Genomic DNA, 461373 nt, shown 5'->3' on the forward strand with positions numbered 1-461373 from the left:
CTGACGAACATCGGTACGCTCTTTGCCTTTATCACCGTCTCGATCGGCGTGTTGGTGTTGCGTAAAACGCAACCAGATTTAAAACGGGCATTCCGCGTTCCGTTTGTCCCGGTCATTCCGATTTTGGCTGTCTTATTCTGCGGCTACCTCGTTCTTCAGCTTCCGGCGATGACATGGATCGGTTTTGTCTCGTGGCTGCTGATCGGTCTAGTGATTTACTTTATCTACGGCCGCAAGCATAGTGAGCTGAATGAAATGGCACGGACTGAAGAAAAGGCTGGATGAACGGCCAAACAATGAAAAGGGGGCTGTCCTCATGGGGGAACAGCCCTTTTTCCATTTCGTCAAACTTTTCGGCAACACCGCGTTTCACCCCTTTTTCCTTATTGGATTTATTATAGATGCGGCGAAGTCCTTGACGAAAAAGTCGCTGATTCATTTCTCGAATGTCGAGGAACAAGCCTGTGGCTTGCCTCCGTCACGCCTTGGCGTGACGAAAGACCGAGCAACTGCCTGCTTCACAGACCCATCTATGGGCCTGGAAGCGGCGTTGTTCGGTCGCCCGACAGTCGATCAAATTCTTGGTAAAAACTGCAAATGGTAAAACTTCAAATGGCATCTATCCTGAAAATACCCGAATTCCAAAATGCGTAAAGTTCCAGCATTCAACATAAGGACATTTTCATCCCTCCGATGGTGACGAAAATGTTTCGTCATGGAAGTCTATATAGCTGGGAAAAACATCTGATTTTTTGCTGATGGAAGGCGTGTGCTCGGTGCGGCGTCGGACCTTTTTGGGAACCTGTGTTCACTTGCATATTTTGAGAAAATTCCCTTTGAACGACGGCCATATTTGGTTTACGATGGGCGAATAGTATAAAGAACGAGCGTCAGTCCGGCTTGTATAAGCGGGGTGAAAAGGGTGTTTGGGACATTATTGAAAAGAAGAGAGAGAACGCTTGAACAGACGGTTGCGGAAATTCAGCGGGGAAATGAAGCGTTGCGCAATGAGCTCATCCGGCAATATAAGCCGTTTATCGTCAAAACCGTCTCCAATGTATGCAAAAGGTTCATCCACGAGGAAGATGATGAAGCGAGCATTGGGCTGATCGCTTTTAACGAAGCGATTGAAAAATATGCGTTGCACAAAGGAGGTTCCTTTCTGTCGTTTGCGGAGCTGCTCATTAAGCGGCGCCTCATCGATTACATTCGAAAAGAGGTGAGAACGCGAGAGGCCATATGGCATGTCGAAGATGGAGAAGACGGCGAGCAGGCGGCGCAAACGTACGTAGATGCGAAATTATCGGTTGAGGAGTTTTATAGGCAAATCGAACAGGAACAGCGTCGGGAAGAAATTCTCCATTACCAGCAAGTGCTGAAACAATTCGGCATTCATTTTCACGATTTAGTCGAACAATCGCCAAAACATAAAGACGCCCGCCTCAACGCCATTCGCGTCGCGGAGCTGCTTGTGGCGAACGAGGAATGGCTCGCCCTGTTGTTTCGAAAAAAGCAGCTGCCGATCAAACAACTGGAAACGATGGCGTCGGTCAGCCGCAAGACGATTGAGAGAAACAGAAAATACATTATTGCGGTCGCGGTCATTTTGGCGGGCGATTACATTTACTTAAAGGACTATATAAAAGGGGTGCTTTCATCGTGAAAAAGGGGATTGTGCTGGAGTTGGATGAAGAGTTCGTCACGGTATTGACGCCGGAAGGAGAATTTCTCCGATTGAAAAAAGAAAAAGAATGCGAGATTGGAGAAGAGGTCAAAGCGAATGCGGTTGGCCGTCCTTTTCCGTTTCGCCGCCGTTCGTTTCGATATGCGCTCATAAGTGTTCTGACGGCGGCCGCGGTGCTCCTGGCGACTTGGATTCAATGTCCTTCCAATACGGTGTACGCCTACATGTCGATCGACATCAATCCAAGCATAGAAGCGGGTGTCGACGCGAAACTGCGTGTGTTGACGCTGAAGGCTTACAACGAGGAAGGAAAGAAGATATTGGCGGCGCTTCCGTCATGGAAAAATGAACCATTCTCTTCGGTAACGAAACAAATCATTGCGTTAAGTGAACAAAAGGGGTATTTAAAGGCAGGCGGGGAAGTACTGATTACGACAGTAGAAAAAGAACATAATACCTCTTCCGCACGTAGGCTGTCCGCTGAGCTTGCAGAAATTCAGCGTGCCGTCGCAGATGATCGGATCGTCATTACCGCGGCGAACAGTACGATGGATATGCGCAAACGGGCTGTCGAGAGGGGCATGACGACCGGAAAGTTGTTGCAAATTGAGAAAAAGGTGAAACTGGCTTCGCCGGCATCTGTCCGCTCGGCGCATAGCAACGGCCGTAAAGGAGAAGATGGAAAAGATAAAGACAACGGCAGAAAAAAAGGAAACCAAACGCCGGCAGTCAAAGAACAACCGGCACAACAGCCGCCAAAGAAACAGAACTATAACGAGTCAAAACCGAAACCATTGAAAAACGAAAAACAGTTGCCGAGCAAGCAGAAACATTCCGACTCGATCCAAGGAAGCCTCTCTCCTGAAAAAGAGAGTGATGTGAAACCGAAAAGCCATGGGAACGCCCGTCCGTTGCGGCCAGGCGCTCATGATGAAGCGAAAAAGGCGGCGAATGGGCGTGGAGGCGACGAGAAGGACGAGCGCCGTCCAGCACACATCGATCACCAACAAAAACGGATGAATCCCAAAATGAAAAAAGCCGAGTGACCAAGCTCGGCTTTATTCCGTTTTTTGTCCTGCCAATTCGCTTTGCGCTTGAGCAATGAGCCGTTTCGTAATCTCTCCGCCGACGGAGCCGTTGGCGCGTGAAACGGTGTTGGCCCCAAGTTGTACGCCAAACTCTTGGGCGATTTCGTATTTTATTTGTTCCAACGCTTGTTCGATGCCTGGAACAAGCAGTTTGTTGCTGGAGCGAGCCATATGCCATTCCTCCTTGATCACTTTTTTGATGCGTCATGATTAGTATGGATAATTTCACAAAGAGATATGGATGGGAATTAAAGGAGGAGTTTTTCATTAAAAAAAGGATTGCAAACGTTTTCGGTTGTTGTTTATAATGAAAACGAGCAGATGATCGAAAACGTTTTGGAGGAATGGAAGTGACAACCATTAAAGATATTGCCAAGGCAGCGGGAGTTTCGATTACAACGGTGTCACGTGCGCTGAACGGCTATCCTGATGTGAATGAAAAAACGAGACAAAAAATCATGGATATCGCGAAGCAGTTGAACTACAGCCCCAATACATTGGCGCGCGGGCTTGTCATGAATAAATCGAAGACAATCGGGTTGCTTGTTTCTGGACTAACAAGAGAAAGTGCCAAGGATAATTTTACCTTTGAGGTGCTGGCCGGCGTCAATGAGTATGTCAGTGAAGTTGATTATGATATGGTGCTGTTCAGTACGACATCGACCAAGCAAAGAGAAAAAACGTATACACAGCTTTGCCGCGAGCGGCGCGTCGATGGGGCGATTTTGCAAGGGATCCGTACGGATGATCCGTATTTGCATGAGGTCGTGGAAAGCGATATTCCATGTGTCCTGATTGATATTCCCATCGAGTCCAAAACCGTTGGCTATGTGACAACGGACAATGTGCTGGGCGCAAAGAAAGCGGTGCGCCATTTAATTGAGCTTGGGCATAAACGGATCGCTATGATCAATGGATATGAATACGCATTTGTGAGTGAGCAGCGTGAGAAAGGATTCAAGGAAGCGTTGATTGAAGCAGGTCTGCCCGTACGCGAATATTGGATTGCCAATGGAGCGTTCCGCGAAGAAATCGCGGAGCAAGAGGCATTGAGGCTGCTTCAGCAATATCCAGAAATTACCGCTTTCTTTTGTGCAAGCGATTTAATGGCGCTAGGTGTCATCAAGGCCGTAAAACGGTTGGGGAAGCAAGTTCCTGATGATGTGGCCGTGATTGGCTATGATGACATTATTTTAGCATCCTATTCATCGCCTGCACTCTCCACCATCGCTCAAGACAAATTTGCCATGGGATATGAGGCTGCCAAGCTGTTGATTGATATGCTGGAAGGCAACGCTCAGTCTCATGTCAAGATTCTGGAAACAGAACTGAAAATACGGGGGTCAACGGTGAAAAAAGAGTGACGGAGGCTTTTTTCACCGCCCTGAGTCAGTTTCAGTTAGAATCCAAAACGTTTCGGATTTTTGTGTTGTCATGAAGACAGACTTTTTTGAATCATGAATGAAAACGTTTTGGAATTCGTTTGTGAAGCGTGATTGGCGCAGGAAAGACATCGTGCTGTTAAGCCGATGATGACAACCTAGAATCAGGGGGAAACAACATGGATTATCGAGTGATTAAGGAAAACGATGTGTTTTTATTGACGGATCAAGACGGAAATATTCCTGAACATCATCCGTACGGGCTAGGGCTGTATACAAAAGACACTCGTTTTTTGAGCAAATGGAGTTTGCGCATCAATGGGGAAGAACCGGTGCTGTTGGCGTCTGATGCGGCGCAAAATTATGTCGCTACCATTTTATTGACCAATCCTCATATTGAGCGGGACGGAGAGCTGATTTTGTGGCGCGAATCCGTTGAAATTGAACGCAAGCGATTCATTTATGCGGGTGTGCTCTATGAAACCATTAAGCTGAAAAACTATCATCCCAAGCCGGTGCAATTGGAAATCAGCGTGCACATGGATGTCGATTTTGCCGATATGTTCATCGTTCGCGGCTTTCAGACAGGAGAGGTGGGAAAGCGGACAGGCCAGACCATTGGGAAACGTTCGCTCACGTTCCATTATGAGGGAGCCGACGGAGTAGAACGGGCAACGAAGGTCAGCTGGGATCGAGAGGAGAAAGCCGTTAAGGAGCACGGGGAAATTGTTTTTGACTTTGCGCTCGACCGAGCGGAAGAGCAGACGGTTACGTTGGTGGTGGAGCCGATCATCGGCCAAACAGACAGAGTGGAGGTCATTCCACCGGAACAGGCGCTTCAACTATTGCAAGAATCATACCAACATTGGGAAGGGGAAACAGCGAACGTCATCACGGATGAACGACAGTTTGAGCGTTTAGTCCGCCGGGGCATCGGGGATTTGCGGGTGCTGCTTACGGATCTTGGCTGTGGACCATTTCCGGTGGCCGGACTTCCATGGTTTGGCGTTCCCTTCGGCCGGGACAGTTTGATTGCGGCCTTGCAGCTGCTCCCGTTCAACCATGAAATAGCTAAAGGTACGTTGTTGACAATGGCCCGCTATCAGGGAACGAAAGTAGACCCGTGGCGCGATGAACAACCTGGAAAAATCATGCATGAAATCCGATTCGGTGAGTTGGCCAATACGAATCAAATTCCGTTTACCCCTTATTACGGAACGATCGATGCGACGCCGCTCTTTTTAGTTCTGTTGGTGGAGTATGTCAAATGGACCGGCAACTTCGATCTCGTCCGGCAGCTTCGATCCAACATCGATGCGGCGCTCCATTGGATTGACCGGTATGGCGACCGCGACGGCGATTTATTTGTCGAGTATTTCCAGGAGTCGAGCAAGGGGATTGCTAATCAGGGATGGAAAGATTCAGGCGATTCGATTGTGCACGAAAACGGCGAGTATGCCCGCGCGCCGATCGCGCTTGTTGAAGTCCAAGGCTACGTTTATCACGCCAAAATGGGGCTTGCCGATATTTTTGAACAGCTTCAGGAAGCGGAAAAAGCGGAAGCGCTTCGAACGCAGGCGGAGGCTTTGAAAAAGCGCTTTGAAGAACAGTTTTGGATGGAAGACCGGAAATTTTACGCTCTCGCGTTAGATGAAAACAAAGCCCCTGTCAGGACGATTACATCGAACCCAGGTCATGTGCTGTTTTCAGGAATGCTCGAAGGAAAGCGGGCGGATGCTGTCATTGACACCCTTCTCTCAGAAAAAATGTTTTCGGGTTATGGCATCCGAACGATGGCCGAAGGAGAAGCGGGATATAACCCGATGAGCTATCATAATGGAAGCATTTGGCCGCATGACAACAGCCTTATTTTGCTTGGCTTAAGCAAACTGGGGCGGCGGTGCGAGGCAAAGACGGTCATTGAGGGGCTCATGGAAGCATCGATGCATTTTGAGTATGATCGCTTGCCAGAGTTGTTTTGCGGCTACAGTCGGTCAAATGGAAAACCGATTCGCTATCCTGTCGCCTGTTCGCCCCAGGCGTGGGCGGCCGGCACGCCATTGGTGTTTGTCCAAGCGCTGTTAGGCTTGTTCCCCAATGCCATCGAGCAAAGCATTTATTTATCACCGACTTTGCTTGATTCCATGAATATGCTGAAAGTCGAGAATATCGCGATTGGCTCCGGGCGCTTATCACTGACGGTGATGCGTGAACATCAAGGCTGTCGTGTTCATATTGACGAAAACACGACAGGCTGGGACCTCATCATTCAACAATAACAAGGAAAGGTCTTCCTTTCCTTGTTATTATAAAATACTTCATTGATAGAAAAAGGGAGGTTTTGATGGAGATGAAAAAATGGCTGGCAACAGTCGGCGCAGCATCAGTGCTGTTCGGCAGCCTTTTGGCTGGCTGCAGCGGAGGAGAGAAAGCTGAGCAAACGAATGGGGGAGGCAAAGCAGAAGAAAAAGTAGAAGTGACGTTGGCAGGTTGGGGCGGCAATCCAACGGAGCAAAAGTTGTTGAAACAAACGTTGGATGATTTTGAAAAAAAATATCCCAATATTAAGGTCAAGTATGAAGTCATTGCCGACCAGTATATGGATGTGATTAAGACCCGTTTAGCGGGCGGTCAAGGGCCGGATGTGTTTTACTTGGATGCATTTGAAGCGCCAGCCCTGATCGAAACGGGAGCCATTGAGCCGCTTGACAAATACGTGACGGATGAGTTTGATATTGATGATTTTGAAAAACCGATGCTGGATGCGTTTAAAGGGAAAGATGGAAAAATTTATGGGTTCCCGAAAGACTATTCGACGCTAGCACTGTTTTACAATAAAAAGATGTTCGAAGAAGCGGGTGTTGAAGTCCCGAAAACTTGGGACGAACTGCGGGAAGTGGCGAAGAAGCTGACAAAAGGGAAACAAGTATACGGGTTTGGCGTTGCTCCAGAATTGGCTCGCTTATACTACATTGCTGAATCCAAAGGCGGCAAAGTTGTGACGGATAATAAAGCGAGCTTCGCCGATCCGAAAGTCGTCGAAGCGCTCCAGCCGATCGTCGATATGCATTTAAAGGATAAATCGGCAGCCCAACCGAATGAAGTAGGGGCGACATGGGGCGGTGAGATGTTCGGCCAAGGCAAGGCAGCCATGGTTATCGAAGGAAACTGGGCAATTCCGTTCCTGCAAGAGACGTTCCCGAACCTCGAATTTGGAACAGCTGAAATTCCGACCATCAACGGCAAAAAAACGACTATGGCTTATACGGTTGCCTATGTTATGAACAAAGATTCGAAAAAGAAAGAAGCCGCTTGGAAGCTGATCGAATATTTGACAGGAAAAGAAGGAATGAAAACATGGACGAGCAAGGGATACGCTTTGCCGACGCGCAAATCGGTCGCTGCGGCATTGGGATTTGACAAAGATCCGCTGCGTGCACCGCTTGTCGCTGGCGCATCGTATGCGACCGTATGGCAGAATGGAACGAACTTGCCGATTATTACGAACAACTTCAATAACCAATTTGTCAGCGCTTTCCTCGGTGAACGTCCGCTTGCTGAGGCGTTGAAAGAAGCGCAAAAAACGGCGAACAGCGAAATCGAAAGCAAATAAGGCGAATCAGCCCCTGGCAGACGGGGCATGCTCTGCCAGGGAGCTGTTCCTTTCTTTCTAACCGCAGCTATTTTTGGCTGCGTTAGAAAGAGAGGAATAGCGATTTTCGATTCTCGGCAAGGAGAGGGAATAAAATGAAAAGAATGGCAACGAAGCGAATGTGGCGTGAAGTGGGGACGAGCTACTTGTTTTTGTCTCCTACTTTATTTGTGCTGCTTCTTTTTATTATCGGCCCGATTTTGTTTGCGATTTTTCTAGCCTTTCATAAAGTGCAATTGTTGGGCACGACTTCGTTTGAGTTCGTCGGGTTGGACAATTTCCAGCGGATCGCCGATGATACTCGGGCCAAAATCGCATTATGGAACACGTTGAAATATGTCGTCATTGTCGTTCCCTGTCAGACCATTTTAGCGCTTGTATTAGCGGCGACATTAAATGCAGGGCTCAAGGGACAAAAGTTTTTCCGCATTGTGTACTTTTTGCCGACGTTGACGTCCTCGGCCGTGTTAACGCTCATTTTCATGTGGATGTACAACCAAAATGGACTCATCAATCACGTATTGAAAGCGGTTGGTTTGCCGACATATAACTGGATCGGCGATCCCGATGTAGCATTGAATGCCATTATGATCATGAACATTTGGGCGACAGCGCCGTATTTTATGGTCATTTATCTTGCCGCGCTGCAAGATGTCCCTGATTCCTTGTATGAAGCAGCGGAACTGGACGGAGCCAGCGCCTGGCAAAAGTTTTGGCATATTACCGTTCCCTATTTGCGGCCGGTGACCTCATTTGTCGTAGTCATGGGGCTGATTGGGACATTCCAGTTGTTTGACCAATCGTATATTTTCTCGGGCGGTTCTGGCGGACCGAACAACTCGACGTTGACGGTTGTGCTTTTGATTTACCAATATGCGTTTAAAACATTGGGGACAATGGGATATGCCGCTGCGCTCGCGTTTGCGTTAGCGATCTTGATTTTCATCGCGACATTGTTGCAACGGAAGTTGTCAAAAGAAGAGTCTCTTTACTAAGGGGATGAGCATGGATGAAAAAGAAAATGGGCATTGGAAAGCTGTTGCTGTATACGGTCTTGATCACATATGCCGTGATTACGATGATTCCGTTTTTATGGGCGCTGTCTTCGTCGTTTAAGACGCTTGAAGAAATTGTGAGCGGAACCATGTCCTTTATTCCGAAAAAGTTTACGCTTGATAATTATAAGCAGATTTTTGTCGAACAAGAGCTGTTTCCACGCTGGCTGCTAAACAGCGTTGTGGTTGCGGGAACTGTGACGGTGCTGAATTTATTGTTCAACTCTATGGCTGGCTATGCGTTGGCTCGGCTGCAATTTCCCGGCAGAAAACCGCTGTTTCTGATCATTTTGGCTGTCTTGATGATTCCAGCCCAAGTGACGATGATTCCGAACTATTTGATTTTGAAACAGCTCGGTTGGTTGAACTCGTATCAAGGAATGATCGTGCCGACGATGGTGAACGCTACGTTTATTTTCATGATGCGGCAATTTTTCATTAACTTTCCAAAAGAGTTGGAAGAGGCGGCAGAACTTGATGGACTCGGGCGGCTCGGGATCTTTTTCCGAATCGTATTGCCGCTTGCCCGTCCGGCGCTGGCGGCTCAGGCTATTTTCGTTTTTATGGGTTCGTGGAACGACTTTATGCGCCCGCTCATTATTTTGTCTGATCCGCAGCTGTTTACGCTGCCGCTTGGCCTCAACAGCTTCAAAGGACAGTACATCAGCTATTGGAACTACATTATGGCGGCATCGATGGTGTTTACGCTGCCGGTGTTGGTCATTTACGCCTTTTTCAACCGCTACTTCATCAAAGGAATTTCGTTCACAGGCGGGAAATAATAGGTGTTTTGCACAATGGTTTACCGATCATGGCAAGAAGAAGGGGCTGTTCGCCAAACGGAAGGTTGTCCTCCTTTGGCGGCAGCTTTTTTTGCTACGGCATATCCGTAAATGCTGAGCAGGCTGGCACTGCTTGGCGGTACTATCGCGATCTGGATGATCCGTCCGAACCCGGAAATAGATGAAGGAGAAAGAGGATGAAAGCGATCACATACCCAAGGCATCAAAGAGGTCGCTGCCGAACAAAGGCCCGATCCAAAAGGCCAATGCGACGAGTCGAACCCGAATGGCGAAACGGGGCATACTTTGGTTATTCCGAGACGTTTGGCGGGTATCCAGGTGGACAAGCTGAATATTTGCGTGTGCCGTTTGCCGTTTGCCAACTTCACTCCATTTGTTGTTCTGGACGATTGTGAGCTCGAAGATGAAAAACGAATATGTAGGCGTATGAAATTTTCGATAAAAAGAAAGATGGCTCCATTAAAATCGTACTAAAAACGCAGCGATGCATAAAGAACGTTCGGTCGAGACACGATAAGAAAAAATGCGGGAAGGAGGATATATGTGACCAACATTGCGTTTCCAGTGGCCCGTTTGCAGGACGGGACGCTTCGCCAGCTCCAGCAGCTTGAACAGCGGCTGCGCGAAGAGACGGGAGAAGAAATTGTGCTTGTCGCTTATGAGCGAAAAACGGTGGATGAAGGGGAGACGAAACGATGATGAAGCGAAAAGTGAAATTCGACGCGGCGAAAAACAACAACAAAACGCCGACGGAAAGCTTGCCGGATACGGAATTTGCGGCCCAATACGCTGGTGAAGAAGACATGATCCGCGGCGCAAACCGCAATTCAAAAAAAGGACGCCAAGGAGGCGGCGATGGCTGATCAGAAGAACGAACGATTCTCACTGGTCCATGAGGAAATGGCGTTTGAATGGGGGGATTTCGCCGTTCATCAGCCATTTTGGCTGATCGAGGAACAAAAGCAAGCGAAAGAGAAGGAGACAAAACAAAAAAAGCTGCCGCGGTGAGGACGCCGTTTTGCGGGGAGCAGGTCGCCAAACGGACAAAAAAGAGCGCTGGAAGCAGCGCTCTTTTTCGTTTGGGCGTTTAAGCCGATGCAGATGATGCGAACAGTGAAGCAAGCGGCGCGGAAAACAGCGTTGCACCGGCGCCAGATGGGTCAAAGTAGGCGACGATGGCCGTTGGCGCGAACGAGAGTTGCCTTGCAGCGAGATAACGCCCGACATCGACCGGCACAATTTCAACGATCGTATGCTTAAATAATTCCTTTTCCCCGAGCCCGAGGGCGGCAAAGTCCGCGCCGAGCGTCTCGGGATGTTCAAGCAGCGCACGGTAGACGGACGCGCGCGTTGATTTGTCCGTTTTTTCCTCCCACCACGGCTTGCGCGGTTTGTATTTTTGGTTTCGCAAGTAGTCATATTTCATGAGCGATTCGGCGACAGGCAAAGCGTCTGGCACAGAGGTGCGCAAAAACTCATGCAGACGGCGGAACAAGTCTTCTAACTGATGGCCGATGCGCGCCCAGCCGCGTTCATCCCAATACGTGCCAAACTGCTGGAAAAAGTCAAACGGCGATGGGAAGACATCGGTCACCAAGTATTCAAGTGTTTCGTCCATCCGATGGGCGTTCCAGTACTTTTCCAGAACATCTTCCACCTGCTTGATGCGGATGACATCATCAAATGACAAGACATTGTTGGCGAGCACTTCGTATGGTGCATGGTCCATATACACATATCCGTACTCTTCGGCGCGCAGGCGCAGCCCGGTGCCGCGCAGCAGTTTCAAAAAGCCAAGCTGCAGTTCTTCCGGGCGAAGGGCGAACACGTCGTTAAACGTCTTTCGAAACGAGTTGTAGTCTTCTTCAGGCAAGCCAGCGATCAAATCCAAATGTTGGGCGATTTTCCCGCCTTCTTTAATCATTGTCACCGTTCGCGCCAGCTTGGCGAAGTTTTGCTTGCGCATAATGAGACGGTTCACTTCGTCATTGGTCGACTGAACGCCGATTTCAAAGCGGAACAGCCCAGGCGGCGCTTCCTTGTTTAAAAACTCGATCACTTCCGGGCGCATAATGTCGGCGGTAATTTCAAACTGAAATACCGTTCCCGGCGCGTGTTCGTCAATTAAAAAGCGAAACATATCCATCGCATAGCTGCGGCTGATGTTGAACGTCCGGTCGACGAACTTGATCGTCCGCGCTCCGTGCTTCATTAAATAGCGCAAATCATCCTTAATTTTTTCACGATCAAAATAGCGGACACCTACTTCAATCGAGGATAGGCAAAACTGGCAGCTGAACGGGCAGCCGCGGCTCGTTTCGACATAGACGATTCGGTTTGGAAGATGTGGGATGTCTTCCGGAAAGCGAAACGGCGACGGCATGTCAGCCAAGCGGATTTTGTTTCGCTGCGGATTGACGACGATGCGCTTTCCGTCGCGAAACGCCAGTCCGGCCACCTCGTTCACTTCTCCACGGCCATCTAGGGCAAAAAGAAGCTGTTTAAACGTTTCTTCCCCTTCGCCGATGACAATAAAATCAAACTCCGGCACTTGTTCCATCCATTCGCGCACATCGTACGACACTTCCGGGCCGCCAGCGACGATGATGACGTCCGGCGCTGCTTTCTTCAACAGCTTGACGACTTTGATCGTCTCTTCAATATTCCAAATGTAGCAGCTGAAACCGACGACATCCGGACGGCGTTGGTACAAATCCGTCACAATGTTCAGCACCGGGTCTTTGATTGTATACTCAACAAGCTTGACGTCAAACTCTGGCTGCGCGTATGCTTTTAAATAGCGGATAGCCAAATTCATATGAATGTATTTCGCATTTAATGTTGTGCAGACGATGTTCATCGCAGCAAACCCCCCTTTGCTGATAGAGGCAATTTGGGACTTTTTCATTTGCAGCTTTTACAGAGCCAATCGGCCTTTGATTGACTGTCGAGCGGGTGAACAACAACGCTTTCTGAATGACGCATAGGGCTGTGAGTGGGGGAGGGCCTCTGTCGACGCCTTGGCGCGACAGAGGCAAGTCACAGATTTGACCCTGTCCATTGAAAAAATAGACAAGTGGCTTTTTTCGTCAAAGATTTGTTGCCCTTTTTCGCTGCATCTATGATTCATACTAACCTTATTATTATAATGCAGTTTAGCCAAACAAAGAAGCAAAAAAACTTGTCGAACATTGCGGAAAAGATTTTTCGAAAATCTTCGTGAATCAAAGGAGGAGTAAATTTTTCCACAGCGAATATATATTTCGGAATGGTTTGAATGGACAAGGAGAGATGGATATGGCCCAAAGCCTTTCTCCTCGGGAAGAACAAAATGCATCGCCGGATGTGCGGTTGCTTGAAGAGGAAAATCGGCGGCTAAAAGAGCGGTTGAACAGCTATTCGGTCATTTTCGAGCGGTCGCTCGATGCGATCGTTATTTTAAATAAAAATGGTGAATTTGTCGATGTGAACGAAGCGGCGTGCAAGCTGTTTGAAATGGATAAGTTTTCGCTGATCGGCCGTTCGTTTTCTTCGTTCCTTGAACTCGTGCCGCCCGATATTTTGCTGTTTCAGCGCTCGATGTTGCAAAAATTCGGTTCGTTCAGCGATGAGCTGCTCATCAAGTTGCCAGACGGCAAAGTAAAGCATGTGGAATTTTCGATGAAAAAGGATGTATTCGACGAATTTGACCTTGTCATGATGCGCGACATCTCAGCTCATAAGGCGCTTGAGCGTGAACGCATCATTCATGAATTTTTGTTCCGTGACGTATTCAACCGCGCTGTTGACGGCATCGTCATTTTCGATGAATTTGGGCGGTTTATCGATGTCAATCCGGCGTTTTCGATGAGCTTGAACTTGGAGAAAGGAAAACTGCTCAATTTGTCGTTTCAGCAATTCGTCGCCCGTGAATGCGCCAATGAATTCGCTCGGTTGCTCGCCGAAGTGAAAGAAAAGGGAACGGCCAAAGGAGAGTTGTCGCTTGTCCGCCCGGACGGAACGGTGAAAATGTTTGAGCTGACGGCGACTTCCAACGTCTACAGCGGGTTTTACATGGCCATTATGCGCGATGTGACGGAACGAAAAAACATGGAAATCAAGTTGCAAAAAAGTGAAGAACGGTTCCGGGCTATTTTCGAGCAAGCGCATGAAGCGATCCTCATTTGGGACGATTTTGGCTGCATATTGAACGCCAATCCGGCGGCGAGCCGGACGTTTGAGCTGCCCTTGAATTTGCTTGTGCGCCGCAATTTGTTTGATTTTGTCGACTATGGGGACGAAAAGGTGAAACGCATTTTCAGTGAGTTCCGCCGCAAAGGGGAAATCCGTGACGAGCTGACGTTTCATATGCCAAACGGTGAGGATAAGCAGCTTGAGTTTACAATGAAAAAAGGAGCGATCGACGGGTACCACCTGACGATTTTCCGCAATGTGAGCGAGCGGCGGAAAATTGAGCGCGAGTTGCGCGAAAGCGAGCAAAAGTTCCGGAGCATTTTCGATCATGCAATGGATGGCATTTTGCTTTGGGATGCGCAGCATCGGATCATCGATGCCAATCCGGTTGTCTGCGGCATTTTTTCCGCTGAAAAGGAGGCGCTGCTTGGCCGGATGGTGGTCGAGCTCGTTCCGGAGCGGGCGCGCCGCCAGCTCAATAAGTTGCTTCAACAATGCCAACGCACCGGCGAAGCGAGCGGTGAGGTCGAATTTTTCGACAAGGGAAAAGGAAGGATTATTGAGTTTTCGCTGAAAAAGGAAGTGATTCCCGGCGTCGGGATGATGATGCTGCGCGATGTGACCGAGCGCAAGGAGATGGAATTGCAGCTGCGCAAGTCGGATACGCTCAACGTCGTCGGGGAACTGGCCGCCGGCATCGCCCATGAAATCCGCAATCCGATGACGGCGCTAAAGGGCTTTATTCAGCTGTTGCAAGGAAGCATTGAGGGCGACTATTCGATGTATTTTAATGTCATTATGTCGGAATTGAAACGAATTGAGTCGATCATCACCGAGTTTCTGGTTTTGGCGAAGCCCCAGGCGGTTCAATACAAGCAAAACGACATTTGCAAAATTATGCAAGATACGATCGATTTGATCAGCGCCCAAGCGATGATGCACAATGTGCAAATCATCGCGGATTTTGAAAACGGGCTGCCGCCGGTGTATTGCGAGCCGAACCAGCTGAAGCAAGTGTTCATCAACATTTTGAAAAACGCCATCGAAGTGATGCCAAAAGGCGGGGACATTACGGTGCGCATCACCCGCGCCGAGGGCTATGTGCGCATCTCCATCACTGACCAAGGATGCGGCATTCCAAAAGATAAAATCAAAAAGCTTGGCGAGCCGTTTTATACGACGAAAGAACGCGGCACTGGCCTCGGTTTGATGGTCAGCTATAAAATTATTGAAGAGCATCAAGGGAAAATTGAAGTGGAAAGTGAAGTCGGCGTCGGCACGACGTTCCATATTACGCTGCCAATCGAGCGAACGGAGAGGGAAGACGACGATGACGATTGAGTTTGCGATGTACCATTCTAAACAATTCGGGGAGATTTACATCGCCTCTGACGGCGAGGCGATTGTGAAAGTTGAGCTGTTTCCGGAAGAATGGCGCGCGTTCATCGGCGAACATCCGTCTGTTCAAAGCCGGTCGCTGCTTCTTGAACGCGCGCTTATGCAGTTGGATGAGTATTTTCACGGTCGACGCCAGGCATTTGACTTGCCGCTGAAGTGGAAGGGAACAGCCTTTCAAGAAGAGGTGTGGGCGGCGCTTTGCCGCATTCCGTACGGCGAGACGGCGACATACGCTGACATCGCCGCACAAATCGGCCGCCCAAAAGCGGTGCGCGCCGTCGGCCAGGCAAACCGGGCGAATGAACTGCCGCTCTTCGTTCCATGCCACCGTGTGATTGGCAAAAACGGCGCTCTCGTTGGCTATGCGGGAAGCCGCACCGATGTGAAGGCGAAGCTGTTGGAGCTTGAGCGGCGCTATAAATAGAGGAGGTCCTTGCATTCGCAGAATAGGCAAAGGATTTGGAAAGACTTGTAAGCGGATGCTGCAATGAAGTGGGCGGAAAAAGAGGCTGGCGGTGTGCCCAGAAGGCCGGTGATTTAAGGGGAAATACTGCTCTCCAACAGTGTTTCTCAAATTGAAAAACCTTGCAACGTCATCATTTTATTCCTGGTGATTTCTCACCAATCGAGCGAATCTGTTGTTTTTCACCAGCCTTCTAGAAGGCTGGTGAAAAGCCGTTATGTTTGCCGAATGGATGGAAGTTCGTCGGAAACGAAGAGCTGATTGTACAAGGCTTCTCAACTTGAGAAGAGCTGGTTTTGAGCCGCATTTTCATTCGATCCCCGGCCTCCTAGAAAAACGCGTCTGCCCCCGGGGGAGACATCCACGGGGGCAGCGATCGGGCGTTATTTTTTTTGCCAATGCGACAACGCGAGGGCGCCGACTAAAATGGCGCCTTTTATAATATCTTGGGCGTAATACGGAACGTTCATCATCGTCAAGCCGTTCAGCAACACGCCCATTAAAATCGAGCCGAACAAGGTGCCGACGACGTTCGGCTTGCCGGCGCCGAAGACAGAAAAACCAATGTAAGCGGCGGCGACGCTGTCCATTAAAAGCGAGGCGCCGGCGGACACTTGTCCGGTGCCGATGCGTGAAGCGAGGACGATGCCGCCAAGGGCGGCGAAAAAGCCGCTAATGACGTACGCGTACGTCCGGTAACGGTTCACCGGAATCCCCGACAGCCTTGCCGCTTCCCGGTTTTCCCCCGTCAAATAAAAGAGGCGCCCCGGTTTGGTGTATGTCAAAAACAAATGGGCAGCTATAACGACAAACAGCATCAGCAAAACGGAAAACGGCACGCCGAACAGCTCTCCTTGGCCGATAAATAGAAAGGAAGGGATGAATTTGCCCGGCGCCGTGCCGCCGTCTGGCAGCGGCATATCGTTATAAATCGAAAATCCTTTCGTATAGGTGAGCTGTACCCCGTTGATGGCGTACATCGTCGCCAATGTTGCAAGCAAATCCGGCAATTTGAATTTGACGATCAAGAGCGAGTTGAGCAGTCCGACGGCGACGCCGAGCAACAGCGGCACGAGCAAGGTGACGAAAATTTCTTGGCGATACAGAACAAGCGCCGCCGCACTGGCGATCGTCGCAAGGCTGACCGTTGACCCGACCGATAAATCGAAGCCGTCAACGATGAGCGAAAACGTGATGCCGATCGCCACGAGCGTCACGATCGAAATCGAACGCAAAATGTCGCTGAAGTTTTCATACGTGAAAAACCGGTCTTGCGTGATGCCAAAATAGGCGATCACGGCCAGAATGGCGAGCAATGTCCCATGTTTATACAAAAACTCAAGAATAGACGGCGCCGTTTTTTTCGACGGCGTCGCGGAAACGGCCGGCTGATTCATCGATTTCACCTCCGCTGCAATAATAAACAAGCTGCTCGTACGTGAGTTCAGCGGCCGGCAGGCGAGCGAGCAGCCGACCGTCGACCATCACGTAGATGGTGTCGCAAATGTCAAGAAGCTCTTGAAATTCACTGGAAAAGTACAGCACCGTTTTTCCTTCATCGGCAAGGGAGCGAATGATGGCAAACACGTCCTGCTTCGCGTGGACATCGATCCCTTTCGTCGGCTCGTCGAACAAAAAGACGCGCGCGTTCGTGTTCAGCCATTTGCCGATCACGACTTTTTGCTGGTTGCCGCCGCTCAAATGGCGGATGGCTGTGGCGCTTGACGGCGGATGGATGGCGAGCGAGCGCACGAGAGCATTGGCGGCTTCCGCTTCTTGTGCCCGCTTGATCCATTGCCAGCGCGTCAGGTGGGAAAGAAGGCGCACGGTGATGTTTGCCCGCACCGATTCGGGCAAAAACAGCCCTTGTTTGCGCCGCTCTTCGGGAATGAGGCAAAGTCCGGCTTCGATGGCTTCGTAAGGTGACGAGAATACATAGCGCCGCCCCTCGATTTCCCATTCGCCCGCCGTTTTTCGATGGGCGATCAAGCTTTCAGCAAGCTCCGTCTTGCCGGCGCCGACCAAGCCGGCGATGCCGACAATTTCGCCGCGATGGGCGTATAGGTCGACGGTCGTGCCGGTTTTGTCAATCGTGATTCCGCGGGCGGCAAAGGCGATGTCGCCCCCGGACGTGCGCGCCTGTTTGGCAGACGTTCTTCGCTTCGTCCCGGTCATATGCAGGACGATGTCTTCAAGCGACAGGCTGTCGGCCGCGCCTTGATAGACGACGCGGCCGTCGCGCAAAATCGTCAGCCGGTCAGCGATTTCTTGCACTTCTTTCAGCTTATGAGAAATATAAATAAAGCCGACGCCTTGCTGTTTCAGCTCATGAATGATGGCAAACAGCCGCTTCGTTTCCGCCTCGCTCAGCGCCGCGGTCGGTTCGTCCAAAATGATGTAGCGCGCGTCGGATGACAGCACTTTCGCGAGCACGATCAGCTGCTTTTCGTGGAGTGAACAGTCGCGCACGAGCTTCGTCGGCGGGATGGAAAGGCCGACGCGGCGAAGGAGAGCAGCCGCCCGCTCTTTTTCTTGGCGCAGCGAACGGATCGGCCGCTGCGTGGCGCGAGCGAGTTCATCGGCGGCGATGTTTTCGTACACTGGCAAACCAGGAAACAGCGCTGTGTCGACTTCTTGCACGACAAAGCCGATGCCGGCTCGTTTCGCGTCAAACGGCGAGGAAAACGCGCATGGGGCGCCGTCGATTGCGATCGTGCCGGCATCAGGCGAAATGGCGCCGGCCAACATGTTCATCAGCGTGCTTTTGCCGGCGCCGTTCATGCCTAAAAGGGCGTGGACTTCGCCCGGACGAACGTCGAAGTCCACGCCGTCAAGCACGCGCACGGCGCCAAACGATTTTTCCATGCCCCGCATTGACAACCCGTTCATTTTTTGTTCACCTGAGCTTCCAACGTTTTCATCCACGGCGAGATGGCGACGTTCGATTGCCCCCAGCCCGGGATGTATTGCGAGAGATCGCTCATCGATACTTGTTTGTCCGGCAGGTCGGACCGTTTCACTAAATGCGGCTCGAGCGAGTAAATGTTCGGCGTTTTTTCACCAGCAATTTTTTGGTAGGCAAAGCGAACTTGCACGCGGCCGACTTCCGCCGGATCCGTCGCCGTCGTCGCCACCCACGGGCTGTTCGGTTTTTGGATCATTTGCAAATCTTCATCGCTCAAATCGATGCCGTACACTTTAATTTCCGTGCGCCCGGCTTGCTCGATCGCGCGCGTCGCCCCTTTGGCGAACTCGTCCCATGTCGCGAAGACGGCGTCAATGTCGCCTTTGTTCGGGTATTTTTTCAAGATGGCTTCCATTTGCGTTTGCGTGTCCAGCGCGGTGTTGGCGCTCGCTGTACCGAATTTGGCAACTTCCTTAATGTTCGGGTAGCGTTTTTTGAACGCCTCATAAATGACGTGGCGCCGTTCCATTGGGGTAAAGCCGCCGACCCAAATCGTGACGATGTTGCCCTCGCCGTTTAAATCTTCGGCGAGCGTCTTTAATGTTTTCCAAGCGAGGCTATAGTCGTCTTGGTCGATGACGGTGACGCCGGGAATGTTCAAATCGTTGTCAAACGCCACAACCGGAATGCCTTTGGCGACGGCTTTTTTTACCGGACCTTCGAGCGCATCGGCGCGGCCGTGGTCAAGCAAAATGGCGTCCACATTTTGCGTAATGGCCGTTTCAACATACGATGCCATCTTTGTCAAATCGTTGTCGGCGTTGTAAATTTGCACTTCGCCGCCGAATTTTTGCACTTGTTCTTTCACGCCGGCGATGTATTGCGAGGAGAATGTGCCGATCGACAGTTGCATAATGGCGGCGATTTTCACCGGTTTTTTCAGTTTTTCCGGAATGGCCGCCTGCTCGCTGCTCGCGGCGGTTGAGCTGTTGGACGATGCGTCGTCGTTGTTGTTCGTTTGTTTCGTTTCATTGGCCGGCTTGGCGCTCATGGCGTCTTGCTCGTTCGTGCAGCCGGCTACGATGGAGAACACAGCAAAGAAAAGAAGAAAAAGGAACGATAAGGCCTTAAATTGTTTCATGGTGCTCCTCCTTTGCGAATAACGATGGCAGCGCCGTTTCGTAACGGCCGCGGACGATGCCTTTTTCGGTAATGATGGCGGTAATGAGTTCGTTTGGCGTCACGTCAAACGCCGGGTTGTACACGTTGACGCCTTCCGGGGCGATGCGCACGCCGGCGAGATGGGTCACTTCGTCCGGATGGCGCTCTTCAATCGGGATGTCCGCCCCTGTTTTTGTCTTGATGTCGATCGTTGACAGCGGGGCGGCGACGTAAAACGGAATGCCGAACGATTGGGCGAGCAAAGCGAGACCGAACGTGCCGATTTTGTTCGCCGTGTCGCCGTTTCGCGCGATCCGGTCGGCGCCGACGATGATGGCGTTAATGTGTTTCGCCTTGATCGTTTGCGCCGCCATGTTGTCGGTAATAAGCGTCACATCGACGCCTGCTTGCATCAGCTCCCATGTGGTCAGGCGCGCCCCTTGCAAAACGGGACGTGTCTCAAGGGCGTAGACGGACAGCTCGATTCTTTTTTCTTTCGCCAAATAAAACGGGGCGAGCGCCGTCCCGTAGCGGGCGGTGGCGATCGAACCGGCGTTGCAAATCGTCATCACCCGGTCGCCCGGGCGGAAAAGGGACAAGGCGTATTCACCGATGCGGCGACACACATCCTCATCTTCGATTTGGATGCGGATCGCTTCGTGAATGAGCGTTGTTTTCGCTTCGTTGACGGAAGCGGCGCTGTTCGCGGCGGCGACGAGCCGGTCGAGCGCCCAAAACAAGTTGACGGCCGTCGGGCGCGCGCTCGCTAAGTAGTCGCGGTCTTGTTGCAAGCGGCGCTGAAATTCGTCCACCGCTTCGGTTTCATAGCGCGAGGCGGCGAGCGCCAAGCCGTAGGCAGCCGTGATGCCGATCGCCGGCGCCCCGCGCACTTTCAACGTCGCGATCGCTTCATGGACGTCTTCGATTGTACGCAAGTCGATGTATTCGGTGACCGATGGCAGTTTTTGCTGGTTTAAAATCGTGATATGCGTCTCGCGCCATTCGACAGAGCGCGGGATGACAAATGAGTTCATCGTCGTCTTCCTTTCTCGGTTGGTCGATTGGCCTGGGCTGGCGTTGGACGGCCGGCCCGGGCAGAGGGTGTCATCGTTCCGTTTCGACGAACAGGCGGCGGAAGCCGTCCGTTCCCGCCAGTTCGGTGCGCTCAACGATCAGGCGGCGACCGAGACGGAGCGCGTGCCGTTTCGCAGCGAGCCGTTCGTCTTTTTGTTCAATGCCGTCGAGATCCGCCACATGGGCGAGGCCGATCGTCCGGCGGATGACTTCGCAGCCGGCAAAACCGACGGCGTCAACGAACGCCTGCCGCAGCACCTCATCAAGCAGTCCGGGCGTCGCGGCGTACGTTTCGACGCTTTCGGTGCGCCAAAGCTCCGAGAATACAGACTTAAAAACGTCCCACGTCCGGTCGATATGATCAAAGAGCGGACGGCGCTCCGATTCAGGGCGGGACAACGCATTTAACAGCAAGTTGGCGAAAAATTGGCCAAGGTCAAACCCGATCGGGCCGTAAAAGGCGAATTCCGGGTCGATCACTTTCGTTTCGTCGTCGCTGGCGAAAATGCTGCCAGTGTGTAAGTCTCCGTGCAGCAGTACATCCGCTTCAGTTAAAAACTTGCGCTTCAGCTTCGCTGCTTCGAGGCGGAGGCGGTCATCTTGCCAAAGCGCTTCAACGTCTGGGCGCAATTCGTCCTCAAAGTTGTTCGTGTCATGGTCGAAAAACGGATCGGTAAAGACAAGGTCTTCCGTAATTTTGCACAGTTCCGGATTGACGAAGTTTTGCGCCAGTTTCTTTTTCTCCTGCTGGTTCATGCCGAAATCAGACGTGTAAAACGCCGTTTTGGCGATGAATTCGCCGATATGCCGCGACAACAGCGGGTACGTTTTCCCTTCGATCAGCCCTTTGCGCGCGATTTGCAGGCGAGACAAATCTTCCATCACCGTGATGGCGAGCGATTCGTCAGAATAGTAGACTTTCGGGACGTATTGCGGCACATAGCTGGCAAACGTGCGCAGCGCGTTGCTTTCAATGACGGCGCGCTTTAACGTAAGCGGCCAGCTTTCCCCGACAACTTTCGCGTACGGCAGCGCTTGTTTGATGATGACGCCTTGCTTTGTTGCTTGGTCAACGATATGAAAAACAAGGTTCAAGTTTCCGTCGCCGATCTCACGGCACAGAAGCGGCGCCCCGTCGCGGAACAAGCCGAGGCGGACAGCGAGCGCCACCGCCTTTGGTTCGGTCAGCGGTTCGTAAACCGATGTTTGCACAGTCGTCATATTCATGTTCCCCCTTTTTTCATTTCGCTCATTTTCAAATGCCGATGTTGACGCTGCACCAGAAGTTCGGCGTTTTCGGCAAATGAAAAAGCCTCTTTCGCATATGAAAGAGGCTTGAAGATTCATGGATTCTTCGCGCCTCTTATCTTTCAGAAAGACATCGGTCTTTCTGTTGGACTTAGCACCGTGCCCTGCGGAAGCATAACGCTTCCGGCGCCGCCCTTGGCGTGCGCCCTATCTCACGATAGCATTACGGTCGGTTGCTGGGCTTCATTGGGCCAATTCCCTCAGCCAACTCTTGATAAGAGTACCGGTTTCTCGTATTCAATTTTGGGAATTTTCGCGATGTTCCCAATCGTTTGGTTGCTTGATTCGAATGATACATGGTCGATCCATCGATTGTCAATACGTTTTGAAAAATTTTTTTGCCGCTTCGTAGTCATGCGGCCGGCGGTCGGCAAATACTGGGATGCGCGTACGGACGTCCGCAACGAGCGCAGGGTCAATGTCCGCCGCGACCATGCCAGGCTTCTCATCCGCCTCGGCGATCACTTCGCCCCATGGATCAATGATGAGCGAATGTCCGGCGAACACGTTGTTCGGGTCGCGCCCCGCCCGGTTGCAGGCGATGACGTAGCATTGGTTTTCAATCGCCCGCGCCATCAGGAGCGTCCGCCAATGGTGCAGGCGGGGAAGCGGCCATTCGGCGACGACAAACAGCACTTCCGCCCCGGCTAAGGTGTGGGCGCGAATCCACTCCGGAAAGCGGATGTCATAGCAGATGACCCCGGCGCACGAAACCCCGTCGAGCGAAAACAAACCTAAGCTGCTTCCCGGCTGCAAATACAAATGTTCATCCATCAGCCGAAACAGATGAAGCTTGCTGTATTCACTGACGATTTGACCGCTCCGGTCAGCCACGATCATCGTGTTCGTCACGCCGGTTGCTGTTTTTTTAGCGACCGAGCCGGCGACGAAATGAACACCGTACGTTTGCGCCAGGCGGGAGACGAATACTTTCGTCCGTTCGGCGTTGTCATCGGCAATCTCATCTAAGCGCGTTAAATCGTAACCGGTCGTCCATAGCTCCGGCAGGACGATGATGTCAGCGCCGTCCTTGGCGGCGGATTGCACGGCTGTTTCGGCTCGCTGTTCGTTTGTTTGTGGATCGCCAAACGCGATATCGAGTTGGAGGCAAGCGATGCGGATGGTCATTGTGTTTCACCCCAATAAAAAATTTGCTTTACATTTTGCTTTTTACGATATATGATTTTGCACTAGAATTTCAAGAATTTTTCAAGAAGGTGTGGGCGATGACGATGGAATTTCCTTTTTCCGAGCTGCTTGAGCAGCTGCCAAAGCAATTTTTCGCCTCGCTTGTCGCAAAAGTTGGGGAGAAAATCAAAGCCGGATGCGACGTGATCAATTTAGGGCAGGGCAATCCGGACCAGCCGACGCCCAAGCATATCGTTGAGGCGATGCAGCGGGCGGCGGCCAATCCGAAATACCATAAATATTCGCCGTTTCAAGGCTACTCCTTTTTGAAAGAAGCCATCGCCGCGTTTTACGCACGTGAATATGGGGTGAAGATTGACCCAGCCCGCGAAGTCGCCATTTTGTTCGGCGGCAAGGCCGGGCTTGTCGAGCTGCCGCTTTGTCTCGTCAACCCGGGTGATGTGGTGCTTGTTCCGGATCCAGGCTATCCCGACTATTGGTCGGGGATCGCGCTTGCTCGTGCGCGGATGGAGATGCTGCCGCTTTCTTCGGAAAACGGGTTCTTACCGGATTACGAAGCCATTCCGGCGTCGATCGCCGACCAGGCGAAGCTGATGTTTTTAAACTATCCAAACAATCCGACCGGTGCGACGGCGACAAAAGAATTTTTCGCGGAGACGGTGGCGTTTGCTGGGAAATACGGCATTGCCGTTGTGCACGATTTCGCTTATGGGGCGATCGGCTTTGACGGCCGAAAACCGGTCAGCTTCTTGGAAGCCGATGGGGCGAAAGACGTCGGCGTCGAGATTTACACCTTTTCGAAAACATACAATATGGCCGGCTGGCGCGTTGCATTTGCCGTCGGCAACGAGCGGATCATTCAGGCGCTTGAGCTTTTGCAGGATCATTTGTACGTCAGCTTGTTCGGTGCCATCCAGGAAGCAGCCGCCGCGGCGCTCCTCGGTCCGCAAGATTGCGTCAAAGAGCTTGTCGCGCTGTATGAAGCGCGCCGCAACGCATTCATCGCCGCGTTGCGCGAGATCGGCTGGGAAGCCCCGGCGCCGTCCGGGTCGTTTTTCGCTTGGCTTCCGCTGCCAAAAGGCATATCATCCACACAGTTTGCCGACATGCTGCTTGAGCGGGCGCATGTCGCCGTCGCACCGGGCATCGGGTTCGGCGAGCACGGCGAAGGGTATGTGCGCGTCGGCCTCTTGACCGACGAAGCGCGGCTTCGCGAAGCGGCGGACCGGATCGGCCGCCTCGGATTGTTTGAAAAAAATTTTTGAAAAATGATTGACAATGCCAATTGGTGATGTCATAATTCAAAGTAAATTTGCCAATCGTTTGACAAGTGCATAAATGAGCAGGCTTTCTTATCAAGAGCAGGCGGAGGGACGAGCCCAATGAAGCCCGGCAACCGGCTTGGCGCGCGCCAAGCACGGTGCTAATTCTTGCAGCGGAAACGCTGGGAGATAAGAAGAGCGCCATGGATGAGTGACGCCTCTTCTTATGAAGAGGCGTTTTCATTTCGTTGCATTGAAAGAGGGATGGACGATGAGTGCAGTGATGGCAACGTATTTGCTTCATGATGAAAAAGACATTCGGAAAAAAGCGGAAGGGATCGCCCTTGGTTTGACGGTCGGCACATGGACGGACTTGCCGGCATTAGAGCAGGAGCAGCTCCGCCAACATAAAGGGGAAGTGATCGCGGTCGAAGAGCTTGGCGAAAGCGAGCGGGTAAACGCCTATTTCGGCAAGCGACTGAAGCGGGCGATCGTGAAAATCGCCTACCCGACGGTCAACTTCAGCGCTGACTTGCCGGCTCTGTTGGTGACGACGTTTGGCAAATTGTCGCTTGATGGGGAAGTGCGGCTGCTTGATTTAGAGTTTCCGGGTGAATGGAAGCGACAGTTTCCTGGGCCGCGCTTTGGCATCGACGGCATTCGCGACCGAGTCGGGGTGCATAACCGCCCACTGTTGATGAGCATTTTTAAAGGCATCATCGGCCGCGATTTGGCGTACTTGACGTCGGAATTGAAAAAACAGGCGCTCGGCGGCGTTGACCTGGTCAAAGACGATGAAATTTTGTTTGACAGCGAGCTTCTTCCGTTTGAGAAGCGGATCACCGAGGGCAAGGCGGCGCTTCAAGAAGTGTACGAACAAACAGGCAAGCGAACGCTTTATGCCGTCAACTTGACCGGCAAAACGTTTGAGTTGAAAGAGAAGGCGAAACGGGCCGCCGAGCTAGGCGCTGATGTACTGTTGTTTAACGTCTTCGCTTATGGGCTTGACGTGTTGCAGGCGTTGCGCGAGGATGAGGAGATTGCGTTGCCGATTATGGCTCACCCGGCGTTCAGCGGCGCTGTTACGCCGTCCGAATTTTATGGGGTGGCGCCTTCGCTTTGGCTTGGAAAGCTTTTGCGGCTCGCCGGTGCCGATTTCGTCCTGTTCCCGTCGCCGTACGGCAGCGTGGCCTTAGAGCGCGAACAGGCGCTTGGCATCGCAAGGGCGCTCACCGACGACCAAGAGCCGTTTGCTCGGGCGTTTCCGGTGCCGTCGGCTGGCATTCATCCGGGATTGGTGCCGCTCATCATTCGTGATTTTGGCCTTGACACCATCGTCAACGCCGGCGGCGGCATTCACGGCCATCCGGATGGGGCGATCGGGGGCGGTCGGGCGTTTCGCGCGGCGATCGACGCGGTGTTGGCCGGCTGTCCGCTTCGTGAGGCGGCAGCAGAAAACGAAGCGTTGCAGAAAGCGATCGACCGCTGGGGCGCTGTTGAGGTGGAAGCATGACGAGACAGCTTGTTCTCTTTTGTGATTTTGACGGCACCATTACGGAAAACGACAACATCATCGCTATTATGAAACAGTTCGCTCCACCGGAGTGGGAGGCGTTAAAAGACGACGTTCTCGCTGAGCGCATTTCCGTTCAGGAAGGAGTCGGGAAGATGTTTTCCCTCCTTCCGTCCTCGCTGAAGGGCGAAATCATCGATTTTCTGCGGCGCACCACCCGGTTGCGCGCGGGATTCCGAGAGTTTGTCGCGTTTACGAAAGAGCGAGGCATTCCGCTTTATATCGTCAGCGGCGGTATTGACTTTTTTGTCTATCCGCTGCTTCAAGGGCTCATTGAACCGGAGCGCATTTTTTGCAACGGCTCCGATTTCAGCGGTGAGACGATCCGCATCACATGGCCGCATGCATGCGACAGCGAGTGCCAAAACGGCTGCGGCTGCTGCAAGCCATCGCTCCTTCGCAAGCTTGCCCGCTCAGACGGGTACCATGTCGTCATCGGCGATTCGATTACGGATGTAGCAGTGGCGAAGCAAGCGGATTACGTGTTGGCGCGCGATTTTTTGCTCCAAAAATGCCAGGAGCTTGGCTTGCCGCATGCGCCGTTTGCGACGTTTTTTGACGTGATCGATGCGTTGCAACAGATGGAGGTGATCGTATGAGCATCGTCGTGAAAAAGTGGAACGAGCTCGCGGAAGTGAAAGCCGAGCTCGCCGCCCGCGACTGGTTTTTCGCGACAAGCGGCAATTTGTCGATCAAGGTGACGGACGATCCGTTGACATTCCTCGTGACAGCGAGCGGCAAGGATAAGCGGAAGCAAACGGATGAGGATTTTCTGCTCGTTGACGCTAACGGAAAACCGGCCGAGGACACGCACTTGAAGCCATCGGCCGAGACGCTCTTGCACGCGGAAATTTACGGACGGACGAATGCCGGTTGCGTCTTGCACGTTCATACGGTCGACAACAACTTGATTTCTGAACTGTATGCGCAAAACGGGGAAGCGGTCTTTTCCGGCCAGGAAATCATCAAGGCGTTTGGCATTTGGGAGGAAAACGCCGCCGTGCGCATCCCGATCATTGACAATGACGCCGACATTCCGGCGCTCGCTCGGGAGTTTGCCAGTCATGTCCATGACGACGCCGGCGCCGTGCTGATTCAAAACCACGGCATCACGGTCTGGGGCCGCGATGCATTTGAAGCGAAAAAACATTTGGAAGCATGGGAGTTTTTGTTCCGCTGGCAGGTGAAGCGGCTGCTTTTGCAGCGGGCCGGCCTGCCGGTTGGCTAATCCATATACATGTTTTTTAAGGGGGATGTGAACCATGGCAGTCATCAAAGTGAGGAAAACCGGTCAAGTGATTGAAGGAGAAGACAATGTGCGCGCGTTTTTGAACAGTCAAGGGGTGTTGTATGAACATTGGGACATCACGAAACTGCCGGAGCATTTGCGCGATAAATATGTTCTGACAGATGAAGAAAAAAATGAAATTTTAGCGGCGTTCAAAGACGAAATTGAAGATTTAGCGGCGCGCCGCGGCTACAAAACATGGGACATCGTCGCTTTGTCCGACGCGACGCCGAACTTGGATGAGCTGCTGAAAAAATTTGAACAAGTGCACATCCATACGGAAGATGAAGTGCGCGCCATTACGGCCGGCCATGGCATTTTTATTATCAAAGGCGACAAAGAAACCGGTTATTTTGATGTCGAGCTGGAAGCCGGCGACGTCATTTCCGTGCCGGAAGGGAATCCGCATTACTTTACGCTCATGGATGACCGTCGGGTCGTTGCGGTGCGCTTGTTTATCGACCCGTCCGGCTGGGTCGCTCACCCGTATGAAGAAAAAGAGGAAGCCGTCCAATAACAACGAACGCCCCGCTGCTTATATACAGGCGGCGGGGTTGTTTTCGTTAAAACGATTGTGTTAGAAAAATCATAAACAAAATGCCGACAATAAACGCGTACGTCGATGTCCGTTCATTTCCATCGCCATGGCTTTCGGGAATGAGCTCTTTGTAAATGATAAACAGCATCGCCCCGGCAGCAAACGCCAGCCCGTACGGAACGAGTCCGCGAAAGAGGGAGGTTAAGTAAAAACCGAGCAGCGATGTGACGATTTCCACGGCTCCGGTCAACGTGGCGATCACAAACGCTTTAAAGCGCCCGATTTGCTGGTTGATTAAAAACAAAGCGACCAAAAACCCTTCCGGTGCATTTTGCAAGCCAATCGCCAGGGCGATTAAATTGCCGATTTGCGAAGAGCTGTCGGAGGCGTAGCTGACCCCGACCGACAGACCTTCAGGCAAATTGTGCAACGTAATGGCGGCGATGATCAGCATGGCTTTTTCATCAAACTGCAGATCGCTTTTTGTGTGCTCTAAATCAATATGCGGAATGGTCATCTCAAGCAGCGTCAAAATCAGTACGCCAGCGGAAAGCCCTACTGTTAACGTGTTGAAGCCCCCTGATTTTAACGATTCCGGAATGAGGCTCATCATCGAAGCCGCCATCATAATGCCGGCTGAAAAGGCCAGCAGTACATCACGCCACCGGTGGGTGAGTGATTTGGCCATAAACAAAATCGGCACGGCGCCAAGCCCGGTGGATAAGGCGGAAAGCACGCTTCCGGCCAACACTTGGTTCATCTACTTCCCTCCCTAATCTCCTTTCTCTTTCTTCATATGCATCATTCGGCGGAATGTGACAGTCGCCCAAACGCCGACATATAATAAATTATCATAGCCGAAGCAAAAGCCATCGGCGAGGAAAATGCATCATGGCAAACAAAAAAAAAACGGTTGCCCGGGAATTTGCTGTTCCAGTATAATGAAAGTAAGAAAATGTAAAATTTAAAGGGTTGGATGCTATGGAACAAAAGGAACAGGCGTTGCAGCAGTCATTAAAATTATTCATTGTGTTATCGCGGGCCTATCGGTCAGTCAGCGATCAAGTAAACAAATCGATTCAATCGTTCGGCGTCAATCCGACCGAATTTGCGGTGCTCGAACTGCTTTACCATAAAGGTGATCAGCCGCTCCAACAAATCGGGGAAAAAATTTTGCTCGCCAGCGGCAGCATCACGTATGTCATCGATAAGCTTGAAAATAAAGGCTTGATCATGCGCCGCGCCTGTGAGCGGGATCGCCGCGTGACGTATGCGTCGATCACCGACAGCGGCCGGCAGTTCATCCAGCGCGTGTTCCCCGAACATGCCGAGACTATCCATGAAACGGTGGCAGCGCTGACGCCGGAAGAAAAGGAACAGGCGATCGTGTTGCTGAAAAAATTAGGCTACGGCGCAAAAAGCAGAGACTGACCTCGCCTCAGTCTCTTTTTTTAACACATTCACCGAGAAGTCTCCCACCTCGAAATGGAATGTAGGTGGGAGAGGTTCATTTTTGCCGAAAATGGACACGTTATATAACGAACATCATATTGCAGGAAAAAAGGAGAGATCGCCATTGATGATTCCCGTTGGGGTGTCCAACCGTCATATTCATTTGTCAAAAGAACATATGGCGGCGCTGTTTGGCGAAGGCGTCGAGTTGACGGTGCTCAAGCCGCTGTCGCAGCCCGGGCAGTTTGCTGCGAAAGAGACGGTGACGGTCGAAGGACCGAAAGGGAAAATCGAAAACGTCCGCGTCCTCGGTCCCGTCCGTTCGCTGACGCAGCTGGAGATTTCGAAAACCGACAGCTTCAAGCTCGGCGTCGCGCCCCCGGTTCGCTTATCCGGCGACATTGACGGAACGCCGGGCATTACGATTCACGGACCGAAGGGGACGGTGACCGTCGACAAAGGGGTGATCATTGCCAAGCGGCACATTCATATGACGCCGAAAGATGCCGAGACGTTCGGCGTCCGCGACAAGCAGGTCGTGAAGGTGAAAACGCAAGGGGAGCGGGCGCTCATTTTTGATGAAGTCATCGTCCGCGTCAGCGAAGATTTTGCCTTAGATATGCACATCGACACGGATGAAGCGAACGCGGCCGGCCTGAAAACGGGCGATTATGTTGAGCTGCTTCCGTCATGAAAATCATCCGTGTCAAAGGCGAACAAAGCGCCCTCTCGTTCGTTCCGAGAGGGCGCCTCCCGTTAACGTGGACGCTTCTTCTCTGATCGATCTAGGGTGCCGACCAGATGAAACGGCGCATCACGCCGAATGGCATCAATGACGCCGCCGCTGATTTCTTGATGGGTGAGCCAGCGCGAACCGTATTCTTCGGCGACAAAACCGAGCTGAACTTGCCGATAAAGGCAAGCGACAGGCAAACAGAGTTCCGATTTCGCTTCGGCTGGATCGGCGCGGCTGCCGAGCACATGAAACAACCGCCAAGGGCCGGGATGTCCGCTATTTTTTTTGATGACAGTGGACAGCGCTTGGTTTCCGTCCGTATGCACCCACGCAATGATTAGAGCAAACGTTCCGTTTTTTTGGATGGCCCGGGAAATCAGGGAACAAAGCGCTTCTTGATCGCGATAATCAACAAGAAGCGGGTTGATGGATGCCATTGGTCCAGCGCGGTCGATGAGCTGCTTCATCCGTGCGTAGCGGCGGGCGATGACGGACACATCATATCCTTCCCGCACAAGCCAAAGCGACACATCAGCCAACATGCCTGTCCCGCCGATGACAAGGGCGTGCATGGCGGCTCCTCCTTTCGGGTTAATGCAGCGATTCTTTCAAATAATGGTCAAACCATTCGACGATATGGCGAAGCCGCTCGAGGCGAAGCGTCGGGTTGCCGGTGCGCGACAAGTCATGGTTGGCGTCCGGAAAGCGAACGAATTTCGTTTCTCGCCCGAGTTGTTTCAAGGCGATAAACAGCTGTTCCGCCTGCTCGATCGGGCAGCGGTAATCGCGCTCACTGTGAAGAATAAGGAGCGGCGTGTTCATCTGTTTGACGTATTTGAGCGGCGAATGATGCCAAAGCCGCTCGGCGTCTTCCCACATGTCGCAGCCGATCTCCCATTTTGTGAAAAAGTAGCCGATGTCACTCACGCCGGAGAAACTGAGCCAGTTGGAAATCGAACGTTGGGTGACGGCCGCTTTGAACCGGTTCGTATGCCCGACGATCCAGTTTGTCATAAAGCCGCCGTAGCTGCCGCCGGTGACGCCAAGCCGTGTTTCGTCAATGAAGTCGAATTGGCGAATGGCGGCGTCGACGCCGGCCATAATGTCTTCATAATCCATGCCGCCATAGTCGCCGCGCACGGCATTGACAAATGCCTGGCCATATCCGTGGCTGCCGCGTGGGTTCGTGAATAAGACGGCATAACCGCGCGAAACGAGCAGTTGAAATTCATGAAAAAAGGTAAACCCGTACATCGCATGCGGCCCGCCGTGAATTTCGACGACAAGCGGCGCCTTTTCCCCTTCGCCAAGCCCGGGCGGTTTCATGATCCAGCCTTGAATGTCCGAACCGTCTGTTGATTGGTAGGTAAACGGTTCGGCATCAGCGAGCGCGACTTCGTTCTCGAGCGCTTCATTGACCGTGGTGAGCCGCGTTTTTGCGCCGCTTTCAAGTGAGATGGCATACAAATCCCCAATCACTGTCGGCTCGCTAATCGCGGCAACGGCCTGCTGTTCGTTCGGATGGACGGCGAGGCCGTATACATGGAAGTCTCCTTCGATGATCGGAACGACGGGTCCGTCAAGCGGGATGAAAAATACGTTGACGCGCCCGCGATCCGAGACGGTGACATACAGGCCGCTCCCGTCGTTTGCCCATATCGGGCCCGGGCCTTTCGCATCAGCGTGCATGTCGCCGATCATGACATCGCCGAGATGGACGTCCCAATCGGCGGTCAGCACCCGCGCCGTTCCACGCTCCGGCTCAAAAACGTAAAGCCGGTGAAGCGTCGCCCCGAGATAAGCCAAATCATGGCCGATGGCGGCGAGCTTCGTTCCATCCGGCGACCAAGCGAGCGAGGCGAAGGTGCCGCATCCGTTCGTCACATTCGTTTCCGCTTTCGATTCGAGGTCAAGCAACACAATGTCGCGTGTAAAGACGGTGTCCGGATCCTCGTTTCGGTTGGCCACAAAGGCAAGCGTCCGTCCATTGGGCGACATCGCAAACGAACCGATTTCCTCCTCGCGGCTCGTCAACGCTTCCGCTTTTCCCGTCGCCGCATCGATGCGCACGAGCACCGCCTGTTTGCCGTCAAGAAAACCTGCCGCGTCTGATTTGTAATAGAGCCGCTCCACCATGCGCGGTTTCAGGTCAGCCGGCTTCGTTTCCTTTTTTTCCGGCTCCTCGCGGTCAGCGATCGTTTCGTCATCGCCAAGCGCCGTTAGGGCGATGAGAAACGTCCCCTCCGGCGACCAGATGTAATCGCGCACTCCATTTTTGAAAAACGTCAGCTGGCGCGCTTCGCCGCCATGGGCAGGCAACAGCCAAAGCTGCGCGCGTCCGAAGCGGTCGGATAAAAAGGCGATGACTTCCCCCTTTGGGGAAAAGCGCGGCTTCGTATCGCGCCAGCGCCCGAACGTCCATGGACGGACGGCGCCGTCTTCGGTCCACATATATAGATGGGAGCGGTATTGTTTTTCCTCGTCGATCGATTTTTCCACAAACACGACGCGCGTCCCGTCCGGGGCGTAGTGCGGGTCGCGCACTGAGCGGAGGCGAAGCAAATCTTCCGCCGTCATGCCGCACCGTTTCGTCGGGTGTTCGTTGTTGTTCATCAGCTGGCCCCCTCTTTCTTTCAAGTAAAATGGAACTACCTTATAATTTCGTTTTCCGAAAGAAAAGATCCTGCCCAAAACAGAAAAAAACGAACGCCCATCGTTCGGGCGTTCGTTTTCGGGCGCTATGCCGACAGTTTTTGTTTTTCATTCGCTTGTTTCGTCGCTTTTTTTACTTGTGGATAGAAGATGATGCCGCTGGCGAGCAAGGCGACGCCAAGCAGGAACGTCTTTATATCAGCCGTGCCAGCGATGACGACCCAGATGGAATACACCGTCGCTAAGGCCGCAATGATTCCGTCAACCATCCGCTCACGCGCCTTTCGGTACGTTTCCCCGGTGAGCGTGAGTTTCAGCTGAAAGATGGAAGCGATCAAATACGGAACGAGATAGGCGAGCGTGGCGATGTAAATGACGAAGTCAAACGCCGCGGCCATTGAGTGGGAAACGGTCGAAAAGATGAACAATTGCGCCAAGGCGTTTGACAACGTGAGCGAGAAGCTCGGCACCCCTTTTTTGTTTTCCTTCAAAAATGCCGGCAAAAACATCCCTTGTTTCGCCGCTTGGTACGGCACTTCCGCGCTCAACAAAATCCAGCCGAGCGTCGAACCGAGCAAGCTGATGAGTCCGAGAGCAGCGAGCACATAGCCGCCAGCCGGCCCAACGATGGCGACAATGGCGTCAACGAGCGGTTTTTCCGATTGAATAAGTTTGTTTTGCGGCAAGACGCCCATCACCAAAAAGCTGATGCCGATATAAATGGCTAAGGCGATGAGCAGGCCGGCGATCGTCGCCCACTTCACATCGGCTTGTTTGCGCGCCCGGGAAGCGAACACCATCGCCGATTCGACGCCGACAAACGCCCAGAGCGTCGATAAAGCGGCGTTGTTGATTTGCCCGAGCAGGCTGATCGCTTGCCCGTTCCCGTCATAGCGCGGAGCGTCAAGCGGGCCGATGACCGCTTTGTCAAAGGCAAACAAGGCGATGACGATAAACAGGAAAAAGCCGAGCACTTTCGCCGCTGTTGCCACAAAATTCAGCTTGCCGGCGTCTTCCACCCCGCGCAAAATGATGACATGCATCCCCCAAAGAAGCGCCGTGCAGACGAGAAACGTCAGCAAATTTCCCAGCTTCAAGGTAAACGAACCGATCACGAGCACCGTTTTGTCGCTCGTCAGCACCGGGAAAAACGTCGACAAGTAGCTTGTAAATGTCGTAATGATCGCCACGTTGCCGGCAAAGTTGCCGATCCAATACCCCCATGACGACATAAAGCCGGATAAAATCGACAAATGCGAGCCTTTCGAGAACAGCTCTTTCGCATAAATTTGCGGTCCGCCGTTCAAGTCGGGCTTGCGGATCGCCAAGTTGCCGAACACAAGCGCCGTCATCAAGACGCCGACCCCGGTCAACAGCCAAGCGAACATGACGCCGAGCGGACTCGCCGCCTCCGCCAACGATCGCGGCAGCATAAAAATGCCGGAACCAACCATATTGCCAACGACAAGCGCGGTTAATACCGAAATGCCAAGCTTTTGCTGATTGGCCAAGATTACAACGCTCCTTTCTAAAAAAGAAAGCACCCGCGCCTCTTCAGCGGGTGCACAACTCGTTCGCATCCTACTGAATGGCGATAGCGCTCCACCGCCGTAGGCGATGGCAGTCCTGCGCCTGTTCGGCCGCAGGCCCAGCTTGCGCCGCCGGAGCGCGACGCAAACTTCGGCGATGAACCCTTTCCCGCTGCGTCATGGACCGCTCCGGGCCTCGGCAGCGCTACTTTTGTTCACCGCAACCTCTATCCCATTGAAGTGGAGAGGGGGTATGTCGTTGCCGACAATATCTTACTTCATTCGACAAAAGGCGTCAATATCTTTTTGTAGAATAAAATATGGAAGCCAATCGTTCATTGCAATAGCCGATGGTGGAGGAATGGGGCAAAAAAATAATGTTTGGGAGTTGGAAAAGGAAGGATTTTTTGAGATCATGGCGAATATACAATTGGCTGGCCAAAGATAGGAAAATGCCGTCGTCACGCCGAGTGCCGGCTCATTGGCCACTATCATTTTACAGAAAGAGACCCATGAGCGCGTTTCGCACTCCACCCGGGCATGAATGTGTATTTCCACCGAAAAATGATCAGGAAAGAAGGGATTGGCGTGAAATTTTCCGAGTTTCGTTATGAGCGGCCGGACATCGATCGATTGCAGGACGCGTTTCAAGAAGCGCTCGATGCGTTCCGCCGCGCCGGGAGCGCCGCCGGGCAGCACGAGGCGATGAAACGGATCAACGAACTGCGCCGCCGCTACAGCACGATGGCGAACCTGTGCCACATCCGCCATACGATTGATACAAACGATGAGTTTTATAAGAAAGAACAAGACTTTTTTGATGAAACGGAGCCGATCGTTAAAGGGCTCGTCAACGACTATTACCGTGCGCTCGTCGCTTCGCCGTTTCGCAGCGAGCTTGAGCAAGTGTGGGGAAAACAGCTGTTTGCGTTGGCCGAAACACAGCTGAAAACATACGCGCCGGCGATTGTCGAGGACTTGCAAAAAGAAAACAAGCTGGCGAGCGAATATACGAAGCTGATCGCATCGGCAAAAATCATGTTTGAAGGGGAGGAGCGGACGCTCGCCCAACTGCAGCCGTTCGTCGAGTCGCCGGATCGGGCGATGCGCAAGCGGGCGAGCGAAGCGCGGTTTTCGTTTTTCACGGACCATGAGAAAGAGCTTGATGAGCTGTATGATGAGCTCGTCCATGTCCGCACGGCGATCGCCCGCAAGCTCGGGTTCCACAACTTTGTGGAACTCGGCTACGCCCGTTTAGGCCGGACGGATTACAATGCCGAGATGGTCGCCAACTTCCGCCGGCAAGTGAAAACGCACATCGTCCCGCTCGCCTCCAAGCTGCGCGAACGCCAGCGGCAGCGGATTCAGGTGGACCGGCTTACGTATTATGATGAGCCGTTCATGTTCCCGAGCGGCAATCCGGCGCCAAAAGGGGACGCCGCTTGGATTGTTGACAACGGCCGGCGCATGTATGAAGAGCTGTCGCCGGAAACGGGCGCGTTTTTCCGCTATATGATCGAACATGAATTGATGGACCTCGTCGCGAAAAAAGGGAAGGCGGGCGGAGGCTATTGCACCTATATCGATGACTATAAGGCGCCGTTTATTTTCTCCAATTTCACTGGTACATCCAGCGACATTGACGTATTGACCCATGAAGCCGGCCATGCGTTCCAAGTGTATGAAAGCCGCCATTACGACATTCCGGAATACAACTGGCCGACGCTTGAGGCGTGCGAAATTCACTCGATGAGCATGGAATTTTTCACATGGCCGTGGATGGAGCTGTTTTTTGCCGAAGACGCCGACAAATACCGGTTCGCCCATTTGAGCGACGCGCTCTTGTTCTTGCCGTACGGCGTGGCGGTCGATGAATTCCAGCACGCCGTCTACGAGCGCCCGGACATGACGCCGGCCGAGCGGAAGAAAACATGGCGTGACATTGAGAACGTGTATTTGCCGACAAGGGATTACGACGGCTACGATTACCTTGAACGAGGCGGCTTTTGGCAGCGGCAAGGGCACATTTACACTGACCCGTTTTATTACATCGACTACACCCTCGCGCAAGTGTGCGCGTTCCAGTTTTGGAAGCGGGCGCAAGACGACCGGGCTGCGGCGTGGCGCGACTATGTGGCGCTCTGTCGATTGGGCGGCAGCCGGCCGTTCACCGAGCTCGTCCAAAGCGCCAACCTCCAGTCGCCGTTTGCCGACGGGGCGGTCGCTTCGGTTATCGGCCATATCGAACGGTGGCTGGACAGTGTCGATGACAAAGCATTGTGAATGAAAGAGGTGGAACGGCATCGTTTCACCTTCTTTCTTCAAGACGGAGAAACACTTATTGCGCTAGGGGGAAAAACGATGATTCGGAAAGCAGTTTTCACTGATGCGCCGGCGATTGCCGCTGTCCATGTGGACAGTTGGAAGACGACGTACAGCGGCATCGTGCCGGACACGTACTTGGAGACGTTGGCAGTGGAAGAAAAACAAACGTTATGGGAGAAGGGGCTCAGCCAAGCGGACCATTCCGTGTTTGTCGCCGAGGAACATGGGCGCGTCGTTGGATTCGTCTCCGGCGGACGAAATCGGGCGAGCGACGGCCCAGCGGCCCACTATGACGGGGAGCTGTACGCGGTGTATTTGCTCAAAGAGGCGCAAGGAAAAGGATGGGGACGGCGGCTTGTGCAAGCCTTGGCCCGCGACTTGGCGCAAAAAGGCATTCATTCGCTCGTCGTCTGGGTGCTTACCGACAATCCGTCGCGCTGTTTTTACGAACGACTTGGCGGTGAAAAACTGGCCGAGGAAAGGGTGGAAATCGGTGGAAAAGTGTTATCGGAGTGGTGCTACGGCTGGCAAGACATTCAAACGATGAACCAGTAGATGGGCTGCCGAACTGTCGGCAGCTTAAAAAATGTATTTTGTGAGTGATTACTCACTTTACAAAAAGGTTTATCTTCATTATACTATAAATGAGTGATTGCTCACTACTATGTAAAGGGGAGAAAAACAATGACCGCCAATCCATGTATTCAAGTCGAGCGTGTTTCCAAGCGGTTTGGAAAAAAAGTGGTCATCGACGATGTGTCGTTGGATGTCCGCGCGGGGGAAATTTTCGGTCTGCTCGGCCCGTCGGGAGCCGGCAAGACGACGTTGGTGCGCATGATCGCCGGCATTGATTTGGCGAGCGAAGGCACGATTCGCGTGTTGGGCGTGAACATGCCTGATCTTGGCGCCATGAAGCGGATCGGCTTTATGGCGCAGTCGGATGCCCTGTACGGAGAATTGACCGCGCTCGAGAACATGCAATTTTTCGCCTCGATCTATGGATTAAGAGGAAAAAAACAAAAAGAACGGATCGATGACATGCTCGCGCTCGTCAACTTGACGGATGACCGGAAAAAGCCGGTGCACCAATACTCAGGCGGGATGAAGCGGCGGCTGTCGCTGGCGATCGCCTTGCTTCACGAACCCGAAGTGCTCATTTTGGATGAGCCGACAGTCGGCATCGATCCGGTGCTGCGCCAATCGATTTGGGCGGAGCTCGAGCGGATTCGCCGGCGCGGTACAACCATTGTCGTCACGACCCATGTGATGGATGAAGCGGAAAAGTGCGGGCGGCTTGGCATGATTCGCGAAGGTCGTTTGATCGCCGTCGGCCGCCCGGATGAATTGAAACAAAAAGCAGGCGCAGAAACGATTGAACAAGCGTTTTTGACGTTTGGAGGTGCTCGTCGATGAGAGTGTTGGCCATTGTCGTCCGCATCATCCGCCAGTTTTTCCGCGACAAGCGCACGCTGGCGCTCATGATTGTCGCACCGATGTTCGTCTTGTTGTTAATGGATTTGGTGTTTAATGGCGAAGAATACAAACCAGCCATTGCCGTCAGCGAACACGTGCCTGAGGCGGTTGTTGACAAGTTGAAAGAAGTGGGAGCGAACGTGAAAGAGCTGTCAGCAAAACAAGCGCGAAAGCAGCTGGACGATCAAGACATTGACGCGTGGCTTGACATGAGCGGAAGCGCTCCGCACCTTACGCTGGAAGGAAGCGACCCGACGGCCAATCAGGCGGTGATGGCCGCGGTGCAACAGGCGTTTCAGTCCATGGCGCCCAAGCCCCCGTTTCAGCTGAAAACAACGTATTGGCACGGATCAAGCGATATGGCGTCATTTGATTATTTCGGCCCCGTGTTGATCGGCTTTTTCGTCTTCTTTTTTGTCTTTTTGATTGCTGGAGTGTCATTTTTGCGCGAGCGGACGAATGGGACGCTCGAGCGGTTGATGGCGACGCCGCTCAGGCGCTGGGAAATGGTCGCCGGCTACATGATCGGGTTCGGGCTGTTTACGACGATTCAGGCAAGCTTAATTTCATGGTTTGCCATTGATGTGCTCGACATGATGATGGAAGGTTCGTTCGTGTATGTGCTGCTCATCACGTTTTTGCTGGCGATGACGGCGCTGGCGCTCGGGATGCTGCTGTCGGCGTTCGCCAACAACGAGCTGCAAATGGTGCAGTTTATCCCGCTTGTCGTCGTGCCGCAAGTGTTTTTCTCCGGCTTGTTCAATCTTGACACGATGGAAGAATGGCTGCGTTCGCTGAGCGTCATCATGCCGCTCACCTACGGGGCGGATGCGCTGCGCGATATTATGGTGCGGGGGGAAGGTTTTCGCGCCATCGCTGTGGATGTGTACGTGCTGCTTGGCTTTACGTTGCTGTTTATGGTATTCAATGTAGTAGCATTGAAAAAATACCGCAAGCTGTAAGGAGTAGAGTCATGAGCGAGCATTCATGGATTCAGGAATTGCTGCAAATCGGCGGCAAGGAAGGGCAGTTCAGTGAAAAGCAGCTGAAAATTTTGGAAGCCGCGGTGGAAATGTTTGCTGAAAAAGGCTATGCGGCGACTTCCACGAGTGAAATCGCCAAAAAGGCTGGGGTGGCGGAAGGCACGATCTTCCGCCACTATAAGACGAAAAAAGACTTATTGTTGGCGATCGTCACGCCGACATTGTTTCAGTCCGTCGCCCCGTTTTTGGCGAAAGAGTTTGTCCGCGAAGTGTTTGACAATGAATATGAGACGTACGAACAGTTTTTGCGCGCGGTGTTCTCCAACCGCTACGCCTTTGTGAAAACGTATTTGCCGGCGATTCGCGTGCTCTGGCAGGAGCTGGCCTTTCATTCCGAGATCAAACAGTGCTTTCAACGCGTGTTTACCGAGCATGTGTATCCAAAATTCGCCCGCATTGTCCGCCATTTTCAAGAGAAAGGGGAGTTGGCCGAGCTGCCGGTCGATTCGGTCATCCGCTTGACGATCACATCGCTCGCCGGCTTTTTGGCCGCCCGCTTTCTCCTTTTGCCTGACCACAACTGGGACGATGAGGCGGAAATGGAACGGACGATCCGCGTGTTGATGAACGGTCTGCGGCGCTAACCGGCCGGCTTCCGCGCAGGAGCCGGCCTAGTTGTTTTCTTTCGCATAACGGAGGATAGCTTCGGCATCAAGCAGCGTTCGATCACGCTGATCTTGTAAAAAATGAAATATATTTCCATATATGGTACATATTTCTGTAATTTATTGTAATACCGGCGCTCTCTCTTCGTTTAGCTTCACATCACCAAAAGTTGTCCTTGATTTTTTCATCACATACTTACGTATGCAACCAAGAAAGAACAGGAAACCAATCATGTTTTGCATACACTTGTGCAGAGAAGTGAACCGTCTGTCAAGTACATGTTGTGGTGAAAAGACAGAAAACGAAAAAAGAGGCGATGGCGACCGTCCCTTTTTCAGCGAAAATCCTTTATTCGTGCGAAAGAGTCTGACCTCAAGAAACGGACGTGCGTTCGGTCAAAACGTTTGACCGAACGCACGTTATTTTCTGGTACCACCGTCTTCCGAAATGACGCTGGATCCTTTGTTCGGGTCGAACGATTGGTACCATTGAACATCATTGAAAATATGCACGGGGAACCGTTCTTTGTCCAAGATGAAAAGATTGTACCGCAAGTCTCCATGATTGATTCGATTGATCAAATCTTTTGGTATATCGTCTATCCATGAGGAAGAAATGGTGATGGTATATGACAACTGTCCGTTGGCCGGCAAAGGGCCTTTGACGGCGTTCGAACGGTCAACATGGGTCACGCGAGAAAGTTCCTCTGGATATTGAATGACGAAATAGTAATCTCGATACTGTTCAAGCAACTGATACAGCTGCTCTGAGAGGGTGTAACGCATCGTCAAGTGAATCGAGCGGCTCGTTGCTTTGGCGGTAAATTCATTGACTAAAAAATGCGGCGGCAGAAATTTCTCCTCTAGCGATAACGGCTTCTGTTCCTTTTTTGCTTTTTCCTTTTGCTCGTTTCCTTGCGCCGCTTCTTTCCCTGCATGGTGCGGAGCGGGGGTAGGATCATGTCCGCGCTCGCACGCCGCCAGCAGGAGAAAACAGATGAAAAGAGGATGGAAAAATTTTTTGCTCATAAAACCACCATTCATGAGAGTTTAGTTTTGCTTAATGCTGTCGGAATATCCCTGATATGTCCATTGTCCGCTGACGGTTTTCGAGCTGATGAGGGTTCCTCTGCTGTAGTAATTTTCTTTACCGGTCGCTTTCACCCAACGACTTCCATATCGAAGAGTATAGGTGGAATAAGGAGGGATCGTCCAAGTAACAGTTGTTGTTTTTTCCACCCGCGCTCCTAAACTCACTTCCGTACTAATTCCTACTTCTAGGACCATTTCGTTAAATGTGGACGACGAAGAAACAGTAGCGGTTGCATATGCTTCTCTCTTGACTGTGTGGGAAACAGTGTCAGTAGTAGATTTGTTGTTTACATGGGTATGGGTCCAATAAATGGTCAGCCCTTTTGTATCTGTGCTATGAACGTATTCATATCCATCATAAGGGATATAGGTGTTGATTTCTGCTTCCGTCTTATGAAATGGGGTAAGAGAAAGTAATCCAGCCAAAAGAATCGGACTGATGGTTTGAATCATCTTTTTTCTTTTGAACATCACAATCCCTCCTAATATTTAGAATTTATAACTTATTTTTAGCAAAAAAAAAAAAAGTAATTGTCAATAATATTTCTAAAAAAAATATTTTATAAAATATTCACCTTTTCGCTAAAAGTATGCTTGACTGAATCAAGGTGAAAAATCAGTTTGATAAACAGCCCATTGCAAAGAAAGATCCGCCGAAAGCAAAATTTGATGTTCGGCGGACTCTCTGTTGTAAGTTATGATACGATTTTTGCCACGATGGCGTCTCCTTCAACATCGATGCGGATCGCGCGCACCGATTGGTCAGCGTCAAGCAGGCAGTCGGCGATGTTGTCTTCGACATGCTCTTGGATGACGCGGCGGAGCGGGCGGGCGCCGAAGGCCGGATGGTAGCCGAGTTCGGCCAGTTTTTCTTTCGCCGCTTCCGTCACGTCGAGTTCAATGCCTTGTTCGCGCATCGCCGTTTTGACATCGGCGAGCATCAAGTCGACAATCTCAAGCAAGTGCGCTTTTTCGAGCGGCTTGAACTCGATGATGGCGTCGAAGCGGTTCAAGAATTCCGGCTTGAAGTAAGCGCTGAGTGAGTCAAGAACGCTTGATGGGCCGCCGCTTTGTTTTTCAAAGCCGACGGTGATTTTTTTGTCGGTGACGCCAGCGTTGCTTGTCGCGATGATGACCGTGTCTTTGAAGCTGACGGTGCGGCCTTGGCTGTCGGTCAAGCGGCCGTCTTCTAAAATTTGCAGGAAGATGTGCTGCACGTCCGGGTGCGCCTTTTCAATCTCATCAAGCAAGATGATGCTGTACGGATTGCGGCGCACTTTTTCCGTCAGCTGGCCGGCTTCTTCAAAGCCGACATAGCCCGGAGGAGAACCGATCAGTTTCGCGACCGAATGCTTTTCCATGTATTCGCTCATATCGAGGCGAATCATGGCGTCTTTCGTGCCAAACAGCTCTTCAGCGAGCGTTTTGGCGAGCTCCGTTTTCCCAACGCCGGTCGGGCCGACAAACAAGAACGAACCGATCGGGCGGTGTTTCGCCTTCAAGCCGGCGCGGCTGCGGCGAATCGCTTTGGCGACTTTTTTCACCGCTTCCGCTTGGCCGATCACTTTTTTCGCCAAGTTTTCTTCGAGATGTTTCATTTTTTCTTTTTCATCGGCTTGCAGCTTGCCTACCGGGATGCCGGTTTTCTCGGCGATGATTTGCTCGATATCGGCGGCATCCACGACAGGGCGTTCTTGGGTGACGCCTTGTTCGAGCTGTTTCTCCAGTTTCAGCTCTTCATCGCGCAGTTTCGCCGCCAGTTCATAGTTTTCTTCTTTCGCCGCTTGTTCTTTTTCTTTCGCGATTTGCATCAGCCGCTCTTGCAGCTGTTTTTCATCGGTCGGGCCGAGGCGCAAGTTCGCTTTCGAGCCGGCCTCGTCCAACAAGTCGATCGCTTTGTCCGGCAGGAAGCGGTCTTGGATGTAGCGGTGCGCGAGTTTGACGCACGCTTCGATCGCCTCGTCCGTATAGCGGACGTGGTGGAACTGCTCATATTTTGGTTGAATGCCTTTTAAGATGGCGATCGCTTCGTCAACGGTCGGTTCGTGGACGATGACCGGTTGGAAGCGGCGTTCAAGAGCGGCGTCTTTTTCAATTTGCCGGTATTCTTTCAACGTCGTTGCCCCGACGACTTGCAGCTCGCCGCGGGCAAGCGCCGGTTTTAAAATGTTGCCGGCATCCATCGACCCTTCGGCAGCGCCGGCGCCGACGAGCAGATGGATTTCGTCAATGAACAAGATGACGTTTTTCCGCTCTTGCAGTTCGGCGATGAGCCGTTTCATCCGCTCTTCGAATTGACCGCGGATGCCGGTGTTGGCGACAAGCGACGCCACATCAAGCAGGTACACTTCTTTGTTCAGCAGTTTTTCCGGAACTTGCCCTTCGGCAATCTTCAGCGCAAGCCCTTCAACGATCGCCGTTTTCCCGACGCCCGGCTCCCCGATCAACACCGGATTGTTTTTGTTGCGGCGGTTCAAAATTTCAATAACGCGCGCAATTTCTTTGTCGCGGCCGATGACCGGGTCGATCAAGCCCGCTTTTGCCATTTGCGTCAAGTTGCGGCCGAACTGATCCAAAAATCCGCCGCTATGGCTTTGCGAGCGTTTCGTCATCGTTCCCGGCGAGCTCATTCCTGCGTTGGCCGCTGTGAAGTGGCTGGTGAAGAAGTCATCAAAGGAAAATGGCGAAAAGCCAAAGTTCATCATTGGAATCGACAATTGTTGTTTTTGTTTTTCATAGCATTCATGGCAAAGATGAAGCTGTTGTTTTTCCCCGTTCCATTGCAAGTTGACAAATACGGTTGCTTCACGTTGCTGGCATGCTTGGCAACGCATGAGGAATACCCCCTTCTCCGTTACTGGTGGTTTGACTTTGACTTTCTTTGACTTTACGACTTTATTATACTTTGACCTTTTTTGACTTTCAAGTGTTTTGCGCAAAAAAATTTGTGATAACGATGAAATGTTTTTGAAAAAATGGTGAATACTAATATAAATGCGGCAAAGCTATGATAAAGTGAAAAGCAGAAAAAGAGGCGGGAACGGCCTGCCTTCAGTGCCGAGAACGGGGCGGCTGAACAGTGTTGGTTATAAAAACTTTGAAAGAAAAAGGAGAAAGGTGAAGATGAGAAGACGTGTTGGTTTCGCGTTTGCTGTTGTACTTTTGGGGATGATGGTCATGGCTGCTTGTACAAATCACAACAAGCAAGCCGATACGCCGGCTGTGCTTGATGTGAAAATGGAGGTGCCGGATCACATCGACTTGAACAAGCCGACGAAGCTCGCCTGTGTCGTGACGTATGGCGGTGAAAAAGTGGACGATGCGAGCGAAGTAAAGTTTGAAGTATGGAAGCACGGAAGCAGCGATCGGGACATGCTCGAAGCAAAGCATGACGGCAATGGCCGCTATTCCGTGGAAAAAACGTTCACCGAAGCGGGAACGTATTCCGTTGTCGCCCATGTGACAGCGCGCGATATGCATAACATGCCGAAAAAAGATGTTGTCGTTGGCAACCCGGAACAGGCGGCAGCAGCCGACGGGGAGGGCGAACATTCCCCAGGCAGTGCTGAAGAACACCGTCATGCCGCCATCGCTATTTCGCTGTCATCCCGCTCGTTCGAAGCTGGAAAGCCGGCGGCATTGACCGTCCATCTCACCAAAGATGGGAAGCCTCTCACGAACGCCATCGTTCGCTTTGAGATTTGGCAGGCGGACAATAAGCATGAATTTGTGGATGCGGATGACAAAGGAAACGGCAAATACGAGGCTGTTGCCACGTTTGCCAACAAAGGGACGTATTCGGTGAAAGTGCATGTGGAAGCAGATCAATTGCACGAACATCAAGTCGAACAAGTGACTGTTCAGTAACGAAGGATGCTGAGGAAGGCATCCTTTTTTTGTCTATTCGTCTTTCCTGTCCACTGCAGACATATACATGGAAATAAAGCAGCGGACAAGGAGAAGGGGAGAGCAGAAGGTGAAGAAAGCAGAATGGTCGGAAGCGTGGCAAATCGCCGCTGTTTACGTCGGCACGGTGATTGGAGCGGGATTTGCGACCGGAAGAGAGATTATGGAATTTTTCACCCGTTATGGGGCGGCCGGAACGGTTGGGATCATCATCAGCGGTTTTTTGTTTATATGGGGCGGCGCACGACTCATGGTGATGGCGCGCCGCATTGGAGCCATATCATACGATGAATTGAATCGTTATTTGTTCGGGAGAATGTTGAGCCCGTTTGTGACGCTCGTGATGACGGCGATGATCGCGGGGGTGACGGCGGTGATGATCGCCGGGGCGGGCTCGGTGTTTGAAGAGCAGATCGGCTGGCCGCGGCAGGCGGGGATTGCCCTGACGCTCGGTTTGGCGCTTGTGGTCATGTTGCTCGACCGCAAAGGGCTGTTTGGCGTCAACGTGTTAGTCGTGCCGATGATGATGATATTTAGCGCCACCGTATTGATCAAAATGATGATGGTTGGCGACTTATGCCGACCGGATATGGTGGCATCGGATTATTCGCTTAAGGCGATGTTGTCCCCGTTTTCCTATGCGGCGTTTAACTTGGCGATGGCCCAAGCGGTGCTTGTGCCTGTTGCCCGCGAAGCGACCGGTGAGCGAGCGGTGAAGCGCGGGGCGATGTTGGGGGGAGTGATATTGACAGGGTTGTTGCTGCTAAACCATATCGTGCTGCTATCGTTTCCGCAAAAGGATGATTACGACATTCCGATGGCTGAAGTGGTTCGTACGTTTTTTGCCATGCTGTATTGGTTGTATGTCGTAGTCATTTACGGAGAAATTTTTACATCGGTCATCGGCGGCCTGTTTGGGCTTGCCCGTCAAGTGCGCGTTTGGGTGCCGAGCGGCGGAAAATGGCTGGGCGTGCTGCTCGTGTTGTTGTTTGCGGCGGTCAGCCCGTTTCGCTATGGGGAGTTGTTGTCATTTCTCTATCCACTGTTTGGCTACATGAGTCTCATGTTATTGTGGCTTCTTTGGCGTCGACGGCTGCCGCACCGATAAATCGGCCCTTTCGTTCCCTGACATTTCTTTGGTGAAGGGGGACGAAAGGGCTTTGTTTCGTTATGAGTGGAATCGGGCGATCATTTTTTCTAAATCGTGCGCTGCAGCAGCCAACGTGTCTGCTTCCCGGGCTAGTTGGTGAAGGGCGAGCGTTTGTTGCTCAAGTCCCGATGCGGTTTCTTGCACCATGTTTGAAAAATCGGCGGCCACGGTGCGTACGTCTCCCATCAGTTCACCGAGCTGCTCGCCGTCGGCGGTGATGGCGTTGACGTAGGATTCGTTTTGCTGAAGCAAGTCGTTCAGCTGGGCGAACATGCCCTGAAACGATGTGAACGTCTCTCCTGTTTTCCAAAGCGAGTTTTTCGTCGTTTCAACACGGAGACCGCTTCCTTGTACAGCTTGCACGGCTTCCTTGAGCGCGTTCGTCATGGCGTCGAGCGAGGCGAAAATTTCAGCGGCGAACGCGTTTGTATCTTCGGCGAGTTTTCGGACTTCTTGGGCGACGATGGAAAAACCGCGGCCCGCTTCACCCGCCCGCGCCGCTTCGATCGAGGCGTTTAGGGCGAGCAAGTTCGTCTGTTTGGCGATCGTGCGAATGGCGGTGATCATGTCATGGGCGCGCGCCGCTTCATGGGCGGCTTTGTCAATGAGGGCGGTTGTTTCATTGATGCCGTGCTGCATCGCGTCCATGTTTGTTTTTGTTTCCTCAATGAGGCGAATGCCTTCTGCTGCCGACGACCAAGCGTCGCCCGCCTGCCGTACGACGCGTTCAACGGCAGCCCGCATGAGCTGCACGCGCTTCACCATCTGCTGGATGACGTCACCCGCTTGCTCGACAGCGGTCGTTTGTTGTTTTGCTCCTTCGCGGAACGTTTCAACAGCAGCGGCGATTTCGTCGAATGATTCAGAGAGGCGGCGCATTTCCATCTGCTGTTCAACGCTCACATCATGCACAGTTTTGGCTGCTTTGCCAAGTTCATTGATGATCGTGCGGATGCCGAGAATCATTTTGTTGATTTCGTAGGCGATTTGATGAAATTCATCTCGTTTTTTCTTCGTTTTCACTTCCGTTTGCAATTGACCTGAGGAGACGGTGCGCGCGACGCTGTACCAATGGCGAAGCTCGGCGGCAATGGCTCGATGCCAAGCGGCGCTGAGCCCAAGCCCAAATAAAGCGGCAAACAGCGCGGCAAAAACAGGCGTCGCCCCGGCGGCGGAGGCGGCCAGCCCGACAGCTGCCGGAGCGATGGCGATGCTTGCTAACACCCATTGCAAATACGGACGATGCATGAGCCTTCCCATCCGCAGATTGAACCGTCTTCCGCCTGGCTCCATCCAAAGCGGGCAGCTGGCGTCAATCAACACTTCGCCGGTATCGCGTTCGTACACTTGCAATAGCGGCTCGTTCGTGCGGGCGGCGGCGAGCCCGACTGGGTCGGCAAACACCCTTCCCTCGCGGAGGCGGTTCGTATGGATAAGCCCGTATCCGCTTTCATCGACAACAACAAAATATTCATCACGGCCGAGCCGATCGTCTAAAAAGGCGCGGATGCGGTCAAGCTGTTCTTCGAGCGGACGCGTTCGATCGATCACCTCTCGCAGCGCTTCTGCCGTTGCCGTCACTTTTTTCAAGGCTCGTTTCGCCCGGCGCTGTTTCGTCAGTTCGCTCATAGACGATTCTCCTTTTTTCGTTTGTCTATTTTCAATAATATATAGAAGATTTTGTCGAATCAATAGGATGAAAGGGGGATGCATAAAAATATCTATCGATTGGAAGACTATGCTGTAAACGGAAAGGCGAGGGGATGGCCATGGGTTTGTTCATGTTTTGGAAAAAAAAGAGAAAACGCCCTCCCAAGCGCCCGATTTCGCAACTTTGGGAACAACTGCGGCAATCGAGCGATTTTGTCGAATTATCATTTCTTGTTGGGGACAAGGAGCTGTCCATTTACTATTTTGATTCGCTCGTCGATCCCCAACTATTGCAAGAGCGGATTCTTTGTCATCTGCAAAATGACATTCCAAAGCATCCGACCATCCGGCTCGAAGAATTGCAACAAATCGTGCCGATTCAGCGCATTGAAGTGAGCGAAGACATCGCGCTGATTGAAGAAAAGGTGCTGAAAGGGTTTGTCGCTGTCACCTTCCGCGAGCAACCAAACAAAGCGGCGCTCATGAGCGCCGCCGCTGAAAATTTGGGGCTGCGGGAAAACAACGATTCGGAAAATGAGTTCAGCGTCGTCGGACCGAAAGTCGGTTTTGTCGAGAACGTCGGCGTCAATCTCCATCTTCTCCGGCGGCAAATCGTTGCGCCCAACTTAGTATTTCGTGAAATGTCAGTCGGCTCAATGTCCAAAACCAAAGTCGTCGTCGCCTATATCGATGGCGTGGCCAATCCGGAAGTGGTCCGAACGGTGACGCAGCGGCTTGAGACGATTCACTTCGATGTCGTGTTTGACAACGCGATTTTGGATCAGCTGCTCGCTGACAATTCGCGGACGCCGTTTCCGCTCTTTATCTCGACCGAGCGGATCGATCGGGCGGTGTATGCCCTCATTTCCGGACAAGTCGCGGTGCTTTGCGACGGTTCGCCGTATGCGGTGATCGGGCCCGCGGCGCTGTTCGATTTTTTTACGTCGCCGGAAGATTACTATTTGCCGTGGGTGCTCGGTTCGTTTTTTCGGCTGATCCGGTTTTTCGGCGTGGCGTTTTCCGTGCTGGCGTCGCCGATTTATGTGGCCGTTTTGACATATCATTACGAAATGATTCCCGAGGATCTGCTCGGCCCGATCATTTATTCGCGTTCCAATGTGCCGTTTCCGCCCGTGCTCGAAGTGCTGTTTTTGGAAGTGACGATCGAGCTGCTGCGTGAAGCCGGGGCGCGGCTGCCGACGAAAGTCGCGCAAACGCTCGGGATTGTCGGCGGGATTGTGATTGGGCAGGCGACCGTCGACGCCGGTTTGACGAGCACGATTTTGTTGATTGTCGTGGCCTTGGCCGCGCTCGCATCGTTTACCACGCCGATTTTCAAAATGTCCAACACGATTCGGTTTATCCGTTTCCCCTTTATTTTGTTCGCCGCCGGCTGGGGCGGGGTCGGGATTGCTTTTGCCATCTGTTGGCTGCTCATTCATTTAGGCCGGCTGCAATCGTTTGGTTATCCATATTTGGTTCCGTTTTACCCGTTGCGTGTGCGCAACCTCGACGATACGTTTATTCGTTCGCCGTACAGCCAAGCGGCGGAGCGGCCGCAGTTTCTTCGTCCATGGTCGCGGTTTCGCTTTGATCCGAATGAAGCGAAGCAAAAGCGCGATATTGATGAGTAAAGGGGGATCATGATGCGGCGTGGGTGGCTATGGATCGGGGCGCTGCTGTTGCTGGGCGGGTGCGCCAGTTCGCGGCCGATTGACGAAATTCAAATTATCCAGCAAATGGGTTATGATTTCGAAAACGGCCGTTATACGGGGACAGCCGTGTACCCGACATTCAAACAAGGGCCGATGACGAAACCGAACGTATTGACGACGACATCGCCAACGATTTACGATCTCATCCCACGCCTGTCGTCGAAATCGGCGCTGCCGATTGAGGAGGGGCAACTGCGTCTCATTTTGTTCGGCAAGGAGTTTGCGAAGCGGGGAGTGACGCAGATTACGCACAGCCTCGCACGCAACAACAAGGTCGGAAGCCATTTGCTGCTTGGCGTTGCCGAAGACAGCGCCAAGGAGCTGTTGAAAATCACAGCGAAGACGACGCTCAGCGATACGCTGTATTTGCCGAACCTCGTCGAGCAAAATGAACAGTCGATGAACTTGCCGAAAACGAATTTGCATCTGTTTTTGTATCGCTATTTTTCCCCGGGGAGCGATCCGTTTTTGCCGTACTTTGAGAAAAAAGGCGATTTTGTGAAGCTCGAGGGGATCGCGTTGTTTCGCGACGACAAATATGTTGGGCATGTCAGCTTGCGCGATGCCTTTTTAATGAAAATTTTGCTCGGGGAAACGAAAAACGGCGTTTATCAGCTGAAGGTTGGGAATCGCGGAAAGCAAGGCGAGGATCGGGTCATGCTGCAAAACTTATGGGCGAAGCCGAAATATGAATGGAAACGTGACGGAAGCCGCCATCGCCTCGATGTGTCCGTTCATATTCATGCATCGGTGCGAGATTATCCGTCATGGCTCGACCCGGTAAAGGGGAAGCTGTTGGATAGCGTGAGAAAAAAAATGGAAAATGAATTGGAACACAATATGGAACGTTTATTCCGCTCTTTTCAAAAAAAGCGAATTGACCCGCTTGGCTTCGGCGACTTTGTCCGCAGTATCACAAGACATTGGGATCGGGCTGCGTTTTACCGCGAATATCCGGACTTGGACATCCGCCCCCATGTGACAGTCGACATCGTCCACACGGGCATTGGCGAATAAGACGGGGATCATGAGGAGGGAAGACCATGAAACAGCCGATTCCAGACCGATTTCTCATCTCCCCGTTTTTTGTTTTTTTCGTCGTCCACGCTGCGCAAATTGGGGTTGGGGCGCTCAGCTTCCAACGGCCGCTGATGAAAGCGGTCGGGCAGGACGCATGGATGGTGGTGCTTCTGACCGGGCTGGCCGCCCACTTGTTGATTTGGTTCATGTATCGCCTGCTTTCCCGCTCTCCTTTCGGCGGGGATATCGTCTTGCTTCATCAACATTATTTTGGCCGGTGGTTTGGCGGCCTATTGAGCTTAGGGGTGTTTCTTTACTATATGTTGGCGGCGCTGATGGTGCTGCAGTCGTACATCGAAATCATTAAAGTATGGGTGTTTCCGTTCATGGGAACATGGCAGTTCAGCCTGATTTTTTTGGCGCTCACCTATTACGCCGTCCTTGGCGGATTCCGCGTCGTGACAGGACTGTGTGTATGGGGGGTGGTCATTCCGCTGGCGACCATTTTCCCGATGGTGTTTTTCCCGTTGGAGTACGCGCAATATCGAAACTTGCTGCCGGTATTCGATCATTCATTTGGACAGCTCGCCAAAGCATCCAAAGAGATGACGCTGCAATATTTAGGATTTGAAATGCTGCTGATGTACTACCCATTTGTGAAAAACGCGCCGTCTTCGCAAAAATGGGCGCACGCGGCCAATGCTTTAACAACGTTCATTTACCTTGTGATCGTTTTGATTTCGATCGTGTTTTATAACAAAGAGCAAATTCAGCACGTGACATGGCCGACGTTGACGCTGGCGAAAATTCCGGAAGTGCCGTTTATCGAACGGATGGAATACATCGTCATCTCGATTTATGTGCTTGTCGTGTTTCCGATCATCACCCTCTCGGTTTGGGCGGCGACGCGGGTTGTGAAACAGCTGTTCGCCGTCCAGCAGCGCCGGTCGCTGCCTGTGCTTCTTGTCATTTTGTTTATCGGCACGCTCTTGCTTCAAGAGAAAGCGGACATCGAACGGATCAGCCAATGGACGGCCAAGCTCGGATTGTATCTTGTCGCCGTCTATGTTCCGCTTTTGTGCGTCAGCGTGTGGGTGGTGGAAAAGGTGAAAAAAACGCTACAACAAAAGCCGTAAATATGGTATAGTGAAAAAAGAAAACAGAAGAATACAATTCCGTACGTTTGTACGGGAGAGGTTTCTAGCAAAACCCTCTATAAAAAACTAGGGACGGCTGTATCCTAGGGGTATGGCCTTTTTGTTTTGGAAACCTCTTCTTCTGCTCATTCAGAAGGAGGTGGATGATGATGAAACGAAAGGAAGAAAAGGCGGTCGTCGTCTTTAGCGGCGGCCAAGACAGCACGACGTGTTTGTTTTGGGCGAAAAAGCAGTTTGGTGACGTGGAAGCGGTGACGTTTGACTACGGCCAGCGCCACCGCCTAGAAATAGAAGTGGCCTCGTCCATCGCCGCAGAACTTGGCGTCCGCCATACGGTGCTTGATTTGTCGCTTCTCGGGCAGTTGGCGCCGAACGCCTTGACGCGTCGCGACATCGCCATTGAACAAAAGGAAGGCGAGCTGCCGACGACGTTTGTGGACGGGCGCAATTTATTGTTTTTATCATTCGCTGCCGTGCTTGCCAAACAGCGGGGGGCGCGCCATATGGTGACAGGTGTGTGCGAAACCGATTTCAGCGGCTATCCGGACTGCCGCGATGTATTTATCAAATCATTGAACGTCACGCTGAATTTGGCGATGGATTATGAATTTGTCATTCATACGCCGCTCATGTGGCTGACGAAAGCGGAGACGTGGAAGCTTGCTGATGAGCTCGGGGCGCTCGAGTTCATTCGCACGAAGACGCTGACGTGCTACAACGGCGTCATCGCCGACGGCTGCGGCGAGTGCCCGGCGTGCGTGTTGCGCAAGCGCGGGTTGGAGGAATATTTGCGGGAAAAAGCGGAGGTGGAGGCGCGATGATGCATCAGCTCTATCCGCAGGTGACGCATCACTACCGCTATGAGTTGAACAAAGACATGCACATCGCCGCCGCCCATTTCATCCCGCATGAAGCGGCCGGGAGCTGCGCCAACGTGCACGGCCACACGTACATTGTCAATGTGACGATCGCCGGCGATGAGCTCGATGAGAGCGGTTTTTTAGTCAACTTCCAAACGGTAAAGAAGCTTGTCCATGGAAAATTGGACCATACGCTGCTTAACGACCATAGCGATTGGTTTGACCGTCATGACCCGAACCGGTTTCCGACGTCGGAAGTGGTGGCGCGCACGATTTATGAAACGATTCAGCGCTATTTGGATACGCTGCCGCACAAGCCGAAATGTTTGCAAGTGTTTGTCCGCGAAACGCCGACGAGCTATGTCGTCTATCGGCCGAAAGCGGGGGAGCGGTAATGGCGCGCACGATTCCGGTGTTGGAGATTTTTGGTCCGACCATCCAAGGAGAGGGAATGGTGATCGGCCAAAAGACAATGTTCGTCCGCACCGCCGGCTGCGACTACCGCTGCCGCTGGTGCGATTCAGCGTTTACATGGGATGGATCGGCCAAAGACGAGATCGAGCAGCTGACGGCAGACGACATTTGGCGGCGGCTTGAAGCCATTGGCGGCCGCCGCTTCCGCCACGTGACGATCTCCGGCGGCAACCCGCTGCTGATCGCCGCACTCGGTGAGCTCGTCGCGCTCCTTCATGAAAAAGGGGTGCGGGTGGCGGTCGAAACGCAAGGGAGCCGCTGGCAGGATTGGCTGCTTGACATTGACGACGTCACCCTTTCCCCGAAACCGCCAAGCTCGGGGATGGACACCGACTGGGCGGCGCTCGATCAAATCATCGGGCGGCTGCTGGCCGATCGAAGCCGGGCGCGGCGCGTCAGCTTGAAAGTCGTCGTGTTTGACGACGCCGATTTGGCGTATGCGAAAGAGGTGCACCGCCGCTACCCAGGCGTTCCGTTTTACTTGCAGACGGGCAACGCCGATGTGGCCGCTTCCGAGGTGGCTGCACTCCGCGCGAAGCTTCTCAGCCGGTTGCAATGGCTCGTCGAGCAAGCGGCCGAGTCGGAGGAGCTGGCGGACGTCCACATCCTGCCCCAGCTGCACACGCTCCTTTGGGGAAACAAGCGCGGCGTGTAAAGCAGGGGCGGCTCACTTGGCATAGATCAATCAGGGAGGAATGAAGGAATGGCGGGAAGAAAAGAGGAAGAATTGAAAGACTTGACGCTGCTTGGCAATCAAGGGACGACCTATTCGTTTACGTACAATCCGAATCTTCTTGAAGTGTTTGACAACAAACATCCTGACCGGGATTATTTCGTGAAGTTCAATTGTCCGGAGTTTACGACGTTGTGTCAATAAGGGCACACTTCAGCGGTGACGCTGTCGGCTAAACCTTGTGAATTCAGGGGAAGAAAAGGTCCCCCCTACTTTTCCGACCCTGAGCCAAGCCTCAGACGGCAAGCGGTTGCTCCGTTTGAGGAAGGTGCAGAGACTATCGAAATCACTTCAGAGTGAAGCGAGTAAGAGTAGCTCTGAAGGAAGAGAGTAGAGTACACCGTTGCACATTGTTGCCGCGGTGGAAGCGCAAGGGTTCTTATTCAGTATCGCAGCTGAATAAGAATAAGATATAGTCCACCTGTTTGCGTCGGCAAACAGTTGCCAAAAACCGGACAACCGGACTTCGCGACGATTTACATCAGCTACATCCCGGACAAAAAATGCGTCGAAAGCAAGTCGCTGAAGCTGTATTTGTTCAGCTTCCGCAATCATGGCGACTTTCACGAAGACTGCGTCAACATCATTATGAACGATTTGATCAAAGTCATGGAGCCGCGCTATATCGAAGTGTGGGGCAAATTCACCCCGCGCGGCGGCATTTCCATCGACCCGTATTGCAACTGGGGGCGCCCGGGGACGAAATACGAAAAAATGGCGGAATACCGGCTGCTCAATCATGACTTGTATCCAGAAAAAATCGACAACCGCTGAAACCGTCAAAAAAAGAGGTAGTTTTTTCGCTCCAGCTCATATATAATGAACGATGAATGTTTGTGGCCTTGGAGGTTTGAAAGTTGGAGCGAAGAACAGCCCTTTTGCTCGGAGCGAGCGGTTTGGTCGGCGGAGAGTTGCTGAAGCTGTTGTTGCAGTCGGATTTGTACCGCGGTGTGACGATTTTCGTCCGCACTCCGCTGCCGGTGGAACATGAAAAGTTGCAGCAAGTCGTCGTCGATTTTGTGCGGCTTGAATCGTACGAACGATATTTTTATGTGGACGATGTGTTTTGCTGCCTCGGGACGACGCGCAAAAAGGCGAAAACGAAGCAACAATTCATTCAAGTCGATTATGAATATACGCTGCGCGCTGCGGCGATGGCGGAAAAGTGCCGCGTGAAAAGCTTTTTGACCGTCTCTTCGGTCGGCGCTGACCCTTGTTCGCCGTTTTTCTACCAGCGAGTCAAAGGAGAGACGGAAGAAGCGCTGCAACGGCTTTCCATCCCATCGCTTCATATTTTTCGTCCGTCGCTGCTTGTCGGCAAGCGTCGCGAGTTCCGCCTCGGTGAAGCGTTAGCCGGATGGTTGTTAGGCCGTCTTCCGTTTTTGTTCGTCGGCAAATGGAAAAAGTACAAGCCGGTTGACGCCCATCAGCTTGCTTTGGCGATGTTTTACCGGGCGGCGTCAGCAACGAGCGGCGTCCATATCTATGAATGTGATGAACTCGCCCGCACTTCGTAAACAAAAAAGAGGCTCTTGGCAGCCTCTTTTTTATTCGACGATTTTATAGTTTTTATGATTGACAACCGTCCGTTCTTGCAAATCGAGTTCACGATAGTTTTCCATATACGTTAAATCCACGATGACTGAGTTTTCATTCACCTTCTCCACAATGCCGCGCAGCCCATTTTTAAACTCGATAATATCTCCGACTTTTGCTTTTTTGATCATCATCATTCTCCTTTAAACAAAATGATGGATGGCCGTTCAGGCGAACGGCCGTCGGAATCGAGGCCGACCTGATTCCCGAACCCGTCCCTTGGTCGGCGGGATGGGTGCCTTTTTATTAGTTTGCCCTATTTTTATGCGCAAGTAAAGAGAATTATTTCCTAAAGTTTTTTATTTTGGCGCTTTCCCATAAAAATGTACTTGATAGACGCTCATGATGCGCGAGCTAAAAATGATTTCCTTAAATGAACATTTCTATCATATTGTCCATGAAAAGCCAAGTGCACCTTTTGGGAATGAAGCGTTATTTTGAAAAAAGCAAGAAGCGTCAACGCCTCTTGCTTTCCATTTTTCCTATTTGGCGAACACATGGTTGCCGATGACGACGGTCACTTGACGTGAGCGCAGCCATTTGCTTTTCGCCGTTTTCGGATTGTAGAAATACAGCGAACCGTTTCCTAAACCGCGAAAAGCAAGTGCTTCTTCAACGGCGCGGTATGATTCACGGTCGGCCGGTTCGTTGATCGATCCGTTTGCGACCGGCGTGAATGCATAATGGCCGCCAGAGCGCTCATAAATGACATCGTGGATCGTATCCGGAAAATCCGGATGGTCGACGCGGTTCAGCACGACCGTTGCCACGGCCACTTTTCCGGCGTATGGCTCCCCTTTCGCCTCGGCATGAACGAGGCGGGCAAGCAAATCTTTTTCTGCCGCTGTGATGCCGGCATCAGGGATGACGAGTTTTTCGCCAGGGTACAATAGATCGCCTTTGCGATTCTTTTGTTTCAGTTGTTTCAGCGGCACACCGTATTGTTTCGCAATTTTCCAAAGCGTATCGCCGCGCTTGACGGTGTGGATCGTCGCCGCATCGGCATGGCCGGCAAGGAAAAATATGCCGCACAACATAGCCGTCGCCCATGCTTTTGCTTGTTTCATCGACATCCCTCCTTTTGCCTTGCAAACTCGCTACTAGCGTAGCAAGGATAGAAGGATGAGTCATTATCTAATTGATGGAAAAATGCTGTATGTGTTGAAATCACTAGAGTCGTAGAGGGGCTAGAAATTTTTTCATGCACAAAACATCCCAGCTTTCTGGGGCGAAAGCCGGGATAGGATGGAAGGAAAAACAGGAAGATCAACTTCACGGAGATTCAAGATAATGGTAGATCACGTGGCCGCCGCGCTGGGCGATGCCGCGAAACTGTTTGAAGTCGGGTTGCTTCACGAGCACCGCCCGGAAAATCGGAAAGTCCTCTTTTTTGACCAGCAATTCTGAAATCGTTCCATTTCGCAACTCCTCGATTTGCTTGGCTGCCAGTGCTTCATCCATCGCATGTCCCTCCAAGCGTTCATCCGGCATGATCATCGTTATTATCGTAGCACCGTCATCTGTATAGATGCAATTTGAAACTTTCACATTTGCGGCTTTTACTGAGCATTGGATCGACTGGCGAGCGAACGAACAACGCTGCTTTTAAACCCATGTATGGGTCTGTGAAGCGAGTGATTGTTCGATCTTTCAAGCCAAAGGATATGTTAAACGTTTTTGTTGCATCGATATATTAGGTTAAATACCTATATTTTAGCCGGGCAAACACCCTTTGCTTGTTTCGACATACAATATGGGTGGGTACGCGCCCCGAGAACATCAGCGAGAAAGGGAGAGGACCAATGAATCATTGGGATCCGTATATGAATGATCCGCTTCAAAGCAATTTGAGTTATGAAGCTGGGGCAGTGGACAATAACGTGCCACCGATGGCTCCGCTGCCAGCTGGAGTGATGCCGACCGGAGCGATGCCGATGGCGTATTATCCGCCTGCAGCGCCTTATGGCTATTGGTGTCCACCGGTTGCGCCGCCGGCGCCGCTTGTCAGTCCGGCTCACCTCGAAAGTCCCGACAGTCCGGACGGATTTGGCAGCCCGGACAGCTCCGATATGATGCCGCCGACGCCGCCGATCGGGTTAGGAGCCGTGCCGAATATGGCCCATGCTTCCGTTTGGCCGATGGGTGGGAAAGAAAACACGCCGCCGATGACGCATGATGACACCGCTATTCCGTATAGCATGACGGCTCCGTACGCAGAAAATGTTCCTCCGGCTGGCAGCACGGCTCCCGTTGCCGTTCCTGGCACGTTGCCTGGAATGGCCGATGGCACCGCACATGGTTTCGTTCCCGGCGCACTTCCGTATGCGCCGCTGTACTATCCGCCGATGGCGCCGCAGCCGTATTCTCCGATGATGCCGTATGGCTATGGCTATCCTGCTGCGCCGCTGCCTCCATATTATGGCGGAGGAATCCCATATGCGTCTGGCTTTCCAACCTCGTATGGCCCCTATCGGTAAGATGCCAAAAAAGACCGCCGAATGGCGGTCTTTTCTATGGAAAAAACGACAATGGTCTATGTGTCAAAGACTAGCCCACGATCCGGCGCTGTGGAAGTGAGGCGCTTCTTGTTCCACTGCGGTCTTTTCCAAATTTGGAACGGTTTCAAGCCCTTTGCGGGTCAGACGGCTGGAACGTTGGCGTTCGCGGCCGTCTCCTTTTTGCCGCGGACATGTTTTTTCACTGACACTGATGGTATAATAAGGAACAGAGTTTCTCTTGGGAACGAAAGTCTAGAAAACAAATCTATCAGGTTGAATGGAAAAAGGAAGGGGGAAGGGATTGTATATGGGTATGGAACAGAAAACAGCCATTGTCACGGGTGGGGCGAACGGGATCGGCAAGGCGATTGCTAGAGCATTTGCAAAACGGGGAGCGAACGTCGTGATCATCGACCGCGATGTCCAAAACAGTGAAGCGTTCGCCGCGCAATTGCAATCGGACGGGTTCAAGGCCATTTTTGTGGCGGCTGATGTGCGGAAGGTGGGCGATATTGAGCGGTTTGTACAAGAAGCTGCCGGCCGCTTCGGCCGCATTGACTATTTGATCAACAATGCCGGCGTCTCACGCTGGAAGTCGCCGTATGAGCTGACGGTTGAGGAGTGGGATGACGTGCTGTCAACGAATTTGCGCAGCGCTTTTTTTGCCTCCCGTGAAGCGGCGAAATATATGCGCCGCAATGCAAAAGGCGGAGCAATCATCAACATTGCCTCGACAAGGGCGCTCATGTCTGAGCCGAATTCCGAGGCGTACGCTGCATCAAAAGGCGGCCTTGTCGCTTTGACTCATGCGTTGGCGTTGTCCTTTGCGGATGATCGCATTCGTGTCAATTGCATCAGCCCCGGTTGGATTGAAACGGGCGATTACGGACAACTGCGAGACATTGATCACCGGCAGCACCCAGCCGGCCGCGTGGGCAAACCGGACGATATCGCCCGCGCTTGTCTGTATTTATGCGATGAGGAAAACGATTTTATCACCGGAGCAAATTTGGTCATCGATGGGGGAATGACAAGGAAAATGATTTATATTGAGTAGGGAGTGGGTGTTTGTTAAAATAAACAAAACGGAGACGGTTTCAACGGAAAAGGTGGGACGGAAAAATGAAAATCCGCAAAACGCCGGTGATGGACGGACAAGCTCCGGCTAACGTCTACATTTACGAAAATCGAAAAGAGGAATATATCGTGATCGCCATTCCGGCGCTTGAGTGGTCATTTTCGTTCGCCTATGAGGAAGAGGCGGAGGCGGTGGCTGAGCGGCTTGAGGCATCGCTAAAAAAGCGGCTTGACCATGAGCGCGCCGCTCTTTTGGCCGCGCGTCTGCTCGGCTGGGCGCGGGAAATGTAGCCTGGCGGACGGCCGCGGCCGCCGCGACTTTGCATGTTAGGGGTTCGATGACAACGTGGTCAACAAAGCAAAAGTAATCGCAGTATATATCATAGGCAGCATTTTATGGATTGCCGCCACCGACACCCTGCTCAATATGATGTCGATCAGCCGCAATGTATATATGGCGCTTGGCGCCGCCAAAGGGGCCGTGTTTATTTTGCTCTCGGCCATTTTTTTGTACCAGCTGTTAAAAAAGCGCGAGCAGCTGGAAAAGACCGAGGAAAATGAACAGCAGCTGCTTACGCTCATCAATTCGATGCCAGATTTCGTTTGCTTTAAAGACAGCGAGGGGCGATGGCTGCGCGTCAACGATTTTGGCCGGCGGCTGTACCGCCTCGAACAGATCGATTATATCGGGAAGACGGACCGCGAGCTTGGCGAGCTTGTGCCGTTTTTTAAAGAAGCGTTTGCACAGTGCATTGCATCAGACCGCGAGGCGTGGGAGAGCGGAACGGTGACGCGCCGCGAGGAGTCGTTTGCGACGCCGGATGGGGAAGTGAAGACGTTTGACGTCATTAAAGTGCCGCTTTTTGACGAAAACGGAGCGCGCAAAGGATTGTTGACCATCGGCCGCGACATTACCCAGCAAAAGCTTGCCGAGGAGTTGCTCTTGAAAAAAGAAAAGCTCTCCGTCCTTGGCGAGCTGGCCGCCGGCATTGCCCATGAAATCCGCAATCCGCTCACCTCCATGAAAGGATTTATTCAGATGATGCAAGAAACGCGCGAAGTGAATGATCATTATATACGCATTATGTTAAGTGAACTCGGCCGCATCAACCAAATTGTCAGCGAGCTGCTGGTGCTCGCCAAGCCGCAAAGCCACGATTATCGGCTGTTTTTGTTGAGCGAGGCCATTTCGTATGTCATCAGCTTGATTGGCCATGAGGCGACGTTGAACAACGTTTCCATTTCCGTCCATAACACCGCTCCGAAAGCTTGTGTGTACGGCGATCAAAACCAAATTGTTCAAGTGTTGTTGAACGTTATGAAAAATGCCATCGAAGCGATGCCTGATGGCGGCTGTTTATCCGTCCACGTTGCTGAAGCAGACGGGAAGATCTATGTCGATGTTGCCGACACCGGCGTCGGCATTTCGAAAGAACGGCTGCAGAAAATCGGTGAACCGTTTTTCACCTTGAAAGAAAAAGGAATGGGGCTCGGACTGACGACAAGCATGAAAATCGTTCAAGAACATAAAGGAACGATGTGGATCGAAAGCGAAGTCGGGAAGGGAACGACAGTTCATTTGACGTTTCCGTCCGGTGGCGTCAAAGCCGCAAACGGACGGCAAAATGCGCTGTCATAACAACAGGCGTCCCCGCCAGAGCAAGTATGTCTGTTTTTGGGGCCAACGGCTCAATCAATGGCTGATAGGCAGCCGAGTTGCATGGTGGGCAGAGGCCGACGCTTTGCGGATCACCATAGGCCTTGTCGGTGCACAGCGCGTTTTGGTTCGTAAAATTGCTCTTTCAGTTGTTTAGGGTCGAAGCTGCCGATCGTGCAGGGAACGATTCCTGCTTCGCTTTGCTGGAAGTGGGAGACTTCTTTCGGAAATCCGTTAAAAATGAAACCTATTGCACATGATAAACGTAGTCTTGGGAGGGAGAATGGGAAAAGGATGTGATGGTGTGTTCATCGCCCAACTGGCAGTCATTTTGTTCGCCGCCAAACTTGCCGGTGATGCCGCTGTGCGCCTTGGTCAGCCCGCCGTGCTCGGCAAGCTGCTCATCGGCATTGTGCTTGGCCCGAGCGTGCTCGGTGTGATCAAGGATACGGATCTTTTGCAGGAGTTAAGTCAAATCGGCGTTATTTTGCTCATGTTTATCGCCGGCCTGGAGACGGATATGGATCAGTTTCGGCGCACCGGAAAAGCCGCTGTGGCGGTCGGAGTGCTCGGCATTCTCGTTCCACTGCTCGCCGGGTATGCGGCTGGAACAGCGCTCGGTATGGAGATCGGGGCAGCCTTGTTCGTCGGCCTCTTGCTATCGGCAACGAGCGTCAGCATTTCCGTGCAGGCGCTCAAGGAGATGGGGCGTCTGCAGTCGAAGGAAGGGTCGGCCATTCTTGGCGCGGCGGTCATCGACGACGTGTTGGTTGTCATTGCTTTGGCGTTTTTATTAAGCCTGACCGGCGGCGACGTTGACCTTGGAGCGGTTGTGCTGAAAAAAGTCATCTTCTTTGCTGTTGCCATTTTGCTTGCCTGGAAAGCCATCCCGCTCGTATTAAAGTGGTTTGCCCCGCTGCGTGTGACGGAAACGGTTGTGTCGGCTGGCTTGATCATTTGCTTTACATTTGCTTACTTCGCTGAAGTGACGGGAGTGGCGGCGATCATCGGCGCCTATATGGCCGGGCTTGGCGCGAGTTTTACGGACTATCGGAAAGAAGTATTTGAGAAAGTGGAAACGATCGCCTATTCTTTGTTTGTCCCTGTCTTTTTTACCTCCATCGGGGTTGCGGCCGACTTTTCCGGCATCGTCGAACATTGGCCGCTCATTGTCGGCTGGAGTGCGCTCGCGATTTTGACAAAGCTTGTCGGCGCCGCGCTGGGGGCAAAATGGGCCGGATTTTCGTGGGGAAGCTCGCTGGCGGTCGGGGCTGGCATGGTGTCGCGCGGCGAGGTGGCGCTCATCATCGCCGGCATCGGCTTGGAAGCCGGCCTGCTTGATACGGACATGTTTGCGGTCATGATCATCGTCGTATTAGTGACGACCGTCGTGACTCCGCCGCTGTTGAAGATGATTTTCGGCCGTCTTCACCCGGTGCGCCAGACTATATAACCAACAGCTCGGCGCTGCACCGCGGGAAACTGTCTAACTTGTTATTGGCCGTTAGGCGGAGGTGGCGCCGTGAAGGCCGATTTGTGTGATCGTTATCATCTGGGGAAGAGAAGACCCCACTTCCACGCGTGAGCGTACATGCACCCGCCATGGGGCAGGTGTTCTCAAGAATCTCCCACCTCTAAGCGTACGCGTAGGCGGGAGGGCGTTCAATCCGACAGCCGATGGCTTCGATAAGGGAGATGGGCGGCAACAAAAGGCCAATACGGGAACGAAGAAAAGGGGCTTGCCTCGTGAGGCAGCCCTTTGCTGTTGTTACGAGCGATTTTTTTTCGCTTGTTTCGCCGTATCCACGCTGTCTTTGGCCATTTCTGCCTCCGCCTTGGAGACGGTCGGGTTGGCTACTTCTTGGCTCACCTTGTTTTGTCTCCCTTTGTTCGACATGCGATCCCCTCCTTTCGGCCAGTTTCGCTCCGCTTGCCGTATGCCCGCAAAATGCTGTTTAGTTCGCTGCTATGTTTGGTCGGAATTTGATGGCGGGCCCGGTCAATGAACACGATATCTGCATGCGGCACATAACGTTGGAACATAGCGATATATGGCTGGATGTAGCGATCGCGTGCTCCATAAATAAGGAGCACGGGCAAGCGGAGGGAAGACAGTTGTTTTGTGCATCCATAAACAAGCCCAGCCTGGTACATGGCGCTTAAATCCCGTTTATTGGTCAGCCGCGCGTACCGCCGCAACAGTTGCCATTCACGCCAGTTCGTTTTGTGCCCCCAAGCAAGAGCCGACGCAAGCAGCGGGATGGCCCCAAGTTTTGCGGCGGAGATGCCGAGCAAAAACTCGCTGAACAAAAGCGGGGTGCACACTTCCGGAAACCCGCCGATCAAAACGAGCTGTTCGACATGCTCGGGATAGCGGAGCGCGAAGTCGAGCGCAATGGATCCGCCGTTTGAGTAGCCGCAAATGATGGCTCGCCGAACGCCGAGGGCGCGGAGCAATACGGAAATATCGTCAGCAAGCAGCGGTACGGTGATCGGCGCATCTGACGAACTGCTTTGCCCGTTTCCACGCATATCATACAAAATAAGGCGGAAATGGCGGGCGAGCGGTTCTTGGCGGCAAAAAACGGCATGCCCCATTCCTGGGGGATGGATGAACAAAAGCGGTGTTCCTTCTCCTTTTTCCTCGTAGTAAAGGCGGACTCGTCGGTTGATCGATACGTATGGCATATTCTTTCCTCCCTCCCAGCCCTCTTATTAGTATGTCGAGAAGAGCGGCGCCCCATCCAAAAAAACGTCATTGAGAGCGATGGCCCGTCCGGTTTATAATTTAGTCTGCATAGGTCAACGGCAGACGATGGGTACGGAAAGGAGGGAGCTTGATGGAACAGCCATTTCGCGTCGAAAAAACGCTCAACAACAACGTGTTAATCGCTTCCCATCCGGCATATGGCGAAGTCGTTTTGCTCGGCAAAGGAATCGGTTTCGGCAAAAAACGGGGGGATGAGATTGCCAAGAGCGCTGTGGAAAAATGTTTTGTCCTGAAAAATGAACGCGAACAAGAGCAATATAAAAAGCTGCTTCCGGAATTGAGCGAAGAATTCATCGCTCTCATGAGCGAGGTGGTTCAATATATTCAGCAACGCGTGGGCGCGCCGCTCGACGAGCACATCCATGTGGCGCTGACTGACCATATCGCTTTTACATTAAAGCGGCTCGAACAGGGGCTTGATGTCAAAAATCCGTTTTTGGCGGAGACGAAAAGCTTGTATCCGTTGGAATATGAAATTGCCAGCGAAGTGGCCCGTATGATTGAACAAAGGCTTGGGATTGTGCTGCCTGAAGGGGAGGCAGGCTTTATCGCCCTTCATATTCATAGCGCGATTTCCAAACAAAGCGTGTCGGAAGCCAATCGTTATTCCCAGCTCATCGCTGATCTCGTGAAAATTGTCGAGCAACAGCTTGGCGTGGAAATCGATCGCGAGAGCATTCATTATTTGCGGTTTGTCCGTCACTTGCGCTATGCGATTGAGCGGATGAAAAAAGGCGAAAAAGTCGAAGAACCAAAAAATTTGTCGAAAATCTTGAAGGAAGCGTATCCATTATGCTATAATCTAGCATGGAAGTTGGTCAAAGTCATGCAGCAAACGCTTCATCTGCCGGCGGACGATGCCGAGGCGGTCTATTTGACGTTGCATTTGCAACGGTTGGCGGAGAAAAAGAACAATACAACTGCATAGGTTGTCTCGCTTTACGTGTTACTGACTCGATCAGGCATGAGTAAAGAGGGCAAACAAGGCGGCAACAGCTGCGAATCCATTTAGGCGCTGTTGTAAGCGTTCTTTTTGCCTCTCTTTAGTCATGCCTTTTTTATTGCGCCAGCTTCCTCGAAGCGCCCGCTCCATTTTCGGTACATGAATCGGCTGTTTGCTGCAAAACTTAAGAAAAGGAAACTAAAGGAGGTTATGAAGATGAAACGAGCGTTTGGCACGTTGCAAAAGGTCGGGAAAGCGCTCATGCTGCCGGTGGCGATCTTGCCGGCGGCCGGGATTTTGTTGGCACTTGGCAACGCCTTGAAAAACCCGGCGCTTACTGACAAAATTCCGGCACTCAAAGCCGACTGGATCGTGCTCATTTCCAACGTTATGGAGCAAGCAGGCGGCATCGTCTTCTCCAACTTGTCGCTCTTGTTTGCGGTTGGTGTGGCGATCGGCCTTGCCGGCGGGGACGGGGTCGCGGGCTTGGCGGCGATCATCGGCTACTTGATTATGAATGTGACGATGAGCGTGATCTTAGGCGTGACTTCCGATATGATCGGCGCCGATCCGTCGTACGCCAATATTCTCGGCATCCCGACGCTGCAAACCGGTGTCTTTGGCGGGATTATCGTCGGGATTTTGGCCGCATACATGTACAACAAATATTTCAATATCGAACTGCCGCAATATCTTGGCTTTTTCGCCGGCAAGCGGTTCGTGCCGATCGTGACGGCGGCGTCCGCAGTCGTGCTTGGCATTATCATGACATTCGTTTGGCCGCCGATTCAGCACGGGTTAAATGCGTTCTCGCACAATATGATTGATGCGAACAAAACGTTGGCCGCGTTCATTTTCGGCGTCATCGAACGGGCGCTCATTCCGTTTGGGTTGCATCATATTTTCTATGCACCGTTTTGGTTTGAATTTGGTCATTACGTCAATAAAGCCGGGCAAGTGGTCCATGGCGATCAAAAAATCTTTTTCGAGCAACTAAAAGACGGGGTCAAATTGACGGCCGGCACGTTCATGACCGGGAAGTTCCCGTTTATGATGTTCGGTCTCCCGGCAGCGGCGCTCGCGATCTACCATGAAGCGCGGCCGGAAAACAAAAAAGTCGTTGCCGGCATCATGGGATCAGCCGCGTTGACATCATTTTTGACCGGGATTACCGAGCCGATCGAATTTTCGTTCTTGTTTGTCGCCCCAGCGCTGTTTGCCATTCACTGCGTCTTTGCCGGCTTGTCGTTTATGATCATGCACCTGTTGAACGTCAAAATCGGGATGACCTTCTCCGGCGGGGTCATTGACTTCTTGCTGTTTGGCGTTCTGCCAAACCGGACGGCATGGTGGCTCGTCATTCCGGTCGGCTTGGCGTTTGCCGTGATTTATTATTTCGGATTCCGCTTTGCGATCCGCAAATGGGATTTGGCGACGCCGGGCCGGGAAAAAACGGTCGAGGAAGCACCGAAAGCCGAGGCAGCCGCCGCTGGCGATCTGCCGTACGAAGTGCTCGCCGCCCTTGGCGGAAAGGAAAACATCGAACATTTGGACGCGTGCATTACGCGTTTGCGCGTTTCGGTCCATGATATCGGCCGGGTCGATAAAGACCGGTTGAAAGCGCTCGGCGCTGCCGGGGTGCTTGAAGTCGGCAACAACGTGCAAGCCATTTTCGGCCCGAAATCAGATATGTTAAAAGGGCAAATTCAAGACATCATGCAAGGAAAAGCGCCGGCAAGGGCGGAAGAGAAGCCGAAAACAGCGGCCCCGGAAGCTGCGAAGTCCGAAACGATCGCTTCGCCGATGTCCGGAGAAATGGTTCCGCTTGCTGAAGTGCCGGACCAAGTGTTTTCGCAAAAAATGATGGGCGACGGCTTCGCGGTCATGCCAACGGACGGCACGGTCGCCTCTCCGGTTGATGGCAAAATCATCAATGTATTTCCGACGAAGCACGCCATTGGCATTCAGTCGGCGGGCGGGCATGAAATTTTGATCCATGTCGGCATCGACACGGTGAAGCTGAACGGTCAAGGGTTTGAAGCGCTTGTCAAGGAAGGCGATGAAGTGAAAAAAGGGCAACCGATTTTGCGCGTCGACCTTGATTATGTAAAACAGAACGCGCCATCGATCGTCACGCCGGTGATTTTCACGAATCTCCAAGCTGGCGAAACGGTGCGTATCAACAAACAAGGCGAAGTCGTCCGCGGCGAAGACGTCGTGGCGATCCAATAAATCGTTTTTGGCGGCGGAGAGGGGCCAAGCATTTTCCGTTGCCTCTCCGCACCTGTATTTGATATGATGGCAAAGAAAAATTGTAGAAAAGGGGATTGATGAACGATGGCAGAAAAAACGTTCAAAGTTGTTTCAGATTCCGGCATCCACGCTCGTCCGGCGACGATTTTGGTGCAAACGGCGAGCAAATTCAACAGCGAAATCCAGCTTGAGTACAACGGCAAAACGGTGAACTTGAAATCAATCATGGGCGTCATGTCGTTAGGCATTCCGAAAGGGGCAACGATCAAAATCACGGCAGAAGGGGCCGATGCGGCAGAAGCAATGGCGGCGTTAACCGATACGTTGGCAAAGGAAGGCCTTGCAGAATAATGGAAAAGACGATTCATGGCATCGCCGCTTCAAGCGGCATCGCCATCGCCAAGGCATACCGCTTGGAAACGCCTCATTTGGTGGCCGAAAAACGAACGGTCGCCGACGTCGAGGCGGAAATTGCGCGGCTTGAGGCGGCGGTCGCCAAAGCAAAAGAAGAGTTGGAAGCCATCAAACAGCATGCCTTGGAAAAGCTAGGCGAAGACAAAGCCGCGATTTTTGCCGCTCATTTGCTTGTGCTTGACGACCCAGAACTGCTGAATCCCATTAAGGAAAAAATCAAAACGGAACAAGTGAATGCGGAATACGCACTCCATGAAACGGCATCGTTTTTCATTTCCATGTTTGAAGGCATGGACAATGAGTATATGAAAGAGCGGGCCGCCGATATCCGCGATGTAACGAAGCGCGTCCTCGCCCATCTGCTCGGTGTCACGATCTCGAACCCGAGCCTCATTTCTGAGGAAGTCGTCATTATCGCTGAAGATTTGACGCCATCCGATACGGCGCAGCTGAACCGTCAATATGTGAAAGGATTTGCCACCGACATCGGCGGACGAACATCGCACTCGGCCATTATGGCCCGCTCGCTCGAGATCCCAGCTGTCGTCGGCACGAAGGCGATTACGGCGGAAGTGCAAAACGGCGACATTGTCATCGTCGATGGGCTTGACGGTCAAGTCGTCGTCAATCCGTCGCCGGAGTTGCTTGCGCGTTATGAAGAGAAGCGGGCTCGCTATGAGGAGCAAAAAGCGGAATGGGCCAAACTCGTCCATGAGCCGACGGTGACGGCCGACGGCGTCCACGTCGAGCTGGCGGCCAACATCGGCACGCCGGACGATGTAAAAGGAGCGTTAGCCAACGGGGCGGAAGGGATCGGATTGTATCGGACGGAGTTTTTATACATGGGACGCTCGGAGCTGCCGACGGAAGATGAACAGTTTGCGGCCTACAAAACGGTGCTTGAACAGATGAACGGCAAGCCGGTTGTCGTCCGAACGCTTGACATTGGCGGCGACAAGGAGCTTCCGTATCTGCATTTGCCGAAAGAGATGAACCCGTTTTTAGGGTTTCGAGCCATTCGCCTTTGCCTGGAAATGCAAGACATGTTCCGCACACAGTTGCGCGCCTTGCTTCGGGCGAGCGTGCACGGCAATTTGAAAATCATGTTCCCGATGATTGCGACGCTCGATGAATTCCGCCAAGCGAAAGCGATTTTGCTCGAAGAAAAAGAAGCGCTTCTCCGCCAAGGCGTCCCGGTCGCCGATGGGATTGAAGTCGGCATGATGGTGGAAATTCCGGCTGCCGCCGTCATGGCTGATCAGTTTGCGAAAGAAGTGGACTTTTTCAGCATTGGCACAAACGATTTAATCCAATATACGATGGCGGCCGACCGGATGAATGAGCGCGTTTCGTATTTATATCAACCGTACAATCCAGCGATTTTGCGGCTCATCAGCCACGTCATCGACGCTGCCCATCGCGAAGGAAAATGGGTCGGGATGTGCGGAGAAATGGCCGGCGACCCGATCGCTATTCCGATTTTGCTTGCCCTTGGCCTTGATGAGTTCAGCATGAGCGCCACCTCGATTTTGCCGGCGCGCGCCCAGTTGAAACAGCTGGCGAAAGAAGAGGCGGCCCGCATCAAAGAGACGGTGCTGTCGCTCGGCACCGCCGAAGAGGTTGTAGCCTTTGTCAAACAAACCTTCTTCCTTGCTTGAGCGAAAGCGTGGCGGCATTCGTCGCGCTTCTTTTTTTGTCTTCGTTTACGCCAACAGGGGGGCAGACGGTGCATAGCCATATCGCTGGCGAACGGTGAGCGAAAGGCCTAACGCGATCGCTTTCGCCATTTGGTAGACAACGTGCAAATTCGTGTACGGAAGTGCAGTGATATCAGCCGTGTCTTCCATCATAACGCCCATGATGCTGAGATCGCCGATCGATGGAAGGGAATGGCCAAGTCCGGTGCCGGGGGCGAGCGCGCCGGGGCGAATGGCGATCGTATGGACAAACGGTCGCGGGCCGACGATGCTGTCAACGGCCAGCACATAGGAATTCGGATTTTTGAGCAACTGTTGATGTACACGCACAATGTTCGTGGCGTCGACCGGACGCTTAAGCGTGCCGATCACCGTCAAATGATCGGGATAGGCGTTTTCAAGCAACGTGCCGACAAACGGGCCTAAACTGTCGCCGTTAATGCGGTTGCTGCCGATGCAAACAACGGTCAGATGGCCGATGTGCGCCGGCAGCAAGGAAAACAGTTCATTGCGAATCAGCAAAGGGGCGAGTGGATCGCTGTAGGGAATCGGTCTCATCGCTTACGAGTCCTTTCCGTCTCTGTTCTCGCTTTCTTATTCGCGACCGCTGCCGGCGATTCCTTTCTTTTCAGGATTGAAAATTTTTCCCTATGTTTGCTTAAACGGATTGCGCCACTCCATTAACACAGCATGGTTGAGCGATTCTTCGTCTTCTAAATAGTTGCGGACAATCGCAAGCGGTGTGCGCCCGCAGCGAAGCAAAAACGTAATGACCGGGTCTTTTAATTCACCGGCCGTCACTTTGCGAATGTACTCTTCCGGGGACAGTTCGTTCGCATAGCGGTGATAACCGGGCATCCGTCCGCCGCCGAGCAGCCGGTCGAGACCGAGATGAACGACCACTTCATACATCGACTGCATGAGCCACTTGCCAAGGCCGAGTTTCCGGTACGGCGGCGAGACGCAAATGTCAACGACATACAGTGTGTTGCCGTCCGGGCGATGGTTGCGAATATAACCGCCGTCGGTTATTTCTTCCCATGTATGGTCGGCATGGTTCGGGTCAAAGTCGACGATGAGCCCGGTCATGGATCCGACGATGCGCCCATCGACTTCGACGCATAGCGCCCCTTCGGGAAACAAGGTGACATGGTTTTCAAGCTGCGCCTCGTTCCACCATAGTTCGGACGGAAACGGAGGCGGAAAACTTTCTTGTTGCACGCGGATGAGGGCGGAAAAATCGCTTTTCATATAGTTGCGGATGACGGCTTGCCGCGGCGTGTCGCCGTCAAAGACGTATAGCCGTTTCTTGTACACGCCGATCCCCCTTTCGTTCGTTTTACCTTCATCATAACCGAAAGCTAGAAAAGACGCCAAGAAAAGGTTCATCCAAGAGGAAACCGACCGTTTGCCGATGGGGTGCGGAAAAGTTAGCACGAACTGCTCTCCACCACGGGATGAACATGACCGCTTGCCAGCGGGATTTTTGCAGAAAAGTTCCATAGGCAGCGCGGTTGGCCCTTTACCCGGGGGATGAAACTTACCGCTTGCTGATGGCGCAGAAAAGAAAACAGCCGCTGTTAGCGGCTGTGGCCGTGTTGTTTCACGTATTCGCTGATCAATGCTTCGATCTGCTGTTCGTCTGGCTTTTGGCCGTGAAACGGAAAGACGATTTCCTCGATCCATTCACCGTCACGGTAGACGTGCAGCGCCCCTTTTTGCAACAGAACGCTGTATTCGATCTCAAAGCGATATCCTTCGTGTTCGATGGCCCCCATCATCCTTTCACCTGCCTCTAGTTTATTGTCTCGCACACGGTGGCCCTCTATGTATGAATTAAGAAGCTAATCCTATAGACGGAGGACGATTGTCCTTTTATAATGAAACATAGTTCGACAAAAAAGAGGAAACAGAGGGGAGAAATAGCGAGTGTTTCGAACGTTGCGCAGCAAATTGATCGTCTTGATGGCCTTATTATTGATCATCTCGTTGGCGGCGACGCAGCTCATCGTTGTTTGGCAAACGCAACGGCTTGTTGACGCTGATGTGAAACATCGAGCGCAGACGGCGCTTGACGGATTGCTTGGCGATATTCGCGACAGCTTTCAGAGCGAGGAAAACAGCTTAGTGCAGTTTAGTGAATCGCCGTCCGCCTTGCAGATGGTGAGCGATGAAAAAGCGTGGCCGCAGATGGAAAAGCAGTTTCGTACGTTTTTGCGCCTGCATGAGAATGTGCAATTCATCTATATTGGCACCGAGCAGAAGAAAATGTACATCACGCCGATGACAGAGCTCCCAGACGGATACGATCCGACGAGCCGACCGTGGTATAAAGAAGCAATGAAACGTCCGGATGAAGTCGTGTGGACCGAACCGTACGTCGATGCCATTACCGGCAAGAACGTTGTAACGTTGGCCAAGGCGGTGAGTGAAAACGGCCGCATTGTTGCGGTCATTGGCATCGACATGACGCTCGATACCGTGACGAGAATTGTCAATGCGAGCGACGTCGGCTATCACGGATACCCCGTGCTGTTTGATGCGAAAGGGACGGCGGTCGTCCATCCGCAATACAAAGGAAAAAATATGGCGAAAAATGCGACGGTCCGCTATATGCTCGAGCATAAAAAAGGGATGCGGGAATATGAACTAGACGGGGAACAACGGGTCATGTATTTCACTACCATTCCAGAGCTCGGCTGGAAGGTCGGCGCCGTCTATAAAGAAGCAGACTTAGCCGCCATGAGCCGTTCCATTGGGAAGAACATGCTTGTCATTACCGTCATTGCGCTCGTTGTAGCGCTTGTTGCCGTCTATTTCTTGGCGCGTTCGATCACAAGGCCGATTGCCGCGCTGCAAGAGCAAGTCGAAAAGGCGGCGGGCGGCGACTTGACGGTGCAAGCGCGTGTCACTGCCAAAGATGAGATCGGCCGCCTCGCCCGCCACTTCAATGACATGATCGACCATATGCGAATGCTGATCAGCGAAGTGAACCGCTCGGTCAATGAATTGGCCGCTTCCGCTGACCATTTGAGTGCTGTCTCGGAAGAAACGATGGCCACAAGCGAACAAGTGGCGAAAGCGATCGGCGAAATTGCCAAAGGAACGACCGATCAAGCGGGAAGCCTCGATACGATCAATGAGCGGACGACGGCGCTGTCGCAGCAAATCGAAGCGGTCACGAATGCGACGGCTGGCATGGAGTCGCTTTCCAATGAGACGAAAAGCGCCAGCTATGACGGCTTAGAGCATTTAAACATCTTGCAGAAAAAATCAGAGGAAGCGAAAAATGAACTCGAGTCTGTAGAAAATGTCATTAACGACCTTGTGAAAAAGATGGATGAAATTGACGGCGTCATTCAAACGATCACGGCCATTTCCGGACAGACGAATTTGCTGGCGTTAAATGCCAGCATCGAGGCGGCTCGGGCTGGCGAGCACGGCAAAGGGTTTGCCGTTGTCGCCGATGAGGTGCGCAAGCTGGCCGAACAATCCGCGAAAGCAACGGAGATGATCCGGGCGACGATCGCTGCCATCCAGCAGCAAGCCGGGCTGGTGATGGAGGCGGTCGGCCGCTCCAAGCAGGCGTACGACGAACAACGGGAAGCAGTGCACACAACCGGCGATTCATTTGTCAAAATCACTGGCATGATGGAGCAAGTGGCCGCTGCGCTTGCTGAGATTATGGAGGAAGCAAAGCGGATGAACGCGAGCAAAGACGATGTCGTCGGAGCGATGCAAAACATCGCTGCCATCGCCCAACAAGCAGCGGCAGCGGCGGAGGAAGTGGCCGCTTCGGCCGATGATCAACTGCAGGCGCTTTCGACGGTGACGGAGTCGGCGGAGACGTTGAGCGAAATGAGCCGGCAGCTGAAACAATTGGTGGAGAAATTCAAGATCTCGTAAAAAACAGAAGGCGTCCTGGCGGCAGAGCAGGACGTCTTTTTTATCATCTCCCGCCGAGAAGCCTCCCACTTCCACGCGATTGGCGCGTAAGTGGGGGGGATGAAGGCCGGTCAGCGTTTGCTGAAAATCATGGATGTTCCATCGCAGAAAGGTCACGATCTTTTTTTTCTATTCATACAATGAGAATGAGTGAAATTTTTTCAGCTTCTTCATCGATTTTAGTGGGCGATAGTGCTAAAATAAACAGTGAAAACGTTTATACCGTTATTTTGCTGCGCGTTCGGGAATAGTGGCAGCTACATGAGGAGTTTCACGCATAGCTGTTGCCGATCCCGAGCGTTGCGAAAACGAGGTGGAGGTTTTTTCACGATGGCAAAACAGACGAACTACGCTCAACCGTGGAGCCAGTTTTACGGGCCGAACCTCGGTTATGTCATCGAAATGTATGAACAATACCTCGATGACCCTAACAGCATCGACCCGGAACTGAAGCAACTGTTTGAACAGTGGGGGGCGCCGGTCTTGGAAGAACCGGTTTCTCCTGCGGATGACGAGGCAGCCAAAACGCATCAAACGTTCCGGTTGCCGGAGACGCCGACGATTTTCAGCAAACTTGTCGCTGCCGTCAAGCTGGCGGACAGCATTCGCCATTACGGTCATCTCGCTGCCGATACAAACCCGCTTGTCAAAACGAAGGAAAAGCTGCGCCGCTTGGAGCTTGACGAATACGATTTAACGGAAGAGGATTTAAAGCGTATTCCGGTCGCGTTTCTTTGTCCCCACGCTCCGGCTCATGTCAAAAACGGCTGGGATGCCATCCTGCATTTGCGCAAAATTTACACGGACAAAATCGCGTTCGAATTCTCGCAAGTACATAATCTCGAAGAGAGGAACTGGCTCATTCAGCAAATCGAGTCTGGAGCGTATTACCCGAGCTTGGCGAACAAAGAGCGGGTTGCATTGCTGCGTCGCCTGACGGAAGTGGAAGGGTTTGAAAAATTCATCCACCGGACGTACGTCGGGCAAAAGCGGTTTTCGATCGAAGGGCTTGACGCCATGGTGCCGCTTTTGGATGAACTCGTCCGCCAGGCGATTGAACATGAAATCGACGCTGTCAACATCGGCATGGCGCACCGCGGCCGGTTGAACGTGCTGGCTCACGTGCTCGGCAAGCCGTACGAAATGATTTTCGCCGAGTTTCAGCACGCGGAAAGCAAAAACTTTATTCCGTCCGAAGGGTCAGTGGCGATCACGTATGGGTGGACAGGGGACGTGAAATATCACTTGGGGGCGGCGCGCCGCTTGCGCAATAAGAGCGCGCATACGATGCGGATTACACTCGCGAACAACCCAAGCCATCTCGAAGTGGTCAACCCGGTTGTGCTTGGCTACACGCGCGCCGCGCAAGAAGATCGGACGAAACCGGGTATGCCGGCGCAAAATACCGATGCGTCGTTTGCCATCTTGATTCACGGCGACGCAGCGTTCCCGGGACAAGGGATCGTCGCGGAAACGCTCAACTTAAGCCAGCTGCGCGGCTATACGACCGGTGGCACGATCCATATCATCGCCAACAACATGATCGGCTTTACGACGGAAAGCTACGATTCGCGCTCGACGACGTACGCTTCCGATATGGCGAAAGGGTTTGAGGTGCCGATCGTGCATGTCAACGCCGATGATCCGGAAGCTTGTCTGGCGGCGGCGTGTTTGGCCTTTGCCTACCGCCAGCGGTTTAAAAAAGACTTTGTCATTGATCTAATCGGCTACCGCCGTTTCGGCCATAATGAAATGGATGAACCGATGGCGACGAACCCGACGATGTACGCGATCATCAACCAACATCCGACCGTGCGCCAGCTGTATGCGCAAAAATTGATGGAAAAAGGGATCATCACCGAGCGGGACGTCGAGGAAATGGAGCAGGAGGTGGCTGAACGGCTGAAAATCGCTTACGAGAGGGTGCCGAAAAACGAAGACGAGCTTGATTTCATCATGGATCCGCCCAAACCGGTCGTCGATCGGCTGCCGGAAGTGAAAACGGGCGTGGCAAAAGATGTGCTCCATCGTGTGAACGAAGAGTTGCTGCAGTTTCCGGACGGATTCAATGTCTTTACCAAGCTTGAGCGCATTTTAAAACGGCGAAGCGGCGTGTTTGCGCAAAACGGCAAAGTCGATTGGGCGCATGCGGAAATTTTAGCGTTCGCCACGATTTTGCAAGACGGCGTGCCGATCCGCTTGACCGGACAAGATTCGCAGCGCGGCACGTTTGCGCAGCGCCATTTGGTGCTCCATGACGTGAAAACCGGAGAAGAGTATGTGCCGCTTCACCACATCAGTGGGGCCAAAGCGTCGTTTGTTGTGTACAACAGCCCGCTGACGGAAGCCGCCGTGCTTGGCTATGAATACGGCTACAACGTTTACGCGCCGGAGACGCTCGTGCTTTGGGAAGCGCAATTTGGCGACTTCGCCAACATGGCGCAAGTGATGTTTGATCAATTCATTTCATCTGGCCGAGCGAAATGGGGGCAAAAATCCGGGCTTGTCATGCTCTTGCCGCACGGCTACGAAGGGCAAGGGCCTGAACATTCAAGCGGCCGCGTCGAGCGGTTTTTGCAACTGGCGGCGGAAAACAACTGGACAGTCGCGAACTTATCGACAGCGGCGCAATATTTCCACATTTTGCGGCGGCAAGCGGCTTTACTGAAACGAGAAGAGGTGCGCCCGCTCATCATCATGACGCCAAAAAGCCTGCTCCGTCATCCACTTGCCGCATCGGATGCGGAGGCGCTCGTTGACGGCGCGTTCTCGCCGGTGCTCGAACAGCCGGGATTGGGCGCTGACGCCGGCAAAGTAGAACGCATCGTGTTTGGCACCGGCAAATTGATGATCGATTTGGCGGAACAAATCGGCAAAATGGAAGGGCTCGACTGGCTGCATCTCGTGCGCATCGAAGAGCTGTACCCGTTCCCAGAGGAAGCGGTGAGAGACATCATCGCCCGCTATCCGAACGTCAAAGAGATCGTCTGGGTGCAAGAAGAACCGAAAAATATGGGCGCTTGGACGTACATGGAACCGCGCCTGCGGGCCTTGGCCCCCGACGGCGTCGATGTCAGCTATATCGGGCGGCGCCGGCGGGCGAGCCCGGCGGAAGGCGATCCGGTCGTTCACCGGAAAGAGCAGGAACGCATCATCCGTTGCGCATTGACGAAGCATGAGTGACGACTACGGAACATTTGAGGAGGGCATCAACGTGGCTGAGATCAAAGTCCCAGAATTAGCAGAATCCATCACGGAGGGAACGATCGCCCAATGGCTGAAAAAACCGGGCGACTATGTGGAAAAAGGAGAATCGATTTGCGAGCTTGAAACGGATAAAGTGAACGTGGAAATTATGGCGGAAGAGTCGGGCGTTTTGCAACAGCTGCTGGCCAATGAGGGCGATACGGTCGCGGTTGGCCAAGCGATCGCCATCATCGGCGAAGGAGCGGCGGCCGCTCCTTCGGTTGCTCCGCAGCCGGCCGATGAACCAAAACCGGCTGCGCCGGTCAACCAAGCTGAAGAGACGGCGCCGCAGCCAGTTGCCGCGGTCCAAGTTTCCGGGCAACGCCCGATTGCTTCGCCGGCCGCTCGAAAAATGGCGCGCGAAAAAGGCATTGATTTGACCCAAGTGCCGACCGCCGATCCGCTCGGGCGCGTGCGCAAACAAGATGTCGCTTCATTTGCCGCCCAAACGGCCGCCGCACCCCAGCCGGCTTCGCAGGCCGCCCCGGCGTCGACGCCGGCCGCCGTTCCAGCCGCTGAGGCCGGCAAGCCGGTCATTCGCGAAAAAATGTCGCGCCGCCGGCAAACGATTGCTAAACGGTTGCTGGAAGTGACGCAAACGACCGCGATGTTGACGACGTTCAACGAAATTGATATGTCCGCGGTCATCGATTTGCGCAAGCGGAAAAAAGATAAATTTTTCGAAGAGCATGACGTTCGCCTTGGCTTTATGTCGTTTTTCGTCAAAGCGGCTGTCGCTGCGCTGAAAAAATATCCGTACGTCAACGCGGAAATTCAAGGCGATGAAATTTTGTTGAAAAAGTATTATGATATCGGCGTTGCCGTGTCGACGGACGAAGGGCTTGTCGTCCCGGTTGTGCGCGACTGCGACCGGAAAAGCTTCGCCGAAATTGAGCGCGACATTGCCGAATTGGCCGCAAAAGCGCGGAGCAACAAACTGTCGCTCGCCGATTTGCAAGGCGGCACGTTTACGATCACGAACGGCGGTGTGTTCGGCTCGCTTCTATCGACCCCGCTTCTCAACGGGCCGCAAGTCGGCATTTTAGGCATGCATGCCATCAAGTTGCGCCCGGTCGCCATCGATGAAGAGCGGATTGAAAACCGGCCGATGATGTACGTTGCTTTGTCGTACGATCACCGCATTATTGACGGCAAAGAAGCGGTTGGATTCTTAAAAACGGTGAAAGACTTGATCGAAAATCCGGAAGATTTGCTGCTGGAAAGCTGATTAGGAAGGAAAAGAGGAGCCTGCGATGTGCGGGCTCCTTCTTTTTCGCCGGCCATGGCAAGCTGGTGAATGATTTTCCTTGTCTTACGGAAAACTACTGGAAAAAAGGAGGAGATTCGATGCCAGAGCGTGGACGAAACGATCACCCGCACATGTTTTACCGTGACGGCGCCCGCGAAAGCGCCATCAACGATGCGACCGCTGACGGCGCCGAGGCGATTGGGGTGCGGACGGACGCTGACCCGATGCAGGCAGCCAATCCGAATCCGTTCCACGTCGACTGTCTGAACATTGAGGATGAGATGAAACGATTTCAGTCGTTTTTTGAACAGAAGTGATTCGCCAGGCGGATCACTTTTTTTCGCTCGCCGAAAGAAGGAAAATGGCGAATGAAGGCGAATAAAAGTATTTAACATGATTTCTTTTGTTGGAGGGATTCGTATGGAACTTGGATTGGCGGGAAAAACGGCGTTGGTCGCCGCCTCAAGCCAAGGGCTCGGCAAGGCGATCGCCCGGGCGCTTGTGCTCGAAGGGGCGAACGTGATGATCACGAGCCGAAGCGAAGAAAAACTGCAGCAGGTTGCTGAGGAGCTGAACGGTTTACATAAGGGGCGCGTCGCTTATACGCGCACAGATGTCACCAACGCCGACGACATTCGCCAGCTGGTCGCCAAAACAGTGGAGACGTTTGGAACGATCGATTTGCTCGTCAACAACGCTGGCGGCCCTCCGGCGGGAACGTTTGAAACAGTGAGCGACGAAGACTGGCAACATGCGTTCGAGCTCAATTTATTGAGCTATATTCGCCTCATTCGCGAAGTGCTCCCTTACTTAAAGAAAAAGGGAGGAAAAATTGTCAACATCGCCTCATCATCGATTAAAGAGCCGATTCCGGGACTGATTTTATCCAACACGTTCCGCACTGGCATCGTTGGACTGACGAAAACGCTTGCTGTGGAGCTCGCTCCGGATGGCATTTTAATCAATACGGTGGCTCCTGGTCGGATCGCGACGGAGCGCGTCGCCTTTTTGGACAAAGTGAATGCCGAGAAACTAGGCATTACGAAAGAAGAAATGGAAGCGCGCATGAAAAGCGCCATTCCGCTCGGCCGCTACGGGACCCCGGAAGAGTTTGCCAATGTCGTCGTCTTCTTGTTGTCCGAAGCGAATTCGTACGTTACTGGTCAAGCGCTCATTGTCGATGGCGGCATGGTGAAGGCCATCTAAGCGGAGCGGATCGGTAGCGTCAAAACGGTCATGAAATCTGCGCGCAAACCATCTCATTGAGCATCGTGGGATAGGTGGAGAAGCCAGATTCGCCCTTGACCAACACCCGCCAAAGCGGATCGGAGGGGAGAAACAACATGAAAACAATCGGATTCATCGGCCTTGGCGTCATGGGGAAAAGCATGGCGCGCCACTTGCTGAAGGCAGGCTATCCACTTCTGGCTTACACGCGCACGAAAGAAAAGGCGGAAGACTTGCTTCAAGAGGGAGCAGTTTGGAAGGAAACGGTTGCTGATTTGGCGCGGGAGGCGGATGTCGTCATGACGATGGTCGGCTATCCGCACGATGTCGAGCAAGTGTATTTTGGCGAGGGCGGCATTTTGGAAAACGCACGGCCGGGAACATACGTCATCGATATGACGACGTCAACGCCAACGCTCGCGCAATCGATTTACGAGGCGGCCAAGCAAAAAGGCATTTATGCGTTGGACGCCCCGGTGTCCGGCGGCGACATCGGCGCGCGCGAAGGAACGTTGACGATTATGGTCGGCGGTGATGAAGACGTGTTTTTGGCGTGCAAGCCGATCCTTGAGCGGCTCGGAACTAACATCATTTTGCAAGGGAAAGCGGGAGCTGGCCAGCACACGAAAATGTGCAACCAAATCGCCATTGCCACGAACATGATCGGGGTGTGCGAGGCGATCGCCTATGCCAAGCGGGCGGGATTGGATCCGATGAAAGTGTTGCAAAGCATCTCCAAGGGAGCGGCCGGCAGCTGGTCGCTGAGCAACTTGGCGCCGCGCATGCTTGCCGGCGATTTTGCGCCCGGATTTTATATTAAGCATTTCCTCAAAGATATGAACATTGCGCTCGACGAAGCGGAGCGGATGAATTTGCCGCTGCCGGGGCTTTCGCTGGCGAAACAACTGTACGAAGAGTTGGCGCAAGCCGGTGAGGAAAACAGCGGCACGCAAGCGTTATACAAGCGGTATGTTCAGGCATAAGCGGGGCGGTTGTTCGCCCTGTTTTCCATTTCTAAAAATATTGAATATTTCTTCTCTTAGAGGTATAGTAAAAGTAGAAAGACATACCAACCGGTTAGTATAAAAGGGAGGGGAGCAGATGGACTTTTCCTATTCGCCCAAAGTGAAAGAGTTGATCAAAAAATTAAGCGCTTTCATGGAAGAGTACATTTATCCGAACGAGAAGGTGTATGAGGAGCAGCTGAACGCCCAAGAGTCGAGATGGGCCGGCGTGCCGCCGATCATCGAAGAATTGAAGGAAAAGGCGAAAAAAGAAGGGCTTTGGAATTTGTTTTTGCCAGACAGCGAATACGGCGCGGGATTAACGAATGTCGAGTACGCGCCGCTTTGCGAAATCATGGGCCGTTCGCTCATCGCCCCGGAAGTGTTCAACTGCAATGCGCCCGATACCGGCAACATGGAAGTGCTCGTCCGCTACGGCACAGAGGAGCAAAAGAAAAAGTGGCTCATCCCGCTCTTGAACGGAGAAATCCGCTCGTGCTTTTCGATGACGGAGCCGGATGTGGCGTCGAGCGATGCGACGAACATTCGCGCTTCGATCGTTCGCGACGGCGATGAGTATGTCATCACCGGACGGAAATGGTGGTCATCCGGGGCCGGCGACCCGCGCTGCAAAGTCGCCATCGTCATGGGAAAGACGAACCCCGATGCGCCAAAACATGAACAGCAGTCGATGATCATCGTTCCGCTTGATACGCCGGGCGTGAAAATCGAGCGGATGCTGCCGGTGTTCGGCTTTGACCATGCGCCGCACGGGCATGCCGAAATTACGTATGATCATGTGCGCGTGCCCAAGGAAAACATCATTTGGGGCGAAGGAAAAGGGTTCGCCATCGCTCAAGGCCGGCTTGGCCCGGGGCGGATCCACCATTGCATGCGCTTGATTGGTGCAGCGGAGCGGGCGCTTGAACTCATGTGCCGCCGCGTGCAGTCGCGGGTGGCGTTCGGCAAACCGCTCGCTGAACACGGCGTCATCCGCGAGTGGATCGCCCAGTCGCGCATTGAAATCGAGCAGGCGCGCCTGTTGACGCTCAAGGCGGCGTACATGATGGATACGGTCGGCAACAAAGCGGCGCGCAAAGAAATTGCGATGATCAAAGTGGTCGCGCCCAACGTTGCCCTCAACGTCATCGACCGTGCCATTCAGGCGTTTGGCGCCGCCGGGGTGAGCAACGATTTTCCGCTTGCTGCCATGTGGGCGAACTCGCGCACGCTTCGTTTGGCTGACGGGCCGGACGAAGTGCACAAAGAGCAAGTGGCGAAGCTTGAATTGCGGCAATACCAACCATAAGGGAGAGGAAGAGGAGCTTATGCATGTGCTGGATTTATTCAAAATCGAAGGAAAAACCGCCATCGTGACGGGCGGCGGGCGCGGGCTCGGTGAGCAAATCGCCATCGGCCTCGCCGAGGCTGGAGCGAACGTCGTCGTCTGCTCGCGCAAGGTTGAGGCGTGCGAGCAAGTAAAAGAAAAGCTGGAACAGCTCGGCGTCCGTTCGCTCGCATTGCGGTGCGATGTGACGAATCCAGAGGAGGTCAAACAGGTCGTCGAAACGACCGTCAACGAGTTCGGCGGCATCGACATTTTAGTCAACAACAGCGGGGCGACGTGGGGGGCGCCGGTCGAGGAAATGCCGCTTGAGGCATGGCAAAAGGTGCTCAACGTCAACGTCACCGGCACGTTTTTAATGAGTCAGGCGGTCGGCAAGGTGATGATCGCCAAACAAACAGGCGGCGCCATTGTCAATATCGCGTCGGTCGCCGGCCTTGGCGGCACGCATCCGGACATTTTGAATACGATCGGCTACAACACGAGCAAAGGGGCGGTCATTACGTTCACGAAAGACTTGGCCGCCAAATGGGGAAAACACGGCATTCGCGTCAACGCGGTAGCGCCGGGCTTTTTCCCGACGAAAATGTCACAAGTCGTCCTTCAGCATGTTGGACAAAAAGTGCTCGAGCATACGCCGCTCGGCCGTTTCGGCGGCGACGATGACTTAAAAGGCGCGGTCCTGTTCTTGGCCTCTCCGGCCTCCGCGTTTGTCACCGGCGCGCTTCTTGTCGTTGATGGCGGCAGCCATGCCGCTGGAATGTAATCAAAATGGAAGGGGGAAAAAAATGAGCGAAAAACGGGCGTTGTCTCTTTATCCGGAACATGTGTCGTTTCATATCGAGATTCCGAACAAAACGGTGTGCGAGGTGCTGCATGAACGGGCGGCGGAATTTGGCGCTCAGCCGGCGCTGACGTTTTACAGCCAAACGATCACTTACGCTGAGCTCGCCGCGGCGGTCAACCGTTTCGCTTCCAGCCTGCAAGCGCTCGGGGTGCAAAAAGGGGATCGGGTCGCGATCATGCTGCCAAACTGCCCGCAGTACGTCATCGCCTACTACGGCATTTTGCAGGCGGGCGCCATCGTCACCCAAGTGAATCCGATGCTCGTTGAGCGCGAGCTTTCCTACTTGCTTAATGATTCGGGGGCGGAGATGATCGTCATTTACGAGCCGCTTTATCCGTGTCTGGCTGCCGTGAGAGAAGCGACGGCGGTCAAGCGGGCGGTCACTGTCCAGTTCGGGGCGCCGGCTTCTGTCCCGCTTGCTGAAGGCGATGTGACGTTTGAACAGTTTTTGGCCCAAGGGGATGGACAAGTGCGCCCGGTGCCGATCGAGCCGGTGCATGATATCGCTGTGCTGCAATACACAGGCGGAACGACAGGGCGCTCGAAAGGGGCGATGCTCACCCACCGCAACATTTTCGCCAACGTCTTGCAGTGCGCCGAATTTTTCAAAGGGACATTTGAGTTTGGAAAAGAGCGTTATTTAACCGTCATTCCGTTGTTCCACGTATTCGCGATGACGTCCGGCATGAACTTGGCGATTTACCAAGGGGCGGAAAACATTTTGCTGCCGCGCTTCGAGCTGAAAGAAGTGCTCGAGACGATCCGCGACAAGCAGCCGACTGTGTTTCCCGGCGTGCCGACGATGTACGTCGCCATCACGAACACCCCCGGGGTTGAGCAGTACGGCATCAGCAGCATCAAGACGTGCAACAGCGGCAGCGCGCCGATGCCGCTTGAGCTCATGCGCGATTTTGAGGCCAAAACGGGCGCGGTTGTGCTTGAAGGATACGGGTTGTCTGAAGCCTCGCCGGTGACGCACTGCAACCCGCCGTTTGCGGTGCGCAAGCCGGGGACGGTCGGCATCGGCATGCCGCTCACTGAGTACAAAGTCGTCGATGTGGCGACCGGCACGCGCGAACTGCCGCCGGGCGAAGTCGGCGAGCTCATTATCCGCGGGCCGCAAGTGATGAAAGGCTATTGGAACATGCCGGAGGAAACCGCGGTGACGCTGCGTGACGGTTGGCTGTACACCGGGGATTTGGCTTCGATCGATGAGGAAGGGTATGTGACGATCGTTGACCGGAAAAAAGATTTGATCATCGCGGGAGGGTACAACATTTATCCGCGCGAAATCGAGGAAGTGCTGTATGAACACCCAGCGGTGAAAGAAGCGGCGGCGGTTGGGGTGCCTGATCCGTACCGCGGCGAAACGGTGAAGGCGATCATCGTCGTAAAAGAGGGGATGCAGGCAAGCGAGGAAGAGATCATCGCCCATTGCCGGAAAAACTTAGCAGCGTACAAAGTGCCGCGCATCGTCGAGTTTCGCGCGGAGCTGCCGAAAACGAACGTTGGGAAAATTTTGCGCCGCGCCTTGCGCGAAGAGGCGTCCCGCCCGCAATAACAGAGGGCTTTCGGCCAAGTCCCAAAGCGGGCTTGGCCGTTTTATGGTACAATAGCTGGCAGCGACTATATTTTGGGCAAGAGGTGTGAAAACGTGAAGGAGAAAATTATGGCTGCCAGCATTGAGCTGTTTGAACAAAACGGCTTCAGCGAAACATCGATCCAAGACATTGTCGATGCCCTTGGAGTGACGAAAGGAACGTTTTATTACTACTTTACAAGCAAAGAGGAACTGTTGATGGATATTCACCTTCGCTACATTGAAGGGCTGCTTGATGAAGAGGAGCGCATTATCAATGATAAGGGGTGCTCGGTGCGGGAAAGACTGTATGACATTGTCTTCATGCTCATCCATAATGTCGAACGGCAGGGGCGGGAAGCGCGCATTTTTTTTCGTGAAATGAAGCATTTGAATGAAGAGCATTTACAAAAAGTAAAAGAAAAGCGCGACCTGTTCCGCTATCGGCTGCAGTCGTTGATTGAGGAAGGAATGAAAAACGGCGAACTGCGCTGCGATTTGTCGCCATCGATCGCGACGCTGACGGTGCTTGGCGCGGCCAATTGGAGCTACCAGTGGTTTCGTCCGGATGGCGAGCTGACCGATGCCGAGGTAGCAAAACAGATGGTCGTGATTTTGCTGGATGGCATGAGCGCGTCTTCAGTCTCGCCGGTCGAGTGAACAAGAGTCCATCCATCCTAGCCGATGGATGCTATGGCAAGGCAGCATAGGGCGATGAGATTGGTTGACGAAGGGGGAAAGGGAGAGATGACAGCGATTATTCCGGTGCGCAAAGGGGAAGAACTGCCGGCTGGAAAATTGGCCGCGTTTTTGCGCTCAGTGCTCCCGGACATGCCGGATGGGGAGTTGGAGATTCAGCAATTTTCTGCTGGGCGGTCGAATTTGACGTATTTGTTGCGCTGCGGGGAGTGGGAAGCGGTGCTGCGCCGGCCGCCGTTTGGCCCGGTGCCGCCGAAAGCGCATGATATGAAGCGGGAGAGCACGTGGCTTTCGGAGATCTATCCGCTGTTTCCACTCGCCCCGAAACCGTTGTATTTTTGCGAGGACGAATCGGTGATCGGTAGCCCGTTTTTCGTGATGGAGCGGCGGCATGGCGTCGTCATTGACAGCGATTTTCCCGACGGCATCACTCCGACGGAGGAAGTTTGCCGCGGCATTTCCGAGATGATGGTCGAGACGCTTGTCCACATCCACCAAATCGACTATACCCAAACGCGCCTTGTGCAGATGGTGAAGCCGGATGGGTTTATGGAACGGCAAGTGCATGGATGGATCCAGCGCTATGAGCGGGCGAAGACGGATGACATCCCGGAAGCGGAGGCGCTGATGAAGTGGCTCGCTTCCCACATCCCCCCGCAGCGCGAAGCAACGGTGATTCATTATGACTTTAAGCTGAACAACGCTTTGTTTGCCAAAGATGACGTAACGAAAATGGTCGGTTTGTTTGACTGGGAAATGTCGACCGTCGGCGATCCGCTTGCCGATTTGGCGGTGGCGATGAGTTATTGGATTGAAGAAGATGATCCGCCGCTTGTGAAAAATGGATTTGGCCGCGCGCCGGTCACCGTCCGCCCCGGTTTTTATACGCGCGAGCAGTTTATTGAGGCATATGCCAAAAAAAGCGGCCGTGATGTATCCGATATGCACGTGTATTTAACGTTTGCCTACTTTAAATTAGCGGTCATTTGCCAGCAAATTTATTACCGCTACCGCCGCGGACAGACGAATGATGAGCGGTTTCGCCATTTTGGCCAGTTTGTTGAAGCGCTCATTGAGCATGCATGGCAGCTGGCGACAGGACGGTGAGGCAGCGTGATGACAAACGTGCATGTCGTGCTGCGCAAAGAAGACATTGATGAGACGGCGCTCGCTGATGGGAAGGTTGCTGTTGTGTTCGACATTTTGCTTGCCACCTCATCGATTGCCGCAGCGCTTTCGGCCGGCGCTCGTTCGGTGATCCCGGTGCGCGACGCCGAGGAGGCGAAGGCGGTCGCGATTCACTTGCCCGAGAAAAGTTATGAGCTCGTCGGTGAACGGGAGGGACGGACGATCGATGGCTTCCATCCCCCGGCGCCGCTGTTTTTGCAAACCGTCTGCCCGGGGAAAACGGTCGTGTTGTCGACGACCAATGGCACGGTGGCGGTTCGCAAAGCCCAGTCGGCGAGCGCGGTATACACGGCGAGCTTGCTGAACAGCCCGGCGGTCAGCGAGCATATTTGTCGATGGCATCGAGAGGAAACGATTATCGCGATCTGCTCCGGCTCGTCGGGTCGTTTTTGCCTCGAAGATTTTTATGGCGCCGGCTACTTTGTGCATTGCCTCATCGAGCAAGGGATCGATGCGGCCAAGCTGTCCGACAGCGCGATGGCCGCATGGCTCTTTTACCGGCAATATTCGGGGGAAAAAAAGGCGAAAGAAGTATTGTTCGCCTCGCGCGTCGGCCGTTGGATGGCGGCGTACGGTTTGGAGTCAGAAATGGATTACATTAACCGGCACGGAGCGCTTTCTTCCGTTCCAAAACTTGAACGGGGGCTGTTCGGCCTGGAACTGCGCGATATAGCGTCAACGGAAGTAACGAAGGAGGGGATATCGCCATGAAATTTGTCCAATTCGTTGAATACGGAGGACCGGATGTCTTGCGTGTTTGCGAAGGAGAACGTCCGAAGCCCACGGGGCGGCAAGTATTGATCGAAGCCGAAGCGATCGGTGTCAACTATGCGGATACAGCCCGGCGGGAAGGGCGCTACGTGGTGCCGACGCCGCTTCCATTCATACCTGGGACGGAGGTGGCCGGCGTTGTCCGTGAAGTTGGTCCGGAGGTGCAAACGGTCCGTCCAGGGCAGCGCGTCGTCGCCTTGATTGAGTCCGGCGGCTACGCCGAGTTTGTCGCTGTCGACGAGCGGGCGGTCGTGCTGCTTCCGGATGGCATGGATGCTCGGCAGGCGGCAGCTTTGCCGGTGCAAGGACTGAGCGCCTACCATATTCTCAAAACGATGGGCCGCTTAGAGGAAGGAGAAACCGTACTCGTTCACGCCGCCGCCGGCGGCGTTGGGACGATTGCCGTCCAACTGGCGAAACGGTTCGGCGCCAAAACGGTCATCGCCACGGCAAGTACGGAGGAAAAACGGGCGCTCGCCCAACAGCTTGGCGCTGATGTCACCATTGATTATACAAAAAACAGCTGGGCTGCGGACGTGATGGAGGCGACCGGTGGACGCGGCGTCGATGTCGCTTTGGAAATGGCGGGCGGCGATGTCTTTCATCAGACGCTCGATTGCCTCGCTCCGTTCGGCCGCCTCGTCGTATACGGGGCGGCGAGCGGAGAGATGACGCGTCTCAATCCGGTCCGGTTGATGGCGAAAAACTGGTCGGTGATCGGCTTTTTCTTGCCGCAAATCATGCGGAAGTGGGAGTTGTATACCCAAAGTTTGCGCGACCTGCTTGCCTGGGTGCAGGACGGAAGCTTGAAGCTGACGATCGGAGGCATCTACCCGCTTGAGCAGGCTTCTGAAGTGCATCGACTGTTGCAAGGGAGGAAAACGCACGGCAAGCTGCTGCTTGTGCCATAAGGAACGAAGAGGGTGTCCCAAAAGGATCGGGACACCCTCTTTCATTACTATATATACGCATCAACTTCTTGTTTCATACTATATGTTGTGTATGTCTGAAAGGAAGACGACCTTTTGGGTCAGCCCTTTTTTTGTCTATTCTCCTAAAGCCAATAGTGAACAAAAGTCGAAAGAAAAGCAGCTTTTTCTCATGGGGCATGGCGGCCTACACTGGTACATTTTTGAAAACCGTTACGATTTGCGGCGCTTCACTTGGATATATCGCTCGAGCCGGTCGAGCCCTTCTTTGAGCACATCGAGCGAATAAGCGTACGACAGTCGGACGTGGCCTTCACCGTATTCGGAAAAGGCGCTGCCGGGAACAAGGGCGACGCCGGCGTTTTCGACGACATCGAGGGCAAAATCGAACGAAGACATGCCAAAGGCGGCAATCGACGGAAACAAATAAAACGCCCCATCCGGCTTCTCAACCGGCAGCCCCATGGCGGTGAGACGACCGTAGGCATACTCAAGCCGCTCAGCATAGGCGGCGCGCATTACCTCGGCATCGTTTTTGCCGGCGGTCAACGCCTCGACCGCTGCTTTTTGGCTGATCGATGATGTGCACGAGACGCTGTACTGGTGCACTTTTACCATTTGTTCAATGGCGAACGCCGGAGCGAAGACAAACCCGATGCGCCAACCGGTCATGGAGTGCGACTTGCTTAAGCCGTTGATGACGATCGTCTGCTCCGGCAGCCATTCGGCGATCGAGCGATGACGTCCGCGATAAACGAGTTCGCTATAAATTTCATCGGAAACGATCCAAATCGGCCGCCCTTTCAAGAGCGAAGCGATACGGGCCAGCTCTTCAGACGACAGCGCCGTCCCAGTTGGGTTGGATGGATAAGGAAGAATCACACAGCGCGTCTTTTCCGTCAAATAAGGCGCAATGAGCTCAGCCGACAGACGGAAACCGTTTGGCCTTGTGTCGATGTACACCGGTTTTGCCCCGCACAAGCGGATGAGCGGTTCATAGCCGGGATAGACGGGCGCGGGAAGGAGCACTTCCGTTCCTTCCTCTAAAATCGTGCGAAACACGATATCAAGCGCCTGGCTGGCGCCGACGGTGGCGATGACTTCGTCCGGCGTGTAGCAGAGGCCGTACTTGTCAGCGACGAATTGGCAAGCTGCTTGGCGCAGTTCAAGCAGCCCGGCGTTCGCTGTATACGTCGTGAAATCGGCGGCAATCGCTTCCTGAGCGGCTGCTTTGACATGATCGGGCGTTGGGAAGTCAGGCTGACCGATCGTCAAGGAAACAAGTCCCGGCCGGTCGGCGACAAGATTGAAAAATTGGCGGATGCCTGATAGCTGAATGGCTTGAACACGTGGTTGAATGAGGTGTTTCACCAGTGGTCCACCTTTCTTTTTTTGTTTCTATTGTACCATTGGCGGGGAAAACGAAAAAACAAAAATGAGCCCCTTTCCGTCTACATGATTCCCTCAAACGGAAATGGGGCTCACTTGGTCATTGACGATTCACTTTCCAACTTCGTTCGCTCCTTTTACGCGCCGTATTTTTTCAACAGGTCGTTATATTGGGCGGAAAGCGTGAAAAACAACGGCTTGTTGCCCGAGGCGAGCGCTTCATCGATCTGTTCCATCAGTTTTTTTCTTTGAAACTGGAAGATCGCTTCTTTCAGCACTTGTTCGGCCATCGGTCCGTAGCTGCTTTTTTCTTCCGGCTGGTTGAACAAAACAGCGCCTTCATTCGGGTATTGTTTTTCGTACATGATTCAGTCCCTCCCATATGGGAACGAAACAGTTCCCTTTCTTATATTATCGTCGTTTTTGATGCCAATGTAAAGAAAATTTAGATAAATATTTTTTGTCAATTTTTTCTCTACATGATTTTTATACCCGTTTTTTGTTGGGGGTTAACAGGTTTTCGGTTATGATAAGAGGAGAAAAAATGGCAGGGTGATGGCGATGATTCGCACATGTGTTGTGACAAAAGAATTTGAGATTTTGTATGATGTTGACTTAACGATGGTCAACAGCCCGGACATCTCATGGTATTGGGTTGACTTTCATGAGCCGACGGATGAGGAATCGGCGTTGCTCGCCTCCTTTTTCCGTTTTCACCCACTGGCGATTGAAGACTGTCTTGAATATGTACAACGGCCGAAGCTTGATTTTTACGACCGCTACTTGTTTGTCGTTCTTCATGCGATTGCCGGGATGACGCTGGAGGCTGAGGAAGTCGATTTGTTTGTCGGGCAAAACTTCATCGTTTCGTTTCATAAGTCGGCCATTCACGCGGTCGATGAGGTGTGGGAGCGGCTCAAACATGAGGAAGATGTTCAGCAGGGGCCGTTTCACGTCATGTACCGGTTGATCGACAAGCTTGTGGATGATTATTTCCCACCGCTTTACCATATTGAAGACGTGCTGAACGATTTAGAGGAGAATACGAACAACGAACCGATTCATGACATCATTGAAAAAGTGTTTGACATTCGCGGCGATTTATCGAAATTGCGCCGGACGATTGTGCCGATGCGCGACTTATTGTACCGCATCATCCACTCCGACCGGCTGCAGCGCATGAAAGAGCGGCAGTTGTATTTCCATGATATTTACGATCATTTGTTGAAGCTGTCGGAAATGATTGAGACGAATCGGGAAATTACCGCGGATATCCGTGACAGCTATTTATCGCTCAACTCGAATCGAATGAACAACATTATGATGACGTTTACCGCCATTACGACGATTTTCATGCCGCTCTCCTTTATTGCCGGCATTTATGGGATGAACTTTGATTATATGCCTGAACTGCATTGGAAATATGGCTACTTTGTCGTATTGGCGGCCATGGCGGTGATCGGCATGACGATGTTCGTTTGGTTTAAGCGCAACGGCTGGTTTCAGTTGTTGAAAGGCGACTGGGCGAAGGAGGAGCGGGAGCGCCGCCAGTAGCCGTATAAAACAGGCTGTTCCCCTCATATACATAATTACAGCATAACGGCAACGTGAACGCGAAGGAGGGGAAACGATGGCAAGAGGCATTTGGGGCGTCGATTCGGCGCAAGTCGTAACGGATCAGCTGTTTCAATGCGTGCGGACGGAGCTTGGCTATCCAAAATTTTGGGGCCGCTATTTGTCGGAAGTGCCGAACGTGTCCGAAGGATTGACGCGCGATGAGATCGCCCGCATCCGCAACTACGGGGTGAAAGTGTTGCCGATTTATAACGCCTTCCGTGAAGCGGTCGGCTATGCGAACGGACAGGTGGCGGCACGCAATGCGGTGTTTCATGCGCGGCGGCTCGGCATTCCGAAAAATAAGCTGCTGTTTGCCAACATTGAAGACTTTTTCGCCGTGGATGCCGCTTGGATCGCTGCTTGGGTGGAGACGCTCTATCCGACCGGGTACCGGCCGGGGCTGTATGCGGACCCAACGAAAGGGGGGTTCGCTGCCGCCTATTGTGAGGCGGTCAGCCGAAACAACCAAGTGGCGGTGCAGGCCGTGATTTGGAGCGCGGCCCCAAGGCCGGGAACGACGAAGGAGCAGAAAGCGCCGCGCTACCAGCCTGCCGCCCCGCCTTGCAACGCGAACGTCTGGGTGTGGCAGTACGGGCGTGACGCAGAAGTCTGCCCGGTTGACACGAATTTGGCTGATCGCCGCTTGCTTGATTTTTTGTATTGAACAACGCCGTTGCAAAAAGCAGCGGCTTTTTTTATGCGGCTAGGAAATTGTGGGGTGTTGCGAGTTTTTTCTTTTAATGTTTTTTGCTTGGATCGATTATATTAGTAATAGGAAAAAAGGAGGATGTGAGTGGGTTGGGAAAAACGAAACGATAATCGAAAGGAGAGGGAATATGGATCGATCTGTCGCCTCGCTGTTGGATCGCATCTATGAACAATACGAACGATGGAGAGCGGGGCCGCCGCTTGCCGGTGCGGAGTTGGCCCAATTTTTCAGTGCGGTTGGCCGGACGGCAGCGGTGATTGGCCGCAGCGATATCACTGCTGAAGTGGAGCGGCTTATTCATCGGTTGAACGGCCAAACGGAACGGCAATGGACAGCGGAGGAAGTGCTGATGGAAATGGTTCCTCTCCTTCGCTGCTTCTATGAAGCCGGGAAAGCGGCTTCTTCCACCATTCCCTTTTCGCACCGTCAAGGGCCGAGAGCGACGATTCTCCTCTGTGGAAATGACCCCCTGTTTTTTGCTTACGTCTGCGGCGCGCTGCAACCCTTGCCATGGCGTTTCATGACGATTCCCTCCTTCGAGCAGGCGGCGTCGTCAATGTTTCGCATCAGCCCGGATTGCATGATCGTCAGTGTGAAGGAGGAAGAGTGGGAGAATCCGGACTTGATGGTTTTGCTTGAGCGCGCCGGACAGCGCCCCTATCTTCCGGTTGTCATTGTGAGCAAAGACGAGAGAAAAGAGGGGCGATTGAAAGGGTATGAGCTTGGCGCAGATGATGTCATCGCCTGCCCAGCGGCAGATGAACTGTTCGTTCGCGTTCGCCGGCTCGTGGAAAAAAAACGAAAAATCGATGACCTGGTGCTCATTGATGAATTGACGGGCGTATACAATCGGAAGTATTTGCCGCAAGTATACGTGCGCCTGCGCAGCGAACTTGAACGCTCTGGCACCCCCAGCTGTTTGGCGCTGCTCGATTTGGATCATTTCAAGCAAATCAACGACCGCTTCGGCCACTTGGCAGGCGATGCCGTGTTGCGGAAGCTGGCTGCTTTTTTGCGCCAACATACGCGTGGAGGGGATACGGTCATTCGCTTTGGAGGCGAAGAGTTTATTGTTTGGCTGGCCAGAACGTCAAGAAGCGAGGCGCGTGCGGTGCTGGAGCGGCTGCGGCGCCAGTTCGCCGCCGAAACGATCGATGCCGACGGCGAGCGCCTATCTTGTACGTTTTCTGCCGGCTTGGTTGAATTTCGTGATCCGGATCAGCCGCTTGACTATTGGCTGCGTGTGGCCGACAGGGCGCTGTATGCGGCGAAACGAGGCGGCGGCAATCGAATCGAAGAGGCGGCATGCGAGGAGGGGGAATGTTTGGATGAGGACGTCCGTCCGACGCAAACGGATCAACAGCGATGGTCAGTGGCCATCGTGGATGATGATGAACTCGTGCGGGTGATGATCGCCGATCTTGTCCGCAAGCTTGCTGCTGAGCAGGAGAGGGAAGTAGAGATTTACGAGTTCGACGACGGACTTTCCTTTTTGGAATCGCCGCTTTATGAAAGCGGGCGGCGCTCTGTTGTCATTTTGGACCGGGTGATGCCGAGAATGGATGGACTGGAGGTTCTTCACCGCCTCCGTCGAGAGCGAAAGCCTTGCAAGGTGATGATGTTGACATCGCGCCAAGATGAGCGAGATATCGCGCATGCGCTTGAACAAGGAGCGGATGAATATGTGACGAAGCCGTTTAAATGGCTTGAACTTGAAGCGAGGCTACGTCGGCTGTTAAAGGAGCTGGATGCATGATGGCGCTGTTGGCCGCCTTGGCCGCAACGGCCGTTTTCCTTGCGCTGTTGGTAAGCTTGTTTCTCTATTTGGTTGTGCAAAAGTGGCGGGAAAACCGCCGCCAGGCTCAGCTGTGCGCTCTGAAGGAACGATACCACCTTCCGCTGCTTCGTTATTTGCTCGGTGAAGAGGAGCAGCTGCCTTTGCCGTCTTCACCGCTTGAGCGTGAAGCGATGATGGATCTCCTTGACCATTTTGCTTCACTCTTGAAAGGAGAGCAAGTGCAGGAGCGAATTCGAACTTTGGCGGAGATGCATTTTCAAGGATGGCTGCGCCGAAGGCTGTCAAGCCGCCATTGGAGCGAGCGGATGAACGCGCTGTTTTTGATCGAGGATTTGCAGGTGAAGGCGATGCTGCCGGAGATGGAGCGGCTGTACCGCTCCGACCGGGTGACGAGAGGAGAAGAAGCAAAGCTGTTGGCTATTTTCGCCCAATTTGACTATAGCCCGGTTGTGGCTTACGTGCTCGAGCCAAAATACGAATTGACGGAATTTACGTACCGGGTCATTTTTGGCCATATGAGCGAGCGGCTGCTTCGACAGGTGGAACAACGATTTGATGAGCTGCCGCGGGCGGGGAAATGCGCGTTCATCGATATGATTGGCATCCGCCGACGAGGGGAGCGATCGTTTTTGCTGGAGCTGTTGACATCAGATGAGTTGGAGCTTCGTGTTCGCGCGCTTAAGGCGATGGCGGAAATCGGCATGCCGCTTGAAGCGGCGAGGCTCGAGCGTCACTTGTGCTCGCCCCATTGGCAAGAGCGGCTGATGGCCGCTCGTCTTGCGGGAAAATGCCGTGAAGAGCGGCTTCTCCCCTTGCTTTATGAGCGGCTAGGTGATCGCTCATTTGTCGTTCGTTCCGAAGCAGCGGCGGCCATCGCCCGTCTGCCAGGCGGTCGGGCCGTGTTGCGTACAGCGGCGCGCACAGCGGCCGATCGTTACGCCCGCGACATGGCGAAGCAATGGCTTCAAGGGGAGGGATGATGGTGGAAGCATGGCGGGAGTTCCTCTTGACGGTCGGGCATGTTGTGCTCGTTTATATGACCATCGTTCTCCTTTTTTATACGTTTTTGCTTGTTGCCGCCTTCATTCACTTGCGCCGCGTCCATCGCCTCGACGATTGGGAGCCGTATGAAGAATTGCTCGATGCGAGCTATGCAAAGCCGGTGTCCATCCTCGTCCCCGCTTATAATGAGGAAGCGGGCATCGTCGGCTCGGTGCGGTCGCTGCTCGCCATTGAATACCCGGAGTATGAAGTGATCGTCATTAACGACGGCTCAACCGACAGAACGCTTGAGCGGTTGATCGAGCACTTCCATCTGCAGCCAATCTATCGCGTCATTCGCCGCCAGCTGGCGGCAAAGGAAATCAAGGCGGTTTACCAGTCACCCGATTACCCGCATTTGTTTGTGTTGGATAAAGAAAACGGCGGGAAAGCCGATGCGTTGAACGCCGGAATCAACGCTGCCCGCTACCCATACATTTGCTCCATCGACGGTGATTCTGTCCTTGAGCGGCGCGCGTTTTTGAAGGTGATGAAACCGATGCTTGAATCCGACGGAGAGGTCATTGCTTCTGGAGGGACGGTCCGGGTCGCCAACGGCTGTCGGATTGAACGCGGTGAAATCGTCAAGGTCGGTTTGTCGCGGCGTCCGCTCGTCATTATGCAAACGATTGAATATTTGCGCGCGTTTTTGCTCGGCCGTCTCGGCTTAAGCCGACACAACTTGCTGCTGATTGTCTCCGGGGCATTCGGCGTCTTTTCCAAACCGTGGGTGATGGAAGCGGGGGGATATGCCGATACCGCTGGCGAGGATATGGAACTCGTTGTGCGTCTGCATCGACTGGCGCGGGAAAAAAACGAGACGAAAAAAATCATCTACATCCCCGACCCGGTTTGCTGGACGGAAGCGCCGGAAACGTATGGGGATTTGCGTCGGCAGCGGCGGCGCTGGCATCGCGGGCTGCTTGAGAGTTTATGGCGCCATCGGTCGTTGCTGTTCAATCCGAAGTACGGCTCCATCGGCCTTCTTTCGCTGCCGTATTTTTGGTTCATTGAACTTCTCGGCCCGGTCGTGGAGTTGATCGGCTATATGGTCGTTGTTTGCTCCTTGTTTCTCGGAAACTTGTACGTCGAATTCGCGCTTCTTTTGCTGACGGTTTCGGTTTTGTACGGTTCGCTGTTGTCAGCGGCTGCCGTCTTGCTTGAAGAATGGACTGAGCGGAAGTTCCCGAACGTCTCTGATTTAGTGTGGCTTTTCTTCTTCTCATTGACGGAGACGCTTTGGTACCGACCGCTTACAGCCTGGTGGCGGTGTGAAGGGGTGATCGACGCTGTTCGCCGGAAAAAGCAATGGGGGAGCATCAAACGAAAAGGAGTATCGGCGTAAACAATTAGGTAGAGAATAGAGCGAAAAGGCTGCGCCTCGGCTTGACGAACCAGTGCATGTCTTCCCAAGCGGTCGTGATCGAACAAAAAGAGGAATATTTACGAAAACATGATGAATTCAAAGCGAAAAGCCAGGCCACGGCTCGGCGGTCCGCTTAATAGCGGTCGCCGAGCCGTTTAAATACGGGTCTTGTCAGCCGTTTCGGCTTTTGTTCGGGCTTTTCTTTTAGTCCGGTGTAGGCGATGAGAATGGCTTTGGCCTCTGACAGCGGCATCCGAGTCGGAGGGTTGCGGTACGAATCGTTGAGAGCGCCAAGGTGCGGAAGGACGGCGAAATCTTGTTTTGTCGGTGGGATGTGGAAGTAGTAGTCGCCGACGGCAACGAGCACGTCGGATTGCTGTTGGCTGTATTTCGGATTGCGGGAAAAATGGAGGCCGACTTTTTTCGCCTTGCCCTCCTCAAGCAGCTTTTCAATCGCCTTTTTCTTTAGAAGATAAAGAAATGAAGGATTCAAAGCGGTTTTGGCATGGCGGTTGACGGTAAAAATCGCTTTGGCAATATTGTCGACCGTCAATTGCAACGGTTTCATCGGCATGTCTCCTTTTTTCTTTCTATTATAACATAGGAAGCGCGTTGTTGGCGGTTTGTCCTACTTCTAGCCGGGAGCAAGCGAAAAAACGGTCAACTCCGGCGGGGCGAAGAAGCGGAGCGGCACCCGTGTCGTACCCAGACCGCGGTTGACGTACAACAAGAGCCCGCCGATGTGATAAAACCCTTCATAATACCGCTCGGACAGCGGTGGCGTGATGAGTGGTCCGATCAACGGCAGCTGAATTTGCCCGCCGTGGCTATGGCCGGACAGTTGGACGTGAATCGGATAGCGGCTCGTCTCAAGAGCGCTGTCCGGTTCATGAACGAGAGCGATCGTGTACGTAGCTCGGGGGACGCCGGCGATCATTTTGGCCCAATTCGGCCGGCCGAGCATTAGATCATCACTGCCGGCGATGGCGATGGCGTCCTGCCCGCGGCGCACAAGGACGTGCTCGTTGACCAAAAGCCGGAAGCCCGCCCGTTCCATCAGTCGGCGGTAAATATCTGTTCCGTAGCCGCCGTGGTCATGGTTTCCGTATATGCTGAATTTCCCGAGCGGGGCGCGGATGCCGGCCAACGCCTCAGCGACCGCGTCAGCGTGCGGATACCGATTTGCTTCATGAAGCAAGTCGCCCGTGAAGACGACAAGATCGGGCCTGAGTTCGTTGATGCGGCCGATCATGCGGTAAAAGCGTTCCAAACCATAATAATGGCCGAGATGAAGATCGCTAAACTGCAACAACTTGACGCCGGCAAACGACTTTGGGATGAGCGGATGCGACAGCGCATGGTGCGTCACGGTCAGCTCAGCCGGTTCAATCCAACGCGCGTAGCCATAGGTGGCCGCCATCATCAGCGCTGCACTGAAACTTGTGCGCGTCAGCTTTTTCAAAAAAGCGCGCCGGCTTAGTTTGGTTGTTTCAATATGGTGCATCGTTTCGCCGTCCTTTCACAAGCAGCTCTATTATAACGAAAAAAGAGGGAGAAGGACAATAGGAGGACTAAGATGTTCGAATATTCCATTTACTAAGAAATGCGAGCGAGAAAACCCACTTCTGTGTGGGGAAAATAGTTGTGGGTGAAATTCCAGAATGATCTCCGATGAGAGTTGCAGACGTTTGTTCACAACGCTCGTTGGGGCTATCAGGCGAAGCGTGGCAGGGTGAAAAGCAAAACATATGCAAAAAGGACTCTCTCTGCTATGATGGTGATTGGCGAAAAACAACCAAGAATTAGGAGGGAGAGAGCCCATGGAATTTCAACAACATTGTATCACCAAATCCTTGACATTGAAAGAGATGGAGATGGAGTGATTCCGTGCCTTACAGAACATTTTCGCTGACCTGATGTCTGCCCTGTTGGAGGACATCGTTTCATCGATTTTGCTTACATATCCGCCAGGTTCTTTATTATGCCCAATCAGGAACCTGTTTTTTTTCTCCCACAAACATTTTACTTATAAAAAATATCGAATATTCCATAATCATGTAGTATGATAAAAATATGAATGAATCATCACTCATAGGGGGAGAAAAAGATGAATGGAAAAGTCATTATTGTAACCGGCGGGTCGAGCGGAATGGGGAAATATATGGCGAAGCGGTTTGTTTCTGAGGGGGCAAACGTCGTCATTACGGGAAGGCGGGCCGAGGCGCTTGAAGAGGCCAAGCGGGAAATCGCCGCGCCGGATGGAGGGAAAGTGCTTACGATCCCGATGGATGTGCGCAACCCAGAACAAGTGGCGCACATGGTGGAGCGGACTGATGCGGAATTCGGCCGCATCGATGCCCTCATCAACAATGCGGCCGGCAATTTTATCTGCCCGGCGGAAAAGTTGTCCATCAATGGCTGGAACAGCGTCATCAATATTGTGTTGAACGGCACGTTTTACTGCAGTCGGGAAGTTGGAAACTACTGGATTCAACGCGGTTTGAAAGGCAACATCATCAACATTATCGCGACGTACGCTTGGCATGCCGGCGCCGGGGTCATTCATTCCGCCTGCGCCAAAGCCGGAGTGTTGGCGATGACGCGCACGCTCGCGGTCGAGTGGGGGAAGAAATACGGATTCCGCGTCAATGCCATCGCTCCGGGGCCGATCGAGCGCACAGGAGGGGCGGAACGCCTTTGGGAGTCGGAAGAAGCGGAGCGGATGACGTTGGAAAGCGTGCCGCTTGGACGGCTCGGAACGCCGGAAGAGATCGCGGCGGTCGCTTCGTTTTTGCTTTCGGATGAAGCCGCTTACATCAACGGTGCCTGCATCACCGTCGACGGCGGTCAATGGCTGAATCGGCGTCCGTTTTAGCAACATTTGCTGCGAAGAACCTTGCGGCAAGACCTGCGCCTCTGCGGTAAAAAGGAGCCGTTTGGGAAAAATCGCTCTTGTTTGGTTGCAAACGGTCCTTGGGTGCGAGCGGATTCCTTGTATGGCAAGGAATCCGCTTTTTTGCGCGGGGGATTGGGACAGTTATGCTATAATAGAGGCAGAGAGGGTTGACAAAATGAGGTGAGCGCGATGGATGCATTAGACGTTATGGCCAACTTGCCGCAGGTGATCCCCCACTATCAGCCGATCTTCAGCGCTGACGAGCATGGAGTTATTGGCTATGAAGTACTCGGTCGGTTTCAAACGGAAACAGGGCCGGTCAGTCTTGGGCCGTTTTTTCACGATGAAACCATTCCAGAAGAATTTCGCATCGAAGTGGATGATGTGATCACAAAAAAGGCGCTCGACTATTTTCTGTCGCTTGATGATCAAACGCTGCTCATTTTTTTAAACCGCGACGCCAACTTGCTGATGCTTGACCGCGGCGAATCGTTTTTGCAGCTGCTTCTCACCTATGAAGCGAAAGGGTTGGCGCTTAGCCGCATTATTTTGGAAATCAATGAGCAGCATTTCAAAGGAGACGTCGATCAGCTCAGCCATTTATTGACGTATCTTCGTACATACGGCGTTAAGGTGGCGGTCGACAACATCGCTGAACATAGCATTCATCTTGAGCGGATTGGCGTCTTGTCGCCTGACATTTTAAAAATCGATTTGCGCGAATTGCGGAAAACATCTGTCCACCAAGCATACCAAGAAATCGTTCACTCGATTTCGTTGTTGGCGCGCAAAATTGGCGCGACGTTGTTGTATGAGGACATCGAAACGTCGTTTCAACTTCAGTATGCTTGGCGGCATGGCGGCCGCTATTATCAAGGGTATTATTTGGCCAAGCCGGCTCCTGAGGTCGTGCCGCGCGATTTGCTGAAAGACTTGCTCCGCCAAGAGTGCCATCGCTTCATCCAGCAGGAGAAGAAAAAGCTTGAAACGCTGTATCAAATTGCTGAGCAGTTTCAGCAGCGGATCAGCGCGTTGCTTGGCAAATACAAAAAAGCCGCCGATTTTAACGCGCTCATTTCCCTGTTGGCCGGCGAGCTCGACGATGTTTGCTTCCGCATTTATGTTTGTGATGAGGACGGCTTCCAGCAATCGGGCAATATGTTCAAGCGCGGCGCCCGATGGGAGCTTCAGCCGCAATATTATATGAAAAACTGGAGCTGGCGCCCGTATTTTTTGGAAAACATTATTCGGATGCGCTCGCGTCGAAGAGGGATTTTGTCCGATTTATACACGGATATTGAAACAGGGGAAACGATCCGGACGTATTCGTATCCGATCGATGAGCGCCATTATTTGTTTATCGACTTGTCGTACAGCTACTTGTTCGAACATGACGCCCATTATTGACTGCATAAAATCGCCTCATTGCGGAAAAGTAAGCATGAGGTGAAACATATGGCACAGCTGATTTTCGTATTATCGATCCTCTCTGTATTGATTGCGGTCATCGGATTCGTTTATACGGTCCGCCTCGGCCGCCAGCAGCGATGGCAAGGAGAGCTTGACGGACCGATCCCGAAAGCGGTTGAGGAGCATGCCTATTTGCGCAACCCAATATTGCTTGCGTATGTGCTCGCCGTCTTGCTCGCTGTGTTTGCCATCGGTTATTTGGCGCTTCGATATTATTGAGCAGAAGGTGTCCCAACAGAGGGGGCACCTTTTTTGATGGCTGCCATGCACAAAATATTACGCATCTGTCTGCTTTAAGGAAAGAAAACCGTTTTTTGATCGTCTCGAAATGACGGTTTTTTCCACGACTTTTTTCCTTTGCCAGCGAATATATATGGAAGCGGAAGAGGCAAAGGGGGAATGAGGATGGCCAAGCGGTTGCTGCCGAGGCTGTCAGACGAGGAGGCGGCGTTATTGCTTGACGTTTTGTTCAGCCAGCAATATGCACTTGAACTCATCCGCTCCGAGCTGGCGGATATCGAAAACGGAGACAAGGCGGTCGATGAACACCGGCACCGGCAGCTGTTGCGTTTATACGACCGCCTGTTGACAGAGGAAGGATAAAAGTCATTGTGCGCTATCGCTATCGCAGGAAGCGATAGTCTTTTTTATGGTATGATAACAGTGTGGAGAGGAGAAGATGCAGAAGAAAGGCGGAACATCGGCATGACATGGGAACACAATGATTTCATGCAAATGACTGTGAAGTCCTTTCTGATTCCGGCGGATAAAGTGGCGCATGTGCAGCCGGGAAATTATTTGGACCATGCGCTGCTCGTCTTGACGAAAACCGGCTATTCGGCGATTCCGGTATTGGACACATCTTATAAACTTCACGGGCTGATCAGCATGACGATGATGATGGATGCGATTTTAGGATTGGAGCGCATCGAATTTGAACGGCTCGAGACGATGAAGGTGGAAGAAGTGATGAACCGAAACATTCCGCGCCTGCGGCTTAACGACAGCCTGACGAAGGCCATCGGGCTGATTGTCAACCATCCGTTTGTCTGTGTGGAAAATGACGATGGCTATTTTGCAGGCATTTTCACTCGCCGGGAAATACTGAAACAACTGAATAAACGGCTGCAGAGGTCTAATGGCGGCCGGAAGCCAGGCCGAAAAGAAGCTGAACAATGAGCAGAAAAGTAATCGTGTGCAATATCAAGCGCAGCTGATGTTGTTTCAGTTTTTGTGCGACCCGGACCGATGCTTGGGCGCCGATCAACGATCCCATCGCCAAGAACGGAGCGATGCGCCAGTTCACATGGCCGCTGTATAGATAAGACGCCAGTGCGCCAAAACAGCTAATGAATGTTTGGAATCTTGTCAGCGCCATGGCCGATAAATAATCCATGCCGGCGCGCAAGTAGGCATACATGAGCATGGTGGCTTGGCCGGGGCCAAACATGCCATCATAGACGCTAATGCCATACAAAACCGGATAGAAGGTTTTTGGGAGAGCAGGGGCCGTTGCCGATGATTTGGGCTTTTTTTTGAAAAATTGCAAGCCTAGGGCAAACAACAGCAACATGATCGCGATAATGGTCATCGTTCGTTCAGACAACAGCGAGGCGATGGCCCCACCTGTGGCTCCCCCGCCGAGGCTGATCGGGATGATCGGAAGCAGTTGTTTCCCGTGAATGGTTTGCCGGCGAAACAAGACGAAGAAGCTGGAAAACGAGCTGATGGTATTGGAAAACTTGGCGGAGGAAATGGCTTGATGGATGGGAACACCGAGCATAAGCAGAACGGGCATGCCAATGAGGCCGCCGCCGCCAGCTAATGTACCAACGAATGAGGCAGCAAACCCAACGAGGACAAACAGCATCCAGTCCATGTAGAGATCTCCTTTCGACAAGCGTTCTACAACTATTTTATTTATGTTATAATAATAAGGAAATATTAAAAAAATGGACGAAAATGATAAGAAAAGCTTATCAAAAGGATGGTCGTTTTGAATACTTCAGAGTATGAAGTCCTCGCCGTTTTGGCGGAAGAATTAAATATGAGAAAAGCGGCAGCTCGGCTGTATGTGACGCAGTCGGCGTTGTCTCAACGGCTGCAGGCGATCGAAGCGAGCTGGAATGCGAAAATATTTATCCGGTCTCAGCGAGGGTTGCTGTTAACACCAGAGGGGGAAAAAATTGTCCAACTGGCGAAAGAGATCGTGCAGAAAACGAATCGAGTAAAAGAAGAGATCAAACAACGGGTCGGACAAATCAGCGGGACGTTAACGATAGCGGTCGCTTCCATTGTTGCCCAGCATTGGCTGCCCCCCGTTTTAAAAACATTCATCAAGTTATATCCGGATGTCAACGTTTCGTTGACGACAGGATGGACAAGTGAAGTCCTAAGCCACATGTATGAAAATCGGTTTCAGCTTGGGATTGTTCGCGGAGAGCCCAATTGGAGCGGGATCGCGACGCGGTTATTTACCGATCAGCTCTATTTAGTAGACCAGGAAATTCACTCTTTGGAGCAGTTGCGCCATACCGAACGCCCGTTTATTCAATTTAAAAGCGATTCCACCTATTCGCTGCATATTCAACAATGGTGGCATGAGCAATTTCAAGCCTTGCCCGCGCGCACGGTGATGGTCGACCAAATTGAAACATGCAAACAGCTTGCTTATCATGGCGTTGGTTATGCGATTTTACCGGAAATCGCTTTAGATGGCCGGGAACAACATCTTGTTCATATGATACCGTTAAAAAATAAGCATGGTGAGCCAATGACGAGGGATACGTGGCTGATCAGCTCGGAAGCGGCATGGCAGCTTCCGCAAGTACAAGCCTTCGAGAAGGTGCTGCAACATTTTGTCCCATGAATTTATGCTTGTCACGATGATCTCTGTTTTGCTAAAGTAAAAAAGAATACAGCTGCAAAGGAGGATGTCACCCATGAAGATGATGGACGCCAATGAAATCATTTCGTTTATTCAAAACAGCAAAAAATCAACGCCTGTGAAAGTATACATAAAAGGGGATCTTGATGGCATCGATTTCGGCCCAAGCGCGAAAACGTTTATGACCGGCAACGTCGGCATCGTGTTTGGCGAGTGGCAAGACATTCAAGCCGCCATCGAGGCGAATCAAGACAAAATCGAGGACTATGTTGTCGAGAACGACCGCCGCAACTCGGCCATTCCGCTCTTGGATTTGAAAGGCATCAAGGCGCGCATCGAGCCGGGCGCGATCATCCGTGATCATGTCGAAATCGGCGACAACGCCGTCATTATGATGGGAGCGGTGATCAACATCGGCGCCGTCGTCGGCGAAGGAACGATGATCGACATGAACGCCGTGCTCGGCGGCCGGGCGACGGTCGGGAAAAACTGCCATATCGGCGCCGGTGCCGTGCTGGCCGGCGTGATCGAGCCGCCATCGGCCAAGCCGGTTGTCATTGAAGATGATGTGCTTGTCGGGGCGAACGCCGTCATTTTAGAAGGCGTCACCGTCGGCAAAGGGGCGGTCGTCGCTGCGGGCGCGGTCGTCGTCGAAGACGTGCCGCCGTATACGGTGGTCGCCGGCGTGCCGGCGCGCGTCATTAAGCAAATCGACGAGCAAACGCGGGCGAAAACGGAGATTAAACAGGAGCTTCGCCAATTATAATCACACGAAAGGCTGTCCCTTTACGAGGACAGCTTTTTTGCCCATGGAGGAGAGAAGATGGAAGCGATCAGCCCATTTGTCGCCATTCGCCGCGACTTGCATCAAATCCCGGAGCTTGGGTTTCAAGAGTTTAAGACGCAGCACTATTTGCTTCGCTATATCCAATCGTTGCCGCAAGAGCGGCTTCAAGTCCGGACGTGGAAAACCGGGATTTTTGTCAAAGTCAACGGAACATCACCGCGCAAAACGATCGGCTACCGCGCCGATATGGATGGGCTGCCGATTCGCGAGGAGACGGGCTTGCCGTATCGGTCGAAGCATGAAGGCTGCATGCATGCGTGCGGCCACGATGTCCATATGAGCATCGCCCTTGGCGTGCTCACCCATTTTGCTCATCATCCGCTGCAAGATGACTTGCTGTTTATTTTCCAGCCGGCTGAGGAAGGGCCGGGCGGGGCAAAGCCGATGGTCGAAAGCGACATCATGCAGGAATGGAAGCCGGATATGATCGTCGCCCTGCATATTGCCCCGGAATATCCGGTCGGCACGATCGCAACGAAAGAAGGGCTGCTGTTTGCCAATACGTCGGAGCTGTTTATCGACTTGGAGGGAAAAGGCGGCCACGCGGCGTTTCCGCATTTGGCGAATGACATGGTCGTCGCCGCTTGCGCGTTGGTGACGCAGCTGCAGTCGATTGTCGCCCGCAACGTCGACCCGCTTGACAGCGCGGTCATTACGATCGGAAAAATTACCGGCGGGACGGTGCAAAACGTCATCGCCGAGCGCGCTCGGCTCGAGGGGACGATTCGGACGCTGTCGGCTGCGGCGATGCAGAAGGTGAAGCGGCGGATTGAAGCGATGGTGCATGGCATTGAAGTCGCGTACGAATGTGAAGCCACCATTGATTACGGGGCGATGTACCATCAAGTGTACAACGATCCGGAGCTGACAGCGGAATTTATGAAGTTTGCTGAGGCGCACGGCGGCGTGAATGTCATCGGTTGCAAAGAGGCGATGACCGGTGAAGATTTCGGCTACATGTTGGCGGACATTCCGGGTTTTATGTTTTGGCTTGGCGTTGATTCGCCATACGGGCTGCACCATGCAAAACTGGCTCCGAACGAGGAAGCGATCGACCGCGCCATTGCTTTTTTGATCGACTATTTTTCCTGGAAGGGGAATTCGGAAGTATAGTTCCACCTCTGACAAGGCACATTATATGTGTGAGGAGGTGGAGTGGGATGGCGAAAATTGGTGTTGAGCCATCGCTGACTGATGTGCAAGAGGCGTTGAGAGAAAGAGGGCATGACGTTGTACCGCTCCGTGGGGAGCAAGACGCAAGAGGTTGCGACTGCTGCGTCATTACCGGCCTGGACGCCAATATCGCCGGCATTCACAACATCGTAACGTCCGGTCCGGTCATTGAAGCGAGTGGGCTCACCGCGGACGAGATTTGCCAAAAAGTCGAAGAAAAACTTCGCTAATGATCGAACGTTCGGGCTGTGCGCTGGCAGCCCGTTTTTGGCGAAATGGTGAAATCGCATAGCGTAAAGGAATGGCGGAAAGGGAACGAAGACTGTTTTCGTTCCTTTTTCTTTTTTGCTAAAATAAGGGGAAGGACCATGCTTGATCAACGATGGAGGAGTGGCAATGAAAAAGAAACAGTTTGCTGTCATCGGCCTCGGGCGTTTTGGCGGCAGCATCTGCCGGACGCTGAGCGAACAAGGGATGGAAGTATTGGCTATCGATATTGATGAAGACCGGGTAAACGAATTTGCCTCGATCGCTTCGCACGCCGTCGTCGGCGACACGACCGATGAAAACGTGTTGAAAAGCTTAGGCATCCGCAACTTCGATCATGTCATTGTCGCGATCGGCGACAACATCCAGGCGAGCATTTTGACGACGCTGATTTTAAAAGAGCTCGGCGTCCACCATATTACGGTCAAGGCGACGAACGATTACCATGAGAAAGTGCTGAAAAAAATCGGTGCTGATCAAATCGTGCATCCAGAGCGGGACATGGGCGAGCGGATCGCCCACAATTTGATTTCCAATAACGTCTTAGATTATCTGGAGCTGTCGGACAAATACAGCATTGTCGAAATCGTGGCAAGCGAGCGGTTGGACGGCCATTCGCTTTTGGAGCTTGACATCCGCGCCCGCTACGGCATCAACATCGTCGCCATTAAGCGCGGGGCAAGTGTCATCGTTTCGCCGCTCGCCTCGGAAATCATCCGCAAAGGCGACGTGTTGGTCGTCATCGGCGCTGACAGCGACATTGACCGATTCGAGGAAGAAGTCGTTGGTTGACAGTTGGCAGGAGGCTTGTGCATGATGATGACGGAAAAAGGGCATCCTTTTGCAAGGACGCCCTTTTTCTTTAGATTTCCATGATGATCGGCAAAATCATTGGCCGCCGTTTTGTCCGCTCGTACAAGAACGGAGCGAGCGTTTCCGTAATTTCGTTTTTGATTTCCGCCCATTGGTTCGTTTTTCGTTCCAGCACTTTTTCGAGATGTTTCGTGATCAACACCTGCGCTTCGCTGATCAAATCACCTGACTCGCGCATATAGACGAAGCCGCGAGAGATAATATCCGGGCCGGCGGCGATTTTGAACTCTTTCATGTTGATGCTGACGACGACAATCACGAGCCCTTCTTCGGATAAAATGCGGCGGTCGCGCAGGACGATGTTGCCGATGTCGCCGACGCCGCTGCCGTCGATGTAGACGGAGCCGGACGGGATCTTGCCGACGATGCGCGCTTCTTTGTCGCTGATGCCAAGCACTTCGCCGTTGTCCATGATAAAGCAGTTTTCCTCCGGCACGCCGCAGTCAATGGCGAGCTTGGCATGCATTTTTTGCATCCGGTATTCGCCGTGGATCGGCATGAAATATTTCGGCTTCATCAGCCGGATCATCAATTTTTGTTCTTCCTGCCCGCCGTGGCCGGACGTATGGATGTCGTTGAGCGGGCCATGAATCACCTCTGCGCCGGCTCGGTACAGCATGTTGATCGTCCGGTTGACGCTCACCGTGTTGCCCGGGATCGGCGATGAGGAAAAGACGACCGTGTCGCCCGGGATGATTTGAATTTGCCGGTGCGTGCCGTTGGCAATGCGCGACAAGGCGGCCATCGGCTCCCCTTGGCTGCCGGTGCATAAAATCGTCACCCGGTTGGCCGGCAGGCGGTTGATTTCGTTCGCGTCGACGAACGTGCCTTTCGGGCATTTGATATAGCCGAGGTCTTGTCCGATTTCAATCGCCGCTTCCATGCTGCGGCCGAAGACAGCGATTTTTCGGTTGTTGGCGACGGCTGCTTCTGTCACCTGTTGAAGACGGTGGATGTTTGATGCAAATGTGGCGAAAATGATGCGCCCTTCCACCTTGCGGAAAATGTCGTGAATACTTTCGCCGACGCGCCGCTCCGACATCGTAAAATGTGGAATCTCGCTGTTCGTGCTGTCCGACATGAGGCAAAGAACGCCTTCTTTCCCAATTTCGGCCATTTTTGTCAAATTGGCCGGCTCGCCGACCGGCGTAAAGTCGAATTTAAAATCCCCGGTATGGACGATTTGACCAACCGGCGTTTTGACGACAATGCCGTAGCTGTCCGGAATGCTGTGTGTCGTCCGGAAAAAGGTAACGGCCGTTTTTTGGAAGCGAATGACATCGTCTTCGCGAATTTCAATGAGCTTTGCTTGGCGCAACAAGCCATGTTCCTCAAGTTTGTTGCGAATCAGTCCAAGCGCCAATTTGCCGCCGTAAATCGGGATGTTCAGCTGCCGGAGCAAATACGGAATGCCACCGATATGGTCTTCGTGCCCGTGGGTGATGAACAGTCCTTTCACTTTGTCCGCGTGCTTCACTAAATAGGAGTAGTCTGGAATGACATAGTCGATCCCGAGCAACTCATCTTCCGGAAACTTAATGCCTGCGTCAATGACAATGATTTCGTCTTGGAATTGTACGCCGTATGTATTTTTTCCGATTTCACCCAGTCCGCCGAGGGCAAAAATGCCAACTTGCTGGTCAGCTAACAGCTTCATGATGAAATCTCCAATACTTGAAAGTTCGGGCTTTTCTTTTCGTATTCTAGATGCGCTCCCTCTAACGGCTGAATATACTCAATATTGATCGGACGATCTTCGAGTTTTCGGCGTACATCCCGCTCTGATTCTGCTTCGATGTAGAGTGTTTTCGTTTTTTCTCTCACAGGCACCTCGTCTGCGTTTTCTTGGTAAAACACTTTGAAAATCATCGTGAAATCTCTCCTTATCGTACAATAGTTGCTCTATCTATTATATAAGAATGTAACTTTCTTTTCATGTGTTTTGTTGCCAAAAGCAAAAACAGGCGTAAGATGTGCCGACGATATGCATCATCTTTGACGAATGTGGCCCGCTTTATTCGCTAAAGTGGGAAAGAAGCCCTTCGAATGGAAGGGCTGTTGTTGTAACGGTCAGGCGATCAATTTTTTCCGGAGCAGGTCTTTCCACTGTTGAAGCAGCTTTTTTTTCAGCTTTTTCAACATGTTTCATCACTCCTTACCTTTTATTGTACTCATTTTGCGGCGAAAGTAAATGTTCTATTATATATGATATGTAGGCCGAGGCTTGTTTTTCATGGGTAAAAATGGAACAGATCGTGCCTCTTGGTTGACATTCCGGGCGTTTTTCAGTACGGTAAACAATGAACAACTTTTCAACAAGGGGAAAGTGAACGTGGGCAGAAAAATCGTCTTTTTCGACATCGACGGCACGCTGCTTGATGAGCAAAAGCAACTGCCGCTGTCAACGATCGAAGCGGTTCGCCGCCTGAAGCAGTCGGGCGTTTATGTCGCCATCGCCACCGGACGCGCTCCGTTTATGTTTGAGCACGTGCGCAAACAGCTTGGCATTGATTCGTTCGTCAGCTTCAACGGTCAGTACGTCGTTTTTGAAGGGAATGTGCTATACAAACAGCCGCTTTCGCGTGAGAAAGTGAGAGCGCTGACCGAGGATGCCCATCGCCACGGACATCCTCTCGTATTTATGAACGCCGATGAAATGCGGGCCAGCGTCGATGACCATCCGCACATCCACGTCAGCATGGCGAGCCTAAAATTCGCCCACCCGCCTATCGACCCTCTTTATTATGAGAACAAGGACATTTACCAAGCGCTTCTGTTTTGCCGCGCTGAGGAAGAAGAACGGTATGTGCGCAACTATCCCGAATTTCGCTTCGTCCGTTGGCACGACGTCTCGACCGATGTGTTGCCGGCAGGGGGCTCGAAGGCGGAAGGCATCCGCATAATGATCGAAAAGCTCGGGATCGATGCGAAGGATGTGTACGCGTTCGGCGACGGATTGAATGACATTGAAATGCTCTCGTTCGTCGGAACCGGGGTGGCGATGGGCAACGCCCATGAGGAAGTGAAAAGGGTCGCCGACTTCGTTACGAAGCCGGTCGATAAGGAAGGCATTTGGTACGGATTGAAACAGCTGCAGCTCATCCGATGAAAAGCGGCCTTGGCCTTTTCGGCTGGGCCGCTCGCCCATTTACAGGGGGGCTTTTTAGCGCCCGATCGGAATCGCCCCGTCCGGCACTTGAAACGGGTCATCGGGGTTGATGCGGTCATAGAACATGATGCCGTTTAAGTGATCGATTTCATGTTGGAAGACGATGGCCGGCAACCCTTTCAAGCGCAGTGTGACTTCTTCGCCGTCGATCGTCGTCCCGGTGACAGTGATGCGGGCATAGCGCGGCACATACCCCGGCACGTCGCGGTCGACTGACAGACATCCTTCCCCGGTCGTCAAGTAACATTGTTGCACCGAATGGCTGACGATTTTTGGGTTGAACAAGGCGTAGCTGTACAGCGTTCCATTTTCATCGGTGACATGGACGGCGATCATCCGCTTCGAGACGTTGATTTGCGGGGCGGCAAGACCGATGCCGGGCCGAAGGCCGTATTTGGCGGCCAGCTCTGGATCTTGGCTCATCTTGACGTAGTCAAGAAGGCTTTGCAAAATGCGTTTATCCTCTTCCGAAGGGGGAAGGGGAACGGGTTCGGCGATTTTCCGCAATGTCGGATGCCCCTCTTTGATGATGTCTTTCATCGTGATCATTCGCTTCGCTCACTCCCTACGTTTGGCATCACTGTCTATCGTTTAGTCTAACAAAATGAGCATCGATCGTAAATAAAAACGCAGCTGCACAAATATATTATTCGGGTATAAGGAAAGTAACTCAGATCAATGAAAGAAAACGCTTCCATTTTCTTGTCAAGTCACTGTTTGTTTTATATTTTGTGAAAATATAATACAGGATTCATACAGATGGTGAGGGATGTAATATAACAGTTTGCCGACGAAATATTATGAATTCCAATTTTGTACAAAAGATAAGGCGAAAAACATGAGAAATCAAAGTCGTTGACGGTTGACCCAAGAACGTGTAAACTAAAATTTGCAAATGCGTATTGTACTAATTTGGTTTTGAAAAATAGTGAAACAGATGTTGGCGCCTTTGTTGCTTGCGTTGGCGCCGAATGGCGGCCGTTTTTTATTTCTCTTTCACTTTGGGTACATTAATAGTATATGGGCGAATGTATCCTAATTTCCAAAATTTTCAATGAAAGGCAGAGGTGAATAACATGGGTGTGAAAACCTCCCAGTTTCGATTTGCGGAGCAGCTCGAGAAAGTAGCCGAGCAGTTCCCGACGTTTCAAATTTTGAATGAAGAAGGCGAAATCGTCAACAAAGCGGCGATGCCGGAGTTAAGCGATGAGCAGCTGAAAGAGCTGATGCGCCGCATGGTGTATACGCGCGTCCTCGACCAACGTTCCATTTCGTTGAACCGCCAGGGCCGACTCGGGTTTTACGCGCCGACCGCTGGGCAGGAAGCGAGCCAAATCGCCAGCCAGTTTGCGCTTGAGAAAGAAGACTTCATTTTGCCGGGATATCGCGATGTGCCACAAATCATTTGGCACGGGCTTCCGCTTTATCAAGCGTTTTTGTTCTCGCGCGGCCACTTTCATGGCAACCAAATTCCTGAAGGCGTCAACGTCTTGCCGCCGCAAATTATTATCGGGGCTCAATACATTCAAGCAGCCGGCGTGGCGCTCGGCTTGAAAATGCGGGGCAAAAAAGCGGTAGCCATTACATACACGGGCGACGGCGGGACATCGCAAGGCGACTTTTACGAGGGCATCAACTTCGCGGGGGCGTTTAAAGCGCCGGCCATCTTTGTCGTGCAAAACAACCGCTTTGCCATTTCGACGCCGGTTGAAAAGCAGACGGTCGCCAAAACATTGGCGCAAAAAGCGGTCGCTGCCGGCATTCCGGGCATTCAAGTCGACGGCATGGATCCGCTTGCGGTCTACGCCGCGGTGAAAGCAGCCCGCGAACGCGCGATTAACGGCGAAGGGCCGACGCTCATTGAAACGCTTTGCTTCCGCTATGGTCCGCACACGATGTCCGGCGACGATCCGACGCGCTATCGTTCGAAGGAACTCGAAAACGAATGGGCGAAAAAAGACCCGCTTGTCCGTTTCCGGAAGTTTTTAGAAGCGAAAGGCCTATGGAGCGAAGAGGAAGAAAACCGCGTCATCGAGCAGGCGAAAGAGGACATCAAGGAAGCAATCAAAAAAGCGGACGAAACGCCGAAACAAAAAGTGACCGACTTAATCAGCATTATGTTCGAAGAGCTGCCGGCGAACTTAAAAGAGCAGTATGAAATTTATAAAGAGAAGGAGTCGAAGTAAGCCATGGCGCAAATGACAATGGTTCAAGCGATCACCGATGCGCTGCGCATCGAGATGAGAAACGATCCGAACGTGCTGGTGTTTGGCGAAGACGTTGGGGTCAACGGCGGCGTATTCCGGGTGACCGAAGGGCTGCAAGCTGAGTTTGGTGAAGAGCGCGTGTTTGATACGCCGCTTGCTGAATCAGGGATCGGCGGTTTGGCGATCGGCTTGGCTTTGCAAGGGTTCCGCCCGGTGCCGGAAATTCAGTTTTTCGGGTTCGTCTATGAGGCGATGGATGCGATTTGTGGACAAATGGCCCGCATCCGCTACCGCACTGGCGGCCGCTATCATGTGCCGATTACGATTCGTTCGCCATTTGGCGGCGGCGTTCATACGCCGGAATTGCACTCAGACAGCTTAGAGGGGCTCGTCGCCCAACAGCCGGGATTGAAGGTTGTCATTCCGTCGACGCCGTATGATGCGAAAGGACTGCTCATCTCGGCGATTCGTGACAACGATCCGGTGATTTTCCTTGAGCATTTGAAGCTGTACCGCTCGTTCCGCCAAGAGGTGCCGGAAGGAGAGTACACGATTCCAATCGGCAAAGCGGACATTAAGCGTGAAGGAAAAGACATTACGATCATCGCGTACGGGGCCATGGTGCATGAATCGTTAAAAGCGGCGGCAGAATTAGAGAAGGAAGGCATTTCTGCCGAAGTCGTCGACTTGCGCACCGTGCAGCCGCTCGATATTGAGACGATCATTGGTTCGGTTGAAAAAACGGGTCGTGCCATCGTCGTTCAAGAAGCACAACGGCAAGCCGGCATCGCTGCCAACGTCGTTGCTGAAATCAATGAGCGCGCGATTTTAAGCCTTGAGGCGCCGGTATTGCGCGTCACCGCGCCGGATACCGTCTATCCGTTCGCACAGGCCGAATCGGTATGGCTGCCGAACTTTAAAGACGTGATCGAGACGGCGAAAAAAGTGATCAACTTCTAATATGGACAAGTTCGGGGGAGCAAAGCGCCTTCCCCCGCTCATTTTCGGCAAACGATAGGAGGTCGACCTACAGTGGCATTTGAATTTAAGCTGCCGGATATTGGCGAAGGCATTCATGAAGGCGAGATCGTCAAATGGTTCGTCAAGCCGGGCGATGAAGTGAACGAAGACGACGTGTTGTGCGAAGTGCAAAACGACAAGGCGGTCGTCGAGATCCCATCTCCTGTCAAAGGGAAAGTGCTTGAGATTCTCGTCCCGGAAGGAACGGTGGCGACGGTCGGGCAAACGCTCATTACGCTCGATGCGCCGGGCTATGAAAACATGACGTTTAAAGGACAAGAACACGAGGAAGTGAAAAAAGAGGAAAAAGCGGAAACGGTGTCGAAAAAGGAAACGGTTGAGACCGCTGCTCCGAGCGCACCGGCGGCCGAAGCGGAAGCCGACCCGAACCGCCGCGTCATCGCGATGCCGTCTGTGCGCAAATATGCGCGTGAAAAAGGCGTCGATATCCGTCTCGTTCAAGGGACAGGGAAAAACGGCCGCATTTTGAAAGAAGATATTGATGCCTTCCTCGCCGGCGGCGCAAAAGCTGCAGCTCCTTCGGCAGCGCAAGCGCCGGAAGAGAAAGCAGCGCCGCAAGCGCCAACGGCGAAACCGGTTGTGCCGGAAGGCGAATTCCCGGAAACGCGCGAGAAAATGAGCGGCATCCGTCGGGCGATCGCCAAGGCCATGGTGCATTCGAAACATACGGCCCCGCACGTGACGCTCATGGACGAAGCCGATGTGACAAAGCTGGTTGCTCACCGGAAAAAATTCAAGGCCATTGCCGCAGAAAAAGGGATCAAGCTGACGTTCTTGCCGTATGTCGTCAAAGCGCTTGTTTCCGCGCTGCGTGAATATCCGGTGCTGAACACATCGATCGATGATGCGACCGAAGAAATTATTCACAAGCATTACTACAATATCGGCATCGCCGCTGATACGGATCGTGGGTTGCTCGTGCCGGTCATTAAACATGCCGACCGGAAGCCGATTTTCGCGTTGGCGAAGGAAATCAACGAACTCGCTGAAAAAGCGCGGGAAGGCAAACTGACGCCAAGCGAAATGAAAGGGGCGTCGTGCACGATCACGAACATCGGCTCAGCCGGTGGGCAATGGTTTACGCCGGTTATCAACCATCCGGAAGTGGCGATTCTTGGCATCGGCCGCATTGCCGAAAAACCGATCGTCCGCGACGGGGAAATTGTCGCCGCACCGGTGCTGGCGCTCTCGTTGAGCTTCGACCACCGGATGATCGACGGAGCGACGGCGCAAAAAGCGCTCAACCATATCAAACAGCTGTTAAGCGATCCAGAATTATTATTAATGGAGGCGTAAAACGATGGTAGTTGGCGATTTTGCAATTGAAACCGAAACGCTCGTCGTCGGCGCCGGCCCTGGCGGTTATGTCGCCGCCATCCGCGCCGCACAGCTCGGCCAAAAAGTGACGATTGTGGAAAAAGGAAATTTGGGCGGCGTCTGCTTAAACGTCGGCTGCATCCCGTCCAAGGCGCTCATCTCGGCAAGCCATCGCTACGAGCAAGCGAAACATTCCGAAGAGATGGGCATCAAGGCGGAAAACGTCACGGTTGATTTCTCGAAAGTGCAAGAATGGAAAGCGAGCATTGTGAAAAAGTTGACGAGCGGCGTTGAAGGGCTGCTCAAAGGCAATAAAGTCGACATCGTCAAAGGGGAAGCGTATTTCGTCGACACCAACACGGTGCGCGTCGTCAACGGCGACAGCGCGCAGACGTATACGTTTAAACACGCGATTCTGGCCACAGGTTCACGCCCGATCGAGCTGCCGAACTTCAAGTTTTCTGGCCGTATTCTCGATTCGACGGGCGCGCTCAGCCTTGGGGAAATTCCGAAATCGCTTGTTGTCATCGGCGGCGGCTACATCGGCATTGAGCTTGGCACGGCCTACGCCAACTTTGGGGCGAAAGTGACGATTCTTGAAGGAGCCAGCGAGATTTTATCTGGTTTTGAAAAGCAAATGGTGTCGGTCATTAAACGCCGCTTGAAAAACAAAGGGGTCGAAGTTGTGACAAATGCGCTCGCAAAAGGAGCCGAAGAGCGCGCAGATGGCGTGACGGTCACGTATGAGGCGAACGGTGAAACGAAAACGATTGATGCCGACTATGTGTTGGTGACGGTCGGCCGCCGACCGAATACAGATGAGCTTGGTCTTGAACAAATCGGCATCAAAATGACGAACCGCGGCTTGATTGAAGTGGACGAGCAATGTCGGACGAGCGTGCCGAACATTTTCGCCATCGGCGACATCGTCCCCGGTCCGGCGCTTGCCCATAAAGCGTCGTATGAAGGAAAAGTGGCGGCGGAAGCGATCGCCGGCCATCCATCGGTCGTGGATTACGTCGCGATTCCGGCGGTTGTGTTCTCTGATCCAGAATGCGCCTCGGTCGGCTACTTTGAACAGCAGGCGAAAGAGGAAGGCATCGACGTGATCACGGCGAAATTCCCGTTTGCCGCCAACGGACGCGCTTTGTCGCTCAACGATACGGACGGCTTCCTGAAGCTTGTCGTCCGCAAAGAAGACGGCGTCGTGATCGGAGCGCAAATCATCGGCCCGAACGCTTCGGATATGATCGCCGAACTTGGGCTGGCCATCGAAGCCGGCATGACGGCGGAAGATATCGCACTGACGATCCATGCTCATCCGACGCTTGGCGAAATTGCCATGGAAGCAGCGGAAGTGGCGCTTGGCACACCGATTCATATCATTGCGAAATAAACTCAAAGGTGTCCCGAATCGATCGGGACACCTTTTTTTGGAAAATCAATGGACAAGAAGCGCCATTCGGAAAGGGAAGAGGAGCGGTTGACAGGCTCGACATCGCCGACTTCTGCCCGTCCGCCGCCGCGCTTGTTCCATCGCCTTTTGTTGAAAGGAAACAGCCGTCTCATTTCTTGTCCAATTTTCCATACTATTTTCCGCCTTTGTTTCATATCGTTATGGTAAAGAAAAGCGGGAGATGGAATGGACATGAAAGCGTACGTAGCGTTTTTGTTGCAGATGATGATTTGGAGCAGTTTCTCGTTAATTGAGTGGCTGTCAGGAAGAGACCGGCCGTTTTTCCGCGGGCTGATGTTGTGTGTCTTTATGTACATCGCCTTTTTGCTGGCGCGCCAGCTCGGCTTGGCGACGCGCAAGGCGGCGCTGACAACGATGGGGACGGCGGCGGTGTACTTTGCCGGCCAGCATGTTATTTGGCAGGTCGTCCAGTGAACGACTCCCACTTAGCTTTGCTTGAAGTGGGAGCTTCTCAGCCACGGCTGGAACCGTGGGAAATGTCAAGCGCCGCCAAACGCCATCGTCCGCCCGCTGAACAAGTGCAATTCCCCGCCGAGCGTTTTCGCCAGCCATTTGCTGAATTCATTGGCCTTCCCTTTATCCCCATGCGTCGCTGCCGGCGGCAGCATGACATCAATAAATGTCTCTTCCCCAGCCGTCCGCACGGAAATCGCCATCCCTTTGTACAAACGGCCGTCACCTTGCAAATAAAGAACGGATTCGTGTTCGCGGATCGTATACGGGAAGGCGGCTTGTTCATACGGCCAGCCGAGCTGTTCCCCCGTTTTTTTGAGCGCTGTCCGGTAGCGGTCGAGCAGCTGTTTGACGTCTTCGATCGCCATGGCTTTCCCCGCCGGCAGCTTTAGATAAGCGTTCATCGTTCCTTTTCCCCTCCCATCGGTCACCTTGCGTCTTTGCCTTCATTGTATCATAGATTGGCGGACAATGGATGGAAAAAAGAGCGATTGCAAAAAAGTCTTTATTAGACCAAATGTGACATACAAATTGGGATTGACAATCGAAATGTGATATATTATTATAAAAACAACAATGAAATTTATCATCATAAAGGGGTTTTGGGGATGGGCACGATCGTATGTCAAACGTGTGAGGCGACGATTGCATATTTTGAAGATGAAAAAGTGACAACGCTTTATGGAAAATGCGATTGCTGCGAGCATGACAATGAGGGCGGGGAAAAAGAATAAAACGGTCAAACCGATGGGGGAAAGGAACGGATAGAGGCGCGCATGCGGCTTGTCGGCATGCGCGCCGTTTATTTTGGCAAAAAAGCACAAGCCAGGCGAACCGGCTTGTGCGGTCAGCGGATCGGTTTGTATTCTTTAATGACGCGCAACGTCTGCAATGTGTCGTCTTCCGGCCCTTGAACAGGGAGGCCGGCAGCCAAGTTCGTCTCAATATACTTCAAGTTTTCTTCCGTAATGATTTCGCCTGGAATAAAAATCGGAATGCCGGGCGGATACACCATGACAAATTCGGCGATGATCCGGCCGGCCGATTTGTGAAACGGCACGACTTCCGTTTCAGCATAAAACGCATCGCGCGGCGTCAAGGCGAGCGCCGGGATGTCCGGAAGGAGCACTTTCGGTTTGACTCCTTTTTCCGCCTGATGGCTGAACTGCTCCGATAAGCGGCGGAGCGCTTCGACAAGGAGGCTTGCCTCTCGTTCGGTGTCGCCTGGGGTGAAGATGCACAAAATGTTGTATAAATCGGAAAGCTCGACTTCGATGTTGTGCGTCTCACGCAGCCAACGTTCGACGTCATGGCCGGTCAGCCCAAGCTCTTTCACGGAAATAATGAGCTTGGTCGGATCATAATCATATGTCGCTTCTGTGCCCAAAATTTCTTCGCCGACGCAATACAAATACGGAATCTCATTGATTTGCTGACGCGTCCAGTTGGCGAGGCGAATGGCTTTGTCGATGAGCTCGCGCCCTTTCGTCGCCAACTGTTTGCGGGCGACATCAAGCGAAGCAAGCAGCAAGTACGACGTCGAGGTCGTTGTCAGCATACTTAAAATCGCTTGCACGTGTTTCGCGGAGACGAGCCCTTCCCGCACGTTCAAAATCGAGCTTTGCGTCAGCGAACCGCCGAGCTTATGGACGCTTGTCGCCGCCATATCGGCGCCCGCCTGCATCGCAGAGAGCGGCAAATCTTCATGGAAATGAATATGCACGCCGTGCGCTTCGTCGACAAGCACCGGGACATTGTACGAATGGGCGATATCGACGATTTTTTTCAAATCGCCGGCAATGCCAAAGTACGTCGGGTTGATGACAAGCACCCCTTTCGCGTCGGGATGCTGGCGGAGCGCTTTTTCCACCGCTTGCGGCGTAATGCCGTGAGAAATGCCAAGCTCTTTGTCGATTTCCGGATGAATGAAAATCGGCGTCGCCCCGGAAAAGACAATGGCTGACATGACTGATTTATGGACGTTGCGCGGCACGATGATTTTATCGCCCGGCCCGGCGACCGACATGACCATCGTCATGATGGCGCCGCTTGTTCCTTGCACCGAGAAAAACGTATAATCGGCGCCGAATGCCTCGGCGGCAAGTTCCTGAGCCCGCTTGATCATCCCTTTTGGATGGTGCAAGTCATCGAGCGGGCTGATGTTGATCAAATCAATCGCCAAGGCGTTGTCCCCGATGAAAGCGCGAAACTCCGGATCCATGCCGGCTCCCTTTTTATGGCCAGGAATGTGAAATTGAACCGGATTTTTTTTCATATGCTCCAACAAACCAGTAAACAATGGTGTTTCGAGTTGCGACAATGGTTTTTCACACCTCTTTTAACTCGGAGAATAAAACAAAATGCATTATAGCATGGATTTTTTCGTTTGCAAAGAAGAAATGAATGGACGCGCTGAAAAAGGAAAACAGGGGTTCAAAAGAGAAATAAAAGAAAGACAAAACAAAAAGGGGGGCGTGATCTAATGAAATGGAAAACGAGGGTGACAGAGCTACTCGGCATTACATATCCGATTATTCAAGGGGGGCTCGCCTACTTGGCGTACGCTGACCTGGCGGCAGCGGTGTCAAACGCCGGAGGGCTCGGCCAAATTACGGCGATGTCGCTCGATGGACCGGAGCAGCTGCGCGAGGAAATCCGCAAGGTGAAGGAAAAAACCGATCGACCGTTCGGCGTCAATTTCGCCATCGGCCAGCACGGCCGCCCGTTCTCCCATATGCTTGAGGCGGCGCTTGACGAAGGCGTGCCGGTCGTTTCGGTCACCGGCGGCAATCCGGCGCCGTTTTTTGAGCAACTGAAAGGGGTAAACGTGAAAAAACTGGTGCTTGTCGCTGCTGTCCGCCAGGCCGTGAAAGCGGAAGAACTCGGTGCTGACGCCGTGATGGTCGTCGGGCAGGAAGGGGGCGGGCATCTCGGCAAATACGATATTGGCACGTTTGTCCTCATTCCGAAAGTCGTTGACTCCGTATCGATCCCGGTCATCGCCTCGGGTGGCATCGCCGACGGGCGCGGATTGATGGCAGCGCTGGCGCTTGGGGCGGAAGGCATTGAGATGGGAACACGGTTTATCGCCACGAAAGAATGCGTTCATGCCCATCCCGCGTATAAAGAAATGATTCTTAAGGCGACCGAAAACGATACGATGATCATCAAACGGTCGCTCGGGGCGCCGGGGCGGGTGTTGGCCAACGCTTGGGCGGAAAAAATATTGGAAATCGAGCGCCAAGGCGGCACGTATGAGGATTTAAAAGAATATATTAGCGGAGAAGCGAACCGGCGCTTCATTTACGAAGGGAAGGTGGACGAGGGATTCGCTTGGGCCGGGCAGGCGATCGGACTCATTCACGACGTTCCATCCGTCGCTGAGTTGTTTGCCCGCATGATTGAAGAGGCGGAACAAATTCGGCGCCGTTGGGCAAACTAACGGTGGAGGTGGAACAATGGGTTATTCCTATCCATTTTCCTACGACTGGTCAATACAAGAAATCATTGATGTCATCAAATTTTTCACAGCGATCGAAACGGTCTATGAGCGGGGGATGAGGCGCGAGGAGCTGATGGCTGTCTACCGTCGTTTCAAAGAGATCGTCCCATCGAAAAGCGAGGAAAACCGACTGTATGCCGAATTTGAAAAAGAAAGCGGCTACTCGTCCTATGCGGTCATGAAGCAGGCGAAAGAGGCAAAAAACGGTGATTGGATTCGAATCGAGCCACAAGGGAAGCGCGGTAGGTAAACGCACAAATTAGTTGCATACACCCCTTTTTCCACATAATATAATATAAAACAACATGAAGCAGTACATTCGTGACGGGCGCCGGAAGTTTAGCGGATGATAGGGAAAGGGGTGCGGACGAATATGAAAAAAACCGCCAATTCGCTGAAGCGGCCGGATGGAGACAAACGCATGGCGGTGTTGCGGCTCGAACTCGATTACGAATTAGCGACGCTGTACGAGGCCATGATGGAAAACGACGAAGAAAAGAAAAAAGAGTGCAAGCGGCGGCTTGAAAAGCTCCGCCAAGAACTGATGCGCCTTCAAGTATGATCCTGATTTAAGGCGAACCATCTTTCCGGTTCGTTTTTTTCTTGAGCCGCATCCGCCTCCCCTTTCTCCGGTTGCGATCTATACATAACCGAAGGCAGGAGGAATCAATATGACAGAAAAATGGGAAGAAATCGACCGATACGCCCGGCAATGGATCGACGAAGCAGGAAAGCAAATCCGCGCCTCATTTACGGAGCAGCTGACAGTGGAAGCGAAAGAGACCCCAAACGACTTAGTGACGAACGTTGACCGCGCCATTGAGCAGTTTTTCGCCGAGCACATCCGCCGCCAGTTCCCTAGCCACCGCCTGTTGGGGGAAGAAGGGTTCGGCGATCGGGTCGATGTCTTGGACGGCGTTGTCTGGGTAATTGACCCGATTGACGGCACAATGAATTTCGTTCATCAGCAGCGCCATTTTGCTGTATCGATCGGCATTTTTGAAGATGGTGTCGGGCAGCTCGGCTACGTGTATGACGTCGTGTTTGACGAACTGTATGCGGCGCAAAAAGGGCGAGGGCTGTTTTTGAACGGCGAGCCGCTCGGCCGCCTGCGGCCCGCGCCAGTGGCGGAGTCGATCATCGCCATCAACGGGACATGGCTCATGGAAAACAAGCGTCTCGATCATCGCCCGCTCATGAGGCTGGCGAAAGAGGCGCGCGGCACGCGCTCGTATGGTTCAGCGGCGCTTGAGCTCGCGTATGTGGCCGCCGGCCGTTTGGACGCCTACATTTCGCCGCGCCTGTCGCCATGGGATTTCGCCGGCGGGATGATTTTGATTGAGGAAGCGGGCGGAATGGTGACGACCCTTGACGGGAAGCCGCTGGATCTGCTTGGCTGCAATTCGGTGCTTGCTGCGAAACCCGGAGTGCACGAAGAAATTTTGCGACGCTATCTTCACTGTTGATGAGGCGTGAAATCGCGAAAAGCGGGACAAGCATCCAGCTTGTCCCGCTTTTCAGCGCGTCCGTTTTTTATGAGCGAACCCGGCGCCCATGGCGGCGATGAAGATGAGCGTGGAAGCAGCGATGCCGAGCAAACTTTGCTCGGCGATGAAGACGCCGATCCCCATGATGGCGGCGACGGCAAGAATGGCGAGCAACAGCGGCACAGGTTCGATTCGTTTCATTTCGTTGACTCCTTTCATGCAGAGTGGCGTCTTGTTCTAGTGTACCGGAAAACATGCCGATTTTCTATCGGTTGTGATATAATAGACAAGCAGTTTGCCGAACAGGAGTGACCGACATTGACGCACAGACGAAACGATCTTCGCAACATCGCCATCATCGCCCACGTCGACCATGGGAAAACGACGCTCGTTGACCAACTGCTTCGGCAGTCGGGGACGTTTCGTGAAAACGAACAAGTCGAGGAGCGGGCGCTTGACCGCAATGATTTGGAGCGGGAGCGCGGCATTACGATTTTGGCAAAAAACACCGCTGTCCTGTATAAAGGAACGCGCATCAACATTTTGGATACGCCGGGACACGCTGATTTCGGGGGGGAAGTCGAGCGAATCATGCGCCTTGTCGACGGCGTCTTGCTTGTCGTCGATGCGTATGAAGGCTGCATGCCGCAAACGCGGTTCGTGCTGAAAAAGGCGCTTGAGCAGCAGCTTGTGCCGATTGTCGTCGTCAACAAAATCGACCGCGAATTCGCTCGCCCGGCCGAAGTTGTCGATGAGGTGATCGACCTGTTTATCGAACTGGGCGCTTCCGAGGAGCAGTTGGAGTTTCCGGTTGTATACACATCGGCGTTGCGTGGGACGGCAAGCCTTGACCCAGACCGTCAGGACGGCGATATGACCATCTTGTTTGAAACGATCATCCGCTATATTCCTGCGCCGACGGACAACCGCAATGAACCGTTGCAGTTTCAAGTGGCGCTGCTCGACTATAATGAATACGTGGGGCGCATTGGCGTCGGCCGCATTTTCCGCGGTACGATGAAAACCGGCCAGCAAGTGGCACTGATCAAGCGCGACGGTGCAGTCAAGATGTTTCGTGTCACGAAGCTGTTTGGTTTTATTGGGTTGAAGCGGATTGAGATTGAGGAAGCATACGCTGGCGACATCGTCGCGGTCGCCGGGATGGAGGACATCAATGTTGGTGAAACGGTTTGCCCGCCCGACCACCAAGAGCCGTTGCCGCCGCTTCACATCGATGAGCCGACGTTGAAAATGACGTTTCTCGTCAATAACAGCCCGTTTGCGGGGCGCGAAGGCAAATACGTGACGGCGAGAAAGTTGGAGGAGCGGCTTCGCACCCAGCTAGAGACGGATGTCAGCCTGCGCGTGGAGCCGACCGAGTCGCCGGATGCGTGGGTTGTCTCGGGCCGCGGAGAGCTTCATTTGGCGATTTTGATTGAAAGCATGCGCCGCGAAGGATACGAACTGCAAGTGTCGAAGCCGGAAGTCATTCTAAAAGAGATTGACGGTGTCACGTGCGAGCCGATCGAGCGGGTCGTTATTGACATTCCGGAGGAATATACGGGAGCGATCATGGAGTCGCTTGGCAGCCGCAAGGGCGAGCTCGTCGATATGGTGCACGGCGACAACGGGCAGGTTCGTCTCGTCTTCCTTGTGCCGTCGCGCGGCTTGATCGGTTATCGGAGCGAATTTATGTCGTTGACGCGCGGATATGGAATTTTAAGCCATTCGTTTGATCATTATGCCCCCGTGCAGCCTGGCGCCATCGGCGGCCGCCGCCAAGGGGTGCTCGTCTCGATGGAAACTGGAAAGGCGACGGCTTACAGCATCATGCAGCTTGAGGACCGCGGCACGATTTTTGTTGAGCCGGGCACTGAAGTGTACGAAGGGATGATCGTCGGCGAGCATAACCGCGAAAATGACCTGGTCGTCAACATTTGCCGCGAAAAACATGTGACCAATATGCGTTCGTCGACGAAAGAGCAGACGGTGACGATGAAAAAGCCGCGTCTGTTGACGCTTGAAGAAGCGCTCGAGTATTTGAATGACGACGAATATTGTGAAGTGACACCAACCTCGATCCGGTTGCGCAAAAAAATCTTGAATAAAAGCGAGCGTGAAAAGGCGGAGAAGAAAAAGAAAGCGGTCGAGCAAGCGAAATAGCCGGAAGCGCCATGCGCGCGTCTGGGGGTTGCGAACAATCGAACACGCCTTGGAGAAGGGCGCTATTCGGATGAAGGGGAGGGGAATGGTGTGAATGTGCTCGAACGGCTCACGTTTTTCGCCTCGCTTTATAAGGTGCACGATGATCCTGAGCGCGGTATGTGGCTATTGTATGTGACGGTGCTGTTGCTTGCCGCGCTTGTGTATCGGCTCGGTTTTGCCCGCCGCCTGCCATTGTTGAAAAACGTCATCATTTACGTATTGCTGGCGCTCGGTTGCACGATTTTGACCTTTTTTGCCGTCTTTTTGCCGGTGGCAGAAGGATTGGCCGTCGCCGCCCTCGTATTAATCATTTATAAAGTGCGCTTGAAGCAGGCGAAAGAGGGAGAAAAGTCATGAAATCCGTGCAAGATGCTCTTTATAACTGGCTGACGATCCACATCGTCGCCAAAGCCCGTCCGCACGATGCGGCCGCGTGCGATACGGCTGCGTTTTTCCGCGGCATCTTGGAAAACGACTTTGGTGTGACGGCTGTAGACGCCGTCAAAGATGAAACGAATGGGCAATACATCGTCGAATATGTGCACGGCGGGGAAACAAAGGCGGCGTGTTTCCCGCTTGAGCTCGCTGAGGCGATGTGGCGGCAGATTGAAGCCGAACCGGAAAAGTATGGATGATGACAATCAAAACGGCGCGGAAAAGCGATCGCTCTTCCGCACCGTTTTTTTTTGCGGGATCACCAATCATCGTCTGCGCGGCGGCCGCGATAGAAGCGGAACTTTCCTGTTGCCAGCCGCTGTTTCGTTTTTTCGGTGATGCGGTCATGGCATTCGCGGCACATATACGTGTGGATCGGGCGGTTGCGCAGCCGCTTGGCGAGCGGCGATTCATCGTCGATCGTATCGATTTGGTCGCAAAGCACGCATTTGACTCTCATTGTTCACCTCAATACATCCAAACGCGAAATGGTGGGGTGTTCTCCCGTTCCCATTATACCATATTTCCTGCCAGCATTTGTTGATTCAAATGCCTTTCACTTCCGTTGTCCGCCCCGGGAATGGGTCGCATTTTTCGTTTCATGACACCTTAAAGGGCCGGCGATTTCATGAAAAAGCAACTTCAAGTTGAAAAGCCTTGTAAAATCGGCTCTTCTTTCTCGACGAACTCCATCGATTTGGCAAAAATGCTCGTTTTTCACCGGCCTTTTAAATGTTCGTTCGATTGCTTGTTTTGCTGTTCGTTCAGCTGCCGCTCCTCCCGTTCGTTCAGCTGCCCGTCGTTTTCTTCGGTCGGCTTCGGCGTCGTTTCAAACAAATCGCTCGGCACTTCCGGCATCACTCGTCCGACGATGTCGGCGATTTCGTTCATGAACGCTTGCACCGGCCGCCCCTCATCAATTTGCCGGCCGATGTTGCGCACGCGGGTGTAAAGATCCGGGTCGGCAACAATAATGGCGTTCGCGCCGTACGGATCTTTTTGCAATGCTTCAGCAACGGAATATTTGATGGTGCCGACGCGCGAAGCGTCCAGATTGGCGCCGACGTCAATGCCGACGATGGCATATTTGCCGACGACGAGCGCGGTGGCATTGTGAACGTTTGGAACACGGTCGGCGATTTCCGCCAGCCGGCGGGCGATTTCTTGTCCGGATTTGTTCTCGATATGTTCATCGACCGTATTTTTGACGCGTACGAGCGAACGATTCGTCTCATTTGCTTCACGATCGTTTCCTAACGTACAGCCGCTCAAAAGCAAAAAAGGAAGGAAAAAAGCAGCGAGCCAGCAGTTTCTCTTCATGATGGGCCACCTCGACTTTTTTTCTTTAGTTTGCAAATGTCCTTCTATCTTTATACATGTTTTCATATGTTGTATTACAGCCATTCCCATCCAACGGAAAAACGTGAAAAACTCACATGGGGGGAAGCGGAATTTGGGAAAAAAAATTTACGTGCTCGATACGAATGTACTCTTGCAAGACCCGTATTCGATTTTCGCGTTTGAGGATAATGAGGTCGTCATTCCGGCGGTCGTGCTTGAGGAAGTGGATTCGAAAAAACGTTATATGGATGAAATTGGGAGAAATGCTCGCCAAGTGTCAAAGCTCATCGACCGTCTGCGCGAAAACGGGAAGCTGCATGAAAAAATTCCGCTGGAAAACGGAGGGGCGCTGCGTATCGAATTGAACCATCGTTCGTTTCATCAACTTCAAGAAATTTTTGTCGAAAAAACAAATGACAACCGCATTTTGGCGGTGGCGAAAAATTTATCGCTTGAAGAGCAGGCGAAGGAAGATGGACGCTCCGTCATTTTGGTGAGCAAAGATGCGCTCGTGCGCGTCAAAGCGGATGCCATCGGGCTGCAGGCAGAAGACTTTTTAAGCGACCGCGTCGTCGACGTCGACCATATTTACAGCGGATTTTTGGAGCTGTACATAGGAAAGGACCACCTGCAGCGGTTTTACGACAAAGGGGAGCTTGTGCTTGCTGACATCGCCGATCACCCGTTTTATCCGAACCAGTTCATCATTATGAAAGACGCGTTTGGCAGCTCGGCGTCGGCGATCGGCATCGTCGACCAAAATGGAAAAAAAGTCAAAAAGCTCACCTTTCATCACGAACATATATGGGGCATTCGTCCGCGCAACGTGCAGCAGACGATGGCGTTTGAGCTTCTCATGCGCGACGACATTCCGCTTGTGACGCTAATCGGCAAAGCCGGGACGGGCAAGACGTTGCTTGCCCTTGCCGCCGGGTTGATGCAAACGGAAGATTTCCGCACATACAAAAAATTGCTCGTCGCCCGGCCCATTGTGCCGATGGGGAAAGATCTCGGCTTTCTTCCAGGGGAAAAGGAAGAAAAGCTGCGCCCGTGGATGCAGCCGATTTTTGATAATTTGGAATACTTGTTCAACACAAAAAAACCGGGGGAGCTCGATGCGATTTTAGCCGGTATGAGTTCGATTGAAGTCGAGGCGCTCACGTACATCCGCGGCCGGAGCCTGCCGGAGCAGTTTATCATCATTGATGAGGCGCAAAATTTAACAAAGCATGAAGTGAAGACGATTTTGACGCGCGTCGGGGAGAAAAGCAAAATCATTTTAATGGGTGACCCGGAACAGATCGACCATCCATATTTGGATGAATATAATAACGGGTTGACGTACGTCGTCGAAAAGTTTAAAGACCAAAAAATCGCCGGTCATATCCGGCTTGTCAAAGGAGAGCGTTCGGCGCTCGCCCAGCTTGCCGCGGATTTGTTGTAGCCGGATGTTTGAACCAAAAGACGAATGAGCCGTGCAACACCTGTTGAAAATGTCCAGCCGCCCAACGCCGTTAGTCCAAACGTGTTGGGCGGCCGGTCGAAACACCGGGGCGCTCCTTTGTCGAGAGGCACCTGGTCATCGGACGACAAGCCGGCGCACATGGGTGATTGGCGTTTCACGGTTGGAGCTGTCGCCAAAATAAATGTGCACCGGACCGTCGTCGCGCAACGGTTTTCCGTTTTTGGAAAAAGCGAAAATTAGGTCGTATGCTTTTTCCAGAGGGATCACTGTTTCTCCGTGTTCCGTTTCAATAACAAGTTCAGACGCGTCTTCAAGCGGCTCAGCATTTCGCAAAAACGGGGCAAACGGCATGCCGAATGAGCCAGTGATGATTTTTTCCTTCAAAAAGCGCCGCTCCGTTTTCAACGTCGGCGGAAAAACAGCGCCCTCTTGAATTTCCCGATCCCAAAATGCCGACAGCTTTTTGATTTCCTCGTCCTCCTGCTCCGCTTCCGCCAGCTGTGGAGTCGTTCCCGAGAAATACGCCTCCATGTCCACTTTCCGGTCGTCGAAAATCCAGACGCCGGGATCAAGCGTGATCGTAAACTTCACCTTTCCTGTCAGCACAATAATATCGTTCATGAAACACCTCTCCTCTGCATGTTCCCACCGTTTTTAGTATAATAATAAATAAAGGGCTTGTCATGTTTCAGGCCGGGTTGCTGTCAACGGTTTCAACTTGCAAAATGGCTTGTTTCACGTTAAGATGTAAAGAAGGATAGGGGAGAGAACGGAGGGATCGATGTGACGGATGAATCGATGAGCTATCGGGAGAAGGCGTACGCGCTTTTACAAGCGGATGCAGAGAAAATCATCCAACTCATCCGCGTGCAAATGGACCATTTGACGATGCCGCAATGTCCAGTGTATGAAGAAGTGCTTGATACGCAAATGTTCGGTTTGTCACGGGAAATTGATTTTGCCGTACGCCTCGGGCTTGTGGAGGCGAAAGACGGAAAGGAGCTCCTTGATCGGCTTGAGCGCGAACTTTCCGCGTTGCACGAGGCCGTGGCCAAAAAGCGCGTGCGATAAAGGATATATAAAACAACTCAAACGATTGGTTTCCCGTCGTTTGAGTTTTTCTGTTTTTCGGCAGGAAAACGGCGCGCCGCTGCGAATGGTTTTAAGTACATACATGTTCACAGGGAAGAGGAACGATGGAACGACAATTATGGAAAAAGGTATTGAAGTGCTATGATTATCCGCTGATTGTTGCGGTCATTATGTTGTCGTTGTTCGGGTTGATTATGGTGTACAGCTCGAGCATGGTCACCGCTGTCATCCGCTTTGAAGTGCCAAGCGACTATTTTTACGAACGACAAAAGCTGTGGTTGATTGCCGGATTCATCGCGTTCGCCATTATGATGGCGATTCCGTATAAAGTGTGGCGGGCAGAGCGATGGGTGAAACTCGTCTTTTTTGCTTCTCCATTGATGCTTATCGCCGTGGCCTTTCTCGGCCATACGGCCAACAATGCAACAAGCTGGTTTCGCGTCGGGGCGCTCTCGATCCAACCGGCGGAGCTCGCGAAGCTCGGCCTGATTTTATACTTGGCCGCAGCGTTCGCCAACAAGCGAAAGCGGCTGGCCGAGCCGGTGAAAAGCAATTTGTTCCCTATTTATTATACATTGGCGATTTGTTTCTTGATTGCCATACAGCCTGACTTCGGAACAGCGGCGATTGTGTTTGTCATCGCGATGTGCATCATTGTTTCATCCGGTTTGCGCCTCGTGTTGCTTCTGAAGCAGCTGCTTTTTTTTACATTGATCGGGACGGTGCTGTCACCGTTTTGGCTCCCGGTTGCCGGCAAAAAAATTTTTTCTCCTGAGCGGATATCGCGTCTTTACAGCTTTTTGGATCCCTTTCAATACGCAAACGGCGATGGCTACCAACTCGTCAATTCGTATTTGGCGATTGGGCTTGGCGGGCTGAAAGGAGTGGGGCTTGGCAAAGGCATTCAAAAATACGGCTACCTTCCAGAGTCGCACACCGATTTTATTATGGCGGTCATCGCCGAAGAGCTCGGCTTATTTGGTGTAGCGTTCACGCTTGGATTATTGGCGTTTATCGTGCTGCGCGGGCTTTGGATTGCCCGCCGCTCCCACGATGCGTTTGGGAGCCTGCTTGCGATCGGCATCTCCGTCATGATCGGCTTTCAGACGTTCATTAACGTTGGGGGAGTCGTTGGCCTTATTCCGATTACGGGGGTGCCGTTGCCGCTCGTCAGCTACGGGGGAACGTCGCTTGTCCTGACGATGGCTTCGCTCGGTCTGCTTGTAAACATTTCTATGTTTGCAAAATACGAACAACGGTATAAAAAAGCTGAAAAAACGGTGGTCAGTGGACAGAAAAGAGGTCTGACTTTTTAGAAAGTGTATTTACAAATCGGCAAAACTTTTATACTTTTATTAAATAAAGGAGGAGGGACAGAATGAGGACAAGACGAATTCGCAAAGTGCTGGTAGCCAACCGCGGAGAGATCGCCATTCGCGTGTTCCGCGCCTGCACGGAGCTTGATATCCGCACGGTGGCGATTTATTCAAAGGAAGATGTCGGCTCGTACCACCGCTACAAAGCGGATGAGGCATATTTGGTCGGCGAAGGGAAAAAGCCGATCGAAGCCTACTTGGACATCGAAGGCATCATCGAGATCGCCAAAACTCATGATGTCGATGCCATCCATCCGGGTTATGGGTTTTTGTCGGAAAACATTCAATTTGCCAAACGATGCCGCGAAGAGGGGATTATTTTCATCGGCCCGAACGAAGATCATTTGGATATGTTTGGTGATAAAGTGAAAGCGCGCCATGCGGCCATGAAGGCGGGCATTCCCGTCATTCCAGGCAGCGATGGACCGGTCGGTGGCCTTGAAGACGTTGTCCGCTTTGCCGAGACGCACGGATACCCGATCATCATTAAAGCGGCGCTTGGCGGCGGCGGCCGGGGCATGCGCATCGTCCGCTCGAAGTCGGAAGTAAAGGAAGCGTTTGAGCGGGCCAAGTCGGAAGCGAAAGCAGCGTTTGGCAGCGATGACGTTTATGTTGAAAAGCTGATCGAAAAGCCGAAGCACATTGAAGTGCAAATTTTGGGCGACCACGAAGGAAACATCGTTCACCTTTATGAACGCGACTGCTCGGTGCAGCGCCGCCATCAAAAAGTCGTTGAGGTCGCGCCGAGCGTCTCGTTGTCGGACGAGCTGCGCGAGCGCATTTGCGAGGCGGCGGTGCAGCTGATGAAAAGCGTCGGCTACGTCAACGCCGGCACGGTCGAGTTTCTCGTTTCGGGCGACGAGTTTTATTTCATCGAAGTCAACCCGCGCATTCAAGTTGAGCATACGATCACCGAAATGATCACCGGGATTGACATCGTACAGTCGCAAATTTTAATCGCCGACGGCTTTTCGCTCCACAGCCCGGAAGTCGGCATTCCAAAGCAGGAGGACATCCGCATCAACGGCTATGCCATTCAATCGCGGGTGACGACCGAAGATCCGCTCAACAACTTTATGCCGGATACGGGAAAAATTATGGCGTATCGTTCCGGCGGGGGCTTCGGTGTGCGCTTGGACGCCGGCAATGGCTTCCAAGGGGCGGTCATTACGCCGTATTACGATTCGCTGCTCGTCAAAGTGTCGACATGGGCGTTGACGTTTGAGCAGGCGGCGAGAAAAATGCTGCGCAACTTGCGCGAATTCCGCATTCGCGGCATTAAAACGAACATTCCGTTTTTGGAAAACGTCGTGCAGCATCCGAAGTTTTTGTCCGGGGAATACGATACGTCATTTATCGATACGACGCCGGAATTGTTTGTATTCCCGCGCCGAAAAGACCGCGGGACGAAAATGCTGACGTACATCGGCACCGTGACGGTCAACGGCTTCCCTGGCATCGGCAAAAAGAAAAAGCCGGTGTTTGACAAACCGCGCGTGCCGAAGGTGAGCCAAACGGAGCCGATCCCAGCGGGAACGAAGCAAATTTTGGATGAACGCGGACCTGAAGGGCTTGTTCGCTGGATTCAAGAACAGCCGCGTGTATTGCTCACCGATACGACGTTCCGCGATGCTCATCAGTCGCTGCTCGCGACGCGCGTCCGCACGATCGACTTGTTGCGGATCGCTGAGCCAACGGCGCGTTTGCTGCCCAACTTATTCTCGCTTGAGATGTGGGGCGGGGCGACGTTCGACGTGGCGTATCGTTTTTTGAAAGAAGATCCATGGGATCGGCTGCTCAAGCTGCGCGAGCGCATCCCGAACGTGTTGTTCCAGATGCTGCTCCGCTCGGCCAACGCCGTCGGGTATAAAAACTATCCCGACAACGTCATCCGCGAGTTCGTCGACAAATCAGCGCAGGCCGGCATCGATGTGTTCCGCATTTTCGACAGCCTAAACTGGGTGAAAGGAATGACGGTGGCGATCGATGCCGTCCGGCAAAGCGGCAAAATCGCCGAGGCGGCGATTTGCTATACGGGCGATATTTTGGACCCGAACCGGCCGAAGTACAATTTGGATTATTACAAAGCGTTGGCGAAAGAGCTCGAGCAAGCCGGAGCGCACATTTTAGGCATTAAGGATATGGCTGGCCTTCTGAAGCCGCAGGCGGCGTACGTGCTCATTTCCGCGCTCAAGGAAACGGTCGACATTCCGATCCATTTGCATACGCATGACACGAGCGGCAACGGCATTTATACGTACGCCAAAGCGATCGAAGCCGGCGTCGATATCGTCGATGTCGCCGTCAGCTCGATGGCCGGCTTGACGTCACAGCCGAGCGCCAATACGCTCTACTATGCGCTTGAAGGAACGGAGCGGGCGCCGGAGGTCGATATTTACGGCTTGGAGCAGTTGGCCCGCTATTGGGAAGACGTGCGCAAGTTTTACCAAGAGTTTGAAAGCGGCATGAACGCCCCGCATACGGAAGTATACATGCATGAGATGCCAGGCGGCCAGTACAGCAACCTGCAGCAGCAGGCAAAAGCGGTCGGCCTCGGCGATCGGTGGGATGAAGTGAAAGAAATGTATCGCCGCGTCAACGACTTGTTCGGCGACATCGTCAAAGTGACGCCGTCATCGAAAGTTGTCGGCGATATGGCGCTTTACATGGTGCAAAACAATTTGACGGAGCAAGACATTTTTGAACGCGGCGAAACGCTCAATTTCCCGGACTCGGTCGTTGAGTTTTTCGAAGGCTATTTAGGCCAGCCGCACGGTGGATTCCCGAAAGAGTTGCAGCGCATTATTTTGAAAGGGCGCGAACCGATCACCGTTCGTCCGGGCGAGCTGCTTGAGCCGGTTGATTTCGAGCAAATCAAGCGGGAGCTGTACGACAAACTTGGCCGCGAAGTGACCGACTTTGACGCCATTGCCTATGCGCTTTATCCGAAAGTGTTTTTGGAATATGCCGAAACGGTGGAAAAATACGGCGACATTTCGGTGCTTGATACGCCGACGTTCCTGTATGGCATGCGCCTTGGCGAGGAGATCGAAGTGGAGATCGAGCGCGGCAAAACGCTCATTGTCAAGCTGGTGTCGATCGGCCAGCCGCAGGCGGACGGCACGCGCGTCGTTTACTTCGAGCTGAACGGCCAGCCGCGCGAAGTCATCATCCGCGATGAAAGCATCAAAGCGGCCGTCGCTGAGCGCATCAAGGCCGATCGGACGAATCCGAACCACATTGCCGCAACCATGCCGGGCACGGTGGTGAAAGTGCTCGTGGAGAAAGGGGAAAAAGTCGACAAAGGCGACCATTTAATGGTCACGGAAGCGATGAAGATGGAAACGACGGTGCAGGCGCCGTTTGCCGGCATTGTCAAAGACATTTACGTCAAAAGCGGCGACGCCATTCAAGCGGGGGATTTGCTGATCGAGCTGTCCAAATGAAACGGTCTGTACCGCACAAAAAAGGGATGCCCACGTTTTTGCGGGCATCCCTTTTGGTTTGCGGACCGACGAACGTCATTTCAACGTGGCCGGCGCCGCTTCCCGCGCTGAATGGTCGGCGGCTTTTACCGGCGCGCGGCGGGTGCGGAGCGCCAAAAGCAATAAATAGCTGAGCACACCGAACAGGCAGGAAATGAAAAAGGCATGTGCCAAGGCAATGTATAAATTCAGCTGCGTAAACACGACAAGCGCTCCAGTCGTCATTTGCGCGAGCACGAGAAAAAGGGCGATCAGCCACCCGTAGTAGATGACCGGCTGCTCGCGATAATGGCGCACGGCATGGATCGCGGCGGCGGCGATCCAAATGACGATGACGGCAGCAGCCAACCGATGGCCCATCTGCACCCATTCATGAAATTGAACCGGGAAGATGCGCGTTTTCGCGCACAGCGGCCAGCTCGGACAAGCGAGGCTGGCGTTCGTATGGCGCACCAACGCCCCGGTGTAGACGACGATGTACGAGTAAATGATGATGCCATAAATATGAAACCGCATTTTGCCGTCAAGGGAAAGCGAAGCGGCGGAAAACGTTTTGTCAATTTCAAAAATCAATAGCGTCAACAGCAGCACAGCAGCAAACGAAATGAGCGAAATGCCGAAATGCAAGGCGAGGACGAAATCGGACTGCCCCCACACAACCGCGGCGGCGCCGATCAGCCCTTGCAAGACGAGAAAGACAAACGATAGGACAGCCAAAAACTTCGTTTCCCGCACATGGCCAATGGCTCTCCACGCCCAGATCGAAAGGATGAGCACCATGATGCCGGCAAGCCCGGAGATGAGGCGGTGGCTCAACTCAATGACGAGTTCGGGTGTGATGTGGTCAGGCACCCATTGGCCGTTGCACAGCGGCCATGATCGGCCGCACCCCATGCCGGAGCCGGTTTTGGTCACGAGCGCCCCGCCGATCAGGACAAACAGCATCGCCAACGTGGTTGCCGAGGCAAACCATTTCAGTGAACGTTGCAAAATCTTCACCTTCTTGTATTGAGAAATTGGGATTTTGTCCATATTAGTAAAGTGATGGATTTTATTGCAGCCAACCGTGCTGCTAAGCCAAATCTATTTTACACGATGGCGGCCGGAAACACAAAATGGCGTTTGCATATTGAATAAGTCGATTAAGTTTGCTAGAAATATTAATGGGACGGGCGGATAAGCCGGTCGGCGTGTACGGATTCAAAAATTTGACACAAAATTTGACACAAATTATTCAAAAAAAATTCACATGATGAGAAAAAAATGTGATTTAATATAAAGAGGAAACAGCCCGTTTTTACTATTTGGCGTTGGAAAGAATTTCAGGCAACATCACGGCGCCGGCCGGGCAAGGAGCGGCGCAGCGAGGAGGAACAGGAGACATGGCCGATTTGAAAGCGGTGCATCAAGCCGCAGCCGATGCGGGGCATCGTCCGCAGGCGAGCGTGAAGGCGATATGGAAAGAGCTGTCGTCTGTTATCAAAATCGGAATCGTCAATTCGAATTTAATTACGACATTCGCCGGAATGTGGCTGGCGTTTTATTTTACCGGGGAGCACTTTTTGGAAAACTTGCATCTTGTCTTTTTCACGCTGTTTGGAGCGGCGCTTGTCATTGCTGGCTCATGCGCCATCAACAACTATATTGACCGCGACATCGACCAATATATGGAGCGGACGAAAGTGCGCCCGACCGTCACCGGGACAATGGATCCACGGCGGGTGCTTTGGCTTGGGGCGGCGCTTGTCGTGATCGGTGAGATGAGCCTGCTTATGACAACGGTTACGGCTGCAGTCGTCGGATTGATCGGTGTGGTGACGTATGTCTTCTTATACACGCTTTGGACGAAGCGCCATTATACGATCAACACCGTTGTCGGCAGCATTTCCGGCGCTGTGCCGCCGGTCATCGGCTGGACGGCGGTCGACCCGGATTTTCATGTTGTTCCGCTTATTTTATTTTTAATTATGTTCTTATGGCAGCCGCCGCACTTTTTGGCGTTGGCCATGAGGCGGTGTGAGGAATACCGAGCTGCCGGCATCCCGATGCTGCCGGTTGTCCATGGGTTTGCCATGACGAAGCGGCAAATTATTGTTTGGGTGGCATGTTTGCTGCCGTTGCCGTTTTACTTGTTTTCGCTCGGTGTGCCGTTTTTAACGGTAGCCACGTTGCTCAATGTCGGGTGGCTGCTGTTGGGATTGGTGGGCTTGAAAATGAAAGATGACCTCAAATGGGCGAAGTGGATGTTCGTCTATTCGCTCAACTATTTGACGATTTTGTTCGTGGCGATGGTCATCGCGACGCTTTGGTGAATTAAGATAAAATTCTTTCTTTAGTGAAAGAATTTATATACATTTATCCATCAAAGAAAGAGGGGTTTGATTAGGCTATGAAGAAAGGGCTGCGTAACTGGCGCTTATTTTCCCTGTTTGGGATGATGGCGCTGTTGCTCGCCGGCTGCGGCAAGCCGTTTTTATCGACGCTCCAGCCTGCCGGTGAAGTGGCGGACATGCAGTATTCGCTCATGTTGTTGAGCACATCGATCATGGTGCTCGTCATTGTTGTCGTGGCGATCATCTTCGTTTACGTTGTCATCCGCTTTCGGCGGCGCCAGGGGGAAGAGAAGAAGATTCCGAAACAAGTGGAAGGAAACCACAAGCTGGAAATTATTTGGACTGTCATTCCGATCATTCTCTTGCTCATTTTGGCGGTGCCGACAGTATCGACCACGTTTAAACTGGCTGATGTCAAGGCGATGAACGACAAAAACCGCGATAAGGATACAGTTATCGTCAATGTTCGCGCCAACCAATACTGGTGGGAGTTTGAATATCCGGATTATGGCATTATCACGAGCCAAGACTTGGTCGTGCCGACGAATGAAAAAGTGTATTTCAACTTGATTGCGTCGGATGTCAAACACTCGTTCTGGATTCCGGCGGTCGGCGGCAAAATGGACACAAACACCGACAACAAAAACCAATTTTGGCTTGTTTTTGACCAAAAAGCGACCGATAAAGCCGGCGGTGTCTTTTACGGCAAATGTGCGGAGCTTTGCGGTCCATCCCATGCGCTGATGGACTTTAAAGTTCGACCATTGCCGCGCGACCAGTTTGACGCCTGGGTGAAAAAGATGCAAAACGCGAAAAAACCGGTTGTCACCGACCCGGTCGCCAAAGAAGGGGAAGCGATTTTCAACAAAAGCTGTATTGGCTGCCATGCGGTGACGCCTGTGGACAAGCGTCCGGTGCAAGCGCGCACAGCGCCGAACTTGGCGAACTTTGGCGATCGCGAACGAATCGCCGGTATTTTGGAGCATAACGAAGAAAATCTGAAAAAATGGTTGAGAGACCCGAATAGCGTGAAGCCTGGAAATAAAATGGCGGGTACATATGGCCACTTGACGGAAGAGCAAATTGATGCATTGACGAAATACTTGATGAGCTTAAAAGTGGAATAAAGCATGAAAAGGAGGTTTCACCGTGAGTACGATCGCGCGCAAAAAGGGTGTCGGCGCCGTTTTATGGGATTATTTGACAACGGTCGACCATAAAAAAATCGCCCATCTGTACTTGATTTCCGGCGGGTTTTTCTTCCTGCTCGGCGGACTTGAGGCGTTGTTCATCCGCATTCAGCTCGCCAAGCCGAACAACGATTTCCTTGTCGGCGGCTTGTATAACGAAGTGTTGACGATGCATGGAACGACGATGATTTTCTTGGCTGCCATGCCGCTTATTTTCGCCTTTATGAACGCAGTTGTGCCGCTGCAGATCGGCGCGCGCGACGTCGCGTTTCCGTTTTTGAACGCCCTTGGATTCTGGATGTTTTTCTTCGGCGGTTTGTTTTTGAACTGTTCATGGTTTTTGGGAGGCGCGCCGGACGCTGGTTGGACGTCGTATGCGTCGCTATCGCTTGACTCGAAAGCGCATCATGGCATCGACTTTTATACGCTCGGGTTGCAAATTTCCGGCTTTGGAACGATCATGGGTGCCATTAACTTTCTGGTGACGATCATCAACATGCGCGCTCCGGGCATGACGTTTATGCGCATGCCGATGTTCACATGGGCGACGTTTGTGACTTCGGCGCTCATCTTGTTTGCGTTTCCGCCGTTGACGGTTGGCTTGATTTTCATGATGATGGACCGGCTGTTTGGCGGTAACTTCTACAATCCAGCTGCCGGCGGCAATACGATCATCTGGGAGCACTTGTTCTGGGTGTTCGGCCATCCGGAAGTATACATCCTTGTCTTGCCGGCGTTCGGCATTTTCTCGGAAATTTTCGCGACGTTCTCGCGCAAACGCCTATTCGGTTATTCGTCAATGGTGTTTGCGACGGTGCTTATTGCTTTCTTAGGGTTCATGGTATGGGCGCACCACATGTTCACCGTCGGGATGGGGCCGATTGCAAACGCCATCTTTGCCGTCGCGACGATGACGATCGCCGTTCCGACAGGAGTCAAAATTTTCAACTGGCTGTTTACGATGTGGGGCGGAAGCATCAAGTTCACAACGCCGATGCATTATGCGGTCGCTTTCATCCCGTCGTTTGTCATGGGCGGGGTCACCGGCGTGATGCTGGCATCGGCGGCGGCGGACTATCAATACCATGACAGCTATTTTGTCGTTGCGCACTTCCATTATGTTATCGTCGGCGGGGTTGTGTTCGCTTTGCTCGCGGGCACACATTACTGGTGGCCGAAAATGTTTGGCCGCATGTTGAACGAAACGCTTGGCAAAATTACATTCTGGTTGTTCTTTATCGGTTTCCATTTAACGTTCTTTATTCAGCACTTCCTTGGTTTGACGGGGATGCCGCGCCGCGTGTTCACGTACTTGCCAAACCAAGGGTGGGAGACAGGAAACTTTGTCAGCACGATCGGGGCGTTCTTTATGGCCGCGGCAACGGTCATTTTGCTCATTAACGTCGTGATCACCACGGTAAAAGGGGAAAAAGTGCCGGGCGATGCGTGGGGAGACGGCCGTACGCTCGAATGGGCGATCGCTTCGCCGCCGCCGGTGTACAACTTTGCGCAAACCCCGCTTGTCCGCGGCTTGGACGCTTTCTGGCTCGAAAAAATGGAAGGCAAAAAAGAACTGACGCCAGCCGAACCGCTTGGCGACATCCATATGCCGAATTCGTCGTTTTTGCCGTTTGTCATGGCATTTGGTTTGTTTGTCGCCGCCTTCGGCTTCACGTATCATAACGATGCCGGATGGGGGTTGCCGGTTGGCATTCTCGGCCTGCTCATTACGCTCGGTTCGATGTTCTTGCGCTCGGTGATCGATGACCACGGCTTCCACATCCATAAAGAAGAAGTGCTTGAACTTGAGAAGAAGGGGGCGAACGCCTGATGCATGCAGAGGAAAAACTGACGGCCGAGACGTTTCCGGCCGCACCGGAACGCGCCACCCTTGAAGGGAAAAATAAATTTCTCGGCTTCTGGCTCTTTTTAGGCGGAGAGACGGTGCTGTTCGCCTCTCTCTTCGCCACCTATTTGGCGCTCAAAGATAAAACGAACGGCGGCCCTTCGGCGGAAGAACTGTTCCAAATGCCGGTCGTGTTCATGGCGACAATGTTGCTGCTAACAAGCAGTTTGACGAGCGTGTATGCCATTTATCATATGAAAAACTTTGATTTTAAAAAGATGCAGCTCTGGTTTGGCATTACCGTTTTGCTTGGCGCCGGCTTTTTGGGCTTGGAAATTTATGAGTTCAACGAATATGTGCATGAAGGCCATAAATTTACAGCCAGCGCTTTCGCTTCGGCGTTCTACACGCTCGTTGGCACGCACGGAAGCCACGTCGCGTTTGGATTGCTTTGGATTTTGACGCTCATGATTCGCAACGCTAAGCGTGGGTTGAATTTATACAACGCCCCGAAGTTTTACGTCGCGAGCCTTTACTGGCACTTCATTGATGTCGTCTGGGTGTTCATTTTTACCGTTGTATACTTGATGGGAATGGTGGGGTGAACGTATGGCGAACCAAACGAACTCTGGAAATGAACGCGTCGATCTGGCGTACCGCCGCCGGAAAAACGCGGAAGAGATGCGTCATCAAATGATCGCTTTTGTGTTGATGATTTTGCTGACGCTCATCGCTTTCGCCGCCGTTGGGTACGAAGAGTTTTCCCATTGGTTTGTCGTTCCGTTTATTTTGCTTTTAGCCGCCGTGCAAGTCGCTTTCCAGCTGTATTATTTCATGCACATGAGCCATAAAGGCCACGAGTTTCCGGCCATGTTTATTTACGGCGGTGTGGCGGTTATGCTTTTACTTGTTTGGGCGTTTACAACTGTGATTTGGTGGTAAAAAGCAAGGGGGATCGGGGTTTGCCGATTTCCCCTTTTTTTGCAATAACACTGTCGCCGCGCCGTGTAGTATAATGAGGAAGGACAAAGCAGGAGGGGATGTCTATGTTTCAATCGCTGCAAATGTTTGGCCCCGTTGCCCTTTGGAGTCCGTTTTTTTTGCTTGTGTTGGCGGCGGTTGCGTGGCTGTATATTGGGATAACTGGGCCATGGCGGCGGCGTTTCGGCCTCGGTGATGCCGTTTCGGGGAAGCAGAAAGCATATTTTTTGACCGGGATTGCCCTTCTTTATATATGCAAAGGGTCTCCGTTGGATTTGATGGGCCATTTGACGTTCACCGCCCATATGGTGCAAATGGCCGTGCTGTATTTGATCGTGCCGCAATGTTTTATTTTAGGCATTCCGGCGCCGCTTTATGAGCGCGCGTTTGCCATTGCAGCGGTGCGCCGCGTGTTTCGGCTGTTGACAAAGCCCATTGTGGCGTTGCTGCTGTTTAACGGCTTGTTTTCGCTTTATCACGTTCCGTTCATTTTTGACGCTGTGAAAATGAATATGTGGCTGCATGCGTTGGTTACCTCAGTTATTTTTGTTGCTGCGTTTTGCATGTGGTGGCCGCTTGTCAACAAGCTGCCCGATTGGCAAACGTTGTCCGGTTTAAAAAAAATGGGTTACATTTTCGCTGACGGCATGCTGTTGACCCCGGCTTGCGCGCTCATCATTTTTACCGATACGCCGCTTTATGCGACGTATACTGACCCAAAAGCATGGATGGCTGCCCTTGCTCTATGCGTTCCTCAAGGGACGTTGGCTTCGCTTGATTTGACTGGACCGCAAATGTTTTTATCGATGTCGCCGCTCCACGACCAGCAGCTCGGTGGAGTGTTGATGAAAATCATCCAGGAAATCGTGTACGGGACGATGCTGTTCTTCATTTTCACCGAATGGTATCGGAAGGAGCGGGAGAAAGAGCCAAGCATGGATATGGAGCCGCGGCCGACCAAACTGTAAAGTAAAGCGCGGTTGGCCGCCAAACGATGAACAAAGAAGAAAGGGAGAGAAGCGATGGCTGTTTTACCGACAATCAGCACGAGCTGCATCGTGATCAGCGCTTTGCTTGTTGCTTATGGATGGTATCTGATCAGCCGCAGGCGGATCGAAGCGCATAAAAAAGTGATGCTGACGGCAGCGGTGTTTGCGTTGCTGTTTTTCACCATTTACATGTCGCGGACGTTGTTTATCGGCAATACGAGCTTTGGCGGGCCAGAGAGCGTCAAAGTGTACTATACGCTGTTTCTTATTTTCCATATTGTTCTAGCGACGGCTGGCGCCGTATTTGGCCTTGTCACCATTTGGACGGGATTAAAAGACAAGCGGGCCCGCCATCGTCGACTCGGGCCGATCACAAGCATCATTTGGTTTGGCAGCGCCTCAACTGGGGTGGTCGTCTATTGGCTGCTTTATGTCCTCTATCCAGGGGGCCAAACGACGTCGCTCATCAAGGCGGTGCTCGGTTTTTAGGCGACGAACAAGAAACAAGGGCGACGAGGGTTGCATAGCATATATAAAGATCAAGGCGGCGGGAAGCTCCCATGCATTGCTGTCCGAAAAGCAAGCCTCCTATTTTTCTGACAGCCGATTAAAGGTCGGAGGACAAAAGAGTGCCAACGTTCATGTTCCCCGATTGAAAAGGGACATGAATGTATGCAACGGGGGGAGAAAGCAGTGAACACGTTCCGGTATCGGAAACGGAGCGCCGTGGAAGCGACGCTGTTGACCATTGTCATGATGTGTGTGCGCGACCATGCAGAGGTCGCCCTTGACGATTGTGAGGCGTTCATCACCGTTGCCCAAGGCGAGCGGTGCCGCGTTACAGTGAAGCTGTCCATTCGATATGGGGCGCCGGTGATGGCGGTTTGCCGCCGGCTGCAGCAGCACATCGCCGAGGAGATCGCCGCGATGACGCCGTATGTCGCCGAGGCGGTTGACATTGTTGTCAAGCGGCTTGTCATGCTGGAAAAAAACGCATGAGAACCGTGCTCTCATGCGTTTTTTGATCATTCTTTGATTTTTTCAAGCTCGCTTTTGACCTGCGCCAATACGTTTTGGCATTGGCTGACAAGAGAGGACGGAAAATGTTCATCATCGCCGTATTCGACACCGTGTGGATAGTAATGTTTCCCTAAAATCGGCGTGAGCAGCTTAATGAGTGCATAGCGTGAATCGACGTTTCCCTCAATGGCGTATCCTTGAACGCGCAAATAGTAGGTGCCCTCTTTCACGACGTATTTCCGGTCGTATGTGACCCGCTCATAATCCCATTGTGCCGCGCGCACAAAGCCGAGGCGCTCCATAATGTCATCAAGGCGGGACAGTTCGACCGTCTGATTTTCTAGTCCAGTATTTTCAAACTTCATCCTTCTTCCTCCTAACAACACAGTATGTAAAAGCGCCAACTAGGAAAACATCCCCTCATTTATAATAGTACGAAAACGATTGGCTTTTCAACGAATTGTTTGCCATTGTTTCTGTTTCGCCCGCATTTTTTTATGTTATCCGGTGCACAATACGGGTAGAAAGGAGAGACGAAGGATGCAAACGGTACGGGACGTGATGTCCGCAGATGTGCAATATTGCACCCCTCTTGACAATCTCTACGAAGTGGCGGTAAAAATGCGTGATTTCAACATCGGGGCGATTCCGATTGTCGATGACGGTCGTCTTGTCGGAATGATTACCGACCGCGATATCGTCGTGCGCGGCATGGCTGAAAAACGTCCCGGTTCGACTGCCGTGACGGAAGTAATGAGCCGCGATCTCGTCACGCTTTCTCCGAACGATTCGGTGCAAAAGGCAGCAGAAATGATGGCACGTCACCAAATTCGCCGTCTCCCGGTTGTAGAAAATGGGCGTTTGGTCGGCATCGTTTCGCTTGGCGATTTGGCGACGAACCGCTATTCTGATGAACGCGCGGGTCGTGCGTTAAGCGAGATTTCCGAACAAGACGCCATCCATTGACAAACACAATGGACACAGCTTCTTTCAAGGAGGAGCGCTCTTTTTGGGCGGCCTCTTTTTTTTGTCTCTAAAAAACAGCTATAATGGCAATAAGGAGATTGGGCAGAAAGCGAGAGTTGCCGTGTGAAATGGTTTTTCCTTTTTTTGTTTTTCTTGATTGGATTGTATTATTTTGTGCCAAGCTCGCCACCCCCGAGCCCCCCGGAGCAGCCAGAGACGAATAGATACATGTTGAAAGAGCCGAAGGCGACGGTCGGCATGGTTGCATTGATCGGGCAATCGGCGCAAGAGGCGAAAAAACGGCTTGGGGCTCCAAACCGAATCGACCCGTCAGCTTACGGATATGACTGGTGGGTGTACAGCCGTCGGCCCGAGTCATACGTGCAGATTGGCATCTTGCGCGGCCGCGTTGTCACCGCCCTTGTCGGCGGAGAGAAGGTGAACGTTGAACCATTTGCGGTCGGCCAGCGGCTGCAAACGATTTTCCAGACGATGCCGGTGCTATCGAACATTGAGATTAAGCTAGGCAGTGGGACATACCGATTTGAGCTGTCTGAACAAGATTACTCGTCAAGGCCGGTTGTCAAAGTCGGCAGCGTCTACGCTCAGCTGTATGTTGACCGCTTTACTGGCGAGGTGGCGGCTATCCGCTTGATGGATGCGGAAACGTTCGTCAAGTTGCGGCCGTACGAGCTCGTTTACCGCGGCAGCCTGCCAGCGGCCGCGCCGCTTTCGGAAGAAAAGCAACAAGCTGTGAATGCAGCCAACGCGAAGCAAATTTTTGACTGGACGAATTTGATCCGCCGGCGCCACGGGCTTTCCTCTCTCATGTGGGATGACAAGGCCGCCGCCGCTGCCGAAAAACATAGCCGAGATATGCATGATCACCGGTTTTTCTCCCACGAATCGCCGCAGTATGGCGATTTATCGAAGCGGCTTGGCGCGCTTCACATTCCGTTCCGGCTTGCTGGGGAAAATATCGCCGCCCATCAAGTCGATGGCGTCGAGGCGACCATCGGATGGCTGAACAGCCAAAACCATCGGAAAATTATGTTGAACGAAGAGTTCACCCGCTTGGGCGTTGGCGTCTACGCTGATTACTATACGCAAAACTTCTTTACGCCGCTCTAAAAATTGGGCGCACCTCTGCGTGCTGGATGCGATATGATATGGCAGATAGGCATGAGTGGACGAAAGGGATGAGAACCGCCATGGTCAAGCCTCTGCATCCTTCCGTTGAACAGTTTAAACAGTTTGTGAAAAAACATCCAAAAATCATCCAAGAGGTGCGCAGTGGCAAAAAGACGTGGAAACAAGTGTATGAGGATTGGTATTTGTTCGGGGAAGACGATGATATATGGAAGCCGTATCGGGAAACAAACGGTGCGACAAAAGAGGAAGAAAAAGGAACGAACAAATGGCTCGATAAGCTCGCGGCCATGCTTGGACAGATCGATGCATCCGATGTGCAAAAACATTTGGCGAACGTCCAGCAGGCGATCGCGGCGATCCAAAGCATTCTTTCTGAATTTCAAGGGGCTGGTCAGGAACAAAGAAACAAAGAAGCGCATCCGTTTTCGTTCCGCAAAGATTAAAGGGTGGTGGCGATGAGGAAAGATGTATGGCAATATGTGCAAGGAACACCGATGTTGCGCGCGTTTTTGCGCGAACAGCCGCGCTGGTACCGGCTCCTTGCCCGCCGTCCGCATGAACTGTCGGCGTTCCAATTGGCCGCCTTGCGCCACTATGAGCTAACGATCCCTGATAAAGTAGGAAAAATATCCCAATCATTGCAAATGGCGTCGCTTATGTGGCAAATGTTTAAAGCCATGCGTGACTAATCGGGCGGCCAATGGCAAAGACTAGTTTCGAAAGGGAGTGATGTCTTTGCCAAAGTGGTTCGCATGGTTTGCGGGCGTCATATTGCTTGCGGCGTATGCCTTCTTTGAGACGGCGCCGTCGCCCTCCGTTCATGCCGAAGCGGTGGGCGGTGCGCTTCAGGTGAAGCATGAAGTGAAAGGAAGTGACGTACTCATTGAGTGTGTTGCCGTCCACTTTCCTTTCCGCAAAGGGAGCGGCGGTGGACACATTAATGTCTATGTCAACGGGCAAAAAATGACGGAAGTATACACGGCTGCCTTTATCGTGCGCGGTTTGCCGAGCGGGAAACATACTATCCGTCTTGAGCTCGTCTACAATGATGGGAAAGCAACCGGCATGACGCACGAATTTGACGTCGCCATCCAATAGAGATGACGACGATCGTTGAAAAGATGAACAGGGCGATTCAGCACAGCCTGGATCGCCTTTTTTGTCTGTCTCTTTCCTTCCCATTTTCTTTTCATTCATGGTATGATGGATAATGGAGGTGCCATTTGGTGAAGATTGGGACTCTCGAGCGCATCGAGATTTTAGATAAAGCAGAAGCGTTGGCCAAAATGATTGTCGAGTCGGACGTGGCGGACGAATACCGCCGCGCCTTTTGGCGGCTGAAGCAAGACTCCCGCGCCCAGCAGCTCATTGCTCGCTTTGTCAAACTGAAGGAGCGCTACGAAGAAGTGCAGCGCTTCGGGAAATACCATCCTGATTACCGCGACGTGATGAAAGAAGTGCGCGAAGCGAAGCGGGAGCTCGATTTGCATGAGACGGTCGCCGCCTTTAAGGAGGCGGAGAAGGCAATGCAAGAGTTGCTTGATGAGATCAGCGTGCTGATCGGCAAAGCGGTATCGGAACATGTGAAAGTACCGACCGGAAATCCATACTTTTTGTCGGCGGGTTGTTCCGGTGGCTGCGGGGCGGGCGGAAGCTGCGGCTGCCGCACATAAAAAAAGGGGAAGGGACTATGTTTCCAAAACGGCAAGGGATTATCGTCTGGCTTCATTCGCTGAAATATGGGAAACAGTTGCGCAAGTTCGGCAACATTCATTACATTTCCAAACGGCTGAAATATGCGGTTCTGTATTGTGATATGGAGCAAGTCGACCATGTAATGAAAAAGCTCGCCTCGCTTCCATTCGTCAAGCGGGTCGAGCCGTCGTACCGCCCATTTTTAAAACTGGAATTTGAATCGAAAGGGGAGAAGGAAAAAGACTCCCCCTATCCGCTTGGATGAAAGAAAACAGCGGGTCGAAAAACAGCCAGCACCGGCTTTTCGGCCCGCTGTTTCTTTGTTTACTGAAGCGGCGGGATGAAGCGATTCATCCGCATAATGCCGATCAAATGATGGTAATATAAGTCGAGTTCGGCGAACATCGTCGATGGCTTAACATCAAGGTGAATGACGTCCATGCCCAGCTCTTTTGCCGTTTCCATAAACAGTTCGTACCGTTTGTTCGGCTTGACGGACGGATCGGGAATGCCTTCACGGCAAATGTAAAGCGGTTGGAAATCACCGGGGTCCGTCGGATGAAGGACAACGACCAAAGAGACGACCGCATGGCCTTTTTTCACCGTATGGAAGGCAAAGAAGCCGGATAAACGGTGGCGGTTGGCCTTCGCCAATTCAATCAGCTCGTATATATCGGAATATCCTTCGCCAAGTTCGATGAATCGTTGGATCATGAACAGCTCCCCCTTGCTGTTTTTTGTCCTCATCGCCCCGATGCCTCTAGGCATATCGATCAGGAGCGAATCCGACCGCAAGAATGCTTTGCGGTGTTCGCTGGGACGACGAGGGTGGAGTTTTTGAAGAACGTTTGACATTGCCCAAGCCTCGTCCACCCTTAACTTTACCGGCCATCCTCACGAATTGCAATAAAAAAACCTTGCGGCAATGAACCCGCAAGGTCCTTTCCAGTTCCTTGCCTCCGCGCACAGCGAAACAAGGATCGGAAAGAATAAAGAAAAGGGAGAGGAGAAACCGGAGGAAGAACTTATGGGGAAACGTAAGTCTTCTCCGTCACTGGCAACAACGCATCCAGCGTGTTGCCATTACTCATTATGGACCGTTTGCCGATTTCTATACATGAATCGCGAAAAAAATCCTTAGTTTGACGATCATCAACTTTATGGTAAGATTACCATGAAAACAACGAATCAAAGGGATGACAGAGACACCTTGAAACAGTGAATTGGGTGAAAGCGATGAGAGTCATTTCCGGAACATGCAAAGGACGGCGTCTGCAAGCGGTTCCAGGGATGTCGACGCGGCCGACGACCGATAAAGTCAAAGAGGCGATATTTAATATGATCGGGCCATATTTCTCAGGCGGCAACGGTCTTGATTTGTTTGCTGGCAGCGGCGGCTTGGGCATCGAGGCGCTCAGCCGTGGAATCGAGCGCGTCATTTTCGTCGATCATGACAGGAAAGCAGTGCAGACGATCCGAAAAAACGTGGCGGCCTGCGGGCTTGAGAAGCGGGCGGAAATTTACTGCAACGACGCTGAGCGGGCGCTGAAGGCGGTAGCGAAGCGCGGCCTCCGCTTTGCAGTTATTTTCCTTGATCCGCCGTATAAAGAGCAACAGTGGCCGACGTTGCTGTCGTCGATCGCCGAGCGTCAGTTGTTGGAGCCGCACGGCGTCGTCGTCGCTGAACACTCGGCGGAGGCGCAGCTGCCGGAAAAGGTGGGCGGCCTGACGGGATGGAAGCGGGAAACATACGGCATCACTGGTGTGACGATTTATAGATGGGAAGGGGATGGAAGCCATGGCGAGCATTGCGGTTTGCCCGGGGAGCTTTGACCCTGTGACGTACGGGCATTTGGATATTATTAAGCGGGGAGCGAAAGTGTTTGATCAAGTGTATGTGGCGGTGTTGAACAACTCGTCGAAAAAGCCGCTGTTTACTGTCGAAGAGCGGATCGAGCTGCTCCGTGAGGTGACGCAGACGCTTCCGAACGTCCATGTCGAAGCGTTTCACGGCCTGCTTGTTGATTATGCCCGCAGCAAAAAAGCGAATGCCATTTTGCGCGGCTTGCGCGCTGTGTCCGATTTCGAATACGAAATGCAAATTACGTCGATGAACCGCGTCCTCGATGAAAACATTGAAACGTTTTTTATGATGACGAACAGCCAGTATGCGTTTTTAAGCTCGAGCATCGTCAAAGAAGTGGCGAAATACAACGGCGATATTTCTGAGCTGGTGCCCCCGGTTGTGGAGCAGGCGCTGAAGCGGAAATTTGCGTCCACAGCGGCTGATTGACGCTTCCTTATGGAAGCCGCTTGAGCGGACGTTGCAGTCGGCGCCGGCCCAGTTTTGCTGTCAAGGGCGGTTCATGGCCGGGGAGACGCAAATCGCCCCGCGATGGCTATATAGACTTCCATGACGAAACATTTTCGTCACCATCGGAAGGATGAAAATGTCCTTATGTTGAATGCTGGAACTCTACGCATTTTGGAATTCGGGTATTTTCAGGATAGATGCCATTTGGAGCTTTCACATTCGTGGCTTTTACCGAGCGTTGGATCGATTGTCGAGCGACCGAACAACGCCGCTTTCCGCCCCATATACGGGTCTGTGAAGCGGGCGGTTGTTCGATCCCCCGTCACGCTTTGGCGTGACGGGGCAAGCCACAGGCTTGTTCCTCGACATTCGAGAAATGAATCAGCGACTTTTTCGTCAAGGATAGGGTAAACCTCTTCGTTGCATCTATATATAGGCGTATATATAGGCGCTGGCTGCCAAGAAGCTGGGTGCTCAAACGGCCTATGGACGCCCGCGCGATTCACTGGCCGCCTTGATGACGAGCCATATATACAGGCAAAGGAACAGCAGCGTCAGGAGTGGCCCATATTGTTGCAGCAGCCGCCAGCCTTCATTCCAAGCGTTTCCCGGGGCGGCGTGAAGAAACGCCGGAATGTTGGTTGGCACCCCGCCAGCTGTTTTGATGTACAACGGTTTCCAAAGCAAGTATGTAAAGGAAGCGGCAAACACTCCGTGCAGCAAGCGCGCGATGAAAAACGGCTGAAAGCGGATGTTCGCTTCGGCAAGAATGCTGGCGACTTGCGCTTGGACGGAAAAGCCGCCGAAAGCGAGGATGAAGCTTGTGGCCACTGCTTTTTCCATCAGCATCGCCTCATCGGTCTGACTGATCATTTGGCTGCCGAGTGTAATTTCAAACAAGCCGGAAAACACAGGGATGTCAAGCTGCTCCGGCAGCTGGGCAAGGCGGAGCAGATGGCGCAACAATGGGGCAAGCTGTTCGGTCAAATGCATCATATACAGAAGTTTATTCATAACCGAAAAGAGAATAATAAAACCGCCGATCATTAACAGTGTTTGGACAGAAGAGCGCACGGCGTCGCCAAGAAGTTTGCCAAGCGGCTGTTCGTTTTTCAGTCGCGTGCGATGCAGGGTGCGCAGTGCATACGGGAGTGAAAATGAGCGTGGCTGCCGCTTCGATTGCTCCTGCTCTTTTCGGATGCCGTGAAAGCGCATGATCAGCCCAACGCTAATGTTTCCTAAATAGTGGGAAACGGCCAGCACAAGGCCGAGTTGCGGGTTGTTGAAAAATCCCGCTGACACGGCCCCAAAAATAAAAAGTGGGTTGGACGAATTGGTGAACGATGAGAGCCGTTCGGCTTCAATTGTCGTCAGCTGTTTTTCCTGATACAGGCGGGCAGTCAGCTTGGCTCCAGATGGGTAGCCGGACGCCATTCCCATGGCCCAGGCGAATCCGCCGACGCCTGGGACGCGAAACAACGGACGCATGAACGGCTCGAGCAAGACGCCGAGGAAGCTGACGACTCCGAAGCTGATGAGCAGCTCCGAGACGATGAAAAATGGCAAAAGCGATGGAAAGACGACCTCCCACCACATATTTAAACCACGAATGGACGCTTCAAGCGACTGTTTTGGATAGCAAATGAGCGAAAACGCAAACAAGGTGGCGGCGGAAGCGAGCAATACGGTTTTCCATTTCGCTCCCCAATTTTGTTTCACTTTTTTCCCCCCTTTTTTGCCGCGCGGCTTCGCGTGGTACAACCTCATATACCCTAATATACGAGTATAGGGGGGCGTTTTAGACCATAAGATGAAAGCGGATAGCGCTGCGACAAAGGGGGGAGGAGGCGTGCCGCCAAAAGTCGGATTGGCGCTCGGGTCGGGAGGAGCGCGCGGGTTCGCCCATCTTGGGGTATTGAAGGTGCTCGAGGAGGAGCATATTCCAATTTCCTATTTGGCCGGCAGCAGCATCGGTGCGCTCGTCGCCGTCCTTTACGCAAGCGGCCATGGCCTCCATCGTCTCTATCGGTTGGCTCAATCGTTTCGACGCAACGATTTTCTTGACTGGACGGTGCCGAAAATGGGGCTGATCGCTGGCGAGCGCATCACGCAGTTTATTCGTTTGTTGACGAAAGGGAAACGAATCGAGGAGATGTCCCCGCCCGTGGCTGTTGTCGCCGCTGATTTGCAGACGGGGGAGAAAGTCGTGTTTCGACAAGGGGAAGCAGCCCAGGCGGTGCGGGCAAGCATCTCGATTCCTGGCATTTTTGTGCCGGCGGAAGTGAATGGTAGGCTGCTTGTCGACGGCGGGGTCGTCGACCGTGTGCCGGTGTCGGTCGTCCGGGCGATGGGAGCGGATATTGTCATTGCCGTCGATGTCTCTCCGCTCAACACGAAGGCGGAAATTGCGTCGATCGTCGATGTCATTTGGCAGAGTCTCGATATTTTGCAAGCGGAACTGGTCGCTCACCGTCAGGTCGCCTCAGATGTTATGATCCGGCCGCGAGTCGAACAGTATAGCTCGCGGGCGTTCACGGAGATTGAGGAAATCATCGCTCGCGGGGAAGAGGAAGCGCGGAGGCAAGTGGGAGCGATCCGTCAAGCGATCGAACAGTGGAAGGAGCCATCACACGAATGAAGAAACGGACGTATATTGCCCTGTTTTTCTTTGGCGCCGCCCTCACCTTTTTGCTCATTTTTATGAAGCTGCCGTATTACGTGACGATGCCGGGAAGCGCGCAAAGTTTAAAGCCGCTCGTTCACGTGGAAAACGGCGACCGCGATCAGGGAACGTTTATGCTTACGACGGTGCGGATGGGGCGGGCGAACGTGGTGTCGTATTTGCTCGCCCATATCCGTCCGTTTTATGAGCTGCATCCGGTCGAGGAAATCAAGCAGGAAGGGGAGAGCGACAAGGAATATACGATGCGTCAGCTTGAGCTCATGGAACAGGCGAAGGAAGCGGCGATTATCGTCGCTTATCGCCACGCCGGAAAACCGGTGTCGTATGAACCTCATGGTGTTTATGTCATGAGCGTCCTCCCTGATATGCCGGCCGCCGGCCGTCTAGAGACCGGCGACCGCATTGTTGCCTTGGACGGAAAGCCGCTCGGCACATCGGAGCAAATGGTCGACTATATTCGAGGGAAAAAGGCGGGCGACCGCGTCCGCGTTGCGTTCATCCGCGGCGGGAAACGACAGGAGACGGAGATTTCATTGAAGCCGTTTCCGCAGCATCCGAATCAAGTCGGCCTTGGGGTCATGCCGATGACGGATTATGACGTCCATACCGATCCGCCCATCAAGGTCGATTCCGAACAAATCGGCGGACCGTCGGCTGGGCTCATGTTTTCTTTGGAAATTTACAATCAACTCGTTCCCGAAGATATTGCCAAAGGCCATAAAATTGCCGGCACCGGAACGATTGATCTTGACGGAAACGTCGGCCCGATCGGCGGCATTTCGCAAAAAGTCGTGGCGGCTGACCGCGAAGGAGCTGAGGTGTTTTTTGCGCCGAACGAACATGGTGCGCCGACGTCGAACTATCGCGAGGCGGTGCGGACGGCGAAAAAAATCGGGACGCATATGAAAATCGTCCCGGTCGATACGTTTGACGAGGCGGTTCGTTATTTGCGCTCGATGCCGGAAACGTAAATGGGCGCCGTGGCGTATTCTTCTTTCAGCACGGCGCTGTAGAGCGGCTCCGGAAAAGCGGCGGCGTACACAGCTGCCGCTCTTTTTTCTTGCTCATAAAGAGGGTCGCCGTTGAGTTTGGACGCTCTAGCGACGAGTGGGAGCGCGGCGCTTTTTTTCACCTGATTTAAGTAGCGGCGGCCGGTTTCACTCATGCCGAGCAGCCGGATATAGGTCGGGTTGGCCGCTTTGGCCTGCTCCTCCTTTGTGAAATTCGTCAACACATGTGCGCATAGGCGTTGCAGCCTTGTCCAGGTGTATCGCTTCGTTTTGACAGCGGCGATGAAGGCGGCAAACGTTTCGGCGTGGGGGATGTGTTGCTTCAGCCGGTGTTCAATCCCTTCCTCCACGCCGGCGATGCGGCGCAAGTCGGCCTCTGTGGCGGTCAACAGCCGATATTTTAGGAGCGGAAAATACACTTCCCAATCGTGAAAGCGCCCGTATGTCTCCCGGTATTGGCGGAGTTGTTCGAGCGCAGCGGGCGGAACGTATGCCGCGATCGACTCAAGCTGTCCGGTTTGTCGCAATGTTTTTCGCAGGCTGGTGGCGCTCGCAATCGACGGGTGGGAAAATGATTCGTCATGATAGCCGGCGGCCAGCCGCGGAATCGTGCGCGGCATAATCGCCAGCTTGTTTTGCCAAATGGCTTTCACATACGCAAAACCAAGCACGTTGTTTGGCTGCGACAAATCAAGCGGAGCGGCGTCGAACTTTTGCCACGCTTCAGCGGCGGCTTTCGGAAAGCTTTGTCCGCGCGCCAGCCCGGTGCGGATGAGGGAATCGAACGTTTCCTTCTGTTCAAGCCACGTTTCCACCGCGGATAAAAAAGCGGAAATTTCCCCCGATTCGCTGCCAAAGCAAAGCTCTTGGCAGCCGATCGCTGCAAGCAGCTGCACCGCCCCATGTGCGAACTGTTCAGCCGCTTGCACAGCGAAGACGTACGGCAGCTCGATGATCACATCCACGCCGGCGGCAAGCGCCATTTTCGCCCGCGCCCATTTGGAGACGATGGCCGGCTCACCGCGCTGCAAGAAGTTTCCGCTCATGACGGCGATCAAACAGTCCGCTCCTGTCTTTCGCCTCGTTTCGTTCAAATGGTGGAAATGACCGTTGTGAAACGGGTTGTATTCCACAATCACGCCGACGACTTTCACTTTTTTTGCTCCTTTCATGACGATTCGCGCGGCTTGGCCGCAATGAAATGGCTCTCTATTCTATCTGAACTTAGTATGGAGTATACGACGGTGAAGATCAACGGCAACATGCGGGGAGGACATCAAAAAAACGAAGCGGTCGACCGTTTTCCGCTGTCCGCGCGCCGACCGTGCATGCTGGGAGTGGCATTTGGAAATGATGGGAGTATGCCGTTCTTTTCCCAAGGAGTGAGTGGTTGTAAAGAAAAAACATTGACAAAACTAGAAACGAAACGTATAATTTTATTCGTTGCCTTGAGGTGATCATATGAAATGGACGGTCCAACAGCTTCGCCGTTTTCAACATAAGGAAATGGCGATTGATGAGACAGTCGATGTGTCCGATTTAAAACAAATTGACACGTTGATCCGCGATATTTCGCCGGTGCATGTCCGAGGAAAAGCGGATGTCGGATCGACAAAATTCACGTTTCATTTGACGTTGTCCGGAACGATGGTGTTGCCTTGTTCGCGGACGCTTGTCGATGTGACGTATCCGTTTTCCATTCAGACGACGGAGACGTTTTTTGCGGATGGTAGCGGCATTGTGAAGACCGATGAGGACACCCATATGGTGGCGGGGGACACGATTGATTTGAATCCCATCATCCGCGAGTTGATTTTGCTTGAAATTCCGTTGCAGCTTATCGCTGAAGGACCGGTTGCCGGCGGAGCGCCGCAACATGGCGAAGGATGGGACGTTCTGTCGGAAGAAGAATGGGAGAAAGCGATGCAAGAGCGGGAAAAGAAAGTAGATCCTCGCCTTGCAGGGCTGGCCAAGTTTTTCGAGGAAAAACGAGACGAATGATCGTGAGTCGGCGTTGCCGGTCGATGGCGCAAATATTGCGCACCGTCCGGCAGCCGCCTTGTGTGCCGGCGGACGGCGGCCTCGGGGCTGATTGATCCACCGGCATGGATATGCTCAATGCGCCCGACAAGGAGGTGGGAATGATGGCAGTACCTTTTAGAAGAACATCGAAAACGAGAAAACGGCTGCGCCGTACGCACTTTAAACTGCAAGTGCCAGGCATGGTGCAATGCCCGAACTGCGGTGAATGGAAATTGGCGCACCGCGTCTGCAAAGCATGCGGAACATACAAAGGAAGAGATGTCGTCAACAAATAATGGCCGACATCGAACGACAGGCTGTCCGAAAACAGGACAGCCTTTTTGATTGTCTGCAAACACGAGTGTTGATGATCCATTATTTTACTAAAAAACAGAGAATCATATGGCTGAACACAAGTGTTTCTGCCTCTTTCCTCGAACAAGAACACCGGCGGGAAAATGGCGTTTGCCCATAAAGCGTTCTTGTTCGAGGAGGGCATGCCGTCATATGCCCAGCCGGCAGGCGGACGCTTGCCGACCACAGCAGAAAAGCTGAGAAGCAGAGCCTTCCCAACTGGTTTTTATTGGCTCATCTACACGTTTGGTCTGCAAAAAATCAACGCCATTCGTCCAGGCGGCAGTTTTTTTCGTCGTGAGGCAGGAAATTGAAGAGCCCGCGCCCAATTCATTGATGAAGAAAGGAGAGACGCGCTGATGGAAGCAAGGTTGGAGCATCATGACGGCATTGCGCTGTTTACAATTTGCCGTCCAGAGAAACGGAATGCGATCAATTTTGCCGTGATGGAGGCGCTTGAGGAGGCGATGGAACAGGCGGCGACTGATCCACAAGTGAAAGTGTTCGCCATTACTGGCTCTGGCAACGAAGCGTTTTGTTCCGGCGGCGATTTGAGCGAGTTTGGGCATTTGCGCGGCACGGAGGCAAGACAGATGCTCATGCGCATGGGAGAGCTGCTGTACAGGCTGCTGACGTTTCCGAAGCCGACGGCCGCCCTTGTCAATGGAACGGCGATGGGGGGCGGCTGCGAGTTGGCGACTGCTTGCGATTTTCGCTTTGCCAAAGAAGGAAGCCGGATCGGATTTGTACAAGGCCGACTTGGCATTACGACCGGCTGGGGAGGAGCGTCGATGCTGTTTGCCAAACTTCCGTACGGGCGGGCGCTTGACTTATTGTTGCGTGCCGAGCCCATGACGGCGGAGGCGATGGAAGCGTGCGGTTGGGTTGACGCTATCCTACCAGCCGAACATTGGCGGGAACAATGGCGCGAACGGCTGGCGTCATATGCAGAGCGGCCGCTTTCCGTCTTGCAGGCATATAAGGCCACAGCCGGCGAAAAATGGCGAACCGCTTGGTTTCGCGAGCAGTTTTTCGCCGAGATCGCCCGTTGCGCCGAGCTGTGGGGGTCGGCCGAACATGAACAGGCATTGCGTCTTTTTTTGCGTAAGAAGTAATTTTTCCTTCTACCGTTTCTACTAGCCGCATACATATAATGACAAAGCGGCGATAAGGGGGGAAGGGGATGACGGGGGTGCGTCAAGACGCATGGACGAAAGAAGAGGATGAGTTGTTAGCGAATGTCGTGCTTCAGTATATTCGCGAAGGCGGCACCCAGCTGGAGGCGTTTGCTGAAGTCGGGCGGCGCTTGTCGCGGACAGCCGCGGCGTGTGGATTTCGCTGGAATTCGTGCGTTCGCAAGCAGTACAAGGAGGAGATCGAGCAAGCCAAGCAAGAACGGAAGATGCGAAAAAAAGAAAACGCATCCGCAAAGGAAAGCGAGGGGCAGACGAAGGTGGAAACGGCAGTCAAAAGCCATTTGTCATGGACGGAAGTGCTGGCCTTTTTGCAAGCTGAGGAGCAAAAGGCGCGTGACGCCCGACGGACGGCCGATGAAAACCGCGCGCTCAAAAACGATATGGAGCAGCTGCAGCAAATGGTGACGAAATTGCAAATGGAAAAAGAAGCGTTGCAAAAACAACTGGCTGCCATCCAGGAGGAGTATAAAACGCTGCTTTCCATTATGGAGCGGGCGCGCAAAATGGTGACAGACAGCGGGAAACCAGCGGCGAATGCAGTGGCTGAAGGCGCCGACGGAGGGTAAGGGCTGGCTTTTCGCCGGCTTTTTTTCTTAACGGAAGAAGAAGATCTCTGCTAAAATAAGGCTAACGCCATGTTGCAAGAAAGCGGGGGAGAAGGGGTGAACATCGGGATTGTCGGCGGCGGAGCAGTCGGATTGCTGCTCGCCGCTTATCTTGGGCGGCGCCATGAGGTGACGGTCTATACGAGACGTCCGTCCCAAGCAAGGCAGCTTGCCGAGCATGGAGTGGCGCTGAAAAAAGAGGGCGAAACCTCGGTCGTGGCGGTGCGCGCGCAGCCGTTTGCCGGGGCGGAGCTGGACGAGCGGCTCGTGTTTGTGACCGTCAAACAGTACGATCTCGCTTCCGTCTGTGCGCAAATCGACGCGTTTCGCCGCGTTCGTACGCTCGTTTTTTTGCAAAACGGCATGGGGCATCTCGAGCAGTTGACGGTGTTTGCTGACAAAAATGTTCTCGTCGGCGTCGTGGAGCATGGCGCCATGAGGCTGGATGATCGGACGGTGGCGCATACGGGCGTCGGAAATCTGACGCTTGCTTCCCGCTATGGTTCACTTGGCGACGCTCGGGAGCTTCGGGAAGGGGAGCGCGGCTTTCCGATTGAATGGGCGGACGATTGGGAGCGCATTCTTGTGGACAAGCTTGTCGTCAACGCCGTCATCAATCCGCTCACCGCTCTATTGCAAGTGAAAAACGGGGCGTTGCTAGAGACGGCTTCGTACCGCGATATGATGAGGCAACTGTTTGATGAGGTGCAGCACGTGCTGCCGCTTAAAGACGCCAATCGGGCGTGGGAGCGCGTCGTCCGCATATGCCAAAAAACAGCAGACAACTATTCGTCGATGTATATGGACTTAGCGAACGGGCGCCGGACGGAGATTGACGCCATTTTGGGCTATGTGTTGAAACAAGGGGAGGCGCGCGGCGTTGCGCTGCCGGTCGTCCGCTTTGTCTTTTCCGCGGTGAAAGGGAAGGAAGGGGGAGAGGCGGATGGGTGATTGGCTCGCTTCGATGCTGGCGACGTTTGTGACCGCGCCGCTTCTGCTGTTTTTGCTCGTCTACTTCGGAGCACGCTTGGTCAGCAGGCGGAAGCGGGCAGCGTTTTACGCCGCGGTCAACGCCGCGACTGCCTTTTTCATTGCTGCTGTCTATTTTTTGCTCGCCGTGTTGTTTGGAAAATCGTACTTCGTTCCTCTTCTTCTCTTTTTGTTTGGTCTGCACGCGGCGATCGCGCTTGGCTATTGGCGGACAAAAGCGGACTTTCGTTTGCGGACGGTGTTCCGCGTCTTTTGGCGGGCGAGTTTTCTCATTTTTGCCTCCCTTTACGCCGGGCTGCTTGTATACGGCATGGCCATGCGCGTTGCTATGAGCCTTTAGAGCGGCCGAGCAAGCCTTTTTTCTCTCGGGGCCAAACGTGCTATACTCATGAAAGAATACATAGGAAAGGGAGTTTTCGCCATGGACGTTCGCGAGATTCCGCTGCCGGCGGCAACGAAGCTGGCGGCTGATTACATAGCCGGCGTGTTTCCCATCGAGAGTGGTTTTGCCTATGCCTGGACGGATGATGAGGCGTTTTGCCGGCGGTTGTCGCATTTGCAAAGAAGAACGTATGATCGGCGCGGGCTGGCCGACTACTTGCACGCCTACCACCGCCGCTTTTTTGCGAGTCCAGCCACGATGGCCAATATCGACAAGCTGCGCGATGAGCGAAGCGTCGTCATTGTCGGCGGGCAGCAAGCCGGGCTGTTGACTGGGCCGCTGTATACGATTTATAAGATCATCACCATCATCCAGCTTGCCAAAGAGCAGGAGCGGAAACTGGGTGTGCCGGTCGTGCCGCTGTTTTGGATCGCCGGCGAAGATCATGACATCGCGGAAATCGATCATGTCTATGTCATTGAGGAAGGAGAAGTAAAAAAAGCAGCGTACCCACATAAAACGAATGAGAAGCGGATGGCTGCCGATGTACCGCTGGATTGGATGGCTGCGAAAGAGTGGATCGAGCGCGTCGTCAAAACGTATGGGGAAACGGATGTGACGAATGAGCTGCTCTCCTTTTTGTCATCGTGTCTTGATGAGGGGCGCACGTTTGTCGACTTTTTTGCCGCCATTGTGCTTCGGTTGTTCGCTGATCACGGCCTAGTTGTGTTGAACGCTGGCGATGCGGCGGTGCGGCCGCTTGAGCGCCGCTTTTTCGCTGCGCTCATTGAACGCCATCGCGACGTGACGGCTGCGGTGCTCGCTCAGCAAGAGGCGCTGCGCGTGCTCGGATATGCGCCGCTGATTGAAATCGGGTCCGATGCGGCCAACTTGTTTTATTACGACGGCCGTGAACGTTCGCTTTTGCAGTATGATGAGGAGCGCGGCCTGTTTCGCAATAAAGCGGGAACTCTCGTTTGGACAAGAGAAGAGCTGCTTGAGCTTGCCGAAACGAATCCGGCCTGTTTCAGCAACAATGTCGTCACCCGCCCGCTCATGCAAGAGTATTTGTTGCCGACGCTCGCTTTCGTTGCCGGCCCTGGGGAGATTGCTTATTGGGCGGAATTGAAAGAGGCGTTTCCGCTTTTCGGCCTAGAAATGCCGCCGGTCGTGCCGCGCCTGCAGGCGACGATCGTCAGCCGTTCGCTGCAAACCGACCTATCCGATATCGGACTTGAGGTGGCTGACGTACTGAACGGGCGGCTTGATGAAGCCAAGCGGAAGTGGCGGGAGACGACCACCCAAGCGCCTCTTGCTTCGGCGTTTTCCAAAGCGAAGGCGGACATTGACGCGGCCCACCGTCCGCTCCGTGAGCTTGGGGTGGCGATCGACCGCGGATTGGAGAGATTGGTGGCGAAAAATGCCGCCATCATTCAGGCGCAAATCGAGTTTCTTCAGCACGCATTTGAGCGGTCGCTGTTGCGCAAACATGAGACGGAATGGCGGAAATTTTGGCGCATCGAGACGTCGCTTCGGCCGAACGGCGCGCTCCAGGAGCGAGTTTGGAACGTGTTTTATTACATCAACCGCTACGGATTTGATTTTGTAGAAAAACTTTTGGCTATTCGCAGTCCTAGCAACGGAATGCATAAAATTGTATATATGTGAGGCTTTTTCAAAGAAAAAGTCGAAAAGAAACATCCTGCTTTGAGCAGGATTTTCTTTTTTGTGAAATGAATTGTAAAAAAACAATGGTTATTAAATGGAAATTAAAGTAAAGGGGTGAAGCCGCCAGGATGGCCGTGATTGGCCTGTCCGACAAAAAGAAACAAAAAAGGACGTTTTTTTACAAAAAAAGCTAAAATTTTGTCCATCTTTGCGATATAATAAGAAGGCGGCCACTGGCCGATGTGAGTGTGGTTGGAAGCAACGAAGGTGGTGGACATGTGTTTCGACATACAACAGTGCTGCTGAAAGAGGCGGTCGATGGGTTGAACATCCGCCCGGACGGCATATACGTCGATTGTACGTTGGGCGGCGGCGGCCATAGCGAATATTTGCTCTCCCGTTTGTCGGAACGTGGGAAGCTGTTTGCCTTTGACCAAGACGAAGCCGCCATCATGCATGCGCGCGAACGACTCGCCCGCTACGGCCAGCAAGTGCAGTTTGTACACCGGAACTTCCGGTTTTTGCAAGAGGAGCTTTCGGCGCTTGGCGTCAAGTCCGTCGACGGCGTCTTGTTTGATTTGGGGGTTTCTTCGCCGCAGCTCGACGAACCCGAGCGCGGCTTCAGCTATCAGCACGATGCGCCGCTTGATATGCGGATGGACCGCAAGCAACGGCTGACGGCGGCGGAGATTGTCAACCGCTGGCCATACGAGGAGCTCGTCCGCATCTTTTTCCGTTACGGCGAAGAGAAGTTTTCCAAACAAGTAGCGCGCAAAATCGAGGAAGTGCGCCGCACGAGGCCGATTAAAACGACGGGAGAGCTCGTTGATGTGATCAAGGAAGCGATTCCCGCCCCGGCGCGCCGCAGCGGTGGACACCCGGCCAAGCGCATTTTTCAAGCGCTCCGCATCGCGGTCAATGACGAACTTGAGGCGTTTCGCGAGGCGCTCGAGCAGGCGATCGAACTGCTTACATCCGGTGGACGGGTGAGCGTCATTACGTTTCATTCGCTTGAAGACCGCATTTGCAAAGAAACGTTTAAAAAGGCGAGCGAAAGTCCGCCATTGCCTCCGGGGCTCCCGGTTCTCCCCGACGATTATCGCCCCGTGCTGAAAATCATTACCAAAAAACCGATCGTTCCTTCCGAGGAAGAGCTCGAACGAAACCACCGCGCCCGTTCGGCCAAACTCCGCATTGCCGAAAAGCTGTAGATGACAAAAATAGCGGGGAAATACGATGAATTTCAATGCGGGCGCCGCCCATTGCGGCGAAAAACGAATGCATGGAGAAACAGGAGGGGAAAAATGTGAACGATGTGGCAATCAAAGTCGCGCGTGAACAACGACATCCGGCGGCACCGCCAAGTCCAAAGCCGCGGCGGAAGCAGCGCTTTCGCCTGTCGCTGGCTGAAAAGATGCTGTTTGTGTTGTTTTTCCTGTTTGTCTTCTATGCGGCGGTTCATACCGTCTCGAACCAAGTGCGCATTTACGAACTGAACAAAGAGGTGCAAAAGCTCGAGGCGTCGATTGACGAGCAGAAAAAGGAGAACAATGACTTATATGTCGAGGTGCAACGGCTGAGCGCATACGAGCGCATTTTGCAAAAGGCGAAAGAACTCGGTTTGTCGCTCAACGAAAACCATGTGAAAGTTGTGCAGGAATGATCGACGATGGAGGTAAGAAAGCATCGCAACACCCATCAGGGAGCGTTCATTCTGTTTTGCTTGTTCGGCTTCCTCTTTTCCCTGTTGTTCGCCCGCTTTGTGCAGCTTGAATGGACCGGCAAAGCAGACGGTCAAACACTGGCTGTGATCGCGGAGCGTCAGCATCAACAAACGCGGACGATCGAGGCGAAGCGCGGAACGATTTTCGACCGCAAAGGTTCCATTTTGGCTGAAGATGTGCCGTCGTATACCGTTGTGGCCATTTTGGATCCGAAGATGACAACCGATCCGGATCATCCGCGCCATGTGATCGATCCGAAAAAAACAGCGGAACAACTTGCCCCGTTGCTTGGCATGGACGCCGAGGCGATGGAACGCATTTTGACAAAAAAAGCGAAGCAAGTCGAGTTTGGATCCTACGGCCGCAACATCAGTTTTGAGCTGAAGCAAAAAATCGAAGCGCTCCATTTGCCAGGCATCGCTTTCATCCGCGACACGAGCCGGTTTTATCCGAACGGCATGTTTGCGTCGCACGTCATCGGCTATGCGCAAAAAAATGCAGCCAACGAAACAGTCGGCAAAATGGGAGTGGAAAAAGAGCTTGACCGGTATTTGCGTGAAGAAGACGGCTATGTGTCGTTTGCTGGCGACGTAAACGGCTTTCGCCTCCCCGGGGGGAAAGAGCGCATTGTCAAGCCGAACAATGGGGCAAACGTCTATTTGACGATTGACGGAAAGATTCAATCGTTTTTGGAAGATGCGATGAACAGCGTCGAGAAGCAATACAAGCCGAAAAAAATGATCGCCATCGTCGCTGATCCAAAAACAGGGGAAATTTTGGCGATGGCAACGCGTCCGAGCTTCGACCCAAACAAGCGTGATATTACGAACTTTTTAAATGACGCCATTTCCTATCCGTATGAGCCGGGATCGACGATGAAAGTGTTCACGCTCGCGGCGGCCATCAACGAAGGGGTGTACAACGGCAATGAAACGTATCGCTCTGGTTCCTACAAAGTCGGGCCGAACACGATCCGCGACCATAACGATGTCGGCTGGGGGACGATCACATTTAACGAGGGGGTGCAGCGCTCCTCAAACGTCGCCTTTTCGATTTTAGTGAAAGAAAAGCTTGGCGAAGATCGGTTTTTGCAATATTTGCACCGTTTCCACTTTGACCGGAAAACGGGCATCGATTTGCCGAACGAAGCGGTCGGGCAAATCCGCTATCGCTACCCGATTGAACGAATTACGACCGGATTCGGCCAAGGGACATCGGTGACGCCGATCCAGCAAATCCAAGCGGCGACGGCGATCGCCAACGATGGGAAAATGATGAAGCCGTATGTCATCGAGAAAGTTGTCGACCCAGACAGCGGCAAAGTCGTGATCGATCATGAGCCGACCGTGGTCGGCCAACCGATCACGGCGGAAACTGCGCGAAAAGTGCGTGACATTTTAGAGACGGTTGTCACGTCTGAGCACGGCACCGGCCGTCCGTACCAAATCAACGGCTACCGCGTCGCCGGCAAAACGGGGACGGCGCAAATTCCGTCGCCTTCCGGCGGCTATTTGACCGGACGGGAAAACTACATTTTTTCGTTTTTAGGCATGGCGCCGACAGATGATCCAAAGCTTCTCATGTATGTCGCTGTCCAACAGCCGCACCTCGATGTGACCGAAACGGGAGCGGCGCCGGTGTCGCAAATTTTTACGACGGTGATGAAAAGCAGCTTGCAATATTTGCATATTGAACCGACCGGAGAAAAACGAATGAAAGCAAAGACAGCCCAACCGCAGGCGCTTGATTCATGGATCGGCCAGCCGGCGGCTTCGGCAGCCAAGCAGCTGAAGGAAAAAGGATATGTGCCGGTTGTGATCGGCCGCGGCCAATATGTTGAGCAACAGCTTCCGCAAGGCGGCGATCACGTTCTTTTGGGGGAACGAGTTGTGTTGAAAACGGACGGGGCGGCAACGATGCCGGATTTGCGCGGCTTCTCGCTGCGCGACGCCATGAAAGTGGCTCGTATACTCGGCTTGCGGCCGAGCACGAAAGGGAGCGGTTATGTCATCAGCCAAAATATTCGTCCTGGAGCGGAGGTGCGCAAAGGCGATTATTTAATCGTTGAATTGGCTCCGCCGAGCCAATGGGAGAAAGCGGTGGGGGAGAAGGAGAAAGAAGCAGCGGAGCGGAAAGAGGCTGAGCCGCACGAATGATTTTTGCCGTTCTATAACGGGGCGTACAAGCATATAGTGGAACGAGCCCACCATGAAGGAGGTTCCGCCATATGCGCGTATCGTACGTTACCGTGCGCAAGCGGTTGACGATTGTGTTTTTGATCGGGATTTTGATCTTTGCCATTATCGACCTCCGTCTCGGCTACGTCCAATTTTGGCTCGGCGATCTGTTAGCGGAACGGGCGAAAGGGCTATGGGGCCGGAACATTCCGTTTGAGCCGAAGCGAGGCGAAATTTTGGATCGCAACGGCGTTCCGTTGGCGACGAACATGAGCGCGCCGACGGTGTATGTCATTCCACGGCAAGTCAAAAATCCGGCAGAGGCGGCGAAAAAGCTGGCCGGGGTGCTGGGCGGTTCAGTGGAATCCATCTATAAACAAATCACGCAAAAAACGTCGATCGTCCGCTTGAAAGAGGGGCGGAAAATTTCTGATGAAAAGGCAGCGAATGTGCGCTCCCTCGACTTGGATGGGGTGTATATCGCGGAAGATACGAAGCGGTACTATCCGTTTGGCAGCTATTTGTCGCACGTGCTCGGCTTCACCGGCATTGACAACCAAGGGCTCACCGGGCTGGAGCTGTATTATGACAAGGAACTGAGGGGCGAGCGCGGCTCCGTGCAGTTTTATTCCGATGCGAAAGGGCGGCGCATGCCCGATATAGCCGATGACTATACACCGCCGACTGACGGCTTGAATTTGGTGTTGACGATCGATTCGCGCATTCAGACGATCATTGAACGCGAACTTGACATCGCGGAGGCGAAATACAACCCCGATGGCATCATTGCGATCGCCATGGATCCGAACACGGGTGAAATTTTGGCGATGGCGAGCCGACCGACGTTTGACCCAGCGAATTACCGGAGCGTTCCTCCGGAAATTTACAACCGCAACTTGCCGATTTGGAGCACGTACGAACCGGGATCGACGTTTAAAATCATTACGCTGGCCGCGGCTCTTGAGGAACATAAGGTAAATTTGCTGAAAGACCATTTCTTTGACCCTGGCTACGCCAAGGTAGCCGGCGCTACGCTTCGTTGTTGGAAAAAAGGCGGCCACGGCGATCAGACGTTTTTAGAAGTCGTGCAAAACTCATGCAACCCGGGGTTTGTCGAGCTTGGCGAGCGGCTTGGAAAGGAGACCTTGTTTCGTTACATTAAGCAATTTGGTTTTGGTGAGAAAACGGGCATCGACTTGCAAGGGGAAGGAACAGGCATTTTATTTGATTTGAAACGGGTCGGGCCGGTGGAGCTGGCAACGACGGCGTTCGGCCAAGGGGTGTCGGTGACGCCGATCCAGCAAGTCGCTGCCGTGTCAGCGGCGATCAATGGCGGCATTTTGTACACACCTTACATTGCCAAAGAATGGCTGGATCCGGAAACGGGGGAAGTCGTGAGCCGCAATACACCAAAGGCGAAACGGCGCGTCATTTCCGAGGAAACGTCGAAACAAGTCCGGTACGCGCTTGAAAGCGTCGTCGCCCAAGGAACAGGGAAAAAGGCGTATGTCGAAGGGTACCGCGTCGGCGGCAAAACCGGAACAGCGCAAAAGGCGCAAGGCGGCCGCTATTTGCAAAACAACCATATCGTTTCGTTCATCGGCTTCGCTCCAGCGGATGATCCGAAGCTTGTCGTGTACGTCGCCGTCGACAACCCGAAAGGAACGGTTCAGTTCGGCGGCACGGTCGCTGCGCCGATCGTTGGGAAAATTATAGAGGACAGCTTGCGGATTATGGGCGTGAAGCCCCGCAAAGACCAGCTCGAGAAGGAGCGCGACTGGAACGAGCCGAAAGTCATTGAAGTGCCAAACTTGATCGGAATGACAAAAAATGATTTGCAAGAACAGCTTTTTGACTTAAAATTAGATGTTAGTGGTGAGGGAGATGTCGTTGTGGAACAATCCCCAAAACCAGGGGTCAAAGTGAAAGAAGGCTCAACCGTCCGCATTTATTTGGCGAAGCGCGAAGCGGCGGAAGAACGGTAAGACGAACGTGCAAGGGGGGCGACCGATGCGATGACACATCGGGTTGGTTGAGCCCCTTTTTCCGCTGTCTGCCTAACGGAGCGGACGATTTCGAAGCGAAAGGGATGAACGAACATGAAACTACTGACGCTGCTGTCACGCTTGCCCGGTTTTTGGGTGCACTATGGAGGCAATCCGGACATCGCGGCGCTTGAGATGGATTCGCGCTGCGTTACGCCCGGTTCGCTCTTTTTTTGCCTGAAGGGATTTACAGTAGATGGACATGATTTTGCTGATGAGGCGGTGGCGCGTGGAGCGGCGGCGATCGTGGCCGAGCGGCCGCTTTCCGTTGATGCTCCCGTCGTTCTCGTGTCGGACAGCCGGCGGGCGATGGCGATTTTAGCGGACGCGTTTTACGGGCAGCCGACCCACCGCCTTCATTTAATCGGGGTGACCGGCACAAACGGCAAAACGACGACGACGTCGATCATTGAACAAATCGCGAGAAAGGCCGGCAAGAAAACAGGGCTCATTGGCACGGTTCACATCAAGATCGGCGACCGTTCCTATCCGGCGTCCAATACGACGCCGGAGTCGCTCATTTTGCAGCGTACGTTCAAACAAATGGTCGATGAAGGGGTTGAGTTCGCGGCGATGGAAGTGTCGTCGCACGCGCTGCATCAAGGTCGGGTGCATGGCTGCGATTACGATGTGGCCGTTTTTACGAATTTGACGCAAGATCACTTGGATTATCACGGGACGATGGAAGAGTATCGGAATGCCAAAGGGCTGCTGTTTGCTCAACTCGGCAATCGCTACGATGAACATCGGCCGAAATTTGCCGTTCTCAATCATGACGATCCGGTTTCGCAATATTATAAACATATGACGGCTGCGCCGGTCATTACCTATGGCATCAATGAAAAAAGCGATGTAATGGCCGAACAAATCCATATGACCCGAAGCGGCATGGCCTTTCGGCTTTGCACGCCATATGGGGCGGCGGCGGTGGAAACGAAGCTCGTCGGACTGTTCAACGTCTACAACATGCTTGCCGCGGCTGCGGCTTGCCTGGCTTCTGGGCTTTCGCTTGAGGCGATCACTGCTGCGTTGGCCGATGTCAAGCCGGTGCCGGGGCGGTTTGAAACGGTGGATGAAGGGCAAAACTTTACGATTATCGTCGATTACGCCCACACACCGGACAGTTTAGAAAACGCCTTAAAAACGGTTCGCCAGTTTGCGAAGCGAAACGTATACGTCATCATCGGCTGCGGCGGGGATCGCGACCGGTCGAAACGGCCGCTCATGGCGCAAGTGGCGGTGCGGTATGCGGATGTCGCCATTTTTACTTCCGACAATCCGCGTTCGGAAGATCCGAAGCAAATTTTGCGCGACATGGAAGCGGGAATAAGCGCTGAGATTGGAAAGCACGTGACGATTCCCGACCGTGAAGAGGCGATCCGCTATGCCATCCGGCAGGCAGAAGAAGGAGATGTTGTGTTGATTGCCGGCAAAGGGCATGAAACGTATCAAATCATTGGCAACGATGTGATTGAGTTTGACGATCGCGCTGTTGCCCGAGCGGCAGTGAAGGAGAGAGGATGACCATGATCGCATACAGGATGGTGCAATCGATGGCGGTGGAGGCGCGCGGCATTGTCGATGAAACGATTCGTTTTCATGCCGTGTTCGTTGACCCGACCCAGCAGGTGAAAAAAGGGCTGTTTGTCCCGCTTGACCGCGGGGCGGAAACATTGAAAACAGCGATTGAACACGGGGCGATCGGCTCGTTTTGGCCTCTTGGCGAACCGTTGCCGCGTTACATTCCCAACCAATTTCCGCTCTTTTTCGTTCCGTCTCCGCTCGAGGCGGCTGCGGCATTGCTGGAGCGATACTTGGAGCAAGACTGTGCAGAGGGTGTGCAGTTTTTCTTCGCTCTTCCTGAAGACAGCCCCCTTGCTGGGGAGGTTGTGCGCCGCCGGCTGGCGGAATTGGAGAAGCGATGGCTGGACGCTCGGCTGTTTAAAGGATGTGACGATGCATGTCAGAGCAAGTGATCGTGATTGCCATGGCGGCTTCCTTTCTCATCACTGTCGTTTTATCGCCGCTGTTCATCCCGTTTTTGCGGCGGTTGAAATTCGGACAAAGCATCCGCGAGGAAGGGCCGAAGTCTCATCAAAAAAAATCGGGCACGCCGACGATGGGCGGCATCATGATTTTGTTGGCGATTGTGGCGACGACTTTATGGATCACGCCGAAAATCGCCGACTTGTCAACGAGGACGTATTTGCTGCTGTTGGTCACCGTCGGTTATGGGGTGCTCGGCTTCCTTGACGATATCATCAAAGTCGTCATGAAGCGAAATCTCGGCTTGACAAGCCGGCAAAAATTGATCGGCCAGCTCCTTATCGCAGCCATCTTTTTTGCTGTCTACCGCCAAAGCGGTTTTTCGACGGTGTTACATATTCCAGGCGCCGATTGGTCCGTCGACCTCGGATGGGCGTACGGCGTGCTCTTGTTGCTCATGCTTGTCGGCGGCTCGAACGCCGTCAACTTGACCGACGGGCTTGACGGGTTGCTTGCCGGAACAGCGGCGATCGCCTTCGGCGCTTATGCCGTCTTGGCTTGGAATCAAGGCCAGTACGATGTCGCTGTATTTTGCGTCGCTGTTGTTGGCGCCGTGCTCGGCTTTTTAGTGTTTAACGCCCACCCGGCGAAAGTGTTTATGGGCGACACCGGCTCGCTCGCGCTTGGCGGGGCGATCGCCGCTGTCGCTGTCCTGACGAAGCTTGAGCTGTTGCTTGTCATCATCGGCGGTGTGTTTGTCATCGAGACGCTGTCGGTCATCATTCAAGTGGCTTCGTTCAAAACGACAGGACGGCGCGTGTTTCGCATGAGTCCGCTTCATCATCATTATGAACTTGTTGGCTGGTCAGAATGGCGAATCGTTGTGACGTTTTGGGCCGTTGGCCTTTTATTTGCGATGCTAGGAATTTATATCGAGGTGTGGATGTAATTGAAACCGACTCGTTTTTACCAACATCGTCGTGTGCTTGTTATTGGATTGGCCAAAAGTGGAGTAGCGGCGGCTCGGCTGCTTGTGGAGCTGGGCGCCAACGTGGTTGTCAATGACCAAAAGCCGCTTTTTGAAAATACGGAGGCTCGGCAGCTGGAACAGCTTGGCGTCCGCCTCGTTTGCGGTGGTCATCCGCTTGAACTGCTTGATGAGCCGTTTGACCTTGTCGTAAAAAACCCGGGCATTCCGTACACGAACCCGATGGTGAAAAAGGCGCTGGAGAAGGGGCTTCCGGTCGTGACCGAAGTGGAGCTGGCTTATCACATTTCCGAAGGGCCGTTTATCGGCATCACCGGGTCCAACGGAAAAACGACGACGACGACGCTTATTTACGAAATGTTAAAGGCGGACGGCCAAAATCCGCTGCTTGCTGGCAACATCGGCCTTGTCGCCTGTGAGGTGGCAAAGGAAGCAAAGCCAGGGCAATGGCTTGTCACGGAGCTGTCCTCATTCCAGCTTGCTGGTATTGACCAATTTCGCCCGGCTATCGCCGTTTTGCTCAACATTTTTGACGCCCATTTGGACTACCACGGAACGAAAGAGGCGTACGCAGCGGCAAAGGCCAACATTTTCCGCAACCAAACGGAGCGCGATTATGCCGTCGTCAATGCCGACGATCCGCTCGTGATGAACATTGCCTCATCGGTTCGGTCGCAAAAAGTGCTGTTTTCGGCGACGAAACCTCTCGGCGAAGGAGCGTACGTTCAAGACGGCGCCATCTATTGGAACGGTGATCCAGTTGTCAGAATCGCTGACATCGTTCTTCCTGGCCAGCACAATTTGGAAAACATTTTAGCGGCGGTGGCGGCCGCCAAACTGACCGGCGCTGGTGATAAGGCGATCTGCCAAGTGCTGACGACATTTTCCGGCGTGAAACATCGGCTTCAGTATGTGGCGGAAATTGACGGCCGGCGATTTTTCAATGACTCGAAAGCGACGAATATCTTGGCGACGCAAAAGGCGCTTTCTGCGTTTGCCGGCGAGCCGGTCATTTTGCTCGCTGGCGGGCTTGACCGCGGCAATGAGTTTGATGATCTTCTCCCGTATTTGCAACAGGTGAAGGCCGTTGTACTGTTCGGCCAGACGGCGGATAAAATCGGCCGCATTGCTCAAAAAGCGGGAATAGAAACGATCCGATATGTCGATAATGTGGAAAAAGCCGTCCCGGTTGCTTTCGAGCTTTCCAAGCCGGGCGACGTCATTTTGCTCTCTCCGGCATGCGCCAGCTGGGATCAATACAAAACTTTCGAGGAGAGAGGGGACATTTTTATCAACGCCGTGCATAAGTTGAAATAGAGGGAAAGGGACAGCCCTTTCCCTCTAGTTTACAAAAATAGAGGTGTTGGGCATTGCCGCGGAAAAAATCTGCGCCGGATTTTTTGCTCATTCTTTTGACGTTTTCGCTCTTGGCCATCGGACTCATTATGGTGTACAGCGCGAGCGCCATTTGGGCGGAATACAAGTTCAACGATTCGTTTTTCTTCGCCAAACGCCAACTATTGTTTGCGGGCGTCGGCATTATCGCCATGTTTTTTGTCATGAACATCGATTATTGGGTGTGGCGCGACTGGTCGAAAGTGCTGCTTGGCGTCTGTTTTGTGCTGCTCGTTCTTGTGCTCATTCCCGGCATCGGCATGGTTCGCAACGGATCGCGCAGCTGGATTGGAGTTGGGGCGTTTTCGATCCAGCCGTCTGAGTTTATGAAGCTGGCTATGATCGCTTTTTTGGCCAAATATTTATCTGAAAACCAAAAGAAAATTACGTCGTTTAAACAAGGGTTGCTGCCGGCGTTGGCGCTTGTGTTTGCCGCGTTCGGCATGATTATGCTGCAGCCGGACTTAGGGACGGGCACCGTTATGGTTGGTACGTGCGTGACGATGATTTTCGTCGCCGGCGCCCGTCTCAGCCATTTTGCCGGGCTTGGCGTATTGGGGCTCGCTGGGCTTGCCGCCCTCATCCTGTCGGCTCCCTATCGAATCAAGCGGATTACGTCGTTTTTAAACCCGTGGGAAGATCCACTCGGAAGCGGATTTCAAATCATCCAGTCGTTGTACGCCATTGGACCGGGCGGCTTGTTCGGCCTTGGGCTTGGGCAGAGCCGACAAAAGTTTTTTTACTTGCCGGAGCCGCAAACCGACTTTATTTTCGCCATTTTAGCCGAAGAGCTCGGCTTCATCGGGGGGTCACTCGTTCTCTTGCTCTTTGCCCTTCTTCTTTGGCGCGGGGTGCGCATCGCCCTTGGCGCCCCCGACTTGTACGGAAGCTTTTTGGCGCTTGGCATTATTTCGATGATCGCTATTCAGGTGATGATCAATATCGGCGTTGTGACGGGATTGATGCCCGTCACCGGCATCACCCTTCCGTTTTTAAGCTACGGCGGATCGTCGCTGACGTTGATGCTGATGGCCATCGGTGTGCTGCTGAACATCAGCAGGCATGCCCGCTATTAGGCAAGCGGCGTATGTCCGCCGTTTTTTCTTGGCGTCTCTCGAACGCGGCCCGTCGTCGAACAGTGCCGGCAAATGCGATAAAAACAGGCTCTCTCTTGCATTCTATTTGTGATATAATGAAAACAAGTGCAAAAACTAAAGAAACGGCAGCGGATGCCGTTTGTTTTTATACCGATCGTTTCAGCGCGGGCGTTGAAGAAGAAAGCGGGGAATGCGATGGAAAAGGGAAAAGTCGTCGTCCTGGAGGACCGCGTCCCGAAACTGAAGGAACGGCGCCGCCAGAAAGCGAACCGTCGGCTCATTGCGTACTTGTTCTTCTTTTTTCTGTTTATCTTGTGCGTCCTTTACTTTCAGTCGCCGCTCAGCGCGGTAAGGCATGTGGAAGTGAGCGGCAACCGTCATCTCTCAGCGGAGCGCATCATCAGCTTAAGCGGCATTACGAAGCGGACAAGCTTTTGGAAAGTGAATGAACAAAACGTAGAAGAAAAACTCACTCGCCATCCAGAAATTAAGGAGGCAACAGTGGAAAAACATCTGCCGAACACGATCGCCATCCATGTTCGCGAATGGCGGCGAATCGCTTATGTGTATGACCGACAAACGTTTTTTCCGCTGCTTGAAAACGGACGGCTGTTAAAGCAGGAAGGGACGAAGACCGCTCCAAGCGATGCGCCGGTGCTTGTCGGCTGGAAAGACGGCGAAGCCATTGCTGAAATGACGGGACAGCTCGCCGAACTGCCGGCGGCGGTGCTGAGCGCTATGTCGGAAATTCACTACAAGCCGACGAGGGAATATGAAGACCGCGTCATCGTTTACATGAATGACGGTTATGAAGTAAGCGCGACAATTCGGCAATTTGCAGACAAGCTGTCGCATTATCCGGCGATTGCCGCCGCGCTTGACCGAAACGTCAAAGGAGTCATTCATTTGGAAGTCGGCAGCTATTTTGTTCCTTACGCCCTCTCGAAAAAGGAGGATGGCGATGAAACGACAAGCCCGTAGCCGCCTCCTGCTGACGTTGATTTGCTTGATTTTCGGCGCCATGCTCGGTTTTTCGTACCAACATGCGAAAAACGAAGCATCCCGCCGCCAATGGAGCGAAAGCGAGTGGAAAAAAGAGTACGAATATCGTTCGGCGCTTCTTGCTTTGCAAAAAGAAAACCGGTCGCTCAAGCAGCAGCTTGTCAAAAAGCAGGAGGAGCTGGCTGCATGGGAGAAAAAGCTGGCCCAGGAGCAGGAGAACGAGGCCGGATTAGCAAAAGAAGCGGAACAGCTGCGCATGCATGTCGGAAAGGCGAGGGTGAAAGGGAAAGGTGTAGCAGTCACCCTTTCCGATTCCTCTTATATCCCCTCTGAAGCGAGCGCTACTGATTATATCGTTCACGAACAGCACGTATGGAAAGTTGTTCACGAGTTGCTCATTTCCGGCGCCGAAGCCGTCGCTATTAATGGGCAGCGCATTTCCCACCGTTCATATATCGTCTGCAACGGCCCAGTCATTGAGGTCGATGGGACGCAGCATGCCGCTCCATTTGTCATTTCGGCCATTGGCAATCCAGACGTGCTCATGTCCGCTCTAGAGCTTCCCGGCGGCATCGTCGACGAGCTTGTCGAAGATCATATCGACGTGAAAGTGGAAAAGCAAGGAGCTATCGTGTTGGATCCGGTGTTTGCGCCCGAGCCATAAAACGGGCGGAAAGGGGCGGTGAAGCGCATTGGAACGGAAAAATCGATTCTATTTTGCTGGCGTAGCTGCCATATTCGGTGTGATGCTGGCCGTCGGGCTGCGGACGACGTTGCATCCGGAAGGGCGCGACACGCGCGACATTTGGGAGTTGCGCGCCGATTTGACAAAAGAGCAGAAGCTTGAACAACGGCTGCTTGAGGAGCTAGAGAGTTACGAGGAAACGTTGCGCCGCTATCGACAGGAACACGAGGCGGGCGGCGCGACGGAGCTTGAAGCGACAGTCGCGAAGCTGAGGGAAGAAGCCGGGCTGACAGAAGTGAAAGGCAGCGGTCTTGTGTTGACGATCGCGCCGCTTTCGGCGGCCGGCTACGTTGGTCCGGCCGCTGCCGCCGTATCGCCCGAGCTATTGCAGCGGTTAGTGAATGAGTTGAACAAATACGGGGCGAAAGAAATCGCTATCGACGGTGAGCGATTGACGAACCGGACGGCCATTCGCGATATCAATGGTGCAACGAAAGTAGGGAGCCGCTCAGTGAGGCTGCCGGCCGAAGTGAGAGCAATCGCCGATGATGCAGACAAGCTGTACAGCGGGCTCGCCGTTTCGCCGATTCGCGATGATTTCGCTTTGGAAAACTTGGAGCTGTCCATATCCAAGCCCCAACCGCTTGTTGTCATTCCGCCCGCATCTGAGCGTCCGGATGTGAAATACATGGAGACAGCGAACGGCGGCAAGGAGGAGAAATAGCATGTGGCTCCCGCTTCTCGGATTGCTTTTTGGGTTTGCCATCGGCGTTCTTGCCGGCTGGGAAGTTCCCGATGAATATTCTAATTATTTGTCCATTGCCATTTTGGCTGCCTTTGATACATTAATCGGAGGATGGCGCGCCCACCTGCAGAGGACGTACGACGAAACCGTGTTTATAACCGGGTTTTTTTTCAACATTATTCTGGCCGCAACTTTAACTTTTCTTGGGGTGCATCTTGGTGTAGACTTGTATTTAGCGGCTGTGTTCGCCTTCGGCATCCGCTTGTTTCAAAATATTGCCATCATCCGCCGCCTTTGGCTTGCCGAGTGGGCCAAGCGGCGGCACAATCGTGAAAAAAGTTAGGAAAAAGACAGGGAAAGTCTTTTCGTGTGTTGAATTATATGGGGTAAAACAAAATATAGTGTTGTTGCGAAACTCGCAAACTAGACATAGACCAATAGAAAAAAAGATGGGAAATTTCAGCCGAAAAAGGAGGTGTCGCTGCTTACTGAAACGCCGGCCGGCACCGGCGCGTTTTTAGTAGGCAGATGCCAAAAAATGAGCAGCAATGAGATCGTCGTTAGCCTGGATGTCGGAACATCGAACGTGAAAGTCATCATCGGGGAAATGCTAGGCAGCTCCATCAACATTATCGGGGTGGGCAATGTCAAAGCGGAAGGGCTCAAAAAAGGGGCGATTGTTGATATAGATAAAACGGTGCAGTCAATCAGACGGGCCGTCGAGCAAGCGGAGCGAATGGTCGGTTTATCGATCCGTCGTGTGATCGTCGGGGTGGCCGGCAGCCATATTCAGCTCCATGACTGCCACGGCATTGTCGCCGTCGCGAGCGAAAACCGAGAAATCAGCGATGAAGATGTTGCCCGCGTCATCGATGCCGCGCAAGTCGTTTCGATTCCTCCCGATCGGGAAATCATCGGCGTTGTTCCGCGCCAGTTTATCGTCGACGGATTGGACGGCATTCATGATCCACGCGGCATGCTCGGCGTCCGCTTGGAAATGGAAGGCACTATGGTGACTGGTGCGAAGACGGTATTACATAATCTTCTTCGCTGTGTGGAGCGGGCAGGCTTGGAAATCAGCGACATTTGTCTTCAGCCATTGGCGGCAGGTTCGCTCGTGCTGTCCGATGACGAACGGCATTTGGGGGCGGCGCTCGTTGACCTGGGAGGCGGATCGACAACGGTCGCTGTCTTTGAGCAAGGGACGCTGCAAGCTGTCTCTTCGCTGCCGGTCGGCGGGGAGCACATTACGAAAGACTTGGCCATCGGATTGCGGACGACAACGGACGATGCCGAAAAAATCAAACTGAAGCATGGGCATGCGTTTTATGACTACGCTTCGGAGGAAGAAGTGTTCAGCGTGCCGATTATGGGCACCGATCAACATCAGCAGTTCAGCCAGCTGGAGATCGCCGATATTATTGAGGCGAGACTGGAAGAAATTTTGCAAATGGTTCAGCACGAAGTGCGTCGTCTCGGGTTTCGCGATCTTCCCGGCGGCTATGTGCTGACCGGCGGCGTCGCCAATATGCCAGGGTTGCTTGAGCTGGCCCACGTCGTTCTAGGGACGAGCGTCCGCATTGCCATGCCGGATTATATCGGTGTGCGCGATCCGCAATATACGATTGGCGTCGGCTTGCTCAAGTTCGCCTATCGGCAGGCGCAGCTGCAAGGGAAAACGGTCCCGGCTGCCGCTGCGGTGGAGCCGGTCGAGCGCTCCTCGCAAAAACAGCAGCCGAAACCGAAAAAGAAAGAAGACCATTTTGGGAAGAAGGTCAAGAAATTTTTCGGTTCTTTCTTTGAATAGAGATTGAAATTTTAGGAGGATTTGGCTATGTTGGAGTTTGAGACAACAGTCGATCAGTTGGCAACAATCAAAGTGATTGGAGTCGGGGGCGGCGGCAACAACGCCGTCAATCGGATGATTGAGCACGGGGTGCAAGGTGTCGAATTTATTGCGGTCAATACGGATGCACAGGCGCTCAACTTGTCGAAGGCGCCGATCAAGCTGCAAATTGGGGCAAAGCTGACACGCGGCTTGGGTGCAGGGGCTAACCCAGAAGTGGGGAAAAAAGCGGCTGAGGAGAGTAAAGAGCAAATTGAAGAAGCGCTTCGCGGCGCCGATATGGTGTTTGTCACCGCTGGAATGGGCGGCGGCACGGGAACTGGCGCTGCCCCGGTCATCGCCCAAATTGCGCGCGAATTAGGGGCGCTGACGGTCGGCGTTGTTACGCGCCCGTTTACGTTTGAGGGGCGCAAGCGGGCGACGCAGGCCGCAAGCGGCATCGCCGCCATGAAAGAGGCGGTCGATACGCTCATCGTCATTCCGAACGATCGATTGCTTGAGATTGTCGACAAAAATACGCCGATGCTTGAGGCGTTCCGTGAAGCGGATAACGTATTGCGCCAAGGGGTGCAAGGCATTTCCGATTTGATCGCCGTGCCGGGGCTGATCAACCTTGACTTCGCTGATGTGAAGACGATCATGTCGAATAAAGGTTCGGCATTGATGGGGATTGGCATCGCCAGCGGTGAAAACCGAGCGGCTGAGGCAGCAAAAAAAGCCATTTCCAGCCCGCTGTTGGAAACATCCATTGACGGCGCTCAAGGAGTGCTGATGAACATTACCGGCGGCATGAACTTAAGTTTGTATGAAGTGCAGGAGGCTGCCGACATCGTCGCTTCGGCGGCCGACCAAGAAGTGAACATGATCTTCGGTTCCGTTATTAACGAGAACTTAAAGGATGAGATCATCGTGACGGTCATTGCGACCGGATTCAACGAAAACGTCGCTTCGCAGCCGCGGCCGCCGCGCATCGGCACTGTGCCGAAAGCGGCGCCGGCGCCAAAGCGGGAAAAGCGTGAGGAGCCTGTGCAAGACTATGCAGCGCTTCGCTCAGGGCAAGCAGAAGATCCGCTTGACATCCCCGCTTTCTTGCGCAACCGCAACCGCCGCCGCTAGATGGCGAAACGAGGGGCTGACCCAAAACGCATTCGCGTTTTGGGTCAGCCCCACTTTTTGCGTCAAAATAAAAAAATGAAGAGGGCTGACTCCAAAAGTCCGCCAAAAAGCAGGCTTTTAGGTCAGCCCCGATACATGCACGGACGTGCACGAAGCACTTTGGTGAAATCGTGAACTCCCCACCACCTACGCTTCGCTTAGAGGTGGGGGCTTCAAGCGACTTGTGCGTGTTCGCTGAACGGTAAGCCACACGCAAGAACCCTTTACGCTTCCCTTCGTTCCGAAGGTGTCCGTTTTAACCATAGACGATCCTATTCATCGGCGATGGCCAACCGAAATTCATCTCCCACCTACTCATTGAGCGATCGCCCTTCACATTCCTTGAGGTGGGAGACTTCTTTCGAAAATGACGTTACAGAAAGATGACCGTTGGAGACATCCCCGCTTTTCATACATATTAGGACCCAATGTTCTCTCGCATTGGCCATCCGCACTCTTGCCGCGCAAGGGTGAAGAAGAGAAGGCAGGTTAGGTTTTCACACCGACCGATTTGATCCGCCGTGGTTCCCCCTGTTTTGACAAAACATCTCCTTTTTCACCGCCACCGATTGACAGACTTTCCCTCGCAAGGTGCTATATACTTGTTTCAGACAAAGCCGATATGGGCGGGGGAGGGGCTTGACGGTTGGTCGTCTATCTCGATGTGATTTGGCTGTTGAACGTCTGTTTTGACGCGTTGCTTCTTTGGCTGACGGCGCTCATGCTCAAGCGGCCGATCGTCTGGTGGCGTCTGTTGGCTGGGGCGTTGATCGGTTCGTTGCTTGTTATATTGCTGTTTACCCCGTTTTCCGCCATCGCCCAGCACCCGTTGGTAAAAGTAGCTGTTTCAGTGTTGATCGTGTGGGCCGCCTTCGGGTTTAAGCGCCCGCGCTATTTGCTTGAGAATATGCTGGCGTTTTACTTTGCCACGTTCGCCGTCGGCGGCGGCATGCTGGCGGTTCATTATTTTTTCGCGCACCAACTGTCCGTCCGCCAAGGAATGCTTCTCATGCATCATCCCGGAGCGGGTGATCCGGTCAGTTGGCTGTTTGTTGTCATGGGGTTTCCGGTTTTATGGCTTTTTTCCCGCCGAAGGGTGGAGGCGATTCGCGAAAAAAAACTGCGGTTTGAATATATCATTGAGGTCAAGATCATATGGGACGGGCGGCCGCTTACGCTGCGCGGCTTGATTGACAGCGGCAACCAGCTCGTTGATCCGTTGACCAAAACGCCGGTGATGGTAGTCGAACAGGAAAAAGCGAAGGCCGTGCTTCCTGAGGAGCTATTGGGTTGTCTCAGCTCTCCCATGATGCTGACTTCCCTGCCGGAGCGGTGGGTTCATCGCCTCCGCCTCATTCCGTACCGCGCGGTCGGCAGTGGTCCACAAATGATGGCGGCGGTTAAGCCAGACCGCATTATGCTTCGGTACGAAAACGAATGGTTGGAAGTAGCGCAAGGGCTTGTGGCGCTAAGCGCTGATCCGCTGTCGACGGATGGGGAGTACGACTGCATCGTCCATCCGAAAATGGTGCAGGCGGGAAGAAAGCTGACCGCTTCGTAGGTTTTGTTAGTATATCATACTCACTTTTGATCCGTTTAGAAGGGGGATTTTCATGAAAAAATGGAAACTTCGCTTCATGTACTGGCTGTATAAGCTTTTGGCCAAGCTTGGCCTGAAGGCGGATGAAATTTATTATATCGGAGGCAGTGAAGCGCTCCCGCCGCCGCTGACAAAAGAAGAAGAGGAGCAGCTGATTGCCAGGCTCGCCGCCGGTGATGACACGGCGAGATCGCTTTTGATCGAACGCAATTTGCGTCTTGTCGTCTATATTGCCCGCAAGTTTGAAAACACCGGCATTCACATTGAAGATTTGATCAGCATTGGAACGATCGGCCTCATTAAAGCGGTCAACACATTCAACCCAGAGAAGAAGATCAAGCTGGCGACATATGCGTCGCGCTGCATTGAAAACGAAATTTTAATGTATTTGCGCCGCAACAACAAAGTGCGGGCAGAAGTGTCGTTTGATGAACCGCTCAATATCGATTGGGATGGCAACGAGCTGTTGCTTTCCGACGTGTTAGGCACGGAAGACGACGTGATTACGAAAGATTTGGAAGCGGATGTCGACCGGCGCTTGCTGCTCAACGCCTTGCGCCAGCTGAGTGACCGCGAAAAGCAAATTATGGAATTGCGCTTTGGCCTCTCCGGCGGCGAAGAAAAGACGCAAAAAGACGTTGCTGATTTGCTCGGCATTTCGCAATCGTACATATCGCGTCTGGAGAAGCGGATCATTAAACGGTTGCGCAAAGAATTCAATAAAATGATGTAAGCGGGCGGCGGAAGCGAAATTCCGCCGTTTTTTCCGCGTCGGACAGGCTGTGCATATTTTTCCCTTCCAAGGAGATACTGAAAACTGACGACTTAGCATCTCCTGATGGGAGGGAACAACTTGACGAGGAACAAAGTCGAGATTTGCGGCGTAGACACTTCGAAGCTTCCCGTCCTCAAAAATGAGGAAATGCGTGAACTGTTTCGACGGATGCATGAGGGGGATTTGGAGGCGAGAGAGAAATTAGTAAACGGCAACTTGCGCCTCGTGTTGAGCGTCATTCAGCGCTTCAACAACCGAGGCGAATTTGTCGATGATTTGTTTCAAGTCGGCTGCATCGGACTTATGAAATCGATTGATAATTTTGACCTCAATCAAAACGTGAAGTTTTCCACTTACGCAGTGCCGATGATCATCGGCGAAATCCGCCGCTATTTGCGCGACAACAACCCGATCCGCGTTTCGCGCTCGCTGCGCGACATCGCCTATAAAGCGTTGCAAGTGCGAGAGCGGCTCATGAGCGAGACGGCGAAAGAACCGTCAACCGAGGAAATTGCCAAAGAACTCGGCGTCGCCCATGAGGAAGTGGTTTTTGCCCTCGATGCCATTCAAGATCCTGTTTCGTTGTTTGAGCCGATTTATAACGACGGCGGCGACCCCATTTACGTGATGGACCAGCTGAGCGATGAACGCAACCGCGACAGCCAATGGATCGAAGAAATCGCCTTGAAGGAAGGGCTTCGGCGGTTGAATGAGCGGGAAAAAATGATTATCCGCAAACGATTTTTCCAAGGAAAGACACAAATGGAAGTAGCCGAGGAAATCGGCATTTCCCAAGCGCAAGTGTCTAGGCTCGAAAAAGCGGCAATCCGGCAAATGAATAAAAACATCCAAGTGTGACAGGCTGCAGGTGCAGCCTTTTTCTTTGGCACATAACTGCACATTTGGCTTCATATAGATGAAAAAGAGGGAGAGAGGAAAGGCGGGGAGAAAAACCGTGATGAGAATTTCTGAATTTCAGACGAAAGATGTCGTCAATGTAGCCAATGGGAAAAAGCTTGGCAATATTGGGGACATTGATATTGATTTAGATACTGGAAAAATCCGCTCGCTCATTATTTTAGGCGCTGGAAAGATGCTCGGGCTGTTCGGCCGCGAAGAGGCGGTCGTCATTCCATGGCAGAACATCGTCAAGATCGGAGCCGATGTGATTTTAGTCCGCCTTCATGATTCCGATTAAACGGCTGGTGCAACGATTGGCCCCGTCGCTTGCAACGCAGCAGGACGACGTTGCAGACCTTTCCGCTTTTCGTGGGCAGATCGGCTATGCCGCCAGCGCGGTTTTCGGGCGGCAATGGGGGTTGGACAATTTCCGCGGCAATGTTTCGACAAAATCATAAATAAAGGTTATCATGGACAAACAAACTATGATAGAATAGGAAAAAAAGTGATAAAAAACTACAAAAAACAGCGTGAGGTTGACGCGAATGCCGGACATTTTTCAACAAGAAGCCCGCGGATGGCTCCGCTGCGGTGCGCCTCCGTTTGCTGGAGCCGTCGCTGGATTGACGACGAAACATGGCGGGGAGAGCAAAGGGCCGTTCGCTTCGCTGAATATGGGGCTGCACGTCGGCGACGATCGCACGGCTGTTGTCAACAATCGTCGCCGTCTCGGAGAATGGCTCGTTTTTCCGCTTGAGCATTGGGTGTGTTGCGAGCAGGTGCACGGTGCCGAGATTCAGAAAGTGACCAAACACGACCGCGGGAAAGGGACCGATGATCGGGGCACCGCCATTCCGGGCGTTGACGGGCTGTACACAGCGGAGCCGGGAGTGTTGTTGGCTCTTTGTTTCGCTGATTGCGTGCCCGTTTACTTTGCGGCGCCGTCGGCTGGACTGTTCGGTCTTGTTCATGCCGGCTGGCGGGGAACGGCGCGCGGGATTGCACCAAAGATGGTGCAGCGTTGGCGGGAGCAGGAACGGATTGAGCCAGGCGCCATTTATGTCGCCATTGGCCCCGCTATCGGTCCGTGTTGCTACACGGTCGATGATCGGGTGATCACCGGTTTGCGCGCGGCTCTTCCGAAGGATCGCCCGTTGCCATGGCGGGAAACAAGCCCTGGGCAATATGCGCTCGACTTAAAGGAAGCCAATCGGCTTCAGTTGATCGCGGCTGGCGTTCCGAACAGCCATATTTATGTGTCAGAACGCTGTACAAGCTGTGAGGAAGCGTTGTTTTTTTCCCATCGCCGCGACCGCGGAACGACCGGAAGGATGTTGGCGTTTATCGGCCGAAGGGAGGAGACGGCATGACGGTGCGCGACAACTTGGCGGCCATTCGCCGGGAAATCGAATCGGCCTGCGCCCGCGTCGGCCGTGATCCGGCCGGCGTGCGCATTGTGGCTGTCACTAAATATGTCGATGCCGAGCGGGCGATGGAGGTGCTTGACGCCGGCATCGCCGACCTCGGCGAAAACCGCTCTGACCAATTGATCGAAAAGTATGCACAGATCGGAAATCAAGCGACGTGGCATTTCATTGGGACGCTCCAGTCGCGCAAAGTAAAGGATATCATCGACAAGGTCGACTATATTCATTCGCTCGACCGTCTGTCGCTCGCGAAAGAAATTGAAAAACGGGCGGTGCGGCCAGTAAAATGTTTTGTGCAAGTGAACGTGTCCGGGGAAGTGACCAAACACGGGCTCGCCCCCGAAGAAACGATTCCGTTTATTGAACAACTTCGCGCCTTTTCGCGCATCGAAGTCGTCGGATTGATGACGATGGCGCCTTACACGGACGACGAAGCGGTATTGCGCGCTTGCTTCCGCCGATTGCGAGTGCTGAAGGAACACGTTCAGGCGATGGGAATGGCCCATGCGCCATGCACCGAACTGTCAATGGGCATGTCAAACGATTACACGATTGCCATTGAGGAAGGAGCGACGTTTGTGCGCATCGGGAGCGCGCTTGTTGGATCATTGTAGGAGGTGAAACCGGATGGGATTGATGAAAAAATTCCGTGATTATTTTTTAGAAGAAGACTACGAAGACTATGAAGAAGAATATGAGGCGCCACAGCCGGAAGAAGAGGCGCTGCCGAAGACGGCAGGCAAGGCGAACGTTGTCAGCCTGCAAAGTGTGCAAAAATCGGCGAAAGTGGTGCTTGCTGAGCCGCGGGTGTATGCCGAGGCGCAGGAGATTGCCGACCATTTGAAGAGCCGGCGCGCCGTCATTGTCAACTTGCAGCGCATCCAGCATGAGCAGGCGAAGCGGATCGTCGACTTTTTAAGCGGTACGGTGTACGCCATTGGCGGCGACATTCAGCAAGTCGGCACGAAAATTTTTTTATGCACCCCGGAAAACGTCGACGTCAGCGGCTCGATTTCGCTCGACGGCGAGGATGACAGACCGATGAAGAGGTGGTAGCTGTTGGATTATGTACTCACGTTTTTGACGACAGTGATTCAAGTGTACTCGTATGCGCTGATCATTTATATTTTAATGTCGTGGTTTCCCAATGCGCGCGAAACGCGGTTTGGACAGATGCTTGCCGCCATTTGCGAGCCGTATTTGGAGCCGTTTCGGCGCGTCATTCCGCCGCTTGGCATCATTGACGTCTCCCCGATCGTTGCGTTTATCGTCCTTGAATTTGCGACAAGAGGTCTTCACGCCCTGTTTGACATTCTTCAGTCGCAGTTTTAGTTTCGTTTTGTGCGCATGGCGCCGCCGCTCTCTGTCCGGAAGGGCGGAACTCACAGGCAGGAATCCGTTGTGGGTTCCTTTCTTCTATGAAAGCAAGGTGACGTTGAGTGGAGCTGTATCAGCATTTTCGCAAAGAAGAACATCCGTTCATTGATCAAGTGCTCGAGTGGAAGGAGATGGTGAGCCGTCAGTACGCTCCGAAGTTGACCGATTTTCTCGATCCGCGCGAGCAGCAAATCGTGCAAAGCCTCATCGGCAACGGCGGGGACGTGCGCGTCTCGTTTTTTGGAGGGGCTTCGTCTGTCGAGCGGAAGCGGGGGCTGCTCTATCCGCCATATTTTGCGCCGGAGGAAAACGATTATGAGATCGCGCTTTTTGCGGTTCGTTATCCGGCGAAATTCGTTTCCCTTGAACATCGCGACGTGTTGGGGGCGCTGATGTCGCTTGGCTTGCGGCGCGGCAAGTTTGGCGATATTCTCGTTCGGAATGGAGAAATTCAGTTTTTTGTTGCTGCCGAAGTCGCCGACTATGTTCGTCTGCATGTCGAAACGATCGGCAAAGCCCGGGTGGCGTTGGAGCCGCTGCCGCTGTCGGCTGCCATGCCGCTTGCTGAAACGTGGGAGGAAGGAACGGTCACGGTGTCTTCTCTAAGGCTCGATGCTGTGCTCGCTCAGGCGTTTCGCCTTGCGCGCGAGAAAGCGCGTGCGCTTGTTGAAAGCGGGCTTGTCAAAGTCAACTGGAAGGTGGTGGACAAGCCGGATTTCCTCTGCGGACCGGGCGATGTCCTGTCGGCGCGCGGTTTTGGCCGCTGTAAGCTGTTTTCGGTGGAAGGGCCGACGAAAAAAGAGCGCTGGCTCGTTCAGATCGGCCGACAAAAATAAGCAAATGACGGCAGGAAATCGGCAAACCGTGTCGAATGAAAGTGAAGAAAAGGAATGATGGAGACGGAGGTGGCCGTTGTGCCGTTGACGCCATTGGATATTCACAACAAGGAATTCAGCCGCGGGTTTCGCGGGTATGATGAAGACGAAGTGAACGAGTTTCTCGATCAAGTCATTAAAGACTATGAAATGCTCATCCGTGAAAAAAAGCAGCTAGAAGAAAAAGTGGCCGAACTGACGGAAAAGCTGAACTACTTTGCGAACATTGAAGAGACGCTCAATAAGTCGATTCTTGTTGCACAGGAAGCAGCGGAAGAAGTGAAGCGGAATGCGCAAAAAGAGGCGAAGCTGATCATTAAAGAGGCGGAAAAAAACGCCGAGCGCATCATCAGCGATGCATTGGCGAAATCGCGGAAAATCGCCCTCGAGATCGAGGAGCTGAAGCGGCAGTCGAAAGTGTTCCGCGCCCGTTTCCGCATGTTGGTCGAGGCCCAGCTCGATATGATCAACAGCCGCGATTGGGACGAGTTGATGGAGTATGAGGCGCCGGATTTGGAAGAAGGGGCGAGAGAACCGCTGTCACAGCCTTGACGAACCGAAGGCCTTTCAGTTATAATAGTTGGCAAAAATCGCCGCATCAGCCGCCGTGGGAGGCGGTTGGCTTTTTTCCGTTATGAATTGCGAATAACCATGGACGATGAAAGGGACAGTAGCTCTTGCACGACCGGTCGCAGCGAGCCGGGGATGGTGGAAGCCCGGCATCGGCGCAAGAGTGAACATCACCCTGGAGTTCCATGCCGAAACAACGAGTAGGACATGGCGCGTCATTCCCGTTACGAATGAAAAGTGGGCCTGTGCCTTTGCATGGCCAAAAAGGGTGGTACCGCGAGACCGTTCTCGTCCCTTGCCGGGAGAGAACGGTTTTTTTATTTGGAATTATATTGTTCAAAGGAGGAGCAACGATGGATTACAAAGACACATTGCTCATGCCGAAAACCGAGTTTCCGATGCGCGGCAACTTGCCGAAGCGGGAACCGGAAATGCAAAAAAAATGGGAGGACATGGACATTTACCGGAAAGTGCAGGAGCGGACGAAAGGCCGGCCGCTGTTTGTCCTGCACGACGGCCCGCCGTACGCCAACGGCGACATTCATATCGGCCATGCGTTAAACAAAATTCTAAAAGACATCATCGTCCGCTACAAATCGATGAACGGCTATTGCGCCCCGTACGTGCCGGGCTGGGATACGCACGGCTTGCCGATTGAAACGGCGCTTGCGAAACAAGGCGTCGACCGCAAATCGATGAGCGTCGCCGAGTTTCGCAAGCGGTGTGAGCAGTATGCGTATGAACAAATCGACAACCAGCGCCGGCAGTTCAAGCGGCTCGGGGTGCGCGGCGATTGGGACAACCCGTATATCACCCTCAAGCCGGAATACGAAGCCCAACAAATTAAAGTGTTCGGCGAAATGGCGAAAAAAGGGCTCATTTACAAAGGACTGAAGCCGGTCTATTGGTCGCCGTCGAGCGAATCGGCGCTCGCCGAAGCGGAAATCGAATACAAAGACAAACGCTCACCGTCGATTTATGTGGCGTTTCCGGTGAAAGACGGCAAAGGCGTGCTGGACGGCGACGTGCGGATCGTCATTTGGACGACGACGCCGTGGACGATTCCGGCGAACTTGGCGATCGCCGTTCATCCGGAATTGGACTACCATGTCATCGACGCAAACCGGCAGAAATACGTTGTCGCCGCCTCCTTGGCCGAATCAGTGGCGAACGAAGTCGGCTGGGCGTCGTGGTCCGTCGTCAAAACGGTCAAAGGGAAAGAGCTTGAATACGTGGTCGCCCAACATCCGTTCTACGAGCGCGACTCGCTGGTCGTCTGCGGCGAGCACGTCACGACCGACGCCGGCACCGGCTGCGTCCATACGGCGCCGGGCCACGGGGAAGACGACTTTCTCGTCGGGCAAAAATATGGGCTTCCGGTGCTCTGCCCGGTCGATGAGCGCGGCTACATGACCGAGGAAGCGCCCGGGTTTGCGGGTCTGTTTTATGAAGAAGCGAACAAGGCGATTACGCAAAAGCTTGAGGAAGTCGGAGCGCTCCTGAAGCTCGGCTTTATCACCCACTCGTATCCGCACGACTGGCGGACGAAGCAGCCGACGATTTTCCGGGCGACGACGCAATGGTTTGCCTCGATTGATAAAATTCGCGGCCAGCTCCTTGACGCCATTAAGGAAACGAAATGGGTGCCAGAATGGGGCGAAATCCGCATCCATAACATGGTGCGCGACCGCGGCGACTGGTGCATTTCCCGCCAGCGCGCCTGGGGTGTGCCGATTCCGGTCTTTTACGGCGAAAATGGCGAGCCGATCATCACCGATGAGACGATCGAGCATGTGTCGAACCTGTTCCGCCAATACGGCTCGAACGTTTGGTTTGAGCGCGAGGCGAAAGACTTATTGCCGGAAGGATTCACCCATCCATCAAGCCCGAACGGCATCTTTACGAAAGAAACGGACATTATGGACGTCTGGTTTGACTCCGGCTCGTCGCATCAAGCGGTGCTCGTCGAGCGCGATGATTTGCAGCGTCCGGCTGATTTGTACTTGGAAGGGTCTGACCAATATCGCGGCTGGTTTAACTCGTCGTTGTCGACGGCGGTCGCCGTTACCGGCAAAGCACCGTATAAAGAGGTGTTGAGCCACGGCTTCGTTTTAGACGGCGAGGGGCGGAAAATGAGCAAATCGCTCGGCAACGTCGTCGTGCCGGCGAAAGTGATGGAACAATTTGGCGCCGACATTTTGCGCCTTTGGGTCGCCTCGGTCGACTATCAGGCCGACGTGCGCATTTCTGATCATATTTTGAAACAAGTGTCGGAAGTGTACCGGAAAATCCGCAACACGTTCCGGTTTATGCTCGGCAATTTGTTCGACTTCGATCCGAACCAAAACGCCGTTCCGGTTGGGGAGCTTGGCGAAGTCGACCGCTATATGCTGGCAAAGCTGAACAAGCTGATCGCCAAAGTGAAAAAGGCGTATGACAGCTACGATTTTGCCGCCGTCTATCATGAGATGAACCATTTTTGCACCGTGGAATTGAGCGCGTTCTATTTGGATATGGCAAAAGACATTTTGTACATCGAAGCGGCTGATTCGCGCGCCCGCCGCGCCGTGCAGACAGTGCTGTACGAGACGGTTGTCGCGTTGGCGAAGCTCATCGCCCCGATTTTGCCGCACACGGCCGATGAAGTGTGGGAGCATATCCCGAACCGGAGAGAAAACGTCGAAAGCGTCCAGCTCACCGACATGCCGGAGCCGATCGCCATCGATGGCGAAGAAGCGCTGTTGGCCAAATGGGATGCGTTTATGGATGTGCGCGATGATATTTTCAAAGCGCTCGAGAACGCCCGCAATGAAAAAGTGATCGGCAAATCGCTGACAGCAAGCGTCACCATCTATCCGAAAGACGAGGCGCGCAAGCTGTTGGCGTCGCTCGACGCTGATTTGCGCCAGCTCCTCATCGTCTCTGCCTTTTCGATCGCCGATGAGCCGTACGACGCCGCACCGGCGGAAGCCGAACGGCTTACCCATGTGGCGGTCCTCGTCCGCCCGGCCGAAGGCGAGACGTGCGAGCGGTGCTGGACGGTGACGAAAGAAGTCGGCGCCGATCCATCGCATCCAACGCTTTGCCCGCGTTGTGCGCACATTGTGAACGAACATTATTCCGCGTAGCGAAAAGCGGCAGGCTGCCTTGGGGCGGCCTTGCCGCTTCATTTGTTTGCCATGGCGAATTATGCTACAATGCAAAAAGGATGAATGAGAAGGACAGGGGGACTTGGCACGGTGGCATACTATTGGATTGCGGCAGCGGTCATCATTCTCGATCAATGGACGAAATGGCTTGTCGTCCGCTATATGCGACTTGGGGAAAGCATCCCGATCATCGACAACGTGCTCTACATTACGTCGCACCGCAATCGCGGAGCGGCATGGGGCATGCTGGAAGGGCAGTTTTGGCTCTTTTATTTGATTACGGTGATCGTCGTGGCGGCGATCGTGATTTACATCCGCCGCCTGAAGCCTTCCGAGCGCCTGGCCGGCGTGGGGCTTGGGCTGATGCTCGGCGGGGCGATCGGCAATTTTATCGATCGCGTATTCCGGAAAGAAGTGGTCGACTTTATTCATACGTACATCGGCACGTACAGCTTTCCGGTGTTCAATATCGCCGACTCGGCGCTGACAGTCGGCGTCATCTTGCTGTTTATTCATCTATTTTTTTTCGCGACACCAGAGAAAGGGAATGAGTAGATGGACACGATTACATTTCACATCGAAGACGAATATGACGGCGAGCGGATTGATAAAGTGATTGCGGCGCTGAATGACGAATGGTCGCGTTCGCAAGTGCAGCAATGGATCAAAAACGGGCTCGTGACGGTCAACGGCCGCACGGTGAAGGCGAATTACAAATGTGAAGCGGGCGACTCGGTCGCCATCTCGCCGCCGGAGCCGGAGCCGCTTCATGTGGAGCCAGAGCCGATTCCGCTCGACATTTATTACGAGGACGAGGATGTCCTTGTCGTCAACAAACCGCGCGGCATGGTCGTCCACCCGGCGCCCGGGCATATGCGCGGCACGCTGGTGAACGCTTTGCTCGCCCATTGCCGCGACCTATCCGGCATCAACGGCGTGCTGCGCCCCGGCATCGTCCACCGGATTGACAAAGATACATCAGGGCTGTTGATGGTGGCGAAAAATGATGCCGCCCATCGCTCGCTTGTTGAGCAGCTCGTCAACAAAACGGTGACGCGCCGCTACAAGGCGATCGTCCATGGCGTCATTCCGCATGATTACGGCACGATCGACGCTCCCATCGGCCGCGACAAACGCGACCGAAAAAAAATGGCGGTCACCGAAGAAAACGGCAAAGAAGCCGTCACTCATTTCCGCGTGCTCGAGCGGTTTCGCCGATATACGTATGTCGAATGCCAGCTGGAAACGGGACGGACGCATCAGATTCGCGTCCATATGAAATATATCGGCTACCCGCTCGCCGGCGACCCGCAATACGGGCCGAAAAAGACGCTCCCGATCGACGGTCAGGCGCTTCATGCCGGGGTGCTTGGCTTCCATCACCCGCGAAGCGGCGACTATTTGGAATTTGAAGCGCCGTTGCCGCCGGAGTTTGCCGAGCTGCTCGAATGGCTGCGAAAAAACGATTGACAAACGAACACGCTCCCTTTACAATGAGAACAGGTGAACAGGAACCTTTAAGTTCAGTCCTGTGAGGCTGAAAAGGGGTCGGATCAACAAGAGATAGGCAGCGTATGCCCGTTTTTTGAAACATGATGGGCCGCACCCCCCGCTTCACAGGCGGGGGATTTTTTTGTGCAAACAGGAAAACGCGAGCAAAACGTCATCGACCATTGGACGAATCCGAGGGCTGGCGCCGATGCATGAGAGCGGCAGGCCCGGTTGGAGGAGGTGGACGGAATGCAAAAGGCGGTTGTAATGGATGAACAGGCGATTCGCCGCGCGTTGACGCGCATCGCCCATGAAATCATCGAACGGAACAAAGGCATTGACGGCTGTGTGCTGGTCGGCATCAAAACGCGCGGCATTTACTTGGCGCGCCGCCTGGCTGAGCGGATCGAGCAAATTGAAGGGGCGCCCATTCCGGTCGGCGAACTCGATATTACGCTGTACCGCGACGATTTGACGGTGAAAACGGATGACCATGAGCCGCTTGTCAAAGGAACGAACGTACCGTTTCCGGTCAGCGAACAAAAAGTGATTTTGGTTGATGACGTGCTGTTTACCGGCCGGACGGTGCGGGCGGCAATGGATGCCATTATGGACTTGGGCCGCCCGGCGCGCATCCAGCTCGCCGTGTTGGTCGACCGCGGGCATCGAGAACTTCCGATCCGCGCCGATTTCGTCGGCAAAAACATCCCGACCTCGAGCGCGGAAATGATTGTCGTCGAACTGTCCGAAGTCGATGGCGTCGATCAAGTATCGATTCATGAAAAATAGCGCAAGCTCCCTTTTAAGCGCAGTCCCGCGAGGCTGCCAAAGGGGCGGAATGGTTTCGGCTGTTTCTGCACCCTCTTTGTGCCTTCGCGGGCCAAAGAGGTTTTTTTGTGCACATACATTCGCTGATCAGGCGAAAGGAGCGGAGAACATGAACAAACCGGTGTTGGATATTCAAGACCGCCCGACGGTCGGGCAATGGGTGACATTAAGCTTGCAGCACTTATTTGCGATGTTCGGGGCGACGATTTTGGTGCCGTATTTGGTCGGGTTGGATCCGTCGATCGCCTTGCTCACGAGCGGGCTTGGGACATTGGCGTTTTTGCTCATCACGAAATGGCAAGTGCCGGCGTATCTCGGTTCATCGTTCGCCTACATCGCGCCGATCATTGCAGCGAAAACGGCCGGTGGCCCGGGGGCGGCGATGATTGGCAGCTTCCTCGCCGGATTGGTGTACGGCATTGTCGCTCTCATCATTAAAAAAGCGGGCTACCGCTGGGTGATGAAGCTGTTGCCGCCCGTTGTCGTCGGCCCGGTCATCATCGTCATCGGCCTCGGCTTAGCCGGCACAGCGGTCGGGATGGCGATGAACGGCCCGGACGGCAAATACAGTCTGCTCCACTTTTCCGTTGCATTGGTGACGCTTGCCGCCACGATCATTTGCTCGGTGCTGGCGCGCGGCATGTTGAGCCTGATTCCGGTGCTTGTCGGCATTGTCTTCGGCTATGTTTACGCCCTCGCCGTCGGACTGGTTGACTTGTCGAAAGTGGCGGCGGCGAAATGGTTTGAATGGCCGGATTTCCTCATCCCGTTTGTCGACTATCCGGTGCACGTCACGGCGCAGATCGTCATGCTCATGGTGCCGGTGGCGATCGTCACCTTGTCGGAGCACATCGGCCATCAGCTTGTGCTAAGCAAAGTCGTCGGCCGCGACCTCATCCAAAAGCCCGGGTTGCATCGCTCGATTTTAGGCGACGGCACGGCGACGATGATTTCCGCCTTGCTTGGCGGGCCGCCGAAAACGACGTACGGGGAAAACATCGGTGTGCTGGCCATCACAAGGGTGTACAGCGTCTATGTGCTGGCTGGCGCGGCGGTCATCGCGATCGCTTTCGGCTTCGTCGGCAAAATTACGGCGCTGATCAGCTCGATTCCGACGCCGGTCATGGGCGGCGTCTCGATCCTGCTGTTTGGCATCATCGCCTCGTCCGGCTTGCGCATGTTGGTCGACAGCCGCGTGGATTTCGGCGAAACGCGCAATTTAGTCATCGCCTCGGTCATCTTAGTGATCGGCATCGGCGGCGCGGTGCTCAAAATCAGCGAGAGCTTCCAAATCACGGGAATGGCGCTCTCAGCGATTGCCGGCGTCCTGCTCAATTTAGTGCTGCCGGGGCGGCCGTCAGCCGTGGAAAACATGTTTGAAGAAGAAAAAAACGACCATGTCGCTTAATCGAACAGCACCTTTTAATTAAGTCCCGTGAGGCTTAAAAAGGTGTGAAACGAAGCGCACCGGGCCGGAGTCTGCCCTCGGCTCCACCGGGTGCCCATCATCACACCTTGCCTCGCTGGCAAGGTGTTTTTTTATCAAAAACGAAAAGGGAGAGAGACCGATGACCCAACCGATGACCCATCTGCTCACGTTAAGCGAACTGCCGCTTGCCGACATCAACCGCTTGCTTGACGAAGCGGAATCGTTCCGTCGCGGGCGCCGGTGGCGTCCGGCGGCGCCAATGTATGTCGCCAATTTGTTTTTCGAGCCGAGCACGCGCACGAAATGCAGCTTCGAGATGGCGGAACGGAGACTCGGGCTTCACGTCATTCCGTTTGACCCGGAACGCTCGAGCGTGCAAAAAGGGGAAACGCTGTACGACACGGTAAGAACGCTGGAAGCGATCGGTGTTGACGCCGTTGTCATCCGCCATCACGAAGATGCCTATTTCGAAGCGCTCCGTCATGCGGTTGGCATCCCGATCATCAACGCCGGCGACGGCTGCGGGCACCATCCGACCCAATCGCTCCTCGATCTGCTCACGATTCGCCAAGAGTTCGGGACGTTTGCCGGGCTGACGGTGGCGATCATCGGTGACATCCGCCATAGCCGCGTCGCCCGCTCCAATGCAGAAGCATTGACAAGACTTGGCGCCAACGTGTTGTTTTCCGGCCCTCCGGAATGGAAAGATGATGCGAATCCGTACGGGACATACATGGAAATCGATGAGGCCATCGTCCGCGCTGATGTCGTGATGCTGCTGCGCATTCAGCACGAGCGCCACGCCGAAGCCATGGGGCTGACGAAGGAAGAGTACCACGTGCGGTACGGGCTGACGCTCGAACGGGCGCGGCGGATGAAGCCGGGCGCCATCATCTTGCATCCGGCGCCGGTCAACCGCGGGGTCGAAATCGCGAGCGAGCTGGTCGAAGCGAAACCGTCGCGCATTTTCAAACAAATGGAAAACGGCGTCTACGTGCGGATGGCGGTCTTAAAACGGGCGATGGAAGGGAGAATCGAACATGGCCGTATGGTTGAAACATGGCATGTCGTTCAATAAAGAAGGGAAGCTCGTGCCAACAGATGTGAAAATCGAGGGCGGACGCATCGCCGCCATCGGCCGGGAGCTGCCGGTCGACGGGGAAGGGAACGTGGTGGACGTTCAAGGAAAGCTGATCGCCCCCGGGTTGATTGACGTGCACGTCCATTTGCGCGAGCCGGGCGGCGAAGCGAAAGAAACGATTGAAACAGGCACGCTCGCCGCGGCCAAAGGCGGCTTTACGACGGTGGCGGCCATGCCGAACACGAATCCGGTGCCGGATCGGAAAGAACAGATGGAGTGGCTTTCGCGCCGCATCCGCGAGACGGCGCACGTCCATGTGCTGCCGTATGCGGCGATTACGATCGGGCAAAAAGGGGAAGAGCTGACCGATTTTGCGGCGTTAAAAGAAGCGGGGGCGTTCGCCTTTACCGATGACGGCGTCGGCGTCCAGTCGGCCGGGATGATGTTCGAAGCGATGAAACGGGCCGCGGCCCTCGATATGGCGATCGTCGCTCACTGCGAAGACGATACATTGAAAAACGGCGGCGCGGTGCATGACGGCGATTTCGCCCGCCGATATGGGCTTGCTGGCATCCCGTCCGTCTGCGAGGCGGTGCACATCGCCCGCGATGTGCTGCTTGCTGAAGCAGCCGGATGCCATTATCACGTCTGCCACATCAGCACGAAAGAATCGGTGCGCGTCGTCCGCGATGCGAAGCGGGCCGGCATCCGCGTCACCGCCGAAGTGACGCCGCACCATCTCCTCTTGTGCGATGAGGACATTCCGGGGCTGGATGCGAATTACAAAATGAATCCGCCGCTGCGCAGCCGCGCGGACCGCGAGGCATTGATCGAGGGCCTGCTCGATGGGACGATCGATTTGATCGCCACCGACCACGCACCGCATACGGCGGCGGAAAAAGCAAAAGGGATCGAGGCGGCGCCGTTTGGCATCGTCGGATTGGAAACGGCGTTTCCGCTCTTATATACGCATTTGGTTAAAACGGGCCTCGTTACGTTGAAACAGCTCATCGATTGGCTGACGATCAAGCCGGCGCAATGCTTTGGCCTTGACGCCGGACGGCTTGAAGTCGGGGCGCCGGCCGATCTGACGGTCATTGATTTGGAAACGGAAGAAACGATCAATCCAGAGACGTTTGCTTCAAAAGGAAAAAATACGCCGTTTGCCGGTTGGGCATGCCAAGGCTGGCCGGTGATGACGTTGGTCGGCGGAACAATCGCATGGGAGAAAGGAAGGGCATGACATGAAGCGGCAGCTGATTTTAGAAGATGGTTCGTTTTTCGTTGGCGAAGCGTTTGGCAGCTTGAAAGACACGACCGGGGAAGTCGTGTTTAACACCGGCATGACCGGATACCAAGAAATTTTGACCGATCCGTCGTATTGCGGACAAATCGTGACGATGACGTATCCGTTGATCGGCAACTACGGCATCAACCGCGATGACTTTGAAGCGATTCGCCCGTACGTGCACGGATTCATCGTGAAAGAGGCGTGCATAAAGCCGTCCAACTGGCGCGGCGAAATGACGCTCGATGACTATTTAAAAGAAAAAGACATCCCGGGGCTGGCCGGCATCGATACACGCAAACTGACGCGCCTCATTCGCCAGCACGGAACGCTAAAAGGGATGATTTGCGGCTTGGACGTCCATCCGGCGGAAGCGGCGGCCCACCTGCGGGCGATGGAGTGGCCGCGCGACCAAGTGCGGCGCGTCTCGACGAAAAGTGCCTATCCGAGCCCGGGGCGCGGCGAGCGCGTGGTCTTGATCGATTTTGGAATGAAGCACGGCATTTTGCGCGAGCTGAACAAGCGCCATTGCGATGTCATCGTCTTGCCGTACAATGCGACTGCCGAAGAAGTATTAAGCTGGCATCCGGATGGGGTGATGCTCTCGAACGGTCCGGGCGACCCGAAAGACGTGCCGGAAGCGATCGACATGATTCGCGGGATTTTGGGCAAAGTGCCGCTCTTTGGCATTTGCCTCGGCCATCAGCTGTTTGCCTTGGCGTGCGGGGCGAATACGGAAAAATTGAAATTCGGCCATCGCGGCTCGAACCATCCGGTGAAAGATTTACGCACCGGCAAAGTGGCCATTACGTCGCAAAACCATGGCTACGCTGTGACGCATGAGTCGCTCGCCGGCACCCGCCTCGAAGTGACGCATGTCGCCTTGAATGACGGCACAGTCGAAGGGCTGCGCCATCTCGATTTCCCGGCGTTTACGGTGCAATACCATCCGGAAGCGTCGCCAGGGCCGGAAGATGCCAATCCGCTGTTTGACGAGTTTTTGGCGCTCATCCGCGAGTTCAACAAGAAAGGGGAAGTCATCCATGCCTAAACGCCGCGACATCGAAACGATTTTGGTCATCGGCTCCGGCCCGATCGTCATCGGTCAGGCAGCCGAGTTTGACTACGCCGGGACGCAAGCGTGTCTCGCCTTGAAAGAAGAAGGCTATAAAGTCATTCTCGTCAACTCGAACCCGGCGACGATCATGACCGATACGGAAATCGCCGATAAAGTGTATATGGAACCGCTGACGCTTGAGTTTGTCGCCCGCATCATCCGCAAAGAGCGGCCGGATGCGATTTTGCCGACGCTCGGCGGCCAAACGGGCCTCAACTTGGCGGTTGAGCTGGCCAAGGCCGGCGTGCTTGAAGAGTGCGGCGTCGAAATTCTTGGCACGAAACTCGAGGCGATCGAAAAGGCGGAAGACCGTGAACAGTTCCGCGCCCTCATGAACGAGCTTGGTGAACCGGTGCCGGAGAGCGCCATTATCCACAGCCTGGAAGAGGCGTATGCGTTTGTCGAACAGATCGGCTATCCGGTCATCGTCCGCCCAGCGTTTACGCTCGGCGGCACGGGCGGCGGCATTTGCACGAACGAACAAGAACTGATCGACATCGTTTCGACCGGTTTGAAAATGAGCCCGGTGCACCAATGCTTGCTTGAGCGGAGCATCGCCGGCTATAAGGAAATCGAGTATGAAGTGATGCGCGATGCCAACGACAACGCCATCGTCGTCTGCAACATGGAAAACATCGACCCGGTCGGCATCCATACCGGTGACTCGATCGTCGTCGCCCCGAGCCAGACGTTAAGCGACCGCGAATACCAACTGCTTCGCAACGCGTCCTTGAAAATCATCCGCGCCCTTGGCATCGAAGGCGGCTGCAACGTCCAGCTGGCGCTCGACCCGGACAGCTTCCGCTATTACGTCATCGAAGTGAACCCGCGCGTCAGCCGCTCGTCGGCGCTCGCCTCCAAAGCGACCGGATACCCGATCGCGAAACTGGCGGCGAAAATTGCTGTCGGGCTGACGCTCGATGAGATGATCAACCCGGTCACTGGGAAAACGTACGCCTGCTTTGAGCCGGCGCTTGATTATGTCGTGACGAAAATTCCGCGCTTCCCGTTTGACAAATTCGAATCGGCGAACCGCCGCCTTGGCACGCAAATGAAGGCGACCGGCGAAGTGATGGCGATCGGCCGGACGTTTGAAGAATCGCTGTTAAAAGCGGTCCGTTCGCTCGAGATCGGCGTCCACCATCTCGCATTAAAAGAGGCGGACACCGCCACCGACGACGTGATCGAAAAACGGATCCGCAAAGCGGGCGATGAACGGCTCTTTTACATCGCTGAAGCGCTCCGCCGCGGGGTGACGGTCGACACGTTGCATGAATGGAGCCAAATCGATCGCTTTTTCTTGCATAAAATCGAAACCATCATTGAGATGGAAACGGTCTTGAAAAACCGTCCGGGCGACCTTGACGCGCTGAGGAAGGCGAAAGCGCTCGGCTTCTCGGACGCCGCAGTGGCGGCATTATGGAACAAAACGGAACGCGACATTTACGCGCTGCGCCGCCAGGAAGGCATCGTGCCGGTGTACAAAATGGTCGATACGTGCGCGGCCGAGTTCACGTCAGAAACGCCGTATTACTACAGCACGTATGAGGAGGAAAACGAGTCGATCGTGACGGAAACACCGAGCGTCATCGTGCTCGGTTCGGGCCCGATCCGCATCGGCCAAGGGATCGAATTTGACTACGCAACCGTCCATTGCGTCTGGGCCATTAAGCAGGCCGGCTATGAGGCGATCATCATCAACAACAACCCGGAAACAGTCTCCACCGATTTCAGCACGTCGGACAAACTGTACTTCGAGCCGCTGACGGCCGAAGACGTGATGCATGTCATCGACCTTGAGAAGCCGGTCGGCGTCATCGTTCAGTTTGGCGGCCAGACGGCGATCAATTTGGCGGCCGAACTCGAGGCGCGTGGCGTCCGCTTGCTCGGGACGACGCTGGAGGATTTGGACCGCGCCGAAGACCGCGACAAATTTGAACAGGCGCTTTCCGAACTCGGCATTCCCAAACCGGCCGGCAAAACGGCCGTTTCGGTCGAAGAAGCGGTCGCCATCGCCGAAGAGATCGGCTATCCGGTGCTCGTCCGCCCGTCGTACGTGCTCGGCGGCCGGGCGATGGAGATTGTGTACAATCGTGAGGAGCTGCTCCATTACATGGAGCACGCCGTGCGCGTCAACCCGCAGCACCCGGTGCTCGTCGACCGCTACATCACCGGCAAGGAAGTCGAAGTCGACGCCATTTCCGACGGCGAGACGGTCGTAATCCCCGGCATTATGGAGCATATCGAACGGGCCGGCGTCCATTCCGGCGACTCCATCGCCGTCTACCCGCCGCAAACGTTAAGTGTCGAAGTGATCGATAAGATCGCGGATTACACGATCCGGCTGGCGCGCGGGCTGCGCATCGTCGGGCTCTTAAACATCCAGTTCGTCGTCTCGGGAAGCGATGTCTACGTGTTGGAAGTAAACCCGCGTTCAAGCCGCACCGTGCCGTTTTTAAGCAAAATCACCGGCGTGCCGATGGCCAATCTCGCCACTAAGGCCATTTTAGGGGCGAAGCTGGCTGAGATGGGCTATGAAACCGGCGTCCGCCCGGTCCGTCCAGGCGTGTACGTGAAAGTGCCGGTGTTCTCGTTTGCGAAATTGCGCAATGTCGACATTTCGCTCGGCCCGGAAATGAAATCGACCGGTGAAGTGATCGGTAAGGATGTGACGTTTGAAAAAGCGCTCTATAAAGGACTTGTTGCGTCTGGCATCCACATCCAGCCGCACGGGGCGGTGCTGTTGACGGTCGCGGACAAAGACAAAGAAGAAGCGGTCGAGCTGGCCCGCCGCTTTGCGGACATCGGCTATCAGCTGCTGGCGACGAACGGCACGGCGGAAACGCTGAAAGCGGCCGGCATCCCGGTGACGGTCGTCAATAAAATCCATTCGGCGTCGCCGAACATTTTGGATGTCATCCGCCAAGGGAAGGCGCAAGTCGTCATCAACACGTTGACGAAAGGGAAACAGCCGGAAAGCGACGGCTTCCGCATCCGCCGCGAAGCGGTCGAAAACGGCATTCCGTGCTTGACGTCGCTCGATACCGCACGGGCGATGCTGCAAGTGCTCGAATCGATGACGTTCTCGACAACGGCGATGACGGAAGGGTTGGTGCGGTCATGATCGGCCGCGAACAAATGACGGTCGCAAGCCAGCGGCTGATCGCCGAGCGCACGTATGAATTGACGCTGGCAGGCCGCCTCGTGCAAGAGATGAAGCAGCCCGGCCAGTTCGTTCATGTGAAAGTGGCCGCATCCGCCGATCCGCTCTTGCGCCGCCCGCTCAGCCTTTGTCAAATCGACCACAAGCAGGGGCAATGCACGATCATTTACCGCCAGGAAGGGAAGGGCACCGCGCTGTTGGCGCAAAAACAGCCGGGCGACACGGTCGATGTGCTCGGCCCGCTCGGCAACGGCTTTCCGCTCGAAGCCGCGCCGGCGGGCGGCCGGGCGCTGTTGGTCGGCGGCGGCATCGGCGTCCCGCCGCTCTATGAACTGGCGAAACAGCTGGCGAACCGGGGCGTGAACGTCGTGAGCGTGCTCGGGTTCCAAACGAAAGCGGCGGTCTTTTACGAAGAAAAATTTGCCGCGTTCGGCGAGACGTATATCGCCACCGATGACGGGTCGCACGGGGCGGCGGGCCGCGTCACCGATGTGATCGAAGCGCGCGCGCTCGAGTTTGACGTGTTGTACGCCTGCGGCCCGAAGCCGATGCTAAAGGCGCTCGATGAACGGTTCCGCGGCCGACCGGTGTACTTGTCGTTGGAAGAGCGGATGGGCTGCGGCGTCGGGGCGTGCTTCGCCTGCGTCTGCCATGTGCCGGGAAGCGAAACGGCGTATAAAAAAGTATGCAGCGACGGTCCGGTGTTTCGGGCCGGGGAGGTGGTGTTATGAACCGTCTGGCGGTCGAACTGCCGGGGCTTTCGCTCAAAAACCCGATCATGCCGGCTTCCGGCTGTTTCGGGTTTGGCCGCGAGTACGCCCGGTTTTACGATTTAAGCGTGTTAGGCGCCATCATGATCAAAGCGACGACCAAAGAGCCGCGCTTTGGTAACCCGACGCCAAGGGTGGCGGAAACGCCGGGCGGGATGTTAAACGCCATCGGCCTGCAAAACCCCGGTCTTGACAAGGTGCTGACGGAAGAACTGCCGTGGCTTGAACAGTTTGACGTGCCGATCATCGCCAACATCGCCGGTTCGACGATGGAAGAATACGTCGAGGTAGCCGCCGCGATTTCCAAAGCGCCGAACGTCCATGCCTTGGAGCTCAACATTTCTTGCCCGAACGTGAAAAAAGGCGGTATCACGTTCGGCACCGTGCCGGAGGTGGCCGCCGAGCTGACGCGGCTTGTCAAGGAAGTGTCGGCTGTCCCGGTGTATGTGAAGCTGTCGCCTAACGTGACGGACATCGTCGCGATGGCGAAAGCCATTGAACAAGCGGGCGCTGACGGCCTGACGATGATCAACACGCTCGTCGGCATGCGCATCGACGTGAAAACCGGCCGGCCGATTTTGGCCAACGGCACCGGCGGCTTATCCGGCCCGGCGGTCAAACCGATCGCCATCCGCATGATTTACGAAGTGAGCCAAGCGGTGTCGATTCCGATCATCGGCATGGGCGGCGTGCAAACGGCGGAAGATGTGCTCGAATTTTTCTACGCCGGCGCGAGCGCGGTCGCGGTCGGAACAGCCAACTTCGTCGATCCATTCGTCTGCCCGACGATCATCAACGAACTGCCGGCGCTGCTTGATGAGCTGGGGATTGATCGGATCTCCGAATGTACAGGAAGGAGATGGAAAACCGGTGCACACGCCGTTCATTGTCGCCCTTGATTTTCCATCGAAACAAGACGTTGAATCGTTTTTACGGCCGTTTGCCGGCACGCCGCTGTTTGTGAAAGTCGGCATGGAGCTGTACTATCAGGAAGGGCCGTCCATCGTCGCGTTCCTCAAAGAACAAGGGCACGCCGTCTTTTTAGACTTAAAACTGCACGACATCCCGAATACAGTGAAACAGGCGATGAAAGGGCTCGCCCGTGTCGGCGCTGATTTGGTGAACGTCCACGCCGCCGGCGGCCGGCGCATGATGGAAGCGGCGATCGAAGGGCTTGACGCCGGTACGCCAAGCGGCGCCGCCCGACCGCGCTGCATCGCCGTCACCCAGCTGACAAGCACAGACGAGCGCATGCTTCATGAAGAGCTTTGCATTTCCCGCCCGCTTGCCGACACGGTCAGCCATTACGCGGCGTTGGCGAAAGAAAGCGGCCTTGACGGCGTCGTCTGCTCGGCGAACGAAGCGCCGCTCATCAAGGAACGGTGCGGCGCCGCGTTTCTCGCCGTCACCCCGGGAATTCGCTTTGCCGATGATGCGGCGCACGACCAAGTGCGCGTCGTCACGCCAAGGGAAGCGCGTGCGCTTGGTTCTGACTACATCGTCATCGGCCGCAGCATCACCCGCGCCGCCGACCCGCTTGCCGCGTACGCCCGCCTGCAGCACGAATGGAACGGAGGAGAGAGAGAATGAAACACGACATTGCCGCCCAACTGCTTGAAATAGGAGCGGTCGCTTTGCGGCCGAACGACCCGTTCACTTGGTCATCGGGCTTAAAAGCGCCGATTTATTGCGACAACCGCCTGACGCTCGCTTATCCGGACGTGCGCCGCCTGATCGCCGACGGTCTCGCGGACCTCATCCGCACCCATTTTCCTGAAGCGGACCTCATCGCCGGCACAGCCACAGCCGGCATCCCGCACGCTGCGTGGGTGAGCGAGCGGCTTGGTTTGCCGATGTGCTACGTCCGCAGCCAAGCGAAAGCGCACGGAAAAGGGAAGCAAATCGAAGGCAAAGCCGAACCGGGCCAACGCGTCGTCGTCATCGAAGACTTAATCTCGACCGGCGGCAGCTCGCTCACGACCGTGCGCGCCTTGAAAGAAGCAGGCTGCGAGGTGCTTGGCGTCGCCGCCATCTTCACGTACGGACTCGAAAAAGCGAAGCAGGCGTTTGCCGAAGCGAATGTGCCTGCCTACACCCTCACCGACTACGACACACTCATCGAAACGGCCGTCCGCCTTGGCGCCGTCAGCGAACACGACCTGGCGACATTGCGGCAATGGCGGGAAAATCCGGAAGAGTGGGGGAAATAGACAAGAAGAAAGAAGCGCGGACCAAAGGATGGTTCGCGCTTTTGTCATATGTTATTGGCGAACGGGACTTCCGTCGCTTCCGATGATGACGGAAATGGCGATAGAACGGCCAAAGTCATTCGAACTAGCGAAGACTTGATGACTATGGGAGGTACCCTGTTTGTCTCTTAGAGCATGGAAATTATTGTAATTAAAAATGCTCATCTACAGTTATCTAATTGAGTCCAAAGGTGGAATCTTATCAAACGAATTAAATATTGTAGAGGGATTATTCGAGGTTCTTATCAAGTCCTTATTCTACTCTATAGTATGTGTGCTTCCGCTAGTTATTTTATTCGGTATACCGATCTCTTTACTTATAGACTATGTATTACAAAGATTCAATCAAAGGAATGTTGTTATATCATTTCTCCTTCATGCCATAGCCTATTTTATTGTCGTAATAATATATTGGGTAATCAGTTTTGGAGTAGATAAAATAATATATATGGCGGAGCCAGAAATAGCCTATAATGTATTTCTATTTGTGTATACTCCGTGTGTTTTTTGGATGATAACATACCTAATAAAAAAGCAATATTGAACTGTAGATGAGCAAAAAAGATAGAGGTGGTAGAAAACAAGAATTGGATCGGTCAATTCGAAATTCAAGCGCCCGGGAAAGCGCAAGTGCTGTTGACGTTTGAGGTGCCAAAGAGCGCGGAACAGCTGATCATGGTGATTCGGCATGACTGGCTGCCGGGCTCCATTGTCTTACAGGTGAAATAACGCGCGGTAACGAATAGAGCCCGCCGCTCCCCATAGCGGTGGGATGTTTTATGCTACGGAATCGACGCCGGATCCCGAACATTGAAAAAAGTCCCAGCCGAGATGTTGCGGCGGAAGTTTTAGAAGGTTTGGTGAAAAACGGTTGTTTCTCTTGAGCAATGGGGGAGCGTGTGAAAGGCGATACCGATGTGATAGAGCTTTTCTATTTGAGAAACGAGGTCGGGAAGCGGCCTGCTCCCTTAAATCACCAGCCTTTTAGAGCATTGGGTTTCAACGGAAACTCGTTGAAGTTTGCCTTTCTTGTTTTCAATATTGTATTTACACATGAGGAAAAATTGTGTAGTATTAATTTGAAAATAGTAATCATTACGTTTTACAAGGAGGGCAAACTCATGTTTCGGTTTTTAAAAAGCATGCTTCCTTTATGGTTCGTGCTTCTGTTGTTCGGTTGCTCGCTCTCTTCTGCGAATGAAGGAGAGAAGAAGGGGGATGCAACGAAAAAAGAACTGACCTTGTTGTTTAACTTCTCGACAGCCACGATCGATCCGGCATTAGACAGCAATTACACGGCGGTGCGAGCCGGAGTCGGAGAGACGCTCGTAAAAGTCAGCGAGGAACTGAAAATAGAGCCGTGGCTGGCTGAACGGTGGGAGAGCAAAGATGGGCAAAATTGGACGTTTTACATTCGCGACGGTGTCACGTTCCATAATGGCAAAAACGTCGATGCCGAAGCAGTAAAAGCATCATTAGAGCGGGCGGTGAAGGACAATCCGGCCGTGAAAGCGGCGTTAAAGATTCGCCGCATGGAAGCGAACGGCCACGTGTTAACGATTCAAACAGAAGACGTATTCCCGCAATTCCCGTCGGAGCTTGTGCATCCGAACACGGCCATTATGGATGTTGAAGCGCCGAACGCAGCGGAAAAGCCGATTGGCACTGGGCCGTTTCGCGTCGCTTCTTTTGAGCCGGGAACGGCGCTGAAAGTGGAGCGGTTCGATGACTATTGGAACGGCAAAGCCTAACTCGATGCGGCGACATTTGCATTTAATGAAGATGCAAATGCGCGGGTGATGGCGCTGAAATCAGGAGAAGCCGACATTATTTTCCGGCCGCCTGTTGAACATGTCGAACAGTTAAAACAGGAAAAAGTGCATGTTGAATCTGTTCCAAGTTTGCGCACGCACCAACTGTTGTTTAACATGAAGCGGCCCTATATGAAAGATGTGAATGTGCGGCGAGCGATTGATGCATTAATCAACCGCCAAGAGATCGTCGATCACGTATTGGCCGGTTACGCTAAAGAGGCGAACGGTCCTTTCTTGCCTGATTATCCGTTTGCGCCGTCATATGAAGCGAAGGCGAGCGGCCTCGAGACGGCAAAGCAATACTTGGCGAAAGCGGGCTTCCGTGTGGAAAACGGAAAGTTGACGAAAGACGGAAAAGCCCTTCAGCTCAGGCTGTTAACGTATGCGTCGCGTCCGGAGCTTCCGATCATTGCGCAAATGGTACAGGCGAACGCGAAGAAGATTGGAATCGACATCGCTATTCAACAAGTGGAAAATATCGATGAATATTTGGCGGGCAACGATGACTGGGATCTCGCTACATACAGCAGTTTAACCGCACCGCGCGGGGATGCGGCGTACTTCCTGAACGCGAACTATATGCCCAATGGCGGGCTCAACTATGCGGGCGTGAACAATCCAGCCTTAACAGCCGTCATTTCTGAATTGAACAAAACGGTCGATATGGACGAGCGAAATGAAATCGCGAAGAAAGCGGCGCAAATGATCGACAAGGAAATGCTTCACTCTTTTATCGTTCATCCTCATATTATTGTCGCATACCGGGAAGGGGTGCGGAATTGGGTGACGAGCAAAAGCGAATATTACATGCTGACGAAAGATTTGGATGTGGATTGATGCAATGATGCCGATTGTTAAACGGTTTGCGGAGCTTCTCGTATTTTTCCTCGTACTTTCGTTTATCAGTTTCATATTTATTAAGCTAGCGCCGGGCGACCCTGTGAAGCGGATGCTGCAAGTGGATGAGATGCCGGTGACGCAAGAGCAAATCGAGGCGTTGCGGCGGGAATTGCGGTTTGATGAGCCGTTGCCTGTGCAGTATTGGCATTGGCTGCAGCGTTTTTTTCAGTTTGATTTCGGCCATTCCTATATTACGAACAAACCGGTATTGAGCGAATTAGTAGCCCGTTTTTCAGATACGATGATGCTGGCGGCCGCCTCTTTAATCGTAATGATTACGATTTCTGTTCCGCTTGGAACGTTAGCGGCCATTTATCAACATACGTGGGTCGATCACGCGAGCCGTCTATTCGCGCTTGTCGGTTCATCCGTCCCGAGCTTTTGGCTGGGGCTTCTCTTCATTGAGCTGTTTGCCGTGAAACTTGGAGTGCTGCCAAGCATGGGAAAGGGAACGATCAAGCATCTCGTGTTGCCGTCGCTGACGCTTGGCATCGCCATGGCCGCCGTCTATGTTCGTCTGTTGCGCGCTAGTTTGCTAGAAAGTTTTCACGAGGAATATGTGAGGGCAGCGAGGGCGCGGGGGATTCACGAATGGCGCATCTTCTTCTTTCACGTGTTCCGCCGCGCTTTAATGCCTGTTGTCACCGTGTTCGCCATGAGTCTCGGCAGTCTGCTCGGAGGAACGGTTGTAGTGGAAGTGCTGTTTTCTTACCCGGGCATGGGGAAGCTCGTTGTCGATGCGATTATCCGCCGCGATTATCCCGTCATTCAAGGTTCGATTTTATTCATTTCGATTGTCATGGTCTTTATCAACGGATGCGTCGACGTCGGCTATCGATATGTAAACCCTGAGATTCGCTTAAAAGAGGTCGAGAGGCGATGAAAATGGCGAAGGAAACAAATACAAGGCGGGTGCTGTCCTTTCCGTTGCTGCTTTTATTGACGTATTTGTTCGTACTTGCCGCGCTTCCGCTATGGACTCCTTACGATCCGCTTGAAATCAAGATGAGCGATCGGCTGCTTCCGCCGAGCGCGGACCATCTTTTCGGGACGGACCATCTTGGGCGAGACGTATTGTCGCGCATTGCGGCTGGGGGACAAGTCACGGTCGGCACAGCGGCGCTTATTTTGCTGCTCGTTTTGGTTATTGGCGTTCCTTTAGGGATGCTGGCCGGCTTTCGCGGCGGATGGTTGGACCGTTGGCTTATGAGGGCCGTCGATGCATTTTTAGCGTTCCCTGATTTTATCGTCGCCATCGTGTTGAGCGGCCTTTTAGGCCCCGGCATGTGGAATTTAGTGTTGGCGATTGTCTTGGCGAAGTGGGGGAGCTACGCACGGCTTGCCCGGAGCACCGTACTGGCGGAAAAGGGAAAAGATTATGTGTTGATGGCCGTTGTCAGCGGTTTAAGCACGTTTCAAATCATTCGGAAACATTTGTTGCCCCACGTATTAGGAAACGTGCTCGTTTTGGCGACGTTGGATCTCGGAAAAACCATCTTGCTCATTGCCTCTCTCTCCTATATCGGCTTAGGAGCGCAGCCGCCGACGCCGGAATGGGGGGCGATGCTGAATGAAGGAAGACCGTATTTTCAAAGCGCTCCCCATTTAATGTTCATTCCCGGCTTAGCGATTATGGGGACGGTGCTTCTGGCAAACATCGCCGGCGATTGGCTGCGAGACCGTTTGGACGTTAAAGGTTAAGGAGGGGGCGGCATGCCGTTATTATCCGTTCAACAGTTGCGCATTTCTTTGCACAATAAGCCGCTTGTCCAAAATATCGATTTTGCGATTGAAGCGGGCGAATGGTTGACGCTCGTCGGCGAGAGCGGCAGCGGCAAAAGCTTGACTGCTTTGGCGCTAGGCGGACTGTTGCCGAAAGGAATGTCGGTTGCCGGGCGCATCATGCTGCAACATGAGAATCTCATCGCGCTGTCAAACAAAGATTGGCGAAAATGGCGCGGGGCTCAAGTCGCTTATATTTTTCAAGATTATCAAAGCTCATTTACGCCGTTTATCACAATTGGCAAGCAGCTCGATGAAATGATTCGCTCACATCGCTCTCTATCCAAAAGCGAGCGGCGGAAGCTTGCTTTTCAGGCGTTGGAAGACGTGCAGCTGCCGCCTGATCGCGTCTATCATCGCTATCCTTTTCAGCTTAGCGGCGGTCAGTTGCAGCGCGCAGCGATCGCTGCCGCCATCATGCTCCGGCCGTCGCTGCTGATTGCGGATGAACCGACAACCGCTTTGGACTGCGTCAACGCCGCGCATGTGCTTGAGACGATCGCCCGCCTGCAAAAGAAAACGAATTGCGCGATCCTCTTCATTACGCACGATTTGCGGCAGGCAAAAACATATTCAGATACGATCGCCGTCATGAAGCAAGGACAAATCGTCGAAATGGGTCGAGCGGAGGACGTTTTAAACCGCCCTTCCCACCCGTATACGAAACAGCTCCTGCAGGCGATTCCACCAGTTCGCCAACGGCGTCTGAGTTGAAGTGACAATAGAAAGGGATGAGGCATCATGACGGATGTATTGGCCGCATACAACTTGACAAAGGCGTATTCATCGGGATGCCAAGCTTTAAAGGGACTGTCTTTATCGGTTCAAAAAGGCGAATGCGTCGGGCTTGTCGGGGAGAGCGGCAGCGGCAAAAGCACGCTGGCGCGCTGTTTGTTGCTTCTTGAAAAAATGGACGAAGGAGCTGTTTTTTTGCACGGCCAACCGCTGCATTTGCTAGGAAAAAAAGCGTTGCGAAACATGCGGCGCCACATGCAGGCGGTGTTCCAGCATCCGGCGGCGGCGCTCAATCCGAGGCTCAAGATCATCGATTCCGTCATGGAAGCGTTAGATGTCTATCGCGATGCGTGTCCGTCCTATTTGCGGGATGTCCGAGAACAGCGGGAGCAGTGTGCGAAACGGTTGTTTGACATGGTCGGATTGGAGAGCCGCTTTCTCTATTCGTATCCTCATGAATTAAGCGGCGGACAAAAACAACGGGCAGTCATCGCCCGCGCCATCAGCATTCAGCCTTCGTTCATTGTCTTTGATGAGCCGACGGCGAGCTTGGATATGTACACACAGGGACAAATATTGGCGTTGTTGAAGGAATTGCAGCGGCAACTCGGCCTGTCGTATTTATTTATTTCGCATGATGTTTCCGCCGTGTGCGCGTTGAGCGATCGTATCATGGTCATGAAAGAAGGAAGGGCAGTCGATCATTTTTTTACAGAAGATATATTTTCGCCAGAGCGCCATCCTTACACGCAAAAACTTGTCAACTTGTTTGCACAGTAGAGGAGGACTGTGATGACGCATCGAGCCTATTTGGCTTTAGCGATTCCATTAATCATTTCCACCGTTACCACTCCGTTGTTAGGGGCTGTCGATACGGCGGTAGTCGGGCAGCTGTCAGATCCGGCCTATATTGGCGGGGTTGCCGTCGGATCGATGATTTTCAACACGATGTATTGGCTGTTCGGCTTTTTGCGAGTCAGCACGTCCGGCTTTACAGCGCAAGCGTCCGGCGCTCAAGATGAAACACAATGCCTTCAATGCTTCATTCGGCCGCTTGTAGTCGGATTAGGCATCGGGTTCATGTTTATTGCGATGCAATCCCCGATTCTCTCGGTCGCTCTCGCTTTGCTGCAGCCGGAGCGGGATGTGGCGGCTTTTGTTGAGCAATATTTTTCTATCCGCATTTGGGGCGCGCCGTTTGCACTTGCCAACTATGCGATTCTCGGTTGGCTGATCGGAATGGGGCGAGTGAAAACGTCTTTATCATTGCAAGTGGGGATGAACGTGCTCAATATCGCCCTTGACGTCTGGTTCGTCACCGTCCTTCGCGAGGGAGTGGGCGGGGTTGCCATGGCGACATTTATCGCTGAAGCATCGGCGTTTGCAATTGGAATAGCAATCGTCCGCCGATTGGTGAATATTCGCCTCTCCGATCTGTTTGCAAGAGAAGGATGGAACGCAGCCGAGTGGAAACGGATGATGGCGGTTAATGGCGATTTGTTGCTCCGCACTGTTTGCTTGCTGGCGGTGTTCAACACGTTGACGGCGAAAGGGGCCGCGTTTGGTACAAAGGTGTTGGCCGCGAACGCAATTCTTATTCAAATTCACTATTTGATGGCGTATGTATTCGATGGGTTTGCCAATGCCAGCAGCATCTTAGTCGGGAAAGCGGTCGGCGCTCGCGATGAACGGCTGTATGCGCGCACGTTATCGTTGTCGCTCCAATGGACGGTGCTCGCGGCGTTATCGATCATGCTCGCGTATATATGGATTGACGATGAAGTGATCCGGCTGTTTACAAACAACCGGGACGTGTTCGAACTCGCCGTCTCCTATAGCGCATGGATGGCTGCGTATCCGCTTGCGGCCGGCTACGGATTGGTATTTTACGGCGTTTTTACGGGCGCGGCAAAAACGGCCCCGATCCGAAATTCGATGCTTTTCTCGCTCGCGTGCTACCTATTGCTCTTCGTCATATTGCCGCCCGCTTTGGGCAACCACGGGTTATGGCTGGCCTTTATCGCGTTTAGCCTTGGGCGGTCGCTGTTTTTAGCAATGTACGTTCCGAAGCTGGAGCGATCACTATTTCCAAAATGAGGTGCTGTCGATGTCCATGGCGCAATGTCCGGATAGGAAAAAACAAATCATAGAGCAATACAAGTCGGCGTATAAAGTGCTCGCTAGGGAGCATGATTTATCTCCGAACAACCCGGTCATTAACGAAACGTTGCATGCACTTGTCAAAAGTTTAGGAGCGTGTTACGGCTGCGAATGGGCCGCCGACATCGCGTCAGACGAAGAGATTCGCAAGGTGCGGCCCGACATGTTGCAAAAGCTGGGGCAAGCGGAAACGTTAATGGAATTTTATTATGCGGAAAAACTGCTCGCCGGGGCGCCTCATCTTGATTACTTACAAACTTTCTTGTATTGGGAGAATTACGAGAAGCTGGTGGAAAACGAACTGCAGGCGCTTTTCGCCATTATCGAAAAGCGGTCTGTTTCATCCATCGCGTTTGTCGGCTCCGGACCGTTGCCGCTGAGCGCCTTGTTGCTTCAACGTCAAATAGAAAGGCCGGTTGTGTGCATTGATATAGACGAAAAGGCGCATGCTGCCGGCAAAAAGTTGATCGACGCCTACGGGTGGGGAGAGACCGTCCGATGCGTGTTGGCAGATGGGGCCCACTACGATTATAGGCGCCACGATATCGTATGGATCGCCAGCCTTGTGCCGAATAAAGAGGAAGTGATTGAAAGGGTATATGAAATCAATCGCGAGGCGATTATCGCCATCCGTTCGGTCGACGGCATTTACGAGTTGCTTTATGAGCCGGTCGATGTGGCTTATTTTCGGCGGGCAGGCTGCCAGAAGATCGGAGACGCCAAAGCGAATCGTTCGATTATTAACAGCACCGTATTTATCGCATATAACGGTCTTCCGACTTCACAGCGACCGCCTTCGATTACACGCGTCAGCGGCGCGTAAAAAATCATCAGGCGATTCAGAACTTTTCTCAACATGACTAAGAAAGTCTCTTCCATCCTTCTTTTTGCATCGATGACGCGCCCTCTGCTATAAAGAAATATCGCATATTCTCGCTGAAAATGGGCTATGATGATGACGTCCGCCCTTTTGCGTTTGGTCATCAGTGTTTACTGCTCAGCAAGCGGCTGTTTTTGTTTAGACTGCTTTGTTCCCATCCTGCTTGCGAGTGCTGTTTCAAGAAGGCGTTCGATGATGTGGTTTGAGTGTGCATGAAAATGTACATGAGCTTACAACAAAAGGATAGTTACAGTTTTAACATACCCGCTGAGAAGTCTTCCGCCGCTAAAAGGTTTGATAAAACAACATCTGTTGCAGCAGGTTTTGCCCTGTCTGGACAATGACTATTTTTTGATACCGAATAGATGCAACATAGCTGCCTCAAGGGCAGAGCGGGCTGTCCGCAAGGCCATGCAGTTGGTCTTACAGACAGCCCGCTGTCTTTTATGAAGTAGAAGGCCGGTGATGAAAGGAGCAGGTTGCTTCACCGCCTTGTTTCTTAAATTGAAAAACCTTGTGGCATCGGCTTCTCGTTTCACGTCATCGGACATGAACGAGGGGCGATCGCTATGTTTCACGAGCCTTCTAGGCCGTGTCGGTGTGGAATGGGAGTTCCCGTGAATCGCCGCTGCCATGTTGAAGGGCATCGAGGCGGGGTTATGATGGTTTCGCCGCGTGTTCTTTTTGCCGCTGTTTCATGGCGCGGACGAGCTCTTCGTCCGGTGTGACGTAGAGCGTTTGTTCGTTTTCGTAAATGACAAACCCTGGCTTGGCGCCGCTCGGTTTTTTCACGTAGCGGACGCGTGTGTAATCGACCGGCACGGAGCCGGAGTGGCGGGCTTTGCTGAAGTAGGCGGCCAAGTTCGCCGCTTCCAAGAGCGTCCCGTCAGACGGCTGCTTGCTCCGGATGACGACGTGCGAGCCGGGAATGTTTTTCACATGCAGCCAAACATCGTCCTTATGGGCGAGTTTGGTCGTGAGATAGTCGTTTTGTTTATTGTTTTTGCCGACCACTATTTCCGTGCCGTCGCTGGCGACGTAGCGGTCCAGCTCAGGCGTGGTTGGTTTTCGCTTTTTCGCTCCTTTCGCCGCGCGCGGGCGCAAGTAGCCTTGTTCAATGAGCTCGTCGCGGATTTCCTCGACATCTTTTGGCGAGGCGGTTTCCAGCTGGCTTAAAATCGTGTCGCAATAGGCGATGTCTTCTTTCGTGCGCTCGATTTGTTCTTGCACGACGGCGAGCGAGTTTTTCGCTTTTTGGTATTTTTGGAAGTACTGTTGCGCGTTCTCAGACGGCGATTTTTGCGGGTCGAGCGGGATCGTGACCGTGCCGCCGTTTTCATCATAGTAATTGGTGACTTCGATTTCCGTCATGCCGCGCTTGATGGCATGCAAATGGGCGGTGAGCAGCTCCCCGTACAGTCGATAAACATCGGCTTTTTTGGCTTCTTCGAGCGTCTGTGCGAGCTTGAGGAGCTTTTTTTCGTTTTTCGCCTTTTCGCTCGTCATGAGCCGCTCGATGTCATGAGCTTGCTGCTTGACGCGGTCGCGCTCGGCTTTGCCGAAATAAAAGCGGTCGAGCAGCTCGCTTGCGCTCGCAAACGGTTGGCCTTCGGTTTTTATGTGCGTAAGCGGCAACACGTAAAACCATTCTTTTTCCCCGTTCGTGTACATCATCGGGGCAAAGCGGCGGTGCCGGACGTCATCGATGAGCGCGAGGAAGCTTTTCGGCAGCGTCGCCCGGTTGGCGAGCCCGGCGCGGAAGACAACCTCGTTGGCGAACAGCGGTGAAAGGCCGCTGAAGGCGGAAACGAGCTGATGGGCGAGCTTGCCGGCGTGAAAATCAAGTTTTTTCAGCACCGTTTCTTCCGTCGCCTCAAGTGGATTCAGCTTGCCGTGCGTCGGCGGGGCGACGTACGGATGTCCCGGGAGCACTGTCCGATAACGATTGACGGACGGCGGCAAATGTTTCAAGCTGTCGATGATCGTGTTGGTCGATGCATCAACGAGGATAATGTTGCTATGTCGGCCCATCACTTCGATGATGAGCCGCTTTGTCTGCACATCGCCGAGTTCGTCGCGCCCTTTTGCATCGATGACGATGATGCGGTCAAAATCGACTTGGCGGACCGTTTCGATGATGCTCCCTTCCAACTGTTTGCGCAGCCGCATACAAAACATCGGCGGTTCCGGCGGGTTGTCGTACGTTTCGTTTGTCAAATGGACGCGCGCGTACGTCGGATGCGCCGACAGCATCACTTTATGGCTATGGCCGCGGGCGCGCACGAGCATGACGATCTCATGCGCCGACGGCTGGTGAATCTTCGTGATCCGCCCGCCCGCAAGCGCCTCTTCGAGTTCACCGACAATGGCGTATGTAAACACTCCGTCAAACGACATGGAAAACACCTTTCTGTTTCGTTTGGTTGCTACTCTGATATTATCATACCATTTGTCGCTTTGAACATTTCTATGAACGTTTTCGGAGAATTTCATAGAAAAGCTCCATGGGCAACGGTTTGCTCGCCACCCGGGGATGAAAACCAAGGATCGTTGGCGTTGGATTTTCACAAGCAATCCATAGACAATGGGATGCCCTCCACCCAGGCATGAAAATGACTGATAAAGGCGTGTGCATTTTCACAGAAAGCTCCATGGGCAACCTTTTGCCCTCCACCTAGGGATGAAAACCACGGCTCACCGCAGGGATTTTCACCAACAAGGGGCTGAAGCAAGGTCGGCCGCGCGGAGAGAGACGGGCTTTTCGTGTCATGTTCCGTCGGGGATGGACACGGGCCAAGCGGTGATGTTGGCTTGTTTGTGCCGCCAGACATCATGGCGGTGTGATCATTTTTTCGGACAGGAGTGAATAAGCATAAAAAAGCGGAAACAGTGCGCTGAAAAGACGAAGAGACGGAGGGGAGACAAATGCAGTGGCATACGCTCGCGGCCAGCGATGTCGCGCACGAAACGAAGACAAATGTCAAGACCGGGCTTACTGCAGCGGAGGCGGAAAAGCGGCTGCGGCAGTTCGGGTACAATGAGCTGGCGGAAGGGAAGAAGGAGTCGGCCATCGTCGTCTTTTTTCGCCAGTTTCAAGATTTTATGGTGTTGGTGCTGCTGTTGGCAACGGTGATTTCCGCGTTTTTGGGCGAGTACGTCGATGCGGTGGCGATTGTCGTCATCGTGATCATGAACGCCATCCTCGGGTTTATCCAAGAGCGGCGGGCGGAAAAGTCGCTGGCTGCTTTAAAACGGTTGTCCGCGCCGCAAGCGGTGGTGCTGCGCGGCGGGGAGTGGGTGAAAGTCCCGGCGCGCGAGCTTGTTGTCGGCGATGTGGTGCGGCTGGCAAGCGGCGACCGGGTCGGGGCCGACGTCCGCTTGATTGAGGCAGCCGGCTTGGAAATCGAGGAGTCGGCGCTGACGGGCGAATCGGTGCCGGTGGCCAAATCGGCTGCCCCTCTTCACACCGCACAGGCCTCGTTGGGTGATTTGCACAATATGGCGTTTATGGGGACGCTTGTGACAAGAGGGAATGGGATCGGGATTGTCATTGCCACGGGGATGAAAACCGCGATGGGGCAAATCGCGACGATGCTTGAAGAGGCGGATGCGGGAGCAACCCCGCTTCAGCGCCGGCTCGAGCAGCTTGGGAAAATTTTGCTTGTCGTCGCCTTGGCGCTGACGGCCATGGTGGTGGCCGTCGGGGTCGTTCAAGGACACGACGTGTATGAAATGTTTTTGGCCGGCGTATCGCTCGCTGTTGCCGCTATTCCGGAAGGGTTGCCGGCCATTGTGACGGTCGTCTTGGCGCTTGGCGTGCAGCGGATGATCAAACGAAACGCCATCGTCCGCAAGCTTCCGGCGGTGGAAACGCTCGGCTGCGCTTCGGTCATTTGTTCCGACAAAACGGGGACGATGACGGAAAACATGATGACCGTCACGCAAGTATGGGCAGGCGGACGGACATTTGCGGTCAGCGGCGTTGGCTTTGACATGGCCGGCGAGTTTTCCGAACGGGGCCGGGCGGTGGATCCAAACCGTGTTCCCGAGCTCGCCCGTCTATTGACGATGGCGGTGCTTTGCAATCGTTCGGAGTTGAAAGAGGAAAACGGGCGGCGCTATGTCGACGGCGATCCGACCGAAGGGGCGCTGCTCGTCGCGGCGGCGAAAGCGGGATTGGCGAAAGGGATGGTTTGGCGCGAGTATACGGTCGAGCAGGAGTTTCCGTTTGATTCGGAGCGAAAAATGATGACGGTGATCGTTCGCGACCGAAACGGCCGCCGGTTGGTCGTGACAAAAGGGGCGCCCGATGTGCTGCTTGAGCGGGCGGACCACCTTGAATGGAACGGCCGCGAACAGGTGCTGACGCCGGCTTGGAAAGAGACGATTGAGAAGGCGATTCGGCAGATGGCGTCTTCCGCCTTGCGCACGATTGCCGTCGCGTACCGGCCGCTTGCGGAGACAGAACGGATCGGGTCGGAGAAGGAGGCGGAGACAAAGCTGCGGTTCCTCGGCGTCGCCGGCATGATCGATCCGCCGCGGCCTGAGGTGAAGCAAGCGGTGGCGCGCTGCAAAGAAGCGGGCATGAAAACGGTGATGATCACCGGCGACCACGTGTTGACAGCCACCGCCATCGCCAAACAGCTTGGCGTGCTCCCGCCCGGCGGCAAAGTGATGGACGGGGCGACGCTTTCGAAGCTATCGGTCGATGAGTTGGAACGCGCCGTCGATGAGATTTACGTGTTCGCCCGCGTTGCTCCGGAGCATAAGCTGAAAATCGTCAACGCTCTCAAACGGCGCGGCCATATCGTCGCGATGACCGGGGACGGGGTGAACGATGCACCTGCTCTGAAAGCAGCCGATATTGGCGTCGCCATGGGCCGATCGGGGACAGAAGTGGCGAAAGAGGCGGCGTCGCTCGTTTTGTTGGATGACAACTTTGCGACGATTGAGGCTGCGATTGAAGAAGGGCGCAACATTTACGAAAACATTCGCAAGTTTATCCGCTACTTGCTCGCCTCCAACGTCGGGGAAATTCTTGTCATGTTGTTTGCGATGCTGCTGGCGTTGCCGCTGCCGCTCGTGCCGATTCAAATTTTATGGGTCAATCTTGTCACCGACGGTTTGCCAGCGATGGCGCTCGGGCTCGACCGGCCGGAAGAAAACGTGATGAAGCGGCCGCCGCGCCGCCCCGATGAAGGGGTGTTCGCGCGTGGGCTCGGCTGGAAAATCATAAGCCGCGGCGTTTTGATCGGCGTGGTGACGTTGGCCGCGTTTTTGACGGCCTATGAACGGAGCGGCGAGGATCTCGTTTACGCCCAGACGGCGGCGTTTGCGACGTTGGTGTTGGCGCAGCTCATCCATGTGTTTGACTGCCGCTGCGATCGTTCGATTTTTGACCGCAGTCCATTCGGGAACATGTATCTTGTCGCGGCGGTGGCCGTGTCGCTTGTATTGCTGTTGGTTGTCATCTACTATCCGCCGCTGGCTGCGGTGTTCCATACGAAGCCGCTCGCCGCGGTCGATTGGCTGCTCATCGTAGGTCTGTCTGCCTTGCCGACATTTTTGTTTGCTGGCTCGTTTCGGGCGAGAAAATAAAACGTGGTTATGGTATAATGAAAAAGGTGATAGAGGCAAGCTCTATGACCTTTTCTTTTTCATCATGACAGCAACGGATGTGATGATATGGTTTACAGCATGACCGGCTTCGGCGCGAGTGTGAAAAAAACGGATCGCTTGATGGTGGCGGTGGAAATGAAATCCGTCAACCATCGGTTTTGCGAAATTTCCATCCGCCTCCCTAGACAATGGCTTGTGTTTGAGGATAAAATAAAAAAAGCAATTTCATCGTACGTGCGGCGCGGAAAAGTGGAAGTGTTCGTCACGATCGCCGGCGACGGTCTTGTGAAACGGAGCGTACATATTGATTGGGATTTGCTTGGCCAGTATTGGGCCGGAGTGCAGGAAGCCGCAAAGCGATTTGCCATTGACGGCGGCGTGACGGCCGCCGAACTGCTTCGACTTGATGGGGCGGTCGAGGTCGTCGAAGAAGAAGGCGCGAATGAAGAAGTAGAGCCGCTGCTTTTAGATGCCATCGACGAGGCGGCAAAGGCGCTTGTTGCCATGCGTCGACGCGAAGGAGAGGCGCTTGCCGCGGATTTGCGCGCCCGGCTTCATGAAGTCGAAGCCGGGGTGGAAGCCATTGAACAGCGGGCACCGCTTGTCATGGAACAATACCGTGAGCGGCTTGAGCGCCGCCTGCGCGAATGGGCGCCCGCTCCGATCGATGAAGCGCGCTTGCTGACGGAAGTGGCGGTGTTTGCCGAAAAGGCGGACATTCACGAGGAGTTGAAACGCATTCGCAGCCATTTGGCGCAAATGGCGGACGCCTTAGAAATGGACGAACCGGTTGGGCGGAAGCTCGACTTCTTGGTGCAAGAGTTGAACCGGGAAGTCAACACGATCGGCGCCAAGGCAAACGACAGCCTGATTGCCGCGCAAGTCGTGGAGATGAAAAGCGCGATCGAGAAGATGAAAGAACAGGTGCAAAACGTCGAATAGTCGAATAACGGTTTAAAACGGCTTGCCGGCGGCAACAATATCGAATATGGCAGGTGGGCGTGTCATGGTGAAATTCATCAACATCGGGTACGGAAATATGGTGTCAGCCGCCCGCATCATTACGATTGTCAGCCCCGATTCGGCGCCGATCAAACGAATCATTCAAGATGCGCGCGAAAGCGGCAAGCTCGTTGACGCAACGCACGGGCGGAGGACGCGCGCTGTCATCATCATGGACAGCGATCATGTCATTTTGTCGTCCGTGCAACCGGAAACGGTGGCGAACCGCTTATATGGAAGCGACGATTTCTCCGAGGAAGGGCAGGGGTTGGGACGTTGAAGAACGAACGTGGGTTGTTGATCGTCATGTCGGGTCCGTCTGGGGTTGGCAAAGGGACGGTGCGCAAGGCGCTGTTTTCGCAGCCAGACATCAATCTTCATTATTCGGTGTCGGTCACGACGCGTAAGCCGCGCGAAGGCGAAGTGGAAGGCGTCGACTACTTCTTCCGCACGCGCGAGCAGTTTGAACAAATGATCCGTGAAAACAAGCTGCTCGAGTGGGCGGAATACGTCGGCAACTACTATGGCACGCCGATCGACTATGTGGAGAAGACGCTTGCCGAAGGGAAAGATGTGTTTTTAGAGATCGAAGTGCAAGGGGCGATGAAAGTACGGCGGGCGTTTCCGGAGGCGCTCTTCATTTTCTTGGCCCCGCCAAGCCTCAAGGAGCTTGAGAAGCGGATCATGGGGCGGGGCACGGAGTCGAAAGAGCTGATTGAAAACCGGTTGCGGGCGGCGAAAGAGGAGCTTGAGATGATGGATGAGTACGACTATGTCGTGGAAAATGACGAAGTAGAGCTCGCCTGCGAGCGGATCAAGGCGATCGTCATCGCTGAACATTGCCGGCGTGAGCGCGTCGCCAAGCGATATAAACGGATGTTGGGGGTGGAATAACGATGCTGTATCCTTCCATCGATCTGCTGATGCAAAAAGTCGATTCGAAATATAAGCTCGTCACGGTGGTGGCCAAACGGGCGCGCGAGCTTCAGGACGGTGCGGAGCTGATGGTGAAAAAGCCGGTGTCGAAAAAATTTGTCGGCCAGGCGCTCGAGGAAATCGCTGGTGACAAGGTCGAATTAGTGGAAGAAGACAAATAACAACCTAGCTTTAGGTTGTTATTTTTTTCAATGTCGGGGGTGGCCAACATGATCAACGGAAAACATATTTTGCTTTGCGTGACCGGGGGGGTGGCGGCGTACAAGGCGGCGGTGCTCACCAGCCAGCTCACCCAGCGCGGCGCCGAAGTGAAAGTGATCATGACGGAAGGGGCGTGCCAGTTCATTACGCCGCTCACGTTCCAAGCATTGTCGCGCCAGGAAGTGTATGTCGATACGTTTGCCGAAAACAACCCGGCTGTCATCGCCCATATTGACTTAGCGGACTGGGCCGATCTTGTTCTCGTCGCACCGGCGACGGCCAATACGATCGCGAAGCTGGCCGCCGGCATCGCTGACAATATGGTGACGACAACGATTTTGGCGACGAAAGCGCCCGTCTGGATCGCTCCGGCGATGAACGTCCATATGTACGAGCATCCGGCCGTCCAGGCAAACATTGAGCGGCTCCACCAATTCGGCTACCGGTTCATCGAGCCGTCGGAAGGCTATTTGGCGTGCGGCTATATCGGCAAAGGGCGGCTTGAGGAGCCGGAGAAAATCATCGCCCATATCGAGCGTTTTTTCGCTGATGATCCGCCGCTGTTTCGCGGCCAGCGCATCCTTGTCACCGCTGGGCCGACAAGGGAGCGGCTTGATCCGGTTCGCTATTTTTCCAACTATTCGAGCGGCAAAATGGGCTATGCCATCGCCGAAGCAGCGGCCCGCTTTGGCGCTTCGGTGACGCTTGTTGCTGGACCGACCGCGCTTTCTTCGCCGGATGACGTCGAGACGGTGTCGGTTGAGTCGGCCGCTGAAATGTACGAAGCAGTGATGGCTCGGTTTGCGGAAACGGACATCGTCATCAAGGCGGCGGCGGTCGCCGATTATCGGCCAAAATATGTGGCGGCGTCCAAAATAAAAAAGCAGCCAGGTGACTATGTGGTAGAGATGGAGCGGACAGTGGACATCTTGAAAGCGCTTGGTGAGCGAAAAACAAGGCAGATTTTGGTCGGATTTGCTGCTGAGACGGACAACCTCGAGCCGTATGCGTTAAAAAAACTCGAAGAAAAGCGGTTGGATATGGTCGTTGCCAACAATGTCACCGAAGAGGGGGCAGGGTTTGCCGGCGATACGAACATCGTCACCATCTTCCGCCGCGATGGCGTCGTCCGGCCGTTGCCGCTCATGACGAAACAGGAGGCCGCTAGGGAAATTTTAAAGGAAATTCATGCGTATATCGAGGCGATTCGATGAAAGTCGCATCTGTGATTGTCGATGTCCCGTCCCGGCAGACGGACCGTCCATTCGATTATTGGATTCCGGAGCGCTGGCGAGGCGTCATCCAGCCGGGCATGCGGGTGACGGTGCCGTTTGGGGCGCGGCGCTTGCAAGGGTTTGTTGTGGACGTAAAAGATCATTCTGAGATCGAGTCATTGAAGGCGATTGAAGAGGTGCTTGATGTCGTGCCGGTGTTAAACGGCGAGCTGCTTGATCTTGGCCGCTATTTGACGGAAACGACGCTTTGTTTTGCCATTTCCGCGTACCAGGCGATGCTGCCGGCGGCGATGCGGGCGAAGTATGAAAAGACGCTCCGCCTGACGGAAGAGGAAAGGCGGGGCGAGCTTCCCGATGAACTGCAGCCGCTGTTTGCCGGGCGGACGGAGGCGGCGTGGAAAGAGGTTGAGGCGGCCGGTTTATGGCGTGCGGCGCAAAAAGCGGTGCAGCAAGGCGTGCTTGAGGCGGTCTATAAGGTGAAGGAAAAAGCGGGCAAGAAAACGGTGAAGTCCGCCGCTCTTGCCGTTTCGGCCGAACAGGCGGAACAGGCGCTTCATTCGCTGCCGGCGCGGCAAAAAGAAGTGGTGTCGTTTTTGCTCAAGCGGGGGGAAGCTGTCCCCATTGCCGAACTGCAAGCAACACTCGGCATTTCCTCTGCCCCGCTGAAGGCGCTTGTGGAGAAAGGATTGGTTGTTGCTCGCGATGTCGAGGTGTATCGCGATCCGTATGCGCATCGCACGTTTCAGCCGAGCGAGCCGCCGGCGCTCACCCAGGCGCAAGCGGCAGCCTTGGCGAAGGTCGTCGCTTCGGTGCGCGCCGGAGAGCATCGCACGTTTTTGTTGTATGGCGTCACCGGCAGCGGAAAGACGGAAGTGTATATGCAGGCGATCGATGAAGTGCTGCGTCAAGGGAAGGAAGCGATCGTGCTTGTGCCGGAAATTTCGCTGACACCGCAAATGGTTGAGCGCTTCAAAAGCCGGTTCGGCCCGAAAGTAGCGGTGCTTCACAGCGGGCTGTCGGTCGGCGAAAAATATGACGAATGGCGGAAAATCCATCGGAAAGAAGTGCAGCTTGTTGTCGGCGCGCGGTCGGCGGTGTTCGCCCCGTTTGAAAATTTAGGAATGATCATTATCGATGAGGAGCATGAGACGAGCTACAAGCAAGAAGAAATGCCGCGCTATCATGCACGCGATGTCGCCATTTACCGCGCCCGCCACCACAGCTGTCCGGTCGTGCTCGGCAGCGCCACTCCCTCACTGGAGACGTTTGCCCGCGCCGTCAAAGGGGTGTACGAGCTGCTCGAACTGCCGGAGCGCATCAGCAATCGCGGCTTGCCGGACGTCCATGTGGTCGATATGCGCGAGGAGTTGCGCAGCGGCAACCGTTCGATGTTTTCGCGGCGATTGCTCGAGGAGCTGCGCCTTCGGCTCGACCGCGGCGAGCAGGCGGTGCTATTTTTAAACCGGCGCGGCTATTCAACGTTTGTCATGTGCCGCGGCTGCGGCTATGTCATCCGTTGTCCGCACTGCGACATTTCGCTCACGTACCATCGCGCCGGTGAGCGGATGAAATGCCATTATTGCGGCCATGAAGAGCCGCTTGTTCCCCGCTGTCCGTCGTGCGGAAGCGAACATATCCGCTTTTTCGGCACCGGCACGCAAAAAGTGGAAGAAGAGCTGGCGAAGTTGCTGCCGAAGGCGCGTGTCATCCGCATGGACGTCGACACGACCGGGCGGAAAGGGGCGCATGAGGAGCTGCTGTCCCGCTTTGCCGCGAAAGAAGCCGATATTTTGCTCGGCACGCAAATGATCGCCAAAGGACTTGACTTTCCGGATGTCACGCTTGTTGGTGTGCTGGCGGCCGATACGATGCTTCACCTGCCCGATTTCCGGGCTGCGGAGAAAACGTTCCAGCTGCTGACGCAAGTGAGCGGACGCGCCGGACGGCACGAGCTGCCCGGCGAAGTCATCATTCAAACGTATACACCCGAACACTACAGCATTGAACTGGCCGCCCGCCACGACTATCGCGCTTTTTATCGGAGGGAGATGGCGCTGCGCAAAGCGCACGGTTATCCACCGTACTATTATTTGGCACTTATTACCGTCGCTCACGAAGAGGCGCCGGCTGCGGCCAAAGCGGCGGAGAAAATCGCCGTCTATTTGCGCAAGCAGCTGTCAAGGGAAGCGGTCGTCCTCGGTCCGGTCGCCTCGCCGATCGCTCGGCTTCATGATAGATATCGTTACCAATGCATGATAAAATACAAGCGGGAGCCGAACGTCACGGCGGCGCTTAAAGCGGTGGTCGACCGCTACCAAGCGGACGCCGCCCATGGCGGTGTCACCATTACCGTCGATACGAACCCCTATATGATGATGTAAAAGATGGAGGAATGGCGTTGTCGATTTTGTCCATTGTCACGTATCCGAATCCGATTTTAGAACAGCCGTGCGCGCCGGTAACGATATTTGACCGTCGGCTCGGGCGGCTGCTTGACGATATGTATGAAACGATGCTTGCTGCTGATGGAGTCGGGCTCGCCGCTCCGCAAGTCGGCATCGCCGAACAGATTGCGGTCGTCGATGTCGGAGATGAGCACGGACGCATTGAGCTCATCAACCCGGTCGTGATCGAAACGCGCGGCGAAGAAGTGGATGTGGAAGGATGTTTGAGCTTTCCCGGTTTGTTTGGCGAAGTGCCGCGTGCGAAATATGTGAAAGTACGGGCGCAGAACCGGCGCGGCCGCCCCTTTACGCTTTCTGCGACCGGTTTTTTGGCGCGCGCCCTGCAGCATGAAATCGACCATTTGCACGGCGTGTTGTTTACGTCGAAAGTGATTCGCTATTGCGATCTTGAAGAATTGGAAGGATAGATGCCAATGACGAACATTGTCTTTATGGGAACACCTGACTTTGCCGTACCGATTTTGCGGCAGCTGCTTGATGACGGGTATCGGGTTGCAGCGGTTGTCACGCAGCCGGACAAGCCGAAAGGGCGAAAGCGCGAGCCTGTTCCGCCGCCGGTCAAAGTCGAGGCGGAGCGCTGCGGCATCCCGGTGCTGCAGCCGACGAAAATTCGCGAGCCGGAGCAGTATGAACAAGTGCTGGCGTTTGCGCCCGATTTGATTGTCACGGCAGCGTATGGGCAAATTTTGCCAAAGGCGCTGCTTGAGGCGCCGAAATACGGCTGCATCAACGTCCATGCTTCGCTTCTTCCGGAACTGCGCGGCGGCGCGCCGATCCATTACGCCATTTGGCAAGGAAAAACGAAAACAGGCGTTACGATCATGTACATGGTAGAAAAACTTGACGCCGGCGACATGCTGGCGCAAGTGGAAGTGCCGATCGACGAGACGGATACGGTTGGCACACTTCATGATAAATTGAGCGCCGCCGGGGCTAAACTATTATCAGAAACGCTTCCGCTTTTATTGGAAGGAAACATTACGCCCGTTCCGCAAGATGAGGAGAAAGCGACGTATGCGCCGAACATCCGTCGCGAGCAGGAGCGGATCGATTGGACGCAGCCCGGCGAAGCCATTTACAACCATATTCGCGCCTTCCATCCGTGGCCGGTGACGTATACGACATCGGGAGATAATGTTTGGAAAATATGGTGGGGAGAAAAAGTGCCAGCGCCATATTCGGCGCCGCCAGGCACGATTTTGGCGCTCGAGGAAAACGGCATCGTCGTGGCCACGGGCAATGAGACGGCCATTCGCATCACCGAATTGCAGCCGGCCGGAAAAAAACGGATGGCGGCAGGCGAATTTTTGCGCGGCGCCGGCAGCCGGCTGGCGGTCGGCATGAAGCTAGGAGAGGATCATGAACGTACGTGAACTTGCTTTGGATACACTGTTGGCAATTGAAGAAAAAGGGGCATACAGCCATCTCGAACTGAACGACGCGATTCGCAAAGGGCATGTTGACAGCCGCGATGCGGCGCTGTTGACGGAAATCGTGTACGGCACGATGCAGCGGCGCGACACGCTCGACTACTATTTAGCGCCGTTTTTGCGCAAAGCGCGCCGACTTGAGCCGTGGGTGCGCATACTTCTTCGCTTGACGCTGTACCAAATGGTGTATTTGGACCGCGTCCCCGACCGCGCCGCCGTCTTTGAAGCGGTTGAAATCGCTAAGCGGCGCGGCCATCGCGGCATCGCTTCACTTGTCAACGGCGTCTTGCGCACGATCAGCCGCGAAGGGTTGCCGGCGATCGAGGCGGTTGATGACGCGAGCCAGCGGCTTGCCATTGCCACCAGCCATCCCGAGTGGCTCGTCCGGCGCTGGATCGCGCAATACGGCTTCGAGGAGACCGCGCGCATGTGCGAGATGAACTTGCGCCCGCCGCAATCAACGGCCCGCGTCAACCGGCTGCGCGCGACCGTCGAAGAAGCGCTCGAGCGGCTGCGCGCTGAAGGAGTTGAGGCCGAATTGGGCCGAATGGCGCCCGAAGCCATTCGCGCGGAAAAAGGAAACTTGGCTCATACCGAGGCGTTTCGCGCCGGATGGCTGACGATTCAAGATGAAAGCTCCATGCTTGTCGCCCGAGCGCTCGATCCAGCCCCCGGCGAGCGGGTGCTTGACTGCTGCGCGGCACCGGGCGGAAAAACGACCCATATCGCGGAGCGGATGGACGGCCGTGGCGAAGTAGTCGCCGTCGATGTTCATGAGCATAAAGTAAAGCTGATCAAACAACAGGCGCAAAGGCTTGGACTTGATAACATCATGGCCATCGCCCTTGACAGCCGCCGGCTCGGTGAACGGTTCGCCCCGGAATCGTTTGACCGCATTTTAGTTGATGCGCCGTGTACGGGATTCGGCGTCATTCGCCGTAAACCGGAGATCAAATATACGAAAGGGAGCGATGATGTCGCCGCGCTTGCTGAGGTGCAGCAAGCCATTTTACGGGCGGCCGCCCCGCTTTTGAAAAAAGGCGGTACGCTTGTCTACAGCACATGCACGGTGGAGCGCGAGGAAAACGAAGAAACCATCGCCCGCTTTTTAGCCGACCACCGCGACTTTTCCCTTGATGGCCAGCTGGCCGAGCGGATGCCGGAACCGGTGCGGCCGTATGTGAAAGGCGGCATGCTTCAGTTGTTGCCGCATCATTTTGACTCTGACGGGTTTTTTATCGCCCGACTGCGAAAGAAGGTGTAAAAGCATGGAAATGGTTCGTCCGGCTGCCCGCCGCTCTGTCGGCGAAACGCAGCCCCCGTTGCCATCGATTTATTCGCTTACGCTGGACGAATTGAAGGAATGGCTTGCCGCTCAAGGTGAAAAGCCGTTTCGGGCCACGCAAATTTACGAATGGTTGTATCAGAAGCGCGTGACCGATTTTGCCGACATGACGAATCTGCCGAAACGGTTGCGCGAACAGCTAGCGGCATCGTTTTTGATCACGACGTTGAAAACGGTGGTCAAACAAACGTCCAAAGACGGAACGATCAAATTTTTGTTTGAGCTTCATGATGGCTATTCGATCGAGACAGTGCTCATGCGCCATAACTACGGCAATTCGGTGTGCGTCACAACGCAAGTCGGCTGCCGCATCGGCTGCACGTTTTGCGCCTCGACGCTCGGCGGCCTTAAGCGTCATTTAGAGGCGGGCGAGATTGTCGCCCAAGTCGTGCAAGTGCAGAAGGCGCTCGATGAAACAGGCGAGCGCGTCAGCAGCATCGTTGTCATGGGCATCGGCGAGCCGTTTGACAACTACGATGCACTCATCAAGTTTTTGCGCATCATCAACCACCCAAAAGGGTTGAACATTGGCGCTCGTCATATCACTGTTTCTACCAGCGGGATAATACCTAAAATTTACCAATTCGCGGATGAAGGAATGCAAATCAACTTTGCCATTTCTTTGCACGCACCGACAAATGAGCTGCGGACGAAACTCATGCCGATCAATAAAGCGTACCCGCTGCCGAAGCTGATGGAGGCAGTTCGGTATTACATTGAAAAAACCGGCCGGCGCGTGACGTTTGAGTACGGATTGTTCGGCGGGGTGAACGACCAGCTTGAGCACGCCGAGCAGCTGGCTGCGCTGATTAAAGGACTGAAATGCCATGTGAATTTGATTCCGGTCAACTACGTGCCGGAGCGCAACTATGTGCGCACGCCGCGCAGTCAAATTTTCGCTTTTGAACGGGCGTTGAAAAAACATGGAATCAATGTCACCATTCGCCGCGAACATGGACACGACATCGATGCCGCCTGCGGACAGCTTCGCGCGAAGGAGCGAAAAGAAGAGACGAGGTGAATCGGATGCGAGCCGTTTTCCGAACTGACATCGGCCAAATTCGCGAACATAACGAAGACAGCGGCGGCGTGTTTGTCAATCAACGCGGTCAATATTTAGCGATCGTCGCTGATGGGATGGGAGGGCATCGTGCCGGCGACGTAGCCAGCTCCATGGCGGTGACGTATTTGCAGGAGTGCTGGGAGAAAGAGAATGGCCTTGCTTCGCCTGCTGAGGCGGAGCAATGGCTCAAGACGCAGATTGCGGCGGCGAACGAACAATTGTTTCAACATGCCCGTTTCCATCCGGAATGCCAAGGAATGGGGACGACGATTGTCGCTGCCGTTTGCGCCGGTCCGTTCGCGACGGTTGCGCATATTGGCGACAGCCGCTGCTACGTGCTCAACCAAAGCGGAATTCAGCAGCTGACGGATGACCACTCGTTGGTCAATGAGCTCGTCAAAAGCGGGCAACTTTCCAAAGAAGCGGCTGAACATCACCCGCGCAAAAACGTGCTGTTGCGGGCGCTCGGCACGGAACCGGCGGTGAAAATCGACGTTAAAACGGTGGCGCTCGACGAAGGGGATATGTTGCTGCTATGTTCGGACGGGTTGTCCAACAAAGTGTCGGAAGCAGACATGGTGCATATTTTGACGGGTGCCGGCACGCTGGAAGAGAAGGCGGAGGCGCTCATTGAGCTCGCCAACGGGCGGGGCGGGGAAGACAACATTTCGCTGGCGGTCATCGATGTTTCAACGGAACGTGAAGGTGGGTGATCGGCGTGCTCATTGGAAAACGATTGAATGACCGCTATAAAATCATCAGCCTCATCGGCGGCGGCGGCATGGCCAATGTGTATTTGGCCCGCGATATGATTTTGGAGCGCGATGTTGCTGTCAAAGTGCTCCGCCTCGACTTTGCCAACGATGATCAATTCATTAAACGGTTTCGCCGTGAAGCCCAGGCGGCAACGAGTTTAAATCATGAACATATCGTCTCCATTTATGATGTCGGCGAAGAGGAAGGCGTCTATTACATCGTCATGGAATATGTGCGCGGCGCGACGCTCAAGCAATACATTCAGCAGCATGCTCCGCTTCCGGTCGAACGGGCGCTTGGCATCATGGATCAGCTGACATCCGCGATCGCCCATGCCCATGAGAACGGCATCATTCATCGCGACATTAAACCGCAAAATATTTTGCTTGATGAGCAAGGCAATGTGAAAGTCACCGACTTCGGGATTGCCGTGGCGATGAGCGGGACAACGATTACACAGACGAACTCGGTGCTCGGTTCGGTCCATTATTTGTCGCCAGAACAGGCGCGCGGGGGCATTGCGACAGAAAAGTCGGATATTTATTCGCTCGGCATTGTCATGTTTGAACTCGTCACCGGCCGGTTGCCGTTTTCCGGAGAATCAGCCGTTTCGATCGTGTTGAAGCACTTGCAGGCGGAAACCCCGTCGCCGAAAGCGTGGAATCCGGATCTTCCCCAAAGCGTGGAAAACATTATTTTGAAAGCGACGGCGAAAGACCCGTTTTACCGCTATGCGTCTGCTCGCGAAATGAACGAAGACATTCGGACGGCGCTTGATCCAAGGCGGCGAAACGAGCCGAAATTCATCATTCCCGATGACGATGAAGAGGCAACGAAAGCCATTCCAATGATCAAACATGCGGAAAGCGCGGCGTTGGAGCAAGAGACGCTTGTGTACGAAGAAAAAACGAGCGAACCGGTTCATACGACGGGCGAACCAAAACCGAAGCGGAAGCGGGCATGGATCGCTTGGCTTGTGGCTGCCTTGCTGTTCATTGGAGCTGCCGGCGTCAGCGCCGTCACATGGATTCCGGACCTCATTTTTCCAAAAGAAGTGACCATGCCGAACGTGGTCAATAAAAACTATGACGACGCTGTTGAACAGTTGTCGTCGCTCGGTTTGGAAATCAAAGATACGATCGATGTGGAAGATGACCACATAGAAGAAGGAAAAGTCGTGCGCACCGATCCGGAAGCCGGCATGACGGTGAAGAAAGGGGCCGGCGTCATTATTTATAAGAGCATTGGAAAAAAGAAAATCGAATTTCCGAGCTTCATTGGCGATGATATTGCTGCAGCGGAGGAAGAGCTGCGCGCCGAAGGGTTTGCCCGCATCACACGCAGCGGCCGCTACAGCGACAAGCCGGAAGGGACGATTTTGGATCAATACCCGTACGCGGGCGATGAAGTCGTGCCTGATGAAACAGAAGTGATGTTCACTGTCAGCCTCGGGCCGGAGAAGGTCACTGTTAAAGATTTGACCGGCTATACGGAAAAAAGCGTGCGCGACTACGGAGCGGATCAAGGACTGCGCATTGATGTGAAGTACGAGTATTCGAACGAGGTGCCAGAAGGGCTTGTCATTTCGCAAACCCCAGCGGCGAACGAGCAGGTAAAAAAAGGGGAAACCATCACTGTTGTCATTTCCCGCGGGCCGGAGCCGAAGCCGTCCAAAACGGTAGTGAAAGAGATTATGATCCCATATGAACCGGCGATGCCGGGGCAAATCGTTGAAGCCCAGCTTTACATCCAAGATGCCACTCACAATATGACAACGCCATACAAAACATACCGGCTGACGGCGCCAGCGACTGAGATGGTCGAGTTTGAAATTCCATACGGGGAGACCGCTTATTACCGCGTCATTGTCAATAATGTCGTCAAAGAGGAAGGAGCGATCCCATACCCAGGAAATGATGGAAAAAAGGGGTGAGGCTATGGCGGAAGGACAAATCATTAAAGCGTTAAGCGGATTTTATTACGTCCTGTCCGAAGGCCGTGTGTTTCAATGCCGTGGGCGCGGTGTGTTCCGCAAGAAAAAAGTGACGCCGCTCGTCGGCGACCGCGTCGTTTTTCAGGCGACGAGTGAAACGGAAGGCTATATTTTGGAGATTGGCGAGCGGCAAAATGAGCTTGTGCGGCCGCCGATCGCCAACGTCGAGCAGGCGATTTTAGTTTTTTCGGCTGTAAGCCCGGACTTCAACGCCAAGCTACTTGACCGTTTTCTTGTCTTGGTTGAATCAAAACGAATCACGCCAATCATTGTCATCAGCAAAATCGATTTGTTGGATGACGAATCGAAAGAAGAGATTGCCCGCTACGTGCATGATTACCGGCGCATCGGCTACGACGTTATCGAGACGTCGGCGGTGACAAAAGGGGGGCTCGATGAGCTGGCGGCCCGCCTTCGCGGCCGCGTCTCCGTCATCGCCGGGCAGTCCGGCGTCGGCAAATCGTCGCTGCTAAACGCGCTCCGTCCCGATTTGCGGTTGAAAACCGGCGACATTTCCACCCATTTAGGGCGCGGCAAGCATACGACCCGCCATGTCGAACTGCTTGAGGTTGCCGGTGGGCTTGTCGCCGACACTCCAGGGTTTAGTGCGCTCGAGTTCGACCATATCGAGCTTGACGAATTGCCGCATTATTTTCCTGAATTTCGGACGCATGGGGAAGGATGCAAATTCCGCGGCTGTCTTCATATCGCCGAGCCGAAATGCGCCGTGCGCGAGGCGGTCGAGGCTGGTGAGATTCCATCGTACCGCTATGACCACTACGTCAGTTTTGTTGCTGAAATGAAAGAACGAAAGCCGAGGTATTGAACATGATTCGAATTGCGCCATCGATTTTATCAGCCGATTTCGCCCGCTTGGCCGAGGAAATTCGTTCGGTCGAGGAAGGCGGGGCGGATTGGATTCATGTCGATATTATGGACGGTCATTTCGTGCCGAATTTGACGTTCGGTCCACCGGTCGTGGCCGCCATTCGACCGGTGACGAAGCTGCCGCTTGACGTTCATTTGATGATCGCCGACCCGGACCGATACATCCCGGCGTTTGCGAAAGCGGGCGCGGATGTGATTTCCGTCCATGTTGAGGCATGCGTGCATTTGCATCGGACGATTCATTTCATCAAGGAACAAGGCGTCAAAGCCGGGGTGGTGCTCAATCCCCATACACCGGTCGAGATGATCCGCCATGTAATCGCGGATGTCGATCTCGTCTTGTTGATGACGGTCAATCCAGGGTTCGGCGGACAGGCGTTTATTCCGGCGGTCGTGCCAAAAATCCGCGAGGTTGCCCGGATGGCCAGCGAGCAAAACAAGGTGATCGATATTGAAGTTGACGGCGGCATCAACGCGGAAACGGCGCCGCTTTGCGCGGAGGCCGGGGCGAACGTGCTCGTCGCCGGTTCGGCCATCTACAATGAACCGGATCGAGCCGCCGCCATTCGTGCGCTTCGCGAAGCATGCACGAAGTAGCGGTTGCGGCGAAGGGGGAAGAAGGAATGATCATCCATATTGTCGGCGGCGGCCCGCGCGAGCTTCTCCCGGATTTGCGCCTTTATGACGGGAAAGATGTGCAGTGGGTCGGCGTCGACCGCGGCACGAAAGCGCTGATGGATTTCGGGCTCCGCCCAGTGCGGGCGTTTGGCGATTTTGATTCGCTGCCGGCTGAGGAGGTCAAGCGGCTAAGGGAGATGCTGCCGGAGATTGACATTTGGCCGGCGGAAAAAGACAAAACGGATATGGAGATCGCTCTTGACTGGGCCGTTGAGCAGACAGACGGGGCCATCCGCCTGTTTGGGGGGACCGGCGGGCGGCTCGACCATTTGTTTGGCAACGTCGAGCTGCTGTTAAAGTACGCCGGGCGGCCCATTGAACTCATCGACCAGCAAAACGTGCTCACCGTCCATCTGCCCGGCATGCATACGGTTATGCGCGACGAGCGATACCGCTATGTATCGTACATCCCGATTTCTGAAACAGTGGCAGAGCTTACGCTTACCGGATTTAAATATCCGCTAACAAACTGTCATATTTCCCGAGGTTCGACATTATGTATTAGTAACGAACTTATCCAATCTTCTGGTACTTTTTCGTTTTCAGAAGGCATATTAATGATGATAAGGAGCAGCGATTTTGCCGGCTGCCCGTAGTCGCGCTTAGCCCGGTAAGGAATATACTGAATAACGAAACGGCGGGAAGCTTGTCATGATCGGTGTGAGGAGGGAATCGGGATGAAGTTTTATACGATCAAGCTGCCGAGATTTTTAGGCGGAATCGTGCGGGCGGTGTTGAACGCATTTAAAAAAGGATAAGAAAAAAGCACCATTTTTGGTGCTTTTTTTGTGGAGCCGCCGAACAAAAGGAGGAACGCCTTTTGGGGCGGCTTCTTTTCGTCAAGCTGTTAGACGCGTTTCACTTTTCCAGATTTCAGCGCGCGCGCCGAAACCCAGACGCGTTTCGGTTTGCCGTCAACTAAAATGCGCACTTTTTGCAAGTTGGCTTTCCATGTACGGCGGCTGGCGTTCATGGCGTGCGAACGCGAGTTGCCGAACGATTTCTTCTTGCCGGTCACAAAGCATTTCGCCATCGTCTTTCCCTCCTTGCTTTCACATCCCTGCTAAAAACACTATTATAATTTACCATACAACCGTAGGGATTGCAATAGACGTGCAGTTTTCTTTCAAGAAACTGTCCTTGACATATCTTTCAGTTTTCGGCTAAATAATACTAGTGGGCGGACGGGAAGCGCTTTGAAAACGGAAAGCGTTATAGTACAATAGGGGTAACTGTGCGAGATACGCAAAGGGGGAACGAGCATGTCGATTGAATGGCAGACGAAATACGGGCGCATCGAAGTGGCCAATGAAGTGATTGCGATGATCGCGGGGGGAGCAGCCGTCGATTGTTACGGCATTGTCGGAATGGCGTCGAAAAACCAAATTCGCGATGGGTTGTCGGAAATTTTGCGCCGGGAGAATTTTTCCAAAGGGGTTATCGTCCGAGAAGAAAACGGTGAAGTACATATCGATATGTACATCATCGTCAGCTATGGAACGAAAATTTCCGAAGTTGCCCATAACGTGCAGTCGAAAGTGAAGTATACGCTTGATCAGACGCTCGGGCTGGCGGTTCAGTCGATCAATATTTACGTTCAAGGGGTTCGAGTGTTGAACCCGTAGTAAGGAGGAGTTAGCTGGTGACAATGAGGACGCTTGACGGGAGACGGTTTGCCGATATGGTGCAGCAAGGGGCCGCTCATTTGGCGAACAACGCCAAGGCGGTCGATGCGTTGAACGTCTTTCCGGTTCCAGATGGCGATACAGGAACGAACATGAACTTGTCGATGACGTCCGGGGCGAAAGAAGTGCAGGCGAATGCCTCCGACCATATCGGCAACGTCGCCGCGGCGCTGGCAAAAGGGTTATTGATGGGGGCGCGCGGCAATTCCGGCGTCATTTTGTCGCAGCTGTTCCGTGGATTTGCCAAGGCAGTCGAAGGCAAACAAGCGGTGAACAGCTTCGAGTTCGCCGCCGCTTTGCAGGCGGGGGTGGACACGGCCTATAAGGCGGTGATGAAGCCGGTTGAGGGGACGATTCTCACCGTTGCCAAAGAAGCGGCGCGCAAGGCGGTGGAGGTGGCCAAAAAAGAGCGCGACGTGATCGCCGTGATGGAAGCGGCGCTCGCCGAGGCGAAAGCGGCGCTCAAACGCACGCCGGAATTGCTTCCGATTTTAAAGGAAGTCGGTGTCGTCGACAGCGGCGGTCAAGGGCTTGTCTATGTCTACGAAGGGTTTCTCGCCGCTTTGAAAGGGGAAACGGTGAGCGACGAGCGCGCTAGGGTGCCGCTGGATGACTTGGTGAAAATCGTACACCATCAAAGCGCGCAAAGCCATATTCATACCGATGAAATCGAATTCGGCTACTGCACGGAGTTCATGGTCCGCTTTGAACCGGACAAACTGGCTGAACACCCGTTTTCCGAAGAAACGTTCCGCCGAGAGTTAAGCAAGTTCGGTGACTCCTTGCTCGTTGTCGCGGATGACGAGCTCGTTAAAGTGCATATCCATTCGGAAACGCCGGGTGAGGTGCTGACATACGGTCAACGCTACGGGAGCTTGATCAACATTAAAATCGAAAACATGCGCGAACAACATGTCAACATTGTCGGCAAAGAGGCGGCTCCACTGCCTAAGGGTGGGGCGGCCAGAGAGAAAAAAAAGCCGTACGGCATCGTCGCCGTCGCCATGGGCGCTGGCGTGGCCGAACTGTTTCGGAGCATCGGTGCCCATGCCATCATTGAAGGCGGGCAAACAATGAACCCGAGCACGGAAGAAATCGCTGACGCCATCCGTCGTGCCAACGCGGAAACAGTGTTTGTGCTGCCGAACAACAAAAACATTGTAATGGCGGCAAAACAGGCGGCAGAGTTGTCTGAACAACGAGTTGTCGTCATCCCGTCCAAAACGGTCCCGCAAGGATTGGCGGCGCTGTTGGCGTTTAACCCAGTGCAATCGACCGAGCAGAACGAGCGGGCGATGACGGCGGCGCTGTCGCGAGTGAAAACGGGGCAAGTGACGTTTGCCGTGCGCGATACGACGATTGATGGCATCGAGATTGAAAAGGGCGATTACATGGGGTTATGGGATGATCGCATTATCGCCGCTGGCAAAGACAAACTCGACGTAACGAAGCGGCTGCTTGATGCGCTCATTGATGAAGAAAGCGAAATCGTGACCATTTTATACGGCGAAGATGCGACCGAAGTCGAAGTGGAGACGGTCGTCGCTTATTTGGAAAAAGAACACGATCGGGTTGAGGTCGAAGTGCATAACGGAAAGCAGCCGCTTTATTCATTCATCATTTCCGTCGAGTAATATGTTAGAATAATAGAAGGGAGCCTTCCCTTCTATTTTTCTGTTTGATGGAGGAATCACGCCAATGAAATACAAAAGCGTCTTTGATATTATTGGCCCGGTGATGGTCGGGCCGTCAAGCTCACATACGGCCGGGGCGGTGCGCATCGGTTTAGTCGCGCGCAAATTATTTGGCCGAAAGCCGGCGTGGGCGCGCATTTCGTTTTATGGCTCGTTTGCCGAGACGTATCGGGGGCATGGCACCGATGTTGCCATTGTCGCCGGGTTGCTCGGATTTGACACGTTCGATGAACGTCTTCCCAATGCGCTTGAGATCGCCCGAGCGGAAGGTGTAGATGTGTCGTTTTCCGCCGAGGAGGCGATTCCGCATCATCCGAATACGGCGCGCCTGCGGATTGGCGATGATGAAGGCGAGCTTGAGCTTGTCGGCATTTCGATCGGCGGCGGAAAAATTGAAATCGTCGAATTGAATGGATTTGCCTTGAAGCTGTCTGGCCATCATCCGGCGCTGCTCATTATGCATAACGACCGGTACGGGACGATCGGGGCGGTGGCTTCGGTGTTGGCGAAACGAAAGATCAACATCGGCCATATGGAAGTGTCGCGCAAAGAGAAAGGGAAAGAAGCGCTCATGGCGATCGAAGTTGACCAGCCGTTGACCGATGATCTGATTCAAGAATTGGAGCAGCTGCCGAACATCATTCAAGTGGCGAAGCTTGCGGATTGAAAAGAAATCGGTTTCATCATTAATGTGCATCGAAGAAGATAAGCCATGATGAAGAGAGGACAGGTGGGAATAAAATGTTTCGCAATGTGGCTGAACTTGTGGCGTTGGCCGAAAAGGACAGCATCAAAATCGCTGAAGTGATGATTCGCCAAGAAGTGGAGGTAAGCGGAAGAAGTCGTGAAGAGGTGATCGCGCAAATGGATCACCATTTATCGGTCATGGAGCGCGCCGTGGAGAGAGGACTCGAAGGAGTTGTGTCCCGCTCCGGGCTGACGGGCGGCGATGCAGTGCGGATGCAGCGCTATATTGAGGGCGGTCGTTTTCTGTCTGGGGAGACGATTTTAGACGCCGTCAGCAAAGCCATGGCGACGAACGAAGTGAACGCGGCGATGGGCGTCATTTGCGCCACACCGACGGCTGGGGCGGCCGGCGTCGTCCCGGGGACGCTGTTTGCCGTGAAAGAGAAACTGCGGCCGACAAGAATGGAAATGATTGAGTTTTTGTTTACAGCCGGAGCGTTTGGCTATATTGTCGCCAACAACGCCTCGATTTCCGGCGCCGCCGGCGGCTGTCAAGCCGAGGTTGGGTCGGCGGCTGGCATGGCGGCCGCGGCATTGGTGGAGCTGGCCGGCGGGACGCCGGGCCAAGCGGCCGAAGCGATGGCCATCGCCTTAAAAAATATGTTGGGATTGGTATGCGACCCAGTCGCTGGCCTGGTCGAAGTGCCGTGCGTCAAGCGGAACGCGATGGGGGCGGCGAACGCCATGATCGCTGCGGATATGGCGCTAGCCGGCATTAAAAGCCGCATCCCGTGCGATGAAGTGATTGAAGCGATGTATCGCATCGGGGCGGCCATGCCGGTAGCGCTCAAAGAAACGGCGCAAGGGGGGTTGGCCGCGACGCCGACCGGCCGCGCCATTGCGGCCCGCATTTTCGGCGCTTCTGCGGCATCGAAGTGAACGAAGCGATGCAGCAGCCAGTGACGGCGGTTAAAGGCATCGGCGAAGAGACGGCGGCCTTGCTTGCCGACATCGGCATTGCGACGGTCGGCGAGTTGCTTGCGTATGCTCCGTACCGTTATGACGATTACGAACAAAAAGATTTGGCCGCCGTCCGCCACGACGAAAAAGTGACAGTGGAGGGGAGGGTATACAGCGCCCCGCTGCTGACGTATTACGGCAAGAAAAAATCGCGCCTTTCCTTCCGCATGCTGGCCGATCGCTATTTGATCACCGTCGTCTGCTTCAATCGCCCATATTTGAAGGAAAAAATTGTCTTGAACGAAACGGTGACCGTGATCGGCAAATGGGACCGGCACCGACAAACGATCAACGCATACGAGCTTCGGTTCGGCCCGGCTCCGGAGACCACCGGAATCGAGCCGGTTTACTCCGTGCGCAGCCCGCTGACGGTGAAAACGATGCGCCGGCTCATGAGGGCGGCGTTTGAACAGTTTGGCGCGCACATTCCCGACCCGCTGCCGCCCGCTTTGCGCCGCGCCTATCGCCTTGTCGACAAACAAGAAGCGCTTCGCGCCCTTCATTTTCCGCGCTCCCGTGAAGAGCTGCATCAGGCGCGGCGCCGGCTCGTCTATGAGGAGTTTTTGTTGTACCAGCTGAAAATGCAAGCGCTCCGGCGGTTGATGCGCGATGAGCGGCGCGGCGTGGTCCACTCGTTTTCGGAAGAGCGGCTTTCGTCCTTTCTTTCCAAGTTGCCGTTTTCGTTGACGAACGCCCAGCGCCGCGTCATCGATGAAATTTTGGCCGATATGCGCTCGCCGCGGCAGATGAATCGGCTTTTGCAAGGCGATGTCGGCTCCGGCAAGACGGTCGTCGCCGCTGTCGCCCTTTACGCCGCCGCCTTGTCCGGGTTCCAAGGGGCGTTGATGGTGCCGACGGAAATTTTGGCTGAACAGCACGCCCGTTCGCTCGCCGAGCTGTTTGCTGATAGCGATGTGACCATGGCGCTTTTGACAAGCTCAGTGAAAGGAAAACGGCGGAAAGAGTTGCTTGCCGAACTGGAAGAAGGAATGATCGATATCGTTGTAGGCACGCACGCCTTGATTCAAGAAGGAGTGCAGTTTCGCCGACTTGGTCTTGTCATTACGGACGAGCAGCACCGGTTTGGCGTCGAACAGCGCCGCATCCTGCGTGAGAAAGGGCATGCGCCAGATGTATTGATGATGACGGCCACGCCGATTCCGCGCACACTCGCGATGACAGCATTCGGCGACATGGACGTATCGGTGCTCGATGAAATGCCGGCGGGACGAAAAAAAGTCGAAACGTATTGGGTGAAGCACCATCAGTTCGCCCGCGTGCTCGATTTTATCGAAAAGGAATTGCGCCGTGGTCATCAGGCGTATGTCATCTGTCCGCTCATTGAGGAGTCGGAGAAATTGGATGTGCAAAACGCGATCGATGTCCATAGTCAACTTGTCCATTATTATCGCGGGAAATATGAGATCGGCTTGATGCACGGCCGGCTGTCGGCCGATGAAAAAGAACGCGTCATGCGGGCGTTCAGCGAAAACCGCATCCATGTGCTCGTCTCGACAACGGTTGTGGAAGTCGGGGTGAACGTGCCGAATGCGACGGTGATGGTTATTTATGACGCCGAACGGTTTGGCCTTGCCCAACTTCATCAGCTGCGCGGACGGGTCGGTCGCGGCGACGCACAGTCGTACTGCATTTTGGTCGCCGACCCGAAATCGGAAGTCGGCAAAGAACGAATGCGCATCATGACGGAAACGGCCGATGGATTTGTGCTGGCCGAAAAAGATTTGGAGCTGCGCGGTCCGGGCGATTTTTTCGGCACGAAACAAAGCGGGCTCCCGGAATTCCGCTACGGTGATCTGGCGCATGATTACCGCATTTTGGAAGTCGCCCGCCGCGACGCCGCCAAGCTCATTTCCTCGGCCGCGTTTTGGCGTGATGAGGCGTATGCCGGACTGCGCGCCGAGCTGGAAGCGTCCGGCGTACTCGACGGGGAAAAGCTAGATTAATAGACAGGAAAGAGGCGGCCGGCGCATTCGCGCCCCGCTGTTTTTTTTGGGAATTGATTCACTTTTTGGCCAGTGGACGCCCATATGTTCATCCCTCGGACGAGGAGGCAGGGGATGCCTGTCCCGCTATTTTGTTTGTGGGCCTCAAGGATGGTGTTGGGGGGGGACGGCGGATGCATCGGGAAACATGGGGGATTTTTCATTTTTTCTGCTTGCATTTCGTTTTTTGATATTATATATTACCTTTAGTACCTAGTCATAAAATCGGACGGTGTCACAAAGCGATGAGAAAAAGCAAACGCGAGCGGCAACGGTTGCTGCAGGAGACGATTCGGGAAAACCCGTTTATCACCGATGAAGAGCTCGCCGAAAAGTTTTCGGTCAGCGTGCAGACGATCCGTCTTGATCGGCTTGAGCTGTCGATTCCCGAACTGCGCGAGCGCATCAAGAATGTCGCCCGCCAGTCGTTTGCCGATAAAGTGCGGGCGCTGCCGCTTGAAGAAGTGATCGGTGACATTATTGACATCGAGCCGGATGCAAGCGCCATTTCGATCTTCGATGTGAAAGAGGAGCACGTCTTTCGGCGCACCCGCATCGCCCGCGGCCACCATTTGTTCGCTCAGGCCAACTCGCTCGCCGTGGCCGTCATTCATGATGAACTGGCGCTGACAGCGAAAGCGACGATCCGTTTTGTGCGTCAAGTGAAAGAAGGGGAGCGGGTCGTGGCGAAAGCCAAAGTGACTGGCAAAACGGCGCACGGGCGCACGATTGTTGAGGTGAACAGCTACGTCGGCCAGGAGCTCGTCTTTTCTGGGACGTTTGAAATGTACCGTTCAAACATAGAGAAAAAGGATGGGGACAGCCATGAATATCGCGGTTGATGCGATGGGGGGAGACCATGCCCCGGGCGAAATTGTGCTTGGTGCGGCAAAAGCCGTTGCCCATTTCCCTGATATCGAGATTACGCTGATTGGCGATGAAGCGAAAATTCGTCCGCATTTGACGAGTGAAGAGCGCATTTCGATCATCCACACCGAGGAAGTAATCGAAGCAGATGATGAGCCGGTGCGGGCGGTGCGGCGCAAAAAAAACTCGTCGATGGTGCGCATGGCGGAAGAAGTGAAAGAAGGGCGCGCAGAGGCGTGCATTTCCGCCGGCAATACCGGGGCGCTGATGGCGGCTGGGCTGTTTGTCGTCGGGCGGGCAGCCGGCATTGACCGCCCCGCGCTCGCCCCGACGCTGCCGACATTGGATGGACGCGGCTTCGTCTTTCTGGATGTCGGCGCCAACGTCGATGCCAAGCCGGAACATTTGCTGCAGTACGCCTTGATGGGGCATGTGTACGCAAAGAACGTGCGCGGCGTCGAAAACCCGCGCATCGGCTTGTTGAACGTCGGAACGGAAGACCAAAAAGGAAATGAAACCGCCAAGCGGGCGTTTGCCTTGCTCAAGGAAACGAACCTTCATTTCATCGGCAATGTCGAAGCGCGCGACCTGCTGCAAGGAGTGGCTGATGTTGTCGTCGCCGACGGATTTGCCGGCAATGTCGCGTTGAAAACGATTGAAGGGACGGCGATGGCGCTCTTTTCCTTGCTCAAGCAGACGCTGACAAGCGGCGCTGTTGCGAAATTGGCCGCTGCTGTCCTCAAGCCGAAGCTCTCTGGGCTGAAAAAGATGATGGATTACTCGGAGTACGGCGGCGCGGCGCTGTTTGGCTTAAATGCTCCGGTCATTAAAGCGCACGGGTCGTCCGATGCGAACGCCATCTTCCACGCCATCCGCCAGGCGCGAGAGATGGTGGTTCATGATGTCATCGGCACGATCAAAGCGGAGCTCGAACGGGCACAATCGGTAAAGGAGGAATAAAAATGGGGAAAATCGCCTTTTTATTTCCAGGCCAAGGATCGCAGACGGTCGGCATGGCGAAAGACGCCTTCATGCATGACGAACGCGCTCGCGCCGTCATCGCGGAAGCTGACGAGCGGATTGGATTCGCGCTTTCCAAACTTATGTTTAATGGGCCACAAGAAGAGCTGACGTTGACATACAACGCCCAGCCGGCGCTCTTGACCGCGAGCATCGCCTTGCTCCAGCTTGTCGACGGCGCCGGACTGAAGGCGGACTATGTCGCCGGCCATAGTTTGGGCGAATATACGGCGCTTGTCGCCGCCGGCGCCATGTCGTTTGCCGATGCCGTTTACGCGGTGCGCCGCCGCGGCGAGCTAATGGATGAAGCGGTGCCGGCCGGTGAGGGAACGATGGCGGCGGTGCTTGGGATGGACGCCGAGGCGCTTGAAGCGGTCACGAGCGAAGTGGCCGCTCAAGGCGATCCGGTCGAGCCGGCCAACTTCAACTGTCCGGGCCAAATTGTCATCTCCGGTTCGAAAGCCGGAGTGGAAAAAGCGGCGCAGCTGGCGAAAGAACGCGGCGCCAAACGCGTCATTCCGCTTGAGGTGAGCGGTCCGTTCCACTCGTCGCTCATGAAGCCGGCGGCGGAAAAGTTGAAAACGGTTCTTGACAGCTTGGTGATTCGTGACGCTGCCATTCCAGTCGTCGCCAACGTGACTGCCGAGCCGGTGACGAAAAAAGAGGAGATCGCCCGTTTGCTCATCGAGCAGCTGTACTCGCCGGTGCGTTGGGAGCAGTCGGTGCGCACGCTTCTTTCGCTTGGCGTCGACACCTTTATCGAAATCGGCTCTGGGAAAGTGTTGTCCGGCCTTGTGAAAAAAATTGACCGCAACGCCCGCGTTTATGCGGTGAACGACCTCGCTTCCTTCGAGGCCACCGTTGCGGCGTTGAAAGGGGAATAAAGTGATGCTTGAAGGAAAAATTGCGCTCGTCACCGGGGCTTCGCGCGGCATCGGCCGGGCGGTCGCCCTCGAGCTTGCCCGCCAAGGGGCGAACGTCGTCGTGAACTATGCCGGCAGCGAGGCGAAAGCGAATGAGGTTGTCGCGGCCATCCGCTCGCTCGGCCGCGAAGCGATCGCCGTACAGGCGGACGTCGCCCGCGCTGAAGATGTTGAACGCATGGTGAAAACGACGCTTGACCAATTCGGCCGCCTCGACATTTTGGTCAATAACGCCGGCATTACGCGCGACAATTTATTGATGCGGATGAAAGAGGAAGAATGGGATGCGGTGATGAACACGAACTTAAAAGGGGTATTTCTTTGTACGAAGGCGGCGGTGCGGCCGATGATGAAACAGCGTTACGGGCGGATCATCAACGTCGCTTCGGTCGTCGGTGTGATCGGCAATCCCGGACAGGCGAATTATGTCGCCGCCAAAGCTGGCGTCATCGGTTTGACGAAGACGGCTGCGCGCGAGCTTGCCAGCCGCAACATCACCGTCAATGCCGTTGCTCCAGGGTTCATTACGACCGATATGACCGAAGCGCTCAGCCCGGAGCTGAAGGAGGAAATGTTAAAGCAAATTCCGCTCGCCCGCTTCGGTGAGCCGGATGACGTCGCCCGCGTTGTTGCTTTCCTCGCTTCGGACGCGGCAAGCTACATGACCGGGCAGACACTTCATGTCGATGGCGGCATGGTGATGCCATAAGAAAACAGTGCTAGTATTTTTTCAACCAATCGACTATAATCATGAAGGGAGGTGAACGCAATGGCAGATGTATTGGAACGTGTAACGAAAATCATCGTCGACCGGTTGGGGGTTGACGAATCACAAGTGACGCTTGAGGCATCGTTTAAGGACGACCTGGGCGCTGATTCGCTCGACATCGTCGAACTCGTCATGGAACTTGAAGATGAATTCAACATGGAAATTTCCGATGAAGAGGCGGAAAAAATCGTCACAGTCGGAGATGCTGTGAACTACATAAAAAGCCGTCTGTAATGCGCTTTTTTGCAAAGTCCCGTTGCTTCGAACGGGGCTTTCTCTGCTTTTTCAGGGATGCTCGGCGGGCGCTGTGGAAAAAGCGCACGATTCTCGCTCGCGTAGCGGACCGGAGAACGGATATAATAGAGGAAGACACGGCCATTTTGTTCTGGAACGAAGTCGGAGGGCATTTTTATGTCAAAACCAAAAGATCGAGAACGCATCCATGAAAAGAGGCGGGCGAAGTTTCAAGAGTTGCAAAAAAAAATCGGCATCACCTTTCGAAACGAAAAGCTACTGATTCAAGCGTTCACCCATTCATCGTATGTGAATGAGCATCGGCGGCGGCTTCACGAAGACAATGAACGGCTCGAGTTTTTGGGCGATGCCGTGCTGGAGCTGACCGTTTCTCAATATTTATTTCAAAAGTTCCCGCATATGAGCGAAGGTCAATTGACGAAGCTGAGGGCAGCCATCGTCTGCGAGCCGTCGCTTGTGAAATTTGCCAACGCTCTGTCGTTCGGCGAGCTCGTCTTGCTCGGCAAAGGCGAGGAGCTGACCGGCGGGCGAACGCGCCCGGCGCTCTTGGCGGACGTCTTTGAGGCGTTCATCGGCGCTTTGTATTTGGATCAAGGAATGGATGCGGTCATCCGTTTTTTGGAGCAAACGATGTTCCCGAAAATTGACGAAGGTGCTTTTTCTCATGTGATGGATTTTAAAAGCCAGCTGCAGGAATTGGTGCAGCGCGACGGCAGTGGAACGCTTGAATATGCCATTTTGGAGGAAAAAGGTCCGGCCCACAACAAGGAGTTTGTCGCCCGCGTAGCGTTAAACGGCCAAGAGCTTGGCATCGGCGTCGGCCGCTCGAAAAAAGAAGCCGAACAGCATGCGGCGCAAATGGCGCTCGAAACATTGCGGGCTGCCGATCAGCAGTGAAGGCTGGCGCTGTTACGTCAGCTTTTCTGTGAAAATGCAGGACTGGCGCGGGATTTTCATCCCCGGGTGGAGGGCAGATCGCGCTGCCCATGGAACTTTTCTGTGAACGTGCGAGAATATGGAGCTGCTGTTTTCACGCTCGGGTGGAGAGCAAACATTGCTCATGGGTGTTCCGGTGAACATGTGCGCCTTGAGCGAGGAAAGAAAGGCGTTTTTTTGATGGTTCGTATGATAGGATGAACAGATCGAACGTCCCGTTTTCCCAAAAGGACTTCAGGTCGTTTGTGGGGGATCACAGTGGAAAGATGGTGAGGCGTCATACCATGTTCCTTAAACGATTGGATGTGATCGGCTTTAAATCGTTCGCCGACCGTGTATCGATCGAGTTTGTTCCCGGTGTGACGGCGGTCGTCGGTCCGAACGGGAGCGGCAAAAGCAACATTACCGATGCGATCCGTTGGGTGCTCGGCGAGCAATCGGCGAAATCGCTGCGCGGGGCGAAAATGGAAGACGTCATTTTTGCCGGCAGCGAATCGCGCAAGCCGCTCAATGTCGCAGAAGTGACGATCACGCTCGACAATGAAGACGGCTTTTTGCCGCTTGAGTACCAGGAAGTAAGCGTGACCCGACGCGTCTATCGTTCGGGAGAGAGCGAGTTTTTCATCAATCGCCAGCCGTGCCGTTTGAAAGACATCGTCGATTTGTTTCTCGATTCCGGGCTCGGCAAGGAGGCGTTTTCCATCATTGGGCAAGGCCGGGTCGAAGAGATTTTAAGCAGCAAGCCGGAAGAGCGGCGCACCATTTTTGAAGAAGCGGCCGGCGTGTTGAAGTACAAGCTGCGGAAAAAAAAGGCAGAGACGAAACTAGCGGAAACGCAGGACAACTTGCACCGCGTCAACGATATTTTGCACGAGCTCGAACAGCAGCTTGAACCACTCCGCATGCAGGCGTCGCTCGCCAAAGAGTATTTGGAAAAACGCGAGGAACTCGAGCGATTTGAAGTGGCGCTGATGGTTCACGACATTGAGCAGCTGCGCGGGCAATGGAATGAGTTGAAGGAAGCGCTTGATGAGCACCAACGGGACGAAGTGGCGCTGGCGGCGGCGCTGCAGAAAATGGAAGCCCAAATCGAGCAGCTGCGTGATCAAATGACCGCCATTGACGAATCGGTCGACGGTCTGCAGCAGGTGCTCCTGTTGGCGAGCGAAGAGCTTGAGAAGCTCGAAGGACGGAAGGAAGTGCTGAAAGAGCGGAAAAGGCATGCACAAAAGCGGAAAGAGCAGCTTGATGACATCATGTTCACCTTGGCGGCCAAACAGCGCCGTTTGACGGAGCAACTGCAAGCCGAGCGGGGGGAATTGGCACGATTGGAAGCGGCTGCTGCGGCGCTCGGACAGGAGTTGAAAGAACGAGAGGCTGCTCTTTTGTTGCATGAAGTGGATCTTGAAGAAGAAATCGAGCAGCGAAAAGGCGATTATATCGACCTTGTTCATGAACAGGCGGCGTTGAAAAATGAACGGGCGCATGTGGAGCAAGCCATCAGCAAGCTGCATGCCAAGCGGACGGCGCTCGATGAAGCGAACCGCCGCCATCTCGCCGAACGCGAACAGCTTGAGCAAAAACGCGTCGCCTTGCAGATGGAGCAGGCCCGGCTTGAGCAGGCGCTGGCGGAAGCGAATAACAAGCAAGCCGCTCTCGCCGCGGCGCTTGCGGCGCAAAAAACGGAGCTCGAGCAGCATGAAGCATTGCTGCACCAGGCGCGCCAATACCGGCAACAAACAAAAGCGCGAAAGCAATGGTTGGAAGAGATGCAACATGATTATGCCGGTTTTGTCCAAGGGGTAAAAGAAGTATTAAAGGCGCGCGACCGGCTGCCTGGCATTCATGGCGCCGTTGTTGAGCTTATTCGCGTGCCGGACCGCTATGAGACAGCGATTGAAACAGCGCTCGGCGGCGCGATGCAACATATCGTCGTTGACAGTGAACAGGCGGCGCGGCAGGCGATTCACTATTTGAAAACGAACGGCTACGGGCGGGCGACGTTTTTGCCTCTGGACGTCATTCAAGCGCGTGCGCTTTCCGAACGAGAGAGAGCAGCGATTGACCGCCATCCGGCGTTTGTCGGCATTGCAAGCGAACTCGTGGAATACGACCGCGCCTATAGGGCAGCGATCGCCCATTTGCTCGGCCATGTCATCGTGACAGCCGATTTAAAAGGCGCGAATGAGCTGGCCAAGCTTCTTCACTATCGCTATCGCCTCGTGACATTGGACGGTGATGTCGTCAGCCCCGGCGGGGCGATGACCGGCGGCGGGGCGCCGAAAAAAACCGCGTCGTTGCTAAGTCGAAACCGCGAGCTCGAGACGCTTTCGGCCAAACTGCAGGAAATGGATGAAACAATCGCTCGGCTTGAGCAGGATGTTGCCGCAAAACGACGCGAGCAGGCAGAGCAGGAAGCGCAGGCGGCCGCGCTGCAAGAGGAGGTTGCAGCGTTGCGGGAGGCCCTGCAAGGACAAAAGGACGAGCAGCGCGAGCTCGAATGGCAGAAAAAGCGGATCGACGAGCGGCTCGCATTGTATGATGAAGAAAAGGCGAACGATGAGCGTGAAATGGCAGAGCTCAACCGCCGCCTTGACGCCATTGACGCACAGCTGGCGCGGCTTGCCGAGAAACTGCAGGCGATCGATGACGACATCAGCCGGCTGCAGGCGCAAAAACAGACGGAACAAACGACGAAAGAGGCGCTCCAAGCAGCGATCACCGAGCAAAAAATCGCCTTGGCGGAAACGAAAGAGCGCGTGAAACATGCGCGTCGGAAAGTGGAAGAATGGGAAGCGGAGCTTGCCGAAACGATCCGCGGGTTCAAAGAAGCGGAGCGCGAACGGGCCGCCTTGGATGCGGAAATGGAGGCCCCGGAATGGAACGAAGAAGAGATTGAGCAGCTGCGAAAGCAAAAGCTCGAAGACAAGCAAAAAACGGTGGAACTGATCGCGAGCCGCCGTGAACAGCGGCTCGATTTCCAACGCCGTCTTGAACATTTGGAACAGGAATGGAAAGAGGCAAAGCGGCAGCATAAACAGCTCACCGATGTTGTGAAAGACGAAGAAGTGAAGTTGAACCGGCTTGATGTGGAGCTTGAGAATTTGCTTGTCCGGCTGCGTGAAGAGTATGGACTGTCGTTTGAAGCGGCCCGCTCCGCCTATCCGCTTGAGATCGGCGCCGATGAGGCGCGCAAGCGGGTGAAGCTGATCAAGCGGGCCATGGAGGAGCTCGGCACCGTCAACTTGGGGGCGATCGATGAATATGAACGCGTTTCCGAACGGCACCGCTTCTTAAGCGAGCAAAAAGCCGATTTGGAAGAAGCGAAGGCGACGCTCCATCAAGTGATCGATGAAATGGATGAAGAAATGAAAAAACGATTTCTTACGACGTTTGAACAAATCCGCACCCATTTCGGCGAGGTGTTCCGCGAGCTGTTCGGCGGCGGACGCGCTGATTTGCGGCTGACCGACCCGAACGACTTGCTTGAAACGGGTGTCGACATCGTCGCCCAGCCGCCGGGGAAAAAGCTGCAGCATTTAAGCTTGCTTTCGGGCGGGGAGCGGGCGCTGACGGCGATCGCCCTCTTGTTTTCGATTTTGAAAGTGCGCCCGGTGCCGTTTTGCGTCCTTGATGAAGTCGAGGCGGCGCTTGATGAAGCGAACGTGCAACGGTATGCCCAATATTTGAAACGGTTCAGCCGCGACACGCAGTTTATTGTCATCACCCATCGAAAAGGGACGATGGAAGAGGCGGACGTGCTGTATGGCGTCACGATGCAGGAATCGGGCGTCTCCAAGCTTGTTTCCGTCCGTCTGGAAGATTCAAAGGAGCTTGTGCGGTCATAATTGGAAAGGAGGCGCTTTGGATGGGCTTTTTTCAAAAATTGAAAGAAAAATGGACAAAGCAAGCGGATGCCGTCACGGAAAAATTTAAGGAAGGGCTGTCCAAAACGCGACATTCGCTCGCCGGAAAAGTAAACGACCTCATCGCCCGCTATCGGAAAGTGGATGAAGAGTTTTTTGAAGAGCTTGAGGAAATTTTAATCGCTGCCGATGTGGGCGTCGCGACCGTTATGGAGTTGGTCGACGAGCTCAAGATGGAAGTGAAGCGCCGCAACATTCAAGACCCGGCGCAAATGCGCGATGTCATCGCTGAAAAACTCATTGACATTTACCGCGCCAGCGCGGATGACAAAGAACTTTCCGCTTTGAATATACAAGAAGGCGGGCTGACGGTCATGTTGTTCGTCGGCGTCAACGGCGTCGGCAAGACAACGACGATCGGCAAGCTTGCCTATAAACTGAAATCGGAAGGAAAATCGGTGCTCTTGGCTGCGGGCGACACGTTCCGCGCCGGGGCGATCGAGCAGCTCGAAGTATGGGGCGAGCGCGTCGGAGTCGACGTCATTAAGCAAGCCGCCGGCTCCGACCCGGCAGCAGTCATGTATGATGCGATTCAAGCGGCGAAAGCGCGCGGAATCGATGTATTGTTGTGCGACACGGCCGGGCGGCTGCAAAACAAAGTGAACTTAATGAAAGAGCTTGAAAAAGTGAAGCGCGTCATCAGCCGCGAAATTCCGGGCGCCCCGCATGAAGTGCTGCTTGTGCTCGATGCGACGACGGGGCAAAACGCGATGAGTCAGGCTAAACTGTTTAAAGAGGCGACCGATGTGACCGGCATCGTGTTGACGAAGCTGGACGGCACGGCAAAAGGCGGCATCGTGCTCGCCATTCGCAACGAGATGGCCATCCCGGTGAAACTCGTCGGCCTCGGCGAAAAGATGGACGATTTGCAAGTGTTCGATCCAGAACAGTACGTCTACGGATTGTTTGCCGATTTGTTTGAACAATAAACAAGCAAACAGAGGGTGCTCCCCAACCAATGGAGCGCCCTTTGTTGTTACGTCCACCGGGAAAACCGATAAGCCCTTTGTCTGTTCCATCCCTTGACACCTTGCCGAAAAGACGGTACACTACATGGTTGTAAAGGTATTTTACTTAACAATGAGGGAGGAGGAGTCCGGTGCTGGAAAAAACGATGCGCATGAACTATTTATACGATTTTTACCAAGCGCTGTTGACACCGAAGCAGCGCAATTACATGGCGCTGTACTACTTGGACGACTACTCCCTCGGGGAAATTGCCGAACAATATGAGGTGAGCCGCCAGGCGGTGTACGATAACATCCGGCGTACGGAAGCGATGCTGGAACAGTATGAAGAGAAGCTCGGGCTGCTGCGGAAATATGAACGGCGGCGGCAGATCATCGAGCGGCTGAAAGACTACATCAGCCGGCACTACGGCGCTGACGCCGAATTGGCGGCGCTCGTCAATGAGCTTGATGAACTTGACTAGGGAGGGAGACCGCCGTGGCGTTTGAAGGATTGTCTGAACGTTTGCAGCAGGTGATGAACCGCATCCGCGGCAAAGGGAAAGTCACCGAAGCGGATGTCAAAGAGATGATGCGCGAAGTGCGCCTTGCGCTTTTGGAAGCCGACGTCAACTTTAAAGTCGTCAAAGATTTCATCAATCGGGTGAGCGAGCGGGCCGTCGGGCAGGAAGTGATGAAAAGCTTGACGCCGGGCCAGCAGGTGATTAAAGTTGTCAAAGAAGAGTTGACGGCGTTAATGGGCGGCGAGCAAAGCCCAATCGCCGTCGCGAAGAAACCGCCGACCGTGGTGATGATGGTCGGGCTGCAAGGGGCCGGGAAGACGACGACGACCGGGAAGCTGGCCAACCTGTTGCGCAAGCGGCATAATCGGAAGCCGCTCCTGGTGGCCGCCGACGTCTATCGACCGGCGGCGATCAAGCAGCTTGAGACGCTTGGCAAGCAGCTCGACGTGCCTGTCTTTTCGTTAGGCGAGCGCGCCAATCCGGTGGAGATTGCCAAACAGGCGCTCGAGCGGGCGAAAGAGGAGCATTATGATTACGTGCTCATCGACACGGCCGGCCGCCTCCACGTTGATGAGGCGCTCATGGATGAGCTGAAGCAAATGAAAGAAGCGGTCAAGCCGGATGAAATTTTCCTCGTCGTCGACGCCATGACTGGGCAAGATGCTGTCAATGTCGCGCAAAGCTTCCATGAACAGCTCGGCATCACCGGGGTGATTTTGACGAAGCTCGATGGCGATACGCGGGGTGGGGCGGCGCTGTCGATCCGCGCCGTCACCGGAGCGCCGATCAAGTTTGCTGGGATGGGCGAAAAGCTTGACGCGTTGGAGCCGTTCCATCCGGAGCGAATGGCGTCGCGCATTCTAGGAATGGGCGATGTGTTGACGCTCATCGAAAAGGCGCAGGCAGCCGTTGACGAGGAGAAGGCGAAGGAGCTCGAGCAAAAAATGCGCACGGCTACCTTCACACTTGACGATTTTTTGGAGCAGCTCGGTCAAGTGCGCAAGCTCGGACCGCTTGACGAACTGATTAAAATGTTGCCGGGTGCCAACAAAATCAAAGGGCTCGCCAATATTCAAGTCGATGAAAAGCAAATCGCCCGTGTTGAGGCGATCATCCGCTCGATGACGAAAGAAGAGAAAACGCATCCGGAAATCATCAACAGCAGCCGAAAACGGCGGATCGCCAAAGGAAGCGGCACGACGGTGCAAGAAGTGAATCGGCTTTTGAAGCAGTTTGACGAGATGAAAAAAATGATGAAAATGATGACGAATATGCCAAAAGGGAAAAAGAAAGGATTCCGTTTTCCATTTATGTAAAAGAAGATCTGTTAAGCGAAAAACCTTTACAAACGAAAAAAGAATTGTTAATATACTATCTTGTGTGAACTCTATACGGAGGTGCGTACTGACTATGGCAGTAAAAATTCGTTTAAAACGCATGGGGACAAAGAAAAAACCGTTCTACCGCATCGTGGTAGCCGATTCGCGTTCGCCGCGCGACGGTCGTTTTATCGAAACGATCGGCACGTACGATCCGGTCGCTGAGCCGGCGCAAGTGAAAATCGATGAAGAACTGGCGCTCAAATGGCTGCAAAACGGCGCCAAACCGTCGGACACGGTGCGCAGCCTGCTGTCGAAGCAAGGCATTTTAGAGAAATTTCATAACTTGAAATACGGCAAATAAAAGATGCACATGAAACCGCTCATTGAAACGATCGTCAAGGCGCTTGTCGATCACCCGGAAGCGGTGGCGGTGGAGCGCCGCGAAGAAGAGACGGCCGTCATCTACGAGCTGTCCGTGCATGAAGACGACACGGGCAAAGTGATTGGCAAACAAGGGCGGACGATCCAGGCGATTCGCACGGTCGTGGCCGCCGCCGCGGCCGGATCGCCAAAGCGGGTGATCGTGCAAGTGAAAGAAAAAGGGTGAGGATGTTCCTCTCCCTTTTTTGATATGATGCCAAAGGCGCGAAATGGACCGCCCGCTGTTCATTCCTTGTCAAAAGGGGGAAGAGGATGAAGCTCATTCAAACGGTTGAGGTGCGGCAAGTCGTCACCGAACGGAGCAAACAAGAGCTTGCCGCCGCGTTTTTGGCGCGCAAACAGCAGCTTGAGCGCGAATGCGACCAGCTTCGTTTTGAACAGAAACGAATGGAGAAAAGCGGAAACTATCCACCCGCTTTAGTGAAACAATATTTTGCCAAAGAGATTGACGAGCGGATGGAGAAAATGAAACTGCTTGAGTTTCAGCTCGAACAATTACATATGCTACCGTTAGGGAGCGAATTGAAAGAGCGGGAAGTCGAGGCGCTCGTTGAGGTGAACGTCGGCGACCGTTGGGAAGAGGTGACAAAAACGCGCGTCATCATCGTTGAAGATGGCGTCGTCAAAGAGATTCGCTAAGAGAAGGGATGAAAGCGATGGAACGATGGTTTAATGTTGGAAAAATCGTCAATACGCACGGCATTCGCGGTGAAGTGCGCGTCATTTCGCGCACCGACTTTCCTGAAGAACGGTATAAAAAAGGGAACAAGCTGTACATTTTCCGCGAGCGGGACGCGGAACCGATTGAAGTCACGGTGAAAAGCCACCGCGTCCATAAATCGTTTGACTTGTTGTCGTTTGAAGGCTATGACAGCATCAACGATGTGGAACGATTTAAGGGAGCGATGCTGAAAGTGCCGGAAAGCCAACTCGGCGAACTCGCGGAAGGGGAATATTATTTCCACGAGATTATCGGTTGCACCGTGGTGACAGAAGGCGGAGAGACCATTGGCGCGGTAAAGGAAATTTTGACTCCAGGAGCGAACGATGTCTGGGTTGTCCGGCGCAAAGACGGCACCGATGCGCTCATTCCATACATTGACGAGGTCGTTTTGCACGTCGATCCGGAGCGGAAAACGATCATCATCCGCCCGATGGAAGGATTGCTTGAATGATGCGGATCGATATTTTAACGTTGTTCCCCGGCATGTTTTCCGGCGTGTTGAACGAGTCGATTTTAAAGAAGGCGCAAGAAAAAGGGGCGGTTGACATCCATCTTGTCGATTTCCGCGAGTTTGCCGACAACAAGCATAAAACGGTCGACGATTATCCGTACGGCGGCGGCGCCGGCATGGTGCTCAAGCCGCAGCCGATTTTTGATGCAGTCGAGCACGTCACCGCTGGATCGCCTGGCGCCCGCATCATTTTGCTTTGCCCGCAAGGCGAGCGCTACACGCAAAAAAAGGCGGAAGAGCTGGCGAAAGAAAGGCATTTGGTGCTCATTTGCGGTCATTACGAAGGGTATGACGAACGCATTCGCCAATATTTGGCGACTGATGAAATTTCAATTGGGGATTACATTCTAACAGGCGGGGAGCTCGGCGCCATGGTCATTGTCGACAGCGTCGTCCGTCTTCTTCCCGGCGTGCTCGGCAATGAGGCGTCGCCGGTCGATGACTCGTTCAGCTCGGGGTTGCTTGAGTACCCACAATACACAAGACCGGCCGATTTCCGCGGCATGAAAGTGCCGGATATTCTGCTTTCTGGCAACCATCAGCTCATCGCCGAGTGGCGCGAGAAAGAGTCGCTTCGGCGCACGTTTTTGCGCCGTCCGGACTTGCTCGATGAATATCCGCTTACAGACAAGCAAAAGCAATGGCTGAAAGAGTGGGAAAAGGAGCGCGAATAGCTATTGCCTCGGTCAACCGTTTATGCTATCATATCTTTTGTGTGACCTTGAGCGGTTGGCTTGAGGACGGAAAACGATGTTCCGCTGCAATGGAGAGATCATTGGCATGAACATCTGTGGAAGGAGTGGATCATGATGCATCATTTAATCCAAGAAATCACGAAAGAACAATTGCGGACGGATTTGCCGGATTTTCGCCCGGGCGACACGGTGCGCGTTCATGTGAAAGTTGTCGAAGGAAACCGCGAACGCATCCAAGTGTTTGAAGGTATCGTCATTAAGCGGCGCGGAGCGGGCATCAGCGAAACGTTCACCGTCCGCAAAGTGTCCTACGGCGTCGGCGTTGAGCGCACATTCCCGGTGCATACGCCGAAAATCGCCAAGCTGGAAGTCATCCGCCGCGGGAAAGTCCGTCGCGCGAAATTGTACTACCTGCGTGAACTTCGTGGCAAAGCAGCGCGCATCAAGGAAAATACGAACGCAGCGCAATAATGGACAACGGTGGATCGTAATGGAAAAGGAGCTTGCTTTCAAGCTCCTTTTTTCACTACCGTCAATGATGATGTACGGTAGCGATCTATATAAGATGCAACGAAGAAGTGGAACAGATCCTTGACGGAAAAGCGGGTTGTCCATTTTCGATTGTCGAAGGCAAGCCACAGGCTTGCCTCCGTCACGCCTTGGCGTGACGGAAGACCGAACCACCGCCTGCTTCACAGACCCATCGATGGGCCTGGAAGCGGCGTGGTTCGGTCTTCCGACAGTCGATCCAATCCTCGGTAAAAGCTGCAAATGGGAAAGCTTCCAATGGCATCTATATACTACTGCAAACTCTTTGATTTGGGTGGGTGGACAATGGAACAAAAAAGAAGCGAATGGCGTGAATGGATGAAAGCGATCGTCGTTGCCGTCTTGCTCGCCGGAGGCATCCGCTACTTTATTTTTGCGCCGATCATTGTTGATGGCTATTCGATGATGCCGACATTACATAACCATGAGCGGATGATCGTCAATAAATTGGCGTATAAAATCGGCATGCCGCACCGTTTTGATATCATTGTTTTTCACGCCGAAGAAGGGAGAGACTATATTAAGCGGGTCATCGGCCTGCCGGGCGACCGAATTGAATACAAAAACGATACGCTCTATATCAATGGCAAACCGTATAAAGAGCCGTATTTGGACGAGTATAAAAAGCAATTGTCCGACGGCGGGCCACTGACGGAATCGTTCACCTTGGAGGAGCTGACCGGACGGAGCACGGTGCCGCCGGGGCATTTGTTTGTCATGGGCGACAATCGCCGCTTCAGCAAAGACAGCCGCCATATCGGTTTCATTCCGATGTCAAAAGTCGTCGGCAAGGCGAGCCTTGTGTATTGGCCGCTTGCCGATGCCCGGATTGTGAAATAAACGAGGCAGGTGATGCCAATGACAGTGATTCAATGGTTTCCCGGCCATATGGCGAAGGCCAAGCGGGAAGTGCAAGAAAAATTAAAGTTGATCGACGTGGCGTTTGAGCTGCTTGACGCCCGCGTGCCGATGTCTTCGCGCAACCCGATGATCGACGAGATTCTCGGACAAAAGCCGCGCCTCATTTTGCTCAATAAGGCTGATATGGCCGACGAGACAGTGACCGAACAGTGGATCCGCTATTTCCACCATCAAGGGCGGCTGGCTTTGCCCATCGATGCTCAAAGCGGAACAGGAGTTCGGCAAATTGCGGCGGCAGCGAAAGAGATGGTGAAAGACAAATTCGCGAAAATGCGGGCGAAAGGGATTAAAAACCCGCGCCCGGTGCGGGCGCTCATCGTCGGCATCCCGAACGTCGGCAAGTCGACGCTGATCAACCGGCTCGCTGGCCGCCATATCGCGAAGACTGGCGACAAGCCAGGGGTGACAAAAGCGCAGCAATGGATCAAAGTCGGAAAGGAAATGGAACTCCTTGATACGCCTGGCATTTTATGGCCGAAGTTTGAGGATGAAGACGTTGGTTACAAACTGGCGGTGACCGGCGCCATTAAGGATGAAATTTTAAATTTGCAAGACGTGGCTGTTTATGCTCTCCGTTTTTTGGCGGCCCACTATCCCGACCGGCTAACGGAGCGCTATGGCCTTGATGATATTCCTGAGGACATCGTCGCTTTATTTGACGCCATCGGAAGGCGGCGCGGCTGCTTGACGTCAGGCGGCGCGGTCGACTACGATAAAGTAGCTGACATCGTTTTGTATGACATTCGCACGGAAAAACTAGGCCGCTTAAGCTTTGAAACGCCCGCTTCACGGACGTAGCGCGTCCGGCGGGCGTTTTTTGCCGGCGGTGCTTTACGGTCGGCCGAACAGAGCCGATAGTATAAGTAGAAGAGGGAGAGGAGCATGAAGCGGTATACGGTGAAAGACATTCAAGCGCTGCTTTCGGAGCTTAGTGCAGACGACCCGCGTTGGGAGATGTTGCGGCAGGATGAGCGAAAAAGCGTGCAAGCGCTTCTTGCCCGTTTTGAACGGCAACAGGCAAAGCGGCAAGCTGAGCAACAACGGTGGGAAGAACTGATGCGTTATGAGCGGGAACTATACGCCGCTGGCGTTAGACGGATCGCCGGCATTGACGAGGCCGGGCGCGGTCCGCTGGCCGGCCCTGTCGTCGCCGCCGCGGTCATCTTGCCGAAAGACGCCTATTTGCCGGGGCTTGACGACTCGAAGAAGCTAACGCCGGAAAAGCGCGAGGCATTGTTTGCGCAAATTGAAGCGTGTGCCGTCGCGATCGGCATTGGCATCGTCAGCGCGGCGGAGATCGATGAAAGGAATATTTACGAAGCGACAAGGCAAGCGATGGCGAAAGCGGTGAGCGCTCTTTCCCCGCCGCCTGAACATTTGCTTGTTGATGCGATGGTGGTGCCGTGCCCGTTGCCGCAACAGCGCCTCATCAAGGGCGACGCCAACAGCGCTTCGATCGCCGCTGCGTCGGTCATCGCCAAAGTGACGCGCGACCGATGGATGAAAGAATTGGATCGCCGCTATCCGCAATATGGATTCGCGCGCCATATGGGCTACGGAACGCCGGAACATGTCGAGGCGATCCGCCGCTATGGCATTACGCCTGAGCACCGTCGTTCGTTCACACCGGTGAGGGAGGTGCTGAAGGCGAAGCAGCTCTAGAAGAAAGGGTGGGACGAAATGGTCGAGCGCATGGAGCGGACGATGCCAACGACGGCTGTCCGCGACGCAACATCCAGCCGGCGGTTTCAACCGGGGCAGGCGGTCGTCGGCCGAGTGGAGCGGGTCGAGGAGATGGAAACTGGAGAGCGGGCGGCGCTCGTCCGTGCTGGTGGACAGCTTGTGCGCGCCCGTTTGGAGGCGCCGCTTGCCGTCGGGCGTTTGTACTTGTTTGAAATTCATGAACGACAAGGAACGATTTATTGGAAAGCCGTTCCCCTGTCCGAACGGGCGTCTGCTCCGTTAGGTGAAGAGGCGGTGCGCCGGTGGCAAAAAGCGTGGAAACTGCCGGATGCGGCGCTGCCGGTGATCCGCCAAGTGCTGAAAGCTGGCGCGGCTGCAACGAAAGAGGAAATCGCTGCACTGGTTGAAGCGGTGAAAGAGACCGGCCAGCCAGACGCAGCCGAAGACGTGCTCGCCCATTTGTTTCGCCGCCGGTTGCCGCTCTCTTCAGCCGTGTTTCGCTTGCTATGGGCGGCCAAAACGGGCGCGCCGCTTGCGGAGCAATTAGGGAAGCTGAAGGAGATCATGGCCGCCCTTTCCGCCGAGCCGGCGGCGCTTGAGCTCAGCCGGGCGATGGAGAAGTTTCTTTCCCCGCCGCTGTCTGCTTACGAGGCGGCGGTGCGTTTGTTGCTGTCGGAGGAGGAAGAGGCTGAAACGGCCCGCGCGCTTCTTGCCCGCCTTGGACTCGCCCCACTGCCGGAAGATCGTCGCTTGGCGCTTCGGGAGGCGGTGCAACATCGCCGGTTTGCCGATATCATTCGCCAGCTCGGCTTGATGGACGAGGAGGCGTTTTTGGAACGATGGGCTGCTCTTGATGCTGCCTACCAAAGCGGGAGACTGCCCGCCGCGGAAGCGCAGTTGTGGGTGGCCGTTCGAGCGACGAGAGATCCGGCGCTGTCGCTGTTTTGCTGGCTGAGGCGAGCAGCCGGGCGGCTTGGGCTTGAGGACGAGGCGGCGCTCGTCCGTGTTGGGAAAACAGCGGCTTTGCCTTCTTCCGCTCCGTCGTTGAAACGGCTGCTTCTTCGCTTTCTTTATGAATCGGAGAGCGAAGGGGCCAAGCGGGCGTCCGAAGCGCTTCTCGACCAGCTCGATGGCATGGCTATCGCTGCTGGCGGTGATGGGCTCATTGAGCACATATGGCTTTCGCTTCCATTGCCGGTTGGCGGCCGCAGCAGCGATTTGGCTGTATGCTGGCAAGGAAGAAGGAAACAAGGCGGACCGCTTGATGCCGATTATAACCGCATGGTTTGTTGCCTGACGCTTGAAGAGCTGGGAGAGGTGATCGTCGATATGCGTGTGCAACGACGGATCGTCCACATCTCCATGTTTCACGATGATCCGCGGTTGGCGGTTGCGGCCGCGCGGATGGCCCCGCTTGTCAAAGAGCGGTTTCAGGCGCACGGCTATGCGCTCTCAGGCATTGATGTAAAGGCAAAGTACTCTGCTCCCCCTCCGCCTCCCGTTTTTCTGTTTGCCGACGGTTGCAGCGAGGTGGATTGCCAAGCATGAACGAAGAACGGAAAAAAGCAGTCGCTTTGTCTTACGATGCGGCTCTTGATGCGGCTCCGATCGTCAAGGCGAAAGGGATTGGCGAGGTCGCCGAAGCGATTATCGCCGCCGCCCGGCAGCATGGCGTGCCGATTCGCCAAGATCCGACGCTTGTTGAGCTTCTTGGCAAGGTGGAGATCAACGAGATGATCCCGGAGGAGCTGTACGTCCTCGTCGCTGAATTGTTCGCTTTTTTGTATCAGCTTGATCAGGAAGCGAAAGAAGAAAGAGCGGAGAAGGGGTAATTTTCCTATTCTCCGCTTTCTTCATTTTGTGGCGAAACGGTGGACAAGCGTGAAATGTTAGGTATAAAATGAAAGCGCTAAGACTTTTTTGACTTTATACATAGGAGGTTGGCGCATGAACATTCATGAATACCAGGCAAAAGAAATTTTGCGAAGCTATGGGGTAAGCGTGCCGAACGGCCGTGTTGCGTTCACGGTGGATGAAGCGGTCGAAGCGGCGAAAGAGCTCGGTACGCCGGTATGTGTCGTCAAAGCGCAAATTCATGCTGGCGGGCGCGGCAAAGCGGGCGGAGTGAAAGTGGCAAAAAGCCTCGAGGAAGTCCGTACATACGCCAGCGAATTGCTCGGCAAAGTGCTCGTCACCCATCAAACCGGCCCGGAAGGAAAAGAAGTCAAGCGGCTTCTGATTGAAGAAGGATGCGACATTCAAAAAGAATATTACATCGGCCTTGTCGTCGACCGCGCCACCTCGCGCGTCGTCTTGATGGGCTCGGAAGAAGGCGGAACGGAAATTGAAGAAGTGGCGGCCAAAACGCCGGAGAAAATTTTTAAAGAATACATCGATCCAGCCGTTGGGCTGCAAGCGTTTCAAGCGCGCCGATTGGCTTTCAACATCAACATTCCGAAGCATCTCGTCAACCAAGCCGTCAAATTTATGATGGGCTTGTACCAAGTGTTTGTCGATAAAGACTGCTCGATCGCCGAAATCAACCCGCTTGTCGTCACCGGCGACGGCAAAGTGATGGCGCTTGATGCGAAGCTGAATTTTGATTCGAACGCCTTATACCGCCATCCGGACATCCTTGAATACCGCGACTTGGATGAAGAAGACCCGAAAGAAATCGAAGCGTCGAAATACGACTTGAACTACATCGCTCTTGACGGCAACATCGGCTGCATGGTCAACGGCGCCGGCTTGGCGATGGCGACGATGGACATCATCAAATATTACGGCGGCGAGCCGGCCAACTTCCTCGATGTCGGCGGCGGCGCCAGCGAGGAAAAAGTAAGGGAAGCGTTCAAAATCATTTTGTCCGACCCGAATGTCAAGGGCATTTTCGTCAACATTTTCGGCGGCATTATGAAATGCGACGTCATCGCGAGCGGCATTGTCGCGGCGACGAAGCAAGTCGGCTTGACGCTTCCGCTTGTCGTTCGGCTGGAAGGAACGAACGTTGAGCTCGGGAAAAAGATTTTAGAAGAGTCAGGCTTAAACATTATTGCGGCGGAATCGATGGCGGACGGAGCACAAAAAATCGTTGAGCTAGTACGTTAAGAAAGCGAGGGAGACACGTGAGCGTTTTTGTCAATAAAGACACGAAAGTGATTGTGCAAGGGATTACCGGTTCGCAAGGGCTGTTCCATACAAAGCAGATGATCGAATACGGGACAAAGATTGTCGGCGGCGTCACGCCGGGCAAAGGCGGCACGGAAGTCGAAGGCGTGCCGGTGTTTGACACTGTTTCGGAAGCAGTTGAAAAAACGGGGGCGAACGCTTCGGTCATTTACGTTCCGCCGGCCTTCGCCGCAGATGCGATCATGGAGGCGGTCGACGCCGGACTCGACCTCGTTGTCTGCATCACCGAAGGCATTCCGGTGCTTGATATGGTGAAAGTGAAACGGTACATGGAGGGCAAAAAGACGCGTCTCATCGGTCCGAACTGCCCGGGCGTCATTACGCCGGAGGAATGCAAAATCGGCATTATGCCGGGCTACATTCATAAAAAAGGGCATGTCGGCATCGTTTCTCGTTCCGGCACGCTGACGTACGAAGCCGTTCACCAACTGACGCAAGCCGGCATCGGACAGTCGACGGCGGTCGGCATCGGCGGCGACCCGGTCAACGGCACGAACTTCATCGATGTGCTGAAGGCATTTAATGAAGACGAAGAAACGTACGCGGTCATTATGATCGGCGAAATCGGCGGCACGGCGGAAGAAGAAGCGGCCGAATGGGTGAAAGCGAACATGACGAAACCGGTCGTCGGCTTCATCGGCGGGCAGACGGCCCCTCCAGGCAAACGGATGGGTCATGCCGGCGCGATCATTTCCGGCGGCAAAGGCACAGCCGCGGAAAAAATCAAAAAAATGACCGAATGCGGCATCAAAGTGGCAGAAACGCCGGCCGTCATCGGCGAAACGCTCATTTCCGTCCTGAAAGAGCGCGGCTTGTACGAAAAATGCAAAACGCATTAATAGGTTTGGCCCCGCACGATCGCGTGCGGGGTGCTGTTTATCGTTTCATTTTTTAGAGAAGAAGGGGGAATAGGATGTACGATACGGTCCGCGAACGGCTCATCCATCTCCATCATTGCCGCGGGGCGGGATGGAAGACCATTCACTCCTTGCTTAAGGCTGATCCGACGCTCACCGCTCCATTTTCTCTGCCCCCCGCTGATCTCCGCCCGCTCGTTCCACTTCCTGACGCTCAATGGACCGCTTTTTTCCATGATTTGCATTCCATCGATGTGCAACATGTGATAAAAACATATATGGACCGGTGCATTCATGTGGTCACCGTGTTTGATCATGACTATCCGCCGTTGCTTCGGCATATTTATGCTCCGCCGTGGGTGCTGTATGCCAAGGGGGACTCCACTTTGCTTCAGGAGTGGAAGCTGATCAGCATCGTCGGCACGAGGCGCCCGACGAAGGAAGGAATCGAAGCGTTGAACAAACTGGTCCCGCCGCTTGTTGCTGCCGGTTTTACGATTGTCAGCGGGCTCGCGTTTGGGATTGACGTGTGCGCCCACCAACTCGCTGTCCAGCATGGCGGGGCGACGATCGCCGTCATTGCCGGAGGGCTTGACCATATTTATCCGAGAGAGCACCGGTCGTTCGCCAAGCAGCTGATGACCGAACAGTTGGTTATCGCTGAACATCCGCCGGCAACGCGTCCGCAGGCATGGCAGTTTCCCGCGCGCAATCGCATCATCAGCGGGCTGTCGCTCGGCACGCTTGTCGTGCAGGCGAAACGAAAAAGCGGTTCGCTCATTACCGCCGCTTATGCGCTTGAGCAAGGGAGGGAAGTGTTCGCCGTCCCCGGTCCGATCGGTTTGGTGGAATCCGCTGGACCGAATACGCTCATTCAACAAGGGGCAAAACTAGTGCAAGAAGCGGCGGACATTTTGGCTGAATTCCCGTACGTGTAATGCACATGTTTGACAAATGCAGCAATAATCATTAATAATAATGAAGATTTCAATTTACCTCCTAGGGGTGGAAGATGGATGTCAGACTACTTAGTTATCGTCGAATCGCCAACGAAAGCGAAGACGATCGAACGATACTTGGGAAAAAAATATACGGTCAAAGCGTCGATGGGCCACGTCCGCGATTTGCCAAAAAGCCAAATGGGCGTTGATATAGACCGCGGCTACGAGCCGAAATACATTACGATCCGTGGCAAAGGCCAGGTGATCAAAGAGTTGAAAACGGCGGCGAAAAAAGCGAAAAAGGTGTTTCTTGCCGCCGACCCTGATCGTGAAGGAGAGGCGATCGCCTGGCATTTGGCCCACATGCTCGATCTGGACATTCACTCTGATTGCCGCGTCGTCTTCCATGAAATCACGAAGGATGCTATTCAGCAGTCGTTTCAGCAGCCGCGCGCGATCAATATGAATCTTGTTGACGCCCAGCAGGCGCGGCGTGTGCTCGACCGGCTCGTCGGCTATAACATCAGCCCGCTCTTATGGAAAAAAGTGAAAAAAGGGTTAAGCGCCGGCCGCGTCCAATCGGTGGCGTTGCGTCTCATCATCGATCGGGAAAGAGAAATCCGCGAATTTCAGCCGGAAGAATATTGGACGATTCAAGCGACGTTTCAAAAAGATGGAGAGACGTTTGCCGCCTCTTTTTACAGTATTGATGGACAAAAACGCGATTTAAAGACAGAGGCGGATGTGAAAGCCGTGCTGGACCGCTTAAACAGAACGGCATTTGTCGTAAAAACGGTGACAAAACGAGAGCGCAAGCGCAGCCCTGTACCGCCGTTTACGACGTCGTCGCTTCAGCAGGAAGCGGCGCGCAAACTGAATTTCCGCACGAAAAAGACGATGATGATCGCCCAACAGCTGTACGAAGGAATCGATCTTGGCAGCGAAGGAACAGTCGGTTTGATCACGTATATGCGCACCGATTCAACACGCGTCGCCGAGACGGCGCAGCAAGAGGCGGCGGCGTATATCGAGGCGACGTTCGGCGCTATGTATGTCAGCCAAGAAAAGCGGAAAGAGAAGAAAAGCACGAACGCCCAAGACGCCCACGAAGCGATCCGCCCGACATCGGCATTTCGCGACCCGGACAAAGTAAAACCGTATTTGACGCGCGACCAATTCCGGTTGTATAAACTCATTTGGGAACGGTTCATCGCCAGTCAAATGGCGCCGGCTGTGCTTGATACCATGAGCGTCGAGTTGGAAAACAACGGCGTCGTGTTCCGCGCCAGCGGCTCGAAGGTGAAATTTCCAGGGTTTATGAAGGTGTATATTGAGGGAACGGACGATCAAACAGAAGAGCCGGACCACATCCTTCCCGATTTGGAAGAAGAAGAAACCGTTGAGAGCGAAGCGATCGAATCGAAGCAGCACTTCACCCAACCGCCGCCGCGCTATACGGAAGCCCGCCTCGTCAAAACGTTGGAAGAACTCGGCATCGGCCGCCCATCGACGTATGCTCCGACGCTTGATACGATCCAAAAACGCAACTATGTCGTCCTTGAGAATAAGCGGTTCGTTCCGACTGAGCTTGGCGAGATCGTTGTAGAGCTGATGCTTGAATTTTTCCCGGAAATTATCGATGTCGAGTTTACGGCGAAAATGGAAAAAGAATTGGACGAAATTGAAGAAGGGAAAGTGGCATGGATCAAAGTCGTCGACGAGTTTTACCGCGAATTTGAAAAACGGTTGAAAGTGGCGGAAAAAGAAATGCGCGAAGTTGAGATTAAGGATGAGCCGGCCGGCATGGACTGCGAGGTATGCGGCAGTCCGATGGTGTACAAAATGGGCCGTTTCGGCAAGTTTATCGCCTGCTCGAAATTCCCGGAATGCCGCCATACAAAGCCGATTATCAAAGAAATCGGCGTCAAGTGCCCAAAATGTCGCGAGGGCAACATCGTCGAGCGCAGGACGAAAAGAAAGCGGGTGTTTTACGGCTGCGACCGTTTTCCGGATTGCGACTTCGTCTCGTGGGATAAACCGCTCGCCCGCCCATGCCCGAAATGCGCGGGTTTGCTTGTGGAGAAAGAGCTGAAAAAAGGTGTGCAAGTACAATGCACAGCGTGCGATTATGAAGAGCGGCTAGAAGCTTGAACAGGCATCGGATACAATTCAGAATTTTATAAAAAATAGTTGCGTTCATACAGAAGAATATGGTACGATGTAGTAGCCGTTGCGGGGTGAGGCGATGGAGAATTCGAAACTTGCGTTACAATTGTTCATGGAATATTTACAAATCGAGAAAAATTATTCACAATATACTATTGTGTGTTACCGGCGTGACATTGAGCAGTTTTTCCGGTTTATGGATGAGGAAGGAATCGGCGCGCTCGATGAAGTGTCCTACAGCGACGTCCGCTTATATTTGACGAAACTATACGAACAACAGTTGGCCAGCCGTTCGGTCGCCCGCAAAATTTCGAGTTTGCGCAGCTTTTACAAATTTTTGCTGCGCGAAGGGCGGGCGGCCGAAAATCCGTTTGCGCTCGCGACGCTGCCGAAAAAAGAGCAAAAAATTCCTAATTTTTTATACCCGAAAGAATTGGAAGCGTTGTTTCTTGTCAATGATGAAAATACGGCCCTAGGCCAGCGCAATGCGGCGCTGCTTGAGTTGTTGTACGCGACTGGCGCCCGGGTTAGTGAATGTTGTCACATTCAGCTGTCTGATGTCGATTTTGTTGCGGAAACCGTGCTCATTCATGGCAAAGGAAACAAGCAGCGCTACGTTCCATTCGGCCGTCCGGCCCGCGAAGCGCTTGAACGGTATATCTATAGGGGTCGACGCGAACTGACAAGAAAGCTGCCGGTGGACCACCGCTATTTATTTGTCAACACCCGCGGCAATCCGCTCACGCCTCGGGGAGTGCGCCATATTTTGGATCGGATTGTCCAAGCCGCTGCGCTGACGCAAAACATCAGCCCGCACGTGCTTCGGCATACGTTTGCGACTCATTTGCTCAACGAAGGAGCCGATCTCCGTTCGGTGCAGGAACTGCTCGGCCACACGCATTTGTCATCGACGCAAGTGTATACACATGTAACGAAAGACCGGTTGCGGCATATCTATTTGCAGGCGCATCCGCGGGCGTAACCCGTGGGCAAGGAGGGGAAATGATGGGAGCTTTTCATGCGACGACGATTTTTGCCATTCGCCATAACGGCGCATCCGCCATGGCTGGCGACGGTCAAGTGACGTTCGGCAATGCGGTTGTCATGAAGCATACAGCGAAAAAAGTGCGGCGGCTGTTTCAAGGAAAGGTGCTCGCCGGTTTTGCCGGCTCGGTGGCTGACGCGTTTACGCTGTTTGAAATGTTTGAAGGCAAGCTCGAACAATTGAATGGCAACTTGCCGCGCGCGGCGGTTGAACTAGCGAAAGAGTGGCGGAGCGATAAAGTGTTGCGCCGCCTCGAGGCGATGCTCATTGTCATGGACAAACAGCACTTGTTGCTTGTCTCTGGCACAGGCGAAGTGATTGAGCCGGATGATGGCATGCTCGCCATCGGCTCAGGCGGTCAGTATGCGTTGGCTGCCGGACGTGCATTGAAGAAGTACGCCGGCGGCTCGATGACCGCGAAAGAAATTGCCCAGGCGGCGCTTGAGATCGCTGCTGACATTTGCGTTTATACGAACGGCCATATTATTGTCGAAGAGCTGTAAAAAGGAGGAGGCCGATGATGGCGGAAACGTTGACCCCAAGGCAGATTGTCGAAAAGCTCGATCAGTTCATCGTCGGGCAAAAAGAGGCAAAAAAAGCGGTGGCGATCGCGCTTCGCAACCGGTACCGCCGCAGCTTGCTCGATGAAAAATTGCGCGATGAAGTGATGCCGAAAAACATTTTAATGATCGGCCCGACCGGGGTCGGGAAGACGGAGATCGCCCGCCGGCTCGCCAAACTCGTCGGTGCGCCGTTTGTCAAAGTCGAAGCAACGAAATTCACCGAAGTCGGTTATGTCGGGCGTGATGTCGAATCGATGGTGCGCGATTTGGTGGAAACGTCAGTTAGGCTCGTGAAAGAACGAAAAATGAACGAAGTGAAAGACCGAGCTGAGCAACAAGCGAACAAGCGGCTTGTTGAACTGCTCGTTCCGGGCAAGCCAAAGCAGACCATCAAAAATCCGCTTGAGCTGTTGTTTGGCGGTCAAGGCGCCCAAGCGGACAACAGCTACAGCCATGAAGATGAACAGGTGGAGCAAAAGCGGCGCCACGTTGCTTGGCAGCTGGCAAACGGGCAGTTGGAAAACGAGATGGTGACGATTGAAATCGAGGAACAGACGCCGTTATGGTTTGACTTTTTGCAAGGGGCAGGCATTGAGCAGATGGGAATGAACATGCAGGATGCGTTGAGCAGCCTCATGCCGAAACGGCGCAAAAAGCGGCGTCTCAAAGTGAGTGAAGCGCGCAAAGTGCTCATCAACGAGGAAGCGCAAAAGCTGATCGACATGGATGAAGTGGCGCAAGAGGCCGTCCGCCTCGCCGAGCAGTCCGGCATCATTTTTATCGATGAAATCGACAAAATCGCCCGCAGCGGAGCGGTGTCCGGTTCGGCCGATGTCTCGCGTGAAGGGGTGCAACGCGACATTTTGCCCATTGTTGAAGGGTCGACCGTCATGACGAAATACGGGCCGGTCAAAACAGACCACATCTTATTCATCGCGGCCGGGGCGTTCCATATGGCGAAGCCGTCGGATTTGATCCCTGAGCTGCAAGGTCGTTTCCCGATCCGCGTCGAACTGGCGAAACTTTCGGTTGATGATTTCGTAAGAATATTAGTCGAGCCGAATAACGCGCTCATTAAACAATATCAAGCTCTTTTGGCAACGGAAGGTATAAGTCTTGAATTTTCTGACGATGCTATTCGTAAGATTGCCGAGGTGGCGTTTGAAGTCAACCAGACGACCGACAACATCGGCGCGCGCCGGTTGCACACGATTTTGGAAAAATTGCTTGAGGACTTGCTGTTTGAGGCGCCGGACATCGGAATCGACAAAGTTGTCATCACGCCGCAATATGTCGAGCAAAAACTCGGAAGCATCGTCAAAAACAAAGATTTAAGCGAGTTTATTTTATGAGGAGGAGATGAAATCCATGAACTTGCTAGAGAAAACACGGAAAATCAACGCCATGTTGCAAAAGTCGGCGGGTCGGCCGGTCAATTTTAAAGAAATGGCAGAAACGCTTTGCGATGTGATTGAATCCAATGTGTTTATTCTCAGCCGCCGCGGCAAACTGCTGGGATTCGCCATTAAACAATCGATTGAAAACGAGCGAATGAAGCGGATGCTTGAGGAGCGTCAGTTTCCGGAAGAATACACGAAAAACTTGTTCAACATTACGGAAACGTCTCCTAATATCGATATTAATAGTGAATATACGGCGTTTCCAGTGGAAAATCGTGACTTGTTCAAAACCGGCTTGACGACGATTGTTCCGATCAACGGTGGAGGCGAGCGGCTTGGCACGCTCATTTTGTCGCGCCTTGACCGCGAGTTTGACAATGACGATCTCATTTTGGCTGAATACGGTGCGACGGTCGTCGGCATGGAAATTTTGCGTGAGAAGGCGGAAGAAATTGAAGAGGAAGCACGCAGCAAGGCGGTCGTGCAAATGGCCATCAGCTCTCTTTCTTACAGCGAGCTTGAGGCGATTGAACACATTTTTGAGGAGCTTGACGGAACGGAAGGGCTGCTTGTCGCGAGCAAAATTGCCGACCGCGTCGGCATCACTCGTTCAGTCATTGTCAATGCTCTGCGCAAACTTGAAAGCGCCGGCGTGATCGAATCGCGCTCGCTCGGCATGAAAGGGACGTACATTAAAGTATTGAACGACAAGTTTTTAAGCGAACTTGAAAAATTGAAATCGAGCTGAACGGCGTAGCTGCCTAAGCCCGCTGGGTATTTTGGCCCGGCGGGTTTTTTGTTTTGGCAAACATCTTTGGCATCGTTTTTCTGTTATGGCATCGTCGAAAAATAGTACCAAGTTCCGTCTATACATTGGGTTTTCTTTCCCGTAAAATGAAAACTAGCAGAAATTGTCGAAAAATAGGAGAAAAGAGGGGATTCCATTGGCGCTCTTTTCAGCGACGATCGGTTGGCTTGAACAAGGGCTCCGCTACGCTGCGCTTCGCCAACAGGCGATCGCCGACAACATCGCCAACGCTGATACGCCGGGCTATAAGGCGAAAGATGTACGCTTTCAGACTGAATTGGAACGGGCGTTTCGGCTTGAGGCCAAACGGACGAATCCGAAGCATTTTTCGTTTCCAAACGAACAAAATGGAAAAATCATCGTGACGACGGACACGACGGTGAGTTACAATCATAATGGAAATAGTGTCGATATCGATCAAGAAATGTCAAAACTAGCAGAAAACCAAATTTATTACAATGCCTTAATCGAGCGGCTCAACGGCAAATTTACAACATTGAAAACCGTGATTAAAGGAGGAAAATAACGGGTGTCTTTGTTTCAAAGTCTAAACATTTCGGCTTCGGCGTTGACCGCCCAACGGCTGCGCATGGACGTAATTGCCTCCAACATCGCCAACGCCGATACGACGCGCGCCCGCCTTGTCAACGGCCAATGGGAGCCGTACCGCCGCAAAATGGTCATCATCGAACCGCGCAGCGGATCGTTTTCAGGCTATTTGCAGGCGGCGCTCGGCCTGGCCGACGGGGGGGATGGCGGAGTGCGGGTGCGCGAAATTGTCGATGATCCGGCGCCGTTTAAACTCGTCTACGACCCGGATCATCCGGATGCGAGCGCCGATGGCTATGTTCGTCTGCCCAACGTCGATCCGCTGAAAGAAATGGTGGACTTGATCGGGGCGACGCGTTCGTATGAGGCGAACGTCACAGTGTTGAATGCTTCAAAAGGAATGCTCATGAAGGCGCTCGAGATCGGGAAATAGCATGCGAGGGGGATAAACGATGATTGATGGAGCAAGCCGCATTGGGCTGACGATGTCTTCCACCGTTTTGCCCCCGGCGAAGCCGGCTGAGGCGCAAAAGCAGTTCGCCTCGTTTTTCAAAGAGGCGCTCAATCGCGTCAACGAGGCGCAAATTCAAGCCGATGCGCTGACGGAAAAGCTCGTCCGCGGGGAGAACGTTCAGCTGCATGATGTGATGATTGCCGCACAAAAAGCGAGCATCACGCTGCAACTGACACTGGAGATCCGCAACAAAGCGATCGAGGCGTATCAGGAAATGATGCGCATGCCATTGTAGCAGCAATGAATCGCAATACATACGGAAGCCGCCGCCATTGTTGTTGCGCTATGGCGGCAGGCACTGGATCATCGGGGGAATCGTATGAGAAGGAAATGGAAAGAGTGGTGGAGCCGGGCTCGCGCGTTTTGGCAGGAACGGACAAAAAAGCAGAAATGGCTCGTGCTTGCTGCGGCGGCGGCCGTGCTTTTGGCCGTTGGCGTCGGCGTCTTTTTCGCCACAAGGACGGAAATGGTGCCGCTCTACAGCAATTTGTCGCCGCAAGAAGCGGGTCAAATTAAAGCCACGCTTGACCAGCGCGGCGTTCCGGCTGAAGTGGCGGACGGCGGAACGACGATCAAAGTGCCGAAAGAGCAAGTGGACGCGCTGAAAGTCGAGCTCGCTGCTGAAGGCATCCCGAACAGTGGGGTCATTGACTATTCATTTTTCGGCCAAAACGCGAGCTTCGGCATGACAGATAACGAGTTCAATATGGTGAAGCTGAAGGCGATGCAAACGGAGCTCGCCAATTTGATCAAGACGATCGACGGTGTCGAGGACGCCAAAGTCATGATCAATCTTCCACAACCGAGCGTATTCGTTTCTGATGAGAAAGGAGAAGCCTCGGCTTCGATCGTGCTGAAGACGAAGCCGGGCTACCAATTCAGCGACGAGCAAATTCGGGCATTGTATCATCTCGTCGCCAAAAGTGTTCCCAACCTTTCTACAGATAATATCGTCATTATGAATCAGTTTTTTGAGTATTTCGATTTGAAAAACGATGGAGAAAATTCGACAGGGGCCACATTCACCTCGCAGCAACAAATCAAAAAGCAAATTGAGCGCGACATTCAGCGCCAGGTGCAGCAACTGCTCGGCACGATGATGGGGCAGGATAAAGTCGTCGTTTCCGTGACGGCGGACATTGACTTTACGCAAGAAAAGCGGGAGGAAAATTTGATCGCCCCGGTCGATGAAAAAACGAAACAGGGAATTGCCGTCAGCGTCCAGCGCATCAAAGAGACGTACTCCGGGAGCGGCACGCCGCCCGGCGGCACCGCTGGAACGGGCGCGAACGAAGTGCCGGGCTACCAAGGAGCCAACGGCGCAACAAACGGCAACTATGAACGAACCGAGGAGACGATCAACAACGAGGTAAACAAAATCAAAAAGCAAATCGTCGAAAGTCCATATAAAATCCGTGATCTAGGCATTCAAGTGATGGTCGAGCCGCCTGACCCTAATGATCCGAACTCGCTGCCGCCCGAGACGGTCAATGATATTCAAAAACTGCTAGGAACGATCGTCCGAACGTCAATCGACAAAAGCGAGGCGCAAACGCTCACTGATCAAGACATCAACAACCGCATCGTTGTTTCGGTGCAGAAGTTTAACGGCAAGCCGACATTCACCGAATCAACTCCGGATCGGCCGACATGGTGGTGGTATGCGGCTGGTGCAGGAGCGCTGTTGCTCATTGCCTTGTTGTTGTTCCTCTGGCTGCGGCGTCGCCGTGAAGACGAGGAAGAGGAAGAAGAACACTTGTTCACTTCACCGCCTTCGATGGACCTGGATTTGCCGGAGCCGCCGGAGACGGAGGCAGCGTTGCGCCGCCGACAGCTTGAGCGGCTGGCGAAAGAAAAGCCGGATGAGTTTGCAAAACTATTAAAAACGTGGCTATCGGAAGAGTAGGGGGAACGGCGTATGGCAAAGCGCGAACGAAAAGGCGGGCTGTCGGGCAGGCAAAAAGCAGCGATCCTGCTTATTTCCCTCGGCCCGGATGTGTCGGCCTCTGTCTATAAACATTTATCCGAGGAAGAGATCGAAAAGCTGACGCTAGAAATTTCCAACGTCCGTCAAGTGACGACCGAACAAAAAGAGGAAGTGCTTGAAGAGTTTCGGCAGCTCGCCTTAGCGCAAGATTACATCGCCCAAGGCGGCATCGCCTATGCGAAAGAAGTGCTTGAAAAAGCGCTTGGCCCGGATAAGGCGATGCAGATCATCAACCGCCTGACATCGGCGCTGATGGTGCGGCCGTTTGATTTCGCCCGCAAAGCCGACCCGATGCAGCTGTTAAACTTCATTCAAAATGAACATCCGCAAACGATCGCCCTTATTCTCTCGTATTTGGAGCCGGCGCAGGCAGGGCAAATTTTATCGGCGTTGCCGCAGGAGATGCAGGCGGATGTCGCCCGGCGCATCGCGCTGATGGACAGCACATCGCCGGAGGTTATCAACGAAGTTGAGCAAATTTTAGAGCGGCGGCTGTCCGCGACCGTTGTGCAAGATTACACGCAAGCCGGCGGAATTGAGGCGGTCGTCGAGGTGTTGAACCAAGTTGACCGGAGCACGGAACGGACGATTTTGGATGCTTTGGAAATCCAAGACCCGGAACTAGCTGAGGAAATTAAAAAACGGATGTTTGTCTTTGAAGATATCGTGACGCTCGATCATCGCGCCATTCAGCGCGTCATCCGCGAGGTGGACAACAACGATCTCATGCTGGCGCTGAAAGTAGCGAGCGACGAAGTGAAAAACGTCATCTTCCGCAACATGTCGACGCGAATGGCAGAGACGTTCAAAGAAGAGATGGAGTATATGGGTCCAGTCCGGCTGCGGGATGTTGAGGAGGCGCAATCGCGCATCGTCGCCGTGATCCGCCGTCTCGAAGAGGCCGGAGAAATCGTCATCGCTCGCGGGGGAGGAGATGATATTATTGTCTAACGTCATTAAAGCGCCGAAATTGGCGGCGCGCGTTGGGAAAAAGACCATCGTCGTGCAGCGCCATGTTTCCGATCCTTCATCGTCCGCCGACGATCGGCAGCGAGAGATCGAAGCGATCGTCGCCGCCAAGGAAGAAGTGGTCAAGCTTCGCCATCAAGCAGAGCAATATTACGAATCGGTGCGCGAACAGTTGGCGCGCGAAAAAGAGGAATGGCAACGCGAGAAAGAGCGTCTCATGCAGGAAGCGCGCGACCGCGGGTACGAAGACGGCTATGCAGCTGGGCGCGAGGAGGCGCTTGGCGAGCACCGCACATGGATCGAACAGGCCCGCCGTTTGGCAGAGCGAGCAAACACCGAATTTTACGCTCGCATCGAATCAACAGCTGAGGCGATGCTCGATGTGGCGTTAAAAGCGGCTGAGCGCATTATCGGCGCCGCGCTTGAGGGCGACCGAAACGCTTTTTTGTCGCTCGTGCATCAAGCATTGCAGGAAGTGCGTCGACAAACAGAAGTGGCCGTTTATGTGCATCCGCACTGCTACGAAATAGTGGCAGAGCAAAAAGAGCTGCTGAAATCTGTGTTTCCGCATCGTGTTGATCTATTCATCTATCCGGACGATGCGCTTCCTGAATATGGATGTGTCGTGGAGACGCCGTTTGGACGCATCGAGGCGAGCGTCGATGTACAGCTTGAGCGGTTGCGTGAGGCGCTTTACCGACGATTAAAGGAGGGAGCGTTTTCTGAACTGGCAGGCGCTTCTTGACGAAATAGACGCCGTTGACTTGTATAAACGGTTTGGCAAAGTGTCGCGCGTCGTCGGCTTGATGATGGAATCGAAAGGGCCGAGAAGCTCGATTGGCGATCTTTGCTACATCCATGAACATAACGGCCGCAGGAAAATTCCTGCCGAAGTGGTCGGCTTTCATGAACAGCATGTCTTGCTCATGCCGTTTTCCGCCATATCTCATATCGCTCCCGGCTGCCTTGTCGAAGCGACCGGCCGTCCGCTTGAAGTACACGTCGGCGATGCGCTTATCGGCATGATTCTTGATCCGCTCGGCCAACCGCTTGATGGGAGTCCGTTGCCGTCCGGGCTGAAGCCGGTGTCGGTCGAACGAGATCCACCCAATCCACTCGTTCGGCCGCCGATTGCTGAACCGCTTGAAGTCGGCATTCGCGTCATCGACAGCTTGCTTGCCGTTGGCAAGGGACAGCGCGTCGGCATTTTTGCCGGCTCGGGCGTCGGCAAAAGCACGCTCATGGGAATGATTGCCCGCCATACGTCGGCCGATGTGAACGTTATCGCCTTAATCGGTGAGCGTGGCCGCGAAGTGCGCGAGTTTTTAGAGCGCGACCTTGGCCCGGACGGCTTGGCCCGCTCGGTCGTCGTCGTCGCCACATCCGACCAGCCGGCGCTGATGCGCGTCAAAGGCGCCTATACGGCGACAGCGATCGCTGAATATTTTCGCGACCAAGGGGCAGATGTCATGCTCATGATGGACTCGGTCACCCGCGTTGCGATGGCGCAGCGGGAGATTGGCCTTGCCGTCGGTGAGCCGCCGACGACGAAAGGCTATACGCCATCGGTCTTCGCCCTCCTGCCAAAGCTGCTTGAGCGGGCTGGGACGAACGCTTCCGGTACAATCACCGCGTTTTATACGGTGCTTGTTGACGGCGATGATATGAATGAGCCGATCGCCGATGCGGTGCGCGGCATTTTGGATGGCCATTTTGTGTTGGAACGCCAGCTGGCGAACAAAGGGCATTACCCGGCGATTAATGTGCTCAAAAGCGTCAGCCGCGTCATGCCCCACATGATCAGCGCAGAGCACGGCGAAGCGGCCAACCGGTTCCGCCGCCTCCTCTCCACTTATATCGATTCGGAGGATTTGATTCAAATCGGGGCGTACAAACGAGGGTCGTCCCAAGAAATTGATGAGGCGATCGAACTTTATCCGCAAATGATGGCGTTTTGCCGCCAAAACATCGATGAAAAAACGACGCGCGCTGAAAGTATTGATGCCCTGTTGCGCTTGTTGTCGGTTCGGTGAGAAATCGCGCGTCATTTTCAGACGATGAAAGGGTGAACCAATGTGACGCCGATGTTTCGGCTGCAAAAAGTGTTGGCGATGAAAGAAAAAGAAAAAGAGAAGGCGCTTGGCGAATACGAGGAGGCGGTGCGCCGGTTTGAGCAGGCAGCCGAAACGCTTTACCGCCTGCTCAAAGAAAAAGAAGAATGCGTGGCAGCTCGGGATAAACAGCTTCAAGCCGGTCTGTCCGTTAGAGACATTCGCCTTAGGCTGCAATATATAGCAAATTTAGAGCGGGCGATCGCCCATTATCAGCTCGTCGTCATGCAGGCGCGCGAGCAGATGCAGCGCCGGCAACAGTGTTTGATGGAATTGAATATCGAAGTGAAAAAATACGAAAAAATGCGCGAGCGCGTGCAGCAGTGGGCCGAGCAGCTTGAGAGGGAAGCGGAACGCCGCCTGCTCGATGAAATGGCGGTTCAACGCTTTGCAAGGCAAGGAGAGGTATAGATGGCGGAGAGCAAAGTTGGACAAGAAATGCAGGCGAGCTGGTGGCAATGGCTGTTGTTTGTCATTGCCATTCCGAGTGCGTTTGCCGTCTCCTTTCTGCTGTTGATTTTAAACGTTGCTGGCGTTGATGTGGCCAAGGCGGCGAAGCAGTGGACAATAAAGGCGCCGCTTGTCTCCGAGTGGATCGACTGGAGACAAAAGGAGAAAGATTGGCAAAAAATGATTGAAGCTCAGCAACAGACGATTGACCAGCAAAAACGAACGATCGCTGAGCAACAAAAGCAAATCAAACAGTTGAAAAACGAATTGGCGGCAAAGGAAAAGGAAATCGCCCAGCTGTCGGCGCCAAGCGAGAAAATGGATGTTCAGGATGAGCCTGCCGCCGAACCCGCCTTGACGGAAGATGATGTTGCCGGCGTGTATAACGCCATGTCGGAAAAACAGGCGGCGGCTATTTTAGCGGAACTGCCTGAGAGCGAGGCGCTTCGTGTATTGAGTCGCGTTGACAGCGATAAAGCGGCAGCCATTTTGGAACAAATGCCGACCCAACAGGCGGCGAAACTGTTGGCATCGTTAAGCAAGTGGGCGATGGGGAAGGAGGCGGCTGAATGAAAGTGATGATTACAGCAAGCGCGCCGCCATCCGCAGGCACTATAACAGTGAAAAAAGAGTCAGAAAACACCAACGTGTTCGCGGCGCTGCTTGCGCACAAGCAACAAGAGCTATGGCCCGTCGGGGCAGGGATTGGCTTGTTTCAAGAGCAGCCGAACGGAAACAAAGAGCCGGATTGGCAAAATGGCCGAATGGAAACGGACGCAGCCGGACAACCATTTTCAGCGGAAAAGAAACCGGAGCCCATCCAATCATGGTGGCTTGCCCCTTCCATCATGGCTGTGTTGGCTATCGCTCCGACTTCGACGGTTGCAGGCGCGCCGCTTTTAGCGGCGGACGCGCAGCGAAGTGGCAAAGACGCTGATGGTGTACCATTTTCATCCATCAGCTTGGTGAATGAAGAAGCGGCAACTGCCGCTCAACGGGCAACGGGTGAAGCGGGATTTGAACACATGTTCATAAACCAAGGACGGAAAAGCGGCAATAAGGAGCAAGAATCGTTTTCGCTTGCCAGCGGAAAAACAAGGATGTTCCCACCGCTCCCGAGCGACGACGATCAACGTCCATTCAATGAGCAAGGAGGCACAATGCGGGTTGCCGTGCTGCCCAAAGGAGGTTCTTCCGTCCAGCTGGCTGGCGAAAAAGACGTTTCGCTACAAGGAGGGAATGGCAGGGGGCATGACGGTGAGGCCGCTCCTTCGTTCACACCCCCTCCTGCGCTTTTATCACCCTCCCTTTCATCTGTTGGGTTGACCGGCGAGACGCCGACGCCAGCTGGCGGAAGCGTCGCTGATCAAGTCGCCCACGCGCTAAGGTCGGCGCGGTGGATGAAGTTGCCAAATGGTGCGATGCAGCTTGTCATCCGTCTGCATCCGGAACATCTCGGAACGGTGACGGTGAAAATGACAGAGGAAGGTGGAAAGCTCGCCGCCAAGCTGCTCGTGGCGAACGACGCGGTGAAAGAGTTGCTCTACGCTCATTTGCCGCAGCTTGTTCAGCAGCTTGATGCGAGTTACATCACGGTCGAAAAATGGACTGTTTGGTCGGATTATGACAGATCCGCCATGCCGCCGTATTCCGGAAATCGCCAAGGAGGGCAGCAGCATGGCGAATCGCGGCAAAAACAAAAGCGGGAACAACCATCTTCCTTCCCGTTTGCGCTAGATGGGATCGAAGCTGACGCATAAGGGGGAACAGAACGAGGATGACAACGAACGCGATTGATGGCAGCTTATGGCTGGCCAACGTGGTTCAGCCGGAACGGAAAACGGGCAATCAAATTTTAGGAAAAGACGACTTTCTGAAAATTTTGCTCGCTCAGCTAGAAAACCAAGATCCGCTCAACCCGATGGAAGACAAAGACTTTATCGCGCAGATGGCGAGCTTCTCTTCGCTTGAGCAAATGATGAACATCGCCAATTTGATGCAGCAATGGATGCAAACGTCAAGCCGCGATGCGCTTTTGCGCTACAGCGAGTGGATCGGCAAAACGGTGCACTGGCAAGACGGCGGGGCGATGATGAGCGCCGTCGTTCAATCGGTCATGCAAAAAGACGGTCAAGTGACTCTTGGGCTTGATAACGGGACAACGATTGCCGCGGATGCGGTCGTGAAAGTGGAACAAAAAGGATAAAGGGGAGAGAAAACCAATGCTTCGTTCCATGTATTCCGGAATCGGCGCCATGCGCAACTTCCAAACGAAGTTGGATGTCATCGGCAACAATATTGCCAATGTCAATACGTATGGGTTTAAAAAAGGACGAACGATTTTCAAGGATTTGATGAGCCAGACGATTTCTGGAGCAAGCGGGCCCAATGCCGGTGCCGGCCGCGGCGGGACGAACCCGAAGCAGGTGGGGCTTGGCGCTCAGTTGGCCGCCATCGATACCGTCCATACGCAAGGCAGCTTGCAAACGACCGGGCGCGTACTCGATTTGGCGATTTCTGGAGACGGGTTTTTCGTCGTCGGCGACGCTTCCGGCAACAACCGCATGTATACGAGAGCCGGGAATTTTTATCTCGATTCGCAGGGGTATATTGTCAATACTGACGGCCAATATTTGCTTGGTACAGGAAATGTCCGCCTGCAAGTTCCGCCCGATGCGAGAAGTATAAGCATTGGGACCGACGGTGTTGTCACCATTGTGAATGCCTCGGGCAATTTGCAGTCTCTAGGAACGATTCAACTGGCTAAATTTTCCAATAATGACGGATTAGAAAAAGCCGGAAACAATTTGTTCCGCGAAACGACAAACTCCGGCACGCCGGCTCTAGGAGCGCCGGGAGCGAACGGAGCAGGAACGATCGTCTCCGGCGCGCTTGAGATGTCCAATGTCGACTTGGCGGAAGAATTTACGGAGATGATTGTCGCCCAGCGCGGCTTCCAGGCGAATACGCGCATCATTACGACGTCGGATGAAATTTTGCAAGAGTTGGTCAACTTGAAAAAATAGAATAGGAGGGAGGGCGTGAGCGGTCTTCTCTCGCCCGCTGGCCGATGATTTCGCTAACGAAGCTCAACGGCAAACGGTTTGTGCTCAATGCGCTGTACATCGAACAAATTGAAGCGTTTCCCGACACAACCGTGACGCTGACGAACGGAAAAAAGTTTGTCGTCCGCGAAACCGTCGAGCAAGTCGCCGCACGAGCAAGTGAATTTTACCAGCAGCTCGGTGTATTTCGTTTACCTGAAGCAGGAGGATGGGGCAGTGAAAGGGAATAAAGCAATCAAAACGATGATCATTGTGCTGGCGATTATCGCTTTGGCTGGCACGGCGGCGCTTGTCTCGGTGATGAAGATGGGACATGCCGAGAAACAGGGGGCGCCAAGCGCCGATGAACTTGCAGAGCGGTCGATCGACATTCCGGAAATGACAACGAATTTAGCAGACGGGCGTTATATTAAAATCTCATTTAAAATTGAGATAGACAGCGATGAAGGAAAAGAAGAGGCGGAGAAACGCGATTTTCAGATGAAAGACGTGATCATCGAGCAACTCTCACAGATGAAAGCGGCTGACTTTAAAGGAAAGGAAGGGCTGACGGCGCTGAAAGAGCGGCTGAAGCGCGAGATCAACGGATTGATGCAAGAAGGGAGAGTGAAGAACGTCTACATTACCTCGTTTATCCTCCAGTAGCCCTGTCATCTGAAGGGGGGAAGATGAAATGACGGCCGGGGAAGTATTGTCGCAAAGCGAAATTGACGCGTTGCTCGCTGCGCTTTCTGCAGGGGAGATGAGCGCGGAGGAGTTGAAAAAAGAGGAGGAAGGGCGACGCGTCAAAACGTATGATTTCCGGCGGGCGCTCCGATTTTCCAAAGATCAAATCCGCAGCCTGACGCGCATTCATGAGAATTTCGCCCGCCTGCTGACAACGTTTTTTTCCGCTCAGTTGCGCACGTATGTGCAAATTTCGGTTGCATCAGCCGACCAAATTCCATACGAAGAATTTGTTCGCTCCATCCCAAAAATGACGATCATCAATGTCTTTGAGGTGCCGCCGCTTGACGGACATGTCCTTTTGGAAGTCAACCCGAACATCGCTTACGCCATGCTTGACCGGGTGATGGGCGGGCGCGGTGTCGGCATGGATAAAGTGGAGCATTTGACTGAAATTGAAACACGCATCATGTCCAATTTGTTTGACAAGGCGTTTGTCCATTGGCGCGACGCTTGGGAATCGGTAGCGGAAGTCGACCCGCTCTTTGTCGATTTTGAAGTCAATCCGCAGTTTTTGCGCATGATTGCGCCGAACGACACCGTCGTCGTCATTTCGCTCAACACGCAAATCGGCGAAGCGCGCGGCATGATGAATGTGTGCATTCCGCATGTCGTCTTGGAGCCGATTATGCCGCGGCTGTCGGTGCATTACTGGATGCAGGCGCAAAAAAAGGAGCGTTCCCCCGAGGAAGCGAAACGGATCGAACAGCGCATCCGCGCGGCAAAATTGCCGATTATCGCTGAACTGGGAACGGCGGTCATCACGGTCAATGAATTTCTTCAACTCGAGGCCGGCGATGTCATTCAGCTCGAGCAGTCGATTCATGAGCCGCTCGTCGTCAAAGTCGGCCATATTCCAAAGTTTATCGGCCAGCCGGGGAAGCGGAACAAAAAGCTGGCGGTGCAAATTTTAGCGATGATCGAGGGGGACGAAGACGACCATGATGAATGATGGAATGTTATCGCAGGATGAAATCGATGCTTTGTTGCGCGGAATGGACAGCGACGGCCATGTTCCGGCGCTCCATGATGTTCTGACTCCGCTCGAGCAAGACGCCCTGGGGGAAATCGGCAATATCTCTTTCGGCAGTTCGGCGACTGCACTGTCGATGTTATTGAACCAAAAGGTGGAAATTACGACGCCCAGCGTGTCCATTATCGAGCGCACAAGCGTCGCTGACGAATTTCCGCAGCCATATGTCGCCATCCAAGTCAACTACACGGAAGGGTTGCTTGGAACCAACTTGCTTGTCATTAAGCAGCAAGACGCAGCGATCATCGCTGATTTGATGCTTGGCGGTGACGGAACGGCGGCGGATGGCCCGCTGGGAGAGATTCAGCTGAGCGCCGTTCAAGAAGCGATGAATCAAATGATGGGCTCGGCAGCGACATCCATGTCGACCGTCTTTGGCAAACGAGTCGACATTTCTCCACCGACGCTCCATCTGCTTGATTTGACGGAAGGAAAAGGGATGGAATATTTGCCGAACGAAGATTTTTTCATTAAAGTGTCGTTTCGCTTGAAAATTGGCGAGCTGATCGACTCAAGCATTATGCAGCTGCTGCCGATTGACTTCGCAAAAGAATTGGTCGCTCAATTGCTCGGCTCACCGCTTGAGGAGCCGGGGGCTGCGGAAGTCAACCTCAAGCCGTCGGCGGACGCACGACCGTTTGGCGAGCCTCAGCCTGTTCCGACTTACGCCCAGGCGAATGTCGGTGCGTCTGTTTCGGAAGCGGTTAGCCGCTCGGCGGATGAACCGCCGGCTGGCCGCGCGAACAAGGAGAGGGATGGTGCAACCGCTCGGCATATTCAAGCCGCTGATTTCGTCGAGTTCGATGCCCCGCCGCTTGCGGCAACGGAGGCGCGCAATTTGGAGCTCCTGTTTGATGTGCCGTTGCAGGTGACGGTGGAACTCGGGCGGACGAAGCGGTCGGTGCAGGAAATTTTGCAGCTGTCGACTGGATCGATCATCGAGCTCGATAAGCTGGCTGGTGAACCGGTCGACGTGTTTGTCAACAACAAGCTGATCGCCAAAGGCGAGGTTGTCGTCATCGATGAAAATTTCGGCGTCCGCATCACGGACATCATCAGCCAAAGCGATCGGCTAAAACGGCTAAAATAAACAGGCGATTGGGGAGGTTGGGGACATGGCAAGAGTGCTTGTCGTTGATGATGCGGCATTTATGCGCATGATGATTAAAGACATTTTGACGAAAAACGGACATGAAGTCGTCGCCGAAGCGGCGGACGGGCGGCAGGCGATCGAGAAATACAAGGAAACGCGTCCTGACGTGGTGACAATGGACATTACGATGCCGGAGATGGACGGCATTACGGCGCTCAAAGAAATTAAAAAAATCGACAGCAACGCCAAAATCATTATGTGCTCCGCGATGGGGCAGCAGGCGATGGTGATTGACGCCATTCAAGCCGGGGCGAAAGATTTTGTGGTCAAGCCGTTCCAAGCGGACCGTGTCATTGAAGCGATCAACAAAACGATCGGGTGAGCGATCAGAGGTGGAGACTATGGCAATGTGGCGCTGGGCGGCCGCTTTGCTGGCTGCGGCGATCGCTTTGGGGGCGACGCCGGTATCGGCCGCTCCAAGCCCGACGGTTGCCGACTGCCTGCAGCATCCCGATTCATGCGGGCCGTCAGCTCCTTCCGGGCAACAGACAAAACAGACAGTGAATCAAGCCGCTGATGCGGTTTCCGTGTCCGATGTGCTTCGGCTCATCGGCGCGACCGCCTTTGTTCTCTTCCTTCTTTATGCGCTGTTTCAATGGCTTTCCCGCCGTCAGCCGTTCGTTTCCGGCCAAAAAGGCATCATCGAACATCTCGGCGGGACGAGCGTCGGAGCGAACCGCTCCGTGCAGCTGATTAAAGTCGGCCGGCGGCTGCTTGTCATCGGCGTCGGCGATTCCATTCAGCTGCTTAGGGAAATTGAGGATAAAGAAGAAATCAATGAGCTGTTGACACAGCATCGCGAACGGTTGGAACGAATGGGGGAGTTTGGCTGGTTCGGCTCCTTCCTTCGCGGTGAATGGACAGCGAAATCAAAGCGGAAAAGCGGTTTGCCGCCGTCGTTTTCGGCGCTGTTGGCTGAGGAGATGAAGCAAATGGCCGAAAAACGAAACGAGTGGCTTAATCGGTTGAAGAAGAAAGGGACGGCCGGCGATGAGTGAATTTGTCCATATGTTTGATTCGATGGCTCCCGAACACGTGTCGACAGCGGTGAAGCTTCTTCTCCTGCTCACCGTTTTGTCGATCGCTCCCGGCATTTTAATCATGATGACATGTTTTACACGCATCGTCATCGTGTTGTCGTTTGTGCGCACAGCGCTCGGCACGCAGCAAATGCCGCCGAACCAAGTGCTCGTCGGGCTCGCCTTGTTTTTAACGTTTTTCGTTATGGCGCCAACTTGGAAAGACATCAACGATCAGGCGCTGCAGCCGCTGTTCGCTGACAAAATTGATTTGGAGGAGGCGTATGAACGAGCGGCTGTTCCACTGAAGCAGTTTATGAGCCAATACACGAGGCAGGAAGATTTGGCGCTGTTTTTATCGTACAGCGGGGCCAAACAGCCGAAAATGGTCAACGACATTCCGATGACGGCGCTCGTGCCGGCGTTTGCCATTAGTGAGTTGAAAACGGCGTTTCAAATGGGCTTTATGATTTTTCTTCCATTTTTAGTTATCGACATGATCGTCGCCAGCGTCTTAATGTCGATGGGGATGATGATGCTGCCGCCGGTGATGATTTCGCTGCCGTTTAAAATTTTATTGTTTGTCCTTGTTGATGGCTGGCATTTGGTCGTCAAATCATTGCTGCAAAGTTTTCATTAAAAGATAGGTGGCGTTTATGAGTGCCGATTTCATCATCCGCCTTGCCGAACAAGGCGTATATATCGTGCTCGTCGTCTGCGGGCCGCTCTTGTTGTTGTCGCTTGCCGTGGGGCTTGTCGTCAGCATTTTTCAGGCGGCGACGCAAATTCAAGAGCAGACGCTCGCTTTTGTGCCGAAAATCGTCGCCGTCTTGCTTGGGCTTGTGTTCTTTGGGCCGTGGATGCTCTCGAAAATGGTGTCGTACGCGCACGATATTTTCAACAATCTTGCGTCGTTTATAGGCTGATCAAGGATGGAACAGGCTTGGACTTATTTTCCAGCATTTTTGCTCGTCTTTGTGCGCACCGCTTCGTTTTTCGCGGCGATGCCGCTGTTTTCTTACCGGACGGTGCCGGCTTCGTATAAAGTCGGATTGGCGTTTTTGTTCAGCTGGCTGTTGTTTTTGGCGATGCCAAAACCTGTGCTGCCGCTTGACGGCATGTACGTATTGCTCGTCGTAAAAGAAGCGCTCGTTGGACTGGCGCTTGGGCTGCTGGCGGCGATCCTCATGGCGGCGGTGCAAATCGCCGGCGGGCTGATCGATTTTCAAATCGGGTTTGCCATCGCCAATGTGATCGATCCGCAAACAGGGGCGCAAAGCCCGCTGCTCGGCCAATACCTTCACTCGTTGGCGCTGCTGTTGCTTCTTTCGCTTGACGGCCATCATTTGTTGCTTGACGGCATGTTTTACAGCTATCATTGGCTGCCGCTTGACCGCTTGCCGCACGTCGCTGACGGGCGGGCAATGGAATACGCGGTGCGGGTGTTTGCCGCGATGTTCGCCGCTGCTTTCCAAATGGCTGCTCCGCTTGTCGGATCGCTCTTTTTAGTCGACGTGGCGCTTGGCATCATCGCCCGCGCGGTGCCGCAAATGAACATTTTCGCGGTCGGTTTTTCCGCCAAAACGGCGGCGGCGTTTGGGCTCCTTTTGGCGGCGGTTGGAGGAATATTGCTTGCGGCGCGCGACGTATTTCATTTCATGTTTGCCTCGTTGCGCGAGTTTATGCAGCTGTTGGGGGGCTCGTAAGATGGGCGGATGGCGGCTTGACTTGCAGTTTTTTGCTGGGGAAAAAACGGAAAAAGCGACGCCGCGCAAACGGCAGGAAGTGCGGGAAAAAGGGCAGGTGGCCAAAAGCGGTGATGTTGTCTCGGCTTCCGTTTTGCTTGCTTCGTTTCTTTCTTTGTCCTTGGCTGGGGCGTACGAGCGGGACGGCCTGTTGCGATTGTTCGCCCGCGCCTTGGCCGATTCTGCATCCGCTTCGTTGACCGTTGATTCGCTTCACCGGCTGTTTCTTGACTGGCTTTCCCATGCGGCCTTGCTTTTGGCGCCGCTGTTCGCCGCTGCAGTGCTGGCGGCTGGGTTGGCCAACTTTTTGCAAATCGGCGCCATGTTCACCGTCGAGCCGTTAAAAATCGATTGGAATCGCCTCAACCCGGTGCAAGGGATGAAACGGCTGTTTTCGTTGCGCGCTTTGGTCGAGCTGTTGAAATCCGTATTAAAAGCTGGAATCATCGGTGCGGTCGTGTTCGCGGCGCTGCTAGCCGAACGGAACGAGTTGGCGGCGCTCGTTTCCAAGACGCCGGGCGCCGCCTTGGTGGTCATCGGCGGCTTGACGGTGAAAATGGGGCTGTACGCTGCGGCGGCGCTCTTGTTTTTGTCATTGTTTGATTACTTGTACCAACGATTTGAGTTTGAAAAAAACATTCGCATGTCCAAGCAAGACATCAAAGATGAGTATAAAAAGACGGAAGGCGACCCGCTCATCAAATCGCGCATCAAGCAAAAACAGCGCGAGATGGCCATGAGGCGGATGATGCAGGAAGTGCCAAAAGCGGATGTCGTCATCACCAACCCGACGCATTACGCCGTTGCCCTCCAGTATGAAGACGGCAAGATGGAGGCGCCGGTCGTCGTGGCAAAAGGAGCGGACTACATGGCGCTGAAAATCAAGGAAGTGGCGAAAGCCCACGGCGTGGTGACCGTGGAGAATCGTCCGCTGGCGCAGGCGCTCTACCGCCAGACGGAAGTCGGCGACATGATTCCGGAGGCGTTTTTTCAGGCAGTGGCGGAAATTTTGGCATACGTCTATCGGCTGAAGCGAATGTAGCATCAGGGAGAGAAGGGAATGCAAGCGCAAATCAAAGACTTGTCGGTGTTATTTCTTGTCGTGCTCATCGTCGCCATGCTCGTCATCCCGCTGCCGACGTGGCTGTTGAGCGTACTGATCATCATCAATATTTCTCTTGCCTTGCTTGTGCTGCTGACGGCCATGAACACGAAAGAGCCGTTGGAGTTTTCCGTCTTCCCGTCCTTGCTGCTCGTGTTGACGTTGTTTCGGTTAGGGCTGAACGTGTCGACGACGCGTTCGATTTTAAGCACAGGGAAGGCGGGCGGCGTCGTCGAGACGTTCGGGACGTTTGTCGTCGGCGGCGACGTGGTTGTTGGGTTTGTCGTGTTTTTAATTTTGGTCATTATTCAGTTTATCGTCATCACGAAAGGGGCGGAGCGCGTCTCTGAAGTGGCGGCCCGCTTCACGCTCGATGCCTTGCCGGGCAAGCAGATGAGCATTGACGCTGACTTAAACGCCGGCATGATCTCGGAGCAAGAGGCGCGCAGGCGGCGGGAAAAAGTCGCGCGCGAGGCCGATTTTTACGGGGCGATGGACGGAGCAAGCAAATTTGTCAAAGGGGATGCCATCGCCAGCATCATTATCGTCGTCATTAACATGCTGTTTGGCATGGTGATTGGCGTTGTCGAGCAAGGGATGGAGATGGCCGAGGCGGCGAAGCGTTACACGCTTTTGACAGTGGGTGACGGAATTGTGAGTCAAATTCCTGCGCTGCTCATTTCGACCGCCACCGGCATCATTGTCACCCGGGCGGCGTCGGACAGCAATTTAAGCGGCGATATTATGCGCCAGCTGTTCGCCTTTCCGAAAATGCTGTATGTGACGGCGGGAACGATTTTTCTGCTCGGTTTGTTTACGCCTATCAACGATGTATTGACCATGTCGGTGGCCGGGCTGTTGGCGTTAGGCGGCTACCGATTTATCGAGCGGCAAAAGCAAGAGGAAGCGGCATTGGCCGCTCCGGAAGAGGAGGCGGCCGCCGCCGACGAATTGAAAAGTCCGGAAAGCGTTATTCAGCTGCTGCACGTTGACCCGATCGAATTTGAGTTCGGCTATGCGCTCATTCCGCTCGCTGACGCTAATCAGGGCGGCGATTTGCTTGACCGGATCGTCATGATCCGCCGCCAGCTCGCGCTTGAGCTCGGCATCGTCATCCCGGTTGTGCGCATTCGCGACAACATTCAGCTGCAGCCGAATGAGTACCGGATCAAAGTAAAAGGTGCAGAGGTCGCGCGCGGGGAGTTGTTGCTTGACCATTATTTGGCGATGAGCCCTGGTGTGGATGACGGTTCAATCGATGGCATTGAAACGGTCGAGCCGGCGTTCGGGCTGCCGGCGAAATGGATTTCCGAGACCGTAAAAGACCGGGCGGAAATGCTCGGCTATACGGTCGTTGACCCGCCATCCGTCGTCTCAACACACTTGACGGAGGTGCTGAAGGCCCATGCCCATGAACTGCTGGGGCGTCAGGAAACGAAGCAGCTGATCGATCATTTGAAAGAGTCGTATCCGGTGCTTGTCGACGAGGTGACGCCGAATCCGCTGTCTGTCGGCGACGTGCAAAAAGTGCTTGCCAAGTTGTTGAAAGAGAAAGTGTCGATCCGCAACTTGCCGCTCATTTTTGAGGCGCTCGCCGATTTTGCCCGCCTGACCAGCGACACCGACTTGCTGACGGAATACGTCCGTCAAGCGTTGGCGCGGCAAATCACCTCGCAGTACGCCGTGCCGGGCGAGCCGCTACGCGTCATTACGCTGTCGGGCAGGGCGGAAAAAATGATCGCCGACGCCGTGCAGCAAACAGAGCACGGCCGCTATTTGGCGCTCGAGCCGGCGCGGGCGCAGGCGTTTGTGGAAGCGATCGCCGCGGCGCTGGAACGCCATCCGTTCGCCGGCCAGACGCCGATTTTGCTCTGCTCTCCGGCGGTGCGCATGTACGTCCGCCAGCTGACCGAGCGCCATTTTCCGACTGTTCCGGTGTTGTCGTACAACGAGCTTGAAGCGGATGTCGAAGTTCAAAGCGTGGGGATGGTGGAAATCGAATGAAAGTAAAAAAATTTGTCGCCCCGTCCATGAATGAAGCGATGAAAATGGTTCGCGCCGAGCTTGGCCGCGACGCCGTCATTTTGCACTCGAAAGTCGTGCAGACTGGCGGATTTTTCGGTCTGTTTGCGAAAAAAAAGATCGAAGTGTTGGCCGGAGTCGATCCGGATCCACTGCCGCCGCGACAGCCGAGTGCCGCCGCGTCGTTGACGCGTCAGCCGAGTGCTGCTGCGTCCTTTGCCCCTTTGCCGGTGGCCGAGCGGGAGGAAGACGACTCGCTTGCCCGTGAGATCGAGGAAGTCAAGGCGCTCATCCGTCAGTTCAACGCCCGCTCGTCTTCGCTGCTATATCCTCCGCCGCTTGCGGAAGCGGAACAGCGCCTCGTTCGGCAAGGGATGGCGGATGTGTACGTCCGCCAAGTGATGGATCGCCTGCTTGAACGGTGGTATGCCGACAAAGACGGCCGGTCGCCCGCTGCGGTCTCCGCCTGGACGAAAGAGGCGGTGCGCGATCTATTGTCGACGCTTCCGTTTGTCAAAACGGCGGAGCAAAAAAAGTATATGATTTTGCTTGGTCCGACCGGGGTTGGAAAAACGACGACGCTCGCCAAAATGGCGGGGCGCGCCGTCCTCGAGCAAGGGAAAAAAATCGGGTTCATCACGGCTGACACGTACCGGATCGCCGCCATCGACCAACTGAAGACCTATGCCGACATTTTGCACGCGCCGTTGGAAGTATGCTACAATGCTGACGATTTTCGGACGGCGAAGCGGAAGTTGGCCGGCTGCGATCTCGTGTTCGTGGATACAGCTGGCCGCAACTTCCGCAACCCGCAATACGTGGATGAACTGCAGAAAACGCTCGAGTTTGACAGCGAAACGGAAACGTTTCTTGTGTTCGCCGCCACCGGAAAGTATGACGATATGAAAACCATTTACCACCACTTTTCCCGCCTGCCGATTGATCGGCTGATCGTGACGAAGCTCGATGAGACGGACTCGTTTGGAACGATCGTCAATGTGTTGCTTGACAGCCGGCTTGCCGCCGCCTATTTCACAAACGGGCAAAATGTGCCGGACGACATGGTGGAAGCGTCCGCTGACCGGCTCGTTCATCTGCTGTTTGGGGCGGAGCGATGGTGAGTGATCAAGCGGAACGGCTGCGCTATGAGCTGGGCCGCCGGCGCCAGCCGGCGGCGGGGCCGCGGACCATCGCGGTAACGAGCGGAAAAGGCGGAGTCGGCAAGTCAAACCTTTCGCTCAATTTTTCGCTTTCGCTCTCGAAGCTCGGGTTTCGCGTCTTGTTGCTTGATATGGACATCGGCATGGGTAACATCGACATTTTGCTCGGCCAGTCGTCGCCATTGACGTTGGCGGATTGGTTTTCCGCGCGGTTGCCGCTCGCAGAGCTGGTAAAAAGCGGTCCGGAGCACTTATCATACATTGCTGGAGGGACGGGCGCCGCGCAATGGTTGAGTGTCGATCGATCCGCTATCGATTATTTGTTGGCCGAGCTGCAGATGTTGGCGTCGCGATATGATTATCTCATTTTCGATATGGGGGCAGGTGCCTCAGAAGAACGATTGTATTTTTTAAAGTCCGTCGACGATGTGTTTATCGTCACGACGCCGGAGCCGACCGCGATGACGGATGCGTACGCCATGATGAAATATATGCACACCGCCGGCAGCGAGGCGCCGTTTTCCGTCATCGTCAACCGCGCTGGCAGCGAGCGGGAAGGATATGGCGTCTTTTCGCGCCTGCAACATGCCGCCAGCCGATTTTTCTATAAAGACATCGCCTTGCTTGGCGTCGTTCCCGAAGACCGGACTGTCGCACGCTGTGTTGTTCGGCAAACGCCGTTTGTTCTCTTGGATCCGGCGGCAAAGGCGAGCCGGGCAGTGCACCAGATGGCATGCCGCTATGCGGCAGGGGGAGAAAAAAAACCGGAGCAGGCTTCCCGCTTTTTTGCGAAGCTGCGTCAACTTTTGCTAGAAAGGTAGAGGCGGAACATGAAGACGATCAAGGTGCTTGTCGTCGATGACTCGGCGTTTATGCGCAAATGGATCAGTGATTTTTTGTCCGAACATCCGCGCCTCGAAGTCATCGGAACGGCCCGCAACGGCCGGGAGGCGCTCGATCAAATCGCCGCCCTACGGCCGGATGTCGTGACGCTTGATGTGGAGATGCCGGTCATGAACGGGCTCGAAACGCTGCAACGCATCATGCGGGATCATCCCGTGCCGGTTGTGATGGTGTCAAGCACGACGACTGAAGGGGCGGAAAACACGATCGCTGCTATGCAGTACGGGGCGGTCGACTTTGTCGCCAAGCCGTCCGGACCGATTTCGCTTGATTTGTACAAAGTGAAGGACGAGCTGATTCACAAAGTGTTGCACGCGAGCGAAGCGAATGTGGCCGCCTTGACTGCCCCGCGCCGCCAATGTCCACCTTGGCGCCCACCGTTCAAAACAGCGGTGCGGCCGCAACAGGTGATCATCGCTATCGGCACTTCCACCGGCGGCCCGCGCGCGCTCGAGACGGTGCTGACGCAGCTTCCGCCTGATTTCGCTGCCCCGGTTGTTGTCGTCCAGCATATGCCGAAAGGGTTTACGGCATCGCTCGCCAACCGGCTTAATGCGCTCGCCGCGATCACGGTCAAGGAGGCGGGAGACGGGGAGGTGCTGCGGAATGGCACCGCCTATATCGCGCCAGGCGACGTCCATCTCATCGTTCGCGAAGAAGGCGGTGCGCTGACAGCCTGTTTCGACGAATCGCCGCCGCGTGCGGGCCACCGTCCAGCTGTTGACGTGTTGTTCGAGTCGCTCGCTGCCATTCGCCACTGTCGGAAAATCGCGGTGATTATGACTGGGATGGGAAGCGACGGAACAGCAGGGTTGAAAAAACTGAAGGAAAGCGGGAACACAAAAGTGATCGCAGAGGCGCGCGAGACCGCTGTTGTCTTTGGGATGCCAAGAGCGGCGATCGAGGCTGGCGTCGTTGATGTCATCGCTCCGCTTGACAGCATCGCTGCCGCCATCGTCCAATCGATCGGGGAGTAGGGGGGAAACGGCATGGACATGAGCCAGTATTTGGATTTATTTATTGACGAAAGCAAAGAGCATTTGCAGACGATCAACGAGCGGTTGCTGGAACTTGAAAAAACTCCGGAAGACATGTCTGTGGTGAACGATATTTTCCGCTCGGCCCATACGTTGAAAGGCATGTCCGCCACGATGGGGTTTGAAGATTTAGCTAATTTGACACACCAAATGGAAAACGTGCTCGATGGCATCCGCAATCGGCGTCTTTCCGTTACCCCGGAGTTGCTTGACGTCATTTTTGAGGCCGTCGACCATTTGGAGGCGATGATCAGCTCCATCGCTGCAGGCGGTGACGGAACGCGCGATGTACGGGGAACAATCGAGCTGCTGAAACGAATCGAGCAAGGAGAGATGCCGAACAAGCAGGCAGCAAGGGAGGAACCGCCCCTTGAACATGCGTATGGAGAATTTGAATACCACGTACTCGAGCAGGCGAAGGAGCAGGGATTTTCCGTCTACGAAATCCGCGTTCGGCTTCGCGATGACTGCTTGTTGAAAGCCGCGCGCGTCTATATGGTGTTTGAACAGCTGAATGAGGTTGGCGAAATTGTGAAAGCAACGCCGCCGGTCGAGATGTTAGAGGAAGAACAGTTTGATCGGGAGTTTCTCGTTACGGTCGTATCCAAAGCGCCAGCCGATGAGCTGCAAAAGCGGCTGATGGGCATTTCGGAAATTGATGAGGTCAAGGTGTCTAGGCTATTGAACGATGAACCGTCGGCAGAAAGCGAGAAAGCGGCCGCGCCCCAGCAACCAGCCGTTATGGAGCAGGCGGCGGCCGTTCAAGCCGAAGCGGAGGCGCCGGAAAAACAAACAGCGAAACAGGCGACGAAAATGATCCGCGTCAACATTGAACGGCTTGATCGATTGATGAACTTATTTGAAGAATTGGTCGTCGACCGCGGTCGACTTGAGCAAATTTCCCGCGAGCTGAACCATGCCGAATTGACGGAAACGGTCGAGCGGATGTCTCGCATCTCGAGCGATTTGCAGACAATCATTTTAAATATGCGCATGGTGCCAGTCGAAACGGTGTTCAACCGCTTTCCGCGCATGGTGCGCCAGCTCGCCCGCGAGCTCGGCAAAAAGGTGCGCTTGGAGATCATCGGGGCGGATACCGAGCTTGACCGGACGGTGATTGATGAAATCGGCGACCCGCTTGTCCATTTGATCCGCAATGCACTCGACCACGGCATCGAAGCGCCGAACGTTCGAGCGGCGCGCGGAAAGCCGGAAGAAGGGATCATTCAATTGCGAGCGTACCATAGCGGCAACCATGTCTTTATTGAAATCGAGGATGACGGCGCCGGCATTTCCCGGGAGAAGGTGCTGCAAAAGGCGAAAAGCCGCGGCATTGTCTCGCCGCAGGCGGCGGAGCATTTGAACGATCAGCAAATTTACGAGCTTATTTTCGCTCCCGGCTTTTCGACCGCTGAGAAAGTTTCTGACATTTCCGGCCGCGGCGTCGGTTTGGATGTTGTCAAAAGCACGATTGAGTCGCTCGGCGGCACCGTTTCGGTTGATTCGCAGCCTGGAAAAGGGTCGCTCTTTTCGATTCAGCTGCCGCTCACATTGTCGATCATTTCCGTGTTGCTTGTTCAAATCGCCGAGGAAACGTACGCGATTCCGCTGTCATCGATCATTGAGACGGCGTTGGTGAAAAAGGAAGAGATTTTTTCCGCCCACAACCAGCCGGTCATCGATTTTCGCGGCAAAATCGTGCCGCTTGTCCGCCTGAAAGACGTTTTTGCTGTTCCTGGAGCGGCGGATGACGGAGATGCGGTGGCAGTCGTGATCGTCCGGAAAGGGGAAAAACTGGCGGCGTTGGCGGTTGACTCGTTTATCGGGCAGCAAGAAGTCGTGTTGAAATCGCTCGGAAACTATTTATCTTCTGTTTTTGCCATCTCCGGGGCGACGATTTTAGGAGACGGCCGAGTGGCGCTGATTATCGACTGCAACGCGCTCGTGAAGTAGGAGATGGCCGCGTCGGTGCAGGGCGCCTATGGCATTGATCTGCCGTTTTCAGTGGTATGTCGAAAAAAAGGGGAGGATTGGATGACGGCCAGCGTGCAAGCAGATTGGAAAGTGATTGCGTTTCGCCTGAAAGAAGAAGAATATGCTCTGCCGGTGCAACATGTCCGTTCCATCGAGAAAATGCAGCCGATTACACGTGTGCCGGGAACAGCTCATTATGTAAAAGGGGTCATTAACCTGCGTGGTGTTGTGACACCGATCATCGATTTGCGCGAGCGGTTCGGATTTGCCCCCGAACTATATGGGGAACAGACGCGGATCATTATCGCCGCTCTTGAAGATATGGAAGTCGGGCTTATCGTCGATGCGGCGAATGATGTCCTTGATCTGCCGGCGGAAAGCATCGAACCGCCGCCAGAGGCCATTGGCTCCGTTGAGGCAAGTTACATCGACGGCGTGGCGAAAGTGGAGAATCGGCTCCTCATTTTGCTTGACTTGGCGAAAGTGCTCGACCGATAATCCGTGGAGAGGAGCGTTGGCATTGGATGATATTCGCAACTTGACAGGGATGCATATTGACATTTTGCGCGAAATCGGCAACATTGGCGCCGGCAACGCGGCGACGGCTTTGTCGACGTTGCTAAACAAAAAAATTGAAATGGCGGTGCCGCGCGTTCAAATTGCCACGTTTGCTGAAATGATGGAGTTGATCGGCGGACCGGAACAAGTGGTGGCGTGTGTCTATTTGCGCATCGAAGGAGAAGCGCCGGGAAACATGTTTTTTGTACTGCCGCCGGAGCAGGCTGAGCGGTTTGTCCGCCGGATGATTGGCGATGACGCGTTTTCGTTTCAAGGAGAAGCCCATGAACTTGGCTGCTCAGCGCTTCAGGAGCTCGGCAACATTTTAGCCGGCTCGTATTTATCGGCATTGGCTGACTTTACCCAGCTGAACTTGCACCCGTCCGTGCCGGCATTGGCCATCGACATGATCGGAGCTGTGCTGTCGTTCGGATTGCTTGAGCTGTCGCGCGTAGGCGATTACGCCATTTTGATCGACACGGCCATTTACGATGAACGGCGTCCGGACGAAAGCATCAACGGCCATTTCTTTCTTCTTCCTGACCCAGATTCGTTTTCCATCATCTTTCGAGCGCTAGGTGTGGATGGTCTATGAGCACAGCGCAGGCTGTCAAAATCGGCATTGCGGAAATGGAGGTTGTCGTAGCACCGAACGTCATTCGTACATGTGGACTCGGATCGTGCGTCGGTGTCGTCATTTACGACGCAGGCAAGGCGGTTGCCGGCATGGCGCACGTCATGCTTCCGCATTCCTCGATGGCGCGCGGCGGAGTCATCAATGCAGCCAAATACGCCGATACGGCCGTTGAGGCGCTCGCTCAGCTCGTCATGGCTGCCGGTGGTCGGAAAGGGATGCTGAAAGCGAAGATGGCTGGCGGGGCGCAAATGTTTTCGTTTTCGACAGCTGGCGGTGATGTGATGGGCATTGGCGCGCGCAATGTGGAGGAAGTGAAAAAGCAGCTCGAGCGGCTTCACATTCCGGTCGTTGCCGAAGATGTCGGAGGCCGTAACGGCCGTACGATCGAATTTAATCCGCAGACGGGCGTGCTCTCCATCCGCACCGCCACTCAAGAAATAAAGGAAATTTGACCGAGACGCGCCGTTTCCGCAAGGCAAGGGGGAGAAGAATGAGAAGCGCGCTAAAAGACGAAGAACGGAAATACTGGGATGAATGGATCAACGGCCGTAACCGCCATGCGGCTGAGGAGCTGGTGCAGCGTTATATGCCGCTTGTCTTCTACCACGTGCAGCGGATTTCGGCGACGCTGCCGAGCTCCGTGCCGAAGGATGAGCTCGTCAGCCTTGGACTCGTCGGTTTATACGATGCGCTTGAGAAATTTGATCCATCGCGTGATTTGAAGTTCGACACATACGCCTCGTTTCGCATTCGCGGCGCCATCTTAGATGGTTTGCGCAAAGAAGACTGGTTGCCGCGCAACATGCGTGATAAGGCCAAAAAAATTGAGGAAGCTATTGAGCGGCTCGAACAGCGCCATATGCGATCGGTGACGGCGAAAGAGATCGCCGCTGAGCTCGGGATGACGGAAGAGGAAGTGCAGGCGGCGGCGAGTGAAATGTTTTTTTCCCATTGGCTGCCGCTCGGGCAGACGACCGTCGACGAAGATGAAGGATTGTTGGCGGTTCGCGATGACCGCGCTCCGCTTCCCGAAGAGCAAATCGTCAAGCAGGAAATGATCGAAAGGCTGGCTGAAGCCATCGGACAGCTGAACGAAAAAGAGCAGCTCGTCATCAGTTTGTTTTACAAAGAGGAGCTGACGTTTACAGAAATCGGGAGTCTTTTGCACTTGTCGACATCAAGAATTTCGCAAATTCATGCGAAAGCGCTTTGGAAACTGCGCCGCTTTTTTGCAAAAGAGCAATGAGAGGAGAGAAAAAGCGATGGACATCCAGCTTCCAGCGTTGCAAAGCGTCATGCCGAAAGCGCTCGATGTGGAACGGATTCAAGCCTCGACGCAACAACACTCCTATGCGGTGCAGGTGCACATGGCAACTGCCGGCGAAAAGCGGGCGGAGCGTGCACGCCGCCGGGTGACGGATAAACGAACGAGCGCTCGCCTCGAGCAGGAGGCGTCCCGTTTTGGAGGGCACCCTTATAAAGGAAAAATGATCGACATTCAAGGATAGTGAACATCATGATGGCATTTTGGCTAACAATCAGTTTGCTGTTGCACGCCTTGTCGTTTTGGTTGATCCTTGTGCTTTTCCTCCGACTGTCGCGGCTTGGTGAGGCGGAGCGGCGGGCTGAGGAGCTCGAAGAAGCCATGACCGCTTATCTCGCCGCCTGGAAGGAAGAAAACGAGCGTTTTTTGGCTGAGCTTGACTCATTGCTTGGCAACAGAGCGGCTTCATTGGTTTCTGTACGGCAAACGAACGGTGCACCCAGTGTGCAGCAGGACACGAGCGACGAAGCGACGGCGTTGATGCCGGGGGCAGGAGGCGGTGAAATCGGAGCGGGAGTCGAACAGCGAACGGCGGAAGCAAAAAAGGAGGAAAACGAGCCGACGGAGCGGGGAGAAATCGGGAAACGCGCAGAAACAAGCCGCTCCAGCGCGACGCTGGACTATTTTCCAGACATCGGAGCGGTCAAGGATGTACTTGAACTTTCATTCACCCGACCAGTCGATGCGAGTGAGCTCGCTCGCCGCCTATATGCGGAAGGAGCGACAGTCGAAGAAATTGCCAAACAGCTCGGCAAAGGGAAAACGGAAGTCGAGCTATGGCTCAAATTTGCGCAAAAAACGGACCAATAGGCGAATAACGGCTTGATTTGCCGCTCATAGTTGTGATATATTTTTTCATGGTGTGAGTACACACGCTTGCGGATTTCAGCAACGGTGCTGGCTCAGCCAGTCTTGCTGAAAGATGAGGCAAGCGGAGGACCAAAAACCACGAAGAAACAGGAGGAGCATACATGTCGGTTATTTCGATGAAACAACTGCTTGAAGCTGGCGTCCACTTTGGACATCAGACGCGCCGTTGGAACCCGAAAATGAAAAAATACATTTTTACGGAGCGCAACGGCATCTATATCATCGACTTGCAAAAAACGGTGAAAAAAGTCGAGGAAGCATACAACTTCGTCCGCGAATTGGCGGCGAATGGCGGCAAAATTTTGTTCGTCGGCACGAAAAAACAAGCGCAAGAATCCGTGAAGGAAGAAGCAGAACGCTGCGGCATGTTTTATGTCAATCAGCGCTGGCTCGGTGGCACGCTGACGAACTTTGCCACGATCCAAAAACGGATCAAACGGCTGCGCGAAATTGAAAAAATGGAAGAAGACGGCGTATTTGACGTTCTGCCGAAAAAAGAAGTCATCGGCTTGAAAAAAGAAAAAGAGCGGCTCGAGAAATTTTTGGGCGGCATCAAAGACATGAAGGAGCTGCCGGATGCGCTGTTCGTCATCGACCCGCGCAAAGAGCGGATCGCGGTGGCGGAAGCCCGCAAATTGAACATCCCGATCATCGGCATCGTCGACACGAACTGCGATCCGGATGAAATCGACTACGTCATCCCGGCCAACGATGATGCCATCCGCGCGGTCAAGCTGTTGACTTCGAAAATCGCCGACGCTGTGCTCGAAGCGAAACAAGGCGAAGAGGCGGCCGTCGTAGCGGAGTAACGGTGCTCAAGAAAGGTGATAAGAGGGGAAAGCCTTTTATCACCTTTTTTTGAGACAGAAATCAGCAACTTTTGGCTATACTAACGGATAAGGGCAAAACGGGGAGCCGCTGCCGGCACCGATACATATACGGGACAATGAGAAGGAGGATTTTTTTATGGCGATTACAGCACAAATGGTGAAAGAACTGCGCGAAAAAACAGGCGCAGGCATGATGGACTGCAAAAAGGCGCTCACTGAAACGAACGGTGACATGGAGAAAGCGATCGACTGGCTGCGCGAAAAAGGAATTGCCAAAGCGGCGAAAAAAGCAGACCGCATCGCGGCCGAAGGAATGGCGTACATCGCGTCGGAAGGCAACACCGCTGTCATTTTGGAAGTAAACTCGGAAACGGACTTCGTCGCCAAAAACGAAGAGTTTCAAACGCTTGTGAAAACATTGGCCGCCCACTTGCTGAAACAAAAGCCGGCTTCGCTGGACGAAGCGCTCAGTCAAACGATGGACAACGGTTCGACCGTCCAAGACTACATCAACGAAGCGATTGCCAAAATTGGTGAAAAAATTACGCTTCGCCGCTTTGCCGTCGTCAATAAAGCGGACGGCGAAACGTTTGGTGCGTACTTGCACATGGGTGGGCGCATCGGCGTATTAACGTTATTAGCTGGCAATGCGAGCGAAGACGTCGCCAAAGATGTCGCCATGCACATTGCCGCCCTTCATCCAAAATACGTCTCGCGCGACGACGTGCCGCAAGAAGAGATCGCGCATGAGCGCGAAGTGTTGAAGCAACAAGCGTTAAACGAAGGCAAGCCGGAAAAAATCGTTGAAAAAATGGTCGAAGGCCGGCTGAACAAGTTTTACGAAGACGTCTGCCTGCTCGAGCAAGCGTTCGTGAAAAACCCGGATGTGACGGTGCGCCAATATGTCGAATCGAACGGAGCAACAATCAAGCAGTTCATCCGCTACGAAGTCGGCGAAGGGCTCGAAAAACGCCAAGACAATTTCGCCGAAGAAGTCATGAGCCAAGTCAGAAAGCAATGACGGACCGCAACAGGGAACACGCGCGTGTTCCCTGTTTTTCAAAGCGATTCGCATCATGGAGGTTTGACATGGAACAACCAAAATACAAACGCGTCGTTTTAAAGTTAAGCGGGGAAGCGCTCGCCGGAAAGCAAGGGTTTGGCATTCATCCGGCGGTCATTCAGTCGATCGCCAAACAAGTAAAAGAAGTTGTTGAACTGGGTGTCGAGGTCGCCATTGTCGTCGGCGGCGGCAATATTTGGCGTGGAAAAACGGGAAGCGAAATGGGGATGGACCGGGCGACGGCCGATTATATGGGCATGTTGGCGACGGTGATGAACGCGCTCGCCTTGCAGGACAGCCTTGAGCAACTTGGGGTGGAAACGCGGGTGCAGACATCGATCGAGATGCGGCAAGTGGCTGAACCATACATTCGCCGCCGGGCGATCCGCCATCTGGAGAAAAAACGAGTTGTCATTTTCGCCGCCGGCACCGGCAACCCGTATTTTTCGACCGATACAACGGCGGCGCTCCGTGCGGCGGAAATCGAGGCGGACGTCATTTTAATGGCGAAAAACAACGTCGATGGCGTCTACAGCGCCGACCCGAACGTCGACGCCAATGCGGTCAAGTACGATGAGCTGTCGTACTTGGATGTCATTAAACAGGGCCTTGCCGTCATGGATTCGACCGCTTCCTCGCTTTGCATGGATAACAACATTCCGATTATCGTCTTTTCGATTATGGAAGAAGGAAACATTAAACGCGCTGTGTTAGGTGAAAACATCGGAACGATCGTAAGGGGGAAATAACGATGGCAAAGCAAGTGATCCAACAGGCGAAAGAAAAAATGGATAAAGCGGTGCAAGCGTTCACCCGCGAACTGGCAAGCATTCGCGCCGGACGGGCGAACGCCGGGCTGCTGGAGAAAGTAACCGTTGACTATTACGGTGTGCCGACGCCGATCAACCAATTGGCCTCCATCAGCGTGCCGGAAGCACGGCTGCTTGTCATTCAGCCGTACGACAAATCGGCCATTAAAGAAATGGAAAAAGCCATTTTAGCATCGGATTTAGGGCTGACGCCATCGAATGACGGATCCGTCATTCGGCTGGTCATTCCACCGCTGACGGAAGAGCGGCGCCGCGAGTTGGCGAAGCTTGTCAAAAAGTATTCCGAAGACGCGAAAGTCGCGGTGCGCAACATCCGCCGCGATGCGAACGATGAATTGAAAAAGCTCGAGAAAAACGGCGAGATTACGGAAGATGAGCTCCGCAGCTACACGGACGAAGTGCAAAAGCTGACCGATGACCACATCGCCAAAATTGACGCCATCACAAAAGAGAAAGAAAAAGAAGTGATGGAAGTATAGGCAAAACGATGCAAACCCTCTATGTTGATGGAGGGTTTTTTTGCTATAATGGAAAGGCAAAACACGATCCCGGAGGACTCGTATGTTCAATAAAATGCGAAAAACAAAAGAGAAAGACGTTCCGGTGACGAAAGAAGAGGTGCTCAGGCATCCGGTGCCGAACCACGTCGCCATCATTATGGACGGAAACGGGAGATGGGCGAAAAAGCGGGCGTTGCCGAGGGCGGCCGGCCATTACGAAGGGATGCAAGTAGTGCGCAAAATCACGCGTTTTGCGAACGAGCTGGGGATTCAGATTTTGTCGCTTTACGCGTTTTCGACAGAAAACTGGAAACGTCCGAAAAGTGAAGTCGATTATTTGATGAAGCTGCCGGAGCAGTTTTTGACGACGTTTCTTCCTGAGCTCGTCGCCGAAAATGTCAAAGTCCAAGTGATCGGTCATACGGAGGCGCTGCCCGATCATACGCGCCGGGCGGTCGAGAAAGCCGTGGAGGAAACATGCAGCAACACCGGCCTCTTGTTAAACTTTGCTCTCAATTATGGAAGCCGGTCGGAAATCACTGCCGCCGTCCAGCAAATCGCCAAAGACGTCGAACGCGGGATGCTGGCGCCGGAAGACATCACCGAGCCGCTCATTTCCTCGTACTTGATGACGAGTGGGCTCGCTGACCCTGACTTGCTCATCCGTACGAGCGGGGAGATTCGCTTGAGCAATTTCATGCTTTGGCAGTTGGCGTATACGGAACTTTGGTTTACGGATGTGTTATGGCCGGATTTTACGGAGCAACATTTCTTAGAGGCGATTGCCGCTTACCAGCGGCGCGACCGCCGATTTGGAGGAGTGTCAGCGCGATGAAGCAGCGAATCATCACCGGCGTCATAGCGGCGGCGCTCTTTTTGCCGATTGTTATTTTTGGCGGATTTCCGTTTATAATAGTAACATATATATTGGCCTCGATCGGGCTGTTTGAATTGCTGCGCATGAAGGGGATGCGCCTCTGGTCGTTTACCGGGGCGGCCGGATTGATCGCCCTTTGGTTGCTGCTTGTTCCCGCCCGTTATGGCGGCGAGTGGTTGGCGTCTGGAACCGGCAAATTTGGCGTGCTTGTTGCTTTGGCTTTTTTGCTGCTTGTCGGCACAGTCGTGACGAAAAATGCGCTCTCGTTCGATGAGGCGGCGTTTGTCGTTTTGGCGGTCGTCTATGTCGGCGTAGGGTTTTTCTGTTTCGGCGCCGTTCGTTTGGTTGGGTTGGTGTATTTCGTTTATGCCTTGTTCGTCATTTGGGCGACCGACATTGGGGCGTATTTCTTTGGCCGCGCGTTTGGCCGGCGCAAGCTATGGCCAGAGATCAGCCCGAAAAAAACGGTGGAAGGCGCCATCGGCGGCATCGTTTCCGCGGCTGTTGTCGCCGCAATTTACGAGTGGGCGGCCGCGCCGTTTGGCAGTTTGGCGGCTGCGTTTGGCGTCGCGTTGCTGCTGTCGGCGTTCGGGCAACTCGGCGATTTGATCGAATCGGCATTTAAGCGCCATTACGGCGTCAAAGATTCCGGGGCGATTTTGCCGGGACATGGCGGCATTTTAGACCGGTTTGACAGCTTGCTGTTCGTGCTGCCGTTGTTGTACATATTGCTTGAAATCGCACGATAAGCGGGTGAGGAGTGAAACGATTGAAATATATTAGTATATTAGGGGCAAGCGGATCGATCGGCACACAGACGCTCGATGTCATCCGCGCCCATCCGGACGAATTCCGCTTGGCCGCCGCATCGGTCGGAAAAAATATCGAGGCGGCGAGGCGGCTGATTGCTGAATTTTCCCCAAGTCTTGTCGCCGTCGCTGACCGTGATGCGTATGAAGTGCTCTATCGCGAGTACCGCGGGCGGACGACGATCGTGTACGGAGAGGAAGGATTGATTGAAGCGGCCGTTTGTCCACAAGCCGATGTGGTCGTCACCGCCGTCGTCGGCAGCGTCGGCCTTTTGCCGACGCTGAAGGCGATTGAAGCGGGAAAAGCGATCGCCCTCGCTAACAAAGAGACGCTCGTTGTCGCCGGACATCTCGTCATGGCTGCAGCCAAGCGGCGCGGTGTGCCGTTGTTGCCGGTTGACAGTGAACATTCCGCCATTTTTCAATGTCTGCAAGGGGAAAGGATTGAACAAGTTGACAAACTTATTCTGACCGCATCCGGCGGCAGCTTCCGCGACAAGACGCGCCGAGAGCTCGCACATGTGACGGTGGAGGAGGCGCTCCGCCATCCGAACTGGTCGATGGGGGCCAAAATTACGATTGATTCGGCGACAATGATGAATAAAGGGTTTGAGGTCATTGAGGCTCATTGGCTGTTCGGGTTGCCGTATGAGCGGATCGAGGTTGTTTTACACCGCGAAAGCATCATCCATTCGCTCGTTCAGTTTCGTGACACAAGCGTATTGGCACAACTTGGAACGCCGGATATGCGCGTTCCGATCCAATATGCGCTGGCATATCCAGAGCGGTTGCCGCTCCCGTCCGCCAAGCCGCTTGATTTCATCTCGCTGGGGGCGCTCCATTTCGCCCCGATTGATTTCGACCGCTATCGCTGTTTGCGTCTCGCCTATGAGGCTGGCAAGCGCGGCGGCTCGCTGCCGACGGTGTTGAATGCGGCCAATGAGGAGGCGGTGGCGGCATTTTTAGCCGGGCGCATTCCGTTTTTGGCCATCGAGGAGTGGATTGAACGCGCGCTCGAGCGCCATCGGCCAGTGAGCGATCCGCAGCTGGAGGACATTCGCGAAATCGATGCGGACACGCGCGCCTATGTTCGCTCATTACTATCATAAAGGTGGTTGAAACGTTGGAATCGATCATTTCATTTATCGTCGTCTTTGGTGCCCTCGTCTTTTTTCACGAGCTTGGTCACTTGCTGCTAGCAAAACGGGCCGGCATTTTGTGCCGCGAATTTGCCATCGGCTTCGGGCCGAAAGTGTTTTCGTTTAAGAAAAACGAAACAGTGTACACGATCCGCCTGCTCCCGCTTGGCGGCTTCGTCCGTATGGCCGGTGAAGACCCGGAGACGATTGAGCTGAAGCGGGGGCAAGTCGTCGGCCTCTTGCTTGATGGCAACGGCCAAGTGGAAAAAATCGTCCTCAACCATAAGGACGATTATCCAAATATCCGCGTAGTAGAAGTGGAAGAGGCCGATTTAGAGCATGGCATGTATGTGACCGGCTATACGGATGGCGAGCGGTTCGAGCGGTTTACGGTCAAGGAGCCGGCGTTTTTCGTCGTCGACCGCCAAGAAATTCAAATCGCTCCGTATCACCGGCAGTTTGTGGCCAAAACGCTCGGACAGCGGACGATGACGATTTTGGCGGGGCCTCTCGCCAACTTTGTTCTAGCGCTCGTTGTCTTCATCATCATCGGTCTTTTGCAAGGCTACCCGGTCGACAAGCCGATCATCGGCGAGCTGACGCCGGAAGGAGCGGCGCGCGCCGCTGGCTTGAAGCAAGGGGATGAAGTGATCGCCATTAACGGGGAACGGATGGAAACGTGGACGGAAATCGTCAACACGATTCGCGCCCATCCGGGAGAACCGCTCCAGTTTCAAATTGAGCGGAATGGGAAAGAACGTAGTGTGACGGTCACTCCGGAGGCGAAAACGGTGCAAGGGGAGACGATCGGCTTGATCGGCGTCTATCAGCCGATGGAAAAATCGGTGTTGGGCTCGATCAAGCAAGGGCTGGTGGAGACGTACTACTGGACGCGGGAAATTGTAACGGGGCTCGGCCAATTGATCACCGGCCAGTTTCATCTTGACATGCTGTCCGGACCGGTCGGCATCGCCGTATCGACCGGCAAAGTCGCCGAATCCGGCATTTACTACTTGATGAAATGGGGCGCGATTTTAAGCATCAACCTTGGGATCATCAACTTGTTGCCATTGCCGGCGTTAGACGGCGGCCGGCTCCTCTTTTTCGCCATTGAAGCGGTGCGCGGCAAGCCGGTCGACCGTCAAAAGGAAGGAATGGTCCATTTTATCGGCTTCGCTCTGCTCATGTTGCTTATGCTTGTGGTGACATGGAACGATATTCAAAAATTTTTCCTATAGAGAGAAAACGAGGTGGCTAATGAATGAGACAAAGTCAAGCATTTATTCCGACGTTGCGTGAAGTGCCGGCGGATGCGGAAGTGAAAAGCCATCAGCTTCTGTTGCGGGCCGGCTTCATTCGTCAAAGTGCCAGCGGCGTCTATACGTTTTTGCCGCTTGGGCAACGTGTTTTACAAAAAGTGGAATCCATCATTCGTGAAGAAATGAATCGGATTGGAGCGCTGGAGCTTTTCATGCCAGCCTTGCAGCCGGCTGAGCTTTGGCAGCAGTCAGGCCGTTGGTATTCGTACGGGCCGGAGCTGATGCGCTTAAAAGACCGGCATGAGCGCGATTTTGCCCTTGGACCGACGCATGAAGAAATGATCACAGCGATTGTCCGCGACGAAGTGAAAACGTACAAGCGGCTGCCGCTTGTCTTGTATCAAATTCAAACGAAATTCCGTGATGAAAAGCGTCCGCGCTTTGGGCTGTTGCGCGGCCGCGAGTTCATCATGAAAGACGCCTACTCGTTCCATACGTCGAAAGAAAGCTTGGATGAAACGTACAACAACATGTATGAGGCGTACGCAAACATTTTCCGCCGCTGCGGCTTAAACTTCCGCGCGGTCATCGCTGACTCGGGAGCGATCGGCGGTAAAGATACGCATGAGTTTATGGTGCTTTCTGACATCGGCGAAGATACGATCGCCTACTCCGATGCGTCCGACTATGCCGCCAACATCGAGATGGCGCCGGTCGTGGCGACGTATGAAAAAAGCGATGAGCCGCCAGCGCAATTGAAAAAAGTGGCGACGCCGGGGCAAAAAACGATTGACGAAGTCACGTCGTATTTGCAAGTCTCGCCGGAACGCTGCATCAAATCGCTCTTGTTCCGCGTTGACGGCCGTTATGTGCTCGTTCTCGTCCGCGGTGATCATGAAGCCAATGATGTGAAGGTGAAAAACGTGCTTGACGCGACGGTCGTCGAATGGGCGACGCCGGAAGAAACAGAGCGGGTGATGAACGCTCCAATCGGCTCGCTCGGCCCGATCGGCGTCAGCGAAGACGTCACGGTGATCGCGGACCATGCTGTCGCCGCCATCGTCAACGGCGTTTGCGGCGCGAACGAGGAAGGATACCATTACATCGGCGTCAACCCGGGCCGCGATTTTGCCGTTAGCCAATACGCCGATTTGCGCTTCGTAAAAGAAGGAGACCCGTCTCCAGATGGCAAAGGGACGATCCGCTTCGCCCGCGGCATTGAAGTCGGGCATGTGTTTAAGCTGGGGACAAAATACAGCGAAGCGATGAACGCCGTTTATTTGGATGAAAACGGCCAAACGCAGACGATGATCATGGGTTGCTACGGCATTGGCGTATCAAGATTGGTGGCCGCCATCGCCGAACAGTTTGCGGACGAACACGGGCTCGTGTGGCCCGCTTCAGTCGCGCCGTTTCACATCCATTTGCTGACAGCAAACGCCAAAAGCGATGAACAGCGCGCGTTGGCGGAAGAGTGGTATGAAAAGCTTGAACAGGCTGGGTTTGAAGTGTTGTATGACGACCGCCCGGAACGGGCTGGGGTGAAGTTTGCCGACAGCGATTTGATCGGTCTTCCGCTCCGCGTCACCGTCGGCAAGCGGGCCGGTGAAGGCGTTGTCGAAGTCAAAGTGCGGAAAACCGGCGAGTCGTTTGATGTTCCGGTCAGTGAGCTTGTCGATACGGTGCGCCGTCTCCTTCAATCATAAGTGCCGGCGCTGGCGGAAAAGAATTCTGTCTTTTTCGCCAGCGCTTTTGTTATGGTATGATTATAGAAAGAGAATGATGTTGAGAGGGGAACAAACGGACGTCATGGTGACAAAAGAGCAAAAAGAGCGGTTTCTCATCCTGCTTGAGCAGCTGAAGATGACGTCGGACGAATGGATGCCGCATTTTCGTGAGGCCGCCATTCGCAAAGTCGTGATCGATAAAGAGGAGAAAAGCTGGCATTTTTACTTTCAGTTCGCCAACGTGCTGCCGGTTCATGTATACAAAACGTTTGCCGATCGGCTGCAGGCGGCGTTCCGCCATATTGCTGCTGTCCGCCATACGATGGAGGTTGAAGCGCCGCGCGTGACAGAGGCGGATGTGCAGGCGTATTGGCCGCTTTGCCTTGAGCAGCTGCAAGAAGGCATGTCGCCGCTTGTCGATTGGCTCAGCCGACAGACGCCGGCGCTGAAAGGAAACAAGCTGCTTATCGTTGCCCGCCATGAAGCGGAAGCGCTGGCCGTCAAACGGCGGTTCGCCAAAAAAATCGCTGATGTGTACGCTTCGTTCGGGTTTCCACCTCTTCAGCTTGACGTCAGCATCGAGCCGTCCAAACAAGAAATGGAGCAGTTTTTGGCGCAAAAGCAGCAGGAAGATGAGGAGCGGGCATTGGCGGTGTTGACCGATATGGCGAAAGAAGAGGAAAAGACAGCGGCAAGCGCGCCGTCTGGCCCGCTTGTCATCGGCTATCCGATCCGCGACGAGGAGCCGGTGCGGCGGCTGGAGACGATCGTCGAAGAAGAGCGGCGCGTCGTCGTGCAAGGCTATGTATTTGACGCCGAAGTGAGCGAATTAAAAAGCGGCCGCACACTGTTGACCATGAAAATCACCGATTACACGAACTCGATTTTAGTCAAAATGTTCTCGCGCGACAAAGAGGATGCCGAGCTCATGAGCGGCGTCAAAAAAGGCATGTGGGTGAAAGTGCGTGGCAGCGTGCAAAATGATGCGTTCGTTCGCGATTTGGTCATCATTGCTAACGATTTGAATGAAATCGCCGCAAACGAACGGCAAGATACAGCGCCGGAGGGAGAAAAGAGGGTTGAGCTTCATTTGCATACCCCGATGAGCCAAATGGACGCGGTCACCTCGGTGACAAAACTCATTGAGCAAGCGAAAAAATGGGGGCACCCGGCGATCGCCGTTACCGACCATGCCGTTGTTCAATCATTTCCGGAGGCTTACAGCGCCGCGAAAAAACACGGCATAAAAGTCATTTACGGCCTTGAGGCGAATATCGTCGACGATGGGGTGCCGATCGCCTACAATGAAACGCACCGCCGGCTGTCCGAGGATACGTACGTCGTCTTTGACGTCGAGACGACGGGCCTGTCGGCTGTGTACAATACGATCATTGAGCTGGCGGCGGTGAAGGTGAAAGGCGGCGAGATCATCGACCGGTTCATGTCGTTTGCCAACCCTGGACATCCGTTGTCGGTGACGACGATGGAGCTGACCGGCATCACCGATGAGATGGTGAAAGATGCTCCGAAGCCGGAAGACGTGTTGGCCCGTTTTATTGATTGGGCGGGCGATGCGACGCTTGTTGCCCACAACGCCAGTTTTGACATCGGGTTTTTAAACGCGGGCCTCGCTCGCATGGGGCGCGGCAAAATCGCGAATCCCGTCATCGATACGCTCGAGCTGGCCCGTTTTTTATACCCAGATTTGAAAAATCACCGGCTCAATACATTGTGCAAAAAATTTGGCATTGAATTGACGCAGCACCACCGCGCCATCTACGATGCGGAGGCGACCGGGCATTTGTTGATGCGACTGTTAAAAGAGGCCGAGGAGCGCGGCATTTTGCATCATGACGAACTGAACAGCCGCACGCACAGCGAGGCGTCGCACCGGCTTGCGCGTCCGTTCCACGTGACGCTGTTGGCGCAAAATGAGACTGGATTGAAAAATTTGTTCAAGCTCGTGTCATTGTCGCACATTCACTATTTTCACCGCGTGCCGCGCATCCCGCGCTCCGTGCTTGTCAAGCATCGCGACGGCTTGCTTGTCGGCTCAGGCTGCGATAAAGGAGAGCTGTTTGACAACTTGATCCAAAAGGCGCCGGAAGAAGTCGAAGACATCGCCCGCTTTTACGATTTTCTTGAAGTGCATCCGCCGGACGTGTACAAGCCGCTCATCGAGATGGATTATGTGAAAGACGAAGAGATGATCAAAAACATCATCCGCCATATCGTCGCCCTTGGTGAGAAGCTTGACATCCCGGTCGTCGCCACCGGCAACGTTCATTACTTGAACCCAGAAGATAAAATTTACCGGAAAATCTTAATCCATTCGCAAGGCGGGGCGAATCCTCTCAACCGCCATGAGCTGCCGGATGTGTATTTCCGTACGACGAATGAAATGCTCGATTGCTTCTCGTTTTTAGGGCCAGAAAAAGCGAAGGAAATCGTCGTTGACAACACGCAAAAAATCGCTTCTCTCATCGGAGAGGTCAAGCCGATCAAAGATGAGCTGTATACGCCGCGCATTGAAGGGGCGGACGAGGAAATCAGGGAAATGAGCTACCGGCGGGCGAAGGAAATCTACGGCGACCCGCTGCCAAAACTAGTTGAAGAGCGGCTTGAGAAGGAGCTAAAAAGCATCATCGGCCATGGCTTTGCCGTCATTTATTTGATCTCGCACAAGCTAGTGAAAAAATCGCTCGATGACGGCTATCTTGTCGGGTCGCGCGGATCGGTCGGCTCGTCGTTTGTCGCGACGATGACGGAAATCACCGAGGTCAATCCGCTGCCGCCGCATTACGTTTGCCCAAACTGCAAGCATTCGGAGTTTTTCAACGACGGATCGGTCGGCTCAGGCTTTGACTTGCCGGATAAAAACTGTCCGCGATGTGGGACGAAATACAAAAAAGATGGGCATGACATCCCGTTTGAGACGTTCCTCGGCTTTAAAGGCGACAAAGTGCCGGATATCGACTTGAACTTTTCCGGCGAATACCAGCCGCGCGCCCACAATTATACGAAAGTGCTGTTTGGCGAAGATAACGTCTATCGGGCGGGAACGATCGGCACGGTCGCCGACAAAACGGCGTACGGATTTGTCAAAGCATATGCGAGCGATCATAATTTGCAGCTGCGCGGCGCGGAAATCGACCGGCTCGCGGCTGGCTGCACCGGGGTAAAGCGGACGACCGGGCAGCATCCGGGCGGCATCATCGTCGTCCCCGATTATATGGAAATTTACGACTTTACGCCGATTCAATATCCGGCCGATGACACGTCCTCCGAATGGCGGACGACCCATTTCGACTTCCATTCGATCCACGACAATTTGTTGAAGCTTGATATTCTCGGGCATGACGATCCGACGGTCATCCGGATGCTGCAAGATTTAAGCGGCATCGACCCGAAAACAATCCCGACCGATGACCCGGATGTGATGGGCATTTTCAGCAGCACCGAACCGCTTGGCGTGACGCCGGAGCAAATCATGTGCAACGTCGGCACAATCGGCATCCCAGAGTTTGGTACACGCTTTGTTCGGCAAATGTTGGAGGAGACAAGACCAAAAACGTTTTCTGAACTCGTGCAAATTTCCGGCTTGTCGCACGGAACGGATGTGTGGCTCGGCAATGCGCAAGAGCTCATTCAAAACGGGACGTGCACACTGTCAGAAGTGATCGGCTGCCGCGACGACATTATGGTGTACTTGATCTACCGCGGCCTCGAGCCGTCGCTGGCGTTTAAAATTATGGAATCGGTGCGCAAAGGAAAAGGCTTGACGCCGGAATTTGAGGCGGAAATGCGCAAGCATAACGTGCCGGAGTGGTACATCGATTCGTGCAAAAAAATCAAGTACATGTTCCCGAAAGCGCACGCCGCCGCCTACGTGTTAATGGCGGTGCGCATCGCCTACTTTAAAGTGCACCATCCGCTTTTATACTATGCGTCGTACTTCACCGTGAGGGCGGAAGATTTTGACCTTGACGCTATGATCAAAGGGTCAGCCGCCATTCGCAAGCGGATTGAGGAAATCAACGCCAAAGGCATTCAGGCGACGGCGAAAGAAAAAAGCTTGCTCACCGTTCTTGAGGTGGCCTTAGAGATGTGCGAGCGTGGATTTTCCTTCAAAAATATTGATTTGTACCGCTCGCAGGCGACCGAATTCGTCATTGACGGCGATTCGCTCATTCCGCCGTTCAACGCCATTCCGGGGCTTGGGACGAACGTGGCGCAGGCGATCGTGCGCGCCCGCGAGGAAGGCGAGTTTTTGTCGAAGGAGGATTTGCAACAGCGCGGTAAAGTATCAAAAACACTGCTGGAGTACTTAGAAAGCCGCGGCTGCCTTGACTCGCTTCCAGACCATAACCAGCTGTCACTGTTTTAGTGGAAACGCGGCTGCTGAAGGACGCGCACAGCGCTCTCTCGACCGGGCGGCAGTTTCCCGTTGCAATATATTTCCCAATGTGTTATAGTTTTAGTGGAATTGGCAAAGATAATGGCAAGCAAAGAGTGGGGAAACCCACTCTTTCGTCTTGAATGGAAACCCGTCTCTCGTTCATTCCCCGCCGTGCGCAGGGGATTTTCTCATTATGCCACGCATGCACGTTTGCTCGGTAAGGAGGAACACGATGAGCAAAAAGGTGACAGAAACGGTCGAACAACTCGTCACACCGATTTTGGACGAAATGGGGCTTGAACTCGTCGATATTGAATATGTGAAGGAAGGGAAAAATTGGTTTTTGCGCGTCTTCATTGACTCTGACGATGGCGTCGATATTGAGCAATGCGGCGCTGTCAGCGAAAAATTGAGCGAAAAGCTGGATGAAGTCGATCCGATTCCGCATAACTATTTTTTGGAAGTGTCATCGCCCGGGGCGGAGCGGCCGCTGAAAAATGAAAAAGATTTTGCCAAGGCCATTGGGAAACATGTATATATCAAAACGTATGAGCCTATTGAAGGAGAAAAGCAGTTTGAAGGCGAACTAACCGCTTTTGACGGAACGACCGTGACGCTGTTGGTCAAAGACCGCGGACGGCAAAAAACGGTCGCCATTCCATATGAAAAAGTGGCGCAGGCCCGATTAGCCGTCATTTTCTTCTAATCGCAAAAGGGGGATTTTTGTTGCATGAACACGCAATTGCTTGAGGCGTTAGCCGATCTGATGCGGGAAAAAGGCATCAGCAAAGAAGTCGTGATGGAAGCGATCGAAGCGGCGATCGTTTCGGCGTATAAACGCAATTTCGGCCAGGCGCAAAACGTGCGCGTCGATCTCAATATGGACACCGGCACGATCCGCGTGTTCGCGCGCAAAGATGTCGTCGAAGAGGTGACTGATCCGCGCCTTGAAATTTCGCTTGAGGACGCGCAGCGGATCAATCCGAACTATCAAATCGGCGACGTCGTCGAGCTCGAAGTGACGCCGCGCGATTTCGGGCGCATCGCCGCACAGACGGCGAAGCAAGTCGTCACCCAGCGCGTGCGCGAGGCGGAGCGGAGCATCATCTACGCCGAATTTGTCGACCGTGAAGAGGATATTATGACCGGCATCGTCCAGCGCGTTGACCCGCGCTTTGTCTACGTCAGCCTCGGCAAGGCGGAGGCGCTCCTGCCGGCAAACGAACAAATGCCAAATGAAACCTATAAGCCGCACGACCGGTTGAAAGTATACATTACGAAAGTGGAAAAAACGACAAAAGGGCCGCAGATTTTTGTCTCCCGCACCCACCCAGGGCTGTTGAAACGGCTGTTTGAGCTCGAAGTGCCGGAAATTTACGATGGAACGGTCGAGATTAAATCGATCGCCCGCGAAGCCGGCGATCGTTCGAAAATTTCCGTCCACTCGGACAACCCGGAAGTCGATCCGGTCGGCGCGTGCGTCGGACCGAGAGGGCAGCGCGTGCAGGCCATTGTTGATGAGCTGAACGGAGAAAAAATCGATATCGTTCGCTGGTCGGCCGATCCGGTCGAGTTTGTCGCCAACGCATTAAGCCCGGCGAAAGTGCTGCGCGTCATTGTCAACGAAGAGCAAAAGGCGACGACCGTCATCGTTCCAGACTATCAGCTGTCGCTCGCCATTGGCAAACGCGGACAAAACGCGCGGCTGGCGGCGAAATTGACCGGCTGGAAAATTGATATTAAAAGCGAATCGGAAGCGCGGGAGATGGGCATTGATCCGCATGCGCCATCCACTTCGCTTGATTTCAGCCATGCGGCGTCCGATAATGAAAATAGCGAAGAAAACGGCCCAGCGTTTGATCAATCGGCGGAAATCGAGTGAAGGGGGAATGAAAAATGGCAGCGCAAAAGAAAATTCCGCTGCGCAAATGCGTCGTCACTGGAGAGATGAAGCCGAAACGGGAAATGGTGCGCATCGTCCGCTCGAAAGAGGGGGAAGTGTCGATCGACCCGACCGGCAAAAAGGCGGGGCGCGGCGCGTATATTACCCTTGATCCAGAATGCATTTTGCAGGCGAAAAAGAAAAACATTTTAGCCCGCCATCTAAAAGCCGATGTCGCCGATGCCATTTATGACGAGCTGCTTGCGTTGGCGGAAAAGGAGAAACAGGCTGGACATGAAGCATAACCGTTGGGCATCGCTGCTTGGATTGGCGCAGCGGGCGGGAAAAGTCGTCTCCGGCGAAGAGCTTGTCGTCAAAGAAGTGCAACGGGGCCGGGCGCGGCTCGTCTTGCTCTCACAAGACGCATCGGCCAACACGGAAAAAAAAGTGACGGACAAATGTACGTTTTATGGCGTCCCGCTTTGCAAAGTGCCGGACCGGTATACGCTTGGCGGCGCGATCGGCAAGGACGCCCGCGTCGTTGTCGCCGTCACCGACGAAGGGTTTGCGCGTCAATTGCAAACGATGCTCGACCGATTTTAATGGGGGTGAATGTATGTCGAAAATGCGTGTGTATGAATACGCGAAAAAACAGAACGTGCCAAGCAAGGACGTCATTCATAAATTGAAAGAAATGAACATTGAAGTGAACAATCATATGGCGATGCTGGAGGCTGACGTCGTCGAAAAACTCGATCATCAATACCGCCCGAACGGCGGGAAAAAAGAAGAGAAAAAAGCCGAAAAGAAAGCGGAGAAGCCGAAACGGCCGACGCCAGCAAAGGCGGCCGATTTTGCTGATGAGGAAATTTTTGACGACAGCAAAGAAGCGGCGAAAATGAAACCGGCGAAGAAAAAAGGAGCGCCAAAAGGGAAGGAAACGAAAAAAACGGAGGCACAACAGCAAGAAAAGAAACTGCTCCAAGCGGCGAAGAAGAAAGGAAAAGGGCCGGCGAAAGGGAAAAAACAAGCCGCCCCGGCTGCGAAACAGACGCCGCAGCCGGCGAAAAAAGAAAAAGAGCTGCCGAAAAAAATTACGTTTGAAGGCTCACTCACCGTGGCCGAACTGGCGAAAAAGCTTGGCCGCGAACCGTCAGAAATTATTAAGAAGCTGTTTATGCTCGGCGTGATGGCGACAATCAACCAAGATTTAGACAAAGACGCCATCGAGCTCATCTGCTCGGATTATGGGGTTGAAGTCGAAGAAAAAGTGACGATCGATGAGACGAACTTTGAAGCGATCGAAATTGTCGACGCGCCGGAAGATTTGGTTGAACGGCCGCCGGTCGTGACGATCATGGGGCACGTCGACCACGGAAAAACAACGCTGCTTGATGCGATTCGCCATTCGAAGGTGACGGAGCAAGAAGCCGGCGGTATTACGCAACACATCGGTGCGTACCAAGTGACCGTCAACGACAAAAAAATTACGTTCCTTGATACGCCGGGGCACGAAGCGTTTACGACGATGCGGGCGCGTGGGGCGCAAGTCACGGACATCGTCGTCCTTGTCGTCGCCGCGGATGATGGAGTGATGCCGCAGACGGTGGAAGCGATCAACCATGCCAAGGCGGCGAACGTGCCGATTATTGTCGCCATCAATAAAATCGATAAGCCGGAAGCGAACCCGGACCGCGTCATGCAAGAATTGATGGAATACAACCTCGTTCCAGAAGAATGGGGCGGCGATACGATTTTCTGCAAGTTGTCGGCAAAAACGAAAGAAGGACTTGATCATCTTTTAGAAATGATTCTGCTTGTCAGTGAGATGGAAGAATTAAAAGCCAACCCGAACCGGCGTGCGGTCGGTACGGTGATCGAAGCGAAGCTTGATAAAGGGCGTGGCCCGGTGGCAACGCTTTTGATTCAAGCGGGAACGTTGCGTGTCGGCGATCCGATCGTCGTCGGCACAACATACGGTCGTGTGCGCGCTATGGTGAATGACAGCGGCCGGCGCGTCAAAGAGGCGACTCCATCGATGCCAGTCGAGATTACGGGGTTGCATGAAGTGCCGCAAGCTGGCGACCGCTTCATGGTGTTTGAAGATGAGAAAAAGGCGCGGCAAATCGCGGAGGCGCGGGCGCAGCGGCAGCTGCAGGAGCAGCGGAGCGTCAAAACGCGCGTCAGCTTGGATGATTTGTTTGAACAGATTAAGCAGGGCGAAATGAAAGAGCTGAACTTGATCGTCAAAGCCGATGTTCAAGGCTCGGTTGAGGCGCTTGTCGCTGCCTTGCAAAAAATTGAGGTCGAAGGCGTGCGGGTGAAAATCATCCACGCTGCGGTCGGCGCCATCACCGAATCGGACATTTCACTGGCGACGGCTTCGAACGCCATCGTCATCGGCTTTAACGTCCGTCCGGACGCAAACGCCAAGCGCGCTGCCGAATCGGAAAAAGTGGACATCCGCCTCCATCGCATCATTTACAACGTCATCGAGGAAATTGAGGCGGCGATGAAAGGAATGCTCGATCCAGAATACGAAGAGAAAGTGATCGGCCAAGCGGAAGTGCGGCAAACGTTCAAAGTATCAAAAGTCGGCACGATCGCTGGTTGCTATGTCACGGACGGCAAAATCACGCGCGACAGCAAAGTGCGCCTTATTCGTCAAGGCATCGTCGTCTACGAAGGGGAAATCGATTCGCTCAAGCGGTACAAAGACGATGTGCGCGAAGTGGCGCAAGGGTATGAATGCGGTCTGACGATCAAAAACTTCAATGATATCAAAGAAGGCGATGTCATCGAAGCATACGTCATGCAGGAAGTGGCCCGGGCATGATCGGCTTCGCCGCGTGCGAATGCATCATCTACAACGCCCGCTCGCTCAAGGATAAACGGGCCGTCCTGCAGCGGGTCATGACAAGAATCCGGCAAAAATATAACGTCTCTGTGGCCGAAATCGATCATCAAGAGGCATGGCAACGAGCGACCATCGGCCTTGTTGCCATTACGTCCAGCCGTCGGGCGACCGAACGGGAGCTCGAGCGGGCGCTCGCTTTGATCGACTCGTTCCCTGAGCTCGAGCGGGCGGCCACATCATTTGAGTGGTTGTAACCGAGGTGATAGGTGATGAATATACGGGCAACTCGCGTTGGCGAGCAAATGAAAAAAGAGTTGAGCGACATCATCAGCCGCAGGCTGAAAGATCCACGCATCGGCTTTGTGACGGTGACCGATGTGCGGGTCACCGGCGATTTGCAGCAGGCGAAAGTGTACATCAGCGTCCTCGGGGATGATGAACAACGGGAAAATACATTGAAGGCGCTCGAAAAAGCGAAAGGGTTTATTCGTTCGGAAATCGGGCAGCGCATCCGCCTGCGCAAGACGCCGGAGATTTTCTTCGAAATCGATGAAACGATTGAATACGGCAGCCGTATCGAACAGTTGATCCGGCAAATTTCAAGCGATGACCACCCGGCGAAAGAAGTGGATGAGAAGCCGAACAATGGATAGACGAACCGTCTATCCATTTCCATTCATGATTATGGAAACGGAAAGGGTGCGCCGATGGACGGGGTATTGCTGCTCCATAAACCGAAAGGGATGACGTCTCACGACTGCGTGGCCCAAGTGCGCCGTCTGCTTGGCGTAAAAAAAGCAGGGCATACCGGAACGCTTGACCCAAACGTGTCCGGCGTGCTGCCCATTTGCCTTGGCAAGGCGACGCGCATCGCCGAGTTTTTGACCGGGACGACGAAAACGTATGAAGGAAAAGTGACGCTTGGCGTCGCGACGACAACCGAAGATGCGGACGGCGACATCATCGCCGCCCGTCCGGTTGACCGGGCGATCGCGCGTGCGGAGATCGAAGCGGTGTTTGACAGCTTGACTGGGGAAATTGAGCAAACGCCGCCGATGTACTCCGCGGTGAAAGTGGGCGGCAAAAAACTATATGAATACGCGCGCGCTGGCATCGAAGTCGAACGTCCGACGCGGCGTGTGACCATTTATGAGCTGGAGTTGCTTGATGAACGCGAACAATTTGTCGGAGAAACGGTGTCATTTCGCTTTCGCGTCACGTGCAGCAAAGGGACATACGTGCGAACGCTGGCCGTGACGATTGGCGAACGGCTCGGCTATCCGGCCCATATGTCCGACCTCATCCGCACGGCGTCTGGGCCGTTTCGGCTTGAAGATTGCGTGACATTGGAAGAGGTGGAGCGGCGGGCGGCCGATGGGACGGCGGCTTCTTTGCTCATCCCGATCGAGCGAGCGCTTTTTCATTTGCCGAAATATGAAATCAATGATAAAGTAGCAGAGAAGGTGAAAAACGGGGCGTTGCTCCGGCTTCCCGCTTTCTTCGAGAAGCTTGACGGGCCGGTTGTGCTTGTTTCGCCCGAGCGGGAAGCGCTGGCCCTGTACGTGAAGCATCCGGCGCGCCCCGGCTTGATGAAGCCGCTCAAAGTGTTTCGTTAACGCCGCGGGTGCCATTTGGAAATAAAGAAGGTGGGTCATAGACATGGAAACGCTGTTTCTTTCGCATCCGCATCGCCTCGAGCGCCAGGCGCTTCCCCCGACGGTGATGGCGCTCGGTTATTTCGACGGCATCCACCTTGGCCATCAAAAAGTCATCCGCACCGCGGTCGAGATCGCCAACGAGCGCGGGTATGAAAGTGCGGTGATGACGTTTCACCCTCATCCGTCCGTTGTGCTCGGCAAACAGTCCGAGTTGCGCTCGATCACGCCGCTTGGCAAAAAGGAGCAACTGATGGCATCACTTGGCGTCAACCGGCTGTACATCGTGGAATTTACGCCGACGTTTGCTGCGTTGCCGCCGGAAGCATTCGTTGACCAATATTTGGACGGATTGCATGTGAAGCATGTCGTCGCTGGATTTGACTTCACTTACGGGCGGTTCGGAAAAGGAACGATGGAGACGATGCCACTCCATGCGCGCGGCCGTTTTGAACAGACGGTCATTCCGAAGCTTGTGGTCGATGGGGAAAAAGTGAGCTCGTCTCGGGTGCGGAAACTGCTCGAAGACGGGGCGGTTGAACAGCTCCCCCGCCTGCTTGGCCGCTTTTACGAGCTGGAAGGGACGGTCGTGGCCGGGGAGCGGCGCGGGCGGATGATCGGCTTTCCAACGGCGAACATCGCTTTAAACAGCGATTATGCCTTGCCGGCAGTCGGCGTCTATGCCGTTCGCGCAGCTGTCGGTGGAAGGATGTATGACGGAGTGGCGAACGTCGGCTACAAGCCGACGTTCCACGACAGACGAGAAGGGTTGCCGAATATTGAAGTGCACTTGTTCGCGTTTTCCGGCGACATTTACGGGCAATCGATGACGATTGAATGGCATCGCCGCATCCGGAGCGAGCGGAAGTTCGGCAGTGTCGACGAACTGACGGCGCAAATCGCCCGTGACAAGAAAGAGGCGGAGCAGTATTTCCGCTGTTTCGACGAAAAGACTTGCATTTTGCCGGAAAAAGAGGTATTCTAATCAATGTATGCGAACCATTGCTTGGCTAGGCGAGTCACCGACGCCCGCTCGGCAATCGGGGATCTAAGACTAGGGAGGTGAACACGGATGGCATTGACGCAGGAGCGCAAACGCGAAATCATCGAGCAATTTAAAATCCACGAGAACGACACCGGTTCTCCGGAAGTGCAAGTTGCGATCCTGACGGAGCAAATCAACAACTTGAACGAGCATTTGCGCATTCATAAAAAAGACCATCATTCACGGCGCGGCTTGCTGAAAATGGTCGGGAAGCGCCGCCGCTTATTGGCCTACTTGCGCAAGAAAGATGTGGCGCGCTACCGTGAATTGATTGAGAAACTTGGATTACGTCGATAAAAAAGCGGGAGCATTCCCGCTTTTTTGCTAGTTTACAGGTTCGATTCACGCGGCGATGATAACAACGGCGCCAATTCGTCTATACTAATCATCAGCGGATCCATATTTTCATTTGTACATAGAGAGGAGTACTCGTCTGTATGGAACAAGAAAAACGCGTGTTTTCCATCGATGTGGCCGGGCGGCCGCTCATTGTTGAAACCGGCGAACTGGCGAAACAGGCGAACGGAGCGGCGCTCGTCCGCTACGGCGATACGGTCGTGTTGAGCACGGCCACCGCGTCGCGGGAGGCGAAAAACGTCGACTTTTTCCCGCTCACCGTCAACTACGAGGAGCGGCTGTACGCCGTCGGGAAAATTCCGGGCGGGTTTATTAAGCGCGAAGGACGTCCGAGCGAGAAAGCGATTTTGGTGAGCCGACTGATTGACCGACCGATTCGCCCGCTGTTTGCCGAAGGATTCCGCAATGAAGTGCAAGTCGTCTCGATGGTCATGAGCGTTGATCAAGACTGCGCGCCAGAAGTAGCGGCCTTAATCGGTTCGTCGGTGGCGCTGACGATTTCCGACATTCCGTTTGAAGGGCCGATCGCCGGCGTCATCGTCGGCCGCGTCGACGGCCAGTTTGTCATCAATCCGACGGTGGAGCAAATGGAAAAAAGCGATCTGCATCTTGTCGTCGCCGGCACAAAAGACGCGATCAACATGGTGGAAGCCGGGGCAGATGAGGTGCCGGAAGAAGTAATTTTGGAAGCGATCATGTTCGGCCATGAGGAAGTGAAGCGGCTCATCGCTTTCCAAGAGGAAATCGCCGCCCAAGTCGGCAAAGAAAAAATGGAAGTCGTCCTTTACGAGCCGGATCCAGCGTTGGAGGCGGAAATTCGCCAGCTTGCCGAAGCGGACATTAAGCGAGCGGTGCAAGTGCCGGAGAAACTGGCGCGCGATGCGGCGATTGAAGATGTGAAAGCGGGCGTCATCGCCAAATATGAGGCGGAAGAAGCGGATGAGGAGAAGCTCAAGCAAGTACAGGAAATTTTGCATAAGCTTGTGAAAGAGGAAGTGCGCCGTTTGATCACGGTCGAGAAAATCCGTCCCGATGGGCGCAAAGTCGATGAAATCCGTCCGCTCTCATCGGCGGTCGGCGTCCTGCCGCGCACGCACGGCTCCGGTTTGTTTACGCGCGGGCAGACCCAAGTGTTGAGCGTTTGTACGCTTGGGGCGCTTGGTGATGTGCAAATTTTGGATGGGCTTGATTTGGAAGAATCGAAGCGGTTTATGCACCATTACAACTTCCCGCCGTTTTCCGTCGGGGAAACCGGGCCGATGCGCGGGCCGGGGCGTCGTGAAATCGGACACGGGGCGCTTGGCGAACGGGCGCTTGAGCCGGTCGTGCCGTCGGAGCGCGAATTCCCGTATACGATCCGCCTCGTTTCGGAAGTGCTGGAGTCGAACGGCTCGACATCGCAAGCGAGCATTTGCGCCAGCACGCTGGCGATGATGGATGCTGGGGTGCCGATTAAAGCACCGGTCGCCGGCATTGCCATGGGATTGGTGAAAAACGACGACCATTACACGATTTTGACCGACATTCAAGGCATTGAAGACCATCTTGGCGATATGGACTTTAAAGTCGCCGGCACGAGAAAAGGCGTCACCGCATTGCAAATGGACATTAAAATCAAAGGGTTGACGCGCGAGATTTTGGAAGAGGCGCTCATGCAAGCGCGCAAAGGGCGGCTTGAGATTTTGGACCATATGATGCAAACGCTCAGCGAACCGCGTAAAGAGCTGTCCAAATATGCGCCGAAAATTTTGATCATGCACATCAACCCGGACAAAATCCGGGAGGTGATCGGACCAAGCGGCAAGCAGATCAACAAAATCATCGACGAAACCGGCGTCAAAATCGACATCGAACAAGACGGCACGATTTTCATCTCGTCTGTGGACGAAGCGGCCAATCAAAAAGCGAAGCAAATCATCGAAGACATCGTCCGCGAAGTCGAAGTCGGCCAAGTGTATTTAGGCAAAGTGAAGCGGATTGAAAAATTCGGCGCCTTTGTTGAGTTGTTCAACGGCAAAGATGGGCTTGTCCACATTTCCGAGCTTGCTGAAGGGCGGGTCGGCAAAGTCGAAGACGTCGTTTCGATTGGCGATGAAATTTTAGTCAAAGTAACGGAAATCGATAAGCAAGGGCGCGTCAACTTGTCGCGCAAAGCGGTGTTGCGGGATGCCCGCAACATTGGAGGGGAACCGCCGCGCGAATCGCGGGAAAAACGAGGAAGACGGCCGGAGCGCCATCGCATGAAGCCTTAGGAATTTGTTTCTTAAGGCTCTTTTGTTATGTTCTATCCTGTCCCCCGAAAACATATGTTGTAGTAGTAAAAAAGGAGGGGGACAAGGGTGAATAACGGCTATGCCCGCTATATGGCGCTAGCGGTCATGTTTCTTGCCGCCTGGGCGGCGGTTCATTGGCCGCCGGTTGGCGATTACATTGCAAGCTGGCGTCCGGTGGAAACGACCGCGATGAAAGAGCGCGACAAGCTGTATGACACGATCGTCAAGCAAGCGAAGCAATACGAAATTCCCGCCCAAGATGCGGTCATTGATAAAGTGTGGAAGGCGACGCCTGGTTACAACGGGCTCGCCGTCGACATTGATGCCTCCTATCAAAACATGAAGAAAACAGGGACGTTTGATGAGCGAAAACTCGTGTTCCGACAAGTGCCGCCCCGCATTCATTTGAACGATTTGCCGCCGGCGCCGATTTATCGCGGCCATCCTGACAAGCCGATGGTGGCGTTTACGGTCAATGTCGCCTGGGGGGAAGAATACCTCCCCGATATGCTTGAGACGCTGAAAAAACATCATGTCAAGGCAACGTTCTTTTTAGAAGGACGGTGGGTAAAAAATCACCCGGAGATGGCAAAAATGATAGCAGACGCTGGCCATGAAATCGGCAACCATTCCTACAGCCATCCTGATATGAAAACGCTCAGCGGCGACGACATTCGCCGCGAGCTCGAGAAAACGAATGAAGTGATTGAGGCGGCGACAGCGGTCAAATGCAAATGGTTTGCCCCGCCCAGCGGCAGCTATCGCGACGAGGTCGTCGAGATCGCCTCGGAACTTGGCATGAAAACGATTCTATGGAGCGTCGATACAATTGATTGGCAAAAACCGTCGCCATCTGTTATAGTGAAACGGGTGACGTCAAACGTCCATCCTGGCGCCATCATTTTAATGCATCCGACGATGCCGACGGCGGCGGCGCTTGATGAGCTGATCGTCTCGATCAAGCGCCAAGGCTACGCTCTAGGCAGCTTGACGGCCTTATTCGATGAGAAAAGACTGGCAAACAAACAGGAGGAACACGGAGTTGATTAACAAGTATACGTGCAAAAACGGTGTGCGAATCGTGCTCGAGCAAATCCCGACTGTAAGATCGGTGGCCATCGGCATATGGATCGGGACCGGCTCGCGCAATGAAACGGAGCAAACCAACGGCATTTCCCACTTTTTAGAGCATATGTTTTTCAAAGGGACCACGACGCGCACGGCTAGGGACATTGCCGAAGCGTTCGACAGCATCGGTGGGCAGGTGAACGCCTTTACATCGAAGGAGTATACGTGTTACTACGCCAAAGTGTTGGATGAACATGCGCCGTTGGCGCTTGACATGCTCGCCGATATGTTTTTCCACTCGACATTTGTGGAGGATGAGCTGCAAAAGGAGCGCAATGTTGTGCTCGAGGAAATCAAAATGTATGAAGACACACCGGATGACATCGTCCACGATTTGCTCGGCAAAGCGTGCTATGCGGGCCACCCGCTCGGCTATCCGATTTTGGGCACGGAAGAGACGCTGCGCACGTTTACTGGTGACACGCTGCGCCAATATATGACGGACTACTATACACCGGACCGCGTCGTCGTTTCGGTCGCCGGCAACGTCGACGAACGGTTTATTGACCAGGTCGAACGCTATTTCGGCTCGTTCACCGCAGAGAGCAAGCCGCCTTCTTCAGGGACGCCGTCGTTTGTGCCGCAAAAGATCGCGCGCAAAAAGGACACGGAGCAGGCGCACGTATGCATCGGATTCAACGGGTTGCCGATCGGTCATCCGGACGCGTACCCACTCCTCATCTTAAACAATATTTTAGGCGGCAGCATGAGCAGCCGACTGTTTCAGGAAGTGCGCGAGCAGCGTGGATTGGCGTATTCGGTGTTCTCGTACCATTCCGCCTACCAAGACAGCGGCCTGCTCGCCATTTACGCCGGTACAGGAAGCAGCCAGCTTGATGTGCTGTTCGAAACGATCCAGCAGACCATTCACCAACTGAAGGAGGACGGGGTGACCGAAAAAGAGCTGCATAACAGCAAAGAGCAGATGAAAGGAAGCCTGATGCTTGGGCTCGAAAGCACGAACAGCCGGATGAGCCGCAACGGCAAAAATGAACTTCTTCTCGGCCGCCACCGCTCGCTTGATGAGATCATTGAAGAGATTGAAAGCGTCACGGTGGAAAAAGTAAACGAACTGGCGCGCACGGTGTTCACCGACGATTACGCGCTCGCCTTAATCAGCCCCGACGGCGTGTTGCCGCGCCCGCTCCGTTCATAGACCGAGCTCAAAAAAGCTAACGACCTTTCGCTAGGTTGTTAGCTTTTTCGTTTTCACCTCTTTCACCCTTCCTCGGGGACGTCGATCATCACCATATCTGCGCCGATTTTGCGAATATATTTCCACGGTACGCGAATTTCCTGTCCCTCTTTGCGAAACCCAAACCATTTTCCCGTGGGGATGAGCAACGCCTCGATCTGCCCTGTTTGCTCGTTGATCTCCAAATCGGTCTGTCCGAGCACTCCGAGCCGCTCGGCTCGGCTTACATCGACAATTTCTTTTCCGCTTAACTCGCTCAGCCTCATGCTGGGTTCCCCCTTTTTGGCTTCTTTACTTCTATATGTAAGGAACAAAAACGGAAAAAATGACTGCCTCTTGTCTGCTGACAGCGCGTATCGCCCATTTTTTCCTTCAAGGATATTCACCTATATTTTCCTTCCAACATAAGATGGGAAAGGAAACGGAGCAGTTTGCCAAAAAAGAAGGTGAGCGTACAACATGATGCTGACAGGAATGCATATCGCCATCATCGGCGGCGATGCGAGGCAGCTTGAAGTCATTCGCAAACTCGTTGAACTCGATGCGAAGTTGTCGCTTGTCGGCTTCGACCAGCTTGCCCATCATTTCACCGGAGCGATGAAGCTGCCGATTGGCGAAGTCGATTTTGCAGATTTGGATGCGATCATTTTGCCGGTTCACGGCACGACGTTGGACGGAAATGTCAACAGCGTGTTTGCCCATGAACCGATTCCGTTTACAGAAGAGATGGTGCAAAAAACGGCGCGGCAATGCACGATTTATTCCGGCATCAGCAACGCGTATTTGGACGAATTGGTGAAAAAAACAGGGCGCAAGCACGTGCAGTTGTTTGAGCGCGACGATGTCGCCATTTACAACTCCATTCCGACCGCGGAAGGCACGGTGATGATGGTCATTCAGCATACGGATTTTACGATCCACGGCTCATGCGTTGCCGTCTTGGGGCTTGGACGCGTCGGCATGACCGTCGCCCGGACGTTCGCCGCGTTGGGGGCGAAAGTCAAAGTCGGGGCGCGCCGGTCGGAGCATCTCGCCCGCATTACGGAAATGGGGCTCGTGCCGTTTCATTTAAACGATTTGGAAAAAGAAGTGCGTGACATTGACGTCTGCATCAACACCGTGCCTCATCTCATCGTGACGGCGAGCGTCATCGCCAAAATGCCGCCCCATACGTTGATTATCGATTTGGCGTCAAAACCGGGCGGCACTGACTTCCGCTATGCCGAAAAACGGGGAGTGAAAGCCATTTTGGCGCCCGGGCTGCCGGGGATCGTCGCGCCAAAGACAGCTGGGCAAATCATCGCCAACGTCTTGGCGCAACTATTATATGCAGATTTACAAAAACGGGAGGAGAATCATGCATGAGCGGAAACAGCTTGAAAGGAAAACGGATCGGCTTTGGCCTCACCGGGTCGCATTGCACCTATGATGCGGTGTTTCCGGAAATTGAAAAACTCGTCAATGAAGGAGCCGAAGTATTGCCGATTGTTACGTATACGGTTAAGACGACCAACACCCGCTTTGGCGAAGGGGAAGAATGGGTGAAAAAACTCGAACAACTGACCGGACATGAGGTGATCGATACGATCGTCAAAGCGGAGCCGCTCGGACCGAAAATTCCGCTCGATTGCATGGTGATCGCTCCGCTCACCGGCAACTCGATGAGCAAGTTGGCCAACGCCATGACGGATTCCCCCGTGCTGATGGCGGCGAAAGCGACGATGCGCAACCACCGCCCGGTCGTGCTTGGCATTTCCACAAACGATGCGCTCGGCTTAAACGGCGTCAACTTGATGCGGCTGATGGCAGCAAAAAACATTTATTTCATCCCGTTCGGCCAAGACGCCCCGCAGGCGAAGCCGAACTCAATGGTCGCCTACATGCCGCTGTTGCGCGACACGATTCTTGCCGCGCTGGAAGGGAAGCAACTTCAGCCGGTCATTATCGAGCGGTTCCGCTACAACTGAATCGAAAATCCATGTTCCGCATAAAAATGTTCTCTCGTCCACAGCGGAATGTGATAAAATAAAAATTATGAATTCACTTCTTAGAGTGACGATGTGGAAGGAGAATGGTGGATGGCTCAAAAACAATATCATGTCGCTGTCGTCGGAGCAACGGGGGCAGTTGGGCAGCAAATGGTGCGGACGCTTGAAGACCGGAACTTCCCGGTTGGAACATTGACCTTGTTGTCATCGGAGCGGTCAGCCGGCAAAACAATGCGTTTCCGCGGCGAGGAGATCGAAGTGCAGGCGGCATCGCCCGAGCGCTTTGATGGGGTCGATATCGCCTTGTTCAGCGCCGGCGGGGCCGTATCGAAAGCGCTGGCGCCGGAAGCGGTGCGGCGCGGGGCGATCGTGATCGACAATACGAGCGCGTTTCGGATGGAGGAAAACGTACCGCTTGTCGTTCCGGAAGTGAACGAAAGCGACTTGACGTGGCATAACGGCATTATCGCCAATCCGAACTGCTCGACGATCCAAATGGTCGTGGCGTTGGAGCCGATTCGGAAGGCGTTTGGCCTAGAGCGCGTCATTGTCTCGACGTACCAAGCCGTCTCCGGGGCGGGAGCGCAGGCCATTGAAGAGCTCAACGAGCAGACGAAAGCGGTGCTCGAAGGGAAGCCGGTGGAGGCGAACATTTTGCCAGTGAAATCGGACCGAAAGCATTACCCAATTGCGTTCAACGCCATTCCGCAAATCGATAAGTTTCAAGACAATGGATTTACGTTTGAAGAGATGAAAATGATCAATGAAACAAAAAAAATTATGCATATGCCTGAGCTGAAAGTGGCGGCGACGTGCGTGCGCATTCCGGTGGCGAGCGGCCATTCGGAATCGGTGTACATCGAAATTGAACAAGACGGCGTCACCGTTGCCGACTTGCAGGCCGTGCTCCGCGAAGCGCCGGGCGTCGTGCTTCAAGATGATCCGAGCGAACAGTTGTACCCGATGCCGGCCCATTGCGTCGGTAAGTACGACGTGTTTGTCGGCCGCATCCGCCGCGATTTGGACAACCGCCGCGGCTTCCATCTATGGATTGTCGCTGACAATTTGTTAAAAGGCGCGGCTTCGAACTCGGTGCAAATCGCGGAAAGTTTGTTGAAGCTCGGGCTCATTTGAAAAAGCATCGAGGTGTTAGCATGAAACTCATTGTTCAAAAGTTCGGCGGCACGTCCGTCCGCGACGAGCGCGGGCGGAACTTGGCGCGCCGCCATATTGAACGGGCGCTTGAGGACGGCTATAAAGTGGTCGCTGTTGTATCGGCCATGGGCCGTTACGGCGACCCATATGCGACCGATACACTTCTTAGTTTGATTGGCGGCGCTCGCCATCACGTAACGAAGCGCGAGCAAGATATGCTCATGGCGTGCGGAGAAATCATCTCAAGCGTTGTGTTCAGCAACTTATTGAACGAACACGGCATCAAAGCGACGGCGTTCACCGGCGCTCAGGCCGGATTCCGCACGAACAGCGATCATACGAACGCAAAAATTCTCGAAATGCGCTGCGACCGCCTCCTTGAGGCGCTTGAGCAATACGACGTCGTCGTCGTCGCCGGCTTTCAAGGCATGGCGGAAAACGGCGACATCACAACGCTCGGCCGCGGCGGGAGCGACACGTCAGCAGCAGCGCTCGGTGCGGCGTTAAACGCAGAGTGGGTCGATATTTTCACCGATGTCGACGGCGTCATGACCGCCGACCCGCGCATCGTCGAGAGCGCCCGGCCGCTTGACGTCGTTACGTATACGGAAATTTGCAACATGGCGTACCAAGGAGCGAAAGTGATCCATCCGCGCGCGGTGGAGATCGCCATGCAGGCGAAAGTGCCGCTTCGCATCCGCTCGACGTACTCCGATGCCCCCGGGACGCTCGTCACTTCATCGATGCGCGGCCGAAAAGGAAGCGATGTGAAAGAGCGGCTTGTCACCGGCATTACGTATGTCGCCAACGTCACGCAAATCAAAGTGCTGGCGAAAGAAGGTCACTATGAGCTGCAGTCTGACGTGTTTCAAGCGATGGCTCATGAAGGGATCAGCGTGGACTTTATCAATATTTCGCCGTATGGCGTTGTGTATACCGTGAGCGGCGACATGACGGAAAAAGCGGTGGCCGCCCTGCGCCGCATCGGCTACGAACCGGCCGTGACGCCTCATTGCGCCAAAGTGTCGGTTGTCGGCGCCGGCATTGCCGGCGTACCGGGGGTGACGGCGAAAATCGTCACTGCCTTGTCGGAGCAAGGCATTCAAATTTTGCAATCCGCCGACAGCCATACGACGATTTGGGTGTTAGTGAAGCAAGACGATATGGAAAAAGCGGTCAACGCCTTGCATGACGCCTTCTGCCTATCCGAGGCGGGTGCGGGCGAAGATGAAGCGATTTGGAGCGAGGAGTGAAAATCGTGGTTCAGTTCGGGAACATCATAACGGCGATGGTGACGCCATTTGACCGAAAAGGGAATCTCGACTTGGCAAAAACAACGGAGCTTGTCAACTATTTGCTTGACAATGGCACAGATGCGCTCGTTGTCGCCGGCACGACCGGCGAGTCGCCGACGTTGACGACCGAGGAAAAAATCGCGCTTTTTCGCCATGTCGTCTCCGTCGTCAACGGACGGGTGCCGGTCATTGCTGGAACGGGCACGAACGATACGCGTGCATCGATCGAGCTGACGAAAAAGGCGGAAGAGGCGGGCGTCGATGCTGTCATGCTTGTGGCGCCGTATTACAACAAGCCGAACCAAGAAGGGCTGTATCAGCATTTCAAAGCGATTGCCGAAAGCACATCGCTGCCGGTGATGCTGTATAACGTTCCAGGGCGCACGTCGGTGAGTCTTGCTCCGGAGACGGTCATCCGGCTGTCCGAAGTTTCGAACATTGTCGCTGTCAAGGAAGCGAGCGGCAATTTGGACGCCATGGCGGAAATCATTGAGCGTACGCCGGACGACTTTTTGCTCTACAGCGGCGATGACAGCTTAACGCTTCCGGTGTTGGCCATCGGCGGGGCCGGCGTTGTCTCGGTGGCTTCGCACATCATTGGCAATGAAATGCAAGAAATGATTCGTTCCTTTTTAGCGGGCGATCATCAGAAGGCGGCGGCGCTGCATCGAAAATGGGTGCCGCTCATGAAAGGCTTGTTTGCCGCTCCAAGCCCGGTGCCAGTGAAAACGGCGCTGCAGCTGCGCGGGCTGGACGTCGGTTCGGTGCGTCTTCCGCTTGTGCCGCTTACTGAACAAGAGCGGAAGGACCTAAGCCGCCTGCTCGATGCGCTGTCGTAACCATGGTCTCTCCGCGAAATGACTCCCCAACGCTTTGCCTGCGCGTTGGGGCCTTTTTTTGTCTTGGCTGTGAAATCCATTGGCTGGTGAATGAACCATCTTGTGTTTTTCCGCACCGATTCGTTATAATAAAAGCAAGTGACTTTGAGCGGGTTAGCATCATAATCGGGAGGACGCAGCCTTGAAATCGAAAATAAAGCCGGTAGAGAAAATACGCCTTTTTGCCCTTGGAGGAGTCGGGGAAATCGGCAAAAACATGTATGTTGTCGAATTGGACGAGGACATTTTTGTCATCGACGCCGGGGTGATGTTTCCGGAAGACGAAATGCTCGGCATCGACAAAGTGATCCCGGACATCGCCTATTTGACTGAACGGCAGCATCGCATTCAGGCCATTTTTCTCACCCACGGGCACGAGGAGCATATGGGGGCGATCGCCTACGTGCTCAAGCAACTGTCTGTGCCGGTATACGGAACGAAGTTGACGCTTGGGTTGGCGGAGGCGCTGTTAAAAGAACAAGGGGTGTCGGGCGCGAAGCTCAATGAAGTTCATCCGGATGCGGAGCTCGTGTTTGACAAGGCGAAAGTGACGTTTTTCCGCACGATTCACAGCATCCCCGATTCGATCGGCATCAGCCTGCATACATCGCAAGGTGCGATCGTGTACACGAGCGATTTTAAATTTGACCAAACCCCGTACGGCAACAACCGCACCGACTTGGGAAAAATGGCGCAAATCGGCGAAGAGGGGGTGCTGTGTCTTTTGTCAGACAGTACAAACGCCGAGCGCCCTGGCTACAGCGGCTCCGATACAGTGGTCGCCTATGAGATCGCTGACGTGATCGGCCATGCGAAAGGCCGCGTGTTTGTTGCCTGCTACGCTTCCAACATCACCCGCATCCAGCAGGTGCTGTACGCTGCCCACCAATCCGGACGCAAAGTGGCAGTAATTGGGAAAACGTTGCATAAAGTAATGGACATTGCCGTGCGCCTTGGCTATTTGCACGTTCCAGACAAGGTGACGATTTCTGCGCACGATCTCGATCGCTACCATGACCGCGAACTCGTCATTTTGACAACCGGCGGGCACGGCGAGCCGATGAGCGCGCTTTGGCGCATGGCGCGTCAAGCGAACAAACAAGTGAATATCAAAGAAGGGGATACCGTCATCGTCGCCGCATCCGTCATGCCGGGCTATGAGCTTGGGTTTGCGAAAACGATCGACGCCTTGTACCGGGCCGGTGCCAACGTGATTTACCGCGACCGGCAAGTGCACGTATCGGGGCACGGCTGCCAAGAAGAATTAAAGTTGATGCTCAATTTAATGAAACCAAAATACTTTATCCCAGTGCATGGGGAATATCGGATGCAAAAAGCGCACGCCCGGTTGGCGAAGGCGGTTGGCATCTCGGAGGAGCGGACGTTTTTAATCGACAAAGGCGAAGTGATCGAGTTCCGCGGCGGTGCCGCCCGTCCCGGCGGCAAAGTGCCGTACGGCAACATTTTAATTGACGGCCTCGGCATTGGCGATGTCGGCAACATTGTGTTGCGAGACCGCCGCTTATTGTCTCAGGACGGCATTTTGATCGCTGTCGTCACGCTGAATAAAGAAGCGAAAACGATCGCGGCGGGACCGGAAATCATTTCGCGCGGATTCGTTTATATGCGTGAGTCGGAGACATTGCTTGAGGAAGCAGAGAAAATGGTGGCGGCGATCATCGAGCGCTGCCTTGAATCCTACATGCTTGAATGGTCGTCGTTGAAAGCGAACATCCGCGAAGCGTTAAGCCAGTTTTTATTTGAAAAAACGAAGCGCAGACCAATGATTTTGCCTATTATTATGGAAGTATAATGCAATCATGCTCAAAGTCAGGAGGAAAATGCTGGGAACGGTCAGCCGTTGCCGGCATTTTTCTTTTTTCTTTCGGCCATACTAAGTGTATGACCGACAAGAAAGGAGACGAAATGGATGGAGAAGGAGCGTTATTTTCAAGCGGAAACAGAGGGGGAACAGCCGGAAACAAAGGCCGAGGAAGCGACTGCGGCCATCACCCAGCTCGGGCAGACGAACGTTCCGCAAATGGATCCCGATACGAATATTCATTGTTTGACGATCGTCGGACAGATTGAAGGGCATATTCAGCTGCCGCCGCAAAATAAGGCGACGAAATACGAGCATGTCATTCCACAGATTGTGGCCATCGAGCAAAACCCGAAAATTGAAGGGCTGCTCGTCATTTTAAATACGGTCGGCGGTGATGTGGAAGCAGGGCTCGCCATTGCCGAAATGCTCGCCTCGCTCTCGAAACCGACTGTTTCCATCGTGCTTGGCGGCGGCCATTCGATCGGCGTGCCGATCGCGGTGTCGTGCAACTATTCATTCATCACCGAGACGGCGACGATGACGATTCATCCGATCCGTCTGACGGGGCTTGTCATCGGCGTGCCGCAGACGTTTGAGTACTTGGATAAAATGCAGGAGCGCGTCGTCCGCTTCGTGACGAAACATTCGAAGATCAGTGAGGAAAAGTTTAAAGAGCTCATGTTGTCCAAAGGCAATTTGACGCGCGACATCGGCACGAACGTCGTTGGACCTGACGCCGTCCGGTACGGGCTCATCGACGAAGTCGGAGGCGTGTCCCAAGCGATGGCGAAGTTGCGCGAGCTGATCGCGATGAGAAAAAACGGGGAAGGGAAGATGATCCAATGATTTTGTATACGATCATGCCCGAACATTTGATTTTTCCGGTCGATGCCGCCGCTTATGAGAAGCGGAAAATGGTGCATTACGATGGCATCCCGTTTCTCGTCCAAGCGGTAGAAACGGGAGAATATGAAATCGTGCAAAACTTAAGCACCAATCCGTCCCATTTTTTAAACGCCAAATATGCGCCTGGGGCGCGATTTCCGGCTTCAGCGGCAACATCGTAATGAATTGTTCGGCCGTTCATGATATAATAGTAAACAAACGGAAAAAAGCAGCCAACAATGGCTGCTTTTTTCCGGCTTGCCAATTCATTCATGCTGGAGTGAACGATCATGGCGAAACGAAAGCGAAGAAGAAAAGGGAAGCCGTCAAAAACGCAGCCTTGGACGGAAACCATCCGCTTTGAATTGATCGGCCTTGGCTTGCTCGCGGTCGCCGTCGTGGCGATGGCCCGCCTCGGGCTTGTCGGGGAGACGCTCGTGCTCGTGAGCCGCTTTTTTTTCGGCGAATGGTACATGCTATTAGTAGGCGGACTTTTCCTATTATCGCTCCTCCTCATGTGGCGGCGGGAGTGGCCGTCATGGACGGGCCGCCCGTTTGTCGGCGCTTCGGCCATTGCTGCGGCGCTCCTGCTTTTGAGCCATGACAAGCTGTTTGAACTCATGTCGCGGCGCGGCGAGCTTGATCCGAGCGTCATTCGGACGACGTGGGGGCTGTTTTGGAACGAAGCAAGCGGCAAGGCAGCCGATGTGGATTTAGGGGGCGGAATGGTCGGCGCGCTGTTATTTGCCGCCAGCTACCAGCTGTTTGATTTGCCCGGGACGAAATGGATTTGTTTCCTTCTGTTCATCGTCGGCTTTGTCGTGCTGACCGGGAAATCGCTGCGCGAGACGGCCGGCAAATGGATTGCTTTGGCCGCAGCGTTTGTGAGAAAAGAATGGTTGGCGTTTGTCGAAGATATAAAGCAATGGCGGACGGGGAGGAGGCGCAAGGCCAACGGCGGCCGAAGCCGGCGCTCGCGGCGGGCGGCCGCAAAGCGGGAAGACGAGCCGGCTGAAGCAAGCAGCGTCGAGCCGGATGAGGAACTGCTTTCCCCGCCGCCGATCATTTCCGATTTTGCGGCGGTGCGGTCGGCTGCTGAGTCGGAAGAAGAGAGGAATTCACGAGTGGAAAGCGACAATGGGGGGGAGAAGGACAAACCGGCGCCGCCGTTGGCGTTTTCCGAGCATGAAAACACCAATTACGACCTGCCGCCGCTTGATTTGCTTCGCCTGCCGAAGCCGGCCGGACAATCGGCCGATCATGCGAACATTTACGCCAACGCGCGCAAACTGGAGAAAACGTTCCAAAGCTTCGGCGTCAAGGCGAAAGTGACGCAAGTGCACCTCGGTCCAGCGGTGACGAAATATGAAGTGTATCCGGATGTCGGGGTGAAAGTGAGCAAAATTGTCAGTTTAAGCGACGATTTGGCGCTCGCTTTGGCGGCGAAAGACATCCGCATTGAAGCACCGATCCCCGGCAAGTCCGCGATCGGCATCGAAGTGCCAAATGAAGAGATCGCCACCGTTTCGCTGCGCGAAGTGCTGGAAGCCATTGAGCATACACGGGATAAGGCGAAGCTGTTGATTCCGCTTGGGCGCGACATCTCCGGTGAAGTCGTCGCCGCGGAACTAAATAAAATGCCGCATTTGTTGATCGCCGGCGCGACCGGCAGCGGCAAAAGCGTCTGCATCAACGGCATTATCGTCAGCCTGCTCATGCGCACAAAGCCGCATGAGGTGAAACTGATGATGATCGATCCGAAAATGGTGGAGCTGAGTGTGTACAACGGTGTTCCTCATTTGTTGACGCCGGTCGTCACCGACGCGAAAAAAGCGGCTCAGGCGCTGAAAAAAGTCGTCCAAGAAATGGAGCGGCGCTACGAGCTGTTCTCGCATACCGGCACGCGCAACATTGAAGGGTATAACGAGCATATCCGCCACCATAACAAAACGGCGTCGGAACAACAACCGCTTTTGCCGTACATCGTCGTGATCATCGACGAATTGGCCGACTTGATGATGGTGGCTTCTTCGGATGTGGAAGAAGCGATCACCCGTTTGGCGCAAATGGCGCGTGCTGCTGGCATCCACTTGATCATCGCCACCCAGCGCCCGTCGGTGGACGTGATCACCGGCGTCATCAAAGCGAACATTCCGTCGCGCATCGCCTTCAGTGTATCATCGCAAATTGACTCGCGCACCATTTTGGATATGGGCGGGGCAGAAAAACTGCTCGGCCGCGGCGATATGCTGTTTTTGCCGATGGGGGCCTCAAAACCAGTGCGCGTCCAAGGGGCGTTTGTCTCCGACCAAGAGGTGGAAGACGTCGTTCGCTTTGTCATCGGCCAGCAGCAGGCGCAATATTATGAGGAGATGTTCGTCGAAGACAGCGAACCGGCTTCCTCAGCCCTTGAAGATGAGTTGTACGATGAGGCGGTCCGTCTTGTTGTGGAAATGCAAAGCGCCTCTGTCTCGATGCTGCAGCGCCGCTTCCGCATCGGTTACAATCGCGCCGCTCGGCTCATTGATGCCATGGAGGAGCGCGGCGTCGTCGGCCCGTATGAAGGAAGCAAGCCGCGCGCTGTTCTTTGGTCGAAGGAAGATTTAAAAAAGACATCATAAATAGGAAAAGGGGCGGGCGAAAAAAGCCTGCCCGTTCAATCATACATCTTATTGGAAGCGCTGCCAATCCTATTTCTTTTTCTTCGACAAAATTTGATATCACCTATTTATTTGCCCAGTAAAAAATGATATAGTAATCTCAAAAAGGTTATATGTCTAATGTCAGAGGTCTGATCTCAACGGAAATGCGTAACACGGAGGACGTTGTCATGTCAATCAAATCAGACAGCCGCCACCTTTACTTGCAAGTGATTGATCGCATCAAGCGTGATATTGAAACGGGAGTGTACAAAGAAAAGCAAAAACTGCCGTCCGAGTTTGAACTTGCCAAACAACTTGGCGTCAGCCGGGCGACATTGAGGGAAGCGCTGCGGGTGCTTGAAGAAGAAAACATTATCATCCGCCGCCACGGCGTCGGAACGTTTGTCAACGCCCGTCCGCTGTTTACGTCCGGCATCGAGCAGCTCTCAAGCGTCACGGATATGATTCGCCAAGCGGGGCGCAAGCCAGGAACGATTTTTTTGTCTTCCTCCATCCAACAGCCGACGGAAGACGATATGCGCCGCTTCCAATGCCGGCCGGACGAGAATTTGTTGCTCATCGAGCGGGTGCGCACCGCCGATGGGGAGCCGGTCGTGTATTGCTTGGATAAAATTTTATGCAAATATTTGCCAAAGGGCATCTCCTATGAACATGAGTCGCTGTTTGAAAACTTGCACAACCAAACGCATCGCGACATCGCCTATGCGGTCGCGCGCATCGAGCCGCTCGGCTATCACGAAAAAGTGTCGCCGATTTTGCAATGCGACCCAGAAACGGCGCTGCTTGTGCTCAAGCAAATGCATTTCGATAAAAACGATGAGCCGATTTTTTATTCCGTCAACTACTTCCGCTCCGACAAGTTCAGCTTCCATGTCATGCGGAAGCGGTTCAGCTTTTAAGGGGGTGAAAATGGGTACATAGAAAGAGAGCGGAAGCTTTATACTAATTAAGGAACAAATTTTTAAGCTAGGGGGTAATGAATGTGAAAAAGCGAATCGGATTGATGTTGTCCGCCCTGCTTGCCGCTGGCACGCTGCTTAGCGCCTGCGGACAAGCCGGCAACAATGCGGGAGGCGGCAATCAGAAAGATACGTTCAGCGTCGCCATGGTCACCGACGTCGGCGGCATTGACGACAAATCGTTCAACCAGTCGGCTTGGGAAGGGCTGCAAAAGTTCGGCAAAGACAACGGGCTTGAAAAAGGCCGCGGCGGCTACGACTACTTGCAGTCATCGAGCGATGCTGACTATGCCACGAACTTAAACAAGCTTGTGCGCAGCGACTTTGACCTGATTTTCGGCATCGGGTATTTGATGGGCGACGCGGTGAAAGAAGTCGCCAAGCAAAACCCGAAAAAACATTTCGCCATCGTCGACACGGTTGTTGACGAGCCAAATGTCGCCAGCATCACGTTCAAGGAACATGAAGGCTCGTTCCTTGTCGGTGTTGTCGCCGGGTTAATGACGAAAACGAATAAAATCGGCTTTGTCGGTGGGATGGAAATTCCGTTGATCGAAAAATTCGAAAGCGGATTCCGCGCCGGCGTGAAAGCGGTCAATCCGAAGGCGACTGTGGAAGTACAATACGCCGGGGCGTTCGACCAAGCGGATAAAGGGAAAGCGATCGCCTCGAGCATGTACGCGTCTGGCGTCGACATCATCTACCATGCAGCTGGAGCGACTGGGAACGGCGTCTTCTCGGAAGCGAAAGATTTGAAGAAGAAAGATCCAAACCGCGAAATTTGGGTCATCGGTGTTGACAAAGACCAAGCGCCGGAGGGAGAAGTGAAAGTCGGCGGCAAAACGTACAACGTAACGCTCACCTCGATGGTGAAGCGTGTCGACGTTGCTGTCTATGACACGGCGAAACGGGCGAAAGAGGGCGACTTCCCAGGCGGCAAAACGATTGAGTACGGGCTGCCGGAAAATGGGGTCGGCATTGCCCCGACACAAGACAACATTCCGGAGAACGTGTTAAAAACAGTTGACGAATGGAAGCAAAAAATCATCAAAGGCGAAGTGAAAGTTCCGACAAACCGGAAAGAGTATGAACAATTCGCTGCGACGATCAAGTGACGAACAACGGCGAAGAAGGCTAGTGCGCACCGCTAGCCTTCTTCAAAATCATGAAATGAAGGGCGGCGGTTTCGCTGTCGCCTTTCATTTTGTGATTTTGACCTTGCTTGAGTAAGGAGTGAATCGCTTGGAATACGTGATTGAAATGCTCAATATCCGCAAGGTGTTTGGCACGTTTGTCGCCAACGACAACATTACGCTGCAAGTGAAAAAGGGGGAGATTCACGCTCTGCTTGGCGAAAACGGGGCCGGCAAATCGACGCTCATGAACGTGCTGTTTGGGTTATACCAACCGGACGGCGGTGAAATCCGCGTGAAAGGAAAGCCGGTGCGCATCACCGACCCGAATGTCGCCAATGATCTCGGCATCGGCATGGTGCATCAGCACTTTATGCTCGTCGATACGTTCACCGTGACGGAAAACATTATTTTAGGCAGTGAACCGACGCGGGCCGGGACGATCGATATGAAGCGGGCGGAGCGCGAAGTGCGCGAATTGTCGGAACGATATGGACTCGCGGTCGATCCGACAGCGAAGATCGCCGATATTTCTGTTGGCATGCAGCAGCGCGTGGAAATTTTAAAGACGCTCTACCGTGGGGCCGATATTTTGATTTTTGACGAACCGACAGCGGTGTTGACGCCTCAGGAAATTCGCGAGCTCATGCAAATTATGCGCACGCTCGTCCGCGAAGGGAAATCCATCATTTTAATTACGCACAAGCTCAAAGAAATTATGGAAGTGTGCGACCGCGTCACCGTCATCCGCCGCGGCAAAGGAATTGCGACGCTCAATGTGGCTGAGACGAATCCGAACGAACTGGCGGCGCTCATGGTCGGCCGCGAGGTGCAGTTTACAACCGCTAAGAAACCGGCTGAACCGGGGAAACCCGTGTTGGAAATTCAAAATTTAGTCGTCAAGGACGCGCGTGGAATCAAAACGGTCAATGGTTTGAACTTGACGGTGCACGCGGGCGAGATCGTCGGCATTGCCGGAGTCGACGGCAATGGGCAGACCGAGCTTATTGAAGCTATAACCGGCTTGATCAAAGCGGAATCAGGGACAATCCGCCTCAACGGCCGAGACATTACGAATTTGCCGCCGCGCAAAATCATCGAAGCCGGCGTCGGCCATATTCCGCAAGATCGGCATAAGCACGGGCTTGTCCTTGACTTTCCGATCGGCGAAAACATGGTGCTGCAAACGTACTATCAGCCGCCGTACTCGAAACGGGGTCTGTTGAATTTTCAAGCCATTTACGAAAAAGCGCGCCAGCTTATCCGCGAGTTTGATGTGCGCACACCGGATGAATATACGAAGGCGCGGGCGTTATCGGGCGGAAACCAGCAAAAAGCGATCATCGGCCGCGAAGTCGATCGCGACCCGGACTTGTTGATCGCTGCTCAGCCGACGAGGGGGCTTGACGTCGGAGCGATTGAGTTTATTCATAAGCGGCTCATTGAACAGCGAGACCGCGGGAAAGCGGTGCTGCTCGTTTCGTTTGAGCTCGACGAAGTGATGAACGTCAGCGATCGGATCGCCGTCATTTATGAAGGAAGCATCGTGGCCATCGTCGATCCGAAAGAAACGACGGAACAAGAGCTCGGGCTGTTGATGGCCGGAAGCAAACGGAAGGAAGCAGGTGTGTCGTGATGAAGTCGAATCGTCTCCAGCAATTTTTGATTCCATTGTTGGCCGTTCTTCTTGGCATGATCGCCGGCTCAATCGTGATGCTTGCAAGCGGCTACAACCCGATCGCCGGCTTTGGCGCTCTCGTGTACGGGGCGTTTGGCGATACGTACTATATCGGCGAAACGATCCGCCAGACGACGCCATACATTTTAACCGGCTTGGCGGTGGCGTTTGCCTTTCGCACCGGCTTGTTTAACATCGGGGTCGAAGGGCAGCTGATCGTCGGCTGGCTGGCGGCTGTTTGGGTCGGGGTGTCCTTTGATTTGCCCAAAATCATCCATTTGCCGCTCGCCCTGTTGGCCGCCGCGTTGGCCGGAGCGCTGTGGGGCTTGATTCCGGGCGTGCTGAAGGCGTATTTGAAAGTGCATGAAGTCATTATTACGATCATGATGAACTATATTGCCTTGCATGTGACGAACGCCATCATCCGTTCCGTTTTGTCTGATGAGGGATTTAAATCAAAGCCGGTGAAAGAAAGCGCATCGCTTCACTCCGACTTTTTCGATGCCATTACGCATCATTCCACCATGCATTACGGCATTTTCATCGCTGTCGCTGCCGCGTTTGTCATGTGGTTTTTGCTTGAGCGGACGACGAAAGGGTTTGAGCTGCGGGCGGTCGGTTTCAATCAGCACGCGTCACAGTACGCCGGCATGAATGTGCGCGCCAACATCATTTTAGCGATGGTCATCTCCGGCGCATTTGCCGGTGTCGCCGGGGCGATGGAGGGGCTTGGCACATTTGGAAACATCTCCACGAAAGCTGGCTTTACCGGTCTTGGATTTGATGGCATCGCGGTGGCCTTGATCGGGGGAAACAACGCGTTTGGCATTTTGCTCTCCGCCTTGTTGTTTGGCGCCTTGAAAGTCGGGGCGCTGGAAATGCCGTCAAGTGCCGGTGTGCCAACCGAACTCGTCGATATTATTATCGCGCTCATTATTTTCTTTGTTGCATCCAGCTACATGATCCGCTGGCTGCTATCTCGTTGGCAAAAGGGGGCGGAGTAAGTGAGCGTGTATGACGTCTTGCAAACGATTATCCCGACAACGATTTTCTTTGCGGCTCCCCTCATTTTCACCGCCCTTGGCGGCGTGTTTAGCGAACGGTCCGGCGTCGTCAATATCGGGCTTGAAGGATTGATGACCATCGGCGCGTTTGTCGGCATTGTCTTCAATTTGACGTTTGCCGATCGGTTTGGCGAATGGACGCCGTGGCTTGCTTTATTGGCTGCCATGGTGGTCGGTGCCGTATTTTCCCTGCTGCACGCGGTTGCGTCGGTCACGTTTCGCGCTGACCAAGTCGTCAGCGGGGTGGCGATCAACTTTTTGGCGCTTGGCCTGTCGCTGTTTTTAGTGAAGAAAATGTATGGCAAAGGACAAACGGACCAAATTCAAGTCGGGTTTGACAAAATTGACGTGCCGGTGTTAAGCGACATTCCTGTTATCGGGCCGCTGTTGTTTTCCAATGCGTACGCGCCGTCGTATATCGCCATTGCACTGGCGTTTGTGTCATGGTATGTCATTTACAAAACGCCGTTCGGCCTGCGGCTGCGCGCCGTTGGCGAACATCCGATGGCGGCGGATACGATGGGGATTCATGTCGCCAAAATGCGCTATATTGCTGTGATGATCAGCGGCGCGCTCGGCGGCTTGGGCGGTGCGGTATACGCGACGATCATTTCCCGCGATTTCAGCCACGCGACGATTTCTGGGCACGGATTTATGGCGCTTGCGGCGATGATTTTCGGTAAATGGCATCCGATCGGTGCGATGGGGGCGGCGCTCTTTTTCGGGTTGGCGCAAAGCTTGAGCATCGTCGGGCAAACGATTCCGTTTTTGAAAAACGTCCCGACCGTTTACTTGCTCATCGCTCCTTATGCGCTCACCATTTTGGCGCTGGCGGGCTTCATCGGCCGCGCTGAGGCGCCGAAAGCGGCCGGCACGCCATACATCAAAGGAAAACGGTGATGAAAACGGCTGTCCGAAAAACGGACGGCCGTTTTTGGCTGAATGGAATGATTTGCATTTTTCCATTGGCAAAAGGTATATTGTTGATAAGACGCTTTACAAAAGATAGTCTATGTTTGCAAAGAGAAAAAGTAAGGAGGAGTTGGATTGGTCGACGAAAAAGTCACAGCGGTCGGACCGATACGCGTCCATACAATTTCGACCGATAAGTACAAAACGAACACGATCGTTTGGAAAATGAAGGCCCCTCTTGCCAAAGAGACGGTTACGCTGCGGGCGCTTTTGCCATACGTCCTGCAAAGCGGTACGGCGGACTATCCGAGCGTCAAGGCGCTGCGCACCTATTTGGATGAATTGTACGGGGCGACGCTGAACGTCGATTTAGCGAAAAAGGGCGAACATCATATCATGACGATTCGCATTGATGTTGCCAATGAACGATTTTTGCCGCAGCAAACGCCGCTTCTTGCGAAAGCGCTTCAGCTCTTGGCTGATCTTCTGTTCCGCCCGGCGCTTGATGGCGGCCGGTTTGTCACCGACATTGTCGAGCAGGAGAAGCGGGCGCTCCGCCAACGCATTCAGGCGGTATATGATGACAAAATGCGCTATGCGAACATGCGCCTCGTAGAAGAAATGTGTCAAGGCGAACCGTACGCCCTCTCGCCAAACGGAGAGCTTGAAGACGTGGACGGCATCACGGCGGAAGGGCTGTATCGCTATTATGAACGGGCGCTGGCCGAAGATGAATTGGATCTATATGTCATTGGCGACGTAGTTGAAGAGACGGTGCTCGATGCGGTGAAGCAGCGGTTTTCCTTGCCGGATCGTCCAAAGCAGGCGCGCGCATCATCGGTTTCTGTCAAGCCGCAAGGGGAGGTCCGCGAAGTCATTGAGCGGCAAGACGTGAAGCAAGGAAAGCTCAACATCGGCTATCGGACGAATGTGACGTATGAAGATGACGATTATTACGCCTTGCAAATGTTTAACGGCATTTTTGGCGGTTTTTCCCATTCGAAGCTGTTCATCAACGTCCGTGAGAAGGCGAGTCTTGCTTATTATGCCGCTTCCCGTCTTGAAAGCCATAAAGGGCTTTTGTTGGTCATGTCCGGCATTGAGCCAGCCAATTATGAAAAGGCGCGCCGCATCATCGATGAACAGATGCAGGCGATGAAAAACGGCGATTTCACGGATGAAGAAATGGCGCAGACGAAAGCAGTCATCCGCAACCAGTTGCTTGAGACGCTCGATACGCCGCGCGGGCTTGTCGAAGTGTTGTACCATAACGTCGTCTCAACGCGAAAGCGCCCGATCGATGAATGGCTTGCCGGCACCGATCAAGTGACGCGCGAGGATGTGGTGCGCGTTGCTGGCAAAGTGGTGCTTGATACGGTGTACTTTTTGACCGGAATGGAGGCGACGGAAGATGGAAAAACGGGTGTATGAAACGCTTCAGGAAACGCTGTTTTATGAAAAAATGGACAACGGGCTTGACGTATACATTTTGCCGAAAAAAGGATTCAACAAAACGTACGCGGTGTTTACGACGAACTACGGCTCGGTTGACAATCAGTTTGTGCCGCTTGGAAAAACAGAAATGAAACGTGTTCCGGACGGCATCGCCCATTTTTTGGAGCATAAGCTGTTTGAAAAAGAAGACGGAGATGTGTTCCAACAGTTCAGCAAACAAGGCGCCTCAGCGAACGCCTTTACGACGTTCACCCGCACCGCTTATTTGTTCTCAAGCACGGACAACGTCGAGAAAAACTTGGAAACGTTGATGGACTTTGTACAAACCCCATACTTTTCCGACAAAACAGTGGAGAAAGAAAAAGGAATCATCGGCCAGGAAATCCGAATGTACGACGACAACCCGGATTGGCGCGTCTATTTCGGCGCCATCGAAAGCATGTATCATAACCATCCGGTCAAAATCGACATCGCCGGCACGGTCGAATCGATCGCCCAAATTACGAAAGAGCTGCTGTATGAGTGCTACGAAACGTTTTATCATCCAAGCAACATGCTTTTGTTTGTCGTCGGGCCGGTCGATGAGCAAAAAACGATGGAACAAATCCGCGACAACCAAGCGAAAAAGTCGTTTCCGCAGGCGCCGGAGGTGAAACGGTTTTCGTATGAAGAGCCAAGCGATGTCGCGAAAAAGAAACACGTGATCCCGATGCACGTGCAGACGAACAAATGCTTTGTCGGCATCAAAGCGCCGTCCGTTCCGGAAACCGGCGAACAAAAGCTGCGACATGAGCTGGCGTTTCACGTTGCCTTGGACTATTTGTTCGGAAAAAGCTCGCCGCACTACGAACGGCTGTACCGCGAAGGGCTGATCGATGATACATTTATGTACGATTATACCGAAGAGCGCGGATTCGGCTTCGCGCTGATCGGTGGCGATACAAGGGACGCTGAACGGCTCGCCTCGGAAATTCAAACGGTGCTGCTGTCGTTTTCGTGGGAAGCAGTCAAAAAGGAAGAGTTTGAACGGGTGAAAAAGAAAAAAATCGGCGCCTTTTTGCGGGCGCTCAATTCGCCGGAATACATCGCCAACCAGTTTACGCGCTATGCGTTTTACGGCTCCAACCTGTTTGACATTTTGCCGGCGCTTTCATCGCTTGCGATGGACGATATCGCGGCGGTCGCCTCTTCTTGTTTTCGCGATTCACAAATCGCGGTTTGTGAAGTCGTTCCAAAAGGGCAATAAGGCATCCTTCCTGTGAAGGATGCTTTTTTACGGCAAAAAGGAGAGATGGTTTCATGCGCTACGCCTTGATCACTGGAGCCTCCGGAGGAATCGGACAAAGCATCGCCCGCGTGCTCGCTCGGGAGGGGTATGGACTTTTTCTTCATTACCATCGCCGACGAGCGCCGGTTGAATCGTTGAAAAAAGAACTTGCTGGCACGCACGTGGTGCCGGTTGAGGCTGATTTGTCGACGTCTGATGGGGTGGAAAAGCTCGTTTCGCAAATCGATCGCCCAGTTGATGCCATCGTTTACAACAGCGGTGCAAGCTATTACGGATTGTTGACCGACATGAACGATGAACTCATCGAACGGATGGTGCGGCTTCACATGACAAGCCCGGCGCTGCTCATCAAACGGCTGATCCCGTCAATGGTGGCGAGAAAGCGCGGCCATATTGTGTTCATTTCCTCAATTTGGGGATTGTGCGGCGCGTCGTGTGAGGCGGTGTATTCGATGACAAAGGGAGGGCAGAACGCGTTTGCCAAGGCGCTCGCCAAGGAGCTTGCCCCAAGCGGCATTCGCGTCAACGCTGTTGCACCGGGGGCGATTGATACCGATATGCTGCGGGTGTTTCGCCCTGAGGAGCTGGAAGCGCTCACTGACGACATTCCAGCCGGCCGGCTCGGCACGCCGGATGAGGTGGCGGAAACGGTGGCATTTTTGCTGTCTGATGCCGCTTCGTATATCACCGGCCAAGTCATTTCCGTCAACGGCGGCTGGTATTGTTGAACGTATATTTTCCGATTGGGCAGGCAAACTATCCTTGAAACATTCAACAAGGAGGGATTGACATGTCGGTGCTGGATAACTTTGAACAATGGAAAGACTTTTTGGCGGAACGTTTAGAACAAGCCCAACAGCAAGGATTGACCCAGCAAGTGATCACAGATGTCGCTTACCAAATCGGGGATTATTTGGCGAAACACGTCGACCCGAAAAACCCGGAAGAACGGGTGCTTGCTGATCTTTGGAGCGTTGCGGATGAAAAAGAGCAGCACGCCCTTGCCAACATGATGGTCAAGCTCGTTCAACAAAAATAATCACCCGGTAAAAAGAGAGGGGTCTCCCTCTCTTTTTTCTTCCTCCTTTTCGGTTGCTTTTCCATTTGCGATTATAGTAGTATGAACTTAGCATAAGGCGTTTGTGCGGACACCGGCAAGGGAGGAGACGGGATGGGCAAACAAGAATGGTATTTGGAATATGAAATTCATGTCAACCGCCCCGGGCTGCTCGGCGATGTCGCTTCGCTGCTTGGCATGTTGTCCATTAACATCGTGACGATCAACGGTGTCCGGGATTCGCGCCGCGGCATGCTGCTTTTGTGCGACAATAATGAGCAGATCGAGCGGCTGGCGACGATCTTGCGGACGATGGACAACATTACCGTGACGAAGCTGCGCCAGCCGAAGCTGCTCGACCGCCTCGCCGTCCGCCACGGCCGCTACATTCAGCGCGATGCCGATGACAAAAAAACGTTCCGCTTCGTCCGCGATGAGCTTGGACTGCTCGTCGATTTTATGGCCGAACTTTTTAAAGAAAGAGGGCATAAGTTGATCGGCATCCGCGGAATGCCGCGCGTCGGCAAGACGGAGTCGATCGTTGCCGCCAGCGTGTGCGCCAACAAACGATGGTTGTTTGTTTCATCGACGCTGATTAAACAGACGGTTCGCACGCAGCTGATGGAAGATGAGTACAGCGAGGACAACATTTTCATTATCGACGGCATCGTCTCAATGCGCCGGGGGAATGAGCAGCACTGGCAGCTCATCCGTGAGCTCATGCGCCTTGAGGCGACGAAAGTCGTGGAGCATCCGGACATGTTTGTTCGTCATACGGAGTATACCCTTGATGATTTTGACTATATTATTGAGCTGCGCCATGAACCGGACGAAGATATTTCCTATGAAGCGATTGACCGCCCATCCTTGTTGGGCGGCGATGGGTTTTCTGAATTTGGGTTTTAATTTAAAAAAGTGGAAGGTGTTGGCCGTTGACGGAACTAGGGAAACGTTTACGGGAAGCGCGGGAAGAAAAAAATATGAGCTTGGACGAGCTGCAGGAAATGACGAAAATTCAAAAGCGGTATTTGATCGGCATTGAGGAAGGCAACTATGCCATCATGCCTGGAAATTTTTATGTACGCGCCTTCATCCGACAATATGCCGAAGCGGTCGGGCTTGACCCGGATGAGCTGTTTGAGCAGTATAAACAAGACATTCCCCAGTCGTATCAAGATGACATGCCGCAGACGCTGTCGCGTGTCAAAACGCGCCAGCAGCTGTCTGCCGAAGGGGAGAAATGGCTTGATTGGCTGCCGAAAGTAATTGTTGCGGCGGTCGTCATCGGGGCAGCCGTCCTCGTTTGGGTGCTGCTCCAGCGCGGCACCGCAAATGAGCCGCCGACAAAGACAAGCCCAAAAACAGCGGAGGTCGAGCGGTCGAAACATTCGCCGCTTGAGCAGGCAAAAGAAAAAGAGGAAGCGAAGAAGGCGGAAGAAAAGAAAGGGCAAAAAGGCGAGACGGCTCCGGCCGCTGAACAAGAAAAACCGGCTGCCCCAGCTGCAGCCTTGAATGTAACGGAAAAACGCGGCAATACGGCGACGATCGAAGTCGCCAACTCCGGCGCGTTTTCGATTGAGCTTGCGTCCAAAGGAACGTCGTGGGTCGAAGTATACAATACGAAAGGTCATACGTTTTACCGCGGCAACTTGACAAGCGGGCAGACGAAAACGTTCGACTTGTCGGCGGAAAGCGAAGTGTGGGTGAAAATCGGGCGCACGCTGGACGTCGACATGAAGGTAAACGGCCAGCCGTTTGCCTATCCGTTTGCCCCGAAAGACGAAGTGTACCAAAAGCTGCATTTCATATTGAAAAAGTGATGGAACAAGGCGCTTTTCCGCCAGGAAGGCGCCTGCTTTTCGCATGGACTGAACTATGTTGAGTGAGCGGAGGTATTTGGGGTGAACTTGCCGAATAAAATTACGGTAGCGCGCATTATGCTCATCCCGTTTTTCGTGATCGTGATGCTCGTTCCGTTCGGGTGGGGGAGCATCCAAATCGACGGGACAGAGCTTCCAGTTGCCCATCTTGTCGGCGCGCTCATTTTCATCGTTGCATCAACAACGGACTGGATTGACGGCTATTACGCCCGCAAGTACGGACTTGTGACGAACTTGGGCAAGTTTTTGGATCCGTTGGCCGATAAACTGCTCGTATCCGCGGCGCTTATTGTGCTTGTGGAGCTCGGAGCTGCTCCTTCGTGGATGGTGATCGTCATCATCAGCCGCGAGTTTGCCGTCACCGGCTTGCGGCTCGTGCTTGCCGGCGAGGGGGAAGTCGTCGCTGCCAACATGCTTGGCAAAATCAAGACATGGACGCAAATCGTCGCCATTTCTGCTTTGTTGTTGCATAACTTCCCATTCTCACTCATTTCGTTTCCGTTCGCCGAATTGGCGCTGTGGGTGGCGGTCATTTTCACGATTTGGTCCGGTTGGGATTATTTTGCGAAAAACAGACATGCGTTTTCCCATTCGAAATAGCCGGCCAGAGAGGGGGAAAAAGTCTGTTGAACGCGGAGATCATTGCCGTCGGCTCCGAGCTGTTGCTTGGGCAAATCGCCAATACGAACGCCCAATTTTTGTCGCAGCAGCTGGCGATGCTCGGCATTAACGTCTATTTCCATACGGTGGTCGGCGACAACGCCGGCCGCCTCGAACAGGCGGTGAAAACGGCGCAAACGAGAGCAAACCTCATCATTTTCACCGGCGGCCTCGGCCCGACGAAAGACGATTTGACGAAGGAGACGATCGCCCGTTTGCTTGGCCGTCGGCTCGTGATGGATCCGGAAGCGCTGCGGGAGATTGAAGCGTATTTTGCCCGCACAAATCGGCCGATGACGGAAAACAATAAAAAGCAGGCGCTCGTCTTGGAAGGATCGACGGTGCTGAAAAACGAACACGGCATGGCGCCTGGGATGGCGCTCTCGGTCAATGGCATCACGTACATGCTGCTTCCCGGGCCGCCGAAGGAAATGCAGCCGATGTTCACCAAATATGGGAGCGCCTTTTTGCGTTGCACGTTTTCGCTTTCCGAGCGCATCGAGTCACGCGTGCTCCGTTTTTTTGGCATCGGCGAATCAGCGCTTGAAACGGCGATTGCGGATTTGATCGACGTTCAGTCGAACCCGACGATCGCGCCGCTGGCCGGCGACGGTGAAGTGACGCTCCGTCTGACGGCGAAGCACCGGGATGAGGCAGAGGCGAAGCGGCTGCTTGATGAGACGGAAGCCGCCGTTTTGGCGCGCGTCGGCCGCTACTGCTACGGATATAACGACGAAACGTTGTTTACAAAGACGTTCAAACGGTTAAAAGAAAAAGGATGGACGATCGCGTCGGCCGAAAGCTTGACCGGGGGCCTTTTCCTCGAACAGCTCACCGCCGTCCCCGGCGCATCGCAAGTCGTACAGGGCGGTGTTGTTTGCTATACGAATCGCGTGAAAGAACGCGTGCTCGGCGTCCCGCGCCCTCTGCTTGAGGCAGACGGGGCGGTGAGCGAGCCGTGCGCCCGTTTGCTTGCTGAAAACGTCCGCGCGATGTGCGATGCGGATATCGGCATCAGCTTCACCGGTGTCGCCGGCCCTGATCCGCTTGAGGGTCACCCGCCCGGCACCGTGTATATCGGCATCGCCGTCCGCGGACGCGACACGACCGTCCATCGTCTGATGCTGTCCGGCACGCGTGATGCCATCCGTGTCCGCACGGCCAAATACGGCTGCTTCTTCCTATTGGAAATGCTCGCGGTCGACCGCTGATCGGCCGCCCCCTTCCTTGAACATTCTCCACCGCACATCGTTTGTTTCCACCGCATGGGTATGGCGATTGTTGCTAGTTCCTCCATTGAAAAAACGAATGAACGTTCGTTTTTTGCTTGGCAATGGCCGCAAAACGCGGTATAGTATAAGTAGTCCTAGAATAAGGAGGAGTAGATGAGTGAACCAGGATCGTCAAGCTGCATTGGAGCAGGCATTAAAACAAATTGAACGACAGTTTGGCAAGGGGGCCATCATGAAGCTCGGGGAGCAAGTCGACCGCAAAGTGTCGGTCGTGCCGAGCGGTTCGCTGGCGCTCGACATCGCGTTAGGCGTCGGCGGCTATCCGCGCGGGCGGATTGTGGAAATTTACGGCCCGGAATCGTCCGGAAAAACGACCGTTGCCCTTCACGCGATCGCTGAAGTGCAAAAGCGGGGCGGGCAAGCAGCTTTCATCGACGCAGAGCATGGTGCGACCTGTTGCTAACCCAAGTATGGTGGAAACGCCATACGAAAAGTTAGCGGGACTGAAACTTAGTAGGTCCTAACTGCATCACCGAGAGCTCGGTGAAAATCCGAGACAGGAATGAAGGTTGGCATTCCTGCCCTAATACCCCGACGTGCGGTCATGGTGCGCAACATGGCTGTACGAAGCTCGGAGAGGACGGCGAAAAGCAGACCTGAGAAGCGGTTAGCGAAGTAGCCGGGGGTCCATAAAGCTCCTATGGCTAGAGAACGCATAGCGTTGGAACGAACCACCGGAAGTACGGCTCGTAAGGCGTGGGGCGCCGAAAAAAGAAGGCGCTCACCTCCTAAGTGAGGTTCAGCCCTGGATGAGGTATTCGTGTTTGCCGAGTCTGGATTGATCCCGTAGAGGATCTTTGCCTTGAGCCCGCCAACCATGGGCAGAAAGGCGGCTGACGGGTCAGAGGTGGAGCCTAAGGGAGCATGCAAGGATAGGTGATGCGGTACAGGTGAACCATCCCAGTGGATGATAAGGGGTGCGCACCCCGATGCCACTAAGCAGTAGGAAATGACTGCTGAAGGGATGGGGCAGCAGCCCGTAGTAGTGATGAAACAGGGTAATGCCTGTTGAGCGAAGGGGCATAGTCGAGTACCTTTTAGGCTACTAACCCCAGACGACGATTAGGAAGCCGTGAGGAAACCCAAAAGAGGGTTTCGGTGAGCGAAACTGACTACCAACGTGTATAATACAAATCCTGAAAGAAAGGATTTGATATTATCACAAACACGTTTCAAGAACTAATCAGCTTCGAGTTCTTCATGAACCGATGCTACGCCTTCAATAGGGATAAAGGGAAGTGCAAAATATGTGGTGACATACTACAACCTTTCAACACAAGAACACACCACATAAACAACAAGCTTCCACTAAACGAAATAAACAAGGTAAGTAACCTTGCATCGGTCTGCGACGAATGCCATACACTTATCCATAAGAAAGAAATTGATCAAACAGACACTAGTCACTTGAAGGCTTGTGCAATCAAGAAACTCGAGAAGTACAGGAAACATATATACGGGCAGAGTCTTGGGCATGATTAGTAGCCGGGGTACTCGATGGAACGCCGTGTGCGGGGAAACTCGCATGCACGGTGTGAAGCGGGGGAAAACAGCCCCTCCGGGTAATGCTGAGGGTGACTGTTACCTATCGCTATCGCTCGATCCGATTTACGCACAAAAATTAGGGGTCAATATCGATGAATTGCTGCTTTCCCAGCCTGACACGGGCGAGCAGGCGCTCGAAATCGCTGAGGCGCTCGTGCGAAGCGGCGCGGTCGATATTATCGTCATCGACTCGGTGGCGGCGCTTGTGCCGAAAGCGGAAATTGAAGGGGAGATGGGCGACGCCCATGTCGGCTTGCAAGCGCGGCTTATGTCGCAGGCGCTTCGCAAGCTGTCTGGCGCCATTAACAAATCGAAAACGATCGCCATCTTCATCAACCAAATTCGTGAAAAAGTCGGCGTCATGTTTGGCAATCCGGAAACGACGCCAGGCGGGCGGGCGCTCAAGTTTTACGCTTCCGTCCGCTTAGAGGTGCGCCGCGCCGAGCAAATCAAGCAAGGCAACGATATGGTCGGCAACAAGACGAAAATCAAAGTCGTCAAAAACAAAGTTGCGCCGCCATTTAAAACAGCTGACGTCGACATTATGTACGGTGAAGGCATTTCCCGCGAAGGGGAAATTATCGACATGGCGTCCGAATTGGACATCGTGCAAAAAAGCGGTTCGTGGTATTCGTACAAAGACGAGCGGCTTGGCCAAGGGCGGGAAAACGCAAAGCAATTTTTGAAGGAAAACCCGCACATTGCCGATGAAATCGCCCGCGCCATCCGCCAGCATTACGGCATCGATGTCGAAGAGGGAACGAGCGAACCGCAGCAAGACGGGTTCGGATTGCTTGAAGAATAACGGCACAAGGCGTCCTGGCAAGTGGCTGGGGCGCCTTTTTCCATCCGTGCCGCCTGTGAAGAAAGAGGACGGTGAGCCCAAAAAGGGTCGTGGGCGGAACGGTCTTGTTCCGTTGTCACCCTCTAGAAGGTTGGTGAAAAACCGCTGTTTGCCTTGATCGGCGATTGAACGCGTGAACATAGAGGCTGATGCAACAAGTTTTTTCTACTTGAGAAACAATTCCGAGAAGCGGTTGCGCGAGTAAATCACCAGCCTCCTAGACGCGTCCGCCCGCCGTCAAAGTCGAGGGCCGGGGCGCGTCGGTGTAATATCTTGACAATTCCTATTGCCGCCTTTACAATGAACATGTATATTTGTCCATATGCGCGGCAGGGCCATGTGTCCGCCGGCGGACCGCCTTCGTGCGGAAGGCTGTGCGGGCGATTGCAATGCCAAGCGACTGAGCTAATGGATTGAAAACGGGAATGTCCATCTGCGCCGGTCATGGCGGTGAGAAGAGAGCGAAAGGAAACCGAACAGCAAGAGGAGGTGAAACGATGGGTTCGATCATCATCTCCGCTTTGCTTGCCTTAGTCATTGGTGCCGTTGTTGGCTTTTTTGTTCGCAAATCGATTGCCGAAGCGAAAATCGGCGGGGCGAAAGCCGCTGCCGAACAGCTGATTGAGGAGGCGAAACGCGAGGCGGACGCCTTGAAAAAAGAGGCGCTTCTCGAAGCGAAAGACGAGATTCATAAACTGCGTACGGAGGCGGAGCGTGATATCCGCGACCGGAGAAGCGAACTCCAAAAACAAGAAAACCGCCTGATGCAAAAGGAGGAAAATCTCGACCGCAAAGATGAAGCGCTCAACAAACGTGAGGCGTTGCTTGAGGCAAAGGAAGAAGCGTTGAACGAAAGACAACAGCATATTGAACAAATGGAAAGCAAAGTGGAAGCGCTCGTCAAACAACAACAAGCCGAACTGGAACGCATTTCCGGGCTGACGCGCGACGATGCCCGCCAGCTCATTTTAGAGCGCGTGGAGAAAGAACTGTCGCATGAGATTGCGATGATGATCAAAGAGGCGGAAACGCGGGCGAAAGAGGAGGCAGACAAACGGGCGAAAGCGATTTTGTCGCTTGCTATCCAACGTTGCGCTGCCGATCATGTCGCCGAAACGACTGTTTCCGTCGTCAATTTGCCAAACGACGAAATGAAAGGGCGGATCATCGGGCGCGAAGGGCGGAACATTCGCACGCTCGAGACGTTGACCGGCATCGATTTGATCATCGACGATACGCCGGAAGCGGTCATTTTGTCCGGATTTGACCCGATTCGCCGTGAGACGGCGCGCATCGCGCTCGATAAGCTTGTGCAAGATGGCCGCATCCATCCAGCGCGCATTGAGGAAATGGTCGAAAAGGCGCGTCGCGAAGTGGATGAGCATATCCGCGAAGTCGGCGAACAGACGACGTTTGAAGTCGGTGTTCACGGCTTGCATCCGGATTTGATCAAAATTTTAGGGCGGCTCAAATTCCGAACGAGCTACGGACAAAACGTCTTAAAACATTCGGTGGAAGTGGCGTTTTTAGCCGGACTAATGGCGGCCGAGCTTGGGGAGGACGAAATGCTGGCGCGCCGGGCCGGCTTGCTTCATGACATCGGCAAGGCGATCGACCACGAAGTGGAAGGGAGCCATGTGGAAATCGGCGTTGAGCTGGCGACGAAGTATAAAGAACATCCGGTTGTCATCAACAGCATCGCCTCCCATCATGGCGATACGGAACCGACGTCGGTCATCGCTGTGCTCGTCGCGGCGGCCGATGCGCTGTCGGCGGCGCGGCCGGGAGCGCGCAGCGAAACGCTGGAAAACTATATCCGTCGTCTAGAGAAGCTTGAAGAAATTGCCGAATCGTACGAAGGTGTTGAAAAATCGTACGCCATTCAAGCGGGGCGTGAAGTGCGCATTATGGTCAAACCGGATATGATCGACGATTTGGAAGCGCACCGGCTGGCGCGTGATATCCGCAAACGGATCGAAGAAGAGCTTGATTACCCGGGCCATATTAAAGTGACGGTCATCCGTGAAACGCGGGCGGTTGAATACGCGAAATAAAGTGGCTATTGCCACTTTCTTTTTTTGTGCGTAAAATAGGAGGGTATAACGATGCGGAGATGGGCGCAAGGGGATATTTTTCGTTTAGAAAGGGATCAGGGATGAGAATTTTATTTATCGGCGACGTCGTCGGTTCGCCGGGGCAAAAAATGGTAGAGCACTATTTGCCAAAGCTGAAGGAAAAGCATCGGCCGGACGTCGTTGTGATCAACGGCGAAAATGCCGCCGGCGGGAAAGGAATCACCGAACCGATTTACCGGGCGCTTCTCGCTTGGGGGGCTCATGTCATCACGTTGGGCAATCACGCATGGGACAAACGCGATATTTTTGAGTTTATCGATCAGGCGAAGGCGCTGATCCGCCCGGCGAATTACCCGCCGGGCACGCCGGGAAAAGGCATCGTCTTTGTGCCGACCGACCATGGCGAAGCGGCGATCATCAATTTGCAAGGGAGGGCGTTTTTGCCGGCGATTGACTGCCCGTTTCAAAAGGCGGACGAGCTGATCGCCGCCGCCTCCGCGCGCACGCCGGTCATCATCGTCGATTTCCACGCCGAGGCGACGAGCGAAAAACAGGCAATGGGCTGGTACTTAGACGGCCGCGTGTCCGCGGTCATCGGCACGCATACACACGTCCAAACGGCTGATAACCGCATTTTGCCAAGAGGGACGGCGTACATTACCGATGTTGGCATGACCGGTCCATACGACGGCATTTTGGGCGTCGATCGAGAGGCGGTGCTGCGCAAATTTTTAACCGGGCTGCCGGTTCGTTTCGGCGTCAAGGAAGGAAGAAGCCAATTGAACGCCGTTTTTGTTGATATAGACGAAAAAAGCGGACGGGCGTTGTGCATTGAACGGTTGATCATTAACGATGACCACCCTTATTTTGAATAGTCCATCTTTTGAAAATTTTTTTAAAATGCCCTCCTCCCATGCAGGAATAATTGTCGAAACAGTGAATATAGTTACAATGAAGACCTTTTACCGAAATCATTTTCCAAGGAATCGAGGGAGGAGCTAGGAATGGAAATATTAAAAGTTTCAGCAAAATCGAATCCGAACTCTGTAGCTGGTGCCCTGGCCGGTGTGTTGCGCGAGCGCGGCGCAGCGGAAATTCAAGCGATCGGCGCAGGTGCATTGAACCAAGCCGTTAAAGCAGTAGCGATCGCACGAGGGTTTGTGGCACCGAGCGGCATGGACTTGATTTGCATTCCGGCGTTTACGGATATTATCATCGATGGGGAAGAGCGGACAGCGATCAAATTGATTGTCGAACCTCGTTAACTGGATGATCAGACAATGATGATCATAACCTGTTGGCGCCTTCGGCCGCGAAGGCAGGCAGGTTATTTTTGCTTTTTCAAGGGGGGAACGGAATGATCTTCGATGCCCATTGCGATGTGTTGATGAAGTTATGGCTAGATCGGTCCCTGTCGTTTTACGACGGAGCTTCACTTCACGTCACCCTTTCTGGGATGGCGGAAGCAGGGGTGAAAGTGCAATGCTTTGCCATCTACATACCAGAAACGGTGCCCGAGGAAGCGCGGTTCACGGTGGCGCTCGAGATGGTGGATATCTTCTTTGCCCGTGTGATCGAGGAGTTTCCGTCCATGAAGTTCGTGCGGACCAAACATGATATCGCGTCCCTGAAAGAAGGGGAGATCGGTGCTATGTTGACGCTTGAAGGATGTGACGCGATCGGCTCGAACCTTGTCAAGCTGAAGACGCTCCTTCGGCTTGGCGTCGCTTCCGTCGGGTTGACGTGGAACTTCCCAAACGCTGTCGCTGACGGGGCGTGGGAGAAGCGCGGCGCCGGGCTGACGGCGTTTGGCCGGCAAGTCGTTGCACTTCTTAATGAAGCAAAACGATGGGTCGATGTGTCCCATTTATCGGAGAAAGCGTTTTGGGATGTCATCGAGATGGCTCGGTTCCCCATCGCTTCTCATTCCAACGTACATCGTTTATGCCCACATCCACGCAACCTAACCGACGAGCAAGTCAAAGCGTTGATCGAAAAAGATGGCATGATCGGCATTAATTTCGTTCCGTATTTTTTGACGGCGAAGAAAAACGAGGCGATGATCGCTGATGTCCTTCGCCATCTCGACCATATATGCGCGCTCGGGGGGGAAAACAATGTTGGGTTTGGTTCCGACTTCGATGGCATCACGGAGACGGTCGCCGGCCTTGGAACGGTAAGGGAATATGCGCGGCTTGTCAACGAGTTGTACAAGCATTACTCCGCCGAGCAAGTATCCCGCTTTTTATTTGGCAACTTCTACGCCCATTTGCCGGAGTGACGAATATCACTGAGTATCGGCTTTGCGTATCCTAGAATAGAAGACAGGGCATCCGCGGCGCCGGCTGAAAAAGGCGTTCAAAATGGTAGTTTCCTTGTCAGAAAAGTGGTACAATAGTAGCGAAAGGCTGGAGTGAATATAAAGGGGTGTAATGCATGATCGAACAGCTGTCATGGAAGGTAGGCGGCCAGCAAGGGGAAGGAATTGAAAGTACAGGGGAAATTTTTTCCACAGCGCTGAACCGTCTCGGATATTACTTATATGGATACCGCCATTTTTCTTCACGCATCAAAGGGGGTCATACGAACAACAAAATTCGCGTCAGCACGAAACCAGTGCGGGCGGTCGCTGATGATTTGGACATCTTGGTGGCGTTCGACCAAGAGACAATCGACTTCAACTTCCACGAGCTGCGTGACGGCGGCATCGTCATTGCGGACGCCAAATTCCATCCGTTGATTCCGGAAGGAAAAGGAGTGGCGCTTTACGCCGTCCCGTTCACCGATATCGCCACACAGCTTGGCAATCCGCTGATGAAAAACATGGTTGCCATCGGTGCGACGAGCGCGGTGCTCGATTTGGACGCTGCTGTGTTCGAAAGCGTTGTTGTGGATACATTCGGGCGCAAAGGGGCGCAAGTCGTTGAGAAAAACATGGAAGCGATTCGCGCTGGAGCGCAATATATGAAAGAGCAGCTTGATGGATCGACGAAAACGATGAAGCTAGCCAAAGCCGACGGCAAACGGCGAATGTTCATGATCGGCAACGACGCCATCGCCTTGGGCGCCATTGCCGGCGGGGCGCGTTTTATGGCTGCCTATCCGATCACCCCGGCTTCGGAAATTATGGAATATTTAATTAAAAAGCTGCCCGATTTTGGGGGCGCGGTCATCCAGACAGAAGATGAAATCGCAGCCTGTACGATGGCGATCGGCGCCAACTATGCGGGTGTGCGGGCGTTCACCGCTTCCGCCGGACCGGGGTTGTCGCTTATGGCCGAAGCGATTGGACTAGCTGGGATGACGGAAACACCGCTTGTGGTGGTTGACACGCAACGAGGCGGTCCAAGCACCGGCTTGCCGACAAAGCAAGAGCAGTCCGATTTGCTCGCGATGATCTATGGCACACACGGGGAAATTCCCAAAATTGTCATGGCGCCAAGCACGGTCGAAGAAGCGTTTTACGATATGGCGGAAGCGTTCAACTTAGCTGAGGAATACCAATGCCCGGTCATTTTTCTGTCGGATCTGCAGCTGTCGCTTGGGAAGCAGACGGTCGAACCGCTTGATTACGATCGAATTGAGATCCGCCGCGGCAAACTGGTGAACGGAGAACTGCCGCCGCTTCCAGACAAAGACAATTTCAAACGGTATGAACTGACGCCGGACGGCGTTTCGCCGCGGGTGCTGCCGGGGACGAAATACGGCATCCACCATGTCACCGGGGTCGAACATGCCGAAACAGGCCGCCCGTCAGAGACGGCGGCGAACCGCCGGGCGCAAATGGAAAAACGGATGCGCAAACTTGAGCACATTCATTTCCCGACGCCGGTCCACAAACAACTCCGCCACGAGGAACCGGATTTGCTCCTTGTTGGCTTTTTATCGACGCGCGGAGCGATTGAAGAAGCGATGGAGCGGCTCGAGCAAGACGGCGTCAAAGTCAACCATGCGCATATCCGCCTGCTTCATCCGTTCCCGGTTGACGACGTGCGGCCGCTTGTCGAAAAAGCAAAGCGGGTCGTCGTCGTCGAGCAAAACGCGACCGGACAATTGGCCAGCTTGTTGAAAATGAACGTTGGGCATGCCGATAAAATGGCCAGCGTCTTAAAATTCGACGGCAATCCGTTCTTGCCGGGCGACGTCTATACTAAATGCAAGGAGTTGTTAGCGCAATGGCCACCTTTAAAGATTTCCGCAATGATGTGAAGCCAAACTGGTGTCCAGGCTGCGGCGACTTTTCCGTGCAAGCGGCCATCCAGCGCGCGGCTGCCAATCTCGGGTTGGAGCCGCACGAGCTGGCGGTCATTTCCGGAATCGGCTGCTCAGGCCGCATTTCCGGCTACATTCACTCTTACGGCTTCCATGGCACGCACGGCCGCGTTCTGCCGCTGGCGCAAGGAGTGAAAATGGCAAACCGCGATTTGACGGTCATCGCCGCCGGCGGGGATGGCGACGGGTTTGCCATCGGCATGGGGCACACGGTTCATGCCATTCGCCGCAACATCGACATCACATACATTGTCATGGACAACCAAATTTACGGGCTGACGAAGGGACAAACATCGCCGCGCAGCGCTGCCGGTTTCCAAACAAAAAGCACGCCGCACGGATCGATCGAGCCGGCATTGTCGCCGCTCGAGATCGCGTTAAGCGCCGGAGCGACGTTTATCGCCCAAGGCTTCTCAAGCGATTTGAAAGAATTAACGAGCTTGATTGAAGAAGGCGTCAAGCATAAAGGATTTGCGTTCATCAACGTCTTCAGCCCGTGCGTGACGTACAACAAAGTGAATACGTACGAGTGGTTCAAAGAGCGGCTCGTCAAGGTCAGCGACATCGAAGGATACGACCCGTCCGATAGGGAGATGGCGATGCAGACGGTCATGAAATACGATGGACTCGTCACCGGGATCATTTATCAAAACAAAGAACAAAAGTCGTATCAAGAGCTTGTGCCGGGCTACAGCGAAGCGCCGCTTGCTGAGGCGGAGCTGAAAATGAGCAAAGAAAAGTTCGCTGAACTTGTGGCGGAGTTTATGTAAAAATGGAAACAACTTGCACCCGATGGGGGCTTGCCTCATTGGGTGTTTTTTTGTTATCATAACATGTTCCGGGCTTCCGGAACAATTCCCATTGTGTTTCTTGGCAGTTGACGATATACTATGATAATGTGTAGTTGGAAGAAATTTGCCGAGGATCATCCAATGATGTTGGACAGAAAGGAGATAGCGATTGCGATGAACGAAAAACAACGTTTGGAGCAAACGGGACAAATCAAAACGGAAAGCCATCCAGCGGACAGAAAATCCGCCTTGGACCGGCTGAAAGAAAAAACGACGAAAGATTATGAGAAGTATTTCACGAGGGTGTTTCTTCCGCCGAATTTAAAAGAGGCGAAGAAACGCGGCAAAGAAGAAGTCAACTATGTAAAAGACTTCGCGATTCCGGACGAGTTCCGCGGCATGGGGCGCGGGCGGAAGTTTTACATTCGCACGTACGGCTGTCAAATGAACGAGCATGATACAGAAGTGATGGCCGGCATTTTCATGGCGCTCGGCTATGAGCCGACCGACCGGCCAGAAGACGCAAACGTCATTTTGCTCAACACGTGCGCGATCCGTGAAAACGCGGAAAACAAAGTGTTTGGCGAGCTCGGCTACTTAAAGCCGCTCAAAACGACGAATCCAGACTTGTTGCTCGGCGTGTGCGGCTGTATGTCGCAAGAAGAATCGGTCGTTAAGAAAATTTTAAAGCAATACCAATATGTCGATCTCATTTTCGGCACGCACAACATCCATCGCTTGCCGTACATTTTGCATGAAGCGTACATGTCGAAAGAAATGGTCGTTGAAGTATGGTCGAAAGAAGGCGACGTCGTTGAAAACTTGCCGAAGGCGCGCAAAGGGAAGATTAAAGCGTGGGTCAACATCATGTACGGCTGCGACAAGTTTTGCACGTACTGCATCGTCCCGTATACGCGCGGCAAGGAGCGGAGCCGCCGCCCGGAAGACATCATCCAAGAAGTGCGCCAGCTCGCCGCCCAAGGCTACAAAGAAATTACGCTGCTCGGGCAAAACGTCAACGCTTACGGGAAAGATTTCACCGACATCCAGTACGGCCTTGGCGATTTAATGGATGAGCTGCGCAAAATCGATATTGCGCGCATTCGTTTCACAACGAGCCATCCGCGCGACTTTGACGATCGGCTCATCGAAGTGCTCGCCAAACGCGGCAACTTGGTTGAGCATATTCATTTGCCGGTGCAATCGGGCAGCACGGAAATTTTGAAAATGATGGGACGCAAGTATACGCGCGAGGAGTATTTGGAGCTCGTCCGCAAAATCAAAGCCGCCATTCCGGATGTCGCGTTGACGACGGATATTATCGTCGGCTTCCCGAACGAGACAGATGAGCAGTTTGAAGAAACGCTGTCGCTTTACCGCGAAGTGGAGTTTGACTCGGCCTACACGTTCATTTATTCACCGCGCGAAGGCACGCCGGCGGCGAACATGAAAGACAACGTGCCGATGGAAGTGAAAAAAGAACGGCTCAAGCGGCTGAACGACCTTGTACAAGAAATCGCGGCCAAGAAAATGAAGCAATACGAAGGGGAAGTCGTCGAAGTGCTTGTGGAAGGCGAAAGCAAAACGAATCCGGATGTATTGGCGGGTTATACGCGCAAAAACAAGCTCGTCCACTTCGTCGGCCCCAAATCGCTCATTGGCCAATTGGTCAACGTGCGCATTACGCAGGCGAAGACGTGGACGCTGACAGGCGAACTTGTGAATGAAGCGATCGGGGTGAACGAACATGGCAAAATATACGCGGGATGATGTATTGGCCCAGGCGAAGCAGTTGGCGAAAATGATTGCGGAAACGGAAGAAGTCGACTTTTTCAAACGGGCCGAAGAAAAAATCCATCAAAACGAAAAAGTGCGCGCGTTGATCAACGAATTAAAATCGCTGCAAAAACAGGCTGTCAATTTGCAGCATTACGGAAAACATGAAGCGCTGAAACGGGTTGAGGCCAAAATTGATGCCATTTACGAAGAATTGTCGCAAATCCCGATCGTCAGCGAATTCCAGCAGTCCCAAGCCGATGTGAACGACCTGCTTCAGCTCGTCGCCTCGACGATTTCAAATACGGTGACCGATGAAATTCTCGCTTCGACGGGCGGCGACGTGCTGCGCGGCGAAACCGGGGCGGCGCTTCGTTACAGCAAACACGGCGGCTGCCATTAATGGCATGCGGCGCAAAAGCGTCCTTCGGGGCGCTTTTTCTTATGGGGGCGCTCTCTCGCAGCTCGTATCAATGCCCGACCGACACCATGAACAAAGATGCTTTTATGGGCGCGTTCTCCCTGTTCCCGAACCGCGGGCGGCTGCCTGGCGGCAAAAAAGAAGGCACATCGAACGGAGCAGGCGCATACAATGAACTATACGGAATAATGATTCATTTGCTGTGCACATTAGCGGAGATGGCGCATAGGATGAAATGAAGATTCATTTGAGGAGGGTTCCGTTCGATGTCTGAATACAGAGAAATTATTACGAAAGCCGTTGTCGGCAAAGGCCGCAAGTTTACACAATCGACCCATACGGTGACGGCGCCGAACCGCCCGTCAAGCATTCTCGGCTGCTGGATCATCAACCACCGTTATGAAGCGAAAAAATGCGATAAAACGGTCGAAATTCACGGCCATTATGACATCAACGTCTGGTATTCGTACAACCACAACACCAAAACCGAAGTCGTCACCGAAACGGTGTCGTATACGGACGTTGTCAAATTAAAATATCGCGACAAAGACCATTTAATCAGCGATGACACCGATGTCATCGTCCGCGTCATCCAGCAGCCGAACTGCCTCGAATGCACGATTTCGCCGAACGGCAATAAAATCGTCGTCGACGTTGAGAGGGAGTTTGTCGCCGAAGTGATCGGCGAAACGAAAGTATGCGTTGCGATCAATCCGGAAGGCTGCGGCAAGGACGACGATTTTTGCGACGAGGATGACCTTGATGAAGAATTAGAAGATTTAAGCCCGGATTTGCTGCTTGGAGAAGAAGAATAAAAACTAGGAAATTTCTTTCCTAGTTTTTTCTTTTGCCGCTTGTTATAATAGTAGCGCAATCAACGGGCCTTCGGGCTGAAAAGGTTGGGGAGAAGCGATGCCATCGTACACACCGATGATCCAGCAATATTTGCACATTAAAGCACAATATCCGGACGCGTTTTTATTTTTCCGACTCGGCGATTTTTACGAACTGTTTTTTGACGACGCCATCAAGGCGGCGCAAGAGCTGGAAATCACGCTGACAAGCCGCGATGGCGGCGGGGATGAACGGGTGCCGATGTGCGGGGTGCCGTACCATTCGGCGCAAGGATATATTGAGCAGTTAATCGAAAAGGGATATAAAGTCGCCATCTGCGAACAAGTCGAAGATCCGAAAACGGCCAAAGGCGTTGTGCGCCGCGAAGTGGTGCAGCTCATCACCCCTGGGACGCTCATGGAAGGCAAAGGGCTCACCGAGAAGGAAAACCACTACTTGGCGGCGCTCACGCCGTTTGCTGATGGTACATACGGATTGGCTTACGCGGATTTGTCGACCGGCGAGGTTCGGTTGACGCTTCTTTCTTCGTGGGAGGAAGCGGCGAACGAACTGCACGCCGTTGGAGCGCGGGAAATCATCGTGGCCACAGACAGCGCCGAAGAATGGGTGCGCGAGCTGAAAGAGCGGTACGGGGCGGCGGTCTCTTATGAGGACGACACATCGCTATGCGATGAATGGCGCGGCGTCATCGGCCATGTGGCGCAAGAAAAGTTGCGGACGGCCGTCGCCCGCTTGCTTCATTACCTCGTCCGCACGCAAAAGCGGCGGCTCGATCATTTGCAGCCAGCTGAGTTGTATCAAGTTGACCACTATATGAAAATGGACCGACATTCCAAGCTGCATTTGGAGTTGGTCGAAACCGTGCGGTCTAAAGGGAGAAAAGGTTCGCTCTTATGGCTGTTGGATGAAACGGTGACAGCCATGGGCGGGCGGCTCTTAAAACAATGGCTGGACCGGCCGCTCATTGACCGGCGTGAAATCGAACGGCGCCTCGATTTTGTGGAAACGTTGAAAACGAGCTATTTTGAACGGCAGGAGCTGCGCGACAGGCTGCGCGGCGTTTATGACATTGAGCGCCTTGTCGGCCGCGTCTCCTACGGCAACGCCAACGCCCGCGATCTCGTGCAGCTGAAAAAGTCGCTTCTTCAAGTGCCGTCGCTCCGCCAGACGGTCGGCGCGCTGCCGCTCGCTGAAGCGGACAAGCTGTGCGAGCGCCTTGACCCGTGCGAAGAGCTCGTCGATTTGCTCGAGCGCTCGATTCAAGAACAGCCGCCGCTTTCCGTCAAAGAAGGGAACCTTATCAAAGATGGGTATGACAAGCAGCTCGACCGTTACCGCGACGCGAGCCGCAACGGCAAAGCATGGATCGCGGAACTGGAGGCGAAGGAGCGGGAAGCGACTGGCATCAAATCGCTCAAAGTCGGTTACAACCGTGTGTTTGGCTACTATATTGAAGTGACAAAGCCCAATCTTCCCCTTGTTCCGGAGGGCCGCTATGAGCGGAAGCAGACGCTCGCCAACGCCGAGCGCTTTATCACCCCGGAATTGAAAGAAAAAGAGGCGCTCATTTTGGAAGCGGAAGAAAAAAGCATCGAACTCGAATATGAACTGTTTGTCGCTATTCGCGAGCAGGTGAAGCAATACATCCCGCGCCTGCAGACGCTGGCGAAAGCCATTGCCGAGCTTGACGTGCTTCAATCATTCGCCACGATCAGTGACGAGTATCGCTACGTGCGTCCCCAGTTTTCCACGGAGCGCGTCTTGGTGATTCAAGGCGGCCGCCACCCGGTTGTCGAAAAAGTGCTCGGCGCGCAAATGTACGTGCCGAACGACTGCTACATGAACCGCGAGCGGGAAATGCTGCTCATCACCGGACCAAACATGGCTGGAAAAAGCACGTACATGCGGCAAGTGGCGCTCACCGCCGTCATGGCGCAAATTGGCTGTTTCGTTCCCGCCGAGCGGGCGGTGCTGCCCATTTTTGACCAAGTGTTCACCCGCATCGGCGCCGCTGACGACCTGTCGGCAGGGCAAAGCACGTTTATGGTCGAAATGTTGGAGGCGCGCCGTGCCATCGCCCATGCGACACAAAACAGCCTCATTTTGTTTGATGAAATTGGGCGCGGCACATCGACGTACGACGGCATGGCGCTCGCACAGGCGATTATTGAGTACATTCATGACCATATCGGCGCGAAAACACTGTTTAGCACCCACTACCATGAACTCACCGCCTTGGAGCGTTCGCTCCCGCGGCTTTCGAACGTCCATGCCCGCGCTATCGAGGAAAACGGCAAAGTCGTCTTTTTGCATCAAATCGCCGACGGGCCGGCCGACAAGAGCTACGGCATTCACGTCGCCGAGCTGGCCGGGCTGCCGGCTTCACTCATTGAACGCGCGCGGGCCATTTTAGCGGAACTGGAGAAGGAGGCGGGAAAACGGGAAGCCACCACAGGCCGGATGGATGATGGCGCTTCGACCGGAGCAGGTTTGGCTTTTCAGGGGAACGAAGCGTTAGACGTCGGCGGCAAGGTTGAACGCGAGAAGACCTCCCGTCCGTCAGCCGGTGCGGCGCGGGAGGGCGTTTTGGAGGAAGCAGCGTTTGAGCAGCTGAGCATGTTTCCTGACCTTGCCCCAGCGCCTATGGAGCCGCCTCTTTCAAACAAAGAGAAAAAGGCGCTCGCGGCGCTGAAAGAGGTCAATTTGCTCGAGATGACGCCGCTTGAGGCGCTAAACAAACTGTATGAACTGCAAAAGCTCGTCAAGTAAAGGAGGGAGGCCCGATGGGACGCATCCGCAAGCTCGATGACCTTCTGGCAAACAAAATCGCCGCCGGCGAAGTGGTCGAACGGCCGGCTTCGGTCGTCAAGGAATTGGTGGAAAACGCCATTGATGCCCATAGTACGGTCATCAACATCGAACTTGAAGAGGCGGGAATGGCGAAAATCCGCGTCATCGACAACGGTGACGGCATAGAGGAAGACGACTGCTTGCTCGCTTTTGAACGGCATGCGACAAGCAAAATTCATGACGAGCACGATTTGTTCCGCATCCGCACGCTTGGGTTTCGCGGTGAGGCGCTGCCGAGCATCGCTTCCGTATCGGAAGTGGAGCTGGTCACCGGTACGGGCAACGGACCAGGAACGAAGCTTGTGCTTCGAGGCGGTGCGCTCATCTCCCGCGCGCGGGCGGCGGGGCGCAAAGGGACGGATATTACCGTATCGAACTTATTTTTCAACACCCCTGCGCGCTTGAAATATATGAAAACGATCCACACCGAGCTCGGCCATGCGGCCGACGTCGTCAACCGGCTTGCGCTCGCCCATCCGGACGTATCATTTCGCCTCCGCCATCAAGGAAAAACGTTGCTTGCCACCAATGGCAGCGGCGATGTCCGGCACGTGCTCGCCGCTATTTACGGCGCCGAGACGGCGAGGCAAATGATCCCCATTGAAGCGGAATCGCTCGATTTTACTATTCGCGGTTACATTTCGCCGCCGGACGTGACGCGGGCCTCGCGCAACTACATCTCGCTTGTTGTCAACGGCCGCTATGTGCGCAGCGTGCCGCTCATGAAAGCAATTGAAGCCGGCTACCACACGCTCTTGCCGATCGGCCGCTATCCGATTGTGTTTTTGTCCATTGAAATGGATCCGGTGCTTGTTGATGTCAACGTCCATCCAGCTAAGCTCGAAGTCCGCTTCAGCAAGGAAGCAGAGCTGAACGAGCTCGTGACGGGCGTCATCCGTCGGGCGTTTCGCGAGCGGACGCTCATTCCGTCTGTATCTGCCGACAGCAAGATGGTGAAACCGAAGGCGGAACAGGCGGCTTGGACGTTCACTCATCGCGTCCGCGAGCCGTCTGTCTTATTCAGTGACATCGGCGGCGAAGATGCGACCGCTCCTCTCGCACCGCTCACCGGTGACGCACCGGCTGTGCAGCCATCCGCGGCTGTGCAGATGGATGAATGTGGAATACTGGACGAACATGGGCCCGCTTTTGAGCGAAAGCAGGAAGAAGAGGTGGAAGAAGAAAGGCTTGCCCTTCGCTTGCCTACAGACGGGCAAGCGGAGGAGAAAGCGGCGGCCGATCGCCTGCCGCCGCTTTATCCAATCGGCCAATTGCACGGGACATACATTTTGGCTGAGAACGAACATGGGCTGTATATGATCGATCAGCATGCGGCGCAAGAGCGGATCAACTATGAATATTTCCGGGAAAAACTCGGCGAAGTCACGAAGGAAGTGCAGGAGCTGCTCGTTCCATTGATGTTTGAATATCCAGCCGACGAGTACGAGCGGATCGCCGCCTGCCGCGATGAGCTGGCGTGTTGCGGCGTGTTTCTTGAGCCGTTTGGACCTCGGGCGTTTCTTGTTCGCTCCCATCCGATTTGGTTTCCGAAAGGGAGAGAAAAGGAAATCATCGAGGAAATGATCGAACAAGTGCTGGCGGCAAAAACGGTCGACATCAAGCAATTGCGCGAACAAGCGGCCATCTTAATGAGTTGCAAACGCGCCATTAAAGCGAACCAACATTTGCGCCAGGATGAACTGTTCGCTTTGCTTGAGGCGCTGCGGCGGACGACGGACCCATTTACTTGTCCGCACGGCCGGCCGATCATCGTTCATTTTTCGACATATGAAATTGAAAAACTATTTAAACGGGTGATGTAGCCTGTGCCCCCTTTGCCGCGCAAAGGGGGCGTTTTTTGTAATCGTTTTGTAATCTACTTTTATTCTTTCTGTTACAGACGGATTGTTTTGATTTTACTATAATGGCTCATGTGCAGGCATACATGGTGAAAATTGTAGAGTCATAGCGGATTTTGGCGGACCAGCTCAATAAATAGAAGAGTTGCTAAAAGAACTACATCGACGTCATAGGGGGATGCAGCATGAAAAAGACGGTTGTATTGACAAGCACGTTGATCGGCTCGTTGTTGGCCGGCCACGCGGCATCGGCGGCGAGCTATACGGTGCAAAAAGGCGACACGCTTTGGAAGATTGCTCGGCAATCCGGCACGACGGTTGCCGCGTTAAAGCAAGAAAACGGTTTGTCTTCGGATTTGATTTTCCCTGGCCAAGTATTGCAAGTCAACGAGCAGGCAGAATCAGAAAAAATCTCTTCCCGTACGTATACGGTGCAACCTGGCGATACGTTAAGCGGAATTGCCCGCAAGTTCGACACCACTGTCGATGCGTTGATCAAGCTCAATCCAAGCATTGTGAATCCAGACTTCATTCGCGTGGGGCAGACGTTGCAAGTAGCGGGTGAACAAGGACGTTCCAATACATATGAGGTACAGCCGGCGGCTGTGCCGACGAACGGCCGGTATATCGTGCAGGCGGGGGATACGCTGCTGGGAATTGCGAACAAGTTTCAAACGACGGTCGACCGTCTATTGACGCTGAATCCACAAATTACAAACCCGAACATCATCCGCATCGGCCAAGCCATTAAAGTGGCGGGTGGAACGGCTGATGTCCGGGCGGCCAAGCAGCAGGTATCGGCCGCCAACTCGGCTGCCACTGAGTCGTCTGCATCGCTTGCCGACCGAATCATCGATATTGCGGAAAAATATTTAGGGGCGCGCTATTTGTATGGAGCAAGCCCGTCGCGCACCGATGTGTTCGACTGCTCGTCGTTTACGATGCGCGTCTTCAGCGAAGCCGGCATTTCGTTGCCGCGCACATCCACCGCCCAGGCGCAAGCGGGAAGAGCGGTGTCGTTTGGCCAGTTGCAAAAAGGCGATCTTGTCTTTTTTGACACCGATTCAAACGGAACGATCAACCATGTCGGCATTTACGCTGGCAATGGACAAATGATCAACGCGACCGTTTCGTTAGGCGTCACGTATTCGTCGCTGACGTCGTCCTATTGGAAAACGCGGTATGTAAAAGCGGTTCGGGTGCTCGACTAATGTCGCCGACCGCCCTCAAGCAGTCGAGGCGCAAGGCTGTCTGCGCAAAGCCATTGAGGCTTTGGCGGGCGGCCTTTTTTATGCCGGTTAGCAGGCGGTGAACGGGACAAGGAGGTTTAACCGCTTTGTTTTTCAAATGGAAAAACTTCACCGGCTTCATGCTTCGATTCGTCAATGGCCGCTTCTTGGAAGAGGAGAACAACGATAATGCGTGCGATCGCCAAGGCGCGTCGTTTTCTTCGTCTGGCCGCCATCGTTTTTTGTTTGCGGCGCATATGATTTTGTGCACCGGTGTTTTATCGTGTAAAATAAATTATTCGTAGTCGATAAAAAAGGAGGTCATTCGTATGAACAGCCGCTTGTCGGTCATGGTCAGCATCGTGCTGGCCATGCTCGTCGCCTCGATGGATACGATGATCATGAACACGACGATGCCGATCATCGCTAAAGAACTTGGGGGATTTTCTTTGTACGCCTGGGCGTTTGCGTCATATATGATTACGATGACCGTCCTGTCGCCCATCGCTGGCCGTTTGTCCGATCTATTCGGCCGCAAAAACGTATTCCGCTTTGGCATCATTTTATTTTTGATCAGCTCGCTTCTTTGCGGTTTGTCGCAAAACATGGTGCAGCTTGTGGTGTTCCGCGCCGTACAAGGGGTTGGTGCCGGGTTTATGATGCCGTTTCCGGCCATTATCGCCGGTGATTTGTTTCCGGTGGAAAAGCGCGGAAAGATCCAGGCGTTTTTTACCGCCATGTGGGGCATTTCCGCCGTGCTCGCGCCGCTTTTAGGCTCGCTGTTTGTCGAATACGCGACATGGCGCTGGATTTTTTATGTCAACATTCCCATTTGCTTGCTCTCGCTTGTGACGTTGCTTCCATATAAAGAAGTATATGAACCGAAACGAGCGGCGGTCGATTACATGGGGGCTGTGTTGTTTGCGGCGGCAGTCAGTTTGCTTTTGCTTGTCACCGTTGTGGAGCGGAGACAATGGTGGTACGGGGCGGCTGGCGCGCTCTTGCTTGTTGCGTTTTACTTTTTCGAAAAACGGCAGCCGTCTCCGCTCGTGCCGCTGTCGATTGTCCAGCACCGGACGCTCAAATGGATGAACATTAACGGCTTTGTCAGTTGCGTTGCCCTGTTTGGGACGTCAAGCTACATTCCGCTCTTTTTGCAAAACGTCGCTCATTTATCCGTATTTATCAGCGGCGTTGCCTTGCTTGGCTCATCCGTTGGCTGGATGATCGCCGCCGTGCCGGCTGGGAAATGGATTTTACGCTATGGCTACCGTCCGCTTCTCATCATCGGCAATGTGCTGCTGGTTGCGTCCGGCTTGCTTCTTGCACTGCTCAACGAGAGCCATGGGTTTTGGTACGTTTTCTTCATCATGTTTGTCCAAGGGCTGTCGTTTGGGTTGACGTCGACCGTTGGGATCATTGGCTCGCAGCAGCTTGCCGACGCACATGAAAAAGGAATCGCGACGTCCTTTTTTATGTTTTGTCGCAATATTGGCACAGCGATCGGCGTGACCGTCATGGGAGCGTTTTTGACGAAGGCGCCGACGTTTATGGCCGGCATCCATCATTTGTTTTTGTTCGGCCTCATTGGCAGCATCGTGGCGCTTGTCACCTCACTTTTCATTCGGGATGAAGCCGAAGCTGACCGAAACACGTGGCAGCCGGAAGGAACGGCGTAAGGCGGTGGAAGCGGCATCGGGGCGGCCTGTTTGCTCTTCTTGCGAGTTTACGGTGAAAGAGGGGCTCATGGAGAAAATTCAGTTGATTTTCTCCATGAAGCAGGCCTTTTCATCAAGATGGCGAAAGAGCCAAAAAAATACTAAACATTGGCTGTTATCATCCGATAATGTAGATGGAACAACATACTGATTCACAGACGGGGGACTTGCCAATGAACATGAAAATGACTGTGCGCAAAAAACTGCTGGCCGGCTTCGGCCTCGTCTACATGTTGATCGCATGGCTAGTCGGGTTTTCTTATTACGAGATTTCGATTCTTGACCGTACATACACCGATGTGATCGACAAACGAGTGACGAAGCTTGTCAATGCCAAAGAGCTTGAAGTATTGATCCGCCGCGAAGTCGGCAGTATGCGCGGCTATTTGTTGACAGGCGATGAGACGTCAAGGAAAAACTTTGAAAAAGCGCATGGGGAGTACAAGAAAATAAGCGAAAAGCTTGCGACGGAGCTGACGCGGGAAGAAACGAAACAACTGCTTGCCGAGCTCGATTTGCTTGAACAGCAGTTTTACGAACTGGGGCAAAAAACGTTCGACTTAAAAGCGCAAAACAAACCAGAGCAGTACATCGCCCTTGTGACCACAACGGGGCGCGACTTAACGACCCAATTTGATGAAAAGGTGAATCAATTCGTCGCTCTCCAGCAGCGAGAAATGAAGGAAGCCAATGATGATGCGAGTGCATCGGCGGCCGGGGTTCAGCGGCTGATCATCATCGTCGGCTTGTTGACGGTGGCGGCTGGGGCAGCTGCCAGCTACTACATCAGCCGTTCGCTTTCCCGCCCGCTATTGGCGCTATCGGAAGCGGCGAAACGGATCGCCGCCGGCGATTTGACAGAGACAAAAACCGGCATCCGCAACCGCGACGAAATTGGCGAACTTGCCGCTTCGTTTGAACAGATGGTAAAACATTTACGTGGGGTGCTTCAGGAAGTGACGCAAAGCGCTGAGCAAGTGGCCGCTTCGTCGGAAGAGCTGGCAGCGAGCGCCGAACAGACGAGCAAAGCGACCGAGCAAATCGCCATGACAATTCAAGGCGTCGCTTCCAGCATGGACAAGCAAATGCAAAGCGTGGAAGAAACGTCCGCCGCCGTCGATTCCATGTCTGAGAGAATCGAGCAAATTTCCGGACGGGCGCAAAGCGTGTCCGCCATCGCTGCTGAGGCGTCAAAACAAGCGGCTGAGGGCGGACAAACGATCGAGGCGGGCGTCGCGCAAATGAACAAAGTGAACGATACGGTCGAGCAGTTGGCTGACCTCATTAAAGGGCTCGGACACCGTTCCGAGCAAATCGGTTCGATCATCGAAGCGATCCGCAGCATCGCGGCGCAGACGAATTTGCTCGCCTTAAACGCCGCTATTGAGGCGGCGCGCGCCGGCGAGCATGGGCGCGGGTTTGCCGTCGTTGCTGACGAAGTGCGGAAGCTCGCTGAGCAATCGGCGCAATCGGCCCAGCAAATCGCGGAATTGATCGCTGCCATTCAAGAAGAAACAGCCCATGCCGTCCAATCGATGGAGTCGGTCGTCAACGAAGTGACGGTCGGGACGAACGTCATTCGCGCCTCGGGCGAAACGTTCGCCCGCATTCGCACCGCCGTGGACGAAGTTGCGGCGCAAATCCGTCATGTATCCACCGCGGTCAGCGACATGGCCTCTTCTTCGGAGCAGATTGTGCGCTCCGTCCGGCTTGTCGCCGATGTGGCCGAGTCAACATCGGCTGGTGCGCAGGAGGTGTCGGCGGCGACCGAGGAACAGCTGGCCTCGATGGAGGAAATTTCAGCCTCGGCCGCGTCGCTCTCGAAAATGGCGGACGATTTGCAGGCGATTGTCAACAAGTTTTCATTATGATGAGCGCGCCTTTGCTTGGTCATGGGGAAAAGGGAACAGAGCAATTTTTCACGTTGCCATGTATAAAACGGTCTGCGGATGGCGAAAACGTATGAAAGAAATGGGTTCATCCGTTGCCGTTTTGATCATAGTTCCGAAAAAAGACTCTCCCGCTTCCAGCGCATGACGCAGCCCAGCGATAAGCAGAAGATGAATATTGGTTGGCGTCAGCCAAAACACATGATAAAATCAAGGTATATCATGTTCTTTGTGAACTGGATATAGGGGTCGCATGGAGAAATCAAGCAAAGCCTTCCATGCGTAAAAGATCCAGGGCGTGAAAGAACTCCGAATCGTCGGATGCCCAGGGTTGGGACGACCCGAAGTGACGCTCAGGGACGAAAGGTTGCTTTCGTCGTGGAACTGAGAAGCTCCCACTTCAAGCAAAGCGAAGTGGGGGCCGTTCACGTATAATGATGGTTGACACAAGTCCAACAACAGAAAGCAGTGACGCGCTATGGCTGAAAAAGTCGCCGTCATCGTCGGGCCGACGGCGGTCGGCAAAACGAAGCTCGGCATCGCGTTGGCGAAAAAGCTGGGCGGAGAGGTCATCAGCGGCGATTCGATGCAAATTTATAAAGGGATGGACATTGGCACGGCGAAAGTGAAGCCCGATGAGATGGAGGGAATCCCGCATCATTTGCTGGACATCAAAGAACCGTGCGAACCGTTTTCCGTCGTCGAATTTCAGCGGCTTTGCCGTGCGCTCATCACCGAGATTTCGGCGCGCGGCCGGCTGCCGATCATCGTCGGCGGCACCGGGCTGTACATTCAAGCTGCGATTTACGATTACCAATTTTCCGACGCCCCTTCCGACGAAGCGTACCGACGGACGCTCAAGCGGCTGGCGGCTGAGCACGGAGCCGAGGCGCTTTACCGTCAGCTTGAGGCCGTTGACCCAACCAGTGCGGCTCGCATTCATCCGCACAACATTCGCCGCGTCATCCGCGCCTTAGAGGTGTATCATTGCACCGGCAAGCCGTTCAGCGAGTGGCAGCAAACAGAAAAGCGGCTTTTGTATGAGGCGGCCATCGTTGGCTTGACGGCGGAGCGAGAGGTGCTTTACCGCCGCATCAATGAGCGGGTCGATGAGATGATCGCCGCGGGATTGATCGAAGAGGCGAAATCGCTTTATGACCGCGGCCTGCGCGACTGCCAGGCGGTGCAAGCCATCGGCTATAAGGAGCTGTACGACTATTTTGACGGCCGCGTTTCCCTTGCTGAAGCGGTCGAGCAGCTGAAACAAAATTCGCGCCGCTATGCGAAACGGCAGCTCACTTGGTTTCGCAATCAAATGCCGGTGAAATGGTTTGACATGACCGACGCCGAGCAGTTCGCCGCCAAGGTCGAGGAAATTTCTCACTATGTAGCAGGAAAGCTTCAACTTGAAGCGAATATATAAGTATATCCTTAGTTAGAGAGAAAAGAGGAGGACGTTTGATGAAAAACACGATCAATATTCAAGACCAGTTTTTAAACCAGCTGCGCAAAGAGGGCATTCAAGTGACCGTCTTCTTATTGAACGGCTTCCAGTTGCGCGGGTACATTAAAGGGTTTGACAACTTCACCGTACTTTTGGAAGTGCAAGGAAAACAACAGCTCATTTACAAGCACGCCATTTCGACGTTTGCGCCGGAGCGGAATATCCATTTTGAAACCGAACAGTAAGATCGACGGTACATACGCCGCCGAAAAAGAGGCGCCTTCCTTCGTGTGGAGGGTGCCTTTTTCCATTTCCCGTTTTCCTTCCGAGCCTGCCATTGGATCGACAAGCTCCCGCGTCACCCGAAGGGAAGTGAGAGACGAGGTGAATTCAGATGCGTAAACCGCCGCTTTTGTGAATAAACATATACAAACTTTTTCCGTTATAGCCGACCGGCTGTTCGTTTGGGCGATTGTCACGGATCGGCGGTGGTGTACGTATACTAGTTAACGAAAAGGCAAGGCGTCAAAAGCCAAGTCGGAACGGGTGCGGATGGCAGAAAACGGGAAGTGAGGTGACGCCCCTTGTCAGAATTGACGATGAACAAAGCGAAAGGGCAAATCAACATCGTGTTGAACTCCAAAACGGTAAACCATTTAGTGAAAGAAGAGCCGAACGACTGGCTCGATGGCGAAGAGCATCAGGCGCTCCGCAATATTCAAAAGGAGCTTGATCAACTGATCGGCCTCGATCATGTCAAAAAAATCATCAAGGAAATTTACGCCTGGCTGTACATCAACCGGCTGCGCAAGGAGAACGGCTTAAAGGCCAACCGCCAGGCGCTCCATATGATTTTCAAAGGCAATCCCGGCACCGGCAAAACGACGGTGGCGCGCTTGCTCGGCAAATTGTTTTACGAGATGAACGTCCTGTCCAAAGGGCATTTCATTGAAGCGGAGCGGGCCGATTTGGTCGGAGAGTACATCGGGCATACGGCGAACAAAACGCGCGACTTGATTAAAAAAGCGCGCGGAGGGATTTTATTTATCGATGAAGCGTATTCGCTCGCCCGCGGCGGGGAGAAGGACTTCGGCAAAGAAGCGATTGACACGCTGGTGAAAGGAATGGAAGACTTTTGCGACGACTTGGTGGTAATTTTGGCCGGCTATCCGAAAGAAATGGACTATTTTTTGTCGTTAAATCCCGGCTTGCCGTCGCGCTTTCCTCTCACGATCGAGTTTCCCGATTACACGGTCGAGGAGCTCGTGCAAATCGCCAAACAAATGTTGCGCGAGCGCGAGTATGAAATGACGCCGGAAGCGGAGCGGAAACTATACATTCATCTCGAAGGGACGCTGGAAGCAACCGGCCGCCTCAAGTTCAGCAACGGCCGCTATGTGCGCAACTTAATCGAAAAGGCGATCCGTAAGCAGGCGGTCCGCCTTCTTTATGAAGGGCGATATGACAAAAAAGAGCTGATGACGATCCGTGACCGCGATCTTGTCATTCATGCGTAAGGCGGAAACGGCGCTCCTTTGGCACCAAAAAAAGGAGCGCGTTTTTTTGTTTGAGAAAAAGAGGAATGCCTTAGAAAAGGTCGAATACATAAACAATACAGGGCATGCGCCAAAATTTGTCTGAATTGTCTGTCTTATAAAACCTTTTGCTTGTCCAAATCCATGAGAAAAAGGGGGAGCTGCTGCTTGTACGTGACGATTGGGGAGATGTTTTCCCAGACCGTGCGAAAGTTTCCAAACCGGGAGGCGGTCGTCGAGGTGACCACTGGACGCCGCTATACGTACGCCGAATGGGAGAGGGAAGTGAACCGGTGGGCGAATGCGTTTCAGGAAGCCGGCGTGCGCAAGGGAGACCGCGTTTCTACGGTTCTGTACAACACGCTTGAACTCGCCACCGCCCTGTTTGCCTGCGCCAAAATCGGAGCCGTGTTCAATCCGATCAACTTTCGGCTGAAAGCGGAAGAAATCGCTTATATTTTGACGGATGCGGAGCCGAAACTCGTGCTGTTGGAACGGGCGGTTGAGCCGCAGCTCGCCGCGATTCACCACCGGTTTCCGCACGTGTCGTTTTGGTCGATCGACGGTGATCCGCCGCCGTTTGCCAAAAGCGCTCATGAAGAGGCGGCCCGGGCTTCGGCGGAAGCGCCGCGCGTGCCAGTGGAAGAGACCGATCTGTACGCCATTATGTATACAAGCGGCACGACCGGGCGTCCAAAAGGAGTGATGCATCGGCACCGCGACATGATCGAGCAAAGCGTCCTTTGCCATGGCGTCATGCGCATCCGCGAGACGGATCGTGGGCTGGCGGCGGCGCCGCTGTTCCATTGCGCCGAACTGCATTGCTGCTTGCTGCCGCGCGTGCATGCGGGAGCGGCGAGCGTCATTTTGCACCATTTTGATGCCAAGCTCGTTCTCGAGACGATCGAACGTGAGCGAATTACGCTCCTGTTTGGCGCCCCGACGATGTGGAACATGATCTTGCAGGAAGATGTAAGCGGTTACGACTTATCTTCGCTTCGCCTCGGCCTATACGGCGCCGCCCCGATGGCTCCGGCGCTGGTGAGGCAATGCCAAGAGCGGCTCGGCATTGAGCTGATTCAAGCGTACGGGATGACGGAAATGGGGCCGGCGGTGACGTTTTTGTTGGAAGATGAACAGCTCAAGAAACCGGGTTCCGCCGGGCGCGCCTGCCTCAACCATGAAATCCGCGTCGTCCGCGCGCGGGAGGACGGGCCGTCCGACCCAGACGATGTGCTGCCGCCGTATGAAGTCGGCGAAATTGTGATGCGCGGACCGTGCATGATGGTCGGCTACTACAAGCGCGAGGAAGCGACGGAACAAGCGCTGTACAAAGGCTGGTATCATTCCGGCGATCTTGGCTACGTTGATGAAGACGGCTATTTGTATGTCGCCGATCGGGTCGATGACATGGTGATCAGCGGCGGAGAAAACGTCTATCCGCGCGAAGTCGAGGACGTGTTGTATGAGCATCCGAAAGTGCTTGATGTCGCCGTGCTCGGCGAGCCGGATGAGCTGTGGGGCGAAAAAGTCGTCGCCTTCATCGTCAAAAAAGAGGACAGCTTGACCGCCGATGAGCTCGAGCAGTTTTGCCAAACGAGCGACCGCCTCGCCCCATACAAGCGGCCGCGCGCCTATTATTTCATCGACACCCTGCCGCGCAATGCGAGCGGGAAAATCCAAAAGTTTTTGCTGCGTGAACAGCTGAAAAAACAGGCGGCGGGCGGAACGGAGAAAAAGTGACCGAACAGAAGAGAGGGATGAACGGTGACAGCTCGCTATTTGCGCGAGGAGCACCAGATTTTCCGCGATGCATTCCGCAAGTTTTTAGAGAAAGAAGCCTATCCGTACTACGACGAATGGGAGCGGCGCGGCATCATCCCGCGCTCGTTTTGGGCGAAAATGGGGGAAAACGGCTTTCTTTGCCCATGGGTCGATGAGAAGTACGGGGGATTGAACGCCGATTTTGCTTATTCGGTCGTCATCAATGAGGAGCTGGAAAAAGTCGGTTCCAGCCTTGTCGGCATCGGCCTGCATAACGATATTGTGACGCCGTACATCGCCTCGTACGGAACGGAGGAACAAAAGCAAAAATGGCTGCCGAAATGCGTCAGCGGCGAGCTCATTACCGCCATCGCCATGACCGAGCCGGGGGCTGGGTCGGATTTGGCCAACATTTCGACAACGGCGGTGAAAGACGGTGACGCCTACATCGTCAACGGGCAAAAAACGTTTATCACCAACGGGATTCATGCCGACTTGGTCATCGTCGCCTGCAAAACCGACCCGCACGCGAAACCGCCGCACCGCGGCATCAGCCTGCTCGTCGTGGAGCGGGATACGCCGGGGTTTACGCGCGGGCGGAAGCTTGAGAAAGTCGGGCTGCACGCCCAAGATACGGCCGAGCTGTTTTTCCAAGATGCGAAAGTGCCGGCGTCCAACTTGCTCGGTGAAGAAGGAAAAGGCTTCTATTATTTAATGGAAAAACTCCAGCAGGAGCGGCTCGTTGTCGCCATCGCCGCGCAGACGGCGGCGGAAGTGATGTTTTCCTTGACGAAGCAATATGTCACACAACGCACGGCGTTCGGCAAACGGGTGAGCGAGTTTCAAACCGTCCAGTTCCGCCTCGCCGAAATGGCGACCGAGATCGCCCTCGGACGCACGTTTGTCGACCGCGTCATTGAAGAGCATATGGCAGGAAAACGGATCGTCACCGAAGTGTCGATGGCGAAATGGTGGATTACCGAGATGGCCAAACGCGTCGCCGCCGAAGCCATGCAGCTCCATGGCGGCTATGGCTATATGGAAGAATACGAGATCGCCCGGCGCTATCGCGACATTCCGGTGAGCGCCATCTACGCCGGGACGAACGAGATGATGAAAACGATCATCGCTCGCGAGCTAGATTTGTAGAAAGAGGGAAGGACCATGTTGAACGGCATCGTTGTGCTTGATTTTTCCCAGTACTTGCCGGGTCCGTTTGCGAGCTGGCGCCTCGCCCAGCTCGGAGCCGAAGTGATCAAAATCGAGCCCCCCTCCGGCGACCGTCTGCGCCCGTTCGCCGGGGGGCGGCTGTTTGCCGCCTATAACGCCGGCAAAAAAAGCGTCGCCTTGGACTTAAAGACGGACGAGGGGCGCGAGCAAGCGCGGCGGCTCGCCGCCCGCGCCGATGTGGTGATCGAGAGCTTCCGCCCCGGAGTGATGGCTAGGCTTGGGCTCGGGTATGACGATGTGCGCCGCGACAACGAAGGGATCATTTACTGCTCGATCAGCGGCTTCGGCCAGCGGAGCGGCCGCTCCTTGCTCGGCAGCCATGATTTGAACTATATGGCGCTCTCCGGTGTATTGGCGCAGCTCGCCGATGAACGCGGCCGTCCGGTTCATCCGAAAGTGACGCTGGCTGATTTTATCGGCGGCATGGCGGCGGCGGAGCGCGTTTTGGCGGCGCTGTTCGCCCGCGAGCGGACCGGCCAAGGCGCCTATTTGGACGTCTCGCTGGTTGACGGCTTGGCAGCGATGATGGCGGGCCATTTTGCCATGGAACACGGCGGCGGGCCGAAACATGGCCTTGCCGAACTTGCCGGGGAGGTGGTGTGCTACCAACTGTATGAGACGAAAGACGGCCGTTATATGAGTGTAGCGGCGCTTGAACCGCACTTTTGGCGCCAGTTTTGCGAAGCGGTCGGCCATCCGGAATGGATCGGGGCGCAGTGGGCGCCGGCGCGGCCGGGAGAGGCGGTGTATGACGGACTTGTCGCTTTGTTTCGCGAAAAAACGCTTTCTGAATGGAGCGCCTTCGCGGAAAGGGTCGACGCTTGCCTTGCTCCGGTGCTTGAAGCGGATGAAGCGAAGCGGCTGTTTGCCGACGGCCAAGTTCGCCGCCTTGTCGCGATGCAGCCGGATGGCGTGTGGACGGCTGCGCATGGGCCGGATGGCCGGTGGGACGTCGAAGCGCCGCCTGAAGTCAATGAACATGCTGATTTGTTGAAGGGGAGGAATAACCGATGATGAAAACACCGTTAAACATTTCGATGATGCTCGAGCGGGCGGAGATGTTTTTTCCCAAAAAACAAGTCATCTCCCGCATGAAAGGCGGTGTCGTCCGCCATACATACAAAGAGATTGGGGAGCGGACGCGCCGGCTGGCCAGCATGTTGAAGCAGCTCGGGGTGGGAGTCGGCGACCGCGTCGGCACGTTCGCCTGGAATCATCACCGCCATTTGGAAGCGTATTTTGCCATTCCCGGCATCGGGGCGGTGCTGCATACGATCAACATCCGTCTCTCACCGCAGCATATCGCTTACATCATCAACCATGCCGATGACCGCGTTCTGCTGATCGATGATGATTTGCTGCCGGCCATTGAAGCGGTGAAAGACGAGATCCCGAACGTGCGCGCTTTCATCATTATGACCGACGCCGACGAGCTGCCGGAAACGGCGCTGGCGCCGGTGTACCATTACGAGAAACTGCTTGCCGAGGGCGATCCGGCATTCCCGTTTTTGAAAGACCTCGATGAATACCAACCGGCCGGAATGTGCTATACATCGGCGACAACAGGCCGTCCAAAGGGGGTTGTATACACGCACCGGAGCACCGTCTTGCACGCGATGGCGCTAGGCCTAGCTGATACGCAAGGGCTGTGCGAGCGCGATGTCGCCATGCCAGTTGTGCCAATGTTTCACGTCAACGCGTGGGGGCTGCCGTTTGCCGCCACGTGGTTCGGTTCGACGATCGTCATGCCGGGGCCGGCGTTTACGCCGAAAGTGCTTGCCGAGCTGATTGAAGCCGAGCGGGTGACGATCACGGCCGGCGTGCCGACGATTTGGCTCGGGCTGCTGCAAGAATTGGAGAAAGGCCGCTATGATGTCAGCAGCCTGACGCGCGTCATTTGCGGCGGTTCGGCCGCGCCGAAAGGAGTCATCCGCGCCTTTGAAGAAAAATACGGCATTCCGTTTATTCACGCGTACGGCATGACGGAAACGAGCCCGCTTGTGCTCGTCTCGCGCCCGAAAAGCTATCAAGACGGGCTGTCGTACGAGGAGAAACTCGACATACGCGCCAAACAAGGGCTGCTTGCGCCAGGGCTTGAAATGAAAGTAATCGGCCAAAACGGGCCGGTTCGCTGGGACGGGAAGGAAATGGGCGAGCTTTGCTTGCGCGGGCCGTGGATCGCCGCCGAGTACTACAACGATGAGCGAACGAAGGAGACGTTCCGCGACGGCTGGCTCCATACCGGTGATGTCGTCACCGTGGACGAAGAAGGGTTTGTGAAAATCGTCGACCGGACGAAGGATGTCATTAAAAGCGGCGGCGAATGGATTTCATCGGTTGATTTGGAAAATGCGCTTATGGCCCATGAGGCGGTGTTCGAAGCGGCGGTCGTCGCCGTGCCGCATCCGAAATGGCAGGAGCGTCCGATTGCCTGCGTCGTGCTGAAAGAAGGCAAAAGCGTGACAAAAGAAGAGCTGTACGACTTTTTGCGCCCGCAATTTGCGAAATGGTGGCTGCCGGACGACATTGTGTTTCTCGATGAAATTCCGAAAACAAGCGTCGGCAAGTTTTTGAAGCGGAAGCTGCGCGATGAGATGGCGGCGCGCTATGCCGATGCGGCGGCGGAGTAAAGGAGGCGAACACCGTGGCCGAAACGATTGCGGTCATCGGCGCTGGAGTGATGGGAAGCGGTATCGCGCAAACGGCGGCGATGGCGGGAAAAACGGTGCATTTATATGACGTGTCCGAAACGGCTTTGCAAAACGGGCTCGCCTCGGTCGAAAAAAGCTTGCGCCGCTTTGTGAAAGCGGGGCAGTTGTCTGAACAAGAAGCGGAGGCGGCGCTCGGCCGCATCCGCCCGACGACCGATTTGGCGGAAGCGGCGCGTGACGCGGACGTTGTTATCGAAGCCGTGCCGGAAAACTTGGCGTTGAAAAAAGAGGTGTTTCGAAAGCTTGACGAACGGACAAAGCCAGACGCCATTTTGGCGACCAACACATCGGAGCTGAGCGTGACAGCGCTTGCCGCCGCGACCCACCGGCCGGAGAAAGTCATCGGCATGCATTGGTTCAATCCGGCGCCGGTGATGAAGTTGATCGAAATTGTGAAAGGGGAGGCGACCTCCGACGACACCGTCGACGCCATTCGCCGCCTGTCCGCCGAGCTTGGCAAAGAAACGGTCGTCGTCAAAGACCGGCAAGGGTTTGTGACAACGCGGGCGATCGCCGCCCATATGATTGAATGCATCCGCATGTACGAAGAAGGAGTCGCCTCGGCCGAGGATATTGATAAAGCGGTGCGGCTTGGCCTCAATTATCCGATGGGTCCGCTCGAGCTCGCTGACATGGTCGGGCTTGATACGCTCCTGTTTGTGAGTGAAAACATGACGGAAGCGTACGGCGACCGGTTCCGGGCGCCGCAGCTTTTGCGCAAGCTCGTTGAAGCCGGGCATTTAGGGCGGAAAACAGGGAAAGGGTTCTATACGTATACAACATGAACAGGCGCTCTCATGGAGAGGGTGGACAGAAATGGGCCCATTTGGCGGCGCTGCGGTGCGCCTTTTGATACAACGGTGTGGCCGCGCCGTCAAGGCGTGGCGTTGACAACAACAAGGAGGCGAAGATGATGCGCGAAGCGGTGATCGTGGAAGCAGTCAGAACGCCGGTCGGTAAACGGAACGGCGTCTTCCGCGACGTTCATCCGGTCCATCTGGCCGCGGTGGTGTTGGATGAAGTTGTGCGCCGGGCGGGCATAGACAAAGGGGCGGTGGAAGACATCGTCATGGGCTGTGTGACGCCGATCGCCGAGCAAGGATACAACATCGGGCGGCTCGCGGCGTTGGAGGCTGGATTCCCAATCGAAGTGCCGGCCGTGCAAATCAATCGGATGTGCGGCTCCGGACAGCAGGCGATCCATTTTGCCGCTCAAGAAATCCGCTCCGGCGATATGGATGTCACCATTGCCGCTGGGGTCGAAAGCATGACGAAAGTCCCGATTTTAAGCGACGGTAATGAGCGGACGATTCCGCCGTCGCTTCATGAAAAGTACGAGTTCATCCACCAAGGCGTTTCAGCCGAGCGGATCGCCAAAAAATACGGCCTGACGCGCGCGGAGCTGGATGCCTACGCCTACGAAAGCCATTGGCGCGCCTTGGCCGCCATGCGCGCAGGGAAGTTTCGCGCCGAAATCGTCCCGGTCAAAGGGCTTGACCGCGATGGCCGCGAAATCCTTGTCACCGATGATGAAGGGCCGCGGGCCGATACATCGCTGGAAGCGCTCGCCGCGCTCAAGCCGGTGTTTCAAGAAGACGGCGTCATCACCGCCGGCAATGCGAGCCAAATGAGCGACGGGGCGGCCGCTGTGTTGCTCATGGAGCGGGAGGCGGCGCGCCGGCTCGGACTGAAGCCGAAAGCGCGCATCGTCGCGCAAACGGTCGTCGGCTCGGACCCGACGTATATGCTGGATGGCGTCATTCCGGCGACAAGACAAGTGCTGAAAAAAGCCGGACTTACGATCGAGGATATCGATCTCATTGAAATCAACGAAGCGTTCGCCCCGGTCGTGCTCGCCTGGCAAAAAGAAATCGGCGCCCCGCTTGCGAAAGTGAATGTCAACGGCGGCGCCATCGCGCTTGGCCATCCGCTCGGCGCGACGGGCGTCAAACTGATGACGTCGCTCGTTCATGAGCTGGAGCGGCGGGAAGGCCGCTATGGGCTATTGACGATTTGCATCGGGCACGGCATGGCGACAGCGACGATCATCGAGCGAATGTAAGGCGCGACAAAACACATGAAGTTCGCACCATCAGCAGCGGGGGCGGCCGCCAAGCCGCCAAGCCCGCTATTTTTTTGCTGAAAACCAAGCGGGACGGAAGCCTCGCGGGTGTGATAAGATGAAGAAAAGCGGACGAAAGGGGGAGCGCTGGGCAAGATGAAACAGCCTGTTCTCGCTTCTTTGTATTTATCGCTCGCCGCCGGCATTTGGGGCGGGATGTATGTCGTAAGCAAGTACGTGTTGGACTACATCCCGCCGCTGACGCTCGTCTGGCTGCGCTACGCCGTCGCCTTGATCGCGCTTGCCGCGATCGCGGCAGTGAAACGCGAGCGCCCGCCAAAGCACGGACGCGATTGGATGATGGTGATCGCGATTGGCCTCATCGGCTATGTCATTTCCATTTCGCTGCAATTTGTCGGCACGAAATGGTCGAACGCCCATACGGCTTCGCTCATTACGGCTTCGACACCGGCGTTTGTCGTTTTATTTGCCCGTTGGCTGCTTGGGGAAGCGCTCACATGGCGGAAGCTTGTGGCGTTGTTGTTGGCGGCGGCGGGAGTGGTCGTCATCGTCGGCCTCGGGGGCAGCGGGGAGTCGACGTTAGCCGGAAATATGGCGTTAGTCGGCGCGGCGGTCACTTGGGCGCTGTTGTCGGTGCTGGTGAAAATGGCGTCGGCGCGCATGTCCGTTCTTTCCATTACCACCTTCGCCATCTTGGCGGCGTTTGTCGGCATGACGCCGATGTTGATGGTGGAGCGTCCGGGGCTGATGGCCGTTCAATGGAACGCGTCGGTTGCGATGGGCGTGTTGTACCTTGGCATCGTGTCAACGGCGGGCGCGTTTTTCTTGTGGAACAAAGGAATGGAGATGATCGACGCCGGCATCGGCTCGCTCTTTTTCTTTTTTCAGCCGCTCGTCGGTTCGCTCTTTGGCTGGTTGTTTTTGCATGAGCGGCTTGACGCGTCCTTTTGGGTGGGCGGAACGCTCATCGTCGCGGGAGTGGCGGTGGCGGTGCGGAGCGGGCAAAGCGCGTAAGGAAAGCGAAGCGCCCGCGCGGGGGCGTCCCCTGCTTGCCATTTCTTCTTTGGCCATGGTTTGATGCCCAATCACTCGAATCTACGCTGGAAGCTATTACCCGCCCGCTTTTTCCCCCACCGCCCGCCGCGGCAGCTTCCAGCCGTACGTGTATGACAAAATGCGAAGAGCAGCGACGGCAATAAACAGCACATACAGCTCCACGGGCGACTCCGCCCATTTCAGTCCGACGGCAACGCCGGCGAGAATCGCCCAGGCGGCGTAAATTTCCGCATGCAGCACAAGCGGCTTCCTTCCGGCAAGCACATCCCGGATGATGCCGCCGCCGCTGCCGGTCAACACCGCCGCGACGATGACCGCGCTTAACGGATGACCCATGTTGACGGCATACAGCGCCCCTTGGATGGCGAACGCCGATAACCCAAGGGCGTCAAAAAAGTTGCCCCATCGCTTCCACGGCGGGAGCATCTGCTTGGGAAACAAATAGACGATCGTCATCGAGACTAAGGCGACAAGAAAGAGCGAACCTTGTTCCCATAACGCCGATACGGGAACCCCAATCAGCAAATTTCGCACGGCCCCGCCGCCAAACGCCGTGACGATCCCTAAAATATAGACGCCAAGCAAATCATACTCCTCTTCCATCGCGACGATCGCTCCGCTGATGGCAAAGGCGATCGTGCCGATGATGCTCAATATTTCCCACGTCATTCGTGCTGTTCCTTTCCGTGTCGTGTCCTTGTATCATTGTAGGGGCAAAAGCGGTGGAAAATCAATTGTTTTTTTGGAACGAACTAGCAGACCGGCGGTGTGATTTGGTATCATCAACGTAGATAACCCTGTTTGCCGCAAAGGAAAGGAAGGATGTCATGAACCGCGAACAAGCGATCCTTGTCGGCTGCCAGCTTGCCGGTGTTGATGATGAACGGTTTCGCTATTCAATGGAGGAGCTCGCTTCGCTCGTTGCGACGGCGAACGGCGAGGTTGTGGCAGAGTTGACGCAAAAACGTGAAGCGCCGCACCCGGCGACGTATATCGGCAAAGGGAAAGCGGAAGAGCTCGCCGCCATCGTTAAGCAGCTGGAACCGGACGTCGTCATTTTCAACAGTGAGCTTTCTCCAAGTCAAGCGCGCAATTTGACGAACATGCTTGGCGAGGTGAAAGTGATTGACCGGACGCAGCTCATTTTAAACATTTTTGCAAGGCGCGCCCGATCGAAAGAAGGAAAGCTGCAAGTTGAGCTCGCCCAGCTCGAGTATCTGTTGCCGCGCCTTAGCGGCCAAGGAGAGGCGCTATCCCGCTTGGGCGGCGGCATCGGCACGCGCGGCCCGGGGGAGACGAAGCTGGAAACCGACCGACGCCACATTCGCCGCCGCATCGACGACATTAAAGCTGAACTGCGGCGCATCGCCGAGCATCGCGGGCGGTACCGCGAGCGCCGGCAAAAAAACCAAGCGTTTCAAGTGGCGCTCGTCGGCTATACGAACGCCGGCAAATCAACGATTTTCAATCGGCTGACCGCTGCCGATTCGTTGGAAGAAAACTTGTTGTTCGCCACGCTCGATCCGTTGACGCGCAAATGCGTCTTGCCATGCGGCTACACGGTGCTTGTCACCGATACGGTCGGGTTCATTCAAGACTTGCCGACGACGCTTGTCGCCGCGTTCCGCTCGACGCTCGAGGAAGTGACGGAAGCGGATCTGTTGCTTCACGTCGTCGATTCGTCGCATCCTGATTACGCCGAACATGAGCGAACGGTGTTGCGGCTCATTGCGGAGTTAGGGGCTTCCTCCATTCCGATGGTCACGGTGTACAATAAAAGTGACCGACAGACGCCAGAATTCATTCCGACGACGACCGAGGCGCTCGTCATGAGCGCGCTTTCTGCCGCTGATATCGACCGGCTTCGCGGTTTTATTGAGAAAGCAGTGAAACAACAAATGGTGCCTTACGACGTGTCGATTCCAAGCGGCGAAGGAAAATGGCTCGCTCGGTTAAAATCGGACACCATTTTGCATGAATGGCATTATAATGAACAGGGGGGCACGTACGATTGCCAAGGGTACGTGCTGCCGACGCACCCCTTGTATGGGGATCTGCAATCATTCCAACGATAGAAAGGGTTCATCGATGTTTTGGACACAGTGGAGACACGGAGAAACCATCGCTCTTCTCATCGAGGAAATTGAAGCACAAATCGCGCCGATTCACCGCCGCATCGACGAATTGATTGAAGCAAACCAATACCGGGTGCTTGAAAGCTTCCGTCGTCATCAAGTGAGCGACGGCCATTTCATTCCGACGACCGGTTATGGGTATGGCGATACGGGCCGCGATACACTCGACCGCATTTACGCTGATGTCTTTGGAGCGGAAGCCGGTCTTGTGCGGCCGCAAATCACTTCCGGCACGCACGCGATTGCCATCGCCTTGTTCGGCATTTTGCGCCCGGGTGATGAATTGCTTTACATCACCGGCGCTCCGTACGATACGCTTGAGGAAATCGTCGGCGTCCGCGGCCGCGGCGTCGGCTCGCTGAAGGAGTTCGGCATTCGTTATCGCAGCGTGCCGCTCACAGCGGATGGAATGGTCGATTGGCCGGCCGTTCGCGAAGCGATCCATGAACGGACGAAAATGATCGGCATTCAACGTTCACGCGGCTATGCGGACCGGCCGTCTTTTACCGTCGAAGAAATCGGCCGCATGATTGCATTCGTCAAGTCGATTAAACCGGATGTTGTCGTGTTTGTCGACAATTGCTACGGGGAGTTTGTGGAAGAAAAAGAGCCGTGTCATGTGGGCGCTGATTTGATGGCTGGATCGCTCATTAAAAACCCCGGCGGGGGGCTGGCGAAAACGGGCGGCTACATTGTCGGCAAGCGGGAATATGTCGAAGCGTGCGCCTATCGGATGACATCACCGGGCATCGGTGCCGAAGTCGGACCGTCGCTGTACAGTTTGCTTGAGATGTACCAAGGGTTTTTCCTTGCCCCGCACGTCGTCGGGCAAGCGCTCAAGGGAGCGGTTTTTACGGCGGCGATGCTCGAGCGGATCGGACTCAAAACCTCGCCATCGTGGAAGGCAAAGCGAACGGATTTGGTTCAGTCCGTCCGTTTTGACGATCCGGAACAAATGGTGGCATTTTGCCAAGCGATTCAGGCTTCCTCCCCGGTCAACGCTCATTTCACCCCGTATCCGAGTGAGATGCCGGGCTATGAAGACAAAGTAATCATGGCCGCCGGCACGTTCGTGCAAGGGGCAAGCATTGAGTTGACGGCCGATGGGCCGTTGCGTCCCCCCTATGTCGCGTATGTGCAAGGCGGATTGACGTATTCGCATGTGAAAATCGCCGTCTGTTCCGCCATTCAGCGTTTGCTTGAACAACAGTTGATTTGTTTGTGAGGAAACGTCACGTTTCATTGACTCATTTCCTAACATTATGGTAAAATAAAGGTATCAAAAGCGAGGAGGAATTGGCATGAGCAGCCAAATTCGTCGTTCCATGCCATTGTTTCCAATTGGGATTGTGATGCAGCTGACCGACTTGTCGGCTCGGCAAATCCGCTATTATGAAGAGCACGGCCTTGTTTCGCCAGCGCGCACCGAAGGCAACCGGCGGCTGTTTTCGCTCAATGATATTGACCGCTTGCTGGAAATTAAAGATTTGATCGACCAAGGCGTCAACTTGGCAGGCATTAAGCAAATTTTTGCCGCACGGGAGGAAGGGCGCCACGGGCAAGCGGAGAAAGTCGAAAAAGCAGGAAAACCGAAGCTGTCGGATGAAGAACTGCGCGAAATTTTGCGGAATGAATTGTTGCAGGCCGGGCGGTTTCAGCGCGCATCGCTTCGCCAAGGAGATCTCGCTCGCTTCTTTCATTAATGACGGAAAATGATTTCCGAGCCGGGGAGGAGTTTCAACATGGCAAAATATACGCGTGACGACATTCTACACATCGTCAAAGAGGAAAATGTCAAGTACATCCGCCTGCAATTCACCGATATTTTGGGCACGATCAAAAACGTCGAAATTCCCATCAGTCAGTTGGAGAAAGCGCTTAACAACAAAATTATGTTTGACGGATCGTCGATCGAAGGATTTGTCCGCATTGAAGAGTCGGATATGTATTTGTATCCGGACTTGGATACGTTCGTCATTTTCCCGTGGACCGCAGAAAAAGGAAAAGTCGCCCGCTTTATCTGCGACATTTACAACCCGGATGGCACGCCGTTTGAAGGCTGTCCGCGCTATAACTTGAAGCGGATGCTAAAAGAGATGGAGTCGCTCGGCTTCAACGCCTTTAACTTAGGGGCTGAGCCAGAATTCTTCCTCTTTAAGCTGGACGAAAAAGGACACCCGACGATGGAGCTGAACGATCGCGGCGGCTATTTCGATTTGGCGCCGACGGATCTTGGGGAAAATTGCCGACGCGACATTGTGCTTGAGCTTGAGGAAATGGGGTTTGAAATCGAAGCGTCCCATCATGAAGTCGCCCCGGGCCAGCATGAGATTGATTTTAAATACGCCCATGCCATTAAAGCATGCGACGACATTCAAACGTTTAAGCTCGTCGTCAAAACGATCGCCCGCAAACACGGATTGCATGCGACCTTTATGCCGAAGCCGATTTTTGGGATTAACGGTTCAGGGATGCACTGCAACTTGTCGCTGTTCCGCAACGGTGAAAACGCCTTTTTCGACCCGAACGGCGATTTGCAGTTGAGCGATACGGCGCGTCAGTTTATCGCTGGTGTGCTGAAGCATGCGCCGAACTTTACGGCGGTGACGAACCCGACCGTCAACTCGTACAAGCGGCTTGTTCCAGGCTATGAAGCGCCGTGCTACGTCGCTTGGTCGGCGCGCAACCGCAGCCCGCTCATCCGCATTCCCGCTTCGCGCGGCATGAGCACGCGCATCGAGGTGCGCAGTGTCGACCCGTCGGCCAACCCATACTTGGCTATGGCGGTGCTTTTAGCCGCTGGGCTTGACGGCATTCGCAACAAACTCACTCCTCCGGCGCCAGTGGATCGAAACATTTACGTCATGACGAAAGAAGAACGGCTCGAAGAAGGCATCGTCGATTTGCCGGCAACGCTGCATGAAGCGCTGGAAAACTTGAAGTCCGATGAAGTGATGATTCACGCGCTCGGCAAACATTTATTCGAGCATTTCATCGAAGCGAAGGAAATCGAGTGGGATATGTACCGGACAACGGTCCATCAATGGGAATTGGATCAATATTTGGAGCTTTACTGATGCATAAAAAAGCTGCCCTGTTTTTCGGGCAGCTTTTGTTATGGCGGCAGCGCTGGCCGGACTCTTAGTCGATCAGGCGATAGACGCCGATCACTTTGCCGAGAATCGTGCAGTCGCGGACGAGGATCGGTTCAAGATGCGCGTTTTCCGGCTGCAGGCGGATGTGGTCTTTTTCCTTGAAAAACCGCTTCACCGTCGCTTCGTTGTCTTCCGTCATGGCGACAACGATGTCGCCGTTGTTGGCCGATGACTGTTGGCGGACGATGACGTAGTCGCCGTCGAGAATGCCGGCTTCGATCATGCTGTCGCCCATCACTTCAAGCATAAACAGCTGTTCTTCGCCTGAGGCGAGCCGTTTTGGCAACGGAAAGTAGCCTTCGATATTTTCCACTGCGGTAATCGGTTGGCCGGCCGTCACTTTGCCGATGATCGGCACAGAGATCGTTTCCTCTTTTTCTTTTTCCTTGGCCATGTCAGGGTCCAAAATTTCAATGGCGCGCGGCTTTGTCGGATCGCGGCGGATGTATCCTTTGCTCTCTAGGCGCGCGAGATGCCCATGGACGGTTGAGCTTGACGCAAGCCCGACCGCTTCCCCAATTTCCCGCACCGACGGCGGATACCCCTTCGTTCTCACTTCCTGTTTAATAAACTCTAAAATTTGCTGCTGTCGTTTTGACAGTTTCGTCATCGTTTCACACCTCTTGCTACATCATTTGCCTCCATTATATCATGCGGAAGATGAAAAAACAAACATGAGTTCGAGTTTTTTATTGACACAAACAAACGTTCCTAGATATAATGAAGGAAAGCGAACAAACATTCTAGGAAAAGGTGGGGGAAATGGGAAAAACATTGTTGCACCACTTTCTATTCTCTTTTTTGTTTGCGCTCGTGTTGGCAGGGTTCGTCTACGCCAGCAGCCCGGTCGATCAAAAAGAATACGTGACGATCACGGTCGCTCCTGGCGATACGCTTTGGGGGTTGGCGAAGCAGTATGAAGAGGAGCACGGGCTGTCGCCGAATGAGTTTATCCGCTGGGTGATGGAGATGAATCACCTGTCGAGTTCGCGCCTCACGGCAGGTGAACAAATCGTGATCCCCGTGTTAAAATCAAAGCAGGGCGGCTCATTGGCCGTCAACCGGTGACAGAAAGAAGGGGAGGCCATGAGAGCGGTCATTTATTGCCGCGTCAGCACAGACAAAACAGAGCAGGAAACGTCGCTGGCTAGGCAACGCGATGAGCTGGAGCATCTGGCGGCTGAGTGTGGATTTGAAGTCGTCAAGGTAATCGCTGAGCAGGCGAGCGGTTATGAAGCTGATCGCGATGGCGTATTGGAGCTTCTCGAATTGTGCGAAGAGGGAAGCGTCGATGTGTTGCTTATTCAAGATGAAACGCGGCTTGGGCGCGGCCATGCGCGCATGGCGGTGCTGCACTGTTTGAAAAAGCAAGGGGTGAAAATATACAGCGCCAACCACCGAGGGGAAATGCCGCTGTCGGAAGCCGATGAGATGGTGTTGTCCATCATCGCTATTGTTGAGGAGTACCAGCGGAAAATACATAATGCGAAAATTAAGCGCGGCATGAGGCGGGCCGTCGAGCGCGGCTATCGTCCGGAGCGGAACTTGAGGCGCCAGGGTGAAAACGCCGGGCGCGATCGAATCGATCTGCCGGTCGAGGAGATCGTCCGCTTGCGCGAACGCGGCTTGACATTTGCTGATATCGCCGCGACGCTGCGGAGCTTTGGCTATGAGGCGTCCAAGGCGACTGTTCATCGCCGTTACCAAGAATATATGGACGAGCAACAACGGCAGCGTTGATCGTGTGACGCACCTAATCTTAAAAGCGGCGAACAGATGAAGAAAACTGAGACATCGTTGCCATCCTCCCGTTTCATCCGATAAGATGAAGTCGAGTGAGAATATGACAGATAGGAGAAGATGCCTGATGATCGCGAAACATAAACTTGCCCGCATCAACGAACTGGCGAGAAAGGCAAAAACGGCTGGCTTGTCAGCCGAAGAGACGCTTGAGCAGGCGAAATTGCGCCGCGAGTATATTCAGGCGTTCCGCAAAGCGATGACCGATATGCTGCATGCGGTGACCGTCATCGACCCAAACGGCAATGACGTAACGCCCCAAAAATTGAAGGAAAGCCGGCAGCGGCGTTTCCATTAAGGAATCATTGCCTCGTTCGCGTTGGAAGAAAAAGAAACGTTGTACAAGCAAGTCAATTTTCTATATGATAGTAAATGACACCATGTTGATGAAAGGGAGGAAGACGATGGCGCATTCAATCGAGGAGTTGGCGATTACGACGATTCGAACGCTGTCGATTGACGCGATCGAAAAAGCGAAATCCGGGCACCCAGGCATGCCGATGGGTGCAGCGCCGATGGCGTATACGCTTTGGACGAAATTTATGAACCACAATCCAGCAAATCCAAGTTGGTTCAACCGCGATCGGTTCATCTTATCCGCGGGCCATGGATCGATGCTGCTTTACAGCTTGCTCCATTTAAGCGGGTACGACGTATCCATGGACGACCTCAAGCAGTTCCGCCAGTGGGGAAGCAAAACGCCAGGCCATCCGGAATACGGTCATACGCCGGGGGTGGAAGCGACGACCGGCCCGCTCGGCCAAGGGATTGCGATGGCGGTCGGCATGGCCATGGCGGAACGACATTTGGCGGCTACATACAACCGAGACGGCTTTGAGATCATCAATCATTATACGTACGCCATTTGCGGCGACGGCGATTTGATGGAAGGCGTGGCAAGCGAAGCTGCGTCACTCGCCGGCCATTTAAAGTTGGGCCGTCTGATTGTCCTGTATGACTCGAACGACATCTCGCTAGACGGGGAGCTCAATCTGTCGTTCTCGGAAAACGTCGCCCAGCGTTTTGAAGCGTACGGATGGCAATATTTGCGCGTTGAGGACGGCAATAACATTGAAGAAATCGCAAAAGCGTTGGAAGAAGCACGGGCTGATCTCAGCCGGCCGACGCTCATTGAAGTGAAAACGACGATCGGCTACGGTGCGCCAAATAAAGCGGGCACGTCCGGCGTTCATGGCGCTCCGCTCGGCGCGGAAGAGGCGAAGTTGACGAAGGAAGCGTACCGCTGGACGTTCGCCGAAGATTTTTATGTACCGGAAGAAGTATATGTCCATTTCCGGGAAACGGTGCAAGAGCCGGGGGCAAAAAAAGAAGCGGAATGGAACGAACAGTTCGCCGCCTATGAACAGGCCTATCCGGAACTGGCCGCCCAATTGAAGCGAGCGATCGAAGGCAGACTTCCGGACGGATGGGAAGCTTCATTGCCGGTATACGAAGCGGGCAAAAGCCTAGCCACTCGCTCGTCTTCGGGCGAAGTCATCAACGCCATCGCCAAAGCGGTGCCGCAACTGTTCGGCGGTTCGGCGGACTTGGCAAGCTCGAACAAAACGCTCATCAAAGGCGGCGGCAACTTCCTGCCGGACAGCTATGAAGGTCGCAACATTTGGTTTGGCGTGCGCGAGTTTGCCATGGGGGCGGCGCTGAACGGCATGGCGCTCCATGGTGGATTGAAGGTGTTCGGGGGCACGTTCTTCGTGTTTTCCGACTATTTGCGCCCGGCCATTCGACTCGCGGCGCTCATGGGGCTGCCGGTCACGTATGTGTTGACGCACGACAGCATCGCCGTCGGCGAAGACGGACCGACGCACGAGCCGGTCGAACATCTTGCTTCGCTTCGAGCCATGCCGAACTTGTCGGTCATCCGACCGGCCGATGCGAATGAAACCGCGGCGGCATGGCGGCTGGCGCTCGAATCGACGGACAAACCGACCGCCCTTGTCTTGACGCGTCAAGATGTGCCGACATTGGCGACAACAGCCGAGTTGGCGTATGAAGGCGTGAAAAAAGGTGCGTACGTCGTTTCACCGGCGAAAAACGGCGCTCCGGAGGCGCTGTTGTTGGCGACCGGCTCGGAAGTTGGTTTAGCCGTCAAAGCGCAAGAAGCTCTCGCCGCTGAGGGCATCCATGTCTCCGTCATCAGCATGCCATCGTGGGATCGCTTCGAAGCGCAGCCAAAATCGTACCGCGATGAAGTGCTTCCGCCGACGGTGACGAAACGGCTCGCTATTGAAATGGGGGCGTCGCTCGGTTGGGAGCGCTACGTCGGCGCCGAGGGCGACATTTTGGCCATCGATCGGTTCGGCGCTTCGGCTCCGGGAGAGAAAATCATGGCCGAGTATGGCTTCACCGTTGACAACGTCGTCCGCCGCACGAAAGCGTTGCTCGGCAAGTAATCGGGAAAGCTGCCCTTGCGTTGTTGCAGGGGCAGCTTGTTTTTATGCAGCATGGCCGCGCTGCGCCTTGTTCAAGTAGTTTCGGGGTTGGATCGAAGGGAACGGCTTGTTGATGACCCGTTGCCTGTTTACGGCGGCATGTCCACCGCAAACAAAAATCGACAAAGTTAGTGAAAAAACTTGCCGTTAATAGACATATTTTTTCCCTTTCCTTTTCTATAATAGAAAATAGATGAACAGAAATGGGGGATGGGGCATGGTCCGCTATTGGATTTATTTGTTGAATGACGATGTGGCGCTGCATTACCGCCATCGGCCAGAAAAAATTGTCGAACTGCTTCGTGAGCATCAATACGCGAAAGCACCGCTGAAGGCGATTTGCCGCAAGCAAGTTGAATTTATCACCGAACGGCTGTCATTTTCGCGTCTGGAACTCGGCTTAAAGCAATATTTTGTCGGCCGCGTCGGCAAAAATTTGGAGCGCAATATGTTTGTTTTGCAAAACGACGCCGGCGAGGAAGCGTTGCTTGTCGTGCAAAAGCGCCGCTTGCTTCTTGTCGCCGACAGCGCGCCGCTTGCCGCGGACATCGGACGGGCGCTGGCGCAGTTGTCGCCGACGTTTTTGGCAGTCGACGCTGATTTTGTCGATTACTGTTGGCTGTCCGCGCCTGCGCAAGGGAGAAAATTTGCGTAATGAAAAGATTTTTGTCGCGAAATATTGTCTAATGGCGCATCGTTTAGTACACTGTTAGGGAGACAACAAGAAGGAGGAAAATCGCTGCTATGTGGGATACGATTCTCGTTGGCGTGCTGGCGCTCATCGCCGGGGTGGCGATCGGGTTTTTCATCGCCCGTAGAACGATGATCAATTATTTGAAGAAAAACCCGCCAATCAATGAACAAATGATTCGCATGATGATGATGCAAATGGGCATGACGCCTTCGCAGAAGAAAATCAACCAGATGATGAAAATGATGAACAATCAACTGAAATAAGCGAAACGGACACTCGATCGAGAGTGTCTTTTTATTTTGTAAAAATGTTCTTTCAAAATTTTTCTAGTTTTGTTACAATAATATGGCGATTGTTTGCTAGTGAAACAAAGGGGGGCGGGATGGCATGCGTGTGTTTCGCGATTTGTTTTGGTTTTTCCGTCAAGAAAAGAAGGCGTATATGACCGGCATTTTCGTGCTTGTCATCGTCGCATTTTTGGAGACGGTCCCGCCGAAAGTGATCGGCTTGTTGGTCGATCATATGAAAAACGGCACGATGACAAAAGAAGTGCTCATCCGCTGGATCGCTGTCCTCGCCGCTGTTGCGGCGGCGCTTTACGGCCTCCGGTATGCTTGGCGCATTTGCATTTTCGGAGCGGCCGTCAAGCTCGCCCGCCAGCTGCGCAATGAGCTGTATGAACATTTTACGAAGATGTCGCCGTCGTTTTATCAGCGGAAGCGGATCGGCGATCTGATGGCTCACGCGACCAATGACTTGCAAGCGATCCAGCAAACGGCTGGCAGCGGCATTTTGACGCTTGTTGATTCGCTGACGCTCGGCGGATTTGTGCTGGCGACCATGGCGGTTTCGATCAGCTGGAAGCTGACCTTCATCAGTCTATTGCCGCTGCCGGTGATGGCGGTGGCGACGAGCCGCTACGGAACGATCCTTCATCGGCGGTTTGTCACGGCGCAAGAGGCGTTCTCGTCACTCAACGATAAAGTGCAGGAAAGCATCAGCGGCGTTCGGGTGATCAAAGCGTTTGGTTATGAAAAACAAGATGTGGAGGCGTTTCGCCGTCAATCGGAAGATGTGGTGGCTAAAAATATCGCTGTCGCCAAAATTGATGCGCTCTTTGACCCGACGATCGGCTTCCTTGTCGGGCTGTCGTTTTTCCTCGCGGTCGCGTTTGGAAGCGAAATGGTGTTGACCGGCGAGCTGACGATTGGGGAACTCGTCTCGTTTACCACCTATCTCGGCTTGCTCATTTGGCCGATGTTGGCGTTCGGCTGGCTGTTTAACATCGTTGAGCGCGGGCGCGCCTCGTATGATCGGGTGCGGGCGCTGTTGGCCGAGCAGGATGAAATTCAGGAAGCTCCCCATGCCATTGACGTTCCCCCGCGCGGCGACATCGAGTACGACATCAAGCGGTTCGCCTATCCTGGGGAGATGAGGACGGCGCTTTCGGACATTCGTTTTCGGCTCAAGAGCGGGGCGACGCTTGGCGTTGTCGGCAAAACCGGGGCAGGGAAAACGACGCTGCTTCGTCTGTTGCTGCGCGAGTTTGACGGCTATGACGGAGAAATTCGCTTCGGCGGCCGCGACATTCGCAGTTACACGCTGTCTGCGCTCCGCTCGGCGATCGGTTATGTGCCGCAAGACCATTTTTTGTTTTCTGCTTCCGTGCGCGACAATATCGCCTTCGCCCAACCGGAGGCCGAGGAGAAGAAAATCGTGCGCGCGGCGCAGCTCGCCCACATTCATGAGGACATTCTTCAATTTCCAGACGGCTATGCGACCGTTGTCGGCGAGCGCGGCGTTTCTTTGTCGGGCGGGCAAAAACAGCGGCTGTCGATCGCGCGGGCGCTTTTGGCGGATCCGGAAGTGCTCATTTTGGATGATGCGTTGTCGGCGGTTGACGCGAAAACGGAAGCGCGTATTTTAGCCGCCTTAAAACAAGAGCGGCGCGGCAAAACGACGATCATCGCCGCTCATCGTTTAAGCGCGGTCGAGCATGCCGATTGGATCGTGGTGCTGGATGGCGGACGAATCGTGCAGGCCGGAACCCACGAGAAGCTCATGGCTGAAGACGGCTGGTATCGCGACATGCATCAGCGCCAACAACTCGAAGCGTTCGTGGAAGGATCACAGATCGGAGGGATGACATGAACGGACAGACGTTGACGGCCAAAGAACAGCGGCGAGTCCTTTGGCGATTGCTTTCTTACATGGGGAGATACAAAAAGGAAGCCGCGCTTGCGTTTTTCCTTCTTCTTTTGTCCACGGCCGGCGAGCTTGCCGGACCGTACTTGGTGAAGGTGTTCATCGATGATTATCTCATGCCGGGCCGCCTGGCTTTTGAGCCGGTGGCGGCGTTGGCTGCCGCTTATCTCGGCGTGCTCGCCGCGAAAACAGCGATCACGTACTTTCAGCTTGTTGAATTTCAGCGGCTCGCTTTATATATTATTCAAGCGTTGCGGATGGACGTGTTTTCCAAGGTGCATCGCCTTGGGATGAGCTATTTCGACCGAACGCCAGGCGGCAGCATCGTCTCGCGGGTGACGAATGACACGGAAGCCATCAAAGACATGTTTATTAGCGTTTTAGCGGTGTTTGTGCAAAACGGTCTGTTTGTCATTGGCGTGTTTATCGCCATGTTTGTGCTCAACGTCCGGCTCGCGTTGTTTTGCCTGTTCATTCTGCCGGCCATCGCGCTCATTATGCGCACGTATCGCCGTTACAGCTCGGTATTTTATCAGGACATGCGCGAGCGGCTGAGCGAATTGAATGCAAAATTGAATGAGTCGCTGCAAGGGATGGCCATCATTCAAGCGTTTCGTCAACAGCAGCGCCTCTACCGGGAGTTCGCGGCTGTGAATGAGGCGCACTACCGGGCGGGGATGCGAAACATCCGCCTTGACGGGCTGCTGCTTCGGCCGGCGATCGATGTGATCTATATGGCTTCGATTATGGTTGTGCTTGGCTTTTTTGGCATTTCGGCGCTCGAAAGCCCGGTTGAGATCGGCGTGCTCTACGCTTTTGTCAACTATTTGGAGCGCTTTTTTGAGCCGGTGACGCAAATGATGATGCGCCTGTCGCTGTATCAACAGGCGATCGTTTCCGCCTCGCGCGTCTTTGCCCTTCTTGACCGTGAAGAGGAGGCGCCGTTTCATCCGGAACAAGCTCCGTATACGATCGAGCGCGGTGAAATTGAGTTTCGCGATGTCAGTTTTTCCTACGATGGCAAACGAGATGTCGTAAAGCGCGTGTCATTTGTGATTCACCCCGGACAGACGGTCGCGTTTGTCGGCCATACGGGCAGCGGCAAAAGCTCGATCATCAACCTGCTCATGCGCTTTTACGAGTTTGACCGCGGCGATATTTTGCTTGACGGCCGGTCGATCCGCGATTATTCGCGCGCTGAGCTCCGCCGTCGGCTAGGCCTTGTCTTGCAAGATCCGTTTTTGTTTTACGGAACGGTGCGCGACAATATTCGCATGTATAACGAAACCATCGATGAGGAGCGGGTGAGGGCGGCCGCTCGATTGGTGCAGGCCGAGCCGTTCATTGAGCAGCTGCCAGGGGGCTACGACCATGTGCTCGCTGAGCGCGGGGCGACGTTATCGAGCGGTCAGCGCCAGCTTCTTTCCTTTGCTCGCACGATCGCCGCCGATCCGAAAATTTTGGTGCTCGATGAAGCGACCGCCCATATTGACACGGAAACAGAGGAAGCGATTCAAGAAGCGCTCGCGCGAATGCGAAAAGGGCGGACGACGCTGGTGATCGCCCACCGTTTGTCCACCATTCAAGATGCGGATCAAATCTTCGTCCTAAAGCGTGGCGAAATCGTCGAGCGCGGCACGCACCAGCAACTCTTGGCGCAAAGGGGGATTTATTATCAAATGTATTTGCTGCAAAACGGCCTCGTCGACGTCCATGCGTAAATGGCGGCGTTTTGCCGCCCCTGCTTGGAACAATAAAGAAGAAAGCGCCATGTCCCGCCTAGCGGGAGGCGCTTTGCTTTCGCTGCTTGGTTTGTTCTCGTTGATAGGCATTGAGCAACGTGTCAAGCTCTTTGCTGATTTTCATGGCCGCCGCCGAGTTTAACCCCGTTTTGGCCACCGTGTCGACAAGCTCCATCCGCTTTTGTTCAATCAAGGTCAACAAATTGCATTTCGGCACGAATCGACCGTCCTTTGCTTGAAGTATTGTGTATGGTGCTTTATACTATTTTATCAGTGAACGCAAAAATGGAAAATAGAAAAATTGACCAGGAACAATGAGAAACACGTTACGGGAAGAAGGAATTCTGCTAAAATAAAAAGTAAAAGAAGCAGGGGCTGGTTCACCAATGAATGATCTCAATCTATTTTTAGCGTTCGGCGCCGGGTTTTTGTCGTTTATTTCCCCGTGCTGCCTGCCGCTTTATCCGGCGTTTTTATCGTATATCACCGGCGTGTCGGTCAGCGAGCTGAAAGAGGAAAACGCGATGTTCAATCGCCGCAGCTTATGGCATACGTTTTGCTTTTTGCTTGGCTTCTCGCTCATTTTTATCTCGCTTGGCTTTGGCACCTCGCTGCTTGGAAGGCTGTTTGCTGATTATCAAGATGCGATTCGGCAAATCGGCGCGGTCGTGATCGTCGCTTTCGGCCTCGTCGTCGCCGGGCTGTGGAAGCCGGCGTTTTTGTTGAAAGACCGGCGCATTTCGTTTCGTGAACGGCCCTCGGGATATGTCGGCTCTGTGCTGATCGGCATGGCGTTTGCTGCTGGTTGGACGCCGTGCATGGGGCCGATTTTGGTGGCGGTTGTCGCTCTAGCCGCAACCAACCCGGGCTCAGGAATGGTGTATATGCTTGCTTATACGCTCGGATTTGCCGTTCCGTTTTTCATTTTGTCGTTTTTTATCGGCAAGTTGCAATGGATTCGCCGCCATAGCGCGTCCATCATGAAGGTGGGCGGCTATGTCATGGTGGCGATGGGCGTCGTTTTGTACTTTGACTGGATGACAAAGCTGATTGCTTATACAACAAGCTTGTTTGGCGGATTTACCGGCTTTTAGCGGCGATGGAGCCGCCCTTTGTGCGGCTGTTGTTGGAGGAATCTCGTTGAGGAGAGGACGATGGAAAGATGGCTGCCATTTTAATTGCTGACGATGCGAAGTTTATGCGGGTAACGCTGGCACGCATACTAGAAAAAACGGATCACACCGTAGCCGGTGAGGCGGAAAACGGCAAAGAGGCGGTCGAGCTGTATCGCCGGCTGCGCCCCGATCTTGTCATCATGGACATTACGATGCCGGTCATGAATGGGATTGAAGCGGTGCGGGCGATTAAGGAGATCGATCCCGGGGCGAAAATCATCATTTGCTCGGCGCTCGGGCAGCAGCGTATGGTTGTCGAGGCAATTGAAGCCGGAGCGGCCGATTTCATCGTCAAGCCGTTTGAAGAAACCCGCGTGCTCGAGGCGATTGCCCGTCTTTTGTAAGCGGTCTTCGGCTCCGTACGGCAAAGGAAGGCGCCGCTTATGACCGCCGGAAGACAGCTGGCTGCGTTCCTTTTAGCCAGCGAGAGGGATGAAGCGATCGCGATGTTTGACGAAGGCGGGGGCGGCTCGAGAGGACGGTAGGCAAGCGGAGCGGTTTTTGCTATAATAGCGTTGTCCGTGAATTTTGTCGGAAGAAGGTGATGGCTTTGGCGTTCATTACCTCGCTCATCGCCGTTGTGATGGCGTTTTTCATCTTTTTTGTGCGCATGAAGGCGTCGGAAAAGCCGACGAATGCCAAAAAAATTATTTTGCCGCCGTTGTTTATGAGCACCGGGGCGCTGATGTTCATCGATCCGGTCTTTCGCGTTACGCGCGGGGAACTGATCGAAGCGGTCATTCTTGGCCTGTTTTTCTCGCTGTTTCTCATTAAAACGTCGAAGTTTGAAATCCGCGGCAACGATATTTATTTGAAACGTTCAAAATCCTTTATTTGGATTTTGCTCGGTTTGATTGTCATTCGCCTTGGGTTGAAAACGTATTTAGGGCGAACGATCGACTACCGCCAGTTAAGCGGCATGTTTTATTTGCTCGCGTTTTCCATGATTGTGCCATGGCGGATTGCGATGTATGTTTCGTATAGAAAGCTGGCGGCGCAGCTGAAACCGCCAGTGCTGACATAAAGAGCTGTCCCGCTGGTGGACAGCTTCCTTTTTTGTTGCGCCAAGCCGCTTCACTTCGCTTCCTTGGAATGTTCCGCAGACGGGGATGAAGTCGTCTGTCCCGGCCGAAAAAGTTGCTTGTTTAGGCTGCTTTTCATGCTGAAACAGACGAAAGCCGCCGGTCAGCCTTCGGCGAAAGGCGGAACGTCAGCGGCTTTCCAGTAAATGTTGATAAGGGGCGAGATCGATGTTTTTCGCCTGCAATGTCCGGATCAAAAATTTATGGTCACGCTTCGGCGTTGCAATGATGTAGCCGCGGATCAACAAGTCGCGCGTGATGCGCGGCGCCTGTTCCTTCAAGGCAAGCTCGCCGATTTTGCCGGCGATCTTTTGCCGCGCGACGTCGCGGAACAATTCCGGCACAGGGCGAACCAATTCCTCAAGCAGCGCCTTTTCTTCTTCCCCCCATAAATGGCGGGTTTGTTCAATGTAATATTCCTGCCAGTCGAGCTCCGATTTTCCATCTTCTTTTGGCAGCCGCTTCAAAAACTTGCGGAACATGAAAAAGCCCCCGATCGACATCATGACAAGCAAAAAGACGACCCAAAGCAAAATAAACCAAAGAAACCATCCGGTCAGCACGATCCCCACCCCAACATGATGATCAACTGTTTTTCCATAGGCAAGATTCGTCTACTATTATGTCGAAAAGCTTGCTGTTTGGCAAGTTTCAAACGACGGCTTGTTACGAAGCGTAACGCAACTGTAATGCAACTGTAAAAAAGCTTGTCCCGCCTTACAGCGACAACGGATCGAAAGCTGCCGACCACTTTGTATGGAAAAGATATACAGTGACGTTTCTTTCTTGTCCTGCTAATCTAGTAAACAAAGAAAAAAGCCAAAAGGCAACGATGAGGGGGATGCGCAGAGTGAAAAAGACGATTGCAGCGCTCACGATCATTTGCTGTATGGCGTTAAGCTCTCATGGGCTGTCGGCGGAAGCGGCTGGCTCGTATACATACTATCAAGTGAAAAAAGGCGATACATTGTCGAAGATCGCCAAACAATATCATACTTCGGTTGCTTCGTTAAAGTCGTTAAACGGGTTAAAAAGCGATGTGATTTATGCCGGCGAAAAGATAAAAGTGCCGGCGGCGGCGAAGCGATCGGCTTCGGCGCCGGCAAAGAAGAAATCGATCTCATTAAGCGCCGCCGACCGGAAGCTGCTCGCCCAGCTTGTGCAGGCGGAGACCGGTTCGAGCGAGCCGTTTGCCGGCAAGGTGGAAGTGGCGCTTGTCGTTTTTAACCGCACAAAGCATCCGGAGTTTCCAAAGACGGTGCGCGGCGTCATTTATCAAAAGACGAAATCCGGCTATGCGTTCGTACCGGTCAAAACGGGGAAATTGACCCGCATTCAGCCGACCAAGCAAGATTACGAGGCGGTTGACAAGGCGTTGGCCTTATTCCCGAGCGACCGCCGCGGCTCGCTTTATTTCTACAATCCGAAAATCACCAAAGACAAATGGATGTTGTCGCGCCCGGTGACGATTCGCATTGGGCATCACGTCTTTACGAAATAAAGGGCCCGGCTTCAGGAGCGTTGCCTTTGAGTGAAGCACAGCATACATAGGCGGTAAGGAAAAGAGCGTTTTCCCACTTTGGGAGACGCTCTCTTTTTCTGCGAAAATCACCCTTCGGCGAGTCGTGATGTTCATGCCAGAGCGGGGAAGAGCATTTTCCTCATCGATGTTGTTCAGAAAAAAGCAGGGTCTTTTCTGGCTAAGTGAGGGTCAACCATGTTATGGGTTTTTTCGGAATGATGGTCATGACTTCGCTGACAAAAGCGTTCGTTTTTCGACCAGTGTAGCTGTGTCCGGCCAATGAAGGACGGCAGATCGGTTCAACGTTTCCGCGGGGAGCCGGCAGGAGTTTGCCGGTGCTGTTGCGAATGTGTTGATCAAGGGGGGAGCGGCTGTGAAGAGAGTGGATCTTGTCTACGAAACGCTGCGGGAGTGGGAACGGAATGGAAAGCGGTGGGTGAGCGCTGAGGAGTTGGCCTGTGCTCTCGGGCTAGATCGAGCCAACGTCAGCCGTGATTTAAACCGCCTTTGGCGGGAGGGAAAAGTGCAAAAGCAAACCGGAAGGCCGGTTCGCTTTGCGCTGGCATGTGGACCAAAAGCGATGACGCGTCTCGACCGGCTGGCCAAGCAACAGCCGAGCTTGGCGGCGGCGGAGCAAGGAAAGGCCGCCGTCTTGTATCCGCCCAAAGGGCTGCCGATGTTGATTGTCGGCGAGACGGGAACGGGGAAATCGATGTTTGCCGAGTTGCTCCATGAATTTGCCGTCGCAGCTGGCCGTTTTCCGCCGGGGGCGCCGTTTGTGACGTTTAACTGCGCTGATTACACGAACAACCCCCAGTTGCTGCTCGGACAGCTGTTCGGGATCCGCAAAGGGGCCTATACCGGGGCCAATGAGCAAAAAGGATTGATTGAAAAGGCGGACGGGGGCATTTTGTTTTTGGATGAGGTGCATCGTCTGCCAGCCGAAGGGCAAGAAATGCTGTTTACGTTTATTGACCGCGGCATTTACCGCCGGCTTGGCGAGACGGATGTGGAGAGAACAGCCAATGTGCTGCTCATTTGTGCGACAACGGAAGATCCGGAGTCGAATTTGCTGAAAACATTCCGGCGCCGCATTCCAATGCATATTTTGCTGCCGCCGCTGGAGAAGCGGACGCTTGACGAACGCTTTCGGCTGGTGAAACAGTTTTTTCAGGAAGAGGCGGTGCGGCTCGGAAAAGAAATTGACGTCTCCGCCAATGCCATGCGCGCGTTTTTGTTTTACCCATGCCCGAACAACGTCGGGCAGCTGAAGGCCGATGTGCAGCTCGTTTGCGCCAAAGCCTACGCCGATTATGTCACCGGAAAGAAACAAGCGGTGCGCATTCATCGCGCCGATTTGCCATTTCAAGTGCAGAGCGGGCTTTTGCTGGAGAAAAAACATCCGCAAGCCGCCTCTTATTCGCTGCCGCGACGGTGGTATGCCGATCGTCATGAACCCATTGCTGATCATTCCGTTCATTCTCGTGCCTGTCGTGCTTGTGGTTGTTTCCTACGCCGCGATGGCGACCGGGCTTGTCGCCAAACCAAGCGGGGTGGCCGTGCCATGGACGACACCGATCGTGATCAGCGGCTATTTAGCGACGGGAGGCAAAATTTCCGGGAGTATTTTGCAAATCGTTAACTTCTTCATCGCGTTTGCCATCTACTATCCATTTTTCTCGATTTGGGACAAACAAAAAGCGGCCGAAGAGCAGGCTGATCCAACGATTTCAAGCGGAGCGGGGGCAACGCACTCGCTGTAAAGGAGAGGAACGAAATGCCGCGCTATTGCATCGTCAACGCCGATGATTTCGGTTACTCGAAAGGGGTCAACTACGGGATTTTGGAAGCGTTTCAGAACGGTGTCGTCACGTCGGCGACGCTGATGGCGAATATGCCAGCGGCCGAACATGCCGCCCGGTTGGCGAAGAAACATCCGGAACTCGGCGTCGGCATTCATTTTGTGCTGACGTGCGGCCGGCCGCTGGCCGATGTTCCATCGCTGGTGAACGAGAACGGGGAGTTTCCGCGGCGCGGGGAGGCGCTTACCGGCGCTAGGCGCAGCGATATCGAACGGGAGCTTTGCGCCCAGTTGGAGCGTTTTTTCTCGTTCGGGCTCACTCCGACGCATATTGACAGCCATCATCACGTTCATGAGCACCCGAATGTGTTTCCGGTTGTGGAACAATTGGCCGAACGCTATCGGTTGCCGATCCGCCCGGTGCGGACGGCACGGCCGCATCGGCTGCCGACCGTCGACGTCTTTTTTCCGGATTTCTACGGGGATGGGCTGACGAAAGACCGCTTTTTATCCCTTATCGACCGAATTGGCGACGGGCAGACGGCGGAAGTGATGTGCCACCCGGCGTATATTGATGTTCCGCTCGCGTCAGGAAGTTCCTATTGTCAACAACGAGTCGAAGAGCTGGCGGTGCTGACCGACCCAACGCTCGTTGCCGAGATGGCCGAGCGCGGTGTTCAGCTGATCACGTACCGCGAATTCTATAAACTATAGGAGAGGGCGTTATGCAAACGTATGAACAAACTGTATTCCAACTGATTCTTCACGGGGGAAACGGCCGCAGTTATGCAATGGAGGCGATTGCAGCGGCGAAAAAAGGGGAATTTGCCGCGGCGCGCAGGCTGCTTGAACAGGCGGGAGCGGAACTGCAGGCGGCCCATAGGTTGCAGACCGAGCTGCTGCAACAAGAAGCGCGCGGCGGGCAGACGGTGGTGACGCTTCTGATGGTGCATGCCCAAGATCATTTAATGACGGCGATCACGGTCAAGGACTTAGCCGCTGAATTCGTAGAGCTGTATGAAGCGCTCAAGCAGCAAACAGGCTAATCGTCATCGCCGTCGGCCGGCTTGTTGCCTGGGTGGGGATGATGTCCTTCAATGGAAATGAACCCAAGGCGGGCGGCAATGGGATGTTCTAGAAGACCCCAGTGAAAACGCTCCATTTGCGAGAATCCAAAAGGGATCAGGTTATGGTGTCGCAAGATTTTTCAACATTGAGAAACGCTGTTGGGAGCACCATTTTCCCTTACATCACCCGCCTTCTAGAGACCGCCCGCCTTTTTGGTTTTACAATAATTTTATTATGTAAACATAAAGACAACAGCCGTTCAACCCGCCCAGCGGCAGCCGGGCGCGGCTGAACGGAGAAGGGAAACTCCGCTTGCTTGTGTCACATATCGTGGCTTGAATTATGCTTTTGCCGCGTATGGTTGCGGTTTTTCACTTTTTTCGAACCGTCAAGCGGCTCGGGCTGCCCGGGATTGTCGCCTTTTGGCGCGTTTTTGCGCATATCTTTGCCGTCATTTTTGTTTGTCATTTGTTGTCCCTCCTTTGTCCGTTAGCATGCGGCGTTGTGCTTTCGCTTATTCGGCGCATAATTTGCGCCCAGTTTGAAACGATAAGTAGTGAACGACCGCGATGACCGCGAAGGAGGGACGAGCCATGGTTTATCATAAAACGAAGCAGGACGCGTTTCAAGCAGCGCAAAAGGCGACGATGGAAGCAAAAGAATGGCACGATCACTTGGTGCGCGATCAAGCCGACTACGGCCACCAGCTGGCCCATCTGCGGCAGGAAGTCAACGAGGCGTTCGCCCAAATTGAAAACGCGCTCGAAGTCGCCTCGGAAACACAGCGCGTGCAGCTCGAGAAATTCCGCAGCGACTTGCAGGCGATTGTGGATGAAGTGAATCAAAACGAGTAAGGGAATGCCGGCGGCGGACATTCCCTTTTTGCATGCTATGGCATTTGCATGCTATGGCAGGCCCGGATGGCGAAATGGCCGCCACCCTATTGGTTCTTTTTTCGTTTTTTGTTGTTTTGGCGCTGCGCTTCGGTCAGCGGTTCATTCGAGAACTCTTCGTTGTAGCCGGCGCCCATCCCTTGCGCTTTGGCGGCGTTCATGCCGGGAATGACGTGATTGGCTTTTCGCTTTGCCATTTGTTTCACCTCCGGTTGTAGTTTGTGATGAAACATGGGGATTATTCTAGTCAAGGCGTGATAAGAAAATAAGGGGGAAAGTCATTAGAAATCCATTATTTACAGCCCTTCCCGTTCTATAATAAGATAAAGTCGTACCAAGCTTTACAAGGAATGCGAGAATTGATACGATTTTTTCGACTTTTGCCCGGAAAAATAGTATAGTATTATTGTGAAGTGAAGGGGGTTGTACATATGGTGAAACAGGATGTATTCAACGCCCGCTCTTCATTCGAAGTCAACGGTAAAAAATACAATTATTACCGTTTGCAAGCGCTTGAAGAGGCGGGCATCGGCCAAGTGAGCCGACTGCCGTACTCGATCAAAGTATTGCTTGAATCGGTTCTCCGCCAAGTCGACGGCCGCGTCATTACGAAAGAGCACGTGGAAAACTTGGCGAAATGGGGAACGCCGGAAATGAAAGACATCGACGTGCCGTTCAAACCGTCGCGCGTCATTTTGCAAGACTTCACCGGCGTACCGGCCGTCGTCGACTTGGCGTCCATGCGCAAAGCGATGGCCGATTTGGGCGGCGATCCGTATGAAATCAACCCGGAGATTCCGGTCGATCTCGTCATCGACCACTCGGTGCAAGTCGACCGCTACGGGTCGGACGATGCGCTCGAGTACAATATGGACTTGGAATTTAAACGGAACGCCGAACGGTACAAGTTTTTGAAATGGGCGCAAAAAGCGTTTAACAACTATCGTGCTGTTCCGCCGGCTACGGGGATCGTCCACCAAGTGAACTTGGAATATTTGGCTAATGTCGTTCATACGGTTGAAGGGGAAAACGGCGAGTACGAAGCGTTCCCGGATACGCTTGTCGGCACGGACTCGCATACGACGATGATCAACGGTCTCGGCGTCCTCGGTTGGGGCGTCGGCGGCATTGAAGCGGAAGCCGGCATGCTCGGCCAACCGTCATACTTCCCAGTGCCAGAAGTCGTCGGCGTCCGCCTGACGGGCAAATTGCCGGACGGAGCGACGGCCACCGACTTGGCGCTTAAGGTGACGCAAGTGCTCCGGAAAAAAGGCGTTGTCGGCAAATTCGTCGAATTTTTCGGACCAGGAGTGGCGACCTTGCCGCTTGCCGACCGGGCGACGATCGCCAACATGGCGCCGGAGTACGGGGCGACGTGTGGTTTCTTCCCGGTCGATGCTGAAGCGCTCGACTATTTGCGCTTGACCGGCCGCGACGAACATCACGTTCAAGTCGTTGAAGCGTACTGCAAAGCGAACGGCTTGTTCTACACGCCGGACGCGCCGGAGCCGGTGTTTACGGACGTCGTCGAAATCAATTTGTCGGAAATCGAAACGAACTTGTCCGGTCCGAAACGGCCGCAAGATTTGATTCCGCTCTCGAAAATGAAACAATCGTTCCGCGAGGCGGTGAAAGCGCCGCAAGGCAACCAAGGCTTCGGCCTGACGGAAGCGGATTTGGAGCGGGAAATTACCGTCGAGCTGAACGGTGAACAAGTCAAGCTGAAAACGGGCGCGGTCGTCATCGCGGCGATCACGAGCTGTACGAATACGTCCAACCCATACGTCCTTGTGGCAGCTGGTTTGGTGGCGAAAAAAGCGGTCGAAAAAGGCTTGCAAGTGCCGAAATACGTGAAAACGTCGCTTGCGCCGGGCTCGAAAGTCGTCACCGGCTACTTGCGTGACTCAGGGTTGCTTCCGTATCTGGAACAGCTCGGCTTCAATGTCGTCGGCTACGGTTGCACGACGTGCATCGGCAACTCCGGTCCGTTGGCGCCGGAGCTCGAAAAAGCGCTTGCGGAAAGCGATTTGCTTGTCACAAGCGTCCTGTCCGGCAACCGGAACTTTGAAGGGCGCATCCATCCGCTGGTGAAAGGCAACTATTTGGCATCGCCGCCGCTGGTCGTCGCCTATGCGCTGGCCGGCACGGTCGACATCGATTTGCTCAATGAGCCGATCGGCAAAGACAAAGACGGCAATGACGTTTACTTCCGCGACATTTGGCCGTCGATGGAAGAAGTGAAGAATGTCGTCAAGCAAGCGGTCGATCCGGAACTGTTCCGCAAGGAATATGAGCGCGTGTTCGACGGCAACCCGCGTTGGAATGCCATCGAAACGACGGATGAGCCGCTTTACCAATGGGACGAAAACTCGACGTACATTCAAAATCCGCCGTTCTTTGAAGGCTTGTCGCCGGAAGTGCGCAAAGTTGAGCCGCTCACGGGCTTGCGCGTCGTCGGCAAGTTCGGCGATTCGGTCACGACCGACCATATTTCGCCAGCCGGGTCGATCGGCAAAAACACACCAGCCGGCCAATATTTGATCTCGAAAGGCGTTGAGCCGAAAGACTTCAACTCGTACGGTTCGCGGCGCGGCAACCATGAAGTGATGATGCGCGGCACGTTCGCCAACATCCGCATCCGCAACCAAATCGCGCCAGGCACGGAAGGCGGCTATACGACGTACTGGCCAACCGGCGAAGTCATGTCGATGTACGATGCATGCATGAAATACAAACAAGATGGCACCGGGCTTGTCGTCATCGCCGGCAAAGACTATGGCATGGGCAGCTCGCGCGACTGGGCGGCGAAAGGGACGTTCTTGCTCGGGATCAAGACGGTCATCGCCGAAAGCTTTGAGCGCATCCACCGCTCGAACCTCGTGTTGATGGGCGTCCTGCCGCTGCAATTCAAAGAAGGCGAAAACGCGGAAACGCTCGGCTTGACGGGCAAAGAAGTGTTTGACGTTCACATCGATGAAAACGTCAAACCGCGCGATCTTGTCAAAGTGACAGCGACGAACCCGGATACGGGTGAGACAAAAGAATTTGAAGTGATCGTCCGCTTTGACAGCGAAGTCGAAATCGACTACTATCGCCACGGCGGCATTTTGCAAATGGTGTTGCGCGAAAAATTGGCGAAAGTGAAGCAATAACGACAAAAAGCAGGCTTCCGCATCGGGAAGCCTGCTTTATTTTGTGTTGAGCTTTTTCGCCGCGTTTTCGAGTTTGCTTTTCGGATCCGGGGTGAACGTTCCGTCTTGGCCAAAGCCTTGCGGGTTGACGCCCGGCGCCTTCGTGCCTCGGTTTCGGCCGCCGTTTTTGGTCATCGCTTTCACCTCCGCTTCACGGATAGTATGACCGCTCCCGGCCAAAATATAAGCAAAGGAGGAAAGCATGATGAACAAGGGGCTCAAGACGGCGCTCGCGACAATCGCGCTCGCCCAGTTTCTGAAAATCCCGATCAAGCAGCTGGAGACCGGCCGGTGGGACTGGCGGCTCTTTTTCGAAACTGGCGGAATGCCAAGCTCCCACTCGGCTGGTGTTTCCGCCTTAGCGACGTTTATCGCCCTCGAGCGAGGCGTGCGCACGATCGATTTTGCCTTGGCCGCGTTGTTTGGACTCATCGTCATGTACGATGCCCAAGGGGTGCGGCGCCAAGCGGGCGAACTCGCCCTTCGCCTAAACGAGCTGGCGGAGGAGGTGAAAAAGTTGGAAGGAGACCCGAAACAAACCGTTTATCACAAACGACAGCGGCAGTTGCGCGCCCGGCTCGGGCACGAGCCGATCGAAGTCGTCGGCGGGGCGCTCCTAGGCATAGCGACCGGTGCTCTGTCGTATTGGGCGTGTCGACGTCGCAAACGAATCGTTTAGGTGGTGAAGCGGGCGGGGCGTCCACAGCATAGGAATGGTGGGCAGTCCAACACCTGAAGTTAGGAAAAGAGCTGTCCCGCTTTTCATGCAGGACAGCTTTTGTCGCTACGAGGAGATGTTCCGTTTTTCCCGCCATCGTCTTCCCCAGAAGCGCATGCTTGGCAGTTCGGCGAAAATCATGCCGGCCAAAATCGCAGCGCCGCCAAGCCAGGCCGATGGCGACAGCTGTTCCCCAGCCCAAAGGTAGGCGGTCAAAGCGGCGAACACCGGCTCCATGGCGAAAATGAGAGCGACATGGGCGGGAGTCGTATATTTTTGCACCGCTGTTTGGATGAGAAACGCCGCGGTCGTCGCCAGCAGCGATGTCACAGCGAGCGCTCCCCATACTTCCGGGCGGCGGAGCACCGCTATATTCCACATGTCGTCGGCATCTTCAAACCAAAAGGCAAAGACGAAACAGAGCGCGGCGACGGTGAAAATTTGCACCATCGTCAACAACATCGTTGAATACCGAGAGGAATAGAGGCCGGTGACGATAATGTGCATGGCAAAGGAAACAGCACAGAGCAAGACAAAGAAATCCCCCTGATTGAACGACAGCTCCGCTCCCCCCGTCAGCCAATACAGGCCAAACGCAGCAAGTGTTGCTCCGATGGCCGCATTCACAGACGGTTTTTGCTTTAAAATCAAAAAGGAAAACAGCGGCACGAGCACAACGCTCAGTCCAGTAATAAAGCCAGCTTTCGAGGAAGTGGTGTACAACAGCCCGACCGTTTGGAATGCATAGCCGCAAAACAGCCATAGCCCCATCCACGCCCCGGCGCCGATGACCTGCCATGACAACTGACCGAAGAGCGGACGGGAAACGGCGGTGATCCAGGCGAGAAGCAACAAGCCGGCCAAACTGAAGCGAACGGCGTTAAACGACAACGGCTCCAAAAACGAAATGGCATTTTGGACGACGACAAACGTCGCACCCCAGACGAAGGTCACCATTAGCAGACTCAGATCGGCTATGGTTTGACGCTTCAATTCGAATCCTCCCTCTTCATTATGGTTGCGCCCTATCTCATTTTGGGGGCTAGCTGCTAGTGTACCACAAATAGGCCGGAAAAGACAGATATTTTGGAAAAAAGATGGGTGCCTGCGGCAAAATGGTTGATACGAAAAGAATTTGCGCATAATATTAGGTAATGAACAAGGGCGAAAGTGTGGTAAAATAAAAACCAGCTCCGATCATCGCCATGCGGAAGGGTGACCCAACGTTGGATGTACAAATCCACTGGACATATATCACACCGAAAAAACAAGAGGCGTTTCTTGTTTCCGATTGGGTGGAGGCCAAAAAGGCGCTCACTTTGGCAGATGATTTTGAAAAAACCGGGCGGACGAAAACAGTTGAGTTTGTTGATCGAAACGGTACGGTGTGGTCAAAAAAAGAGCTGCAAAAGTTGCTTGAGGAGATCGGCGGCGAGCCGCATGAGATTGTTGTGTATTTCGACGGCGGCTTTGACCATGAGACGTCCCAAGGCGGCGCCGGCGCGGTCGTATACTATAAGCAAAACGACCATCGCTACCGGCTGCGCGCCAACCGTCGACTTGGCGAAATCAAATCCAATAATGAGGCGGAGTATGCGGCATTTTGGTTTGTCATGCAGCTGCTTGAGGAGCTTGGCGTCCATCATTTGCCGGTGACGTTCCGCGGCGACTCCCACGTCGTGTTAAAGCAGCTGTCCGGTGATTGGCCGTGTTTTGAGGACGATTTCAACACCTGGCTTGACCGCATTGAAGCGAAAATGCGCGAACTTCACATCGAGCCGGCGTACGAGCCGATTTCGCGCAAGCAAAATAAAGAGGCGGATTCGCTCGCCCGTCAGGCGCTTGAAGGGCAGATCATCACAAGCCGAACGGAATTGACGGAGAAAGGGTAAGGTCGTATGGGAAAGAAGAGAAACCGACGCAAAGAAATATTGGACCAAATCGCTTGGCTGGAGGAAACATACTGCTACGGCTGCTTTTTAAAAAGCACGTTCCGGAAAGAGTACGGCAAAACGTACGCCCAGTCGTTTTGCATCCAGCAATGCACGGTCGGGGAACAAATGCGGCAGTACGGAGAGATGCTCCTGTCAGCGCCGGCGCGTCCGCGTCGATAATGGCGGATCAGAAAGCGGGGGCGCTCTGTTTTCTTCTTGCGCACTGAAGAGACAAGCGATGGAACGGCGTTTCACCGCTGACAGGCAGATCAGATAACTCCTTGTGCCAGCAAAGCAGGTTTTTTCGCCTGTTTTCTCAAAAGAATGCCAGTTTGCTTCGTTTTCTTTAGCAAGTGGGGATATAAGCCAAAAGAGCTTCGCACAGCGAAGCTCCATCTTGCTTGCCTTATTGCTGCGCCTCGCGAAGCTGATGCTCGGCGCGGGCCAACGTTTGTTCACAGCGGGCGAGGAAATCGCCATCGACGCCTGTCGCTTGTTGGCGAGCGCGCGCCAACTGGCCGCGGGCGTTTTTCACCGCTTGTTCGGCATGGTGAAGCATCTCAGGGTCGAGTTGCATCGTCGCTTGACCGACCATTTTTTCCGCCGTTTCGACGAACATTTCCACTTGCTTTAAGTCGTTGTATCCCGTATGTACGTCGGCATCGCGTTTGGCCATATGAACACCTCCCTTTCCTTATTGTTCGCCGCTTGATTGAATCTATGCAAATCGCAATGAAAAAGGCACCCTGCCTAAGCAGGGTGCCTTTGGTTCCGCTCCCGTTCTCTCGTCTATGTCAACGAAGTCTTATAATTTGACAACGTTCGCTGCTTGCGGTCCGCGGTTTCCTTGGACGATTTCAAACGAAACTTCCTGGCCTTCCTCTAACGTTTTGAACCCTTCACCTTGGATCGCCGTGAAGTGAACGAATACGTCCGAACCGCCTTCCACTTCGATGAAACCGTAGCCTTTTTCGTTGTTGAACCATTTTACTTTACCACGTTGCATAATACTGAATTCCTCCTAATACCTTTAGCCTGTTCGGCTAACCTCAAGATTTTATCAAATAACAAAATATACTTCACAGCCATCCAAGATGCGCTTTCATGTTGAATGCCTGAAATATATTCTGTTATGTGATGACTCTACTATACACTACCGCGGGTGGCCGCGTCAAGCAAAAGAAAGGAAATTTTCGAAAAAAGTTGTTTGCCGGTTCGAAAAACAATAAGTTGAAAAGGAAAACGGGCTGCTGGGGAGAAAAAAGTCATGAGCGGGCAACAACGGCCATACATTGGAATAGGAACGACAAAAAGGGGGAGAGCGGATGTACCGCGGAAAAATCGCGGGAAAAGAAGTGATCGTCCGGTTAGGGAGCCGGGTCAGCCGTCGGTATTTCAGCGACAATAAAATTTACCACATGGTTCTTTCGTACGGAGAGTCGGCGTTTCGCAAAGGGCAGGATACGTTTTGCATCTATCATGACCGCGTCGGTTTGATTGTCGCGGAAGTCGAGCAACAGGACGTCCCAGTCATTCGAATCGATTACATTATCGAAAACGAAAATGTGTACGAGTAACCAATTGACAGCGGAAGGCGAATGCGGTAATCTCGAATGTAAGCGGTAACAAAACGAGCCGCATTCGTCCCTGTTTCTCCCTAGGGGCAGACGTGCCGCGCCAGCATCGTCTGTTTATTTTTTGGCTCGCGTTGAAACAGTCGGCTTCGTTTTTTCGTATGATAATACGACAAGAGAGACAAAGAGGTGACTACGGTGTTATTGCGCAAAATGATGTCAAGAGTCGGAGTCGGGTCGGCGCACGTCGACTTGATCTTAGATAAATCGTTATGGCGACAGGGAGAAATGATTCAAGGGACCGTCCACATTTACGGCGGAACGGTGGAACAAAGGATCGAGCGGCTCGATGTGGAGCTTGTGCAAAAAACAATCGAAAATGGCAAGGAGCTAGATGACATTGTCGCTGTCATTCCGGCGGCCGGTGCGTTTTCGATCAAGCCGAACGAGAAAAAGGAAATCCCGTTTTCCTACATGATTCCGGAAACCTTGCCGCCATCGCGCCCCGGCCGGTCGTACCGGTTCATCACCCGCCTTCATATCGAAGACGCGGTCGATACGCTCGACTTCGATTACGTGCAAATTTTAGCAAAGAAATAGGTTGACAGCGTTTTCAAACAATGGTATTCTCAAAGTAAGTTAATATTCTGTTGTGGCGGAGAAACGGAGACCCACACATATTCCTCGTTGATTAGCGGGGAAGTGTGTGGGTTTTTGTTTTTCCACCCAACAGACAACCCTCCGGAGGGTTTGGCTCAAGCAGGAAATGACAAGGAAAATCACGAATGAAAAGGAGGAAGAGACCCAATGTCGCCATTTTTAGGAGAACTCATTGGCACTGCATTGCTCATCATTTTCGGCGCGGGTGTGTGCGCTGGGGTCAATTTAAAGAAATCGTATGCGGCCAATTCGGGCTGGATTGTCATTACGATGGGATGGGGGCTGGCGGTGGCGGTGGCCGTATACGCTGTCGGCCGGTATAGCGGCGCCCATCTGAATCCGGCGCTGACGGTGGCGTTGGCGCTCAGCGGCGATTTTCCGTGGAAAGATGTTCCTGGCTATGTGTTGGCACAAGTACTCGGCGCTATGATTGGAGCTGCCGTCATCTATCTCCACTATTGGCCGCATTGGAAAGAAACGGACGATCCGGGCGTCAAGCTTGGCGTGTTCGCCACCGGGCCGGCCGTGCCGAATACGGCAGCCAATTTATTGAGTGAAATCATCGGCACATTTGTGCTCGTGCTGGCCATTTTGGCCATTGGCGCCAACAAATTCGCCGATGGGCTCAATCCGTTTGTCGTTGGTTTTTTGATTGTAGCGATTGGGCTGTCGCTCGGCGGTACGACCGGATACGCCATTAATCCGGCTCGAGACTTTGGGCCTCGGTTAGCTCACTTTTTGTTGCCAATCCCAGGGAAAGGATCATCGAATTGGTCGTATGCGTGGGTGCCGATTGTCGGGCCGCTGCTTGGCGGCGCGTTAGGCAGTTTGGTGTATAAAGCCGTTTTCTTGGGAAAACCGACCGGCGCATTATGGGGAGTGCTGGCGGCCACCGCAGTCGTTTTGACGGCGGCGAAGATGGCAGAAGGAAAAACAGCCGGCGCCGCAAGACGCTATTCTTCTTGACCGTTTGTGTTGACGCGGATGAAAGTGAGTGGATCGAAAACGACCAAGAAAAGGGGAGGACGATACTATGGATCAATACATTTTATCCATCGACCAAGGTACAACGAGTTCGCGCGCGATTTTGTTCAATCAAAAGGGCGAAATCGTCCATATGGCGCAAAAAGAGTTTACCCAATATTTCCCACAGCCCGGCTGGGTCGAACATAACGCGAACGAAATTTGGGGTTCGGTGCTTGCCGTCATTGCCAGCGTCTTGTCCGAGGCGCAAGTGAAGCCGGAACAAGTGGCGGCGATCGGCATTACGAACCAGCGGGAAACGACGGTTGTTTGGGAGAAAGACACCGGCAATCCGGTTTACAACGCCATCGTCTGGCAGTCGCGGCAGACGGCGGGCATTTGCGAGGAGTTGAAAGCCAAAGGGTATGATCCATTGTTTCGCGAAAAAACGGGTCTGCTCATTGACGCCTATTTTTCTGGGACAAAAGTGAAATGGATTTTGGACCATGTCGAGGGGGCGCGCGAACGGGCGGAGCGCGGCGAGCTGTTGTTTGGCACGATCGACACGTGGCTCATTTGGAAGTTATCCGGCGGCCGCGCCCATGTGACCGACTACTCGAACGCGTCCCGCACCTTGATGTTCAACATTCATACGCTTGAATGGGATGACGAACTGCTTGCGATTTTAAACGTGCCCAAGGCGATGCTTCCTGAAGTGCGGCCATCCTCGCAAGTATACGCGAAAACCGTCCCATACCATTTCTTTGGCGTCGAAGTGCCGATCGCCGGAGCGGCGGGCGATCAACAGGCGGCCTTGTTCGGTCAGGCGTGCTTTACGGAAGGGATGGCGAAAAATACGTACGGCACCGGTTGCTTTATGCTGATGAATACGGGGGAAAAAGCGGTGCAGTCGAAGCACGGGCTGCTGACGACGATCGCCTGGGGCATCGACGGCAAGGTCGAATACGCGCTTGAAGGCAGCATTTTCGTCGCCGGCTCCGCCATTCAATGGCTGCGCGACGGCTTGCGGATGATCAAAACAGCAGCGGATAGCGAAGCGTACGCGGAAAAAGTCGAGTCAACGGACGGGGTGTACGTCGTCCCGGCGTTCGTCGGCCTCGGCACCCCGTATTGGGACAGCGAGGTGCGCGGGGCGGTGTTCGGCCTCACGCGCGGCACGACGAAAGAGCATTTCATCCGCGCGACATTGGAATCGCTCGCTTACCAGACGAAAGACGTGCTCGCCGCCATGGAAGCCGATTCCGGCCTCTCGCTGACCACGCTGCGCGTCGACGGCGGGGCGGTGAAAAACAACTTGCTTATGCAGTTTCAAAGCGATTTGCTCGCTGTGCCGGTCGAGCGGCCGGTCATTAACGAGACGACGGCGCTCGGGGCGGCGTATTTGGCCGGACTGGCGGTCGGCTACTGGAACAGCCGGAGTGACATCGCCGCCCAATGGCAGCTCGAGCGCCGGTTTGAGCCGAAGATGGATGACAACAAGCGAACGATGCTCTACGATGGCTGGAAAAAAGCGGTGCGGGCGGCGATGGCGTTTAAATGATGGAAAAACGCGGATGCCTTGGATGACGGGCATCCGTGTTTTTACGTCCTTCGTTATGATACTGCGTGCCAGCAGGTTGACTGCTTCATCTGCTGGCATGGGGGGCTGGAACAAGTAGCCTTGCGCCTCTTGACAGCCTTTTTCCCACAAGTACTCGAGCTGTTCCTCGCGTTCTACTCCTGAAGTGAGTGGTCGTTCGGTTTTCCAAGCCACCGGCTTGCTTTCGACAGTCGAAAAATGGATAAGCGACTTTTCCGTCAAGGAGATGTTGAACGTTTTTGTTGCATCTGTCCTGAAGGTATGTAAATCTCAAGATTGTATAAAACAAAAGGGGATTTTCATCCTTCCGATGGTGCTGAATTTTTTTTCGGCATGGGGGTCTATATACTATTTTAGGGTGAAGTGAATCGCAGCAACACCCCCGAACAGACGGGCGTGGTTCAATAGTAAAGACCGTTGTCACTGAGGGGGATGTGTGGTAGGATAAGAAGAAATAGCATACGTCTTATCAAGAGTGGGCGAGAGAACGGGCTTGATGACCCCACAGCAACCTGCCGCTGGCAAGGTGCTAACACCCGCAAAGCGATGTCGCTTTGGATGATAAGAACGGCCACCCCCTTTCGCGTCATTCCGAGGCGGAAGGGGGTTTTTGATGATGGGAGGTGAGGGGGAAACAGTGGCGGAACGACTGTCGCTCCGCGCCTGCATGGCAGCGCATTTGCCGGCGGCGACGTTTGCTGTTCACGTCATGCGTTGCGTGCGGACGGAGCTCACCCGGTTCGATCGGCAGGCGGTGGTGCATATCGACCGCGGGGACGGCTATGTCCACTTGTATGGGGAAGCGCAAGGAACGATGTTTTCCCTCGTGCTGACGAACGATGAGGCAGAGGAATGGAAAGCGGAGGGGCCGTACGCCCTTGACCGCTATCTATGGCAGGAGCTAGGAAAAAAAGACATTTTCCCACCGCAAATGACCCCGTATTTGCGCGCTGTGTTTTCCATTGAATCGTAGAACGTGAGAGAAAGGAAGAACAGCGAATGGCAGTCAAAAAATTTGAACACGTCGGCATCCAAGTGAAAGATATTGAAACATCGAAAGCATTTTATCAAAACGTCGTCGGCCTCGAGCTGCTCAGCGAGATGATTCATACGAACGGGACGATGAAACTGGCGTTTTTGGGGCTTGACGGCCAGATCATCGTCGAGCTCATCGAAGGATACAACCCGAATTTGCCGACGGAAGGAAAAGTGCATCATGTCGCGTTTACGGTCGAAGGCATCGAGCAGGAGAAAGAACGGCTCGTGTCGCTTGGCATCCCGCTCGTTTGGGAGGACATTACCGAGCTTCCGAACGGGGCGAAATATTTGTTTTTCCTCGGTCCAGACGGAGAATGGATCGAATTTTACGAGCCGGAGCGATCTGCACAATAAACACGGGCGGTCCGCTGTTTGGGCCGCCTATGCATTTGCCGTCTGGTCGTTGGGCCCTCGTGCCGCGCATTCTCTCGCCAGTCTTGTCCATCACTAAGCAGCCATCCTCCTAAATAAGAGTCGTCGTTCTCTCTATTCAATGGTATACTAGAAAAAGAGAGGGGGAGATGTGTAGTGGAAGAAACGATCGTTCACGCCATTCAAGACGACTATCCGGATGAATTCGCTTGGTGCTATGGCTGCGGCCGTTTGAATGAGACGGGCCACCATTTCCGCACCGGATGGCAAGGGGACAAGACGGTGACGGTGTATACGCCGCGCCCCGAACATACAGCCATCCCTGGGTTTGTGTATGGCGGATTGATCGCCTCGCTCATCGACTGCCACGGCACCGGTTCAGCGGCGCTGGCGCTGCACCGGAAAAACGGCCATGAGCCGGGCAGCGGGGAGACGCCGCCGCGCTTTGTCACCGCTTCGCTGCACGTCGATTTTCTCAAACCGACGCCGCACGGGGTGCCGCTTGTGGCCATCGGCACAGTGACGGAAATTCATCCGAAAAAATGGCAAGTTGACACCGAAGTGTTTGCGAACGGTGAATTATGCGCCCGCGGGCAAGTCGTCGCCGTCGTGATGCCGAAAACGTTTGTCCGCTCTTAACAAGCAACGGGAAGCGCCGAAAAGCCGCTGTTTTTGGCAGCGCTTTCTTCGGCGCTTTGCCGCTGAGGGCGGTGAAGAATTGAGCGCCCCCTGCAGTTCGGCTCGCGCTGGCGGGCAAAGCCCATCATCATTCCCCCTGCCCGTTGTGAAGAGCCAAGGCGGCCGGAGACGTTGTCCGAAATGCCGCTTTCTTTCCAGTAGGTTTTGAGGGGCGGTGATTTAAGGAAACAGGCCGCTTACCAGCCTCGCTTCTCAAATAGAAAAGCCCTGTCGCATCAGGAGCGTCTTTTACACGCTCCCCCATTGTTCAAAAGAAACAACCGTTTTTCACCAGCCTTTTTGGCCTTCTTTCGGAATCCTGCCCATGACCCGCTCGCTAGCACGGAAGACCGGTGTTTCATCGTTTTCCCATGATCAGCACGGATGACGTGGCGCTCGCCACCTCTTTGCCGTTTTGCCGCACGGTGGCGGTCACATAAGCGACCGTTCGCCCGGGTTTTTCCACTAGCGCCTCGATTTCCGCTTCCCCGGCTTCCATCGGACGATGAAACGTCGTGTGCAAGTTGATCGAAGCGTGCATTTGGTCATCGCGAAGCAAGGTCGTCACCGCATAAGCCATCACGATATCGGCCGCCGCGCCGACAAACCCGCCCATAATGACGCCGTTGCCGTTGAGCAGCGATTCGCTTACCTTCCATACTCCTTTCGCATAGCCGTCCCGGGCTTCTGTCAAGCGAACGCCGAGCGTTGTATCGCACGGCGGCGGCGCGCTTTGGCCGGCGATGACGTCATGCAAGTTGACGGTTGATTTCATGCTGTGTCCCCCTTTCTGTTTTCGTATCTGTATTCTTTTATTCGCGGGAAAGACGCGATTTCCTCTTTCTGCCCCTGCCAGAAGGAGAACGGCAAAGCGGCAGCGAAAGAAACAGGTAGCTGATCGTCGAAAGGAGATGGTTCGATGTATCAACAACCCGAGAAAAGCCGCTGGACGGGGCGGGTGGACAGTGTGAGCGATGAACGGGCGTTTCGCCTCCATCAGCGCATCCGCCTGTTGGATTTATCGCAGCCGTTGGCGCCGATGGAACGAGCAGCGGCTCTCATCGGCTTTGCGTGCGACGAGGGCGTGCGCCGCAACCAAGGCCGTCAAGGGGCGAAAGAGGCGCCGGCCGCCGTGAAGGCGGCGTTGGGGCGGCTGCCATGGCATCTTCCGCAAGGCGCGTCCATCTTTGATGCGGGCGATGTCGTTTGCGTGGACGGACAACTCGAACAAAGCCAAGCCGAACTCGGCAAAGCCGTCGCCCGCCTGCTGCGAAGCGGCGCGGCGCCGGTGGTGATCGGCGGCGGCCATGAGACGGCGTATGGCCATTATTTGGGCGTCCGTGAAGCGCTTGGGCCGAACGCCCGCCTTGGCATCATCAACATTGACGCCCATTTCGATTTGCGGCCGTATGATAACGGGCCGACATCCGGGACGATGTTTCGGCAAATTTTGGATGAGGACAAACAGGTGGGATATTGCTGCTTAGGCATTCAGAAGCTCGGCAACACGGCGGCGCTGTTTGCGGATGCACAGCGGTACGGATGCGAGTACATGCTGGAAGAACAGCTGACTGCGGGGCCGATGGAGGCGGCTTATGAACAGATCGAACGATTTGCCTCAACGTATGACGGCGTGATGTTGACCATTTGCATGGATGCGATCAGCGCTGCCGCCGCGCCAGGGGTGAGCGCGCCGTCGCCGTTTGGACTCGCACCATCGCTGGTGCGCGCGCTCATCCGCCGCATCGTTTCTCATCCGAACACGATCAGCGTCGATCTTTGCGAAGTCAACCCGCTCGTGGATGAAGGCGGAAAAACCGTGGCGCTAGCCGCTGCTTTTTGCCTAGAAATCCTTCTTCATCTCCAATGTTTGCAAGGAGGCCCCCCATTCAAGAGCGGGCTCAGTGGGGGCAGTTGACTTTCGACGTTTGCGAAACAGCGCGGAGAACTTTCGTTGAACATGCTCTATCAAGCAGCTAGGGCGGTGAGAAGATGAAACTCGTCATTGCCGAACGGGACGACAAGGAACGAGAAGCGATCCGCTGGCTCGTGTCCGCGTATTCCTTGCCGATTGAGCAAGTATATACGGCGGCTACGGTCGAGGAGATGATGGCGCTGCTGGAACGGGAAGCGCCGGAGCTATTGTACGTCGAATTGGATATGATTCCGTATGAACAGTGGGGGAAAGCGACATCTTGCATCCGCCTGTTTTGCCAGCGCGTGATTGCTGCAACCGCTGAGGCGACATTCGCACGGGCGAAGCAAGCCATCGACTGGCAATGCGTCGATTTGCTTGTGAAACCGCTTGAGCCCGCCAAATTGAAGCAAGCGTTGCGAACGGCGGCTTCATTTTCCGCCGGGGACGGGCGCTCTCGGCCGTCCGTCGGTGTTGGCGGCTATGATGACGATTATCGCTCGTTGTTTGTCGATGACCGTGTTGATGTGTCGACCCACGTATGGCTTGTGCAGGCCGAACAACCTGCCTTCTCTTCCGAAGTGGTCCGCTTTTTAACAAACTATCCGTTTCGCCGGAGGGCGCGCGTCTTGCCGTTGACCCATATGGCGGCCTGTCTCTTTCCCGAGCTGCCGGGCGACGGAAAAGAAGAGGCATGGAAGATGTTGCGCGATTGGGAGGAGGACCATCATGAGCCATTGGCGGTCGTCATCATGCCGCCGGATGGCCGGCGATCGGTGCGTGAGCGATACCAAGCCGCCCGCCGGCTGCTCGAGACAACGTTTTTTATCGGCTACCGGCAAGTGATCGCTCCGGCGCCTGATGACGGACAGTGGCGCCACTTGGATCCGTTTCTGACGCCGGAAGAGCAGCGGCAATGGATCGAGATGCTTGAGCGGTTTGACCATGAAGCGGTCAAACGATGGCTGCAACGGGAATTTTCCGATTGGACGCCGCCGTTTCCGAGCCCGGAGATGGTGCGCACGCGGTTGACGAGCATTTTGGCGCAAATCCGCCGGTTTATGAAGACGTACCGTCTGGACCGCGGCGCGACCGAACGCGAGTACATGCGCCTATTTCAGGAAATTTTGTATAATCCGGTGCTGTATCGCATCGTTCAGGAATTGATTTTGTTTTTGCGCCGGCTGCTTGACGAAGCGAGGCGAGCAGCGGAAGACGCGCGCGTCGACGCCATCGAACGGGGGCTCCGCTATATGGAAGCGCATTTTCGCGACCCGTCGCTCACGTTGGAGCGGGCCGCGGCGGCAGCCGGCCGCAGCCCCGCGTATTTCAGCCATTTGTTGTCGAAAAAGCGCGGTGTGACGTTCCGCCAATGGCTGACGAACCGGCGGCTTGAGGAGGCGAAACGGCTGCTCCGGCAAACCGACCTCTCGATTAAGGAAATCGCTGAACAGACCGGGTTTCGCACGGCCCATTATTTGACACGCGTCTTTAAAGCCGAACTGAATCAGACACCGACCGCCTACCGCGATGAACAACGATCGTATCGGTCATCACCGCGGTAGGCGGTTTTTTTCAAAAAAAATGAACAGCCATCAAAAGAAATGGATCAATGAAGAGAAAAGAAATATGAAATTTCGAAAAAAATGACTCACCTTTAAAAGAGGCGCATCTATCTCCGTCTTCTTCCCTTCCTTACAATAAAAGCAAAGAGGGAAAAGGAGAGGATGACGATGACAGACAAACGAACGGTACAAGCGCTTTCCGGAACAACGCGGCGAGCGAAAGGATGGATTCAGGAAGCGGCGCTGCGCATGTTGCACAACAACTTGCATCCGGAGGTCGCCGAGCGGCCGGATGAGTTGATCGTTTACGGCGGCATCGGGAAAGCGGCGCGCAACTGGGAATGTTACGAGGCGATTGTGGACACTCTTCTCCGATTGGAAAACGATGAGACATTGCTCATTCAATCGGGCAAGCCGGTCGCGGTGTTTCGCACCCACCCGGATGCGCCGCGCGTGCTCATTGCCAACTCGAACCTCGTGCCGGCATGGGCGACATGGGACCATTTCCATGAGCTCGACAAAAAAGGGCTGATCATGTACGGACAAATGACGGCCGGCAGTTGGATTTACATCGGCAGCCAAGGCATCGTCCAAGGGACGTACGAAACGTTCGCCGAAGTGGCGCGCCAGCACTTTGGCGGCACGCTGGCAGGAACGATCACGGTAACGGCCGGCCTTGGCGGCATGGGCGGGGCGCAGCCGTTGGCGGTGACGATGAACGGCGGCGTCTGTCTCGCCGTTGAAGTCGACCCGGCCCGCATCCAGCGCCGCCTTGACACGAAATACCTTGACACGATGACCGACAGCCTGGACGACGCGCTCGCCATGGCCAAACGGGCGAAGGAAGAGAAAACAGCGCTGTCGATCGGCCTTGTCGGCAACGCGGCCGAAGTGTTGCCGCGGCTCGTTGATATGGGTTTTGTTCCGGACGTCTTGACCGATCAAACGTCCGCCCATGATCCGTTAAACGGCTACATCCCCGCGGGGTTGACGCTTGAGGAGGCAGCTGAGCTGCGGGTGCGCGATCCGAAGCAGTACGTTGCCCGCGCCAAACAATCGATCGCTGAGCACGTACGGGCGATGTTGGCGATGCAACACCGAGGAGCGGTGACGTTTGATTACGGCAACAACATCCGCCAAGTGGCGAAAGACGAAGGAGTCGAAGATGCCTTCTCTTTCCCGGGCTTTGTGCCGGCGTACATCCGCCCGCTCTTTTGTGAAGGAAAGGGCCCGTTCCGCTGGGTGGCGCTCTCCGGCGACCCGGAAGACATTTACAAAACCGATGAAGTCATTTTGCGCGAGTTCAGCGAGAACGAACGCCTTTGCCATTGGATCCGCATGGCGCAAAAACAAATCCAATTCCAAGGGTTGCCGGCGCGCATTTGCTGGCTTGGCTACGGCGAGCGGGCGAAGTTCGGAAAAATCATCAACGACATGGTCGCCCGCGGTGAATTGAAGGCGCCGATCGTCATCGGACGCGACCATTTGGACTCGGGTTCGGTCGCCTCGCCGAACCGGGAGACGGAAGCGATGAAAGACGGAAGCGATGCCATCGCTGACTGGCCGATTTTAAACGCCCTGTTGAATGCGGTCGGCGGCGCAAGCTGGGTGTCGGTTCACCACGGCGGCGGCGTCGGCATGGGCTACTCCATTCACGCCGGCATGGTTATTGTCGCCGACGGGACGAAAGAGGCGGAAAAACGGCTGGAACGCGTGTTGACGACCGATCCCGGTCTTGGTGTCGTCCGCCACGCCGACGCTGGGTATGAGCTCGCCATTCGGACGGCGAAAGAAAAAGGCATCGATATGCCGATGCTGAAGTAGAAAGGAGAACCGCCTATGCGCCCGCTCTTTGTTCGCCGCGCCCGCCAGCTCGTCACGCTGGCGGGAAGCTCCGCGGCCCCGCTTGTGGGAGAACAGATGAGCAACCTTTCCATCATGGAAAACGGCAGCGTCTGGATCGAAAACGGCACGATCACTGCCGTTGGACCGGACGACGAACTCGTCCGCCGTTTCGCGGATCGGCTTGCCGAAGCAGAGGTGATCGACGCCCGCGGCAAAACGGTCACCCCTGGCCTTGTCGACCCGCACACCCATCTCGTTTACGCCGGCAGCCGTGAACACGAATGGACGATGCGCCTCGGCGGGGCGACGTATATGGAGATCATGAACGCCGGCGGCGGCATTCACGCGACGACAAAGGCAACCCGCGAGGCGTCGGAAGAGACGCTGTATGAAGAAAGCAAGCGGCGGCTCGATCAGTTTTTGCTTCACGGCGTCACGACCGTTGAGGCGAAAAGCGGCTACGGGTTAAGCCTTGAACATGAAATCAAGCAGCTTAACGTCGCCAAGCGGCTCGATGATACCCATCCGGTCGATGTCGTTTCCACCTTTCTTGGCGCCCACGCCGTTCCGCCGGAGTGGAAGCACGACCGGGAGGAATATATCCGTTTGATCATCGAAGAAATGATTCCTGAAGTCAGCCGTCAGGGGTCGGCTGAGTTCAACGACGTCTTTTGCGAGCGCGGCGTGTTCACCCCTGATGAGGCGCGCCGCATCCTTGAAGCGGGCAAAGCGCACGGCTTGACGCCGAAAATCCACGCCGATGAAATCGAACCGTACGGCGGCGCCGAACTGGCCGCTGAGGTGGGGGCGATATCGGCCGACCACTTGCTCCGTGCCTCTGATGACGGCCTCCGCCGCATGGCGGAGCGCGGCGTGATCGGCGTCCTCCTGCCAGGCACAGCGTTTTTCTTACTAACCAAAGCCGCCAACGCCCGTCGCTTGCTCGACGCTGGCGTCCCGGTCGCCTTAGCGACCGACTGCAACCCCGGCTCATCGCCGACCGTCTCGCTCCCGTTGGTCATGAGCCTTGCCTGTTTGCATATGCGCATGACCCCGGCCGAAGCGCTTGCCGCCGCCACGATCAACGCCGCCCACGCCATCGGCCGCGCCCATGTGATCGGCAGCCTTGAACCAGGCAAGAAAGCGGATTTGGTCGTTTTCAACGTCCCGAACTACGTGCAAATCATGTACTATTACGGCGTCAACCATGCGGAGACGGTGATCAAGGACGGGAAGGTGGTGGTGGCGGGAGGAAAGGTGCGCACTTGAAGGGGGATGGTCTTTCGTTGAAGCGTTTGGCGACCGAAAGCGGGATGCTTCCGGTTGTACCAGTCTTGCGTAGAAGAACAATGGGGGTGGAGAGAAATGAAAGCGAATCCAACCATGGCGCCATCCACGCCGACACCAACGCCGACAAGCGGGGCATGGAAGTTTTTCGTCTTTAGCGCCATCGGCATTTTCGTATTTTTCGTCCCAGTGTCGATCGGCGGCACATCGTCGATTTTACTCGATCATATTGTGACATGGATTCGCGCGCAGTTTCCGGGACTCGTCCCGTATTATGCGCTTATCGTTATTGCCCTTGGAGCGGTTTATCCGTTCTATAGTAAGACGTGGAACAAAGACGCGGTCACCGCTGTTTTTTCCATTCTCAAAGTACTTGGATTGATCGTGGCTGTCATGCTTGTGTTTCGGATCGGTCCGGCATGGCTGTTTCAGCCGGATATGGGGCCGTTTTTGTACGATAAGCTCGTGGTTTCCGTCGGCTTGCTTGTGCCGATTGGCTCGGTTTTTCTCGCTCTTCTTGTTGGCTACGGGCTGCTTGAATTCGTCGGTGTGTGGATGCAGCCGATCATGCGGCCGATTTGGAAAACGCCGGGCCGCTCGGCCATCGATGCCGTTGCCTCCTTTGTCGGCAGCTACTCCATCGGTCTTTTGATCACGAACAAAGTGTTCAAAGAGGGCAAATATACGGTGAAAGAGGCGGCAATCATCGCTACCGGTTTTTCCACCGTATCCGTCACATTTATGGTGGTTGTCGCGAAAACGTTAGGGTTAATGTCGATATGGAATACGTATTTTTGGGTGACCTTTCTCGTCACGTTTGCCGTTACAGCGTTCACCGCTCGGATGTGGCCGCTAAGCCGCATGAGCGATGAATACTACGACGGCAAGGGGGATCCCGAGCAAAGAGTGACGGGTAACTATATGAAACAAGCTTGGTCTGAGGCGATGAAAGCGGTAGCGCAGTCAAAAGGGATCGGGACGAACATATGGGAAAACTTGCGCGATGGTTTTATCATGACGATGGGCATTTTGCCTTCCATTATGTCGGTCGGGTTGATCGGGCTGCTGCTCGCTGAATATACGCCGTTGTTTGATTGGCTGGGCTATCTGTTTTATCCGTTTACTCTTCTCTTGCAAATTCCAGAGCCGTTGTTGGCAGCGAAAGCCTCGGCCATCGAAATCGCCGAAATGTTTTTGCCGGCCTTGCTTGTCACTGAAGCACCGCTCGTAACAAAATTTATAATTGCCGTTGTTTCCGTTTCTGCCATCTTGTTCTTTTCCGCTGTCATTCCATGCATTGTATCCACTGAGATTCCGCTCAGTTTGCCGAAACTGCTCGTCATTTGGTTCGAGCGGACGGTATTGACGCTCATCCTCACCGCACCGCTGGCGTACTGGCTGCTTTGACAATGAGCGGGCGTCAAGACAAGCGGATGTTTCTTTCCGATTGAGAACGAGCGAGGAGAACTTGACTGCTCGACCTTCGGGGGAGGGGTCGCCAAAACAATGATCAATGTGAAACATTGGCTAGCCATCGCAATCCTTTTTTTCTTATCCGCATGCAGTATATGGGAAACGAATGAAAAACAAGTTCATTCCCCTCCGTCTGCGGTTAGTGATATGGAAAAGCTGCCTGTCAAAATCGATCAAAACATCATTGAGCGCATCAATTGGGAAGTAAGCCCCGTTTTTCCATCGGGAAATTATCAAATGCGCGGAGTGCCGAATAAGGTGGGGTTCATTGATGCGCCGTTTACAGCCAATCAAGATCACAAATACATGTGGCATTTCTGGGGCGGCTCCATTCCAGAAGGAAAGTTGACGATCGTGGCGGTGAAAAAAGGAAGCCACAAGCTTGCCCCTGCGTTAACCGTGGATGGAAAAAGCGTTTGGACAACGGGAGTTCCGGGAAGGCCGAACAACGGGGCGGACGCTCATATTCCGTCCAATATGAAGCTGAGAGAACCGGGGACGTGGGCGTTGCTTGTTTTTCTCGGAAACACGTACTGGGACTATGTCGTCATTGACGTCCACTGAGCCGTGAGGCGTTTCTTGGCAGAAACGAATCGATATTGATCAGTGACGTCGTCCATCATTGACCTGGCTATACGCGGTTTGCGCCGGGAGGATCAGCGCTGGCAAAAGAACAGCATCCACCCTAGCGATTCGTTCGCTTGAGGGTGGATGATTTCCTTTGATAGAGCGGCAGGACCGAACTCCCCCGAACTTTGTGAAGCGGCCGTCCGCATCGGCACTGCCAATATGGCTTCGCCCGGCCGTTCCGCTCCGCGTTAGTAAGGACGCCAGATCACGTGAAATGGGAAGCTGATGCCGCCAAGTTTCTTCATTTGAGAAACAAGGAGGTAAAGCGACCTGCTCCTTTCATCACCGGCCTCCAGATGCTTACATCGTTTCCCGCTGCTGCTTTAACAAATCGCGAATTTCGGTGAGCAGCTCTTCTTCTTTTGTCAGCGTCGGCGCTGTTTCCTTCACTTCTTCTTGCTTTTTCACCCGTTCGTATAAGGTGTTGATCAGTTTGACAAACAGGAAAATCGAGAAGGCGATAATCAAAAAGTCGACAACCGTTTGGATAAACGCGCCATATTTGATTTCCGCCTTGCCGACTTTCCATGATAAGCTGCTGAAATCAATGCCGCCTAGAATCAACCCGACAAGCGGCATGATGATGTCATTGACGAGCGAGGAAACGATTTTGCCAAACGCCCCGCCGATGATGACCCCGACGGCCAAGTCAATGACATTGCCGCGGATGGCGAATTTTTTAAATTCGTTCCACATGACAGTCTCCTCCCTCTAGAAATGTTGATCTATCAAGGATGTTCGGCCTTTCAACGGCGTCAAAAAATATGGTTCGACAACATTCATTTCTTGAACGGTCGTTTCCTGTATTATATCATACAGCGGCTTTGGGAAACGTTCCAGGACGAAATCATAGAAAGCGGTGCGCTCTCTTTTTTCATGGCAGGCGCCGTATGATACAATAAAGGAAAATAGGAAGCAAGGGCGCCGCTTTGGCAAGGATGCGCCCGAAAGGATGAAAGGCATGAGAACGAAAGATGCCATCGTCTGCATCGGCGGGGCGAATGTCGATCGGAAAGCGCGGCTGCTTGTGCCGCTTGAGCTCGGCACGTCCCACCCTGTCGCGAGCGCGCAGACTGCAGGCGGGGTGGCGAGAAACATCGCTGAAAATCTCGGGAGGCTCGGGCAAAACGTTGTCCTCTTCAGCGTGGTCGGCGTTGATCATGACGGGCAATGGCTCATTGATGCCACGAGTCCATATGTTGACACAAGGCTGGTCACGCGAATCCCCGAAGCGAACACCGGTGCGTATACAGCGGTGCTTGATGAGCGCGGCGAGATGGTGCTCGCCTTGGCCGATATGGCCATTTATGGCGCCGTACGAAGCGAATGGCTAAAGCAGCGATGGCGGGAGCTCGGTTCGATTTCCGCTGTCGTGCTCGATACGAATTTTCCGCCCGATGTCATCTCTTGGGTGATCGGGCAGTGCCGCCGAGAACGCCTCCCTCTTTGCGCCGTGACCGTGTCCGTGCCCAAGGTGAAGCGATTGCCGACGGATCTCGCCGGTGTCACGTGGCTCGTCACGAATCAGGCGGAAGCCATGGCGCTTTCCGGGAAACAGCATCTTGATGATGCGATCGAATCGCTTTTTCGTTTCGGAGTGGAAACCATCGTCATTACGCGTGGAGCCGAGGGTGTCGTGTACGCGACAAGGAAAGGGAAGAGGGGAGCGATCGCGGCTCCCGCCATCAAGGTCATCGACGCTACCGGGGCGGGCGATGCGTTCGCGGCCGGATTTTTGTACGGCGTCCTGAACGGACATTCGGTGGAAGACGCCTGCCGCCTCGGGATGAGCAACGCGGCATTGACGCTGCAGACGGCTGAAACGGTGAATCCCGCTCTGACGGAACAACGGTTGCGAGCAGCGCATGAACAGTATTTTCGCGAAGGAGGACAATGATGATGAACGACATCCTTGTTTTTTCCGAAGAAGTGGCCGCGGCGAAAGCGGAACAAAAGCCGATTGTCGCCTTGGAATCAACGATCATTTCCCACGGTATGCCGCACCCGGAAAACGTGCAAACGGCGAAAGACGTCGAGCGGATCATCCGCGACCGCGGCGCTGTACCGGCGACGATCGCCATCATCGATGGAAAAATCAAAATCGGGCTAACGGATGACGAGCTTGAATTTTTAGGCACAAGCCGCGACATTGAAAAAGTGAGCCGCCGCGACTTGCCGTATGTCGTCGCCAAAAAGAAACACGGGGCGACCACCGTGGCGGGGACGATGATTTGCGCGGCGATGGCGGGGATTCGCGTGTTTGCGACCGGCGGCATCGGCGGAGTGCACCGCGGCGCTGAGCGAACGATGGACATCTCGGCTGACTTGCAAGAGTTGGCGCGGACAAACGTCGCAGTCGTCTGCGCCGGGGCGAAATCGATTTTGGATTTAGGCTTGACGCTTGAGTACCTCGAGACGCACGGCGTTCCGGTTCTTGGCTATCAGACGGACGTCCTGCCGGCGTTTTACTCGCGGACAAGCCCGTTTCGCGTCGATTACCGCTTAGACAGCGCCAAAGAGATCGCCACGTTCATTGAAACCAAATGGGCGCTCGGCTTAGCCGGCGGCATCGTCGTCGCCAATCCAGTTCCGCCAGAAGACGAGCTTGAGGAATCGTACATCACCGCCATCATCGAACAAGCGCTCAAGGAAGCGGAAGAAAAGTGCATCACCGGCAAAGCGATCACCCCGTTTTTGCTTGACCGGGTGAAAACATTAACCGAAGGGAAAAGCTTAAAAGCGAACATCGCCTTAGTGAAAAACAACGCCGCCTTAGCGACCGACCTTGCCTGTGAACTGTCTTAATGTGCGCGCCCCCGCCCTGATGGAAGAGCGGGGGCATGATGGTAGTGGAGATGTTATCGGGTGTGAAGCAAATGGCGGATTTTTCGATCATGCTGGGCGATTTTGACGGAGTGGAAGTCGACAGTCTCTTGTGTTTCAGTCAGTTCGACGTGGATGTGACCGAGTTTCGCTTCGAGCCGTTCGAACCGTTCGTTCACGGTGCGCTCCAACTGGGCGATTTGCCGCTCAAACCGTCCGTCCATCTCCTCGATGCGCCCATCCATTTCTTCGATGCGCTTGTCCATTTCTCCGATCCGTTTGTCCATCTCTTCCATGCGTCTTTCCATGTCTTCCATCCGTTTGTTCATCATGTTCGTCTGTTCGTTCAGCGCTTGGACTTGTTGTTGGAGCGAGTCAAATTTCTCATAGAGCGCTTCGAACTGCTTGCGCATGTCTGTCGCGTACAAATCGAGCGCTTGCAAAATTTGCGCCAATATCGTTTTTTCTTCCATAACATTCACCTCCTTTCTCTCTAGTATATCAGACAAGCAAGCTAACGAGAAGAAAAGATAGTTTCAAACAGGTGGGATTTTGTCAATGATTATAAAGGGGGGGCACAGCTATGACAGAAATGCCCCTGTATTCATCGTTTGGCATCTATTTGGTTGCCGATGGCCATCGTTTCGACCGCTGTCACGGCCATCGTTTTCATTGCGGTTTTTGCAGTTAGAGTGTTAAAATGGAAAATATTCGTCATGGGACTAGCTGAACATCGATGTCCGGCTGGCACCAGAGACGAAGGAAGAAAAAGGTGGGTGTGATCATGTCCTTTTTAGAAACGATCGAACCGTATTTATTTTGTGAAGATCCTCTCCTCCGTCAGTTTGCCTTTTACGCAATAGAGGAGTATCCAGGCGTTCCAGCTGCGTGGGTGGAGCGTCTCATTGACGAGGCCGTCACAACTGCCGACGAGGACATGCGAAGCATGATTTTGCGCGGCGTATCGAAACAACCGCTGACCGATCGGGCGCTTGAACAGTTGTTGACCATCAAAGATGCAGCCAAGTATGTCCGCTGGTTTTTCCCGTTTTCGGTTGCGCAACTTGAAACCTACGGACAGCAGCTGCTTCGCCACTTCCCGCGGTCTTGGCAACGCGCTGTCCGGCTTGTGGCCGAGGGAGCGGAAGACGACGTATGGGACCACTACTTTTCGTTGCTTTCCCGCTTGGAACAGGAAGAGATGTTTAACCAGAACTTGTTTTCCGCCGCCAAGCAAGTCGTGCGCATTCTCGTTGAGCGCGAGTGGCTGACAAAGGAAGACGTGAGTCTCACGTGGATGAAAAATGAACAGCAGCCATGGTTTTCGTACGATGGTATTTTGGCGGTGTATGCGCTTTCGTTGATGGGCGCCACCGAATATATTCCAAGACTAGCCTCGCTGTTGGAACAACAAGATGGCGATGTGCTCCTCGATCAAGTCGTTTATGCGTTGTCGACGTTTCAAAACGGCGAAGTCATCGAAGCCGTACGCCCATATGCGTTTCAAAAGGAAACGGCCTTTTCGGCCATTCATGTGCTCGCCAACATTAAATCAAAGCAGGCCGTCCGTGTATTGCGGGAAGTGTTTTCCGAGCTGCGCGATGATGACATGCGCGCGTTTTGCTTTGAGGCGCTTTGCCACCAGCTGGATCAAGAAGCGCTTCCGGAAGTGGAAGAATATTTAGAAAGAGTGGAAAAACGAGGGCATTCCGGGCTGATCGATGTAGAACAAACCGCTTACGGATATTATACCATTCTAGGGCTCGACCATCCGAAATTAGAAAAATGGAAGGCGCTCGCCGATCAAAGATACCGCCATTTTCAAGCGTTGTTGCAAAATCCACCTTTGCCAAAAAACGTTCCATACCGTCGGGAAGAGCCCAAAATCGGCCGCAACGACCCGTGTCCATGCGGCAGCGGGAAAAAGTATAAAAAGTGCTGCGGGAAGTAAACACACATACTTGGCCGAACCAACAGCCCGCCTCCGCGCCTGAAAGTGAGGAGCGGGCTTGTTGCTTAACAAAGATCCGCACGATGCTTCGAGGTTCGCAGGAATCTCCCATTCTAGAAGGCTGGTGATTTAAGGAAGCAGGCCGCTTACCGACCTCGTTTCTCAAATAGAAAAAGCTCTGTCGCATCGGTATCGCCTTTCACACGCTCCCCCATTGCTCAAGAGAAGCAACCGTTTTTCACCAGCTTTCTAGGCGAAGCGAAAGGGAAAGAAGGGGGGCGGCTCGGAGGAAGGAGCATGCACGGAGAAGGAAAAAACAATCTGAGTCTCGAAAAAACGGAGCCCATTCTTTCCGACAAGGGAGAAGACTTTCTGAAAGAACGGGCAAAAAAATGATATTTTATGTTTACGCCTTAAAAAGTTCCTCTACATTGACTTCAAAACCTTTTAACACTCGTGATCGAGCCATTCCTTTTCCTCTTAATACATCGGTTTGCTCGTATTGGGCTTCGTCATTGAGGGAATAAATTTGCACCGTATTGAGCATTGGATTCACGATCCAGTATTCTTGGACTCCGTACTGCATATAGAGATTGAGTTTAAACACTAAATCGTGCGCTTGATTCGATGGACTTACTATTTCAATGATCAGTGTCGGTACTCCGACAAATTTGTTTTCCATTAATCCGCTTTGATCACATATGACGGATAAGTCCGGAATGACGATTTTTGTTCCATCTATTTTATCGTTTTTCAGTTCAATATCAAACGGAGCGTGAAAGACTTCGCAATCCTTGTCTTCTAAAAAATTGAATAATTTGGCGTGCAATCGTCCGGAAATTCGTTGATGCTGGGTAGAAGGGGATGGGGACATAAAGACAGTGCCGTCAATGTACTCTAAGATCCGATCTGTACTTTCTCTCATTTGGTAAAACTCTTCGAGAGAAACGAAATGGTTGTTAGGCGGGTTCACAAAAACACCTTCTTTCCCCTTTTTGTTATTTACTGTAAACCAACTGATCCACTAACACCAGAAATCAAGCGAAAAAGGAGACGTGAACCGGACTGCTTAAGGAAGATGGATGTGCCAACCACTCAGACAAGGAAGTTCATGTCTTATGGATAGAGTAGCAAAGCATCAAAGAATCGACAAGTTTTCCTTAGCATGAGAAGGCCGGTAAAACACAGCCGTCACCAGCCCATCGGAGGTATTTCGCCAAAAAACATTCATGAGAAAATGTTGCTCCCGATCTAGGTATAAAAAATCAATGCTCGCCGACGTGTTCGTTTCACAGAAAGGCGCCCCATGAGGAATGGGTCCTTCCCACCTCGGCATGAAAATCACTGCTCGCAGACGATGATTTTCACGGAAAGAAAGCTGTTTCCGCAAGGTGTCATTGAACATGTCTGGGGCCTGCACGATGGGGCACGAAATCACCGGCCTTTTAGATGTTGGCCGGTAAGTAACGGCCCGCCCTGCATGGTTCAAGCAAGGTCGGGCCGCTTCGTTAAAAGGATACGGCCATGAGGCTTAAGCTGCCGTACTGATATTCTCGGAACAACACGCGCGGCGTCCCGCCGCGATCGCCTGCGCCATAAGCGATCCAGTATGGCGCGAGGTGCTCGGGTGTGGGCACGGCTTGCTTGGCGTAGGGCGCTTTTTCTTCATAATGGAATACATCCTCACTGCGGGCGGCTGACTCGCGCAGCAGCCAGTCATCAAAAGCGGCCGCCCAGCTTTCTGCCTCCGCATGCCCTTCCCAGCGGAGCGCCATTAAGTTGTGCACCGTTCCGCCGCTGCCGATGATCATCACTCCTTCGTCACGCAACGGGCGCAGCGCCTCCCCGAGCTGGAACAATTGTTTTGGCGTCCACCACGGCACGACTGACGCCTGCACGACCGGGATGTCCGCCTTTGGAAACAAGCGGCAAAGCAGCACCCATGAGCCGTGGTCAAGCCCGCGCGTTGGATCGGCGACCGCTTCCGCCACACTGGCGAGGCGTTCCCGCACGCGCTCCGCCCACTCGACTGACCCGTGCGCTGGATAAACGACTTCATACAGCTCGCGAGGAAATCCAGAAAAATCATAAATCATCTCATACGTTCCTTCCACTGCCGAAACTGTCGGCTTGCGCGTCATCCAATGCGCCGTAAAGATGATGACCGCCCTAGGGGAGAGCCCTTCTCCGAGCTTCGTCAGAAAGGATGTATAGGCATGGTCCTCGATCGCCAACATCGGCGACCCGTGAGCGAGAAACAAAGCAGGAGCTTTCATCGTCCATTCCTCCATAAAAAGGTAAAATTCAGTCATGGCGAGGCCGGCTGTTCGCTGGCCTTCTTATTTTTCCCTGTCGCCCCTTTGGACAGGTGTTGATGAGCACACCATGCGATGCCCGGATGGCTTGTGCCGGTTTTTCTTAGAAGGGGGTGAAAAACAGCGATGGCCCTTAGCTGACGTCGGACGACATGAAACAAGCAGCCGATGCCAAAAGGTTTCTTCACTTGAGAAACAACATGCGCCTGAAATCACCGGCCTTCTAGAACTTTTGACACTAGCCCATTCAGAAAAAGTTGTCAGCGCCCCGCCGCGCATGTCTACGGCCGTTGTCTTATCGCCATTGTAGCACTTTTTCGCCAGCAGTTCGAACGGAAAAGTCCTTTTCTGCATTGAACATAAGGAAGGAATCGCCCGAATGAGCAAGAGAAAAGATGAACTGACGTTTGAGAAAAACGTACGTGCCGGTTCCGCGATCATAGTTCCAACGGGAACATGGCACAATGTCATCAACACCGGAACGATCCCGCTCAAGCTCTATTCCATCTATGCGCCCCGCAAGCACCCGCACGGCACCGTGCACCGAACAAAGGACGATGCCCTCGCAGCTGAATAGAACATAAGCGGCTTGAGAAATGAGCGCCATATCTCATGTCCCACATCCTCCGAGTGCCTGTCCTCGCGAAGCGAAAAACGATCGCTGCTGAACTGCTCCGCCAACAGCCATCAGCCGTGTTTCGTGAAGTGGTAGGGATGATGGGGGAGAGAGGGGAGACGTAAGGGAGTAGGAAACGAGAAACGAATGTTTTGCTGTTTTGGGTGAGAGAAAGCTTATTTTCAGCAAGTAGGTTCTTACGCGACAAATTTCGACACCGTCTGGTCAATCTTTTTAGTAAAATAGAATCATGTTTCACCAAAAAAGATAAGGAGCATCGGGCTGTAATGAAACTGAAAGGAATTATTGACAATAGGCGGAACGGTTTAGTGGGCGATGTTTTAAAAACACATATGTCCAAAGGCAGCAAACTATCGATTGCGGCTGCGCATTTTACTTTATATGCGTTTGTGGAGCTAAAAAAAGAGCTGTCACAACTCGATGAATTCCGTTTTATTTTCACAGAGCCTGCCTTCGTGCGCGGAAACGGATTGTTAAAAGGGCTAATAGAGAAAAACGAAATGACCCTGTATGGAGTGGAAGAAGAGAGAAAATATAAAGTAGAGTTAAACCAGGCATACATAGCTAAAGAATTAGCGAAGTGGCTAAAGCGAAAAGCACAAATTAAATCCGTCACCAATCAGCGAATTCAAGGCGGTTTGTATCATGTCAGGAATAACGATGGAACGCAAATCGGCTTAATTGGCGGTGCGCCGTTCTCCAGTCCTGGGCTAGGCTACAGCAACTCTTCCAACATTTATATTAACCATATTGTCGACGATGAGCATGCCAGTACCCAACTGCTCCGTCAGTTTGACGCCATATGGCAAGACGAGCAGGCATTGCAAGATGTGAAGGACGAAATATTGCGGCGCTTGGAAGTGATGTATAAAGAAAACTCACCGGAGTTCATTTACTTCGTGACGCTCTACCATTTATTTAAAGGCTTCTTGCAAGATGCGAAAAACTACGAATCGCTGCAAACAAGAACGGGATTTGAAAATACGGTCATTTGGAACAAACTTTACGATTTTCAGCGCGATGGGGTCGTCGGCGCCATCAATAAAATCGAAACGTACGGGGGATGCATTATCGCCGACAGCGTCGGGCTCGGAAAAACGTTTGAGGCGTTAGCGGTCATTAAATATTACGAACTGCGCAATCATCGCGTTCTCGTGCTGGCACCAAAAAAACTAAGGGAAAACTGGGCGATTTATCGCTTAAACGATAAGCGCAACATTTTGGCGGAAGACCGCTTTTCCTATGACTTGCTCAACCATACCGATTTATCGCGCGAGCGCGGATATAGCGGCGATATTAACTTGGAACATGTGAACTGGGGAAATTATGATTTAGTTGTGATCGACGAGTCGCATAACTTTCGCAACAACGATCCGCGCAACGACCGGGTGACGAGATATTCCCGCTTGCTGAACGATATCATTAAAGCAGGGGTGAAAACAAAAGTATTAATGCTTTCCGCCACCCCTGTCAATAACAAACTCGACGACTTAAAGAACCAGATTGCCTTCATTACAGAAGGAAATGATAAAGCCTTGGCGGAGACAGCGAACATCAAAAGCATCAGCCAGACGATCCGCCGCGCGCAGTCGCAGTTCAACAAATGGAGCAGTCTTCCTGAAGAAGAGCGGACCACTGAGCGGTTGTTAGATATGCTAAACTGGGATTATTTTACTTTGCTTGACTCATTAACCATTGCCCGTTCGCGCCGCCACATCGAAAAATATTACAATGTAAACGCGATCGGCTCGTTTCCGACTCGCCTGAAGCCGATCAATATGAAAGAAACGATTGACGCCAAAGATGAATTTCCGCCGCTCGAAAAAATCAATAATGACATATTGCGGTTGCGATTGGCCGTTTATTCGCCGATGCAGTATATTCTGCCACATAAAAAAGCCGTTTATAGCGAAAAGTACGATACGAAAGTGGCAAACGGTAGGATTTTTAAACAAACCGACCGAGAAAATAATCTTGTCTATTTAATGAAGTCCAACTTGTTGAAGCGACTGGAAAGCAGCATTCATTCCTTTTCTTTAACATTGGAAAACATCATTCATCAGATCGATTCGCACATTCAAAAAATCGATCACTATGACCCGAAAAACGAAACGGTCGGAGAGATTAACGATATCGATATGGAAGATCCTGACTTGGAAGACGCGTTAATCGGCTCGAAAGTGAAAATTTTCATCAAAGATATGGACCTAATCCGCTGGAAGCAAGACTTATTATATGACCGCGAAATTTTGACGAAGCTGCTTGCCCAAGCGCGAAAAGTAACACCGGAGCGCGATCAAAAACTATTGGCCTTGAAAAAAGTCATTCAAAACAAAATCGAGAACCCCATTAACAGCCAAAACAAGAAATTGCTGATTTTTACCGCGTTTGCGGATACGGCGAAATATTTATATGAAAACTTGCATGAATGGATTTATCGCCATTTTGGCCTGCACTCCGCTGTTGTTACAGGTTCAGATCATCCGAAAACGACATTAAAAATGAAAAAAGTCGACTTTAATAATGTCTTAGTGAACTTTTCACCTATTTCGAAAGAACGGGCAAAAGTAATGCCCGAGATGAAAGAGGAAATTGACATACTGATCGCTACCGACTGTATTTCCGAAGGGCAAAACTTGCAAGACTGCGATTATCTCGTTAACTATGATATCCATTGGAATCCGGTTCGCATTATCCAGCGTTTCGGTCGTATTCGATCGGATTGGCAGCAAAAACGAGCGCATTCAACTCGTTACCTTTTGGCCGTCGATGGAACTCGATGAATATATTAATCTCGTCAACAGGGTAAAAGACCGAATGACCATTCTTGATATTTCTTCCACCGGAGAAGAAAACGTCATTGCCGACAACAGCAATGAAATGAAAGATTTGGAATACCGTCGCAAACAGCTCGAAAAACTGCAAAACGAAGTCATTGATCTAGAGGACATTTCTGGGAACATTTCGTTAACCGATTTTACGCTAGATGACTTCCGCATGGATTTACTCAATTTCATGAAGGAACATAAAGAAGCGGTGGAAAAAGCGCCGCTAGGATTGTTTAGCGTGACCGTGAATCAAAACGAAAAACTAAAGGCCGAAATTCAACCCGGGGTTATTTTCTGTCTGAAACAAGTGAACAACGTCACATCATCAAACGAACAAAACGCGCTCCATCCGTATTACTTAGTGTACGTGCGGGAAGACGGCAAGGTGTTGTATAACCATGTCCACGTAAAAAAAATTTTGGACTTCTACCGTTCACTATGCAACGGAAAAAAAGAAGTGGAGTGGGAGTTATACGAAACGTTTTACCAAGAAACGAAAAACGGAAAAGACATGGGACAATATAAGGCACTGCTGGAAAAAGCGGTGGAAGATATCGTTGGCAAATTTGATCAGCAAATCACGCTGAACATATTTAGCCTCGGCAACTTGGACAGCTTGGTGACGAACGCGAATACGAGTTTGCAAGATTTTGAAATCATCTCTTATCTTATCATTAAAGGGTGAGAGCGGTGGCTGGATTCACATTTTATGCTAGAATAGGGCTGGACGATCAAGTCCGCCCTTTACATAAGAAGTTGGATAAAAAAATGTTTTACGATTTCGCCGATTTAACAAAAAAGGAAAAAGACTATATTACGAAATACGTTGATCGGATTGAGCTAGCGTATTTACTGACGCCGAGTGTGGTGAATATCCAGCCATTCATCAATGAGGAGTACCATTACGAAGGAGTTATGTTTATCACGATTCGATTAAGAAATGAAACAAAAGACGCTCACCTTTCTGTCATTGGAGAGATTATTCAAGGGGCGTTGCCAAACCCTGTCGTCATCGTATTTGAAAAAGAAAGAAACGTTCAGGTTGGTACGTGTTTAAAACGATTAAACAAAGTCGATCAAACACAAGTCGTTTTGGAGGAATTTGCGTATACGCCGTGGTTTGCATCCGACAGCGACGATGAAGCGGTTCAGCAATTTATCAATGCGGTTCATATCACAGCGTTATCTTTTTCTCACTTCTTCCGATTTTATCAAGATATTCATATCGCGGTACAGGCGTTTCAGCACGCGAAAGCGGTCGGCGCGTTTTACATCGCTACCGATGAAGAATCGCGTAAACTGATTGCGCAAATTGAACAGGCAGAAACCGAAATTGCGAAATGGAAAAACAAAATGAAAAAAGAAACGCAGTTTAACCGGAAAGTAGAGTACAACATGAACATTCAACAGCTAACAAAGCAAATCGAGCAGTGGAAACAACAACTGTACAGAAAGGAGTAGCACGATGGAAAAGCTGGATGGAAAATCGATGGATCTCGTTCAAATGAACATCGAAGCGCTAAAACAGTTATTTCCGGAAGTAGTCACCGAAGGAAAAATCGATTTTGAAAAACTAAAGCTCGTTCTCGGTGAAGAGATCGAAACACGCAATGAAAAATATGAGTTCACATGGCACGGCAAAACACAGGCGATGAAACTCGCGCAAACGCCGTCCACCGGCACGCTGCGGCCGGACAAAGCGTCGAGCAAAAATTGGGATACAACGGAAAACCTTTATATTGAAGGCGACAACCTCGAAGTATTGAAGCTGTTGCAAAAATCGTATTTCGGCAAGATTAAAATGATCTATATCGACCCGCCGTATAATACGGGGAAAGATTTTGTGTACAAAGATGATTTTCGGGACAACATTAAAAACTACAAAGAAATTACGCAACAAACGACAAAGGCGAATACGGAGACAAGCGGGCGATATCATACCGATTGGTTGAATATGATGTATCCGAGGTTGAAATTGGCAAGGAATTTGTTGAGAGAGGATGGGGTTATTTTTATATCTATTGATGACACGGAAGCAGCAAATTTGAGAAAATTATGTGATGAGGTATTTGGTGAAACCAATTTTGTAACAACTTTTATTTGGCAAAGAGCTTTTGCGCCTGTTAATATGAATAAGTTTGCTTCTTGCAATCATGATTTTATTTTGTGTTATGCAAAGCAAATAGACTTTCTATCTTGGTACGGATTACCACGTAATCAGGAAGCTGATACTCGTTATGCTAATCCGGATAATGATCCACGTGGTCCTTGGACATCTGGAGATTTATCAGTTGGTCCGCCTGTGCCAGAAAAAATTTATGAGATTGTTACACCAAGCGGACGAGTCGTTTATCCCCCTAAAGGATATTGCTGGAGGGTAACTAGAGAGAGATTTACTGAGCTTTTGGCTGATAATCGTATCTGGTTTGGTAAAGATGGCAGCAGTGTTCCACGTTTAAAGCGCTTTTTAAGTGAAGTCAAATCTACTATTACTCCGTTGACTGTATGGACGTATCAGGAGGTATCACACTCACAAGATGCTAAAAAGGAATTAAAAGAATTATTTGATAATCAGTCGGTAATGGACTATCCTAAACCAGTAAAATTGATGAAAAGAATTTTAGAGCTATCTACAAGAGATCATGATATAGTATTAGACTTCTTCTCCGGCTCCGCAACCACCGCCCATGCGGTAATGCAGTTAAACGCCGAAGACGGCGGTAATCGCAAGTTTATTATGGTGCAGCTGCCTGAGAAGACAGATGAACAATCAGAGGCGTATAAAGCCGGTTATAAAAACATTTGTGAAATCGGAAAAGAACGCATCCGCCGCGCTGGTGAAAAGATTGTTGAGGAAACCGGAAAAACGGATTTGGATATCGGCTTTAAAGTGTTTAAGCTCGATTCTTCCAATATCAAAGAGTGGGATCCGGACTTTGATAACCTCGAGCAAACCCTTTTCGATTTGCAAGATAACATTAAAGAAGACCGCACGAAAGAAGATTTGCTGTATGAGATTTTGCTGAAAATCGGCCTGCCGCTCACTGTGCCGATTGCAGAAATTGATTATAACGGCAAAACGATTTACAATGTCGCCTATGGTTCTGTGTTGGTTTGCCTAGAAGACGAGATTGATCTTGATCTTGTTCACGAGATGTTAAACCATCGTTCCGAGCATATGTCGCCGAAAGTTATTTTTAAAGAGTCCGGTTTTATGAGCGACGCGGTGAAAACGAATGCCTTGCAAACGTTGAAAAAGCACGGCATTACGGATGTGAGGAGTGTATAACCGATGAAGCTGAAGTTTAATGCGGATTTGGACTACCAACGACGCGCGATTGAATCGGTGGTACATATTTTCAAAGGACAGGAACTGAGTCAGTCCAATTTCACCGTTTCGTACGGACCGGATGCCGGGATGATTCAGACGGACTTAGGGGTCGGAAATCGGCTTGACCTGACGCCTGAAGAAATTTTAAAAAACGTGCAGGACATTCAAATGAAAAACGGCTTGCCGCGCAGCGAAAAGTTGGACGGCATGCATTTTACCGTTGAAATGGAAACGGGGACGGGGAAGACATACGTCTATTTACGGACGATTTACGAGTTGCATAAACATTACGGGTTTACGAAATTTGTCATCGTCGTTCCGTCCGTGGCGATTCGTGAAGGGGTATACAAGTCGCTGCAAATTACGCGGGACCATTTCAATGAACTGTATGACCATACGCCAGTAGAGTACTTTATTTACGATTCGCAAAAACTCGATCAAGTCCGTAATTTTGCGACAGCGACTACGATTCAAATTATGATCATTAATATCGACGCGTTCCGCAAAAGCTTTGAAGATCCGGAAAAAGAAGATAAAGCGAACGTCATCCACCGTCCGAACGATCGTTTAAACGGGTATCGCCCCATCGAATTTATTCAACAGACGAACCCGATTGTCATTATCGACGAACCGCAAAGCGTCGATACGACGCCGAAATCGAAAGAAGCGATCGCTTCGCTCCATCCGCTTTGCACGCTGCGCTATTCGGCGACGCATGTGGAAAAATATAATATGGTGTACCGCCTCGATGCGGTCGACGCGTATAATCAAAAACTCGTCAAAAAAATTGAAGTCATGTCTGTTCGCTCTGAGCCGTCGTTTAACGTACCGTATATCAAACTAATCGAGGTAAAGGAAGGAAAAGCGAAGATCGAACTGGACGTCGAGTCGCGCGGAAAGGTGAAGCGGGCGACGAAAACGGTGAGATACGGAGATGATTTATACGATATTTCCGGGGAACGGGAATTGTATCGCGGCTATATTGTCGAGCAAATCGATTGGACGACAGGGAACGAAGCGATCGAAATTAACGGCTACCGCTTGCGAGTCGGGGAAGCGATCGGCGATTTGGATGACGATGCGATTAGGCGATATCAAATCCGCAAAACGATCGAAGAGCATTTAAATAAAGAATTGTGGCTCCGCCCCCGCGGGATTAAAGTGCTCAGCTTATTCTTTATCGACAAAGTTGCCCATTACCGCGCTTATGATAAAGACGGCAATCCAATTAAAGGAAAATATGCGTTGATGTTTGAGGAAGAATATAAGAATTTGATGCAAAAACCGAAATACCGCCCGCTCCGGGACGACCCAGGCATTGATCCAGACGTGGAAAAAGCGCACAACGGGTATTTCGCACAAGATAAAAAGGGCCGCCTGAAAGATACAAAAGGAAATACGGAAGCGGACACCGATGTGTACAACCTGATTATGAAAGACAAAGAGCGGCTGCTCAGCCTCCATGAGCCGCTTCGCTTCATTTTCTCCCATTCGGCGCTTCGCGAAGGATGGGACAACCCGAACGTCTTTCAGATTTGCACGTTGAAAGACTCCGCGGGAACGTATGTATCAAGACGCCAAGAAATCGGGCGCGGATTGCGTCTGGCCGTCAATCAAAACGGGGAGCGGGTATATGACGATCATATCAACACGCTAACGGTCATGGCGACCGAATCGTACGAAGAGTTTGCGGCGACGCTGCAAAAAGAAATCGAAGAAGAAACGGGAATCAAATTCGGCAAAATCGAAAAACATCTATTTGCCAAACTCGTCTTTATCGATGAGAAGACGGAAGAGCCGGTGCAAATGGGGTATGATTTGTCAGTGAAGCTGTATGAGGAATTAAAGCAAAACGGCTATATTGACAACCAGGACAAAGTAACCGAAAAACTCAAACAAGCGATCGAAGATTATGATCTCCGTTTGAGCGACACATTCCAACCATGGCTGCCGGCGATCGTCAAAGAAATCAAACGCCACTTGCAGGGATTGCCGATCAAAGACGCAACCAAAAAACAAAAAGTGAAATTAAATATGTCGGTATTCAATCAGGAGGAATTCAGACAGTTATGGGATAAAATTAAATATAAAACGGTCTATTCCGTCGATTTTGATAGCGAACAATTGATTCAAAAGTGCATCGAAGGCATTCAAGCGATGCCGCGTATTGAGAAAATTCGCGTTTTAAGCCGAAAGGGAAAAATCGAAATCGACCGTGTGACAGGAGTACAGGCGCAAACAGTAAGCGAAAGCGTCGAAGATTACGTCAGCTTACACCATACGCTTCCAGACGTCATTACGGAGCTGCAAAACCGTACCAATTTAACAAGAAAAACCATTGTTCGTATTTTAACCGGGTGCAAGCGGCTCGATGATTTCAAAAACCATCCGCAGAAGTTTATTGAGGAAGTCGCCAATATCATTCAGCGGCAAATGAGGCAGCTGCTGAAAGACGGCGTGAAGTATCATAAAATTGGCGATGGTGTCTATTATGCGGTTGAGTTGTTCCAAAATGAGGAACTTCTAGCTTATCTGAATGATAATGCCATCCCAAGCCAAAAATCGCCGTTTGACCATATCATTTACGATTCCGATATAGAAGAGCGATTTGCTAGGCGCTTTGAAAACGACGAACACGTCAAAGTGTATGTGAAACTGCCGAGCTGGTTCAAAATCGATACCCCGATCGGTTCTTACAATCCGGATTGGGCGCTTGTCGTTGAAAAAGATGGGGAGGAAAAACTATACTTCGTCCTCGAGACGAAGGGAGAAGAATGGGAAGACGAGTTGCGTCCTGGCGAATCAGCAAAAATCGCGTTTGCCCGCAAGCACTTTCAGGCCATTGACACCGATATCGAGTTTATCGGACCAGAGAACAACGAGGAGCGGTTTATGTTGCGAGCTTTGAGCCGTTAAAAGTAGGAACAAAACAAAAAGATGCAACGGCTTCTGTTTATTGGTGAAAACGTGGATGGCCCGCGTAAATATTTGGCGAAATCGATGCAGTTATTACGGTTGTGCCAGTATAGTTGAATGTTGCGAAAGCGGGAGGGGAGCAAGGTGGCTGTCATTCGCAAAGCTGATTATTATTATGGCTCATTGCTTTCGGTGTTGGTCAATGGCGGGTTAGCTCCGGCTCTATTCGAAAAGGAAAACGACAACCGTCAAATTTATGAAGTGACGACGAATAAAGGCGCGTATCTCATTTATACGAAATATAATACGACCCCATCAGGCTCAAAAGATTTCACTTGGTCGTTTTCGTTCAGTGACAATGAGATCAAGGAAATTAACAAACTTCATGCGGAAACCAACCAGGAGAAAGAGATTATTTTTGCTTTTATCTGCGCGCAGAGACAGTTGAACGATTCTAATCAAGTCATTGCGATTGTGCATTGGGATGAGTTTCTCGAATGTGTGGATATCCAAAAGCAACAAACTCGGGGAACGTCGCGGCTCTCCATCAAAGCGGTCAAAGGATCTCCCAAGTTGCGCCTTTACGGCAGCAAACGTGCAGACGTATTGGCGGGAAAGGATAATACAATCAAGATTGAAAGAAACCGATTGAACAGCTTATAGCTAAAACGTAGAGAATGGTGTGTAACGACCTAAACGGATGGTGTAGAACTCTATCATTCTATGTTTTGATGAATTGCAAAAAATGAATGGATCACAGGTGCAGGTTGTGAGCCAGCCGGCTGGTGAAAGCATGGTCGTCAATGGGCGCGGTTAGAAATGTGAAGCCAAACATTTACCACCTTCCTGTTCAAAACAGCTTTGTTCTTTCGCTGTAAAATTGTCGGTCATGCGGTTTCCCAAAATGAGGGAACTGCATGATCGACTCTATGACTTGCCAAGCTGAGAGATACGGACAAGCGACTGAGTAAAGCCGGGCAAAGAGAGATGGAAGAATAAAAGAGAGCTTGCCACCATAGCAAAAAACCGTTATAATACAGGCTGTACGTCTCATAGACAGTACGTTGGCTGCTAGACGCGGTCTCCCCGCCATAAACGAGAGAGCGGAGTCGCCGACGTTGAGCGCGCAACACGGCGTCAAAAGGGGAAACCGTGCTGCTCTTGCTCTCTGTAGGAGCGATGTTTCTTGACTTTCATTCACTCTCCCGCCGCAACGGCTTCAGGAGCCCGCCTATTTATCCGTCCAATGCCGAATGCAGAGCCAACACGGCCCCGTAGCTCAGTGGATAGAGCGTCGGTTTCCTAAACCGTGCGTCGGAGGTTCGAATCCTCTCGGGGCCGCCATCTACATACGATCGGCTCGGGTTGAAGTTGCTGAAACCCTTGATATGACCGCGTTTGCGGTCATTTTTCATTTTTTGGGAATCCTGAAAAAAAACGATAGAATCCGAACAAATTTTGCACGAATTTTGTGGGCATGAGAAGTGCGTTGCCCATATAAAAATGATTTTGGAAAGTAGGTGAATAAAATGATCATCGCCAACAATTATACAGAAATCAACGATCATTTTGATTTCACGGATAGTATTATAACGGATATGAAATGGAACAATCCGTTAGATTTTTCTATCACGATCGACTATTATTGGGATACACAGGAAAACAGGGAAGAAAACAGAATAGTGGCGTTGCATTTTAAGGATTGCTTGGCTGTGGAGTACAAACTAAAAAAAGAGATACTAGAAATGGCAAGGGATGATATCCATTTTGATAGCTTGTTCACCATTATTCGCTTCGAAAATGTAGAGGCAAATTTAAATGGGTTTCACCATTTTCATATTTATACCTTTGATTATAAAGAGCCATTGCTAAAAATTATTTGTAAGCAGGTTCAGTTGGAGGAAGTATAGGTCGGTGTTTGAAAACAACGGAAGAAGAAAAGAAGGCGGATCGCTCGGCCTTTTTGCCTAGAAGGCCGGTGAAAAATCGCTGTCACACACCAACTGGAGGCATTTTCATTCAGAAAAGAAAGCCGATTCTGCAAGGTTTCTCTAATTGACAAATGGGTGGAACTCAGCAGTATTTTGCACTAAATCACTGGCCTCCTAGGATAGCAGCTGAAAATCATTTTGCATGGGATAAACGAGCGTCCCCATTCACTCTCCTTTTAGAGGGGACTTATCATAGTCCCGCCTGTTTGAGTATATTTTTGACTGTTTTGCTTGGTAATTTTTTCTTCCGATGAGGGCTGGCCATTCGTCCGGATGTACGGGGATGTGTAAACGGATGATGGCTGCCCTAAAAAATTTTTTGTTTTTTGCTCGAGATGGTGGCGAAATATTCAACGATTTTGTAAAATTGATGTAAAGGAAGATGGTTGATTTTTGTTGTTGAAACCGCTGTAAAGCAGGGGATTGTTCAGTATATTAATATATTTTTTTGTTTGTCCATAATAATGTTATACTATTTGATTATTGTGTTATAATTATTTTGTAACCGCACCCAAAATCAATGGGTGTCAACGGAATTGTTTCGAGCGAGCGCTCGATGTTCTTGACTATTCTACGGATAGGGATGGTAATGATGGGCAACAAACAAGTAAAAACCGATGTGATCTTAATCGGCGCTGGCATTATGAGTGCGACATTGGGGACGCTGTTGAAGGAATTGGCGCCGGAATGGGAGATCACGGTGTTTGAAAGGTTGGAGGAAGCCGGCGTGGAAAGCTCGAATGAGTGGAACAACGCCGGGACGGGGCACGCGGCGCTTTGTGAGCTGAACTATACGGTGGAGAAGCCGGACGGGTCGATCGACATCAGCAAAGCCATTAAAATCAATGAACAGTTTTATGTTTCCTTGCAGTTTTGGGCTCATTTGGTGAACAGCGGAGTGCTTCGCGATCCGAAAACGTTCATTCGCCCGCTGCCGCATATGAGCTTCGTGCAAGGCGCGGACAATGTGGCGTTTTTGAAAAAGCGGTATGAAACGATGGCGGCCAATCCGCTGTTTAAAGGCATGGAATTTTCCGATGACCCGAAAAAGCTGGCCGAATGGGTGCCGCTCATGATGGAAGATCGGACAGTGACGGAGCCGCTGGCGGCGACGCGAATCGAATCAGGGACGGATGTGAACTTTGGAGCGTTGACGCGTGAGCTGTTTGAACATTTAAAACGGAAAAACGTGGAGATTCATTACCGCCATCATGTGGAAGATATCAAACGGACAAGTGATGGTTTGTGGGAGCTGAAAGTGCGGAATTTAGACAGCGGCGTTGTCGAACGGCATGCAGCGAAGTTCGTTTTCATCGGCGCCGGGGGAGGCAGCCTTCACTTGTTGCAAAAGTCCGGCATTCCGGAAGGAAAAGGCATTGGCGGCTTTCCGGTCAGCGGACTGTTTATGGTGTGCAACAACCCGGAAGTGGTGGAAAAGCATCACGCGAAAGTGTACGGCAAAGCGAAAGTCGGCGCGCCGCCGATGTCGGTTCCGCATCTGGACACACGGTTTATCGACAATCAGAAGATGCTGCTGTTTGGGCCGTTTGCCGGTTTTTCGCCGAAGTTTTTGAAAAACGGCTCGATGCTCGACCTGTTCACTTCAATCAAGCCGCATAACGTATTGACGATCTTGGCGGCGGGCGTGAAAAATATGGCCTTGACCAACTATTTGATCCAGCAAGTGCTGTTGTCCAAAGAACAGCGCATGCAGGAGCTTCGTGAATTCGTCCCGACGGCGAAAAGTGACGAATGGGACATTGTTGTCGCTGGTCAGCGCGTGCAAGTGATTAAAGACACGGAATCCGGCGGCAAAGGGACATTGCAGTTCGGCACCGAGGTCGTCCATGCGGCTGACGGTTCGATCGCGGCGCTGCTTGGCGCGTCGCCGGGCGCATCGACGGCGGTTCATGTGATGTTGGAAGTCATCGAGAAATGTTTCCCAGAGCAGATGAAAGAATGGCGATCGAAAGTGAAAGAAATGATTCCGTCCTACGGCGAATCATTGATGAAAAACGAATCGCTTTTGCGGCAAGTGCAAGCGTCTACAGCGGAAGCGCTCGGATTGAATGGCCACTTTGCGCTGCAGTTGGCGTAGGCCCATGCCAATTGCGGCCTGCTGGGGATCGCTTGGCCGTCTGTGAGAAACAGCTGCCTGAAGACGAAGGGCAGCTGTTTTTATTTGGGGTCTTGTGTCTCCAAGTTTATATTATCCATAGACAAATGATCTTCACTGTAAAATTCCTCTTCAACAATTAGGAAGCGTTAATGACTCCATTGCTTTTTTATGAAAGGTTATCATACAATTGTTTCATACACTTTTGAGTTGGATAGGCAAAAGGAGTTAATTCCACGATAGCAGCTTTGTTTTTTACGTTCTGATCTGAGCGGGTGCAAGGATTTGATTCATGATATTTCCAAAGAGATGGTCATATTGGGAGGGGGATGTTCCTTTGAATGCCAATTTGTCTTTGAGTCCGTCTTAATGGGATTATTTTCTTGATATGGCTTCGATGAAGCGAATGCAAGGATGATACCGAGGAACTTTGGTGGCCTAAGGGGCATAGCTTATATCAGACGGAGGCCATGAGAGAAGTTGGCGGTTGGCCTGATGCCATGGGAGAGGATATTGTCCTTTCTTGGCATTTGCTAGAAAAAAGGATGGAGAATTTACTTTGAACTTACTTTGAACCTCATGCGATGGCATTTACGGATGTTCCGGCTTCTTGGGTGCATTTTTGCAGACAACGATCTCGGTGGGCAAGGGGAATGATCGAGGCATTGAAGGTTGTAAAACCGTGGCAGCAACCGCAATTATTTGTGAAATACCTCACGATGGTGAATCTGTTGCTCCTTTATTTAGACACCATCTATACTTTATGTTGGTTACCGGGATTAATTTTGACCTTCTTCGGTTATTCTTACATTGTTGGCCTGATGACATTGTTGGTTGTGCCGCTGACGTTGATCGCGTATTGGGCTCTATATCGATATCAAAGATCGGTGTTCCGAAAATTGGATCTCAAGATCAGAAGAAATAGAATTGGTTTTGTCGCCTTTGGCCTGTTTTACCAAATGATCATGTTTCCAGTGTCATTTTGGGGATATATACAAGAGTTAGCTCGATTAAGGAGGGTTTGGAAATAGGGAGGAGGAGACAGTGCGATGAGGTGGGTGTCGCCGTTGGAAAAGCGCCGTTTTTTAACATCGTTTTTGCAAACGCATCGTCTAAAGCATCCTGATGCCCGGTTTGTGCTCCATTATTTGCTTCAGCACCCCCATCTGCTGGAGAATGTGCATTTTACGGAAACCGAGCAAAAGCAGGCGCGGTGGCTGATCATTTCAACTGCGATGGCGGAGGAAGAGGGGCTTGTGTTTTATCGGCGCGGCCAAAAAAGCACGAGCCTGGCCACGATTATGGGCGATTTGGCGCTGCATCCGAATGAGCCGCTCTACCTAACGCTTCACTTTCCGGGGAAGTCGAGGAATTTTTCCTATCTTCGTCTGATCGATCAGCGGGCGTTTGAAAATGTCAGGCGGCATGAGCGCCATGAAAAAATGGCGAAAGCGGCTGAGCAAGTGCTTGATGAGGCGTTGAAACGCCACGAAGTGTCGAGGTTGAAGCTGCAGATCGACCAGGCGCTCGACCGTAAAGATATGGAGCTGTTTCACAAGCTGACGGAACAGTTGAAAAAATATGAAGGACAAAGCTGACAAAACACGGTCAGCTTTGTCCTGGCGGTGAGAAAGCGATATCAGCCGCTGCGTTGGCTGTTCTTCATATCGTGGAAGGTCGGTTGTTGGTTTCCTGATCGCCCTCATTGAGCGATCGGTGCGACGGCGCTTGCCGCATCGTAATCGCGGGGGTCGAGTTCCGTCGGCAGGCCGATGACGAGTTTCGCCAGCTCTTTTCCTAAATACGGGCCGACGGTGAGCCCTGAGGAGCCGAGGCCGTTGGCGATATACACCCCAGACCAGCCTGGAAGCGGTCCAAAGATTGGGAGAAACCCGGGCGTGCGCGGGCGGAACCCAACTCGCGTCTCGATGTATGTACAGGTGAAGAGGCCCGGTGCAATCGCAAGCGCTTTGTCCAACAATTCGTGCATTCCCCCGGCGGTGGGGCGGATGTCCATGCTCGCTTCATCTTCGTGTGTAGTTCCGATCACGATCCGGCTCCTCGGGAAGGCGAGCATATACTGATTGTTCGGCGGCATGACGACTGGCCAATGGGATGTGTCGTATTTTGGATGTTCCAAGTGAATGAGCTGCCCTTTTTGTGGGGTGACGAGCAGGTTGATGCCGAGCGGCTTCAGTAATTGTCCAGCCCAGGCGCCAGCCGTGATGATGACCGCTTCGGCAGCGTATTTCGCCCCGTCAGCTTCCACGCCGATGACGCGGGAACCTTCAAACAGAAGCTGGGCGTTCCCGCGGATGTAGGCGGCGCCGCGCTTTTGGGCAGCGTTAATGAGGGCGTCTCGCATCGCTCGACCGTTCACTCGGGCGGCGCCGCTCACATAAAGGGCATGATGCTCGCCAACAAGCGGCGGAAACAGCTCCTTCGCCTCTTGGGGATGAAGCCGCACGATCTCTCCCATTTCCGGCGCGTCTTCGCGCCGTTTGAGAGCGCGCTCCTCCATCTGTTCCAGTTTCTGTTCGTCCGTGTGCAGCCATAGAGCCCCGACGCGTGCGTAACCGGTTTCCGTTTCCCCGTATGATTCCAGCTCTTCAATAAGGGAAGGATAAAATTTTGCCCCGCCTTTCGCTAATCGATACCATTTTTGGTTGCGGCGCTGCGACAGCCAAGGGCAGACGATCCCCGCCGCCGCATCAGTCGCCTGGCCTTTGTCGCCACGGTCGATGATCACGACTTGGGCGCCTTCCGTGGCCAGGTGATAGGCGGTGGAGGCGCCTAAAATGCCAGCCCCGACAACGATATATGGCTTCATACCCAACACCTTTTCTCTTTTTTTATTAGCATAGCATAGACAGTGCGGATAGGGAATCATCACCTGCCAGGCGGCGGCGAGCGGCGCGATGCAACTACAGAAAAATGATAGCCTCAGGCGAAAAAAAGTTGCCCGAAGCCGCGTGTGGCTGTTTCGGACAGCCCCGCCTCAGCTTGCTTGTTTCGTTTCATATTCCTGAATGACCGACCGGATGATATGGAGCGAGTCCCACTCCCCGCCCGAGAAAAAGACGATCGGGTATTTTTTCGGAAATAAAATGGCCTGGATTTGTTTGGGCGGTGTTCCGTTTTCGTATAAATTGATGATCGTCCCTTGCAGTTCAAGCAAATAGTCCAGCTTCCGCTGCAGCGCCTCGCGCCCGTTCGGGAGGTAGCCGGCGTGGGCGCAGAAGACGTCGCCGAAGTCGTACGTCAACACATGTTGCAAGGAAGTGATGATCGCCGGGATGTTTTCCTCGCGCAAGATGACTTTTGTTTTCTCTTGGCAGTACAAGTCGCCGCTGAACAGCTGTCCCGTTTCGCGATTCAAAAAGACGACATGGTCAATGGCATGGCCGGGCGTCGGAATCACCTTCCATGTGGCGTTTCGAGAGGAAAACGTGGCGCCGATGGGCTTGGCGGCAAACGGGTCGCGCTTTCCCCAAAAGATTTTCCGATACAGCGGATAATCCGCCTTTTGCCGGCAATACTCGATCATCGGCTCATTCATATAGATGGGCAATCCCATCGTTTGTTGCAAAAACGCTGCGCAGCCGGTATGGTCTTCATGGTAATGGGTAATGACGACTTGGTCGATGTCTTGTTGTTGAAAAAACGCGGTAAATTCGTTTTCCATCGATTTTGCGCCGGTGTCAATCAAGACGCCGTCAACGATGAAGCAGCGGACGGTGAGCCGAACACCTTGAAATGAAGCGGTCGCTTTGGCGATGTGCACATTGTTGACCGTTTCGGTTTCAAATCGTTTTTTGATCACTTTATGGATCCACATGGCGAGCGTTCCTCCTTTTGTGTGCAGATGCTGCCACCATTATACCACAAAGAATGAATGTTCATTCATTTTTCGTTGTCGAATGCGCCGATGCTTGAGGAGACCGGTGTGTAAGAAAAAGTCGGCGGATTCCAATTCGATCAGACCCGTTTTCCGTTCCTGCCGGGCGCCCCGAGCAGAGCGAAAAAGGTGTTTTTCACCTGCCTTTTAGGATGGGGGCGCAACGTCAAAAGAAAGCCTGCTATCGTTAAGCTTACTCCAATGGCGACTCGGTGAGTATCCCTTCTTTTTTGGGGATTGTGCACCTGTTCGAGAGAAACCACCCGGAAAAAGGACGGGGGCGGTCTAGCGAATTGGTTCGTCAACATGGTAAAATAAAAGGAAATGATGCAAAAAACCCATGAGCTGGCAGATCCGCTGAATCCAAGATGCATCCGAAAGTAGAACGGCCTGCGTTTGATGGTTGGAGGGATATTCGATAAAAACGGTGGTCCAGGCTTTTGTGATTTCGCTCGCTGCCCATATCGTGTATCTTGCAGTAACGATTGGTTGGGGGTACTGGAAAACAAAGATGTATCAACCTGACGTCGTCAACGCTTGGGAGAGCGTCGGCCAGCTGCAAAACGAAGTGGTGTTCAGTCAAACAGGTTCACCGATTGTGTATGTATGGTCATTGATCGGAGTGACGATGATCGGTGCGATCGTGCTGCATGTGTACAAAGCGGCTCGAGGATAAAGGAAAAGCAACACAAAGGAGGATATTCACTATGCAACACGTTCTTATCTTCTTCTCAAGATCACAAGCAGGGGGGAGCGGTGCGCTGAAAAAGAGGAAAGCGGTGTCTGATTGATTAGTCAACGAAAGAATCGATAACGAATCCATCAGCGCCTTTCACTCCTGCTTGCTGACGACATCGGAGTACGCATGAAAGCAGGAGGATTCAACATGATAAAGAAAGGAACGCTGGCTGCCCATAACATTCGCGTGCTATTTTGGGCAGATTTGTTTGGAAGCGTGAAGTTTATTCAGCCGGTGCTCGCACTCTTTTATTTTTCGCGCGGTTTAGATGAGGCACTGATTTTATCGGTGATGTTTTGCTGGAGTCTCGGTGTTCTGGCCGGAGAAGTGCCGACGAGCATGCTCGCGGACCGATACGGGGCGAAACGGGCGTTTGTGCTCGGAAGTGTTTTCAGCATCATAAGCCATGCGATGCTCCTTTGGGCGGGTGAACCTTGGCTCTTTTTCATGAGCAATTTTTTCAGCGGGTTTGCCGCCTCTTGCTTCAGCGGTGCGGACGAGGCGCTTATTTACGAGTCGCTGAAATCGTCGAACGAGGAACATTTGATGGATCGGGCGATGGGCGTCATTCAGTCGGCGCAATTTGCTGTGACGGTGGCGGCGCTTGTCGTTGGGGCGCTCGTGGCCAAAGATTTGACGAATGAGCAATTCAACTTGCTCCTTGTTTTGGGCGTCGCATTTCAATGCGTGCGACTCGCGCTCGTGTGTTTAGTGAAAAGCCCGCCGGGCCACAGCGCGTATCGAGGGAAGCCGCTTTCGCAAGTGAAAGAAGGGATATGGGCGATCATTCAAGCACCTGAAGTGCTTTGGATGTTTCTCAATGTAACGCTTGTCTTTATACCAACGACGGCGATTTTCGAAAACTTTAGCGACAAGCTGTTGTACGACGTCGGGCTCCCCGTGTCGTTCATCGGCGTTGTGCTTGGCTCTCTCGCCGTGTTCAGTTTTGCGGTGTCAAGATCCATCGGTTGGCTGACAACGCATTTTTCGCGGATCGGTCTTATGCATGCGACCGGCGTGCTTGGCGTGTTAGCGCTTGTGGTCGTGGCGCTTTACGGTGATAGGCTTCTTTCACTGGTTGGGGCGATGGTCGCGCTTCGTTTTGTGCGGGCGGTGCGCTACCCGGTATATTCGCAATTGTCGAACGACCTCATCCCGTCGCATGTGCGTGCGACAACGATTTCACTCTTATCGATCGTCGATAGCCTATGCGACATGCTCGTTTTTAGCGGCGTCGGTGCCTTGGCGACGATGGGGTTTTCATATCTTTTCCTCGCCGGTGCGGCGGTGGCGCTCATCGGTTGCTTGATGCCAATTCGGCCCGTTTCGCCGCCAGAGAAGCGACAGTGACGGACCAGAGGATGCTTGTGGCGCCCAACGTAAACGACAGATTAAGCTATCAGAGTTTCGGGTGTACACATCCATGGGGGCTTTTGATGAGGAGTGGACGTGCGCATGGGAATGAAAGAAGAAAAAGGAGAACAGGGGATGACTGTTCTCCTTTTTTCATGATGCAGGCAGTGAGGAGGATCAGTATTCATCTCTGTGAACCTTATGGAGCAGGATCATACCCGATCACTGTCCATATTCCCGTCGCGTCTTGTCGGATCAGCCGTTTCAAGTACACGCGCTTGATAGGCGCGTTGTGGGCGTTCACTTCCACGATGGCTTCCTTGCCATTGTTTTGAATGATGCGCAAGTCTTCATAACGAATCGGGTAGTCTCCGGTAATGCCTTCAGGAGACATTTGCAGGCTTACAAATACTTGGGCTACAAACACAGGATCTAATTTCCACGGCGAGCTGCCCGCATCAACACTTTTTTGATCGTTCTTTTCTTGTTCCAAGTCAACAGGAACGTTCACTTTTGGCTTGAATGAGGATGGATCCTCTTTTGCAGGCATTTCAAAGGCTCCATTTGTCAGCTCTTTAGTGAATGCGATCAAGTCCTCCAAAGAGGCATGGCCGATAACAGCATATTCGAACCCGTTTTGCCGCCAGCGGATGGAATGGAGGTTCGTCAGGCCGGCATACGGTCCGCCTGCCCCGAGCACGCCTGACTCTTCCACAATCGGCGATTGAATTTCAGCAGTCTGGTGATGGATTTTCCCTACCATCGCGGTTGGGGCAAGTTTCCATTCGCCGGTGGCTTTTCCTTGGATGATGACGATCTCTTTGTTCGACGCTCGGTAATAGATTTTGACAAGTTTTTTGTCTGGTACGACTGCGATGCGGTCTTGGACATAGCCGGTTGGAATCTGGTTGATCACGTCAGGCAGAAATCCGATGGCCTCCTTTACTTCACTGAGGCTAGTGACGATTTGTTCCGGGTTTTGGTTGATTTCCTGAAACCCTTTTGGTACATGATAAGTCAGCAGTTTTTTAGGGATAGCATGGTTCCATTCGATTTTTGTGTACGTCATTTTGTATTGGATCCCATGCTGCATCGCATATTGTTTTTGCAACGGAAGACGGGTTTCTTTATCAATCCATATCCGATAAGGCTTCCCTCCTTGTGGGGTGACTTCGACAATCCAAGATGGACGGTTGGCTGCCTTTTCTTCCCCGACGATGTTCGTTGATATGGCTTGTTTGATCCCTTTGATTTCGTTTCCGAGTTCAAAGGCAAAACGATACGGATCAGGGAAGGCAGGAAATCGATGAACTTGTTTTTCGGAAGGCCGGATCTGCCATTTCGTTTGCCCGTTATTGACGGTAATCAGCCCTTTGTTTGAACCTTCCAGTTCTTGTATATAATAGTGTCCATGTTTGTCGGCCCAAATTTCCAATTTGGCTTGCGTGGTCGTCTTGCCTTGGGCATTCGTTTCGACAATTTCCAGAAATCCATGGTAGGCGTTGACGTCTTGAAAGGCTTTTTCCATCGCCTTTACAATGTTGGGATGGTCAAAGAGTGAAGCGAAATGGATCAGCAGCGATAGGGCCAACATAGCCGCGATGCTGGCGATGCTGGCCATCCAGGCCCGTTTTTTCTTTTTTTGTTTTGTTTGCACTAGTTGATCGGTGACCGCATGGACCAGTTTGGCCGGAAAATCCCGCTCCGGCATGGCAGGCTCCCTGAGGCTGCGGACGAGCCTGACGGTATGGAACAGCTTTTGCAATTCGGGATCTGCCCCTGAATGTTCATGGTCTTTTGGTTTTTTTTCGGCGTTCAATTGATCGATATAATCGGATAATCGGCGTTCGTTGTCATGCATCGATGGACTCCTCCTTCATTTCATCCCGTCATGTAAAATGCGGGTAAGAGACTGCAATGCCCGATGCTGCATTACGCGAATGGTTGTTTCTTTTTTGTTCATGATTTGGGCGGTTTCCGCAACGGAATATCCTTTCATAATTCTTAGTTCGATCACGGTGCGTTGCTCTTCATTGAGTTCATTTAGCGCTTTTTCGATCGCCATGCGCTGTACACTCCATTCCGCAGGATCCTCAAAGGCCGCCTCTTTGGGGGCAATGGCTTCCAAATCGGCCGTGGTTCCCCGACGTTGGTGCTGCCGCCAGCGATCTCGGATGATATTCAAGGCTACTGTTTTTAGAAAGGCCATCTGTTTATCAGGGGGGACGTGGTTTTTTTGCAAATAGGGGATGGCCCTGACATACGTTTCTTGTGTGATGTCTTCCGCTTCTTCACGGTTTTGGACCTTAAAATAGATCAATCGGTAGACCGACTCCCAAGTGGAAAGGCATAACTGTTCGATCCAGTTGACGCGGCTGTCTTCATTCGTATGAACCATACATCGTAACTCCTTTTTCCCGATCGGGTCATTTACGCTAATAAAAACGATGAAGCTGCTTAAAACGTTACGGCCATGGAAGTTTTTTTGATCGATGAAACTGTGTCCATCGGTTGGATAACGGTTTTTCTATGCATGTCGCTATGCCGATCTTCAAGGTAAAACAAGGACGAAGGCTGCGATCATTTCGATCATGGTGCATATCCGCGTTGTTTTACCCATACACTGAAAGAAGAGGGGAAACAGGGAGGGAAGAGCGTGCAATTTTACTATGGCCCACACATGCCGCTGCGCATTTTGGATGAGATTGAATTCTGGAAACACCAAGAAGAGGAGCATACGGTCGTCATTCGCGAGCTTGTATCCGGATTGGAAGCGCCATATGTGGAAGCGTTGAAAAAGTGGGAAGAGGCTCTTTCGGCTACGCATCAGCAAGCGGTCCGCTATATCGAGTCGGTGGTTCGGGCCGGCCATTACGTTCCCGCACAACTGCATCAGCAAGCGCTCCATTTTGTGTCGCATTGCCTGCAGCAAAGCCTTCAGTTTATCGAATTATGCCGGCAAATCAAAACCCGCAGCAAAGCCGTCAGCCAAAACCCCACCGCCAAGGTGGTGCTCGATCACATCATTCGCGAATCGGAGTATTTTGTCGGCATCGCGCAGTTGTTGCTGTACGGGACTTATTCGGCATCGGCTGCACCGCGGACAGATTCATCGGCGACGTCATAAGATGGAAAGTAGTATAATGAAGTCGGGCGTTTCACCTAATCATGAGGAGCCGCAAGGGGGGCATGGCTGTGATTGTCACGACCACCAATACCATTGAAGGAAAAGAAATTGAAGAATATTTGGGCATTGTAGCGGGAGAGGTCATTTTGGGCGCCAATGTCATCCGCGATTTTCTCGCCAGCATTACGGACATCATCGGCGGACGAAGCGGAACGTATGAAAGCAAGCTGGCCGAAGGGCGGGAGACGGCGATCAAGGAGATGGTCAATCAGGCGAGAAGCCTTGGCGCCAACGCCGTGATCGGGGTGGATCTCGATTTTGAAACGCTGCGCGATGGCATGATGATGTGCATTGCGACGGGAACGGCGGTGCGGCTGAAATCGTAAATGGGAAAGCAGCGGGTCTATCGGCCCCTGCTTTTTTGCTTTGTCGGCTGCCGGTCGTGGAGGTGTCGAGTCATCGGCTGTTGATGCTGATGGAGTTTTGCCGCTTGAAATAGGCTTGACGGAAGAAAAAAAGCGACTTATGATTCACATATATGAACAAATGCTCATATATTAAAGTGTGGGGGAACAGCCATGAACGCAGAGGATCATTCGTTTTTAGATCCACGTGTGATTGAGGAAGTGTCACGAATTTTTAAAGCCCTAGCGGATCCGACTCGGATCAAAATCTTGCATTTGTTGTCGCAGGAAGAATGCCATGTAGGCCATATTGCGGAAGTGCTCGGCATGTCGCAATCGGCGGTTTCCCATCAGTTGGCGCTGCTGCGGACGTTGCGGCTTGTCAAATATCGCCGCGAGGGGAAGATGTTGGTGTACTCGTGCGATGACGAACATGTCATTTCGTTGCTCAAGCAGGCGGTTGATCACGCGCAACATTCATGAGGGGGAGAGAATGGATGCATCATCATGCACATGGCCATTGCGATCACCATCACGGGCATCATCACAGCAGAGAGGGAAATCAAAAAGGGTTGGCGATCGCCTTTGGCGTAACGGTCGGGATTATGGTGCTCGAGTTTGTCGGCGGGCTTGTGACGAACAGCTTGGCTCTTCTTTCCGATTCGGGGCATATGCTGAGTGATGCGGCTTCGCTTTTGTTAAGCTTGGTGGCGGTGTGGCTGGCGTCCAGGCCCGCGTCGCCGAAGAGAACGTATGGGTTTTACAGGTTTGAGATTTTAGCGGCGCTCGTAAACGGGGTCACGCTGATGGGGATTGCGGCTTGGATTATTTGGGAAGCGGCAGGCAGGCTGGTGAATCCTCCTGATGTCGCGAGCGGAATGATGATGGCCGTGGCGGCCGTCGGGCTGGTGGCCAATCTCGTCAGCGCGTGGGTGTTGTTGCGCCAAGGAGACGTTAAAGAAAATGTCAATGTCCGCAGCGCGTATCTCCATGTCCTTGGCGATGCGCTAGGTTCGGTCGGCGCAATCGCGGCGGGGCTTGTCATGTGGTTGTTTGGCTGGTATGCGGCCGATCCGCTCATTTCCATATTGGTCGCCGTTTTGATTTTGAAAGGGGCCTTCGCCGTCGTACGGCAGACGGTGCACATTTTAATGGAAGGGACGCCTATGGCCATTGACCAAGCAGAAGTCAAAACGGCGCTTTCGGGCATTGAAGGGGTGGTGGATGTCCATGATTTGCATATTTGGACGATCACCTCCGGACTCGATTCGTTAAGCTGCCATCTGCTCATTGAAGATGGCCGCGATGCGCAGGCGATTTTGCAGCAGGCGATTGATTTAGTGGAAACCCGTTTTCACATTCGCCATGCGACCATTCAAATCGAAATGCCACATATCCGCCATAGCGAAATGGAAGTGTAAGGGCGGGCCGTTCGTGGCCCCGCCCTCTCTTGTTTGCCCGGCATATGTCTGCTGCCTTAGGCGGCCGTGAACCGTTGATCCCATGGAGGCGATGGGGGTGTGCCCGAGACGGAGGCCGTGCGGGAAACGCCTTCGCCGTTTAGCGGTTTTGCAATCTGTCAAGAAAAATACGCACGCTTTGCTTGTTTTCCATAATCGGAGAATAAATGTAGGAAAACATCCGGTAAAACGGCGGGTGCTTCAAGCGGATGACTGACAGATGGCCGTGCTCGATGTCGCGGGCGACGACGCTGCGCGACAAAAGGGACAAGGCGTTGCCGTTAATCAAGGTTTCTTTAATGCCTTGGTTGCTGCTGATGATCATGAGCGATTGGACTTTCAGCCCGTTCGAGCGGATGAAATGGTTGAAATATTCCCTTGTCCCCGATCCGACTTCGCGCGCCACCCACGCTTCGTCCTGCAAGTCGGCGATGGTCACTTCCTCTTTTTGCGCCAGTTTGTGGCGGTTGGAAGCGATGATGACGAGCTCATCTTGCATGAACGGATGAACGGATAATTCTTTTTCGTTCGTTTGTCCCTCGATCAAGCCGATGTCAACTTGATAAGACTTGACCCATTCGACAATTTCTTTTGTGTTGCCGATCATCACTTCAAGTTCCAACTCTGGATAGCGCTGTTGGAAATCAGGCAACAGGGGCGGCAAAATATATTCTCCAATCGTAAAGCTGGCGCCGATTTTCAATTCCCCTTTTACGGACTGGTGGTGCTCTAAAATGTCTTGTTTTGTCTGTTCATAAAGCGCCACCATTTGTTTGGCGCGGTCGTATAGGAGCTCGCCGGTCGGCGTCATGCGCAGCCGCTTGGGGGAACGGATGAACAGTTTCGTCTGAAATTCTTTTTCCAAATTTTTGATGTGCAGACTGACGCTTGGCTGTGACAAATGGAGAATTTCTGCAGTCTTGGTGAAGTTTTTCACTTCGGCTAAGGTGATGAACGTTTTTAATTCTTCATAGTACATGCCCGCCTCTCCTCCGTTCCGATGATGACGGTACTATTAGAAATGCTAATAGTTTTAATAATTTATATTTATTTTACTAATGTTTTGTTTTGCGGTAAAGTGTAAATATGATACCCTCGCTAAAGTATACTTGGCTTATAGGAATAATGGAATTTGGTGTTCGTTCTGTCGTTGAGATCGAAACGACGCCAATCGTTCCATTGTATTTTATATTGTGAGGTGGACACCGTTGCAGCTGCAAGTAACCAACAGTCCGTTTACCCAGGAGCAGATCGAGCTCCTGAACCGTTTGTTGCCGACGCTGACGCCATCGCAAAAGCTTTGGTTGAGCGGGTATTTGGCTGCGGCCGAGGCGGCGGTCACCGTTTTGGACGCCAATGCGCCGGCGCTGTTTGCCGGAGGCGGCAAGCCGGTTTCGAAAGAAGTGACCGTTCTTTACGGCTCGCAAACCGGCAATGCGCAAAAATTGGCGGAAAAAGCGGGCAAGGCGCTCAAGGAGCGCGGGTTTGAGGCGAAAGTGTTGTCGATGCTTGAGTTTAAGCCGAACGAATTAAAGAAAGTGGAGACGCTGCTCATTGTCGTGAGCACGCATGGGGAAGGCGATCCGCCGGACAATGCGGTGTCGTTTTACGAATTCCTCCACAGCAAACGGGCGCCAAAGCTCAACCATCTTCGCTTCTCTGTCTTGGCGCTCGGCGATACATCGTACGAGCATTTTTGCCAGACGGGGAAAGATTTCGACAAGCGGCTCGAGGAGCTGGGCGGAACGCGGTTTTATCCGCGCGTCGATTGCGATGTCGATTACGAGGAAGCAGCAGCGAAATGGCTTGACGGTGTGCTTGGCGAGTTGAGCAAAGAGGCAAACGCCAACGTTGGAGCGGCGCCGCTTTTGTCGGTTGTCTCCGCCGCGCCGAAAGCGGAGCCGGCTGTCGTCTATTCGCGGAAAAATCCGTTCCCAGCCGAGGTGTTGGAAAACATTAACTTAAACGGCCGCGGGTCGAACAAGGAAACGCGCCATCTCGAATTGTCGCTGGAAGGATCGGGCTTGAAATATGAGCCGGGCGATGCGCTCGGCATTTTCCCGAAAAACGATCCGGAGCTTGTCGACCTTGTCATCCAAGAAATGAAATGGAATCCGGAAGAAACGGTGACGATCGATAAAGATGGGGAAGTGCGGTCGCTGAAAGAAGCGCTCACGTCGCATTTTGAAATCACTGTTTTGACGAAAGCGCTGTTGCAAAAACTGGCGCCGTTATCGAAAAACAGCGCGCTTCAAGAGCTTGTGGCGCCGGGCAATGAGGCGAAGCTGAAAGAATACGCCAAAGGCCGCGACTTGCTCGATGCCTTGCGCGATTTCGGCCCGTGGGACGCTGCGCCGCAACAACTCATTTCCATCCTGCGGAAAATGCCGCCGCGCCTGTACTCAATCGCGAGCAGCTTAGCCGCGTATCCAGACGAGGTGCATTTGACGATCGGGGCGGTTCGCTATGAGTCTTACGGCCGCCTGCGCAAAGGGGTGTGCTCAACCTTTTGCGCCGAGCGCGTCCAAGTCGGCGACACCTTGCCGGTCTTTGTGCAGCCGAACCCGAATTTTAAGCTGCCGAAGGATCCGGACACGCCGATCATCATGATTGGTCCAGGAACCGGGGTAGCGCCGTTTCGGGCCTTTATGCAAGAGCGCGAGGCGACAGGCGTGAGCGGAAAATCGTGGCTGTTCTTTGGCGATCAACATTTTATGACCGATTTCTTATACCAGACGGAATGGCTCGCGTGGCTGAAAAGCGGCGTGCTGACCAAAATGGATGTCGCCTTCTCGCGCGATACGGAGAAAAAAGTGTACGTTCAGCACCGAATGCTCGAACGAAGCAAGGAGCTGTTCGGCTGGCTTGAGGAAGGCGCCGTCGTCTACGTATGCGGCGATAAGGAACATATGGCACGCGATGTGCATCAGACGTTGATTGACATTATCGAAAAAGAAGGCGGTATGAGCCGCGAACAGGCAGAAGCGTATGTCACTGAGATGCAAAAGCAAAAACGGTACCAACGCGATGTTTATTAATCGAAAAAGGAGTGGGAAGGAAAATGGCGAAAGTCATCTTAACGGCGCCGGACGGACCGCCAAGCGATGTCGAGCGCATCAAGCGGGAAAGCCGTTACTTGCGCGGCACGCTTGCTGAAACGATGGAAGACCCGCTCAGCGCAGGCATTCCCGATGATGACAACCGGCTGATGAAGTTCCACGGCAGCTACTTGCAAGACGACCGGGATGTCCGCACCGAGCGGCAAAAACAAAAGCTTGAGCCGGCGTATCAGTTTATGATCCGCGTCCGCACGCCGGGTGGGGTGGCGACGCCGGAGCAGTGGCTGGTCATGGATGAAATCGCCCGCAAATACGCCAACGGCACGTTGAAACTGACGACGCGTCAAGCGTTTCAATTGCATGGCGTCTTGAAATGGAACGTGAAAAAGACGATGCAAGCCATCAACAGCGCTTTGATGACGACGCTTGCCGCTTGCGGCGACGTCAATCGGAACGTGATGTGCAACCCGAATCCGTACCAATCGGAAGTGCACGCGGAAGTGTACGAATGGGCGAAGCTGATCAGCGACCATTTGTTGCCGCGGACACGGGCGTATTATGAAATTTGGTTGGATGATGAAAAAGTGGCGGGGACGCCTCCAGTCGACGGTGAGGAAGAACCGATTTACGGCCCGACCTATTTGCCGCGGAAATTTAAAATCGGCATCGCCATTCCGCCGTCTAACGATGTCGATGTGTTCTCGCAAGACATTGGGTTCATCGCTATTGTCGAGGACGGCAAGCTCGCCGGGTTTAACGTCGCCATCGGCGGCGGCATGGGGATGACCCACGGCGACAAAACAACCTATCCGCAGCTCGCCAAAGTGATCGGCTTCTGCCGTCCGGACCAAGTCGTGGACGTGGCGGAGAAAATTATGACCGTGCAGCGCGACTACGGCAACCGCTCGTCACGCAAACACGCCCGCTTCAAATACACGATCGACCGGCTTGGCTTGGAAGCGGTCAAAGAGGAAATTGAGCGCCGCCTGGGCTGGAAGTTTGAGGAAGCGCGTCCATACCATTTTGAACATAGCGGCGACCGCTACGGCTGGGTCGAAGGCGTCAATGGAACGTGGCATTTCACCCTCTTTGTCGAAGGCGGCCGCGTCAAAGACTACGATGATTACAAGCTGATGACCGGCTTGCGCGAAATCGCCAACGTTCATACCGGCGATTTCCGGCTGACGCCGAACCAAAATTTAGTCATCGCCAATGTGACGAGCGAGAAAAAACCGGAAATCGAGGCGCTGATCGCCAAGTACGGCTTGACCGACGGACGCCGGTACACCGCCTTGCGCCGCAACGCGCTCGCCTGTGTGGCGCTGCCGACATGCGGTCTCGCGATGGCGGAAGCGGAGCGGTACTTGCCGAAACTGCTCGATAAAATTGAGGAAATCATCGATGAAAACGGCTTGCGCGACGAAGAAATCACGATCCGCATGACGGGCTGTCCGAACGGTTGCGCCCGCCACGTGCTCGCTGAAATCGCCTTCGTCGGCAAAGCGGTCGGCAAATACAACATGTACCTCGGTGCCGCCTTCAACGGCACGCGCCTTGGCAAACTGTACCGCGAAAACATCGGCGAAGAAGACATTTTGTGCGAACTGCGCGTCCTTTTGTCCCGCTACGCGAAAGAGCGGCTTGACGGCGAACGTTTTGGCGACTTCGTCATCCGCGCCGGCATCGTCAAAGAAGTCACAGACGGAACGAATTTCCATGATTAAGATGATGCGGATTCATTTTGGCTGGGGCTGACCTAAAAAGTCGTCTGTCTTCAAGATCAGCATCCAGTGCACATATAGCGATGGAAGAAGGTGTCCCAATCCTTTTGGGCACCTTCTGTTTTTCTGTAAACATCACTCGTCAGTGAGCCGTGATGTTCATGCTGGGGCGAGGAGCAACATTTCCTCATGGATGTTTTTGTCGCCAACGCACGATGATCGGCCATCTTGTTGTCATTTCGTCGCATGAATGTGAATTTACGAAATATTTGAACTGTAGTAGTATGGTAGTAAAGCGATAGGTTGTTTGCGACGGCACAGTCAAACATTGTTTCAAAGAAGGCTGGCCGTTGTGATGATGTTCAAGGAAAGGAGAATGGATCATGACGGCAGGAGCAAGACAAACGTATTTGAATTACATTAACGGTCAATGGATCCCTTCATCCACAAACCAAACCGAACCGAGCATCAACCCAGCCAATATTCACGATATTGTCGGCTATGTGCAGCAATCCGGCATCGAGGACTTGAACGCCGCGGTCGAAGCGGCGGGACGAGCGCAACCGGCATGGCGGAAATTGTCTGGCCCAAAACGCGGGGAGTATTTGTTCCGCGCAGCTGACGTTCTTGAGCAACGGCTTGATGAGATTGCGGAAACGGTGACAAGGGAAATGGGGAAAACGCTCCCGGAAGCGAAAGGGGAGGTGCAGCGGGGAGTAAATATTTTGCGCTACTACGCTGGAGAAGGAATGCGTTCCATCGGCGAGGTCATTCCTTCTACGGACAGCGAGGCGCTCATGTTTACAACCCGCGTGCCGCTTGGAGTGGTCGGCGTGATCACGCCATGGAACTTTCCCGTCGCCATCCCGATTTGGAAAATCGCTCCCGCTATCGTCTATGGCAACACGGTGGTGTTTAAGCCGGCGCAGGAAACGGCGGTCACGGCGGCCAAAATTATGGAGTGCTTTGACGAAGCCGGATTGCCGGCCGGGGTCGTCAACTTGGTGATGGGGAAAGGGTCGGTGATCGGCAACGTCATGGCCGAACATCCGCATATTCACGCGATCACCTTCACCGGTTCCAATGAAGTCGGCAAAATGATCGCCCAAAAAGCGGTGGCCAGAGGGGCAAAGTATCAGCTGGAAATGGGCGGCAAAAACCCGGTCATTGTGCTGGAGGACGCTGACCTTGACCGCGCAGTCGAAGCGACGATTAGCGGCGGGCTGCGCTCGACGGGGCAAAAATGTACAGCGACAAGCCGCGTTTTCGTGCAAAGCGCTATATACGAACCGTTTAAACGGCGGTTGTTGGCAAGGATCAAGGAACTGAACATCGGCAATGGACTCGCGGACGGCGTTTGGATGGGACCGTGCGCCAGCCAGAAGCAGTTGGAGACGGTGCTTTCTTATATCGAAAAAGGAATCGAAGAAGGGGCGACATTGCTTTGCGGCGGCCGCCGCTTGGACGACGGGGAGTTCGGCAACGGATTTTATGTGGAGCCGACGGTGTTTGAGAACGTATCCCCGGACATGACGATCGCCCGCGAGGAAATTTTCGGGCCGGTGCTCGCCTTAATCAAAGTGGAGACGTTTGAGGAAGCATTGGCGTTAGCCAATGACACGCCGTTTGGATTGAGCGCCTCGATTTTCACAAAAAATATCGGCAAGATGCTCGCGTTCATTCAGGATATCGAAGCCGGGCTTGTGCGGATTAATGAGGAAAGCGCAGGAGTTGAACTGCAAGCGCCGTTTGGCGGCATGAAGCAGTCGAGCTCCCATTCGCGAGAACAAGGGCGGGCCGCTCTTGAGTTTTTCACGGCGATCAAGACGGTGTTTGTAAAAGGATAAGACATTGATGAAAGTGCGCTGCCGGTTAGGCAGGGCGCTTTTTTTCGCGCGAGGGGAGGAAAGGTGATTGTCGGTGCGTGAACGGTTTGCTTACAATAGAAAAAAAGAAAAAGAGCATGTGCGAGAGGGGGAGTGGCATGAGCCAACCGGATGAGCAACGCCGGTATACGCTGGGCGAGTTTTTTTCTTTAGCTGGAGACGAGCGGATGGAGCTGTACGAAGGAACGATTGTGTTAATGTCCCCAGCTCCTTATGAGCATGAAGGTGTGGTCGCCAATTTGATTGCCGAGTTTCGCATGGCGTTAAAAGGAAGTTCTTGCCTTGTATTTGGAAGCAATCTCCAAGTCGTTTTTTTGTTTGAAGACGAACAAAAAGGAAAGCGAAACGTGACCGTGTTGCCGGATCTAGCCATTATTTGCGACCGAACGAAACTGCGCCAAGGGCGGTGTTATGGCGCCCCTGACCTTGTGGTGGAGGTGTTGTCGCCGAGTACGGCCCGCAACGACCGCCTGCTTAAGCCTCATTATTATGAGAAAGCGGGAGTCCGTGAGTACTGGCTTGTCGATTACCAGCACCAGACGATGGAAAAATACGTTTGGCAATCGGGGACATTTCAGCTAGAAGACGTGTACGATGTCGCCAACGGGATGGCTGCATCGACCGTGTTTCCCGAGGTGCGTTTTTCCGTGAAGGAGATTTTTGCGTTTTTGTCGTCGTAAAGAGCGGCACAGGCACATACAAAATAACAACAAGCATAGCTCCCGACTCCAAGAAATGGTCTGTATCGCGAAACGCGCAGCAGAGTCGGACTCGCCAGTGTTGATGATGGGGAAAGCGGAACCGGCAAGGAGCCGTTCGCCCAGGTGATTCATCAGGAAAGCCCGCGGACTGGCCGCCCATTCGTCCTTATAAACTGTGCGGCCATTCGTGTCGCTTTGCTGGAAAGCGAATTGTTCAGCTATATGGACGGATTTCCCCATGCGAAAAATGGTAGGTCTTGAGCGCTACGCTTCGCAGCACGGGGAAGCCCAAACGTTCGTTGTTGACGGTGCTGTCTTGCACATGTATCGAGCCGGTTGCCGTGTGTTCGATCAGGTGGCTTCCCGCAGTCGGTAAGGAAAAGAGAATAGCGCTGCCGCTGACTGTTTCGGCTGCCATGCCGCCTTCCCCGCCCGACCAGTTCGGTTCGTTCCCGCGCATTTTGCGCGGTGCACGGTCCAAAAACGGCGAAAAAAGGGGAGGTGTGCATGGCGGTTTTTCTTTCGTGAAACGAAACATGACCTTGATTTATCAAAAGTTTGGACAGTTGACGTTTTTGGTCAATCATACAAGTTGACATAACCACATTTTATTTTTCGAGGGGTTGGAAGGGGTGTGCAAAATGGCCCCTTGCTGCCTTAGAAAATCAATGGTAAAATGAAGGTGCTCTTGAAAGAGGAAGGCCTCGTTTAGAGGATTGAAACAAATTTTCGTTTCTTTCTTGAATGAGCGCAATAACGTCCTTGAAAGAGGAAGGCCTCGTTTAGAGGATTGAAACAACAGAACGCGTAGATGTTTCTGTTCACTTGATCGATCTTGAAAGAGGAAGGCCTCGTTTAGAGGATTGAAACTTGCATGTACCCTGATTTCAGATATTTTTCCTTATCCTTGAAAGAGGAAGGCCTCGTTTAGAGGATTGAAACAGTGGGGTGGATGCCGCGATCTTCCGCCCAGACCATCCACTTGAAAGAGGAAGGCCCCGTTTAGAGGATTGAAACAAACATTTTAGTGCCCGATTAGCGGTTTCTCTCGCCTTGTAAGAGAATCGTTTCACATGGACATGGAGAATGGTATTCCCCGCTTCCGTTTCGCAGGAGGCGGGGTTGTTTTTCGGCTAGAAATGGATGCAGGAAAACCGTTTGCCATGGCGAAATAATGGAAACACGAGCACTTTTTCGCGGATAAGAAACGCCGCAGGCAAGGCGGCGTGGGGGAGGGGGCGTGCGATGGCAAACGGCAGCAGGAAAGCAAAAGGAGCAGCGAGGGCGCGGCTTGAGCTGGTTAAAGAGCTTTTTCCGGAGGCGGTGGCGGGCGAAGCGATCGACTGGGAGCGGCTGAAAAAGGCGCTTGGCTGCCAGGCGGAGGACGAAGTGTACGGGTTTACATGGCCGGGAAAAGCGGAGGCGAAGCGGTTGGCGGAGGCGCCCGTTGCGGGGGTGCTGCAGCCGGACCGGGAGAAAAGCAAGAGGTGGGAGACGACAAGCAATTGGTACATTGAAGGGGATAATTTGGAAGCGTTAAAGCTTTTGCGCTCCTCGCATGAAGGAAAAGTGCAAATGATTTACATTGATCCGCCTTACAATACAGGAAAAGCGTTGACGTACAAAGACAATTGGCGCAAGCGAAAACGTGCCGCTTCAGGTTTAGGGCGGGAAGAGGCGCGTGCCCATGCCGGCTGGCTCAACATGATGTATCCTCGTCTTTGGGCGGCGAAGGCGTTGTTGGCCGAAACAGGGGCGATCTTTATCTCTATTGATGATACGGAGCAGGCGAATTTGAAAAAGGTGTGCGATGAAATTTTCGGTGAGCGGAATTTCGTTGCGACGTTCATTTGGCAGCGGGCGTTTTCGCCGGTGAATATGAACAAGTTTGCCTCGCGCAACCATGATTTTATTTTATGTTACGCGAAAAACATCGATCGCCTGGCTTGGTACGGATTGCCGCGCCATCCGGAAGCGGACGGGCGGTATGCCAACCCAGACAATGACCCGCGCGGTCCGTGGACGTCCGGTGATTTGTCGGTCGGCCCGCCGATTCCGGAAAAAATTTATGACATCGTGACCCCAAGCGGCCGGATTGTTTCGCCGCCCCATGGGTATTGTTGGCGGGTGACGAAAGAGCGCTTTGCCGAGTTGGCGGCGGACAACCGCATTTGGTTTGGTAAAGACGGCAACGGGGTGCCGCGCTTAAAGCGATTTTTGCGCGAGGTGAAACCGACGATGACGCCGCTCACGATCTGGACGCATGACGAGGTGTCCCACTCGCAGGAGGCGAAAAAGGAGCTGAAGGAGCTGTTTGACGGGGTGGCGGTGATGGATTACCCGAAGCCCGTCAAGCTGATTCAGCGTATGATCGCATTGACGACGAAGAACGATGACGTCATCCTCGACTTTTTTTCCGGCTCGGCGACAACGGCCCATGCGGTGATGCAGCAAAACGCCGAAGACGGCGGCCGGCGGTCGTTCATTATGGTGCAGCTTCCTGAACGGCTGGCGGAAACGTCAGCGGCATATCGGGCTGGGTTTCGGACGATTTGCGACATCGGTCGTGAGCGCATTCGCCGCGCGGGGGAGAAAATCGTTTATGAAACGGGGAAGACGGAGCTTGATATCGGTTTTCAAGTGTTTCGGATTGAACGGAAATCAAACCAGCCCGATCGCTAGGCGAACGGGCTGGTTCCTTGACTAGGTGAATGAAAGGCGCTGTCTCCGCTGTCCATCGTTTCGGGCGTTTTTTACAACGACGCCGCAGCCCAACGGTCATTGATAAAGACATCGTATTCTGCGGCAATCGTTTCTTTGAGCTCCGCTAAAGACGGGATGCCGTCGGCGAAAGTATAGGTGTCAAGGAGAATGAGGGAGTATTCGTCGCCGGGATCAAATACGATGGTGACGACTTCTTCCGTGCCGGCGTCCACTTGCCGGACGGTGTCGCCGTCTTCCGGTTCAACGAGTACGTTTTGGTATGTTTCATGAATCACGTAGTAGCCTTCTTGCAATTGTTCAGTGAATAAATGTTCGATGTCTGTCAGTTCGTGGACAATCATGATTTAAGTCCTCCTAACTTGTGAAATCATTCTCAATGTCAGTATATAACGTAGTCGCTGTCGATATAATAGATGCTGTGGAAAGTTCGAAAAGTTGTCATGTTTGTATGCCAAGCGTAGATAAGGTTGGGTTGCAGGATTGATAAGGGAAAATAGCAGCTTCCTGCAAAAGAAAGCGCCCTCGTGGGAGGGCGATGTCAACGTTTAACCAGTGACACTGCTTGCCTTCTGTCATCGATAGGCTGTTTAGGTGTAAATGATGCATTATTTTGCGATTTCTGTCGGACTGTTATGTTTTGAATCGAAAAGGGTGATTTGTTCATACTCGCCTTCTTTTAATATGCTTTGGTCGTTTTTCATTAAGTAGGTGTAGACACCGATTGCAATGAACAATCCAAATGTCCACGCGTTGTCCCAAAGAAAACGAAGTGGTGGTATGAATAAACCAAGTACAGGAATAACGACTCCCACAATCAGTGCGTACACTCCGTTTTTGTTAAACCCATTTGCATAATTGTAACGGCCATTCGGTTTGTACAGTTCTTTTAAGTGCAACTGTCTTCGGCGAACGAGCCAATAGTCGGCAATAGCAATGCCGTCAATGGGTCCAAGCAAAGCGGCGTATGTGCCAAGCCAGCCGAATATATAATTTCCAAAGTTGGACATAATATACCACGGCTGCAATAAAATAGCGAATAGTCCTGTGATAATCGCGCCAATTCCAAATGTAATTCGCTTCGGATATAAATTTTCGATCGCTCGGGCAGGGGCAACCACGTTGGCACCCACATTAATAGTTACAGAAGAGATGACAATAATAATAGTCCCTAATAGAATGACAAATGGGGGAAATTTAGCTAACAGCTGCACGGGATCCCAAATGGCTTGACCAAAAATCACAATGGTTGCAGAGGTTACGGCAATTCCAATAAATGAAAAAACAGTCATTGTAATAGGTAAGGATAAACTTTGAGCCACCATTTGTGATTTCTGACTCTGTGCGTATCGGCAAAAATCAGGGATGTTTAATGCCAATGTGGCCCAAAAGCCGATGACGCCAGTTAAAGAAGGGAAAAAGACTTTCAAAAATTCACCAGTTGTTTCGAACTTAGAAGGAGTCTCTAAAATCGGTCCCCATCCTCCGGCGTTTGTAAATGCCCAAATGAGCAAAATGATGGAAGAAATCCCGACAACAGGTGCAGCCACTGCGCTTAGCTTTTTGATGCCCTCTGGGCCCCTATAAGCAATACTGATATTTAAGATCCAAAATAATGCAAATACAATGGCTGTATGTCCCGGTAAATTCCCCCACGAAGAGAATGATGCCATAAGTAATGTGTCAATGGCTTCTGTTCCGATCCACGTATTGATTCCAAACCATCCGGCTGCTACAAGGGCCCGGGCTAAAGTGGGAATATGGGCGCCTTTATCTCCAAACCAAAGCCGGGCAAACACAGGATAAGGAATCCCGAATTTTGTTCCTGCATGGGAGTTTAATAAAATCGGAATAAGGACGATCACGTTCCCCAGAAAAATGGTACCAACAGCTTGCCACCAGTTCATTCCCAAAGCAATCATGCCGCTGGCCATGGTGTATGAAGGAATGCATAAACACATTCCAATCCACAATGTAGCAAAATTGATTCCTCTCCATGAGTGTTCTTGCCTTGTTGTTGGACGCAAGTCATCATTCCATAAAGGACTTCCACTGACTTCTTGTGCGGCTTCCTCCGTCAAGACCACAATCCCATTGTGTTCAATTTGTGTTTTCATTCATATCCCCCTTTTTAAAAATCGAGTGTATAAAAGAGAAATTTAAGAAAATTCTATCTATAATATGTAAATTTTTCATTATACGATTTGTCAAATAAGAAAAAGAGAAATCTATTCATTATGTAAAATGTGTAAATATTCCTCACATTTTGATGTTCTCAACCCTAAGGGACAGCTTCGTCTAGCTGTATATTTATTTCGCTGAAATTTACATAGTGAACAATCAATGTTTTCTATTATTTAACAAAGTGTATAATGAAAAGTTGGTGATTTACTATGTAGAATATTCTTAAAGTTCAGCCTAATTTTGAAACCAGATAAAATGAAGAAGGAGTGATTGGAGCATGGCTGACCAAGTGACCATTGGTTTGATCCAAGCTTCTCATAATGTGCATGGGGACGAGCCGGTCGAGGTTCACAAGGAAAAGGCGATTGAAAAGCATGTCAAGCTTGTCAAGGAGGCAAAAGATCGGGGAGCACAAATCATCTGTTTGCAAGAGATTTTCTATGGCCCGTATTTCTGCGCCGAGCAAAATACAAAATGGTATGAGGCGGCGGAAGAAATTCCAAATGGTCCGACGACCAAAATGTTTCAGGAAATAGCAAAACAGCTGGGAGTGGTGATCGTTTTACCGATTTATGAAAGGGAAGGAATTGCTACTTACTATAATACGGCAGCTGTCATTGATGCCGATGGAACCTACTTAGGAAAGTATCGCAAACAGCATATTCCGCATGTCGGGGTAGGAAACGAGGGCTGTGGATTTTGGGAGAAATTTTATTTTAAGCCTGGGAATTTAGGCTATCCGGTATTTGATACCGCATTTGCCAAGATCGGCGTTTATATTTGTTATGACCGTCATTTTCCCGAGGGAGCGCGGATTTTAGGACTAAAAGGCGCTGAAATTGTGTTCAATCCATCCGCTACGGTAGCAGGTCTCTCCGAATATTTATGGAAACTGGAACAACCGGCTCATGCCGTGGCCAATGGCTATTACGTGGCTGCCATCAATCGGGTTGGATATGAAGCACCGTGGAACATGGGAGAGTTTTACGGGCAGTCTTACTTGGTTGATCCTAGAGGAAACTTTGTGGCCATGGGCAGCCGTGATCAAGATGAAGTGGTGATTGGCGTCATGGATAAGAAGATGATTCGGGAAGTGCGCGATACTTGGCAATTTTACCGTGATCGTCGTCCGGAAACCTATAGTGAAATGACGGCTTTAATTCCATAGAAAGCAATGAGAAAGGGGAGGAGGGAATGACTCTATTCCCTTTCTTTGAAAATGACGCGTGGAGGGGGATGGAGATGGAGCAATCACGTTTGGAAAAGAACTTTGAAGAAGTAGAGCCCGGTTTGACAGATCGAGAAGCAATGGAAGAAGCGAATCGATGTTTGTACTGTTATGACGCTCCCTGTATTCGAGCCTGTCCGACAGGGATTGATATCCCTGCTTTTATCAAAAAAATTGCTTCTGGGAATGTAAAAGGGTCAGCGAAAACCATTATGTTGTCAAACCCGGTTGGCGCCAGTTGTGCAAGAGTGTGTCCGACAGAGGAATTATGTGAAGGGGCTTGTGTTTTAAATCATTCTACAAAACCCATTATGATTGGAAAATTGCAGCGATATGCAACCGATTGGGCGATCCGAAATAAAGAAGTGTTATTCCAAGCGGGAAGAAAAAATGGAAAAACAGTGGCGGTTGTTGGTGGCGGTCCTGCTGGATTATCATCGGCCAGAGAACTAGCTCGTCTTGGATATGAAGTGACCATTTTTGAAGCGGAGAACCAAGCAGGCGGGCTAAACACGTATGGAATTGTTTCTTTCCGCCTCCCTCAAGATATCTCGTTGTGGGAAGTCAGTCAAATCAAAAGCTTAGGTGTGCAAATTCGCACAAATACAAGAGTTGGTAAGGATATTGAAGTGAACGAGCTCCTAGAATGTTATGATGCTGTTGTTTTAGCTGCTGGCATGGGGAAAGTGCCAAAGTTAGGAATCCCGGGAGAAGATTTGGACGGAGTATATGATGCCATTGAGTTAATTAAAGAGACGAAAACAAAACCGTTGACTGATCGACTGGTGGGGAAAAGGGTAGTTGTGATAGGTGCGGGAAATACCGCGATTGATGCAGCTACCTGTTCAGTGCGTCTAGGAGCGGAAAATGTAAAAATTTTATATCGCCGGACGAAAGAAGAAATGACAGCTTATGAATTTGAGTATGAGTTTGCCAAACAGGATGGTGTTGAATTTCGTTGGCTAACAGCACCGAAACGGATTATTGGCGACAGTAAGGGCCAGGTTACTCATGTTGAATGCGTTCGGATGGAATTGGGAGAACCAGACGTTGATGGTCGTCGCCGCCCTCTTCCAGTTAGGGGATCGGAATTTATTATGCCTGTTGATGTTGTCATTAAAGCGATTGGGCAAGAGCGTCATATCGAATTGATTGAAGCTTTTGGATTAGAGCATGATCATGGCGTAGTCAAGGTGAATCCTGAAACTTATCAAACGTCCAATCCGAAGGTGTTTGCTTGTGGGGATGTGATTTTTGAAAGAGGAAAAGGCGAAGCGATGGTGGTGGTGGCAGCGCAGCAGGGGAAGGAAGCAGCCTATGGGATTCATCGATATTTGACAAAGGCAGTAAGCGAAACGGCCTAAATGAGAGGAGGGAACCGCAATGGCTGATTTAAGCATAAACTTAGCGGGAATCAAGTCCCCCAATCCATTTTGGCTCGCTTCCGCCCCTCCCACCAACTCGGGGTATCAAGTGCAAAGGGCATTTGAGGCGGGTTGGGGAGGAGCGGTATGGAAAACATTGGGGGAACCTATTTTGAATGTATCGTCCCGATTTGCAGCAATCAGTTTTAATGGACAACGAGTCATGGGCTTTAACAATATTGAATTAATCACGGATCGTCCTCTTGAGGAAAATTTAAAGGAAATTTATGAGACGAAAAAACGTTTTCCTGATCGGGCTATCGTTGCTTCTTTGATGGTCGAGCCCAAACGCGAAAAATGGCATGAGATTGTGAAGCGAGTAGAAGATGTGGGCGTGGATGGGTTGGAACTCAATTTTGGCTGTCCGCATGGAATGGCGGAACGGGGGATGGGATCGGCATCAGGCCAAGTGCCAGAATTGGTCGAACGACAAACATATTGGGTCAAAGAGGTGGCACGCACCCCTGTCATTGTCAAATTAACTCCTAATATCACCGATATTACAGCGACCGCTGAAG

Annotated in this window: 452 protein-coding genes, 1 tRNA gene, 10 pseudogenes, 1 CRISPR repeat array, 4 riboswitches and 1 other annotated feature (2 of these 469 running past the window's edge); of the genes and pseudogenes, 390 read left to right on the forward strand and 73 right to left on the reverse strand. The window is 53.5% G+C overall.

The window, feature by feature from the left end; all coding sequences use genetic code 11:
* The 4 genes from bcaP to ETC05_RS00270 form a co-directional block, all read left to right on the forward strand.
* Positions 1-285, forward strand: the end of a protein-coding gene (gene bcaP, locus ETC05_RS00255) for a branched-chain amino acid transporter BcaP (protein ID WP_171660127.1). The gene continues 1131 nt to the left of window position 1, outside the view; 285 of the gene's 1416 nt are visible here — the last part of the coding sequence; the start codon falls outside the window, past its left edge; it ends in the stop codon at positions 283-285.
* Positions 286-316: 31 nt separating this feature from the next.
* Entirely contained in the window at positions 317-604 is a 288-nt protein-coding gene (locus tag ETC05_RS00260) for a hypothetical protein (protein ID WP_171660092.1), read from the forward strand.
* Positions 605-922: 318 nt separating this feature from the next.
* Positions 923-1663 (forward strand): RNA polymerase sigma factor SigI, encoded by a 741-nt coding sequence (sigI, locus tag ETC05_RS00265; RefSeq protein ID WP_071880140.1) that lies wholly within the window; start codon positions 923-925, stop codon positions 1661-1663.
* Positions 1660-2730 carry an anti-sigma factor domain-containing protein gene (locus ETC05_RS00270; protein ID WP_031404913.1) on the forward strand — a complete coding sequence of 357 codons (1071 nt, stop codon included), beginning with the start codon at positions 1660-1662 and terminating at the stop codon, positions 2728-2730. Before sigI ends, ETC05_RS00270 begins: the two co-directional genes overlap by 4 nt.
* A 12-nt stretch (positions 2731-2742) precedes the next feature.
* On the opposite strand, the gene ETC05_RS00275 is transcribed toward ETC05_RS00270, so the two are convergent.
* Entirely contained in the window at positions 2743-2943 is a 201-nt protein-coding gene (locus ETC05_RS00275) for an alpha/beta-type small acid-soluble spore protein (protein WP_031404911.1), read from the reverse strand.
* A 179-nt stretch (positions 2944-3122) separates the two neighbouring features.
* Here ETC05_RS00275 and ETC05_RS00280 point away from each other — a divergent pair, with 179 nt between their 5' ends.
* From ETC05_RS00280 to ETC05_RS00315, 9 genes and pseudogenes are all read left to right on the forward strand, one after another.
* Complete coding sequence (locus tag ETC05_RS00280) at positions 3123-4136, forward strand: LacI family DNA-binding transcriptional regulator (RefSeq protein ID WP_031404910.1); 1014 nt, start codon at positions 3123-3125, stop codon at positions 4134-4136.
* 197 nt (positions 4137-4333) lie between these two features.
* Positions 4334-6433, forward strand: a complete 2100-nt coding sequence (locus ETC05_RS00285) for an amylo-alpha-1,6-glucosidase (RefSeq protein WP_171660128.1) — start codon at positions 4334-4336, stop codon at positions 6431-6433.
* Between the two features lie 65 nt (positions 6434-6498).
* Positions 6499-7767: an ABC transporter substrate-binding protein gene (locus tag ETC05_RS00290; protein WP_031404906.1), complete on the forward strand. Its 1269-nt coding sequence runs from the start codon at positions 6499-6501 to the stop codon at positions 7765-7767.
* Positions 7768-7901: 134 nt separating this feature from the next.
* Positions 7902-8801: a carbohydrate ABC transporter permease gene (locus tag ETC05_RS00295; RefSeq protein WP_031404904.1), complete on the forward strand. Its 900-nt coding sequence runs from the start codon at positions 7902-7904 to the stop codon at positions 8799-8801.
* A 14-nt stretch (positions 8802-8815) separates the two neighbouring features.
* Positions 8816-9643, forward strand: coding sequence for a carbohydrate ABC transporter permease (locus ETC05_RS00300; protein WP_031404902.1), 828 nt, complete (start codon positions 8816-8818; stop codon positions 9641-9643).
* A gap of 258 nt (positions 9644-9901) precedes the next feature.
* Positions 9902-10075: pseudogene (locus ETC05_RS17740) on the forward strand (glutathione-dependent formaldehyde dehydrogenase); the annotation flags it as partial.
* A gap of 132 nt (positions 10076-10207) precedes the next feature.
* Complete coding sequence (locus tag ETC05_RS00305; RefSeq protein WP_167332989.1) at positions 10208-10363, forward strand: hypothetical protein; 156 nt, start codon at positions 10208-10210, stop codon at positions 10361-10363.
* Complete coding sequence (locus ETC05_RS00310) at positions 10360-10527, forward strand: hypothetical protein (RefSeq protein WP_011230441.1); 168 nt, start codon at positions 10360-10362, stop codon at positions 10525-10527. The genes ETC05_RS00305 and ETC05_RS00310 overlap by 4 nt, the downstream gene beginning before the upstream one ends.
* Positions 10520-10672, forward strand: a complete 153-nt coding sequence (locus tag ETC05_RS00315) for a hypothetical protein (protein ID WP_167332988.1) — start codon at positions 10520-10522, stop codon at positions 10670-10672. The genes ETC05_RS00310 and ETC05_RS00315 overlap by 8 nt, the downstream gene beginning before the upstream one ends.
* A 79-nt stretch (positions 10673-10751) precedes the next feature.
* On the opposite strand, the gene ETC05_RS00320 is transcribed toward ETC05_RS00315, so the two are convergent.
* Positions 10752-12524 (reverse strand): B12-binding domain-containing radical SAM protein, encoded by a 1773-nt coding sequence (locus ETC05_RS00320; protein ID WP_171660129.1) that lies wholly within the window; start codon positions 12522-12524, stop codon positions 10752-10754.
* 437 nt (positions 12525-12961) lie between these two features.
* Between ETC05_RS00320 and ETC05_RS00325 the strand changes: the two genes are divergently transcribed.
* A complete protein-coding gene (locus ETC05_RS00325) occupies positions 12962-15178 on the forward strand; it encodes a PAS domain-containing sensor histidine kinase (RefSeq protein ID WP_031404894.1) in 2217 nt (738 codons plus the stop codon).
* Entirely contained in the window at positions 15168-15659 is a 492-nt protein-coding gene (locus tag ETC05_RS00330) for a methylated-DNA--[protein]-cysteine S-methyltransferase (protein ID WP_171660130.1), read from the forward strand. The genes ETC05_RS00325 and ETC05_RS00330 overlap by 11 nt, the downstream gene beginning before the upstream one ends.
* 422 nt (positions 15660-16081) lie before the next feature.
* Here the strand turns inward: ETC05_RS00330 and ETC05_RS00335 are convergent, their stop codons facing one another.
* From ETC05_RS00335 to ETC05_RS00360, 6 genes are all read right to left on the reverse strand, one after another.
* Entirely contained in the window at positions 16082-17095 is a 1014-nt protein-coding gene (locus ETC05_RS00335) for an ABC transporter permease (RefSeq protein WP_171660131.1), read from the reverse strand.
* A complete protein-coding gene (locus tag ETC05_RS00340) occupies positions 17037-18587 on the reverse strand; it encodes a sugar ABC transporter ATP-binding protein (RefSeq protein ID WP_171660132.1) in 1551 nt (516 codons plus the stop codon). The genes ETC05_RS00335 and ETC05_RS00340 overlap by 59 nt, the downstream gene beginning before the upstream one ends.
* Positions 18584-19744 (reverse strand): sugar ABC transporter substrate-binding protein, encoded by a 1161-nt coding sequence (locus ETC05_RS00345; RefSeq protein ID WP_171660133.1) that lies wholly within the window; start codon positions 19742-19744, stop codon positions 18584-18586. The genes ETC05_RS00340 and ETC05_RS00345 overlap by 4 nt, the downstream gene beginning before the upstream one ends.
* Positions 19731-20798, reverse strand: coding sequence for an S-methyl-5-thioribose-1-phosphate isomerase (gene mtnA / locus ETC05_RS00350; protein WP_171660134.1), 1068 nt, complete (start codon positions 20796-20798; stop codon positions 19731-19733). The genes ETC05_RS00345 and mtnA overlap by 14 nt, the downstream gene beginning before the upstream one ends.
* A 70-nt stretch (positions 20799-20868) precedes the next feature.
* The gene (mtnK, locus tag ETC05_RS00355) at positions 20869-22059 is read right to left on the reverse strand and encodes an S-methyl-5-thioribose kinase (RefSeq protein WP_171660135.1); all 1191 of its coding nucleotides are present in this window, start codon (positions 22057-22059) and stop codon (positions 20869-20871) included.
* Positions 22060-22198: 139 nt separating this feature from the next.
* Positions 22199-22367, reverse strand: a riboswitch (SAM riboswitch).
* 94 nt (positions 22368-22461) lie between these two features.
* Positions 22462-23274: a carbon-nitrogen family hydrolase gene (locus tag ETC05_RS00360; protein ID WP_031404879.1), complete on the reverse strand. Its 813-nt coding sequence runs from the start codon at positions 23272-23274 to the stop codon at positions 22462-22464.
* A gap of 98 nt (positions 23275-23372) precedes the next feature.
* Here ETC05_RS00360 and ETC05_RS00365 point away from each other — a divergent pair, with 98 nt between their 5' ends.
* The 5 genes from ETC05_RS00365 to ETC05_RS00385 all read left to right on the forward strand — a co-directional run bounded on the left by ETC05_RS00365 (position 23373) and on the right by ETC05_RS00385 (position 27935).
* The gene (locus tag ETC05_RS00365) at positions 23373-24560 is read left to right on the forward strand and encodes a pyridoxal phosphate-dependent aminotransferase (protein WP_305792242.1); all 1188 of its coding nucleotides are present in this window, start codon (positions 23373-23375) and stop codon (positions 24558-24560) included.
* Positions 24561-24644: 84 nt separating this feature from the next.
* A riboswitch (SAM riboswitch) is annotated at positions 24645-24753 on the forward strand.
* Positions 24754-24828: 75 nt separating this feature from the next.
* A complete protein-coding gene (gene mtnW, locus ETC05_RS00370; RefSeq protein WP_031404875.1) occupies positions 24829-26070 on the forward strand; it encodes a 2,3-diketo-5-methylthiopentyl-1-phosphate enolase in 1242 nt (413 codons plus the stop codon).
* Entirely contained in the window at positions 26067-26729 is a 663-nt protein-coding gene (gene mtnX, locus ETC05_RS00375; RefSeq protein WP_031404873.1) for a 2-hydroxy-3-keto-5-methylthiopentenyl-1-phosphate phosphatase, read from the forward strand. Before mtnW ends, mtnX begins: the two co-directional genes overlap by 4 nt.
* Entirely contained in the window at positions 26726-27358 is a 633-nt protein-coding gene (locus tag ETC05_RS00380; protein ID WP_031404871.1) for a methylthioribulose 1-phosphate dehydratase, read from the forward strand. Before mtnX ends, ETC05_RS00380 begins: the two co-directional genes overlap by 4 nt.
* A 34-nt stretch (positions 27359-27392) precedes the next feature.
* Positions 27393-27935 (forward strand): 1,2-dihydroxy-3-keto-5-methylthiopentene dioxygenase, encoded by a 543-nt coding sequence (locus ETC05_RS00385; protein ID WP_013145966.1) that lies wholly within the window; start codon positions 27393-27395, stop codon positions 27933-27935.
* Positions 27936-27981: 46 nt separating this feature from the next.
* Here the strand turns inward: ETC05_RS00385 and ETC05_RS00390 are convergent, their stop codons facing one another.
* Positions 27982-28716 (reverse strand): ZIP family metal transporter, encoded by a 735-nt coding sequence (locus ETC05_RS00390; protein ID WP_171660136.1) that lies wholly within the window; start codon positions 28714-28716, stop codon positions 27982-27984.
* Positions 28717-28937: 221 nt separating this feature from the next.
* On the opposite strand from ETC05_RS00390, the gene ETC05_RS00395 reads away from it, so the two are divergent.
* A complete protein-coding gene (locus tag ETC05_RS00395) occupies positions 28938-29387 on the forward strand; it encodes a MarR family winged helix-turn-helix transcriptional regulator (protein WP_031404867.1) in 450 nt (149 codons plus the stop codon).
* A 148-nt stretch (positions 29388-29535) separates the two neighbouring features.
* Positions 29536-30102 (forward strand): phosphate propanoyltransferase, encoded by a 567-nt coding sequence (locus ETC05_RS00400; RefSeq protein ID WP_216366267.1) that lies wholly within the window; start codon positions 29536-29538, stop codon positions 30100-30102.
* Positions 30103-30164: 62 nt separating this feature from the next.
* Here ETC05_RS00400 and ETC05_RS00405 read toward each other — a convergent pair whose 3' ends face one another.
* The 3 genes from ETC05_RS00405 to ETC05_RS00415 form a co-directional block, all read right to left on the reverse strand.
* Positions 30165-30716 carry a short-chain dehydrogenase gene (locus ETC05_RS00405; protein ID WP_031404863.1) on the reverse strand — a complete coding sequence of 184 codons (552 nt, stop codon included), beginning with the start codon at positions 30714-30716 and terminating at the stop codon, positions 30165-30167.
* 19 nt (positions 30717-30735) lie between these two features.
* A complete protein-coding gene (locus ETC05_RS00410) occupies positions 30736-32757 on the reverse strand; it encodes a S9 family peptidase (RefSeq protein WP_171660137.1) in 2022 nt (673 codons plus the stop codon).
* Between the two features lie 125 nt (positions 32758-32882).
* Positions 32883-34307: an amino acid permease gene (locus ETC05_RS00415; protein WP_171660138.1), complete on the reverse strand. Its 1425-nt coding sequence runs from the start codon at positions 34305-34307 to the stop codon at positions 32883-32885.
* A gap of 76 nt (positions 34308-34383) precedes the next feature.
* Positions 34384-34563, reverse strand: a riboswitch (Lysine riboswitch).
* 350 nt (positions 34564-34913) lie between these two features.
* On the opposite strand from ETC05_RS00415, the gene ETC05_RS00420 reads away from it, so the two are divergent.
* The 5 genes from ETC05_RS00420 (at position 34914) to ETC05_RS00440 (ending at position 39750) form a co-directional block, all read left to right on the forward strand.
* Positions 34914-36608, forward strand: coding sequence for a M3 family oligoendopeptidase (locus ETC05_RS00420; protein WP_171660139.1), 1695 nt, complete (start codon positions 34914-34916; stop codon positions 36606-36608).
* Between the two features lie 78 nt (positions 36609-36686).
* Positions 36687-37205, forward strand: coding sequence for a GNAT family N-acetyltransferase (locus ETC05_RS00425; protein WP_171660140.1), 519 nt, complete (start codon positions 36687-36689; stop codon positions 37203-37205).
* Positions 37206-37334: 129 nt separating this feature from the next.
* On the forward strand, positions 37335-38063 hold the full coding sequence (locus ETC05_RS00430) for an ABC transporter ATP-binding protein (RefSeq protein ID WP_031404851.1): 729 nt from the start codon (positions 37335-37337) through the stop codon (positions 38061-38063).
* Positions 38060-39085: an ABC transporter permease gene (locus ETC05_RS00435; RefSeq protein ID WP_171660141.1), complete on the forward strand. Its 1026-nt coding sequence runs from the start codon at positions 38060-38062 to the stop codon at positions 39083-39085. The genes ETC05_RS00430 and ETC05_RS00435 overlap by 4 nt, the downstream gene beginning before the upstream one ends.
* A gap of 11 nt (positions 39086-39096) precedes the next feature.
* Complete coding sequence (locus ETC05_RS00440) at positions 39097-39750, forward strand: TetR/AcrR family transcriptional regulator (RefSeq protein ID WP_031404846.1); 654 nt, start codon at positions 39097-39099, stop codon at positions 39748-39750.
* A 441-nt stretch (positions 39751-40191) separates the two neighbouring features.
* Here ETC05_RS00440 and ETC05_RS00445 read toward each other — a convergent pair whose 3' ends face one another.
* The 3 genes from ETC05_RS00445 to ETC05_RS00455 form a co-directional block, all read right to left on the reverse strand.
* Entirely contained in the window at positions 40192-40800 is a 609-nt protein-coding gene (locus tag ETC05_RS00445) for a hypothetical protein (RefSeq protein WP_171660142.1), read from the reverse strand.
* A 21-nt stretch (positions 40801-40821) separates the two neighbouring features.
* Positions 40822-41334, reverse strand: coding sequence for a hypothetical protein (locus tag ETC05_RS00450; protein WP_171660143.1), 513 nt, complete (start codon positions 41332-41334; stop codon positions 40822-40824).
* Between the two features lie 224 nt (positions 41335-41558).
* Positions 41559-43697, reverse strand: a complete 2139-nt coding sequence (locus ETC05_RS00455) for an ATP-dependent Clp protease ATP-binding subunit (protein ID WP_171660144.1) — start codon at positions 43695-43697, stop codon at positions 41559-41561.
* Between the two features lie 289 nt (positions 43698-43986).
* Between ETC05_RS00455 and ETC05_RS00460 the strand changes: the two genes are divergently transcribed.
* Together ETC05_RS00460 and ETC05_RS00465 are read left to right on the forward strand one after the other, a co-directional pair.
* Entirely contained in the window at positions 43987-44730 is a 744-nt protein-coding gene (locus ETC05_RS00460) for a FixH family protein (RefSeq protein WP_171660145.1), read from the forward strand.
* A gap of 109 nt (positions 44731-44839) precedes the next feature.
* Positions 44840-45877, forward strand: a complete 1038-nt coding sequence (locus ETC05_RS00465) for a YkvI family membrane protein (RefSeq protein WP_483299786.1) — start codon at positions 44840-44842, stop codon at positions 45875-45877.
* 60 nt (positions 45878-45937) lie between these two features.
* On the opposite strand, the gene ETC05_RS00470 is transcribed toward ETC05_RS00465, so the two are convergent.
* Positions 45938-47548 (reverse strand): methyl-accepting chemotaxis protein, encoded by a 1611-nt coding sequence (locus ETC05_RS00470; protein ID WP_031404834.1) that lies wholly within the window; start codon positions 47546-47548, stop codon positions 45938-45940.
* Between the two features lie 140 nt (positions 47549-47688).
* Between ETC05_RS00470 and ETC05_RS00475 the strand changes: the two genes are divergently transcribed.
* From ETC05_RS00475 to ETC05_RS00515, 9 genes and pseudogenes are all read left to right on the forward strand, one after another.
* Complete coding sequence (locus tag ETC05_RS00475; RefSeq protein ID WP_031404832.1) at positions 47689-49203, forward strand: spore germination protein; 1515 nt, start codon at positions 47689-47691, stop codon at positions 49201-49203.
* Between the two features lie 12 nt (positions 49204-49215).
* Entirely contained in the window at positions 49216-50301 is a 1086-nt protein-coding gene (locus ETC05_RS00480; protein WP_031404830.1) for a Ger(x)C family spore germination protein, read from the forward strand.
* Between the two features lie 26 nt (positions 50302-50327).
* A complete protein-coding gene (locus ETC05_RS00485; RefSeq protein ID WP_031404829.1) occupies positions 50328-51440 on the forward strand; it encodes a GerAB/ArcD/ProY family transporter in 1113 nt (370 codons plus the stop codon).
* Between the two features lie 170 nt (positions 51441-51610).
* Positions 51611-52282, forward strand: a complete 672-nt coding sequence (gene queC, locus ETC05_RS00490; RefSeq protein WP_031404827.1) for a 7-cyano-7-deazaguanine synthase QueC — start codon at positions 51611-51613, stop codon at positions 52280-52282.
* The gene (queD, locus tag ETC05_RS00495; RefSeq protein WP_171660147.1) at positions 52279-52716 is read left to right on the forward strand and encodes a 6-carboxytetrahydropterin synthase QueD; all 438 of its coding nucleotides are present in this window, start codon (positions 52279-52281) and stop codon (positions 52714-52716) included. Before queC ends, queD begins: the two co-directional genes overlap by 4 nt.
* Positions 52716-53450 (forward strand): 7-carboxy-7-deazaguanine synthase QueE, encoded by a 735-nt coding sequence (queE, locus tag ETC05_RS00500; protein ID WP_171660148.1) that lies wholly within the window; start codon positions 52716-52718, stop codon positions 53448-53450. Before queD ends, queE begins: the two co-directional genes overlap by 1 nt.
* Before the next feature lie 48 nt (positions 53451-53498).
* Positions 53499-53672: a tunnelling fold family protein gene (locus tag ETC05_RS00505; RefSeq protein ID WP_371878428.1), complete on the forward strand. Its 174-nt coding sequence runs from the start codon at positions 53499-53501 to the stop codon at positions 53670-53672.
* A 300-nt stretch (positions 53673-53972) separates the two neighbouring features.
* Positions 53973-54302, forward strand: a pseudogene (gene queF, locus ETC05_RS00510) (preQ(1) synthase); the annotation flags it as partial.
* An 83-nt stretch (positions 54303-54385) separates the two neighbouring features.
* On the forward strand, positions 54386-55045 hold the full coding sequence (locus ETC05_RS00515; protein ID WP_171660149.1) for an NAD(P)H-binding protein: 660 nt from the start codon (positions 54386-54388) through the stop codon (positions 55043-55045).
* A gap of 30 nt (positions 55046-55075) precedes the next feature.
* Here ETC05_RS00515 and ETC05_RS00520 read toward each other — a convergent pair whose 3' ends face one another.
* The 3 genes from ETC05_RS00520 to ETC05_RS00530 form a co-directional block, all read right to left on the reverse strand.
* On the reverse strand, positions 55076-55255 hold the full coding sequence (locus ETC05_RS00520; RefSeq protein WP_013523278.1) for a YkvS family protein: 180 nt from the start codon (positions 55253-55255) through the stop codon (positions 55076-55078).
* 351 nt (positions 55256-55606) lie between these two features.
* On the reverse strand, positions 55607-56191 hold the full coding sequence (locus ETC05_RS00525; protein WP_031404817.1) for a cell wall hydrolase: 585 nt from the start codon (positions 56189-56191) through the stop codon (positions 55607-55609).
* 205 nt (positions 56192-56396) lie between these two features.
* On the reverse strand, positions 56397-56585 hold the full coding sequence (locus tag ETC05_RS00530; protein WP_031404815.1) for a hypothetical protein: 189 nt from the start codon (positions 56583-56585) through the stop codon (positions 56397-56399).
* 341 nt (positions 56586-56926) lie between these two features.
* Between ETC05_RS00530 and ETC05_RS00535 the strand changes: the two genes are divergently transcribed.
* From ETC05_RS00535 to ETC05_RS00555, 5 genes are all read left to right on the forward strand, one after another.
* Complete coding sequence (locus ETC05_RS00535) at positions 56927-57601, forward strand: hypothetical protein (protein WP_171660150.1); 675 nt, start codon at positions 56927-56929, stop codon at positions 57599-57601.
* 328 nt (positions 57602-57929) lie between these two features.
* Positions 57930-58679: an SDR family NAD(P)-dependent oxidoreductase gene (locus ETC05_RS00540; RefSeq protein ID WP_171660151.1), complete on the forward strand. Its 750-nt coding sequence runs from the start codon at positions 57930-57932 to the stop codon at positions 58677-58679.
* 65 nt (positions 58680-58744) lie between these two features.
* Positions 58745-58990: a YueH family protein gene (locus ETC05_RS00545; protein ID WP_171660152.1), complete on the forward strand. Its 246-nt coding sequence runs from the start codon at positions 58745-58747 to the stop codon at positions 58988-58990.
* 55 nt (positions 58991-59045) lie between these two features.
* The gene (locus ETC05_RS00550) at positions 59046-60338 is read left to right on the forward strand and encodes an ATP-binding protein (RefSeq protein ID WP_031404807.1); all 1293 of its coding nucleotides are present in this window, start codon (positions 59046-59048) and stop codon (positions 60336-60338) included.
* A gap of 301 nt (positions 60339-60639) precedes the next feature.
* Positions 60640-61809, forward strand: coding sequence for a cation:proton antiporter (locus ETC05_RS00555; protein ID WP_171660153.1), 1170 nt, complete (start codon positions 60640-60642; stop codon positions 61807-61809).
* A 315-nt stretch (positions 61810-62124) separates the two neighbouring features.
* On the opposite strand, the gene ETC05_RS18015 is transcribed toward ETC05_RS00555, so the two are convergent.
* Entirely contained in the window at positions 62125-62253 is a 129-nt protein-coding gene (locus ETC05_RS18015; protein WP_013145936.1) for a hypothetical protein, read from the reverse strand.
* Complete coding sequence (locus ETC05_RS00560; protein WP_171660154.1) at positions 62223-63044, reverse strand: alpha/beta fold hydrolase; 822 nt, start codon at positions 63042-63044, stop codon at positions 62223-62225. Before ETC05_RS00560 ends, ETC05_RS18015 begins: the two co-directional genes overlap by 31 nt.
* A gap of 152 nt (positions 63045-63196) precedes the next feature.
* Here ETC05_RS00560 and glcT point away from each other — a divergent pair, with 152 nt between their 5' ends.
* The 4 genes from glcT to ptsP all read left to right on the forward strand — a co-directional run bounded on the left by glcT (position 63197) and on the right by ptsP (position 68394).
* On the forward strand, positions 63197-64054 hold the full coding sequence (gene glcT / locus ETC05_RS00565; protein WP_031404801.1) for a glucose PTS transporter transcription antiterminator GlcT: 858 nt from the start codon (positions 63197-63199) through the stop codon (positions 64052-64054).
* Positions 64055-64285: 231 nt separating this feature from the next.
* Positions 64286-66301, forward strand: coding sequence for a glucose-specific PTS transporter subunit IIBC (ptsG, locus tag ETC05_RS00570; RefSeq protein ID WP_171660155.1), 2016 nt, complete (start codon positions 64286-64288; stop codon positions 66299-66301).
* A 105-nt stretch (positions 66302-66406) separates the two neighbouring features.
* The gene (locus tag ETC05_RS00575; protein WP_011230496.1) at positions 66407-66673 is read left to right on the forward strand and encodes a phosphocarrier protein HPr; all 267 of its coding nucleotides are present in this window, start codon (positions 66407-66409) and stop codon (positions 66671-66673) included.
* Positions 66673-68394: a phosphoenolpyruvate--protein phosphotransferase gene (gene ptsP, locus ETC05_RS00580; RefSeq protein ID WP_171660156.1), complete on the forward strand. Its 1722-nt coding sequence runs from the start codon at positions 66673-66675 to the stop codon at positions 68392-68394. The genes ETC05_RS00575 and ptsP overlap by 1 nt, the downstream gene beginning before the upstream one ends.
* A 45-nt stretch (positions 68395-68439) precedes the next feature.
* Here the strand turns inward: ptsP and yyaC are convergent, their stop codons facing one another.
* The 3 genes from yyaC to ETC05_RS00595 all read right to left on the reverse strand — a co-directional run bounded on the left by yyaC (position 68440) and on the right by ETC05_RS00595 (position 70211).
* The gene (gene yyaC, locus ETC05_RS00585; RefSeq protein ID WP_171660157.1) at positions 68440-68991 is read right to left on the reverse strand and encodes a spore protease YyaC; all 552 of its coding nucleotides are present in this window, start codon (positions 68989-68991) and stop codon (positions 68440-68442) included.
* A gap of 90 nt (positions 68992-69081) precedes the next feature.
* Positions 69082-69750, reverse strand: coding sequence for a GNAT family N-acetyltransferase (locus ETC05_RS00590; protein ID WP_171660158.1), 669 nt, complete (start codon positions 69748-69750; stop codon positions 69082-69084).
* Between the two features lie 263 nt (positions 69751-70013).
* Entirely contained in the window at positions 70014-70211 is a 198-nt protein-coding gene (locus tag ETC05_RS00595) for a YbxH family protein (RefSeq protein WP_031404787.1), read from the reverse strand.
* A gap of 151 nt (positions 70212-70362) precedes the next feature.
* Here ETC05_RS00595 and ETC05_RS00600 point away from each other — a divergent pair, with 151 nt between their 5' ends.
* The 13 genes from ETC05_RS00600 to ETC05_RS00660 all read left to right on the forward strand — a co-directional run bounded on the left by ETC05_RS00600 (position 70363) and on the right by ETC05_RS00660 (position 86444).
* On the forward strand, positions 70363-72339 hold the full coding sequence (locus tag ETC05_RS00600; RefSeq protein WP_031404785.1) for a methyl-accepting chemotaxis protein: 1977 nt from the start codon (positions 70363-70365) through the stop codon (positions 72337-72339).
* A gap of 369 nt (positions 72340-72708) precedes the next feature.
* Positions 72709-75561: a 2-oxoglutarate dehydrogenase E1 component gene (locus tag ETC05_RS00605; RefSeq protein ID WP_031404782.1), complete on the forward strand. Its 2853-nt coding sequence runs from the start codon at positions 72709-72711 to the stop codon at positions 75559-75561.
* 31 nt (positions 75562-75592) lie between these two features.
* Positions 75593-76852 (forward strand): 2-oxoglutarate dehydrogenase complex dihydrolipoyllysine-residue succinyltransferase, encoded by a 1260-nt coding sequence (odhB, locus tag ETC05_RS00610; RefSeq protein WP_171660159.1) that lies wholly within the window; start codon positions 75593-75595, stop codon positions 76850-76852.
* 119 nt (positions 76853-76971) lie between these two features.
* Entirely contained in the window at positions 76972-77190 is a 219-nt protein-coding gene (locus ETC05_RS00615) for a hypothetical protein (protein WP_031404779.1), read from the forward strand.
* Positions 77191-77293: 103 nt separating this feature from the next.
* Positions 77294-78079, forward strand: coding sequence for an SDR family oxidoreductase (locus ETC05_RS00620; protein ID WP_171660160.1), 786 nt, complete (start codon positions 77294-77296; stop codon positions 78077-78079).
* A 137-nt stretch (positions 78080-78216) separates the two neighbouring features.
* Positions 78217-79083: an NAD(P)-dependent oxidoreductase gene (locus ETC05_RS00625; RefSeq protein WP_171660161.1), complete on the forward strand. Its 867-nt coding sequence runs from the start codon at positions 78217-78219 to the stop codon at positions 79081-79083.
* Positions 79084-79201: 118 nt separating this feature from the next.
* Positions 79202-80413, forward strand: coding sequence for an acyl-CoA dehydrogenase (locus ETC05_RS00630; protein ID WP_031404772.1), 1212 nt, complete (start codon positions 79202-79204; stop codon positions 80411-80413).
* A 19-nt stretch (positions 80414-80432) separates the two neighbouring features.
* Positions 80433-81215: an SDR family oxidoreductase gene (locus ETC05_RS00635; protein ID WP_171660162.1), complete on the forward strand. Its 783-nt coding sequence runs from the start codon at positions 80433-80435 to the stop codon at positions 81213-81215.
* 22 nt (positions 81216-81237) lie between these two features.
* Positions 81238-82857, forward strand: a complete 1620-nt coding sequence (locus ETC05_RS00640; protein ID WP_171660163.1) for a long-chain-fatty-acid--CoA ligase — start codon at positions 81238-81240, stop codon at positions 82855-82857.
* Between the two features lie 93 nt (positions 82858-82950).
* The gene (locus tag ETC05_RS00645) at positions 82951-83535 is read left to right on the forward strand and encodes a TetR/AcrR family transcriptional regulator (RefSeq protein WP_483299787.1); all 585 of its coding nucleotides are present in this window, start codon (positions 82951-82953) and stop codon (positions 83533-83535) included.
* Between the two features lie 87 nt (positions 83536-83622).
* Complete coding sequence (locus ETC05_RS00650) at positions 83623-84681, forward strand: phosphotransferase family protein (protein WP_171660164.1); 1059 nt, start codon at positions 83623-83625, stop codon at positions 84679-84681.
* A gap of 9 nt (positions 84682-84690) precedes the next feature.
* Entirely contained in the window at positions 84691-85473 is a 783-nt protein-coding gene (locus ETC05_RS00655; RefSeq protein WP_171660165.1) for a 2-phosphosulfolactate phosphatase, read from the forward strand.
* On the forward strand, positions 85470-86444 hold the full coding sequence (locus ETC05_RS00660; protein ID WP_171660166.1) for a quinone oxidoreductase family protein: 975 nt from the start codon (positions 85470-85472) through the stop codon (positions 86442-86444). Before ETC05_RS00655 ends, ETC05_RS00660 begins: the two co-directional genes overlap by 4 nt.
* Before the next feature lie 231 nt (positions 86445-86675).
* On the opposite strand, the gene ETC05_RS00665 is transcribed toward ETC05_RS00660, so the two are convergent.
* Complete coding sequence (locus ETC05_RS00665) at positions 86676-87833, reverse strand: aminotransferase A (RefSeq protein WP_171660167.1); 1158 nt, start codon at positions 87831-87833, stop codon at positions 86676-86678.
* Between the two features lie 155 nt (positions 87834-87988).
* The gene (locus tag ETC05_RS00670) at positions 87989-88216 is read right to left on the reverse strand and encodes an IDEAL domain-containing protein (protein WP_031404758.1); all 228 of its coding nucleotides are present in this window, start codon (positions 88214-88216) and stop codon (positions 87989-87991) included.
* 196 nt (positions 88217-88412) lie between these two features.
* Between ETC05_RS00670 and corA the strand changes: the two genes are divergently transcribed.
* The 5 genes from corA (at position 88413) to ETC05_RS00695 (ending at position 94361) form a co-directional block, all read left to right on the forward strand.
* Positions 88413-89405, forward strand: coding sequence for a magnesium/cobalt transporter CorA (corA, locus tag ETC05_RS00675; protein ID WP_031404757.1), 993 nt, complete (start codon positions 88413-88415; stop codon positions 89403-89405).
* Positions 89406-89481: 76 nt separating this feature from the next.
* Positions 89482-90132, forward strand: coding sequence for a glycoside hydrolase domain-containing protein (locus tag ETC05_RS00680; protein ID WP_031404755.1), 651 nt, complete (start codon positions 89482-89484; stop codon positions 90130-90132).
* A 172-nt stretch (positions 90133-90304) separates the two neighbouring features.
* Complete coding sequence (locus ETC05_RS00685) at positions 90305-91933, forward strand: GGDEF domain-containing response regulator (RefSeq protein WP_171660168.1); 1629 nt, start codon at positions 90305-90307, stop codon at positions 91931-91933.
* Positions 91930-92955: a HEAT repeat domain-containing protein gene (locus ETC05_RS00690; RefSeq protein ID WP_171660169.1), complete on the forward strand. Its 1026-nt coding sequence runs from the start codon at positions 91930-91932 to the stop codon at positions 92953-92955. The genes ETC05_RS00685 and ETC05_RS00690 overlap by 4 nt, the downstream gene beginning before the upstream one ends.
* Positions 92952-94361, forward strand: a complete 1410-nt coding sequence (locus ETC05_RS00695) for a glycosyltransferase family 2 protein (RefSeq protein WP_171660170.1) — start codon at positions 92952-92954, stop codon at positions 94359-94361. Before ETC05_RS00690 ends, ETC05_RS00695 begins: the two co-directional genes overlap by 4 nt.
* A gap of 154 nt (positions 94362-94515) precedes the next feature.
* Here ETC05_RS00695 and ETC05_RS00700 read toward each other — a convergent pair whose 3' ends face one another.
* Together ETC05_RS00700 and ETC05_RS00705 are read right to left on the reverse strand one after the other, a co-directional pair.
* Entirely contained in the window at positions 94516-94950 is a 435-nt protein-coding gene (locus ETC05_RS00700) for a YkyB family protein (RefSeq protein WP_031404746.1), read from the reverse strand.
* Positions 94951-95016: 66 nt separating this feature from the next.
* Positions 95017-95886: a metallophosphoesterase gene (locus tag ETC05_RS00705; RefSeq protein ID WP_171660171.1), complete on the reverse strand. Its 870-nt coding sequence runs from the start codon at positions 95884-95886 to the stop codon at positions 95017-95019.
* A 603-nt stretch (positions 95887-96489) separates the two neighbouring features.
* Here ETC05_RS00705 and fadH point away from each other — a divergent pair.
* The 5 genes from fadH (at position 96490) to cbpB (ending at position 99927) form a co-directional block, all read left to right on the forward strand.
* Positions 96490-97257: a 2,4-dienoyl-CoA reductase gene (fadH, locus tag ETC05_RS00710; protein ID WP_031404742.1), complete on the forward strand. Its 768-nt coding sequence runs from the start codon at positions 96490-96492 to the stop codon at positions 97255-97257.
* A 210-nt stretch (positions 97258-97467) separates the two neighbouring features.
* Complete coding sequence (locus ETC05_RS00715) at positions 97468-98685, forward strand: EAL domain-containing protein (RefSeq protein ID WP_171660172.1); 1218 nt, start codon at positions 97468-97470, stop codon at positions 98683-98685.
* Between the two features lie 48 nt (positions 98686-98733).
* Entirely contained in the window at positions 98734-98967 is a 234-nt protein-coding gene (locus tag ETC05_RS00720; RefSeq protein WP_031404737.1) for a hypothetical protein, read from the forward strand.
* Between the two features lie 186 nt (positions 98968-99153).
* Positions 99154-99351 carry an antirepressor AbbA gene (gene abbA, locus ETC05_RS00725; protein WP_031404734.1) on the forward strand — a complete coding sequence of 66 codons (198 nt, stop codon included), beginning with the start codon at positions 99154-99156 and terminating at the stop codon, positions 99349-99351.
* A gap of 102 nt (positions 99352-99453) precedes the next feature.
* On the forward strand, positions 99454-99927 hold the full coding sequence (gene cbpB / locus ETC05_RS00730; protein WP_031404733.1) for a cyclic-di-AMP-binding protein CbpB: 474 nt from the start codon (positions 99454-99456) through the stop codon (positions 99925-99927).
* Here cbpB and ETC05_RS00735 read toward each other — a convergent pair.
* Entirely contained in the window at positions 99884-100627 is a 744-nt protein-coding gene (locus ETC05_RS00735; protein ID WP_171660173.1) for a sulfite exporter TauE/SafE family protein, read from the reverse strand. The genes cbpB and ETC05_RS00735 overlap by 44 nt on opposite strands.
* A 117-nt stretch (positions 100628-100744) precedes the next feature.
* Between ETC05_RS00735 and ETC05_RS00740 the strand changes: the two genes are divergently transcribed.
* From ETC05_RS00740 to ETC05_RS00760, 5 genes are all read left to right on the forward strand, one after another.
* Entirely contained in the window at positions 100745-101617 is an 873-nt protein-coding gene (locus tag ETC05_RS00740; RefSeq protein WP_256371089.1) for a transcriptional regulator CcpC, read from the forward strand.
* A 73-nt stretch (positions 101618-101690) separates the two neighbouring features.
* Positions 101691-102401, forward strand: coding sequence for a 2,3,4,5-tetrahydropyridine-2,6-dicarboxylate N-acetyltransferase (gene dapD / locus ETC05_RS00745; protein ID WP_031404727.1), 711 nt, complete (start codon positions 101691-101693; stop codon positions 102399-102401).
* A gap of 57 nt (positions 102402-102458) precedes the next feature.
* Positions 102459-103595 carry an N-acetyldiaminopimelate deacetylase gene (locus ETC05_RS00750; protein WP_171660175.1) on the forward strand — a complete coding sequence of 379 codons (1137 nt, stop codon included), beginning with the start codon at positions 102459-102461 and terminating at the stop codon, positions 103593-103595.
* A gap of 47 nt (positions 103596-103642) precedes the next feature.
* Positions 103643-103885, forward strand: coding sequence for a YkuS family protein (locus ETC05_RS00755; protein ID WP_031404724.1), 243 nt, complete (start codon positions 103643-103645; stop codon positions 103883-103885).
* A gap of 166 nt (positions 103886-104051) precedes the next feature.
* Entirely contained in the window at positions 104052-104714 is a 663-nt protein-coding gene (locus ETC05_RS00760) for a potassium channel family protein (protein WP_031404722.1), read from the forward strand.
* Positions 104715-104784: 70 nt separating this feature from the next.
* On the opposite strand, the gene rnjA is transcribed toward ETC05_RS00760, so the two are convergent.
* The 3 genes from rnjA to ETC05_RS18020 all read right to left on the reverse strand — a co-directional run bounded on the left by rnjA (position 104785) and on the right by ETC05_RS18020 (position 106944).
* Positions 104785-106452, reverse strand: coding sequence for a ribonuclease J1 (gene rnjA, locus ETC05_RS00765; RefSeq protein WP_031410588.1), 1668 nt, complete (start codon positions 106450-106452; stop codon positions 104785-104787).
* A complete protein-coding gene (locus ETC05_RS00770) occupies positions 106449-106664 on the reverse strand; it encodes a DNA-dependent RNA polymerase subunit epsilon (RefSeq protein WP_031410587.1) in 216 nt (71 codons plus the stop codon). Before ETC05_RS00770 ends, rnjA begins: the two co-directional genes overlap by 4 nt.
* Positions 106665-106809: 145 nt before the next feature.
* Positions 106810-106944, reverse strand: coding sequence for a hypothetical protein (locus ETC05_RS18020; RefSeq protein WP_256371090.1), 135 nt, complete (start codon positions 106942-106944; stop codon positions 106810-106812).
* A 177-nt stretch (positions 106945-107121) separates the two neighbouring features.
* Here ETC05_RS18020 and ETC05_RS00775 point away from each other — a divergent pair, with 177 nt between their 5' ends.
* Positions 107122-107904: a Cof-type HAD-IIB family hydrolase gene (locus tag ETC05_RS00775; RefSeq protein ID WP_084177492.1), complete on the forward strand. Its 783-nt coding sequence runs from the start codon at positions 107122-107124 to the stop codon at positions 107902-107904.
* Between the two features lie 54 nt (positions 107905-107958).
* On the opposite strand, the gene def (ETC05_RS00780) is transcribed toward ETC05_RS00775, so the two are convergent.
* Positions 107959-108513 carry a peptide deformylase gene (gene def, locus ETC05_RS00780; protein WP_011230557.1) on the reverse strand — a complete coding sequence of 185 codons (555 nt, stop codon included), beginning with the start codon at positions 108511-108513 and terminating at the stop codon, positions 107959-107961.
* 527 nt (positions 108514-109040) lie between these two features.
* Here def (ETC05_RS00780) and pdhA point away from each other — a divergent pair.
* The 5 genes from pdhA to ETC05_RS00805 all read left to right on the forward strand — a co-directional run bounded on the left by pdhA (position 109041) and on the right by ETC05_RS00805 (position 114420).
* On the forward strand, positions 109041-110150 hold the full coding sequence (pdhA, locus tag ETC05_RS00785; protein ID WP_031410585.1) for a pyruvate dehydrogenase (acetyl-transferring) E1 component subunit alpha: 1110 nt from the start codon (positions 109041-109043) through the stop codon (positions 110148-110150).
* 3 nt (positions 110151-110153) lie between these two features.
* Positions 110154-111131: a pyruvate dehydrogenase complex E1 component subunit beta gene (gene pdhB / locus ETC05_RS00790; RefSeq protein WP_171660176.1), complete on the forward strand. Its 978-nt coding sequence runs from the start codon at positions 110154-110156 to the stop codon at positions 111129-111131.
* Between the two features lie 72 nt (positions 111132-111203).
* Positions 111204-112508: a dihydrolipoamide acetyltransferase family protein gene (locus ETC05_RS00795; protein ID WP_031410583.1), complete on the forward strand. Its 1305-nt coding sequence runs from the start codon at positions 111204-111206 to the stop codon at positions 112506-112508.
* Between the two features lie 4 nt (positions 112509-112512).
* Positions 112513-113925: a dihydrolipoyl dehydrogenase gene (gene lpdA / locus ETC05_RS00800; RefSeq protein ID WP_171660177.1), complete on the forward strand. Its 1413-nt coding sequence runs from the start codon at positions 112513-112515 to the stop codon at positions 113923-113925.
* A gap of 252 nt (positions 113926-114177) precedes the next feature.
* The gene (locus ETC05_RS00805) at positions 114178-114420 is read left to right on the forward strand and encodes a hypothetical protein (RefSeq protein WP_031410581.1); all 243 of its coding nucleotides are present in this window, start codon (positions 114178-114180) and stop codon (positions 114418-114420) included.
* A gap of 65 nt (positions 114421-114485) precedes the next feature.
* On the opposite strand, the gene ETC05_RS00810 is transcribed toward ETC05_RS00805, so the two are convergent.
* On the reverse strand, positions 114486-114863 hold the full coding sequence (locus ETC05_RS00810) for a DUF1885 family protein (protein ID WP_031410580.1): 378 nt from the start codon (positions 114861-114863) through the stop codon (positions 114486-114488).
* 204 nt (positions 114864-115067) lie between these two features.
* On the opposite strand from ETC05_RS00810, the gene ETC05_RS00815 reads away from it, so the two are divergent.
* Positions 115068-115193 carry a GapA-binding peptide SR1P gene (locus ETC05_RS00815; protein WP_031410579.1) on the forward strand — a complete coding sequence of 42 codons (126 nt, stop codon included), beginning with the start codon at positions 115068-115070 and terminating at the stop codon, positions 115191-115193.
* A 113-nt stretch (positions 115194-115306) separates the two neighbouring features.
* Here ETC05_RS00815 and ETC05_RS00820 read toward each other — a convergent pair whose 3' ends face one another.
* Complete coding sequence (locus tag ETC05_RS00820) at positions 115307-116779, reverse strand: aminotransferase class I/II-fold pyridoxal phosphate-dependent enzyme (protein WP_031410578.1); 1473 nt, start codon at positions 116777-116779, stop codon at positions 115307-115309.
* A 40-nt stretch (positions 116780-116819) separates the two neighbouring features.
* Here ETC05_RS00820 and ETC05_RS18025 point away from each other — a divergent pair, with 40 nt between their 5' ends.
* From ETC05_RS18025 to ETC05_RS00840, 5 genes are all read left to right on the forward strand, one after another.
* Positions 116820-116942, forward strand: coding sequence for a hypothetical protein (locus tag ETC05_RS18025; protein ID WP_256371091.1), 123 nt, complete (start codon positions 116820-116822; stop codon positions 116940-116942).
* The gene (locus tag ETC05_RS00825) at positions 116942-117901 is read left to right on the forward strand and encodes an NAD(P)H-dependent flavin oxidoreductase (protein WP_031410577.1); all 960 of its coding nucleotides are present in this window, start codon (positions 116942-116944) and stop codon (positions 117899-117901) included. Before ETC05_RS18025 ends, ETC05_RS00825 begins: the two co-directional genes overlap by 1 nt.
* Before the next feature lie 16 nt (positions 117902-117917).
* Positions 117918-118211, forward strand: a complete 294-nt coding sequence (locus ETC05_RS00830; protein WP_031410576.1) for a UPF0223 family protein — start codon at positions 117918-117920, stop codon at positions 118209-118211.
* A 96-nt stretch (positions 118212-118307) separates the two neighbouring features.
* Positions 118308-118523: a hypothetical protein gene (locus tag ETC05_RS00835; RefSeq protein WP_013523313.1), complete on the forward strand. Its 216-nt coding sequence runs from the start codon at positions 118308-118310 to the stop codon at positions 118521-118523.
* Positions 118524-118632: 109 nt separating this feature from the next.
* Positions 118633-119427: an inositol monophosphatase family protein gene (locus ETC05_RS00840; protein WP_031410575.1), complete on the forward strand. Its 795-nt coding sequence runs from the start codon at positions 118633-118635 to the stop codon at positions 119425-119427.
* A gap of 51 nt (positions 119428-119478) precedes the next feature.
* Here ETC05_RS00840 and ETC05_RS00845 read toward each other — a convergent pair whose 3' ends face one another.
* Complete coding sequence (locus ETC05_RS00845) at positions 119479-119649, reverse strand: DUF5325 family protein (protein ID WP_162176100.1); 171 nt, start codon at positions 119647-119649, stop codon at positions 119479-119481.
* A gap of 117 nt (positions 119650-119766) precedes the next feature.
* Between ETC05_RS00845 and typA the strand changes: the two genes are divergently transcribed.
* From typA to ETC05_RS00860, 3 genes are all read left to right on the forward strand, one after another.
* Complete coding sequence (typA, locus tag ETC05_RS00850; RefSeq protein WP_031410574.1) at positions 119767-121611, forward strand: translational GTPase TypA; 1845 nt, start codon at positions 119767-119769, stop codon at positions 121609-121611.
* 90 nt (positions 121612-121701) lie between these two features.
* Entirely contained in the window at positions 121702-122010 is a 309-nt protein-coding gene (locus ETC05_RS00855; RefSeq protein ID WP_031410573.1) for a YlaH-like family protein, read from the forward strand.
* A complete protein-coding gene (locus ETC05_RS00860; protein WP_031410572.1) occupies positions 122007-122288 on the forward strand; it encodes a hypothetical protein in 282 nt (93 codons plus the stop codon). The genes ETC05_RS00855 and ETC05_RS00860 overlap by 4 nt, the downstream gene beginning before the upstream one ends.
* A gap of 59 nt (positions 122289-122347) precedes the next feature.
* Here the strand turns inward: ETC05_RS00860 and ETC05_RS00865 are convergent, their stop codons facing one another.
* Both ETC05_RS00865 and ETC05_RS00870 read right to left on the reverse strand, forming a co-directional pair.
* On the reverse strand, positions 122348-122548 hold the full coding sequence (locus ETC05_RS00865; protein ID WP_013145887.1) for a YlaI family protein: 201 nt from the start codon (positions 122546-122548) through the stop codon (positions 122348-122350).
* Between the two features lie 257 nt (positions 122549-122805).
* The gene (locus ETC05_RS00870; protein ID WP_031410571.1) at positions 122806-123408 is read right to left on the reverse strand and encodes a YhcN/YlaJ family sporulation lipoprotein; all 603 of its coding nucleotides are present in this window, start codon (positions 123406-123408) and stop codon (positions 122806-122808) included.
* Positions 123409-123541: 133 nt separating this feature from the next.
* Between ETC05_RS00870 and ETC05_RS00875 the strand changes: the two genes are divergently transcribed.
* Positions 123542-124873 (forward strand): PhoH family protein, encoded by a 1332-nt coding sequence (locus ETC05_RS00875; protein ID WP_031410570.1) that lies wholly within the window; start codon positions 123542-123544, stop codon positions 124871-124873.
* A 135-nt stretch (positions 124874-125008) separates the two neighbouring features.
* Here ETC05_RS00875 and ETC05_RS00880 read toward each other — a convergent pair whose 3' ends face one another.
* The gene (locus ETC05_RS00880; protein WP_031410569.1) at positions 125009-125515 is read right to left on the reverse strand and encodes a molybdopterin-binding protein; all 507 of its coding nucleotides are present in this window, start codon (positions 125513-125515) and stop codon (positions 125009-125011) included.
* A 162-nt stretch (positions 125516-125677) separates the two neighbouring features.
* Here ETC05_RS00880 and ETC05_RS00885 point away from each other — a divergent pair, with 162 nt between their 5' ends.
* From ETC05_RS00885 to pyc, 3 genes are all read left to right on the forward strand, one after another.
* On the forward strand, positions 125678-125965 hold the full coding sequence (locus tag ETC05_RS00885; protein ID WP_031410568.1) for an Fpa/YlaN family protein: 288 nt from the start codon (positions 125678-125680) through the stop codon (positions 125963-125965).
* Between the two features lie 125 nt (positions 125966-126090).
* Entirely contained in the window at positions 126091-127302 is a 1212-nt protein-coding gene (gene ftsW, locus ETC05_RS00890; RefSeq protein ID WP_031410567.1) for a putative lipid II flippase FtsW, read from the forward strand.
* A gap of 62 nt (positions 127303-127364) precedes the next feature.
* Positions 127365-130808, forward strand: a complete 3444-nt coding sequence (gene pyc, locus ETC05_RS00895; protein ID WP_031410566.1) for a pyruvate carboxylase — start codon at positions 127365-127367, stop codon at positions 130806-130808.
* A 75-nt stretch (positions 130809-130883) separates the two neighbouring features.
* On the opposite strand, the gene ETC05_RS00900 is transcribed toward pyc, so the two are convergent.
* Positions 130884-131837: a COX15/CtaA family protein gene (locus ETC05_RS00900; protein ID WP_171660178.1), complete on the reverse strand. Its 954-nt coding sequence runs from the start codon at positions 131835-131837 to the stop codon at positions 130884-130886.
* 392 nt (positions 131838-132229) lie between these two features.
* On the opposite strand from ETC05_RS00900, the gene cyoE reads away from it, so the two are divergent.
* The 8 genes from cyoE (at position 132230) to ETC05_RS00940 (ending at position 139185) form a co-directional block, all read left to right on the forward strand.
* Positions 132230-133159: a heme o synthase gene (gene cyoE, locus ETC05_RS00905; RefSeq protein ID WP_031410564.1), complete on the forward strand. Its 930-nt coding sequence runs from the start codon at positions 132230-132232 to the stop codon at positions 133157-133159.
* 77 nt (positions 133160-133236) lie between these two features.
* A complete protein-coding gene (gene coxB, locus ETC05_RS00910) occupies positions 133237-134307 on the forward strand; it encodes a cytochrome c oxidase subunit II (RefSeq protein ID WP_031410563.1) in 1071 nt (356 codons plus the stop codon).
* 22 nt (positions 134308-134329) lie between these two features.
* Positions 134330-136201 (forward strand): cytochrome c oxidase subunit I, encoded by a 1872-nt coding sequence (gene ctaD, locus ETC05_RS00915; protein WP_031410562.1) that lies wholly within the window; start codon positions 134330-134332, stop codon positions 136199-136201.
* Positions 136201-136821 carry a cytochrome c oxidase subunit III gene (gene ctaE / locus ETC05_RS00920; RefSeq protein WP_031410561.1) on the forward strand — a complete coding sequence of 207 codons (621 nt, stop codon included), beginning with the start codon at positions 136201-136203 and terminating at the stop codon, positions 136819-136821. The genes ctaD and ctaE overlap by 1 nt, the downstream gene beginning before the upstream one ends.
* A 4-nt stretch (positions 136822-136825) precedes the next feature.
* On the forward strand, positions 136826-137158 hold the full coding sequence (gene ctaF / locus ETC05_RS00925) for a cytochrome c oxidase subunit IVB (RefSeq protein WP_013145877.1): 333 nt from the start codon (positions 136826-136828) through the stop codon (positions 137156-137158).
* A 104-nt stretch (positions 137159-137262) separates the two neighbouring features.
* Positions 137263-138165 carry a cytochrome c oxidase assembly factor CtaG gene (gene ctaG / locus ETC05_RS00930; RefSeq protein WP_031410560.1) on the forward strand — a complete coding sequence of 301 codons (903 nt, stop codon included), beginning with the start codon at positions 137263-137265 and terminating at the stop codon, positions 138163-138165.
* 54 nt (positions 138166-138219) lie between these two features.
* A complete protein-coding gene (locus tag ETC05_RS00935) occupies positions 138220-138675 on the forward strand; it encodes a DUF420 domain-containing protein (RefSeq protein ID WP_031410559.1) in 456 nt (151 codons plus the stop codon).
* 204 nt (positions 138676-138879) lie between these two features.
* Positions 138880-139185: an Asp23/Gls24 family envelope stress response protein gene (locus tag ETC05_RS00940; protein ID WP_031410558.1), complete on the forward strand. Its 306-nt coding sequence runs from the start codon at positions 138880-138882 to the stop codon at positions 139183-139185.
* 26 nt (positions 139186-139211) lie between these two features.
* On the opposite strand, the gene ETC05_RS00945 is transcribed toward ETC05_RS00940, so the two are convergent.
* Positions 139212-139571 carry a YugN family protein gene (locus ETC05_RS00945; protein WP_011230589.1) on the reverse strand — a complete coding sequence of 120 codons (360 nt, stop codon included), beginning with the start codon at positions 139569-139571 and terminating at the stop codon, positions 139212-139214.
* A 175-nt stretch (positions 139572-139746) separates the two neighbouring features.
* Between ETC05_RS00945 and ETC05_RS00950 the strand changes: the two genes are divergently transcribed.
* The 7 genes from ETC05_RS00950 to ETC05_RS00980 all read left to right on the forward strand — a co-directional run bounded on the left by ETC05_RS00950 (position 139747) and on the right by ETC05_RS00980 (position 143284).
* Positions 139747-140172 carry a CBS domain-containing protein gene (locus tag ETC05_RS00950; protein WP_031410557.1) on the forward strand — a complete coding sequence of 142 codons (426 nt, stop codon included), beginning with the start codon at positions 139747-139749 and terminating at the stop codon, positions 140170-140172.
* Positions 140173-140295: 123 nt separating this feature from the next.
* Complete coding sequence (locus ETC05_RS00955) at positions 140296-141303, forward strand: CAP domain-containing protein (protein ID WP_171660179.1); 1008 nt, start codon at positions 140296-140298, stop codon at positions 141301-141303.
* 80 nt (positions 141304-141383) lie between these two features.
* On the forward strand, positions 141384-141767 hold the full coding sequence (locus ETC05_RS00960) for a YlbD family protein (protein ID WP_031410555.1): 384 nt from the start codon (positions 141384-141386) through the stop codon (positions 141765-141767).
* A 12-nt stretch (positions 141768-141779) separates the two neighbouring features.
* Positions 141780-142013, forward strand: coding sequence for a YlbE-like family protein (locus ETC05_RS00965; protein WP_031410554.1), 234 nt, complete (start codon positions 141780-141782; stop codon positions 142011-142013).
* Positions 142014-142053: 40 nt separating this feature from the next.
* Complete coding sequence (locus tag ETC05_RS00970; RefSeq protein WP_031410553.1) at positions 142054-142422, forward strand: hypothetical protein; 369 nt, start codon at positions 142054-142056, stop codon at positions 142420-142422.
* A 128-nt stretch (positions 142423-142550) separates the two neighbouring features.
* Complete coding sequence (locus ETC05_RS00975; RefSeq protein ID WP_171660180.1) at positions 142551-142997, forward strand: YlbF/YmcA family competence regulator; 447 nt, start codon at positions 142551-142553, stop codon at positions 142995-142997.
* A gap of 17 nt (positions 142998-143014) precedes the next feature.
* The gene (locus tag ETC05_RS00980) at positions 143015-143284 is read left to right on the forward strand and encodes a YlbG family protein (RefSeq protein WP_011230596.1); all 270 of its coding nucleotides are present in this window, start codon (positions 143015-143017) and stop codon (positions 143282-143284) included.
* 59 nt (positions 143285-143343) lie between these two features.
* Here ETC05_RS00980 and ETC05_RS00985 read toward each other — a convergent pair whose 3' ends face one another.
* A complete protein-coding gene (locus ETC05_RS00985; RefSeq protein ID WP_031410551.1) occupies positions 143344-143733 on the reverse strand; it encodes a DUF7147 family protein in 390 nt (129 codons plus the stop codon).
* A 522-nt stretch (positions 143734-144255) separates the two neighbouring features.
* On the opposite strand from ETC05_RS00985, the gene rsmD reads away from it, so the two are divergent.
* Together rsmD and coaD are read left to right on the forward strand one after the other, a co-directional pair.
* Positions 144256-144852 (forward strand): 16S rRNA (guanine(966)-N(2))-methyltransferase RsmD, encoded by a 597-nt coding sequence (gene rsmD, locus ETC05_RS00990; RefSeq protein WP_171660181.1) that lies wholly within the window; start codon positions 144256-144258, stop codon positions 144850-144852.
* The gene (gene coaD, locus ETC05_RS00995) at positions 144818-145312 is read left to right on the forward strand and encodes a pantetheine-phosphate adenylyltransferase (RefSeq protein WP_031410549.1); all 495 of its coding nucleotides are present in this window, start codon (positions 144818-144820) and stop codon (positions 145310-145312) included. The genes rsmD and coaD overlap by 35 nt, the downstream gene beginning before the upstream one ends.
* Before the next feature lie 504 nt (positions 145313-145816).
* Here the strand turns inward: coaD and ylbJ are convergent.
* Positions 145817-147052, reverse strand: coding sequence for a sporulation integral membrane protein YlbJ (gene ylbJ / locus ETC05_RS01000; RefSeq protein WP_031410548.1), 1236 nt, complete (start codon positions 147050-147052; stop codon positions 145817-145819).
* 130 nt (positions 147053-147182) lie between these two features.
* Here ylbJ and ETC05_RS01005 point away from each other — a divergent pair, with 130 nt between their 5' ends.
* Together ETC05_RS01005 and ETC05_RS01010 are read left to right on the forward strand one after the other, a co-directional pair.
* Positions 147183-147971, forward strand: a complete 789-nt coding sequence (locus tag ETC05_RS01005) for a patatin-like phospholipase family protein (RefSeq protein ID WP_031410547.1) — start codon at positions 147183-147185, stop codon at positions 147969-147971.
* The gene (locus tag ETC05_RS01010) at positions 147968-148987 is read left to right on the forward strand and encodes a SepM family pheromone-processing serine protease (RefSeq protein WP_031410546.1); all 1020 of its coding nucleotides are present in this window, start codon (positions 147968-147970) and stop codon (positions 148985-148987) included. Before ETC05_RS01005 ends, ETC05_RS01010 begins: the two co-directional genes overlap by 4 nt.
* Here ETC05_RS01010 and ETC05_RS01015 read toward each other — a convergent pair.
* Positions 148960-150180, reverse strand: a complete 1221-nt coding sequence (locus ETC05_RS01015) for a nucleotidyltransferase (protein ID WP_031410545.1) — start codon at positions 150178-150180, stop codon at positions 148960-148962. The two genes, ETC05_RS01010 and ETC05_RS01015, sit on opposite strands and share 28 nt — an antisense overlap.
* 307 nt (positions 150181-150487) lie before the next feature.
* Here ETC05_RS01015 and ETC05_RS01020 point away from each other — a divergent pair, with 307 nt between their 5' ends.
* The 54 genes and pseudogenes from ETC05_RS01020 to ETC05_RS01285 all read left to right on the forward strand — a co-directional run bounded on the left by ETC05_RS01020 (position 150488) and on the right by ETC05_RS01285 (position 205391).
* On the forward strand, positions 150488-151027 hold the full coding sequence (locus ETC05_RS01020) for a YceD family protein (protein WP_031410544.1): 540 nt from the start codon (positions 150488-150490) through the stop codon (positions 151025-151027).
* Between the two features lie 143 nt (positions 151028-151170).
* Positions 151171-151344, forward strand: a complete 174-nt coding sequence (gene rpmF, locus ETC05_RS01025) for a 50S ribosomal protein L32 (protein WP_011230605.1) — start codon at positions 151171-151173, stop codon at positions 151342-151344.
* A gap of 201 nt (positions 151345-151545) precedes the next feature.
* Positions 151546-151716 (forward strand): hypothetical protein, encoded by a 171-nt coding sequence (locus tag ETC05_RS01030; protein ID WP_171660093.1) that lies wholly within the window; start codon positions 151546-151548, stop codon positions 151714-151716.
* 45 nt (positions 151717-151761) lie between these two features.
* Entirely contained in the window at positions 151762-152517 is a 756-nt protein-coding gene (locus ETC05_RS01035) for an enoyl-CoA hydratase/isomerase family protein (RefSeq protein ID WP_171660182.1), read from the forward strand.
* Positions 152518-152585: 68 nt separating this feature from the next.
* A complete protein-coding gene (locus ETC05_RS01040) occupies positions 152586-153164 on the forward strand; it encodes an RsfA family transcriptional regulator (RefSeq protein WP_031410541.1) in 579 nt (192 codons plus the stop codon).
* A 69-nt stretch (positions 153165-153233) separates the two neighbouring features.
* A complete protein-coding gene (locus ETC05_RS01045; RefSeq protein ID WP_171660183.1) occupies positions 153234-154154 on the forward strand; it encodes a 2-dehydropantoate 2-reductase in 921 nt (306 codons plus the stop codon).
* Positions 154147-154533, forward strand: a complete 387-nt coding sequence (locus ETC05_RS01050; protein ID WP_031410539.1) for a DUF3397 domain-containing protein — start codon at positions 154147-154149, stop codon at positions 154531-154533. Before ETC05_RS01045 ends, ETC05_RS01050 begins: the two co-directional genes overlap by 8 nt.
* Before the next feature lie 81 nt (positions 154534-154614).
* Positions 154615-156243, forward strand: coding sequence for a bacillithiol biosynthesis cysteine-adding enzyme BshC (gene bshC / locus ETC05_RS01055; protein WP_171660184.1), 1629 nt, complete (start codon positions 154615-154617; stop codon positions 156241-156243).
* 278 nt (positions 156244-156521) lie between these two features.
* Complete coding sequence (rsmH, locus tag ETC05_RS01060) at positions 156522-157454, forward strand: 16S rRNA (cytosine(1402)-N(4))-methyltransferase RsmH (RefSeq protein ID WP_031410537.1); 933 nt, start codon at positions 156522-156524, stop codon at positions 157452-157454.
* Positions 157455-157549: 95 nt separating this feature from the next.
* The gene (gene ftsL / locus ETC05_RS01065; RefSeq protein WP_031410536.1) at positions 157550-157906 is read left to right on the forward strand and encodes a cell division protein FtsL; all 357 of its coding nucleotides are present in this window, start codon (positions 157550-157552) and stop codon (positions 157904-157906) included.
* Between the two features lie 6 nt (positions 157907-157912).
* Positions 157913-160123: a penicillin-binding protein gene (locus ETC05_RS01070; protein ID WP_171660185.1), complete on the forward strand. Its 2211-nt coding sequence runs from the start codon at positions 157913-157915 to the stop codon at positions 160121-160123.
* Positions 160124-160194: 71 nt separating this feature from the next.
* A complete protein-coding gene (locus ETC05_RS01075; protein ID WP_031410534.1) occupies positions 160195-162129 on the forward strand; it encodes a stage V sporulation protein D in 1935 nt (644 codons plus the stop codon).
* Between the two features lie 114 nt (positions 162130-162243).
* Positions 162244-163713, forward strand: a complete 1470-nt coding sequence (locus tag ETC05_RS01080) for a UDP-N-acetylmuramoyl-L-alanyl-D-glutamate--2,6-diaminopimelate ligase (RefSeq protein WP_031410533.1) — start codon at positions 162244-162246, stop codon at positions 163711-163713.
* A complete protein-coding gene (locus tag ETC05_RS01085; RefSeq protein ID WP_031410532.1) occupies positions 163710-164165 on the forward strand; it encodes a hypothetical protein in 456 nt (151 codons plus the stop codon). Before ETC05_RS01080 ends, ETC05_RS01085 begins: the two co-directional genes overlap by 4 nt.
* Positions 164150-165124: a phospho-N-acetylmuramoyl-pentapeptide-transferase gene (mraY, locus tag ETC05_RS01090; RefSeq protein WP_031410531.1), complete on the forward strand. Its 975-nt coding sequence runs from the start codon at positions 164150-164152 to the stop codon at positions 165122-165124. The genes ETC05_RS01085 and mraY overlap by 16 nt, the downstream gene beginning before the upstream one ends.
* The gene (gene murD, locus ETC05_RS01095; RefSeq protein ID WP_031410530.1) at positions 165125-166480 is read left to right on the forward strand and encodes a UDP-N-acetylmuramoyl-L-alanine--D-glutamate ligase; all 1356 of its coding nucleotides are present in this window, start codon (positions 165125-165127) and stop codon (positions 166478-166480) included. It begins immediately after the preceding gene.
* A gap of 53 nt (positions 166481-166533) precedes the next feature.
* Positions 166534-167634: a stage V sporulation protein E gene (gene spoVE / locus ETC05_RS01100; protein WP_031410529.1), complete on the forward strand. Its 1101-nt coding sequence runs from the start codon at positions 166534-166536 to the stop codon at positions 167632-167634.
* Positions 167635-167850: 216 nt separating this feature from the next.
* On the forward strand, positions 167851-168636 hold the full coding sequence (divIB, locus tag ETC05_RS01105; RefSeq protein WP_031410528.1) for a cell division protein DivIB: 786 nt from the start codon (positions 167851-167853) through the stop codon (positions 168634-168636).
* Complete coding sequence (locus ETC05_RS01110; RefSeq protein ID WP_171660186.1) at positions 168617-169321, forward strand: DUF881 domain-containing protein; 705 nt, start codon at positions 168617-168619, stop codon at positions 169319-169321. Before divIB ends, ETC05_RS01110 begins: the two co-directional genes overlap by 20 nt.
* A gap of 28 nt (positions 169322-169349) precedes the next feature.
* Positions 169350-170066: a DUF881 domain-containing protein gene (locus tag ETC05_RS01115; RefSeq protein ID WP_031410526.1), complete on the forward strand. Its 717-nt coding sequence runs from the start codon at positions 169350-169352 to the stop codon at positions 170064-170066.
* 1 nt (position 170067) lies between these two features.
* Positions 170068-170430 (forward strand): small basic family protein, encoded by a 363-nt coding sequence (locus ETC05_RS01120; protein WP_031410525.1) that lies wholly within the window; start codon positions 170068-170070, stop codon positions 170428-170430.
* 195 nt (positions 170431-170625) lie between these two features.
* Positions 170626-171894: a cell division protein FtsA gene (gene ftsA, locus ETC05_RS01125; protein WP_031410524.1), complete on the forward strand. Its 1269-nt coding sequence runs from the start codon at positions 170626-170628 to the stop codon at positions 171892-171894.
* A 27-nt stretch (positions 171895-171921) separates the two neighbouring features.
* Positions 171922-173049, forward strand: a complete 1128-nt coding sequence (gene ftsZ / locus ETC05_RS01130) for a cell division protein FtsZ (protein ID WP_031410523.1) — start codon at positions 171922-171924, stop codon at positions 173047-173049.
* Positions 173050-173734: 685 nt separating this feature from the next.
* Positions 173735-174649: a sigma-E processing peptidase SpoIIGA gene (gene spoIIGA / locus ETC05_RS01135; RefSeq protein ID WP_171660187.1), complete on the forward strand. Its 915-nt coding sequence runs from the start codon at positions 173735-173737 to the stop codon at positions 174647-174649.
* A 52-nt stretch (positions 174650-174701) separates the two neighbouring features.
* Positions 174702-175421: an RNA polymerase sporulation sigma factor SigE gene (gene sigE, locus ETC05_RS01140; RefSeq protein ID WP_025949771.1), complete on the forward strand. Its 720-nt coding sequence runs from the start codon at positions 174702-174704 to the stop codon at positions 175419-175421.
* A 120-nt stretch (positions 175422-175541) separates the two neighbouring features.
* Positions 175542-176321, forward strand: coding sequence for an RNA polymerase sporulation sigma factor SigG (gene sigG, locus ETC05_RS01145; RefSeq protein ID WP_011230628.1), 780 nt, complete (start codon positions 175542-175544; stop codon positions 176319-176321).
* Positions 176322-176418: 97 nt separating this feature from the next.
* Positions 176419-176661, forward strand: a complete 243-nt coding sequence (locus ETC05_RS01150; RefSeq protein ID WP_025039063.1) for a YlmC/YmxH family sporulation protein — start codon at positions 176419-176421, stop codon at positions 176659-176661.
* A gap of 247 nt (positions 176662-176908) precedes the next feature.
* Entirely contained in the window at positions 176909-177733 is an 825-nt protein-coding gene (gene pgeF / locus ETC05_RS01155; protein ID WP_171660188.1) for a peptidoglycan editing factor PgeF, read from the forward strand.
* A complete protein-coding gene (locus ETC05_RS01160; RefSeq protein ID WP_031410520.1) occupies positions 177730-178404 on the forward strand; it encodes a YggS family pyridoxal phosphate-dependent enzyme in 675 nt (224 codons plus the stop codon). Before pgeF ends, ETC05_RS01160 begins: the two co-directional genes overlap by 4 nt.
* 13 nt (positions 178405-178417) lie before the next feature.
* Positions 178418-178846 (forward strand): cell division protein SepF, encoded by a 429-nt coding sequence (locus tag ETC05_RS01165; protein ID WP_011230632.1) that lies wholly within the window; start codon positions 178418-178420, stop codon positions 178844-178846.
* 3 nt (positions 178847-178849) lie between these two features.
* A complete protein-coding gene (locus ETC05_RS01170) occupies positions 178850-179122 on the forward strand; it encodes a YggT family protein (protein ID WP_011230633.1) in 273 nt (90 codons plus the stop codon).
* Positions 179123-179229: 107 nt separating this feature from the next.
* On the forward strand, positions 179230-180003 hold the full coding sequence (locus ETC05_RS01175; protein ID WP_031410519.1) for a YlmH family RNA-binding protein: 774 nt from the start codon (positions 179230-179232) through the stop codon (positions 180001-180003).
* Positions 180004-180081: 78 nt separating this feature from the next.
* The gene (locus ETC05_RS01180) at positions 180082-180594 is read left to right on the forward strand and encodes a DivIVA domain-containing protein (protein WP_011230635.1); all 513 of its coding nucleotides are present in this window, start codon (positions 180082-180084) and stop codon (positions 180592-180594) included.
* Positions 180595-180691: 97 nt separating this feature from the next.
* Positions 180692-180911 (forward strand) — a binding site (T-box leader).
* A 54-nt stretch (positions 180912-180965) separates the two neighbouring features.
* A complete protein-coding gene (gene ileS / locus ETC05_RS01185) occupies positions 180966-183740 on the forward strand; it encodes an isoleucine--tRNA ligase (protein ID WP_171660189.1) in 2775 nt (924 codons plus the stop codon).
* Positions 183741-183824: 84 nt separating this feature from the next.
* Positions 183825-184316, forward strand: coding sequence for a signal peptidase II (lspA, locus tag ETC05_RS01190; RefSeq protein ID WP_171660190.1), 492 nt, complete (start codon positions 183825-183827; stop codon positions 184314-184316).
* Positions 184317-185231, forward strand: a complete 915-nt coding sequence (locus ETC05_RS01195; RefSeq protein ID WP_031410516.1) for an RluA family pseudouridine synthase — start codon at positions 184317-184319, stop codon at positions 185229-185231. It abuts the gene before it with no gap.
* A gap of 270 nt (positions 185232-185501) precedes the next feature.
* Positions 185502-186041 (forward strand): bifunctional pyr operon transcriptional regulator/uracil phosphoribosyltransferase PyrR, encoded by a 540-nt coding sequence (gene pyrR / locus ETC05_RS01200; RefSeq protein ID WP_031410515.1) that lies wholly within the window; start codon positions 185502-185504, stop codon positions 186039-186041.
* A gap of 148 nt (positions 186042-186189) precedes the next feature.
* A complete protein-coding gene (locus ETC05_RS01205; RefSeq protein ID WP_171660191.1) occupies positions 186190-187488 on the forward strand; it encodes a solute carrier family 23 protein in 1299 nt (432 codons plus the stop codon).
* A 172-nt stretch (positions 187489-187660) separates the two neighbouring features.
* A complete protein-coding gene (locus tag ETC05_RS01210; protein ID WP_171660398.1) occupies positions 187661-188587 on the forward strand; it encodes an aspartate carbamoyltransferase catalytic subunit in 927 nt (308 codons plus the stop codon).
* Positions 188550-189833, forward strand: a complete 1284-nt coding sequence (locus tag ETC05_RS01215) for a dihydroorotase (protein WP_171660192.1) — start codon at positions 188550-188552, stop codon at positions 189831-189833. Before ETC05_RS01210 ends, ETC05_RS01215 begins: the two co-directional genes overlap by 38 nt.
* Before the next feature lies 1 nt (position 189834).
* A complete protein-coding gene (locus tag ETC05_RS01220; protein WP_171660193.1) occupies positions 189835-190929 on the forward strand; it encodes a carbamoyl phosphate synthase small subunit in 1095 nt (364 codons plus the stop codon).
* A complete protein-coding gene (carB, locus tag ETC05_RS01225) occupies positions 190922-194119 on the forward strand; it encodes a carbamoyl-phosphate synthase large subunit (RefSeq protein ID WP_171660194.1) in 3198 nt (1065 codons plus the stop codon). The genes ETC05_RS01220 and carB overlap by 8 nt, the downstream gene beginning before the upstream one ends.
* Complete coding sequence (locus ETC05_RS01230; RefSeq protein WP_031410509.1) at positions 194116-194889, forward strand: dihydroorotate dehydrogenase electron transfer subunit; 774 nt, start codon at positions 194116-194118, stop codon at positions 194887-194889. Before carB ends, ETC05_RS01230 begins: the two co-directional genes overlap by 4 nt.
* Positions 194886-195827 carry a dihydroorotate dehydrogenase gene (locus ETC05_RS01235; protein WP_171660195.1) on the forward strand — a complete coding sequence of 314 codons (942 nt, stop codon included), beginning with the start codon at positions 194886-194888 and terminating at the stop codon, positions 195825-195827. Before ETC05_RS01230 ends, ETC05_RS01235 begins: the two co-directional genes overlap by 4 nt.
* On the forward strand, positions 195799-196518 hold the full coding sequence (gene pyrF, locus ETC05_RS01240; RefSeq protein ID WP_171660196.1) for an orotidine-5'-phosphate decarboxylase: 720 nt from the start codon (positions 195799-195801) through the stop codon (positions 196516-196518). Before ETC05_RS01235 ends, pyrF begins: the two co-directional genes overlap by 29 nt.
* A complete protein-coding gene (gene pyrE / locus ETC05_RS01245) occupies positions 196515-197138 on the forward strand; it encodes an orotate phosphoribosyltransferase (RefSeq protein WP_171660197.1) in 624 nt (207 codons plus the stop codon). The genes pyrF and pyrE overlap by 4 nt, the downstream gene beginning before the upstream one ends.
* A gap of 609 nt (positions 197139-197747) precedes the next feature.
* Entirely contained in the window at positions 197748-197906 is a 159-nt protein-coding gene (locus tag ETC05_RS01250; RefSeq protein ID WP_171660198.1) for a hypothetical protein, read from the forward strand.
* A gap of 392 nt (positions 197907-198298) precedes the next feature.
* Positions 198299-199828 (forward strand): annotated as a pseudogene (gene nikA / locus ETC05_RS01255) (nickel ABC transporter substrate-binding protein).
* A gap of 4 nt (positions 199829-199832) precedes the next feature.
* Entirely contained in the window at positions 199833-200774 is a 942-nt protein-coding gene (gene nikB, locus ETC05_RS01260) for a nickel ABC transporter permease (RefSeq protein ID WP_171660199.1), read from the forward strand.
* Positions 200775-200776: 2 nt separating this feature from the next.
* Positions 200777-201592: a nickel transporter permease gene (gene nikC, locus ETC05_RS01265; RefSeq protein WP_483299788.1), complete on the forward strand. Its 816-nt coding sequence runs from the start codon at positions 200777-200779 to the stop codon at positions 201590-201592.
* 12 nt (positions 201593-201604) lie between these two features.
* The gene (locus tag ETC05_RS01270; RefSeq protein ID WP_171660201.1) at positions 201605-202387 is read left to right on the forward strand and encodes an ABC transporter ATP-binding protein; all 783 of its coding nucleotides are present in this window, start codon (positions 201605-201607) and stop codon (positions 202385-202387) included.
* Between the two features lie 27 nt (positions 202388-202414).
* Complete coding sequence (locus tag ETC05_RS01275; protein ID WP_171660202.1) at positions 202415-203188, forward strand: ABC transporter ATP-binding protein; 774 nt, start codon at positions 202415-202417, stop codon at positions 203186-203188.
* Positions 203189-203200: 12 nt separating this feature from the next.
* Entirely contained in the window at positions 203201-204505 is a 1305-nt protein-coding gene (locus tag ETC05_RS01280; protein ID WP_171660203.1) for an MATE family efflux transporter, read from the forward strand.
* 10 nt (positions 204506-204515) lie between these two features.
* On the forward strand, positions 204516-205391 hold the full coding sequence (locus ETC05_RS01285; RefSeq protein WP_171660204.1) for a nicotianamine synthase family protein: 876 nt from the start codon (positions 204516-204518) through the stop codon (positions 205389-205391).
* Between the two features lie 714 nt (positions 205392-206105).
* On the opposite strand, the gene ETC05_RS01290 is transcribed toward ETC05_RS01285, so the two are convergent.
* Entirely contained in the window at positions 206106-207845 is a 1740-nt protein-coding gene (locus ETC05_RS01290) for an Rqc2 family fibronectin-binding protein (RefSeq protein WP_171660205.1), read from the reverse strand.
* Between the two features lie 528 nt (positions 207846-208373).
* Between ETC05_RS01290 and ETC05_RS01295 the strand changes: the two genes are divergently transcribed.
* The 17 genes from ETC05_RS01295 (at position 208374) to spoVM (ending at position 225817) form a co-directional block, all read left to right on the forward strand.
* The gene (locus ETC05_RS01295) at positions 208374-211046 is read left to right on the forward strand and encodes a calcium-translocating P-type ATPase, SERCA-type (RefSeq protein ID WP_171660206.1); all 2673 of its coding nucleotides are present in this window, start codon (positions 208374-208376) and stop codon (positions 211044-211046) included.
* Positions 211047-211133: 87 nt separating this feature from the next.
* Complete coding sequence (locus tag ETC05_RS01300; protein ID WP_031410496.1) at positions 211134-212009, forward strand: YicC/YloC family endoribonuclease; 876 nt, start codon at positions 211134-211136, stop codon at positions 212007-212009.
* A gap of 46 nt (positions 212010-212055) precedes the next feature.
* Positions 212056-212349 carry an extracellular matrix/biofilm regulator RemA gene (remA, locus tag ETC05_RS01305; protein WP_031410494.1) on the forward strand — a complete coding sequence of 98 codons (294 nt, stop codon included), beginning with the start codon at positions 212056-212058 and terminating at the stop codon, positions 212347-212349.
* Positions 212346-212963 carry a guanylate kinase gene (gene gmk, locus ETC05_RS01310; protein WP_071880197.1) on the forward strand — a complete coding sequence of 206 codons (618 nt, stop codon included), beginning with the start codon at positions 212346-212348 and terminating at the stop codon, positions 212961-212963. Before remA ends, gmk begins: the two co-directional genes overlap by 4 nt.
* 2 nt (positions 212964-212965) lie before the next feature.
* Positions 212966-213166, forward strand: coding sequence for a DNA-directed RNA polymerase subunit omega (rpoZ, locus tag ETC05_RS01315; protein WP_031410491.1), 201 nt, complete (start codon positions 212966-212968; stop codon positions 213164-213166).
* Positions 213167-213214: 48 nt separating this feature from the next.
* A complete protein-coding gene (gene coaBC, locus ETC05_RS01320; protein WP_171660207.1) occupies positions 213215-214420 on the forward strand; it encodes a bifunctional phosphopantothenoylcysteine decarboxylase/phosphopantothenate--cysteine ligase CoaBC in 1206 nt (401 codons plus the stop codon).
* Positions 214417-216822 carry a primosomal protein N' gene (priA, locus tag ETC05_RS01325; protein ID WP_031410486.1) on the forward strand — a complete coding sequence of 802 codons (2406 nt, stop codon included), beginning with the start codon at positions 214417-214419 and terminating at the stop codon, positions 216820-216822. The genes coaBC and priA overlap by 4 nt, the downstream gene beginning before the upstream one ends.
* A 17-nt stretch (positions 216823-216839) precedes the next feature.
* On the forward strand, positions 216840-217313 hold the full coding sequence (gene def, locus ETC05_RS01330; protein ID WP_031410484.1) for a peptide deformylase: 474 nt from the start codon (positions 216840-216842) through the stop codon (positions 217311-217313).
* A 6-nt stretch (positions 217314-217319) separates the two neighbouring features.
* Positions 217320-218279, forward strand: a complete 960-nt coding sequence (fmt, locus tag ETC05_RS01335; RefSeq protein ID WP_171660208.1) for a methionyl-tRNA formyltransferase — start codon at positions 217320-217322, stop codon at positions 218277-218279.
* The gene (gene rsmB, locus ETC05_RS01340) at positions 218266-219600 is read left to right on the forward strand and encodes a 16S rRNA (cytosine(967)-C(5))-methyltransferase RsmB (RefSeq protein WP_031410480.1); all 1335 of its coding nucleotides are present in this window, start codon (positions 218266-218268) and stop codon (positions 219598-219600) included. The genes fmt and rsmB overlap by 14 nt, the downstream gene beginning before the upstream one ends.
* 4 nt (positions 219601-219604) lie before the next feature.
* On the forward strand, positions 219605-220702 hold the full coding sequence (gene rlmN / locus ETC05_RS01345) for a dual-specificity RNA methyltransferase RlmN (RefSeq protein ID WP_031410477.1): 1098 nt from the start codon (positions 219605-219607) through the stop codon (positions 220700-220702).
* 5 nt (positions 220703-220707) lie between these two features.
* Entirely contained in the window at positions 220708-221457 is a 750-nt protein-coding gene (locus ETC05_RS01350) for a Stp1/IreP family PP2C-type Ser/Thr phosphatase (RefSeq protein WP_031410476.1), read from the forward strand.
* A 5-nt stretch (positions 221458-221462) separates the two neighbouring features.
* Positions 221463-223433 (forward strand): Stk1 family PASTA domain-containing Ser/Thr kinase, encoded by a 1971-nt coding sequence (gene pknB / locus ETC05_RS01355; RefSeq protein WP_171660209.1) that lies wholly within the window; start codon positions 221463-221465, stop codon positions 223431-223433.
* 4 nt (positions 223434-223437) lie between these two features.
* Positions 223438-224319 carry a ribosome small subunit-dependent GTPase A gene (gene rsgA / locus ETC05_RS01360; RefSeq protein ID WP_031410474.1) on the forward strand — a complete coding sequence of 294 codons (882 nt, stop codon included), beginning with the start codon at positions 223438-223440 and terminating at the stop codon, positions 224317-224319.
* Positions 224320-224321: 2 nt separating this feature from the next.
* Entirely contained in the window at positions 224322-224978 is a 657-nt protein-coding gene (rpe, locus tag ETC05_RS01365) for a ribulose-phosphate 3-epimerase (RefSeq protein ID WP_031410473.1), read from the forward strand.
* A 26-nt stretch (positions 224979-225004) separates the two neighbouring features.
* On the forward strand, positions 225005-225655 hold the full coding sequence (locus tag ETC05_RS01370; RefSeq protein WP_031410472.1) for a thiamine diphosphokinase: 651 nt from the start codon (positions 225005-225007) through the stop codon (positions 225653-225655).
* 81 nt (positions 225656-225736) lie between these two features.
* The gene (gene spoVM, locus ETC05_RS01375) at positions 225737-225817 is read left to right on the forward strand and encodes a stage V sporulation protein SpoVM (protein ID WP_011230680.1); all 81 of its coding nucleotides are present in this window, start codon (positions 225737-225739) and stop codon (positions 225815-225817) included.
* A gap of 89 nt (positions 225818-225906) precedes the next feature.
* On the opposite strand, the gene rpmB is transcribed toward spoVM, so the two are convergent.
* Entirely contained in the window at positions 225907-226092 is a 186-nt protein-coding gene (gene rpmB / locus ETC05_RS01380; protein ID WP_031410471.1) for a 50S ribosomal protein L28, read from the reverse strand.
* A 229-nt stretch (positions 226093-226321) separates the two neighbouring features.
* Here rpmB and ETC05_RS01385 point away from each other — a divergent pair, with 229 nt between their 5' ends.
* The 90 genes from ETC05_RS01385 (at position 226322) to ETC05_RS01830 (ending at position 312824) form a co-directional block, all read left to right on the forward strand.
* On the forward strand, positions 226322-226684 hold the full coding sequence (locus tag ETC05_RS01385) for an Asp23/Gls24 family envelope stress response protein (RefSeq protein WP_031410470.1): 363 nt from the start codon (positions 226322-226324) through the stop codon (positions 226682-226684).
* A gap of 17 nt (positions 226685-226701) precedes the next feature.
* Positions 226702-228378, forward strand: coding sequence for a DAK2 domain-containing protein (locus tag ETC05_RS01390; protein WP_171660210.1), 1677 nt, complete (start codon positions 226702-226704; stop codon positions 228376-228378).
* Positions 228379-228442: 64 nt separating this feature from the next.
* Positions 228443-229105 carry an L-serine ammonia-lyase, iron-sulfur-dependent subunit beta gene (gene sdaAB / locus ETC05_RS01395; protein WP_031410467.1) on the forward strand — a complete coding sequence of 221 codons (663 nt, stop codon included), beginning with the start codon at positions 228443-228445 and terminating at the stop codon, positions 229103-229105.
* A 74-nt stretch (positions 229106-229179) separates the two neighbouring features.
* Positions 229180-230064 carry an L-serine ammonia-lyase, iron-sulfur-dependent, subunit alpha gene (sdaAA, locus tag ETC05_RS01400; protein WP_031410465.1) on the forward strand — a complete coding sequence of 295 codons (885 nt, stop codon included), beginning with the start codon at positions 229180-229182 and terminating at the stop codon, positions 230062-230064.
* A complete protein-coding gene (gene recG, locus ETC05_RS01405; RefSeq protein ID WP_171660211.1) occupies positions 230061-232109 on the forward strand; it encodes an ATP-dependent DNA helicase RecG in 2049 nt (682 codons plus the stop codon). The genes sdaAA and recG overlap by 4 nt, the downstream gene beginning before the upstream one ends.
* A 284-nt stretch (positions 232110-232393) precedes the next feature.
* The gene (fapR, locus tag ETC05_RS01410) at positions 232394-232990 is read left to right on the forward strand and encodes a transcription factor FapR (RefSeq protein WP_031410462.1); all 597 of its coding nucleotides are present in this window, start codon (positions 232394-232396) and stop codon (positions 232988-232990) included.
* Positions 232974-233975, forward strand: coding sequence for a phosphate acyltransferase PlsX (gene plsX, locus ETC05_RS01415; protein ID WP_171660212.1), 1002 nt, complete (start codon positions 232974-232976; stop codon positions 233973-233975). The genes fapR and plsX overlap by 17 nt, the downstream gene beginning before the upstream one ends.
* Positions 233976-233977: 2 nt before the next feature.
* A complete protein-coding gene (gene fabD / locus ETC05_RS01420) occupies positions 233978-234919 on the forward strand; it encodes an ACP S-malonyltransferase (protein WP_171660213.1) in 942 nt (313 codons plus the stop codon).
* Positions 234920-234923: 4 nt separating this feature from the next.
* Positions 234924-235667, forward strand: coding sequence for a 3-oxoacyl-[acyl-carrier-protein] reductase (gene fabG, locus ETC05_RS01425; RefSeq protein ID WP_031410459.1), 744 nt, complete (start codon positions 234924-234926; stop codon positions 235665-235667).
* 60 nt (positions 235668-235727) lie between these two features.
* Positions 235728-235961 carry an acyl carrier protein gene (locus ETC05_RS01430; RefSeq protein WP_011230691.1) on the forward strand — a complete coding sequence of 78 codons (234 nt, stop codon included), beginning with the start codon at positions 235728-235730 and terminating at the stop codon, positions 235959-235961.
* A gap of 177 nt (positions 235962-236138) precedes the next feature.
* Complete coding sequence (rnc, locus tag ETC05_RS01435) at positions 236139-236879, forward strand: ribonuclease III (RefSeq protein ID WP_031410458.1); 741 nt, start codon at positions 236139-236141, stop codon at positions 236877-236879.
* A gap of 323 nt (positions 236880-237202) precedes the next feature.
* Positions 237203-240766: a chromosome segregation protein SMC gene (smc, locus tag ETC05_RS01440; protein ID WP_171660214.1), complete on the forward strand. Its 3564-nt coding sequence runs from the start codon at positions 237203-237205 to the stop codon at positions 240764-240766.
* A gap of 20 nt (positions 240767-240786) precedes the next feature.
* The gene (gene ftsY / locus ETC05_RS01445) at positions 240787-241773 is read left to right on the forward strand and encodes a signal recognition particle-docking protein FtsY (protein WP_171660215.1); all 987 of its coding nucleotides are present in this window, start codon (positions 240787-240789) and stop codon (positions 241771-241773) included.
* Positions 241774-241943: 170 nt separating this feature from the next.
* Positions 241944-242276: a putative DNA-binding protein gene (locus tag ETC05_RS01450; RefSeq protein WP_031410455.1), complete on the forward strand. Its 333-nt coding sequence runs from the start codon at positions 241944-241946 to the stop codon at positions 242274-242276.
* Between the two features lie 14 nt (positions 242277-242290).
* A complete protein-coding gene (gene ffh / locus ETC05_RS01455) occupies positions 242291-243631 on the forward strand; it encodes a signal recognition particle protein (RefSeq protein ID WP_171660216.1) in 1341 nt (446 codons plus the stop codon).
* Positions 243632-243725: 94 nt separating this feature from the next.
* Complete coding sequence (gene rpsP, locus ETC05_RS01460) at positions 243726-243998, forward strand: 30S ribosomal protein S16 (protein WP_011230697.1); 273 nt, start codon at positions 243726-243728, stop codon at positions 243996-243998.
* A 9-nt stretch (positions 243999-244007) separates the two neighbouring features.
* A complete protein-coding gene (locus ETC05_RS01465; protein WP_031410453.1) occupies positions 244008-244244 on the forward strand; it encodes a KH domain-containing protein in 237 nt (78 codons plus the stop codon).
* 86 nt (positions 244245-244330) lie between these two features.
* Entirely contained in the window at positions 244331-244717 is a 387-nt protein-coding gene (locus ETC05_RS01470; protein WP_031410452.1) for a YlqD family protein, read from the forward strand.
* Positions 244718-244734: 17 nt separating this feature from the next.
* On the forward strand, positions 244735-245253 hold the full coding sequence (gene rimM / locus ETC05_RS01475) for a ribosome maturation factor RimM (RefSeq protein ID WP_031410451.1): 519 nt from the start codon (positions 244735-244737) through the stop codon (positions 245251-245253).
* Positions 245253-245987 carry a tRNA (guanosine(37)-N1)-methyltransferase TrmD gene (gene trmD / locus ETC05_RS01480; RefSeq protein ID WP_031410450.1) on the forward strand — a complete coding sequence of 245 codons (735 nt, stop codon included), beginning with the start codon at positions 245253-245255 and terminating at the stop codon, positions 245985-245987. The genes rimM and trmD overlap by 1 nt, the downstream gene beginning before the upstream one ends.
* A 135-nt stretch (positions 245988-246122) precedes the next feature.
* On the forward strand, positions 246123-246479 hold the full coding sequence (gene rplS / locus ETC05_RS01485) for a 50S ribosomal protein L19 (protein ID WP_031410449.1): 357 nt from the start codon (positions 246123-246125) through the stop codon (positions 246477-246479).
* A gap of 363 nt (positions 246480-246842) precedes the next feature.
* A complete protein-coding gene (gene lepB, locus ETC05_RS01490) occupies positions 246843-247397 on the forward strand; it encodes a signal peptidase I (RefSeq protein WP_031410448.1) in 555 nt (184 codons plus the stop codon).
* Between the two features lie 12 nt (positions 247398-247409).
* The gene (gene ylqF, locus ETC05_RS01495) at positions 247410-248276 is read left to right on the forward strand and encodes a ribosome biogenesis GTPase YlqF (protein WP_031410447.1); all 867 of its coding nucleotides are present in this window, start codon (positions 247410-247412) and stop codon (positions 248274-248276) included.
* An 84-nt stretch (positions 248277-248360) separates the two neighbouring features.
* A complete protein-coding gene (locus tag ETC05_RS01500) occupies positions 248361-249140 on the forward strand; it encodes a ribonuclease HII (RefSeq protein WP_031410446.1) in 780 nt (259 codons plus the stop codon).
* Positions 249141-249158: 18 nt separating this feature from the next.
* A complete protein-coding gene (locus ETC05_RS01505) occupies positions 249159-250709 on the forward strand; it encodes a flagellar hook-length control protein FliK (protein ID WP_171660217.1) in 1551 nt (516 codons plus the stop codon).
* Positions 250706-250993 (forward strand): EscU/YscU/HrcU family type III secretion system export apparatus switch protein, encoded by a 288-nt coding sequence (locus tag ETC05_RS01510; RefSeq protein WP_031410444.1) that lies wholly within the window; start codon positions 250706-250708, stop codon positions 250991-250993. The genes ETC05_RS01505 and ETC05_RS01510 overlap by 4 nt, the downstream gene beginning before the upstream one ends.
* 115 nt (positions 250994-251108) lie before the next feature.
* The gene (gene sucC, locus ETC05_RS01515; protein WP_031410443.1) at positions 251109-252269 is read left to right on the forward strand and encodes an ADP-forming succinate--CoA ligase subunit beta; all 1161 of its coding nucleotides are present in this window, start codon (positions 251109-251111) and stop codon (positions 252267-252269) included.
* Between the two features lie 17 nt (positions 252270-252286).
* Positions 252287-253189 carry a succinate--CoA ligase subunit alpha gene (sucD, locus tag ETC05_RS01520; protein WP_031410442.1) on the forward strand — a complete coding sequence of 301 codons (903 nt, stop codon included), beginning with the start codon at positions 252287-252289 and terminating at the stop codon, positions 253187-253189.
* A gap of 74 nt (positions 253190-253263) precedes the next feature.
* On the forward strand, positions 253264-254145 hold the full coding sequence (dprA, locus tag ETC05_RS01525) for a DNA-processing protein DprA (RefSeq protein ID WP_171660218.1): 882 nt from the start codon (positions 253264-253266) through the stop codon (positions 254143-254145).
* A 78-nt stretch (positions 254146-254223) separates the two neighbouring features.
* Entirely contained in the window at positions 254224-256299 is a 2076-nt protein-coding gene (topA, locus tag ETC05_RS01530; RefSeq protein WP_031410440.1) for a type I DNA topoisomerase, read from the forward strand.
* Positions 256300-256393: 94 nt separating this feature from the next.
* The gene (gene xerC, locus ETC05_RS01535; protein ID WP_031410439.1) at positions 256394-257296 is read left to right on the forward strand and encodes a tyrosine recombinase XerC; all 903 of its coding nucleotides are present in this window, start codon (positions 256394-256396) and stop codon (positions 257294-257296) included.
* A gap of 23 nt (positions 257297-257319) precedes the next feature.
* A complete protein-coding gene (gene hslV, locus ETC05_RS01540) occupies positions 257320-257862 on the forward strand; it encodes an ATP-dependent protease subunit HslV (protein ID WP_031410438.1) in 543 nt (180 codons plus the stop codon).
* Positions 257863-257879: 17 nt separating this feature from the next.
* Complete coding sequence (gene hslU / locus ETC05_RS01545) at positions 257880-259274, forward strand: ATP-dependent protease ATPase subunit HslU (protein WP_031410437.1); 1395 nt, start codon at positions 257880-257882, stop codon at positions 259272-259274.
* A gap of 16 nt (positions 259275-259290) precedes the next feature.
* Positions 259291-260070, forward strand: a complete 780-nt coding sequence (gene codY, locus ETC05_RS01550; RefSeq protein ID WP_031410436.1) for a GTP-sensing pleiotropic transcriptional regulator CodY — start codon at positions 259291-259293, stop codon at positions 260068-260070.
* Between the two features lie 196 nt (positions 260071-260266).
* Entirely contained in the window at positions 260267-260656 is a 390-nt protein-coding gene (gene flgB / locus ETC05_RS01555; RefSeq protein WP_031410435.1) for a flagellar basal body rod protein FlgB, read from the forward strand.
* A 3-nt stretch (positions 260657-260659) separates the two neighbouring features.
* Entirely contained in the window at positions 260660-261112 is a 453-nt protein-coding gene (gene flgC / locus ETC05_RS01560) for a flagellar basal body rod protein FlgC (RefSeq protein ID WP_171660219.1), read from the forward strand.
* Between the two features lie 19 nt (positions 261113-261131).
* The gene (gene fliE, locus ETC05_RS01565) at positions 261132-261428 is read left to right on the forward strand and encodes a flagellar hook-basal body complex protein FliE (protein ID WP_031410433.1); all 297 of its coding nucleotides are present in this window, start codon (positions 261132-261134) and stop codon (positions 261426-261428) included.
* Between the two features lie 84 nt (positions 261429-261512).
* Positions 261513-263099, forward strand: coding sequence for a flagellar basal-body MS-ring/collar protein FliF (gene fliF, locus ETC05_RS01570; RefSeq protein WP_171660220.1), 1587 nt, complete (start codon positions 261513-261515; stop codon positions 263097-263099).
* A gap of 12 nt (positions 263100-263111) precedes the next feature.
* Complete coding sequence (gene fliG, locus ETC05_RS01575) at positions 263112-264131, forward strand: flagellar motor switch protein FliG (protein ID WP_171660221.1); 1020 nt, start codon at positions 263112-263114, stop codon at positions 264129-264131.
* Positions 264115-264894 (forward strand): flagellar assembly protein FliH, encoded by a 780-nt coding sequence (fliH, locus tag ETC05_RS01580; protein ID WP_171660222.1) that lies wholly within the window; start codon positions 264115-264117, stop codon positions 264892-264894. Before fliG ends, fliH begins: the two co-directional genes overlap by 17 nt.
* On the forward strand, positions 264872-266182 hold the full coding sequence (gene fliI / locus ETC05_RS01585; protein ID WP_071880196.1) for a flagellar protein export ATPase FliI: 1311 nt from the start codon (positions 264872-264874) through the stop codon (positions 266180-266182). The genes fliH and fliI overlap by 23 nt, the downstream gene beginning before the upstream one ends.
* 42 nt (positions 266183-266224) lie before the next feature.
* Positions 266225-266671, forward strand: a complete 447-nt coding sequence (gene fliJ, locus ETC05_RS01590; RefSeq protein ID WP_031410428.1) for a flagellar export protein FliJ — start codon at positions 266225-266227, stop codon at positions 266669-266671.
* Positions 266672-267283: a MotE family protein gene (locus tag ETC05_RS01595; protein ID WP_171660223.1), complete on the forward strand. Its 612-nt coding sequence runs from the start codon at positions 266672-266674 to the stop codon at positions 267281-267283. It begins immediately after the preceding gene.
* Positions 267280-268470: a flagellar hook-length control protein FliK gene (locus tag ETC05_RS01600; RefSeq protein ID WP_171660224.1), complete on the forward strand. Its 1191-nt coding sequence runs from the start codon at positions 267280-267282 to the stop codon at positions 268468-268470. Before ETC05_RS01595 ends, ETC05_RS01600 begins: the two co-directional genes overlap by 4 nt.
* 17 nt (positions 268471-268487) lie before the next feature.
* Positions 268488-268916, forward strand: a complete 429-nt coding sequence (gene flgD / locus ETC05_RS01605) for a flagellar hook assembly protein FlgD (RefSeq protein WP_031410425.1) — start codon at positions 268488-268490, stop codon at positions 268914-268916.
* 16 nt (positions 268917-268932) lie between these two features.
* Positions 268933-269736: a flagellar basal body rod protein FlgG gene (flgG, locus tag ETC05_RS01610; RefSeq protein WP_031410424.1), complete on the forward strand. Its 804-nt coding sequence runs from the start codon at positions 268933-268935 to the stop codon at positions 269734-269736.
* Positions 269737-269780: 44 nt separating this feature from the next.
* Complete coding sequence (locus ETC05_RS01615) at positions 269781-270005, forward strand: flagellar FlbD family protein (protein ID WP_031410423.1); 225 nt, start codon at positions 269781-269783, stop codon at positions 270003-270005.
* Positions 269992-270420: a flagellar basal body-associated protein FliL gene (fliL, locus tag ETC05_RS01620; RefSeq protein WP_171660225.1), complete on the forward strand. Its 429-nt coding sequence runs from the start codon at positions 269992-269994 to the stop codon at positions 270418-270420. Before ETC05_RS01615 ends, fliL begins: the two co-directional genes overlap by 14 nt.
* 28 nt (positions 270421-270448) lie before the next feature.
* A complete protein-coding gene (gene fliM / locus ETC05_RS01625; protein WP_031410419.1) occupies positions 270449-271453 on the forward strand; it encodes a flagellar motor switch protein FliM in 1005 nt (334 codons plus the stop codon).
* Positions 271443-272624 (forward strand): flagellar motor switch phosphatase FliY, encoded by a 1182-nt coding sequence (gene fliY, locus ETC05_RS01630; protein WP_031410417.1) that lies wholly within the window; start codon positions 271443-271445, stop codon positions 272622-272624. The genes fliM and fliY overlap by 11 nt, the downstream gene beginning before the upstream one ends.
* Positions 272625-272649: 25 nt before the next feature.
* The gene (locus ETC05_RS01635; protein ID WP_031410415.1) at positions 272650-273009 is read left to right on the forward strand and encodes a response regulator; all 360 of its coding nucleotides are present in this window, start codon (positions 272650-272652) and stop codon (positions 273007-273009) included.
* A gap of 19 nt (positions 273010-273028) precedes the next feature.
* The gene (gene fliZ, locus ETC05_RS01640; protein WP_171660226.1) at positions 273029-273685 is read left to right on the forward strand and encodes a flagella biosynthesis regulatory protein FliZ; all 657 of its coding nucleotides are present in this window, start codon (positions 273029-273031) and stop codon (positions 273683-273685) included.
* The gene (gene fliP, locus ETC05_RS01645) at positions 273678-274346 is read left to right on the forward strand and encodes a flagellar type III secretion system pore protein FliP (protein ID WP_171660227.1); all 669 of its coding nucleotides are present in this window, start codon (positions 273678-273680) and stop codon (positions 274344-274346) included. Before fliZ ends, fliP begins: the two co-directional genes overlap by 8 nt.
* Positions 274347-274362: 16 nt before the next feature.
* Positions 274363-274632 carry a flagellar biosynthesis protein FliQ gene (gene fliQ, locus ETC05_RS01650; protein WP_011230735.1) on the forward strand — a complete coding sequence of 90 codons (270 nt, stop codon included), beginning with the start codon at positions 274363-274365 and terminating at the stop codon, positions 274630-274632.
* A 6-nt stretch (positions 274633-274638) separates the two neighbouring features.
* Entirely contained in the window at positions 274639-275412 is a 774-nt protein-coding gene (gene fliR / locus ETC05_RS01655; RefSeq protein WP_031410409.1) for a flagellar biosynthetic protein FliR, read from the forward strand.
* A 1-nt stretch (position 275413) separates the two neighbouring features.
* Positions 275414-276493: a flagellar biosynthesis protein FlhB gene (flhB, locus tag ETC05_RS01660; protein WP_031410407.1), complete on the forward strand. Its 1080-nt coding sequence runs from the start codon at positions 275414-275416 to the stop codon at positions 276491-276493.
* Positions 276494-276511: 18 nt separating this feature from the next.
* Positions 276512-278557 carry a flagellar biosynthesis protein FlhA gene (flhA, locus tag ETC05_RS01665; RefSeq protein WP_031410405.1) on the forward strand — a complete coding sequence of 682 codons (2046 nt, stop codon included), beginning with the start codon at positions 276512-276514 and terminating at the stop codon, positions 278555-278557.
* Complete coding sequence (gene flhF / locus ETC05_RS01670; RefSeq protein ID WP_171660228.1) at positions 278554-279696, forward strand: flagellar biosynthesis GTPase FlhF; 1143 nt, start codon at positions 278554-278556, stop codon at positions 279694-279696. Before flhA ends, flhF begins: the two co-directional genes overlap by 4 nt.
* On the forward strand, positions 279690-280556 hold the full coding sequence (locus ETC05_RS01675; RefSeq protein ID WP_031410401.1) for a MinD/ParA family protein: 867 nt from the start codon (positions 279690-279692) through the stop codon (positions 280554-280556). The genes flhF and ETC05_RS01675 overlap by 7 nt, the downstream gene beginning before the upstream one ends.
* A gap of 9 nt (positions 280557-280565) precedes the next feature.
* Positions 280566-281615, forward strand: coding sequence for a protein-glutamate methylesterase/protein-glutamine glutaminase (locus ETC05_RS01680; protein ID WP_031410399.1), 1050 nt, complete (start codon positions 280566-280568; stop codon positions 281613-281615).
* A gap of 12 nt (positions 281616-281627) precedes the next feature.
* Entirely contained in the window at positions 281628-283628 is a 2001-nt protein-coding gene (locus ETC05_RS01685; protein WP_171660229.1) for a chemotaxis protein CheA, read from the forward strand.
* Positions 283629-283709: 81 nt separating this feature from the next.
* Positions 283710-284147 carry a chemotaxis protein CheW gene (locus ETC05_RS01690; RefSeq protein ID WP_171660230.1) on the forward strand — a complete coding sequence of 146 codons (438 nt, stop codon included), beginning with the start codon at positions 283710-283712 and terminating at the stop codon, positions 284145-284147.
* 22 nt (positions 284148-284169) lie between these two features.
* A complete protein-coding gene (locus ETC05_RS01695; protein WP_031410393.1) occupies positions 284170-284802 on the forward strand; it encodes a chemotaxis protein CheC in 633 nt (210 codons plus the stop codon).
* On the forward strand, positions 284799-285296 hold the full coding sequence (locus ETC05_RS01700; RefSeq protein ID WP_031410391.1) for a chemotaxis protein CheD: 498 nt from the start codon (positions 284799-284801) through the stop codon (positions 285294-285296). The genes ETC05_RS01695 and ETC05_RS01700 overlap by 4 nt, the downstream gene beginning before the upstream one ends.
* A 38-nt stretch (positions 285297-285334) precedes the next feature.
* Positions 285335-286090: a FliA/WhiG family RNA polymerase sigma factor gene (locus ETC05_RS01705; RefSeq protein WP_031410389.1), complete on the forward strand. Its 756-nt coding sequence runs from the start codon at positions 285335-285337 to the stop codon at positions 286088-286090.
* Between the two features lie 16 nt (positions 286091-286106).
* Positions 286107-286352 carry a hypothetical protein gene (locus tag ETC05_RS01710; protein WP_031410387.1) on the forward strand — a complete coding sequence of 82 codons (246 nt, stop codon included), beginning with the start codon at positions 286107-286109 and terminating at the stop codon, positions 286350-286352.
* Between the two features lie 8 nt (positions 286353-286360).
* On the forward strand, positions 286361-286978 hold the full coding sequence (locus ETC05_RS01715) for a hypothetical protein (protein ID WP_171660231.1): 618 nt from the start codon (positions 286361-286363) through the stop codon (positions 286976-286978).
* A 161-nt stretch (positions 286979-287139) separates the two neighbouring features.
* Positions 287140-287847 carry a 30S ribosomal protein S2 gene (gene rpsB, locus ETC05_RS01720; protein WP_171660232.1) on the forward strand — a complete coding sequence of 236 codons (708 nt, stop codon included), beginning with the start codon at positions 287140-287142 and terminating at the stop codon, positions 287845-287847.
* A 157-nt stretch (positions 287848-288004) separates the two neighbouring features.
* Positions 288005-288889 carry a translation elongation factor Ts gene (gene tsf / locus ETC05_RS01725; RefSeq protein ID WP_171660233.1) on the forward strand — a complete coding sequence of 295 codons (885 nt, stop codon included), beginning with the start codon at positions 288005-288007 and terminating at the stop codon, positions 288887-288889.
* 68 nt (positions 288890-288957) lie between these two features.
* Entirely contained in the window at positions 288958-289680 is a 723-nt protein-coding gene (gene pyrH, locus ETC05_RS01730) for a UMP kinase (RefSeq protein ID WP_031410377.1), read from the forward strand.
* Between the two features lie 2 nt (positions 289681-289682).
* A complete protein-coding gene (gene frr / locus ETC05_RS01735) occupies positions 289683-290240 on the forward strand; it encodes a ribosome recycling factor (RefSeq protein WP_011230752.1) in 558 nt (185 codons plus the stop codon).
* An 82-nt stretch (positions 290241-290322) separates the two neighbouring features.
* Positions 290323-291096: an undecaprenyl pyrophosphate synthase gene (locus ETC05_RS01740; protein ID WP_031410375.1), complete on the forward strand. Its 774-nt coding sequence runs from the start codon at positions 290323-290325 to the stop codon at positions 291094-291096.
* Entirely contained in the window at positions 291093-291887 is a 795-nt protein-coding gene (locus ETC05_RS01745) for a phosphatidate cytidylyltransferase (protein ID WP_031410373.1), read from the forward strand. The genes ETC05_RS01740 and ETC05_RS01745 overlap by 4 nt, the downstream gene beginning before the upstream one ends.
* Positions 291888-291907: 20 nt before the next feature.
* On the forward strand, positions 291908-293056 hold the full coding sequence (dxr, locus tag ETC05_RS01750) for a 1-deoxy-D-xylulose-5-phosphate reductoisomerase (RefSeq protein WP_031410371.1): 1149 nt from the start codon (positions 291908-291910) through the stop codon (positions 293054-293056).
* A 2-nt stretch (positions 293057-293058) separates the two neighbouring features.
* On the forward strand, positions 293059-294324 hold the full coding sequence (gene rseP / locus ETC05_RS01755; RefSeq protein WP_171660234.1) for an RIP metalloprotease RseP: 1266 nt from the start codon (positions 293059-293061) through the stop codon (positions 294322-294324).
* 23 nt (positions 294325-294347) lie between these two features.
* Positions 294348-296051: a proline--tRNA ligase gene (locus tag ETC05_RS01760; RefSeq protein WP_171660235.1), complete on the forward strand. Its 1704-nt coding sequence runs from the start codon at positions 294348-294350 to the stop codon at positions 296049-296051.
* 103 nt (positions 296052-296154) lie between these two features.
* Positions 296155-300459 (forward strand): PolC-type DNA polymerase III, encoded by a 4305-nt coding sequence (locus tag ETC05_RS01765; protein ID WP_033842462.1) that lies wholly within the window; start codon positions 296155-296157, stop codon positions 300457-300459.
* A gap of 244 nt (positions 300460-300703) precedes the next feature.
* Positions 300704-301177 (forward strand): ribosome maturation factor RimP, encoded by a 474-nt coding sequence (gene rimP, locus ETC05_RS01770; RefSeq protein WP_031410362.1) that lies wholly within the window; start codon positions 300704-300706, stop codon positions 301175-301177.
* A gap of 24 nt (positions 301178-301201) precedes the next feature.
* The gene (gene nusA, locus ETC05_RS01775; protein ID WP_031410360.1) at positions 301202-302353 is read left to right on the forward strand and encodes a transcription termination factor NusA; all 1152 of its coding nucleotides are present in this window, start codon (positions 301202-301204) and stop codon (positions 302351-302353) included.
* Between the two features lie 14 nt (positions 302354-302367).
* A complete protein-coding gene (gene rnpM / locus ETC05_RS01780; protein ID WP_031410358.1) occupies positions 302368-302658 on the forward strand; it encodes an RNase P modulator RnpM in 291 nt (96 codons plus the stop codon).
* A complete protein-coding gene (locus tag ETC05_RS01785; RefSeq protein WP_031410356.1) occupies positions 302648-302956 on the forward strand; it encodes a YlxQ family RNA-binding protein in 309 nt (102 codons plus the stop codon). Before rnpM ends, ETC05_RS01785 begins: the two co-directional genes overlap by 11 nt.
* Before the next feature lie 13 nt (positions 302957-302969).
* Complete coding sequence (infB, locus tag ETC05_RS01790; protein WP_031410355.1) at positions 302970-305189, forward strand: translation initiation factor IF-2; 2220 nt, start codon at positions 302970-302972, stop codon at positions 305187-305189.
* Complete coding sequence (locus ETC05_RS01795) at positions 305186-305464, forward strand: DUF503 domain-containing protein (protein ID WP_031410353.1); 279 nt, start codon at positions 305186-305188, stop codon at positions 305462-305464. Before infB ends, ETC05_RS01795 begins: the two co-directional genes overlap by 4 nt.
* Positions 305465-305479: 15 nt before the next feature.
* Positions 305480-305863 (forward strand): 30S ribosome-binding factor RbfA, encoded by a 384-nt coding sequence (gene rbfA, locus ETC05_RS01800; protein ID WP_031410351.1) that lies wholly within the window; start codon positions 305480-305482, stop codon positions 305861-305863.
* Between the two features lie 54 nt (positions 305864-305917).
* A complete protein-coding gene (gene truB / locus ETC05_RS01805) occupies positions 305918-306826 on the forward strand; it encodes a tRNA pseudouridine(55) synthase TruB (protein ID WP_171660236.1) in 909 nt (302 codons plus the stop codon).
* A 43-nt stretch (positions 306827-306869) separates the two neighbouring features.
* A complete protein-coding gene (gene ribF, locus ETC05_RS01810) occupies positions 306870-307850 on the forward strand; it encodes a bifunctional riboflavin kinase/FAD synthetase (RefSeq protein WP_031410347.1) in 981 nt (326 codons plus the stop codon).
* 87 nt (positions 307851-307937) lie between these two features.
* Complete coding sequence (gene rpsO, locus ETC05_RS01815) at positions 307938-308207, forward strand: 30S ribosomal protein S15 (protein ID WP_031410346.1); 270 nt, start codon at positions 307938-307940, stop codon at positions 308205-308207.
* Positions 308208-308347: 140 nt separating this feature from the next.
* Entirely contained in the window at positions 308348-310519 is a 2172-nt protein-coding gene (gene pnp / locus ETC05_RS01820; RefSeq protein ID WP_031410344.1) for a polyribonucleotide nucleotidyltransferase, read from the forward strand.
* Between the two features lie 87 nt (positions 310520-310606).
* Positions 310607-311590 (forward strand): polysaccharide deacetylase family protein, encoded by a 984-nt coding sequence (locus ETC05_RS01825; RefSeq protein ID WP_031410341.1) that lies wholly within the window; start codon positions 310607-310609, stop codon positions 311588-311590.
* Positions 311583-312824, forward strand: a complete 1242-nt coding sequence (locus ETC05_RS01830) for a M16 family metallopeptidase (RefSeq protein ID WP_031410338.1) — start codon at positions 311583-311585, stop codon at positions 312822-312824. The genes ETC05_RS01825 and ETC05_RS01830 overlap by 8 nt, the downstream gene beginning before the upstream one ends.
* A 62-nt stretch (positions 312825-312886) precedes the next feature.
* Here ETC05_RS01830 and ETC05_RS01835 read toward each other — a convergent pair whose 3' ends face one another.
* Positions 312887-313129, reverse strand: coding sequence for a YlmC/YmxH family sporulation protein (locus ETC05_RS01835; RefSeq protein ID WP_031410337.1), 243 nt, complete (start codon positions 313127-313129; stop codon positions 312887-312889).
* 193 nt (positions 313130-313322) lie between these two features.
* On the opposite strand from ETC05_RS01835, the gene dpaA reads away from it, so the two are divergent.
* From dpaA to ETC05_RS02015, 36 genes and pseudogenes are all read left to right on the forward strand, one after another.
* Positions 313323-314228, forward strand: coding sequence for a dipicolinic acid synthetase subunit A (gene dpaA, locus ETC05_RS01840; RefSeq protein ID WP_013145722.1), 906 nt, complete (start codon positions 313323-313325; stop codon positions 314226-314228).
* Positions 314225-314830 (forward strand): dipicolinate synthase subunit B, encoded by a 606-nt coding sequence (locus ETC05_RS01845; RefSeq protein ID WP_011230774.1) that lies wholly within the window; start codon positions 314225-314227, stop codon positions 314828-314830. Before dpaA ends, ETC05_RS01845 begins: the two co-directional genes overlap by 4 nt.
* Positions 314831-314941: 111 nt before the next feature.
* Positions 314942-315985 (forward strand): aspartate-semialdehyde dehydrogenase, encoded by a 1044-nt coding sequence (gene asd, locus ETC05_RS01850; RefSeq protein ID WP_031410334.1) that lies wholly within the window; start codon positions 314942-314944, stop codon positions 315983-315985.
* A gap of 20 nt (positions 315986-316005) precedes the next feature.
* Positions 316006-317259: an aspartate kinase gene (gene dapG / locus ETC05_RS01855; protein ID WP_031410332.1), complete on the forward strand. Its 1254-nt coding sequence runs from the start codon at positions 316006-316008 to the stop codon at positions 317257-317259.
* 5 nt (positions 317260-317264) lie between these two features.
* On the forward strand, positions 317265-318140 hold the full coding sequence (gene dapA / locus ETC05_RS01860; protein WP_031410330.1) for a 4-hydroxy-tetrahydrodipicolinate synthase: 876 nt from the start codon (positions 317265-317267) through the stop codon (positions 318138-318140).
* A 181-nt stretch (positions 318141-318321) separates the two neighbouring features.
* Positions 318322-319992, forward strand: coding sequence for a ribonuclease J (locus ETC05_RS01865; protein ID WP_031410328.1), 1671 nt, complete (start codon positions 318322-318324; stop codon positions 319990-319992).
* Between the two features lie 117 nt (positions 319993-320109).
* Positions 320110-320850, forward strand: coding sequence for a ClpP family protease (locus ETC05_RS01870; RefSeq protein WP_171660238.1), 741 nt, complete (start codon positions 320110-320112; stop codon positions 320848-320850).
* A complete protein-coding gene (locus ETC05_RS01875; protein ID WP_031410324.1) occupies positions 320847-321071 on the forward strand; it encodes a YlzJ-like family protein in 225 nt (74 codons plus the stop codon). The genes ETC05_RS01870 and ETC05_RS01875 overlap by 4 nt, the downstream gene beginning before the upstream one ends.
* A gap of 108 nt (positions 321072-321179) precedes the next feature.
* The gene (locus ETC05_RS01880; RefSeq protein WP_171660239.1) at positions 321180-323510 is read left to right on the forward strand and encodes a DNA translocase FtsK; all 2331 of its coding nucleotides are present in this window, start codon (positions 321180-321182) and stop codon (positions 323508-323510) included.
* Between the two features lie 209 nt (positions 323511-323719).
* The gene (locus ETC05_RS01885) at positions 323720-324451 is read left to right on the forward strand and encodes a GntR family transcriptional regulator (RefSeq protein WP_171660240.1); all 732 of its coding nucleotides are present in this window, start codon (positions 323720-323722) and stop codon (positions 324449-324451) included.
* Positions 324452-324534: 83 nt separating this feature from the next.
* Positions 324535-325626, forward strand: a complete 1092-nt coding sequence (locus ETC05_RS01890; RefSeq protein WP_368668023.1) for a BMP family lipoprotein — start codon at positions 324535-324537, stop codon at positions 325624-325626.
* A gap of 127 nt (positions 325627-325753) precedes the next feature.
* Positions 325754-327280, forward strand: coding sequence for an ABC transporter ATP-binding protein (locus ETC05_RS01895; RefSeq protein WP_031410317.1), 1527 nt, complete (start codon positions 325754-325756; stop codon positions 327278-327280).
* The gene (locus ETC05_RS01900; protein ID WP_013145711.1) at positions 327280-328326 is read left to right on the forward strand and encodes an ABC transporter permease; all 1047 of its coding nucleotides are present in this window, start codon (positions 327280-327282) and stop codon (positions 328324-328326) included. Before ETC05_RS01895 ends, ETC05_RS01900 begins: the two co-directional genes overlap by 1 nt.
* Positions 328327-329286, forward strand: coding sequence for an ABC transporter permease (locus ETC05_RS01905; protein WP_031410313.1), 960 nt, complete (start codon positions 328327-328329; stop codon positions 329284-329286).
* A gap of 147 nt (positions 329287-329433) precedes the next feature.
* Positions 329434-330729, forward strand: coding sequence for an EF-P 5-aminopentanol modification-associated protein YfmF (gene yfmF / locus ETC05_RS01910; protein WP_031410312.1), 1296 nt, complete (start codon positions 329434-329436; stop codon positions 330727-330729).
* The gene (yfmH, locus tag ETC05_RS01915; RefSeq protein ID WP_171660242.1) at positions 330710-331999 is read left to right on the forward strand and encodes an EF-P 5-aminopentanol modification-associated protein YfmH; all 1290 of its coding nucleotides are present in this window, start codon (positions 330710-330712) and stop codon (positions 331997-331999) included. The genes yfmF and yfmH overlap by 20 nt, the downstream gene beginning before the upstream one ends.
* 53 nt (positions 332000-332052) lie before the next feature.
* A complete protein-coding gene (gene ymfI, locus ETC05_RS01920; RefSeq protein ID WP_171660243.1) occupies positions 332053-332769 on the forward strand; it encodes an elongation factor P 5-aminopentanone reductase in 717 nt (238 codons plus the stop codon).
* Positions 332770-332831: 62 nt separating this feature from the next.
* On the forward strand, positions 332832-333080 hold the full coding sequence (locus ETC05_RS01925) for a DUF3243 domain-containing protein (RefSeq protein ID WP_011230790.1): 249 nt from the start codon (positions 332832-332834) through the stop codon (positions 333078-333080).
* Between the two features lie 132 nt (positions 333081-333212).
* A complete protein-coding gene (locus ETC05_RS01930; protein ID WP_171660244.1) occupies positions 333213-334004 on the forward strand; it encodes a DUF3388 domain-containing protein in 792 nt (263 codons plus the stop codon).
* 26 nt (positions 334005-334030) lie between these two features.
* Complete coding sequence (locus ETC05_RS01935; protein WP_031410304.1) at positions 334031-334918, forward strand: helix-turn-helix domain-containing protein; 888 nt, start codon at positions 334031-334033, stop codon at positions 334916-334918.
* Positions 334919-334999: 81 nt separating this feature from the next.
* The gene (gene pgsA / locus ETC05_RS01940; RefSeq protein WP_031410303.1) at positions 335000-335578 is read left to right on the forward strand and encodes a CDP-diacylglycerol--glycerol-3-phosphate 3-phosphatidyltransferase; all 579 of its coding nucleotides are present in this window, start codon (positions 335000-335002) and stop codon (positions 335576-335578) included.
* A 26-nt stretch (positions 335579-335604) separates the two neighbouring features.
* Positions 335605-336849, forward strand: coding sequence for a competence/damage-inducible protein A (locus tag ETC05_RS01945; RefSeq protein ID WP_171660245.1), 1245 nt, complete (start codon positions 335605-335607; stop codon positions 336847-336849).
* 178 nt (positions 336850-337027) lie between these two features.
* A pseudogene (locus ETC05_RS01950) lies at positions 337028-337315 on the forward strand (recombinase RecA); the annotation flags it as partial.
* 1209 nt (positions 337316-338524) lie between these two features.
* Positions 338525-339280 (forward strand): annotated as a pseudogene (recA, locus tag ETC05_RS01955) (recombinase RecA); the annotation flags it as partial.
* 536 nt (positions 339281-339816) lie between these two features.
* A complete protein-coding gene (gene rny / locus ETC05_RS01960) occupies positions 339817-341373 on the forward strand; it encodes a ribonuclease Y (protein WP_011230797.1) in 1557 nt (518 codons plus the stop codon).
* Between the two features lie 101 nt (positions 341374-341474).
* A complete protein-coding gene (locus tag ETC05_RS01965) occupies positions 341475-342269 on the forward strand; it encodes a TIGR00282 family metallophosphoesterase (RefSeq protein ID WP_171660246.1) in 795 nt (264 codons plus the stop codon).
* A 129-nt stretch (positions 342270-342398) separates the two neighbouring features.
* Positions 342399-342659 (forward strand): stage V sporulation protein SpoVS, encoded by a 261-nt coding sequence (gene spoVS / locus ETC05_RS01970; protein WP_003251598.1) that lies wholly within the window; start codon positions 342399-342401, stop codon positions 342657-342659.
* Between the two features lie 92 nt (positions 342660-342751).
* Positions 342752-343675, forward strand: a complete 924-nt coding sequence (locus tag ETC05_RS01975; RefSeq protein WP_031410292.1) for a dipeptidase — start codon at positions 342752-342754, stop codon at positions 343673-343675.
* A gap of 155 nt (positions 343676-343830) precedes the next feature.
* The gene (locus ETC05_RS01980; protein ID WP_031410290.1) at positions 343831-345603 is read left to right on the forward strand and encodes a 2-oxoacid:acceptor oxidoreductase subunit alpha; all 1773 of its coding nucleotides are present in this window, start codon (positions 343831-343833) and stop codon (positions 345601-345603) included.
* Positions 345570-346436, forward strand: coding sequence for a 2-oxoacid:ferredoxin oxidoreductase subunit beta (locus ETC05_RS01985; protein WP_171660247.1), 867 nt, complete (start codon positions 345570-345572; stop codon positions 346434-346436). The genes ETC05_RS01980 and ETC05_RS01985 overlap by 34 nt, the downstream gene beginning before the upstream one ends.
* 195 nt (positions 346437-346631) lie before the next feature.
* Positions 346632-348227, forward strand: a complete 1596-nt coding sequence (gene miaB / locus ETC05_RS01990; RefSeq protein ID WP_171660248.1) for a tRNA (N6-isopentenyl adenosine(37)-C2)-methylthiotransferase MiaB — start codon at positions 346632-346634, stop codon at positions 348225-348227.
* Positions 348205-348636 (forward strand): YlbF/YmcA family competence regulator, encoded by a 432-nt coding sequence (locus tag ETC05_RS01995; RefSeq protein ID WP_031410284.1) that lies wholly within the window; start codon positions 348205-348207, stop codon positions 348634-348636. Before miaB ends, ETC05_RS01995 begins: the two co-directional genes overlap by 23 nt.
* A gap of 284 nt (positions 348637-348920) precedes the next feature.
* Entirely contained in the window at positions 348921-349469 is a 549-nt protein-coding gene (locus tag ETC05_RS02000; RefSeq protein WP_015374452.1) for an outer spore coat protein CotE, read from the forward strand.
* Between the two features lie 97 nt (positions 349470-349566).
* Entirely contained in the window at positions 349567-352278 is a 2712-nt protein-coding gene (gene mutS / locus ETC05_RS02005; RefSeq protein WP_171660249.1) for a DNA mismatch repair protein MutS, read from the forward strand.
* A 14-nt stretch (positions 352279-352292) separates the two neighbouring features.
* A complete protein-coding gene (gene mutL / locus ETC05_RS02010; protein WP_171660250.1) occupies positions 352293-354182 on the forward strand; it encodes a DNA mismatch repair endonuclease MutL in 1890 nt (629 codons plus the stop codon).
* A 221-nt stretch (positions 354183-354403) separates the two neighbouring features.
* Positions 354404-355429, forward strand: a complete 1026-nt coding sequence (locus ETC05_RS02015) for a C40 family peptidase (RefSeq protein ID WP_171660251.1) — start codon at positions 354404-354406, stop codon at positions 355427-355429.
* Between the two features lie 116 nt (positions 355430-355545).
* Here ETC05_RS02015 and ETC05_RS02020 read toward each other — a convergent pair whose 3' ends face one another.
* Positions 355546-355704: a hypothetical protein gene (locus tag ETC05_RS02020; protein WP_156961401.1), complete on the reverse strand. Its 159-nt coding sequence runs from the start codon at positions 355702-355704 to the stop codon at positions 355546-355548.
* A 72-nt stretch (positions 355705-355776) separates the two neighbouring features.
* On the opposite strand from ETC05_RS02020, the gene ETC05_RS02025 reads away from it, so the two are divergent.
* From ETC05_RS02025 to ETC05_RS02080, 12 genes are all read left to right on the forward strand, one after another.
* Positions 355777-357126 carry an MDR family MFS transporter gene (locus tag ETC05_RS02025; protein WP_031410274.1) on the forward strand — a complete coding sequence of 450 codons (1350 nt, stop codon included), beginning with the start codon at positions 355777-355779 and terminating at the stop codon, positions 357124-357126.
* Positions 357127-357338: 212 nt separating this feature from the next.
* The gene (locus tag ETC05_RS02030) at positions 357339-359036 is read left to right on the forward strand and encodes a methyl-accepting chemotaxis protein (protein WP_171660252.1); all 1698 of its coding nucleotides are present in this window, start codon (positions 357339-357341) and stop codon (positions 359034-359036) included.
* Positions 359037-359532: 496 nt separating this feature from the next.
* On the forward strand, positions 359533-360477 hold the full coding sequence (gene miaA / locus ETC05_RS02035; RefSeq protein ID WP_031410271.1) for a tRNA (adenosine(37)-N6)-dimethylallyltransferase MiaA: 945 nt from the start codon (positions 359533-359535) through the stop codon (positions 360475-360477).
* Positions 360478-360515: 38 nt separating this feature from the next.
* Positions 360516-360743 carry an RNA chaperone Hfq gene (gene hfq, locus ETC05_RS02040; RefSeq protein WP_011230812.1) on the forward strand — a complete coding sequence of 76 codons (228 nt, stop codon included), beginning with the start codon at positions 360516-360518 and terminating at the stop codon, positions 360741-360743.
* Positions 360744-361082: 339 nt separating this feature from the next.
* The gene (spoVK, locus tag ETC05_RS02045) at positions 361083-362015 is read left to right on the forward strand and encodes a stage V sporulation protein K (RefSeq protein ID WP_031410268.1); all 933 of its coding nucleotides are present in this window, start codon (positions 361083-361085) and stop codon (positions 362013-362015) included.
* Between the two features lie 186 nt (positions 362016-362201).
* Entirely contained in the window at positions 362202-363776 is a 1575-nt protein-coding gene (locus ETC05_RS02050; RefSeq protein ID WP_171660253.1) for a fatty acid--CoA ligase, read from the forward strand.
* Positions 363777-363800: 24 nt separating this feature from the next.
* The gene (locus tag ETC05_RS02055) at positions 363801-364946 is read left to right on the forward strand and encodes an acyl-CoA dehydrogenase family protein (RefSeq protein WP_171660254.1); all 1146 of its coding nucleotides are present in this window, start codon (positions 363801-363803) and stop codon (positions 364944-364946) included.
* A 15-nt stretch (positions 364947-364961) separates the two neighbouring features.
* Positions 364962-366041 carry a CaiB/BaiF CoA transferase family protein gene (locus ETC05_RS02060; protein ID WP_171660255.1) on the forward strand — a complete coding sequence of 360 codons (1080 nt, stop codon included), beginning with the start codon at positions 364962-364964 and terminating at the stop codon, positions 366039-366041.
* Positions 366038-367657, forward strand: a complete 1620-nt coding sequence (locus ETC05_RS02065; protein ID WP_171660256.1) for a long-chain fatty acid--CoA ligase — start codon at positions 366038-366040, stop codon at positions 367655-367657. Before ETC05_RS02060 ends, ETC05_RS02065 begins: the two co-directional genes overlap by 4 nt.
* A 14-nt stretch (positions 367658-367671) precedes the next feature.
* The gene (locus ETC05_RS02070) at positions 367672-368523 is read left to right on the forward strand and encodes a 3-hydroxyacyl-CoA dehydrogenase family protein (RefSeq protein WP_171660257.1); all 852 of its coding nucleotides are present in this window, start codon (positions 367672-367674) and stop codon (positions 368521-368523) included.
* A gap of 125 nt (positions 368524-368648) precedes the next feature.
* Positions 368649-369800, forward strand: a complete 1152-nt coding sequence (locus tag ETC05_RS02075; protein ID WP_171660258.1) for a thiolase family protein — start codon at positions 368649-368651, stop codon at positions 369798-369800.
* Positions 369801-369956: 156 nt separating this feature from the next.
* A complete protein-coding gene (locus tag ETC05_RS02080; protein ID WP_171660259.1) occupies positions 369957-370835 on the forward strand; it encodes a DMT family transporter in 879 nt (292 codons plus the stop codon).
* A 96-nt stretch (positions 370836-370931) separates the two neighbouring features.
* On the opposite strand, the gene ETC05_RS02085 is transcribed toward ETC05_RS02080, so the two are convergent.
* A complete protein-coding gene (locus ETC05_RS02085) occupies positions 370932-371546 on the reverse strand; it encodes a trimeric intracellular cation channel family protein (RefSeq protein WP_031410253.1) in 615 nt (204 codons plus the stop codon).
* Between the two features lie 158 nt (positions 371547-371704).
* On the opposite strand from ETC05_RS02085, the gene hflX reads away from it, so the two are divergent.
* From hflX to glnA, 4 genes are all read left to right on the forward strand, one after another.
* A complete protein-coding gene (hflX, locus tag ETC05_RS02090; protein ID WP_171660260.1) occupies positions 371705-372952 on the forward strand; it encodes a GTPase HflX in 1248 nt (415 codons plus the stop codon).
* A 13-nt stretch (positions 372953-372965) separates the two neighbouring features.
* Positions 372966-374237, forward strand: a complete 1272-nt coding sequence (locus tag ETC05_RS02095; RefSeq protein WP_031410249.1) for a methionine gamma-lyase family protein — start codon at positions 372966-372968, stop codon at positions 374235-374237.
* Between the two features lie 76 nt (positions 374238-374313).
* On the forward strand, positions 374314-374715 hold the full coding sequence (locus ETC05_RS02100; RefSeq protein ID WP_171660261.1) for a MerR family transcriptional regulator: 402 nt from the start codon (positions 374314-374316) through the stop codon (positions 374713-374715).
* 39 nt (positions 374716-374754) lie between these two features.
* Positions 374755-376089 (forward strand): type I glutamate--ammonia ligase, encoded by a 1335-nt coding sequence (gene glnA / locus ETC05_RS02105; RefSeq protein ID WP_031410245.1) that lies wholly within the window; start codon positions 374755-374757, stop codon positions 376087-376089.
* Positions 376090-376153: 64 nt separating this feature from the next.
* Here the strand turns inward: glnA and lexA are convergent, their stop codons facing one another.
* Positions 376154-376777 carry a transcriptional repressor LexA gene (gene lexA, locus ETC05_RS02110; RefSeq protein WP_031410243.1) on the reverse strand — a complete coding sequence of 208 codons (624 nt, stop codon included), beginning with the start codon at positions 376775-376777 and terminating at the stop codon, positions 376154-376156.
* A 152-nt stretch (positions 376778-376929) separates the two neighbouring features.
* On the opposite strand from lexA, the gene yneA reads away from it, so the two are divergent.
* From yneA to ETC05_RS02150, 8 genes are all read left to right on the forward strand, one after another.
* Positions 376930-377235: a cell division suppressor protein YneA gene (gene yneA / locus ETC05_RS02115; protein WP_031410241.1), complete on the forward strand. Its 306-nt coding sequence runs from the start codon at positions 376930-376932 to the stop codon at positions 377233-377235.
* 18 nt (positions 377236-377253) lie between these two features.
* Positions 377254-377907, forward strand: coding sequence for a YneB family resolvase-like protein (locus tag ETC05_RS02120; protein ID WP_031410238.1), 654 nt, complete (start codon positions 377254-377256; stop codon positions 377905-377907).
* Positions 377908-378034: 127 nt separating this feature from the next.
* Positions 378035-378265 carry a DUF896 domain-containing protein gene (locus tag ETC05_RS02125; RefSeq protein ID WP_031410236.1) on the forward strand — a complete coding sequence of 77 codons (231 nt, stop codon included), beginning with the start codon at positions 378035-378037 and terminating at the stop codon, positions 378263-378265.
* Between the two features lie 106 nt (positions 378266-378371).
* Positions 378372-380378, forward strand: coding sequence for a transketolase (gene tkt / locus ETC05_RS02130; protein ID WP_031410234.1), 2007 nt, complete (start codon positions 378372-378374; stop codon positions 380376-380378).
* Between the two features lie 256 nt (positions 380379-380634).
* On the forward strand, positions 380635-381072 hold the full coding sequence (gene sirA / locus ETC05_RS02135; RefSeq protein WP_031410232.1) for a sporulation inhibitor of replication protein SirA: 438 nt from the start codon (positions 380635-380637) through the stop codon (positions 381070-381072).
* 89 nt (positions 381073-381161) lie between these two features.
* On the forward strand, positions 381162-381374 hold the full coding sequence (locus tag ETC05_RS02140) for a YneF family protein (protein WP_031410230.1): 213 nt from the start codon (positions 381162-381164) through the stop codon (positions 381372-381374).
* A gap of 124 nt (positions 381375-381498) precedes the next feature.
* Positions 381499-383262: an ABC transporter transmembrane domain-containing protein gene (locus ETC05_RS02145; RefSeq protein ID WP_171660262.1), complete on the forward strand. Its 1764-nt coding sequence runs from the start codon at positions 381499-381501 to the stop codon at positions 383260-383262.
* Entirely contained in the window at positions 383259-385037 is a 1779-nt protein-coding gene (locus ETC05_RS02150) for an ABC transporter ATP-binding protein (protein WP_031410226.1), read from the forward strand. Before ETC05_RS02145 ends, ETC05_RS02150 begins: the two co-directional genes overlap by 4 nt.
* Positions 385038-385095: 58 nt before the next feature.
* On the opposite strand, the gene ETC05_RS02155 is transcribed toward ETC05_RS02150, so the two are convergent.
* The gene (locus ETC05_RS02155) at positions 385096-385275 is read right to left on the reverse strand and encodes an aspartyl-phosphate phosphatase Spo0E family protein (protein ID WP_031410224.1); all 180 of its coding nucleotides are present in this window, start codon (positions 385273-385275) and stop codon (positions 385096-385098) included.
* A 169-nt stretch (positions 385276-385444) separates the two neighbouring features.
* Here ETC05_RS02155 and ETC05_RS02160 point away from each other — a divergent pair, with 169 nt between their 5' ends.
* The 3 genes from ETC05_RS02160 to ETC05_RS02170 all read left to right on the forward strand — a co-directional run bounded on the left by ETC05_RS02160 (position 385445) and on the right by ETC05_RS02170 (position 387257).
* Positions 385445-386152, forward strand: coding sequence for a cytochrome c biogenesis CcdA family protein (locus ETC05_RS02160; protein ID WP_031410222.1), 708 nt, complete (start codon positions 385445-385447; stop codon positions 386150-386152).
* 68 nt (positions 386153-386220) lie between these two features.
* Entirely contained in the window at positions 386221-386577 is a 357-nt protein-coding gene (locus ETC05_RS02165) for a response regulator (RefSeq protein WP_011230839.1), read from the forward strand.
* Between the two features lie 200 nt (positions 386578-386777).
* Positions 386778-387257, forward strand: coding sequence for a CcdC family protein (locus ETC05_RS02170; RefSeq protein WP_407059689.1), 480 nt, complete (start codon positions 386778-386780; stop codon positions 387255-387257).
* A 186-nt stretch (positions 387258-387443) separates the two neighbouring features.
* On the opposite strand, the gene ETC05_RS02175 is transcribed toward ETC05_RS02170, so the two are convergent.
* Complete coding sequence (locus tag ETC05_RS02175) at positions 387444-387878, reverse strand: DUF2621 domain-containing protein (RefSeq protein ID WP_031410216.1); 435 nt, start codon at positions 387876-387878, stop codon at positions 387444-387446.
* A gap of 269 nt (positions 387879-388147) precedes the next feature.
* Here ETC05_RS02175 and ETC05_RS02180 point away from each other — a divergent pair, with 269 nt between their 5' ends.
* The 5 genes and pseudogenes from ETC05_RS02180 (at position 388148) to ETC05_RS02195 (ending at position 391684) form a co-directional block, all read left to right on the forward strand.
* On the forward strand, positions 388148-388816 hold the full coding sequence (locus tag ETC05_RS02180) for a cell wall hydrolase (protein WP_171660263.1): 669 nt from the start codon (positions 388148-388150) through the stop codon (positions 388814-388816).
* A 394-nt stretch (positions 388817-389210) separates the two neighbouring features.
* Positions 389211-390236, forward strand: a pseudogene (locus tag ETC05_RS02185) (sigma-54-dependent transcriptional regulator); the annotation flags it as partial.
* Between the two features lie 37 nt (positions 390237-390273).
* Positions 390274-390600, forward strand: a pseudogene (locus ETC05_RS17745) (oligo-beta-mannoside permease IIC protein); the annotation flags it as partial.
* A 14-nt stretch (positions 390601-390614) separates the two neighbouring features.
* Positions 390615-391352: a chitin disaccharide deacetylase gene (chbG, locus tag ETC05_RS02190; RefSeq protein ID WP_171660264.1), complete on the forward strand. Its 738-nt coding sequence runs from the start codon at positions 390615-390617 to the stop codon at positions 391350-391352.
* A gap of 11 nt (positions 391353-391363) precedes the next feature.
* On the forward strand, positions 391364-391684 hold the full coding sequence (locus ETC05_RS02195) for a PTS lactose/cellobiose transporter subunit IIA (protein ID WP_031410207.1): 321 nt from the start codon (positions 391364-391366) through the stop codon (positions 391682-391684).
* Positions 391685-392027: 343 nt separating this feature from the next.
* Here ETC05_RS02195 and ETC05_RS02200 read toward each other — a convergent pair whose 3' ends face one another.
* Positions 392028-392174 carry a small acid-soluble spore protein P gene (locus tag ETC05_RS02200; RefSeq protein WP_031410206.1) on the reverse strand — a complete coding sequence of 49 codons (147 nt, stop codon included), beginning with the start codon at positions 392172-392174 and terminating at the stop codon, positions 392028-392030.
* A gap of 125 nt (positions 392175-392299) precedes the next feature.
* Here ETC05_RS02200 and ETC05_RS02205 point away from each other — a divergent pair, with 125 nt between their 5' ends.
* Complete coding sequence (locus ETC05_RS02205) at positions 392300-392560, forward strand: hypothetical protein (RefSeq protein WP_031410204.1); 261 nt, start codon at positions 392300-392302, stop codon at positions 392558-392560.
* 86 nt (positions 392561-392646) lie between these two features.
* Here the strand turns inward: ETC05_RS02205 and sspO are convergent, their stop codons facing one another.
* Entirely contained in the window at positions 392647-392796 is a 150-nt protein-coding gene (gene sspO, locus ETC05_RS02210; protein WP_008879509.1) for a small acid-soluble spore protein O, read from the reverse strand.
* Positions 392797-393030: 234 nt separating this feature from the next.
* Here sspO and acnA point away from each other — a divergent pair, with 234 nt between their 5' ends.
* On the forward strand, positions 393031-395751 hold the full coding sequence (acnA, locus tag ETC05_RS02215; RefSeq protein WP_031410202.1) for an aconitate hydratase AcnA: 2721 nt from the start codon (positions 393031-393033) through the stop codon (positions 395749-395751).
* A 36-nt stretch (positions 395752-395787) separates the two neighbouring features.
* On the opposite strand, the gene sspL is transcribed toward acnA, so the two are convergent.
* Positions 395788-395925, reverse strand: a complete 138-nt coding sequence (gene sspL, locus ETC05_RS02220; protein ID WP_011230846.1) for a small, acid-soluble spore protein L — start codon at positions 395923-395925, stop codon at positions 395788-395790.
* A gap of 70 nt (positions 395926-395995) precedes the next feature.
* Between sspL and ETC05_RS02225 the strand changes: the two genes are divergently transcribed.
* Positions 395996-396469 carry a divergent PAP2 family protein gene (locus ETC05_RS02225; protein WP_031410200.1) on the forward strand — a complete coding sequence of 158 codons (474 nt, stop codon included), beginning with the start codon at positions 395996-395998 and terminating at the stop codon, positions 396467-396469.
* Between the two features lie 105 nt (positions 396470-396574).
* Here the strand turns inward: ETC05_RS02225 and ETC05_RS02230 are convergent, their stop codons facing one another.
* Entirely contained in the window at positions 396575-397501 is a 927-nt protein-coding gene (locus ETC05_RS02230) for a DMT family transporter (protein ID WP_031410198.1), read from the reverse strand.
* A gap of 233 nt (positions 397502-397734) precedes the next feature.
* On the opposite strand from ETC05_RS02230, the gene ETC05_RS02235 reads away from it, so the two are divergent.
* Both ETC05_RS02235 and ETC05_RS02240 read left to right on the forward strand, forming a co-directional pair.
* The gene (locus ETC05_RS02235; protein WP_171660265.1) at positions 397735-398400 is read left to right on the forward strand and encodes a ribonuclease H family protein; all 666 of its coding nucleotides are present in this window, start codon (positions 397735-397737) and stop codon (positions 398398-398400) included.
* A 6-nt stretch (positions 398401-398406) separates the two neighbouring features.
* Entirely contained in the window at positions 398407-398622 is a 216-nt protein-coding gene (locus ETC05_RS02240) for a zinc-finger domain-containing protein (RefSeq protein ID WP_031410195.1), read from the forward strand.
* A 226-nt stretch (positions 398623-398848) separates the two neighbouring features.
* Here the strand turns inward: ETC05_RS02240 and ETC05_RS02245 are convergent, their stop codons facing one another.
* On the reverse strand, positions 398849-399118 hold the full coding sequence (locus ETC05_RS02245) for a DUF2564 family protein (protein WP_171660266.1): 270 nt from the start codon (positions 399116-399118) through the stop codon (positions 398849-398851).
* A gap of 129 nt (positions 399119-399247) precedes the next feature.
* The gene (gene cspD, locus ETC05_RS02250) at positions 399248-399448 is read right to left on the reverse strand and encodes a cold-shock protein CspD (protein ID WP_003251474.1); all 201 of its coding nucleotides are present in this window, start codon (positions 399446-399448) and stop codon (positions 399248-399250) included.
* A 319-nt stretch (positions 399449-399767) separates the two neighbouring features.
* Here cspD and ETC05_RS02255 point away from each other — a divergent pair, with 319 nt between their 5' ends.
* The 7 genes from ETC05_RS02255 to ETC05_RS02285 all read left to right on the forward strand — a co-directional run bounded on the left by ETC05_RS02255 (position 399768) and on the right by ETC05_RS02285 (position 405288).
* On the forward strand, positions 399768-400019 hold the full coding sequence (locus tag ETC05_RS02255) for a hypothetical protein (RefSeq protein WP_031410189.1): 252 nt from the start codon (positions 399768-399770) through the stop codon (positions 400017-400019).
* Between the two features lie 195 nt (positions 400020-400214).
* Positions 400215-400616, forward strand: a complete 402-nt coding sequence (locus tag ETC05_RS02260; protein ID WP_031410187.1) for a sporulation protein — start codon at positions 400215-400217, stop codon at positions 400614-400616.
* A gap of 207 nt (positions 400617-400823) precedes the next feature.
* Entirely contained in the window at positions 400824-401642 is an 819-nt protein-coding gene (locus tag ETC05_RS02265; protein WP_031410185.1) for an MIP/aquaporin family protein, read from the forward strand.
* A 67-nt stretch (positions 401643-401709) separates the two neighbouring features.
* Positions 401710-403200: a glycerol kinase GlpK gene (gene glpK / locus ETC05_RS02270; protein ID WP_171660267.1), complete on the forward strand. Its 1491-nt coding sequence runs from the start codon at positions 401710-401712 to the stop codon at positions 403198-403200.
* A gap of 502 nt (positions 403201-403702) precedes the next feature.
* Positions 403703-403807, forward strand: a riboswitch (SAM riboswitch).
* A 48-nt stretch (positions 403808-403855) separates the two neighbouring features.
* Positions 403856-404212, forward strand: coding sequence for a hypothetical protein (locus ETC05_RS02275; RefSeq protein ID WP_216366294.1), 357 nt, complete (start codon positions 403856-403858; stop codon positions 404210-404212).
* Between the two features lie 26 nt (positions 404213-404238).
* Positions 404239-404631: a VOC family protein gene (locus ETC05_RS02280; protein ID WP_171660268.1), complete on the forward strand. Its 393-nt coding sequence runs from the start codon at positions 404239-404241 to the stop codon at positions 404629-404631.
* A gap of 174 nt (positions 404632-404805) precedes the next feature.
* The gene (locus tag ETC05_RS02285; protein WP_031410178.1) at positions 404806-405288 is read left to right on the forward strand and encodes a PaaI family thioesterase; all 483 of its coding nucleotides are present in this window, start codon (positions 404806-404808) and stop codon (positions 405286-405288) included.
* Here the strand turns inward: ETC05_RS02285 and ETC05_RS18030 are convergent.
* Entirely contained in the window at positions 405285-405413 is a 129-nt protein-coding gene (locus ETC05_RS18030; protein WP_256371092.1) for a hypothetical protein, read from the reverse strand. The genes ETC05_RS02285 and ETC05_RS18030 overlap by 4 nt on opposite strands.
* A gap of 272 nt (positions 405414-405685) precedes the next feature.
* Positions 405686-406102: a PaaI family thioesterase gene (locus ETC05_RS02290; RefSeq protein WP_171660269.1), complete on the reverse strand. Its 417-nt coding sequence runs from the start codon at positions 406100-406102 to the stop codon at positions 405686-405688.
* A 144-nt stretch (positions 406103-406246) separates the two neighbouring features.
* Between ETC05_RS02290 and hutG the strand changes: the two genes are divergently transcribed.
* The 6 genes from hutG to ETC05_RS02320 all read left to right on the forward strand — a co-directional run bounded on the left by hutG (position 406247) and on the right by ETC05_RS02320 (position 413976).
* Entirely contained in the window at positions 406247-407245 is a 999-nt protein-coding gene (gene hutG, locus ETC05_RS02295; protein WP_171660270.1) for a formimidoylglutamase, read from the forward strand.
* Positions 407246-407319: 74 nt separating this feature from the next.
* Entirely contained in the window at positions 407320-408807 is a 1488-nt protein-coding gene (locus ETC05_RS02300) for a helix-turn-helix domain-containing protein (RefSeq protein ID WP_171660271.1), read from the forward strand.
* Between the two features lie 168 nt (positions 408808-408975).
* Positions 408976-410631 (forward strand): urocanate hydratase, encoded by a 1656-nt coding sequence (hutU, locus tag ETC05_RS02305; RefSeq protein WP_483299789.1) that lies wholly within the window; start codon positions 408976-408978, stop codon positions 410629-410631.
* Between the two features lie 15 nt (positions 410632-410646).
* The gene (gene hutI, locus ETC05_RS02310; RefSeq protein WP_171660273.1) at positions 410647-411921 is read left to right on the forward strand and encodes an imidazolonepropionase; all 1275 of its coding nucleotides are present in this window, start codon (positions 410647-410649) and stop codon (positions 411919-411921) included.
* A gap of 96 nt (positions 411922-412017) precedes the next feature.
* A complete protein-coding gene (locus ETC05_RS02315; RefSeq protein WP_171660274.1) occupies positions 412018-413346 on the forward strand; it encodes a YjiH family protein in 1329 nt (442 codons plus the stop codon).
* A 213-nt stretch (positions 413347-413559) separates the two neighbouring features.
* Positions 413560-413976, forward strand: a complete 417-nt coding sequence (locus ETC05_RS02320) for a DUF4871 domain-containing protein (RefSeq protein WP_253263920.1) — start codon at positions 413560-413562, stop codon at positions 413974-413976.
* 366 nt (positions 413977-414342) lie between these two features.
* On the opposite strand, the gene mscL is transcribed toward ETC05_RS02320, so the two are convergent.
* The gene (gene mscL, locus ETC05_RS02325) at positions 414343-414738 is read right to left on the reverse strand and encodes a large conductance mechanosensitive channel protein MscL (protein WP_031410164.1); all 396 of its coding nucleotides are present in this window, start codon (positions 414736-414738) and stop codon (positions 414343-414345) included.
* Positions 414739-415003: 265 nt separating this feature from the next.
* Between mscL and ETC05_RS02330 the strand changes: the two genes are divergently transcribed.
* Together ETC05_RS02330 and ETC05_RS02335 are read left to right on the forward strand one after the other, a co-directional pair.
* The gene (locus ETC05_RS02330) at positions 415004-415939 is read left to right on the forward strand and encodes a carbohydrate kinase family protein (RefSeq protein ID WP_171660276.1); all 936 of its coding nucleotides are present in this window, start codon (positions 415004-415006) and stop codon (positions 415937-415939) included.
* Between the two features lie 2 nt (positions 415940-415941).
* Positions 415942-416847: a pseudouridine-5'-phosphate glycosidase gene (locus ETC05_RS02335; protein WP_171660400.1), complete on the forward strand. Its 906-nt coding sequence runs from the start codon at positions 415942-415944 to the stop codon at positions 416845-416847.
* A gap of 53 nt (positions 416848-416900) precedes the next feature.
* Here ETC05_RS02335 and ETC05_RS02340 read toward each other — a convergent pair whose 3' ends face one another.
* Positions 416901-417338 (reverse strand): hypothetical protein, encoded by a 438-nt coding sequence (locus ETC05_RS02340; protein WP_031410158.1) that lies wholly within the window; start codon positions 417336-417338, stop codon positions 416901-416903.
* 299 nt (positions 417339-417637) lie between these two features.
* Between ETC05_RS02340 and ETC05_RS18135 the strand changes: the two genes are divergently transcribed.
* On the forward strand, positions 417638-418816 hold the full coding sequence (locus tag ETC05_RS18135; RefSeq protein ID WP_368668024.1) for an SEC-C metal-binding domain-containing protein: 1179 nt from the start codon (positions 417638-417640) through the stop codon (positions 418814-418816).
* A gap of 406 nt (positions 418817-419222) precedes the next feature.
* Here the strand turns inward: ETC05_RS18135 and ETC05_RS02350 are convergent, their stop codons facing one another.
* Complete coding sequence (locus ETC05_RS02350) at positions 419223-419789, reverse strand: Uma2 family endonuclease (protein ID WP_031410155.1); 567 nt, start codon at positions 419787-419789, stop codon at positions 419223-419225.
* 535 nt (positions 419790-420324) lie between these two features.
* Positions 420325-421092, reverse strand: a complete 768-nt coding sequence (locus tag ETC05_RS02355) for a DODA-type extradiol aromatic ring-opening family dioxygenase (protein WP_171660277.1) — start codon at positions 421090-421092, stop codon at positions 420325-420327.
* 391 nt (positions 421093-421483) lie between these two features.
* On the opposite strand from ETC05_RS02355, the pseudogene ETC05_RS02360 reads away from it, so the two are divergent.
* The 9 genes and pseudogenes from ETC05_RS02360 to ETC05_RS02395 all read left to right on the forward strand — a co-directional run.
* Positions 421484-421708 (forward strand): annotated as a pseudogene (locus tag ETC05_RS02360) (cupin domain-containing protein); the annotation flags it as partial.
* A 35-nt stretch (positions 421709-421743) separates the two neighbouring features.
* A complete protein-coding gene (locus ETC05_RS18035; protein WP_256371093.1) occupies positions 421744-421872 on the forward strand; it encodes a hypothetical protein in 129 nt (42 codons plus the stop codon).
* A 162-nt stretch (positions 421873-422034) separates the two neighbouring features.
* Positions 422035-425281: pseudogene (locus ETC05_RS02365) on the forward strand (helicase-related protein).
* Positions 425282-425286: 5 nt separating this feature from the next.
* Positions 425287-426057, forward strand: a complete 771-nt coding sequence (locus tag ETC05_RS02370; RefSeq protein WP_171660278.1) for a DUF4391 domain-containing protein — start codon at positions 425287-425289, stop codon at positions 426055-426057.
* A 4-nt stretch (positions 426058-426061) separates the two neighbouring features.
* Positions 426062-427885: a site-specific DNA-methyltransferase gene (locus tag ETC05_RS02375; protein ID WP_171660279.1), complete on the forward strand. Its 1824-nt coding sequence runs from the start codon at positions 426062-426064 to the stop codon at positions 427883-427885.
* 3 nt (positions 427886-427888) lie between these two features.
* Positions 427889-430843, forward strand: coding sequence for a type III restriction-modification system endonuclease (locus ETC05_RS02380; protein WP_171660280.1), 2955 nt, complete (start codon positions 427889-427891; stop codon positions 430841-430843).
* Positions 430844-430987: 144 nt separating this feature from the next.
* Positions 430988-431506, forward strand: coding sequence for a hypothetical protein (locus ETC05_RS02385; protein ID WP_171660281.1), 519 nt, complete (start codon positions 430988-430990; stop codon positions 431504-431506).
* A gap of 605 nt (positions 431507-432111) precedes the next feature.
* Positions 432112-432187, forward strand: a tRNA-Arg gene (locus tag ETC05_RS02390).
* 185 nt (positions 432188-432372) lie between these two features.
* A complete protein-coding gene (locus ETC05_RS02395) occupies positions 432373-432753 on the forward strand; it encodes a hypothetical protein (RefSeq protein ID WP_171660282.1) in 381 nt (126 codons plus the stop codon).
* Between the two features lie 271 nt (positions 432754-433024).
* Here ETC05_RS02395 and ETC05_RS17755 read toward each other — a convergent pair.
* Positions 433025-433129 (reverse strand): annotated as a pseudogene (locus ETC05_RS17755) (type II toxin-antitoxin system HicA family toxin); the annotation flags it as partial.
* A 297-nt stretch (positions 433130-433426) separates the two neighbouring features.
* Between ETC05_RS17755 and ETC05_RS02405 the strand changes: the two are divergent.
* The 3 genes from ETC05_RS02405 to ETC05_RS02415 all read left to right on the forward strand — a co-directional run bounded on the left by ETC05_RS02405 (position 433427) and on the right by ETC05_RS02415 (position 436548).
* Positions 433427-434932: a malate:quinone oxidoreductase gene (locus ETC05_RS02405; protein WP_171660283.1), complete on the forward strand. Its 1506-nt coding sequence runs from the start codon at positions 433427-433429 to the stop codon at positions 434930-434932.
* A 671-nt stretch (positions 434933-435603) separates the two neighbouring features.
* Positions 435604-435981: a hypothetical protein gene (locus ETC05_RS18260; protein ID WP_407059687.1), complete on the forward strand. Its 378-nt coding sequence runs from the start codon at positions 435604-435606 to the stop codon at positions 435979-435981.
* Positions 435982-435999: 18 nt separating this feature from the next.
* Positions 436000-436548 (forward strand): YpiB family protein, encoded by a 549-nt coding sequence (locus tag ETC05_RS02415; RefSeq protein WP_031410144.1) that lies wholly within the window; start codon positions 436000-436002, stop codon positions 436546-436548.
* A gap of 104 nt (positions 436549-436652) precedes the next feature.
* Here ETC05_RS02415 and ETC05_RS02420 read toward each other — a convergent pair whose 3' ends face one another.
* Positions 436653-437780 carry an NAD(P)/FAD-dependent oxidoreductase gene (locus ETC05_RS02420; RefSeq protein ID WP_031410143.1) on the reverse strand — a complete coding sequence of 376 codons (1128 nt, stop codon included), beginning with the start codon at positions 437778-437780 and terminating at the stop codon, positions 436653-436655.
* Positions 437781-437948: 168 nt separating this feature from the next.
* The gene (locus tag ETC05_RS02425; protein ID WP_031410141.1) at positions 437949-438788 is read right to left on the reverse strand and encodes an MBL fold metallo-hydrolase; all 840 of its coding nucleotides are present in this window, start codon (positions 438786-438788) and stop codon (positions 437949-437951) included.
* A gap of 571 nt (positions 438789-439359) precedes the next feature.
* Here ETC05_RS02425 and ETC05_RS17760 point away from each other — a divergent pair.
* Both ETC05_RS17760 and ETC05_RS02435 read left to right on the forward strand, forming a co-directional pair.
* Positions 439360-439524, forward strand: a complete 165-nt coding sequence (locus ETC05_RS17760) for a hypothetical protein (protein ID WP_237746924.1) — start codon at positions 439360-439362, stop codon at positions 439522-439524.
* Positions 439525-439734: 210 nt separating this feature from the next.
* Positions 439735-440937 (forward strand): MFS transporter, encoded by a 1203-nt coding sequence (locus ETC05_RS02435; protein WP_216366254.1) that lies wholly within the window; start codon positions 439735-439737, stop codon positions 440935-440937.
* A gap of 202 nt (positions 440938-441139) precedes the next feature.
* On the opposite strand, the gene ETC05_RS02440 is transcribed toward ETC05_RS02435, so the two are convergent.
* Positions 441140-442801, reverse strand: coding sequence for a LolA family protein (locus tag ETC05_RS02440; protein ID WP_171660284.1), 1662 nt, complete (start codon positions 442799-442801; stop codon positions 441140-441142).
* A gap of 15 nt (positions 442802-442816) precedes the next feature.
* Entirely contained in the window at positions 442817-443338 is a 522-nt protein-coding gene (locus ETC05_RS02445; protein ID WP_031410133.1) for an RNA polymerase sigma factor, read from the reverse strand.
* Between the two features lie 258 nt (positions 443339-443596).
* Between ETC05_RS02445 and ETC05_RS02450 the strand changes: the two genes are divergently transcribed.
* The 4 genes from ETC05_RS02450 to ETC05_RS02465 all read left to right on the forward strand — a co-directional run bounded on the left by ETC05_RS02450 (position 443597) and on the right by ETC05_RS02465 (position 445892).
* Complete coding sequence (locus ETC05_RS02450; protein WP_171660285.1) at positions 443597-444067, forward strand: DUF2935 domain-containing protein; 471 nt, start codon at positions 443597-443599, stop codon at positions 444065-444067.
* Between the two features lie 68 nt (positions 444068-444135).
* Entirely contained in the window at positions 444136-444453 is a 318-nt protein-coding gene (locus tag ETC05_RS02455; protein ID WP_031410129.1) for a YbjQ family protein, read from the forward strand.
* Between the two features lie 192 nt (positions 444454-444645).
* Entirely contained in the window at positions 444646-444954 is a 309-nt protein-coding gene (locus ETC05_RS02460; protein WP_031410127.1) for an ArsR/SmtB family transcription factor, read from the forward strand.
* Positions 444955-444968: 14 nt separating this feature from the next.
* Positions 444969-445892 (forward strand): cation diffusion facilitator family transporter, encoded by a 924-nt coding sequence (locus tag ETC05_RS02465; protein ID WP_171660286.1) that lies wholly within the window; start codon positions 444969-444971, stop codon positions 445890-445892.
* Between the two features lie 139 nt (positions 445893-446031).
* Here ETC05_RS02465 and ETC05_RS02470 read toward each other — a convergent pair whose 3' ends face one another.
* Entirely contained in the window at positions 446032-446910 is an 879-nt protein-coding gene (locus ETC05_RS02470) for a LysR family transcriptional regulator (protein ID WP_171660287.1), read from the reverse strand.
* A gap of 229 nt (positions 446911-447139) precedes the next feature.
* Between ETC05_RS02470 and ETC05_RS02475 the strand changes: the two genes are divergently transcribed.
* The 5 genes from ETC05_RS02475 to ETC05_RS18170 all read left to right on the forward strand — a co-directional run bounded on the left by ETC05_RS02475 (position 447140) and on the right by ETC05_RS18170 (position 453559).
* Positions 447140-448969, forward strand: a complete 1830-nt coding sequence (locus ETC05_RS02475; protein ID WP_171660288.1) for an assimilatory sulfite reductase (NADPH) flavoprotein subunit — start codon at positions 447140-447142, stop codon at positions 448967-448969.
* Between the two features lie 23 nt (positions 448970-448992).
* Positions 448993-450714: an assimilatory sulfite reductase (NADPH) hemoprotein subunit gene (cysI, locus tag ETC05_RS02480; RefSeq protein ID WP_171660289.1), complete on the forward strand. Its 1722-nt coding sequence runs from the start codon at positions 448993-448995 to the stop codon at positions 450712-450714.
* Between the two features lie 380 nt (positions 450715-451094).
* On the forward strand, positions 451095-452558 hold the full coding sequence (gene gucD, locus ETC05_RS02485; protein WP_171660290.1) for an alpha-ketoglutaric semialdehyde dehydrogenase GucD: 1464 nt from the start codon (positions 451095-451097) through the stop codon (positions 452556-452558).
* Positions 452559-452695: 137 nt separating this feature from the next.
* Positions 452696-453277 (forward strand): Uma2 family endonuclease, encoded by a 582-nt coding sequence (locus ETC05_RS02490; protein ID WP_171660291.1) that lies wholly within the window; start codon positions 452696-452698, stop codon positions 453275-453277.
* Between the two features lie 144 nt (positions 453278-453421).
* Positions 453422-453559 carry a sigma 54-interacting transcriptional regulator gene (locus ETC05_RS18170; RefSeq protein ID WP_368668025.1) on the forward strand — a complete coding sequence of 46 codons (138 nt, stop codon included), beginning with the start codon at positions 453422-453424 and terminating at the stop codon, positions 453557-453559.
* Here the strand turns inward: ETC05_RS18170 and ETC05_RS02500 are convergent.
* The gene (locus ETC05_RS02500; RefSeq protein WP_171660094.1) at positions 453513-453716 is read right to left on the reverse strand and encodes a hypothetical protein; all 204 of its coding nucleotides are present in this window, start codon (positions 453714-453716) and stop codon (positions 453513-453515) included. The two genes, ETC05_RS18170 and ETC05_RS02500, sit on opposite strands and share 47 nt — an antisense overlap.
* Before the next feature lie 269 nt (positions 453717-453985).
* Positions 453986-454315: a CRISPR direct-repeat array (repeat unit 36 nt; unit sequence CTTGAAAGAGGAAGGCCTCGTTTAGAGGATTGAAAC).
* A 228-nt stretch (positions 454316-454543) separates the two neighbouring features.
* Between ETC05_RS02500 and ETC05_RS02505 the strand changes: the two genes are divergently transcribed.
* The gene (locus tag ETC05_RS02505) at positions 454544-455980 is read left to right on the forward strand and encodes a site-specific DNA-methyltransferase (protein WP_171660292.1); all 1437 of its coding nucleotides are present in this window, start codon (positions 454544-454546) and stop codon (positions 455978-455980) included.
* 71 nt (positions 455981-456051) lie between these two features.
* Here the strand turns inward: ETC05_RS02505 and ETC05_RS02510 are convergent, their stop codons facing one another.
* Together ETC05_RS02510 and ETC05_RS02515 are read right to left on the reverse strand one after the other, a co-directional pair.
* Positions 456052-456363 (reverse strand): hypothetical protein, encoded by a 312-nt coding sequence (locus ETC05_RS02510; RefSeq protein ID WP_031410110.1) that lies wholly within the window; start codon positions 456361-456363, stop codon positions 456052-456054.
* Positions 456364-456627: 264 nt separating this feature from the next.
* Positions 456628-458136 (reverse strand): NCS1 family nucleobase:cation symporter-1, encoded by a 1509-nt coding sequence (locus tag ETC05_RS02515; protein WP_031410108.1) that lies wholly within the window; start codon positions 458134-458136, stop codon positions 456628-456630.
* A gap of 344 nt (positions 458137-458480) precedes the next feature.
* Between ETC05_RS02515 and ETC05_RS02520 the strand changes: the two genes are divergently transcribed.
* From ETC05_RS02520 to preA, 3 genes are all read left to right on the forward strand, one after another.
* Positions 458481-459371 (forward strand): nitrilase-related carbon-nitrogen hydrolase, encoded by an 891-nt coding sequence (locus tag ETC05_RS02520; RefSeq protein WP_031410106.1) that lies wholly within the window; start codon positions 458481-458483, stop codon positions 459369-459371.
* Between the two features lie 74 nt (positions 459372-459445).
* The gene (locus tag ETC05_RS02525; RefSeq protein WP_171660293.1) at positions 459446-460795 is read left to right on the forward strand and encodes an NAD(P)-dependent oxidoreductase; all 1350 of its coding nucleotides are present in this window, start codon (positions 459446-459448) and stop codon (positions 460793-460795) included.
* 19 nt (positions 460796-460814) lie between these two features.
* A protein-coding gene (gene preA / locus ETC05_RS02530) for an NAD-dependent dihydropyrimidine dehydrogenase subunit PreA (protein WP_031410103.1) crosses the window boundary here: on the forward strand, positions 460815-461373 show its beginning. The gene runs 731 nt beyond the window's last position; the window shows 559 of its 1290 coding nt (coding positions 1-559); the start codon lies at positions 460815-460817; the stop codon falls past the right edge of the window.

Source organism: Geobacillus sp. BMUD (assembly GCF_013096845.1).
Classification (GTDB): Bacteria; Bacillota; Bacilli; order Bacillales; family Anoxybacillaceae; genus Geobacillus; species Geobacillus vulcani.

Coding starts and splice junctions, on each gene's coding strand:
- yyaC (WP_171660157.1), bottom strand. CDS start 68,991: ATGAGACCGATTCCCTACAGCGATCCACTCGCCCCTTTGCTGATTCGC.
- glcT (WP_031404801.1), top strand. CDS start 63,197: ATGGAACAGCCATTTCGCGTCGAAAAAACGCTCAACAACAACGTGTTA.
- mutS (WP_171660249.1), top strand. CDS start 349,567: ATGCCATCGTACACACCGATGATCCAGCAATATTTGCACATTAAAGCA.
- ETC05_RS02265 (WP_031410185.1), top strand. CDS start 400,824: ATGTCGCCATTTTTAGGAGAACTCATTGGCACTGCATTGCTCATCATT.
- ETC05_RS01290 (WP_171660205.1), bottom strand. CDS start 207,845: ATGTCGTTTGACGGAGTGTTTACATACGCCATTGTCGGTGAACTCGAA.
- hutG (WP_171660270.1), top strand. CDS start 406,247: ATGTATCAACAACCCGAGAAAAGCCGCTGGACGGGGCGGGTGGACAGT.
- ETC05_RS00290 (WP_031404906.1), top strand. CDS start 6,499: ATGGAGATGAAAAAATGGCTGGCAACAGTCGGCGCAGCATCAGTGCTG.
- asd (WP_031410334.1), top strand. CDS start 314,942: ATGGCTCAAAAACAATATCATGTCGCTGTCGTCGGAGCAACGGGGGCA.
- ETC05_RS00505 (WP_371878428.1), top strand. CDS start 53,499: ATGGCGGGAAGAAAAGAGGAAGAATTGAAAGACTTGACGCTGCTTGGC.
- ETC05_RS01900 (WP_013145711.1), top strand. CDS start 327,280: ATGAAGTCGAATCGTCTCCAGCAATTTTTGATTCCATTGTTGGCCGTT.
- ETC05_RS02020 (WP_156961401.1), bottom strand. CDS start 355,704: ATGCGCCGCAAACAAAAAACGATGGCGGCCAGACGAAGAAAACGACGC.
- ETC05_RS01785 (WP_031410356.1), top strand. CDS start 302,648: ATGAAGCATAACCGTTGGGCATCGCTGCTTGGATTGGCGCAGCGGGCG.
- ETC05_RS01370 (WP_031410472.1), top strand. CDS start 225,005: ATGATCATCCATATTGTCGGCGGCGGCCCGCGCGAGCTTCTCCCGGAT.
- ETC05_RS01880 (WP_171660239.1), top strand. CDS start 321,180: ATGGCGAAACGAAAGCGAAGAAGAAAAGGGAAGCCGTCAAAAACGCAG.
- ETC05_RS02255 (WP_031410189.1), top strand. CDS start 399,768: ATGTACCGCGGAAAAATCGCGGGAAAAGAAGTGATCGTCCGGTTAGGG.
- ETC05_RS00960 (WP_031410555.1), top strand. CDS start 141,384: ATGGTCAAGCCTCTGCATCCTTCCGTTGAACAGTTTAAACAGTTTGTG.
- ETC05_RS01085 (WP_031410532.1), top strand. CDS start 163,710: ATGACCATGATCGCATACAGGATGGTGCAATCGATGGCGGTGGAGGCG.
- ETC05_RS01740 (WP_031410375.1), top strand. CDS start 290,323: ATGTTCAATAAAATGCGAAAAACAAAAGAGAAAGACGTTCCGGTGACG.
- fliY (WP_031410417.1), top strand. CDS start 271,443: ATGATGAATGATGGAATGTTATCGCAGGATGAAATCGATGCTTTGTTG.
- ETC05_RS02355 (WP_171660277.1), bottom strand. CDS start 421,092: ATGAAAGCTCCTGCTTTGTTTCTCGCTCACGGGTCGCCGATGTTGGCG.
- ETC05_RS02300 (WP_171660271.1), top strand. CDS start 407,320: ATGAAACTCGTCATTGCCGAACGGGACGACAAGGAACGAGAAGCGATC.
- rsgA (WP_031410474.1), top strand. CDS start 223,438: ATGGCGGAAGGACAAATCATTAAAGCGTTAAGCGGATTTTATTACGTC.
- rimP (WP_031410362.1), top strand. CDS start 300,704: ATGAGCAAAAAGGTGACAGAAACGGTCGAACAACTCGTCACACCGATT.
- fliP (WP_171660227.1), top strand. CDS start 273,678: ATGAGTGAATTTGTCCATATGTTTGATTCGATGGCTCCCGAACACGTG.
- ftsW (WP_031410567.1), top strand. CDS start 126,091: ATGGAACGACAATTATGGAAAAAGGTATTGAAGTGCTATGATTATCCG.
- ETC05_RS01685 (WP_171660229.1), top strand. CDS start 281,628: ATGGACATGAGCCAGTATTTGGATTTATTTATTGACGAAAGCAAAGAG.
- ETC05_RS00825 (WP_031410577.1), top strand. CDS start 116,942: ATGAAATGGAAAACGAGGGTGACAGAGCTACTCGGCATTACATATCCG.
- ETC05_RS00985 (WP_031410551.1), bottom strand. CDS start 143,733: ATGATCCAACGATTCATCGAACTTGGCGAAGGATATTCCGATATATAC.
- ctaE (WP_031410561.1), top strand. CDS start 136,201: ATGCATGCAGAGGAAAAACTGACGGCCGAGACGTTTCCGGCCGCACCG.
- ETC05_RS02120 (WP_031410238.1), top strand. CDS start 377,254: ATGAGAGCGGTCATTTATTGCCGCGTCAGCACAGACAAAACAGAGCAG.
- ETC05_RS01285 (WP_171660204.1), top strand. CDS start 204,516: ATGTCCATGGCGCAATGTCCGGATAGGAAAAAACAAATCATAGAGCAA.
- ETC05_RS00620 (WP_171660160.1), top strand. CDS start 77,294: ATGGAACTTGGATTGGCGGGAAAAACGGCGTTGGTCGCCGCCTCAAGC.
- ETC05_RS01845 (WP_011230774.1), top strand. CDS start 314,225: ATGAGCGGAAACAGCTTGAAAGGAAAACGGATCGGCTTTGGCCTCACC.
- flhA (WP_031410405.1), top strand. CDS start 276,512: ATGCAAGCGCAAATCAAAGACTTGTCGGTGTTATTTCTTGTCGTGCTC.
- ETC05_RS01300 (WP_031410496.1), top strand. CDS start 211,134: ATGGTTTACAGCATGACCGGCTTCGGCGCGAGTGTGAAAAAAACGGAT.
- bshC (WP_171660184.1), top strand. CDS start 154,615: ATGGACGTTCGCGAGATTCCGCTGCCGGCGGCAACGAAGCTGGCGGCT.
- ETC05_RS00310 (WP_011230441.1), top strand. CDS start 10,360: ATGATGAAGCGAAAAGTGAAATTCGACGCGGCGAAAAACAACAACAAA.
- codY (WP_031410436.1), top strand. CDS start 259,291: ATGAACTTGCTAGAGAAAACACGGAAAATCAACGCCATGTTGCAAAAG.
- rnc (WP_031410458.1), top strand. CDS start 236,139: ATGTCAAAACCAAAAGATCGAGAACGCATCCATGAAAAGAGGCGGGCG.
- pyc (WP_031410566.1), top strand. CDS start 127,365: ATGAGGACAAGACGAATTCGCAAAGTGCTGGTAGCCAACCGCGGAGAG.
- ETC05_RS00300 (WP_031404902.1), top strand. CDS start 8,816: ATGAAAAAGAAAATGGGCATTGGAAAGCTGTTGCTGTATACGGTCTTG.
- ETC05_RS02445 (WP_031410133.1), bottom strand. CDS start 443,338: ATGGTTCATACGAATGAAGACAGCCGCGTCAACTGGATCGAACAGTTA.
- dpaA (WP_013145722.1), top strand. CDS start 313,323: ATGATGCTGACAGGAATGCATATCGCCATCATCGGCGGCGATGCGAGG.
- ETC05_RS01020 (WP_031410544.1), top strand. CDS start 150,488: ATGAAATGGACGGTCCAACAGCTTCGCCGTTTTCAACATAAGGAAATG.
- ETC05_RS01035 (WP_171660182.1), top strand. CDS start 151,762: ATGGAAGCAAGGTTGGAGCATCATGACGGCATTGCGCTGTTTACAATT.
- lepB (WP_031410448.1), top strand. CDS start 246,843: ATGGAACAAAAAAGAAGCGAATGGCGTGAATGGATGAAAGCGATCGTC.
- ETC05_RS00650 (WP_171660164.1), top strand. CDS start 83,623: ATGACAGCGATTATTCCGGTGCGCAAAGGGGAAGAACTGCCGGCTGGA.
- ETC05_RS02375 (WP_171660279.1), top strand. CDS start 426,062: ATGGAAAAGCTGGATGGAAAATCGATGGATCTCGTTCAAATGAACATC.
- flhB (WP_031410407.1), top strand. CDS start 275,414: ATGGGCGGATGGCGGCTTGACTTGCAGTTTTTTGCTGGGGAAAAAACG.
- ETC05_RS01795 (WP_031410353.1), top strand. CDS start 305,186: ATGATCGGCTTCGCCGCGTGCGAATGCATCATCTACAACGCCCGCTCG.
- ETC05_RS00970 (WP_031410553.1), top strand. CDS start 142,054: ATGTCTTTGCCAAAGTGGTTCGCATGGTTTGCGGGCGTCATATTGCTT.
- ETC05_RS00295 (WP_031404904.1), top strand. CDS start 7,902: ATGAAAAGAATGGCAACGAAGCGAATGTGGCGTGAAGTGGGGACGAGC.
- ETC05_RS01385 (WP_031410470.1), top strand. CDS start 226,322: ATGTCGATTGAATGGCAGACGAAATACGGGCGCATCGAAGTGGCCAAT.
- ETC05_RS01205 (WP_171660191.1), top strand. CDS start 186,190: ATGAACAAACCGGTGTTGGATATTCAAGACCGCCCGACGGTCGGGCAA.
- ETC05_RS02075 (WP_171660258.1), top strand. CDS start 368,649: ATGATGCGCGAAGCGGTGATCGTGGAAGCAGTCAGAACGCCGGTCGGT.
- ETC05_RS01040 (WP_031410541.1), top strand. CDS start 152,586: ATGACGGGGGTGCGTCAAGACGCATGGACGAAAGAAGAGGATGAGTTG.
- rbfA (WP_031410351.1), top strand. CDS start 305,480: ATGAATATACGGGCAACTCGCGTTGGCGAGCAAATGAAAAAAGAGTTG.
- trmD (WP_031410450.1), top strand. CDS start 245,253: ATGCGGATCGATATTTTAACGTTGTTCCCCGGCATGTTTTCCGGCGTG.
- ETC05_RS01615 (WP_031410423.1), top strand. CDS start 269,781: ATGATTTCGCTAACGAAGCTCAACGGCAAACGGTTTGTGCTCAATGCG.
- ETC05_RS01870 (WP_171660238.1), top strand. CDS start 320,110: ATGGAGAAGGAGCGTTATTTTCAAGCGGAAACAGAGGGGGAACAGCCG.
- rnpM (WP_031410358.1), top strand. CDS start 302,368: ATGGCAGCGCAAAAGAAAATTCCGCTGCGCAAATGCGTCGTCACTGGA.
- pgeF (WP_171660188.1), top strand. CDS start 176,909: ATGCCGGACATTTTTCAACAAGAAGCCCGCGGATGGCTCCGCTGCGGT.
- ETC05_RS01675 (WP_031410401.1), top strand. CDS start 279,690: ATGGTGAGTGATCAAGCGGAACGGCTGCGCTATGAGCTGGGCCGCCGG.
- ETC05_RS00950 (WP_031410557.1), top strand. CDS start 139,747: ATGCAAACGGTACGGGACGTGATGTCCGCAGATGTGCAATATTGCACC.
- hfq (WP_011230812.1), top strand. CDS start 360,516: ATGAAAAACACGATCAATATTCAAGACCAGTTTTTAAACCAGCTGCGC.
- ETC05_RS02165 (WP_011230839.1), top strand. CDS start 386,221: ATGGCTGCCATTTTAATTGCTGACGATGCGAAGTTTATGCGGGTAACG.
- mtnA (WP_171660134.1), bottom strand. CDS start 20,798: ATGAACTCATTTGTCATCCCGCGCTCTGTCGAATGGCGCGAGACGCAT.
- ETC05_RS01500 (WP_031410446.1), top strand. CDS start 248,361: ATGAAGCGGTATACGGTGAAAGACATTCAAGCGCTGCTTTCGGAGCTT.
- ETC05_RS01080 (WP_031410533.1), top strand. CDS start 162,244: ATGAAACTACTGACGCTGCTGTCACGCTTGCCCGGTTTTTGGGTGCAC.
- ETC05_RS00525 (WP_031404817.1), bottom strand. CDS start 56,191: ATGAAACAAGCAAAAGCATGGGCGACGGCTATGTTGTGCGGCATATTT.
- ETC05_RS00520 (WP_013523278.1), bottom strand. CDS start 55,255: ATGATCAAAAAAGCAAAAGTCGGAGATATTATCGAGTTTAAAAATGGG.
- divIB (WP_031410528.1), top strand. CDS start 167,851: ATGGAAAAGGGAAAAGTCGTCGTCCTGGAGGACCGCGTCCCGAAACTG.
- ETC05_RS02395 (WP_171660282.1), top strand. CDS start 432,373: ATGATCATCGCCAACAATTATACAGAAATCAACGATCATTTTGATTTC.
- ETC05_RS00485 (WP_031404829.1), top strand. CDS start 50,328: ATGAAACAGCCGATTCCAGACCGATTTCTCATCTCCCCGTTTTTTGTT.
- rpmB (WP_031410471.1), bottom strand. CDS start 226,092: ATGGCGAAATGCTTTGTGACCGGCAAGAAGAAATCGTTCGGCAACTCG.
- ETC05_RS02470 (WP_171660287.1), bottom strand. CDS start 446,910: ATGTACTATGAAGAATTAAAAACGTTCATCACCTTAGCCGAAGTGAAA.
- ETC05_RS02150 (WP_031410226.1), top strand. CDS start 383,259: ATGAACGGACAGACGTTGACGGCCAAAGAACAGCGGCGAGTCCTTTGG.
- ETC05_RS01165 (WP_011230632.1), top strand. CDS start 178,418: ATGGGATTGATGAAAAAATTCCGTGATTATTTTTTAGAAGAAGACTAC.
- hslV (WP_031410438.1), top strand. CDS start 257,320: ATGGGAGCTTTTCATGCGACGACGATTTTTGCCATTCGCCATAACGGC.
- fliF (WP_171660220.1), top strand. CDS start 261,513: ATGAGAAGGAAATGGAAAGAGTGGTGGAGCCGGGCTCGCGCGTTTTGG.
- miaA (WP_031410271.1), top strand. CDS start 359,533: ATGGCTGAAAAAGTCGCCGTCATCGTCGGGCCGACGGCGGTCGGCAAA.
- rpe (WP_031410473.1), top strand. CDS start 224,322: ATGATTCGAATTGCGCCATCGATTTTATCAGCCGATTTCGCCCGCTTG.
- dprA (WP_171660218.1), top strand. CDS start 253,264: ATGTACGATACGGTCCGCGAACGGCTCATCCATCTCCATCATTGCCGC.
- ETC05_RS02525 (WP_171660293.1), top strand. CDS start 459,446: ATGGAGCAATCACGTTTGGAAAAGAACTTTGAAGAAGTAGAGCCCGGT.
- ETC05_RS00435 (WP_171660141.1), top strand. CDS start 38,060: ATGAGAGTGTTGGCCATTGTCGTCCGCATCATCCGCCAGTTTTTCCGC.
- ETC05_RS00805 (WP_031410581.1), top strand. CDS start 114,178: ATGAAAGCGTACGTAGCGTTTTTGTTGCAGATGATGATTTGGAGCAGT.
- ETC05_RS00700 (WP_031404746.1), bottom strand. CDS start 94,950: ATGAAACCGTTGCAATTGACGGTCGACAATATTGCCAAAGCGATTTTT.
- ETC05_RS00400 (WP_216366267.1), top strand. CDS start 29,536: ATGATTCCCGTTGGGGTGTCCAACCGTCATATTCATTTGTCAAAAGAA.
- infB (WP_031410355.1), top strand. CDS start 302,970: ATGTCGAAAATGCGTGTGTATGAATACGCGAAAAAACAGAACGTGCCA.
- ETC05_RS01045 (WP_171660183.1), top strand. CDS start 153,234: ATGTTGCAAGAAAGCGGGGGAGAAGGGGTGAACATCGGGATTGTCGGC.
- gucD (WP_171660290.1), top strand. CDS start 451,095: ATGACGGCAGGAGCAAGACAAACGTATTTGAATTACATTAACGGTCAA.
- ETC05_RS00810 (WP_031410580.1), bottom strand. CDS start 114,863: ATGAACGCTTATCTAAAGCTGCCGGCGGGGAAAGCCATGGCGATCGAA.
- ETC05_RS01760 (WP_171660235.1), top strand. CDS start 294,348: ATGAGACAAAGTCAAGCATTTATTCCGACGTTGCGTGAAGTGCCGGCG.
- ETC05_RS00595 (WP_031404787.1), bottom strand. CDS start 70,211: ATGGGGGCCATCGAACACGAAGGATATCGCTTTGAGATCGAATACAGC.
- ETC05_RS02290 (WP_171660269.1), bottom strand. CDS start 406,102: ATGAAATCAACCGTCAACTTGCATGACGTCATCGCCGGCCAAAGCGCG.
- ETC05_RS01230 (WP_031410509.1), top strand. CDS start 194,116: ATGATCGGCCGCGAACAAATGACGGTCGCAAGCCAGCGGCTGATCGCC.
- ETC05_RS01680 (WP_031410399.1), top strand. CDS start 280,566: ATGAAGACGATCAAGGTGCTTGTCGTCGATGACTCGGCGTTTATGCGC.
- ETC05_RS00260 (WP_171660092.1), top strand. CDS start 317: ATGGGGGAACAGCCCTTTTTCCATTTCGTCAAACTTTTCGGCAACACC.
- fabD (WP_171660213.1), top strand. CDS start 233,978: ATGGGGAAAATCGCCTTTTTATTTCCAGGCCAAGGATCGCAGACGGTC.
- ETC05_RS00315 (WP_167332988.1), top strand. CDS start 10,520: ATGGCTGATCAGAAGAACGAACGATTCTCACTGGTCCATGAGGAAATG.
- ETC05_RS02065 (WP_171660256.1), top strand. CDS start 366,038: ATGATGAAAACACCGTTAAACATTTCGATGATGCTCGAGCGGGCGGAG.
- rimM (WP_031410451.1), top strand. CDS start 244,735: ATGGAACGATGGTTTAATGTTGGAAAAATCGTCAATACGCACGGCATT.
- ctaG (WP_031410560.1), top strand. CDS start 137,263: ATGTTTCAATCGCTGCAAATGTTTGGCCCCGTTGCCCTTTGGAGTCCG.
- ETC05_RS00880 (WP_031410569.1), bottom strand. CDS start 125,515: ATGAACGATATTATTGTGCTGACAGGAAAGGTGAAGTTTACGATCACG.
- ETC05_RS00430 (WP_031404851.1), top strand. CDS start 37,335: ATGACCGCCAATCCATGTATTCAAGTCGAGCGTGTTTCCAAGCGGTTT.
- ETC05_RS02500 (WP_171660094.1), bottom strand. CDS start 453,716: ATGGCAGCCGAAACAGTCAGCGGCAGCGCTATTCTCTTTTCCTTACCG.
- ETC05_RS00575 (WP_011230496.1), top strand. CDS start 66,407: ATGGCAGAAAAAACGTTCAAAGTTGTTTCAGATTCCGGCATCCACGCT.
- ETC05_RS02380 (WP_171660280.1), top strand. CDS start 427,889: ATGAAGCTGAAGTTTAATGCGGATTTGGACTACCAACGACGCGCGATT.
- coxB (WP_031410563.1), top strand. CDS start 133,237: ATGAAGAAAGGGCTGCGTAACTGGCGCTTATTTTCCCTGTTTGGGATG.
- ETC05_RS01430 (WP_011230691.1), top strand. CDS start 235,728: ATGGCAGATGTATTGGAACGTGTAACGAAAATCATCGTCGACCGGTTG.
- fmt (WP_171660208.1), top strand. CDS start 217,320: ATGACGAACATTGTCTTTATGGGAACACCTGACTTTGCCGTACCGATT.
- ETC05_RS01295 (WP_171660206.1), top strand. CDS start 208,374: ATGCAGTGGCATACGCTCGCGGCCAGCGATGTCGCGCACGAAACGAAG.
- pyrR (WP_031410515.1), top strand. CDS start 185,502: ATGCAAAAGGCGGTTGTAATGGATGAACAGGCGATTCGCCGCGCGTTG.
- sdaAA (WP_031410465.1), top strand. CDS start 229,180: ATGTTTCGCAATGTGGCTGAACTTGTGGCGTTGGCCGAAAAGGACAGC.
- ETC05_RS00655 (WP_171660165.1), top strand. CDS start 84,691: ATGACAAACGTGCATGTCGTGCTGCGCAAAGAAGACATTGATGAGACG.
- ETC05_RS02160 (WP_031410222.1), top strand. CDS start 385,445: ATGAATGATCTCAATCTATTTTTAGCGTTCGGCGCCGGGTTTTTGTCG.
- ptsP (WP_171660156.1), top strand. CDS start 66,673: ATGGAAAAGACGATTCATGGCATCGCCGCTTCAAGCGGCATCGCCATC.
- plsX (WP_171660212.1), top strand. CDS start 232,974: ATGAATATCGCGGTTGATGCGATGGGGGGAGACCATGCCCCGGGCGAA.
- ETC05_RS00425 (WP_171660140.1), top strand. CDS start 36,687: ATGATTCGGAAAGCAGTTTTCACTGATGCGCCGGCGATTGCCGCTGTC.
- ETC05_RS02000 (WP_015374452.1), top strand. CDS start 348,921: ATGTCTGAATACAGAGAAATTATTACGAAAGCCGTTGTCGGCAAAGGC.
- ETC05_RS02425 (WP_031410141.1), bottom strand. CDS start 438,788: ATGTGGATCCATAAAGTGATCAAAAAACGATTTGAAACCGAAACGGTC.
- glnA (WP_031410245.1), top strand. CDS start 374,755: ATGGCAAAATATACGCGTGACGACATTCTACACATCGTCAAAGAGGAA.
- ETC05_RS01600 (WP_171660224.1), top strand. CDS start 267,280: ATGAAAGTGATGATTACAGCAAGCGCGCCGCCATCCGCAGGCACTATA.
- ETC05_RS00685 (WP_171660168.1), top strand. CDS start 90,305: ATGGATCGATCTGTCGCCTCGCTGTTGGATCGCATCTATGAACAATAC.
- flhF (WP_171660228.1), top strand. CDS start 278,554: ATGAAAGTAAAAAAATTTGTCGCCCCGTCCATGAATGAAGCGATGAAA.
- ETC05_RS00945 (WP_011230589.1), bottom strand. CDS start 139,571: ATGAAGTTTGAAAATACTGGACTAGAAAATCAGACGGTCGAACTGTCC.
- fliQ (WP_011230735.1), top strand. CDS start 274,363: ATGAGTGCCGATTTCATCATCCGCCTTGCCGAACAAGGCGTATATATC.
- ETC05_RS01280 (WP_171660203.1), top strand. CDS start 203,201: ATGACGCATCGAGCCTATTTGGCTTTAGCGATTCCATTAATCATTTCC.
- chbG (WP_171660264.1), top strand. CDS start 390,615: ATGCCGCGCTATTGCATCGTCAACGCCGATGATTTCGGTTACTCGAAA.
- cspD (WP_003251474.1), bottom strand. CDS start 399,448: ATGCAACGTGGTAAAGTAAAATGGTTCAACAACGAAAAAGGCTACGGT.
- ETC05_RS01715 (WP_171660231.1), top strand. CDS start 286,361: ATGATGGCATTTTGGCTAACAATCAGTTTGCTGTTGCACGCCTTGTCG.
- ETC05_RS00635 (WP_171660162.1), top strand. CDS start 80,433: ATGCATGTGCTGGATTTATTCAAAATCGAAGGAAAAACCGCCATCGTG.
- ETC05_RS00555 (WP_171660153.1), top strand. CDS start 60,640: ATGGGAAAAGGATGTGATGGTGTGTTCATCGCCCAACTGGCAGTCATT.
- ETC05_RS02490 (WP_171660291.1), top strand. CDS start 452,696: ATGAGCCAACCGGATGAGCAACGCCGGTATACGCTGGGCGAGTTTTTT.
- ETC05_RS02015 (WP_171660251.1), top strand. CDS start 354,404: ATGAAAAAGACGGTTGTATTGACAAGCACGTTGATCGGCTCGTTGTTG.
- ETC05_RS00735 (WP_171660173.1), bottom strand. CDS start 100,627: ATGGACTGGATGCTGTTTGTCCTCGTTGGGTTTGCTGCCTCATTCGTT.
- ETC05_RS18030 (WP_256371092.1), bottom strand. CDS start 405,413: ATGGGCTTTGCCCGCCAGCGCGAGCCGAACTGCAGGGGGCGCTCAATT.
- sdaAB (WP_031410467.1), top strand. CDS start 228,443: ATGAAATACAAAAGCGTCTTTGATATTATTGGCCCGGTGATGGTCGGG.
- ETC05_RS01710 (WP_031410387.1), top strand. CDS start 286,107: ATGGACATCCAGCTTCCAGCGTTGCAAAGCGTCATGCCGAAAGCGCTC.
- lspA (WP_171660190.1), top strand. CDS start 183,825: ATGAGAAGGACAGGGGGACTTGGCACGGTGGCATACTATTGGATTGCG.
- ETC05_RS00360 (WP_031404879.1), bottom strand. CDS start 23,274: ATGACCATCCGCATCGCTTGCCTCCAACTCGATATCGCGTTTGGCGAT.
- ETC05_RS02095 (WP_031410249.1), top strand. CDS start 372,966: ATGTTTTGGACACAGTGGAGACACGGAGAAACCATCGCTCTTCTCATC.
- fliE (WP_031410433.1), top strand. CDS start 261,132: ATGATTGATGGAGCAAGCCGCATTGGGCTGACGATGTCTTCCACCGTT.
- ETC05_RS01965 (WP_171660246.1), top strand. CDS start 341,475: ATGAGAATTTTATTTATCGGCGACGTCGTCGGTTCGCCGGGGCAAAAA.
- ETC05_RS01690 (WP_171660230.1), top strand. CDS start 283,710: ATGACGGCCAGCGTGCAAGCAGATTGGAAAGTGATTGCGTTTCGCCTG.
- ETC05_RS00450 (WP_171660143.1), bottom strand. CDS start 41,334: ATGTTCAAAAGAAAAAAGATGATTCAAACCATCAGTCCGATTCTTTTG.
- ETC05_RS01110 (WP_171660186.1), top strand. CDS start 168,617: ATGAAACGACAAGCCCGTAGCCGCCTCCTGCTGACGTTGATTTGCTTG.
- ETC05_RS00530 (WP_031404815.1), bottom strand. CDS start 56,585: ATGGATGAAGCACTGGCAGCCAAGCAAATCGAGGAGTTGCGAAATGGA.
- ribF (WP_031410347.1), top strand. CDS start 306,870: ATGGAAACGCTGTTTCTTTCGCATCCGCATCGCCTCGAGCGCCAGGCG.
- sspL (WP_011230846.1), bottom strand. CDS start 395,925: ATGACCAAAAACGGCGGCCGAAACCGAGGCACGAAGGCGCCGGGCGTC.
- ETC05_RS01465 (WP_031410453.1), top strand. CDS start 244,008: ATGAAACCGCTCATTGAAACGATCGTCAAGGCGCTTGTCGATCACCCG.
- topA (WP_031410440.1), top strand. CDS start 254,224: ATGTCAGACTACTTAGTTATCGTCGAATCGCCAACGAAAGCGAAGACG.
- ETC05_RS01470 (WP_031410452.1), top strand. CDS start 244,331: ATGAAGCTCATTCAAACGGTTGAGGTGCGGCAAGTCGTCACCGAACGG.
- mutL (WP_171660250.1), top strand. CDS start 352,293: ATGGGACGCATCCGCAAGCTCGATGACCTTCTGGCAAACAAAATCGCC.
- nikB (WP_171660199.1), top strand. CDS start 199,833: ATGATGCCGATTGTTAAACGGTTTGCGGAGCTTCTCGTATTTTTCCTC.
- coaD (WP_031410549.1), top strand. CDS start 144,818: ATGGCGAGCATTGCGGTTTGCCCGGGGAGCTTTGACCCTGTGACGTAC.
- ETC05_RS01765 (WP_033842462.1), top strand. CDS start 296,155: ATGGTGACAAAAGAGCAAAAAGAGCGGTTTCTCATCCTGCTTGAGCAG.
- ETC05_RS00475 (WP_031404832.1), top strand. CDS start 47,689: ATGGGTTTGTTCATGTTTTGGAAAAAAAAGAGAAAACGCCCTCCCAAG.
- pnp (WP_031410344.1), top strand. CDS start 308,348: ATGGAACAAGAAAAACGCGTGTTTTCCATCGATGTGGCCGGGCGGCCG.
- ileS (WP_171660189.1), top strand. CDS start 180,966: ATGGATTACAAAGACACATTGCTCATGCCGAAAACCGAGTTTCCGATG.
- rpsO (WP_031410346.1), top strand. CDS start 307,938: ATGGCATTGACGCAGGAGCGCAAACGCGAAATCATCGAGCAATTTAAA.
- ETC05_RS02180 (WP_171660263.1), top strand. CDS start 388,148: ATGAGGGGGATGCGCAGAGTGAAAAAGACGATTGCAGCGCTCACGATC.
- ETC05_RS00660 (WP_171660166.1), top strand. CDS start 85,470: ATGAAATTTGTCCAATTCGTTGAATACGGAGGACCGGATGTCTTGCGT.
- ETC05_RS01875 (WP_031410324.1), top strand. CDS start 320,847: ATGATTTTGTATACGATCATGCCCGAACATTTGATTTTTCCGGTCGAT.
- ETC05_RS00340 (WP_171660132.1), bottom strand. CDS start 18,587: ATGAACGGGTTGTCAATGCGGGGCATGGAAAAATCGTTTGGCGCCGTG.
- ETC05_RS01270 (WP_171660201.1), top strand. CDS start 201,605: ATGCCGTTATTATCCGTTCAACAGTTGCGCATTTCTTTGCACAATAAG.
- ETC05_RS00560 (WP_171660154.1), bottom strand. CDS start 63,044: ATGCCATACGTATCGATCAACCGACGAGTCCGCCTTTACTACGAGGAA.
- ETC05_RS00670 (WP_031404758.1), bottom strand. CDS start 88,216: ATGTACGAAAAACAATACCCGAATGAAGGCGCTGTTTTGTTCAACCAG.
- fabG (WP_031410459.1), top strand. CDS start 234,924: ATGCTTGAAGGAAAAATTGCGCTCGTCACCGGGGCTTCGCGCGGCATC.
- ETC05_RS01070 (WP_171660185.1), top strand. CDS start 157,913: ATGGAGGTAAGAAAGCATCGCAACACCCATCAGGGAGCGTTCATTCTG.
- ETC05_RS02280 (WP_171660268.1), top strand. CDS start 404,239: ATGGCAGTCAAAAAATTTGAACACGTCGGCATCCAAGTGAAAGATATT.
- fliH (WP_171660222.1), top strand. CDS start 264,115: ATGATATTATTGTCTAACGTCATTAAAGCGCCGAAATTGGCGGCGCGC.
- abbA (WP_031404734.1), top strand. CDS start 99,154: ATGGCCAAGCGGTTGCTGCCGAGGCTGTCAGACGAGGAGGCGGCGTTA.
- ETC05_RS00715 (WP_171660172.1), top strand. CDS start 97,468: ATGGATGCATTAGACGTTATGGCCAACTTGCCGCAGGTGATCCCCCAC.
- ETC05_RS00345 (WP_171660133.1), bottom strand. CDS start 19,744: ATGAAACAATTTAAGGCCTTATCGTTCCTTTTTCTTCTTTTCTTTGCT.
- ETC05_RS02405 (WP_171660283.1), top strand. CDS start 433,427: ATGGGCAACAAACAAGTAAAAACCGATGTGATCTTAATCGGCGCTGGC.
- ETC05_RS00705 (WP_171660171.1), bottom strand. CDS start 95,886: ATGCACCATATTGAAACAACCAAACTAAGCCGGCGCGCTTTTTTGAAA.
- ETC05_RS18015 (WP_013145936.1), bottom strand. CDS start 62,253: ATGTCGAACAAAGGGAGACAAAACAAGGTGAGCCAAGAAGTAGCCAAC.
- ETC05_RS00455 (WP_171660144.1), bottom strand. CDS start 43,697: ATGCGTTGCCAAGCATGCCAGCAACGTGAAGCAACCGTATTTGTCAAC.
- ftsY (WP_171660215.1), top strand. CDS start 240,787: ATGGGCTTTTTTCAAAAATTGAAAGAAAAATGGACAAAGCAAGCGGAT.
- ETC05_RS00285 (WP_171660128.1), top strand. CDS start 4,334: ATGGATTATCGAGTGATTAAGGAAAACGATGTGTTTTTATTGACGGAT.
- cyoE (WP_031410564.1), top strand. CDS start 132,230: ATGGCCGATTTGAAAGCGGTGCATCAAGCCGCAGCCGATGCGGGGCAT.
- ETC05_RS02100 (WP_171660261.1), top strand. CDS start 374,314: ATGAGCAGCCAAATTCGTCGTTCCATGCCATTGTTTCCAATTGGGATT.
- rpsP (WP_011230697.1), top strand. CDS start 243,726: ATGGCAGTAAAAATTCGTTTAAAACGCATGGGGACAAAGAAAAAACCG.
- ETC05_RS01835 (WP_031410337.1), bottom strand. CDS start 313,129: ATGAGGCTGAGCGAGTTAAGCGGAAAAGAAATTGTCGATGTAAGCCGA.
- ETC05_RS01195 (WP_031410516.1), top strand. CDS start 184,317: ATGGACACGATTACATTTCACATCGAAGACGAATATGACGGCGAGCGG.
- hslU (WP_031410437.1), top strand. CDS start 257,880: ATGGCGGAAACGTTGACCCCAAGGCAGATTGTCGAAAAGCTCGATCAG.
- tkt (WP_031410234.1), top strand. CDS start 378,372: ATGGCGCATTCAATCGAGGAGTTGGCGATTACGACGATTCGAACGCTG.
- ETC05_RS01510 (WP_031410444.1), top strand. CDS start 250,706: ATGAACGAAGAACGGAAAAAAGCAGTCGCTTTGTCTTACGATGCGGCT.
- remA (WP_031410494.1), top strand. CDS start 212,056: ATGGCAGGTGGGCGTGTCATGGTGAAATTCATCAACATCGGGTACGGA.
- ETC05_RS01030 (WP_171660093.1), top strand. CDS start 151,546: ATGCCGTCATATGCCCAGCCGGCAGGCGGACGCTTGCCGACCACAGCA.
- lpdA (WP_171660177.1), top strand. CDS start 112,513: ATGGTAGTTGGCGATTTTGCAATTGAAACCGAAACGCTCGTCGTCGGC.
- ETC05_RS01050 (WP_031410539.1), top strand. CDS start 154,147: ATGGGTGATTGGCTCGCTTCGATGCTGGCGACGTTTGTGACCGCGCCG.
- ETC05_RS00935 (WP_031410559.1), top strand. CDS start 138,220: ATGGCTGTTTTACCGACAATCAGCACGAGCTGCATCGTGATCAGCGCT.
- corA (WP_031404757.1), top strand. CDS start 88,413: ATGATTCGCACATGTGTTGTGACAAAAGAATTTGAGATTTTGTATGAT.
- ETC05_RS17760 (WP_237746924.1), top strand. CDS start 439,360: ATGTATCAACCTGACGTCGTCAACGCTTGGGAGAGCGTCGGCCAGCTG.
- glpK (WP_171660267.1), top strand. CDS start 401,710: ATGGATCAATACATTTTATCCATCGACCAAGGTACAACGAGTTCGCGC.
- ETC05_RS00840 (WP_031410575.1), top strand. CDS start 118,633: ATGACAGAAAAATGGGAAGAAATCGACCGATACGCCCGGCAATGGATC.
- ETC05_RS00410 (WP_171660137.1), bottom strand. CDS start 32,757: ATGAACAACAACGAACACCCGACGAAACGGTGCGGCATGACGGCGGAA.
- ymfI (WP_171660243.1), top strand. CDS start 332,053: ATGCGCTACGCCTTGATCACTGGAGCCTCCGGAGGAATCGGACAAAGC.
- ETC05_RS00365 (WP_305792242.1), top strand. CDS start 23,373: ATGACGATGGAATTTCCTTTTTCCGAGCTGCTTGAGCAGCTGCCAAAG.
- spoVM (WP_011230680.1), top strand. CDS start 225,737: ATGAAGTTTTATACGATCAAGCTGCCGAGATTTTTAGGCGGAATCGTG.
- dapG (WP_031410332.1), top strand. CDS start 316,006: ATGAAACTCATTGTTCAAAAGTTCGGCGGCACGTCCGTCCGCGACGAG.
- ETC05_RS01925 (WP_011230790.1), top strand. CDS start 332,832: ATGTCGGTGCTGGATAACTTTGAACAATGGAAAGACTTTTTGGCGGAA.
- ETC05_RS00615 (WP_031404779.1), top strand. CDS start 76,972: ATGCCAGAGCGTGGACGAAACGATCACCCGCACATGTTTTACCGTGAC.
- ETC05_RS00750 (WP_171660175.1), top strand. CDS start 102,459: ATGGAAGCGATCAGCCCATTTGTCGCCATTCGCCGCGACTTGCATCAA.
- coaBC (WP_171660207.1), top strand. CDS start 213,215: ATGATCAACGGAAAACATATTTTGCTTTGCGTGACCGGGGGGGTGGCG.
- truB (WP_171660236.1), top strand. CDS start 305,918: ATGGACGGGGTATTGCTGCTCCATAAACCGAAAGGGATGACGTCTCAC.
- ETC05_RS02340 (WP_031410158.1), bottom strand. CDS start 417,338: ATGGAAGAAAAAACGATATTGGCGCAAATTTTGCAAGCGCTCGATTTG.
- ETC05_RS02240 (WP_031410195.1), top strand. CDS start 398,407: ATGGGAAAGAAGAGAAACCGACGCAAAGAAATATTGGACCAAATCGCT.
- ETC05_RS00980 (WP_011230596.1), top strand. CDS start 143,015: ATGTTTCCAAAACGGCAAGGGATTATCGTCTGGCTTCATTCGCTGAAA.
- ETC05_RS02460 (WP_031410127.1), top strand. CDS start 444,646: ATGAACGCAGAGGATCATTCGTTTTTAGATCCACGTGTGATTGAGGAA.
- ETC05_RS02125 (WP_031410236.1), top strand. CDS start 378,035: ATGATCGCGAAACATAAACTTGCCCGCATCAACGAACTGGCGAGAAAG.
- spoVS (WP_003251598.1), top strand. CDS start 342,399: ATGGAAATATTAAAAGTTTCAGCAAAATCGAATCCGAACTCTGTAGCT.
- ETC05_RS18260 (WP_407059687.1), top strand. CDS start 435,604: ATGATCGAGGCATTGAAGGTTGTAAAACCGTGGCAGCAACCGCAATTA.
- frr (WP_011230752.1), top strand. CDS start 289,683: ATGGCAAAGCAAGTGATCCAACAGGCGAAAGAAAAAATGGATAAAGCG.
- cysI (WP_171660289.1), top strand. CDS start 448,993: ATGGCGAAAGTCATCTTAACGGCGCCGGACGGACCGCCAAGCGATGTC.
- ETC05_RS02335 (WP_171660400.1), top strand. CDS start 415,942: ATGAACGACATCCTTGTTTTTTCCGAAGAAGTGGCCGCGGCGAAAGCG.
- ETC05_RS00320 (WP_171660129.1), bottom strand. CDS start 12,524: ATGAACATCGTCTGCACAACATTAAATGCGAAATACATTCATATGAAT.
- ETC05_RS00865 (WP_013145887.1), bottom strand. CDS start 122,548: ATGAGAGTCAAATGCGTGCTTTGCGACCAAATCGATACGATCGACGAT.
- ETC05_RS01700 (WP_031410391.1), top strand. CDS start 284,799: ATGAGCACAGCGCAGGCTGTCAAAATCGGCATTGCGGAAATGGAGGTT.
- cbpB (WP_031404733.1), top strand. CDS start 99,454: ATGACATGGGAACACAATGATTTCATGCAAATGACTGTGAAGTCCTTT.
- ETC05_RS00405 (WP_031404863.1), bottom strand. CDS start 30,716: ATGCACGCCCTTGTCATCGGCGGGACAGGCATGTTGGCTGATGTGTCG.
- mraY (WP_031410531.1), top strand. CDS start 164,150: ATGTCAGAGCAAGTGATCGTGATTGCCATGGCGGCTTCCTTTCTCATC.
- ETC05_RS02140 (WP_031410230.1), top strand. CDS start 381,162: ATGTGGGATACGATTCTCGTTGGCGTGCTGGCGCTCATCGCCGGGGTG.
- ETC05_RS02440 (WP_171660284.1), bottom strand. CDS start 442,801: ATGCATGACAACGAACGCCGATTATCCGATTATATCGATCAATTGAAC.
- ETC05_RS01885 (WP_171660240.1), top strand. CDS start 323,720: ATGTCAATCAAATCAGACAGCCGCCACCTTTACTTGCAAGTGATTGAT.
- ETC05_RS02510 (WP_031410110.1), bottom strand. CDS start 456,363: ATGATTGTCCACGAACTGACAGACATCGAACATTTATTCACTGAACAA.
- mtnW (WP_031404875.1), top strand. CDS start 24,829: ATGAGTGCAGTGATGGCAACGTATTTGCTTCATGATGAAAAAGACATT.
- ETC05_RS02030 (WP_171660252.1), top strand. CDS start 357,339: ATGAACATGAAAATGACTGTGCGCAAAAAACTGCTGGCCGGCTTCGGC.
- ylqF (WP_031410447.1), top strand. CDS start 247,410: ATGCCAATGACAGTGATTCAATGGTTTCCCGGCCATATGGCGAAGGCC.
- lexA (WP_031410243.1), bottom strand. CDS start 376,777: ATGACGAAACTGTCAAAACGACAGCAGCAAATTTTAGAGTTTATTAAA.
- ETC05_RS02520 (WP_031410106.1), top strand. CDS start 458,481: ATGGCTGACCAAGTGACCATTGGTTTGATCCAAGCTTCTCATAATGTG.
- rsmB (WP_031410480.1), top strand. CDS start 218,266: ATGAACGTACGTGAACTTGCTTTGGATACACTGTTGGCAATTGAAGAA.
- ETC05_RS00605 (WP_031404782.1), top strand. CDS start 72,709: ATGGCAAAACAGACGAACTACGCTCAACCGTGGAGCCAGTTTTACGGG.
- sirA (WP_031410232.1), top strand. CDS start 380,635: ATGGTCCGCTATTGGATTTATTTGTTGAATGACGATGTGGCGCTGCAT.
- ETC05_RS02465 (WP_171660286.1), top strand. CDS start 444,969: ATGCATCATCATGCACATGGCCATTGCGATCACCATCACGGGCATCAT.
- rpmF (WP_011230605.1), top strand. CDS start 151,171: ATGGCAGTACCTTTTAGAAGAACATCGAAAACGAGAAAACGGCTGCGC.
- ETC05_RS01595 (WP_171660223.1), top strand. CDS start 266,672: ATGGCGGAGAGCAAAGTTGGACAAGAAATGCAGGCGAGCTGGTGGCAA.
- carB (WP_171660194.1), top strand. CDS start 190,922: ATGCCTAAACGCCGCGACATCGAAACGATTTTGGTCATCGGCTCCGGC.
- ETC05_RS00695 (WP_171660170.1), top strand. CDS start 92,952: ATGATGGTGGAAGCATGGCGGGAGTTCCTCTTGACGGTCGGGCATGTT.
- ETC05_RS00625 (WP_171660161.1), top strand. CDS start 78,217: ATGAAAACAATCGGATTCATCGGCCTTGGCGTCATGGGGAAAAGCATG.
- priA (WP_031410486.1), top strand. CDS start 214,417: ATGAAAGTCGCATCTGTGATTGTCGATGTCCCGTCCCGGCAGACGGAC.
- ETC05_RS01705 (WP_031410389.1), top strand. CDS start 285,335: ATGAGAAGCGCGCTAAAAGACGAAGAACGGAAATACTGGGATGAATGG.
- ETC05_RS00870 (WP_031410571.1), bottom strand. CDS start 123,408: ATGAAGAGAAACTGCTGGCTCGCTGCTTTTTTCCTTCCTTTTTTGCTT.
- ETC05_RS01235 (WP_171660195.1), top strand. CDS start 194,886: ATGAACCGTCTGGCGGTCGAACTGCCGGGGCTTTCGCTCAAAAACCCG.
- ETC05_RS00440 (WP_031404846.1), top strand. CDS start 39,097: ATGAGCGAGCATTCATGGATTCAGGAATTGCTGCAAATCGGCGGCAAG.
- ETC05_RS02505 (WP_171660292.1), top strand. CDS start 454,544: ATGGCAAACGGCAGCAGGAAAGCAAAAGGAGCAGCGAGGGCGCGGCTT.
- fapR (WP_031410462.1), top strand. CDS start 232,394: ATGAGAAAAAGCAAACGCGAGCGGCAACGGTTGCTGCAGGAGACGATT.
- ETC05_RS02060 (WP_171660255.1), top strand. CDS start 364,962: ATGTTGAACGGCATCGTTGTGCTTGATTTTTCCCAGTACTTGCCGGGT.
- ETC05_RS00380 (WP_031404871.1), top strand. CDS start 26,726: ATGAGCATCGTCGTGAAAAAGTGGAACGAGCTCGCGGAAGTGAAAGCC.
- flgD (WP_031410425.1), top strand. CDS start 268,488: ATGACAACGAACGCGATTGATGGCAGCTTATGGCTGGCCAACGTGGTT.
- fliZ (WP_171660226.1), top strand. CDS start 273,029: ATGGCAATGTGGCGCTGGGCGGCCGCTTTGCTGGCTGCGGCGATCGCT.
- ETC05_RS00835 (WP_013523313.1), top strand. CDS start 118,308: ATGATAGGGAAAGGGGTGCGGACGAATATGAAAAAAACCGCCAATTCG.
- ftsZ (WP_031410523.1), top strand. CDS start 171,922: ATGTTGGAGTTTGAGACAACAGTCGATCAGTTGGCAACAATCAAAGTG.
- smc (WP_171660214.1), top strand. CDS start 237,203: ATGTTCCTTAAACGATTGGATGTGATCGGCTTTAAATCGTTCGCCGAC.
- ETC05_RS00965 (WP_031410554.1), top strand. CDS start 141,780: ATGAGGAAAGATGTATGGCAATATGTGCAAGGAACACCGATGTTGCGC.
- ETC05_RS00480 (WP_031404830.1), top strand. CDS start 49,216: ATGCGGCGTGGGTGGCTATGGATCGGGGCGCTGCTGTTGCTGGGCGGG.
- ptsG (WP_171660155.1), top strand. CDS start 64,286: ATGAAACGAGCGTTTGGCACGTTGCAAAAGGTCGGGAAAGCGCTCATG.
- ETC05_RS02225 (WP_031410200.1), top strand. CDS start 395,996: ATGAACAAGGGGCTCAAGACGGCGCTCGCGACAATCGCGCTCGCCCAG.
- ETC05_RS01985 (WP_171660247.1), top strand. CDS start 345,570: ATGGCCACCTTTAAAGATTTCCGCAATGATGTGAAGCCAAACTGGTGT.
- pdhB (WP_171660176.1), top strand. CDS start 110,154: ATGGCGCAAATGACAATGGTTCAAGCGATCACCGATGCGCTGCGCATC.
- miaB (WP_171660248.1), top strand. CDS start 346,632: ATGAACGAAAAACAACGTTTGGAGCAAACGGGACAAATCAAAACGGAA.
- hflX (WP_171660260.1), top strand. CDS start 371,705: ATGAACCGCGAACAAGCGATCCTTGTCGGCTGCCAGCTTGCCGGTGTT.
- flgG (WP_031410424.1), top strand. CDS start 268,933: ATGCTTCGTTCCATGTATTCCGGAATCGGCGCCATGCGCAACTTCCAA.
- ETC05_RS02435 (WP_216366254.1), top strand. CDS start 439,735: ATGATAAAGAAAGGAACGCTGGCTGCCCATAACATTCGCGTGCTATTT.
- ctaF (WP_013145877.1), top strand. CDS start 136,826: ATGGCGAACCAAACGAACTCTGGAAATGAACGCGTCGATCTGGCGTAC.
- ETC05_RS00680 (WP_031404755.1), top strand. CDS start 89,482: ATGGCAAGAGGCATTTGGGGCGTCGATTCGGCGCAAGTCGTAACGGAT.
- ETC05_RS02315 (WP_171660274.1), top strand. CDS start 412,018: ATGAAAGCGAATCCAACCATGGCGCCATCCACGCCGACACCAACGCCG.
- ETC05_RS02515 (WP_031410108.1), bottom strand. CDS start 458,136: ATGAAAACACAAATTGAACACAATGGGATTGTGGTCTTGACGGAGGAA.
- fadH (WP_031404742.1), top strand. CDS start 96,490: ATGAATGGAAAAGTCATTATTGTAACCGGCGGGTCGAGCGGAATGGGG.
- ETC05_RS02245 (WP_171660266.1), bottom strand. CDS start 399,118: ATGGCCAAACGCGATGCCGACGTACATACGGGATACAACGACTTAAAG.
- dapD (WP_031404727.1), top strand. CDS start 101,691: ATGAAGATGATGGACGCCAATGAAATCATTTCGTTTATTCAAAACAGC.
- ETC05_RS01745 (WP_031410373.1), top strand. CDS start 291,093: ATGAAGCAGCGAATCATCACCGGCGTCATAGCGGCGGCGCTCTTTTTG.
- ETC05_RS01635 (WP_031410415.1), top strand. CDS start 272,650: ATGGCAAGAGTGCTTGTCGTTGATGATGCGGCATTTATGCGCATGATG.
- fliG (WP_171660221.1), top strand. CDS start 263,112: ATGGCAAAGCGCGAACGAAAAGGCGGGCTGTCGGGCAGGCAAAAAGCA.
- ETC05_RS02085 (WP_031410253.1), bottom strand. CDS start 371,546: ATGACGTGGGAAATATTGAGCATCATCGGCACGATCGCCTTTGCCATC.
- ETC05_RS00445 (WP_171660142.1), bottom strand. CDS start 40,800: ATGAGCAAAAAATTTTTCCATCCTCTTTTCATCTGTTTTCTCCTGCTG.
- pdhA (WP_031410585.1), top strand. CDS start 109,041: ATGGGTGTGAAAACCTCCCAGTTTCGATTTGCGGAGCAGCTCGAGAAA.
- ETC05_RS00390 (WP_171660136.1), bottom strand. CDS start 28,716: ATGAACCAAGTGTTGGCCGGAAGCGTGCTTTCCGCCTTATCCACCGGG.
- ETC05_RS02170 (WP_407059689.1), top strand. CDS start 386,778: ATGGCTTTGGCGTTCATTACCTCGCTCATCGCCGTTGTGATGGCGTTT.
- rpsB (WP_171660232.1), top strand. CDS start 287,140: ATGTCGGTTATTTCGATGAAACAACTGCTTGAAGCTGGCGTCCACTTT.
- rplS (WP_031410449.1), top strand. CDS start 246,123: ATGCATCATTTAATCCAAGAAATCACGAAAGAACAATTGCGGACGGAT.
- ETC05_RS02195 (WP_031410207.1), top strand. CDS start 391,364: ATGCAAACGTATGAACAAACTGTATTCCAACTGATTCTTCACGGGGGA.
- ETC05_RS01930 (WP_171660244.1), top strand. CDS start 333,213: ATGGGCAAACAAGAATGGTATTTGGAATATGAAATTCATGTCAACCGC.
- ETC05_RS18020 (WP_256371090.1), bottom strand. CDS start 106,944: ATGAAACATGTTGAAAAAGCTGAAAAAAAAGCTGCTTCAACAGTGGAA.
- sspO (WP_008879509.1), bottom strand. CDS start 392,796: ATGGCAAAGCGAAAAGCCAATCACGTCATTCCCGGCATGAACGCCGCC.
- ETC05_RS01220 (WP_171660193.1), top strand. CDS start 189,835: ATGAAGCGGCAGCTGATTTTAGAAGATGGTTCGTTTTTCGTTGGCGAA.
- ETC05_RS18025 (WP_256371091.1), top strand. CDS start 116,820: ATGCATTATAGCATGGATTTTTTCGTTTGCAAAGAAGAAATGAATGGA.
- ETC05_RS00760 (WP_031404722.1), top strand. CDS start 104,052: ATGAAAAAGAAACAGTTTGCTGTCATCGGCCTCGGGCGTTTTGGCGGC.
- ETC05_RS01120 (WP_031410525.1), top strand. CDS start 170,068: ATGTGGCTCCCGCTTCTCGGATTGCTTTTTGGGTTTGCCATCGGCGTT.
- yneA (WP_031410241.1), top strand. CDS start 376,930: ATGGGAAAAACATTGTTGCACCACTTTCTATTCTCTTTTTTGTTTGCG.
- ETC05_RS00335 (WP_171660131.1), bottom strand. CDS start 17,095: ATGAATCAGCCGGCCGTTTCCGCGACGCCGTCGAAAAAAACGGCGCCG.
- ETC05_RS01980 (WP_031410290.1), top strand. CDS start 343,831: ATGATCGAACAGCTGTCATGGAAGGTAGGCGGCCAGCAAGGGGAAGGA.
- nikC (WP_483299788.1), top strand. CDS start 200,777: ATGGCGAAGGAAACAAATACAAGGCGGGTGCTGTCCTTTCCGTTGCTG.
- ETC05_RS01275 (WP_171660202.1), top strand. CDS start 202,415: ATGACGGATGTATTGGCCGCATACAACTTGACAAAGGCGTATTCATCG.
- ETC05_RS02025 (WP_031410274.1), top strand. CDS start 355,777: ATGAACAGCCGCTTGTCGGTCATGGTCAGCATCGTGCTGGCCATGCTC.
- rnjA (WP_031410588.1), bottom strand. CDS start 106,452: ATGAAGCTGTTAGCTGACCAGCAAGTTGGCATTTTTGCCCTCGGCGGA.
- ETC05_RS02275 (WP_216366294.1), top strand. CDS start 403,856: ATGGGAGGTGAGGGGGAAACAGTGGCGGAACGACTGTCGCTCCGCGCC.
- ETC05_RS01215 (WP_171660192.1), top strand. CDS start 188,550: ATGGCCGTATGGTTGAAACATGGCATGTCGTTCAATAAAGAAGGGAAG.
- mtnX (WP_031404873.1), top strand. CDS start 26,067: ATGACGAGACAGCTTGTTCTCTTTTGTGATTTTGACGGCACCATTACG.
- ETC05_RS00830 (WP_031410576.1), top strand. CDS start 117,918: ATGGGTTATTCCTATCCATTTTCCTACGACTGGTCAATACAAGAAATC.
- ETC05_RS00640 (WP_171660163.1), top strand. CDS start 81,238: ATGAGCGAAAAACGGGCGTTGTCTCTTTATCCGGAACATGTGTCGTTT.
- ETC05_RS00385 (WP_013145966.1), top strand. CDS start 27,393: ATGGCAGTCATCAAAGTGAGGAAAACCGGTCAAGTGATTGAAGGAGAA.
- hutU (WP_483299789.1), top strand. CDS start 408,976: ATGACAGACAAACGAACGGTACAAGCGCTTTCCGGAACAACGCGGCGA.
- ETC05_RS00755 (WP_031404724.1), top strand. CDS start 103,643: ATGGCGAAAATTGGTGTTGAGCCATCGCTGACTGATGTGCAAGAGGCG.
- mtnK (WP_171660135.1), bottom strand. CDS start 22,059: ATGACGACTGTGCAAACATCGGTTTACGAACCGCTGACCGAACCAAAG.
- ETC05_RS18035 (WP_256371093.1), top strand. CDS start 421,744: ATGTCCCACATCCTCCGAGTGCCTGTCCTCGCGAAGCGAAAAACGATC.
- rlmN (WP_031410477.1), top strand. CDS start 219,605: ATGGAAATGGTTCGTCCGGCTGCCCGCCGCTCTGTCGGCGAAACGCAG.
- ETC05_RS01505 (WP_171660217.1), top strand. CDS start 249,159: ATGGTCGAGCGCATGGAGCGGACGATGCCAACGACGGCTGTCCGCGAC.
- ETC05_RS00630 (WP_031404772.1), top strand. CDS start 79,202: ATGGACTTTTCCTATTCGCCCAAAGTGAAAGAGTTGATCAAAAAATTA.
- ETC05_RS00815 (WP_031410579.1), top strand. CDS start 115,068: ATGGGCACGATCGTATGTCAAACGTGTGAGGCGACGATTGCATATTTT.
- rpoZ (WP_031410491.1), top strand. CDS start 212,966: ATGCTGTATCCTTCCATCGATCTGCTGATGCAAAAAGTCGATTCGAAA.
- rny (WP_011230797.1), top strand. CDS start 339,817: ATGGGTTCGATCATCATCTCCGCTTTGCTTGCCTTAGTCATTGGTGCC.
- ETC05_RS01975 (WP_031410292.1), top strand. CDS start 342,752: ATGATCTTCGATGCCCATTGCGATGTGTTGATGAAGTTATGGCTAGAT.
- ETC05_RS02320 (WP_253263920.1), top strand. CDS start 413,560: ATGGAAAAGCTGCCTGTCAAAATCGATCAAAACATCATTGAGCGCATC.
- ETC05_RS00395 (WP_031404867.1), top strand. CDS start 28,938: ATGGAACAAAAGGAACAGGCGTTGCAGCAGTCATTAAAATTATTCATT.
- tsf (WP_171660233.1), top strand. CDS start 288,005: ATGGCGATTACAGCACAAATGGTGAAAGAACTGCGCGAAAAAACAGGC.
- ETC05_RS00860 (WP_031410572.1), top strand. CDS start 122,007: ATGAAATCCGTGCAAGATGCTCTTTATAACTGGCTGACGATCCACATC.
- ETC05_RS02415 (WP_031410144.1), top strand. CDS start 436,000: ATGAGGTGGGTGTCGCCGTTGGAAAAGCGCCGTTTTTTAACATCGTTT.
- yfmH (WP_171660242.1), top strand. CDS start 330,710: ATGGAAAAACGGGTGTATGAAACGCTTCAGGAAACGCTGTTTTATGAA.
- rsmD (WP_171660181.1), top strand. CDS start 144,256: ATGAGAGTCATTTCCGGAACATGCAAAGGACGGCGTCTGCAAGCGGTT.
- ETC05_RS01210 (WP_171660398.1), top strand. CDS start 187,661: ATGACCCATCTGCTCACGTTAAGCGAACTGCCGCTTGCCGACATCAAC.
- pyrH (WP_031410377.1), top strand. CDS start 288,958: ATGGAACAACCAAAATACAAACGCGTCGTTTTAAAGTTAAGCGGGGAA.
- ETC05_RS01010 (WP_031410546.1), top strand. CDS start 147,968: ATGAAGAAACGGACGTATATTGCCCTGTTTTTCTTTGGCGCCGCCCTC.
- ETC05_RS00460 (WP_171660145.1), top strand. CDS start 43,987: ATGAGAAGACGTGTTGGTTTCGCGTTTGCTGTTGTACTTTTGGGGATG.
- ETC05_RS00720 (WP_031404737.1), top strand. CDS start 98,734: ATGGCACAGCTGATTTTCGTATTATCGATCCTCTCTGTATTGATTGCG.
- sigE (WP_025949771.1), top strand. CDS start 174,702: ATGAAAAAATGGAAACTTCGCTTCATGTACTGGCTGTATAAGCTTTTG.
- xerC (WP_031410439.1), top strand. CDS start 256,394: ATGGAGAATTCGAAACTTGCGTTACAATTGTTCATGGAATATTTACAA.
- mscL (WP_031410164.1), bottom strand. CDS start 414,738: ATGTGGAACGAATTTAAAAAATTCGCCATCCGCGGCAATGTCATTGAC.
- ETC05_RS02145 (WP_171660262.1), top strand. CDS start 381,499: ATGCGTGTGTTTCGCGATTTGTTTTGGTTTTTCCGTCAAGAAAAGAAG.
- ETC05_RS00690 (WP_171660169.1), top strand. CDS start 91,930: ATGATGGCGCTGTTGGCCGCCTTGGCCGCAACGGCCGTTTTCCTTGCG.
- ETC05_RS00845 (WP_162176100.1), bottom strand. CDS start 119,649: ATGAAACGAATCGAACCTGTGCCGCTGTTGCTCGCCATTCTTGCCGTC.
- ETC05_RS00325 (WP_031404894.1), top strand. CDS start 12,962: ATGGCCCAAAGCCTTTCTCCTCGGGAAGAACAAAATGCATCGCCGGAT.
- ETC05_RS00540 (WP_171660151.1), top strand. CDS start 57,930: ATGGGTATGGAACAGAAAACAGCCATTGTCACGGGTGGGGCGAACGGG.
- fliM (WP_031410419.1), top strand. CDS start 270,449: ATGACGGCCGGGGAAGTATTGTCGCAAAGCGAAATTGACGCGTTGCTC.
- ETC05_RS02080 (WP_171660259.1), top strand. CDS start 369,957: ATGAAACAGCCTGTTCTCGCTTCTTTGTATTTATCGCTCGCCGCCGGC.
- ETC05_RS00470 (WP_031404834.1), bottom strand. CDS start 47,548: ATGAGCGAACTGACGAAACAGCGCCGGGCGAAACGAGCCTTGAAAAAA.
- def (WP_011230557.1), bottom strand. CDS start 108,513: ATGATCACGATGAAAGACATCATCAAAGAGGGGCATCCGACATTGCGG.
- ETC05_RS01995 (WP_031410284.1), top strand. CDS start 348,205: ATGGCAAAATATACGCGGGATGATGTATTGGCCCAGGCGAAGCAGTTG.
- ETC05_RS00275 (WP_031404911.1), bottom strand. CDS start 2,943: ATGGCTCGCTCCAGCAACAAACTGCTTGTTCCAGGCATCGAACAAGCG.
- ETC05_RS02200 (WP_031410206.1), bottom strand. CDS start 392,174: ATGACAAACAAAAATGACGGCAAAGATATGCGCAAAAACGCGCCAAAA.
- ftsA (WP_031410524.1), top strand. CDS start 170,626: ATGAGCAGCAATGAGATCGTCGTTAGCCTGGATGTCGGAACATCGAAC.
- ETC05_RS00545 (WP_171660152.1), top strand. CDS start 58,745: ATGAAAATCCGCAAAACGCCGGTGATGGACGGACAAGCTCCGGCTAAC.
- queC (WP_031404827.1), top strand. CDS start 51,611: ATGAAACGAAAGGAAGAAAAGGCGGTCGTCGTCTTTAGCGGCGGCCAA.
- pyrE (WP_171660197.1), top strand. CDS start 196,515: ATGAAACACGACATTGCCGCCCAACTGCTTGAAATAGGAGCGGTCGCT.
- ETC05_RS02420 (WP_031410143.1), bottom strand. CDS start 437,780: ATGAAGCCATATATCGTTGTCGGGGCTGGCATTTTAGGCGCCTCCACC.
- ETC05_RS01075 (WP_031410534.1), top strand. CDS start 160,195: ATGCGCGTATCGTACGTTACCGTGCGCAAGCGGTTGACGATTGTGTTT.
- queD (WP_171660147.1), top strand. CDS start 52,279: ATGATGCATCAGCTCTATCCGCAGGTGACGCATCACTACCGCTATGAG.
- ETC05_RS00535 (WP_171660150.1), top strand. CDS start 56,927: ATGAATCATTGGGATCCGTATATGAATGATCCGCTTCAAAGCAATTTG.
- fliR (WP_031410409.1), top strand. CDS start 274,639: ATGGAACAGGCTTGGACTTATTTTCCAGCATTTTTGCTCGTCTTTGTG.
- ETC05_RS00770 (WP_031410587.1), bottom strand. CDS start 106,664: ATGATTTTCAAAGTGTTTTACCAAGAAAACGCAGACGAGGTGCCTGTG.
- ETC05_RS02205 (WP_031410204.1), top strand. CDS start 392,300: ATGGTTTATCATAAAACGAAGCAGGACGCGTTTCAAGCAGCGCAAAAG.
- ETC05_RS01350 (WP_031410476.1), top strand. CDS start 220,708: ATGCGAGCCGTTTTCCGAACTGACATCGGCCAAATTCGCGAACATAAC.
- sucC (WP_031410443.1), top strand. CDS start 251,109: ATGAACATTCATGAATACCAGGCAAAAGAAATTTTGCGAAGCTATGGG.
- hutI (WP_171660273.1), top strand. CDS start 410,647: ATGCGCCCGCTCTTTGTTCGCCGCGCCCGCCAGCTCGTCACGCTGGCG.
- ETC05_RS00330 (WP_171660130.1), top strand. CDS start 15,168: ATGACGATTGAGTTTGCGATGTACCATTCTAAACAATTCGGGGAGATT.
- ETC05_RS02330 (WP_171660276.1), top strand. CDS start 415,004: ATGAGAACGAAAGATGCCATCGTCTGCATCGGCGGGGCGAATGTCGAT.
- nusA (WP_031410360.1), top strand. CDS start 301,202: ATGAACACGCAATTGCTTGAGGCGTTAGCCGATCTGATGCGGGAAAAA.
- acnA (WP_031410202.1), top strand. CDS start 393,031: ATGGTGAAACAGGATGTATTCAACGCCCGCTCTTCATTCGAAGTCAAC.
- ETC05_RS01160 (WP_031410520.1), top strand. CDS start 177,730: ATGACGGTGCGCGACAACTTGGCGGCCATTCGCCGGGAAATCGAATCG.
- queE (WP_171660148.1), top strand. CDS start 52,716: ATGGCGCGCACGATTCCGGTGTTGGAGATTTTTGGTCCGACCATCCAA.